At 49.4% G+C, this 461,373-nt stretch carries 390 protein-coding genes, 3 pseudogenes and 2 other annotated features (2 of these 395 only partly in view); of the genes and pseudogenes, 317 read left to right on the forward strand and 76 right to left on the reverse strand.

Going from position 1 to position 461,373, the window contains the following annotated elements:
• The 5 genes from MHH82_RS12565 to mobB all read left to right on the forward strand — a co-directional run.
• Positions 1-238 carry the 3' portion of a DUF350 domain-containing protein gene (locus tag MHH82_RS12565; RefSeq protein WP_009589371.1) on the forward strand. The gene continues 167 nt to the left of window position 1, outside the view, so 238 of the gene's 405 nt are visible here — the last part of the coding sequence; its start codon lies beyond the left edge, outside the window; its stop codon occupies positions 236-238.
• Between the two features lie 31 nt (positions 239-269).
• On the forward strand, positions 270-776 hold the full coding sequence (locus MHH82_RS12570; RefSeq protein WP_009589430.1) for a DUF4178 domain-containing protein: 507 nt from the start codon (positions 270-272) through the stop codon (positions 774-776).
• Positions 777-786: 10 nt separating this feature from the next.
• Complete coding sequence (locus MHH82_RS12575; RefSeq protein WP_340965906.1) at positions 787-1,518, forward strand: DUF4247 domain-containing protein; 732 nt, start codon at positions 787-789, stop codon at positions 1,516-1,518.
• 185 nt (positions 1,519-1,703) lie between these two features.
• Positions 1,704-2,993 carry a molybdopterin molybdotransferase MoeA gene (locus MHH82_RS12580; RefSeq protein ID WP_036665359.1) on the forward strand — a complete coding sequence of 430 codons (1,290 nt, stop codon included), beginning with the start codon at positions 1,704-1,706 and terminating at the stop codon, positions 2,991-2,993.
• Entirely contained in the window at positions 2,990-3,493 is a 504-nt protein-coding gene (gene mobB / locus MHH82_RS12585) for a molybdopterin-guanine dinucleotide biosynthesis protein B (RefSeq protein ID WP_036665358.1), read from the forward strand. The genes MHH82_RS12580 and mobB overlap by 4 nt, the downstream gene beginning before the upstream one ends.
• Positions 3,494-3,503: 10 nt before the next feature.
• On the opposite strand, the gene xerS is transcribed toward mobB, so the two are convergent.
• On the reverse strand, positions 3,504-4,586 hold the full coding sequence (gene xerS / locus MHH82_RS12590; RefSeq protein WP_015734723.1) for a tyrosine recombinase XerS: 1,083 nt from the start codon (positions 4,584-4,586) through the stop codon (positions 3,504-3,506).
• A 200-nt stretch (positions 4,587-4,786) separates the two neighbouring features.
• Between xerS and MHH82_RS12595 the strand changes: the two genes are divergently transcribed.
• From MHH82_RS12595 to MHH82_RS12655, 13 genes are all read left to right on the forward strand, one after another.
• Positions 4,787-5,290: a GNAT family N-acetyltransferase gene (locus MHH82_RS12595; protein ID WP_015734724.1), complete on the forward strand. Its 504-nt coding sequence runs from the start codon at positions 4,787-4,789 to the stop codon at positions 5,288-5,290.
• Between the two features lie 81 nt (positions 5,291-5,371).
• Positions 5,372-6,145 (forward strand): SDR family NAD(P)-dependent oxidoreductase, encoded by a 774-nt coding sequence (locus MHH82_RS12600; RefSeq protein ID WP_015734725.1) that lies wholly within the window; start codon positions 5,372-5,374, stop codon positions 6,143-6,145.
• 124 nt (positions 6,146-6,269) lie between these two features.
• Entirely contained in the window at positions 6,270-7,157 is an 888-nt protein-coding gene (locus tag MHH82_RS12605; RefSeq protein ID WP_340965911.1) for an aldo/keto reductase, read from the forward strand.
• 336 nt (positions 7,158-7,493) lie between these two features.
• Positions 7,494-10,019 carry a cellulase family glycosylhydrolase gene (locus MHH82_RS12610; protein ID WP_340965913.1) on the forward strand — a complete coding sequence of 842 codons (2,526 nt, stop codon included), beginning with the start codon at positions 7,494-7,496 and terminating at the stop codon, positions 10,017-10,019.
• 229 nt (positions 10,020-10,248) lie between these two features.
• Positions 10,249-11,601, forward strand: a complete 1,353-nt coding sequence (locus MHH82_RS12615; RefSeq protein ID WP_340965914.1) for an FAD-dependent oxidoreductase — start codon at positions 10,249-10,251, stop codon at positions 11,599-11,601.
• A gap of 58 nt (positions 11,602-11,659) precedes the next feature.
• Positions 11,660-12,628 carry an ABC transporter permease gene (locus tag MHH82_RS12620; protein ID WP_340965916.1) on the forward strand — a complete coding sequence of 323 codons (969 nt, stop codon included), beginning with the start codon at positions 11,660-11,662 and terminating at the stop codon, positions 12,626-12,628.
• Between the two features lie 2 nt (positions 12,629-12,630).
• Positions 12,631-13,500 (forward strand): carbohydrate ABC transporter permease, encoded by an 870-nt coding sequence (locus tag MHH82_RS12625; RefSeq protein WP_015734730.1) that lies wholly within the window; start codon positions 12,631-12,633, stop codon positions 13,498-13,500.
• A gap of 64 nt (positions 13,501-13,564) precedes the next feature.
• The gene (locus tag MHH82_RS12630) at positions 13,565-15,100 is read left to right on the forward strand and encodes an extracellular solute-binding protein (RefSeq protein ID WP_036665345.1); all 1,536 of its coding nucleotides are present in this window, start codon (positions 13,565-13,567) and stop codon (positions 15,098-15,100) included.
• A gap of 74 nt (positions 15,101-15,174) precedes the next feature.
• The gene (locus tag MHH82_RS12635; RefSeq protein WP_015734732.1) at positions 15,175-17,010 is read left to right on the forward strand and encodes a sensor histidine kinase; all 1,836 of its coding nucleotides are present in this window, start codon (positions 15,175-15,177) and stop codon (positions 17,008-17,010) included.
• On the forward strand, positions 17,007-18,608 hold the full coding sequence (locus MHH82_RS12640) for a response regulator (protein ID WP_015734733.1): 1,602 nt from the start codon (positions 17,007-17,009) through the stop codon (positions 18,606-18,608). Before MHH82_RS12635 ends, MHH82_RS12640 begins: the two co-directional genes overlap by 4 nt.
• A gap of 393 nt (positions 18,609-19,001) precedes the next feature.
• A complete protein-coding gene (locus tag MHH82_RS12645; RefSeq protein ID WP_340965924.1) occupies positions 19,002-20,348 on the forward strand; it encodes an ABC transporter substrate-binding protein in 1,347 nt (448 codons plus the stop codon).
• Positions 20,349-20,465: 117 nt separating this feature from the next.
• The gene (locus MHH82_RS12650; RefSeq protein WP_009589479.1) at positions 20,466-21,323 is read left to right on the forward strand and encodes a carbohydrate ABC transporter permease; all 858 of its coding nucleotides are present in this window, start codon (positions 20,466-20,468) and stop codon (positions 21,321-21,323) included.
• 21 nt (positions 21,324-21,344) lie between these two features.
• Positions 21,345-22,217, forward strand: coding sequence for a carbohydrate ABC transporter permease (locus MHH82_RS12655; protein WP_145035724.1), 873 nt, complete (start codon positions 21,345-21,347; stop codon positions 22,215-22,217).
• A gap of 120 nt (positions 22,218-22,337) precedes the next feature.
• Here the strand turns inward: MHH82_RS12655 and MHH82_RS12660 are convergent, their stop codons facing one another.
• Entirely contained in the window at positions 22,338-23,276 is a 939-nt protein-coding gene (locus tag MHH82_RS12660) for an NAD(P)-dependent oxidoreductase (RefSeq protein WP_340965927.1), read from the reverse strand.
• 285 nt (positions 23,277-23,561) lie between these two features.
• Between MHH82_RS12660 and MHH82_RS12665 the strand changes: the two genes are divergently transcribed.
• Positions 23,562-23,996: a MarR family winged helix-turn-helix transcriptional regulator gene (locus MHH82_RS12665; RefSeq protein WP_096773420.1), complete on the forward strand. Its 435-nt coding sequence runs from the start codon at positions 23,562-23,564 to the stop codon at positions 23,994-23,996.
• 55 nt (positions 23,997-24,051) lie between these two features.
• Complete coding sequence (locus MHH82_RS12670) at positions 24,052-24,687, forward strand: NAD(P)-dependent oxidoreductase (RefSeq protein WP_015734737.1); 636 nt, start codon at positions 24,052-24,054, stop codon at positions 24,685-24,687.
• Between the two features lie 343 nt (positions 24,688-25,030).
• Here MHH82_RS12670 and MHH82_RS12675 read toward each other — a convergent pair whose 3' ends face one another.
• Complete coding sequence (locus tag MHH82_RS12675) at positions 25,031-25,495, reverse strand: hypothetical protein (RefSeq protein WP_340965931.1); 465 nt, start codon at positions 25,493-25,495, stop codon at positions 25,031-25,033.
• A 120-nt stretch (positions 25,496-25,615) separates the two neighbouring features.
• Between MHH82_RS12675 and MHH82_RS12680 the strand changes: the two genes are divergently transcribed.
• From MHH82_RS12680 to MHH82_RS12700, 5 genes are read left to right on the forward strand one after another with little or no spacing between them, the layout of a single operon-like run.
• Positions 25,616-25,837, forward strand: a complete 222-nt coding sequence (locus tag MHH82_RS12680; RefSeq protein WP_009589476.1) for a spore germination protein — start codon at positions 25,616-25,618, stop codon at positions 25,835-25,837.
• 18 nt (positions 25,838-25,855) lie between these two features.
• On the forward strand, positions 25,856-26,083 hold the full coding sequence (locus MHH82_RS12685; protein ID WP_015734739.1) for a spore germination protein GerPB: 228 nt from the start codon (positions 25,856-25,858) through the stop codon (positions 26,081-26,083).
• A gap of 47 nt (positions 26,084-26,130) precedes the next feature.
• A complete protein-coding gene (locus MHH82_RS12690) occupies positions 26,131-26,748 on the forward strand; it encodes a spore germination protein GerPC (RefSeq protein WP_015734740.1) in 618 nt (205 codons plus the stop codon).
• Entirely contained in the window at positions 26,726-26,911 is a 186-nt protein-coding gene (locus tag MHH82_RS12695; protein ID WP_015734741.1) for a hypothetical protein, read from the forward strand. The genes MHH82_RS12690 and MHH82_RS12695 overlap by 23 nt, the downstream gene beginning before the upstream one ends.
• Positions 26,908-27,327 (forward strand): spore germination protein GerPE, encoded by a 420-nt coding sequence (locus MHH82_RS12700; protein ID WP_015734742.1) that lies wholly within the window; start codon positions 26,908-26,910, stop codon positions 27,325-27,327. Before MHH82_RS12695 ends, MHH82_RS12700 begins: the two co-directional genes overlap by 4 nt.
• 59 nt (positions 27,328-27,386) lie before the next feature.
• On the opposite strand, the gene tlp is transcribed toward MHH82_RS12700, so the two are convergent.
• Positions 27,387-27,614 carry a small acid-soluble spore protein Tlp gene (tlp, locus tag MHH82_RS12705; protein WP_009589405.1) on the reverse strand — a complete coding sequence of 76 codons (228 nt, stop codon included), beginning with the start codon at positions 27,612-27,614 and terminating at the stop codon, positions 27,387-27,389.
• A gap of 222 nt (positions 27,615-27,836) precedes the next feature.
• Between tlp and MHH82_RS12710 the strand changes: the two genes are divergently transcribed.
• The 4 genes from MHH82_RS12710 to MHH82_RS12725 all read left to right on the forward strand — a co-directional run bounded on the left by MHH82_RS12710 (position 27,837) and on the right by MHH82_RS12725 (position 30,973).
• Positions 27,837-29,135 carry a YCF48-related protein gene (locus MHH82_RS12710; protein WP_015734743.1) on the forward strand — a complete coding sequence of 433 codons (1,299 nt, stop codon included), beginning with the start codon at positions 27,837-27,839 and terminating at the stop codon, positions 29,133-29,135.
• Between the two features lie 207 nt (positions 29,136-29,342).
• A complete protein-coding gene (locus tag MHH82_RS12715; protein ID WP_036665338.1) occupies positions 29,343-29,525 on the forward strand; it encodes a hypothetical protein in 183 nt (60 codons plus the stop codon).
• 219 nt (positions 29,526-29,744) lie between these two features.
• Positions 29,745-30,161, forward strand: coding sequence for a DUF2500 domain-containing protein (locus MHH82_RS12720; RefSeq protein WP_015734745.1), 417 nt, complete (start codon positions 29,745-29,747; stop codon positions 30,159-30,161).
• Between the two features lie 65 nt (positions 30,162-30,226).
• The gene (locus MHH82_RS12725) at positions 30,227-30,973 is read left to right on the forward strand and encodes an SDR family NAD(P)-dependent oxidoreductase (protein ID WP_340965938.1); all 747 of its coding nucleotides are present in this window, start codon (positions 30,227-30,229) and stop codon (positions 30,971-30,973) included.
• A 109-nt stretch (positions 30,974-31,082) separates the two neighbouring features.
• On the opposite strand, the gene MHH82_RS12730 is transcribed toward MHH82_RS12725, so the two are convergent.
• Positions 31,083-35,486, reverse strand: a complete 4,404-nt coding sequence (locus MHH82_RS12730; RefSeq protein ID WP_340969929.1) for an Ig-like domain-containing protein — start codon at positions 35,484-35,486, stop codon at positions 31,083-31,085.
• Between the two features lie 215 nt (positions 35,487-35,701).
• On the opposite strand from MHH82_RS12730, the gene MHH82_RS12735 reads away from it, so the two are divergent.
• From MHH82_RS12735 to MHH82_RS12770, 8 genes are all read left to right on the forward strand, one after another.
• A complete protein-coding gene (locus MHH82_RS12735) occupies positions 35,702-38,035 on the forward strand; it encodes an AraC family transcriptional regulator (RefSeq protein WP_340965939.1) in 2,334 nt (777 codons plus the stop codon).
• Between the two features lie 137 nt (positions 38,036-38,172).
• On the forward strand, positions 38,173-39,804 hold the full coding sequence (locus tag MHH82_RS12740) for an extracellular solute-binding protein (protein WP_145035737.1): 1,632 nt from the start codon (positions 38,173-38,175) through the stop codon (positions 39,802-39,804).
• 83 nt (positions 39,805-39,887) lie between these two features.
• Positions 39,888-40,847, forward strand: a complete 960-nt coding sequence (locus MHH82_RS12745) for an ABC transporter permease (RefSeq protein ID WP_145035739.1) — start codon at positions 39,888-39,890, stop codon at positions 40,845-40,847.
• Positions 40,848-40,860: 13 nt separating this feature from the next.
• A complete protein-coding gene (locus MHH82_RS12750; protein ID WP_145035741.1) occupies positions 40,861-41,742 on the forward strand; it encodes a carbohydrate ABC transporter permease in 882 nt (293 codons plus the stop codon).
• 14 nt (positions 41,743-41,756) lie between these two features.
• The gene (locus MHH82_RS12755) at positions 41,757-42,884 is read left to right on the forward strand and encodes a glycoside hydrolase family 88 protein (RefSeq protein ID WP_277748640.1); all 1,128 of its coding nucleotides are present in this window, start codon (positions 41,757-41,759) and stop codon (positions 42,882-42,884) included.
• A gap of 173 nt (positions 42,885-43,057) precedes the next feature.
• On the forward strand, positions 43,058-43,693 hold the full coding sequence (locus MHH82_RS12760) for a copper resistance CopC family protein (protein ID WP_340965946.1): 636 nt from the start codon (positions 43,058-43,060) through the stop codon (positions 43,691-43,693).
• Positions 43,693-44,781, forward strand: coding sequence for a copper resistance D family protein (locus tag MHH82_RS12765; RefSeq protein ID WP_340965949.1), 1,089 nt, complete (start codon positions 43,693-43,695; stop codon positions 44,779-44,781). Before MHH82_RS12760 ends, MHH82_RS12765 begins: the two co-directional genes overlap by 1 nt.
• Positions 44,782-44,925: 144 nt before the next feature.
• Positions 44,926-45,360 (forward strand): GNAT family N-acetyltransferase, encoded by a 435-nt coding sequence (locus MHH82_RS12770; RefSeq protein WP_340965951.1) that lies wholly within the window; start codon positions 44,926-44,928, stop codon positions 45,358-45,360.
• 123 nt (positions 45,361-45,483) lie between these two features.
• Here the strand turns inward: MHH82_RS12770 and MHH82_RS12775 are convergent, their stop codons facing one another.
• Complete coding sequence (locus tag MHH82_RS12775; protein WP_340965953.1) at positions 45,484-46,356, reverse strand: AraC family transcriptional regulator; 873 nt, start codon at positions 46,354-46,356, stop codon at positions 45,484-45,486.
• Positions 46,357-46,556: 200 nt separating this feature from the next.
• On the opposite strand from MHH82_RS12775, the gene MHH82_RS12780 reads away from it, so the two are divergent.
• The 5 genes from MHH82_RS12780 to MHH82_RS12800 all read left to right on the forward strand — a co-directional run bounded on the left by MHH82_RS12780 (position 46,557) and on the right by MHH82_RS12800 (position 52,711).
• Positions 46,557-49,241 (forward strand): family 78 glycoside hydrolase catalytic domain, encoded by a 2,685-nt coding sequence (locus MHH82_RS12780; RefSeq protein ID WP_340965955.1) that lies wholly within the window; start codon positions 46,557-46,559, stop codon positions 49,239-49,241.
• 132 nt (positions 49,242-49,373) lie between these two features.
• Positions 49,374-49,796 (forward strand): cell wall hydrolase, encoded by a 423-nt coding sequence (locus MHH82_RS12785; RefSeq protein WP_009589484.1) that lies wholly within the window; start codon positions 49,374-49,376, stop codon positions 49,794-49,796.
• Between the two features lie 88 nt (positions 49,797-49,884).
• Positions 49,885-50,286: a spore coat protein GerQ gene (gene gerQ / locus MHH82_RS12790; protein WP_374705876.1), complete on the forward strand. Its 402-nt coding sequence runs from the start codon at positions 49,885-49,887 to the stop codon at positions 50,284-50,286.
• Between the two features lie 445 nt (positions 50,287-50,731).
• Complete coding sequence (locus MHH82_RS12795; protein WP_015734757.1) at positions 50,732-52,051, forward strand: hemolysin family protein; 1,320 nt, start codon at positions 50,732-50,734, stop codon at positions 52,049-52,051.
• A 162-nt stretch (positions 52,052-52,213) separates the two neighbouring features.
• Positions 52,214-52,711: a hypothetical protein gene (locus MHH82_RS12800; RefSeq protein ID WP_015734758.1), complete on the forward strand. Its 498-nt coding sequence runs from the start codon at positions 52,214-52,216 to the stop codon at positions 52,709-52,711.
• 68 nt (positions 52,712-52,779) lie between these two features.
• Here MHH82_RS12800 and MHH82_RS12805 read toward each other — a convergent pair whose 3' ends face one another.
• The 4 genes from MHH82_RS12805 to MHH82_RS12820 all read right to left on the reverse strand — a co-directional run bounded on the left by MHH82_RS12805 (position 52,780) and on the right by MHH82_RS12820 (position 57,169).
• Positions 52,780-53,598, reverse strand: coding sequence for a DUF4367 domain-containing protein (locus MHH82_RS12805; protein WP_251494677.1), 819 nt, complete (start codon positions 53,596-53,598; stop codon positions 52,780-52,782).
• Positions 53,576-54,166: an RNA polymerase sigma factor gene (locus MHH82_RS12810; RefSeq protein ID WP_036665307.1), complete on the reverse strand. Its 591-nt coding sequence runs from the start codon at positions 54,164-54,166 to the stop codon at positions 53,576-53,578. The genes MHH82_RS12805 and MHH82_RS12810 overlap by 23 nt, the downstream gene beginning before the upstream one ends.
• A gap of 371 nt (positions 54,167-54,537) precedes the next feature.
• Positions 54,538-55,767 carry an aminopeptidase gene (locus MHH82_RS12815; RefSeq protein ID WP_036665305.1) on the reverse strand — a complete coding sequence of 410 codons (1,230 nt, stop codon included), beginning with the start codon at positions 55,765-55,767 and terminating at the stop codon, positions 54,538-54,540.
• A gap of 169 nt (positions 55,768-55,936) precedes the next feature.
• On the reverse strand, positions 55,937-57,169 hold the full coding sequence (locus MHH82_RS12820) for an aminopeptidase (RefSeq protein ID WP_036665303.1): 1,233 nt from the start codon (positions 57,167-57,169) through the stop codon (positions 55,937-55,939).
• A 145-nt stretch (positions 57,170-57,314) separates the two neighbouring features.
• Here MHH82_RS12820 and MHH82_RS12825 point away from each other — a divergent pair, with 145 nt between their 5' ends.
• Positions 57,315-57,602, forward strand: a complete 288-nt coding sequence (locus tag MHH82_RS12825) for a hypothetical protein (protein ID WP_009589418.1) — start codon at positions 57,315-57,317, stop codon at positions 57,600-57,602.
• Positions 57,603-57,689: 87 nt separating this feature from the next.
• On the opposite strand, the gene MHH82_RS12830 is transcribed toward MHH82_RS12825, so the two are convergent.
• Positions 57,690-59,042: a TrkH family potassium uptake protein gene (locus MHH82_RS12830; RefSeq protein WP_036665301.1), complete on the reverse strand. Its 1,353-nt coding sequence runs from the start codon at positions 59,040-59,042 to the stop codon at positions 57,690-57,692.
• Between the two features lie 77 nt (positions 59,043-59,119).
• Between MHH82_RS12830 and MHH82_RS12835 the strand changes: the two genes are divergently transcribed.
• The 4 genes from MHH82_RS12835 to MHH82_RS12850 all read left to right on the forward strand — a co-directional run bounded on the left by MHH82_RS12835 (position 59,120) and on the right by MHH82_RS12850 (position 62,507).
• Positions 59,120-60,037 carry a DMT family transporter gene (locus MHH82_RS12835; protein ID WP_015734764.1) on the forward strand — a complete coding sequence of 306 codons (918 nt, stop codon included), beginning with the start codon at positions 59,120-59,122 and terminating at the stop codon, positions 60,035-60,037.
• 111 nt (positions 60,038-60,148) lie between these two features.
• Entirely contained in the window at positions 60,149-61,285 is a 1,137-nt protein-coding gene (locus MHH82_RS12840; RefSeq protein ID WP_036665299.1) for a zinc-dependent alcohol dehydrogenase, read from the forward strand.
• A gap of 170 nt (positions 61,286-61,455) precedes the next feature.
• Positions 61,456-62,190 (forward strand): AzlC family ABC transporter permease, encoded by a 735-nt coding sequence (locus tag MHH82_RS12845; protein WP_015734767.1) that lies wholly within the window; start codon positions 61,456-61,458, stop codon positions 62,188-62,190.
• A complete protein-coding gene (locus MHH82_RS12850) occupies positions 62,181-62,507 on the forward strand; it encodes an AzlD domain-containing protein (protein WP_009589408.1) in 327 nt (108 codons plus the stop codon). Before MHH82_RS12845 ends, MHH82_RS12850 begins: the two co-directional genes overlap by 10 nt.
• 135 nt (positions 62,508-62,642) lie before the next feature.
• Here the strand turns inward: MHH82_RS12850 and MHH82_RS12855 are convergent, their stop codons facing one another.
• On the reverse strand, positions 62,643-63,560 hold the full coding sequence (locus tag MHH82_RS12855; RefSeq protein WP_015734768.1) for an NAD-dependent epimerase/dehydratase family protein: 918 nt from the start codon (positions 63,558-63,560) through the stop codon (positions 62,643-62,645).
• A 173-nt stretch (positions 63,561-63,733) separates the two neighbouring features.
• Between MHH82_RS12855 and MHH82_RS12860 the strand changes: the two genes are divergently transcribed.
• The 6 genes from MHH82_RS12860 (at position 63,734) to MHH82_RS12885 (ending at position 70,529) form a co-directional block, all read left to right on the forward strand.
• Positions 63,734-65,659: an LTA synthase family protein gene (locus MHH82_RS12860; protein WP_340965969.1), complete on the forward strand. Its 1,926-nt coding sequence runs from the start codon at positions 63,734-63,736 to the stop codon at positions 65,657-65,659.
• A gap of 199 nt (positions 65,660-65,858) precedes the next feature.
• On the forward strand, positions 65,859-66,857 hold the full coding sequence (gene bioB / locus MHH82_RS12865; RefSeq protein ID WP_036665296.1) for a biotin synthase BioB: 999 nt from the start codon (positions 65,859-65,861) through the stop codon (positions 66,855-66,857).
• A gap of 127 nt (positions 66,858-66,984) precedes the next feature.
• The gene (locus MHH82_RS12870; protein WP_036665653.1) at positions 66,985-67,374 is read left to right on the forward strand and encodes a rhodanese-like domain-containing protein; all 390 of its coding nucleotides are present in this window, start codon (positions 66,985-66,987) and stop codon (positions 67,372-67,374) included.
• Positions 67,375-67,521: 147 nt separating this feature from the next.
• Entirely contained in the window at positions 67,522-67,860 is a 339-nt protein-coding gene (locus tag MHH82_RS12875; protein WP_036665294.1) for an antibiotic biosynthesis monooxygenase, read from the forward strand.
• Between the two features lie 172 nt (positions 67,861-68,032).
• On the forward strand, positions 68,033-69,286 hold the full coding sequence (locus tag MHH82_RS12880) for a DHH family phosphoesterase (RefSeq protein WP_036665293.1): 1,254 nt from the start codon (positions 68,033-68,035) through the stop codon (positions 69,284-69,286).
• A gap of 73 nt (positions 69,287-69,359) precedes the next feature.
• The gene (locus MHH82_RS12885) at positions 69,360-70,529 is read left to right on the forward strand and encodes a cell wall-binding repeat-containing protein (RefSeq protein WP_235201894.1); all 1,170 of its coding nucleotides are present in this window, start codon (positions 69,360-69,362) and stop codon (positions 70,527-70,529) included.
• A gap of 281 nt (positions 70,530-70,810) precedes the next feature.
• Here the strand turns inward: MHH82_RS12885 and qoxD are convergent, their stop codons facing one another.
• The 5 genes from qoxD to pdxR (MHH82_RS12910) all read right to left on the reverse strand — a co-directional run bounded on the left by qoxD (position 70,811) and on the right by pdxR (MHH82_RS12910) (position 77,156).
• Complete coding sequence (qoxD, locus tag MHH82_RS12890) at positions 70,811-71,098, reverse strand: cytochrome aa3 quinol oxidase subunit IV (protein WP_009589381.1); 288 nt, start codon at positions 71,096-71,098, stop codon at positions 70,811-70,813.
• A 1-nt stretch (position 71,099) separates the two neighbouring features.
• The gene (gene qoxC, locus MHH82_RS12895; protein ID WP_340965974.1) at positions 71,100-71,696 is read right to left on the reverse strand and encodes a cytochrome aa3 quinol oxidase subunit III; all 597 of its coding nucleotides are present in this window, start codon (positions 71,694-71,696) and stop codon (positions 71,100-71,102) included.
• Positions 71,693-73,636 carry a cytochrome aa3 quinol oxidase subunit I gene (gene qoxB, locus MHH82_RS12900; protein ID WP_009589459.1) on the reverse strand — a complete coding sequence of 648 codons (1,944 nt, stop codon included), beginning with the start codon at positions 73,634-73,636 and terminating at the stop codon, positions 71,693-71,695. The genes qoxC and qoxB overlap by 4 nt, the downstream gene beginning before the upstream one ends.
• A gap of 63 nt (positions 73,637-73,699) precedes the next feature.
• Complete coding sequence (gene qoxA, locus MHH82_RS12905; protein ID WP_251494689.1) at positions 73,700-74,704, reverse strand: cytochrome aa3 quinol oxidase subunit II; 1,005 nt, start codon at positions 74,702-74,704, stop codon at positions 73,700-73,702.
• Between the two features lie 1,003 nt (positions 74,705-75,707).
• Positions 75,708-77,156: a MocR-like pyridoxine biosynthesis transcription factor PdxR gene (gene pdxR, locus MHH82_RS12910; RefSeq protein ID WP_340965980.1), complete on the reverse strand. Its 1,449-nt coding sequence runs from the start codon at positions 77,154-77,156 to the stop codon at positions 75,708-75,710.
• Between the two features lie 145 nt (positions 77,157-77,301).
• Here pdxR (MHH82_RS12910) and MHH82_RS12915 point away from each other — a divergent pair, with 145 nt between their 5' ends.
• Together MHH82_RS12915 and MHH82_RS12920 are read left to right on the forward strand one after the other, a co-directional pair.
• The gene (locus MHH82_RS12915; protein WP_340965982.1) at positions 77,302-77,919 is read left to right on the forward strand and encodes a LysE/ArgO family amino acid transporter; all 618 of its coding nucleotides are present in this window, start codon (positions 77,302-77,304) and stop codon (positions 77,917-77,919) included.
• Between the two features lie 97 nt (positions 77,920-78,016).
• The gene (locus tag MHH82_RS12920; protein WP_340965985.1) at positions 78,017-78,829 is read left to right on the forward strand and encodes a sugar phosphate isomerase/epimerase family protein; all 813 of its coding nucleotides are present in this window, start codon (positions 78,017-78,019) and stop codon (positions 78,827-78,829) included.
• A gap of 98 nt (positions 78,830-78,927) precedes the next feature.
• On the opposite strand, the gene MHH82_RS12925 is transcribed toward MHH82_RS12920, so the two are convergent.
• Both MHH82_RS12925 and MHH82_RS12930 read right to left on the reverse strand, forming a co-directional pair.
• Positions 78,928-80,775 (reverse strand): ABC transporter ATP-binding protein, encoded by a 1,848-nt coding sequence (locus tag MHH82_RS12925; protein ID WP_340965987.1) that lies wholly within the window; start codon positions 80,773-80,775, stop codon positions 78,928-78,930.
• Complete coding sequence (locus tag MHH82_RS12930) at positions 80,768-82,504, reverse strand: ABC transporter ATP-binding protein (RefSeq protein WP_340965989.1); 1,737 nt, start codon at positions 82,502-82,504, stop codon at positions 80,768-80,770. The genes MHH82_RS12925 and MHH82_RS12930 overlap by 8 nt, the downstream gene beginning before the upstream one ends.
• A 193-nt stretch (positions 82,505-82,697) precedes the next feature.
• Here MHH82_RS12930 and MHH82_RS12935 point away from each other — a divergent pair, with 193 nt between their 5' ends.
• From MHH82_RS12935 to MHH82_RS12945, 3 genes are all read left to right on the forward strand, one after another.
• The gene (locus tag MHH82_RS12935) at positions 82,698-83,624 is read left to right on the forward strand and encodes a M15 family metallopeptidase (protein ID WP_340965990.1); all 927 of its coding nucleotides are present in this window, start codon (positions 82,698-82,700) and stop codon (positions 83,622-83,624) included.
• Complete coding sequence (locus MHH82_RS12940) at positions 83,621-84,163, forward strand: VanZ family protein (protein ID WP_340965992.1); 543 nt, start codon at positions 83,621-83,623, stop codon at positions 84,161-84,163. The genes MHH82_RS12935 and MHH82_RS12940 overlap by 4 nt, the downstream gene beginning before the upstream one ends.
• A gap of 80 nt (positions 84,164-84,243) precedes the next feature.
• The gene (locus MHH82_RS12945; RefSeq protein WP_036665269.1) at positions 84,244-84,627 is read left to right on the forward strand and encodes a hypothetical protein; all 384 of its coding nucleotides are present in this window, start codon (positions 84,244-84,246) and stop codon (positions 84,625-84,627) included.
• 132 nt (positions 84,628-84,759) lie between these two features.
• Here the strand turns inward: MHH82_RS12945 and MHH82_RS12950 are convergent, their stop codons facing one another.
• The gene (locus MHH82_RS12950; RefSeq protein ID WP_015734784.1) at positions 84,760-85,986 is read right to left on the reverse strand and encodes a nitrate/nitrite transporter; all 1,227 of its coding nucleotides are present in this window, start codon (positions 85,984-85,986) and stop codon (positions 84,760-84,762) included.
• A gap of 436 nt (positions 85,987-86,422) precedes the next feature.
• Here MHH82_RS12950 and nirB (MHH82_RS12955) point away from each other — a divergent pair, with 436 nt between their 5' ends.
• The 4 genes from nirB (MHH82_RS12955) to MHH82_RS12970 all read left to right on the forward strand — a co-directional run bounded on the left by nirB (MHH82_RS12955) (position 86,423) and on the right by MHH82_RS12970 (position 92,331).
• Entirely contained in the window at positions 86,423-88,576 is a 2,154-nt protein-coding gene (gene nirB, locus MHH82_RS12955; protein WP_251494774.1) for a nitrite reductase large subunit NirB, read from the forward strand.
• 30 nt (positions 88,577-88,606) lie between these two features.
• A complete protein-coding gene (nasC, locus tag MHH82_RS12960; RefSeq protein ID WP_251494777.1) occupies positions 88,607-90,727 on the forward strand; it encodes an assimilatory nitrate reductase catalytic subunit NasC in 2,121 nt (706 codons plus the stop codon).
• A gap of 76 nt (positions 90,728-90,803) precedes the next feature.
• Positions 90,804-91,026, forward strand: a binding site (T-box leader).
• A gap of 43 nt (positions 91,027-91,069) precedes the next feature.
• The gene (locus MHH82_RS12965) at positions 91,070-91,537 is read left to right on the forward strand and encodes an HIT family protein (RefSeq protein WP_340966001.1); all 468 of its coding nucleotides are present in this window, start codon (positions 91,070-91,072) and stop codon (positions 91,535-91,537) included.
• The gene (locus MHH82_RS12970; RefSeq protein WP_340966003.1) at positions 91,534-92,331 is read left to right on the forward strand and encodes a protein phosphatase 2C domain-containing protein; all 798 of its coding nucleotides are present in this window, start codon (positions 91,534-91,536) and stop codon (positions 92,329-92,331) included. Before MHH82_RS12965 ends, MHH82_RS12970 begins: the two co-directional genes overlap by 4 nt.
• Before the next feature lie 75 nt (positions 92,332-92,406).
• Here MHH82_RS12970 and MHH82_RS12975 read toward each other — a convergent pair whose 3' ends face one another.
• Positions 92,407-93,627, reverse strand: coding sequence for an RNA polymerase sigma factor (locus tag MHH82_RS12975; RefSeq protein WP_251494784.1), 1,221 nt, complete (start codon positions 93,625-93,627; stop codon positions 92,407-92,409).
• A 193-nt stretch (positions 93,628-93,820) separates the two neighbouring features.
• On the opposite strand from MHH82_RS12975, the gene MHH82_RS12980 reads away from it, so the two are divergent.
• Positions 93,821-94,222, forward strand: a complete 402-nt coding sequence (locus MHH82_RS12980) for a hypothetical protein (protein WP_036665256.1) — start codon at positions 93,821-93,823, stop codon at positions 94,220-94,222.
• A 93-nt stretch (positions 94,223-94,315) separates the two neighbouring features.
• Here MHH82_RS12980 and MHH82_RS12985 read toward each other — a convergent pair whose 3' ends face one another.
• Entirely contained in the window at positions 94,316-95,227 is a 912-nt protein-coding gene (locus tag MHH82_RS12985; protein WP_340966006.1) for an aminoglycoside phosphotransferase family protein, read from the reverse strand.
• Positions 95,228-95,466: 239 nt separating this feature from the next.
• Here MHH82_RS12985 and MHH82_RS12990 point away from each other — a divergent pair, with 239 nt between their 5' ends.
• A complete protein-coding gene (locus MHH82_RS12990) occupies positions 95,467-95,781 on the forward strand; it encodes a DUF1904 family protein (RefSeq protein WP_009589457.1) in 315 nt (104 codons plus the stop codon).
• Positions 95,782-95,932: 151 nt separating this feature from the next.
• Positions 95,933-96,877 carry an aminoglycoside phosphotransferase family protein gene (locus MHH82_RS12995; RefSeq protein ID WP_340966010.1) on the forward strand — a complete coding sequence of 315 codons (945 nt, stop codon included), beginning with the start codon at positions 95,933-95,935 and terminating at the stop codon, positions 96,875-96,877.
• 90 nt (positions 96,878-96,967) lie between these two features.
• Here MHH82_RS12995 and mraY read toward each other — a convergent pair whose 3' ends face one another.
• Entirely contained in the window at positions 96,968-97,918 is a 951-nt protein-coding gene (gene mraY / locus MHH82_RS13000; RefSeq protein WP_187293014.1) for a phospho-N-acetylmuramoyl-pentapeptide-transferase, read from the reverse strand.
• 831 nt (positions 97,919-98,749) lie between these two features.
• Here mraY and xerA point away from each other — a divergent pair.
• The 9 genes from xerA (at position 98,750) to MHH82_RS13045 (ending at position 105,917) form a co-directional block, all read left to right on the forward strand.
• The gene (gene xerA / locus MHH82_RS13005; protein ID WP_340966012.1) at positions 98,750-99,877 is read left to right on the forward strand and encodes a site-specific tyrosine recombinase/integron integrase; all 1,128 of its coding nucleotides are present in this window, start codon (positions 98,750-98,752) and stop codon (positions 99,875-99,877) included.
• A 112-nt stretch (positions 99,878-99,989) separates the two neighbouring features.
• A complete protein-coding gene (locus MHH82_RS13010; protein ID WP_340969933.1) occupies positions 99,990-100,511 on the forward strand; it encodes a GNAT family N-acetyltransferase in 522 nt (173 codons plus the stop codon).
• A gap of 239 nt (positions 100,512-100,750) precedes the next feature.
• Complete coding sequence (locus MHH82_RS13015) at positions 100,751-101,551, forward strand: hypothetical protein (RefSeq protein ID WP_340966014.1); 801 nt, start codon at positions 100,751-100,753, stop codon at positions 101,549-101,551.
• A gap of 281 nt (positions 101,552-101,832) precedes the next feature.
• Positions 101,833-102,273 (forward strand): pentapeptide repeat-containing protein, encoded by a 441-nt coding sequence (locus tag MHH82_RS13020; protein WP_340966016.1) that lies wholly within the window; start codon positions 101,833-101,835, stop codon positions 102,271-102,273.
• A 250-nt stretch (positions 102,274-102,523) separates the two neighbouring features.
• The gene (locus tag MHH82_RS13025) at positions 102,524-103,141 is read left to right on the forward strand and encodes a hypothetical protein (RefSeq protein WP_340966019.1); all 618 of its coding nucleotides are present in this window, start codon (positions 102,524-102,526) and stop codon (positions 103,139-103,141) included.
• Between the two features lie 232 nt (positions 103,142-103,373).
• Positions 103,374-104,042: a hypothetical protein gene (locus tag MHH82_RS13030; protein WP_340966021.1), complete on the forward strand. Its 669-nt coding sequence runs from the start codon at positions 103,374-103,376 to the stop codon at positions 104,040-104,042.
• Between the two features lie 204 nt (positions 104,043-104,246).
• Positions 104,247-104,657: an Imm41 family immunity protein gene (locus MHH82_RS13035; RefSeq protein WP_251494804.1), complete on the forward strand. Its 411-nt coding sequence runs from the start codon at positions 104,247-104,249 to the stop codon at positions 104,655-104,657.
• A 239-nt stretch (positions 104,658-104,896) separates the two neighbouring features.
• Positions 104,897-105,442 (forward strand): hypothetical protein, encoded by a 546-nt coding sequence (locus tag MHH82_RS13040; protein WP_340969936.1) that lies wholly within the window; start codon positions 104,897-104,899, stop codon positions 105,440-105,442.
• A gap of 187 nt (positions 105,443-105,629) precedes the next feature.
• Positions 105,630-105,917: a hypothetical protein gene (locus tag MHH82_RS13045; RefSeq protein WP_340966024.1), complete on the forward strand. Its 288-nt coding sequence runs from the start codon at positions 105,630-105,632 to the stop codon at positions 105,915-105,917.
• Between the two features lie 399 nt (positions 105,918-106,316).
• Here MHH82_RS13045 and MHH82_RS13050 read toward each other — a convergent pair whose 3' ends face one another.
• Entirely contained in the window at positions 106,317-106,400 is an 84-nt protein-coding gene (locus tag MHH82_RS13050; RefSeq protein ID WP_220687457.1) for a putative holin-like toxin, read from the reverse strand.
• A gap of 369 nt (positions 106,401-106,769) precedes the next feature.
• Between MHH82_RS13050 and MHH82_RS13055 the strand changes: the two genes are divergently transcribed.
• The 31 genes and pseudogenes from MHH82_RS13055 (at position 106,770) to MHH82_RS13205 (ending at position 131,259) form a co-directional block, all read left to right on the forward strand.
• Positions 106,770-107,024, forward strand: coding sequence for a hypothetical protein (locus tag MHH82_RS13055; protein WP_036660378.1), 255 nt, complete (start codon positions 106,770-106,772; stop codon positions 107,022-107,024).
• A gap of 387 nt (positions 107,025-107,411) precedes the next feature.
• Entirely contained in the window at positions 107,412-107,894 is a 483-nt protein-coding gene (locus tag MHH82_RS13060; protein ID WP_340966029.1) for a hypothetical protein, read from the forward strand.
• Between the two features lie 198 nt (positions 107,895-108,092).
• Entirely contained in the window at positions 108,093-108,587 is a 495-nt protein-coding gene (locus tag MHH82_RS13065) for a DUF6933 domain-containing protein (protein ID WP_145035819.1), read from the forward strand.
• A gap of 230 nt (positions 108,588-108,817) precedes the next feature.
• Positions 108,818-109,261 carry a hypothetical protein gene (locus MHH82_RS13070; protein ID WP_340966032.1) on the forward strand — a complete coding sequence of 148 codons (444 nt, stop codon included), beginning with the start codon at positions 108,818-108,820 and terminating at the stop codon, positions 109,259-109,261.
• A 192-nt stretch (positions 109,262-109,453) separates the two neighbouring features.
• Positions 109,454-110,323 carry a hypothetical protein gene (locus MHH82_RS13075; RefSeq protein ID WP_340966034.1) on the forward strand — a complete coding sequence of 290 codons (870 nt, stop codon included), beginning with the start codon at positions 109,454-109,456 and terminating at the stop codon, positions 110,321-110,323.
• Positions 110,324-110,536: 213 nt separating this feature from the next.
• On the forward strand, positions 110,537-111,004 hold the full coding sequence (locus MHH82_RS13080; protein ID WP_340966036.1) for a DUF6933 domain-containing protein: 468 nt from the start codon (positions 110,537-110,539) through the stop codon (positions 111,002-111,004).
• A gap of 259 nt (positions 111,005-111,263) precedes the next feature.
• A complete protein-coding gene (locus tag MHH82_RS13085) occupies positions 111,264-111,713 on the forward strand; it encodes a hypothetical protein (RefSeq protein WP_340966038.1) in 450 nt (149 codons plus the stop codon).
• 229 nt (positions 111,714-111,942) lie between these two features.
• Positions 111,943-112,464 (forward strand): GNAT family N-acetyltransferase, encoded by a 522-nt coding sequence (locus tag MHH82_RS13090; RefSeq protein WP_340966041.1) that lies wholly within the window; start codon positions 111,943-111,945, stop codon positions 112,462-112,464.
• A gap of 327 nt (positions 112,465-112,791) precedes the next feature.
• On the forward strand, positions 112,792-113,310 hold the full coding sequence (locus MHH82_RS13095) for a hypothetical protein (protein WP_340966043.1): 519 nt from the start codon (positions 112,792-112,794) through the stop codon (positions 113,308-113,310).
• 241 nt (positions 113,311-113,551) lie between these two features.
• Positions 113,552-114,103, forward strand: coding sequence for a DUF402 domain-containing protein (locus MHH82_RS13100; protein WP_340966045.1), 552 nt, complete (start codon positions 113,552-113,554; stop codon positions 114,101-114,103).
• A gap of 265 nt (positions 114,104-114,368) precedes the next feature.
• Positions 114,369-114,890, forward strand: coding sequence for an NUDIX hydrolase (locus MHH82_RS13105; RefSeq protein WP_036660377.1), 522 nt, complete (start codon positions 114,369-114,371; stop codon positions 114,888-114,890).
• A gap of 239 nt (positions 114,891-115,129) precedes the next feature.
• Positions 115,130-115,993 carry a hypothetical protein gene (locus MHH82_RS13110; RefSeq protein ID WP_340966048.1) on the forward strand — a complete coding sequence of 288 codons (864 nt, stop codon included), beginning with the start codon at positions 115,130-115,132 and terminating at the stop codon, positions 115,991-115,993.
• Positions 115,994-116,187: 194 nt separating this feature from the next.
• Positions 116,188-116,853: a hypothetical protein gene (locus MHH82_RS13115; protein WP_036663579.1), complete on the forward strand. Its 666-nt coding sequence runs from the start codon at positions 116,188-116,190 to the stop codon at positions 116,851-116,853.
• A 266-nt stretch (positions 116,854-117,119) separates the two neighbouring features.
• Positions 117,120-117,923, forward strand: coding sequence for a sugar phosphate isomerase/epimerase family protein (locus MHH82_RS13120; protein WP_340966051.1), 804 nt, complete (start codon positions 117,120-117,122; stop codon positions 117,921-117,923).
• 152 nt (positions 117,924-118,075) lie between these two features.
• Positions 118,076-118,531, forward strand: coding sequence for a hypothetical protein (locus MHH82_RS13125; protein WP_340966052.1), 456 nt, complete (start codon positions 118,076-118,078; stop codon positions 118,529-118,531).
• 83 nt (positions 118,532-118,614) lie between these two features.
• Positions 118,615-118,992, forward strand: coding sequence for a hypothetical protein (locus tag MHH82_RS13130; RefSeq protein ID WP_340966053.1), 378 nt, complete (start codon positions 118,615-118,617; stop codon positions 118,990-118,992).
• A gap of 173 nt (positions 118,993-119,165) precedes the next feature.
• Positions 119,166-119,702 (forward strand): hypothetical protein, encoded by a 537-nt coding sequence (locus MHH82_RS13135; protein WP_340966055.1) that lies wholly within the window; start codon positions 119,166-119,168, stop codon positions 119,700-119,702.
• Positions 119,703-119,914: 212 nt separating this feature from the next.
• A complete protein-coding gene (locus MHH82_RS13140; protein ID WP_340966057.1) occupies positions 119,915-120,682 on the forward strand; it encodes a nucleotidyltransferase domain-containing protein in 768 nt (255 codons plus the stop codon).
• Between the two features lie 231 nt (positions 120,683-120,913).
• Positions 120,914-121,144, forward strand: coding sequence for a hypothetical protein (locus tag MHH82_RS13145; RefSeq protein WP_015734815.1), 231 nt, complete (start codon positions 120,914-120,916; stop codon positions 121,142-121,144).
• A gap of 304 nt (positions 121,145-121,448) precedes the next feature.
• Positions 121,449-122,081 (forward strand): hypothetical protein, encoded by a 633-nt coding sequence (locus MHH82_RS13150; RefSeq protein ID WP_340966060.1) that lies wholly within the window; start codon positions 121,449-121,451, stop codon positions 122,079-122,081.
• Positions 122,082-122,252: 171 nt separating this feature from the next.
• On the forward strand, positions 122,253-122,849 hold the full coding sequence (locus MHH82_RS13155; protein ID WP_340966062.1) for a chloramphenicol phosphotransferase CPT family protein: 597 nt from the start codon (positions 122,253-122,255) through the stop codon (positions 122,847-122,849).
• Positions 122,850-123,052: 203 nt separating this feature from the next.
• Positions 123,053-123,706, forward strand: a complete 654-nt coding sequence (locus MHH82_RS13160; RefSeq protein ID WP_015734818.1) for a lysozyme inhibitor LprI family protein — start codon at positions 123,053-123,055, stop codon at positions 123,704-123,706.
• Between the two features lie 232 nt (positions 123,707-123,938).
• Entirely contained in the window at positions 123,939-124,370 is a 432-nt protein-coding gene (locus tag MHH82_RS13165; protein ID WP_145035839.1) for a GNAT family N-acetyltransferase, read from the forward strand.
• Between the two features lie 264 nt (positions 124,371-124,634).
• Positions 124,635-125,195: a histidine phosphatase family protein gene (locus MHH82_RS13170; protein WP_340966065.1), complete on the forward strand. Its 561-nt coding sequence runs from the start codon at positions 124,635-124,637 to the stop codon at positions 125,193-125,195.
• An 89-nt stretch (positions 125,196-125,284) separates the two neighbouring features.
• Positions 125,285-125,791 (forward strand): annotated as a pseudogene (locus MHH82_RS13175) (chloramphenicol phosphotransferase CPT family protein); the annotation flags it as partial.
• A gap of 325 nt (positions 125,792-126,116) precedes the next feature.
• On the forward strand, positions 126,117-126,581 hold the full coding sequence (locus MHH82_RS13180; RefSeq protein WP_145035842.1) for a DUF2691 family protein: 465 nt from the start codon (positions 126,117-126,119) through the stop codon (positions 126,579-126,581).
• Between the two features lie 231 nt (positions 126,582-126,812).
• Positions 126,813-127,415, forward strand: a complete 603-nt coding sequence (locus MHH82_RS13185; protein ID WP_015734822.1) for a hypothetical protein — start codon at positions 126,813-126,815, stop codon at positions 127,413-127,415.
• Positions 127,416-128,162: 747 nt separating this feature from the next.
• Entirely contained in the window at positions 128,163-128,615 is a 453-nt protein-coding gene (locus MHH82_RS13190; RefSeq protein WP_145035844.1) for a VOC family protein, read from the forward strand.
• A gap of 156 nt (positions 128,616-128,771) precedes the next feature.
• Positions 128,772-129,281, forward strand: a complete 510-nt coding sequence (locus tag MHH82_RS13195; RefSeq protein WP_340966066.1) for a DinB family protein — start codon at positions 128,772-128,774, stop codon at positions 129,279-129,281.
• Positions 129,282-129,507: 226 nt separating this feature from the next.
• Entirely contained in the window at positions 129,508-130,545 is a 1,038-nt protein-coding gene (locus MHH82_RS13200; protein ID WP_340969949.1) for a phosphotransferase, read from the forward strand.
• A 165-nt stretch (positions 130,546-130,710) separates the two neighbouring features.
• On the forward strand, positions 130,711-131,259 hold the full coding sequence (locus MHH82_RS13205) for a hypothetical protein (protein ID WP_340966068.1): 549 nt from the start codon (positions 130,711-130,713) through the stop codon (positions 131,257-131,259).
• Positions 131,260-131,439: 180 nt separating this feature from the next.
• On the opposite strand, the gene MHH82_RS13210 is transcribed toward MHH82_RS13205, so the two are convergent.
• The 3 genes from MHH82_RS13210 to MHH82_RS13220 form a co-directional block, all read right to left on the reverse strand.
• Positions 131,440-132,309 (reverse strand): cation diffusion facilitator family transporter, encoded by an 870-nt coding sequence (locus tag MHH82_RS13210; protein WP_015734826.1) that lies wholly within the window; start codon positions 132,307-132,309, stop codon positions 131,440-131,442.
• Positions 132,310-132,997: 688 nt separating this feature from the next.
• A complete protein-coding gene (locus MHH82_RS13215; RefSeq protein ID WP_340966070.1) occupies positions 132,998-134,485 on the reverse strand; it encodes a tetracycline resistance protein in 1,488 nt (495 codons plus the stop codon).
• A complete protein-coding gene (locus MHH82_RS13220; RefSeq protein WP_340966072.1) occupies positions 134,404-134,943 on the reverse strand; it encodes a GTP-binding protein in 540 nt (179 codons plus the stop codon). Before MHH82_RS13220 ends, MHH82_RS13215 begins: the two co-directional genes overlap by 82 nt.
• Before the next feature lie 280 nt (positions 134,944-135,223).
• On the opposite strand from MHH82_RS13220, the gene MHH82_RS13225 reads away from it, so the two are divergent.
• From MHH82_RS13225 to MHH82_RS13240, 4 genes are all read left to right on the forward strand, one after another.
• Positions 135,224-135,664, forward strand: a complete 441-nt coding sequence (locus tag MHH82_RS13225) for a GNAT family N-acetyltransferase (RefSeq protein ID WP_036663535.1) — start codon at positions 135,224-135,226, stop codon at positions 135,662-135,664.
• A 137-nt stretch (positions 135,665-135,801) separates the two neighbouring features.
• Complete coding sequence (locus MHH82_RS13230) at positions 135,802-136,404, forward strand: metallophosphoesterase (protein WP_340966077.1); 603 nt, start codon at positions 135,802-135,804, stop codon at positions 136,402-136,404.
• Between the two features lie 133 nt (positions 136,405-136,537).
• Positions 136,538-137,020 (forward strand): translation initiation factor IF-3, encoded by a 483-nt coding sequence (gene infC / locus MHH82_RS13235; protein WP_340966080.1) that lies wholly within the window; start codon positions 136,538-136,540, stop codon positions 137,018-137,020.
• A gap of 89 nt (positions 137,021-137,109) precedes the next feature.
• Positions 137,110-137,368, forward strand: a binding site (T-box leader).
• A 75-nt stretch (positions 137,369-137,443) separates the two neighbouring features.
• Positions 137,444-139,132 carry a glutamine--tRNA ligase/YqeY domain fusion protein gene (locus tag MHH82_RS13240; protein WP_340966083.1) on the forward strand — a complete coding sequence of 563 codons (1,689 nt, stop codon included), beginning with the start codon at positions 137,444-137,446 and terminating at the stop codon, positions 139,130-139,132.
• Positions 139,133-139,269: 137 nt separating this feature from the next.
• Here the strand turns inward: MHH82_RS13240 and MHH82_RS13245 are convergent, their stop codons facing one another.
• Positions 139,270-140,133 (reverse strand): pentapeptide repeat-containing protein, encoded by an 864-nt coding sequence (locus MHH82_RS13245; protein ID WP_251494878.1) that lies wholly within the window; start codon positions 140,131-140,133, stop codon positions 139,270-139,272.
• Positions 140,134-140,484: 351 nt separating this feature from the next.
• On the opposite strand from MHH82_RS13245, the gene MHH82_RS13250 reads away from it, so the two are divergent.
• From MHH82_RS13250 to MHH82_RS13330, 17 genes are all read left to right on the forward strand, one after another.
• Positions 140,485-140,910: a DMT family transporter gene (locus tag MHH82_RS13250; protein WP_251494881.1), complete on the forward strand. Its 426-nt coding sequence runs from the start codon at positions 140,485-140,487 to the stop codon at positions 140,908-140,910.
• A 50-nt stretch (positions 140,911-140,960) separates the two neighbouring features.
• Positions 140,961-141,662 carry a Crp/Fnr family transcriptional regulator gene (locus tag MHH82_RS13255; RefSeq protein ID WP_340966088.1) on the forward strand — a complete coding sequence of 234 codons (702 nt, stop codon included), beginning with the start codon at positions 140,961-140,963 and terminating at the stop codon, positions 141,660-141,662.
• Positions 141,663-141,695: 33 nt separating this feature from the next.
• The gene (locus MHH82_RS13260; RefSeq protein WP_015734835.1) at positions 141,696-142,154 is read left to right on the forward strand and encodes a DMT family transporter; all 459 of its coding nucleotides are present in this window, start codon (positions 141,696-141,698) and stop codon (positions 142,152-142,154) included.
• Positions 142,155-142,188: 34 nt separating this feature from the next.
• The gene (locus MHH82_RS13265) at positions 142,189-142,593 is read left to right on the forward strand and encodes an NUDIX hydrolase (protein WP_340966090.1); all 405 of its coding nucleotides are present in this window, start codon (positions 142,189-142,191) and stop codon (positions 142,591-142,593) included.
• 338 nt (positions 142,594-142,931) lie between these two features.
• Complete coding sequence (locus tag MHH82_RS13270; RefSeq protein ID WP_340966092.1) at positions 142,932-144,176, forward strand: MDR family MFS transporter; 1,245 nt, start codon at positions 142,932-142,934, stop codon at positions 144,174-144,176.
• 185 nt (positions 144,177-144,361) lie between these two features.
• The gene (locus tag MHH82_RS13275) at positions 144,362-144,814 is read left to right on the forward strand and encodes a DoxX family protein (protein ID WP_340966094.1); all 453 of its coding nucleotides are present in this window, start codon (positions 144,362-144,364) and stop codon (positions 144,812-144,814) included.
• A 26-nt stretch (positions 144,815-144,840) separates the two neighbouring features.
• Complete coding sequence (locus MHH82_RS13280) at positions 144,841-145,461, forward strand: TetR/AcrR family transcriptional regulator (RefSeq protein WP_340966096.1); 621 nt, start codon at positions 144,841-144,843, stop codon at positions 145,459-145,461.
• A complete protein-coding gene (locus MHH82_RS13285; protein ID WP_340966099.1) occupies positions 145,461-145,922 on the forward strand; it encodes a DUF2269 family protein in 462 nt (153 codons plus the stop codon). The genes MHH82_RS13280 and MHH82_RS13285 overlap by 1 nt, the downstream gene beginning before the upstream one ends.
• A 166-nt stretch (positions 145,923-146,088) precedes the next feature.
• The gene (locus MHH82_RS13290) at positions 146,089-148,596 is read left to right on the forward strand and encodes a WG repeat-containing protein (RefSeq protein ID WP_340966101.1); all 2,508 of its coding nucleotides are present in this window, start codon (positions 146,089-146,091) and stop codon (positions 148,594-148,596) included.
• 119 nt (positions 148,597-148,715) lie between these two features.
• Entirely contained in the window at positions 148,716-149,936 is a 1,221-nt protein-coding gene (locus MHH82_RS13295; RefSeq protein WP_145035874.1) for an MFS transporter, read from the forward strand.
• A 111-nt stretch (positions 149,937-150,047) separates the two neighbouring features.
• Positions 150,048-151,016, forward strand: a complete 969-nt coding sequence (locus MHH82_RS13300; RefSeq protein WP_145035875.1) for a LacI family DNA-binding transcriptional regulator — start codon at positions 150,048-150,050, stop codon at positions 151,014-151,016.
• A gap of 178 nt (positions 151,017-151,194) precedes the next feature.
• Positions 151,195-152,151, forward strand: coding sequence for an ABC transporter permease (locus MHH82_RS13305; protein ID WP_036663522.1), 957 nt, complete (start codon positions 151,195-151,197; stop codon positions 152,149-152,151).
• Between the two features lie 12 nt (positions 152,152-152,163).
• Positions 152,164-153,060 (forward strand): carbohydrate ABC transporter permease, encoded by an 897-nt coding sequence (locus MHH82_RS13310; RefSeq protein ID WP_036663520.1) that lies wholly within the window; start codon positions 152,164-152,166, stop codon positions 153,058-153,060.
• Between the two features lie 123 nt (positions 153,061-153,183).
• A complete protein-coding gene (locus tag MHH82_RS13315; protein WP_015734846.1) occupies positions 153,184-154,797 on the forward strand; it encodes an ABC transporter substrate-binding protein in 1,614 nt (537 codons plus the stop codon).
• 32 nt (positions 154,798-154,829) lie between these two features.
• Complete coding sequence (locus tag MHH82_RS13320) at positions 154,830-157,295, forward strand: PfkB family carbohydrate kinase (protein WP_340966106.1); 2,466 nt, start codon at positions 154,830-154,832, stop codon at positions 157,293-157,295.
• Positions 157,292-159,586 carry a GH32 C-terminal domain-containing protein gene (locus MHH82_RS13325; RefSeq protein ID WP_340966108.1) on the forward strand — a complete coding sequence of 765 codons (2,295 nt, stop codon included), beginning with the start codon at positions 157,292-157,294 and terminating at the stop codon, positions 159,584-159,586. The genes MHH82_RS13320 and MHH82_RS13325 overlap by 4 nt, the downstream gene beginning before the upstream one ends.
• Before the next feature lie 248 nt (positions 159,587-159,834).
• Positions 159,835-161,259, forward strand: a complete 1,425-nt coding sequence (locus MHH82_RS13330; protein WP_340966109.1) for a glycoside hydrolase family 32 protein — start codon at positions 159,835-159,837, stop codon at positions 161,257-161,259.
• A gap of 83 nt (positions 161,260-161,342) precedes the next feature.
• Here the strand turns inward: MHH82_RS13330 and MHH82_RS13335 are convergent, their stop codons facing one another.
• The 6 genes from MHH82_RS13335 to MHH82_RS13360 form a co-directional block, all read right to left on the reverse strand.
• Entirely contained in the window at positions 161,343-162,335 is a 993-nt protein-coding gene (locus MHH82_RS13335) for a LacI family DNA-binding transcriptional regulator (RefSeq protein WP_015734851.1), read from the reverse strand.
• Between the two features lie 40 nt (positions 162,336-162,375).
• Positions 162,376-163,464 (reverse strand): glycoside hydrolase family 172 protein, encoded by a 1,089-nt coding sequence (locus MHH82_RS13340; RefSeq protein WP_340966112.1) that lies wholly within the window; start codon positions 163,462-163,464, stop codon positions 162,376-162,378.
• 20 nt (positions 163,465-163,484) lie between these two features.
• Positions 163,485-164,318, reverse strand: coding sequence for a carbohydrate ABC transporter permease (locus MHH82_RS13345; RefSeq protein WP_340966114.1), 834 nt, complete (start codon positions 164,316-164,318; stop codon positions 163,485-163,487).
• Between the two features lies 1 nt (position 164,319).
• Positions 164,320-165,195, reverse strand: a complete 876-nt coding sequence (locus MHH82_RS13350; protein WP_015734854.1) for a carbohydrate ABC transporter permease — start codon at positions 165,193-165,195, stop codon at positions 164,320-164,322.
• An 84-nt stretch (positions 165,196-165,279) separates the two neighbouring features.
• The gene (locus MHH82_RS13355; RefSeq protein ID WP_340966116.1) at positions 165,280-166,599 is read right to left on the reverse strand and encodes an ABC transporter substrate-binding protein; all 1,320 of its coding nucleotides are present in this window, start codon (positions 166,597-166,599) and stop codon (positions 165,280-165,282) included.
• A gap of 76 nt (positions 166,600-166,675) precedes the next feature.
• Positions 166,676-168,139, reverse strand: a complete 1,464-nt coding sequence (locus tag MHH82_RS13360) for a glycoside hydrolase family 32 protein (protein WP_015734856.1) — start codon at positions 168,137-168,139, stop codon at positions 166,676-166,678.
• 191 nt (positions 168,140-168,330) lie between these two features.
• Here MHH82_RS13360 and MHH82_RS13365 point away from each other — a divergent pair, with 191 nt between their 5' ends.
• The 11 genes from MHH82_RS13365 (at position 168,331) to hisC (ending at position 180,915) form a co-directional block, all read left to right on the forward strand.
• Positions 168,331-169,245, forward strand: a complete 915-nt coding sequence (locus tag MHH82_RS13365) for an ROK family protein (RefSeq protein ID WP_340966122.1) — start codon at positions 168,331-168,333, stop codon at positions 169,243-169,245.
• Between the two features lie 121 nt (positions 169,246-169,366).
• Entirely contained in the window at positions 169,367-170,977 is a 1,611-nt protein-coding gene (locus MHH82_RS13370) for a response regulator (RefSeq protein WP_144374227.1), read from the forward strand.
• 8 nt (positions 170,978-170,985) lie between these two features.
• Positions 170,986-172,782 (forward strand): cache domain-containing sensor histidine kinase, encoded by a 1,797-nt coding sequence (locus MHH82_RS13375; protein ID WP_340966126.1) that lies wholly within the window; start codon positions 170,986-170,988, stop codon positions 172,780-172,782.
• Between the two features lie 114 nt (positions 172,783-172,896).
• Positions 172,897-174,303 (forward strand): ABC transporter substrate-binding protein, encoded by a 1,407-nt coding sequence (locus MHH82_RS13380; protein ID WP_340966128.1) that lies wholly within the window; start codon positions 172,897-172,899, stop codon positions 174,301-174,303.
• A gap of 84 nt (positions 174,304-174,387) precedes the next feature.
• Complete coding sequence (locus tag MHH82_RS13385) at positions 174,388-175,320, forward strand: carbohydrate ABC transporter permease (protein WP_340966130.1); 933 nt, start codon at positions 174,388-174,390, stop codon at positions 175,318-175,320.
• Entirely contained in the window at positions 175,317-176,150 is an 834-nt protein-coding gene (locus tag MHH82_RS13390; protein ID WP_145035896.1) for a carbohydrate ABC transporter permease, read from the forward strand. Before MHH82_RS13385 ends, MHH82_RS13390 begins: the two co-directional genes overlap by 4 nt.
• Before the next feature lie 30 nt (positions 176,151-176,180).
• Positions 176,181-177,338 carry a glycoside hydrolase family 172 protein gene (locus MHH82_RS13395; protein WP_145035899.1) on the forward strand — a complete coding sequence of 386 codons (1,158 nt, stop codon included), beginning with the start codon at positions 176,181-176,183 and terminating at the stop codon, positions 177,336-177,338.
• Positions 177,339-177,430: 92 nt separating this feature from the next.
• Positions 177,431-177,553, forward strand: coding sequence for a hypothetical protein (locus MHH82_RS13400; protein ID WP_397358761.1), 123 nt, complete (start codon positions 177,431-177,433; stop codon positions 177,551-177,553).
• A gap of 130 nt (positions 177,554-177,683) precedes the next feature.
• A complete protein-coding gene (locus tag MHH82_RS13405) occupies positions 177,684-179,288 on the forward strand; it encodes an alkaline phosphatase family protein (RefSeq protein WP_145035900.1) in 1,605 nt (534 codons plus the stop codon).
• A 143-nt stretch (positions 179,289-179,431) separates the two neighbouring features.
• On the forward strand, positions 179,432-179,737 hold the full coding sequence (locus MHH82_RS13410; RefSeq protein ID WP_340966136.1) for a Dabb family protein: 306 nt from the start codon (positions 179,432-179,434) through the stop codon (positions 179,735-179,737).
• 50 nt (positions 179,738-179,787) lie between these two features.
• Positions 179,788-180,915: a histidinol-phosphate transaminase gene (gene hisC, locus MHH82_RS13415; RefSeq protein WP_340966138.1), complete on the forward strand. Its 1,128-nt coding sequence runs from the start codon at positions 179,788-179,790 to the stop codon at positions 180,913-180,915.
• A 143-nt stretch (positions 180,916-181,058) separates the two neighbouring features.
• Here the strand turns inward: hisC and MHH82_RS13420 are convergent, their stop codons facing one another.
• From MHH82_RS13420 to MHH82_RS13430, 3 genes are read right to left on the reverse strand one after another with little or no spacing between them, the layout of a single operon-like run.
• Positions 181,059-182,141, reverse strand: coding sequence for a Ger(x)C family spore germination protein (locus tag MHH82_RS13420; protein ID WP_036663487.1), 1,083 nt, complete (start codon positions 182,139-182,141; stop codon positions 181,059-181,061).
• 1 nt (position 182,142) lies between these two features.
• Positions 182,143-183,237 carry a GerAB/ArcD/ProY family transporter gene (locus MHH82_RS13425; protein WP_145035904.1) on the reverse strand — a complete coding sequence of 365 codons (1,095 nt, stop codon included), beginning with the start codon at positions 183,235-183,237 and terminating at the stop codon, positions 182,143-182,145.
• Positions 183,230-184,606, reverse strand: coding sequence for a spore germination protein (locus MHH82_RS13430; protein ID WP_251494935.1), 1,377 nt, complete (start codon positions 184,604-184,606; stop codon positions 183,230-183,232). Before MHH82_RS13430 ends, MHH82_RS13425 begins: the two co-directional genes overlap by 8 nt.
• Before the next feature lie 109 nt (positions 184,607-184,715).
• Between MHH82_RS13430 and MHH82_RS13435 the strand changes: the two genes are divergently transcribed.
• The gene (locus tag MHH82_RS13435; protein ID WP_251494938.1) at positions 184,716-185,396 is read left to right on the forward strand and encodes an FMN-dependent NADH-azoreductase; all 681 of its coding nucleotides are present in this window, start codon (positions 184,716-184,718) and stop codon (positions 185,394-185,396) included.
• A gap of 39 nt (positions 185,397-185,435) precedes the next feature.
• On the opposite strand, the gene pdxR (MHH82_RS13440) is transcribed toward MHH82_RS13435, so the two are convergent.
• Complete coding sequence (gene pdxR / locus MHH82_RS13440; protein ID WP_145035908.1) at positions 185,436-186,830, reverse strand: MocR-like pyridoxine biosynthesis transcription factor PdxR; 1,395 nt, start codon at positions 186,828-186,830, stop codon at positions 185,436-185,438.
• 128 nt (positions 186,831-186,958) lie between these two features.
• Between pdxR (MHH82_RS13440) and MHH82_RS13445 the strand changes: the two genes are divergently transcribed.
• Positions 186,959-187,912: a DMT family transporter gene (locus MHH82_RS13445; protein WP_340966143.1), complete on the forward strand. Its 954-nt coding sequence runs from the start codon at positions 186,959-186,961 to the stop codon at positions 187,910-187,912.
• A 65-nt stretch (positions 187,913-187,977) separates the two neighbouring features.
• Positions 187,978-188,328 (forward strand): DUF2512 family protein, encoded by a 351-nt coding sequence (locus MHH82_RS13450; RefSeq protein ID WP_340966145.1) that lies wholly within the window; start codon positions 187,978-187,980, stop codon positions 188,326-188,328.
• Positions 188,329-188,412: 84 nt separating this feature from the next.
• Here the strand turns inward: MHH82_RS13450 and MHH82_RS13455 are convergent, their stop codons facing one another.
• Complete coding sequence (locus MHH82_RS13455) at positions 188,413-188,919, reverse strand: DUF3231 family protein (protein WP_015734872.1); 507 nt, start codon at positions 188,917-188,919, stop codon at positions 188,413-188,415.
• A gap of 196 nt (positions 188,920-189,115) precedes the next feature.
• Between MHH82_RS13455 and MHH82_RS13460 the strand changes: the two genes are divergently transcribed.
• The 7 genes from MHH82_RS13460 to MHH82_RS13490 all read left to right on the forward strand — a co-directional run bounded on the left by MHH82_RS13460 (position 189,116) and on the right by MHH82_RS13490 (position 194,538).
• Positions 189,116-189,970, forward strand: coding sequence for a manganese catalase family protein (locus tag MHH82_RS13460; protein ID WP_340966148.1), 855 nt, complete (start codon positions 189,116-189,118; stop codon positions 189,968-189,970).
• A gap of 218 nt (positions 189,971-190,188) precedes the next feature.
• Positions 190,189-191,172, forward strand: coding sequence for a phosphotransferase (locus tag MHH82_RS13465; RefSeq protein WP_340966150.1), 984 nt, complete (start codon positions 190,189-190,191; stop codon positions 191,170-191,172).
• 15 nt (positions 191,173-191,187) lie between these two features.
• A complete protein-coding gene (locus MHH82_RS13470; RefSeq protein ID WP_251494955.1) occupies positions 191,188-191,724 on the forward strand; it encodes a GNAT family N-acetyltransferase in 537 nt (178 codons plus the stop codon).
• Between the two features lie 171 nt (positions 191,725-191,895).
• Entirely contained in the window at positions 191,896-192,477 is a 582-nt protein-coding gene (locus MHH82_RS13475; RefSeq protein WP_036663473.1) for an RNA polymerase sigma factor, read from the forward strand.
• The gene (locus MHH82_RS13480; RefSeq protein ID WP_251494961.1) at positions 192,438-193,403 is read left to right on the forward strand and encodes a hypothetical protein; all 966 of its coding nucleotides are present in this window, start codon (positions 192,438-192,440) and stop codon (positions 193,401-193,403) included. Before MHH82_RS13475 ends, MHH82_RS13480 begins: the two co-directional genes overlap by 40 nt.
• 112 nt (positions 193,404-193,515) lie before the next feature.
• A complete protein-coding gene (locus MHH82_RS13485; RefSeq protein ID WP_340966154.1) occupies positions 193,516-194,298 on the forward strand; it encodes a hypothetical protein in 783 nt (260 codons plus the stop codon).
• Positions 194,299-194,421: 123 nt separating this feature from the next.
• Entirely contained in the window at positions 194,422-194,538 is a 117-nt protein-coding gene (locus tag MHH82_RS13490; protein WP_009593567.1) for a hypothetical protein, read from the forward strand.
• A 56-nt stretch (positions 194,539-194,594) separates the two neighbouring features.
• On the opposite strand, the gene MHH82_RS13495 is transcribed toward MHH82_RS13490, so the two are convergent.
• Positions 194,595-195,659 carry an anthranilate phosphoribosyltransferase gene (locus MHH82_RS13495; RefSeq protein WP_251494967.1) on the reverse strand — a complete coding sequence of 355 codons (1,065 nt, stop codon included), beginning with the start codon at positions 195,657-195,659 and terminating at the stop codon, positions 194,595-194,597.
• Positions 195,656-196,279 carry an ANTAR domain-containing response regulator gene (locus MHH82_RS13500; RefSeq protein WP_015734881.1) on the reverse strand — a complete coding sequence of 208 codons (624 nt, stop codon included), beginning with the start codon at positions 196,277-196,279 and terminating at the stop codon, positions 195,656-195,658. Before MHH82_RS13500 ends, MHH82_RS13495 begins: the two co-directional genes overlap by 4 nt.
• Before the next feature lie 351 nt (positions 196,280-196,630).
• Between MHH82_RS13500 and nirB (MHH82_RS13505) the strand changes: the two genes are divergently transcribed.
• The 5 genes from nirB (MHH82_RS13505) to MHH82_RS13525 all read left to right on the forward strand — a co-directional run bounded on the left by nirB (MHH82_RS13505) (position 196,631) and on the right by MHH82_RS13525 (position 202,672).
• Positions 196,631-199,063, forward strand: coding sequence for a nitrite reductase large subunit NirB (nirB, locus tag MHH82_RS13505; protein WP_145035917.1), 2,433 nt, complete (start codon positions 196,631-196,633; stop codon positions 199,061-199,063).
• Positions 199,064-199,076: 13 nt separating this feature from the next.
• Entirely contained in the window at positions 199,077-199,397 is a 321-nt protein-coding gene (nirD, locus tag MHH82_RS13510; protein WP_015734883.1) for a nitrite reductase small subunit NirD, read from the forward strand.
• An 83-nt stretch (positions 199,398-199,480) separates the two neighbouring features.
• Positions 199,481-199,948, forward strand: coding sequence for a formate/nitrite transporter family protein (locus MHH82_RS13515; RefSeq protein ID WP_145035919.1), 468 nt, complete (start codon positions 199,481-199,483; stop codon positions 199,946-199,948).
• A gap of 8 nt (positions 199,949-199,956) precedes the next feature.
• On the forward strand, positions 199,957-200,712 hold the full coding sequence (gene cobA, locus MHH82_RS13520) for a uroporphyrinogen-III C-methyltransferase (protein ID WP_015734885.1): 756 nt from the start codon (positions 199,957-199,959) through the stop codon (positions 200,710-200,712).
• A gap of 310 nt (positions 200,713-201,022) precedes the next feature.
• Positions 201,023-202,672: an FAD-binding dehydrogenase gene (locus MHH82_RS13525; RefSeq protein ID WP_145035923.1), complete on the forward strand. Its 1,650-nt coding sequence runs from the start codon at positions 201,023-201,025 to the stop codon at positions 202,670-202,672.
• Positions 202,673-202,799: 127 nt separating this feature from the next.
• Here MHH82_RS13525 and MHH82_RS13530 read toward each other — a convergent pair whose 3' ends face one another.
• Positions 202,800-203,717, reverse strand: a complete 918-nt coding sequence (locus MHH82_RS13530; protein WP_036663464.1) for an aldo/keto reductase — start codon at positions 203,715-203,717, stop codon at positions 202,800-202,802.
• A gap of 481 nt (positions 203,718-204,198) precedes the next feature.
• On the opposite strand from MHH82_RS13530, the gene MHH82_RS13535 reads away from it, so the two are divergent.
• Positions 204,199-204,705 (forward strand): AraC family transcriptional regulator, encoded by a 507-nt coding sequence (locus MHH82_RS13535; protein WP_340966162.1) that lies wholly within the window; start codon positions 204,199-204,201, stop codon positions 204,703-204,705.
• A 175-nt stretch (positions 204,706-204,880) separates the two neighbouring features.
• On the opposite strand, the gene MHH82_RS13540 is transcribed toward MHH82_RS13535, so the two are convergent.
• Positions 204,881-205,600, reverse strand: a complete 720-nt coding sequence (locus MHH82_RS13540; protein ID WP_340966163.1) for a glycosyltransferase family 2 protein — start codon at positions 205,598-205,600, stop codon at positions 204,881-204,883.
• Positions 205,597-206,337, reverse strand: coding sequence for a glycosyltransferase (locus MHH82_RS13545; protein ID WP_145035929.1), 741 nt, complete (start codon positions 206,335-206,337; stop codon positions 205,597-205,599). Before MHH82_RS13545 ends, MHH82_RS13540 begins: the two co-directional genes overlap by 4 nt.
• A 278-nt stretch (positions 206,338-206,615) precedes the next feature.
• Between MHH82_RS13545 and MHH82_RS13550 the strand changes: the two genes are divergently transcribed.
• Positions 206,616-207,527, forward strand: coding sequence for an NAD(P)/FAD-dependent oxidoreductase (locus tag MHH82_RS13550; protein ID WP_340966168.1), 912 nt, complete (start codon positions 206,616-206,618; stop codon positions 207,525-207,527).
• Positions 207,528-207,764: 237 nt separating this feature from the next.
• Positions 207,765-209,501, forward strand: a complete 1,737-nt coding sequence (locus MHH82_RS13555) for an ABC transporter ATP-binding protein (RefSeq protein WP_251494990.1) — start codon at positions 207,765-207,767, stop codon at positions 209,499-209,501.
• Positions 209,502-209,622: 121 nt separating this feature from the next.
• Here MHH82_RS13555 and MHH82_RS13560 read toward each other — a convergent pair whose 3' ends face one another.
• Positions 209,623-210,447, reverse strand: coding sequence for a TerC family protein (locus tag MHH82_RS13560; RefSeq protein ID WP_009593493.1), 825 nt, complete (start codon positions 210,445-210,447; stop codon positions 209,623-209,625).
• Between the two features lie 275 nt (positions 210,448-210,722).
• On the reverse strand, positions 210,723-211,637 hold the full coding sequence (locus tag MHH82_RS13565; RefSeq protein WP_036663454.1) for a DMT family transporter: 915 nt from the start codon (positions 211,635-211,637) through the stop codon (positions 210,723-210,725).
• Between the two features lie 128 nt (positions 211,638-211,765).
• Between MHH82_RS13565 and MHH82_RS13570 the strand changes: the two genes are divergently transcribed.
• The 3 genes from MHH82_RS13570 (at position 211,766) to MHH82_RS13580 (ending at position 214,546) form a co-directional block, all read left to right on the forward strand.
• A complete protein-coding gene (locus MHH82_RS13570; RefSeq protein WP_036663452.1) occupies positions 211,766-212,635 on the forward strand; it encodes a LysR family transcriptional regulator in 870 nt (289 codons plus the stop codon).
• Between the two features lie 158 nt (positions 212,636-212,793).
• Positions 212,794-213,387, forward strand: a complete 594-nt coding sequence (locus MHH82_RS13575; protein ID WP_015734896.1) for an RNA polymerase sigma factor — start codon at positions 212,794-212,796, stop codon at positions 213,385-213,387.
• On the forward strand, positions 213,353-214,546 hold the full coding sequence (locus MHH82_RS13580) for a DUF4179 domain-containing protein (protein ID WP_036663451.1): 1,194 nt from the start codon (positions 213,353-213,355) through the stop codon (positions 214,544-214,546). Before MHH82_RS13575 ends, MHH82_RS13580 begins: the two co-directional genes overlap by 35 nt.
• Positions 214,547-214,611: 65 nt before the next feature.
• Here MHH82_RS13580 and MHH82_RS13585 read toward each other — a convergent pair whose 3' ends face one another.
• Complete coding sequence (locus MHH82_RS13585) at positions 214,612-215,232, reverse strand: flavin reductase family protein (RefSeq protein ID WP_036663449.1); 621 nt, start codon at positions 215,230-215,232, stop codon at positions 214,612-214,614.
• A 96-nt stretch (positions 215,233-215,328) separates the two neighbouring features.
• Here MHH82_RS13585 and MHH82_RS13590 point away from each other — a divergent pair, with 96 nt between their 5' ends.
• Positions 215,329-216,018, forward strand: coding sequence for an ArsR/SmtB family transcription factor (locus MHH82_RS13590; protein WP_015734899.1), 690 nt, complete (start codon positions 215,329-215,331; stop codon positions 216,016-216,018).
• Between the two features lie 95 nt (positions 216,019-216,113).
• Here the strand turns inward: MHH82_RS13590 and MHH82_RS13595 are convergent, their stop codons facing one another.
• Positions 216,114-216,653: an NADPH-dependent FMN reductase gene (locus MHH82_RS13595; RefSeq protein ID WP_009593544.1), complete on the reverse strand. Its 540-nt coding sequence runs from the start codon at positions 216,651-216,653 to the stop codon at positions 216,114-216,116.
• A gap of 308 nt (positions 216,654-216,961) precedes the next feature.
• Between MHH82_RS13595 and MHH82_RS13600 the strand changes: the two genes are divergently transcribed.
• Positions 216,962-218,134 carry a GNAT family N-acetyltransferase gene (locus tag MHH82_RS13600; protein ID WP_340966175.1) on the forward strand — a complete coding sequence of 391 codons (1,173 nt, stop codon included), beginning with the start codon at positions 216,962-216,964 and terminating at the stop codon, positions 218,132-218,134.
• Positions 218,135-218,258: 124 nt separating this feature from the next.
• On the opposite strand, the gene MHH82_RS13605 is transcribed toward MHH82_RS13600, so the two are convergent.
• Complete coding sequence (locus tag MHH82_RS13605; RefSeq protein ID WP_340966177.1) at positions 218,259-218,951, reverse strand: DUF421 domain-containing protein; 693 nt, start codon at positions 218,949-218,951, stop codon at positions 218,259-218,261.
• Positions 218,952-219,260: 309 nt separating this feature from the next.
• Here MHH82_RS13605 and MHH82_RS13610 point away from each other — a divergent pair, with 309 nt between their 5' ends.
• The 30 genes from MHH82_RS13610 (at position 219,261) to MHH82_RS13755 (ending at position 260,292) form a co-directional block, all read left to right on the forward strand.
• Positions 219,261-219,407, forward strand: coding sequence for a hypothetical protein (locus tag MHH82_RS13610; RefSeq protein WP_036672871.1), 147 nt, complete (start codon positions 219,261-219,263; stop codon positions 219,405-219,407).
• Positions 219,408-219,857: 450 nt separating this feature from the next.
• The gene (thrS, locus tag MHH82_RS13615; protein WP_340966179.1) at positions 219,858-221,768 is read left to right on the forward strand and encodes a threonine--tRNA ligase; all 1,911 of its coding nucleotides are present in this window, start codon (positions 219,858-219,860) and stop codon (positions 221,766-221,768) included.
• A gap of 132 nt (positions 221,769-221,900) precedes the next feature.
• Positions 221,901-222,410: a ClbS/DfsB family four-helix bundle protein gene (locus MHH82_RS13620; RefSeq protein WP_036663443.1), complete on the forward strand. Its 510-nt coding sequence runs from the start codon at positions 221,901-221,903 to the stop codon at positions 222,408-222,410.
• 222 nt (positions 222,411-222,632) lie between these two features.
• Entirely contained in the window at positions 222,633-223,754 is a 1,122-nt protein-coding gene (locus tag MHH82_RS13625; protein WP_340966181.1) for a glycoside hydrolase family 88 protein, read from the forward strand.
• Positions 223,744-225,912 (forward strand): alginate lyase family protein, encoded by a 2,169-nt coding sequence (locus tag MHH82_RS13630; RefSeq protein WP_340966183.1) that lies wholly within the window; start codon positions 223,744-223,746, stop codon positions 225,910-225,912. Before MHH82_RS13625 ends, MHH82_RS13630 begins: the two co-directional genes overlap by 11 nt.
• A 68-nt stretch (positions 225,913-225,980) precedes the next feature.
• Entirely contained in the window at positions 225,981-227,705 is a 1,725-nt protein-coding gene (locus tag MHH82_RS13635) for a cache domain-containing sensor histidine kinase (RefSeq protein WP_340966185.1), read from the forward strand.
• Entirely contained in the window at positions 227,702-229,291 is a 1,590-nt protein-coding gene (locus MHH82_RS13640) for a response regulator transcription factor (protein ID WP_340966188.1), read from the forward strand. The genes MHH82_RS13635 and MHH82_RS13640 overlap by 4 nt, the downstream gene beginning before the upstream one ends.
• A 530-nt stretch (positions 229,292-229,821) precedes the next feature.
• The gene (locus MHH82_RS13645; RefSeq protein WP_036663439.1) at positions 229,822-230,742 is read left to right on the forward strand and encodes a carbohydrate ABC transporter permease; all 921 of its coding nucleotides are present in this window, start codon (positions 229,822-229,824) and stop codon (positions 230,740-230,742) included.
• Between the two features lie 18 nt (positions 230,743-230,760).
• Positions 230,761-231,597, forward strand: a complete 837-nt coding sequence (locus MHH82_RS13650; RefSeq protein ID WP_041622151.1) for a carbohydrate ABC transporter permease — start codon at positions 230,761-230,763, stop codon at positions 231,595-231,597.
• A 149-nt stretch (positions 231,598-231,746) separates the two neighbouring features.
• Positions 231,747-233,129 (forward strand): ABC transporter substrate-binding protein, encoded by a 1,383-nt coding sequence (locus MHH82_RS13655; protein ID WP_036663437.1) that lies wholly within the window; start codon positions 231,747-231,749, stop codon positions 233,127-233,129.
• A 122-nt stretch (positions 233,130-233,251) separates the two neighbouring features.
• The gene (locus tag MHH82_RS13660) at positions 233,252-235,603 is read left to right on the forward strand and encodes a glycoside hydrolase family 95 protein (protein ID WP_340966192.1); all 2,352 of its coding nucleotides are present in this window, start codon (positions 233,252-233,254) and stop codon (positions 235,601-235,603) included.
• Positions 235,604-235,675: 72 nt separating this feature from the next.
• A complete protein-coding gene (locus tag MHH82_RS13665; RefSeq protein ID WP_036663434.1) occupies positions 235,676-236,935 on the forward strand; it encodes an alpha-L-fucosidase in 1,260 nt (419 codons plus the stop codon).
• Positions 236,936-236,970: 35 nt separating this feature from the next.
• Positions 236,971-238,830 (forward strand): glycoside hydrolase family 35 protein, encoded by a 1,860-nt coding sequence (locus MHH82_RS13670; RefSeq protein WP_340966195.1) that lies wholly within the window; start codon positions 236,971-236,973, stop codon positions 238,828-238,830.
• A 251-nt stretch (positions 238,831-239,081) separates the two neighbouring features.
• The gene (locus tag MHH82_RS13675; RefSeq protein ID WP_340966197.1) at positions 239,082-240,557 is read left to right on the forward strand and encodes a spore germination protein; all 1,476 of its coding nucleotides are present in this window, start codon (positions 239,082-239,084) and stop codon (positions 240,555-240,557) included.
• Positions 240,558-240,619: 62 nt separating this feature from the next.
• Entirely contained in the window at positions 240,620-241,831 is a 1,212-nt protein-coding gene (locus MHH82_RS13680) for a Ger(x)C family spore germination protein (RefSeq protein WP_144374229.1), read from the forward strand.
• Positions 241,828-242,049, forward strand: a complete 222-nt coding sequence (locus tag MHH82_RS13685; protein WP_015734916.1) for a hypothetical protein — start codon at positions 241,828-241,830, stop codon at positions 242,047-242,049. The genes MHH82_RS13680 and MHH82_RS13685 overlap by 4 nt, the downstream gene beginning before the upstream one ends.
• A gap of 21 nt (positions 242,050-242,070) precedes the next feature.
• On the forward strand, positions 242,071-243,165 hold the full coding sequence (locus tag MHH82_RS13690; protein ID WP_015734917.1) for a GerAB/ArcD/ProY family transporter: 1,095 nt from the start codon (positions 242,071-242,073) through the stop codon (positions 243,163-243,165).
• Positions 243,166-243,311: 146 nt separating this feature from the next.
• Positions 243,312-244,091: a MerR family transcriptional regulator gene (locus tag MHH82_RS13695; protein WP_041621985.1), complete on the forward strand. Its 780-nt coding sequence runs from the start codon at positions 243,312-243,314 to the stop codon at positions 244,089-244,091.
• The gene (locus MHH82_RS13700) at positions 244,088-244,744 is read left to right on the forward strand and encodes a GAP family protein (protein ID WP_015734919.1); all 657 of its coding nucleotides are present in this window, start codon (positions 244,088-244,090) and stop codon (positions 244,742-244,744) included. The genes MHH82_RS13695 and MHH82_RS13700 overlap by 4 nt, the downstream gene beginning before the upstream one ends.
• Positions 244,745-244,928: 184 nt before the next feature.
• Positions 244,929-245,516: a biliverdin-producing heme oxygenase gene (locus tag MHH82_RS13705; protein WP_036663425.1), complete on the forward strand. Its 588-nt coding sequence runs from the start codon at positions 244,929-244,931 to the stop codon at positions 245,514-245,516.
• 269 nt (positions 245,517-245,785) lie between these two features.
• Entirely contained in the window at positions 245,786-248,074 is a 2,289-nt protein-coding gene (gene metE / locus MHH82_RS13710; protein WP_340966205.1) for a 5-methyltetrahydropteroyltriglutamate--homocysteine S-methyltransferase, read from the forward strand.
• 416 nt (positions 248,075-248,490) lie between these two features.
• Positions 248,491-248,943 (forward strand): hypothetical protein, encoded by a 453-nt coding sequence (locus MHH82_RS13715; RefSeq protein WP_015734922.1) that lies wholly within the window; start codon positions 248,491-248,493, stop codon positions 248,941-248,943.
• A gap of 73 nt (positions 248,944-249,016) precedes the next feature.
• Positions 249,017-249,904: a YwqG family protein gene (locus tag MHH82_RS13720; RefSeq protein ID WP_015734923.1), complete on the forward strand. Its 888-nt coding sequence runs from the start codon at positions 249,017-249,019 to the stop codon at positions 249,902-249,904.
• Positions 249,905-249,993: 89 nt separating this feature from the next.
• Complete coding sequence (locus tag MHH82_RS13725) at positions 249,994-250,725, forward strand: class I SAM-dependent methyltransferase (RefSeq protein ID WP_015734924.1); 732 nt, start codon at positions 249,994-249,996, stop codon at positions 250,723-250,725.
• Positions 250,726-250,960: 235 nt separating this feature from the next.
• Positions 250,961-252,580: a histidine kinase N-terminal 7TM domain-containing diguanylate cyclase gene (locus MHH82_RS13730; protein WP_251495058.1), complete on the forward strand. Its 1,620-nt coding sequence runs from the start codon at positions 250,961-250,963 to the stop codon at positions 252,578-252,580.
• A 126-nt stretch (positions 252,581-252,706) separates the two neighbouring features.
• On the forward strand, positions 252,707-253,045 hold the full coding sequence (ytxJ, locus tag MHH82_RS13735; RefSeq protein WP_036663418.1) for a bacillithiol system redox-active protein YtxJ: 339 nt from the start codon (positions 252,707-252,709) through the stop codon (positions 253,043-253,045).
• 39 nt (positions 253,046-253,084) lie between these two features.
• Positions 253,085-253,417 (forward strand): thioredoxin family protein, encoded by a 333-nt coding sequence (locus tag MHH82_RS13740; protein WP_036663416.1) that lies wholly within the window; start codon positions 253,085-253,087, stop codon positions 253,415-253,417.
• 491 nt (positions 253,418-253,908) lie between these two features.
• Entirely contained in the window at positions 253,909-255,681 is a 1,773-nt protein-coding gene (locus MHH82_RS13745; RefSeq protein ID WP_340966211.1) for a methyl-accepting chemotaxis protein, read from the forward strand.
• A gap of 46 nt (positions 255,682-255,727) precedes the next feature.
• Positions 255,728-259,456, forward strand: a complete 3,729-nt coding sequence (locus tag MHH82_RS13750) for a non-ribosomal peptide synthetase family protein (RefSeq protein WP_235201809.1) — start codon at positions 255,728-255,730, stop codon at positions 259,454-259,456.
• Between the two features lie 158 nt (positions 259,457-259,614).
• Positions 259,615-260,292, forward strand: coding sequence for a serine/threonine protein kinase (locus MHH82_RS13755; RefSeq protein WP_015734929.1), 678 nt, complete (start codon positions 259,615-259,617; stop codon positions 260,290-260,292).
• Positions 260,293-260,439: 147 nt separating this feature from the next.
• Here the strand turns inward: MHH82_RS13755 and glsA are convergent, their stop codons facing one another.
• On the reverse strand, positions 260,440-261,381 hold the full coding sequence (gene glsA / locus MHH82_RS13760; RefSeq protein WP_036663410.1) for a glutaminase A: 942 nt from the start codon (positions 261,379-261,381) through the stop codon (positions 260,440-260,442).
• 527 nt (positions 261,382-261,908) lie between these two features.
• Here glsA and MHH82_RS13765 point away from each other — a divergent pair.
• The gene (locus tag MHH82_RS13765; RefSeq protein ID WP_036663408.1) at positions 261,909-262,259 is read left to right on the forward strand and encodes a DUF2512 family protein; all 351 of its coding nucleotides are present in this window, start codon (positions 261,909-261,911) and stop codon (positions 262,257-262,259) included.
• 201 nt (positions 262,260-262,460) lie between these two features.
• Positions 262,461-262,919: a hypothetical protein gene (locus MHH82_RS13770; RefSeq protein WP_340966215.1), complete on the forward strand. Its 459-nt coding sequence runs from the start codon at positions 262,461-262,463 to the stop codon at positions 262,917-262,919.
• 86 nt (positions 262,920-263,005) lie between these two features.
• On the opposite strand, the gene MHH82_RS13775 is transcribed toward MHH82_RS13770, so the two are convergent.
• Positions 263,006-264,802 (reverse strand): hypothetical protein, encoded by a 1,797-nt coding sequence (locus MHH82_RS13775; protein WP_340966217.1) that lies wholly within the window; start codon positions 264,800-264,802, stop codon positions 263,006-263,008.
• Between the two features lie 485 nt (positions 264,803-265,287).
• Here MHH82_RS13775 and MHH82_RS13780 point away from each other — a divergent pair, with 485 nt between their 5' ends.
• The 12 genes from MHH82_RS13780 to aac(2')-IIb all read left to right on the forward strand — a co-directional run bounded on the left by MHH82_RS13780 (position 265,288) and on the right by aac(2')-IIb (position 283,513).
• Positions 265,288-265,701, forward strand: a complete 414-nt coding sequence (locus MHH82_RS13780) for a YugN-like family protein (protein WP_009592953.1) — start codon at positions 265,288-265,290, stop codon at positions 265,699-265,701.
• Positions 265,702-265,969: 268 nt separating this feature from the next.
• Entirely contained in the window at positions 265,970-269,434 is a 3,465-nt protein-coding gene (locus tag MHH82_RS13785; RefSeq protein WP_340966220.1) for a glycoside hydrolase family 2 TIM barrel-domain containing protein, read from the forward strand.
• A 153-nt stretch (positions 269,435-269,587) separates the two neighbouring features.
• Positions 269,588-270,364: an alpha/beta hydrolase gene (locus MHH82_RS13790; RefSeq protein WP_340966221.1), complete on the forward strand. Its 777-nt coding sequence runs from the start codon at positions 269,588-269,590 to the stop codon at positions 270,362-270,364.
• A 97-nt stretch (positions 270,365-270,461) separates the two neighbouring features.
• Positions 270,462-272,846, forward strand: a complete 2,385-nt coding sequence (locus MHH82_RS13795; protein WP_340966222.1) for a polyprenyl synthetase family protein — start codon at positions 270,462-270,464, stop codon at positions 272,844-272,846.
• 131 nt (positions 272,847-272,977) lie between these two features.
• Positions 272,978-273,772: a DUF2935 domain-containing protein gene (locus MHH82_RS13800; protein WP_015734937.1), complete on the forward strand. Its 795-nt coding sequence runs from the start codon at positions 272,978-272,980 to the stop codon at positions 273,770-273,772.
• A gap of 312 nt (positions 273,773-274,084) precedes the next feature.
• A complete protein-coding gene (locus MHH82_RS13805) occupies positions 274,085-275,428 on the forward strand; it encodes a helix-turn-helix domain-containing protein (RefSeq protein WP_340966223.1) in 1,344 nt (447 codons plus the stop codon).
• 15 nt (positions 275,429-275,443) lie between these two features.
• Positions 275,444-275,947 (forward strand): VOC family protein, encoded by a 504-nt coding sequence (locus tag MHH82_RS13810; RefSeq protein WP_340966225.1) that lies wholly within the window; start codon positions 275,444-275,446, stop codon positions 275,945-275,947.
• Positions 275,948-276,296: 349 nt separating this feature from the next.
• On the forward strand, positions 276,297-277,532 hold the full coding sequence (locus MHH82_RS13815; protein WP_445661963.1) for an RICIN domain-containing protein: 1,236 nt from the start codon (positions 276,297-276,299) through the stop codon (positions 277,530-277,532).
• Positions 277,533-277,661: 129 nt separating this feature from the next.
• Positions 277,662-279,260, forward strand: a complete 1,599-nt coding sequence (locus MHH82_RS13820; protein ID WP_340966226.1) for an amidohydrolase — start codon at positions 277,662-277,664, stop codon at positions 279,258-279,260.
• 654 nt (positions 279,261-279,914) lie between these two features.
• Entirely contained in the window at positions 279,915-281,000 is a 1,086-nt protein-coding gene (gene asd / locus MHH82_RS13825) for an aspartate-semialdehyde dehydrogenase (RefSeq protein WP_340966228.1), read from the forward strand.
• A 234-nt stretch (positions 281,001-281,234) separates the two neighbouring features.
• Positions 281,235-282,611 (forward strand): Na+/H+ antiporter NhaC, encoded by a 1,377-nt coding sequence (gene nhaC, locus MHH82_RS13830; RefSeq protein WP_340966229.1) that lies wholly within the window; start codon positions 281,235-281,237, stop codon positions 282,609-282,611.
• A 173-nt stretch (positions 282,612-282,784) separates the two neighbouring features.
• Positions 282,785-283,513 carry a kasugamycin N-acetyltransferase AAC(2')-IIb gene (gene aac(2')-IIb / locus MHH82_RS13835; RefSeq protein WP_340966232.1) on the forward strand — a complete coding sequence of 243 codons (729 nt, stop codon included), beginning with the start codon at positions 282,785-282,787 and terminating at the stop codon, positions 283,511-283,513.
• Positions 283,514-283,582: 69 nt separating this feature from the next.
• On the opposite strand, the gene MHH82_RS13840 is transcribed toward aac(2')-IIb, so the two are convergent.
• The 3 genes from MHH82_RS13840 to MHH82_RS13850 all read right to left on the reverse strand — a co-directional run bounded on the left by MHH82_RS13840 (position 283,583) and on the right by MHH82_RS13850 (position 285,741).
• A complete protein-coding gene (locus tag MHH82_RS13840) occupies positions 283,583-283,792 on the reverse strand; it encodes a hypothetical protein (protein WP_009592958.1) in 210 nt (69 codons plus the stop codon).
• A 100-nt stretch (positions 283,793-283,892) separates the two neighbouring features.
• On the reverse strand, positions 283,893-284,744 hold the full coding sequence (locus MHH82_RS13845; RefSeq protein WP_340966234.1) for a serine/threonine protein kinase: 852 nt from the start codon (positions 284,742-284,744) through the stop codon (positions 283,893-283,895).
• Positions 284,745-284,865: 121 nt separating this feature from the next.
• Positions 284,866-285,741 carry an AraC family transcriptional regulator gene (locus tag MHH82_RS13850; protein WP_340966236.1) on the reverse strand — a complete coding sequence of 292 codons (876 nt, stop codon included), beginning with the start codon at positions 285,739-285,741 and terminating at the stop codon, positions 284,866-284,868.
• A gap of 145 nt (positions 285,742-285,886) precedes the next feature.
• Between MHH82_RS13850 and MHH82_RS13855 the strand changes: the two genes are divergently transcribed.
• Both MHH82_RS13855 and MHH82_RS13860 read left to right on the forward strand, forming a co-directional pair.
• Positions 285,887-287,446 (forward strand): HEAT repeat domain-containing protein, encoded by a 1,560-nt coding sequence (locus MHH82_RS13855; RefSeq protein WP_340966238.1) that lies wholly within the window; start codon positions 285,887-285,889, stop codon positions 287,444-287,446.
• Positions 287,447-287,652: 206 nt separating this feature from the next.
• Positions 287,653-289,737 carry a DUF5054 domain-containing protein gene (locus MHH82_RS13860; protein ID WP_340966240.1) on the forward strand — a complete coding sequence of 695 codons (2,085 nt, stop codon included), beginning with the start codon at positions 287,653-287,655 and terminating at the stop codon, positions 289,735-289,737.
• Between the two features lie 84 nt (positions 289,738-289,821).
• Here the strand turns inward: MHH82_RS13860 and MHH82_RS13865 are convergent, their stop codons facing one another.
• Positions 289,822-291,285 carry a 4-hydroxyphenylacetate 3-hydroxylase family protein gene (locus MHH82_RS13865; RefSeq protein ID WP_340966243.1) on the reverse strand — a complete coding sequence of 488 codons (1,464 nt, stop codon included), beginning with the start codon at positions 291,283-291,285 and terminating at the stop codon, positions 289,822-289,824.
• Positions 291,286-291,482: 197 nt separating this feature from the next.
• Entirely contained in the window at positions 291,483-292,268 is a 786-nt protein-coding gene (locus MHH82_RS13870) for a M15 family metallopeptidase (RefSeq protein ID WP_340966245.1), read from the reverse strand.
• A 178-nt stretch (positions 292,269-292,446) separates the two neighbouring features.
• Between MHH82_RS13870 and MHH82_RS13875 the strand changes: the two genes are divergently transcribed.
• From MHH82_RS13875 to MHH82_RS13985, 23 genes are all read left to right on the forward strand, one after another.
• Positions 292,447-293,010, forward strand: a complete 564-nt coding sequence (locus MHH82_RS13875) for an SMI1/KNR4 family protein (RefSeq protein WP_036663379.1) — start codon at positions 292,447-292,449, stop codon at positions 293,008-293,010.
• A gap of 161 nt (positions 293,011-293,171) precedes the next feature.
• Positions 293,172-294,020, forward strand: a complete 849-nt coding sequence (locus MHH82_RS13880) for a phosphotransferase enzyme family protein (RefSeq protein ID WP_340966247.1) — start codon at positions 293,172-293,174, stop codon at positions 294,018-294,020.
• A 121-nt stretch (positions 294,021-294,141) separates the two neighbouring features.
• Entirely contained in the window at positions 294,142-294,738 is a 597-nt protein-coding gene (locus tag MHH82_RS13885) for a hypothetical protein (protein WP_340966248.1), read from the forward strand.
• Positions 294,739-294,770: 32 nt separating this feature from the next.
• Positions 294,771-295,532 (forward strand): class I SAM-dependent methyltransferase, encoded by a 762-nt coding sequence (locus tag MHH82_RS13890; RefSeq protein WP_015734957.1) that lies wholly within the window; start codon positions 294,771-294,773, stop codon positions 295,530-295,532.
• Positions 295,533-295,698: 166 nt separating this feature from the next.
• Positions 295,699-296,919, forward strand: coding sequence for an amidohydrolase (locus MHH82_RS13895; protein ID WP_340966249.1), 1,221 nt, complete (start codon positions 295,699-295,701; stop codon positions 296,917-296,919).
• A gap of 7 nt (positions 296,920-296,926) precedes the next feature.
• Positions 296,927-298,399: a sensor histidine kinase gene (locus MHH82_RS13900; RefSeq protein ID WP_340966250.1), complete on the forward strand. Its 1,473-nt coding sequence runs from the start codon at positions 296,927-296,929 to the stop codon at positions 298,397-298,399.
• Positions 298,400-298,402: 3 nt separating this feature from the next.
• Positions 298,403-299,098 (forward strand): response regulator transcription factor, encoded by a 696-nt coding sequence (locus MHH82_RS13905; protein WP_009592947.1) that lies wholly within the window; start codon positions 298,403-298,405, stop codon positions 299,096-299,098.
• Positions 299,099-299,231: 133 nt separating this feature from the next.
• Complete coding sequence (locus tag MHH82_RS13910; protein WP_340966251.1) at positions 299,232-300,713, forward strand: S-layer homology domain-containing protein; 1,482 nt, start codon at positions 299,232-299,234, stop codon at positions 300,711-300,713.
• A gap of 163 nt (positions 300,714-300,876) precedes the next feature.
• Positions 300,877-301,638, forward strand: a complete 762-nt coding sequence (locus MHH82_RS13915; RefSeq protein ID WP_340966252.1) for a DUF4253 domain-containing protein — start codon at positions 300,877-300,879, stop codon at positions 301,636-301,638.
• 186 nt (positions 301,639-301,824) lie between these two features.
• The gene (locus MHH82_RS13920) at positions 301,825-302,319 is read left to right on the forward strand and encodes a hypothetical protein (RefSeq protein ID WP_340966255.1); all 495 of its coding nucleotides are present in this window, start codon (positions 301,825-301,827) and stop codon (positions 302,317-302,319) included.
• 188 nt (positions 302,320-302,507) lie between these two features.
• Positions 302,508-304,220: a right-handed parallel beta-helix repeat-containing protein gene (locus MHH82_RS13925; protein ID WP_340966256.1), complete on the forward strand. Its 1,713-nt coding sequence runs from the start codon at positions 302,508-302,510 to the stop codon at positions 304,218-304,220.
• A gap of 26 nt (positions 304,221-304,246) precedes the next feature.
• Complete coding sequence (locus tag MHH82_RS13930) at positions 304,247-306,667, forward strand: glycoside hydrolase family 95 protein (RefSeq protein ID WP_340969956.1); 2,421 nt, start codon at positions 304,247-304,249, stop codon at positions 306,665-306,667.
• Between the two features lie 241 nt (positions 306,668-306,908).
• Positions 306,909-308,624: an alpha,alpha-phosphotrehalase gene (gene treC / locus MHH82_RS13935; protein WP_015734965.1), complete on the forward strand. Its 1,716-nt coding sequence runs from the start codon at positions 306,909-306,911 to the stop codon at positions 308,622-308,624.
• A 27-nt stretch (positions 308,625-308,651) separates the two neighbouring features.
• Positions 308,652-310,688 carry a PTS system trehalose-specific EIIBC component gene (treP, locus tag MHH82_RS13940; protein WP_015734966.1) on the forward strand — a complete coding sequence of 679 codons (2,037 nt, stop codon included), beginning with the start codon at positions 308,652-308,654 and terminating at the stop codon, positions 310,686-310,688.
• Between the two features lie 63 nt (positions 310,689-310,751).
• Positions 310,752-311,489 (forward strand): trehalose operon repressor, encoded by a 738-nt coding sequence (gene treR, locus MHH82_RS13945; protein ID WP_015734967.1) that lies wholly within the window; start codon positions 310,752-310,754, stop codon positions 311,487-311,489.
• Between the two features lie 181 nt (positions 311,490-311,670).
• Positions 311,671-312,453, forward strand: a complete 783-nt coding sequence (locus tag MHH82_RS13950; protein ID WP_015734968.1) for an SDR family NAD(P)-dependent oxidoreductase — start codon at positions 311,671-311,673, stop codon at positions 312,451-312,453.
• 536 nt (positions 312,454-312,989) lie between these two features.
• A complete protein-coding gene (locus tag MHH82_RS13955; protein ID WP_015734969.1) occupies positions 312,990-314,072 on the forward strand; it encodes a Gfo/Idh/MocA family protein in 1,083 nt (360 codons plus the stop codon).
• A gap of 159 nt (positions 314,073-314,231) precedes the next feature.
• Positions 314,232-314,747, forward strand: a complete 516-nt coding sequence (locus MHH82_RS13960) for a DUF3189 family protein (RefSeq protein WP_015734970.1) — start codon at positions 314,232-314,234, stop codon at positions 314,745-314,747.
• 204 nt (positions 314,748-314,951) lie between these two features.
• Positions 314,952-315,167: a hypothetical protein gene (locus MHH82_RS13965; protein WP_015734971.1), complete on the forward strand. Its 216-nt coding sequence runs from the start codon at positions 314,952-314,954 to the stop codon at positions 315,165-315,167.
• A 156-nt stretch (positions 315,168-315,323) separates the two neighbouring features.
• On the forward strand, positions 315,324-316,919 hold the full coding sequence (locus MHH82_RS13970) for a spore germination protein (RefSeq protein ID WP_340966264.1): 1,596 nt from the start codon (positions 315,324-315,326) through the stop codon (positions 316,917-316,919).
• A 36-nt stretch (positions 316,920-316,955) separates the two neighbouring features.
• The gene (locus MHH82_RS13975) at positions 316,956-318,161 is read left to right on the forward strand and encodes a Ger(x)C family spore germination protein (protein ID WP_015734973.1); all 1,206 of its coding nucleotides are present in this window, start codon (positions 316,956-316,958) and stop codon (positions 318,159-318,161) included.
• 9 nt (positions 318,162-318,170) lie between these two features.
• Entirely contained in the window at positions 318,171-318,410 is a 240-nt protein-coding gene (locus tag MHH82_RS13980) for a hypothetical protein (protein ID WP_015734974.1), read from the forward strand.
• A gap of 17 nt (positions 318,411-318,427) precedes the next feature.
• On the forward strand, positions 318,428-319,552 hold the full coding sequence (locus tag MHH82_RS13985; RefSeq protein WP_036663366.1) for a GerAB/ArcD/ProY family transporter: 1,125 nt from the start codon (positions 318,428-318,430) through the stop codon (positions 319,550-319,552).
• 200 nt (positions 319,553-319,752) lie between these two features.
• Here MHH82_RS13985 and MHH82_RS13990 read toward each other — a convergent pair whose 3' ends face one another.
• On the reverse strand, positions 319,753-320,148 hold the full coding sequence (locus tag MHH82_RS13990) for a CopG family transcriptional regulator (protein ID WP_015734976.1): 396 nt from the start codon (positions 320,146-320,148) through the stop codon (positions 319,753-319,755).
• A 329-nt stretch (positions 320,149-320,477) separates the two neighbouring features.
• Here MHH82_RS13990 and MHH82_RS13995 point away from each other — a divergent pair, with 329 nt between their 5' ends.
• On the forward strand, positions 320,478-321,041 hold the full coding sequence (locus MHH82_RS13995; RefSeq protein ID WP_145036043.1) for a dihydrofolate reductase family protein: 564 nt from the start codon (positions 320,478-320,480) through the stop codon (positions 321,039-321,041).
• A gap of 80 nt (positions 321,042-321,121) precedes the next feature.
• Here MHH82_RS13995 and MHH82_RS14000 read toward each other — a convergent pair whose 3' ends face one another.
• Complete coding sequence (locus tag MHH82_RS14000) at positions 321,122-321,928, reverse strand: phytanoyl-CoA dioxygenase family protein (RefSeq protein ID WP_036663364.1); 807 nt, start codon at positions 321,926-321,928, stop codon at positions 321,122-321,124.
• 133 nt (positions 321,929-322,061) lie between these two features.
• Here MHH82_RS14000 and MHH82_RS14005 point away from each other — a divergent pair, with 133 nt between their 5' ends.
• From MHH82_RS14005 to MHH82_RS14050, 10 genes are all read left to right on the forward strand, one after another.
• Entirely contained in the window at positions 322,062-322,868 is an 807-nt protein-coding gene (locus MHH82_RS14005) for a helix-turn-helix domain-containing protein (protein WP_036663363.1), read from the forward strand.
• A gap of 607 nt (positions 322,869-323,475) precedes the next feature.
• A complete protein-coding gene (locus MHH82_RS14010) occupies positions 323,476-326,715 on the forward strand; it encodes a hypothetical protein (protein WP_340966269.1) in 3,240 nt (1,079 codons plus the stop codon).
• Positions 326,716-327,143: 428 nt separating this feature from the next.
• Positions 327,144-328,103, forward strand: coding sequence for an ABC transporter permease (locus MHH82_RS14015; protein WP_015734981.1), 960 nt, complete (start codon positions 327,144-327,146; stop codon positions 328,101-328,103).
• A gap of 37 nt (positions 328,104-328,140) precedes the next feature.
• A complete protein-coding gene (locus tag MHH82_RS14020) occupies positions 328,141-329,037 on the forward strand; it encodes a carbohydrate ABC transporter permease (protein ID WP_096775595.1) in 897 nt (298 codons plus the stop codon).
• Between the two features lie 65 nt (positions 329,038-329,102).
• On the forward strand, positions 329,103-330,695 hold the full coding sequence (locus tag MHH82_RS14025; protein ID WP_340966273.1) for an ABC transporter substrate-binding protein: 1,593 nt from the start codon (positions 329,103-329,105) through the stop codon (positions 330,693-330,695).
• 119 nt (positions 330,696-330,814) lie between these two features.
• Complete coding sequence (locus MHH82_RS14030) at positions 330,815-331,942, forward strand: GntR family transcriptional regulator (protein WP_145036772.1); 1,128 nt, start codon at positions 330,815-330,817, stop codon at positions 331,940-331,942.
• Positions 331,943-332,203: 261 nt separating this feature from the next.
• Positions 332,204-333,169 (forward strand): AAA family ATPase, encoded by a 966-nt coding sequence (locus tag MHH82_RS14035; RefSeq protein ID WP_145036053.1) that lies wholly within the window; start codon positions 332,204-332,206, stop codon positions 333,167-333,169.
• Between the two features lie 15 nt (positions 333,170-333,184).
• Positions 333,185-333,835, forward strand: coding sequence for an RNA ligase family protein (locus MHH82_RS14040; RefSeq protein WP_340966279.1), 651 nt, complete (start codon positions 333,185-333,187; stop codon positions 333,833-333,835).
• A 734-nt stretch (positions 333,836-334,569) separates the two neighbouring features.
• Positions 334,570-334,920, forward strand: a complete 351-nt coding sequence (locus tag MHH82_RS14045) for a DUF4181 domain-containing protein (RefSeq protein WP_015734987.1) — start codon at positions 334,570-334,572, stop codon at positions 334,918-334,920.
• A gap of 96 nt (positions 334,921-335,016) precedes the next feature.
• Complete coding sequence (locus MHH82_RS14050; RefSeq protein ID WP_340966281.1) at positions 335,017-335,466, forward strand: DUF1569 domain-containing protein; 450 nt, start codon at positions 335,017-335,019, stop codon at positions 335,464-335,466.
• Between the two features lie 110 nt (positions 335,467-335,576).
• Here MHH82_RS14050 and MHH82_RS14055 read toward each other — a convergent pair whose 3' ends face one another.
• Positions 335,577-336,062, reverse strand: a complete 486-nt coding sequence (locus MHH82_RS14055; protein ID WP_340966283.1) for a hypothetical protein — start codon at positions 336,060-336,062, stop codon at positions 335,577-335,579.
• 265 nt (positions 336,063-336,327) lie between these two features.
• On the opposite strand from MHH82_RS14055, the gene MHH82_RS14060 reads away from it, so the two are divergent.
• From MHH82_RS14060 to MHH82_RS14100, 9 genes are all read left to right on the forward strand, one after another.
• Positions 336,328-338,136 (forward strand): sensor histidine kinase, encoded by a 1,809-nt coding sequence (locus tag MHH82_RS14060; protein ID WP_015734990.1) that lies wholly within the window; start codon positions 336,328-336,330, stop codon positions 338,134-338,136.
• The gene (locus MHH82_RS14065) at positions 338,133-339,779 is read left to right on the forward strand and encodes a response regulator (RefSeq protein ID WP_251495182.1); all 1,647 of its coding nucleotides are present in this window, start codon (positions 338,133-338,135) and stop codon (positions 339,777-339,779) included. The genes MHH82_RS14060 and MHH82_RS14065 overlap by 4 nt, the downstream gene beginning before the upstream one ends.
• 185 nt (positions 339,780-339,964) lie before the next feature.
• Positions 339,965-341,335: an ABC transporter substrate-binding protein gene (locus tag MHH82_RS14070; RefSeq protein ID WP_015734992.1), complete on the forward strand. Its 1,371-nt coding sequence runs from the start codon at positions 339,965-339,967 to the stop codon at positions 341,333-341,335.
• 73 nt (positions 341,336-341,408) lie between these two features.
• Positions 341,409-342,311 (forward strand): carbohydrate ABC transporter permease, encoded by a 903-nt coding sequence (locus MHH82_RS14075; RefSeq protein WP_015734993.1) that lies wholly within the window; start codon positions 341,409-341,411, stop codon positions 342,309-342,311.
• A 13-nt stretch (positions 342,312-342,324) separates the two neighbouring features.
• Positions 342,325-343,152, forward strand: coding sequence for a carbohydrate ABC transporter permease (locus MHH82_RS14080; protein WP_015734994.1), 828 nt, complete (start codon positions 342,325-342,327; stop codon positions 343,150-343,152).
• A 32-nt stretch (positions 343,153-343,184) separates the two neighbouring features.
• The gene (locus tag MHH82_RS14085) at positions 343,185-344,186 is read left to right on the forward strand and encodes a glycoside hydrolase family 130 protein (protein ID WP_015734995.1); all 1,002 of its coding nucleotides are present in this window, start codon (positions 343,185-343,187) and stop codon (positions 344,184-344,186) included.
• Between the two features lie 19 nt (positions 344,187-344,205).
• Complete coding sequence (locus MHH82_RS14090) at positions 344,206-347,280, forward strand: glycosyl hydrolase (protein WP_340966288.1); 3,075 nt, start codon at positions 344,206-344,208, stop codon at positions 347,278-347,280.
• 143 nt (positions 347,281-347,423) lie between these two features.
• Positions 347,424-348,779 carry a glycosyl hydrolase family 28 protein gene (locus MHH82_RS14095; RefSeq protein WP_340966290.1) on the forward strand — a complete coding sequence of 452 codons (1,356 nt, stop codon included), beginning with the start codon at positions 347,424-347,426 and terminating at the stop codon, positions 348,777-348,779.
• The gene (locus MHH82_RS14100) at positions 348,769-349,464 is read left to right on the forward strand and encodes a discoidin domain-containing protein (RefSeq protein WP_340966292.1); all 696 of its coding nucleotides are present in this window, start codon (positions 348,769-348,771) and stop codon (positions 349,462-349,464) included. Before MHH82_RS14095 ends, MHH82_RS14100 begins: the two co-directional genes overlap by 11 nt.
• A gap of 97 nt (positions 349,465-349,561) precedes the next feature.
• Here MHH82_RS14100 and MHH82_RS14105 read toward each other — a convergent pair whose 3' ends face one another.
• Entirely contained in the window at positions 349,562-350,212 is a 651-nt protein-coding gene (locus MHH82_RS14105; protein WP_015734998.1) for a hypothetical protein, read from the reverse strand.
• Between the two features lie 194 nt (positions 350,213-350,406).
• Between MHH82_RS14105 and MHH82_RS14110 the strand changes: the two genes are divergently transcribed.
• Positions 350,407-350,898, forward strand: coding sequence for a hypothetical protein (locus MHH82_RS14110; RefSeq protein ID WP_340966295.1), 492 nt, complete (start codon positions 350,407-350,409; stop codon positions 350,896-350,898).
• Between the two features lie 7 nt (positions 350,899-350,905).
• Positions 350,906-351,661, forward strand: a complete 756-nt coding sequence (locus tag MHH82_RS14115) for a siderophore biosynthesis protein (protein WP_340966297.1) — start codon at positions 350,906-350,908, stop codon at positions 351,659-351,661.
• Between the two features lie 14 nt (positions 351,662-351,675).
• On the opposite strand, the gene MHH82_RS14120 is transcribed toward MHH82_RS14115, so the two are convergent.
• The gene (locus MHH82_RS14120) at positions 351,676-352,557 is read right to left on the reverse strand and encodes an AraC family transcriptional regulator (RefSeq protein ID WP_340966299.1); all 882 of its coding nucleotides are present in this window, start codon (positions 352,555-352,557) and stop codon (positions 351,676-351,678) included.
• A gap of 125 nt (positions 352,558-352,682) precedes the next feature.
• Between MHH82_RS14120 and MHH82_RS14125 the strand changes: the two genes are divergently transcribed.
• From MHH82_RS14125 to MHH82_RS14185, 13 genes are all read left to right on the forward strand, one after another.
• Positions 352,683-353,465 carry a phytanoyl-CoA dioxygenase family protein gene (locus tag MHH82_RS14125; protein ID WP_015735002.1) on the forward strand — a complete coding sequence of 261 codons (783 nt, stop codon included), beginning with the start codon at positions 352,683-352,685 and terminating at the stop codon, positions 353,463-353,465.
• A gap of 192 nt (positions 353,466-353,657) precedes the next feature.
• Positions 353,658-355,406, forward strand: coding sequence for a histidine kinase (locus MHH82_RS14130; RefSeq protein WP_340966301.1), 1,749 nt, complete (start codon positions 353,658-353,660; stop codon positions 355,404-355,406).
• Entirely contained in the window at positions 355,406-356,749 is a 1,344-nt protein-coding gene (locus MHH82_RS14135) for a response regulator (protein WP_015735004.1), read from the forward strand. The genes MHH82_RS14130 and MHH82_RS14135 overlap by 1 nt, the downstream gene beginning before the upstream one ends.
• A gap of 457 nt (positions 356,750-357,206) precedes the next feature.
• The gene (locus MHH82_RS14140) at positions 357,207-358,928 is read left to right on the forward strand and encodes an extracellular solute-binding protein (RefSeq protein ID WP_340966303.1); all 1,722 of its coding nucleotides are present in this window, start codon (positions 357,207-357,209) and stop codon (positions 358,926-358,928) included.
• 84 nt (positions 358,929-359,012) lie between these two features.
• Positions 359,013-359,903 carry an ABC transporter permease gene (locus tag MHH82_RS14145; RefSeq protein WP_015735006.1) on the forward strand — a complete coding sequence of 297 codons (891 nt, stop codon included), beginning with the start codon at positions 359,013-359,015 and terminating at the stop codon, positions 359,901-359,903.
• Between the two features lie 20 nt (positions 359,904-359,923).
• Entirely contained in the window at positions 359,924-360,811 is an 888-nt protein-coding gene (locus MHH82_RS14150; RefSeq protein ID WP_015735007.1) for a carbohydrate ABC transporter permease, read from the forward strand.
• A gap of 24 nt (positions 360,812-360,835) precedes the next feature.
• The gene (locus tag MHH82_RS14155) at positions 360,836-362,122 is read left to right on the forward strand and encodes a Gfo/Idh/MocA family protein (protein WP_340966305.1); all 1,287 of its coding nucleotides are present in this window, start codon (positions 360,836-360,838) and stop codon (positions 362,120-362,122) included.
• A 402-nt stretch (positions 362,123-362,524) separates the two neighbouring features.
• Positions 362,525-363,058, forward strand: a complete 534-nt coding sequence (locus tag MHH82_RS14160) for a hypothetical protein (protein WP_015735009.1) — start codon at positions 362,525-362,527, stop codon at positions 363,056-363,058.
• Positions 363,059-363,320: 262 nt separating this feature from the next.
• Positions 363,321-364,478, forward strand: a complete 1,158-nt coding sequence (locus tag MHH82_RS14165; protein ID WP_251495209.1) for a type III polyketide synthase — start codon at positions 363,321-363,323, stop codon at positions 364,476-364,478.
• The gene (locus MHH82_RS14170; protein ID WP_251495211.1) at positions 364,465-365,178 is read left to right on the forward strand and encodes a methyltransferase domain-containing protein; all 714 of its coding nucleotides are present in this window, start codon (positions 364,465-364,467) and stop codon (positions 365,176-365,178) included. The genes MHH82_RS14165 and MHH82_RS14170 overlap by 14 nt, the downstream gene beginning before the upstream one ends.
• A gap of 68 nt (positions 365,179-365,246) precedes the next feature.
• Positions 365,247-366,398: an NAD(P)/FAD-dependent oxidoreductase gene (locus MHH82_RS14175; RefSeq protein WP_015735011.1), complete on the forward strand. Its 1,152-nt coding sequence runs from the start codon at positions 365,247-365,249 to the stop codon at positions 366,396-366,398.
• 145 nt (positions 366,399-366,543) lie between these two features.
• Positions 366,544-367,089 carry a DinB family protein gene (locus MHH82_RS14180; protein ID WP_015735013.1) on the forward strand — a complete coding sequence of 182 codons (546 nt, stop codon included), beginning with the start codon at positions 366,544-366,546 and terminating at the stop codon, positions 367,087-367,089.
• Between the two features lie 85 nt (positions 367,090-367,174).
• Entirely contained in the window at positions 367,175-367,972 is a 798-nt protein-coding gene (locus tag MHH82_RS14185; RefSeq protein ID WP_015735014.1) for a polysaccharide deacetylase family protein, read from the forward strand.
• A 105-nt stretch (positions 367,973-368,077) separates the two neighbouring features.
• Here MHH82_RS14185 and MHH82_RS14190 read toward each other — a convergent pair whose 3' ends face one another.
• A complete protein-coding gene (locus MHH82_RS14190) occupies positions 368,078-368,524 on the reverse strand; it encodes an OsmC family protein (RefSeq protein WP_015735015.1) in 447 nt (148 codons plus the stop codon).
• A gap of 213 nt (positions 368,525-368,737) precedes the next feature.
• Positions 368,738-369,136, reverse strand: a complete 399-nt coding sequence (mscL, locus tag MHH82_RS14195) for a large conductance mechanosensitive channel protein MscL (RefSeq protein ID WP_015735016.1) — start codon at positions 369,134-369,136, stop codon at positions 368,738-368,740.
• A gap of 491 nt (positions 369,137-369,627) precedes the next feature.
• Between mscL and MHH82_RS14200 the strand changes: the two genes are divergently transcribed.
• Positions 369,628-371,124: an Lsa family ABC-F type ribosomal protection protein gene (locus tag MHH82_RS14200; protein WP_145036083.1), complete on the forward strand. Its 1,497-nt coding sequence runs from the start codon at positions 369,628-369,630 to the stop codon at positions 371,122-371,124.
• A gap of 122 nt (positions 371,125-371,246) precedes the next feature.
• Here MHH82_RS14200 and MHH82_RS14205 read toward each other — a convergent pair whose 3' ends face one another.
• The 3 genes from MHH82_RS14205 to MHH82_RS14215 form a co-directional block, all read right to left on the reverse strand.
• Positions 371,247-372,134: a TetR/AcrR family transcriptional regulator gene (locus MHH82_RS14205; RefSeq protein WP_340966312.1), complete on the reverse strand. Its 888-nt coding sequence runs from the start codon at positions 372,132-372,134 to the stop codon at positions 371,247-371,249.
• A 92-nt stretch (positions 372,135-372,226) separates the two neighbouring features.
• Positions 372,227-373,678 (reverse strand): alpha/beta hydrolase family protein, encoded by a 1,452-nt coding sequence (locus MHH82_RS14210; RefSeq protein WP_340966313.1) that lies wholly within the window; start codon positions 373,676-373,678, stop codon positions 372,227-372,229.
• Between the two features lie 52 nt (positions 373,679-373,730).
• A complete protein-coding gene (locus MHH82_RS14215; protein ID WP_036663290.1) occupies positions 373,731-375,191 on the reverse strand; it encodes an MDR family MFS transporter in 1,461 nt (486 codons plus the stop codon).
• 275 nt (positions 375,192-375,466) lie between these two features.
• Here MHH82_RS14215 and MHH82_RS14220 point away from each other — a divergent pair, with 275 nt between their 5' ends.
• Positions 375,467-375,841: a VOC family protein gene (locus tag MHH82_RS14220; RefSeq protein WP_015735021.1), complete on the forward strand. Its 375-nt coding sequence runs from the start codon at positions 375,467-375,469 to the stop codon at positions 375,839-375,841.
• Between the two features lie 199 nt (positions 375,842-376,040).
• Positions 376,041-377,174, forward strand: a complete 1,134-nt coding sequence (locus MHH82_RS14225; protein WP_340966315.1) for an NAD(P)/FAD-dependent oxidoreductase — start codon at positions 376,041-376,043, stop codon at positions 377,172-377,174.
• Between the two features lie 127 nt (positions 377,175-377,301).
• On the opposite strand, the gene MHH82_RS14230 is transcribed toward MHH82_RS14225, so the two are convergent.
• Complete coding sequence (locus MHH82_RS14230) at positions 377,302-377,793, reverse strand: hypothetical protein (protein ID WP_015735023.1); 492 nt, start codon at positions 377,791-377,793, stop codon at positions 377,302-377,304.
• 286 nt (positions 377,794-378,079) lie between these two features.
• On the opposite strand from MHH82_RS14230, the gene MHH82_RS14235 reads away from it, so the two are divergent.
• The 4 genes from MHH82_RS14235 (at position 378,080) to MHH82_RS14250 (ending at position 383,334) form a co-directional block, all read left to right on the forward strand.
• Positions 378,080-378,688: a TetR/AcrR family transcriptional regulator gene (locus tag MHH82_RS14235; protein ID WP_340966322.1), complete on the forward strand. Its 609-nt coding sequence runs from the start codon at positions 378,080-378,082 to the stop codon at positions 378,686-378,688.
• A 2-nt stretch (positions 378,689-378,690) separates the two neighbouring features.
• Positions 378,691-379,284, forward strand: coding sequence for a GNAT family N-acetyltransferase (locus MHH82_RS14240; RefSeq protein ID WP_340966324.1), 594 nt, complete (start codon positions 378,691-378,693; stop codon positions 379,282-379,284).
• Positions 379,285-379,673: 389 nt separating this feature from the next.
• Positions 379,674-382,859 carry a bifunctional cytochrome P450/NADPH--P450 reductase gene (locus MHH82_RS14245; protein WP_340966325.1) on the forward strand — a complete coding sequence of 1,062 codons (3,186 nt, stop codon included), beginning with the start codon at positions 379,674-379,676 and terminating at the stop codon, positions 382,857-382,859.
• A 103-nt stretch (positions 382,860-382,962) separates the two neighbouring features.
• Positions 382,963-383,334: a winged helix-turn-helix transcriptional regulator gene (locus tag MHH82_RS14250; RefSeq protein ID WP_340966327.1), complete on the forward strand. Its 372-nt coding sequence runs from the start codon at positions 382,963-382,965 to the stop codon at positions 383,332-383,334.
• 75 nt (positions 383,335-383,409) lie between these two features.
• Here MHH82_RS14250 and MHH82_RS14255 read toward each other — a convergent pair whose 3' ends face one another.
• On the reverse strand, positions 383,410-383,973 hold the full coding sequence (locus tag MHH82_RS14255) for an NAD(P)H-dependent oxidoreductase (RefSeq protein ID WP_145036097.1): 564 nt from the start codon (positions 383,971-383,973) through the stop codon (positions 383,410-383,412).
• 328 nt (positions 383,974-384,301) lie between these two features.
• On the opposite strand from MHH82_RS14255, the gene MHH82_RS14260 reads away from it, so the two are divergent.
• The 4 genes from MHH82_RS14260 (at position 384,302) to MHH82_RS14275 (ending at position 387,092) form a co-directional block, all read left to right on the forward strand.
• A complete protein-coding gene (locus tag MHH82_RS14260; RefSeq protein ID WP_145036100.1) occupies positions 384,302-385,117 on the forward strand; it encodes a ZIP family metal transporter in 816 nt (271 codons plus the stop codon).
• Positions 385,118-385,421: 304 nt separating this feature from the next.
• Positions 385,422-386,387 carry a DUF4097 family beta strand repeat-containing protein gene (locus MHH82_RS14265; RefSeq protein ID WP_036663277.1) on the forward strand — a complete coding sequence of 322 codons (966 nt, stop codon included), beginning with the start codon at positions 385,422-385,424 and terminating at the stop codon, positions 386,385-386,387.
• A 170-nt stretch (positions 386,388-386,557) separates the two neighbouring features.
• The gene (locus MHH82_RS14270) at positions 386,558-386,872 is read left to right on the forward strand and encodes a hypothetical protein (RefSeq protein WP_340966330.1); all 315 of its coding nucleotides are present in this window, start codon (positions 386,558-386,560) and stop codon (positions 386,870-386,872) included.
• Positions 386,873-386,879: 7 nt separating this feature from the next.
• The gene (locus MHH82_RS14275; protein ID WP_340969961.1) at positions 386,880-387,092 is read left to right on the forward strand and encodes a hypothetical protein; all 213 of its coding nucleotides are present in this window, start codon (positions 386,880-386,882) and stop codon (positions 387,090-387,092) included.
• A gap of 134 nt (positions 387,093-387,226) precedes the next feature.
• Here MHH82_RS14275 and MHH82_RS14280 read toward each other — a convergent pair whose 3' ends face one another.
• Positions 387,227-389,272, reverse strand: coding sequence for a serine hydrolase (locus tag MHH82_RS14280; protein ID WP_340966332.1), 2,046 nt, complete (start codon positions 389,270-389,272; stop codon positions 387,227-387,229).
• Between the two features lie 278 nt (positions 389,273-389,550).
• Between MHH82_RS14280 and MHH82_RS14285 the strand changes: the two genes are divergently transcribed.
• The 5 genes from MHH82_RS14285 (at position 389,551) to MHH82_RS14305 (ending at position 393,622) form a co-directional block, all read left to right on the forward strand.
• Complete coding sequence (locus MHH82_RS14285; RefSeq protein WP_340966334.1) at positions 389,551-390,330, forward strand: alpha/beta fold hydrolase; 780 nt, start codon at positions 389,551-389,553, stop codon at positions 390,328-390,330.
• Between the two features lie 117 nt (positions 390,331-390,447).
• On the forward strand, positions 390,448-391,296 hold the full coding sequence (locus MHH82_RS14290) for a MerR family transcriptional regulator (RefSeq protein ID WP_340966337.1): 849 nt from the start codon (positions 390,448-390,450) through the stop codon (positions 391,294-391,296).
• A complete protein-coding gene (locus tag MHH82_RS14295; RefSeq protein ID WP_340966339.1) occupies positions 391,296-392,318 on the forward strand; it encodes a serine hydrolase domain-containing protein in 1,023 nt (340 codons plus the stop codon). Before MHH82_RS14290 ends, MHH82_RS14295 begins: the two co-directional genes overlap by 1 nt.
• A gap of 307 nt (positions 392,319-392,625) precedes the next feature.
• Positions 392,626-393,069 carry an SMI1/KNR4 family protein gene (locus MHH82_RS14300; RefSeq protein WP_251495245.1) on the forward strand — a complete coding sequence of 148 codons (444 nt, stop codon included), beginning with the start codon at positions 392,626-392,628 and terminating at the stop codon, positions 393,067-393,069.
• Between the two features lie 85 nt (positions 393,070-393,154).
• Positions 393,155-393,622: an SMI1/KNR4 family protein gene (locus MHH82_RS14305; RefSeq protein WP_015735037.1), complete on the forward strand. Its 468-nt coding sequence runs from the start codon at positions 393,155-393,157 to the stop codon at positions 393,620-393,622.
• Between the two features lie 121 nt (positions 393,623-393,743).
• Here the strand turns inward: MHH82_RS14305 and MHH82_RS14310 are convergent, their stop codons facing one another.
• On the reverse strand, positions 393,744-395,729 hold the full coding sequence (locus MHH82_RS14310) for an alpha-amylase family protein (protein ID WP_340966342.1): 1,986 nt from the start codon (positions 395,727-395,729) through the stop codon (positions 393,744-393,746).
• Between the two features lie 134 nt (positions 395,730-395,863).
• Here MHH82_RS14310 and MHH82_RS14315 point away from each other — a divergent pair, with 134 nt between their 5' ends.
• Positions 395,864-396,760 carry a helix-turn-helix transcriptional regulator gene (locus MHH82_RS14315; protein ID WP_251495251.1) on the forward strand — a complete coding sequence of 299 codons (897 nt, stop codon included), beginning with the start codon at positions 395,864-395,866 and terminating at the stop codon, positions 396,758-396,760.
• Positions 396,761-396,900: 140 nt separating this feature from the next.
• Positions 396,901-399,210, forward strand: a complete 2,310-nt coding sequence (locus tag MHH82_RS14320) for a helix-turn-helix domain-containing protein (RefSeq protein ID WP_340966344.1) — start codon at positions 396,901-396,903, stop codon at positions 399,208-399,210.
• A 15-nt stretch (positions 399,211-399,225) separates the two neighbouring features.
• Here MHH82_RS14320 and MHH82_RS14325 read toward each other — a convergent pair whose 3' ends face one another.
• Entirely contained in the window at positions 399,226-399,384 is a 159-nt protein-coding gene (locus MHH82_RS14325; protein WP_186326412.1) for a hypothetical protein, read from the reverse strand.
• 260 nt (positions 399,385-399,644) lie between these two features.
• Between MHH82_RS14325 and MHH82_RS14330 the strand changes: the two genes are divergently transcribed.
• The 7 genes from MHH82_RS14330 (at position 399,645) to MHH82_RS14360 (ending at position 413,262) form a co-directional block, all read left to right on the forward strand.
• Positions 399,645-400,670: an ABC transporter permease gene (locus MHH82_RS14330; protein ID WP_340966347.1), complete on the forward strand. Its 1,026-nt coding sequence runs from the start codon at positions 399,645-399,647 to the stop codon at positions 400,668-400,670.
• A gap of 15 nt (positions 400,671-400,685) precedes the next feature.
• Positions 400,686-401,570, forward strand: a complete 885-nt coding sequence (locus tag MHH82_RS14335; protein WP_036663260.1) for a carbohydrate ABC transporter permease — start codon at positions 400,686-400,688, stop codon at positions 401,568-401,570.
• 36 nt (positions 401,571-401,606) lie between these two features.
• Positions 401,607-403,133, forward strand: coding sequence for an ABC transporter substrate-binding protein (locus MHH82_RS14340; protein WP_036663258.1), 1,527 nt, complete (start codon positions 401,607-401,609; stop codon positions 403,131-403,133).
• A 130-nt stretch (positions 403,134-403,263) separates the two neighbouring features.
• Positions 403,264-407,037, forward strand: coding sequence for an Ig-like domain-containing protein (locus tag MHH82_RS14345; RefSeq protein WP_340966350.1), 3,774 nt, complete (start codon positions 403,264-403,266; stop codon positions 407,035-407,037).
• A gap of 121 nt (positions 407,038-407,158) precedes the next feature.
• The gene (locus MHH82_RS14350; protein WP_145036127.1) at positions 407,159-407,845 is read left to right on the forward strand and encodes a hypothetical protein; all 687 of its coding nucleotides are present in this window, start codon (positions 407,159-407,161) and stop codon (positions 407,843-407,845) included.
• On the forward strand, positions 407,838-412,055 hold the full coding sequence (locus MHH82_RS14355) for a glycoside hydrolase family 2 protein (RefSeq protein ID WP_340966354.1): 4,218 nt from the start codon (positions 407,838-407,840) through the stop codon (positions 412,053-412,055). The genes MHH82_RS14350 and MHH82_RS14355 overlap by 8 nt, the downstream gene beginning before the upstream one ends.
• Positions 412,056-412,101: 46 nt before the next feature.
• Positions 412,102-413,262 carry a glycoside hydrolase family 88 protein gene (locus MHH82_RS14360; RefSeq protein ID WP_445661964.1) on the forward strand — a complete coding sequence of 387 codons (1,161 nt, stop codon included), beginning with the start codon at positions 412,102-412,104 and terminating at the stop codon, positions 413,260-413,262.
• 134 nt (positions 413,263-413,396) lie between these two features.
• On the opposite strand, the gene MHH82_RS14365 is transcribed toward MHH82_RS14360, so the two are convergent.
• A complete protein-coding gene (locus MHH82_RS14365; RefSeq protein ID WP_015735048.1) occupies positions 413,397-414,626 on the reverse strand; it encodes a cytochrome P450 in 1,230 nt (409 codons plus the stop codon).
• Between the two features lie 201 nt (positions 414,627-414,827).
• Between MHH82_RS14365 and MHH82_RS14370 the strand changes: the two genes are divergently transcribed.
• Positions 414,828-415,337: a PadR family transcriptional regulator gene (locus MHH82_RS14370; RefSeq protein ID WP_015735049.1), complete on the forward strand. Its 510-nt coding sequence runs from the start codon at positions 414,828-414,830 to the stop codon at positions 415,335-415,337.
• Between the two features lie 156 nt (positions 415,338-415,493).
• Here the strand turns inward: MHH82_RS14370 and MHH82_RS14375 are convergent, their stop codons facing one another.
• Complete coding sequence (locus MHH82_RS14375; RefSeq protein WP_340966356.1) at positions 415,494-416,132, reverse strand: pentapeptide repeat-containing protein; 639 nt, start codon at positions 416,130-416,132, stop codon at positions 415,494-415,496.
• Positions 416,133-416,396: 264 nt separating this feature from the next.
• On the opposite strand from MHH82_RS14375, the gene MHH82_RS14380 reads away from it, so the two are divergent.
• The 5 genes from MHH82_RS14380 to MHH82_RS14400 all read left to right on the forward strand — a co-directional run bounded on the left by MHH82_RS14380 (position 416,397) and on the right by MHH82_RS14400 (position 425,358).
• The gene (locus MHH82_RS14380; protein WP_340966358.1) at positions 416,397-418,052 is read left to right on the forward strand and encodes a DUF6138 family protein; all 1,656 of its coding nucleotides are present in this window, start codon (positions 416,397-416,399) and stop codon (positions 418,050-418,052) included.
• Between the two features lie 259 nt (positions 418,053-418,311).
• Positions 418,312-419,826 (forward strand): response regulator, encoded by a 1,515-nt coding sequence (locus MHH82_RS14385; protein WP_251495269.1) that lies wholly within the window; start codon positions 418,312-418,314, stop codon positions 419,824-419,826.
• Positions 419,823-421,592: a sensor histidine kinase gene (locus MHH82_RS14390; RefSeq protein WP_251495272.1), complete on the forward strand. Its 1,770-nt coding sequence runs from the start codon at positions 419,823-419,825 to the stop codon at positions 421,590-421,592. The genes MHH82_RS14385 and MHH82_RS14390 overlap by 4 nt, the downstream gene beginning before the upstream one ends.
• A 776-nt stretch (positions 421,593-422,368) precedes the next feature.
• On the forward strand, positions 422,369-423,931 hold the full coding sequence (locus tag MHH82_RS14395; RefSeq protein WP_340966361.1) for an extracellular solute-binding protein: 1,563 nt from the start codon (positions 422,369-422,371) through the stop codon (positions 423,929-423,931).
• Positions 423,932-423,987: 56 nt separating this feature from the next.
• Complete coding sequence (locus MHH82_RS14400) at positions 423,988-425,358, forward strand: BNR repeat-containing protein (RefSeq protein WP_340966363.1); 1,371 nt, start codon at positions 423,988-423,990, stop codon at positions 425,356-425,358.
• Between the two features lie 195 nt (positions 425,359-425,553).
• Here the strand turns inward: MHH82_RS14400 and MHH82_RS14405 are convergent, their stop codons facing one another.
• Both MHH82_RS14405 and MHH82_RS14410 read right to left on the reverse strand, forming a co-directional pair.
• The gene (locus MHH82_RS14405; RefSeq protein WP_251495281.1) at positions 425,554-426,363 is read right to left on the reverse strand and encodes a response regulator transcription factor; all 810 of its coding nucleotides are present in this window, start codon (positions 426,361-426,363) and stop codon (positions 425,554-425,556) included.
• Positions 426,341-428,068 carry a sensor histidine kinase gene (locus MHH82_RS14410; protein WP_340966365.1) on the reverse strand — a complete coding sequence of 576 codons (1,728 nt, stop codon included), beginning with the start codon at positions 428,066-428,068 and terminating at the stop codon, positions 426,341-426,343. Before MHH82_RS14410 ends, MHH82_RS14405 begins: the two co-directional genes overlap by 23 nt.
• Before the next feature lie 254 nt (positions 428,069-428,322).
• Between MHH82_RS14410 and MHH82_RS14415 the strand changes: the two genes are divergently transcribed.
• The 14 genes and pseudogenes from MHH82_RS14415 to MHH82_RS14480 all read left to right on the forward strand — a co-directional run bounded on the left by MHH82_RS14415 (position 428,323) and on the right by MHH82_RS14480 (position 451,601).
• Complete coding sequence (locus tag MHH82_RS14415) at positions 428,323-429,252, forward strand: ABC transporter permease (protein ID WP_251495287.1); 930 nt, start codon at positions 428,323-428,325, stop codon at positions 429,250-429,252.
• 15 nt (positions 429,253-429,267) lie between these two features.
• On the forward strand, positions 429,268-430,137 hold the full coding sequence (locus MHH82_RS14420) for a carbohydrate ABC transporter permease (RefSeq protein ID WP_251495290.1): 870 nt from the start codon (positions 429,268-429,270) through the stop codon (positions 430,135-430,137).
• 27 nt (positions 430,138-430,164) lie between these two features.
• Positions 430,165-431,847 carry a hypothetical protein gene (locus tag MHH82_RS14425; RefSeq protein WP_340966370.1) on the forward strand — a complete coding sequence of 561 codons (1,683 nt, stop codon included), beginning with the start codon at positions 430,165-430,167 and terminating at the stop codon, positions 431,845-431,847.
• A 16-nt stretch (positions 431,848-431,863) separates the two neighbouring features.
• Positions 431,864-433,933 carry a beta-galactosidase gene (locus MHH82_RS14430; RefSeq protein ID WP_340966371.1) on the forward strand — a complete coding sequence of 690 codons (2,070 nt, stop codon included), beginning with the start codon at positions 431,864-431,866 and terminating at the stop codon, positions 433,931-433,933.
• Positions 433,934-434,502: 569 nt separating this feature from the next.
• Positions 434,503-436,188, forward strand: a complete 1,686-nt coding sequence (locus MHH82_RS14435; protein WP_340966373.1) for an RICIN domain-containing protein — start codon at positions 434,503-434,505, stop codon at positions 436,186-436,188.
• A 337-nt stretch (positions 436,189-436,525) separates the two neighbouring features.
• Positions 436,526-437,677, forward strand: coding sequence for a glycosyl hydrolase family 88 (locus tag MHH82_RS14440; RefSeq protein WP_340966375.1), 1,152 nt, complete (start codon positions 436,526-436,528; stop codon positions 437,675-437,677).
• An 80-nt stretch (positions 437,678-437,757) separates the two neighbouring features.
• Positions 437,758-438,657, forward strand: a complete 900-nt coding sequence (locus MHH82_RS14445; protein WP_251495321.1) for an AraC family transcriptional regulator — start codon at positions 437,758-437,760, stop codon at positions 438,655-438,657.
• Between the two features lie 208 nt (positions 438,658-438,865).
• Positions 438,866-439,849, forward strand: a complete 984-nt coding sequence (locus MHH82_RS14450) for an ABC transporter permease (protein WP_251495324.1) — start codon at positions 438,866-438,868, stop codon at positions 439,847-439,849.
• Between the two features lie 28 nt (positions 439,850-439,877).
• Positions 439,878-440,747 (forward strand): carbohydrate ABC transporter permease, encoded by an 870-nt coding sequence (locus MHH82_RS14455; RefSeq protein WP_251495327.1) that lies wholly within the window; start codon positions 439,878-439,880, stop codon positions 440,745-440,747.
• Positions 440,748-440,817: 70 nt separating this feature from the next.
• On the forward strand, positions 440,818-442,371 hold the full coding sequence (locus tag MHH82_RS14460; RefSeq protein ID WP_340966378.1) for an extracellular solute-binding protein: 1,554 nt from the start codon (positions 440,818-440,820) through the stop codon (positions 442,369-442,371).
• 145 nt (positions 442,372-442,516) lie between these two features.
• Positions 442,517-443,965: a glycosyl hydrolase family 28 protein gene (locus MHH82_RS14465; RefSeq protein ID WP_251495332.1), complete on the forward strand. Its 1,449-nt coding sequence runs from the start codon at positions 442,517-442,519 to the stop codon at positions 443,963-443,965.
• Positions 443,966-444,212: 247 nt separating this feature from the next.
• The gene (locus tag MHH82_RS14470) at positions 444,213-449,912 is read left to right on the forward strand and encodes a LamG-like jellyroll fold domain-containing protein (RefSeq protein WP_340966381.1); all 5,700 of its coding nucleotides are present in this window, start codon (positions 444,213-444,215) and stop codon (positions 449,910-449,912) included.
• Positions 449,913-450,034: 122 nt separating this feature from the next.
• Positions 450,035-450,367: pseudogene (locus MHH82_RS14475) on the forward strand (LysE family transporter); the annotation flags it as partial.
• A gap of 99 nt (positions 450,368-450,466) precedes the next feature.
• Positions 450,467-451,601: pseudogene (locus MHH82_RS14480) on the forward strand (IS3 family transposase).
• 39 nt (positions 451,602-451,640) lie between these two features.
• Here the strand turns inward: MHH82_RS14480 and MHH82_RS14485 are convergent.
• Positions 451,641-452,279 carry a hypothetical protein gene (locus tag MHH82_RS14485; RefSeq protein WP_340966382.1) on the reverse strand — a complete coding sequence of 213 codons (639 nt, stop codon included), beginning with the start codon at positions 452,277-452,279 and terminating at the stop codon, positions 451,641-451,643.
• Between the two features lie 6 nt (positions 452,280-452,285).
• Here MHH82_RS14485 and MHH82_RS14490 point away from each other — a divergent pair, with 6 nt between their 5' ends.
• From MHH82_RS14490 to MHH82_RS14525, 8 genes are all read left to right on the forward strand, one after another.
• Positions 452,286-452,660, forward strand: a complete 375-nt coding sequence (locus tag MHH82_RS14490; RefSeq protein WP_340966383.1) for a GerAB/ArcD/ProY family transporter — start codon at positions 452,286-452,288, stop codon at positions 452,658-452,660.
• Positions 452,661-452,778: 118 nt separating this feature from the next.
• Positions 452,779-453,417, forward strand: coding sequence for a spore coat protein (locus MHH82_RS14495; RefSeq protein WP_015735056.1), 639 nt, complete (start codon positions 452,779-452,781; stop codon positions 453,415-453,417).
• 166 nt (positions 453,418-453,583) lie between these two features.
• Entirely contained in the window at positions 453,584-455,206 is a 1,623-nt protein-coding gene (locus MHH82_RS14500) for a helix-turn-helix domain-containing protein (RefSeq protein ID WP_340966385.1), read from the forward strand.
• A 63-nt stretch (positions 455,207-455,269) separates the two neighbouring features.
• Positions 455,270-456,229 carry an ABC transporter substrate-binding protein gene (locus MHH82_RS14505; protein ID WP_340966386.1) on the forward strand — a complete coding sequence of 320 codons (960 nt, stop codon included), beginning with the start codon at positions 455,270-455,272 and terminating at the stop codon, positions 456,227-456,229.
• 312 nt (positions 456,230-456,541) lie between these two features.
• Positions 456,542-458,041 (forward strand): malate:quinone oxidoreductase, encoded by a 1,500-nt coding sequence (locus MHH82_RS14510; protein ID WP_340966387.1) that lies wholly within the window; start codon positions 456,542-456,544, stop codon positions 458,039-458,041.
• A 176-nt stretch (positions 458,042-458,217) separates the two neighbouring features.
• Positions 458,218-459,819 (forward strand): helix-turn-helix domain-containing protein, encoded by a 1,602-nt coding sequence (locus tag MHH82_RS14515; protein WP_340966388.1) that lies wholly within the window; start codon positions 458,218-458,220, stop codon positions 459,817-459,819.
• Positions 459,820-459,923: 104 nt separating this feature from the next.
• Positions 459,924-460,937 (forward strand): ABC transporter substrate-binding protein, encoded by a 1,014-nt coding sequence (locus tag MHH82_RS14520; RefSeq protein ID WP_340966389.1) that lies wholly within the window; start codon positions 459,924-459,926, stop codon positions 460,935-460,937.
• On the forward strand, positions 460,934-461,373 hold the start of the coding sequence (locus tag MHH82_RS14525) for a FecCD family ABC transporter permease (protein WP_015735062.1). Its footprint extends 556 nt past the window's final position; the window shows 440 of its 996 coding nt (coding positions 1-440); the start codon lies at positions 460,934-460,936; its stop codon lies beyond the right edge, outside the window. The genes MHH82_RS14520 and MHH82_RS14525 overlap by 4 nt, the downstream gene beginning before the upstream one ends.

Genomic DNA, 461,373 nt, shown 5'->3' on the forward strand with positions numbered 1-461,373 from the left:
CCAAGGGTATATTTTATCCGTGTCGATCGGAACGTCCTATCACCTGCTGGAGGCGATTGTGGTATCGGTCGTTTCGTTTATCATACTGTTTGTTCTCGAAGCGTTGACAGAGCTCATGCTGCGCAATTTTGGCAAGCTGAACCTGGATAAGGGAACCCGCGAAGGCAAAACCGGTTACGGTTTGTTTGCAGGATCGCTGCATGTGGTCGGAGCGTTAATTATTACCGCTTGCTTATAGAACGCATAATGGAGATAGGGGATTAGGAAAGATGAGTATGTGGAAAAGAATCAGCAATTTATTTAGCAAGCCCGAGCCGCCAAAGGTAGAGAAGAGCATGCTGCAGCTGGCTCCGGGCGATATTTGCGAAGTGTCTCTGGTTACTTACGAAGTCACGGGCCGCGTGCACAATCGAGGCCGCAACGCGGTCGTCCTGACGCTTCAGGATGGCAGCACCATTGCTTATCTTCACATCGAAGAACGCGAGACGGTTCAATATGCACTCTATGCGCCCATCGATGGACGCCTGGATTCGCCGGATGAGGTGCCGTCCATCATCGATCTGGACGATCATGTGTTTCATTTGGAAGAGGAATACGGTGGACATGTTTCGATATCCGGCCGTACCGCGTTTATGCAAAGCGGGGAGCAGCACGTATGGCAGTACCAATCGGATGATTACAAGCTGCTGCGAATCGAATGGCAGAATGGACGGTTTATGCTCTATGAAGGCGAGAAAGTGATACCGGGGGACGTAAGGGTTATCCGGGCGACTTAGGAGTGGTGGCATGAAGGAACGCTCTTTTTTATCTGTAAAAATCATACTGGTACTGAGTCTGTTCGTATCTTTATTAAGCGGATGCGGTGCGCCGAATATCAAGGACACGTATCCGCTGGAGTCCGTCAATCGGGACGGAAATGCAACATCCTACGTGTATCGGGCAGCTGATAAAAGCGTTCCCGAAGTGGCGAGCGAGCTCATGGCGGCGAATACGCCGGATCAATCTTCTCCTGAGGGTACGGAGCGGATGTTCTTGGTCTATGGCGATGAGTATTACCATTTGCAGCAGGATCCCCAGAAGCCGGCCGATACGCTGATCGAAATCGATTCCAAGGAATATGTTCAGCGCAATTACGATTCCAGTTTCCTGCAGGGATACTTGACCGCCGTCCTTATCGGGAATTTGTTTGATTCGATGGGCGGCGGGGGCTATCGCGGCTATACCAGCAAAGATGTGTATAAACCGGCTCAAGGGAACTATAAAAAGCCGACAAGCCAAGATAAGAAGATCGCTCCGCCGTTGACGGTTGACCGGAGCGGGAAAATTACACGGCGCGGTCAGGATACGGTCGGCACGGGCGGAAGCCTGTTCAGACGGAATCCGGATTCGAGCGGTGACCGCGGCTCGATCAAACGCGGCGAAAGCGGCGGAAGTTTGTTCGATTCGCCGAAGAAATCGTACAAGAAGCCCAAGACCCGGATCGGATCCGGTAAGATTTCCCGAAGGGGCCGAAGGTAAAACAATACGTTTCATGCGCATGGTCTAAGGCCATGCGTTTTTTAATGTTTCGAAACGAAAATATACAACCGTCAGATACGTACAAGCGATTTCTTGGAGATCAGCCGCTCGGTTTGAAGATTGCTCAGAATGTAGTACAGTAAGATTATCAGTCTGGGATATAGTCAGAAAGCGAGGAATGAGTTGTGAAAGATCATGAACCGATATCGCCCAAGAAACCAAACCATAAATTCGATCGGCGTGCACTACAGGTATCAGACGCGCAAGCGTTAGCTACTTCTTATGCGGATTGCGGCCAGGAGGAGCTCATTTCGCTGCAGGACAGCGATGGCCGGGTGCTTGCATCCGATGTCGTCGCTCCCCACCCGTTCCCGGCTTTTGCCCGTTCGGGCATGGACGGTTATGCGGTGTCGTCAGCGGATTTGGCGCCATGCGATCAGGGGGAAAAGGTTTGGCTTGAGGTCGTCGACCATATCCCGTGCGGATATGTCTCCTCCGTGCCGATCGTACAAGGCAAGACTTCCCGTATCATGACGGGCGCCCAGGTGCCCGAAGGCGCGGACGCTGTCGTGATGCTTGAAGCGACGGAGCTTCGCGTGGAGGATGGCGTAACCTATGTAGGCTTTAAGCGTTCCATCGAGAAGGGAAAGAATATTACCCCTCTCGGGTTCGAACTCCAGGAAGGCGATATGATTCTCCGCCGAGGGACTCGCATCGGGCCGGGAGAGATTTCGGTTCTGGCTACGTTTGGCATACATAAGGTTGGAGTGTATCGTCAACCGGTCGTGGGGATCTTCGCGACGGGCACCGAGCTGCTCGACATAACCGAGCCGCTTGAGCCCGGTAAAATCCGTAACAGCAACACCTATATGCTTGCATCGCAAATTCGGGAAGCGGGCGGCGTTCCGGTGATCATGGAGGCCATTCCCGATCATATCGAGCTTGCCCGTCAGAAGGTGGAGGAAGCGCTCCGGGATTATGACATCGTGGTTACGACAGGCGGCGTCTCCGTAGGCGATTACGATATTATGGGAGAGCTGGTGACATCCGGCGGATTGGACATGCTGTTTAATAAAGTCACGATGCGTCCGGGCAGCGTGACAACCGCGGCGGTGAAGGAGGGGAAGCTGCTATTCGCGCTCTCCGGTAATCCGGGGGCATGCTTTGTCGGATTTCTGTTGTTTGTCAGACCTTCGATTCGAAAAATGATGGGCATGGAGCAGCTTTATTTAACCGAATGGACAGCCGAGCTGGGTTCGGATTATGCAAAGGTGAATAATTTTACCCGTTTTGTCAGGGGCAGCCTCCAAGCGGTAAACGGCAAACTTGTAGCCACGCCCGCCACCCTGGATGAATCAAGTGTCATGATCACGATCAAGGACAGCGACTGTTTGATTGTTATACCGCCAGAGCTGAGAGGAGCGGTTAAAGGCCAAGCCGTGCAGGTGCTCGTTCTTCCAGGGGTTTGGTCATGAAGGTCTTCCAGTTCTGCGGGTATAAGAACAGCGGCAAAACCACGCTCATTGCGGCTCTGATTCCGCAATTGAAACGACAGGGCATGAGGATAGCCGTCATCAAGCATGATGGGCATGGCTTTGATATGGACCGGGAAGGGACGGATACGTACAAATTCCGCGAGGCCGGAGCCGAGGGGATTGCCATTGCCTCGCCGGGCCGGACGGCCATGCTGAGGGAAACGGAGCTGGACCTCGATACGTTGATACATATGTACACTGATTATGACATGGTGCTGGTCGAAGGGTATAAGATGATGCCTTACCCAAAACTGGTACTGCTGCGGGGAATGGAGGACAGGGGGCTGCTGGATCAGGTCGAGGAGATCCGGGGAATCGTCGTGAATCCCGACATGCTAAAGGAACCGCCCGGCCTGCAGGAGATTCAGCATCGGCTGGCGGTTCCCTTGTTTACTTGGAATGAGGCGGAGCGGATCGCGTCGCTTATACTATCACTGTAAAAAACCATAATTACTCGTCGGAACGCCGCTCAATCGCCTCGGACATCGTCTTGTCCGTCAAATGGGCATACACTTCGGTCGTTTCGGTGGAAGCGTGCCCCAATTGTTCTTTCGTTTTATATATGTCATTTTGAAGATAGTAATCCGTTGCAAACGAGTGCCGCAGCTTGTGCACGGTCAGGGACGGCTTGCCAAAACGCTTGGCGTATTTGATGATCATTGCCTGAATCGCCCGTTTCGTCATGCGCTGTCCTTCATTCTGGCCGTTTCGCAGCGCGACGAAGAGAGCTTTTTCTTTTTTCGGCACCTTGTAGCGGGTCTGCCGCAGCTGCAGATAATGCTCGAGATCGTCTTTGGCCTGCGCCCGGAAGTAGACCGGGGTTTTAAAGGTTTCATCGTTATTGCCCTTACGATACACATGCAGCATTTTATTGTTCAGGTCGATGTCTGCAAGATTCAAGTTGACCACTTCGGATACGCGTAGACCGGAGTTTAGAATAAGGCTGGCAATGCAGGCATCTCGGACTTTGTTCTGTTCATGCGCGTATAGAGCCTGTTTGTTATTCTCCACATCGTGCCCGTATCCTTCGTGAATGTAAGTGATGAAATCCTGAAGCTCTTCTTCTTCCAATATTTTTCCTTTCAACTTGGCAGCCGTATCTTTGGGCTTGTGAATTCGTTTGATCTCCACTTTGGCCATGATGTTGCGTTTAAGGAGCGGGTAAAAATCCTCATCCTCCGCAATCTGGCTTAAATAATGGAACAGAGAGCGAAGCGATGACAGCTTGCGGGAAACCGTAATTCGGGAGTTGGTGCCTTCCCGGCGCGTGGTCAAATATAATCGGTAACCTGTGATGCTATCCATGCGAAGGGTCTCCAGCTCAAGCAGCGTCACGTCTCGGTTAGAGGCGGCTTGTGACAGCCCTTCCGACCGGAGCCAATTAAAAAACGTTTCATAGTCCCTTACATATTCGAGCAGCGTGGAGGGGGAGAGATCCGGAAGTTTGTAGTCGATAAATTGCTGCACAAACCAAGGCATGGCCGGCGCTTTCTCATCGAGCCTTGCGCGGTCGATATCTTTTTGTATATTCATGTTCCACCTCGAATGATTGTCTTTATAGCGTTAATCGCTGTCATTATATACTAGTGTAACATATGGAAAGTCCGTCGTGCTTAATGCCTCACACGATCGTCTCCTCGATCCGATGGCGCTTGTGTTTCAACATAGACGGATACTATGATGAAGATGGGAAGCATTTAATATGATAGTGAAATGCCTAGGGAGGCGGCAGCATGATTTCAGAACGAGCGGAACGCATGGGAATTGAGCTGGTTCCCAAACGGAAGCAAGCCGTTATCGTAAACTTGATGCAACTGTACTTGTACGATTTTACTAAATATCTGGATATCTCGGTGAACGATCAAGGATTGTTTTTACCCTATCCCGATCTCGATGAGTTCTGGAAAAAGCGGGAACGGAAATATCCGTTTCTGATTACGTTTGATCAACGGCCGGCCGGTTTTGCCTTGATCGAGCGTATGGACAACGCTGCGGAAGCCGACTATTACATGACGGAATTTTTCGTTATGCAAAAATACAGACGTACGGGATTGGGGACTTGGGCGGCGACCTGGCTGTTCAATCAATTCCAGGGACGCTGGAAGGTGACGCAGGTCAGCAGCAATATACCGGCCCAGGCTTTCTGGCGAAAAGTCATCGAGTCCTATACGGGCGGGCGTTATGAGGAATACGTGGACCCGGTTCGTTTTAATCCTTCGCAATATTTCAATTCCTAGAATTGTTACAGGGATTTGAAGGAACGGTCCATTGTTTGATTACAAAATTTGGTTACAGAACGATGCTTAGGAGTGATTCGGATGTATTTACCGAGCTTTCAGCTGGAAGGAAAAAAAGCTTTTGTTACAGGGGCGGGACGCGGGATCGGACGCGCCATCGCCATAGGATTGGCAGAGGCAGGCTGCGATGTCGGCTTGATGTCCCGAACCCGAAGCGATCTGGAGGAGACCGCGGGTCTGATTGCCGGCTTGAAGAAAGGTCAAGCCTATGTGCTGCCGGGCGATCTGACGATTCGGGAAGAGATGGAGGCGGCGATCCGCGAATTTGTGGACCAGGCGGGGCAAATCGATATATTGGTGAACAATGCCGGCATGAACATTCGTACACCGGCGCTGGAAGTGACCGATGACGAATGGGACTTAATCGTGCAGACCAATTTGAAATCGGCGTTTGTCGCATCTCAAACCGCTGCCCGTTATATGAAGGAGCAGGGGAATGGAAGAATCATCAACATTTCTTCCGTAGGCGGCCATACCGCCCTACGCACGGGCGTTGTCTATGGATCGACCAAGGCTGCTCTAATCCATATGACCAAGGTGCTGGCGATGGAGTGGGCGCAGTATGGAATCCAGGTCAACGCCGTCGGGCCTTGGTATTTCCGGACGCCGCTGACCGAGAAGCTGCTGAATGACGACACTTACATGCAGGCTATCCTGGACCGGACGCCTCTAAAACGCGTAGGAAACCTGGAAGAAGTGGTGGGGCCCGTCGTTTTCCTGGCTTCCGAAGCCGCCAATTACATGACCGGGCAGACGCTGCTGGTTGACGGCGGGCTTAGCATTTATGGATTTTGATAGGGGATTCTTTTCATGGATGCAGGTGCTTGAATCCTTTGGCAATTGTATCGGAACAAAGCTTTCAAGATTATCCATAACGGGTAATGTAGAATGGTAATCATAGGGAGGAGAGTGAAGGACGATGGAACGTAGAGCATTTGGGCGGACGGATATGCAGGTCAGTGTATTGGGATTCGGCGGTGCCGAGATCGGAAAGTCGGATCAGAAGACGGTGGACCGGCTGCTGCACAGCGCGATTGACGCAGGCCTTAACATGATTGATACCGCGGAATGTTACGGCCATAGCGAGGAATTGATCGGCAAAGCGTTGTCGGGCCGCAGAGATGATTATTACCTGTTTACGAAATGCGGGCACGCCTCCGGACTGGACTACCCGGATTGGGATCCGGTGATGCTTGAGCAAAGCATTGACCGAAGCTTGAAACGGCTGCAGGTGGACCACGTTGATGTCATACACCTTCACAGCTGCTCTGAGGAAATTCTGCGGCAGGGCACCGTGATCGAGGTGCTGAAAAAAGCAAAAGAGCAGGGGAAAACGCGGTATATCGGCTACAGCGGCGATTCGACGGATGCACTGTACGCCCTTCAAACCGGCGCATTCGACAGCTTTGAAACTTCGCTGAACATTGCGGACCAGGAGGCAATCGACCTCACGATTCCGCTTGCCATGAAGCAGGGAATAGGGGTTATTGCCAAACGTCCCGTAGCCAACGTAGCCTGGAAGCATGAAACATTAAGCGAACGGGACTATGCCTATCCTTACTGGGTTCGGCTCGGCGAGCTGAATTACGATTTCCTCTCTGACGTTCAGCAAGGCGTTGAGATGGCATTACGGTTCACCCTGAGCACGCCGGGCGTAGCGACCGCCATCGTGGGTACGGCAAATCCCGACCGTTGGGGGCAAAATGCCGCACTGCTCGAGAAAGGGAAATTGCCGGAGGAGGTTTACGAATCCATCCGCGGCCGCTGGAGAGAGGTTGCCGGATCCGACTGGGTGGGTAAGGTGTAAGTGTTTTAATAAAGAGCCTGTCGAGTTCTCTCGACAGGCTCTTTTTTCTGCAGACAGGAGCGGGTGTCGATATGTATGGGACAGGTAAGATACAGCATAACGGAAGAACAGTTATTTGTATCTATTGATATGGACACGAACAACCAGTTAGTTTAAGGGGTTCCCCAATAGCTGCATTCCGAAAAAGTCATCAGCGGAACAGTACAAGTCATGAACGTAACCTAACAACTTTGCGCAAGTGTCCCTATAATTTAGATCAACAACAAAAATGATACCGCTTACATTGAGGGGCATTTTTTGTTCAAATCTAAGTAGGGGCAGGAGGAATGGAGAAGAATGCGAAGACATTGGATTTCTGTCATGCTTGTATGTTTGTTTATGTTGGGAGGAATGGATCGTGTAGGTATAACCGCCGCAGCGGATGGCGTACCGTCAAGAGAATGGAACTTTATCACGCGCAGCGGGGATCGATTGATGGATGGCGAGAAGGAGTTCCGATTCATATCCATGAACGGCTCAAATCTCACGTATATGCCAGCTCCCGTATGGCATCGCCCTGATCCATGGGAACAGGAGGATGTATTTAGATCCTTGCAGCAAATGGGTGGCACTGTAGTCAGGCTTTATACGTTCACGATCAAAGGGGGAACCGCCAATGGGGATCAGCCAAGTCATGTAACTGGCTTAAGGCAGTATAATGAGGATTATTTCCGGGACCTGGACCATGTGCTGAGACTGGCAAATGAGTATCATATCCGCGTCATTATTCCTTTTATCGATACATGGGAGCATGTCGGTGGGATTAAACAGTTTGCAGGTTTTCGAGGGAAGACCGCCGGGGAGTTCTACACCGATCCCGAATTGAAGGAAGATTATAAACACCTGGTTAGCTATGTGCTGAACAGGACGAATACTTATACCGGCATCAAATATAAAGACGACAAAGCCATCCTTGCTTGGGAAACCGGAAATGAGTTATACCCGACGGACGCTTGGACACAGGAGATGAGTGCTTATATAAAAAGCATGGACTCTAATCACATTGTAATGGATGGACGGTACGGTATCAGTCAGGCTTCCCTTGAGGATCCCAATGTGGATATCGTATCCAATCATTATTATGAGAGCGGAGGAGCGGATTATGCGCTGCGTGCTGCTGCGGACCGAAACTTGAGTTTGGGTAAAAAAGCGTTTGTTATCGGGGAGTTTGGACACTCGAACAGGACAAATCTCACCCGAACGGCTGATGAGGCGATCGCTAACGGTACATCCGGAGCCTTGTTATGGACGTTGAAGTCTCACAACAAGGACGGCGGCTTTTACAACAAAGAAGGAGATTTCCGTTGGCCGGGCTTTCCATCGGGTGAAACCTATGACGAAAAGGCGATTATGTCCATGATTCGCGAAAAAGCCCATGAAATCCGCGGACTGCCGGTCCCGCCGATGCCAGTACCTGACGCACCTCAGCTACTGCCGATCGAATCGGTGCTTGGCATCGCCTGGAGAGGATCTGCGGGAGCGGAATCCTATCAATTCGAAAGAGCAGAACACCTGGATGGGCCATGGACCATCATAGGCACTCAGGTACTGGATAGTGATATTCCGTTTCGTCCTTTCCAAGATACGACGGCTGCGGAAGGAATGAATTATTATTATCGGGTAAAAGGGATGAACGGAACCGGAATCTCGGAGCCTTCGAATGTCGTTGGTCCCATTACCGCCTCTTCCATTCCACCGGTACCGGATCAGCCGATGTGGATACCTTTTACTTCAGTTGCCTCCATGACCTGGAACCCGGTAAAGTGGGCTGAATCGTATGATATCGAACGGGCTGAAGCGCCAAACGGACCTTGGACGGTGGTTGGGGCGGATCTTGCGGAAGCGGATCAACCGTTTAAGGATGCGTCGGCAAGCAGCGGCATACCGTACTATTACCGAATTACGGCCAAAAACACCGGCGGTGCCTCGGAGCCGTCTGAAATATTCGGACCGATAACCGTGCGCAACATAGCCCAGCTCGCAGCTTTGACTGTAGATTCAACCAACGGGTCTAACGTTAAAGAATATGCCGTTGATGGAAATCTATCCACCCGCTGGTTGTCTCAAGGGCAGGAAGAGAGCCATTTTATTGAAATGGAATGGACGGTTCCGCAAAAACTCAACTACTTAAAAATTTGGAGTGGAGCCGCGAGCGGTGAACAATGGCATATCCGTGATTTTAGCGTAGATTACTGGGACGGAACCGTATGGGTGCCGGTGGCATCCGTTGTTGATAATGACAAGGACGGCTTTTATGGCGAGTATAATGATATGCACTTCGAAACAGTTCAAACGACAGCCTTGCGCTTAAATATTACGAAGCCTTCATGGCAAGGGATACCGGTGAATCCGAATGATAAAATCGCCAGGGTTATGGACATGGAGACAGGCTACAACGACGACACGGCACCGAAGGAAGTGAATGGCGCGGCGGTAGTGGAAGGGGACGGCCAGCTGACCTTATACTGGACGGATCCGGAGGATGACGATTTCGCCCAAGTCGTCGTTTTGGAAGAAGGTGCAGCCGAAGCTGAAGCGGTTCATGTAGGCAAAGGCGTACAAACCGTTACAATAAACGGGCTCGTGAATGGAACGGAATACGCGTATCGGATCCGAACGGTGGATGAGGCGGGGAATAAGTCTCCCGGCGTGACGGTGTTAGGTACGCCGGTAGCCGATCGTCCGGGTAACAGCTGCCCAGGCGGCGAGAAACCTGATAGAGGCAAGCCGAATTACGGTCAAACAAACCTCGGGAGCAAACCCAAGGACAAACCTGACAAGGATAAACCGTGTAAAGATAAACCCGGGCGCGTTCTCACATAAAAGGAAACTAAGTATCATCGAATTTGGATGAGAGTGTTCGTTAAAGAGCTGTTTTCGCAGGTTCCTGCCTGTGAATTAGCTCTTTTTTTATTTAAAGCCAATGAAAAGGTCATGATCCGAACAGTGAATGTCATCAGCGTGTGCTAATCATGACCGCCATTGGGATCTAAAATGTAGGTATACCCGAATGGATCGGGCCATTTCGAGTTTACCACTGGAGGATCTAAACATGACAACGAAAAGAACATGGACGCTGCCGCCGGAAGAACTGCCTATCATGAACCAGGTTGATGTCGTCGTCGTCGGAGGAGGGCCGACCGGCATTGCCGCTGCCATCGCTGCCGCCAATAATGGAGCAAATACTTTGCTGATTGAGCAAAGGGGATTTCTAGGAGGTATGGGCACGACGGCACTGGTACCTGCCTTTTGTCCTTTTACCGACCATGAGAAGCCTGTCATTCGCGGTATCGGGCTCGAGCTGATGGAGCGAATGAAAGCGAATTGCAAACCTTCTTATATCACGGAGTATAAAGAACAGCTGGATTGGGTTCCGATTGACGTTGAGGTATTGAAGCGGGTGTACGATGAAGCGCTGCTTGAGAGCGGAGCCAAGGTTCTGTTCCATACATTTGTTGGACAGCTGGTCATGAATCCGGGGGGGCATGGCGTGAACGGTCTGGTGCTTCTGAATAAGTCCGGAAGATCGATCGTCGAGGCCAAGTACGTCATTGATGCCACAGGTGACGCCGATATTGCGGCGCTGGCCGGCGCTCCGTTTCAGAAAGGCGGGGATGCCGGCGAGCTGCAGCCGGGGACGATGTGCTACCTGTTAACCAACGTGAACCGGGAGCGCTTCAGGCAATATATGAGGGATAGGGGTGACACCGGACAAATCCCGCAAGCGGTTCAGCTGGCGCAGAGCAACGGCGATCTTCCTCCCGGCCGGAAGGAAGTCTCCGGCTTTGCCTGGGTGTCGGATTACTTGGTTGGGGTCAACTTCGGGCATGTGTTCGGCGTAGACGGAACGAAGGCGGAAGATCTCACGAAGGCTGCGGTAGAAGGCAGAAAGCTGGTCAACATTCAGGTCGAATTTCTGCGGAAGTATGTACCCGGATTTGAAGACGCCCATTTGGTCAGCACAGGCGAGCAAATCGGCATACGTGAAACCCGCCGCATCGTCGGTGACTACATGCTGGTTCAGGATGACTTTATATCCATGCGAAGCTTTGAAGACGACATTGCAAGAAATGCTTATTTTATTGATATCCATATGGCAACCAGCAAAGAAAACATGGAAATTCGCCATCTTCCCCCCGGCCGGTCGCATGGGGTTCCATACCGCTCCCTTCTTCCGCAAGGTTTGGCAAATGTGTGGGTTGCGGGACGAGCCGCCTCTGCTGACCGAGTCGTACAGGGCTCGCTTCGGGTAATGCCCAACTGCTTTGCAATGGGGCAGGCAGCGGGAACAGCCGCGGCCATCTGTGCAAAGACGGGCAGTACATCCCGGGAGGTCGATATCAAACAATTGCAGCGTCTTCTCATCGAGCAAGGGGCCTGGCTGGGCGAGCTTGCTGAAGTTTAGGCGGAAGCGAGTCCATTTTTTATCATAGCGACAAGACAACAGAAGAGAGGTGAATGCCGTGGCACAACATAAGGCTGTCACCGTGCCCAGACCGTCCGGCACCAGCACCGATACGGTCTTAAACAAAAAACGTTTCGCAAACCTCAGGCAATATTGGGATTTGTACTTGATCATGGTTCCTGGTATCGTGTATTTTCTCGTTTTTAAGTACCTTCCGATGTGGGGGATTGTGATCGCCTTTAAGGATTACAGCATATTTGCAGGATTTAATGCCAGCGAATGGGTAGGACTCGACCACTTTGTACGGCTGTTTCATGATCCCCAATTCTATCAGGTGTTCTGGAACACGGTCATTATCAGTTTATATAAGCTGATCTGGGGTTTCCCGGGTCCCATCATCTTAGCACTTCTGCTCAATGAGATCCGTAGCATGTTTTATAAGCGGACGATCCAAACGCTTGCTTACTTGCCGCACTTTCTGTCTTGGATCATTTTAGGCGGTATATTGGTAAACGTCCTGTCTCCCGCCACGGGCGCAGTCAATGAAATCATGAAATGGCTTGGATTCGAACCCGTGTTTTTCTTAGCGGATCCGGCTTGGTTTCGATCGGTGCTGGTCATCAGCGATATTTGGAAGGAGGTCGGTTGGGGGGCCATCATCTATCTTGCGGCTCTCGCGGGCATTGACCAGCAGCAGTATGAGGCAGCCGTCATGGACGGTGCAGGGAAGTGGAAGCAGCTATGGCATGTAACCCTTCCATCCATTAAAGGGACGATCATCGTGCTGTTCCTGCTTAGGCTTGGCAGCATCCTTGATGTGGGGTTTGAACAAATATTCGTTCTGTATAACTCGCTCGTATATGATGTTGCCGACGTGATTGAGACCTATGTGTACCGGATTGGTATCGGTCAGTCCGAGTTCAGTTATTCGACTGCGGTTGGATTGCTTAAATCCGCCATCAGTCTGGTGCTGGTCGTTATCGTCAACAAAGCCGTTAAAAGAACGGGTCAAGAAGGGATCTACTGATTATGAAAATGTCAAAGGGAGAAAAATGGTTCAGCGGCATCAATCACTTTGCGCTTGCCTGTTTTGGGCTTTTGGCTTTGGCGCCCTTCATTCACATTCTGGCCCAGTCGTTCAGCAGCTACCGGGCGATTGTATCCGGCGAAGTCTCCTTCCTGCCGGTAGAATGGACGACGGAAGCTTACGTGAAGGTGTTCAATGATCCGGGGTTCGTTCAATCTTTTCTCGTCAGCGTGCAGCGGACGGTTGTGGGAACCCTCATCAGCGTAGTCATGACCATGCTGCTTGCGTACCCTCTATCAAGATATTACATTAAAGGCCGCGGTCCTATCATGTTCCTTATTGTCTTTACCATGCTGTTCAGCGGCGGGATGATCCCGACATACCTGGTAATCAAGGAGCTGCATCTGATGAACACCTTCTGGGCCTACGTCATTCCGGGTGCCGTTAACGCATTTCATGTGGTCATCATGAAAAACTTCTTTCAGTCCATCCCGAATGAACTGGAGGAATCCGCAAGAATCGACGGTTCGTCCAATCTCGGGATTTTATTTCGCATCGTAGTACCGCTGTCCATGCCGGTGATTGCCACGATCGCCTTGTTTAATGCGGTCGGACAATGGAATTCCTTCTTCGATGCGGTTATGTACGTTACCGATTCTTCCTTAAAGCCGCTGCAAATCTATTTGCGGGAGCTTGTGATGTCGGGGCAATCGAACATTAACACGACGGATAGCCTGGAACGGCAGCTCCTGGCGGTGGAGTCGCTGAAAGCCGCAGCATTGATAGCGAGCACATTGCCAATATTGCTCGTATATCCGTTCCTTCAGAAATATTTTGTGAAGGGAATTATGATCGGCTCGGTCAAGGGGTAATAGGACATATTGTTCTTGTATCCGTTTACATTTCGTAATATTTTTATATAAAGGGGCTGAAAGTATGAAATTGCGAAACATGTTGTCAGGATTGGTGATCTCCGCTATAGCGGCCGGTTTGCTCAGTGGATGCGGAGGCGGGAAGGAGGCTTCCGGCAGTCCCGATTCAGGAGAGGTCGGCAAAAGGCAGACCATCAATATTGTGCAGCCTAACTTTGGTCGAAAATTTTTGGACGGTATGAACGAGAACAACAACCCCTATCAAAAATACGTCAATGATAGCGTCAATATCGACGTGCATGTGGTATACCCGCCCTCCGACGGCTATCAGGACAAGCTGAATGTGATGATGTCATCCGGCGACGATATAGACATGGTATTTACGCAGGATGCTTCCTGGTTCATTAACATGGTAAACCAAAAGGCGCTGCAGCCGCTGAATGATGCTATCGAGGCATCAGGTCCCGATCTGAAGAAGTCGGTTCCACAGGAAGCATGGGACTCCGTTACGGTGGACGGTAATATCTACGCGGTGCCAGCGGTCAATTATATTCTCGGTAACGATTTGATGTATGTGCGTAAAGATTGGCTTGACAATCTGGGGCTGCAGCCGCCGAAGACGCTGGATGAATATGTGAATGTGATGCGTCAATTTGCTCAAAATGATCCCGACGGTAACGGCAAGGATGACACGGTCGGCTTGTTGATGGGGGAAAATCTCATCCGATCGGCGCCATTCTTCGGCTCATTCGGTGTACCGTTCAATGGTGCGTCTGCGGTCAATCAATGGGTGATGAGAGACGGCAAGCTGGTGAATGCCACCATTCTGCCAGAAACGAAGGAAGCTCTCCAGTTCCTGGCGGACCTCTATAAAGAACAGCTGATTGATCCGGAATGGGCGCTGAACAAGAACAACAACATCGAAGAGAAAGTAGCCAGCGGCAAAGCCGGCCTGTTCTCGGCAACCTGGTTTGATACGCGAGGGCCGATCCTGACAAATAAGACAAACGATCCGAAGGCGGAATGGATTCCTCTTGACTATCCGGTGGGCCAGGACGGGAAGTCCGGCGTCCTTGCCTCCAGTATGGTGATGGGCTACAGCATCGTGCCTGCAAAGAGCAAGAAGGCGAATGAAGTCATCAAAATGTTCAATTTTGCCAATGGTGAAGGCCATGAGCCGATCAAACTCGGCTTGCCTGAGCACAACATATCGAAGAGGGAAAACGGCAAGCTGGTCATGGACTTTGAGGAACACAACAAGCACGTTTACCGCAACAACATTTTGGACTATGCCGCCCCATGGGATCAGGAGCTTGACTATCAGCGGCTTGATGCGCTCGGTCCTGAATTCAAGCTTAAGGATAACGTGACGCGGATCAGCAGCAACCTGATCCAGAACGAATACAACGGACCCCCGACGCCAAGCATGGGCAAGAACGGGGTGCAATTGACCAAGCTGATGCAGGAGACGTTTACGAAGATCATCATGGGCACTGTGCCGGTCGAAGCATTCGATCAATACGTGCTGCAGTGGCAGAGCCAGGGTGGTGAATCCATCACCGCTGAGGTGAACGAGAATTATGCAAAGATGAACAAATAAGCTGAATAACAAAGTGAAGGGGCTTCCTCTAGAGGCGCCTTCACTTTGATTTATGTAGACAAGGATGATGCTGAATGATCAGAACATGGAAAAACCGTTTCAGACAATCGATTCAGCTACGGCTTACCGGTTATTTTATTCTGATCCTTATCCCCCTCGTTGTGATATCCACCTTTTCGAATCATCGCTCGCGCACGATTCTAAAAAATCAGATTGGCGTTCGTACGCAAAGCGCCATGCAATCCGTCGTCCATTATGTGGACCTTACGATGCAGGGGGTGTATGAGCTGACCACGGTCCTTGCGAACAATTATGATATTAACCGCAGATTCGAATACGCCGGTAAAGTGCTCACGCCGCAGTCGATTTTGGATTTCCAGTGGATTGATCAGCAAATCTCCGCTATCTCCTCTGTTAACCGGATGGCTCCGAAGGCGTCCCTATTTCATTATGATTCCGGCATATTATTGTCAACCACCGGATATCAAAAAGAACAGAATCCGGAGCAGCTGGAATGGGTCAAGCAGGCCATCGAAGCCGATGGGAAAATCACGTTATTCTTCCCGGAAGAGAACCGGTACAATGCGAACCATATGATAGACCCGATCTATAACGAGAACGTCATGGTGGTTATGAGGCGGATGAGTTTGCTCAATCCTGAGCGGAACAAAAACATCGTTATCCTGCCGCTAAGCAAGGATTATTTTGTGAGCCAATTGAGGCGTTTGCTTCCAAGCAGCCGGGCAGAGGCTTTTCTGTTTACCCAGGACGGGAAATTAATAGCTACGACGGCAAGCAGCACCGCGACTCCTCCCTCCTGGCCGGACGAAGGCAAGGATCTGATCGCAGGCCATCTCCCGGGCTACCCTGAGCGAATGCTTATGGTTCGGGTAACCTCACAGGACTCGGGCTGGAAACTCGTCATGGTACAGCCCGAGAAGGATATTTTGCAGGAATCGCATACGTTGCAAGGGTGGACGTACTTGATCATCGCCGTAAGCGTGTTGATATCGTTATGGATATCGTGGATCGTTTACAGCGGCATATCCAAACCGATGAAGAAGATGGTAGCCGCGATGAAGGAAATGAGGAGGGGGCAGCTCGATACCCAGATCATCCATCGAAGGGAGGATGAGTTCGGGTATGTCATGGATACGTTCAATCATCTGGCCAGTGCGCAGCGGCACCTGATCGAAGATGTGTATGAGAAGCAGATTTTACTGACGAAGACAGAGTTTAAATTGCTGCAGTCGCAGATCAATCCTCATTTTCTGTACAATACGCTGGATTCGATCTATTCGGCAGCGGTATTAAGCGACGCCGACGATGTGGGAGAGATGGTCATCAATTTGTCCAAGTTTTTGAGATACAGCCTGGGTAAGGGAAAGGAACACTACACGGTCTCGGAGACGTTTAACCATCTGACCTATTATATTAAAGTGCAGCAGAGACGATTTGATTTTGAAGTCACTTATCGGATGGGAGAAGGTACGGAAGATATCCTGCTGCTTAAATTGCTGCTGCAGCCGTTAGTGGAGAATGCGATTTTGCATGGGCTTGAGCGCAAACACGGCGGCCGGGCACTCGAAATTTCTGCAGTGAACGACGGGGAATGGTTCGTTGTGGAAGTAAAGGATAATGGTGTTGGAATGGCTCCGGATCGTCTGCAGTATATTCAACAGCAGCTGGATGGAATCTCCATGATGAATTTGGATCTCTCAGCGGGAAGGGACCGGATGGACGCGGAATTATACGGTTTGAGAAACGTGAAATCAAGGCTGAAACTGCACTACGGGGAGAAGGCAGATCTAGTGATTGATAGCGATGAACTGGAAGGAACGCGTATTCGATTGTATATACCACGGGTTGAATGCGGAAGTATCCGGTACATGGAGGGGGACGGGGCATGAATTTAATGATCGTGGAAGATGAGATCGGTATCCGGGCAAGAATGGCGGGAACCATCCCCTGGGAAGAGAACGGCATCGACGTGGTTGCTCTTGCGGAGAATGGGAGTGAAGCGCTTCAAATGATGGAACGTACCCGCCCGGATATCATTGTGCTGGACATTCGGATGCCGGAAATGGATGGACTCACATTGGCGAAGCGGATTCATGAGTCCAACGAAATGGTGAAAATGATCATCCTCAGCGGTTATGAACATTTTGAATATGCGCGTTCTGCCATGGAGTCCGGCGTACTCAAATATCTGATTAAGCCTGCAAGCAATGAGGAGATCCTGCAGGCCGTTCTGGAAGCGTCAGCTATCCTGAAAAGCGAGTTGGAGAAGCGGCATAACTATGAGATGTTGGTCTCGAAATGGAAGAATCATCTGCCGAGACTGCAGGAAACTTTTTATAATAATTGCATTTCCGGTGCCTTTGCCGATTGGGAATATGAAAGCCGAAGCAAGGAATTGTTGATTCCGTTTGAAGCGGAACGACGATTATCCGTTGTTGTCTTGGAGCCGGATCCATTGATTGACGGGGGGAGATTTCGGGCAGAGGACACGCCCTTGCTTCAATTTTCACTGCGAAGCATTGCGTTTGACGTGATATCAGGCATGGATTCCGAATTATTTCAGGATGCGAAGGGCTCTACGGTCATTATTTTTCATAGCAGGCCGGAGGAGGTCCCAGGTGAATTCCAGCTTCGTGTCAGCTTTACCACAACCAAAGTGTTGTCCATGTTAAAAGAGTGTCTGAAAGTGACAGCAAGTGCGGGAATCAGCAGTACCGCGACCGGACTGCGGCATCTTCCCATGTTATATGCTCAGGCTCAGCATGCACTTCGGAAAAGAGTCGTATATGGACATGACCTTGCAATACCTTATGCGGATGAACTGGGGGAAGATGATTCGGCGAATTTAACGATTGCTTCTGATGAAAGAGCACTTGAAACAGGAATCGAGCTTGGAGATATTCAAAAAGCGGAAGCGGCGCTTGATCGATTGTTGGAGAAGGTGTTCGGGCATGCTTCCGCGGTAGAGGAGGTACAGGAGAAGCTGCTTTATCTCATGCATGGTTTGCTTCGCGTCATTCGCGAACAACAGTGGAACCTGCGCCAGATGGTGGGGGAGGATGCCGTTTATTTTTACAGTGTGCTGAACCTTCATTCAAGGGAACAAATTCAGCAAACCCTGCACCGGATCGTACGTAAGATTACGACCCATTCGCAAAAGCGCCCTCAGCAAAGCGGACATAAATTGATTCAGCGTCTGCTCGTCCTTGTCGATGAGGAAATCGGTCAGGACTTAAGCCTGAATTTGTTCGCGGATCGGTTATATGTAAACAAGTCCTATTTAAGCCGACTATTCAAGCATGAAGTTGGTGAGTCGTTCTCCCAATATGTGCTTAAACGCAAGATGACGCTGGCCAAGCAATTCATCCAGGAGGGGGGACAGGTTGGACATGCTGCGAGACAAGTAGGGTACATCAATAGCGGTTTCTTTTCGAAGGTATTTCAGAAGTATTGGGGGGTTCTGCCGAGTGAGATTAAGCAGAGTTAGAGATCAGATTCACTCACCCAAGAATAGTTGAATGAGGGGATTCACGTGTAGGGCCAACCGTTAAGAAGGGGTTGGTCTTTTTTTGCTGTGCTATGAAAGAAGTCAATAAGGAAGTCATAAGTTCATAATATTTCATTACATGAAAAATTCATAATAGAAAAATTCATCACCCATCCTTACTTAACATCTCTTAGTTTTAGCATAACCTCTTCGTTACCTAGCACATTCCTACTCTAAAAAGGGAGGTATGAAGCGGAAAAAAGTCAATATGGAAATATTTCCCCCTGCTAAAGATGAATGTCCCCCTTTGAAAGCAATAGGGCTTGGAATAAAATTCTGGTAGACAGCAAGTGTTTGCATCAGGTTCTGAAAACATACTTAGGGGGATTAGAAATGAAAAGGACTTCCATGTTACTCATGAGTGTCATGCTGCTGCTCTCCATGTTCCTCGCAGCCTGCGGAAACAGCGGTGGCACCAACACTCCTGCCGCTGAAGGAGATGCGCCGAAGACGGAAACAACTCCGCCGGCGGAAGAGAAGAAGGATGAAGCCGCTCCGGTTTCGCTTCGCGTGTTCTCGACCTTTGGAGGAACTGACGCAGCTCGCGAAGCCTTCCAGGCCGCGTTGGATGAATTCACGAAAGAGCATCCAAACGTAAAGATTGATAACGACACCATGTCAGCAAATGATGACGGTTTCAGAACGAAAGTCAACACCGATATGAACAGCGGCAACGAGCCAGACCTGTTGTTCTACTTCATCGGGGCTGACGCAGAAGGGTTCGTCAATGCCGGCAAAGTCGTGCCGCTGAACGAAATTCTCGACGCTGACGCTGACTGGAAGAACGGATTCATTCCGGATGCGCTTGAGCTTGCGAAGCAGAAAGACGGCAACATTTACGCTGCACCATTGACCGGTTTCTACGAAGGCTTGTTCGTTAACAAAAAAATCTTCGAAGAAAACGGTCTGGAGCTCCCAACCGATTGGGCGAAGCTGACCACGGCCGTTAAGGCATTGTCCGAAAAAGGCATTATTCCTTTGTCCGTACCGTTTGACCAATCGCACTACCTGATCGAGCATACCATTTTGTCTGCGGCTGGTCCTGAAGGACAAAATAAAGGCCTGCTCGATGGCATCGATCCAAACTGGGAAAAAGCTTATGCCGCTATGAAAGAATTGTATGATCTTGGCGCATTCCCTAAAGATGCCGCAACGATCGACCTGAGTATGTCCGGCAACTATTACAGCGAAGGCCTGGCAGCCATGACCATCGAAGGATCCTGGGCCATCGGCGGCTGGAGCGACGATACTCGCGACAATTCCACGGTTGTGCCATTCCCGACGGTTCCTGGCGGCGTTGGCAGCGGCAATGATATCGTAGGCGGCTTCGGTTCCGGCTTCTACCTCTCTAAAGCCACTTATGACGATGCAGCCAAAAAAGAAGCAGCCATCGCATTGCTGAAACACCTGACTTCCCCGGCGTCCATTCAAAAAATAGCTTCGGCTAACGGCGGCACACCGGCTGCTGACGTTGAAGTGACCGGATTGCCGCAAGTAGCACTCGACGGTTTCGCTATGGCAGCAAAAGCAGCCTCCATCAGCGCACCGGTTGACAGTAAAGTTTCGCAAGAAACGTTCGGTAATCTTCGCGCCAGCGTTCAGTCTGTAGTGGAAGGCAAGAAAACTCCTACTCAAGCGATCGAAGAAGCGAAGAAAACCGAGGATGCCAACAAAAAATAGTTGTTATCAGAAACGGTAGAAATAAAAGTGACGTACGCCGCCCCTCTGCTTTCATTCGGGCGGCGTAGTCATTTCGGCATGGACGATGAAGAAAAATAAACATCAAGGGTGATTAATATGAAGGGTGATCGCAAGTACATTGTGCTGTTTTTATTACCCGCAGCAGCCATCATGACAATCTTTCTATATTATCCGTTCTTCAAGAGTTTGTATCTCAGCTTTTATCGCACAAGCGGCTTTTTCGACAAAAAGTTTGTGGGCTGGGCAAACTATGAGAGACTCGTTACGGATAAGCTGCTTGGCGCTGCAACGCTGCACACGCTGGAAATTATGCTCTATGTTATCGTGTTCCAGGTGGGAATTGCGCTAGTGCTGGCCGTCCTGGTAGATAACATATCCAAGCTGAAAGGGTTCTATCGAACCGTATTCTTCTTCCCGGTGGTTATATCCGGTACGGCTATTTCTTTGTTGTTTGTGCTCTTCTACAACTACAACTTCGGTTTGCTGAACAACTTGCTGGCGAATTTCAACATCGAGAAGGTATTGTGGCTGGATGCGAAAAATGCGCTTAAAGCGGTATCGATCCCAACGGTATGGCATTATGTGGGCTTTTATTTCGTTCTGTTCTTGACCGCCATGTCCAAAATACCTTCGGATTATTATGAAGCCGCAAAATTGGAAGGAATCACGGGCCTCAAAAAAACAACGATGCTTACAATTCCGCTTATCATGAGTGACATCAAGGTCGTCATTACCCTTGCCATAACGGGTACGTTGAAGGTGTTCGAGTTCATCTGGGTCATCACGAGCGGCCAGAACGGAACCGAGGTGCTGGGGACGTACATGTACAAAAAGGCCATGGTGGACCAGAACTTTGGTTACGGATCGGCGGTTGCGATATACATGGTGGTCTTTGGCGTGCTGCTTGCGTTGATAGCCAACCGTTTGTTGAAAAGAGACGAGATTACATACTAAGCATTATAGGGGTGTACTGTTATGGAGCCAACCATCGTCGTTGAACACAAAACTCAGCGCGTTAGGAAGCGTCGGTTTAGTCTAGGCACCACGTTGATGTACGTGATTTTGACAGCGTGGTCCTTAACAACCATTTATCCGTTATTCTGGATCGTGAACAACTCGTTCAAAATATCCCGCGATGTGATGAATAATTCCTTTGGCATCGCCTGGGAACCGGTATTTGTTAACTATCAGAACGCATTTGACCGCATTAATATCGGAAGAAGTTATATCAATAGTTTGGTGATGTCCTTCAGCACCGTATTCTTGGTATTATTGCTTGGAGGATTAGCTGCTTACGTATTGTCCAGGTTCAACTTTCGAGGAAAGCGAACCATTTATTCCATTTTGTATGCGACGCTGCTGATTCCTGCGTTTGCAACCGTGGTTCCGGTCTATGAGCTGCTTATCAAAACCAGTCTGGTCAATACATACTGGGGTTTGATTTTTCCGCAAACGGCAGGCAATCTGACGTTTGCGACCTTGGTTATTGCCGGTTACATGGCAACCATTCCGAAAGAGCTTGAAGAAGCGGCATTCATGGACGGCTGCAACCGATGGCAGATGTTTGTTAAGATCTTCGTTCCGATCTCTCAGCCCGTATTCGCGTCGGCAAGCATCTTCGTGTTTATGTGGTCGTATAACGATTTGTTCTCGGCATTGATCTTTGTGAACAAAGAGAATGTCCGTCCAATCGTTGCCTTGCTCAATGAGATCAGCTCGCAATACGGAACGGACTTTGGTCTGATGGCGACGGCCGTATCATTGACGGTTATTCCGGTTCTGATTGTATATCTGTTTATCTCGAAATATATCCAGAAAGGTCTGACCGAGGGAGCCGTCAAGGGTTAAGGAAACGGCGAACTCAACGAATAGGCAAGTCAAGAGGGGACATGAAGTCGCCTGTTTGACTTGCCTATTCGTTGTTAGGTTTCATACGAGTATTAAACTGCAGCGAGCGTGAACGGTCAATTATGGCGAGGTGAGATTATACTCGATCAAGCGGGAGAAGCCGTCTTCTCCATGGCCGGCATGGATTGCTTTTTGGGCAATTGCTTTTGCTGCGATTAAGACGCTGCTATCAATTCCATGATGTTCGGCAGCGTGGATGATATGCTCCATACTCGTTACATTCGAGATCAGGCTGGAACTGTCCCCAGGGTAAACGCCCCGATCCGCATCATGCGCCATATAGGTCATGATATCCGGCATAATGTGAATAATATTGTGCGCATAAGGGGCGATGTCTTCCGCAGCGATGTTCTCCGCCCGTGCAATGGCCAGCGCGTGCACATAACCGCTCATGGCTGTCCAGAACACATCTAGCAGCGCCACGTCATATGCCGCTGCACGACCCGGATCCTCGCCCAGGAACGAAGCGGTTCCGCCCAGGCTGGCGAGTATACGATGATGGCTGCGATAAACGTCTTCGGGCCCGCTGTACAAAATGACGGCCGAAGGCTCCCCAATCGTAGGTATCGGCGTCATTATGGCGCCATCGATGTAGTCAATTCCGTTGTGGTAAGCCCATTCCGCCATTTCCCGCGCACGTTCAGGTACGTCGGCTGTCAGGTTTATAAGCGTTTTTCCTTTCAATGCACTTGTCTCAGAAGACAGAACGGCGTTCACCGCATCATAGTTGAGTACGCAGATGATAATAAGCTGACTGGCAAGCACCGCATCCTTAACCGACGGAGCCAGCACGGCACCTTGCTTTACCAGCGAGTCAGCCTTTGCCGATGTCCGGTTCCACACCGTTGTGGAATGGCCTCTCCTTATCAATGCACCGGCCAGGGCTTGCCCCATAGGTCCGAGCCCCAGCACCGTTACGGCGGTTTGGCTGCCGTTTGCCGGCGTTTGCCGAGTTTCAGTTTCGAGCAATTGTTCTTGATGTTGTTTCGATGGTTTCATTGTATACCTCCTTAAGGATTAGCTTCGAATACAGTGTAGACCTTGACACTAATGACAAGGTCAACGATTTTTTACTACCCTTGAGGAGGGAATAATATTTCAACATATGAAAAATTCATAAAAGTACTAGTAACACGTTCTACCATCAGTGGAGCATGCTTACGGCTGAACCCGAACTTATTGACAAACGAAAGAGGAAAAAGCATTGAAACTAACTAAAATAAAGTTGTTGACAATAACATAGTTAAATGTTAATTTGTATATACAAATGAGAGGTGGCTGGATATGAACATCGATGATTCCATTTTAAGCTCGTGCCTGTTTTTTACGTCAAATCGGTTTGCACGTTCCATGACCAAGATGGCGGAGGATGCATTTGCAAAAGCCGGCTTATCCCCAACGTACTCCTATGTGCTGGTGGTGATCCATCAATATCCCGGAATTACGCAGAAAGAGCTTAGCGATAAATTGTCGATTGCTCCATCCACAAGCACCCGATTCATTGATAAGCTGGAGGAGAAACTTCTGGTAAAGCGCAAATCCGAATGGAAGGAAACGCATATTTTCTTGACGGACGAGGGGATGGCGTTATACCGGGAGCTGAACCAATATTTTGAAAAGTTATACGGAGAGTATGTCACCCTCTTGGGGAAGGAGCATAGCGAACAGTTAGCGAAACTTCTCCATGAATCCAGCGAATTGCTGAAAAGGGGAATGTAGCCTCTGTCTTTTTCACCACTCATTTGTACATACAATTGATAAGGAGAGATTCGAAATGCAGATTGGTATTATCGGTGCGACAGGGAAAGCGGGAAATCTGATTCTCAAGGAGGCACAAGCACGCGGTCATGAAGTAACGGCGATCGTGCGTAATGCATCCAAAATCTCCGATTCCAGCATAAACATTTTGGAGAAGAACGTGCTGGATCTGACCAGCGCCGATCTTCAGCGGTTCGACGTTGTCGTGAATGCATTTGGCGCGGCGCCTGGGCAGGAGACTCAATATGTGGAAGTAGGCCGGGTGCTGATACAAGCACTAAAAGGCACGGATACCAGACTGTTTGTTGTCGGAGGAGCCGGCAGCTTGTTTGTGGACGAAGCCAAAACGCTTCGACTTTTAGAAACGCCCGATTTTCCGAAGGAATATTATCCGACGGCATTCCATGCCGGCGAGAATTTGAAGGACCTGGAACAAACTTCGGATGTAAAATGGACGTATCTTAGTCCGGCAGCGTTCTTTAATCCGGAAGGTCGGCGAACAGGGAGTTATCAGGAGGGCAAAGATCAAGTCATTGGCAACGCCAGCGGTAAAAGCTACGTCAGCTATGCCGATTACGTCATCGCGGTGCTCGATGAGCTTGAGCAGCCCAAACATCTCAACGAGCGCTATACGGTCGTTTCCGAGGCTTAACAGGCCCGGACATGCGGCCTTCATATAGATCTTTGAATAAGCTGGTTTCTTAACTGAAATCAGCTTATTTCTTTTTGATTATGTTATTTCAATATATGAAAAATTCACAATAGAAAACACCTCATGCGATATCTAGCTACATCCTCTTAAATACAGCCCGACCACTTACAAAGCAGCCATGATAAAGGTTTAAACAAGGAAAAACTCCCATTACGATATCGCAATTCAGTCATCAATAAGTATTAGATAAGATGAGTCAAAACAACCTGCAAACAACGGATATTGCATGCAAGTTGTTTTGAACGGTGCTTCTGTTGGCTGTCCTTGTTGTTATCCGTCTGATTCACAAGAAACGAATATTGATATCGCGCAGGCGGCCGGGAGACATTTTCGGCATCTTAATTTGAAGCGTAGGCTGTCTAAAGGTCGCAACGGATTGCGCAGGCAGTATGGGGACGGGTAAAGATATGGTTTGGTGTTGTTCTTTTGGCAAGCCGTTGATTTTGATCTGCGTCCGGTTCAGCTGAATCCATAAATTTTCGGGATGGATGCGTTTAGGCACATAACATTTTTTCACGATCAGAAAGTTATGAGTATCTAACGTTTCATAGCGAAGCGAATGCGGGTCGGGAAGAATTTCATTTCCGGCAGTCGCTTTTCGTATCGTATCCTTTACATAATCCTCAATGATCGTCGGATCCAGCTGATAATCTTCATTGAGATGATTCAGATCCTTAAATGGAAAGGAATTGTTGTTAAAGAAAGAGTCCTGTGTCAACCAGTCCGGCTTTTTGGATCTTGAGCTCACGATAATCCCTCCTACGTTCTTTGTTCCAGTGTATGGGCGAAGGAATGTTATAGTGACATCTGGGCATCCGACCACATAGAATAAATCCAAGCGGACGATTTTGAACAAAGAGGTGGAATTGTGGTTTCAATTATCGGCAATATGAAAATCGTAAACGTGGGCCCCAGTTCTACGGTACTAGTTGGAAATACAGGAGTAATCGATTTAAACAGCACGACAAAAGCTTATTCCGGCGCCAACTCGTTCACCACCGGAGACAGTATTGGTACGAATATAACTAATAACCAAGCCAACAGCACGAATACATTCGATCCAGACCTTATTGATTCGCCTAATGCTTAATTAAGGTTGTGAGCCCCAGTGAATCTAACGATACATCAATGCATTAATATACAGCAGCTTCGGGTTGACGCGGTGACCAATTCCTCGGTGCTTCAGATTGGAACCGCAGGTGAGATCCGCGCATTATCCAATATATATAACACGGGCGGTTTTACGGGCCCTGCTCCGGAGTTCGAGCCTCCGAATAATATGGCCCCCCTGGTTCCGTTACCTGCGCCGATTGAAGATCTATATCGGCCAGAATGAGGCTCATATCATACGCATACAATCATTAGGGAGCGGGGGGAGATGCTATGTATCAATACCATATCCAGCAATTGTTCCATTGCCTTCAATCCCAGACGGAGCAGCTTAACAGAATGGAACAAATGCTAAAGGAAATACGTAATGAAATAAATCAATTACAGCAGGGCAATCAAAAGTCGACGGATCACGTCGAATATAATTTTGATTTATTGAAAATCGAAAAATTGGAAGGAACCTTAAACATTGGACTGACGCCCTCAGATGGGAAGTCTCTGGGGGATATCACCGTCAATGGCCAGCCGGCAGAACAATTACAGGCGGTAGCTGCCGGAAGGGATCTTTACTCAAACATACATCAGCAGGTATCAAGCCACTTGGAACATGCCGTGCCGGCGCGACTCGAGCAAATGAATCCCCAGTCCAATCACGAACTTGGAGATCAATATGCTGCGGTGATGATAGAAGATATCCGAAAACAACTCGGAGATCGTATCAACGTTTACTTACAGCAATACCACTCGAACAGTACCGAGATAAATCCAGGTGATGTTGAGCAAATGATCGCTAATCAAATGAAAAAAGAAATCGATACGGCAGTCGAGCATCATCTTCATAATTTGCAACATGGAAAGAGGAATACGAATGAAAATGACGGTCATCAATAAAGAGCTCCGGGTTGGTTCGATCCGTATTACGGCGATCTCCAGCTCATCCGTGCTGTTGATCGGAGATACCCGGGTCATTAATAGCAGTTCCATCTACGACACTCCTTCCGAATCCCTGCAGATCACCCCGCTCGTTCCGTTATCACCGGCTACCGCACCATGAAGCGCCATGTACTCGTTGATAACGTATATATCATCAATATCTCTAATAGTTCGGCATGCATCTGCGGCGAATCGGGACATATCGATGCCTATACCCGGGCATTGGCGATTCAACGTCAAGTTCCGGTTTTTTTTGAGGACGAAGGCAATTATGAGGACTATCCGATTTTTTCGAGATCCATACCTGCATGGCAGCTTCCGTCAGAAGTAGACTTAGACGTTATACATGACCATAAAACGATTCATGTGGGATGCCTGGACGTGATATCGACAGCGTCTGCATCGGTTGTGCAGGTAGGTTCGAACGATACGATGGAATTGGAATCAAGGGTGAAGGCGATCAGGCACTTTATTACGGATGCGTCCCAGGAATTAAAGGATTATAAAGGCGTCATTGTCAGAAAGAGCCCCCGCTAGTGCGGCAAAAAAACAGGAGGAGCTTCATAAGCTCCTCCTGTTTTTTTGCGGTCTGAAGATTATTCTCCTTGCTGGTGGGCAGCCTCGTCTTTAATCTCTTCCCGGAAGCCGGAAATACTCTTTTCGCGACGAGCATTGCGGTCTTGAATCTGTTCTTTCTCGCTTGCGGGGATCTCATCCCCGAACTCCTGAAGATAATCTTCTGCCTCGCGGAAGTTCTCGATCGTGTTTTGGACGGCCTGCTGCAGATGTTCGACATTGTCTTCGCGATTATCAGGTTTAGCCATGAAAGTTCACCTCCTTGTATGTAATGATCTTGCTCATTCGCACACCTCAAAAGTCTTCCATAATCGAAACATCCTTATGCATCTGAGAATGACGCTATCAAAAAAGCTACAGTATTGTAAATTTTGCAAGCCGGTTCTTTACATTTCCGTAGGATGTAATATGTTATAATGTCGAAAAAGCAGACTTGCCGGCATGACATCGAATAAGAGGAGGAAGAATTCTTGATATCTAGACGTTTTATATTCTGGCTCGGTATGCTGATGATGATTGTATTCATGTTAGCAGCCTGTACCTCAGAACCGATAAAACAACAACAGCAAACTTCTACTGTAGAAGACCCTCCTGAATCAATTGAAGATGAAGAAGAAGGTCAGACCATCACACTAGTAACGCCGGATACGGCCATGAAAGCACCTGAGGAAAAAAGCAAATATCAGATACATACACGGTTGACGGATTTCCATCTGCTCAATGAGTCAACGGGGATTGCTTGGGGGATCACGAACACAGAACTGCGTCTCTATCAGACCGAAGATTACGGTGAGACCTGGGTCGATATCTCTCCATCATCCAATGTCCAATTCGTTGATAAGCTGGAGTATGGGAAAGACATCGTGTTCACGGATAAAAATCATGGTTGGATTATACGAAACAAACAGAGATCGGCCGAAACGATCCTGCTCAATACGACCGACGGGGGCGGCAGCTGGAAGCTCTCTTCGCTTCCGGAGACGGGAGTCGTTACGGCAATGTCCTTCGTTTCATCCCAGCAGGGATGGATTATGGCAAAAGGCGATCTCTCCCGGGGATCGGAAGAGAAGTCGCTGTTTCACACTAGCAATAATGGCGGAGTATGGGATGAGATTATGCAGAATACGGAGTATCCGACATCCCGAATTCCGGGAAGCGTCATTCCGCGAACCGGATCCGTTATCGGATTAACGTTCACGGATTCGCTTGTCGGGTTTGCGACCATCCGTGAAATGCAATCTTCCAAGTTGTATATAACACGTGACGGAGGACAGAAGTGGAAGTCTTCCGGCCAAGTATTCAAAAGCAAGCTGCTGGATGCGTGCGGTTCCGTTTTTGCCGGGACTCCCAAGTATCTGGGCAAAGGTGGAAGCGGAAGCGAGATTTATATACCGGTTACCTGCGTAAAGGAAGATCAGGCGAACTATTTGGGTTACTTTACGGCCGATACGGGGAAGTCATGGAATTTGGTGTCGTTCCCCATGACGGGAAATAGCGGGAAGGGGACCATCCAGCCTGTCTTCCGTCGTCTGCATGACGGATGGAGAATGGTGAACGGCATCGTCTATCATACGAGCGATATGGGCAAGACCTGGACACCATTCCCTAGAAGCAAGCTGTTGTCCGATAATCTTGCAAAATATCCGAATGTGGTCAAATTGCAATTCACATCGTCGGATGTCGGCTGGATGCTGATTGAAACGACGGACAAAAACCGATCGCGCCTGATGAAAAGCAGTGACGGCGGCGTAACCTGGCAGGGGTTGTAATACCGACTAATAACCTACAAGCAGGATCTGATTCGCCAATCGAAAACTATCTCGATGACGAAGGCTTTATCGGCTAAAACCAACGGTTCCGATAAAGCCTTTATAAACATATTATATTGTGAAATTAATCACAAATAAAATTCAACCTGTATGCTACTATAAAGATGTAATCAGGTACGTCAAAATGTTTGGAAGGGGACGATCCTTATGCATACCGATCAAATGACGATAAATTTCCTTCGCTTGTGCTACCATTGCGATGATGCATGTTTATGTCAGACGGAGGAGCAATGTCTGGCTTGCTGGAACGAGCAGGACATGGCACCGCAGGACCATGAAATGACGGGACAAGAAGAAACGATGAAGTGGATGAGATTGGCTTACGATTAAGCGGGTATGAACAAGATGAAGACAATGAATGGATCAGGGCGTTATAAGGTTCCGTGAAGAAGCTGATGACTGGCAAAGTGCCGGCATCAGCTTTTTTTGATGCTCCCAGAAAGGGACAAGTTCTTTAAAATTTCAATCAAACTTTCCATGATGCATGAGTTAAATTGTCCGACATAAAGCATATACATATTTCAAGACAAGGTGGAGGGGGGGAGCCGTATGGGATCGGGGTCAGATTGGATGTTCGATTTTTTCGGCAGCGTTATGCCCGTGTTTTTCATCGTCGTCATCGGGATCATTTTGCTGTCGGCCGGTAAGGGAATCTTGCAATGGAGTCAGAATAACCGACAGCCTTTGCTATCGGTCGATTCCAAAATTGTGAGCAAGCGAACGGAAGTGAAACATACACAGCAGACGGATGATACGATGTCGAGCCGTACTCGTACCACCTATTATCTGACATTCGAAGTGGAGAGCGGAGATCGCATGGAATTTGCCGTAAACGGCGAGGAATTCGGCATGTGCGCGGAAGGGGACGAGGGACTGCTTCGTTTTCAGGGAACCCGGTACTACGGATTCGTCAGGCACCCCAGAGCGCATCTTCATGTGGTCCGGGGTTATGAACAACCTAAATAAGAGGCTGGTTCATTTTATGACGCCTTCTCCTGTGGTATATAATGTAGGAGAAGGAGGAGCTGCCTATGAAATTTCAGGATAAAACGGTGGTGATAACGGGCGCGAACGGGATAGGCCGCGGATTGGCTGAGGCTTATGCGGCTAGCGGAGCTCGAGTGATAGTAAGCGACGTTCATGAAGAGCAGGGCAATCTGGCGGCAAACACCTTGAAGGATCAAGGATTTCATGCCGTCTTCATCCCCTGCGATGTGAGGAAGGAAGAAGAGATTAAACGCCTGATGAACCAAGCGGCCCAATATGGGGGCACCATCGATATCTTAATAAACAACGCAGGGGTCTCCCGATGGAAATCACCATATGAGCTTACGGTGGGAGAATGGGACGACGTAATCAACACGAACGCCAGAAGCTGTTTTTTGGCTACCCGCGAGGCTGCCGCATATATGAAAAAGAGTGGGAATGGCGGGGCTGTCGTCAATATATCCTCCACGCGTTCCATCATGTCCGAGCCGAATTCGGAAGCTTATGCGGCTTCCAAGGGAGCCATCGTTGCGTTGAGTCATGCCATGGCCGTTAGTCTGGGGCCCGATGGAATTCGGGTGAATTGCATAAGTCCGGGCTGGATTGAAACCGGGGATTATGAAGAGCTTCGATCCGAGGACCATAAGCAGCACCCTGCGGGTCGGGTCGGAATTCCGGCCGATATCGCCAAAGCCTGCTTTTATTTTACCGATCCGGAGAATGACTTTGTAACAGGGTCCCATCTGGTGGTGGACGGCGGCATGACCCGCAAAATGATATATGAACCTTAACTTGTTGCGGATAAAATAAAAAAGGATCGTCTCCTCGGGGACGATCCTTTCCTGATTATAACCCGTATTCGCAAAACAGTGGCGAATATCCCAATATAGCCGCTTGGACTTAACGGACGGTTATAGCCATGGAATCCGTCTTGCCGCTCGTCCGGTCGGTTACGCTGACAACGGCAATTCCGCTTTGATTCGCGCGGGCAACTCCCTGTGCGTTAACGGAGATGATATGGGGGTTGCTGCTGCGATAGCTGAGTTTGTCGAGGGATTCCTTGCGGCCATCGGGGTGAAGAAGTTCAGCCCGAAACTGCTGCGTTGTCTTGGAAGTCATTAGATCCTTGCCCAGCAGCCGGAGAAAAGGCTGATTTCCATCGAATGCGGCCGTGGCATGGAGCGTTTCAACGAATCCGTAACGTTGGTCCTTAACCGAGATCGCAGCGCTTCCCGGAGATATCGCCTTCATCCGTCCGGTTGAACTCACTTGAATGATATCCGGAGCATCGGATGTGTACGTCAGCTCTTCCGCCTGTTCACGCATCCCGCCCGGAAAGCCGTACCAGGCTTCGATCTGTCCCGATTCGCCCAGTTTGAGCTCATCTGAAGCTTCCACGCGCATCACGATCGGGGCTAGCGGGTACACGCCGACTTCGGTGAAGCTATTCCAAAGGTTGGCATTATTTCCTTTGCCCAGTATCCGAATGTATCGGGCTGTCGTTTGCTCCACAAGAAAAGTTTCAGGCTGCACAGTCGTGCCGGAAGTCAGCCCATTCTCGTAGATGGTCGACCATTCTTCGCCATCGACGGAGGCAAGAACATCAAACCGGTTTTTACGGGTATCCCCTAAATATATGGCCAGCGAAACAGCGCCCACTGGCTTCGGCTCACCCAGGTCAAGCTGTACGTATTCCGTACCCGGCGCGGACCAGCGAGTGCTCAGGTTGCCGTCGACGGTATGTTCTGGAATGTTCGCCGATTCGGGAACGGCGCTCGCGGTAACATGCCGTACCTGGTATTTTAGATGGTTCGGCGGTTCGCCTATGGCCGGATTCCGGGTGAATTTGATGGTATATCTATTGCTCAGATTCGGTTGAGCGTCGTTCTGAATGACGATGGTTGCCGTACCCGGAATCGTATCTGCCTGATCAATGGCCACGGCATGCTCCGCTTCGGCCGTCATCACAGGCGGAGAGGGAGCATCAAACGGAAGTCCGACTTCATAATACGTGACTTCTGGACGAAACCCATGGAGCGGCATTCCGTCCATTAATAAACGGTTAGCCATAGGTCGGGCTGCCGGTTCGGGCAGATCGCCGTCAGGTATGGTCCATTCCAGCAGGGGAGTAACCCCCGTCTCCGCTGGAGGTATCGGATCGTTTGCGTATAAAGGAACCATGCGAACGGACAACCGGACATTCTGGACGTGCTCCAGGTGTATGGTCAGCTTGCGCATGCCTTCGTTGCTGGATTGGCCATCCGGATTCGGGGAGGTGGCCAGCGGCGCTGCATCCATGACGGAGAACCGGGCACCGGCCGGTCCTTCGACCAGCTCAACATACAGCCGCTTATCCTGTTGTGAAAGAATGGCGGCGCGTCCATTCGCAACAATCTCCACGTCCGCTCCGGTGTGCATGAACCAATACAGCTCTGAAGGAAGCTTCAGCTTCATCTCATCCTGGACGACCAGCTCGCGTCTATCGGCGGAGAGTTTCATTCCTCTTAACATCTCGCCTGCGTCTTTTCGGTACAGGTCGGTCATATCCAGAATCGTATAGGCTCCCCTTGGCTTCGATTCCTTTTTTATCGTAACGGCTGTGCCGTAAGGCTCTTGCTGAACAATCGGATTCTGGACGGGATTGATGACGATGGTATTATGTCCCTCGGTTTTTTTGCGGTAATACGTCCAGCGATTATAATTGTAATCCCAGAAGCCGGGCAAGCTGTAGGATTCGTTCCCCAGATCGGATGCCCACCTTACGCCCAGCGCGTCAAAAACGAAGGTACCGCCATCTAGATCGTTATGGCTTCGCATCGTTTCGTTAACGCCTTTCATGGAAGCAAACAAAGCATAGGGATCATCCCATGCGCTCCGCATGGAGGCCGATTCAATGCCGGTGAAGAAACGATCCAGCTCCGTCGGAACCGTTTCAAACATGCCAGGCTCGTAAAACACCAGATAGAGAGGGTGGAAGTAGCCCTTGCGCTCATACAGATCGCCAATAAACCAGGCGTATTCAGGTTTGTTGAAGAACGAGGCGAACCATAAGGATTCATACATGTTGTAGCTGACGCCGCCATCATAAAAATTGAACACGCCGCCTTCGCCGAGCAAATGATACGGATATGCACCCGATGCCTCGTATCCCGGCAGCAAGGAAAGCCCAAAATCGGTACCCAGGCTTTTATTCAAGCCTTGAATATACATGGCCAAGTATTGGCCTCCATAATGCCAATAAGCAGGACCCTCCGGCCAAGAGCCGTCCTCGGTATAGTGACGAAGCGCATATTGCAGCTTCTGAAACGTGCTCTGGATGACTTCCAGCGCCTGTTCCTCGGTCTCAGGCTCATCCGCAACGGTTAACGCAAGCAGGCCAAGGCCTCCGTTGTCGACCAGGTTAATGTTATTGTGCTCCCCGTTATGGCGGAATTCACCCCGGTACCAATCAAGCGCGACAGCTAGCGCGTGATCCCGAATCGCCGCATTCAACTGGGATCGCTGAGCTTCATTCAAATCGTCGTATATCCAATCGTAGGCCAGCGCAACGGCAAAAGACAATTCGGACAAGGCAAGGATATTGTTGGTTCTGCCGCCCCAATCGGGGTAGTGCGTCATCGCTTCCAGTTCCTGCCACGCACGTTCGGCATAACGGGATTCGCCGGTCAAGCGGTACATGAGCGCGGTCGGAATCAAGCGGTCGCGAAGCATGTAGGCATTGCCGCCATTAGGTTGGTAGGTTAGCGGCGAAGTTCCAAGGACGGGGTCCGCTTGATTTCTCAAGAGTTCCATCCACTCCGTCATATAACGATCTCCGCTTGCCAGCAATTGCTTGGAGCGGTTCAAATCGTCCGTGGATGCGAGAAGGCGCGGATGGGAACGGGCGGATGAGGCATGACCGTGTAGCGATTCCGAAATTCGATCTGCCGTCGGCCCGACAAAGACCAGCATATCGCTTTCCGTACGTCCGCCACGTCCATCTTCAGCCGATACGCGAAAACGGTCGTACCCCAGATAGTTTTCATTGGGAGCATATCGATAAGTACCCTCGGCATCCACTTGAACCGTGCCCTGTGCCGGCGGTGCTTCAAGTTTCCATGCGATCGGATCTCCATCCGGATCCTCCCCTTTCGTGAACTGGCCGGAAAGGGAAGTATTCATCGTCGTATAACCCCATTCCAAATCCAACAGGGGAGCAGCATTCACAGGAGTAACGTGGATCGTGCCCTGGCCGAATGTGGCGCCGCCCGTATCAGCCTGCAGGGCAGCAAACTGGAAGCGGTCCGTACCGCTAAAGCCGCGGTCGGGATAGTAGGTAAAGCTGCCGTTCTCCTTTACGGTAATCATGCCGTGCGCAGGCTGGGAGATGAGGAGATACGTAAGGTCGGCACCGCTGCTGTCGCGCGCGGACAATTGCCCGAGCAAAGCTTGGCCTTGAGCCGTTTCGCCTTCGTAATCGTCCACCAGCAAGGTGTCCGGCGCATTGACGCTGACCGCCATTGAGGCGGTATGAGCACCGTCATAAGTCGCTGCCGTTACGGTTGCAAGTCCTGTGGAAAGGCCGGTTATGTCACCTTGATCCGTCACTTCCACGACTTCCGGCTTGGACGCAGACCACTGCAGCTGAGGGGGAGGTGACGAACCTGGCTCATAACGGACGGAAGGTGTTATGGTCTCTCCCGTATTCAGATAGGCCACATCCGGTTCGATCGCGATGGATTGAAGCGGCTCCTCAACCAACACATCGTCGAACCAAGCTTTGCCCGTTCCGGTTTCCAGAAACAGCTCAACGGTCAATAGGGGCGGTGAGGCTGCATTATGCGGAACGGTGAACAGCTTCTCCATATACGTCCAGTCTTGGGTGCCCTTGAGCGTTCCGACATGAACCAGCACATTGCTGGTGCCGGTTCGCTTCATTTGATATCGGATGAGCGCGGCATTGCTGACGGATTCCGTTTTGACCCAGCCGCTGATCCGATACGTTTTCCCGACCTCTACCGGGATGGACTGGGTTATGGCTGCCCGGCTGGACGTTCCTGCGGGACCTTCGATGCTGACCGATTGTTTCCCGGATTTGAATATTCCCGAATCTACTCCCAATATGGGCGAGCCTGTTGGAAGCCACTGTCCCCAATTTGCCGGCTTGATTCCGCCTGACCAACTGGACCCCGCCTCCGTTGCCTCAAAACCGCTGTTCACAAGCAAACCCTCCTGTACCTGATCTCGTTCGCTCTCTGCCCATGCCAATGGGGGCGGCAAAAAGCCATGAAGCCCCGTAATCAGCATGAGTACAATCAGAGCCATTCGTTTCACATCCATTCCCTCCCGACTGTTATCGATTTCCGGCCATGAAACCGGAACACTTCCATCGTAGAGGAAGCCGCAGCGTTCGAGTATGATACAATTTCGTGATGCATTAACATTTTTGAAGAAAACCTGTTCATGTTAAATAAAAACAGTATGATGTAATTAATGTAAGTGCGGAAAGAACACATCTAAAGAATGGAAGGAATGAGGATATGGGGAAATTGACGACAACCACTGCAAGAAATGAGCGATCCAATCGCGTATCCGTGTTCGTTACGTTGCTCATGTCCTATCTTGTGGTACTGCTGATCCCGGTCATCGTGTTCTGGGGTCTGTATACCCAAATCGAGCGAATTATGATCGAGAATGCCAACAACTCCAACATGGCACTCATCGAACAGGCCAAGCAGGTCGTGGACAGCCGATTGGATGAAATGCATTTGATTTCCCGGAACATTACTTCACATCCGAGACTGGATGCGCTGTTAAAGGCAGGATCCCCTCAAACCGGAGCGGAGCATTACAATTACTACACCTTCATGCAGGAAATGCAGCGGTACCGAAACAGCAGCAGTTTTATCACCGATTTTTATGTGTATCTTGATGAGAGCGATACGGTTCTCAGCCCAACCTTAAAAACGACGTCCAGCGTCTTGTTCTCCGATATCTACGGATATGAAAGCTTAACCTTTCAACAATACCAAGCGGATATACTGCGCGGCGTTCATTTCAACCGGTATCTGCCCGTAACGGAGGTCGGCAAAGGCCTGAACCAGAAACGAATGCTCACATATATGCAAACGCTTCCATTTGGCGAGAAAAACAACCCCAAAGGCGCCCTTGTCATGCTGATCGACGAAAGGCAGATTACAGGCTTGCTCGAGGAGATCGTGAAAACCAACAACGGAACGATATCCATTAAGGATGCCAGCGGTCAAGTGATCCTTCGTGCCGGTGAAACCGGAGTATCCAATGTGGGTAAAGCTGAGGATAAGCAGGCCGTCATGACGGTATCGTCCAGATCCGCACGCAGCGGGTGGGAGTACGTGTCGGTCGTGCCGGAAAAAGTGTTTATGGAAAAGGTGAATATGGTCAAACGAATGGCCGCAGGCGTTCTCGGCATCTGCCTGGCCGCCGGCGTTGCGGCTTGCGCGTACATGACGTACCGGGCGTATTATCCCCTGCGCGACATTATCCGCTTTATCCGCCAATCCCATCCGGTCAAGGAGGGGAAGGTACGCAACGAATATGATTTCATCAAATCCACGATGGCCGATTCCTTTGGCAAGCAGACGGAGATGAAGGAGCAATTGTCGAGGCAAACGCCGGTGATCCGGTCCAACTTTTTGCAGCGTTTATTGAAGGGAAACGTGGATGCGGCCGATATGTCGGAGCATGCCCTGGAATTCATGGGGATATCGTTTCCGTTTCCCGGCTTTGCCGTTGCCCTGATCGAATTGAGGGATGCCAGCGGGTTCATTCATAACGAACGGGAAAGCGAATGGGCCCTGATCCGCTTTGTCACAGGGAAGGTGGCCGAAGAAATTCATCCCTTTACCGCGTATTCCGTGGATCTGGAGAAGAACCAGGTCGCCATGATTCTGAATATGCCGGAACCTCTGCAGGACAAGGCGGGCGAGCTGTACGATTGGGCGGAACAAGTGAAGCTGGTGATCGAACAGCGCTTCAAGTCCGAGATCACGATCGCGATCAGCGATATCCGTTCGGATCTTGGATGTTTGGCAAGCGGATATACCCAAAGCTTGAAGGCGCTGGAATATTCCATTTTTACGGCCTATAAACCGATTTTATTCTACGATGAAATGAAGCAGAAAACGGGGGTGTATTATGATTTTCCCATTGAGACGGAAATCCAGCTCATTAACGCCATGAAAAGCGGGGATACGGATAAGGCTCAGGATATCATTCAAAGTCTGTACCACAACAACTTCAGCGGTCAATCCATCTCGCCCGAGCTCGGCCGACTCATGTTCGCGAACCTGCTCAGCACGATGTTCAAGCTGCTCAATGCCTTAAATTTGAAATACGAGGACGTATTCGGTCAGGCAGGCAAATCGATCGAAGACATTACCGAGGGCAGCACGGTAGAGGAGCTGTACCGGGAAGTGAAATGGATGTTCGGCCAGGTCTGCCTGTACGTAAGAGACCAGAGAGGCGATTCCTCCTCGCAGCTCCTGGATAAGATAAAAAGCTACATCGCGGAGCATCACGACGATGCCATGATCAGCCTGGCTTCCATTGCCGAGCAATTCGATATCACGCCGCCCTATCTGTCGGCCTTCTTCAAGAAGAACAGCGGGACCAATCTGACCGATTACCTGGCCAAAATTCGGATCGAGCGCTCCAAGGAAATGATGCGGGATGCCAAAAATACGATTTCGCACATCGCCCGTTCCGTCGGTTATACCAGCGATGTCGGTTTTATCCGGGTATTCAAGAAATACGAAGGGATCACCCCGGGAAAATACAAGGAAACCCTGCATTCCCTATCATCAACCTTAAGAAATGATCATCTCAATTCTTAATCGCTGTATATGGATCCAGAAACTGTACGATATACGTCGAAAGCGCTTCAGCATTAATATTTGAGGCAGGGCCGGCATCAACTCGGCCTGAACATTTCGGATGATCATTCATTAGGAAAAAAGGGAGGCGTCGTGATTTGAAAACAAACCGGAAACGTATGACGAGACTGGCCATCTTCATGCTGATTGTGACTATGATTGCCGGGTGCAGCGGAAAAGGCTCGGGAGCCGAGGAGCCTGCCGGCGACAAAGGCAAGGAAGGAACGGGCGTTGCCTCAGGCGGAGAAACGGGGTATCCCGGCCAGCTGACCTATTGGGTATCGCTGAATGCCAACGCATCGGCAACGATGCAGGATATGAACGGCATTGCCGCCTATCAGGAAATGGAGAAATTGACAGGGACCAAGGTTAAGTTCCAGCATCCGCCGGCAGGGCAAGAGGCAGACGCCTTCAACATTATGGTCTCGTCGGGCAACTTGCCGGATGTCGTGGAGTATGGCTGGGCCAACGTATCCGGAGGGCCGGATAAAGCGATATCGGACGGTTCGATCATTCGCCTGAATGAGCTGATTGAAGAGCATGCTCCGAACCTATCGAAACTGCTGAACGAACACCCGGAATACAAAAAGCTGATAACGACGGATGGCGGAAACATTTACGTATTCCCGTTCATCCGCGGAGACGAGTATCTGCTGACCTTTAACGGCCTTATCATTCGCCAGGACTGGCTGGATCAGCTCAACCTGCAAGTGCCGGAAACGATTGACGAGTGGTATGAAGTATTAAAAGCGATCAAGACCCAGGATCCCAACGGGAACGGCCAGGCGGATGAAATCCCGCTCCTGCTTGATATGGATATGACGGGCATTAACCATGCATTTGTCGGCGCGTGGGGAATTACGACAGGATTTTATCAGGTGGACGGGAAGGTACAGTACGGCCCCATCCAACCGGAATTCAAATCTTATTTGGAGACGATGAGCAAATGGTATGCCGAAGGCCTGATCGATCAGGATTATGCGGCAACGGACGGGACGCTCAAAGATGCCAAAGTGACCAACAATCAAGTGGGTGCCTTCTCCGGATACATGGGCAGCAGCCTCGGCCGCTATTCCGAACTCATGTTAAAAAGCAATCCGGACGTCAGTCTGGTGGGCGCTCCCAACGTTGTGCTAAAGAAGGGGGACACGCCGCTTCTTGGACAGAAGGATTCGCCGTTCAACGGATTTGGGGCGGCTGTGACGAAAGCGAACAAATTCCCGGCGGAAACGGTGAAATGGCTCGATTACAAATATGGGGAAGAAGGGCACATGCTGTTTAATTTCGGGGTTGAGGGAGTCAGCTACGAGATGAAGGACGGGTACCCGACCTATACCGACGAAGTGATGAAGAATCCAGATGGGCTGTCGATCACCCAGGCGTTGTCGAAATACAACCTGGCCAGTTATTCGGGACCTTTCGTTCAGGATCGCCGTTACGTCGAGCAGTATTCCGCGCTTCCTCAGCAAAAAGCGGCCATTGAGACATGGATGAAGGCGGAGAACGACCGTTTAATGCCGATTATTTCGCCGACGGCAGAAGAGAGCACGCGTTATGCCTCGATCATGAACGATATTAATACGTATTACGAAGAGATGGTCAACAAATTCATTATGGGCGTGGAGCCGATCAGCGGCTTTGATCAATTTGTCCAAACGGTGCAGGGAATGGGCATTGAAGAAGCCCTTCAGATTCAGCAGTCTGCGCTGGACCGTTTTAACAGCCGGTAAGTGTAGAAGCGCATGAAGAGGGAGAAAACGGGCGAGCCGTCTCCTTCTTCATGCGGGTTATTTTTCACAGAGGAGGGCATAGGGTGCAGCTAAAGGAAGGAACAAAACGCATGACGATACAGAGCAAATCCGAGAGCTTCAGCGCAAGAGCAGCGAAGGACTTTCGCAGGAATTCCACGATCTACCTGATGCTGCTGCCGGTTGTGGCGTTTTATGCCGTGTTTCATTACGGACCGTTATACGGCCTGCAGATTGCGTTCAAGAACTTCTCCGCAGGGCTCGGCATCTGGAATAGCCCATGGGTCGGCTTTCAACATTTCAGCGATTTTTTTAACGGATTTTTCTTTGAGCGGGTCGTTTCCAATACCATTATCCTTGGCGCGTACGATCTTATCTTCGTATTTCCCGCTTCGATCGTGCTGGCCTTGATGCTGAACGAGGTGCGACATCGGATCTTTAAGCGGACCGTACAATCTATTACGTATATTCCCCATTTCATTTCCGTTGTCGTTGTGGTCGGGATGCTGGTGGATTTTTTGGCGGTGGACGGCCTGATCAACCATATCGTCACCTACTTCGGCGGCAAGCCGATTTCGTTCATGCGGCTGCCGGAATGGTTCCGTACCATCTATACCTCGTCCGCCATCTGGCAGGGGATTGGCTGGGGCTCCATCATTTATCTGGCGGCCATTTCCAATATCGATCCGTCCCTGTATGAGGCGGCGAAAGTGGACGGTGCCGGCCGCTGGAAGCAGATGCTTCAAATTACGCTCCCGGGGATCCTGCCGACCGTGATCATTCTGCTTATCTTGCGGATCGGTTCCTTTATGGCGCTGCAGGATGAGAAGATCCTGATCATGTACAACCCGGTCATCTACGAGACGGCAGACGTGATCGGGACTTATGTCTACCGCAAGGGGATACTGGAAGCAAGCTACAGCTTCAGCGCCGCTGTCGGCATGTTCAATTCCTTGATTAACTTTGCGCTGCTCATTGGAGCCAATTATCTCAGCAAGCGGTTTACCGACACGAAGCTGTGGTAGAGAGGGGGATCTCATGCGAACTACTAGATCGGTCAGTGAAGTCCTGTTTGATTATGCGAATGTCATTCTATTGTGTTTGTTATCGATCATAACGTTATACCCGTTTCTCTACGTATTGTTTGCTTCGATCAGCACGCCCGCCGAATTCGTTCAGCACCGGGGCATCCTGCTGTGGCCCAAGGGCTTCTCGCTGGACTCCTATCGAATGGTATTCGAGAACCCGAATATCATCCGAAGTTACCTGAACACGATATTTTACGTGGTCGTCGGCACGACGCTGAACATTCTGATGACGGCTCTCGGAGCCTATGGTTTATCCAGGAAAAACGTGATGTGGAAAGGCGCCATCATGATGCTGATCGTGATGACGATGTTTTTTGACGGCGGGCTCATCCCGAAATACCTGCTCGTGAAAAATATGGGTCTGCTTGATACGTACTGGGCATTGATTATTCCAAGCGCCATGACGACATGGAACTTGATTATTATGCGAACGGCATTTCAAGGGGTACCCGATGCGCTCGAGGAATCCGCGCGGATCGACGGAGCCACCGACTGGACCATTCTGTTCAGGATCATCATCCCGTTATCGCTGCCGGTCATTGCGGTTATGGTGCTCTTTTACGGGGTGTGGCATTGGAATAAATGGTTTGATGCCCTCATCTATTTAAGGGACCGGGACTTGTTTCCGCTGCAGTTGATCCTGCGCGAGATTCTGATCCAGAACGATACCAGCAGCATGATGACCTCGGTAGGAGGGGGAGATCGGATGCCGGTTGGCGAAACGATTAAGTATGCGACGATTATGGTGGCGACGCTGCCGATCTTGTTTCTGTATCCGTTCTTGCAGAAATATTTCGTGAAGGGCGTCATGATCGGCGCCATCAAAGAATAGGAGGTATGTGAACCATGTGGGAACAGGCCATCATGGATGCGGTTGAAAAGACCAAGAGGAACATCGGTTTATTTCCGATGAAATTCCCTCACATCACGGCGGAGAAGCGATACGAGTGGGGAGAAAGCAATGACTGGATTGAAGGATTCTACACCGGAATGATCTGGCTGTGTTATGAATATACGAAGGACCCGCTGTTTAAGGATACGGCAATCGCTCAATTGGAGGATTACAAGGCGCGGCTGGAGGAGAAGCGGCATCTGGATCATCATGATATCGGATTTCTATACCTGCCCTCCGCATTGGCCGCGTGGATCGTGGATGAACATGAAGAGGGCAAACAGCTGGCCCTAAAAGCAGCCGACCATCTGATGCTGCGCTGGCGGGAAGAAGGCCAGTATATTCAGGCCTGGGGCCGGAAGGGCGACGAGAAGAACGGCGGCCGCATTATCATCGACTGCATGATGAACATACCGCTGCTGTATTGGGCGTATGACCAAACAGGCGACGAACGCTACAAACGCGTGGCCGTCGCGCACGCGGAGAAGAGCCGCCGTTATTTAATGCGAGGGGATGATTCTTCGTACCATACCTTCTACTTCCAGCCGTCGGACGGGAAGCCCATCGGCGGTGGGACGCACCAAGGATATCACGACGGCTCCACCTGGACGCGCGGGCAAGCATGGGCCGTCTACGGATTTGCGCTTTCCTACCGTTATACCCGTGATCCGAAGTATTTGGATACCGCCGTGCGAGCTGCCCGCTATTTTATCGAGCATTTGCCGGAAGACCATGTCGCCTATTGGGATTTTGACGTTCCGATCGAAGCGGGTACGCCTCGCGACAGTTCCGCTTCCGCCATCGCCGCATGCGGGATGCTGGAGATCCTGGAGCACCTGGAAGAGGAAGATGGCAATAAAGGGCTATTGACAGACGCCGTCGAGAAGTCCATGATCTCCCTTGTAAACCGTTATTCCACTATCGGTGAAGCTGCCGAGGAAGGCTTGATCAAGCATGGTTCCTATTATGTCAGAGGCGGGATGGGACCGGACGATTACATGATCTGGGGGGATTATTATTATCTCGAGGCCTTGCTGCGACTGACCAAAGGGATACCTGGCTATTGGTACGAGAGAGGATAGTAGCACCGGATCCGTGAACGATAACGGGAACGCCGCAATCTGTGCGGCGTTCCCTTTTTTGTGTAAAATAGGATAGGATCATTGTTCACAATATACTCATTAGCATTGAGAGAACGTCTTTGTTATGATGGGGAAGATTCAAATGTAAGATAAATGGTTTGGAGGAGATAGGCATGTTGAAACATGTGAAAACTTCGGTTCTGCTGACCTTGGGTCTGCTGCTTGTACTGGTGTTCCCGACAGCAACATGGGCGCATTCCAAGCTGGAATCCAGTACGCCCGCCGCGGACGCCAAGATCACGGAAAGCGTGATGGAAGTCAATCTGTCATTCAATGAAAATATCGATGAAAATTTAAGCACCCTCAAGGTGAAGAATGCGCAAGGCGAAGCGGTTGAAGTATCGGAAGTCAAGGTTAACCAGAACACTATGGCTGGAACGCTGGCAGGACCGCTTCCATCCGGTTCTTACACGGTGGAATGGAAGATCGTTGGCGGAGATGGACATCCCGTTGACGGAACGTATGCTTTCGAAGTCGATGCACCGGAAGGGGAAGCTGCTCCGGAGACTTCTGCCGACACCGAAGAAACGCCTGCGGATACAGGAAGTACACCGGATGAAACAGCAACGGCGGATGATACAGCCGCAGACAACGCAGATCCGTCGACGGATACGAATCAGCAGGCGGAGAATACGCCGGCTAATGACACATCCGAAGGAAACGGGTCGACCGTGTGGATCGTGATTATCGTCATCGTGGCCGTTGTCGCAGGATACTTTGGAATTAAAGCATCCCGGAAGAGAAAGTAATGTCTTATTATTGGTTAAGCGAGCCGTTTTTATATTTAGCATACGCCATTCTGGCCGGGATCACGGTGTTGTCCCTGGTACCGAAGGCTTATAAGCCGGACATTTCGGTACCGGCCTGGCTCGGTCCAGCGGCGGGGGCAGCCATCATCCTATTCGGCTTTGTGCCGCTGCTGCAAATCATCATGTTCTTCAAGGATGATATCGGATTCTGGCAGTCCTTTAACAGCATCATGTTCAAATTCAGCGAGGGCGAGCGTTATGCCTGGATACTGGTTCTTTCGATCCTATTGGCGGTACTGACCCTGATCGTCCGCCGGAAGCCCGGCTCTCCCTTACGCTGGCTTATGCCCGCTGTTCTGTTGGGCATTGCCGTCGCCATGTCTTCGTTCAACCACGCTGCATCCCTGTTCGACGGCGTTGGACAGCTTGCTTTCTTCGGCCATTTCACGGCGATGGCCATATGGACGGGAACGCTGCTGCTTACAGGATGGTTCAGCACGGAACATGATCGCTGGAGTGCGTTTCTCCGATGGTTCCATCCATTAGCCATCGCCTGCGTCATCCTTGTCATCGGATCGGGTCTGTTCCTGATGACGGCCGTGACGCCGGAACCCGTAAACAGCTGGACGCTGTCCTACGGTCAGGCCCTGCTGGTCAAGCATATTCTCATTCTGCCGCTGCTGGTGTTCGCGTTCGTTAACGGTTATCTCGTCAAGCGCAAGCTGCGCAGGGATAGAAGCTATCGACCCGCGGCATGGGCACGAAGCGAGGGAATCCTGATCTGGCTGATTTATATCGTCACCGGCTACATGAACCAGCAGCCGGCGCCGCACGAGGTCGTGGATACATTGGCGTCATATGGCCCTGCAGCAACGTTTGTCTGGTTCCATCCCGGGTTTACGATCGGTGAATTGGCCTTTACGTGGAGCTGGATCGGGATACTCTGCCTGTGTCTTGGGCTTGGTCTCCTCTGGAATATCGTGAACGTATTTCGCAGGAACCGGGCAGCAGCCGTCGGGCTTTTAAGCGGGTTAGGCGCCGCCATGCTGATTTATTGCGGCTTGATGTTCTCGGTTACTGCCGTTTAATTTGTTTGAAGTGAAAGGTCCTTGCTGTTTAATCAGCAGGGCCTTTTTTTGGTATGGGAGCAATGATAGATGGCTGGATAAAGGTGGTATACTTGGGGTGAAGATCGAACATGGACCAAATCTAGAACTGGGGGGAAATATGATATGGAAAAAGTGAAATTTATTCGCTTAGCATCTCCTACGGATGCATCCGTAATGGACCGATTAAACGAGGAGTTTAATGGGGTTAGGATGCCGCTGGAGGAAATTAAATATAGTTTGGAACAAGCGGATGAGATCGTGGCCATCGCTTATTTAGGTGATGATCCTGTTGGATTTGCCTGCGCCCAATCAATTAAGTCCTTTTGTTACGGGGAGCTTGTCGGCGAGATAACGGAAATGTACATTCAGGAGCGGGCAAGAAGGCAGGGTCTGGCAGGAATGCTGCTCGTTTTTCTGGAGGAACAATTGTTCGCGCGCGGGGTGAGGACGGTTAAGGTGCTTACGGGTCATGATAATCACCAAGCCATCGGGGCATATGAGAAATCAGGTTATAAGCGGGAGGATGAAGTGCTTCTGGAGAAAGAGCTGGGGGAATAGGAACGTGATAGCATCCAGGATATCAGATAAGGGTCAGCGAATAATCGTACATGTACAAAAGCATGATATCCGAGTTATATAAGGATCATCATGCTTTTATTATTTGCTGGAGAATCCGGTCATTTATCCATGATGCTGCGTTTCGGAGCGATATTGACCCGGCGTGAGTCCCGTGCTTCGCTTGAATACCGAGTTGAAGGAATGCATGTCCTTGTAACCGACCTTTTCGGCGATCATACTGATTTTGTCTGTCGTGGTTCGCAGCAGCTCGCGGCTCATTCGAATGCGTACGGTCTGCAGATAATGATGCCAGCTCTGGCCGGTATATCTGCGGAACAATCGCTGAAGATGGCGTTCGCTGAAGCCGCTGATCTGCGCAAGACGCGTCAGCGTGAGCTCATGCATGTATTGTCCCTCCACGTATTGAAGGACATCATGAAAAGAGGGATGCGAAGGCTCCGAGGTGATAGGCTGCGAATGCTCGATGGCCCGGCTGAACTCAATGATCAGCTGTAGCAGCAGGGTATGCAAATAGACGGCAGAGCCGCTGATTTGCATGGCATATTGTTCATAGAGGGAGACGAACAGCTTCTCGAAACGGTCATGCCGATCCGTAATGGCGCGGTACCCAAGCGAGCCGTCTTCCATCTGTTTTAATAAGGAGGCTGTCCTCGAATCGGAAGCAAAGGCAATCAGTTTCGGAAGGAGTTTAACGGAGAATATGCAATTGTTCACGATGAGCGGCTTCCCATTCGATGAGGTAGGCCGAAATACGTGAGGCATTCCGAGCGGTATATAGAACATATGACCTTTGCGAACCCGCTGCACCGAGTTCTCCATGTGATGGAAGCCTTCTCCTTCAGCAATATACGCAATTTCCAGAAAATCATGGTTATGGTAAGACCCCGTAAAATTCTCCGCGTTACGATTTACATACATCAGGGTGTCATCCCGAAAAAAATAATCTCCGTAATAGGTTTCCATCGGTCGTTTCATCCTGTTTGCTCCTTTTCATTGATCGAGGATGGATGTCCGTTTTACCGCATTAAATTGTCCGTTATCCCCATCATCCTACTTGGAGGTTCACTTATAATAATAGTGGAAACAGGCACAGAAATGAAAGCGAATATCAAGCCAAGCGGCTAATTCAAACGGATTGTTGAAGCAGCCTAATTGAAGTGAACGGAGGAATAAGCATGTTCAGCGTAACGGATGTACGATGCGAATATCTTCATCATCCGATAGGTATCGGAGAGCGAAAGCCGCGCATCAGTTGGAGGTTGGCCTCGGACGAAAGAGCCGTCAGTCAAACCGCTTATGAGATAGAGGTTTCCATCGAGAATGAATTTGCCCAGCCCTGCTGGACATCAGGGAAAACAGCCTCGTCGCAGTCGGTTCATGTGGAATTAACGGGGCTGAGCGCAACATCATGTAAGCGCTATTTCTATCGCGTGCGTGCTTGGAACCAGGCCGGGGAAATGACGGAATGGTCAGAGACGGCCTACTGGGAGACAGGAAAGCTGGAAGGAGAGCCATGGGTAGGACAATGGATATCTGCACGACAATCCTTGCTGCCTGCTGACGCCGGTCACCTCCCGCTGCTCCGCAAGAGCTTCAGCTTAAAGTCGCCCATTACGAAAGCAAGAATATATGTTACGGCGCTGGGCCTTTATGAACTTGAGCTTAACGGACAGAGAGTGGGAGATAGTTATTTCACGCCAGGCTGGACGAGTTACGATCATACGATTCAGACGCAGACCTATGACGTAACCGAGATGTTGAAATCTGGCCAAAACGCGATCGGCGCTTGGCTCGGTAACGGTTGGTACAAGGGACAGCTGGGCTGGGAGGATCGGCACGCGATTTATGGAGATCGATTAGCGCTTCTGCTGGAGCTGCATATCACGTATGCTGACGGCAGCGAAGAAGTGATGGCAACCGATTCAAGCTGGCAGTCGGCCAAAGGCCCGATCACCATGTCGGAGCTATACCATGGCGAAACCTATGATGCGCGCCTCGAACTGGACGGCTTCAGTTCGGCAGGTTATAACTCCGTTGATTGGCATGGCGTGGAAACGATCGACCAAGGTTACGACAAGCTGAAGCCCCAGATCAACGAGCCCGTGAGAGCCGTTCAAACGGTGCGGCCCGTGGAATGTCTGACCACGCCCAAAGGTGAAACCGTCATCGACTTCGGGCAGAATTTGGTAGGCTGGGTCCGATTTAGCGTGTCCGGTGCGGAGGGCACAACGGTGACGCTGCAGCATGCGGAAATCCTGGATGCCGAAGGTAACTTTTATACGGAGAATCTCCGAACCGCTAAACAAACGATTCAATACACGTTAAAAGGCGGCGGAAACGAAATCCATGAACCTCATTTTACGTTCCAAGGCTTCCGATATGTGCGTTTAGACGGCTTCACTGAAGAGCAGCTGGACCTCCGGCATTTCGAAGCGGTCGTGCTCCATTCGGATTTCGAAGAAACCGGAACTTTTCAATGTTCGGATCCCATGGTGAATCAATTGCAGAGCAACATTCGATGGGGACTGAAGGGGAATTTCCTCGACGTGCCCACGGATTGCCCGCAGCGTGACGAGCGGCTTGGCTGGACCGGCGATGCGCAGATGTTCATCGGGACGGCGGCCTATCTTGCCAACGTGGCGCCTTTCTTCACGAAATGGCTGTCGGACCTGGCCGCGGAACAGCGCGATGACGGAGCAGTTCCGTTCGTTGTTCCGCATGTGCTCGGCGATGAAGCCTATGCTTCGGCCGCATGGGGAGATGCAGCGGTCATTTGCCCGTGGACGGTGTACGTCAATTTTGGCGATCAACGGATATTGGAGCGTCAATATGAGAGCATGAAGCGCTGGGTCTCCTACATTCAAGCTCAAGGGGAGCATGAATATCTGTGGAATACCGGCTTCCATTTCGGCGATTGGCTGGGACTGGATGCGAAATCCGGGGACTATGTGGGTGCTACGGAACGGGACTTTATCGCTTCGGCGTTTTATGGTTATTCGGTGGAACTGCTTAGGAAAACCGCGGTCGTATTGGGACGAGAACAAGATGCTGCCCTGTATGCCGAGCTTAAAGAAAAGGTTGTCGCTGCATTCCGTAACGAATTCGTGACCCCGTCCGGAAGGCTTGCGGCGTCGACGCAGACCGCGCACGTGCTTGCGCTTATGTTCGGGCTGCTGGATGAGGCGGCGGAAAAACGCGCGGCGGATCGTCTTTATGCATTGCTGGAGGAGAGCCGGTTTCATTTAACGACCGGTTTTGTGGGCACACCTTATATTAATCATGTGTTAAGCCGGCACGGCATGCACGATGCGGCGTATAAGCTGCTGCTGCAGCAGGACTATCCTTCATGGCTGTATCCGGTGACGAAAGGCGCCACGACGATTTGGGAGCATTGGGACGGCATCAAGGAAGACGGCAGCTTCTGGAGCCGTGACATGAATTCATTCAATCATTATGCATACGGAGCCATCGGCGAATGGCTGTATCGTTCGGTTGCCGGCATACAGACCGTGGAGGATGCGCCGGGTTATAAACATATCCGGTTTGCGCCTGTACCGGGCGAAGGCCTGATATGGGCGGAAGGCAAAATCGATACGATGTATGGAACCGTCCGGTCATGCTGGCGGATGGAGGATAATGGCGAGTTTCAGCTGGAAGTGTGCATTCCGCCTAATACGACTGCTGAAATTTGCCTGCCGGGTGTTTTTGACGTTTCAAACGTTAAGGAAGGCAGCACGATCCCTCTAAACGAAGCGAAGGGGATCCATTCGGCAGTTGATGGCGAAGCGGGTGTTGTGATTCAAGCGGGCTCGGGGGAGTATACGTTCCGTTATGTATACAACAATCCTAAAGCGAAGTAAGGCATGATAGCAGGAGACCAAAGTTCTTTACCGCGATGGACGCGGTAAGGAACTTTTTTTTCGTATCCAGGCACATTTCTGGGCGAATGCACATACGATACAAAGTGATCTTAAGGAAGCGAGGGGAACTCTGTGGCAGTCATCAAAGCGAATTCGAATGATGTGGATCTTCTGGCAAGATTGATCCGCGCAGAGGCAGAAGGCGAAGGTGAGCAGGGCATGCTCATGGTAGGGAATGTCGGGGTGAACCGGATACTGGGTAACTGCCTGGATTTTCGAAACATCCGCAACATGAACGATATGGTATTTCAGAGCCCGGGTGGTTTTGAAGCAACACAGAAAGGCTATTTTTATCAACGGGCCAGGGATCGGGATCGTCAGCTAGCCCAAAGGGTCATTAATGGGGAACGCATATGGCCGGCTAGCAACGCGCTATGGTTTTTCCGCCCGGCAGGGGACTGCCCGGCAACTTGGTACAATCAGCAGAACACAGGCCGATTCAAGGCACACTGCTTCTTCACCCCGACATATGCCGATTGCCCGTCCGTTTTTTGATTCATGTTATACAACCGCTTAGGCGGGAGTTATAAATTAAAGGAGGAAATTACTTATGTACAATCAAGGTGTGCCGCCTGTGAACTTCATGAATGGAGTCCGTTATCCGGGAGTGCCGAACCGCGGGACCGCTGGTTATACGGCAAACGTTCCACCGCAGGTGCCCAGCGGAAGCCCAATGACGCCGGGAGGCACCGTTGTTCCGGCACCGCCGCAATTCGAACAATCTTACGTGGAGAATATCCTTCGATTGAACCTTGGGAAGCAGGCAACGTTTTACATGACGTATGAAAACAATTCGCAATGGAATGCCAAGGTGTTCACGGGCATTATCGAAGCCGCCGGTCGGGATCATATCGTCATCAGCGAACGGACGACAGGGCGCCGGATCATCCTGCTGATGGTGAACCTGGACTATGTCGTGTTTGACGAGCCGCTCAATTACCAATATCCGGGCGTGATCGGCAATCCGCCACCAACGGCAAGATAAATCTATTTTTGCGAATGCCCCAATAACCTTCGTTTACACCGATGTGAAACGGAGGTTATTTCTTTTGGACTTTGGCAGCATATTCAACGGCATGCGTTTTTTTAACGCCACTGAGTACGGCCGCATCGTATTATTTTAACATTATGAATGTTTATTCATAGAATCGTTCAATTCATCGGAAAACGAGTGTTAACGGCTGAGAATCAAATTAAAGCTCATAACAACGATGATTAATGTCATAAGACAACGTTTGACTGTGTATCGTAGTACTATATAATTACTTATATAGCTTGAATAAGTCGGAATAAGACAAGGAGATGAGACCATTGGGAAGTTGATGCGTAGTCCGAACACGCTGTTATGCTTGATGGCACCACACATTTTTAATAACCGAAGGAGGTGTTCCTATTCGTCATAGCATGCTGTATGGCGGGTAGGAGATCGATTGAGTGACCCCTTACCGAGTTTGATAAGTTTAACCTTGGTATTGATTCTCGTCCTATTAAACGGGTTTTTTGTATCGGCTGAATTGGCTTTTGTTAAAGTGAAGAGGAGCCGTATTGACGCTTTGGTTGAAGAAGGACATAGACGTGCACAATTTGCGCAGAACATACTGAAGAACCTGGACGGATATATATCCGCTTGCCAGTTTGGCATTACCATCGTGTCCATCGGCCTTGGCTGGATCGGCGAGAGAACGATTTCCGCCATGATTACGCCTTGGTTCAACGGAATAGGATGGAGCAACACAGCCGTTCATGCGGTGTCCTTGGTATTAGCCTTCATCTTGATCGCACTCATGCATATCGTATTCGGTGCATTAGCGCCTAAGACGGTGGCCGTACGCAAGGCGGAACAAATCACGCTGCTGTCCGCAGGCCCGCTGCGGGTATTTTACACCATCATGTTCCCGTTTATCTGGTTTGCCAATGGGCTTTCCAATAACGTTCTTCGTATATTCCGGATGAAGCCGGTGGTTGAACGCAATGTTCATACCGAGGAAGAACTGCGGGATATGATGAAAGAGAGCAGCGAGAGCGGATTGATGGATAGCACGGAGATGACACTGGTAGACAACATTTTTGAATTTGCCGATACGACGGCAAGGGAGATCATGATCCCCCGTACAGAAATGATCTGCTTATACAACAATCTTTCATTGGAAGAAAATCTGAAGATTGCAAGCGAGGGCATGCGAACCCGTTATCCGATCTGCGACGAAGACAAGGATCATATCATTGGCTTTATTCACATTAAAGATCTGATGCGCGGCTTCGTTGGCGACCAGCTTTCCCTGATTCGCCCGATCATTGCTGTTCCTGAGTCAATCAAGATCAGCGAACTGCTGCGAAGAATGCAGCGGAGCAAGACGCAAATCGCCATTCTTATCGATGAATACGGCGGGACCTCGGGACTCGTGACCCTGGAGGATATTATGGAAGAAATCGTCGGTGAAATTCAAGACGAGTTTGACGAAGAGCGTCCAGGCATTGAAAAGGTGGGGGAGGATGAATACTCCATTGATGGATTGATGCTGATCGATGAAATCAATGACCAATTTGGTCTGAATGTGGATACAGAAGATTACGATACCATCGGTGGATGGCTGTCTGCGCGCCTTGAGGTGCTGCTTCCGCACAAAGGCCAGTCTGTTATATACGAAGACTGTCGCTTTGTGATCGAGGAGACCGAGAATAAACGCATCTCCCGGATACGCCTGATCAGGCAAGAGCAGCAGCTGATACAGGAAGAAGCGGGCGCGTAAACTGGATATTAGAAGAAGCGGCGACATTTTATGTCGCTGCTTCTTTTTATTTGCAGAAAAGTTTCAAAAATTATATCAAACCGTGAAAAATTAGAAACTTTTGCGCTTACACGACGTGTTAAAATATGGATGTTCCTATCATATTGAAAGAAAGGTGATATTATGTCGAAAGTACGCAGTCCAAAACGTATAGCTTCAGCACTTGCAGTCAGTGTTTTGTTAAGTTTATCCCTGGCAGGAGGGGCTTACGCGGACTCCGCTGCAGACATTGCACCCGGTGCTTTGACGACTCCGCCTCCGGTTGAAATGAATTTGAATTCTTCCATCAGCCTCTTAGCGAATAAATATTTGATCAATTACTATTCTACGATTAGCAAGGCAAGCGGTACCCAAGTGAGCATCAACGGATTTACCGGCGCTGGACAAGCCGTAGACAGCATCGGCATTAATTATGTTCTACAGCGCTGGACAGGGTCGGCTTGGGTGGATGCTGGCAGTGCATATGAAAACGGAGCCAACAAGCTTTCGCTTAGCGGCACCAAAAATTTCAACGTTCAGACAGGCTACTATTACCGTGGCAAAACCATTCATTGGATTAATGAGAACGGTACATATGAGGAAGGCACTTATTATACGAACTCGATATTAGTAGAACAGTAATTTCAATAGGTTATAACAAAGAAGGACACTTTATGCAAGTGTCCTTCTTTGTGTGTGCAGGCATGGTTTTAGTGTATGCTGTTGGCGATTTTAATGAATTCTTCTCGAGAAAACAATCCGCTAATATTCACCAATATTTTGTCATTGTCATGCAAAAAGCGGAGGTTGGTTTCAGTCAGGTAGGCTACGGCTCCGGATTTCAGCTTCAGCGTCTCGGTAACCTTTCCTCCAAGGCCGATGGACCGTTCTGCCGTCATGTCGATTAAATCGATGTAGAATACCTTTTCATCCGCATTCTTGTAGTGAAGATGAAGATCCAGGATCGGCGCGCTCTCGCTTTCCGCGATTCCCGTCGCCTCATAGAACTCAAAGCCAGGCGGAATATAGCCGATTTCAGGGATCTTGAATAATACGCGCTTTTGCGATTCGATTAAGGATTCGTTAGAATCCGTAAAGGGAACGTCTTCGGTTTCCACCAATTCAGCGGGCGGTACTTGATCGGCGTTATCTGGCGCAGGGCTTATATCCGGCGGAGGCGCAGTAAGGGCCTTGCTGGGATCGACGGGCTCTTTCTTGCCGAATATCTGGCCCGTAATGCCATTGCCCCAATCCACGATTTGCTGATAGATTGGCGATACGGCCTGCGTGACGGTAGGCTGGGAGAACACGAATGCCCCGAATGCCATGGAAGCTGCAATAATACCGGCCAACTGAAATCTGCGGCTTCGCTGTTTCCGATTGTTAAGTTTCTCGACCTGCAGCTTGACTTGCTGCCAGGATTGTCGCTTGGATTCGTTGTCCGTAGGGAGTGAGGAACGTGAAGCTGCACGATCAAAGGCTTCATCAAAGGCCTCGTCAAACCAATCATCGTATTTTTCGTTGCTCATCCAATTCACCCCACTCTCTATACAGCATTTTCTTAACGGATTCCCTGGCCCGGAACAAACGCTGCTTCACGATCTCTTCGCGAGTATTCAGCAGCTCCGCGATTTCCCTGTAGGTCAGGCTGTGCTTCCAACGATACTCAATCAATAGCTTGTATTCAGGCTTCAATTGGTCGAGGTACTGCCCGATCGATTCCTCCAGCAAATTCGATTCCACCTGGTGTTCGACGTTCGTGGAAGAAACTACCACGTCCTCTTCATTAATAAAAACACTATCGACATCCACTTGGTTACGGTATTTTTTATTTTTTCTTAAATAATTCATGGTTGAGTTTTTGGCGACGACACGGAGCCAGCCCCGCATCTTGCTTTCCGTTTCGAACTTCGGCTTGCTTGTGATCACTTTGATAAAGGACTCCTGAATGATATCCTCAACAGCAGCATGATCCCGTACGACATACAGTATTTGCCCATAAACGAGGTCATAAAATTCATAATAGATTTCTTCCTGAATAGGTTCGCTCAGATCAGCGAAATCTGCTGCAAGGAGGAGCTGTAATCGGTTGGACACGCGATAATCCCCTCTCTGGTGTAACCATCCTATTTCTCTCATCATTTTACAACATATCGGGTAAAAAAGCCCTACAAATTCTAGTAACAGCCGACTCTGGAGACCGTAGGCATCCCGGCTTATCCTATGGAATTCATGGTATGGGGCCCGCTTTTTCGCCTCTATTATCGGCAAGTCAATGAGCTGCGCCCATCTCTTCATCATATGCTCGGCCATCAATGGGTATTAATCGAATCTGGGATTGACCCGGCAAGAGAAAGGGCGGGGATGGACCAGATAAAAACAGGACAGCCTCTGAGAATCAGGCTGCCCTGTCGATCGTTCTTAATCGAATGTTGGGTTGCTAGTCAAGGTAACGGGAAAAACGGCGATTATGCCCAGTTACCATCGATGAAGACTGGCTCTTCCTTGCCATCATGCGTGATTCCCGTAATCTGAAGGTCCTTGGAGCCCATCATGAAGTCGACGTGGGTAATGCTGGTGTTCAGGCCGCTTGCCTGGAGCTGTTCGGACGTCATGGTCTTGCCGCCTTCAAGGTTGAAGGCATATGCGCTCCCGATGGCCAGGTGACAGGAGGCATTTTCATCAAACAGCGTGTTGTAATACAGGATGCCGCTTTCCGAGATCGGGGAGCGGTGGGGGACAAGAGCCACCTCGCCCAGATAATGCGACCCTTCGTCCATGGAGATCAGTCGGGTTAAAGTGTCCTGGCCTTGTTCGGCGGAAAATTCGACGATACGCCCGTTCTCGAACGCAATCGAGAAATTGTCGATGATGTTGCCGCCGTAACTCAAAGGCTTCGTGCTGCGTACGGTGCCGTTGACGCCGGTTTTGAGAGGAGCGGTGAATACTTCCTCCGTCGGGATGTTGGCAACGAAGCGCTCGCCTTTTTCGTTGTGGCTGCCCGCCTGGGCCCATATATGACCCTCCGGCAGCTCGATTGTCAGATCCGTTCCAGGTGAAGTGAACCGGAGCTTGTGATATTTCTTGGCATTGAGTTCATCCGATTTGCGTTGAAGGGTATGGATATGCTCTTCCCACGCCCCAATAGGATCTTCCAGGTCCGCGCGAACCGCGTGGAAAATCGCGTCCCACATTTTGTCCACCTGCTGGCCTGCAGGAACGTCAGGAAACACCTTGGCGGCCCAATCGGGGGAAGCGTACGCTATGCCGGTCCAGCTCATTTTGTCGGCCTGCTGGTATTGCCGGTATTTCGACATGGCTGCGCCATATGTACGTTGATAATTGGATATACGCTCGGGATCGACTCCTTTTAACAGGTCGGGGTTCGAGGAGAGGATCGTCAAGAAAGCGGCTCCTTGTTCGGCAAGTTCGGTTACTTCCTCTGCGTAATAAGTCGGCGGTTCCAAAAAAACTTCGTCGGGCGCCAGATCGTACCGAATCCGATTCACGATCTCGTCACTGTAATTCACTTTCACTTGCTTGGCACCCGTTTCGTAGGCTTTCTTCACGATCAGACGCACCAGCGGCGCCGCATCAATCATGGCGTTAACCACCAGCGTTTGTCCCGGCTGCACGTTGGCGCCGACCTTAACTGCTAGCTCCGCATAGCGTTCCAATTTTTGTTCAAAGCTGGACATGACAGACCCTCCATTTCTTATATGCTGCCTCATAGCAACTTCAAGCGTTGTTTAGATTATCGCACAATTTTTAAGTTTGTAAATCAACCTCGGGTCAATTAAAGTCCGAAAAAGTTAAAAGAAAGCAGCTACTTCGCGAGAAATAGCTGCTTTATGCTGCATCTTATTCTTAAAATGCCCAGTTTCCTTTCAGGAATACGGGTTCTTCCTTGCCATCTGCCGTAACGCCGTAAATATCCATGTCGCCGGAGCCGATCATGAAGTCGACATGGGTTACGCTCGTATTGAGGCCGCTCTGAATCAGCTGCTCCTGATTCATGTCCTTGCCGCCCTCGAGACAGAAAGCATAAGCGCTGCCGAGCGCCAGGTGGTTGGAGGCATTCTCGTCAAACAACGTGTTGTAATACAGGATGTTCGACTCCGAGATCGGGGATTGATGCGGCACAAGCGCCACTTCACCAAGGTAACGTGCACCTTCATCCATGTTCAGGAGACGCTCCAAAGTCTCATACCCTTGCTCCGCCGTGAAGCTGACCACCTTGCCTTCTGCAAAAGTAAGGGAGAAGTTGTTTATGATGTTACCGGCATAACTTAATGGCTTCGTACTATGTACGGTGCCATTGACGCCTGTTTTGAGAGGAGCGGTAAAGACTTCCTCAGTCGGCATGTTAGCCACGAAGGAGTGTCCTCGTTCGTTGATGCTGTCGCCTTGTGCCCAAATGTGCCCTTCCGGCAGTTCGATGGTAAGATCGGTTCCCGGCGCAACATAGTGGAGCTTCTTATATTTCTTGGCGTTCAGCACGGAGGATTTGGCTTCAAGCACTTCGAGATGTTGGTTCCAGGCCTCTACCGGGTTCTCCTGGTCCACACGTACGGTGTGGAAAATCGCATCCCACAATTTGCCGACCTGCTCGGATTCCGGAACATCCGGGAATACCTTCGCGGCCCACGCAGCCGAAGGAACTGCGACCAGGCACCAGCTAAACTTATCGGACTGCTGATAGGCACGGTATTGCTTCAATGCTTCGCCGCGCGCCTTGTAGAAGTTTCCGATGCGCTCGGAATCGATGCCGCTGAGCAGATCGGGGTTCTCGGCCAGCACGTGCAGAACGGCTGCCCCGTTCTCGACCAGCTCCGTCATTTCTCCGGCATACCATTTTGGCGCTTCGGTAAACACGTCATCCGCTGCTTTTTCGAATTGAAGCCTTGTTATCGTTTCGTCGGTCCACAGGATCTTAACGAGGCGGGCCCCCGCTTCGTATGCCTTCTTAGCGATCAAGCGGGTAAACTCGGCGGAATCGACAGGAGCATGGACCACCAGCGTTTGCCCTTCCTGTATGTTGACTCCAACCTTTACGGCCAACTCGGCATATTTGTCCAGGTATGTATTGAAATCGGACATTTGGAACCCTCCAATGCAATTAATAATGTAACACCCCATATTATACTAGATCGAGCTGTATAAGAAAAACCATAATCAGCGATCAAGAAAAGTGATATACTGAGTCTTGTGAGTGCTTTACAACGTAACGAAGGAGCGTGAAAACGTGTCACAAGTCCGAATCGAGCGTGCGGATATGAAGCGGGATGATGCCGATCAATTCGTGGGATATACCGTATTTTCTATAGATGGACATGCCTCATCCTACGAGATCACCTTCCTGAGCAAGAACGGCCGGGATTGGGATTACAGTCTGAACTTTGCCGGCGAGCCGGGAATCGAGGAGCAGTTTCTCCAGATAGACGAACGGATCGAAAACGATGACGAGCTGTTTGACGATTTGCTGGATGCAGCCATTGATGCCAGCGAATTCGGGGAATCAGAGGCGGACTAAAGAACGTATTTAAGAAACAAACCGTACACCTCTCTTAGATCGAGGCGTACGGTTTGTTTACATGCGGCAATGAGCGGGCCGGATAGCTTATCCTATTGTGATTCGTCCCTCGGGATGCCGGTACAGCTCCTTGTTATTCTTGCGGCTAAGCGCGTACGCAAGCGTTAGCGGTCCCAGCCGTCCGAGGAACATGAGCATGGCAATGGTAATCTTGCCAACCCCGGAGAGCTCGGTGGTAAGACCCATGGATAACCCGGCCGTGCCGAAGGCGGATACGGCTTCGAACAAAATCCTTAAGAATTCGCCTGATTCCGTAACGGACAGGAACATCGAGGCGCCTACCAATAGCAGCAGCGATAGAATCGTCAGCGTGATGGAGCGGTAAACCAGGGATTGGGAGATGCGGTTGCGATAGAGCACCACATCGCGTTTTCCCTGAATCATCGTGACGACGGCACCGATCAGCACGGCAAAGGTAGTCACCTTGATGCCGCCTCCGGTCGATCCGGGGGCTGCCCCGATGAACATCAGGAGAATCATGAAGAACTGGGACGATTGCTCCAGACTCGCAATGTCCAGGGTGCTGACGCCTCCTGAACGGGGAGTGATCGATTGGAATATGGAAGCCATGATCTTTACCGGATACGAAAGAGGCCCCAAGGTTTTGGGATTGCTGTGCTCCAGGATAAAGATCATGACGGCCCCGATCACGATTAACAGGGACGTCACCGTCAAGACAACCTTGGAATGAAGCGAAAGCTTTTTGCATTTCGGATACTCGATGAGATCAAAGATAACGATGAAGCCGATGCCTCCAAGGAAAATCAGGAACATCACAATGATATTGACAAAAGGATCCGCTACATAGGTGGCAAACCCTGAGAAGGGGCCGTGAATTTGGCCAAAGAGATCAAAGCCTGCATTGTTGAAGATGGAGATGCTCTGGAATATGCCGAAGTATGCCGCATCGGAAAGAGGCATGATGGCAGAGAACCTGAGCGTCAGCAGCAAGGCGCCCGCGCCTTCTATGATCAGCGTGTAGACCAGCACTCTTCGGATGAGATCCACGATGCCTTGTATTTGGTATTGTCCCATCGCTTCCTGAAGGATCATGCGCTCCCGGAGCGAGATTCTGCGGTTGAACATCAATGCAATCCAGGTAGCCGAGGTCATAAACCCCAAGCCGCCAAGCTGAACCAGCATAAGCATGACAATTTGTCCAAACATCGACCAGTGGGTGCCCGTATCCACGACGGTTAATCCCGTCACGCTAATGGCAGACACGGCCGTAAAGAGAGCATCTACCAGCGGAGTCGAAGTCCCGTCGGCGGTAGCGATAGGGAGCTTAAGCAGAAAAGTTCCGATCAGTGTGATCGATGCGAAACCGATCGCCAGAAATTTAGGAGGCGTCATTTGATTGCGTAGGTCTTTCTTTTTCATGCCGATTATCCTTTACCGAAAGTTTAATTTTGAAATCAATCTCTAATATAACACGAAAGGTGAATCATTTAACCATCATGAATTCGAACCGAGCACCGATTCCCGTTTTTATCCCGTTATTTATAGGGATTATAGCCATATCCTTTTCATCGATTTTCGTAAAATGGTCCGGCAGTCCCGTTTCCATTCAGGCCATGTACCGATTGGTGATCACGTTTCTGATCATGCTGCCGTTCGCGGGAAAGTACATGCCCGTTATCCGATCGCTGAAGCGCTCCGAAGTGCTTCTGCTGATTCTGTCCGGTGCGATGCTGGCCCTGCACTTTTTGTTATGGATGGGCTCCCTGAAGTGGACGAGCGTAGCCAGTTCTACGATCATCCTGGCCCTGCAGCCGGTATTCGTCATGATCGGCGCCTACATCTGGTTTAAGGAGAAAACGTCGCTGGCGGCCATAGGAGGTATGGCCATCGCCTTTCTCGGCGTGTTCCTACTCATTGGCAGCAGCGGTTTCAGCGGTAGCAAGGGACATCTGACCGGCGATATCATGTCTTTGCTGGGGACGGCCGCGGTGGCCGTCCATATGCTGCTCGGACAACTGCTGCTCAGAAGGCTGCCGTCATTCCTGTACAGCTGGCTGGTTTTTGCGGTAGCTGCTGCCGTATTGGCGGTATATAACGTGGGCATGCAGATTCCGCTGACCGGGTATTCCGCTCGCGAGTGGGGGATATTCGCCTTGTTGGCCGTCGTGCCCACGGTATTCGGTCATCTGTTATTCAATTGGCTGATGAAGTATGCGACTGCCTCCACCGTGTCGATGAGCGTTCTCGGAGAGCCGGTTGGAGCGAGTCTGCTGGCTTTTCTCCTGCTGAATGAGTCGATGAATTCGCTGCAAGCCGCAGGCGGAGCGCTGGTGCTGTTAGGGCTGGTATTGTTCTTGAAGGTCGGCAGAACCAAAAAGCAGCAGGTGGACGTCCAGCCTGAAGCGCTGGGCTGATCCCGCATTATTTTGCCTGGATAGACTAGTTCCCGCAAAATTAGCGCACACTGAACATTAAAAAGCCAAAATATTACAATTATGGAATAAAGGCTTAGAACGGGGGCGCGCGTGAAAGCAGTCACTTATCAAGGCAGACATCGGATCAAAGTGAAGGAAATGAAAGACGCCGTTCTTCGGCACAGCGACGATATCTTGATTCGAGTCACCACCACGGCCATCTGCGGATCTGACTTGCATTTATATAACGGCGAGCTGAAGCATCTTAACGATGATTACATTATCGGCCATGAGCCGATGGGGGTCGTCGTGGATGCAGGGCCGGAAGTAAGCAAGGTCAAAGTGGGGGATCGGGTGATCATTCCTTTTATCGTGTCTTGCGGCAAATGCATCTTCTGCCAGAATCAAATGGAAAGCCAATGCGATTATGCGAACGAAGCAAAGAATACCGGCGGTTTTTTTGGATACAGCGACGCGTACGGCGGCTTTCAAGGCGCGCAGGCGGAACTGCTGCGGGTACCTTACGGTAATTTCATGCCCTTTGTCATCCCGGAGGATGCCGAAATGGAGGATGAGAAGCTGCTCATGCTGTCCGATGCGCTGCCAACCGCCATGTGGAGCGTGGAGAACGGAGGAGTTAAGCCCGGCGATGTCGTCATTGTCCTCGGATGCGGCCCGATAGGATTGTTAACGCAGAAGTTTGCATGGCTGAAAGGAGCGAAGCGGGTCATCGCCATCGACCATGTGGACTACAGGCTGGCGCATGCCAGCCGCACCAATCATGTGGAAACCTACAACTTCGAGAAGATACCCGAGATCGAGAACTATATCCATGAGATAACCAAGGGCGGCGCCGACGTGGTCATCGATTGCGTGGGCCTGGATGCCAAACGGACCGGCATCGAGATGCTGGGCAGCATGTTGAAGCTTCAGGGGGGTTCCTTGGGAGCTTTTCGCATGGCTGTGAGAATGGTGCGCAAATACGGGACCATCCAGCTCACGGGCGTATATGGGCTTATCTACAATGCATTTCCGCTAGGAGAGCTGTTTGAACGCAATATTACGTTAAAAATGGGTCTTGCCCCGGTCATTCATTACATGCCCAGCCTGTATCAAATGTTGAAAGAGGGGACGGTGGATCCTTCGGATATCATTACCCACCGGTTTCCGATGGAGAAGGCTGCCCTTGGCTATGATATTTTCAATGAGAGGAAGGATGGCTGTATCAAAGTCATCCTGAAGCCTTAGGTCACGGCGATCCAACTAAAACGAGGAGCGTTTCGGTAGATGAGCAGCACGACCGGAACGCTTTTTTATTTGTATGGAAAAAAACGATCCCTGGCGTTGACAAGCCAGCAAGAAGTATTCATAGTAATGAAAAATAGAATTGTAGAGGGAGAGAGAGGAATCGAACACAGATGAGCACCAAGTCAGAACGGCTTCCCGCCGATATCGAGGGAAACCAGGCCAATTCCTATCTTCAAGGATTTAAGGATTGCATTCCAACTCTGTTGGGCTACCTGAGCATCGGTTTTGCGGCAGGCGTCGTCGAGCGTACCGCAGGTTTCAGCCTGCTCGAGATCGCGCTCCTTTCGCTGCTGCTCTATGCGGGCTCCGGACAATTCATAGCCGCGGGGATGGTAGCCGCCGCAAGCCCGGTCTTATCCATTATTGTCACGATATTTTTCGTAAATGCCAGGCATCTGCTGTTAAGCGCAGCGATTGCACCGTATTTTAAAGGGCTGTCCTCGGGAAAAAGCTTCTTCATCGGTTCCCTGCTAACCGACGAAACGTTTGGTGTGGCTGCAGCCAAGGCGGCCGAGCAGAAGAGGCTGGGTTATCGGTGGATGGTCGGACTGAATATCACAGCGTATCTGTTCTGGTGTGCAGCGAACGTTGCGGGAGGTCTTGTCGGAGCATGGATACCGGAGCCGGAGAAGTTTGGCCTTGATTTTGCATTGCCTGGCATGTTTATTGGATTGCTGGCCCTGCAATGGATCAGCCGAAAGAAGTATAAACTGGACTTCATGGTGATTATGGTTGCCGCCGTTTCGGTGATCGCGGTCAGTACGATCATGCCGGGAAGCGCAGCGGTCATCGTTGCGATTATGGTCGCGGCTACGGCAGGGATGGTGATCGAACGATGGAAATAAGATGGCATATCGCCATACTGATTATCGGATGTGCTGTCGTCACCCTGATTCCAAGGGTTCTGCCGCTCATGATTCTGAGCAAGCTCCGCATTCCGGAATTGATGATCCGTTGGCTGGATCATGTACCGATCGCGGTCATGGCGGCGCTATTAGCGCAGGAGCTGCTCGTCAGTGACGGACGCGTGGATCCGGGGGGCCATACACTGGAACTGATAGCGGCTGTCCCTGCTTTTCTGACCGCATTTCTTACGAAAAGCCTGTTTGCCACCGTCATTGTGGGGATCCTGACGTTGGTGGGGCTCCGCTTGCTGATCTGACCAAACGAAGCGTTATGCATGAGATGTTGTTCATAGCCTAACCGGAACGCTTAAAAAACGGCCGTATTCCTTGGAATGACGAGGAGTACGGCCGTTTTATGTTCATTTGCTACTGGTCCCTATGGGAAAGGGAAACTAGGATGTGCCAAGCCAGTGACGGTAGGTTTCTTCCATGCCTTCTTCCAGGCTGAACAACGGACTCCACCGCAGCCGCTCCCGGGTCCTTTCATTATTCAGGCAGCTGTGCCGAATATCGCCGATCTTCGCAGGTAGATAATCGACATCGATGCGGTCTGGGTGCAGCCGGCTGATGAGATCGACGATCGTATTGACGGAATGGTCGGTGCCGGTGCTAACATGAAGCACACTCTGATCACCATGAAGGATGGAGGCAAGGTTGGCGTCAACCACATCTTTGACATAAATGAAATCCCGGGTTTGCAGACCATCGCCGTATATTGGGAGCGGCGCGCCTTGATACAGGCGTTCGCCGAAGACCGCCACGACGCCGCCTTCTCCCTTTGCGGTCTGACCCGGCCCGTAGACGTTTCCATAACGAAGAATGGTGTATTGCAGGCCGAAGAAGCGATGATAAAGACGGATATATTGTTCGCCTGCTACTTTCGATAGCGCATAGAAGGAGACCGGGTTAACCGGATCGTCTTCCGTTAGCTGAGATCTCTCGAGGTCTCCATACACACCGGCTGTCGAAGCAAACACGATCTTACGAACGCCAGCCTTACGGCAAGCGTCCAGTATGTTTAGGGTACCCATGACATTGGCATCCGCATCAAGCCGAGGTTCCTGGATCGATCGCTGCACATCGGCCTGTGCTGCTAAATGAAATACGACATCTGGCTTCAGCACCGAGATGTATGCCGTTGTCTGCTGACTGTTTACGTCAGCTACATGTAAAATCGCCTCACTGTGAAGGCGACCTGGTTCTCCGGTTGTCAGGTTATCAATTACATGGACTTCATAGCCTTGATTAACGAGTCCGTTCACCAGGTGGGAGCCGATGAAGCCCGCTCCGCCGGTTACAACCATCTTCATGCATAAACCCTCCAGCCTTTGATTGGGATGCATTATCCTACGTGGTACGGATGGATCATGCATTGGACACTTGACGGGGGAGCGAAGGAATGGGCGGATTAGATCGGTGTTTACATTCCTGTTATAATGGAAGCTGCAAATTAACATTACTTTTACAAAAGAGGGAATGGGAAATGGAACGCTACCTTGAACAAAGGTTGAAATTATGTGTACTCGTTTTTTTGACGCTCTTAGTCAAGCTGATCCTTCTAAGAGTGTTTCTGTTTAATGGGATTGCATGGGGGAAGGTGCTTACCGATGCACTGTCGCTCCTCGCCCTGATTAGCTTTTTGGAACTGCTGCTGCCGGTCAGAGGGAAAAAGACGGTCTATGTGATCCTAAATGTCGTCTTATCTTTCATCATGTTTGCATCGGCTGTTTATAACGTTCATTTTGGGTCCATACCGACGTATACCGCGCTTGCGGGTATCAGTCAAGTAAATCAGGTACGGGCCAGCATTACGGCTTTGCTAGAGCCGGAGCATTTTCTATTCTTCCTGGACCTGATGCTCCTGCTGGTCATATGGGCGGTCCGGAAAATACGTTCACGCTCACAAAGGGGCTTGCATTTCGGTGGAGCTCGTTCCGGATATTCCGTAACCTACTCACGCAGGCCTGGTCTGATGTGGCGTACTTCCATGACCGTTGTTCTTATCGTAGCGGTTGTTCTGTCCGGACTGATCATTCGCAAAGAATGGGGAATCGAGAATGAAATCGTGCGGGCGGAGCAAATGGGGTTCATGAACTACCAGGTGTCTGCTGTCGTACGTAACTCGCAGGAGAAACGTGCGCTGGCCGAGGGAAGTCTGCAGGACACCATCCTGCGGTCCCAGCAGCTGCTGGCGACGTATCCTTACGTCAAGGAAGCAAAGGATAAGCCGGACTATTTCGGCGCTGCCAAAGGCAAAAATCTGATCATCGTCCAGATGGAGTCCTTGCAGAACTTTCCGGTGGGTCAATCCCTGAACGGCCAGGAACTGACACCGGTGATGAACGAGCTTGCGGATGGCGGCCTGTATTTCCCCCGCGTCTTCCAACAGATCGGCCAAGGCAATACATCGGATGCCGAATTTGCGGTGAATACCTCGATCTATCCGACAGGAACGGTTGCCATGTCCACCGGTTTCGGAAATAAAGAGCTGCCGGGCCTTCCGCGTCTCTTGAACAAGCATGGCTATGCAACCGGCACATTCCACGTGAATGACGTGAAGTTCTGGGATCGCAGCAAGATGTACCCGGCGCTTGATTTTCAGCATTATTACGACAAGCCGTATTTTACGAATGATAACTTCAATGAATTCGGTCCTTCCGATGAAGAGCTGTTCCGAGTCGGCGTAGACAAGCTGCTGGAGAACCAACAGCAGAATAAACCTACCTATGCCCATTACATCACGGTCTCCAATCATTCTCCATACCATGTAAAGGATGAATTCGCGAAGATCACCTTGCCTGCCGAGCTGGAAGGGACCCATTTGGGAAACTATCTGAAGTCGGTGAACTATTCCGATTATGCGCTGGGCACGCTGGTAGACCGTCTGAAGGAGAACGGGCTGTGGGATGAAACCGTCCTGGTCGTATATGGAGATCACTTCGGCATCAATCCGGCAGAAGCGGACGCGGAGATGATCTCGTCAACGCTGGGCATTCCTTACCATGAGCGCGTCAGTCGATTTAACATTCCGCTCATCATTCATGTTCCCGGCATGAAGGAAGGGAAGGTCGTAGAGCAGGTAGGGGGACAGGTGGATATTCTGCCTACCGTCGCAAACCTTCTGGGCGTCTCGCTCGATGAGGAGGGGTTTAACGCGTTTGGGCATGACCTGCTGAACGTGGACCGCAACGTTATAGGAATGAGGTATTATTTGCCGACGGGATCATTCTTTAACAACGACATTCTGTTCGTGCCGGGAGACGGGTTTGAGGACGGTACCGCAGTATCCTTGAAGACGCTTGAGCCCGTAACGGATTTCGAAAAATACCGCAGCGATTACGACTATATATTGCAGCTGATGAAAATGTCCGATGAGTACGTGAAAATGCTGCCCAAGCGGGCACCGTAAAGCCAACAATTCGTTAAAATAGGAAAGGGATTGTTTCATTAAGCCGGAAACTGGCTTTGATGAAACAGTCCCTATTTTTTGCGGAGGCTTCAGTGGAGGATTGCCTCACTTTCGTGGCCTGTGCTATTATTATCCTTATTGTTAACCTATTTATTATTAAAAATGGTTTACAATCAGAATGGAGAGGGAGATTTTGAATATGACAACACAAACCCATTACGATTGGTTGACGCTGGCGGATCGGGTCGTGAAAGGACATGAAGTGACCCGGGCCGAAGCCTTGGCGGTTCTGAACAGCGAGGACGGGGAGCTTCTGAACATTATGCAGGCCGCCTATCACATCCGTCGCGAGTATTATGGAAACAAGGTCAAGCTGAACATGATCGTGAACGCGAAATCCGGCCTCTGTCCTGAGGATTGCGGATATTGCTCCCAGTCCATCGTGTCGGAAGCGCCCATCGAAAAATACGCATGGCTGACCAAGGACAAAATTCTGGAAGGCGCGCGCGAGTCGATTCGCCGTAAAGCGGGAACTTATTGCATCGTGGCATCCGGACGCCGACCTTCCAATCGGGAGATTGATCATGTAGCCGAAGCGGTGAAGGAGATTACCCGGACGACCGATCTGAAGGTGTGCTGTTGCCTGGGCTTCTTGAATGAGGAACATGCGCGCAAGCTCGCCGATGCCGGGGTCCATCGATACAACCATAATCTGAATACTTCCAAAGATAATTACGGGCATATTACGACTACGCATACATACGATGACCGGCTGGACACGGTGAAGCAGGCAAGCTCTTCCGGAATGTCCCCTTGCTCCGGAGCGATTTTCGGAATGGGGGAGAGTTTAGAAGAACGGGTGGAGATTGCGTTTGCTCTGAAATCGCTTGGAGCGGATTCGATTCCATGCAATTTTCTGAATGCGATCGAGGGAACCCCTCTGGAAGGACGCAGGGAATTGACACCGATGATGTGTTTGAAGATTCTTGCCATGATGCGGTTTGTTAACCCGACGAAGGAGATACGGATTGCAGGGGGACGGGAAGTGAACCTGCGATCCCTTCAACCCCTTGGCCTGTACGCGGCGAACTCCATATTCATCGGCGATTATTTAACGACAGAAGGCCAGGCTCATACGGCCGACTGGGGATTGGTTGAAGACCTTGGGTTTGAAATTGAAGAAAACGCGCTGTCATGATGTATTGACAATTAGGTGCGGAGCACATACTATATACCCGTAGGGGTAGGATTGGCGATTTGTTAAGCCCGTGATCTTACCGCCATGGATCATGCTGAAACACATGATATTGATGGGGGAATGCTTCGTGCTGATTGCATCTGCCGCACTGATAATCTTTATATCCGGTCTCTACTACCGGAGGTATGTACCTATAACAGGTTTGCGCTTCATGAAGTGCAGTGATCTTCGTCTGGCACAGAAGGAATGCCCGAATCTGAAAGTGCTTGATGTACGCGATGTGTCCGAATTTATGGAATGTCCGAGGAAAGAGACCATCAACATCTCGCTTGGAAGGTTGCCGTTTGTGTGGGAGAAGGAGCTCAAGCCCGATGATTCCGTAGTTATCGTAACGCCCAAGCGCTCGGATGGAATCCTGGCTGCGCGCAAGCTGAAGAAGGCCGGCTTTACTTCGCTTTTTTATTTGCAGGAAGATTGCACGGCGTGCAATTCCGTGCAGCGCGCATCGATGAATTGATCCCAATCTGATCAGCAGGTTCATGCTGGTCTTTTTTTTTGCAAAAGTTGAACGCCTTAACGGTTTGACAATGATAATCGTTATCATTTAGAATGGTATATAGTTCGTTTAATTAGGCAGATTTTCGCTAAGGGAGTGTTTATGGATATGTTGATCGAGACTAAAACGATTATTGTTAAAGCAGGCACTTCCAACCTGGTCGTGGAACGTTTCAGCAAGCCAGGACCCATTGAAGAAATTGAAGGTTTTATCGATCTGAACGTTCTTGTGAAGAATGCGAAACGTACCGACGAAACGGAAGAAGTTATCGTGATGATCCGCTGGGAGTCGAAAGAAGCGTGGAAACGCTGGGAAACCAGTCCCGCGCACATCCAAGGACACCGCGACAACCGCGGAAAGCCGCAGCCTGAGCATGTCATCAGCTCCAGCCACGGCATGTACGAGGTCATGGCATCCAAAGGGCCGAGACCGGTTCAACAGGCATAATCATTCTCTATATTCCAGAAGAAGCGGCTGCTGCAGCCGCTTCTTCTTTTTTAGTTACCTTGTCGATTCTAAGGGGCTGACAGGGGTTAAAACGACGGAATTTAGGGAACCGTAAAGGGATGAAAGGCAAGAACAACTAATCATTCCACCTTCTGCTGGGAGGAAGTCAACCATGTATCATCTGTACAGCCATAACGATTTGGATGGCGTCGGCTGCGGCATCATCGCCAAATGCGCCTTCGGTGAAGGAATCGATGTCCGTTACAACTCCATTCACGGATTGAATCAACAAGTCGAAAGGTATTTGAACCGGACCTCCGTACAGGAGAACCCATACGATATGCTGTTCATTACGGATTTGTCGGTATCTCCTGACATCGAGAAGGAATTGAACGTGTTTGTCGAAGAAGGGGGACAGGTGCAGCTTATCGATCACCATAAAACAGCCCTCCACCTCAATGAACACAGCTGGGGACAAGTGGATGTAACGCATCGGGACGGCCGCTTGGCATCGGCAACCTCGCTGTTCTATGAATATTTAATCGAGCATGGACATCTCGGCAGAACCGAAGCGCTGGACGAATTCGTTGAGCTGGTGCGTCTCTATGATACATGGGAATGGGAAGAGAGCGGCAAGATCGAGGCTAAGCGCTTGAATGACTTGTTCTACATGTTGTCCCTGGACGAATTCGAGAGCAAGATGTCTGAGCGCCTCCGGGAATCGCACGAGGGCTTCTTCTTTGATGAATTTGAACAGAAAATCCTGGACATGGAAGAGAATAAAATCGAGCGTTACATTCGCCGCAAGCAGCGGGAACTCATTCAAACCTTCGTCGAGGAGCATTGCGTCGGCATCGTTTACGCCGAATCCTATCATTCCGAGCTTGCCAGCGAGCTGGGAACGAGCTATCCCCATCTTGACTACATCGCGATACTGAATATGGGCGGAAGAAAAATGAGCCTTCGAACCATTCATGATCATGTGGACGTGTCCGAAGTGGCGATGCGGTATGGCGGTGGCGGCCATGCCAAGGCTGCGGGGTGCACCATTACAGAGGATGTGTATCAATTGTTTGCGGCGGACTCGTTTGAGCTGGAACCGATCCGGTTCGATGCTTCGCGCAATCATTTCAATATCAAAGGAAGCGAGTCCGGCGTGCTGTACGAAAGCTGGGGCGAGGATTTGCTGTTTGTTTACGCTTATGCCGGGGAATGGGTGATCGAGTGGAACGGAGAACCTCTCCCATTCCGGTTCAGGTCGTTCGAGGAAGCAGAGCGGCATATGAAGCGCCAGTACGGGGTCTGGTTGTCCCGGGATGACGTATTTGTGAAGATGCTGAAGGAACAATGGATCCGAAACCGTACCCAAGAGCGTCCAGGCTTGCCGCCGGATATGGATGAGGAGAAATTAATGGAAGATCTGTAGACGGATCAGCAGGAAGAATGATCTCGCACGATGCGCTGTATTGTGAAGACAGGAGGAATATTCGGTGAAAAAAATGATCGCCGGCTGGGCCCTAGCCCTGCTGACGGCAGGTATCCTCGCTTGGAGTCAAACGCAGAGCCATTCCGAGCCCTCCATTCCCTCGGCGGTTCACAGCAAAGAACTGCTGAAGGATGTTCCCGTACCATGGTCCGCCACAAAAAACACGATTCGGTTGAATACATCCGATCCAGTAAGTGCGGCCGTACTGACTTCCAAGACGCTGTGGCAGTCCACGAACGTGCACAGCCGCCCGCAGACCGTGATCCTCGTGGATTCCGCTCACTGGTCGATCGCGGCTGTCAGCGTCGATCTGACCCAGTTTAGCGAGGGGCCTTTACTCTTCGTTGAAGAAGGGGGGATCCCGAAGGAAACCTTGGAAGAGCTGAGACGGCTGAAGCCGAGGGGGGCGGAGCACAACAAGGGGATTGAGATCATTACCGTCGGTCCGATCTCGGATCAGGTGATGAAAGAGCTGAACGGACTTGAATACAAGGCCGATCACATTCCTGCCGGGGAAGCCGCGGAAGCGGCAGCAGCAATTGATGCCTATGCTTCCAGGGTAAACGGTTCAGTACCGACCTCGGTTATTGTCGGATCGATGGAACGGCCCGACTATACGCTGCCCGCGGTAAGCTGGATTGCCCATATGCCGGAAACGATGCTGTATGTCAGCGAGAAGGACGTGCCCGAAGAGACGGCGCAGGCCCTAAGGGAGCGTAACGGGAAGGCGAATATCTACGTCATCGGACCTGAAAAGGTGGTGTCCCAGGCCGTTGAAGACGAGCTGCGGCGATATGGGAAGGTAACGCGCATAGCCGGGGACGATCCGTATGAGAACGCCATTCATTTTGCCCAGTATCATGATCCCGAGACGGGTTTTGGCTGGGGAGTACAATCGCCGGGATACAGTTTCTCCTTCTCGAGGCCGGACTCGCCGGCATTATCCATTGCGGCCGCTCCATTGTCCCATATGGGTAAACACGCCCCTCTATTGTTTACGGAGCGCGACGGAGTGCCACGCTCGATTGCGAAGTATGTTGATTCGATCAGGCAACAGAGTGACGCCTCCAAAGTGGAAACTCCCTATAATCATGCCTGGATCATCGGAGATGAACAGACCCTGACCACCAAGCTCCAGAGTGAGATTGATGAAATTCTGGATGCGCCTGCAGGACATGATTAATGGAGCCGCAAATGGCATTGCCAGAAGAAGCTGCATATGGAATGCAAAAAGAAACCGTTCCTCGTAATTGGCGGGCCGCACATCCCTAGTTCCAAGAAACGGTTCTTTTGCATGTTTGAAGTACGATGGGGGAATGATCCGCATGCAGCACCTTCAATAGAAAAAAGAGGGCATCCCTCGAGATCCAGGATCTTTTGGGACGCCCTCTTTGATATTGGTGATATGTTCGTGATAGCGAACGATGATCGTCGGTACACGTTCACCCCAGATTTTCGCGAGGCTTAAGCGTACCAGCCCCATATGAAGATGAACAGCGTTCCGAAGATGGTAACCAGCCCTACGAACAGGGCGAACGCGATGTTGATATAGACGGACTTTTTGTCTTCGCTTTCCCCGACGTGCATGAACAGCATAAGCTGAACGGCTGCCTGCAGAATCGCGGTGACCAGCAGAACGGCCACTTTCGAAGCTGCCGGCATATCCAGCAGAACGACGAGCGCGACAGCTGAAAGGACGAGGGACGATATATAACCCGCTACATGCTTAATTGGAAACAGCTGTTTTAACATGTCACATCAGTCCTTTCAGATACACGAAGCTGAAAATGAAGATCCACACAACGTCCAGGAAGTGCCAGTAGAGCGAGAAGATAAAGGACTTGTTGGCTGTGGAATGATCCAGTCCATGCTTTTTAAGTTGAATCAGAATGGCGGTTCCCCACAGGAAACCGAAGGTTACGTGAGCTCCGTGCGTGCCAAGCAATGTGAACAAGCTGGAGGAGAAGGCGCTGGTTGAGAGCGTTACTCCTTCATGAACATAGGTGAAGAATTCAAAGATCTCGATCCCGAGGAATCCCGCACCCAGCAGCAGGGTGATGACCATGAAGATCATCATCTGCTTTTTCAGGCCCAGACGCATCGCATGAACAGCCAAACCGATGGTGAAGCTGCTCGTTAAGAGCAGGAACGTCTCGAGCAGGACCGGCGTAATTTCAAAGATTTCCGCTCCGCTCGGACCGCTGGCAAAGCGGTTCACGAGAACGAAGTAGACGGTAAACAAGGTAGCAAAGAGCGCAATTTCAGCTCCGAGGAACAGCCAGAAGCCGAATATACGATTGCGGTTTTCCTCTGTTCCATATTCCAGCGGCTGAGTGGCATCTATTTTCATACCGTATCACCCCGCAGTTTCTGTTCGGTTTGAACAATCTCTTCAACCGGAATGTAATACCCGTGATCACGGTCGAAGGACATGGTAGCCATAATAATCAATACCGCGATACCGGCAACGATGGATGGAATCCACCAGCTGAATACCAGGAAGAAGCCCAGGAAGAAGAAGGCGATGCCCAGTATAAACGGTTTTCCGGTGTTGCTTGGCATGTGAATCTTCGTGATTTTCTCGTCCGAAAGCGGCTCGTTGTTTTTCTTGGAGAACCAGAAGGCGTCACGGCCTTTGACTTTCGGCGTTACCGCAAAGTTGTAAACAGGAACCGGACTTGGCGTCGACCATTCCAGTGAGCGTGCATCCCATGGATCTCCCGTTTTGTCGCGCGGCTCGTAACGTGTACTCCAGTAAATGTTGTACACCAGAAGGATGAATCCGATCGCCAGGCCGACCGCGCCGACCATCGACAGCATATTCAGCGGACCAAAGCCGGTCTCGGCCGAATAGGTGTACGTACGACGGGTCATCCCCATCAGTCCCAGGAAGAACATCGGGAAGAACGTTACGTTAAATGAGATGGCAATGAACCAGAATGCGATTTTGCCAAGCTTTTCGTTCAGACGGAAGCCGAACACTTTAGGGAACCAGTAATGGAAACCGGCAATGACGGCGAATACGGCGCCTGGAATGAGCACATAGTGGAAGTGGGCAACCAGGAACATCGTATTGTGATACTGATAGTCGGCACTGGCCATCGCCAGCATGACGCCGGTTACGCCGCCGATCGTGAAGATCGGAATAAAGGCAAGCGAGTAGAGCATCGGCGTCGTAAAGCTGATTCGACCCTTGCGAAGCGTGAAGAGCCAGTTGAATATTTTGATCCCGGTCGGTACGGCAATCGCCATCGTCGTGATGGAGAAGAAACCGTTGACCATGGCCCCTTGACCCATCGTGTAGAAATGGTGGGCCCATACCAGGAAGGACAATCCGGAAATAATCGCCATACTCAATACCATGGAGCTGTAACCATACAGGTTCTTTTTGGAGAACGCTGAGATGATCTCGCTGAAAATACCGAATGCCGGCAGAATAACGATATATACCTCAGGGTGACCCCATACCCAGAACAGGTTGGCCCAGAGCATATCCATGCCCCCGTTGGCCATCGTGAAGAATTGCGAGCCGAAGATGCGGTCGAACATCATAAGCAGAAGCGCAATCGTAAGCACAGGGAAAGCAAAGATAATGATGACGCAAGTGATCAATACCGACCACGTAAACATTGGCATGCGCATCAGGGTCATACCCGGCGCGCGCATTTTCAGGATGGTTACGATAAAGTTAAGGCCTGTCAGCAAAGTACCAATCCCTGAAATCTGAAGCGACAGAGAGTAGTAGTTGTTGCCGACCGTCGGACTGAATTCGATACTGGCCAGCGGGAAGTAAGCGGACCAGCCGGCATCAGGCGATCCTCCGATAACGAAGGAAATGTTGAACAGCATCGCTCCGGCGAAGAACAGCCAGAAGCTGATTGCGTTCAGTTTAGGGAATGCAACGTCACGGGCACCGATCTGGAGCGGAACGATGACGTTCATCAGACCGAAAATAAACGGCATGGCCATAAAGAGGATCATGATGACCCCGTGAGTCGTGAATACTTCATTATAATGCTGACCGGTCAGAAACTTCATCTCGGGTGCGGCGGTCTGCGCACGCATCATGATCGCGTCGACGCCCCCGCGGAACAGCATGATCAATGCACAGATGATGTACATGACGCCAATTCTTTTGTGATCCACGGTCGTCAGCCATTCCCGCCACATATATCCCCACTTCTTGTAATAGGTCAAGCCGAAGAGGATTGCGAGCGAGACGAGCACGATACTCACCATGGCGCCGTAAATTAACGGATCACCGGTAACGAAAAATTCGTCCCATTTCATAAAGGCCTAGCTCCTTTCTGGATGTATGAAGTAGATCGGGTGAACAACGTTTCACTCACCGATTTAATGTCCATCATGTTGATGATTTGGGCTTTCTTCAGCCGGGAAGTTCGGCAGCGGTTCGTTTGGATCCACGTTCGTTTCGCTGTCAAATTCCGTTTCTTCCGTTGTTGCAGGATCCGGGTGGACGTCTTTATGGTCCTGATGCTCCTCATTGCCGTTGACGTCACCGCCATGGTGATGGTCTTCGGATGGCGGCGGGCTGAATTCCAGATGCGTATTGGAGAAAGTCATCCGACCGACATGCGCGGTATCCAGAAGCTTCTTGAACTCATCTTCCTTCAGTTCAGGCGCGGTGTCCTTTACATCCTTAACCCACTCATCGTACTCGGCAGAGGTCATGGCAAGAGCTTCGAACTCCATATGGGCAAAACCTTCGCCGTTGAAGTTCGCGTTACGGCCCATCATCGAACCCGGTACGTCGGCAACCATGTTCAGCTTGGTGATCATGTCGCTCATCGCATACTTCTGTCCGTGAAGCTGAGGAATCCAGAAGCTTGTGATCGGACCGAATGAATACAGTCTGAACTCGATCGGACGATTGGTCGGAATGTTCACGTAATTGACAGTCTCGATTCCTTCTTCCGGATAGCTGAAGTGCCATTTCCAGTTCGAGGAGGAAGCGTAAATGACCAGAGGCTCTTGGTTCTCGTAGCCTTCAGGCACGTTCTCGACGGCCACCGTCGTTTTGACGGTTACGACCGAGAGCACGGCAACGATCAGGATCGGAATGGCCGTCCACAGAATTTCCAGCCATTTGTTGCCCTCTTCATGAGGCGGCTCGTAACCTTCGTTGGATTTCTTGGCTCGATATTTCGTGAGCATGTAGATATAGAGCGCGTAAACTACCGCTAGGATTCCGACCATCATGAGAATGGAGAATATGATTGTATCGGATAGGGTTCTGGCAGCTGGTCCTTTCGGATCTAATACCGTGAGCGAGCTGCATCCCGATAAGAGCAAGGTAAAGCATAAAAACATTGCAAATAACGGCCCTCTTTTGTTCATGATGTACCCCTTTCCTTGAAACGTTCGTTCGATTCAATGTTACTGACACATCTATAGTAGAAAGTTCCGGTCGGCTTTGCAAAACACATAAACTTGTATAATTAACAAATAAAACCACATTCGTGTCAATGTATGTAATTTTATGTGTTCAATTTGTTACAAAAGGGGAGGGTTGTGAGCGAAATCATTGTAGTGGCGCGGTTTTGAGGCAGTTCATACTTTGTTCAAACATTCACGAGAGTTACCAGTTTCGTCACAATTCCGGGCCTGTTTTTCACCGCAATCGGCCCCTAAACCTACCGAATAAATCCCAGTAATGATAAGGGTTTAGACGTGCAAGTATAATTTTTCACAATGAAATCGAACCCGATTTTTATTTCCAGTTTACTTATTTAACCAAAAGGCTCGAAGAGGCTTGTAATATGATATAACTAAAAATTGGAACGAGATTTTTTGCTGGGAATTGTGAAACGCTTGACAGGAAAGAGATGGGAGCCGGTGCGGTCATTCTGGATATGGTTTTTATTTCTTGTTTTGAGCTGGCTTTGCGCCTTCGTCCCTGTGCTGCAGCATGTTGATCCGGATCCATTGCCTTGGCGATTGGGAAGCAGCGCCATTTTTTTCACGGGCTTCTTTTTGGCGCCGTTGTTCCGCGCCAGGCCTGCAATGCTATTTGTCACACTGCTCGCAACGTCGGTATTTTCGGTAATCTCCTTGTGGCCCGCGAGTACGGATGCAACGAACCCGTACGATATTTGCGATGAAAGCTGAGAGAACTCGATGAAAGTGAGTGTTCTTCAAAGTTTGCTCGACGGACTTCTCAGCATGGTTAATTGCTGCTCATCGGGGTATTGTGCATGGGTATTGGGATCAATCTGATGGAACGGCGTCATGTGTAGGCTGCAAGCAAGGATAAACGATAACATGATGGCGCGCTAAATAAAGAAAGGGCTAATCCAGAGAATGTACGGCATTCCTCGGAATAGCCCTTTGCTTTTGCTGTTTACAACACATGGAGGCGAATAAGCTCCGCAAGCCGAATAAGTCCCTTCTCCAGTTGATCGTAGGAGGCGTAGGCAAAAGATAACCGCAGATGCTGCTGGTCGTTACGGTCATAAATATTTCCGGGATTGAGCAGCAGGCCTTCCTTCAACGCCTGCTCGAATAACGTACGAATGGAGATCGGCTTTGCGATGCGGAGCCAAACATAAAATCCGCCTTGGGTTTTATTCCAGTGGGCAATATCTTGAAAATATCGTTCCAGCAACGACAGCGTAAAGTCTCTGCGCCTCATCAGCTCTGCCCGGATCTGAACGAGATGCTTCTCATAGGATCCGCTCGAGAGCCACTCCGCGACAGCATGCTGGGACAGCGAGCTGGACCCGTAATCGGTCTGCATTTTAATGTCGGACAGCCGATCGATGACAGGCTCCGGTCCGACGACCCATCCGATGCGCAGACCAGGCCCGAGGGTTTTGGACATGCTGCCCATATAGAGCACGATTCCTTGTTTGTCCGAAGCTTTCAAAGGGGGCGGAGAGGGAGTATCCAACCATAAATCGCCATACACATCATCCTCGATGACGGGCAATCTTTCTTGGGCACAGATTTGCAGCAGCTCCGTCCTTCTGTCGGAAGACATCATTGTGCCTGTAGGGTTATGAAAGGAAGGGATCGTGTAGAGCAGGGCGGCTCTGTGCTGACGCTTGAGCCTTCCGATAGATTCCGTTCTGATCCCTTTGGCATCCATCGGGATGCCGTGCAAATGCATGCCAGCCGACTGGAATACATGAATCGAGTTCAGGTAAGTGGGATTCTCCACCAGGATGGCGGAACCGTGATGAAGCAGCCCCAGGGAAATAAGCTGCAAGCCCTGCAGCCCGCCGGAGACGATAAGAATGGAAGAAGGAGAGGCGGATATCCCCTTCTTATTCAAATAATCGCTGATGATTTCCCTTAAGTATAGGCTGCCTTTCGGTTCCGAATATCCCAAAGTGAAACGGCTGGACATGCTGCCGTTAAACGTCTCCCGCATTTGGGCGGTCGGGAGGAGCTCAGGCGAAAGCTCGCCAGTACCGAGTCGGATCACTTCGGGATCGGTTTCCGCACGGTTGATCTGCTGGATCATATGGATGTTCGGCTGATAGGAGCCGGATTTCACGTATTGATTCCAATCAGGCGGGGGCGTGGCGGCCAATACGCTCCAAGTATTGTTAACAATAACCGTGCCTTGTCCCACCCGGGATTCTATGAAACCGTCAGCCGCAAGCTCACCCAAGGCATAAACGATGGTGCTGCGGTTGACTTGAAATTTGGCGGCAAGCTCCCTCTGCGGGAGAATTCGGGTTCCGACCGGCCATTCCCCGTTCATGATTCGGCTCTTCATGTGATCATAAATTTGCTGATGCAGGGGCACTTCGGAAGCTTTATTCAATTTCCATTCTTCTGTCATGGACAACCTGCTTTCTGACAACGTCTCTAAAGAATCATGCCCAGTATACATCATTGGTTGGGTCCAATGCCAACCAATTGGTTGGAGACGCAGCCAAGCTCCTCCATTACAATGGTGAAAATATTGACTGGAGGTTTGCTTTCTTATGATAGCCGTTATACTTCATGGGTTCATTCTGGCTCTCGGGCTTATTCTTCCCTTAGGCGTGCAAAATGTGTTCGTATTTAATCAAGGTGTCGTTCAACCCCGGTTTATTAGGGCGCTGCCTGTCATGATTACCGCATCGTTATGCGATACGCTGCTGATTTCATTGGCGGTATTGGGCGTATCCGTGATCGTTTTGGAATATGAATGGATCAAACTGACGTTATTTACATTGGGAATCTGCTTCCTGGTCTATATGGGAGCGGCGACGTGGAGGAGTAAGCCTTCAGGTCAGGACCCGGAAAGCGCTCGTTCGTTCTCTCCCAAGAAGCAAATCGTATTTGCCATGTCCGTGTCGCTGCTAAATCCGCATGCCGTTCTGGACACGATGGGCGTCATCGGCACGAGCTCGCTTCAATATGAAGGGGTGGACAAAATGATTTTTACCGTTGTATGCATCGCCGTCTCCTGGTTGTGGTTTCTGGGACTCGGAATTGCCGGCAGGGCCGCGGGAAGGATGGATCCGTCAGGCAGGCTGCTGTCCGCGCTGAACCGAATATCGGCGGTGATTATGTGGGGGACGGCCGCTTATCTCGTGCTTCGATTGGTTCAGACCTAGTGAGGAGAAATGTAGAAGGACTGAGAATTTATGCCAATTAATGGATGGAAAATGTGGTAAGTTTGTATGTAACCCGGGAATAGGAGGAGGCAATGCGATGAACATTTCGATTGGCGGCTATTCTTTTTATAACACGTTTCTCGACGGCAAAATGGATGTGTTCGGTTATTTGGAGACGGTGAAGTATCGCTACCGAATGGATGCGGTTGATTTGTGGAACGGTTTTTTCATCGATCGAAGCGGCCCCATATACAAGCTTGCCGACGAAAGCTACATACGTAAAATCAGGGAAGCGCTGGATGAGAAGGAGATGAGCGTGGTTAACTTTGCTGTTGATGGGGCTCACCTATGGGATCCCGACCCGGATATGAGGGCGAAGTTGTATGACAATGCGCTTGCCCATCTGGATGCCGCTGAAATTTTGGGGGCCAAAACGGTGCGGATCGACACCGGCGGCGGTTATAAAGAAGCTGAGCCGATGCCGGACGAACAATTCGAATATCTGGTTAAGCGCTATCGGGAATTGGCGGAGCGTGCAGGGGATAACGGTTATACGGTAGGCCCGGAAAACCATATGGGCGCCTCCCTCCTCCCGCGGGAAATGAAGCGGATTGCGGAGGAGGTCCGGCATCCGGCTTTTGGTTTCCTGCTTCACCTAGGGAGATGGAGGGCGGATGAGGCCGAAGGCGACGAGATGGTTGCCCCGTGGACGGTGCATACGCATTTCGATGCGAAGACCGCGGTTCATCCCGATGCGGAGGAGAAGGTGCGCAGCCTGCTTGCCGGGGGCTATCGGGGATATTGGGGCGTCGAATACAACGCGCCGGGCAACCAATACGTGGAGATGGAATGGATCATTGGGGCCGTGAAGCGAATTTTGAGTAATGCCAGTCGAGCCAAGCAGAAATGACATGATATTCTTATGGATAAAAAGACGAGGGCCGATTCTCTAGAATCGGCCCTCGTATGATTTTGCCGGTTGCAGCATAAGAAAACTTTCAATACACGTTAGCTGGTCAGCTTAAATTGGCTGTTGTATAACTCGTAATAGAAGCCGCGCTTGGCCAGCAGCTCTTCATGTGTGCCGCGCTCCGCGATTCCGCCATGATTCATGACAAGAATCTGGTCGGCCTCGCGGATCGTGCTTAGACGATGGGCGATGACAAAGCTGGTTCGGCCTTGCATCAGGGCGCGCATGGCGGTTTGAATATGCATCTCGGTTCGGGTATCGATGCTGCTGGTTGCCTCGTCGAGAATCAGAATAACGGGATCGGCAAGCACGGCGCGAGCGATCGTCAAGAGCTGCCGCTGGCCCTGGCTCAGGTTGCCGCCGCCCGACAGGAGCTGCGTATCATAGCCATCGGGCAGCTTCATGATGAAGTCATGCGCATTGGCAAGCTTGGCGGCGGTTTCGATCTCTTGGTCCGAGGCATCCAGCCTGCCATAACGAATGTTCTCCCGGATCGATGCCGAGAATACATAAGCATCCTGAAGCACGATCCCCAGCTGACTGCGCAGACTGTTCTTATCCAGTTGGCGGATATCGCTGCCATCTATGGTGATTACGCCATCATCAATCTCATAGAAGCGGGTGAGGAGATTGATAATGGTGGTTTTGCCGGCGCCTGTCGGGCCGACGAGCGCAACGGTCTCACCCGGCCGGGCGGTAAGCGAAACATCCCTCAGAATGGGGACGCCTTCCTTATAACTGAAGGACACATGGTCAAATCGTACCTCGCCATACATATCGTCCGCTTTTTCCATCTGTTCATTGCCGCGGTATTCGGACTCCGTATCGATAATCTCAAAGACCCGTTCTGCCCCGGCAACCGCGGATTGCACCAGGTTGAACTGGTTCGCCAGATCGTTCAAAGGCCGTTGAAACTGCTTCGAATAATTCAGAAACGCAACGACGACCCCGACGGTTGTGAAATCCTTGAAAGCCATGTAGCCGCCAACCGCTGCAATCAAGGCAAAACTGACGTTATTCAGTACGTTCATAACCGGCCCGACCGTGCCCGAATAGATCTGGGCATGAATGCTGGCTTCCGTCAGCTTTTTGTTCATGTCGTCAAACTGGGCAGCGGCATGCTGTTCGCGGCGATATACCTGCACGACCTTTTGGCCCGAAACGGTCTCATCAATGAATCCGTTAAGTTCACCCAGCAAGCTTTGCTGCTTGGAAAAATGCTTCCTTGTCCGGCTTGCCACCGTCTTCGTGAACAGCATGACGAGCGGAATGGTCACCATGCTGAGCAGCGTAAGCCATACGTTGAGGTACAGCATGATGGCAAGCGATCCGATCAGGGACAGAACGCTGGAGATGAGCTGGGTTACGCTTTGATTCAACGTACCGGAGACATTCTCGATATCATTGGTCGTGCGGCTCATCAATTCGCCGTGCGTTTTACTGTCGAAGAAGCGGAGCGGCAGGACTTGAAGCCTTGCAAAGATATCCCGCCGCATGGCCAAAATGGACAGCTGGGAGACTTTCACCATGACATGCTGCTGAAGCCATGCCGTGAGCGCGGTGCCTGCATATACGGCAAGAAGTATCGCACATAACCCCATGAGTCCTCTGATGTCTCCCGGGATGATGTAATGATCCACGGCATTCCCCAGCAGATAAGGGGCAATCAGTGAGAGCAGCGTCGTTACGAGCGTGAATACGAAAACAGCCATCATGCCGCCTTTGAACGGACGGATGTAGCCCCATATCCGGCGTATCGTATCCATCGTATGCTTCGGCTTGGCTTTGGCTATCGTCATTCCGCGGATGGCGTTGCCGCCTCGCATGCTAAGATCCGGACCGTCCGTATGATGGGCATGCTTGGAATCCTGATTTGGTTTAGCCATGAGAAGACACCTCCTTGCCGAATTGCGATCGATAAATGTCCTGATATACTTCACAGGAAGCAAGCAGCTCGATGTGCGTGCCTTTCGCGATCAATTCCCCGTCATCCAGCACCAATATCAGGTCGGCGTCGATCACGGATGAGATTCGCTGGGCTATCATAAGGCAGGTCCGGTCTTTCATCAGACGGGCCAGTTCTTTCCGAAGCCGTGACTCCGTTCCCGTATCGATGGCGCTGGTGCTGTCATCAAGAATCAGAATGGCGGGTCGAAGCAATAATGCCCGCGCAATGGATATACGCTGTTTCTGTCCGCCGGACAGGTTCACGCCGCGTTGTCCAAGCACGGTATCGTAGCCATCCGGCATGGAAGTAATGAAATCATGCGCTTGGGCAGCCTTAGCCGAGGCCATTACTTCTTCATCGGAAGCGTCCGGTTTCCCGTAGCGGATGTTGTCCCTTATAGTGCCTGTAAAAAGGATGGATTCTTGCAGGACGATGCCGATTCGTTCGCGCAAAGCGGACAGCTCCATTCTCCGTACATCGGTTCCGTCGATTCGGATCTGCCCGGAGGTCACATCGTACAGACGGGGGAGCAGGGATACCAGAGAGGTTTTACCCGAACCTGTTGCACCCATAATGGCTACATGCTGTCCTGGTCGGACCTTGAAACTGATGTCGCGCAGTACGGGCTTCTGCATCTCCGAGTTATAGGAAAAGGTAACGCGGTCAAACATGATCTCTCCTTGCTTGCACGCATCGGTTGCCGGATGAACCTCGTTCACAATTTCGGATTCTGTACGCATGACTTCCTGAATACGGTCAGCGGAGACCTTGGCCGTAGAAATCCGCACCAGCATCATGGCCACGGAAGAAACCGAGAACAATACCTGCGTGACATAGTTTATGAAGGCGACCAGGCTACCGACCTCAAAGGATCCGCCGATAGCATCCTTTCCGCCGAACCACAGGACGGCTACGATGCTGACATTCAGAATCATGGTCAGGATGGGCATGTTGAGCGCAACGATCCGCTGGGTTTTTACCGAAACTTGCGTGAAGTCCTGGTTCGCATCATGAAATCGGTCCTTCTCGTAACCGGCACGCACGAATGCCTTGGAGACCCGGATTCCGGCGAAATTTTCCTTCAGTACCGTATTCACCTTATCGAGTTTCTTCTGAACGGTGGCGAACAAGGGCAGGGTAGCCCGGATCAGGAAAAACATCACGACGAATAGCAACGGAACGGCAATAGCCAGAATGATGGCCAGCTTGGGGCTGATGATCACTGCCATAACCATGCTTCCTATGGCAAGAAACGGTGAGCGTACGAAGATGCGCAGCAGCATCTGTACCATCGTCTGAAGCTGAACGATATCGCTCGTAAGCCGGGTGATGAGCGATCCGGTCGAGATGTCGTCCAGATTGCGGAATGACAGGGTCTGTACCTTGCGGAACAAATCCCGGCGAAGGTCGGCACCAAAACGCTGTGAAGCAATGGAAGAATAAATCGTGCACCCGAGACCTCCAAGCAGCCCGATGGCTGCAGCTCCCAGCATGAGCAGCCCTGTACTGAGGATGTGTGCCGTATCGTTTTGCATGACGCCGCGGTCGATTATGCTGGCCATCAGCATGGGCTGGAGCAGATCCATGGCGACCTCCAGCAGCATCAACAGCGGTGCAAGCAGGGCCGCTGTCCAGTGAGGACGTAAATAACGAAATAGTTTAAGCAAGAATAATGGCACCTTCTTTATTCTTATTAGTCTAAATACCAAGGTAAGCCATGGGCTTCAGCCTTGTCAAAGGGTAAAGAGCGAAAGTCCGGGAGGGATTCGCATCTCTTAAGAAAAACTTTAACTTTTCTCTACTTTTCCTTAAACTATATTCTTTAAGATGGTGGGACAAAGATAGAGGGAGTTGTTGAAATTGAAGAAGGGTTTGATATTGCTCGTGATCTTCCTGTTGGTCGGATGCGAGCCCGCACTAACGGAGACGCCTAACGCGAATGATAACGAAGGAACACATAAGGAACAGGATATGAAAGCTGGCTCCGACGCGCAGGCGAATCCTCAATCAGAATATGATAACGATGGAAATAAAGCGGCTGAAACGGTATCAGTGACAGATGAACAAGTAACGCAGGGGAATCTGGTTTTGGTCAACAAGGATCACCCGCTGGATCCGGCAGCCGTACCGACGGATATCGTGAATTTGTTTCAGGAACAAGACTTAATGAACGGTTACGTGGTTCTTGACAACACGATCCGTTTATCGCGCAGTGTGGCGGAGCGTTTTGGCGATATGATCCAAGCTGCGGGAGAAGACGGGGTCAATCACTTCATGATCAGCAGCGGGTACCGGGATGAGAGCGAACAAGAGGCGTTATATCGCGAAAAAGGCGCCGATTATGCATTGCCTCCAGGCTACAGCGAACATAACCTCGGGTTATCCATGGATATCGGATCTACGCAGAAGGCGATCGATCAATCTCCGGAGGGCAAGTGGCTGAAGAAGCATGCTTGGGCGCATGGATTCATTTTGAGATACCCCCAGGACAAGACGGATATCACAGGGATCCAGTATGAGCCGTGGCATTTTCGTTTTGTTGGGCTTCCGCACAGCATGATCATGCATGAGCTGGATTTTACGCTCGAAGAGTATCTGGATTTTCTCAAGGAGAAAAAGACCTATAAAGCAACCGTAAACGGGAAGGCCTACGAAATCGAGTACGTACCCGTCCAGGCGAAAGAAACGGAAATTGAGGTTCCGGCCGGCAGCGAGTATGAGATATCCGGCAACAACATCGATGGCATGATTGTGACGGTGCAGCTCGGCAAGGATGAGAATGAATGAAACTAACGCCTAAATGGATGGTATTATTGCTGTATGCGTTGTATCTATATGTGCTGGTCAAAATCATTCTGTTCAAATTCGGCGACGTGAACATTTCGTTTCTGTGGCAGCAGCTGCAGCGTTCGATCGATCATCCCGAATATATGCAGAATCGATTGCAATTTGCCAATTTTACGCCGTTTAAGTCCATTCATCAAAATATGAAACGGCTCTCGAGCCCGCATGACGTGATCAATCTATTCGGAAATATCGCGATTTTCATACCCAATGGCATATTCGTCAGTGTATTGCTGAAAAACAAGTGGATGGGATGGCTTGGCGCTTTCGTGACTTCCTTCGGGCTAAGCCTTGGGCTGGAGTGCTCGCAGATTCTCTTTTCGATGGGAAGCTTTGATGTGGACGATTTAATCCTGAATACGGCTGGCGGGGTGATAGGCTGTTCCATGGTCCTCGTCTTAAAACTAACCTTATCGGAAAAACAATCCCATATTGATGAGGGTAGAGGCAAGAAGGGCAAGCCGTTATCCGGGGTGAAGTAGCAAGAGGCCTCACCTTGAATCTGAAGATGAGTACCGATTTGACGTTGAAGACATATCTATAAAGGCGGTGACCAATAATCGTGAATAAACGCTGGAAAAGGATCTTGTTCGGTTCCATCGGTATGGTCTTTGTCATGTTCGTCATAAATATCGCATTATATATCCATTCGATCGGTTGGAATCATATCAAACTGATGTATTCGCTTCATACCACCGACAAATCCGTCGTTAAGATCGATGATCCTTCGAACGGCCATGGACTGTATCTTACGAAGATGAGGCAACCCGCTGAAATGATTAAGGAGCGGATGCAGCGCGAGGATTGGCATTATGTTATGCAAGAGGGCTCCGGATATTTTTTTGAAAAGGATGACCAGGATGTCGTGGTGACAACCAAAATATGGCCGAATCGTTATTTTGTCAGAATTTCGGTTCAGCATGACGTCGTGAATTTAGCCGACTGATGGCGTGGCCGTTATCCCAAACAAAAAAAGCATCGATACGATGCTTTTTTTGCGTGGGTGCCCGCTAATCGACCGTTTCTTTGGCAATATGCCGTGAAACGGTCGCAGCGTTAACATGGATCTCGCTTTCTCTCACGCTTCGGCCGACCCGGTCTGCGCGCCGGATGGCACGCCGCGGAGCCAGCTGCGCCGCCATTTCAGCTGCATCACAATCGTAAGGGCCAGCGATGCGGCGGCAATGAAGCTCAGAATGATGAACCCGGCGGTGTATGAGCCTGTCGCTTGGTACAATCGACCCAATATCAGCGGCAACGCGTAGCCGCCCAAGCCTCCGGCGGCCCCGACAATCCCGGTAACCAGGCCGATCTCGCCGGCAAACCGTTGAGGGACAAGCTGAAATACGGAACCATTCCCCGCGCCCAGGCACATCATGCCGATAAACAGCAGCGTGACGACAAGCCATAGCGGCGGCAAGAAGGAGACACCGATCAGCATAATGGCAGCTCCGGCATAGAGAAACATCAGCATTCGAGAGCCGCCGATACGATCGGCCAGAAAGCCGCCTACAGGACGGAAGAAGCTCCCTGCAATGACGCAGATCGTTGTAATGTCCGCAGCCTGAACCGCGGAAAGGCCATACTGGGCGTTGAAAAAGATCGTTAAATAGTTGGCGAGCCCGACAAAGCCGCCAAACGTCACGCAGTACAGGGCACAGAATACCCAAGCATCGCGCTGTTTAAGCACATTGCCATATTCGGACAGCCGTTTGGGAGCAGGTCGATTCGGACTGTTGCGTGCAAACACCGAGAAGTAGATGAAGACCAACACAATGGGTATGATGGCGAGACCGAAGACAATCTCCCAGCTTCCGAAATGCTGCGCCAACCGGTTGGCGAACAGGGTCGCCAGGACGGTACCGCTGTTCCCGGCTCCGGCGATACCCATCGCCAGACCCTGATGTTCTTTGGGATACCACTGTCCCGCAAGAGGAAGTGCTGCGGCGAACGAAGCTCCCGCGACGCCGAGAAGAATCGCAACGACGTACAATTGATCAAGGGAATCTACCCATAACCAGCCAAGCAAAAGAGGGACCAGCGTGACGACCATCCCGATCTGAGCCGTTAGCTTCGGGCCGATGCGATCGGCAAGGAAACCTAATACGAGTCGAAGTATCGAGCCGCCCAGAACGGGAAGCGCCACCAGATTTGCCTTCTGCACCGGATCCATCGGATAATCTCCGGCAATGACTACCGCAAGCGGTCCGAGCATGCCCCATATCATGAAGCTGATATCGAAATACAAAAAAGCACCGAACAGGGAGGGCTTGTGCCCGCTTTGCCAAAATCCTTTCTTCTCCATGGTTATCGCTCCTTATCCAAATGTGTACGTTCTCTATTCCTGGTGCGGGTCTTCAGATGCAGGCATAAAAAGGCCGCAATTCGCCCATTGCAGAACGACTTGCGGCCTCGTTGCCAAGACGCAGACACGTCATTGTGTCTTCCGTCTGTGAAATATATGATTTTGCTGATTCACATTATAGATAATAGGTCAAATAAATGTCAATATACATTACACAAAAAATCGAATAATTATTAATCATTAAAATTTCGATGAATATATGTCACATATATTGACATATCGAATTTCGTCAACTAAGCTAGATGTATGTTACGAATACCAATATGGCACAAGGATGTGCCGGTTTTGAAGGCAATGACGCCCTTTCCTGTTCCCAGGGAAAGGGCGTTTCGTATTTTCTTACATGAAAGTGACAAGGGTGGAGTGGAGGTAATTCATGAAGAGAAAGAAGCTCATTGTTGTCGGAAATGGAATGGCAGGGATACGATGCGTAGAGGAAATACTCCAGCTTGGGCCGGAGCTTTTCGATATTACGATATTCGGCGCCGAACCTCGCCCCAACTATAATCGGATTCTGTTGTCCAAAGTCCTTCAAGGCGAACATTCCCTCCAGGATATTATCCTGAACGACTGGTCTTGGTATGAGCGGCATGGCATCCGGTTATTGACCGGTGAAGCCGTTCATCATATCGATGTCAAAGCCCGCTGCATCGAGACGGTCTCCGGTAAACGGGAAGGGTATGATGCATTAATTCTGGCAACAGGCTCATCCCCTTTCGTTCCACCTATCCCCGGGACGGATAAGGAAGGCGTCATTTCATTTCGGACGATGGACGATTGCATGAAAATGACCGAAATGTCCAAGGTCTACACAAAAGCGGCCGTCATTGGCGGGGGATTGCTGGGGTTGGAGGCTGCCCGGGGACTTCTCCATCTCGGCATGGAAACCCATGTGGTTCATAATGCTCCTTATATCATGAACCGGCAGCTGGACCGGACGGCAGCCCATATGCTGCAGCGAGAGCTCGAAAGCCAAGGGATGCGATTCCACTTGGCGATGGATACCACACGAATCGTTGGCCGAACAAGGGCGCAGGGTCTTCGGTTTATCGACGGAACTCGGCTTGATGCGGATGTAGTGGTGCTTGCCGTAGGGATCAGGCCTAACGTGGAGCTGGCCCAGAGAAGCGGTCTGCTGACGGGGCGGGCTATCCTGGTGGATGACTTCATGAGGACAAGTGAGCCGAATATTTATGCGGTGGGAGAATGCGCGGAGCACCGGGGGATTAGTTACGGTCTAATCGCTCCCCTGTATGAGCAAGGAAAGGTGCTTGCCCGGGTTATCTGCGGCCGGCAGGCCGAGCCTTATGGCGGTTCGATTCCATACTCCCAGCTTAAAGTCTCGGGTGTGGATGTATTTTCGGCCGGCGCGATATCGGGGATCGATGCGGAAACCGCCATTCAGCAATACGATGCCGTAAGCCGCACGTACAAAAAAGTGATCATGCACAAAGGCAGGGTTACGGGTGCAATTCTGTTCGGAGACACGACTGAGGGATCCACGCTGCTGTCCATGGTGAAGAAGGGCGCGGCTGTCTCAGAGCTTATCCCGCAAGAAGGCATGGTAAGCTCGGCGGAAGAAGCTGCACAGACGCTTCCGGATCATGAAACGGTGTGTGCTTGCAACGGCGTGAGCAAAGCGGAGATCATGCAGGCCGTTACCGATCGCAATCTCCAAAGCACGGATGAAGTTAAGCAGCTGACCAGGGCATCCGGTTCGTGCGGCGGCTGCCGGCCTATGGTGGATGCTCTTGTCAAACATGCGCGAAGCGGCAAAAAGAGGGGTTCACAGAGGGCGGCCATAGCGCCGGACGAGATTCCCGTATGTGAATGCACAAAGCTGGGGCACTCCTCATTGAAGCAAGCGATTGCCCATGCGGTGAGTCAAGGCTGTCATACGATATCGGATTTCATGCTCCATCAGGGCTGGAAGAAGCCGGGCGGATGCATGGCCTGCCGGCCAGCCGTACGTTATTACCTTGAAATGACGTGGATAGGAAACGGTGATGAACCGGTTCAGAAGACTTGGCATGATGTCTCCGATGCGGATCATGGACTCTACCAAGGCGTTCAGGTATGGATAGGAGACACGGAAGGCTCGAGGATGGAGGCGGCAGGCATTCGGCGCATTGGAGAGTGGCTTCGCCTTCGCTGGCAAGAGGTATCGCTGCCTTATCCTGTACATGCAGGGGTGTCCGATCGTTTAGCATCGTCCGTCAGCATACTGGTTCAGGGGATCGGGATTTCTGCTTCCCCCGCAGGCTGGGAGGTTTATCTCGGCGGTCATGCGGACCATCCCGTCCGTGAAGGCCAATTGATCGGCGTTGCTGAACGAGAGGAAGATGTAATGCAGCTCGTATCCGCTTGTTTGCAGTGGTATCGGCAGAACGGTTTGTATGAGGAACCGTTGTGGAGATGGGTGGAACGCACAGGCGTGACTTCGATCCGGGAGCATGTTCTGGACCATGATCTGCAAAGAGAGCTAGCAGAGAAGCTGTCTCGGCGGGAATGGAAGACACAAGCTGGTTAAACAAGCGAAATATAGGGAGAGGTGTCAGTTATGGTTTATTCGGAATCGCCCGCTGCGGGAGGAGCTGCGGCCGTGGTAGAGACGCAATGTCCTTTCTGCAGCGTACAGTGCAAGATGACGGTTGCTGTGGAAGAGAACGGCATCCCGGGACAACACAAGGCCAGGTATAAGGTGGAGGGGATACCGAACCTCGCTTCCGAAGGCAGGGTGTGCGTCAAAGGCATGAATGCGCATCAGCACGCTGCTCATTCGCAGCGGCTGCAATATCCGCTGATCCGTTCAAACGGCGAACTCATTCCTTGCTCTTGGGATGAGGCGATAGCCGTGATTAGCGATCGATTTCAGGCGATATCCGAGAGATATGGTCCCGATGCCCATGCCGTATACGGCGGCGGGTCGCTGACCAACGAAACGGCCTATTTGCTCGGGAAATTTGCCAGGGTGGCGCTCGGTACCCGGTACATCGATTATAACGGTCGTTTCTGCATGTCGGCCGCAGCTTCGGCCGGAAGCAAAACCTTCGGAATCGATAGGGGACTAACGTTCAGGCTGTCCGATATTCCGCTTGCCGACTGCATCGTGCTGGCTGGCACCAATATAGCGGAATGCCAGCCTACGCTGCTCCCTTACTTCAACCAGGCCAAGGAGAACGGGGCGAAAATCATCGTCATCGATCCGCGCAGAACGGCCACGGCCGCTATAGCCGATATGCATTTGGCGATCAGACCTGGGACGGATGCCATACTGGCGGATGCGATGCTGAAGATGATCGTGGATGAAGGTCTCTTAGACGAAGGCTTCATTCAAGCAAGAACTACGGGGTACGAGGAGCTGAAAACCTATTTGGACAGCTTCGATTTGTCACGGGCCGCCGATTTATGCGGATTAAATGTGGAGCTGATCCGGGAGGCGGCCTTTTCCTATGCTATGGCCGATACCGGGATGGTGCTGACGGCCCGAGGGGTGGAGCAGCAGACGGATGGCCATCTTGCGGTACGCCGCTATCTGAATCTGGTCTTGGCAACAGGAAAAATCGGGAGGGAGGGCTGCGGATACGGGGCGATCACCGGTCAGGGAAATGGTCAGGGAGGAAGAGAGCACGGGCAGAAGGCCGATCAGCTGCCAGGCTACCGATCGATAGAGAATGAGGAAGACCGGGCATATGTCGCCTCCGTGTGGGGCGTTAAGGCTTCCAGCCTGCCTGGAAAGGGCGTCTCTGCCTACGAGATGATGGAGCTGATTCATAGGGGTGAAATTAAGTCGCTCTTCGTGATGGGGTCCAACCCCGTCGTTTCGAATCCGAATGCGGGGCTTGTGGAGGAAGGCTTGAACCATCTCGATTTTCTGGTGGTTGCAGATATGTTTATGTCCGAAACGGCCCGATTCGCCGATCTTGTCCTGCCGGTAACCTCCTATATGGAAAATGAAGGTACGCTGACGAATTTGGAGGGGCGGGTTCTTCTCCGGAAGGCGGCGCGACAGGCGCCGGGGGAGGCGCGTCATGACTGGGTGATTCTGTGTGCAATCGCAGACAGATTGGGCAGGGGTGAATATTTTGACTTTCACGAGCCTGAAGAGATATTTAGTGAGCTGAGGCTTGCAAGCAAAGGCGGCATTGCTGACTACTTCGGCATCACCTATGATCGATTGCGCCGGGAAGAGGGAGTATACTGGCCGTGTCCCTCTGAAGAAGAATCGGGGACGGGGCTTCTGTTCCGACAATCGTTCGCCCATCCAGACGGAAAGGCCGTGTTTTCCGTGACGCCGGGGAATCCATGGGTGGGGGTATCCGAGGAGTACCCGCTCATTCTGACCAATGGCCGTGTTCTGTCACACTACTTGACGGGCGTGCAGACCCGGAGAAGTCCTTCCCTGCTTGCACGCGAGCTTGAAAATTTCGTGGAGATCCACCCGATTACCGCGCAGCGTTACCGAATCCGTGACGGGGAGTGGGTAGAAATCGTGTCGGAGCATGGACGTTTTTCCGTACGCAGCAGGATTAAAGAACATATAAGAGTAGACACGTTGTTCGTCCCGATGCATTGGGGCGGCGCGCAGAATGTCAATCATGCGACCCGGCCGGAGCTGGATCCGTTCTGCAAGATGCCCGGTTTTAAGACTGCCGCTGTCCGGATACGGTCTTTGAGGTAATGGTGACGCAAACAATGAAGTTCGTTCTCCATTGACAGGATGAATATGGAAAATTATAATAGGAACAATTTTATATACAAACACAATGATTGGGAGTAGTAGAAATCGTTCATGGTTCAGAGAGCTGCAGCAATGGTGAAATGCAGTCCATGAGGATTCCGAAGCTCGCCCATGAGTGGTGAGGCAGAAATGGAGTATGCCTTGACGTTTAGCCTTCGTAATCGGGCTTCAAGCGGATTTGATGAAGATCGGATCAAGTAGAGTGGTACCGCGCGGGTAGTTAGCCTGTCGTCTCTTAGGGGATGGCGGGCTTTTTATATTTTATCGAAGGGAAGGGTTCATATGGTTAACGCGAAAGAGCGCGATTGTTTTATCTGTCGAAAGCATCGGGGAGAGATCCAGCTTCCGGGGGGAGCGATTTATGAGGATGAGCTGCTCTACGTAGGCCATATTTCTTCCGATTCCAACGAAGCTTATCTGGGATATATTATGATCGATATCAAGCGGCATGTATCGGGATTAGCGGAGCTGCGGGATGATGAGTCGGCCGCCGTCGGACGGATGCTGACCCGGGTGAGTCGCGCCTTGAAAGCATGCATAGGCGCGGAACATATCTACTCCTTCGTGCTGGGAGATCACGTCCCTCATCTGCATATCCATCTGATTCCGCGTTATCCGAATACGCCCCCGTCTTATTGGGGGTTTGGAATCAGCGGCTGGCCGGAAGCTCCCCGAGGTGATGCCGCTCAGATCGAAGAAGTGTGTTCGCGAATCAGGCATTATATGGCGCAGGATGAGGTTTCTCCATGAGGCCCTATATCGTGAAGTGGCACGGCAGCTCCAGCATGTTCCTCGACGATCCGCAGACGATTGCGGTTTCCCATGGGGTACTGGGCCGGTATGGCGGCAGCTCGGCAGCCGGGGCGGATAAAAACGAGGATGGCGCTTATATCTGGATCGATGCGGAATCTGACTTGGAGTTCGTCCTGCTGCTGGATGCCCATGAAACCGATGAGAGCGCCCAGCTCGTCTTATCCTATATCGATGGGGCCGCATCCGAGATCGCCGACATCCTTCGCGAGCCAATCGAGCAGAGCTTTCAAGTCCTGCATGACTATTTGCTGGGCATGTTGACTTCCGAACGCTTTCGCGAGGATTGCAGGAGAATTGCCGGTGAAACTTCCTGTCTCATATGCTGCAGACGCGAAGAATACTTGTGGTGGTTTAACGTCGGGGATTGCCTGCTTTATCTTCTTCATCCCGAATTGACAGCGCTTGGGCAAACCTTGCTCAATCAACGGAATTTCTACGAATGGATAGGGAAGGTAAACACCTTCGATAAGCAGGTCCCTTGTTATTCCACGGGCGTAAGAGAGCTGCGCTCTGGGAAAAACGTGATTGTATTAAGCACCGATGGCGCGTTAGAATGGGGACCGTTATTTCTGGAACATATGAAACAGCTGCGTGGCGTTGATCTGGAAAAAGGCGTGAAGGATTTCATGCAAATGTCGCATGAACGCGGGATCAAGGACAGCGTCACCATGATTGCATGGCAAGTGGAGCTTGGGCATCATCCCAGCTATCCATCCGGTGATTCAAGATAGGAAATGCATGCAAGGCATGATGAATTCAATTGAAAAAGGCTAGGAAACCCGGTCAATGACCGGGTTTCCATTGATTTAATTAAGCTGGTGCTGGAGATGTTTCGCCCACTGTTCATGAAGATCTTCCTTGGAAAGATGGAAGATGCCGTAATAATCATCCGGATTGCGAATGAATTGGTTCAATGAATCTAACCCGTATTTTTCAATCATGAACGCAACGATCAAATATGAAAACTGAAATCCTGTTTTGCCGAAATCCCAGGAATCATCATTCAGATCCTCGAAGCTTGGAATTGCCCGATTACGAATAGCTTCGGTCGTCGTGCTTCGAATGAAGTCTTCCGACATCTGCTGAGCTTCGTACCCCCCGATGCCCTGACGGATCCATCTAGGTGCCAGTGGATTAATATCACTAATCAACCACATGGCATACAAGTGCAGGGTGGACCGGAGGATCGAGTGATAAGTATGCTCGGGTCCCGGGTTCAAGGGCGAGACGATTTTTAACGTGTTGTTATCGAACGTGCCCATGAACCAATTAGGTGCATCGCTTTCGCCTACGGCTTGATGGAATGTGGGCAGGTCGGGATAAATTTCAATAACGATTTTGCGGGAAGGCTGATGATTATATTTCGCTGCCATCTGTTCTACATTATTCTTGAGTTCTTGAAACAGGTCCTGATGTACCTTGTTCTGATGATGATTTGCCTCACTTTTACTTTCAATGGATATCAAGTCGAGTATCGACATAATCGTGATGTCACCCCATTCTCTTAATTCTTTCTTCAGCTTCGCTAAGGACCGATACAATCGGTTTTTCACCGCACTCTCGCGCATGCCGACAATCTGGGAAATTTCCTGCAGCGTACAATCCACAAAAAATCGTAAAGATATGATTTGCTGATCCCGTTCACTTAACTTCTTAAGCGCTGCTCCGATATCAATTCGAATATCAACATAACCTGCAAAATCAAGGGAGATGGACTGCGATTCAAAACGTGTAAAGTCATAAGGTTTTTCATTCTTTCGCGCTAAACTTCGATACTCGTTTTTGACTGTGTTTTGAGCAATTTTGAAGATCCAAGTGAACAGACTGGATGTTCCGTTAAACTTATCAAGGTTCTCCATTGCCTTTAAAAACACTTGCTGGGTTAAGTCATCTGCCGCCGTCGGATTCAATTTCAGTGCGAGATAATGCCGGATCCTCGGGCGATATTCGTCATACGTATCTTCAAATGTTCGCTTTGTTCCTTGATTATCCGGATAACCAGGGAGTTTGTCATGAGCTCTAGACATGGATAAGAACCTCCTCTTGACCTTACAGTTTATTAGACACCGGAGGTATGCAAAAAGCCACAGTGGAACGAAATATTCTCGCAATCTAGGTTTTTATGCATTTATATCATCATCCTATAAAGGCACAAGAAAGAAAGGCGTTTTGTGCATATGATGTCATCATCATGGATATGGGAAGCGAGGTGATCCTTATATGCCTTCGAAACGCGCAAGGAAGTCCAGATCCGCTTCCAAGCCGATGCCACCGCAGCATTGGGTAGGTCAGCCGGTCGTGGTCGTTCTGAAGGACGGCAGCTATTACGTCGGCGAACTGAATCAGATCCAAGGCGGGGAAGTAACGCTATCAGGGCTCCGAGCCAACAATAAGATGCCGGCTGCGATTGCCCGAAGCGGAGACAAAGCGCAAATATCCGGATTTTTAAGCGACCTCTTTGGCGGTCCTCCAAGCGCTCCGTCAGCCGAAGGAGCCGAGGAGGGAGTGGCGGCTGCGCCTGCAGGCCCTCTCGGCTTCCTGGGACAGATCGTGCCTCATATTAAACTGGGCATGAACGTGATAAAAGCCATCATGCCATTAATGGGAGTGTTGAAAATCTAACCAAGGGCAAAGGTCCAATTGAACAAAAAGAAGCTTGAACCCTCAAGCTTCTTTTTGTTATTGCCATTAGATACAAAATCTGCCATGGAAGCATCAAATCGAGATGGCACGCTTCATAATCGATTTGGCTTCCTGTGCAACGGCTTCATCCTTATCGGCGATAGCCTGCATGAAGATGAGCATGGGGATATAAACGGCGATTAAACGAGCAAGCACTTTCGTTTCTTCGTCCACGCTGCCATAGGCTTCAAAAAATCCCTCCCTTGAAGCCGGAGGCAAGAAACTGTAAGCAATGCTCAGGTCGCAGGCGGGATGCCCGATGCTGACGTCGCCCCAATCGATGATGCCGGAAAGCTTGCCTGTTTCGTCCACCAGCATGTTTTTGAAATGGAGATCTCCATGAATAAGAATATGTCGCTGCTTGACCCGATCTAAGGAAATGCCGTGCAAATAGTCGGCGATCTCCTTCATTTCTGCTTGAGTGAAATGGGGGGTAAGCTGGGATAGGAAGTCCAGCATTTTATCCCTGCGTCCGGCGAGATCGGTCAGATTACGATGGTCCACGGCGACACCTTCTTGCTGCGCCATTTCCACGGGAAAGGCATGCAGGTTCTTCAGAAAGCGTGCGAGCGCTGCCGCCGACTGCATCCGCGCTTCATCTGATAGACCCATTGGAAACGTTCCGGAAAGGTAGGTATACCCCAGAAAAGGCGCGGGATAGTCTACGTTCTCTTTTCCGAAGAAGAGGGGCTTCGCATAGGGTAACGTTATGTAATTCGCCAGCTTGGGCAGGATTTTGGCTTCGGTTTGAAGTAAAGGGATGGCAAATGCTCTTCTGGGAAAACGAAACACATACTCTTCGCCGATGCGATAGACGGTATTGTCCCAGCCGCTGCCGATCTCTTGGATGGGTAATGAGGACAGCTGGGGAAATTGACGGTTAAGCAGCAGCCGGACTAACGGCTCCGTCACTTCCCATTCGGCATCCCATGGATTTTGTCCCATATTCGTCTTCACCTCCATGAATGAATAATTTCCACAAAACGGAACACTTACTCAGTGTATCGGAAATCGCATCGTACGGGCAACGGAAAGGACAGCTGTAATTGAACTTTACCGGCCAATTTAGATATCTGCATCATAGTGATTCCTTTCACAATAACATTATTGTATAGTAGAAGAGAGATAAAAGTCACTTGCGGACATCCAGAAGACCAATAAATCGATGAAATGAAGGGATAAGTGTGCCATATTTACGTTTTAAAGGATTTTCAGAAGTTTTCCTCGAAGAAATAACGCCAACCGTGGTTGAAACATTCGCCGGTATTGTTCAAATTCCGAAAGAAATCGTGAAAATCGAACAGCTTCCATATCGGATCATTACAAATACGCCGTTATCCGTCGAAATCCTCATGTTCCAGCGGGCTCAGGAGACCCATGATGCGGTTGCAGCCAGCATTCACGAGATCCTGTCGGAGCACGGGTACCGGAACGTACATATATTCTTCGTGATTCTCAATCGGAATCTCTATTATAAAGAAGGCAGGCCATTAGAATAAAATAAGATATGATGAGTGCATACAAGGATGCTAGAAGAGCATCCTTGTTTTTTACTTAAAATGAATGATGGACTTTATGTCATATCTTCTTACCGTTATGATTAAATCATAGAGATCACCAAGCATGGTAAGTGCATAGATAGGAGGAAAGATGGACCGACTACAGGGCATTTTGAAGGAATATTACGGTTTGGCTCATCCCGTTATTGTACCCCAGCAGGGCGGTTGGGCCGCGATTGCTTACAAAGTGAGTAACGGCGCACAGAACTATTTCCTGAAAGTCTATGAGAAAAGCCGGGCCTCCACGCCCAAATGGACTGCGCTGATTGACGATTATGTTCCGATCCTGCTGTGGCTTGAGGAGCATAGTCGTTTAAAGGGCAGCATTCCGGTGCCGATGCTGACGACAGACCAACGTTATCGATGCGAGGATAACGAAGGCATTTATTTGTTGTATGAATATATCGACGGGGACACGATCGCAGACCGCAAACTGACAGTGAATCAAGTGGGACAACTGGCACAGATCATCGCTGAGCTCCATCGTTACGGGGAGGATTTTCCGCTGGTGACAAGTGCCATGACGGAAAGCTTTACGGTGCCTTTTCTTGGTCAGCTAAGGAAGGCGTTGGACGCGGGGAAGCCGGATGACATCGGGGAAGTCGTGAATCCCCATATCGACTGCTTGAAGGGTTTGATGCTTGAAGTGGAAGCGCTGTCCGAAGCGCTGAAGAAACGCGATCTTCGCCTGGCGCTGTGCCACACCGACGTGCATGCCTGGAATCTGATGTCGGATGGTCAGCAATTGATATTGATTGACTGGGAGGGGCTGAAGCTGGCGCCGGTCGAAGCGGATATGATGTTTTTTGTCGCTGAACCCTACTTCGAATCATTTATGAGGATTTATAAAGAAACGCATAGCGATTACGAGATGAACAGCGAGGCGCTGACGTCTTATCAAGGCAGACGTAGATTGGAGGATATCTGGGAGTTCATGGAGCAGCTGCTATATGATGTCCAGAATAACGAAGAACGCGCGTCCACGCTTAACAGCCTGAAGAAAGAGCTTGAAGAGATCACGATGTCTAAATCCTAATCAGCGTTGGGTTTCAAAATGTAAAAGCCTCCTGGCAGAGTTCGGGGCATCTACCAGGAGGCTCTTGCATGGCTTGTCCATTGGAATGGTTCACATGACGTATTTTGCCAGCACCCAACAGAGCAGAGCCATAAACCAGGAGACAAAACCGAAGATCATCACGATTTTATTCTCGCTCCAGCCGTACTTGAGACTGAAGTGGAAATGGATCGGGGCCATCCGGAACAGGCGCAGCTTGGTCCGTTTGTAATACCATACCTGCAGGATAACCGAAAGCTGCTCCGCCAAATAGATAAGGAACAGCAGGGGAATCAGAATTTCGACCTTCTCGATCACCGCAAGGAATGAAAGGGAACCGCCGATAGCGAGGGATCCCGTATCACCCATAAAAGCCCGGGCCGGATGAATGTTGTAGAGCAGCAAGCCCAGCAGACAGCCGATCATGACCAGCGAGAACATCTGAACCTCCGGTTTGTCGGAGATCAGGAAGAAGAAAAAGTAGGTCGGAATGGCCACATTGATCAACAGTCCGTCCAAACCATCGGTAAAGTTGATGGCATTCGCCGAGCCTACAATGAACAGCAGCATGATGACGATGTAGACGCTGATCGGCAGGTGAAGCTGGAACCCGTTGAAGAGCGCGATATCACTTGTCAGCGAGAAGGACTGGAACAGGACATACAATAATGCCCCGGTAAACAGGAATTGAAGCACAAGCTTCGTTCGGCCGGAAATTCCGGACGGGTCCTGCCACGCCGCTTTTTTGAAGTCGTCCATAAACCCGATCGAGCTGAACAGAAGAAAGGTGGAACATAAAAAAACGGTCAGCGGCGTAGGCTGAAACTGCAGCGACATCCCAATGCCAATCAACAAAATAAGGCCAGCCATTAACGGCGTCCCGCGTTTGGCCTGATGATCGGGAGGCAGCTCGGTCCGGATCGGCTGCGTAAGCTTTAAGGTGCGCAAACCCCAGATGAGCAGCGGCGTAAATAGCGTCACCAGCAAGAACGATAGTCCGGATACACCCAGAATTCCATTCATCTCATACACATCACTTTCTATCAATTTCCGTTAGTTCATTGTATTTCGATGGAATGGACAAATATTCCTTCTGATTTATATAATTGATAAGGGCCGTTAATGGACAAGCGTCATACCATGGCCGTCATGTCCCGTGGAGTGTAGGGATACCCCTCCAACATTCACCACAAGATGGTCTCGTGAAACGCACCCATGATAAAGTTGATCCCCACGTCGAACGGGACGCTGATCTCAGCGCCTGTCTCAATGGAAGCTTCGAGCCAACCTTAACGAAATGGTATAGCGTGGCTTTGAAATGACGCGTGAATGGCGTGTCCGGATGGATTAAAATGAAGGCTTCGTAGAACTGCCGATTCTCCAGCACACGGTTGAATAGCGCTACCATATTGGAGGGTAGTTCCACATAATCCACCTCTTGAAGGGAAATTTTTTTCTCGATCACGATGCAGCGTTCCAAATCTTCCATCCTCTCCTTGGACATGACCTCCATTAACTCGGCAACGCTACTAAAATGTTTGTAAAGGTAGGCCGTGTCACTTGTGCCTCGGCACGTAAATTCGTAATGGATATGGAATCGAGTCGGGAAGACATTTCTGTTGGATCTAATTCCGGTGAGAAATGAGGTAGCCATGACTACCTTGATTATGGTTTAATCAATTTAATCGCTATAAGAATTTTAAATCCCTAAACGATATTACTGATTTGGATGCGGTTAGATTATAAAGGATATAGCACCGAAAGTATCGGGAGCTTACAACGTCGATTACGGCGATTGTGAGCTCTTTTTGCTTTCCAATAATTAGGTTGCTGCTATAATGGGAGGGTGGGAATGTGAGTATATGGTTGTCTCGGAATGATGGAAATTCCTTGTATGTTCGTTTTAAGTATGATGAACAAATGGTGATGAAGATTCGAGAAATTCCAGGAAGGAAATGGGTCAGTGATAAAAAGGTCTGGATGATTCCATTTACACTCGAATCCATTCGACAGTTGTATACACTTTTTGAAGGAACGATGATTCATGTTGATAGCATGTTGATGAAAGAGTGCAGCTTGTTTAACAATGAAGTTTACATGCAGGAACGCATTCCAATCTATTTATGGGATGAGTCGATAAAAAGGTCTTTCGTTCATGCAATGCAGCTTCGAGGTTACAGTAAAAAAACGATAAAAGCTTATTGTAGTCAAGTCCATCGATTTCACACTTTTGTACAACAGCAAAATTATGGGTTGGGTCACGAGAACATGATTCAGAGTTATTCCTTGCACTTACTTCATAGGAAATGTTCTCATTCCTATGTTAATCAAGCGCTCAGCGCGATCAAATTCTATGCTCAAAAAGTACTATTGCATGAGGAAACAGTCTCTTATGTTCGCCCTAAGAAAGAAAAGAAGTTGCCGAATGTGTTATCGATGAAAGAAGTGATGTTGATCTTAAAAGCACTCCATAATTTAAAACATCGTGCGATCCTATACCTTACCTATTCCTCAGGATTACGGGTAGGCGAAGTGGTCCGGTTGAAAACTCAAGACATTGACTTCGAGCGAAAAACGCTTCGAGTTTCTCAAGGAAAAGGTCGAAAGGATCGTCTTACGCTATTATCCGATACAGCTATGGATATTGTTCAACCGTATTTACAACAAGAAAAGCCCGAGAAATGGATGTTCCCAGGTCAACACTCAGAGCGCCATATAACTGAACGAACGGTTCAAAAAGTGTTCGAACAAGCACGTACTGCCTCTGGAATCCAGAAAAAGGTTAGTATTCACGCCTTACGCCATTCATTCGCTACCCACTTGTTGGAAGGTGGAATTGACATTCGCTTCATTCAAGAGTTGCTCGGTCATCAAAGTGTACGCACCACCGAAAGGTACACCCATGTGAGTGTGAAGGACATAAGAAGGATCAAAAGTCCGTTAGATCAATTGGAAGAGGAGATTCCGGAAGAGAAATCGTAAACATGATTGGTGAAGGAGTGTTCACGAACTTCGTAAACACCTCCAGAGATGATATTTTTGCGAAGTTCGTGAAAAAGACGTTAGCTGAAATACGATGCTCTATTACTTTGGGGTGAAATCATTGAAGGAAGTTAATGAAAACATCAAAATTGATGTGCAACGGGCAATTGAAGCCGATAGTCAAATCATACTTGATCTTTGGAAAGACTCTGCAAGATGGATCCAATCTAAATGTATTAATCAATGGAATCCGGATCATTTCAATATTAATCAAGTTTGTGAATGCTTCAATAACGGGTTTGAATTATTTTTAGCACGATTTAACGGAGAAGTTGTAGGAACATTATATATCTGTTGGTCAGATCCAATTCTATGGGAAGAACTTGATGATAAAGATTCAAGATACATACATAGGTTTGCGGTAAGTAGAATTCATACCGGGAATAGAATAGGTAAACAATTAATAAATTGGGCTGAACAATATATTAGAGATAAAGGTAAAAACCAGATAAGACTTGATTGTATGGCCGAGAATGTTAGATTAAATCAGTATTATCTTGATATAGGGTATAAACATATTAGATTCTTAAATTGGAGAAATGGATGGAAGATAAATTTATATGAGAAGAACTAATGTGAGGGTATTCCAGGGATACTTCAGCTAACAATATATTCACGCTTCGGGCCTGACGGCCCTCGGTCCGCAAGATGCGATCGGCACTGAAGCAGATTCAGCGGACACATCTGCAACGACTAACCGCATCGCGGCCGGCTCCTGACGGAGCCTTAAGTCGGTGAGACATCGTGAATACGGGAACGTTATCAGAAATTGCATGAAAAATAAAAAGTAGAATAAAAAGTAGAGGGCAAATCATGAAAACACTAATAGACATAATTGATTCATTACCAGACGCATACAAGCCTGCTTTAATTACTTCGTCAACAGCTATTTTAGGGGCATTTATTGGAGCAATTGTAGCTCAGTACTTGTCTCATAAATTGACACTAAAGAGAGAACGAACAAAACAATTAAGCGAAATTTATTATAAGTTATACTCACCAATTATATTTGAAATTTATGCCTTTATTGATATATGTACACACTTTAGAAGAGGTCATGATATAAACTCAGATGTTGATGAGGCAGCAATATATGATAAGATTTTCAATCATGTTGAAGCAAATTTAATGTTTGCTTCTCCTAGAATAAAAAAAGCATTTTTTGATGTGAAGAAATCAAAATATTCATTTGATGGATCTGGATTTATGAGTAAAATCAGCGAATTGCTGTTTCTATTGAATCTGCTTGAAGATTTACATCATCTTGTAATAAAAACTAGTATATATGACAAGGAAAATCAAAACGACTTAATGGCTAATAAAATATATTTACTCACTTGGGCCTTGTTACTATATATTTGCGCAGATGAAGCGGAGGCACTTGAAACAATTAAGTACAAATGGTTATTTGATAAATCATTGCTAACAGAAAAGAATTACAAGCAGATGAAGCAAAAGTACGGATTTCAAATTATGACGGAAGATGGTTACATGAAGAAAAAGTTCTCATCAACTGGCTTCTTAAATTATCTGGTAGATAACCTGATCTTAAAACAAGAATATAAGGAAATGTTCAAAGAGATTAAAGAAAAGAATATTGAAATTTTTGAGTAATTCACTGGAGTATGCAACATCTGATAACACGATAATCACGCATCGGGCATTCGCCCTCGGTCCGGCAGAAGTTAGATGTGGTTCGAAGAGGCAATTCAGAAGCAGGGAAGTAGACTCAGCCGGACACATCCGCACCACCTAACCGCATCGCGGCCAGTCGCTTCGCTCCTTTAAGGTGCTGGGACGTCGTGAATACAATAACGTTATACGAAACCAGTGCAATTCTAATTTAAAACCAACATGAACTACATATAAACCTAACAAAGAAGAGGAGAATGTATATGCAATTAGAAACAAACAAGCTGGAACTCGAAATGAAAAATCTCTCTGGCTCCACTTTTAAAAAAGTAAACGCACAAGAATTAGATTTTGATAATGTCAATTTGACGAAATCCAGTGTAAATAATGCGAATATGAGTGAAATGACTCTAAATGATGTAAATGCATCTGAATGGAAAGTGACGAATATAAATTTGTCCAAGACCTCTATTCAAAACGCTAACATGAGTAATATGAATATTGACCATGTTCACTTGTTTGGAACAGAATTTACTAATATTGTATTGCCTTCAGAAGGAGACGGAAATTATCAACCGGACGGAGACTACAAACCGATTGTATTCAAACAATGTAATCTAACGAATATGGAAATTATAGATTGTGATATTAAAGGTCTAAAAATTAATGGCATATTGATTGAAGAATTATTAAAGAAGCAATAAGGAATTTGGGTGTAATTCGAAGATGACACTGGCATCGTATAACACCGTATTCACGCGGCGGGCTGACGCCCTTGGTCTGCAGAGGCATTTCGGGAAGCGGATTCAGCAGACAACTCCTGCGAGGCTAAGTCTGACGACCCGGCGTGGCGATCGCTTCGCTGGATCGCCGGGGCAGCTTAAGCCTCTCGGGTTCGTGAATACAAGAACGTTATCTGAAATACGGTTAAACCCTTAGATAAGGAGCATTAGAATGAATATTCAATTAGAGATTCTTGAAGAGGCAATATCAGATGTAGGCTATTGGTCTTGGTGGGCTGAGAAGTTGCCTGAAGCATTTCAAATCGAATTTGGAGGGACTCATGTTTGGTCACCCCCAAGCAGTTCGGATTCACCTCCTTCAGGACAGATTGCATTAAGATTTGGAAACCCTATCTCAGTCTGTTTTTTAAAGAGCGTTAATTCAAAGCTGCCAGATAATTGGGCTGAACTTTTTAGAGACGACCAATTAGAATCATTTTCAATTAATTATGGAGAATTCAAATTTAATGATTTAAATTTTATTAAGGAATTGCAGAACTCGAATTTTATTCTTGAGAAGAAGTATGGTCAGCAACCTTATCAATTGTTTGATGGAGGTGTGCCTAACTATAGTCTTGCTTTTATAGCTGGAGAAGTTGGTTTTATCATTCTTGCAGAAGAACTAAGGATTATTAATCGTACTGGAGATATAAATGTAGATGACATTGAAGAATTAGTTTCAAATTGGTGGGCATATTGGAAAGAATATTGGAGATTAAAGGGAACAGACAATGAACTTCCGAAAGATTATGCATGCGAAGTTACAATTCCCTTGAAAGCTGATCATTGAAGAACCGTACTTCAGATAACACAATATTCACGCATCGGGGCATTTGCCCCTCGGTCCGGCAGAAGGTAGAAGTGGATTCAGCGAGGCATTTCAGCAGCAATGAAGTAGATTCAGCCGGACACATCCGAACCGACTAACCGCATCGCGGCCGCCCCTGGCGGGGCTTAAGTCGGTGGGACGTCGTGAATACAAGAACGTTAGGTGAAATCTGTGTAGACCGGAGGGAACTGCATTGTCTCATAGTGAGTTTGATATATTCGATAAGAAGCTAAGAAATATCTTGGAATTACGAAGTCAATTCTATGATGAATCATGTATATTAATGTTTGTTTTTCTAGATTTTTTGAGTAAATATGTTGAATCGCCTTATTCAAAGGATGATGCTCGATATAATGGGTCAAATTTTAGACATTTCTTGAAACATCATTCTGGATGTGAAGAAACTCTAAGATGTATTCAAATTGATAAATTTGTAAGTGATTACAACACAGGGGAAATTGATAGACAAGAATATCAAAAATACTTTGAATCAATTGAATCAAAGTTACAAGAAGTAAAGGAAGAGAATATTGAATGCCCTGTTTCACAGTTAATCGATACAATTAATGTTGATCCTATGCACTTAAAATATTTCAGGGAAATTTCAATTTACAACAAAATATATGGACTTAGAAACCTTGCTGTACATGATTACAGGAATTATCTTCAATGGGGTATTGATTGTCGTGAACCAGTTCTTTCATATACACAAAACATTGATGCTGAAAGAGAAGGCTGGTATAACACGTATGTTCCATTTGAATTTATCTATAAGATCGTAGTGAATTGTTATACAAAAGTAAGAGCAGAATACAAGGGGTTTTTTGATAGCTATTTCAAAGAAGACACAGACATCACCTAACATCATATTCACGCTTCGGAGCCTGGCAGCTCCTTCGGTCCGCGGGAAGCAATCGCCAGGGAAGTATTTTCAGCGGACACATCTGCACCGACTAACCGCATTGCGGCCGGCTCCTGGCGGAGCCTTAAGTCGGTGAGACGTCGTGAATACAGTAACGTTATCGGAAATTCACTTAAGATATTAAAAATAAGAAATAGGTGAAAAATGACTAAAGTCTACCAAATACTTGAAGATAACTATGAATTAATAGAAGGGACTTTTATGTATTCCCTAATCGAAGAAGCGAGATTTCATGAAGATCATTTTTGGGATTATTACAACGATGCAATGGAACTCGTTAAAGATAGAATAAAGCAAGAATTAGACAAAGAACTTACAAAAAAATTGATTTGGACCTATAAGAGAATTATGGAATGTTTTTTGTGTCACCACGATGATAGGGATATTTATGAGATGACTAATTACCCAGGAGACAAAGATCTATATTACCTTGAAAGACTTTCGTTTATGATAGACGGTTATTTTAATGACTATGTAATGAGTGAAAAACAGTTTGGAAGTGAAATAAAGAACCCAAAATACAAAGAATTATATAAATATGAAAAAGAAATGTGATTGCTTATTCGGTGAAGTCATGAACATCCGATAACACCGTATTCACACTGCGGGCCTGAAGGCCCTTGGTCTGCTGAGGCATTTCGAGGAAGTTGATTCAGCAGACAACCCTGCACTGGCTAAGTCCGTCGGACCCGGGGCTGACGCCCCTTAAGCCAGTGAGGGTTCGTGAATACAACAACGTTAGACGAAACTCTTGAAGGCTAAAATATCTGTCATGCGGGGAGGATAACACAATGATTTATACAAAACCAAAAATAATTGCTATTGCAGCGGTCTCTGGTGGAGGAAAAACTACTATTACTTCGCGTTTAAATCAAGAGTTGAACAATTCAAGGGCTATTAATTTCGATGATTATGATGTTGAAGGACCAGAAGATATTATAGATTGGGTTGAGCGAGGAGCAGATTGTAACGAGTGGAGTCTCGAACCGATCATAACTGATGTAAACAATCTAATAAACTCCAGTGATGTGAGTTACATATTATTAGATTATCCTTTTTCAAGACTACACCATGATTTGAAGACCATCGATTTGACTGTCTTTATAGATACACCTTTAGATATAGCAATGGGAAGAAGGTTATTAAGAGATTTTAGAAACACGAATACAGAAGTAATAATGGATGAATTAAGTAATTATCTATCCCGAGGAAGGATCGGGTATGAAAGTATGTTAAAGACAACAAAACCTAATTCAGACGTAGTTATTGATGGGTCTTTACACATAGACGAGATTATTAAGATTATTATTGATGAAATAGATAACAGAATCGAAAGTTAAATCAAAGATGCCAAGAGCTTCGTCTAACATAATATTCCCGCTGCGGGGCTTACGCCCCTTGATCGTCAGATGTATAATCATGGGAGATAACTCAGACGACACACGAGCCGGCCTAAGATAGGAGCTATCTAAGGCCGGCTCGCGTCGTGAATACAAGAACGTTAGACGAAATTATTGTGGAGGAAAAATGAGTAACGAAAAAAAACATAAAAAGCTAGATAAACATTTTGATGTAACCATCAATTATAAAAAGACAAAGATACTTAATTACTTAATTGAACATAGAACTGATAATCATACAGGTGAAGAAGTTAAAGTTCTTACTATTATCACTAAGATCTACAATGAAGTATTTAAAGAGAATGAGATACTAATTCATATTTCAAAAGACGGAACTGACGTAGAGCTTAAAGGAAAATATAAAAGCGCATTGTTACAGCCAGGACTACGAAGATATATTTATATTATTGAATAGATTAAAACAATTGGTCTTAGTTTGTAACTCAAAGAGGACAATAACTTCGTCTAACACTACATTCACGCTGCGGGGCTACCGCCCCTTGGTTGTCAAGATGTAGAATCATGGGAGAAGCTCAGACAACAAACGACCCAGCCTAAGATAAGAGCTATCTAAGGCTGCGTCGTTTCGTGAATACAAAAACGTTAAGTGAAATTACTGCAGACAACTTTACAGACCTTATATAAATAAAAATAATCAACAAAACCTATAAAAGCGTTATAAAATGAGTTATACTGAGGTAAGAATAAGTAAGGAGCCGTGCGCTAACACGACTCCAAAGTACAATAACTGCATAAAGAGCAGTCGGCCACGTAAGATGGGTCGGAAATAGACCGTTATCCTAGCCAGGGCGGTCTATTTCTTTTTCATGTAGGTGAGCAATGCCAAAATGAACATGCCAAACATGAACATTAAGGAGAGTGCATCTTTGACCTCCATGGGCATCACCTCCCTTCTGGGAGATTAGCCGACCGCCCTTAAAGCCGTATATTGTACTAGAAAATTATAACATATAGAACATGATAAAATACCATTAGAATATTATAAATAACTAGAATACATAGAAAAACAATATTTAATCTAAATAGTTATGAGAATGTAAATACAGAGAAGGCAGTAACATCACTTAACAATGCATCTATGCTGCAGGGCATTCGCCCCTTGGTTGTCAGAAGCAAGCTCATAGGCGTATATTCAGACAACACACGGCCCGGCCTAAGATAAGAACTATCTCAGGCCGGGTCGCGTCACAGATGCGGGAACGTTATCCGAAATGGCCGAATACGTTAAAAAACCGAAGGTGATATCATGCGAAGAGTTAAAAGTGATATAGATTTTTCTCCAATGGTGGGACAGAAAGTTACTGAGATAAATCGAATGTACCCAATACTTATTTTTGATGAAGGACATTTAATGATTGAATGTCCATGGAGATTAAGGAAAGGGAATAGAATCATTGTAGGACAAGCTGAAACAGAAGTAGAGAACAAAAAGGATCAAGCGTTTTTAGAATTTGAAAAAAACCTAATTGGTAACACAATAAAAAGAGATAATACATTATGAAGAGATCTCAGATCTTACTGTAGTATTTGACACAGAAGTAATACTTGATTTATTTCATGACAGCTCTTGGTATGAAGGATGGCAGCTTCAAGGGCCTGGACCAATTTTTAGTAGTTTCCACTCCAGGAGGAGGCTACTCATATTGGAAAAACGAATAGAATCAAATTCTGTATGTATCTCAAAGATGTCGGCCACTTCATATAACACCGTATTCACGCTGCAGTCGCTTACGCTCCCTTGGTCCGCCCGAGGTTTTCGAGGGAGTTAAGTCAGGCGGACAACCCTGCGAGGCTAAGTCCGTCGGACCCGGCAGCAAGCTGCCTTAAGCCTCTCGGGTTCGTGAATACAAGAGACGTTAGGCGAAATTCTAGGAAATCGGAGAAAAACATGAGATCAATAAGAGATTTAGCTGGTTACTATTACTTGTGCTTAGCAATTGGATTATGCAATAAGGAGGCAATAATTGAATGGGCAGATTCAAATATAGCGGATGACACTTACCCTTATGAATTAATAGAAGTATCTCTTTCTAGGGAAAGAACATTAAATGAAGTTCTAAGTATTCTTAAAGAGATTTATGGGAAATACGACATAGACGCACCGTTATCTAAGTTACTTGGTTTATTAGTAATAAAACTTGAAACTGGAAAAATAAAAGAAGATAAATTTTTTGGTTATATTTCTAGTCTCCTTTTACAAGGAAGTGCTTTTACAATAAGCGAAGAAGTAGTACACATGCTAGATCGATTAGATGATGGTTATTATTTAGCAATTCAAGGGATATACGGAAGTGTTGAACAAATTATAAATGAAGCAATAAATGACCTAGGGAAATATAAAGATTGTGTGAGTTTATACGAAGAAGCCTAGAACTCCGCCTAACATCGTATTCACGCTGCGGGCCTAACGGCCCTTGGTCTGTCAGAGGGTTTTCGAGGAAGCGGAATCAGCAGACAACCCTGCACTGGCTAAGTCCGTCGGACCCGGCAGCTGACGCTGCCTTAAGCCAGTGAGGGTTCGTGAATACAACAACGTTATGCGAAACCAGTGCGAGAAAGGAACAACAGAATGCTTACTTTAAGACTTACTAAAGGCCTATTGAAAGACATGAAAACAACTCCAGTTGAAGACATCAATGTAGCTCCGTTTTTAAGTTGGCATGTAAATATATATATCTTGAACAAACGAAAACACATTGTCTTTGTGAATGATCTAACTAGATTAGCTATTATAATTGATGGAATAAGAACAGGGCAATTAGAGCGATTGAAAGATAAATTCATGTTAACTTTTCGGGAATACCTACTCCGAGAAGGAGTTAACGATACATTGATCAATAGATATTTAGAGTATTGCACAGAAGTAGTTATTTCGAAGACAAACAACAGAAGTGTCCTAGGAACAATGAAAGAAGTTACATGGTTTACTGAGGATGACTTTTACGATAATTTTGAACGCTTGAAATGGCTGAATAGAATGATTCATAAACCAATAGATTACATGGAACCGATCAATTACTTTAAAGAATCCTTATGGGATCATAAGAACTACAACATAGTTTGAAGATTATTCAGGGTGGCACTGGAATCGCATAACAACGTATTCACGCATCGGGCCATTCGGCCCTTGGTCCGCCCGAGGGATATCAGAGAAGATAACTCAGGCGGACAACCCTGCGAACCTAACCGCGCTGCGGCCGCCCCGTTGGGGCTTAAGGTTCTCGGGCTCGTGAATACGAGAGACGTTATCTGACATACCCAGATCAGATCTCTCAAAGAAGTGAGGTGAAAATCATGAACCAAGAATATAAAGATTATGATGATCTTCAATTATATGATTCTGTTATTGAAAGTCTAGAGATTAATCATAAAACTAGAACCTTGTCGTTTCGGCTGCTAAAAGTAGTTAGTACCTTAGATAGAAATGAAGGCAGGAACTTTACATATAAAGTGAAGCAAGGAAGCCTTATTTTTCACAGTGTATTATTTACCAATTTTTCATATGGACTTGAGTGGGGAGAGTGGAGTGAATTCTATAGATCAGCAATTCTGGATTCATCAGATCTATTGAATCGATTTCAAAATCGATCTAATAAGTCACTTAAACATGTCTATCTTGGAATTGATAATGGCAATGAATACAGAGAAATTGATGTAATTTGCTCAAAATATGAAATGCAATTAGAAGATCAAGAGTTTATATTACATGATGATTTTGATTGGCTCTATGAAGAATAGAAATTTAATGAAGGCATCTCAGGGAAGTGGGTACGTCACATAACACCGTTTTCACGCATCGGGCTTTCGCCCTTGGTCCGGCAGAAGATAATGAGAGGGAGCTGAGGCAGCCGGACACATCCGACATTCGTCGGACGTCGTGAATACAGGGAACGTTATCAGAAATCACTAAACTGTAAGGAGAGTATGCTTATGAAGTTTGTTAATATAGATCCATTTGAAAGAAAAAGTAATATTATTAAGGCTCATCCAGAATTTAATAATATAATAACGTTATTTGATTATTATATTAAACTTATAGATAGGATTACCGATCTTATCAATAATACTATAGTGATGTTTATACTTAAGGAAAAATCTTATCTCTATCAGCATGATCATTTAGAGTCAGCTATGTATACATTGAAAAGTATAAAAGAGTGTGTTAGCATAGGTAATTTTTCTGATGCTAATATATTGATTAGAAAACTAAATGATGATTTGTTTTTTTATTTATTTGTGTTAGAGCTAGATAATAATCACCAAATAATATTTAGTGATCAAGCAGACAAAAAAGAACTCGAATTATTCACGAAGAATCTTAACTTTTTAATCAAATGGAATAATAACAACTTAAAAGATTTTTATATTAGTAGACATGCATTATCATACATCAAGAAAAATAAGACAGTTAATGATTTAATCAACAAATATAAACTTGAAGAAGAATGGAGAATAATAAATAAAAAGCTTAATAATTTTGTGCATAATAATGGGAGAAATTATTGTAGGCAAAATTATAAAATTCTTAGTTCAAATGAAATAGATCAAGTATTTATAGAGTTACGAAACAAGGTTAGTTTCATATTAAATATAGTAGTTGTCTTACTTGTACTAATCAAACCGCATTACATTATGTCTATGGATCATATTATGTTTTTAGATTCAAATATGACACCACCCGAAGGTAGTCAGTATTGGATAGCTAGTTTTATTCAAGATTTTTTTGATGAACATCTAAACCAATATAACCCTGAATTAAAGATATTTTTGAAAGCAAATACATACATGGAGATATTATAGTATATCAAGTAGAATAGTGACTTCTGATAACAAAATATTCCTGCTTTGTCGCTATCGCTCCTCGGTTGCCAAGAGGGGTTTCGGAGAAGTGAAATCAGGCAACACATCCAACCGGCTAAGTCTAACGACCCGTTCCCTTTGGTCACTTAAGCCGCTTGAACGTCAGGAATACAGAAACGTTATGCGAAACCAGTGCGAGAAAGGAACAACAGAATGCTTACTTTAAGACTTACCAAAGGCCTATTGAAAGACATGAAAACAACTCCAGTTGAAGACATCAATGTAGCTCCGTTTTTAAGGTGGCATGTAAATATATATATCTTGAACAAACGAAAACACATTGTCTTTGTGAATGATCTAACTAGATTAGTTATTATAATTGATGGAATAAGAACAGGGCAATTAGAGCGATTGAAAGATAAATTCATGTTAACTTTTCGGGAATACCTACTCCGAGAAGGAGTTAACGATACATTGATCAATAGATATTTAGAGTATTGCACAGAAGTAGTTATTTCGAAGACAAACAACAGAAGTGTCCTAGGAACAATGAAAGAAGTTACATGGTTTACTGAGGATGACTTTTACGATAATTTTGAACGCTTGAAATGGCTGAATAGAATGATTCATAAACCAATAGATTACATGGAACCGATCAATTACTTTAAAGAATCCTTATGAGATCATAAGAACTACAACATAGTTTGAAGATTATTCAGGGTGGCACTGGAATCGCATAACAACGTATTCACGCATCGGGCCATTCGGCCCTTGGTCCGCCCGAGGGATATCAGAGAAGATAACTCAGGCGGACAACCCTGCGAACCTAACCGCGCTGCGGCCGCCCCGTTGGGGCTTAAGGTTCTCGGGCTTGTGAATACGAGAGACGTTATCTGAAACCGTGCAAGAGCGATATAGTTCAATAAAGGAAGTGACTCATTTGAAGTATTCTGACTTGTTGAATTTAAAGGATATATATCTCGAGCAGATATTTGAGCCTGAAGAGAACACACTTAGATTACTCTTTAGTCGAAGTAGAACTAGTGAAACTCCTGAAACGATAACAATTGGAGAAATAGAAATTGAAGATACCTATTCGATTGATGTAGATGAAACATTACCTTTTATACAAATGGATTTTGAATGGTATATTGGATATTCTGTTAGAAATGAAAGTTACACTTCATGGGATGATTACGAAGAGTTTGAAGGTGAAATCTTTAGAATTTATAGTAAATCCAGGTACCTAGACTTCATTAAAGTTGGAACATTTGCATCTGAAGATTACCCAGGCCCATTCAAGCATTATGGCATCTCATGTCTTAACCATGTCGTAGATGTTGCATCAGTTTCAGAACCAATTATAAAGGAAGTTCAAAGAACTAAATAAGATTATTGAATGTTTCTCAAGAAGGCACCGGCATCAGATAACAAAGTATTCACGCGGCGGGCCGGCTTTGGCCGTCCCTTGGTCCGCCCGAGGTATTTCGAGGAAGTGAATCAGGCGGACAACCCTGCGAACCTAACCACAGTCGCGGCCGGCAGCTAAAGCTGCCTTAAGGCTCTCGGGTTCGTGAATACGGGAACGTTAACTGAAATCGACAGAAAGAGGATTAAAAATGACCAACTCGATATCAATAACTCAACTCACTAATCATGAAGAAGCATTTTTATTGGATAATGAATTCTCAAAGAGATATCCGTGGTATACATCAAAGGACTATTTCTATAAGTGTCTGGAAGAAAATAAACAAGGCAATAGAGTTACTTTACTTGCTTACTATGAAGGAACATTGGCAGGATGCTGTCACTTATTGTTTATTTCAGGATATCCAAATTTCAAAAGAGATAATATACCAGAGATAAATGACTTAAATGTTTTTTCGGAGTTCAGGAGAAAGGGAATTGCAAGTAAAATGCTTGATGAGTTTGAAAGAATTGTTTCAAAGAGATCTAGATTTATTGGTTTAGCAGTAGGGCTTTATAAAGATTATGGAAATGCTCAAATAATGTATAACAAGCGTGGTTATAAAATGGATGGTAATGGAATTTTTTATAAGAACGTTGAAGTGGAGTCTGGTGAGCAAGTGACGGTAGATGATGATCTGTTGTTATATCTAATTAAAGAACTGGTTGAATGACAATTGAAAGTAATTCTAAGAAGTGTCGACTTCAGTTAACATAATATTCACGCTGCGGATCGGCTAGGGCCGATCCTTGGTCCGCCCGAGGCAATTCGGGAAGCAGCATCTGGTGGACAACCCTGCAAACCTAACCGCGTCGCGGCCGCCCCCGTTGGGGACTTAAGGTTTTCGGGTTCGTGAATACGGGAACGTTATCTGAAACCGACGAAATCATATATTGGGGGCACCATTATAAGGGAAGACTTAATCTATATTACAGAAGGAATTACGTTTAAAGATCTAAAAGAAGGAAAAGTTAAAAAAACGGAAATATACATAAAACAAATGAGAAATTGGTTTATTAAGCCTGCCAGATTATTACTTGAGAATAGTAGTAAGCCAGGAAACTACGATCAAGAACTCTCCATCTTGACAATACTGATAACTTTCTTTGAATCTCATGGACAATATTTGCTTGGAGCTAGTAGCCAAGGTGGATCAAGTAGAGTTTTTCAAAGTGGGTTTAATGCATTTATTGAATATTTAGTATCTGAGAAAAAACATGATAAAGAAAAATATATTAATCTAGATCGTAGAGTGTTTTATTCTTTAGTTAGATGTGGGCTACTGCATAATGGATATATTATGAATGATAGTGTTACTTTTTTTATAGATAGATATAAGCTGGATAAGGTTCATATTATTTATCCAAATCCAATCATAATTGATAGTTGGCTCATAAATACTAGTAATATGCTTGACTGTATTGAGAATTATTTAGATCATTATTATTACTTGATTGAAACAGATGACGAATATAAAGATAAATTTGAAATCATGTTTGAGACATTTTATAGCTTATAGCTAATTCGAGGAAGCGTCGGCATCTGATAACAACATATCCACGCTTCGGAGCCTGGCGGCTCCTCGGTCCGCTTGAGGCGATTGGCAGGGAAGTAAGTTCAGCGGACACATCCGCACCGACTAACCGCATCGCGGCCGGCTGCTGGCGCAACCTTAAGTCGGTGGGACGTCGTGGATACAGGAACGTTATCGGAAATTAATGCAAAGATATATGTTTTGGAAGTTATGTCGGGGGTGTGAAATGAAAAGAAAACATGCAGACCGATTAGACTGGCATCGAATATTAAATAAAGATTTTGTATGTAGGTTTTTCGATGAAGTCGAATTTAAAGGACATATTACCTTAATTACTATTCATCAAGTCAAAGAACCATTAAAAACAAGTATTGAAGATAAAGAAATCTGTATAGCCGATAATGGTTATTATTGGATGCAGCACTTCCCCTCGGAATCAAATTACTGTGTTACAACGATGCTAAATGAGAAGAAAGAAATAATTCAATGGTATTTCGATATGTCTAAGAATATTGGGATTAGTGATCAAGGAGTGCCTTTTTGGGATGATCTTTATTTAGATGTGATTGTTTTTCCTAATGGTAATTTATATATTAAGGATGAAGATGAACTTGAAGAGGCTTTAAATAGTAATGACATTGAGTTAGAGGACTATAACCTGGCAAAGAGTAATATGAATGACTTAATTAAAGAAATAGAATCTATGGAAAACAAAATTATTAAGAATGGTCTAGAACATTTTAAATTTATATTGGAGGCATCACAAGGAAGGCATTAACATCCGATAACATTATATTCACGCTTCGGAGCCTGGCGGCTCCTCGGTCCGCTTGAGGCGATTGGCAGGGAAGTAAGTTCAGCGGACACATCCGCACCGACTAACCGCATCGCGGCCGGCTGCTGGCGCAACCTTAAGTCGGTGGGACGTCGTGGATACAGGAACGTTATAGGAAATTCGGGCAAAACATATAAACAAACTGAGCTAGGCAACTGGTGATCTTTGTAATGCTCGAATAGAGACATCGAAAAAAAGGATTGATCTGATGAAATTAATTAGAAGAATTACTGATAGTGATATTTTCGGTGGAACTCCTGAATTGATTGAGTCGGTATCACGATATGCTTCAAGAGGTGTCCTAATTGATGAAGAGATGAATGCAGCTATGATGTATATGTCAGAAATTAATCTATACAAATTGCCAGGTGGAGGAATCGAAGAAAAAGAAACAAAAGATCAATCATTTTTAAGAGAGATTAGAGAAGAGACTGGATATGAAGCTGAAGTATTCCATGAACTGGGATATATTGAAGAACATAAGAAGAAAAATGATTTTATGCAATTATCCTATTGTTGGATAGCATATGCAAGGAGAAGAGTCAGCGCTGTAAACCTTAGCGAAAGCGAAAAACAACTTGGAATGATGGTTAAGTGGTTGACATTAGATAAGGCAATGGAATTGATGAATGAGTCATTGATAAACTGTAATGATTATTCAACAAAGTTCATGATTCTGCGTGATAAGACTATCCTAAATATTGCATATGAAATATTGGAACGAAAGTGAACGTTTTAAGTGACTCGAGGAAGGCCCGAACATACTTTAACATTATATCCACGCTTCGGAGCCTTACGGCTCCTTCGGTCCGCCCGACGGGAATTGGCAGGGGAGCAGAATCAGGCGGACACATCCGCACCGACTAACCGCATCGCGGTCGGCTCCTTGCGGAGCCTTAAGTCGGTGGGACGTCGTGGATACAAGAACGTTAGACGTAATACCCAAAATTTATAGAAAGAGTGAATAGAATGGATTTACTTACCCCTATTGTTTCAGAGGAAAGAATGCACCACAATTTTAAAGTTCTCTTGGGAGAACCTGATACACATAAAGTTTTGAATAGCTGGGCGTCAGGATTTATAGATCGAGATAACAAGTTTGTAGAACAATTTCAAACAACATTCAATTCAAGTTTTTGGGAAATATATCTATATGCTGTACTGGGCAATTTAGGGTTCAATATAGACTTTTCATATAATACTCCTGATTTCATTGCCACAAAAAGCAAACAAAACGTAATTATAGAAGCAGTAACAACAAACAATCCTAAACACGGAACACCAGAGCATGAAAGAATGAAGGCTCTAGAAAGGTACGAGATAGATTCATTAACTAAATCAGGTAGGGAAAAAATCTATGGAGAAGTCGTAGCACTAGCAACTGAGAGAATTTTAAATAGTGTCAAGAATAAGTCTGATCATTATTTGCGTAAGTACTCAAAGCTTGAACACGTAAAAGGCAAACCTTTCGTTTTAGCCATAGGAGCATTTGAGCAACCTTTGTTCTACTATCAAGGAATTGGAGCAATTCAAAAAGTCATATATGGTATAAGTAATGCAGAGTATAGAAATGGATCTCCTTTTTTTGAATATGAGGAGCAAATCAAGAAGCAGAATTCTGAAGCAATGATTCCTATAGGTCTATTTAAAGATAATAAATTTAGCCATATTAGTGCTATCATTTTTAGCCCTGTTGCAACTTTTGGAAAACTCAGAGCCCTTCAGTCGAAAAAATTAAAAGGAGTACTTTTTGAAACATATAATTATAACGATTATTCTACAAAAGGAACTATAGAATTGAAAAAGCATAAAGATTACCGAGAATTTCAATGACGGCAATTGAATCGCATAACATTATATTCACGCTGCGGGGCTTACGCCCCATGGTCGTCCGATGTATAATTATGGGGTATAATCAGACGACACACGAGCCGGCCTAAGATAAGAGCTATCTAAGGCCGGCTCGCGTCGTGAATACGAGAACGTTATGTGAAACCAGCGAAAACTCTGATAAAGGAGTCATTATAATGTTTGAATACAACCTTATTACAACAAAGAATAGTGTTAAGCCGAATTATGATATTAGCAATAAAGATTTTTGTTTTGAGATATATGTTAGCCCTGGTGAAGAAGTATGCCTATTGGGAAAAATAGATAATAACTATATTTGCTGGTGTTCGATAACCAAGGTCACACAATTAAATACTAATGAAGAAATAATCAATTACTTGCTATCACAATCCACTGAGCGACTGTATTCAAGCCACTTTCAAGTGTTAGGATCTCATTATGAAGAAATTCGAAAGTGGCACTCTTTTATTGTTACAAAGCATTGGCACAAAGATCATTACTGGTATAGGTCTCCTGTAAGTAATTGCTTTTTCGGTACTCCTCCCTATAATAATGGTTCGTTTTTGGCGAGAGAAATACAGAAATTCTTTCTGATGGAGCTCAGTAAGTGTCAATATCGACTTATTGATAATGTTTATGTAAAGGTACTTAGTAGATATAAAGATATCTTAATGAAGGAGAATAGCCCGGAATATTATCATGAGATGTTACCCATCAAAGAGATCATAAATTCAGAAAGTTATCTAAAGTTATGCTCTAATGATGAAATCAGAATTTTATATCTGGAATGTTTTGACCAATGTACTAATTTATATAATTTGTATATGACTGCTTCACGTTAAACCCATAAGTAATTCGAGGAAGTCGTTGGCATCACATAACACCATATTCACGCATCGGGCATTCGCCCTTGGTCCGGGATGAGATATTGGCAGGGAAGCATGAGTAGTCGGACACACTCGACTTCGTCTAGCGTCGTGAATTCTCAAGGAACGTTATACGTAATTACTCAAATCGAAATTAATCTTTTTTCTAAATCAGCACATCTGCTTTTTCAGGTGAACTTAAAGAACATGAATCATTCCTTAAGAGAAAAGGAGCGTTTAATATGATTAGTATCTATGATTGGTTCGGATATGAACTGCCTATTGAAGAACGATATCGCTTGATCAAGAAAGTAGGTTTTGATGGGGTAATGTTGTGGTGGAGTGAAGGCTTTGGTCGTGGAGAATACCGAAGCGGAGCACGACTTGCACGAGAAGCGGGGCTAACGATAGAGAATATTCATGCCCCCATCGAAAATCAAAATGATCTTTGGTTAGCTAATTTGGCGGGTGAAGATTTGGTCAATTGCTATCTGGAATGTATTGAAAACTGTTCGAATCTAGAAATACCAACAATGGTCATACATCTTCCGGATGAAGAACATATACATAACCCCATTGCTATGGATAGATTTAAACACATTGTGGACAGAGCGGAACAGCGAGGAGTTAACCTTGCTTTAGAGAACTTATGGAATTTAACAAATTTGACACACGTATTGAGCGAAGTGGATTCGCCGCAAGTCGGTTTTTGTTACGATGTAAGTCACCACTATCGATACTATCCGGAATACGATTTTTTGTCCGTATACGGTGAACGATTAAAAGCTATGCACCTGCATGATAATAACGGAAGCTACGCTCAACATGGATTGCCTTTTGATGGCACGCTTGACTGGGATGTAATTATGCGAAAAATAGTAGAGGCTAATTATACAGGACCCATCTCCATTGAAGCAATGAACTGGGATTATCTTAACCTGTCTGTTGAAGAATTTTTAGTAAGAGCATTTAAACAAGCAAAAAAGTTAGAACAAATAAAGTTGGAATACAGCAGCCTTTCAAAGCAGAGCAGTAACTACGTATAACATAATATTCAAGCTGCGGGCATTCGCCCTGGGTCCGGCAGTCGCCGGACACCCAGGATACGCTGGGTCGCGAATACAGGAACGTTATGTGAAATTGATCAGGTATATAAACATTTAAATAACTTTCCAAAACGACGAAAGTAGGAAATAGCATGGAAGTACATAAAAGTATATCTAATAACGAAATACTCAAAGAATTCAAAAATATTATGGGTGTTAGCTTGATGAATAATGCTGCCAATACCTGTAATATTGAACAACATATTTCAGTGGCAAGTGTTCTTTGGCCAGAAATAGTTGAGGTGAATGACTATATATTTATTTCTGAATTCTATAATAACAATATTGAAAATCTTGAAGTACAGTTTAATAAGAACAGGAAACAAATTGAGCAGTTCGTAAATAGTTGGTCTTTATATGACTTCTTCTTTTTATCTGTTAATGAATCAATAAATAACGAAAAGATACTAATGGAATTCGGAAATATATTGAAGTTCTTCTGGGAATTGAGATTAAAAGAATTATATAAGGAGAGGGAAGTCGTTGTGGAAATTGGCAATAACATAATGGGTGAAAACGGAATGACAATAACTATGTATCAAGCATAGTCGAAGAAGTGACCAACTTCACATAACACGTGAATACAACAACGTTAAATGAAAGGGCTGAAGGGCGGTGAAGTTCTAAATCAATGAAACCAGAAATGAAGTATAAACTAATGATATTTCTTTCAAGTATAAGTTCCCTCTCAACAATGCTTGGAATTCTTTTTTTGATCGGCGTGCCATTCTCAAAGCCAGCAGTTATTGGAGTCGTAATTGGTATAGTTTATGGATCATTCGCAAACTCAAATGATTATAAGAGCAGAGATAAATATATAGGAGTAATCGCTGTAATTGCATTAATAACTATGCTTCTTTTAATAAATAAAAATAATACTGAGTTGGTTTTGAAAATATTATTGATAGCTCCATTATTATTTTTGATTATTTTAGTAAGTGACTATTTTAATAAGCAATCGTATATTAGGTATTTAAAGAATATAGAGAATCAGAATATTGATATGTAATTTCAAGGAAGTCAGCCCCATCATCTAACACTATATCCACGCATCGGGTCGACTCCGTCGTCCCTCGGTCCGGCAGGAGCCAGATGTGGTTCGATGATGCATTTCATAATGCAGACGGACACATCCGCACCACCTAACCGCATCGCTGCCGGAACTGGCGGGTCCTTAAGTCGGTGGGACGTCGTAACGTTAGGCGAAATATCCGCAGTAATAAATCTTTAAGGACTGATTCAATGGAAATATCAAATAATAAAATCAATGAAATTCTTAAGAAAGAGTATACTCTCAAATATCATGATAAATCTGAATTAATTGATGTATTATGGCCAGACTTTGTGGAGGTAGAAGGTTGCATTGTAATAAAGAAAAACACTGAAAATAATGTAGGAATTAATATTGAACATATTATTCACCAGTTTGGGGATCGAACTGGATTTGAAGCAAGTGAAAGTCATGTTCATATGATAGATATTTCAACTACCTTTAAAAAACATCCTTTAGAAGGTTTAAAGTTTGCAAAGAAGCTATTAGAAATGTGGTCCACTAAACTAAAAATTGATTTTCCAGAGTATGAATTTATCCTTATCTTAACTTATCATGATGATGATACAATTTTACGTTTTCATAGATTAAGAGAATCAGAAGAGACTTGGATAAACATTAATAATATAGAAGAGTTTGAAGAAGGGATCATTATTAGGAAAGTGTAATAGAAGAAGGCAGATACCTCGCCTAACATAGTATCTACGCTGCGGGCTTTGCCCTTGGTTCGCAAGTGGTATTAAACAAAGGGGTGTACTCAGCTCACAACCCTGCGAGGCTAAGTCCGTCGGACCCGGTCGCGTGCGCTCCCTTAAGCCTCTCGGGTTCGTAGATATAACAACGTTAGCCGAAAGAAGTTCTTAGTTTAGGAGGAGTCTACATGATATTAGAAAAAGTTATAAATAGAATTGCAATACAAAGTGAATATAAGGATTTTGTTGATAAGTATATAAATCATATACTTACCGAATTTAAAGGAAAGATTCATAGCATTTATATGTGTGGCTCGATTCCAAAAGGAACTGCTAAACCTTTTAAGTCAGATGCAGACTTTACTATTGTATGTGTAAATCCCAAAGATATTGATTACGAAAGATTGTCAAATATTAAAGACAGGCTTTTGGAAGAATATCCAATAGTAACTAAGATTGATACGATAATTTGCTCAATTGACGATGTATTAAGTAAACCGAATGAGTGGGGTTTTTGGGTTAAGATAATTTGTGTTTGCATGTATGGTCATGACATTGGTGAAAAAGTACCACCGATCATTATTTCTCCAGTGTTCATTCTAGACTTAAATACAGAGACCAAGGAAGAAGTAGATCGTGTACGTCGTTCACTTTCTAATGCTAGTGATCACACGATGAAAACTAGATATATTAAAGGGTATTCGAAGAGATTAATTCGTGCATTATACTCTTTGGTTTTAGAAGATACAGGTGTATGGCAAGATGACATTATTAAGATGAAGAATGCCATATTAAACTATTGTGAGATTGACTCCGCTTTAGTTGATTATCTGTATGCTTGTTACTTGGATAGTGATGTACTTGTTGAAGAGTTTCTGGGAATTGCAGATGAAGTATATAGCTATTTTGAGAACGCTTTAAATACATTGGCTGCTTCCAGAACTTCCTTAGGCTAACACCACACTGACGCTCGGGGTCACTCTGAGAAGCGAGTGACCCCATCCAGCCCCCTAAGCCCGTCGGGACGTTACTGCATTAGGTGTTCGGCAAGCCTCACAACTATAAGCAGCGACCCTAAGGGGCCAGGACGTCGTGAATACAAGAACGTTAGGCGAAACTCTCAAAACATTAGCAACAATTATGATAATACCTCTAAATATTGAATAAAACATAAGGAATATCAAAACATGAAAAGGTTCTCTGTTCAGAAGTCAGAATGGTCTGATAAACGTGAAGAAGACTATAAAAAAGAATGTTTTAATATAGTGTATGAATTTGGTCATAAATTGAATGTTGAGGATGACCGAGTATTTTTAATGATGAGTGAAATGAATATTGAAATATTGAAACCATTAAAGTTCGGTTCATTTTGGTATGAAACATGGCTAGAGATCAGAAAAATTTATAAAATAGATTAGTATAATAATGAATGAACGAGAAGAAAATGAAACGATAATTTAAATAACGAAAAACTTTATAACGACCATGTATTAGGTAGTAATTCATAGAAGTGAGAGCATCACCAAACATAGTATCTACGCTTCGGGCCATCGGGCCCTCGGTTCGCAAGATGAGGGTAACATGAGGGTAACAGAGAGGTTTATTCAGCCCACAACCCTGTGAGGCTAAGTCCGACGGACCCGCGCTGACGCTCCTTTAAGCCTCTCGTGTTCGGGATACAATAACGTTAGGCGAAATCATTATAAAGAAGGAAACCATTATATGAACATTAGGGGAATTATCCTTGAAGGGTTTTCAAACGCGGGTAAAACATCGCTTCTTAAAGCGATAAAACAATATCAAGCAATTGACGAATCAGCCGAGTTGAGCATCGTTATACTTGGTGAACATTATTCTCAGATTCTGAATAATGTTCATGGGGAGTTTGTTCGATTATCAAGAGATCAACATCTTGAACTATTAAGAGATAGAGTTGATATGCTAAAGAATTTAAATGATTGGGCGATTAATTTAGGACCATGGAAAAGAAAATCTAGAGGACTCTTTTTTGTATTAGAGAGGTTCCATTTAAATCATCGAGTCGCATTCTCTGATTCAGAAGATACAGAAATAACTAGTATTGAGAACGATTTAAATAAAATAGGAGCTAAATGTATCTTGTTAACTATATCTAATGATATTGTTGAAGAAAGAATAATGAGCAGAAATCCAAATAACTGGATTAACAAATCAAGAGAAGATATTGATGCGGCGTGCAAAGAATTAATCGAAACCCAAAATAGACTCAGAATTCAATCGTCCAAATCAAAGGTACCAACAATTGAAATAAACACGGATAATAAAGAATGGGATAAGTATGCAAGATTAATCATGGAAGATAATGACTTCGCCTAACATAATATTCACGCTTCGGGGCATTCGCCCCTCGGTCCGGCCGGAGTAAGAAGAGGATTCGGTGAGGCAATTGACATTAGCAGGGAAACGATTTCAGCTGGACGCATACGACTAAGTCGTGAACACGAGAACGTTATCTGAAAGATACGCTTATAAGTGAGGGTGATTCGTTTGAAGCAAGGACAGATTGTGTTCTTGAACGGAACTTCAAGTTCAGGAAAGACTAGTATATCTATGGAACTGATCAATCAGAAAGAGATTCTTTTTCATCATTTATCCATAGATGATTTTTTTCATAATTTCAATGATCTTATTAATAACAAATTTCCAGATTTAAAACCAGTAAAAGAATTGGATGATGTAGTTATCGGGCAAATAATGTTTGATCCTATAATCTCCATGTACTACGCCACAATTAAACTGTTTTTAGAATATGGTCTGAATGTAATCGTCGATACCGTAATCGAAAATGACAAGTGGTTTAATGATTATCTTGATGTACTTTTTGATTATCCTACATTATTCGTAGGTGTAATATGCTCGAAAGAAGAACTTACAAGAAGAGAGCAAATCAGAGGAGATCGAATGATTGGACTAGCAAATTCCCAGTTCGACAAAGTATATTGCTTTAATGAATATGACCTTGAAGTAAATACTGAAGAGTTGAATCCAACAGAATGTGCCGAAAAGATATTAAATTTTATTAAGTCCGATCAGGATTACTCGGCATTTAAGAAATTAAGTAAAAGAAATGTTAGTAGTTCATAAAAGGCATACCCATCAGATAACACCATATTCACGCTGTGGGGCTATCGCCCCTGGGTTGTCAGATGAATAATCATGGAAGAAGCTCAGTCAACAAACGACCCAGCCTAAGATAAGAGCTATCTAAGGCGGGGGCGTTTCGTGAATACAGAAACGTTATGCGCAATTACCGTAAATATTAAAGATAATATTTAAGGAGATCATTTATGAAAGGTAAGATACTCTTATTATTTTTAATTACGATAGTGTTTTCATCTTGTCAAAATATTAGTCAATCGACTACCTTGAACAGCGAAACAACATCAATAGTGAATTCTGAACTGCCACCTGATGTAGCGAGTACAGGTAATGGAACAGAATCGAAAGAAATAACTGAAGGTCGGTCAGATCCTTCTAACAATGAAGTGTTAACCATGAGCATTGGGAACCTTGATTTGAAAGGAGAATTTTATGATGAAATGCTTCGAAATCCTATAGATCATGATTATGAGGTGGAATTTAATGAATTTCAAAATTCCAAAGAGATTATTACAACATTAGAATGGGGGGCGTTTGAAAGCAAATATACAGAGATTTGGGATGATGAGTTAGATCATATATATAAAAAGCTTCTTTCTAAGTTGGATAGAGAACCAAGAGAAGCACTAATTGAATCGCAGAAAGAATGGTTACAGTATCACTTAAGGGAAACAAAATTTGTAGAGAAGACATTTATTAATAATGGTTACCTTGGATCACAAGGGTCGGTAAGCCTAGGCAGGGTTATAAAGGAGAGGATTAGGGAAAGAACAATGCAATTATTTGAATATCGATATTTACGAGATGGTGAAGTTGAGTTTTTATACCAAAGCAAAAAATAGAGTTGGAATCTTGATCGAAGGTTTTTAGGTGATGCCTTCGAAGACAGTAATGGCGCATAACACTTTATTCACGCTGCGGGGCTATCACCCCTTGATTGTCAGATGTATAATCATGGAAGAACACTCAAACAACATACGACCCAGCCTAAGATAAGAGCTATCTAAGGGAGATGGGCGTCGTGAACACACAGAACGTTATGTAAAATCAGCCTAAATACAGAGGAGAATGTGAATGATAATTCGTGAAGCTGAAACAAATGACGCCGAAGCTATTGAACGATTATATAAAGAGTTGCTTCCAAACAACACAAAAATAAAAGTGTTGGAAGATAGAATAGAAGAAATTAAACAAGATCCTAATAGTTTCTTGTTCATCTGCGAAGTAGACCAAGAGATCGTTGCAACTGCACATCTGCATCTATGTTTAGATGCGTTGATAGAGTCACAACCTTTTGGGGTTGTAGAACGTGTAATTGTATCTGGAAACAGACAAGGTCAAGGTTATGGATCGCTCATTATGAAGCATATTGAAGAGCTGTGTATTTCAAGGGGGTGTGTTAAGGTCTTTTTAACCAGCGGAGCTTCGAGGAAGCAAGCACACGAGTTCTATACAAAGTTAGGTTATGACGGTGATTCGAGTAAAGCCTTTAAGAAGTACTTATAATTTTTGAAAATTTTTCGAAGATGAGGCAGACATCACATAACACCATATTCCCGCAGTGGGACGTTCGCCCCTTGGTCCGCCAAGAGCAAAGGGATTTCACTGCGGAGCGAATTCAGAGGCACAGGGAAGCGTTGGCGGACAACCCTGCGAACCTAACCGCGCCGCAGCCGGTCCTTCAGCCTTAAGGTTCTCGGGTTCGGGAATACATATACGTTATGTGAAATCACAGCAAACTATTTATCAGAGCGACTCAAGGAGGTCTCTATGGAAACCATTATCTATATGGTTAGGCATGCCGAATCACCATATGATGAAGGAGATGAAAGAACAAGAGGCCTTACCGCAAAGGGCAAGGTGGATGCTGAAAAAGTAACGAAGTTACTTGGTGGTGAAGGAATAGACATCATAATTTCAAGTCCATATTCTAGAGCAGTACTGAGTGTTGAGGGATTGGCTCAGCATTTAAACGTAGAGATCGAAACATTTGAAGATCTAAGGGAACGTCATTTTGCTTCGGATTATATTATTGATTTAATGTCTGAAATCAGAAATAATTTCCACAAACCTGAATATGCCTTACCAGGTGGCGAATCTAATTTAGATTGTCAGAAAAGGTCAATTGCAGTGCTCAAAACCATATTAAAAGAGCACAAAGGGAAGAAAATTGCTATTGGAACACACGGTCTTGTAATGACTTTGATGATGAATCATTTTGATTCAAATTATGGCTTAGATTTCTTAGATCAATTAAAGAAACCGGATATCTATAAAATGCAATTTGAAGACTTAGTATTAAAAGAAGTAAAAAGAATATGGTATGAATAGATTTATGTAAGTTTATCGAGGAGGAATGTGACATCACATAACAATATGTTCAGCATCGGGGCATACGCCCTCGGTCGCCAGAGATATTTCTTTTTCATCATTTATCAATAGATGATTTTTTTAATAATTTCAATGAATTTATTGATAAAAAATTCCCGGATTTTAAACCTACAAGAGAAGTAGATGATCACGTTGTCGCACAAATCATTTTTGATCCCATAATCTCAATGTACTATTCGACAATTAAATTGTTTTTAGAAATGGGTTTGAATGTAATCGCAGATACGGTAATCGATAATGATAAGAGGTTTAATGAGTGTCGTGATGTATTTTTTGATCAGCCTACATTATTTATAGGTGTTATGTGCTCAAAAGAAGAACTCATGAGAAGAGAGCAAATAAGAGGAGATCGACAGATTGGGCTTGCAAATTCCCAGTTTGACAAAGTATATTGCTTTAATGAATATGACCTTGAAGTAAACACTGAAGAGTTGAATCCAAGTGAATGCGCCGAAAAGATATTAAGTTTTATCAAGTCCGATAAGGAGTACTCGGTATTTAAGAAATTAAGTAAAAGAAATGTTAGCGTTTCATAGAAGACGTATCCATCAGATATCACGATATTCACTCATCGGGGCTACCCCATCGGTCCGCTCGAGGGATTTCGAGGAAGCGAAATCAGGCGGACACATCTGCGAGGCTTTTGTAACAATTGAGGATGATCTAATAAATGTAGATTTGGGTAACCTTAATTCTATGACTAAAAATCTTCTTGTTAAAGCTAACATAATATTTATGCTGCGGCTCGTTAAGAGCCTGGGTATGCAAGAAGGATTTCGGAGAGGTATTTCAGCAGACAACCTCTTTTGGAGTTCAACGTTATCCGAAATCTTTGCAGGTAAAGAATAAGGAGAAGAGTAGATGAAAAGAGGAATTAGTTTTGAAATTCCAAATGAATACGGAAGATTTCTCGAAGATATCTTAAAACCGTTTAAAGTAGAGGATTATGATTGGTGGATTGGTGGGGAAGAGTCATACATTATACTAGATGGCAAACTGGATGCACTTTTTTCAGGTTTAATTGAATGTATGGAAGGTGAAACACTAAGAAACGTTATAAAGAACAATGATTATTATTTAATATTTCAAGATCTTAAAGCTTTTCCTAAAGGCAGTAAACCAATTGAAATTAAAACTTACGACGAATTTCTCAGAAGCAACTGCGAATTGGCACTATTAGTTGTCGATAGTTCTTATACAACAATCTATTGCAAGAATGACGAGTTAGTAGAAGGGCTGTATACTAACGCAAGAAATCAGGACTTTACAAATATAGAATACATAACCGACGAGAATGATTTCAGAACAGGCCTTACTGTATGGTAAGGAATTATTAATGCAAGTAAATCAGGAGGCAGGGACATCGGATAACATTATTTTCCTACATCGTCGCTGACGCTACTTGGTCGCCAAGTGGGATATCGGAGAAGCTTAATCATGCGACACAATTAACCGGCTAAGTCTATCGACCCGGCAACTTAGTTGCCTTAAGCCGTTTGAACAATAGGAATACGCGAACGTTATTAGACATAATTTGCACGAATACGAGGTAATTAAATGAAAAAAAATATCGCAATCATACTGATGGTTGGATTGATAATAAGCATGTACTTCAACTATCAATTCAAAGAGTACAAAGACAATCAAAAAGTTGATTACACTATTAAACTAAATCATGGAATACAAATTGGTATAAAAGAATCAATTCAGAATTTAGATTATGTGATAAAAAGCTTAGAGGACAATTCTTCGAAGGAAACAGTCATTTACACATTAGGAAATTTGGCAGTATCTTTGAAAGTTGGTGAAGAATCATTCACTTTTCTTGATTCCGATTTCAAGGAAGATAAATTATCATCAACATATTTAATCTATAGTGTGTTTAGAGATATGTATTGGTATATAAGAGCAGATATCACAGACGACATTTTATCGAATAAGGTGTCGCTTGAAGAAGAATCGAGAAATCAACTTATTAAGGATATAAGAGTTCTTAAACATGATTTGGAGTATATTGATAGTCAATTTGACGAGGATATTCTGAAAGAACAAAGTCCTAAGTGGATTGAAAATAAATGGAAAGAATTAATTGGAGAGATTGTAAGTAGAAATACAGATTTTAAGTTATATGAAAGAATCAGAACGAAGTACAATTTATAAGTAGTACTACCTAACCGCATTGCGGCAAGTCGCTGCACTCCTTACCTATTTGGATCATTCATTCTTGTACTTTTAACTTACATTAATAATAACCACAAGAGAAAGTAAAAACCCACCCTAAGGTTGACCGCCAAAGGTGGGTTTCCGATCGTAAATGACTAAGAAGGGATTACCCATCCAAGCCAATTGGATGGACCGAGTGATAGCGCACTTGGTCTTTATTAAATATAAAATACCATAATTGAAAAGATGTATCAAAGAACTAATTGAGTTAGAGAACGATATATAGACTGAAATTGAAAGTTATTCGAAGATGGCATACGCATCAGATAACATCGTATCTACGATCCGGGTCGTTCGGACTTGATTCGCGAGAAGTTGTAGGCAGAGAAGACTGGTATAGGGATCATAAGGATTATTTAGATATCAAGGAACAGTATGAGACTCTTTTTTTGATTGGAAGTAAAGAGGTCTTTGTAAACATTTCTATTGATAGTAGAGAAGTAAGGGATGAAGGAAGAAACTTATATCTACGTTATCCAGGTTATCATGCTCATGAACATATAGATTATTATGAAAGAAGAAAACACACTAAAGACTATAAGCCGGTTGGATGGTCTCTATGCTTAGATTTTTATGATCGTGAGCTCTGGGAGAGATGAACATCGCCATAATATTCATGCGGCGGTGCTTTCACCCCTTGGTCGTCCCATGTAAATAAATTTGTACACTTAAGGAGATAAGGCAATGGCAAACAACAAATTACTAAGAATGGACAATGTGGGCATCGTCGTAGAATCCCTTGATGACGCAATCTCTTTTTTCGAGGAGATCGGCTTGAAGCTCGAAGGGCGAGCCACTGTCGAAGGTGAATGGGCAGGTCGCGTAACCGGACTGGGTTCTCAGTGCGTCGAAATTGCTATGATGGTTACCCCCGATGGTCACAGCCGAATTGAGCTTTCCCGATTTCTCACCCCACCTACTATATCAGATCACCGGGCTGCTCCTGTAAACGCCCTCGGTTATCTACGCGTCATGTTCACCGTGGAAGACATTGACGAAATGGTATCCAGACTCACTAAGCATGGTGCTCAACTCGTTGGCGAAATCGTTCAGTATGAGGACTCGTATCGGCTCTGCTACATTCGTGGAACCGAAGGACTTCTAGTCGGTTTGGCGGAACAACTCGGTAACAAATAAGTAACTGACGTTTTAATAAACGTCAGTTACGGAAATATACATTTCTAGAGTAAAAAATAAGTTCATCTAATGGATGCAACTCGAGTGTGAAATGGACGGAATTATCTTAAGAGGAGCACTATAATTTTCCATATATCCATAGAGAGGGGACCACGCATGAACCAAAGACCGTCAGAAGTAGAATACGCCGGGGACTTCGGCGAGTATATCCGGTTGGTGCCGGAAGGCAACATCATCGACATTCTGCTCGCCCAGGAAAAGCGAATGACCGAATTGCTGGCATCGTTGAGCGAAAGCCAGGGTGCATATCGGTATGCAGAAGGAAAATGGACGCTGAAAGAAGTCGTGGGGCACATCGCGGACGGGGAACGCGTCATGACCTACCGCCTGCTCCGGTTCGCAAGAGGGGACCAGACGCCTCTGCCCGGATTCGACCAGGAAGTGTTCATGCCTCCTTTCGGAAGCTGGCCAACCGCGCAATTGGCTGAAGACTACCGGGCGGTACGTCAATCGACGATCACACTCTTACGCGGGTTGCCGGCGGAGGCGTGGTCCCGCAAGGGCACAGCCAACAACGTAAGCATTACGGCGCGCGCCCTCGCGTACGTCATCGCGGGACACGAACTTCATCACATGGGGGTCATTCGAAATCGGTATTTGAGTTAGTCGTCCGGAAGATCGGGACGGAAGCTGTGTGAACAAAGCGGCTTCCGGCCTTTCTTAATGGTATGCCCTTCCCGCCCCGTTCATAGTTGATCGGAAGAGAGGACAAGACGGAAGGCTTTCGGGAGCCGTGAAACATGGTGGAGAAGCTTGCAGGTGGCATTTACGTTATCGGTATACTCTGACGAGACACGGGCTGGCCTAAACCACAATTCCTCATCATATGGTGGTGAGACTTTTGATAAGTAAGTTCAAAATCGAAGATGAACAGCTTATTTTATTCATACAAAAAAACTACGGAATTCTTATTAAGGATATTGAATTTATTCCGGTCGGGGATTCGGCGTATTCCTATAAAGTAAATTGTATTGACGAACAACAATATTACTTGAAGTTATTTGATCATCATAATGATAGACAAAGAGAGGGAATACGACGACTAAATTATTACCTACCTTTGACTTGGGACCTTTATCATCAAGGGTTGTTTATAAACATTACTCATCCAATAAAGAATTGCTTTGGGAGTTTATTTACTAAATTACAAGACATCACTATAGTTTTATTTAATTTTATAGTTGGAGAGACCTTGACCGAGGCATATCCTTTCTCAGATGAGATTCTTGTAGGAATTGCAAAGTCCGTGGCTACATTAGAACAGATTACTCCGCACGTGAATCAGAATTTATTACCAAAGGAATCATTTGATATCACTTTCGAATCCGATCTTTTGAGATGTATTTCGATCCTTGAGAAATCAAATCTAAACAATGACTTAAATCAATCACTACGAAAGCTTGTTTTATTAAAGAAAGAACAAATTCTCTTTTTCATGAACTTAGTTAGAGAAATTCGGAATTCAGTTCATATCAATGCAAGCCAACTTGTTTTGTGTCACGGTGATATGTGGGGTGGGAATATCATATATCACAATAATCAGTTGTTCTTTTTAGACTGGGAATCGGTGATCATAGCACCACCTGAGTATAATTTGTTTGGCTATATTGGTTCGAGTTTCGACATCTTTATATCTTCCTATATTAAACAGTTGGATCGAAAAATTCAGATTAATCTGGACTTGATTCGCTTTTACTCTTATCGTGCACATCTTCGTAATCTATCTAACTGGGTTATGAATATTCTATTTAGGAATAAAGATGAGTCTCAAAGTATTAATGACTTAGAAATGATTCGAAACCACTGTTTAAATCGATTTGATCAAATTGAACCCAATATAAGAAACATTAGAAGAGACATAGTAAGTTGAATACTTATTCGAAGAAGGCGCTGACATCTTAATAACAATGTGTTCACTCATCCGGGCATACGCCCCTCGGTCCAGGCGGGAAGTCGGAGAAGTAATTGCCTGCTAAATTCGCACCACCTAACCGCATCGCGGCGCGGCCTTTCGGGCCTTATGGTGGTGGAGTTCGTGAACACACCAACTTTATTAGCCATGGGGGAGAGTGCGATTATAACCAATCTAAAGAATAGAAGAACACTTATTGTCCTCATACTCGTTATAGGGGCTGTATATTTTGTTCTAGGTGATATGAATGGTTTCATGAGTAAGTCAAACTTAAATAAAGAAATTCAGGTAAAACAAATCTCCAGCACGGAGATGTCCAAAGCACGATACACCAGAAAAGGATCAGGTGCATATATCGATTGGATAGACGTTGAATTAAATCAGGATGAAATCAATAATATTGTAAATTGGATTAATTCTGTACCTGATTCAGATCGTATAGCGTTGAAACAAATACCATCAAACACCAGCATTAGTGCAGGGATTGTTTTTAGATTAAAGACCGGAAAAGAAGTAAGAATCCAATATGATCTTGAAAAGATTTATATTACAAGAACAGATATATGGACTGGGCAAATGATTTATACAATCGATCAAGAAAACTTAAGGGATTTCTTTGATCAACAACTTAAAGGGTTTTATTTTGGAGAAGACAAGGTAAATAAATCTTGAAGGTGATCCCAGAAGCCCGCCCCAAATCATAGGCATTAAGATGAACCGTTATGAAAGATAGAGGAATTGAAGCGCGGTCTAATAAAATCGATCGAAGACACAGCATAGACGATGAAAGGTCCGGCCAATGAGAATGCGGCCGGACCTTCGTCGTTGTTTTGACACTTTGGAATTGGAGGTTTAACTCGGTTCAATATGAACATGGACGTCATAAACGCCATGTGTTTCTTTTAATTCATGCTCCACCTGGTCCGAAATATCATGGGCAACCCGAATGTCCAGATTGGATTTGACCAGAATGACGATGTCGACCACCGTGTTGCTCCCGTAATTTCTTGCCCGAATGTCTTTGACCCCTTTGACGCCAACCACTTGTTTCACGGTTTCTTTGTAGCCTTTGATGATGTTCTCATCGAATCCGTCGGTTAAATGATGAGAGGCATCGCGGAATATATCCCAGGCGGTTTTGCATATCAGAAAACCTACCACTATGGCCGTCAGCGGGTCGAGCCAGGGAAGTTGAAACTGGGCGCCGATGATGCCGACAACCGTGCCGATGCTGACCCAAGCGTCCGAGAGGTTATCCTTCGCGGCCGCCATTACGGCTTGGCTGTTAATTTGGCTGGCAAGACGCTTGTTATAGCGGTAAACGCCGTACATGACAATTGCACAGCCGATCCCGGTCCAGGCGGATATGAGATCAGGCGATTCGTGGGGACCTTCAAACATGGAAGATGCGGCCCCGAACAATACCTGGATCCCGACGGCCATCATGATGAAAGAGGCGATCAAGGAGGCCACCGTCTCCGCTTTCCAGTGTCCGTAAGGATGATCCCGGTCCGCAGGTTTTTGCGATAATCGTAGTCCGATCAATACGGCAATGGATGCCACGATGTCGGTAGCATTATTTAAACCGTCGGCACGCAGAGCTTCGGAGTTCGCCGAGTACCCTATCAATAGCTTGATTGCAGATAGACAAATATAAGCAATGATGCTGATGATCGCACCTTTTTCACCCAATTTTAAATCCTTGTAACGTTGCTCTTCCACGTCTGGCCGACTCCTTCCGCACACCCCTAAAAATAGTACCTGACTATAATACCAATCCACGCACGGGTGGGTCTAGAGCAACGTTTTTTCCTGTCGCTTAATATGTGACAAGGGGCAAAAAATGTTGCGCCGGACTAAGAAAGATAGATTCCGGTAAAACGCAAAAAATGCCGGCGATGCGCCGGCCGTAATTTGTTGTATATATCAACCGTAGATAGGCAGCCACAATCGAATATCCGCCTTTCGTAAGCTATCGATTGTTTCTCCGAGATTTGCGGCGGAGGATGCTTATCGTGAGCATGATGGAAAGAATCCCGATTATGGCATGCATAGGCCTCTTGCCTCCTGAAGGTTCATGATGGAACATCGGTTATGCATCCATCTTATTCACGATGAAAGATTCGTGCTTGGGTTGTTATGCTCGACAGGCCGCAGAATCGAGAGAAAACGTTAAGCGTCCCCCTGGCGAACATAATCCTTATGCTAGGGCGTTCGGCTCGTTTCCCTGGCTTTTCATCGCTTTAGGGCATGCACAGGCTATTTTTGTGCGGGAAGAAGAAAAATAGCGGGCGAGATCCTATCTCGACACCGCTATCGTTTACATCCTGAATGCATGCCCCCGAACGTGAAACATGCAGAGCGACATTCCAACATGCAATTCCATGAAGGCGCATGTCCGCCAGTGTTCTTACATGATCTTGTTTAAGTGAAGCATATATTCGCCACGGTTCAGCGGGTTGACTTGCCGACGTGTATTCACTGGGAAGGGAGCTTGCACCTTCGTATAACCTCCTGGTTTAACGGTGAGCATGCCTTCGCCGCTCGTAAGGGAATGAACCTCGGCTTTCAGCAAGTCGGTAGTCCGCACCGGAATGGTGCCGTGAACGTGGACGGTACCGTTATGGAACGCGGGTTCCTGATAAGTGCCGTCCAGCGCGGCTAATTTGGATAGTACTTTGCTTAAGCTGTTTTCCGGCAGAATGAATTGGATCACGTTCATGGGCTCGTATACTTCCGTCCCTGCTTGGTCGAGCGCAGCCATGAGGACTAGAGGAGTCAAGCTTCGAAAGTCCTTTGCCGTCGAAACCGGGCTTGCGTAACCGGTATGCGTCAGCGTTACGATCGTATCGGTCACGGCCCATCCGTACAAACCTTCCTGAAGCACCTCGAATACCGTGTCTTTAATTGCTTTCTGAAAAGCTAAGGGAAGGGAGCCCAGCTCCACTTCCAGTCTGTACTGAATTCCGGTACCGAACTCGCCAGGTTCGACCCTGATGCCCACCGTTGCATAAAAAGGACACTCGCCGATATATTCAACAGCTTCTCCGGTGCCATAAGGCTTCTCGATGCAAATCACCCGCGGAGCGGAAAATACGGCTTCGATGCCGTACTGCTGCAGAATCGTTTCCAGCAGAATTTCTTGCTGGACTTTGCCGAATACATGGATGACATTCTCGCTAGTTTTCGTATCCTGGCTATATTGCAGAAACGGATCTTCTTCGGTGAGATCGCTTAAGGCGGCATGCAGCTGATGTTTCTCCGCGGAATGAACGGCCGAAACCTGGACTTGAATCGGCGGCTTTTGAAAATGAACCGTCTTCATCCTCCCGGAAACGCTGCCGATGACATCGCCCACCTTGAGTTCGCCGTCGATGAGAATGGCGATGTCGCCTGCGCCGATTCCATGGACCGGAATGGATTTGCCCTGGTGCAGGGCATGAAGCTGCTTCACCTTGAGCGTCGAGGTTTGTCCGTTCTGATGGATCACCGGAATTTCATCACGATACTGGATGCAGCCTGCGTACAGGCGGAGGTATACATTCCGCTCTCCATTCGGTCGTCGGATCACTTTGAATACCAAGCCGGATAACGGTTCATGCTGAAGCATCGACGATGGGTTAACCGGGAAAAAATCACCGAGCGCTTGAAGCAGCGGTTCAATGCCGAGGCCTTTGGCTGCTGAACCTGCAAATAGGGGATACACTTTGCCTTGGCGCGTTTGCCTCCGCAATTCCTCCTGCAGCCGCTCTTGTGATATCGGAATATCCAGGGCATAATCGTTCAGTAGATCGTCATTGGACAATGCCAGGGTTTCTACCCAGCCTGCGTGGTGGGGATCGGCCCGTCCGCCTGAACGGCTGCGCCGCCTTCCTTGATGACCGAGCTCATCTCGCAAATATGTTCGTCAAGCAGATGGCGTATCATCGCATAAACCTTCCGGTAGTCGGCGCCCATTCGATCGATTTTGTTCATGAACAATAGGGTGGGTATCTTTTGTTCCTTCAATGTTTGCATGAGCACCCGGGTTTGGGACTGTACGCCTTCAACGGCGGAAATGACCAGAATGACGCCATCCAGTACGCTAAGCGAATGTTCGACCTCCGAGATGAAGTCGGCATGGCCGGGCGTATCGATGAGATTGACTTTCAGATCGCCCAGCATGAACGATACCGCGGCGGATTTGATCGTAATGCCCCGTCTCCGCTCAATGTCCAATGAATCCGTGGTCGTATTGCCATGGTCCACCGAGCCTGCTTGTTCAATAATCCCGGCCTTAAATAGAATTTGCTCCGTCAGCGTAGTTTTACCGGCATCAACATGGGCCAAAACTCCAATGTTCAATATGTTCTTCATATATCGTAACCCTCATTCGTTTCATCATTTGTAGTCCTTTCGGTTGGATGTCGTTGTGACATTGCCGCATAGATATCGCCTCCATGTAGAATAAAGTTACTTCTAGTTTATCCATTGGGAAGTGAACGGAATATGGAATAAATGCTTATAATCATTCATTATCTTGCACGGTACCTGACAACGTGCTGCGTCCTGTTTGGATTTACATATTTATTACCGTGAAATATCGCCCGAGTTGAATTAGGATAGAGGCATAAACCATGTTGAAGGAGTCTTGCATTTGATATCACTTCATGTCATAGATAAAGATAATTGGGAGGATTGCATCCGCCTTAAACCCAAACCTGAACAGGAGAAATGGATTGCCCCTAATCTATATTCCATAGCGGAAGCTCAATTTATGGAGGGTTTCGAAACGAGAGCCATTTTCCATGATGATGAAATGATCGGATTTGTTATGTACGGACTGCACCCGCACGATGACAACTATTGGATATACCGATTTATGATCGACGGCAAATTTCAGGGAATGCATTATGCCAAGCCTGCGATTCGCCTGGTTCTTGATGAGATTCGCCATTCGCCGAATCGTACGGACGATGTTATGCTGTGTTACAAACCCGGGAACGAGCGTGCAAAAAGGCTCTATACCCAAATCGGGTTTACGGAAGCCGGTTATGCTCCCTGGGGAGATGTGATGGCTAAATATAGTTTTGTATAATATAGACGTTCATAATGTGAAACCGTGCGTTCTGCCATAACTTATGGTGGCACTATCAAAGAGGATGGGAGGGGACTGCGATTCGAACCTTAGCGATAAGCGACATTCATGGCTGCTATGATGAATTCAATCGGTTATTGTCCGAAGTGCGGTATCATCCCGCACAGGATAAGCTGGTCCTGCTTGGGGATTATGTGGATCGCGGATCAAAAAGCAAAGAAGTGATTGAGCAGGTGATGGAAATGCGGGATTCCGGCGTCATCACCCTTCGCGGGAATCATGATCAAATGATGCTGGATGCCATTCTGCTGGATACGGACGAAGCGAATTCACGCTGGATTCGCAATGGTGCGCGAAATACGATTGAAAGTTATTGCGGCGCCGATTTTTTTGATGGCGATCTGGATCGCTCCAGATACAATGAAGGCAAGGCCTACATAAAACGGCAATATGAGCATCATCTATCATTTCTCGATACACTGCCCCTGTATTATGAAACAGACACCCACATATTCGTGCATGCCGGAATCAATCCGGGCGTGGAAGACTGGAAGCAGCAGCCTCCACATGATTTCATCTGGATACGGGAACCATTCTTCAATTATCCCACCGGCATCGACAAAACCGTGGTATTCGGGCATACCCCTGCCGTCAACTTGCATGACTCGGAGCATATTTGGTTCTGTGGCGATGGGACAAAATCGGCATCGATGGAGCATGCGTATACGGTAAGCAGTTGAACTGCCTGGAAATCACGGAACAACTGGAATACCGAACGTATTTTGTCCGGTCCGTGCCTGCGGAGTGATAGGAAGAGTATGTTATTCTATCATTAAAGCCATGGTTTAACAGACATAATAGGAGGATCAGTCCATGTTGATGATGAACGAAAAGATAAAAGCGCGCGAAGTCGAGCTTACCGGCTTGAACGGCGAGGAGTTGGGCGTCGTCTCCAGGGAAGAGGCGCTTGCCCTGGCTAAGCGTCACAAAGCCGATTTGGTGTGCACCTCGTTGTTCAGCAGCCCGCCGCCATGCAAGCTCGTAAGCCGCGGCCAAGCGAAGCAGGAGGCGGTTAAAGCGAAGCAGCAGGTTTCGGGCGGTCCGATCAAAGTCAAGGAATTCCGCCTGTCCGTACATATCGAAGAGCATGATTACGACACCAAGCTCTCGCAGATGCATAAGCTGCTGGCAGCGGGCAAAGCCGTCCAGCCGGTCATACGCATCCAGGGCAAGGAAGGCGAAGCGGCCCGTAAGCTGCTTGAACGACTCGTTCAAGATCTGGCCGGGGTGGGTAAGAAGGAAACGGGCATTCAGGTTAGCGGCAAACAGGTCGCGGTGAAGCTGCTGCCGGTATAATCTTGCGGAACGTCTTTCAAGGGCGTTTCATTATTGGTGACGTACAACGGTTTACTTTTTGAGTTTCTGGTGATATTATGGATCAAATTATAAACGCCATGAAGAGAAGAGTAGATGAACAGGAATCCCTGCAGAGAGCTCCGGTATGCTGAAAAGGAGCGGGAAGCCCTTCATTGAACCAAGCCTCCGAGCGGCGCATCGGAACTTATGGATAAGGGATGGTGCGACAGGAGCTCCTGTTACAGAGCTAGGGTATAAGCGATCGCGTGATGGCCGTACCCGATAAGGCTGGTATCGAGAGATATCGGCAAACCGGGGTGGCACCGCGAAACGAATCTCGTCCCCAAGACTTATGTCTTGGAGACGGGATTTTTTGTTTTATACGGCATTGCGGCAGTAAAAAAACATAAGGAGGATTCGATTATGAGCAACGACAACAACAAGGAAGCGGAAAAGGCGGATTTTTTGACCAGGATGATCAAGGAGGATGTGGAGAACAACGTATATCACAGGCCGGTGGCTACGCGGTTCCCGCCAGAGCCCAACGGTTATCTGCACATCGGCAGCGCCTATGCAATCCACATTAACCATGCCATCGCCAGCCGGTTTAACGGGACATTCAATCTTCGGTTCGACGATACGAATCCGCTGAAGGAAGACATGAAATACGTGGATGCGATCCGGGAGGATATCGAGTGGCTCGGACTGAAGCCGGGCGTTTATTTCGGATCGGATTATGCGTTTCAAATCGCTGAGGCAGCCAGGAAACTCATCGTCAAAGGGAAGGCTTATGTCTGTGATCTCACGCCGGAACAAATGACGGAATACCGGGGGACGCTGACCGAAGCCGGCATGAACAGCCCGTTTCGAGAGCGCAGCATCGAGGAAAATGTATCGTTATTCGAACAAATGCTGGCAGGGGCATTCCCGACGTCTGCGAAAGTGCTCCGGGCCAAAATCGATATGTCTTCGCCCAACATGAATCTGAGAGATCCTGTCTTATACCGGATTATTCATGCCGAGCATTATCGTACGGGAACCACGTGGTGCGTGTACCCGATGTATGATTTTGCCCATCCGATCCAGGATTGGATTGAAGGAATCACTCATTCGCTGTGCTCTGCCGAATTTAAAGAGCATCGACCGCTGTACGAATGGGTGCTGGCCGAGCTGGAAGTGACGGAGCCCCCGAAGCAGCGGGAGTTTGGAAGATTGAACATCTCCGGATACGTAACAAGCAAGCGATACCTGAGGGAACTCGTTGAAGGAGGTTATGTGGACGGATGGGACGATCCCAGACTGCCTACGCTGAAGGGACTTCGGCGACGGGGGGTGACTCCCGAGGGAATTCGGCATTTCCTGGACGAACTCGGCGTGATTCGCGGCAATAGCATGGTGGACTCGGCGATGCTTGACCATTTCATCCGTCAGGACTTGAAGGATCGGTGCCGCAATGCGATGGCGGTCATGAACCCGCTGAAGGTGATCATTACGAATGTTCCGGAAGATCGCACCGAGATGCTGAGCATACCGAATCATGAACATGACGAAGCGTTAGGGATGCGGGAGGTTCCTTTTTCACGGGAGCTATACATCGAACGGGAGGACTTCATGGAGGAGCCGGATCCCGGATTTCATCGGTTATCGCCCGGCAAGGAAGTGCGCCTGAAAGGCGCCTACTTCATCAAATGCGAGCATGTCGTGAAAGACCCGGCAACGGGGAACATCATGGAAATTCACTGCACATATGACCCACTGACAAAGAGCGGCAGCGGATTCAAAGGGCGCAAGGTGAAATCCACGCTGCACTGGGTCTCAGCGAAGCATGGGATTCCGGCGGAGCTTCACTTGTACGATACATTATTGAAGGAATCGGCCGAGTTGTTGGAATCGGATAATATCTGGGCGGATCTCCTGAACCCCGATTCGTTGATTCGGATCAAAGACGCCATGCTGGAGCCCTCCATGAAGGATCCGGTCATGAACCAAACGTACCAATTTATCAGACACGGCTATTTCTGCTTGGATTCCAAGCATGCAACAGAGCATAGGCCGGTGTTTAACCGGGTCGTTTCGTTGAAGGATTCATGGAAGAAGACCGGCAAGAATTAATGGATACGATCAAGGGGCCGCGATCGTCGGGTACGGACATTCAGACAGCACAAAAAAGCCGGCAGCGAGTGGCTGCCGGAGATTCCTTTGCGAAGGTCTTGATCAATGATCCTGTGTATGCTGCTATTCATGGGACGTTAAGACATCCAATGTGCTGGCCGGGCTAAGGAAGAAGGTAGCCGGGTGCTTGCGTCTCCCTTCGCCGCGTTAACCTGGAATTGAGTCAGGAAGATGCTGTTCGTTAAATTAGCTCCCCTTAGGTCCGCATCCCGGAAATCGGCCCCGATCAAATCAGCGGCCCGCAGATCGGCTCCTCTGAGGTCCGCCGCAATGAGGTAAGCTCCTCTCAGATTGGCGTATCTCAGGTCAGCTCCTTTAAGCTTTGCTCCCATGAGATCGGCACCACGGCCCCCGATCTTCCGACGCACGGGCGGCCCTTTATGCTTCTGTCGCGCATCGTTCCGCACAAGCTCACTGGTTCGAAGAAGCAGCTGATTCACTTCGGCGCGATGAGCTGCCACATCCAGCCGTAACAGGGATGCGGCAGGAAGCTGGGTCAACTTCCTCGTCGCTTCCAGCGACGATCTAAGATCAGAATGTATGCCATGCGCCGGCTGCAAACTCAGCGCTTCGTTCAGATACCATAACAGCTCGTGAAGCTGTCGCATAATCGGAAATACTTCGAACATTTCTTTTGCCGTCTCCGGGGCCTGCCGCCAGTCGCGTCCGTTATAGGTAACCTGTGAAACCATTTGTCCCGCGCCGAAGCATTCATAAACGGTGCATCCCCGCATGCCGCGCTGCCGCAGGCTGTTATGCACGCCGCATCGGAAGTCGGATTGCAGATGGCGGCAAGGAGTCCCGCCGTCTTTGTCGATGGCAAAATCGGTGGAGGAAGCGAAAGGCAAAGCGACGCAGCATAATCCAAAGCAGCGTTCGCAATCCGATTGCAGTTGAATTCGGCCCTGTTCATCAGGGTTGTGTTCTTGTCTGTCTAGCATGTGTAGAGGAGCTCCTTCCGGTCATAGAAACGTCAATAAATGACTCATTATAGTTATATTTTAAATCAAAATAAGGATAGAGTCATAGATGCAATCTTGGTTTTAACTGTTTTATACCTTGAGAATTGCGCGACAACCCGATCTGCGCATCCATCGTTTAGGCTGCCAAGGAAATTTAGGCAGCTTTTTGTGCATGATCGATGAAAAGCCAACAGATAGTATATAATGAAATTCGTGTCTTCGGACAGGCTTGATGTGGAATCCCATTCATTTCAGGACATATGTCCTTTCCTGCGTCCGGTGAAATCACTTTTAATAGTATACAGATCTATAGATGAAGGAGTATGTATCGTGAGAGGAATTTTATTTGCATTCATTGGCGGTGCCTGCATTACGCTGCAAGGTGTAGCCAATGCCCGGATCAGCCAGGATATAGGCACCTGGCAAGCCGCCGCGATCACGCAGCTGACCGGGTTTTTGATGGCATTGGTCATTCTGCTGTTCGTCCGTGACGGCAGCAGGCAAGGCTTCGGGCAAGTGAAGCCGCTGTATCTGATCGGCGGAGCGTTGGGCGCGCCCATCATATTCAGCGAGGTGACGGCGATTCAGAACATCGGTGTGACATTAACGATATCCGCGTTATTAATCGCCCAGTTATTCTTGACGTTCCTGATTGACAGCAACGGATGGTTCGGCGTGGTGAAGAAGAGAATGAGTTTGCCTCAATTCATCGGGATCGGGATGATGATTGCCGGAGTTGTGATTATCAAATTATGATGCGGATAACAGGGGTCCTTTAGAAGGGTATGGGGAAAGGAGACAGGGATGTGAAGGAAATTCATGATGCCGAGCTCATGCAGGATTTTTTGTTAAGCAACCAAATCAATTCCGTATTTCCCGATGAGCTAAGGCCTTATTTGGTGTTATATCATTTTGAGCACGGCGACATCATCTGTACGCAAGGCGAGCCTGCCGAGATGCTGTATGTCCTGGTTGAAGGGAAAATTAAAATCTTCACGACATCCGCGGAAGGCAAGGCGCTGGTCCTTTCATTCAAAAACCCGCTCGAGGTGATCGGAGACATCGAATACGTTCAGGGAAATCCGATGATCAATACGGTGCAGGCCGTGTCGCCCGTCTACATGATCGGCGTGCATTATCGCTGGCTTCGCAAATACGGGCAGGAGCATCCGCCGCTGCTTCAATTTTTGCTGCGGATCATCACGCGGAAATTTTACATCAAATCCAATTTCTTGAGTTTTAATTTACTGCACCCGGTGGAGGTGCGACTGGCCAGTTATTTACTGTCCGTTTCGGAGGAAGCGTCGGGCACGTTTGTCATGAGCGACCCGGCCGCATACCATCTGACGGATGTCGCGAATCTGCTCGGAACCAGTTATCGGCATTTGAACCGGGTAATCCAGAAATTCAGCCATGAAGGGCTGATCGTGCGTCGTAAGGGTTCCATTCTGATCAAAGATCGGGAAGCGTTGATGAGTGTAGCCGGCGGCAATATCTACGAAGAATGACGTTGGTGAAAGAAATCGTAAGGGAGATAGAGCATGGTAGCAGGATTGGTATTAGCGCTGATCGCGGGTTCGTTGGTTAGCTTGCAGAACATTTTCAATAACAGGGTGAATGAAAAAACAGGCTCCTGGTCTACAACGACGTTGGTGCTAGGCATGGGCTTTGTGGCTTCGTTCGTCATGAGTCTTGCCGTAGAGGGAAAAGGGACATTCGACATTCAAAACATGGAGCCTTGGTACTGGATCAGCGGAATGATCGGAGTCGGGGTCGTGATCTGTTTGGTACAAGCGACAAGGCTGCTTGGTGCTACATTCGCGATTTCGATCGTTATGACCTCGCAGCTCGGCTTCGCGCTGCTGTGGGACTCTTTGGGCTGGTTGGGCCTGGAGAAGGTCCCGTTTACGAGCAATCAGCTGATCGGTGTTCTTGTGATTGTCGGGGGCATACTAGTATTTAAGTTAGGCGGTAAACAGGAGCAGCAAGAGACGGCATAGCCATCAGCAAACGAAGAATGAGGGAGGAATCCATATGATAACGGAAATTGATAAAATCGCTTGGATCCACATCGTGGATGGACGCATGCTGTGCGCACGTTCCAAAGGCAAGGACACGTATTACCTGCCTGGAGGAAAGCGGGAACCGAGAGAATCCGATATCGAAACCCTGGTTCGGGAAATTGAGGAGGAGCTGTCCGTTCGCATCAAACCGGAGTCCGCGGCGAATGCAGGGAGCTTCCGCGCTTCCGCCCACGGTAAATCGGAGGGCGTTCGAGTAACGATGTCCTGTTACACGGCTGAATATGAAGGGAAGATAAACCCGGCTTCGGAGATTGAAGAGCTGGCATGGCTCACGTATAAGGATCGGGCACGGGTCTCCGAGGTCAGCCAGATGATTTTTGATCATTTACATGAACTGAAAAAGCTGGCGGATTAGCCCTCAGGGAACATCATCTTGCATCCGGGCTGCCAATTTGACGGGCGCTTTCGATATTCATGCTCGCCCTGACAGCAGGCCCAAGTGATTACAGCCATGCAACAAAAAAAGACGCTCCGAGGGGAGCGTCTTTTGTATTTGGAACAAACGTTCGTTTTATGGGTCATCTAAATTGAAAATCACTATATTCGGCTTTGATATTATTAGTATAACTCAGCGTTAAATATAAGTCTATATTTTGACAGGAAAATGCCCTATAGTTTGTAATACCCGGCCGGGAGAGAACCTGCATCGCCAATGTTTAACTTGTGCTGTTGGGACTGAAGAGAGGGAGTTTTATGTCAATACGATTATGGAATACCAATTTAAAGGTTCGTTTATTCGGTGAAGCGCTGTTCAATATGCTGTTTTGGATGTATTTTCCTTTCATAACGGTTTATTTCGGCGCTGCTCTAGGCAATCATATCGCGGGAATCCTGATGACGGTTCCTCCGATATTCAGCATCGTCGGCAGTCTGCTCGGCGGCGCTTTAGCCGATCGGCTGGGACGGCGCCCCGTCATGCTGCTTGGCGCCTCGCTGCAAACGGTCATGTTTGCGCTGTTCGCGTTGTCGCCTTCGCACTGGACCGATTATGCCGCATTTATCGGCATCGGATTCGGGGGAGCCATCTACAGGCCGGCCAGTTCGGCGATGGTAGCAGATTTGGTTCCCGTTCAAGAACGACGGCAGGTATTCGCAACGTTTACGACGGCAAACAACTTAGGGGCCGTGCTTGGTCCGGCACTTGGAGCCATTTTCTTTTTTCAATATCGGCAAGAGCTCCTGTGGTCATGTTCAGTCGTATTGCTGGTCTATTTCATCGCGATTTACTTTATTGTTCGGGAAACCTTACCGGCTTCAGCGAACAGTCCGGAGCGATCTGATTCGATCCTTCAGGTATTCAAGGCGCAGTGGAAGGGATACGGCATCATTTTTCGGGATAAAGTGTTTCTGATATACATACTGGCAGGGATATTTGCCCTTGTGACCATCATGCAGCTGGACCTGTATTTGGCGGTATATGTCATCGATTATGTGCCATCCCAGACGCTGTTCTCCTGGAACGGTCATTCGCTAATATTATCGAGCACGGAGATTCTTGGGTGGGTACTGGGCCTTAACGGGCTCCTGTTCGTTCTATTTATTCTTCCGGTCACCAAGTGGTTTCGGAACTGGAAGGAGCGTGACGTATTCGTTCTTTCTTCCTTGCTATCCGGTGTAGGCACGTTTGCGCTCGGGCTGAACACCAACATCTGGTTTTTATTCTTCGTAACCATTATTTTTACTTTCGGGGAAATTGTCCGCTCGCCGGTAACGCAAAGTTTTATCAGCCATTATGCGCCGGAGCATGCAAGAGGACAGTATATGGGAGCTGACAGTTTGCAATTTACGGTAGGAAGATTGCTGGCGCCGGTGACGGTATTTCTGTCAGCTTGGGTACCGCCGATGGGCGTATTCGGCATCATACTGTTATCGGCCTTGATCAGCACGGTGTTGTATATTCTGCTATTTCGAATGTATGTTGAAAAAAGCCATAGCTAGCGGACGCTTGAATGGATCGTAAAAAGAAAGGGCCAAGCCGGGTTGGGACGCAACCGGCTTGGTTTTTTACTTTTTCATTCGAGGCTCGCCGTGGAGGTTTGGAAAAATGTTGTATTTTAATATTTACAAACCGCCGGTCGGTATATATAATGGAGTTACAAATTCACGGAAGGTTGGTGAAGGCCATGATACCGTTTATAGCCATGTTCGTGTCGCTTCTTTTGTTTCGGGTACTGGGCTTTGCAGGTTGGGAGTATACGAATGATTGGGTTATTTCGCTCAGGTTTGCGGTCGCGGTCATGTTCCTGATTACGGCTTCTGCCCACTGGGGAAAACGCCGAGCCGATCTGATCGCGATGGTCCCGCCGGGAATCCCTAATGCCGCGTTTGTCGTTAGCGTTACCGGGGTGCTGGAGATTGCGGGAGCTATTCTGATCCTTATTCCGGCCACGACCGCCTTCGCCTCTTCAGGCCTGGCTCTTATGCTGCTGGCCATGTTTCCGGCCAATGTGTACGCTGCAAAACACCGATTACCGCTCGACGGCAAGCCGGCCACTCCGATCGGACTGAGAACGCTGATGCAAATCGTGTTCCTGGCGGCGGTCATCATGGCGGGATGGCTTCCGCCTCAGGGGTAACCAACCATCATCAAGGAGGATAACTGATGAAGCAGGAAGAACGACGAGAGCAGACCAAGCGAATACTGCTTGAAGCCACGGAAGAACTGATACGTGAGCAGGGCGCAAGCCAAACCACGCTCAATGACATCATGAAGCGTTCCGGCTTGTCCAAGGGAGCTATTTTTCATTATGTTTCAAGCAAGGATGAGCTGTTTGTCCTCGTGTTAAGAGCAAAGCTTGCCGAACAGAACGAGCAGTTCATGAACGAGGTGAACAAGCAAGGGGACATGAAACAGTTTGACGGGCCGATGAATGCCATAACAAGCGGCATGTCGAGACTGGAAAGCAGGGACGATGTCAGCAACCTGATCTTGATGTACCTGATCGGCAAAAGCGATCAGCCGGAAATTGCCGACATTGTGGCTGGCTTCTACAGGGAAGCGACGGCCACTTCCAAGGAATGGATTGTTACGGGCCAGGAAGCCGGCGTCATAACGAAATCCATCGATGCGGAACGGACGGCGGAGCTGTTCGAGCTGTTGTCTTTCGGATTGCGGATGCGGGGGCTTATCGGCGTAACAAGCGATGTATTCAGCACGAAGGAATATTCGGATTTCATCATCGATATATTGCGGCCCGGACATCGGAAGGGGGGGGATGACTGATGACGTTATGGTTATTTCTTCACATTGCCGGATGCGTATTGTTTCTGGGCAATATCGTCACGGCGGCATTCTGGAAGGTACGGGCGGACCTGAAAGGGGATCCTGCAGAGATCCATCACACGGTAAAAAATGTCATGTTAGCCGATGCCGTGTTCACGCTTCCCAGCCTGCTGCTGATCATCGTTTCAGGCATGGTGATGGCCATGCAAGCCGGATATGGAATGAGCGGGATGAGCTGGCTTACGGCTTCCTTGGTTTTGTTCGGCATTACGGGAATTCTGTGGGCGGGCATATTGATTCCTCTGCAAAAAGGAATGATTCGGCATAGTTTGCAGTCCGTAGAGGATGGAGGAATTTCAGCAAGTTATAAGCGAGCTTCAACGTATTGGGCGGTAGGCGGGACGATAGCAACACTGCTGCCGTTCGTTATTTTATACCTCATGGTGAGTAAACCATTCTGAACGATAATGACGATCTGATCGCTAAACCGCGATCGGGTCGTTTTTAGTTAACGGTCCGTAACGAAAATGTCGCGTGAAGCGCCGTCTCCCTCTCGCGTTAGCGCATATTTGACAATCGTCTGCATACGATTAGGCGAGAAAGCTTGCGAATAGGGAGGAAAACTTCATGTCCGTTTATGATCCGCAGCTGGTTCAGATGGTTAAGGCTTATCTGCCAAACGGCGCGGAAATGGTACACATGGTTCACAACGCCCAACATGCCGCCGTCATCACTGCCGATGTTACGGGGGATCAGGTGCCTGAAATCGTTGGAGTCTATCGATTAAATGAAGCATTATATCTATTTGTGCTGCTTTATCGAAATGGTGGTTACGATGTCGTTGCCAATGTCATGGGACAGGGGTATGGGGTTACTTTACTGACGGCAGCTCCCGTGTTAAACCCTAGCCTGAACCATGTGATCGTAGGTTGGCAGCTCGGCTCTATCTGGTCCAAATTGTCGATTTACGCATGGACTCCAGAGGGATATAAGGATATCGCGCCTGCTGACGTGAATTTCAGTTATATCGATATCGTGGATCTGCCCGGTCCGGCGGGCTCGGATGGTCTTGCTGAAATCGCGTTATGGATCCACGATACGGGGGAAGCGTATCGAGTCGAAGTGGTCAGGTTGGACCGAGGAACGTTAGTGCCTGCAACGGATGCTTACCCTTATTATTTTCCTGCCGTCGTTCAGTATTACGAGAGATTGACGCACGAACATCCGGATTACGCTTATTATTGGTACTACTTGGCAGACGCCCAATACCGGGCAGGGATGCAGGAGGCCGCGCTTGTGTCGGTCCGTAAAGCACTTGAGTTCGCAGAGCCTTACCCTTCACGCGAGATTCTGCTTGAGCTTGAGAGCCGGATCAAGGAAATGCTGGCAAGCAGGGGGCAATCGCAGACCCTTGGCCGATTATTTCCGGCATCCGTGAAAACAACGAGCGGAACAAAGTGGGGATACATTGACCGTAGCGGCAGCATGGTCATTCAACCCAAGTATGAGGATGCTCAGGATTTCCAGGACAATGGCCTTGCAGTCGTTGGCGCAGACGGCCTTTATGGGCTTATCGACCGGTTCGCCCGTTTCGTCGTGAAGCCCAAGTATCAGTCCATCAGTCCATTCTTGGAACATCGGGCGACCGTGATCGATCGTCAAGGCTTTCAGATGATCAACGAACAAGGGGAAGTGCTGACAAGGCGGAGTTATCCGTATATCGCGGGGCTTAGCGAAGGAAGAGCCGTATACTCTGTTACCGATTCCGGCAGCGGTGATGGCGCAAACAGCCGATACGGCTACCTCGATGCCGAGGGTCTGGAGGCGATCCCTGCGCAGTATGAGGAAGCGAATGATTTTGCAGGCGGTAAAGCGGTAGTGAAAATTAAAGAAAATCTTAATGCCCTCATCGATCTTCAGGGACGCCAATTGGCCACCTATCCGTTCGCTTACGTTGGACCGCAAGGTGATGGCATGATGGCCTTCCAGAAGGAAAGCGCCGGGAAGTACGGATATATCGATGAACAGGGGAACGTTGTCATCCCGCCGGCTTACACTTCGGCATTTCCTTTCCATCGCGGCAGAGCTATCGTTAATACATCTGAAGATTACCGATCAAAGTATGGCGTCATTAATGTACGGGGGAAATGGGTCATACAGCCGGAGTATAACGACATCCGGGATTTGAAGGAAGACCGGTTTGCGCTCGGGCGCGCGATTGATCCGGAACAGCCGTATATTGGCTCCATCTATGCCATCGCAGATTGGGACGGAAGGAAGCTGTCCGATTATGTATATCGTGACGTTCTTGAATTCAAGCACGGTTTGGCCTCGGTATATGATGCAATGCAGACGTATTTCATCGATCGATCAGGCCAACCGGCGCCGGGATATCCCCGCGTGAACGGCAGCGGTTCATTTACGCTGGAACCAGGCGGCTTGATAAAGGCCATGGTCGATCAGAGGCTGTCGTATCTGGATCGGTCGGGCCGCGTCATATGGAAGCAGAATACCGTAATTCCGTTACACCCTCCTTATCAGGTCGTAGAGGAGAAGTATAAACCCAATCCGGATTACTTAGTTTATTATCCTCAGATCGAGGGAATGCGGGATCGGGCTGCCGAGCAAGCGGTTAATAACAAGCTTAAAGACATGTCTCAAGTAAAGTTTATTCCGGCGGACCAGCTGTTGGAATATGCTTATACAGGCGATTTTGACGTCATTTTCTACAAGGAGCAGCTGCTTGTACTCGAGCTGAACGGTTATCATTATCCCTTCGGTGCCGCGCATGGCATGCCGACCCGAACCTTTGCCTTGATTAACCTGGGGAACGGCAGCATGTATTCGCTGAAGGATTTGTTTAAGCCAGGCAGCGATTATGTGCAGGAGCTCAGCCGGATCGTCGGCAAGCAGATCAAGGAAGATCCTCAGTATTCGTACGTGTTCCCGGACAGTTATACGGGAATCGCTCCCGACCAGTCCTTCTATGTGACGGATAACGCGCTTCATCTGGTGTTTGCGCCTTATGAGATCGCTCCTTACGCGGCGGGTTTTCCGACATTCACCATTCCGTTCGCACAGATCCGGGATATCATCAATACCGAAGGTGAATTCTGGAAGGCGTTCCATTCCTGACATTTCATTCAGCGCGCCGCTTTCGAGGACAAAAGCCGTGCCTGGCCTTTTCATAAGACCGAACAAGGTTTAGAATAGATGAATATTGCCCGATTGATTACAACATAGAAAGGACCTTCATGGTGGTAACATTTTTTCTTCTTATTATTTATCTTGCCTTCATTAGTTTAGGGCTTCCGGATTCGCTGCTTGGTGTCGCCTGGCCGGCCATGCAGCCGGATATCGGAGCGGCCTTTGAATCCGCGGGTTTACTGTCGATGATGGTAACCGGAGGCACGATCGTGTCCAGCCTGGTCAGCGGAAGCGTGATCGAACGCTTCGGGACGGGGATTGTTACGCTTATCAGCTGTTTGCTGACGGCCAGCGCGCTGCTCGGGTTTTCGTTTGCTCCATCGCTGTTCTGGCTCATTCTGCTGGCGATTCCGCTTGGTTTAGGCGCAGGGGCAGTGGATGCAGGGTTGAACAATTACGTGGCAAACCACTATAAGGCCCATCATATGAGCTGGCTGCACTGCTTCTGGGGCGTCGGCGCAACGTTAGGACCGATCATCATGTCCTATTCGATGGGGACCGGTAATGCATGGAGAGACGGATATTATACCGTATCAATCCTGCAATTCGCGCTGGTCTTCATCCTGCTGCTTACGTTACCGCTATGGAAGATCGTGGCGAGCCGACATCAGCCTCAAGACATGCAGGACGTATACACGGGAACCGACTCCGCGAGCAGAGGGGAAGCCATGGTCCAGAAACGCGGGAATCCGCTGCAGATCAAAGGAGTAAAGGTTACCTTGCTGGCATTTTTGTTCTATTGCGGTGTGGAAGTGACCGTCGGTTTATGGGGAGCAAGCTTTCTGGTAGGGACCCGAGGTCTGCCTTTGGAAACAGCGGCAGTCTGGGTGTCCATGTATTACGGGGGCATTACGGTCGGCCGCTTCATAACCGGATTCGTCACGCTGAAGATGAACAATCTCACCCTCATACGAGCCGGGCAGGTGACGGCTATTGCCGGGGCCGTCCTGTTATTGCTGCCGCTGCATCCCTATCTGTCCCTCATCGGATTGATTGTCATCGGACTCGGCCTTGCGCCGATATTTCCTTGCATGCTGCATGAAACGCCGGCGCGCTTCGGCAGAGCTCAATCGTCCAGAATCATGGGGTATCAAATGGCTGTTGCCTATACAGGCACAACGATACTGCCCCCGCTCTTTGGGATCGTTGCAGCCCAGATATCCATCGGTTTGTTTCCCGTCGTCATCCTATTGTTTGCCTTGATCATGATGCTGAGCTCCGAAAAGGTCAACCGGATCCTCTATAAAAGCGGGAAGAGTACGGTTTGATTCGAACCGGGCTCTTCTTTTGTAAAAAAAGCGTTTCCAAAAAAGTTATTGAAACGTTTCCAATTTGGTGTTATGATGATTTCCATAAAAGAGATTTAAGTGGGGGGTTAAATGTCAAGTATCAAAGATGTAGCCAACTTAGCTGGTGTGGCTGTGGGCACCGTGTCCCGTGTCATTAACAATTCGGGTGCCGTTAAGCCCGCTACACGCAGAAAAGTGGAGATGGCCATACAAGAGTTAAATTATATCCCTAATGAGATTGCCCGAAATTTCAAAATGCGAAAGTCCAAGATGGTAGCCCTGCTGCTACCCAGTATCTGGCATCCTTTTTTCTCGGAATTAGCTTATTACATAGAAGATGAGTTGGATCAAGAAGGTTTTAAGCTCATGCTGTGTAATAGCGGCGGCAAACCTGAGAAGGAATTGTATTATCTTGATATGCTTCAACAAAACAAAGTGGCAGGTATTGTCGGCATTACGTACAACGATATCGAAAATGACGTAAGCAATGACATCCCGATTGTCAGTATAGACAGGCACTTCAACAAGAAAATCACATGCGTAACTTCGGATAATTATGAAGGAGGGCGTCTGGCGTTAAGGGAGCTTGTCAAAGCGGGTGCCCGAAAGCCGGCTTTTATGGGAAGCGTCACATCCGTTTTCAGTGAAACTATGAATCGGAGAGAAGGCTTTATTCATGAAGCCAAAGCAATGGGAGTCGACTATGTTATTTACGAAAAGCCAGACCCCGTTGTAGACGATGAAGCCTTTTTTTGCGAGTTTCTAGATAAGTATCGGGATGTGGACGGCATTTTTGCTATTACGGATATGTTCGCTGCCAAGTATATCGAAAGAGCAGGCAGACTGGGCATTCGCGTTCCGGAGGATGTAAAGGTCATCGGATATGACGGGATTCAGGATCATCCGTATTTCCATCCGATATTGTCAACGATCAGACAACCTGTAGAGGAGATGGCGCGTACGACGATCAGGCTGCTCTTCAAAAAGATCGATGGCGAAACATTGGACCGGGAAGTTTATCGTCTTCCGGTCATATTTAGACAAGGTGAAACGACTTGATTGTTACATGGAAGCAAATGCTTTACCCTAGGTTATTCATTAGAAAAACATCAACTGCTACGGAAGAAGCTTTACTGGTATAATTACTGGTTGACGTTTTTCTTATACTAAATTGGAAACGTTTCAAATAAATTGGAAACGTTTCAAATACAAATTACATGCTGTGAAGAAAGGGAGTATGACGGTGATTTCACGAGATTCCGGGGGACAACAACCCCTCATTAAAGAAAATCGTAAAACTTGGAGTCGAGTCAAACGCAACTATGAGCTGTATCTGTTCCTGCTGCCGATCATTCTGGTTTACCTGCTGTTCAAGTACTATCCGATGTACGGAGTACAAATTGCATTTAAGGATTTTTCACCGAGCCAGGGCATTTGGGGCAGCGAATGGGTGGGTTTCCAGCATTTTATTGATTTTTTTAATTCTTATAATTTCTGGACCATCATGAAAAATACGCTAACACTCAGTTTCCTATCGCTTGTGTTCAGCTTCCCGGCTCCGATTATTATTGCGATCATGCTGAATCAGATGCTGGGCAAGCGTTACAAGAAATTTATTCAGACCGTCATTTATGCACCGCACTTTATATCTACCGTTGTGCTAGTCGGTATGCTGCATGTTTTTTTATCTCCAAACAGTGGTCTCGTGAACCTCATCATTACCTGGTTCGGCGGGGAACCCATTCTATTCATGGCTGACGAAGGATGGTTCCGTCCATTGTACATTTTGTCAGGCATATGGCAAGAGACCGGTTTCGCTACGATTATTTACCTGGCTGCGCTTGCCGGGGTCAATCCGGAACTGCATGAAGCCGCGATTATGGATGGAGCAAGTAAATGGAAGCGAGTATGGTACGTGGACATTCCCTCGATCTTGCCGACCATTGTCATTCTTCTGATTCTCGCACTCGGGAACGTCATGAGCATCGGTTTCGAGAAAGCATTTCTAATGCAAAGCGATCTGAACTATGCGACTTCGAATATTATACCGACCTATGTATATGAATTGGGGATTCAGAAGGCGCAGTACAGCTTTTCTACGGCAGTCGGACTGTTTAACTCCGTCATCAATATCATCCTGATTGTCACCGTCAACCGGGTCGCCAAAAAATTAACGGAAACCAGTCTTTGGTAGGGGGGATTCACTTTGAACCAGTTATTGAAGAGAAAAAGCAGAGGAGACGCATGGTTTGACGCCATCAACTATTTCTTCTTGACCGTAGTCATGCTGATCGTATTATTTCCGCTGTATTTTGTGCTGATTGCTTCATTCAGTGATCCCAATCTCATCTATTCGGGGGAAGTCTGGTTATTTCCGAAGGGCTTTACGCTCGATGGCTATGAACGAATATTCAATGACTCCTCCATTTGGATCGGGTATGCCAACTCACTGTTATACGCAGGCATTGGAACCTTGATCGGAGTAGCGGTTACCGTGTTTGCTGCGTATCCGTTAGCCCGTAAGGATCTGGTTGGAAGACCTGTTATCATGTGGTTTTTATTGATCACCATGTTTTTTAGCGGCGGGTTGATTCCTACGTATTTATTAATCAAGGATCTTCACATGCTGAACACGATCTGGGCACTAGTGATCCCCGGTGCTGGCGGTATCATGAATGTCATTATCGTTAGGACCTTCTTCCAGTCCTCCATTCCGGATGAAATGTGGGAAGCTGCTTCGATCGACGGTTGTTCCAACACCCGATTTTTCTGGAGCATTGTATTGCCTTTATCCAAGTCCATAATAGCCGTCATGGTGCTGTATCATGTCGTCGGTTTCTGGAACGGTTTCTTTGATGCTCTGATCTATTTGAACGACGAAAGTAAATATCCACTGCAACTGGTGCTTCGCAACATTCTTGTCCAGAATCAGGTGAACTCCGGCATGATGGTGGACGTGGAATCCTACGCGGCGAAGATGCGCGTAACGGAGCTGATCAAATACGGCGTCATCATTGTATCCAGTCTGCCGCTGCTGATTCTCTATCCTTTCCTGCAGAAGTACTTTGTCAAAGGCGTTATGATCGGATCGATCAAAGGATGATGAAGACAGATACTTGAAAGGGGGGATGCGCAGCAGAATCGATATATCAGCATCCAGACCACTATAGATAAAGACAAAGTAATGTATCAATCTTGCGTAATGATCTAAGGGAGGTTATGTACGATGAAATCTGTATTCAAAAGAGCGGGGATTCTTATGTTAGCCGGAGCTTTTGCGCTGAGTGGATGTTCAGGAGACGCCAAGAATCAGTCGGATAATCCTGATCAGGCTGCGAATTTTAACAAAACGGGTCTTCCGATTGTGAATGAACCGGTATCGTTAAAGATGGTATCCCCGAAAGCAGCATTGGCGCCAGAGTATTCGCAAATGGAAATTTTCAAACGATTGGAAGCGGAAACCAACGTTAAGATTGAGTGGGAGAACATTCCGGATACCGACTTTACAGAGAAGAAAAATTTGCTGCTGGCCAGCGGCAACTTACCGGATGCTTTTTACGGAGCCGGATTCTCCGATTACGAGCTGGTTACTTACGGAGAGGATGGTACCATCCTCCCGCTGGAAGATTTAATTGATCAATATGCGCCTAATCTGAAAGCGCTCTTAGATCGCCGTCCTGACATTAAGTCCTCGATCACGGCACCGGATGGGCATATATACGGGCTGCCTTCGTGGGAAGAGAACAATCTTGGAACAAACCCCTTCTTTCACGTCATCAATAAAAATTGGCTCGACAAACTAGGCCTGAAAATGCCGCAAACATTGGATGAATATACAGAAGCATTAGTTGCCTTTAAAACGCAGGATCCAAACGGCAACGGCAAGGCCGACGAAATTCCGTTAAGCTTTATGCACATGCAGTGGTGTATGGATATTGCTGGCATATTCGGAGCTTTTGGACTTCCGGATAACATGGAACATCGGATCGTCCGCGACGGAAAAGTGATCTTTACTGCTACGCAGCCTGAATATAAGGAAGCATTGAAATATTTCCATGAAAAATGGTATAAGCAGGGCTTGATTGATCCTGAATCGTTCACCCAGGACGCCGCTCAGTATCTGGCCAAAGGGAAAACATCAACCGAAACACTCGGTTCCTATATCTGGTGGGAAGTCGATGAGGTGGTTGGACCGGAGCGAAGCGAGGATTATGCGTTGCTGTCTCCGCTCAAAGGACCGAACGGGGATCAATTGATCGGTCGCGGCAACGGTGGCGGTCCAGGACGCGGCGCTTTCGTGATTACAAAAGAGAACAAGAATCCGGAAATTACGATGCGTTGGATCGATCAGCAGTATGAGCCCTACATGGCTGCTCAAATCCACTGGGGTCCACTGGATATCGTATTCGAGAAGGACGAGAATGGGAAATTGGTAAACCTGCCGCTTCCCGAAGGGACTTCTGCAGGCGAATTCCGTCAAAAAGTCGCTCCAGGCGCTGGAGGACCAGGTGTTATTACCATCGAAGATTTGGGAAAAGTCGTTGATTTGGAGCCTAGAGCCCAGCAGCGCGTTAAAGACTTGGAGAAATATTACGATCCCTATATGGAAAAGGAAAACTATCCGAGTATCTTCTTTGAGCCGGAGGAACTGGACAAAATCAATCGAATTGAGCCCGAATTGATTAAATATGTCAATACCCAACGAGGAAAATTCATTGTTGATGGCGGCGTCGATGAGCAGTGGGACAGCTATGTGAAGACTCTGGAGAAAATGGGCTTGAACGAATTGATGGAGATTTATCAAAATGGGCTAGATCGTTATAACGCAAATCTAAAATAGATAGATAATCAAACGATAGGTGGGGAGAAACTGTGCTTGATGTAATAGCCATTGGGGAATTATTGATAGACTTTACTCCGGTAGGCCGTTCAGTTGGGGGCAACGAGCAATTAGAATGCAACCCCGGAGGGGCTCCGGCTAACGTAGCAGCTGCGCTGTCCCGTTTAGGTGCCAAAGCTGCATTAATAAGCAAGGTTGGTAAGGATCACTTCGGTTCGTTTCTGCACAATACGTTGCTTAGCTGCGAGGTCGACGTGAGTGCGCTTTCGTTTACGGATGAAGCCAAAACAACGCTGGCATTTGTCCATTTGGATGACAGCGGAGACCGATCGTTCAGTTTCTACCGGGAACCGGGAGCGGATACCTTGTTGCGCTCGGAGGATGTCCCGCTCGACAGGATTGGGAACTGCCAGGTGCTCCACTTTGGTTCATTGTCAATGACCCACGAGCCGGCACGTTCAGCAACAAGAGCGGCAGTCGTTAAGGCCCAGGAGGCCGGAGTTTTGCTTTCATTCGATCCGAACATCCGATTTTCGTTATGGGGGAGCAAGGAGGAAGCGAAGCAAAATATCCTGTGGGGCATGAAGCATGCAGATATCTTGAAAATATCAGAAGAAGAGCTTTGCTTTATCACGGGTATAACCGAAGTTGAGAAAGGCTCACTCATGTTACAGCAACAATTCGGCATCGCCTTTATTGTCGTTACGATAGGTGAACAAGGCTGCTATTACCGGGTGGCTGCCCATGAAGGTTATGTCCCAGGTTTCAAAGTGATTACCATCGATACGACCGGGGCCGGCGACGCTTTTCTAGGATGCTTATTATATCAAATACTGGAATGCAACATTTCTTTAAATAAATTAGAAAAACAGCAAATCATTAGCATGCTGACTTTTGCCAATGCTGGCGGTGCATTAGTGACAACACGGAAAGGGGCTCTTCAGTCAATGCCGACGATAGATGAAATCAATAAGATCATGGAGTCACATAAACAGATGGGCGAGAAATTTAGACCGGGAATTCATTTTTCGCCTCCATCCCATTGGATGAACGATCCGAACGGATTAGTCTATTACGAGGGAGAATATCATCTGTTTTATCAACACCATCCATTTAGCAATAAATGGGGGCCGATGCACTGGGGTCATGCCGTAAGTCATGATCTGATTCACTGGCAGCATGAGCCTATCGCTTTGTTCCCGGACGAGCATGGAGCCATTTTTTCCGGCTGCTGTGTAGTTGACTTTAATAACAGCAGCGGATTTTTTGCGGGCGCCCATGGATTGGTTGCGATTTTTACCCATGCGGACACAAGTCCAGAGACCGGGCAGCCGCGCCAGCGGCAAAGCTTAGCTTACAGCAGCGATAAAGGCAGAACCTGGCACAAATATGAGGGGAACCCGGTTCTAACCGAGCCTGATCTGGTAGACTTCCGGGACCCGAAAGTGTTTTGGCATGCACAAAGTGAGCGGTGGATAATGACGATCGTCGCGGGAGACCATGTTCGGTTTTATGGATCAGAAAACTTGCGCGATTGGTCGTTTACCGGGGAATTCGGCCGTGAGGAAGGCTCGCATGACGGGGTTTGGGAATGCCCGGATCTCTTTGAATTGCCGATCGATGACAGCGGGCGTTCTAAATGGGTGCTTGTCATCAGCATTGGGGATAACCCTTCCAGTCCGGAAGGATCACGCACGCAATATTTTATCGGAGAGTTTGACGGAAATACCTTCATCAACGACAATTCGCCTGATCATATCATGTGGCTGGATCATGGTCGGGACAACTATGCAGGTGTTACCTGGTCGGATCTACCTGAGCAAGACGGACGGCGCGTGATCATCGGATGGATGAGCAATTGGAAATATGCCAACGAGACGCCTACCGGCGCCTGGAGAGGCGCAATGACGCTGCCACGCGTTTTGTCATTGACCCATCGGGATGAGGGCATCGTACTAACCCAAATGCCTGTCGGGGAAATCGAGCAGCTTCGAAAAGAATCGTGGGACTGGAATATGCTCACGGTAGCCCCTGAGTTCCCGTATGTGCTGAAGATGAAGGATGACTTGCTGGAGATTGAAGCGGACATCGATATTCGATCAGCCGGCGAGGTTTATATCAAAATGCAATCGTCCGGGCAAAGTGAGACTTCAATCGGATATGATCCTGTACGCCAATGGCTATTCATCGACCGTTCCAAATCAGGCATGACGGATTTTCACGCGTCGTTTGCGTGTAAGCATGGAGCCAGATTGGTTCGGGATAACGGGAAAATCAGGCTGCGTATCTGGCTGGATCGCAATGCGGTTGAAGTGTATGCGAATGAAGGGCTGGTTGCTCTCACGGATCAAATTTTCCCGGATGCCCCGATTAATGAGCTTTCCATAAGTACGGAATCAGGGCAGGTTGTGCTGAACTCGCTCCATGTCCATGCACTTCAGTCTATTCATGCTTCCAATAACAACATCGAACAGACATCAGGGAGGGATGAAGCGTGAGCCAAACATCCGACAATCAGGGGCTGATGATGTATTGGCCATTCGATGAAGGAACCGGAGCCAATGCTGTGGAGAGCATATCTCAAGTACGGGATGATATTCAGTACGTATTTAATCAAGCCGAGTTTACGCAATCCTGCGATCCGCAGTGGAAACCGGGAGTCATGGGAAACGGGCTGCTGTTCGACGGCTACTCGACATACATTTCCCATCGGTTTAAAGAGGGAAATGTGAACCGAAAGACAGAATATCGATCAGCACTGAGTATCGGAGTATGGGTGGCTCCCCGTTCCTATGAATGGGGATTTGAAGGTAAGCTGTCAGCCATCGTGAACCGCTACAACATGGATCGCCAGCAGGGTTATCTACTGGGCATGTTTCGTCATGGCTCCTGGTCCTTCCAAGTCGGGCTGGAAGGAGGAGACTGGAAGGAACTTTGGTCGCCGGACGGTCTTGAACTGCCAAAAAACAATTGGTCTTATATCAATGCTGTGTTCGATGGGCATCAAGGGGAAATGAAATTGTACTTAAACGGCAGCGAAATCGCTTCGGCTGAGCTGCCTAGAAATTCCCGTTTGGCCGAAGCGGTCGACACGGAACTACTCATTGGCAAAAATAATCACAGCAGCCAATGGGCGGGCGAATTTAGCCTTCACATGTTTAGCGGTATCATGGATGAACTCAAAATTTATAATCGCGCTTTGAGCGCGGAGGAGATTGCCTCATCTTATCGGCAAGTGTTGAATGATGCCTGCGGAGGAGTCCATCCGCAATTAGCGTATGATGAGATCAAATTGGATCGGACACCTTTGCTTTTGGATCGACACAGACCGCAGTATCATGCTAGCCCGCCGGCGCATTGGATGAACGAGCCCCACGCTCCGATCTATTTTGATGGTCAATACCACCTATTCTATCAACATAACCCTCTTGGGCCATTTTTTTATCACATTCATTGGGGACATTGGGTAAGCGAGGACCTGGTGCATTGGCGTGATCTTCCTGTGGCATTAGCCCCTGAAAAGGATTCGCTCGCACCGGATGGGATCTGGTCGGGAAGCGCGACCTACGATGCAGACGGCCTGCCTGTCTTGTTCTTTACAGCGGGCAATGACGGTGCTTCGCCTAATCAGAGCGTGGCGCTTGCACGAAGTACCTATACCCGGGATGGAGACCCGGATCTGGTTCATTGGGTCAAGCATCCGGTACCGTTGATTGTACAGAAGAAGGGCATGGGAGTATTCGGGGATTTCCGGGATCCGTTCGTGTGGAGGGACGATGACGGATGGTTTGCATTGGTCGGGTCCGGGATCGAAGGCGAAGGTGGAGCAGCGCTGGCTTTTGCGTCTCAGGATATGCTGAACTGGACATACAAAGGGCCGTTGTTTAAAGCGGATATTCAGAGGTTTCCTTATCTGGGCCCCATCTGGGAGCTTCCCGTGCTTCTTCCCCTTGGCAGTGATAAGCAGGGCGTGAACAAGCATCTTTTACTGGTCAGCCCTGTGGGACAGGGAGCGGATGTCGAGGTATTCTATTGGATCGGGCAGCTTGACAAGCAAAATCTATCATTTATTCCGGATCAAGAGGAACCGCAATTAATTGACGTTGGTGATTTTCATTTTACTGGCCCGAGCGGAATGGTCGATCCGAAGACCGGCAGAAAAATCATATTTACGATTGCCCAAGGCGACCGAACTCTCGAACTGGAATATCAATCGGGTTGGGCTCATAACGCCGGTTTGCCGCTAAGCGTGTATTTGAGGGAGGACGGACGGTTAGGTATTGAGCCGATTCAGGAGCTTCAATCGCTGCGTGGCGCCAAACGGATATCGCTCCAGGACAAATCATTGACTGAGTCGAATGAACTGCTTCAGGATGTTCGAGGCGATATGCTTGAAATCCAGTTGGAAATCGATTCGGGCAGCGCCAAACGATTCGGGATCAAGATCCGCCGTACATCGGATGGAGAAGAAGAGACACTTCTGTTTTATGATATGAACCAATCCATGTTCTCTGTCGACCGAACCAAAACCACACTTGACCCGCGAGAAAAGTGCGGAGGAATCCAGGGCGGCAATGTGGAGCTCTTAGGGGAGAATCTAAAGCTTCACATTTATTTGGACCGCTCCATGGTTGAAGCCTATGCCAACGGATTGAAAAGCCTTACGACCCGGGTGTATCCGAGCCGTACGGATGCTTTGGGGCTTGAAATTTGGGGAGACGGCAGTCTGACAGTCAAATCGATGGAAGTATGGGATATGAAGCCCATCTGGGAAGAGAGGAGAATTTGATATGAATTCAACGGAACAGCAATTTTATTCCTGTCAAGACCTCGTGAAGCGATTATATGATCTTGAATCGCTTGCTGCTCTTTTGAGGGGGTTATTGAGAAATACAAAGGGGATTATTGGGGGCTAAATAACCAATGTTTGAATGCCGCCACCGTTTACTGGTATCAGGAGCAGGGCACAAGCGATGCGTACATGCCCGTTTCCTTGGATGAACGATTAAGCCACTTAAACCATCAGGAGGGATGAAGATGAAGGAATTTTTCTATCGACCGGAGAACGCCTGGGTAGGGGACGTTATTCCCTATTATGAAGACGGGGAGTTTAAGCTGTTCTATCTGCACGGCTGGCGGGATAACTACCGGGAGGGCCTTGATCACGGCTGGTATCTTGTCGGAACGAAGGACTTCGTCAATTATCGGGAAGAAGGACCCTGTAAGATTGAAGGCGGCACCGGTCATATTCTGAAAGTGGACGGCATCTACCATATGTTCTATTGCATATTCCCACCGGGCAAGCAGCTGGTATGTCATGCGATCAGCAGAGACTTGAAGACCTGGGAGCCCATTCCCGAGGATACCTTTGCAGCTGACGACCGCATCTATGAGCTTTCCGATTGGCGCGATCCCTTCGTGTTCTGGAATGAAGAGGAAGGCCAATATTGGATGCTGCTTTCGGCGATGGCGAAAGGGACGACCAATCGAAAAGGGTGCACCGCGCTGCTGTCATCCAAGGATCTGAAAGCCTGGGAGTACCGTGAACCTTTGTACGCGCCGAATCTGCACGTGGGGGCTCACGAATGCCCCGATTTGTTCCGAATCGGGGATTGGTGGTATTTGATTTATTCCTCTTATACGGGAAGATTTGCGACATTTTACCGGATGAGCCGCAGCCTGAATGGCCCTTGGATTACCCCAAAGGAGGATACTTTTGACGGGAGGGCCTTCTATGCGGCCAAATCCGTGGCTGACGGACAGAAACGTTACCTGTTCGGGTGGAATCCAACGAAGAATGACGATTTATTCGGCTGGAATCCTCCGAAGTCCCAGGGCAAGGATTACGACACTTGGGACTGGGGCGGGAATCTGATCGTGCATGAAATCGTGCAGCGTCCGGATGGCACCCTCGGCGTCAAAGTGCCAGATACGGTCGATGCTGCATTTAAAGAACTGATGCCCGTGCGCTTTAACCGTGTTGAGGGAGCGTGGCTCGATTCGGATTGCTCGCTCTCCTGCGAGTCGCCGTATGGGTTTGCTGGCTGCACGACCCGGGAGGATCTCCCAGATCAGTGCAAAATATCCGCGAGTGTTTCATTCTCCGGACAAACACAAGGACTTGGGTTCATGCTCCGAACAGAAGACACCCTGGATGCGGCCTATTATATTACATTTGAACCGCAACGAAACCGCCTTACTTTCCGGGGATATATTATGCAGTCGGAAGAGGGCGGAAAGACATTCCCTTATGAGGTAGAGCTGGAGCGTCCGATTGAGCTTATTCCCGAACGTCCTTACGAAATCAAAGTGTTTATAGACGGCTCGATTTGTGAGATTTACGTGGATGAGAACATAGCGATGAGTGCCAGAATGTACGATATCCAGCATGGGAAGCTCGGTTTGTTTGTCAGTCAGGGCAGTGCTCAATTCAGCGATGTGCGAATCGAGGGTAGAGGATAATATAGAAAAAGTCGAGCAGGTGACCTTATCGTTCCCTGCTCGACTTTTTGAATTAAATTGTCGGATTGCATTCCTAAAACAACCTAGCTGGTTCGCCGAACCATCAGTTCTGTCGGAAATACTTCTTCGACAGGTTCGATGCGCTGACCGTCAGACTCGATCGATTTGATCATCAGTTTGGCAGCGGTCTCGGCTAAATCGTTGATGGGATGCCGTATGGTCGATAAGCTAAGCAGTTCGGAGACGGTTGGCATGTCGTCGACGCCCAACACGGCGAGTTTATCCGGAATGGAAATGTTCAAATCTTTGCACGCTTTTAAGGCTCCGATGGCGGATATGTCATTTAAGCAAAACAACGCTTGCGGCAACTGGTTGTTTTGGACCAAGTTAACTACGGTATCGTATCCGAAAGTTTCCGTCATATCCCCTGTAATAACCGTCGTTAGTTTGCCGTTCTGCCGCAAAGCCTCGCTGGCTCCGTTCAGCCGATCATCGAATCCGGGAACGTGACCGTGCGGATAAGTCAATATGACCAAATTCTGATAGCCTCGGGATAATAAGTGATTCACGCCGGTCTGACCGCTTAGGTAGTCGTCGACGCGGAGCATGTGCGCACCGTAAGATAAATTGTGGCGTCCTATTGTAATGACCGGTACGTTAAGGTTCATTAACCGGGGCATGAATTTTTCCGTATCCATGGTCGCTTTGACGATGATTCCATCGACCATCTGGATATTCATGAAGATTTCTTCAAAGTCCAGCAAGATAATCTTATATCCCAACGCTTTTAATTGATGTTTGATGACTTGGGCAAAATGCAGGAAATATAAGTCTTCAAAATAACCGTCGTCCGTACTGTCTGATAAAACGAGTCCAATTGTGTGCATTCTGCCAGTGATGAGACTTTTGGCAACAGGGTTCACTTGGTAACCTAGCTTGGTTATCGAGAGACTGATTTTTTCTTTCGTCTCCGAGCCCATTTTCTGAAAGTTTCCGTTCAGGAAATGGGAAACCGTTGCGGGAGAAACACCTGCATCTTTTGCGACTTGAACTAATGTAACCCTTTTATTAGCCATTTCTATACCTCTACTTATATGATTGCGATTTTATCGTCGGTTAGCGCGGACGTCTTTCCAGAACACCTGGTAGTGTAGGAAACGCTTGATGCGGTTCGGTCTGATACCAATAGCAAACGGAGCTCACGTCGTCACTTCTTTCAAATAAGGCCTTCCCGTCATGTCCGATCTGTTGGACGGTGACACGTAAATCCTCTTCAAACAAAATGGGGTCAAGAATATGCCAACGATAGAAGCCGCGCATCGGGCAAGCAGCTCCATCGTAAATATGCGATCTCGTATTGTCTGTTACTTGGAAGTGCGGGAAACCCATAAAGGGAGTGGAGTAGGTTTGTTCATGCACCGGATTACCGTTATCGTATTTCACGAAGCCCCATGCACCACCGAAGTAATCCTCCGCACCCGTCCCGCAGATGGTAGGCCATTCTTGGTCGCCGTCGAGATAAAATTTCACTTCCCCTTCACCATACCAGTAACGCGATAAGGAAGTCCAGGCCATGTAAGTGCCGATATACTTCCCTCTTCCTTTAATTCCATCAATAATTGTATAATCCTGCCCGAGCTGGGTTGGATTTTCTCTGCGAAATTGGGCATGGAAATATTCCGTATCCTCCGGGAGTTCGTCGACAAGCACATAATCAAACTGGTAGAAAAACGCCTCGATCTCTTGGGGATGTTCATTCGTTATAGTTACTCTGGCAGCTTTTTTGAAAGGCATCGCGAAGTAACTGTTCATGCCACCAACCGGATTCACGACAATCGGCAAAGAATTGACGACTGCTCTGGCGCCGAAGCCGTTGCAAAAGAAATCGCCCAGCGGAACTTCCACAGAGGGGGTTTCTTCATTGTCCCAATACATCCGCAATACCAAGTCACGCAATACAAACCAACCGGTCTCGGTTTGGTCCGTCACGGTCATCCAGATGTGTTGGATGATGCCGGTGCCCTCAATGTCGACGAGTGTGGCGGTTTCGCCTTGGGCTAACGAGATAAAAGCCTTACCTTTGCGAGCAACGCCAAGCGGGCCGGCTGCTTTTCCTCCTTGGCCTTTTAAGCCATGCGGATTTTCCGCTGTAATCGCTCTGCTTTTTCCTTTCATTCTACCAAAAAGTTGATTCATCGATTGCATGGTTAATCTCTCCTTATTCTTTATCCTTTAACAGCACCGTCGGAAACGCCAGCCATTACATATCTATTCAGTAACAAGTAGGTGGCGATGATCGGGATGATACTGATGCAGATGGCCGCAAACGTCTGTCCCCAATCCGTTGCTCCGAAAGCACCGATGAACTCTTGAAGGCCGACGGCAATGGTTTTATATTGTTTGTCGTTCGTAAACGTGTTAGAAAAAATAAAATCGTTCCAAATGAAAATAAAATTGATGGAAGCAACCGTGATTGTGGTGTTGATCGTCAGTGGAGAAATGACTTTCAAGAAGACCTGATAAATGTTACATCCGTCGATGACGGCAGCTTCAATCAATTCATTGGGTACATATCGGTAAAAGCTGGTGAAGATCAAAATCGATAGAGGCAGGGCAAATCCGACCTGGGGAAGGATCAGTGCCAAATATGAGTTCAGCAGCCCAGATTCTTTGTACATAATAAAAAGCGGGATTAAGGTAACCTGAATCGGAATCATGATTCCAATCGTAAAGAAGAGGAGCAGCTTTGAATTCAGCCTTGACTGCATTTTGACGAGAGCAAAGCCAGCCGTTGCACTTAAGAAGACGATGAGCAGCAGGCAACTGAACGTAACGATGGCCGTGTTTTTGATATAGAGCAGCAGGCTGCTATCTCGAAATACAGCGGCATAGTTGTCGAATGACCATAACGTCGGAAGCGAAAACGGTTTTGTCGTTAATTCGATGCTCGATTTGAAGCTGGACAACATCAGCCAGACCACCGGGTAGATTTGGACGATTAGGATTGCGATAACGATAAAGTACAATAGGAAGGATAAAGCTTTTTTTCTGGATAGCATGTTATGCTTCTCCTTTCCTGGAATTGAATATAGCTCGGATAATGAGTACAGCCAGTAGGCTTTCGATGACGATAAATACGGCTATCGCACTTCCGTAGCCATATTGAATACTAGTGAACGCTTTTTTGTACATATAAGTCGTAACCAATTCAGTTGTTGACCCTTGTACACCGATGATATAAGGGATATCGAATCCTCTTAGTGCCCCGGTGGTGCACATGATGAGTGCCAAACTGAGCACATGTTTGATGCTCGGTAATTTGATATGGCGGATCAACTGCCATCCGTTTACGCCGTCGATCGTTGCGGCTTCTTCTATTTCTTTCGGGATCGCGATGAGAGCCGCGTAAAAAATGACCATGTACATCCCGGTAAAACGCCATCCTTCGGGAATGGAGACAGCGATCAATGCGGTGTGCGGATCCGATAACCACGCGCTTTGCAAATGACCTAATCCGATCCATTCTAGAAACATGTTGAGAAGGCCTAGTGGCTGCAGTGAATAAAAGTTACGAAACATCTGAGCGATGGCAACCGTGACCACAACTGCCGGCAAGTAATACAAGGTTCTAAATAGGCTGGCTCCTTTTTTGACGTATGAGAGTAATAGAGCAAAAAACAGCCCGATAAACACCTGCATGAGTACGACGATCACAACGTACACCAAGTTATTTTTAACGGCATTCCAGAAATAGGGGTCTTGGAACATTTTAATATAGTTGCCTAGTCCGATATAACTGGCGTCCTTGATTCCGTTCCAATCCTGAAATCCGTAATTCAGTGATTGAATGATCGGAACAAATACAGTTACTAAATAAAACAGCAAAGCAGGCGCGATGAAAATTAACCATGCCTTCTTATCCTTGAGCACATTCATGTGAATCTCCCCATTTGTTTTTATTGAGAGGTATCCACCCGAGCCAATGATGCCCGGGTGGATGACATACATTTAGAGCAACCATTAGTTGCTGGCGTTTTGGGCAATGGCGTCGTCAATCTGTTTGGCAAAGTCCTCCGGCGTCATTGTTCCCATTGCCAGCTTGATGATCAAATCACTCATGACAGAGTTGGTATCGGCGTCCAGCAAGGTATCCCATGGTTTGGCAAACTCCGAACCGTAATGATCCATATCCTTTTTGATTCGAAGGAATAGTTCGGAGTACTTGGACTCATCTTCAATCGTGAATTTAAGCGGTGACATCTGCTGTTTAGCGACGTAGACATCGCTATAGTTTTTTAATACGTAACTTAGGAAGTCCTTAGTTGTTTCGTCGAAATTGTTGGTTGTTGCGGCCAGTCCGATCCCGCTGTTTCCGAAAAATTCGTTATCCGGTGTTTTGGCATCGTTGATGGTCGGTAGATAGAAATAATCCACTTGGCCCTTGAGTTGTTCCGGCAGATTTTCGTCTACGAAGGATGGGATTTCCCAAGTACCCATACGATACATGGCCGCTTCGCCGTTAAGGAACATATTCTTGGCCGTCGTATAATCTGTCGATGCAAATCCTTTCTGGAAATACTGCCCGATCTCGGATACAAAATTTGCCGCTTGAATGCCGACGTCGTCGGCCATTTTAGCTTTACCTTGGCTCAGATTCCGTGCAAATTCATTTCCTGTGGTACGGAAAGGGATCATAGCTGCATAACGCAGTACAGGCCAGACGTCAACACCATCCACCGCAATCGGAGTAATGCCCTTGTCCTTTAGCGCCTTGCTGATGGTAAGCATGTCATCGATCGTTTTCGGAACCGTGAGATTATTTTCCTCAAATATCTTCTTATTGTACCAGGTCATTTCCAGATGATACTCCAGAGGGAGAAGGTACAGGCTGCCATCGGGCAGCTCCTGATATTTCAGCGCAGGTTCGTAGAACTGATCATACAAACCTTGCTCTTCCAGGAATTGCTTCATGTCAACGAGCATTCCGGCATCCGCCAGTTCCTTGGCGTACGGATCGGCGTCCGTATCGATAAAATCAGGCAGTTCACCAGAAGCAACTAGCGTTCTTAATTTGGTTAGGTAGGAAGGTCTATCAGCGGTCACTTGAATATCCAGTTTGAATTCGGGATGATCCTCCGAATAGCGGTCCGCCAGTTCTCGAACCGTTTGTATGATTGCTCCGTTTTCCGGCCGGGCTGTTAACCACGTAATCGTATTATCTCCCTTAGTTCCAGCACTACTGTTTTCCGAGCCGCCGCAACCTGCGAGAGCGGTTGCAACTAATGAAAAGATTGCGATAAGCGAGAGAACCTTAGACATTTTTCTCTTTTTTGTCGTCATGTGAATACCCCTTCATTTTTTATTTTTCCAATCAAAGTCTCCTTTAAGGAGACTTTAATTGTTTTGAAACAGGTTATTATAGTGATCCTGTCTTGAGCTTGACCTTATTGACTTTAACGGAGCCCTCGTTAGCAAAAAAACCGAGGTGGCCAGTTTTGAAGTTATAGACACGCGTGGTCATCGCGATCTTGTCGTTGACATACAGACATAAGATATCATCTTCCAAAATCACTTTAACCGTGATCTTGTTATGTTCAGAGAACGAAAACGGCCTTTCCAGCTCGATCATCTGAGGTTTGTCGCCGGCAATTTGCCATTGAAAGAATCCAGGTTCGGTTCTAGGCCACATATCGAAAGCGATGCGGTTGTGAAACGGATCGAATTTAATGAAATATCCGGAATCGAGAACTTTGTCGGTTCGCAGCGCGATCCCAAAGTCCTTTGTATCTTTCCAATCCGTAAATGCTGCTTCGACTAGAACCTGGGAAGGCACTTCATTAAATACACGGTAAGCCAATCCATCGGGAGACTCCAGTTCGAATCCGCTTTCATCGTTGTGGCGGCAATGTTTCTCTGATTCTGGAATGACGTCTGCTTCCGTATTAAAATGCTCATAAACCGATTGAGGCATCCGAACAAGTAGATCGCCGTCATTATTTTGATAAATCTCATGCACGACAAGTGTTCCAGCCCATTCCCAATCCCCAAAATCACTTGCTCCCTGCTTGGAAGGAACCCAGCCGAAAGCATATCTTTGCTGGCCATCCGAGGCCGTCTTCGCCGCGTAAAAGCCTCTGCCGTCAAAGGTGTCAAGAATCGGTGAAGAGTATACGCCTTCGATACTTTTGCTTTTTTTGTAATGTGTCACGAACTTTTCGCTAAACGTCGAGTAGACCAGGTAGTGCCAGTCTCCCATTTTGAAATAATCCGGGCATTCCATGGTGATGTATTTGTCCGGACTGTAAAACGGTTCCCGATAACGCCAGCTCTTAAGATCATCGGAAGTAAGAAGGGCAACGCACCCACCTCTTCTTTCGGAGGAATTCATTTGCCTTGAGGTGACGAGCATCCAGTACTCTTGCCGTTCTTCGTTGAAAAACACAAATGGATCGCGCCAATCGAATTGCTCATAAATGACTCCATCTCCATAAAGCTTAAAATCTTCATCTTTCGTCCAATGGATTCCATCGGTACCGGTAGCCTTCAACACGACCTGTAAGGGCTTTCCGTCAACGCAAAATTCAGGGTTGGGATTATGACCGGTGTAGAAAAGGTGATAGTTACCGTTTCGATCCTTAATCACTGAACCGGTATATGCGTTACGGTCCGGCTCGGTTTCGCTACCGTTTGGCAAAGCTACGCCATAATCTTCAAAATCCAAGCCGTTTTTGGTGGTGATCAGGTTCCATGTCGTATGATTCCCATAATCTCCACCAACTCTTTGATCATGGAGATAGTAGAGCTTGTACTCTCCATGGTCATAGAACGGGATCACATCTCCGACCCATCCGTCTTTCGGTTTGTAAAATACTTTTTTCATCTCGTCATCTCCATTTAGTAAAACGTTTTACAAAAAAATATTAACACAATTATTATAGTTGTCAACGGTTACAATAGCTTTGTGATATAGGGTTATAAAAAATATTACCAGATATTGAAAACTGAATAGTAAAACGTTTGCCAAACGTGTAGAATAATATCGAAACCATTTACAATTCAGGAGGAACAAACATGAGGATTGGTGCAATTGAAGCGGGAGGAACGAAATTCATTTGCGGGATTGGCAATGAGGAAGGAGAAATTTTGGACCGGATCAGTTTTCCAACGGATATACCCGAACCGACACTTGAGCAAGTAGTAGCGTACTTTAGAGACAAAGACATTGAGGCAATTGGAGTGGGTTCCTTCGGACCGATTGACCTGGATCGTTCCAGTCTCACTTATGGGCAAGTTACCACGACCCCAAAGCCGGGATGGAGCGGGTTTGACTTCGTGGGGTTTATGAAACGAAATTTCCCTGTTCCGATCGGTTTCGATACCGACGTGAATGCTGCGGTGTTCGGTGAGGCAATGTGGGGAGCCGCCAAGGGATTGGATAGCTGTGTATACTATACGATTGGGACGGGTGTTGGTGTAGGTGTGTTTGCGGAAGGCAATCTGATTCATGGTCTTGTCCATCCGGAGGGTGGACATGTATTGACCCGTCGGCATCCAGAGGATCCATTCGAAGGCTTCTGTCCTTATCATGGCGATTGTCTGGAAGGCATGGCCAGCGGACCTGCGATTGAGAAACGCTGGGGATTGAAGGGAAGCGAGCTGCCTGAAGACCATCTGGCTTGGGAGATGGAAGGATTTTATTTGGCTCAGGCCATTTCGGGGGTAATTCTGTTGCTGTCGCCTAAAAAAGTGATTCTCGGCGGGGGGGTTATGCATCAGAAACAGCTTTATCCGCTCATACGTAAGAAAGTGGCTAAATTTTTAAACGGATATGTTGCATCCCCAGCTATTCTTGACGATCTGGAGAATTATATCGTTTCACCAGGCTTGGGTGATAATGCCGGATTGTGCGGTGCTCTTGCACTAGGTATTGAAGCTAGTAGCAGGAAAGCAGGAATTCATTATGGCGGGTTAAAGTTTGACGACTGACATTGCATCAATAATATGTACAGGGGCTTTCAATAATAGAATTTTTGGAGACCCCTATTTTATTCACAATGAGATAAAGCTGGTGGTTCTTTAATGGACTCTGGCCATGGAAGGGGGAATAATGATGTATCACGTGCTTATAGTAGACGATGAGCCGCGTCATCGCCGTGGTATTGCTGAAATGATCAAAACGCTCCGACCGGACTATCGTTTATTTATGGCCAAGGATGGGGCAGAAGCTCTGCGTATTGCTATAGCCAATCGGATTGATATAACATTTACGGATATTCGTATGCCAAATATGGACGGTTTTGCGTTGATCGAGCAATTAGTGGAACGTAGCGAATCGATGAAAATCGTAATTCTGAGCGTGTATGGGCATTTTGATTATGCCAGGAAGGCGCTCAAGTTTGGCGCGTTCGATTATTTACTTAAACCATTAGAATCGAGAGATATGTCGGATATGCTGAACAAACTAGACACCGCGATTGAAAAGGAGCGGATGCGCCTTCAAGACGGAGCGAATCTTCAGGAAAAACTGAATTCAACTATCCCCGTCTACGAGCAGCACTTGCTCAGTCGCTGGGTACGGTCGGTGGCGAATGAAGACGAGCTTCGGGAAATCGAAGGGTTGGTCCCGCAGGGCCAGGTCGGTTTTGTCATCGTCGCCAAGCTTTCCAAGTCCGAGATCGATGAGAAATATCATGGCGAGGAATTCACGGAAGTCAAAGCAAGCCTCAAGGACTGGATGGGTCAGGTCGCCGAATCGATCGGTCCGACCCTATCCTTTTACCTGGACGGAGACGAGCCTATGCTTATCTCCGTCATTACGCCTGCACATTCCTTGGAGTGGCTGATGAAGAGGGAGGCTGAGCGGTTAACCGAATTTATCGACCGGGTTCGCCTGGAATTCGGACTTACCTTGTCGATAGGCGTAGGCGACGGCGTAGTCGATCTCTACCGGGAAGCGCCGCGCTCCTTCAAGCAAGCCTTGCATGCGCTGGACTATACCTTTTATTGCGGCAGCGGGAAAGTTGTCGTTAATTATGGAATCGCTTACAACCCGTACAAGCCGTCATTGGAATTAGTTCCCGCCGAAACCGGAATCGCAGCCGCCGTGGCGAACAGGGAACGGGAGAAGGCGATAGAGTCTTTGAGCTTGTTGATCCGGCAGCTGTTGGATGGCGACTATCCTTCTCCTTCCCACTTGAAGCACAGCATTTTGTATGTGCTGGTGAACCTGGTCAAAGCAAGCGAAGCGTCTATACGGAGCGAGGAAGCCAACAATTTCGTTTCCGAGATGGAATTTCAGATTCCCGCTTGCGCGACGCTTGATGAAGTCGAGGAGAAAGCAGGCTATTATTTGAACCGGATCATCGACAGCATCGAGAACCGGAGAAACAACAAAAACGAGCGGATCATTGCGATGTGCAAAGCGTATCTCGCGGAGCATTACATGGAGGATCTTTCGCTGGAGCTTGTCGCGAAACGGTTCTTTTTCAGCCCTGCCTACTTCAGCAGTTTTTTCAGGTCGCATACTTCGATGACGTTTACCGAATATTTACTGAAGCTCAGGATGGATAAAGCCATGCAAATGCTGGAGGGCGGGAACCGGAAAATTTCGGAGATTGCCTTAAGCGTGGGATTCAGGGATGCGGGTTATTTTACCCGGATTTTCAAGCGGGAGACCGGCCTTTCGCCGGAGGAATTTCGCAAGAAAGACCTGCTGTAGGTGACGCCATGAGACTGAAAAACAAGCTGATTTTATCTTATATCATCTTGATCACGCTGCCCCTTGTCACCTTAGGGACGGGATCCTTCTATGCCAGCAAAAATATGATGCTTAAGCTGGCACGGGATAACGTGACGGAAATCGTGCAAAAAAACAACCAAATCATCGACGAACGGTTGAAAATCATTCAGGACAACAGTCTTTCCCTGATGGTTGAATGCGACCTATTTCAAATTTTCGACGGTGCCGCCCCTGCTCAAAGCAAACTGTTGGCGACAAATAAACAGGTTACGGAAATTTTAAACCGTTACTTCTCGCAATCCCGGGATCTGTATTCGGTGGAGCTCGTGACCCGGGCATTCGTTTACGGAAGCAAAGCGCGCAATACGTATCCGCCGGATCATTTTTACGACTCCGAACTGTACCGTCAGGCCTCCGAACAGAAGGGGCGTTTGGCTTGGGTGCCGACTTATGATTATAGCCTGATGCATCAATTGCCGGATTTGGCCGGTGCCGATATCGAATACCGTTATTTATTTTCCGCCGTTCGGCAAATGAATCCTTCCTGCGTCCGCAATGACGCGATCGTGCGGGCTAGAGCAGGTTCGGAAAAACCCGTTCTTGTCATGAACTTCCGGGACGGCCTCTATGCCGATCTTTTCCGGAACAGCATCCCGATCGAAGGTTCGGTATTTTTGGTGGCCGGCGCAGACGGCACGATCATTTCCCATGCGAATGCGGAATTCGTCGGCCGGAAACCGTCTTTCCCCTGGCTGGCCGAAGTGCAAAACCTCGGTAGCGGAGCATCCTTCGTTATGGTGGACGGAAAACGGACGATCGCCTGTTACACGACATCCGCGATCACGGGCTGGACGTCGGTCGTGTTGATTCCCCCTGGCGCGTTGACCAAAGATATCGGACAAACGATCACCTTTTTTATCCTTACCCTGGGCGCTTCGCTGCTGCTGCTTTCGCTATTTTTCGCCTACCTGATTTCCATGCGGATTACCTCGCCGGTCAGAAAACTGCTGCTTGCTATCAAACGTGTCGGAGGCGGCGACTTCAACGCCAAAATCAAGGTGGAAGGGAAGGACGAGCTGGGGCATGTGCTGATGAAGTTCAACAGCATGAACGAGAAGGTGAGGCAGCTGATCGAAGAAAATTATGTGGCCAAACTCAGGGAACGCGAAACGGAAATTCTGGCGCTGGGCATCCAGCTCAATCCCCATTTTCTTTACAATACGCTGAATATCATCAACTGGATGGCTGTTTACGGCGAGAAGGAGCAGGTCAGCCGAATGTTGGTCAGCTTGTCTCGCATGCTGCATTATACGACGGACAACCGCAAGGATTCGATGCCGCTCTCCGAGGACATCGGTTGGCTGCAGGATTACATCGTCATCATGTCCAACCGGTTTGAGCATCGTTTCCGGGTTGATTTTGACATCGAGCCGGAACTGATGAAAGCCCGCGTACCTAAGCTTTTTCTTCAACCCCTGGTGGAGAATGCGATCATCCACGGCTTCAGGGATATGGAAAGCGGCGGACTGATTACGATCTACGGGCGCAGTTTGGGGGACGATATCGAGTTCTGTGTGGAAGACAACGGTTGTGGGTTCGAGCCGGAACGCCTAAAGGAGGCGCTGGCGGAAAACGCCTCCCACATCGGTATCCATAACGTCGACAAGCGGATCAAGCTGCTTTACGGCGACCGTTACGGTATCGGTATTGAATCTGTTCCGGAGCTCGGTACGCGAGTCAAACTGGTGATCCCCCACCATAAAGCCGTAAGGAAAGCGGATTGAGCGAAAAATCGTACAGGAAACGAAAAATCGTCCCATAGGCTTTCACGCGCGGCGATTTTACAATGAAAACAAGCGGCTGCAGCGCATACATTTAAAATCGGGGGGGAGCATTACATGACAAAAAGAACGGGGAAATGGAAGGTTGCATTTATTTTCCTAACGATCATGGCGCTATTTGTAACCGCTTGCGGAACGGGGGGCGGGGGCTCGGAAACGAACGCGGGTCAAAACGGCGGCGAAAACGCTGGAACCGACAATGGAGAAAAAGTAACGCTGAAATTCACGTTCTGGGGCAGCCCGGAGGAAAAGAAAGCGGTGGAATCGGCGATTAAAGCTTTCGAGGAGAAGAATCCGAACATCACCATAGACCCGGTGCACATTCCGGGCACGGATTTTCTGCAGAAGCTGAATGCCATGATCGCTGGCAACGAAGCGCCGGACATCAGTTATTCGGCCGCCTGGAAATTAAAAATGGGCGAAGAAGGACTGATCTATAACTTCTTCGATTTGATGAAAGACGATCCAAGCATCAAGAAAGAGGATTATCTGGAGTATGCCTGGTGGAACTGGGAGCAGGACAAAAGCGCGGGTCCGTATCAGGCTTCCGTTGTCCCCTCCTTAATGTACAATGCGGACATGTTCCAAGAAGCGGGAGTGGCGCTGCCGCCTACGAAGGCGGAGGAAGCGTGGACCTGGGAGCAATTCGTGGACGCGGCCAAGAAGCTGACGCTGGACCGTAACGGCAAGCATCCGGACGATCCGGGATTCGATCCGAAGAACATCAAGCAATACGGCGTTAAACTCAACCTCGGCTGGTCGTCCTATATGCCGATGGTCCTCTCAAACGGCGGGGATTATTTGTCGGCCGACGGCAAGGAATTCGGGCTGTCCAAACCGGAAGCGACCGAAGCACTGCAAAGAATAGCCGATCTGATTAATGTGCACCATGTCTCGCCGTCGCCGGTCCAGGCTAGCAGCATTCCCGCTCCGGCTACCGCCTTGCAGTCCAAAAAAGTGGCGATGATCATCGACGGCAGCTGGAATCACCTCGATTTGAGCAAAACCAACATCAACTGGGGCGTCGGCGTACTTCCGGTCATCAAGGATTACAAAACGTTTTTCCTCGGCGGGTCATTGATTATTTTCAAAAGTTCGAAGCACCCGAAGGAAACATGGGAGTTCTCCAAATTCCTCACCGATCCGCAGAACGTGCTCGATTTGCACCAAGGTTTGTGGATGCCGCAGCTCAATAAATGGTACGAGGATCCGGAATTGATCGATGAGTGGGCTAATGAGGAGTTGCCCGGAAGACCGGCCGGCTTCCAGGATGCCGTGATGCGCTCAACCTATGAACATGCAGAGCCGTCACCGGAAAACAACGTCAAAAACTTTGTTGAAATCGACGCTGCGGTAGCCGCGGCTTTGGACCAGGTGTGGCTCGGCGAGAAAACGGCCGAACAGGCTATGAAAGAAGTAGAAACGAAAGTGAAGCCGCTAATACAGGGTACCTATTTGAAATAACGAGCGTTTGTCCAAAGGCGGCGCCGCGACACCGCTTGAAGCGGAACCGTCTTCGGCAGCGTTTCGACGAAGGGAAACTTGCTTATGGAGGCCATCTCTTCCCATACCGGGAACCGTATGCGAAAAAAACGCCGCACACTAAGAGAGCTTTACGGTTGGCTGTTTGCTTTGCCGGCTATTCTGGGCTTGCTGATCTTTACGCTCGGCCCGATGATGTACAGCCTGTACATGAGCTTCACCAATTACACCGGGTCGAATACGCCGAGCTTTATCGGGCTCGATAACTATAAGCGAATATTCGGCGGCGAAGACCAATATTTTTACAAGTCGCTGTCCGTTACTTTTTATTTCGTCATCCTTAGCGTACCGACCGGCATCGTCTATTCCTTTTTGCTGGCGATTCTCCTGAATCAGAATGTCAAAGGGAAGTCGATCTTCCGAACGGTTTTTTATCTGCCATCGATCGTGCCGATCATCGCCATTTCATTTATTTGGCTGTGGCTGCTCAATCCCGATCTCGGCCTTGCCAACGAGCTGCTCCGCTCCCTGGGCCTTCCTGGAAGCCAGTGGATTTTCGGAGAGAAATCGGTCGTTCCTTCCCTGGCTTTAATGAATCTGTGGACGACGGGCGGAACGATGATTATTTTTCTGGCGGGCTTGCAGGATATTCCCCGTTCGCTGTACGAAGCGATTGAGATGGACGGCGGATCGCGGCTCAATAAACTGCGGCATATTACGATTCCGATGATGACACCGACGATCTTCTTCAACCTGATCATGGGCATCATCAACGGTTTTCAGGTGTTCTCGCAGGCTTATGTCATGACGAACGGCGGCCCTAATAACGCCAGCTTGTTCTATGTATTTTATTTGTACAGGGAAGCCTTTCAGTTCTCGCGAATGGGGAGCGCCAGCGCGATTGCCTGGGTGCTGCTCGCGATCATTATGGTGTTGACGTACGTGGTGTTCAGAACATCGAATAAATGGGTTTACTATGAGGGGGATGGCGCGCGATGAAAGCCAAGGCTTGGTTTGAAAAAGGACTGATTTACCTGGTGCTTGCGGCCGGGGGAATCTTTAGCCTGCTGCCGCTGGTTTGGCTCATCCGCAGTTCCTTGATGAATATGGGGCAAATTTTCGAGCTGCCGCCCGTGTGGATTCCACGGCCCGTCCAATTATCCAATTACAGTGAAGCGCTGACCATTCTCCCTTTCGGCCAATATTTCATGAATACTGCGATCATCGTTGTCTTTTCGGTGCTGGGCGTCATCGTGACCAGTTCGATCAGTGCCTACAGCTTCGCCCGAATGAAATGGAGAGGCAGGAACATGGTGTTCGGCTTGCTGCTGTCCAGCATGATGCTGCCGTACGCGGTTACGCTGATCCCGACGTTTATCGGCTGGAGCAAAGTGGGCTTAACCAATTCCTTTATCCCGCTCATTGCGCCGGCCTGGTTTGGGGGAGGCGCGTTCAACATCTTCCTGCTGCGGCAGTTTTATCTCAGCATCCCCCGGGATCTGGATGAGGCGGCTTACGTGGACGGCGCCGGACACTTAAGAATCTTCCGGTCGATCATCCTGCCGCTGACCAAACCCGCGCTGATCGTTGTCGGTTTGTTTTCCTTTTTGGCCGCGTGGAACGATTTTCTCGGACCGCTCGTTTATTTGAACGACGAAACCAAATATACGCTTGCCCTTGGTTTGCAGCAGTTCAAAGGCATGTATTCGGCCGAATGGCATTTGATGATGGCAGCGGCCACCGTGGTGCTGCTTCCGGCCATTATCGTATTTTTCATCGGGCAGCGTTATTTTATCGAAGGCATTACATTAACGGGCATTAAAGCTTGATTTCGAATGCGAGGGAGGAGCTGAGTTAGCATGAACCAGTTATATTTGCGTAAAGAAGGAACGTCCCGTCGGCAATCCAGCTGGGATCAAACCGGAGGCAACCGTGACTTTATCGCGATCGAAGCGGGCCAAACCGCGGATATTGCGAAAATTGCCGGGTCGGGCGTGATCCAGCATATCTGGATGACCATCGCGGCCAGGAACAAATACGCGTTCCGCAAAGTGTTGATCCGCATGTTTTGGGATGACGAACGGGAACCCAGCGTGGACTCACCGGTCGGCGACTTTTTCGGCGTCGGGCATGGCGTTGCCAGCCATTATGTCTCCATGCCGCTTAACATGATTACGACCCAGGGCTTGATCGAAGACAAGGCCGCCATGAACTGTTTTTTCGAAATGCCGTTCCGCCAAGGGGCCCGCATCGAAATCGTCAATGAGTGTGAAGACGAAATCGTTTTGTACTATTACGTGGACTATGTGGAAAAAGCGGTGCCGGACGACAGCTTTTACTTCCACGCTTCCTGGCGCAGGGAGAATCCGACCAAGGGGCTTGTGGACCTCTCTTTGCTGAAAGTGGAGCAGGACAAGCAGGATAAGGCCAATTATGCCGACCAGAAGGTGTATGAGCTAAAAAATCTGACCGGCGACGATAATTACGTCCTGCTCGATGCAGTGGGCGAAGGCCATTATGTGGGCTGCAACCTGAGCATTGACCACTTGAATCCGATGCCGGGTTTTAGTTGGCCGGGCGAGGGGGACGACATGTTCTTCATCGATGGCGAACCATGGCCACCCCGCCTGCACGGGACGGGGACGGAAGATTATTTCTGCGCCGCCTGGGGATATCCGGCTGGGAAATATGATGCGCCCTACCACGGCTTGTCACTGTACGCCCCGATCCGGGAAAACGGCGATGCGTGGAAAGAGAGCCATACCATCTCGTTTAACGATTATTCCGGGAAAATGACACAATACCGGTTTCATATCGTCGATCCCATCATCTTTAGAAAGTCGATCCGCTTCAGCATCGAGCACGGGCACGGAAATAGCCAATCGAACGACTACTCGTCGGTCGCATACTGGTATCAGCGCGAGCCGCATAAGGCTTTTCCGCAGATGCTGCCCGTCTCGCAGCGCTTGCCGATTCCGGAGAAGGAAAGTGCAAGGATGTTCTACCGGACGTTCTAAAATAAATGCAGCGGCAAGCCGGGAGATTCCGGACTTGCCGCTGTTTTTTGCTAGGGTCAAATCGCTTTCCTTCATTATTCGGAGTGTCACCGATGGTCGGGATTAACGAATCCACCGCCGTGCCGATGGGTGCCATCCTGTTCGCCACCTCCGTGCTGGGTGCGGGTTCGTTCTTCAAACTGACGAAAACGCAGGGGACGGCAGCGGATGATTGATACAGACCATGGGAGAGAGGGCGATAAGCGACCTCTCTTTTTTAAGTTTGAACATGCTGCGAATATGCAAAATATTCCTTGCATGACATTCCCATCTCTGTGACAAAATGTACGAAGGTGGTGAATGGAAATGCGGATACAAAAAATCTTATTCGGCATGCTGTCTCTTGTATTGATCACGGTAATGGGATGCCAGCACCGACAACCTGCCGAGCAGGATTTGCTGCGGGTAAAATCCGAACAAGGAGCGACGCATAAGAAAGTCATATTCTTGATGATCGACTCCCTAATGGCTCAGGCCATCGATAAGGGCATATCCCAAAAGCAGCTGCCCACCTTTCAAACCTTGATTGAACATGGGCAATACTACAAGGATCTGGTCAGCTCTTTTCCTACGATGTCCGTTACGATCGACAGCACGATGTTAACGGGAGCCTATCCGAACGTACATGGCGTTCCGGGTCTGTTATGGTATTCGACCGACGATAAAAAATTGATCAATTACGGCACCGGACCGATGGAAATCATAAGGCAGGGGATCAATCCGGTCCTGACCGATGCGTTAATCCATCTGAACGGGAAGCATTTACATGCGGATTCGCGTACGATCCACGAAGATTTAGCCCGCAGGGGCTTGAAATCGGGGTCGATCAACGGCTTGGTATATCGCGGAACGACCGAGCATACGCTGACGATCCCGGATTGGATACAGGGGCCGACGTCGCTGCAGAAAAAAATAAAAGTTAAAGGCCCGGATTTTTTAACCTTGGGAGCTCTGTCCAATCCCTTCGACGGTAACGAGAAATTGCCTGACGATCTCACCGAACGGATGGGGATGAACAATAAGTTCGCGATAGGGGCCGTAAACCATCTGATCCAAGCTGATAAGCTGCCGGATTTTTTGTATGTATATTTGCCTGACTTGGACCAGAAGCTTCATAAAAAGGGGCCGTCGGAGCTCGAAGGCGTCAAAAAGGTGGATCAGCAGCTTCAATCCTTACTGCAGTCGTTCGGATCGCCGGAAAAAGCGTTCGAAGAGGCTATATTCGTCATCGCCGGGGATAGCGGCATGACGCAGCTTCTTCCACGTGAGCAGCGTTCGGAGATTGATTTGCCTGCTATGCTGAAAGGCATCCGCATATTAAAGCCGGGTGAGGATCTCAAGGATGAAACCGAGATTGCGCTGGCGGTGAATGAAACGATGGCTTACGTATATAAGTTCAAGCCGGATCGTACGTTGCGAAGCTTGGCCGAAATCATAAGCAAGGATGACCGCATTGATTTTGTTGCATGGAAAGAAGACGAATGGATTCACGCCATGCAGGGATCCACGTATAAGGAGCTCCAATATAAAGAGAAAGGCAGCCTGATCGACCGTTATAAACAAGCTTGGACCGTGAAGTTGGATGCCGAAGTGCTGGACCTTCAATTGAACGCCAAGACTCGCACTTTGGACTACGGGCAATATCCGGATGTGCTGGCGAGATTGTCAGGGGCGCTGAACTCCCATAAAGGGCAATTCTTGGTGGTCACGGCTAAACCGGGATACGAATTGGCGGACCGAAGCTCTCCGACCCATGAAGGGGGCGGGGGCCACGGATCGATTCGCCACATGGAATCGCTTGTTCCGCTGATCATTGTCGGAACAAACGAGAAGCCTCCGCATTTACGTATGGTTGACTTGAAAGCCTATTTGCTTGATTTGCTGGCGAATCACAATCAAAAGGCAAAATAGTGATGCCGATGAATCTGCCTGTGCTAGGCACCCTGTTCCAATTTTTTTGGAAAAGGGTGCCTTTTTAGTAGCGATTTTTTTGGCCTTTGCCGTTATAATATGATGTAATTCTTGCCTAGAAAAAGAGAAGGAGTTGGACTAATATGTCATCAAACCGCTTGATTCATTCCGTTATTTTTTCGCTTAAGCACGAGAAAGGCTCGGTGGAGGAGCATCGTTTCCTGGAGGACGGACGAGCTGCCCTCAGCACGATTCCAACGGTCCAGGAGTTTAGGGTATTCAAGCAAATCAGTCCCAAAAATACATACGATTTCGGCTTCTCCATGAAGTTTGCGAGCGAAGCCGATTATGAAGCCTACAATGTGCATCCTCAGCATGTTGATTTTGTCGAGAATCGCTGGGAGAAGGAAGTCGAGCAGTTTCTGGAGATCGATTACAGCGAGATATAGAAGAGGCCCATAAATAATGGCGCCATAAATCATGTTAGGGGGAGAAAACATTGACTAGAGCAGGGGAAGGGTCGGAGCCTCAAATAACGCCGCGGCCGGCGCTAGGACGTCTGAAGCCTTACACGGCGGGTAAACCCATCTGGGAAGTGCAGCAAGAATACGGACTGGATCGCGTCATTAAGCTGGCTTCCAATGAAAATTCGCTCGGTCCTTCGCCAAAAGCATTGCAAGCCATTCAGAATCAGCTGCCTGACCTGCACCGTTATCCCGATGAACGCTCGGCCGTTCTTGCGCAAGCGCTTGGCCGACACCTGGGATTGGCAGCGAATCAATTCATCGTGACGAACGGCGGAGATGAGCTGATCATGCTGATTTCACGGGCGTATCTGGAGCCTGGCGACGAGATTGTGGTGCCCGATCCGACATTTAGCGAATACGAATTTGGCGCATTTCTCATGTCGGGCACGGTCATTAAGGTGCCGCTGCGCGAGCCATATGCTTTCTCTGCTGAAGATATGCTGGCCGTCATTACGGAACGTACCAAAATCGTTTATCTGTGCACGCCGAATAATCCTACAGGCACCTACATGCCAGAGACCGAAATGAGAAAGCTGCTCGACAGCCTTCCGGATCGTGTGCTGGTTGTCATTGATACCGCATACCGCCATTATGCCACGGCCTCCGATTATTCGGACGGCATCGACTTCATCAAGTCGGGATATCCGGTCATCACCCTCAACACCTTCTCTAAAATTTACGGGCTTGCGGGCATTCGGGTCGGGTACGGCGCTGCTTCCGAAGGGATCATCCGCACGCTGCTGCAGGTAAAGGAGCCCTTTAACGTGAATGCATTGGCACAGGCAGCGGCAGCGGCTGCGCTCGGGGATGAAGAGCATGTTGATGCATCCCGCCGGATGAATGAACAAGGGAGGCACCAAATCTATGAGGGACTGAGCCGATTATCGATTCCTTATGTCGAGAGCATGAGCAATTTCATTCTGGCAGAGCTTGGCGAACATGCAGACAACATATACCATCAGCTGCTGGAACGGGGGATCATCGTACGGTCAGCCAAAGGGTGGGGGCTTCCGCGTCATATTCGGATTTCGGTAGGAACCGCGGAAGAAAATCAAGGTTTGCTGGACGCTTTACGCGAGATCCTGGTCCATTCAACATAAACCGATGAAGAAGGATACATGTATCATAACCGTGGAGGCAAGGATCACATCAAAAATCTTACAGCAACCAGCTCATCCAAAACAAAAAAAGGGCCGCAGGCGCGGCTCTTTTTGTTTTGATTTTTGATCCATTTTTCTGGGACCTACAGGTTTTTAAGATTGCCGCGATTCTCAATGACGGTCGTAACGCTCAGCTTGAAATCCAGATCGGGATAATACGTCGTTCTCCAATCCTGCAGTTGTTCGCGGGTCAGGTGGTTTCTGAAATGTTGTCCCAGGGCCAGTATATCCGCTTGTTCTTTTTGCGTTTGCTTAAACATCTGATTCAGCCTGGTGGTGAGCAGTTCTTCCAGCTTCCCGTTGATCTGCTCTTCCGTCGGGTGTCCCCTGGAATCCAGGATGGTGACTTTCAGCCTGAGATGGCTTCGAAGGTAAGGTCTTCCATCCTTCATCCAGCTGCGATGAGTCAGCCTGTTGCTAATGATTTGAACGGTGGCGCTATTCATAACCTCGACCTTCCCGAATGCGCTTTTTCCGTAAAAGGCATTGGCAACAAGGGTTTCGTCAGGCCCGATTCGACCTGTCATCCTGCCATTCTTGATGATGGCTGAGCCTACGCATTCGATACTGGTGGATCTGCCTGAACGGATGATCGGGACGATCACGTCGTGCGTATAGGAATGAATGCTTCGAAACATTTGCCATATGCGCGTGTCTGCCAACTGGGGGTTCCATCCGGCGTTTTTTTCAAAAAAATCATATACGATGCTGCCGCTGTGCTCCGATTTCTCCTGCATCTTTGAAAAGAATTGATCCAGCTCTTCATCGCAAATTGCTAGAAGCGTTTTGGATGAAATGTCCCTGGACCGATTAAACGCGGAAATAATATCTTCCATGCCCTTGCTTGCAAAGTTCTTATCCACGATGACGATTTTCAAATGAAGCAGATCCACTTGAGTCTCCATGTTCATGCTCATATGATCGATGATTTCATTGATGGTGTTGCCCGTATCCGAAACGATATTGACGGTACTGGTTTCATTTGTGACCGGAATGTCCAGAAACACCTTGTATTGATTCTCCTCGGTTAACGAAATGCCCATGATCACCGGAAGCGAGCGATGGTTAATGTCTTTGTTATCCCAGCAGCCTGCAAGCAAGGGGACCAGGGCAGCCAGCATGAGAAAGCACTTCAAAGGATGGCCGATGTTGACCGGGTTGTCCATTTCAGGTTACCTCCGTTGCACGGTTTGCTTTGTGCTTGTGCCGCCATCCGATAAGGAACGTGATCAGCGGAAGCACCAGGAAAATATACATTCGCAAAGGAATAATCCACACCTGTAGATTCTTGAGGGAATTCCAGTTGGGGATGGCCAAGGATATGGCAAACAGACCAGCGGTCAAAGCAATCAACAGATAGACGCTGGGGACGTTCGGGACGGCCTTCTGGGCTAGCGTCGCAAGAACCCATAAGGTAACTCCCAAGTACAGCAGCGCAAATGCCATCAGACTTAACAAGAAGAAAATCGTGATCCGATCAAACAAAAGCCAGGTGATATTCACGGTGTCTATGGTCATCAGCATAGGAAATTGGTATAACTCGGCGGTGGATTGACCAAAGGTCAGAAGCGGCAAATAGACCGATAAGAAGAACATGGGCAGCAGCAGAAGGCAGCCCAGCATCATTTTCTTGAGACTGATATGTATGGAAGGCGGCAGCAATCCCAGGAAAAAGGAGCCGCCTGCGTAAACGAATAAACTGACCAGAAAATCGGGCTTGGCGATGAAATGCAAGGATTGCTCGCGGTCAATGAGCGGCAGCAAGTAGTACCAATCCACATTTTGAAAGCCTAGGCAGAGAACAAACAAAATGGGGAACATGAACAAAACAACCAACAGGACGCTGGTTCGCGCCATGCTGGGCATTCCTTGCCACGCCATGAGTAAACCAATGGCAATCAATAGCAGCTGGACCGCCCACAGCGGCGTGCTCGATAAAAAGACCAAGGTTAACATCTCTGAATAGGCCCTTAGTGTTACGATGATAGCGATACCGAAATAAAAGAAAGCAGGAAGCAATAAAATCCACGCGAGATATTTGCCGGTGCTGCGGAACATATCCACGACGTTCCTCTGTGCGGCCCATTTCAGACCTTTAATGTACATATAAAGGGCAGCCGCATGCAGTGCATAGCTGATCGAGATTCCGATCCAGTGCCCCATGTCCATGCCGGAGAACATATCGGAGGGATAGAGAAAAAAAATAAGCCCCATATGACAAACCACGTACAGGATGGTTGCTTGATAACCGTTCTTATCCATTTCGCTCATCCTTCTGATTCAATGTAGGTAAAGACAGGTAGGGAATCCCCATACTTTTCTGATGACCCATATACGCACAGATGACAACGATTCCAGCAAGCAATCCCAGCATGCCGTAGATGGCGGACAGTATGATCAGCATATACTTGAACACTCGCACGGATACGGAGTTTTGGAATCCCACCACCGTAGAAGAAGCAATGGTTGTACCCGCCAGCACAATAATCAACAGGTTGCTGACGAGTTTGGCGGATACGGCAGCTTGGCCAAGTATGATACCGCCTACCATCGTAATGGTAGGACCCACGCTTTTAGGCAGACGGACGCTAGCTTCCAGGATAAGCTCCAGAACGATAAGGAGCAGCAGCGTCTCGACAAAGGCGGGATAAGGGACTTCTTGCCGGCTATTAGCTATCGAGAGGGCCAGTTGAAGCCGAAGAACCTCGGGATTGACGGATACCAGAGCAACATAGAGTCCGGGAATAATCGTCGCGATCAAGACGCCGACGACTCTCAAGATTCGGATCAGGTACATGAAGGGGAGGGGGGAATTATGATCGTCCTTCATGCAGAACATATCCATGACAAGGCTGGGGATAATGATTGCGAACGGATAACGGTCAAGCATTAACACGGCCTTGCCCTGCTGAAGGGAGTGGGCTGCGTTCTGCGGAAGTTCCGTCATGTTGAAGTTGGTTACGAGCGACCACGTGTTTACGCCCAGCATCTTTTCGAGCTGCTGGATATGATGAACATCCTGATCCATTTCCGCTTTTATTTTTGCTTGAATGGATTGTAATAAACGTGGTTTGATCTTGTCTTTCTGATAAATTAACAATAAGGATTTGGGATGACTCTTCCCGACGGTGTACGTTTCCACCTGCAAGGAGGATCCGGTGCAATGTTTTCGAAGAATGCCGATGTTCGTATTGATATCTTCCAGAAAGGCGCTGCTGGAGCCGTAAAGTGTATTCTCGGTTTCGGGAGATGTGACGGATCGGGTGACAGTTTTCGATATCGGAAGAACGGCGCTGCAGGCTCCGGACGCGGGTTCCAGAATGATCAGGTGGCCCTTCATGATGTCGGGTACAACCACTTCCAATTTCGGTTCAACAAGCTCGCCCACGATTTTAAGCAGATCAGCGGGCGCCAGGGCAATTTCGGTTAGATTCGAGGTTTGGGTTTGAAGCGATGCGATGCTCTGGGGAATATCCACTAATGAATCCAACCCGATCACCTGGACACGATATTGCAGCAATCGAATTTCAACATTGAAATAATCGGCATTCGCTTTGAAATATTCAGCCAGGCTTTCATTGAGGTTCATATCTGCATCCGCTCCCCCGCCATACTTAATGTTAGATATCATTTCCATTGCAGCCCCTGCTTTATGCATGAAAAGTACGGCCGGCTGATGTCACAATCGCATTGCCTTATTTGTCTATATGTTGGAATAGACGAAAAAGGAGAGAAATTGAATGGAAAAAATGCTCATTATTAATGCTCATCCGAAGGTGGAAGCAGCCGCCTCTGTCAGTTTACAGGTGCTTCAGCATTTTGTAGGGGCGTACACGAAATGGAATCCAGCAGGGATAATCGAACAGGTGGATTTATACCGCGATCCTATACCTGCGATTGACTACAGGGTTCTTGAGGCATGGAGCAAACAGGGAAGAGAGGAGCCGCTTAACGAAGAGGAGCAGCAGATCACGGATCGGATGTCCGTCATCCTGAAGCAGTTTAAGGATGCAAAAAAGTATGTCATAGCCATGCCATTGCACAATTTCAACGTTCCGTCCAAGCTTAAGGATTATATCGACAACATCCTCATCGCGCGGGAGACATTTCGGTACACGGAGAACGGTTCGGAAGGCTTGCTAACCGATGGCCGCCGTTTGCTGGTCATTCAGGCAAGTGACGCCATCTACACGAATAATGACTGGTATGCCGAGGTGGAATATTCACATAAGTACCTTAAATCCATGTTTAATTTCATGGGGATCATGGATTATCAGATCATCCGGGCACAAGGGAATGCCATTCTGGATCGAAGTCAAATTCTGGAGAAGGCTTTTCAGGAAGCCGAAACAGCTGCGAAGGCCTTGGCTATGGCGGAGACTTCGAATAAAGAGCCTATGCGAAGTGGATTAGCGGAATAGGAATGTATCATGAACAAGGCTGCCTGATGGCAGCCTTTTTTATAAGTATCCGTGATCCTCTAAATAAGCATGCAGGAGCATAATTCCTTCACGGATCTCGCCAGGCTCAAGATGGCCGTAGCCAAACAGCAGCTTGTTGGTGTGGAGACCTTTTTGAATGCTGTGATAATCCAGCGGCGTGATGCGTATTCGATCTTGCCTGATCCTCTGCCTGAAAGCCTCGTCAAAGACAGCCCCGGGAAACTCTACAGCAAGATGCAAACCGGCTGCATCTCCCCAAGAACGCCACTCATCTCCAAAGTGTTCATGTAATGAAGACAAGAGGACCTGCCTGCGTTCGCCGTAAATCTTACGCATTTTCCCGATATGCCTGTCAAATTTCCGGGTATGTAAAAATTCGGCCAAAGCAGCCTGTTCAAAAGGGGGATTCTGCACATCGGTATGGGTACGTAACCGGCCCCAGCTTTGTTGAAGCTGACGGGGAACCACCGCGTAACCGATGCGAAGCGCAGGGAATAGAACCTTGCTGAATGTGCCGACATAGACCACCCTATCGGGATCCATGGCATATAAAGGCGAGACGGAATCCCCGTAATATCTGAACTCGCTGTCATAATCGTCCTCAATGATATAGCTGTCGTTCTTTCTGGCGTAACGAATAAGGGCAGCGCGCCGATCGGCCGGCAGGATACCGCCAAGCGGAAATTGGTGGGAGGGGGTGACATACACGGGACCACTTGATTTGCCGCCCAGCAGATCTGTTTGCATGCCGCATTCGTCCACGGGAACTGGATGTATGCGATACCCTTTATTGATAAACGTCTGCAGCATCTCGATATTGCAAGGATCTTCAAACCATATCTCCTGACGGTCCCGAAAGAGCAAATCGGCAAGGATGCTGAGCGCATGCGTCGCGCCTGCCGTTATGTATATATCCTGGGCATCCAGGCTGAGTCCTTTGCTGCGATATAGCCATAAAGCGATTTCATTGCGCAGCGCCGGCAGGCCCTGGGGACCCGTATAACCCAGCAGGGCGGAGCTCATGCCGCCAAGGGTTTTCGATGAAATCTGCTGCCATGCGTACCGCGGGAATAACCTCAGTTCAGGTTGGCCCGTGCGAAAATCCGCTGCAAAGTCAGGAGGACCTTTTTTCTGCGACCGTGGTGCGGCGTCAGTCGGAGGATCCAGCACGATGCCTTGGGCGACGCGCGTCGGCGCTCCTTGCCTGCTGACCACATAGCCCTCGACGTTCAGCATGTCCAGAGCTTCGTTGACCGTGGCACGAGATACGTTCAGATCCCTGGCCAATTGACGGGAAGAGGGGACGGCTTCTCCTGACGGCAGGTTTCCTTGAACGATCTTATCCCTTATGGCCAAATAAATTTGGCGTTTGAGCGAAACTTCGCTATTCCGATCTACTTTGATTCCCCACATGTTGGCTCGACCTCCAACTGGTATGCTTATATTTGTGTTCAACTGGCTATTTCATCATACCAGTTAATTTCCTATGATTATAGCATAGATTAGCGGCCATCGATTGGAGATTTCAAGGGGATGTGATCATGTTGGAACGATGGAAAGGGATGCTTTATTTAATGGGGGCTTTCACGCTGGCAGGAACCTCTGTCATCACGGCGTGGCTGTTGAACGGAAAGTTAGGAACTTTTACCATAACGGCGGCCAGCTTATTGCTGGCTCTGTTATGCATGCTTCCTCTTTGCATGATGGATTTGAGGAGAACGGTTGGCAGGCTTTCATGGGGTGAATGGGGGTATCTGTTTTTTCAGGCGCTCTTGGGTATGTTTCTGTTCCGGATGCTTCTACTGCATGGCCTTCTTCATACTAGCACGGCAGAAGCCGGAATACTCACGGGGACTACGCCCGCTTTTACCGTGATGTTGGCATTCATGCTCCTGAAGGAATCGGTTAGCGGCAGCAAGCTGGCAGGCATTCTCAGCACGGTAGGAGGCATCCTCGTATTACAAGGAATGCTCACGCCCGGCCTTTCTTTCAAGGTGCAGCACATATACGGGAACTTGCTGGTGCTCTGCGCGGCTCTAAGCGAATCCGGCTTTAACCTGCTCTCACGTATCGGTTCGGTGAAGCAAACGGCTTCCCCAAACCATGCCATGCATCCTGTTGTCCAAACGACGCTCGTCTCGGCGATCGCCTTCCTATTATGCTTGATTCCCGCAGGTTTCGAGGATCCTGTCAATTCTTTGGCCGCCATCGGGTTACGAGAATGGCTGGCACTGATATGGTATGGTCCGATCGTGACGGCCGTGGCGTTCATCATGTGGTATGCCGGCATCAAGCGCTGCCATGTTTCAACAGCTGCCGCTTTTTCCGGCTTGATGCCTTTCACGGCTCTATTGTTATCTGTCATCATACTAAAAGAACCCGCAGGATGGGAGCAATGGGGAGGAGGGATCCTGGTCGTTCTCGGTATGTTCCTTATTGGCAGGCAGCAGGCCAAAAGCCCTTCTTCGGCCAAACCGCTTCAAGGAAAAGTTTGAAAGGATAAAATTGGGTTATAGATTATACAAGCGGATATCATATAGCAATGATAGGAGTGATCAGGATGGAGAAGTTATTGGTTAAGTTATTAGTCCATGGTGCGATGATCACGGCCATCATCGTCGGGCTATCAAATGCCACGTTTGCATCAGCCGTGATTGCTGCGCTGGGAATAGGCGTTGCATCTTATCTGGTTGGTGACCTATTGATTCTTCCAAGGACCAATAATATGGTAGCAACCTTCGCGGACGCGGGGCTGGTGCTTGTCATGCTCTGGCTTATTGGCGAATTGGCGAACTGGACACTTGAATTCCCGGTGATTCTACTCATCGTGGCGTTAGCGGGAATCTTTGAATATTTCTTCCACATCTGGCTCCTGCGTGATCATCAGCCCGTCAAGAAGCAGCAGGCTTAGCAATGATCCAATAGTTTGCAAAAAAACAGTGAAAGCACTCTGAGCTTTATCAGCTTAGAGTGCTTTTGTGTTTAAACGCTATTTTTACTCGGGTCTCTTGATTTGAAGTGGTGGCGGAATAAGCCAGCCTTTTTCCTTATTCATCTGAAGGATTCGCACACCCTGCGCCGTCTTGGCGAGATGATATTTAGCGAATAATGCACCGATATCCTCCCGGATCGATTGTCCCATGATTTGGCTGCATGATACCAGTCCGAGTGAGGTATCCGCTGCGATTTTGGCCGCGATTTCCGGATCCGTGAATCTTGCGCCAGCCGGAATATCCTCAAGTTTGACAGAGGGTCTTTCGGGAAGCCCCGGTGCAGGCGGGATTCCGTTGTCGGTAAGCAGCTCATCGCATTCTTTAATCTCGAGTTTCGCCTGATCCAGCAGATCATGAAGAATTTTTTTAAGGTCTTTATCTCCCGCGTGATTCAAATAAGCCTCGTAGCAGGATACCATGCCTTTTGCCAGCATCGAAGCTGACCATACGCTAAATATTTCCCCATAATGCATGGGCTCATTTTTAGGATTACCGCTTAAAATTCCCAATCTTATTCGCTCCTTTAATATTTATCCAAACAGAGTCATTATGTACAGGAGATTATTTTTTCATTCTTTTCTAAAAAACAAAACGGGAGTCTCGGGCGTTTGCAGGAAATCATTGTATCGGGTGCAGGCGCATGGAACAAGAGAGGCCAACGCAAACTGGATGCGTGACAATATAGAAGAAGCGGAGGATATCCACATGTATTTTTACAAAGAGGATCTGATTAACCTTATCGTTCCGGATAAACCAGATCCCGCAGCTGCCAAAGTCCTGCAAGAAACGTTAGGCGGCCGGTTCGGCGAAATGCGGACGATGATGCAGTTTTTCTTTCAGAGCAGCAATTTTCGAGGAAAGGCAACGCAGTACCGAGACTTGATCCGCGGCGTTTTTTTGGAAGAAATCAGCCATGTCGAATTGGTTCAACATACAATCAACCAGCTGCTTACCGGTGCTGGAGCAGAAGGAGCGGGTAATTCCGGCACGGATGCGGCCCCGCTGAATGAAGCGATCCAATATGCCAATCCGCATCATTTTATTATGGGAGCCCAAAGTTCTTTGCCTGTGGACGCCGCCGGAAATCCGTGGACGGGAAACTACGTGTACGATCACGGCAATCTGGTAGGTAATTTGCTCGATAATGTCGTACTCGAATCTACGGGAGTGCTTCAAAAAACACGGATTTATGAGATGAGCACGAACAAGGCCTTCCGCGAAACGTTGGCTTTCCTCATCGTGCGGGATAATGCACATCAAAATGCTTTTGCGAAAGCTTTGGAGACGCTTGGCGTGGAATGGGGTAAAATATTTCCTGTACCGAATTATGACATCCATAAATACCCGGAATGTCAGAAATACGTTGATATGGGCTTCCATAATGCTCAGTTCAATTTCAGGCTGGATGACACACGCATCGGCGAAATATTTAGCGGTCAAACACCTAGCAGAAACGGCGGGGAATTACAAGTGGTTCAACCGCCGGAGGGTTTTCCGTTACCTGAGATGCCGGAGCTGGCCAACGAGCATGCACCCGGTTTATACGATTTGAAGCAGTAAGTCTGCATCCGTTCGGATATGCAGGTTATTGAACAAAAAGAGGCAGTCATCGGGCTGCTTCTTTTTTGCGTAGTTCTGATGCGTCTGAAGTCATGAGAGTTATTGTCTTTTTGTGATTATGACCTACCTAGGTTTATATAAAAAATAATTATAATCATACGGTTTATATATAAGAGTTTGTCGAGGATGATACCCTTGAGTACAAGGAGGGATTTGGATTGAGTTTATTTCCTGTCACTTACTCGCTTCTGTCTAAACAAGCGGTAGGGTTACATATCCAACACCATTATGAGATCGGTTCCGTTGTGAAAATTCAGTATTTCTTGCGGGGGATGAACGATACGTACGCAGTAGAAACAGATGTTGATAAGTATATCTTCCGTATCTATAGGGCTGATCGAAGAAGACGGCCTGACATCGAGTTTGAATTGGATTTGCTGCGGTTTCTCCGTGCGAACGGGATCAGCGTGTCAGAGCCCATTCCGGGAAAAGACGGCGCGTACCTTAGCGGGTTTAACGTCATGGAGGGAACCCGGTACGGGGTTCTATTTCAATATGCGGAAGGGCAAGAGATGCCGATTCACGCCGCAGCGGACAGTTACCGGTTCGGTGAATCCATCGGCTATATGCATAAGGCGGCGGATCAATTTGAAAGTCGGTTTGCAAGGGAACGGCTGGATATGGAGTTTCTTATAGATCAGCCTTTATCCATCATCAGATCCTATATGGAGCATCGGTTAACCGATTGTAACTACCTTAGTGACATGGCAACGGAACTTAAGAAACGAATCTCGGAACTCGAAGTTCAAGGTTTAGATTGGGGCGTTTGCCATGGAGATTTGCACGGCAATACGAATGCTGCATGGACACAGGACGGAAAGCTGACCCATTATGATTTTGATTTATGCGGTTACGGCTGGAGAGCTTACGATATTGCGGAGTTTAGGCTGGCCAGAGAAATACATAGCAGACATGACCCGGAGGAAGTGGAAAGATTATGGGACGCTTTTCTGAGAGGGTATTGTAGCGTCAGATCTCTCAGCGAAAATGATCTTGCTGCTGTCCCAGTATTTGTTGCCATTCGGCAGCTTTGGCTCTTTGGTCTATGTTTTCGTGATTCGGAATTTGAGGGCATTGCCGACTTTGATGAAGGTTTTATAAATAGCAAAATGCAGTATTTCAAGAGTTTGGAATATGTCTAGGATGGAGGAAACTATATGAAAGTTACCGTGGAGTTAACCGATGCTTCCACCAAATTTATGATTAACAATCTATATCCGCTATATTTGCACGATCTATCGGAGATATGGGGCTGGAAGCCGAATCGATACGGCGTCTTTGAGGATAACGATACTAGAACCTTATATGATCAGAATCAAGTGTTTGATATATGGTGGGAGAAGCCCTCGGTTTTGTTTCCCTATCTGATTCGAGTGGAAGGTATCCCGGCAGGGTTCGCCCTCGTAGCAACCCCGCCATACACTTTTGGCAGTGAATTTTACATGAATGAGTTTTTTGTTATGAAACCCTTCCGGGGCAAACATGTTGCTGAGAATGCTGCATCGCAAGTGTTCGGTAAGCATGCCGGCAGCTGGGAGGTCCAGACGAATGCCACCGATCGCAATAAGCGGGCGCAGGCATTCTGGAGAAAGACGATGCACAACTATGTTTCGCCCTCTTGCGTGCAGGAATTTGTTGCAACGAGGGACGACAATGAGATGCTAATCTTTCAGTTTGTATCATTGCGGGTGTAAAGTCTGACACACATATATGTTTTCTAAACAAAAGAATGATCGACATGGCGGAAAAACAATTCATACTAGAGGTATGAGTTGTTTTTTATTTATGTTTCGGGTGTCCCTTTTTTGGAAGAAGAGGGGTTATATAAACGTAAAATAAGATTTTCACGGAGGTGCGTCTACGAATTGGATTCGATCGAGGAGTACGTGAGACGCGTTAAGGCTGGTGAGGTGGATTGTTTCGAGCCTATCGTCGAAGCGTACAAAAAACAGATTTACATATACTGCTGCCGCATGCTCGGCTGCAAGCAGGATGCGCAGGATGCCGTCCAGGATATCTTCATCAAAGCGTTTACCAAGCTTAATACCTATGAAGCCAAGGTTTCATTCTCATCATGGTTATACAAGATTGCATACCATCATTGTCTCAATATTCTTCGTAAGCGACGGGTTCGCATGCGAGTAAGCCGGCTGGTCAAACCGGCAGGTTATGCCGATAGCGTGGAAGAGACGCTGGAGCGCAAATGGTTTAGCGAACCGCTGGAATATGCCATGACCAAGCTCTCGGTAGAGGAGCGTAATCTGCTCGTGTTGAGGGTTTTTGAAGATAAACCATTTACGGAGATTGCGCAGATTCTGGATAAGAATCTAAGCGCGGTTAAGAAAAAATATGCTCGGATGAAACTTAAAGTCATCCAACTGATCCAGGAGAAGGAGGGGACGGGGTTATGCGAGATTCGGGACAGCCGGAGCAAGATCGAATTCTGAGAAGCATGGAATTGCACACTGTGGATGAAGAAGTAGACGTGACCCCCGCCATCATGCAAAAGGTGCGTCTAATTCACCGGAAGAAACACGGAAGAAATGACGGCAATCGGAAGAAAACCTTAATGATTGCAATGCTTACTGCGATTTTGATTCTTTCGTCGCTTAGTGTTTACGCAAGTCATTACTTGATACAGATCAAGAACAAGGAAGGTGAAGTCATTCTGTCGACCATCAAGCCATGGAAATATTCCGAATCGGAATATAACGCCGAACGTGTAAAAGAGACGGAAGAAGAGCTGAGAAAGAGGTTAAAGCCGGGAGAACAGGCGGTATTTTATATCAAGGACCTGCATATGACTCCACTCATCAAAGAACAACCACTGAAATATTTTTATATGTTGACTAAGCATTCGAATTATCAGGAACTCGCAAAAGAAATCGAGGAAAAAAACGCTCCAGTGCTTCTAGAGCCAGATTATGTACCGGAAGGGTATCGATTTGATTATGGACAGATTCAAATTAGGAACGAGCCCGTATGGGGTACACCGGAGTATGAAACTCTTCTGAATGAACTCAAAGAGCAGGCGGAGCAGTCGGATGAAGAACAGGGACTGTTCTATAAGATTGTTCCTTGGTTCCAGATTGCATCTACAGGAATGGAATATCGTAAAGGCGAAAACCGGATCAAGATGGTAGCTTTTGCCCGAGAGAAGGGCTCCAAGGCCGGGGTGCCCACAAACCAAGCCGTAAAAATAAAGGTGAAAGGGAAAGAAATGATTTTGTCAGCCAGTCCATCCAGCCCTTCACGCAGTTTGACTTGGTTAAGCGACAGCGAAGAGGTACTGTATATAATTACGGATGACCCAAAGGATCCATTGTCCAAGGATGAGTTTGCGAAGATTGCAGCCGGTCTTGTTTCGGAATAAACGGATATCCAATATTTTTTACAAAATGTCCCTTTTGATGACGGCAAGGTGTTATATGAGATGTTAATAAAACTCAAAAGGCTTTGCCGCCGAAAGGAGCACGAATGGTAACATGATAAAAAACAAGATGAAAGTCGCATTATTTCTCGCAGCCACGATGATGGTCGGATCCGTCAACGCATACGCAGCCAGTACCGAAAGCGTATCGATATCGAAGACGATGTCTGCCAAACCGGAGAAGGGAATCGTTTCATATGACGATCAAATCAAGGACTTGATCAACAGACTTAAGCCAGGTCAGATGATTGCCTACTATACTGCCGCCCAGGAATATAACCGGGCAGATCAAATCTACTTCACATCCAAAGGTTTTGCTTTCACCAAGTATACGGACTATCTGGCCAAATCGAAGGCAATGAAAGCACCGGCCCTGACCAAGCCTGCAGCCTTGCCGAAAGGGTACACTTTCAAGAACGCGGTTGTATACTTAAAGAGTCCTGAAAGAACGTCGAGCCTGTACAAGAAGCTGGACCAGGAATTGAAGGGGAAGGCCGCGAAAGGCGAGAAGTTCGTGTATTCCGACATCATAAAAGCGAATGAAGCGTCCGCTGCGATTCTAAACTATGAGAAAGGCAAAGTAAAGCTTCAAGTCGTAGCGAGTGATATCGTTCCCGAACAGCCAATAGGCGGAACGCCCGTACCGCAGGACAAACCCAACGAATCCAAGGAGACCATTGTCATTAACGGTGTCGAATGTGTCTACACCGCCGACTTGAAGGGAAGGGATCACCTGGATTGGGTGGATGAGGAGCAACAGATTCGTTACAGCATTTGGGCCGAAGACGTCAAGTCTGATATTCTTCGCTTTGCTAAGAATATGCTTGCTCAAACATAGAGGCTTTGCCATAAAATCCAGGTCGATGCAAAAACCCATGTTTTTATTTTTGCTCTAACGTCTAAGCTCTTTCATATAACGAGCATAGGATATTGTGTTCCGAAAATAAAGGAGGTTAGAACCATGGGTGAAGTTGCCGGTTACAATGGCGGAGGATACGGATCGGTTGGAGCGGTGCTGGTTCTCTTTATTCTCTTGGTCATCATCTTGTCTGCTTTCGGATTTGGATTTGGAGTTTAATAGGGTATGAAAAAAACCCGCACCGTTTGCCCGGTGCGGGTTACTTCCGTTCATTGCTATGCATGCCTCCCCATAGGCGAGACCGTATCGCCTTTCGGGGTGGATTCTATAAGCAGGGACAACCATTTGCTATATAACTCCCACGGTTTCCCTGAGTCCAGCAATGCTTTGCAAGTATAAATCCCTTCCTCGACCGACCTGACTTTGTCCGCCAATTGTAGACGTACCGCACCATTCAGCAGCACCTGGTAGATAAATGCGAGGTCCCCTTTGCCTAGCAGAACCTCCGCCGTAGCGTCAGCTTGTTCGGAAGGAGTCCAGCTGATCTCTGGAACCGGCACATCTAGCCCGTACGCTTCGGGATCGATGATCTGGAGACTGGCTTTACCGTTCTCGATCCGGTATGTCCGCGTGGGCCGGTGAATGAATAGTTCATCCGAGCCTTCACTGCCTTGAATAATGATCGCTTTGCGGTAATCGAGTTTCATGATCAGTCGGCTTAACCGGTCAAAGACCGTATTATGGTAAACACCAAAGGTTAAATATGGGGAATGAGAATAATCGACAAACTTTTCCGCCGTGTTGAGCACGGTCCGCATCCCCAGTTCCTCGCGAATCGGGCGAAGTTGCTTAAGCGGAGGGCACCATTCTTCCGCATCTACATATAATACGCCCGTCCGTTTGGCCGCCCGGATGCATGAGTCTTTGGCCAATGCCGGTCCGGTTATTCCTTTCGCCGCGAGTATATCCGACAAGGTAATCCCCCACTTTGGCGGGAGGGATGCAGTCCCGTGCAGTGTAACAGGGAGATCGGCAGCCGCGAGGACAAAAGCAGTGGCTAGCGTCGAGAAAAAAGATGACTTTCTGCCGTCATAAGGACCTGCGCAGTCGATACCCGCATGTAAAAACGAACGGTCCGCATATTCACGACTGACCTTCACGAATGCTTCCAATTCTTCCACGCTTTCCATCTTGATGCGTTCAGCGATGAAAAAGGCGCCGATCTGCGCAGGAGTAGCCTGTGCACCTAGAATCGATGCTGCAGCCTGAAGGGCTTCCTCGTAAGTCAGGTCCCGAGCGCCGCGTTTGCCGCGGCCGACTTCTTTCAATAAGTGGATCATGATTTTTTGGCACCTCCTGAACCGGTCTCTTGCAGCAATTGATACAGCTTAACGATCGAGGTGGCGACGTCCACCATTCTTTTTCTTTCATTCATCGCCTGTTTGCGCAGGACATCGTAAGCTTCGGATTCCGAAATTTGTTTCATTTCGCATAAAATGCCTTTGGCCATATCAATCCATTTTCGTTCTTCAATGCGGGCTAGGAGCTGCGTTTTTTCGTCATGCCACTGTTGACGTTCGTAAAAATGCTTTGAACTAAAATGAAGCGTCCAATGCAGCTCGTGCTCCTTCATGGAGGGGAATAAAAGTCCATCAATTGTAACATCATCTTCACATGCTTCGAGAGATTGCGAAGCGGCATGATCGCTGCACCACCACAGAACCGGCACGCGCTTTTGTTGTTCAAGGGTGCTGCACCATGGCTTGATCGAGGAAACCGGAAGATGGAGAACCGTTCCGTCAGCCTCCATGATTCCGGCCAACGCTTGCTTCTCATTGCGAGCAAGGTGGATCTTATAGCCGTATGAACGAAGGATAAATTCCGGAAGAAGCGCCTTGGCAGCTGTGTCACTTCGCTCTGAAGCAGGGACCGGATGGTGGATAACCAGCAATGAACGCATGGATTGACGCTCCCTTCATAAATGAAATCCTGTCAGAGGTTAAGCTTTAGCACAAAACAGAAACTATGTTAATTTATATAACATAAATCACAAGTAGATGTCGATAATTAATTAATTTTCTTAATTTCGTGTCAAATATATTGACAGAACTCAAATGCGTAGTGTATATTTCCCTCAAGAACTTTATACTTCCCGGATACAACGTTGTATCCCATTAGCGGCAAAGAAGCCTGTTTTCGTTCCCGGTAAGAGTGTGCCAACTCTACTGGATCGAATGCAGGCTATTTTGGTTTTTTAAGATTTGTTGATGGATGAGTATATCGAAGGTGTTAGACGGAGGGAGAGCGAACCATGACAAAAAAGAAGTTAGTGATGATCGGGAATGGCATGGCAGGAGTACGTGCTATCGAGCATTTAATCAAGCTTGCGCCCGAAGCGTATGAGATTACGATATTCGGGGCGGAGCCTCATCCGAACTACAATCGGATCATGCTGTCATCCGTCCTCGCAGGCGGAACCGATCTGAAGGAAATCATTATTAATGACTGGGATTGGTACAAGGAGAACCGGATCCAATTGCATGCAGGACATACGGTGAACCGGATCGACACGCTGCATCGCAAAGTATTCTCCGAGCAAGGAGCTGTCGCTCCATATGATGCTTTGATTATTGCGACCGGCTCCAATCCGTTTATGCTGCCTTTGCCGGGTGCCGACAAGGAAGGCGTGATCGCCTTTAGGGACATCCAGGATTGCGAAACGATGGTGAAGACGTCGCAGCAATATAAGAAAGCGGTGGTCATCGGGGGAGGCCTCTTGGGCCTGGAGGCCGCTCGAGGTCTTCTGCATCTGGGCATGGATGTATCCGTGGTTCACCTGAATCCCTATTTAATGGAACGGCAATTGGACGAGACGGCAGCCAAAATGCTGCAGCGTGAACTCGAAACACAAGGAATGACCTTTTTGCTGAATAAAAATTCGGAATCGATCTCGGGTCGGAAGCGGGTGAGGGCGCTCCATTTTACGGACGGGAGCAGCGTCGAGACCGATCTGATCGTGATGGCCGTCGGGATCAAGCCAAACGTCTCTTTGGCACAGTCCTCCGGGATCGAGGTTAATCGCGGGATCGTCGTTAACGACTATATGGCGACGAACGTCCCCGGCGTCTATGCGGTGGGCGAATGCGCCGAGCATCGGGGCATTGCTTATGGTCTTGTAGCCCCGCTGTACGAACAAGGAGCGGTACTCGCCAAGCATCTGGCAGGTGTGGAGACGAGTGGATATGCCGGTTCCGTCACGTCAACGAAATTAAAGGTATCCGGCGTGGATGTATTCTCCGCAGGTCATTTTGCAGACCCGGAAGGAACCAGATCCATGCGATATCAAGATGAGGTCGAAGGGGTATACAAAAAAATCGTCGTCCGCGAAGACCGGCTCATCGGGGCTGTTATGTTCGGCGATACGGGGGATGGACCGAAGCTGTTTTCGCTCATGAAGAGCGGGGAATCCATCAAGGGCAGAGAGAAAGAGCTTCTGTTAGGCTTCGCGCCTAATGCAGGCGTTGTATCACCGGAGCAGCGGCTGGCTCAGCTGGCGGATGATGAGATCATTTGCGGCTGTAACGGCGTATCGAAAGATGCGATCAAAGATGCCATTCTTACGAAGAACTGCAATACCGTCGCATCCGTTAAAGCTTGTACTAAAGCTTCGGGATCCTGCGGCGGCTGCAAACCTCTTGTCGAGGGACTCGTTCAATTATACGCCGGGGATGCTGCCGGGGAGCCGGTAAAAGAAGGGATATGCGGATGTACTTCGCTGGGGAGAGATGAAATTATCACCGAGATCACCCGTCTTGGACTGGGTACCGTGAAAGAAGTGATGAATGTGCTGGGATGGGACAATCCGGAGGGGTGCTCCAAGTGCCGTCCATCGCTGAACTACTATCTCGGCATGCTGTTTCCGGAATCCTACGTGGACGAGAAGGAATCCCGTTTCACGAACGAGCGGTACCATGCCAACATTCAGAAGGATGGCACGTATTCCGTGGTGCCTCGGATATACGGTGGGGTGACGTCGCCTTCGGAGCTAAAGAAAATCGCCGAGATTGCAGAAAAATTCGATGTGCCGATGGTCAAGATTACGGGCGGACAGCGGATCGATCTACTCGGCGTCAAGAAGGAGGATCTGCCGAGGATGTGGGAGGAGCTGGATATGCCTTCCGGTTATGCTTACGGTAAAGCCCTCCGTACGGTTAAAACTTGCGTAGGGTCCACGTTTTGCAGATTCGGCACGCAGGACTCCATAGGTATGGGCGTGCGTTTGGAGAAAGAATTTGAGCGGCTGAGCACCCCGGCCAAAGTGAAACTGGCGGTTTCCGGATGTCCTCGGAACTGCGCGGAAGCCACCATTAAGGATTTTGGCGTTGTGGCAATTGATGGCGGCTGGGAATTGCACGTCGGCGGCAATGGAGGCGTTCATGTCCGGGCCACGGAATTGTTATGCGTCGTAAAGACCGAAGACGAGGTGGTCGAATGGGCCGGAGCCTTTATCCAATATTACCGCGAAAACGCACAATGGAATGAACGGACGTCGGTTTGGATCGAGCGAGTGGGCCTGGACCATGTGAAAAAAGCATTGGAGAAGAAAGAGGACCGCGCCGCTCTTGTTTCCAGAATAAAGCTGGCTTTAAGCAAGCAAAAGGATCCGTGGAAGGAGATTACGTCAGACAGCGGGCTTCGTAAAAATTTCGTGCCTTTGCCTGACGCCGAAGCTGTGACGAAATAGGGGGAGAACCAATATGGCGAAACTGCATGTAGGATATGTGAACGAAATCGATCCTAAGGGATCAAGAACCATTGAAATCGGGGGAACGGAAATTGCGCTGTTCCGCTTGTCGGACGGGAATATTCTGGCCGTCGAAAACAAGTGCCCGCATAAAGGAGGCAAGCTTTCGGAAGGTATGGTGTGCGGGAAGCAAGTGCACTGTCCACTGCATGATTGGAAAATCGATCTGTGCAGCGGACAGGTTCAAGAGCCGGACACGGGTCATGTAAACACTTATCAGATTGAAGTGGATCCGGCAAGCGGCGCGATTTACTTGCTGGATCGTACAGCTTAAGGCATTGTCAGTCATATTCCGCTGTCATGTTTGAGGCTGTCTTAAATGTTAAGGATTGATTTCATTAGAAGGAGTAGACCGACATGGATTATGTGAAACCGGATCAGGAGATGCATGACATGATCGAGGCTGAGGCCGCGAAGGCGCGGCTGAAGACTTCGCAGATGCTTATTCGCGGCATACTGTCCGGCGCTATCCTGGCATGCGCCACCACGCTAGCATTTACAGCTTCGACTCAAACGAATATCCCGATGGCGGGCGCGCTCCTATTTCCGGTTGGCTTTGTCATCATTGTAGTGCTGGGCTTAGAGTTGGTCACCGGAAGCTTTGCACTCTTACCGTTAGCCGTCCTGCAGAAGAAGGCGTGGCTCTGGAATCAAATCCCCGTGCTTATAGGTAACTTTATCGGCGGATCGGTATTTACCGGGGAGATGCTGTACTTTGCCCGATATGGATTCGGCAAGAGACGCGGGGTTGCGCGGATGGCGACCGGCTATTCAGGCCGCAGAATAATGGAGGCGACGGCAGTTTCCGTCGAGAACAGACGATGAGGCCGGGCATGGTGTATATCGTCGGCGCAGGTCCGGGAGACCCGGAGCTGATCACACTGAAAGCCCTCCGGCGTATCCAGGAAGCGGACGTCATCATGTACGATCGGCTGGTGAACGATGAGCTGTTGAGTTACGCGAAGAAGGATGCTTTGCTTGTATACTGCGGCAAGGCACCCGGACGCCATTCTCTTCCGCAGGAAAGGATCAACGAGAACATGGTGGCCTTTGCCCTTGATGGTCATCATGTCGTCAGACTCAAGGGAGGCGACCCGCTGATTTTCGGTCGAGGGGGAGAGGAAGCATGCGAATTGGCTGCACGCGGCATTCCCTTCGAATTCGTACCAGGCGTTACCTCGGCGGTGGGCGCTTCCTCGTCCGCAGGAATTCCACTGACTCACCGCGGAGCCAGTACCTCGGTTGCTTTTGTCAGCGGAACGAGCTGCCATGGTAATGAGCAGAGCGTGAGGTGGGACTTGCTGGCGCACAGCGTGGATACGCTTGTGGTGTACATGGGTGTCAGCAGAATGGACGGCATCTGTAAAGAGATGATCGCTCATGGCAAGCAGCCGTGGACTCCCGCTGCCATCGTCGAGCAGGGAACCAGGGCGGAAGAGAGAATCTTCACGGGTACGCTCGGAACCATCTACAGGATTTCTCATCGGATGAACGTGAAAAATCCGGCCCTGCTGATCATTGGAGAAGTGGTGCGGGTCAGAGAGCAGCTCCTGAAACTGGCGGCGGAGGCGCAGGAGAAGACCGGTTAACCCTTGTGCAGATATGAGGAAATGTATGCACAGCCTACAATTACGCTAGTGCGATACGAAGATACTTTTAACCATGGAGTGAACCCTTCTTGATTTGGGGTTCACTTTATTTTGCTGTGGAACATGTTAGCGGGGATGGGAAGGCATACAATAATACGGACCTGGCATTCGAGAATAGCCGATTCTATGCCGTCGTGAGAGGAAAACGCTTACACAGCAAAGAATATCATGTTAACGCCATCTGTAACGATCAAGCTGGAGTGAAGTTGAAATTACTTGTTTTAGAAAAGGGAAAGAACGGGGGAGACGCATGAAATATGACGTCATCGTGGTAGGAGCCGGCTTATCGGGTCTCGTAGCTACCGCCGAAATGGCCGAGGCCGGCAAGCGGGTGCTGCTGCTTGACCAGGAACCGGAAAGCTCTATTGGCGGGCAGGCATGGTGGTCTTTTGGCGGTTTATTCCTTGTCGATTCGCCTGAGCAGAGAAGACTGGGGATCCGGGACTCCCGTGAACTGGCATGGCAGGATTGGCTGGGAGCCGCTGGTTTCGATCGGGAGGAGGACGAGGATCTGTGGGGGCGAAAATGGGCCGAGGCCTATGTCGACTTTGCCGCCGGCGAGAAGCGGGCATGGCTGCATTCGTTAGGAATTCGGTTCTTCCCAGTCGTTGGCTGGGCGGAACGCGGCGGATATCTCGCCGAGGGCCACGGCAATTCCGTGCCGCGTTTTCACATTGTGTGGGGAACAGGGCCAGGTGTCGTACAACCATTTGAGTCCAGGGTCAGAGACGCCATCCGTTCCGGCGTAGTTGATTATCGTCCGCGTCACCAAGTCGATGAGCTGATTACGCGCGAGAATGCCGTCACTGGAGTAAGGGGTTCGGTACTTGCACCGAGTTCGGCCCGCCGGGGCGAAGAAAGCTCCCGCGAGGTCGTTGGCGACTATGAATATTATGCGGAGGCTGTGGTTGTCTCCAGCGGAGGCATCGGCGCCAACCACGAGCTGATCAGGCAGCATTGGCCGTCCCGGTTAGGCGAGCCTCCACGAGCGATGCTCTCCGGCGTTCCCGCGCATGTGGACGGACGGATGCTGGGAATAACGGAGCAAGCCGGCGGGCGGGTCGTCAATCGAGACCGGATGTGGCACTACACGGAAGGGATTAAGAACTGGGACCCGGTATGGTCCAAGCACGGCATCCGGATACTGCCGGGTCCATCGTCAGTATGGCTTGATGCCAAAGGGCAACGGCTTCCTGCTCCGAATTTCCCGGGTTTCGATACGCTGGGAACCCTGAAAGCCATTCAGGATACGGGCTTTGACTATTCCTGGTTTCTTCTGACCAGAAAGGTCATTGAGAAGGAATTTGCCCTGTCCGGCTCGGAACAAAACCCGGATTTGACCGGCAAGAGCATCCGTAAAGTGCTGGGAAGAGCAGGCTCGGGCATTCCTGGCCCTGTGCAGGCATTTCTGGATCACGGCGAGGATTTTGTTGTCGCCGATTCACTGCCCGAGCTTGTGGACGGCATGAATAAGCTTGCAGGCAGCGACCTGGTCAAGCTGGACGATTTGAAGCGTCAGCTTGCCGCCAGAGACCGCGAGATGGACCAGGCTTTTACCAAGGATCTGCAGATTACGGCGCTCCGGGGAGCAAGGAATTATATAGGCGATCGCTTGGTGCGCGTAGCCAAGCCGCATAAATTTCTTGATCCGGCCCATGGTCCATTGATTGCGGTGCGCCTGCATATTCTTAGCCGGAAAACACTGGGCGGGCTTCAAACGGATCTATCGGGGAGGGTGCTGAGTGGATCCGGCGAACCGGTTCCCGGGCTCTACGCGGTTGGGGAAGCGGCCGGCTTTGGTGGTGGGGGCGTTCATGGTTACCGTGCATTGGAGGGAACGTTTTTGGGTGGCTGCCTGTTTACGGGAAGGCAGGCGGGGCGGTGCATTGCACAACTGTAAAGTTCAGGAGGTCGTCCATCCTTGGAAAATTGTGCAAGAGGCCCCTTATCGTTGTCATCCTCTTCCCAGCCATAATAATGAAACAGCCTCCCATCGAAGTCGAAAGGAGGCCGTTTTCAGTTATGGCTTAAGGAAGGATGTTGCCGGCCGCGCGGTAAATGGCGTACCATTCCTCGCGAGTCAGCGTGACCTCGCCTGCTTTGATGCAGTCTTTCAAACGGTTGATATTCATCGTTCCGATGATGGGCTGCATATGTGCAGGATGGCGAAGAAGCCAAGCAATGGCAATCGTCGTATTGGTGACGTTATATTTCTCAGCGATTTCATCGATCTTCTGGTTAAGCTCAGGGAACTTGTCGCTTCCAAGGAATACGCCTTCGAAGAACCCGTATTGGAAAGGCGACCAAGGCTGAATCGTAATGTCGTGCAGTCTGCAGAAATCCAGAACGCTGCCATCGCGGTTAACCGCGGCGTCGTTCTCCATATTCACGTTGATTCCGCTTTGAATCATGGTGGTATTCGTGATGCTAAGCTGCAGCTGGTTGGCTACGAGCGGCTGCTTCACTGCTTTTTTCAAGAGCTGGATCTGCATCGGATTCTGGTTGGATACGCCGAAATGACGCACTTTCCCGGAGCTTTCGAGCTGATCGAATGCTTCAGCCACCTCTTCAGGCTCAACCAAAGCATCCGGACGGTGGAGCAGGAGAACGTCGAGATATTCGGTACGAAGTCTTTTGAGGATGCCGTCGACGGAATTCAAGATATGCTCTTTGGAGAAATCGAACATGCCCTGACGGATACCGCATTTGGATTGAAGAATGATTTTCTCCCGGACTTCCGCATTCATATGTATCGCATCTGCAAAAATCTCCTCGCAAGCTCCGCCGCCATAGATGTCGGCATGGTCGAAGAAGTTGGCTCCTTCCTCCAGTGCGGATTGCACGAAACGTTCGGCTTCGGCTTTTTCCAGCGAATTTATGCGCATGCAACCAACGGCTACAACAGGTACTTCCAGTGAACTGCTTCCTAGTTTCATCGTTTTCATGATTGCGGTCCTCCCATTCAAAATAGGTTAATTGTACGGCCGCCGCGCTATAATGCAGGGGCAGCCGAGAACGTGTAAGCGAACGACTAGATGAATAGGTTCATGCTGACAGTCTCTAATGTATTGTGACATGCAGACGGCGCAATGTACAAGCTTTAATTTTCTCTCCCATGCAGCAATGTGGGTTCTGGATCCCACATGCGATTTCGGAAGCGTCCTTGGATTCACCGCATCCTAATGTAAGGCCTTTACTTTTCGAAGCGATCCGGCTTGAACAGCTCCGGCTGATCCCATAGGCCGGGATGATGGTTCGTTCCGTATAAATGGTCTCTTCCGATTTGAACAATTTCACACCGCTGTTCTCAACTATCATAATCCAAGCCAAAAGTTGAAACCGGGCTGCTCCCTTGCAGGATTCCCTTGCGTTGACGAGAATTCATTAGGTAATAATTCAAAAAGATGAACCCAGGAGGTTAAGAAAATGGCTGCAGAAGTAACCAGGGTGTACAAAGAACAGATCCCGTCAGCGCGCTTGATCGGCAAATGGTATACGGACGAGCATCGAAATGCGGCAGGAAGCTTCGCGGACCAGTGGGAAGAATGGTTCGCCAATGGCTGGTTCGAAAAGATCGGGCAGCTTGGTTGTTTGCCGGAATCGGAGGGTGCTACTTATGGTCTTATGCGAATGAACGGGATTCAGTTTGAATATTGGATCGGTATGCTTTTTCCGAAGCATATCGAAGTGCCGGAAGGATTTGACCATGCGGATCTGGAAGAAGGCGCTGCGGGGATATGTTGGTTATATGGCAAGGATAACGGGGAGCTATTCGGTATGGAGCCTCATAAACGATGCATGGCGAAAATCGCCGAACAAGGCTGGAGCTTGGACGAGAACCCGTGGTTCTTTGAACGTTATCATCCAGTCCGTTTCATGACGCCGGATGAGCAGGGGAATGTCATCTTGGATTATGGCGTTTATTTGAAATGAGACGTTCGATTCGCTAGGGATGAATGAGAGCCGCTCCAATGGAGTGGCTCTTAACCGTTCTTCTGATTCAGTTAAACAAACTACACGCCATACTCGAGCTCGCTGTTTCTGTGGAAATGCTCGAGTCGCCGGTGCATTCACTGCGATATACGGAACATTTAGATTCATGCAGGGCTTAGCCTCTACTCACGAATTTCTTTGCATTGTCTACGTTCAGCTTTTTAACATGTTGAGTTAATAGATTCTTGTCACTGACGATCCAGGTGTGATTGGTGGAGTTGCGTCTTCGATTCGCTAAGAAATGATACGGACTTCCCGAGTATATTCTATAGTTACGAGCTATACAATCAGCACAAAGTTTGACGCACTCGCTGCGATTTTGATTCGGGAACGCTACTTGATCAAATACATGCCGTTTAACCAGCAAGGTCGCCCCTTGAACAAGGGGAACCCATTGATTGGCCATGTTAGGGTAACGGTGCAGAAGAGCTTTTTGCCCGGCAAGCTGCATGAAGTGCGCTCTCTTTCCTACAATATCAGCCCGAGTCTTGATCATGAGACGGACGCTTTCGTTCAAATAATCAGGTGCGTAATAGTCATCATCGTCAAATTTAGCAATGAGGCCGTGTTGGGAGACCTTTACTCCATAATTAAGGCAGCTGCCCAGTGATAATCGTTCCGGTTTGCTATATATTCTGACGTTGTGATATGACTTGGCTGCCATTTGATATTCCGATAGCTTGAGACTGCTATGATTTAAGATGACGATTAACTCTTTGTTCCTGTAATTCTGTCTGGCGTAATTCTCCAACAGATTGTGCAGGCATTCCGGTCTTTTGGTACAGGTGATGATCGATACGGCAGGCTGTGATGGGGATGATGACCGGTGCGTCATGCTCGACTGCCTCCGGTCGTCCGCTGTACGAATTTTTTGAAATCTCGCACATTCGGAACTTTAGGGTGCTTGGCCATGAGTTCCTGATCGCTAATGATCCATGTATGACCGGATGAATTTTTCCGCCGCACTGCCGTAAAATGATACTTGTTGCCGGAATAGACTTTGAAGCCCTTGCTTTTACTTCTTGTGCAAAAAAGATCGTCTTCACCGACGTTTTGATTCGGAAAGCGTACTTTGTTAAAGACGTTCTTCTTAAATATGAGCGTAGCCCCCGGCAGCATGGTTACGGTTCGATTTTCATCGTTAGGAAACCGTAGAATTAGAGTTTTGGAGCCTTGTAAATACATATAATGTGCACGTTTCCCTATAATATCAGCGTTCGATCTTCTTAACGACTTCAGGCTGTCCGACAAATAGTGGGGGGCGTAATAGTCGTCATCATCGAATTTGGCAACGATGCCGTATTTCGTTTTGCTTACGGCGTAATTTAGGCACGCACCCAAAGTGACATGCTCCGGCATGCGGTAGATTTGTATGTTTCGATGCTTGTTGGCGATTTGCTGGTAAGGAGAGAGGGCGATTGTACTATCGTTGACGACGATAATGAGCTCTTTCTTGGCATGGGATTGTCTAGCGAAATTATGGAACAAGTTTTTAATATAATTAGGGCGATTCGTACAGGTAATAATGGATACGCCTTGCGTTTTGGATGAATTGTTGAAGCTTGCTGCCATTCCATCACTCTCCTTATCTATGAGGATAATTTCTATATCACAATAGAGTATGTAAAGTATAAATAGAGGTAACGGCATTACGACTCGACCAACTTTTAAAATTTTTATAGCAGGAGGGCATTGCATTACAGATCTTGTTTGTCTATAATGGATGTCATAAGTCCATAATATGATTTGTCCTTGGCATTCTTCCTTGGGCAAAGAGGAAATAAACAAGAAGTCATGTCTTCTTCCGTTTATATTATGGACATTAAAGATCCAGAAGGGTGATGGTGTGCATGACGGAGCAATTGCATGATGTCGTTATTATCGGCGGAGGTCCGGCAGGATTGAATGCTGCGCTGGTATTGGGAAGAGCGAGGAAAGACGTGGTGTTGATTGACGAAGGAAAGCCGCGAAACAGGGTTACGCGGGAAACCCACGGTTTTCTTACGAGAGACGGCACAAGCCCATCGGAGTTTCGCCGCATAGCAAGAGAACAGATTACCGCCTATCCCTCCGTCCGCTTCGTAGAGAATACAGCTGCCGCCGCAGAGGGAGTCGACGGTGATTTCCGGATTACCACGGGAGAGGGAACGATATACCGGAGTAAAAAGCTGCTGTTCGCCGTTGGGAAGAAGGACAGCCCGCTGGATATTAACGGATTAGCTGATGTATACGGAAAGAGTGCCTTCGTCTGCCCATACTGCGATGGATGGGAATTGCGGGATCAACCGCTCGTCGTCATTGCCAAGGGGGCGGGGGCGCTGCATTTTGCCAAAGTGATCGCAGGGTGGAGCGACCGGTATACCATCTGTACGAACGGACCGGATGAACTGACGGATGAACAACGGCAGGAATTAAAGGATCATGACGTCTCTCTATTCAACTCCCCGATTCATCGCATTGAATCGAACGAGGGGATGGTGCGGCAAGTCGTATTGGAGGATGGAGCGGTCATTCCGTGCACGGGCATCTTTTTCGCGCCGAAGCTGGTCCCTGGTTCTGAATTGCCTGCGGCTGTAGGCTGCGATATCAATGAAGGTGGAAGTGTGGTCATTGATGCCTTCGGTAAAACGAGCGTGCCTGGCATCTACAGCGCCGGTGATGCAGCCACCGAGATGTATCAGGCCATTGCGGCCGCTTCGATGGGAGCCATGGCAGCGGCCTCCATCAACGGCGAGCTGCTTAACGAACGATGGAATCGTTAATCCGTGAGTATACGAGAGGCAGGCTTTGGTTAGCATCCAAGCCTGTTTTTTCGTTCCTAGGGGATTTTTTAATTCTAAATCATTCTTACACTCCGGATTGGGGTCATTTATCGGCTATGATGAAATTATCAAGTACAAGGAAGGGTGTTTACGATGAGAACAACAATGGAGTTTATCATGAATCAAGTTTGGAGGGATATGAATAATTAACCCTCCGGCATATTGGAGGAGAGCGAATTGAATTCTCGGACCAAGAAATTTTTATCCTATTATAAACCGTACCTGGGGTTATTATTTGCAGATTTGGCATGTGCTTTTGTTGTCTCGGCCATTACGCTGACGCTTCCGCTCTGTATACGATACATCACCATCAACGTGCTGGAAGGGAATTCTCAAAGCCCGCTGATTCAAATCTATGCGGTGGGTGCCGTCATGCTGGCCATGGTCATTATCCATACTCTGTGCGATATGTTCATTTCATACAAAGGACATATGATGGGGGCTTATATGGAAAGTGACATGAGACGGGAGCTGTTTGACCATTTTCAGAAGCTGTCCTTTGGATTCTACGATGAGCACAAAACCGGGCAGCTAATGACACGGACCACCAATGACATTCTGTCGCTGACCGAATTGTATCACCATGGTCCCGAAGATATCGTCATTTCCGTTCTGAAGTTCCTGGGTGCATTCATCATCTTAATGTATATCGACGTGAAGCTTACCCTGATCGTTTTTCTCTTTCTCCCGATTATGGCCGCGTTTGCTTTTTACTATAATAAGAAGATGAACGCGGCGTTGCGGGTAAGCAAGGACCGGATCGAGGATATCAACGCACAGGTAGAGGATTCTCTTTCGGGTATCCGCGTGGTGAAGTCTTTTACGAACGAGCATATAGAGAAGGGGAAATTCGCCTATGCCAACAAGCGGTTCATTGACAGCAGAAGGGAAGGGTATAAGAGCGAAACGTACTTTCACGAAGGGCTGGTCGGTTTTACCCAACTTATTACGATTACCGTTATTGTGTTCGGCGGAGCCGCAATCGTGGATACCTCGCTGGAACTGGCGGATTTGCTGACCTTTTTCTTATGCATCGGCATTCTGATCGAACCGATCCAGCGCATGGTTAACTTCGCCAGACTGTACCAGGAAGGCATTACGGGATTTGACAGGTTCATGGAGATCCTGGAGGTAGAACCCGATATCGAGGATGCCGATCGTGCCGAGACGATCACGCAGGTTCAGGGGAACATCGAGTTTCAGAATGTCAGCTTCAGATACAAGGACCGCTATGGATTCGTGCTGAACCAGGTATCGCTGAACATCAAGCCTGGCGAGTATGTTGCTCTGGTTGGTCCCTCAGGCGTAGGCAAGACCACGTTGTGTTCGCTGATTCCGCGTTTTTATGAAGTAAGTGAAGGACGCATACTGCTGGATGGGCGCGATATCCGGGAGATTACGCAGCACTCTTTAAGAAAAAATATCGGGATCGTGCAGCAGGATGTATATTTGTTTGCAGGCTCCGTCTTCGATAACATCCGGTATGGCAACATGGAGGCCAGCGAGGATGAGATCATCGCAGCAGCCAAAAGAGCGAATGCCCATGATTTCATCATGGCACTGCCGGACGGTTATGAAACGGATATCGGCCAGCGCGGCGTCAAGCTCTCCGGAGGACAGAAGCAGCGGCTCAGCATTGCGCGTGTGTTCCTGAAGAACCCGCCGATTCTCATATTTGACGAAGCGACCAGCTCCCTGGACAATGAAAGCGAGAGAGCGGTCCAAGATTCGCTGGAACGGTTAAGCGATAATCGAACAACGCTTGTCATCGCTCATCGGTTGACAACGGTACGGAATGCGCAGCGAATCGTCGTATTGTCCGAAGACGGGATCCAAGAACAGGGCACGCATGAAGAATTGCTTGCCCGTCAAGGCGCTTACGCGAATTTATATCGTATGCAATTGACAATATAAGCATGAAGAAAGGCGATTTGTGAACGGTTGAAGCACCGTCAGCAAATCGCCTTGTCTTGTTTGATGAATCATGTTATGAAGTTGCCTCATGCGTTGGTATACATTGCACGCGGGAGGGGATTTAGCCTTGCAGCGTTTTGCCCGGCTGTTGTTCTTCCACTTCCTTGATGGCATTGTCTTCATCCTGCACTTTCTCTTTCGAAGAGCTAAACCATCCGATCACGGCAATCAGCACGAGAACGATGTAGAAGGAAGCCTTCCAGATCGAGCTCTCAGGGAAGTGATGGTCGATCAGGGCTACATCAGGGTGTGCAAGGGTAATCACTGCAAGCTTGACGCCTACCCAACCAACAATCAGAAATGCCGCCACTTCCAGTCCGGGACGCTGCTGCAGCAATTTTACGAAGTAGGATGCCGCGAAGCGCATGATGATCAAACCAATGAATCCGCCCAGGAAGATGACGATGAATTGACCTCCATCCAGGCCGCCGATGTTCGCCAATCCGCTTGGCGGCAATGCGACAGCCAACGCTACGGCTGCAAGTATCGAGTCTACGGCAAAGGCGATGTCCGCCACTTCGACTTTGAAGACGGTCATCCAGAAGCCGGATTGCTTCTTGGGCTTGTCCGGTTTCGGTTTTGCGTCTTCCGTCGGTTTCTTGCCTTTAATAAAGTGTTTCAACGTGTGATTGATCGAAATGTAAAGAAGATAGAGTGCGCCGATGGCTTGTACCTGCCATACATCCACCAGGAACGAGATTAAGAACAGCGATCCGATCCGGAACACAAAGGCTCCGAGCAGCCCGTAGAATAACGCCTTTTTGCGCTGGTTCTCCGGTAAATGTTTGACCATGATGGCAAGGACCAGCGCATTATCCGCCGCCAGCAATCCTTCCAGTGCGATGAGCACTAACAACACCCATCCATACTCCAATAAAAGCTCCATGCCATTTCCTCCTTGTAGTATTATTGAAGGCACAAAAAAGACCTCCACCGGCAGGTGAAGGCCTTTTGAAATCAAAAAGAGACCTTCACCACAGAGTGTGTGGTAAAGGTCTCGCAAACAACGTATCGTTGCCAACAAAGCCGGGGACATTTCCCGTAATGACGACTTTGCTGTGACAGCTACTCCCCTTTAATCACGTTCCTGCATAACTGATATCGCCCTCAGTTAAGCCGTGATATAAAGATATAAATTTTTTGGAGATAAGTCAAGCTTTTTTACTTGAATTCAGCAGAATAGGACTCCAACGCAACGGGTCTGTTTTTCATGGCCGACCGTTTCCTGAAGTTCACATCAACGCTGGATAGAACAACGCTAAGAAGGACAAGCGCAGCTCCTGCATACTGGTTGGAATCCATGACCTCGTTGGCAAACCAGTATCCGAACAGCGCAGCGAATACAGGTTCCAGCGAAAATACGAGACCCGTTCGGGTGGCGGTTGTATGCTTCTGGGCGATCGTCTGGAAGATGAACCCCAATCCGCTGCATACGACACTGAGGACCAGGACAGCCGTCCATGAGTCGGTGGAGCTTGGCCATGCCGGTGTTTCCAAGAGAAGTGACGAGAGGAACGCATACAATCCGGTAAATCCCAGCTGCAGGATGCCGAGGCTTAACGCGTCGACCTTCTGCGCAGCCGTGCTGACAATATTGATATGAAGCGCATAACATAATGCCGCCGCTATGCAGAACAGGTCCCCGATCTTAAATGCAAAGGGGAGCTGGATAGTCAGCAGCGCGATGCCCGTTAAGGCCAGCAAAATACTGACGATCCGTTTCTTCTCTATTTTTTTCTTAAAGAGGAACGTATGTATTAATGGGACAAACACCACCGTTAAGCTGATCAGAAACCCGGCATTGGATGCTGTCGTTGTTTTCAAGCCAAAGGTCAAGGCCGTGAACATGATAAACAAAATAAAGCCCAGGAGCATGGCGTAACGGATCGTCTTCAGGTTAGCCCGGCGCAAGCGCGGGAAAAAAATCGCTCCTGCAAGCATAAAGGCCAATCCAAATCGTAGGGCTATCAAATTGAACGCTCCCAGCGAATCCAGTCCCATTTTCATAAAAAGATAGGACGAGCCCCAGCACATGGTGATAAACAAAATCATAAGATCGGCCTTCAGCGGTTTCAAGTTCTTCTTCCTCCTTCAAGTGATTGAACAGAATCAGTATACTCACGTACAATAGACAAGTAAAACGAATGTTCTTAATAATAAACATGAGTAAAATTCATGTATAAAATAATGCCGGAGGATTCCCCATGAGTATGAATAAATTCAAAGTTCTATTAAAGGTCGTCGAGCTCGGAAGCTTGACCAAAGCCGCCGAAGTGATGGGATTTACGCAGTCCGGCGTCAGCCATATGATCAACAGCCTGGAAGATGAGTTCGGCTTCTCGCTGCTGATTCGAAACCGTTCAGGCGCGAAGCTGACGACCAATGGCGAGGAGATCGTGAAGACGATGCGGGAGATATTGAAATGGAACGAGCATTTGGAGCAGCAGGTGGCTTCCATTCATGGAATCGAGCTGGGAACCATTCACATCGGTACCTTCACCAGCGTCGGCGTTCACTGGCTGCCTGGGATTATCCAGGATTTCCAGCGGGATTATCCCCATATCGAGATTCGTTTGGTCGAAGGAGATTATCGGGAAATTGAGGATTGGATCGCGGAGGGCAAGATTGATTGCGGCTTTCTGTCACTTCCGACGTGGGATATTTTCGATGCGATTCCTCTGCATCAAGATCCGATGCTCGTACTGCTGCCAGTGGAACATCCGCTTAGCTCCGAGGACTCCATTGCCTTAGCCCAAATTGAGAATGAACCTTTTATTATGCCCAGCAAAGGCTCCGATTACGATGTGAACCGGGTGCTGGAGAAAGCCCTGACCAAGCCGGATATCAAATATACGCTTGGAGACGATTATGCCATTATGGCCATGGTGGAGAAGGGCCTGGGCATCAGCATTCTTCCCGAACTTGTGCTGCGGGGGCAGCGGCGGAATATACGGCAAATCGAATTGAAGGAGAAGAGCTTCAGATCGCTCGGCATTGCGGTAAGCTCCTTGCGGGAAGTATCTCCGGCAACGAAACGATTCTTGGATTACGTTAAAAGTTACCCGAAGCTGTAGCCGCCCGTAACGACACAGAATTATGCCCTTTTCAGAGCATCCGGACTCTATTAGCGGCAGGGTCTAATTCATGCGCATTCTCCACATCAAATAAATCGTGTCACAAAATCCCTTGTTCGGATTGTTATATAGGTAAACAAAGAAGGAGGTGAGCTCGCTTGCAGCCAACCATCCCCGGGGAAGCGGAAGGAAAAAGAAAGGCCATTGAAGAGGTTATCGAACAAGTCAAAGCAGGAGACAAACATGCATATCAAGCGATCATCGTCCAGTTTGAACGGCAGATGTACACCTACTGCTACTATATTCTGAAGAACCATGCGGAGACAGAAGATGCCGTGCAAGAGATCTTTATCCGTGCTTATGAGCATCTTCATCTGTATAAGAGACAAGTATCCTTCTCTGCCTGGTTGTATAAAATGGCCTATCATCATCTGATCAATATTAAGAGAAAGCAGAATCGTTTTCTTAACCTGATCGAGCATTGCAAGGAACAGCAGCCGGTTATGCAAATATCTCAACATGAGCCGGTTGTGTACGAGCTGTTAACCTACCTTACAGCAGAAGAACGCCATATATTGCTGCTCAAGGCCGTAGAACAGTATACCTTCGAGGAAATCAGCGGCATCATGGGACTCAAATCGGCGACGATCAGGAAAAAGTATGAACGCTTGCGTCATAAGTTAATGGACCGAATAAGCCAAAAAGGAGAGGTGGCACGTGGGACAATTGCCGGAACAAACGGAATACGCTGAGATGAATGCACTCGAACAAAGGATTCGCGAATCGTCTTTACCGATGAGAAGTATGAGTGATCAAATCATGAACCGAATTGGAGAGCGTGAAATGACAAGATTATCAACCAAACCTAAACCGAATGTTATTAAAAGAGCGATACTCGTTGCGTCCGCAGCAGCTGTGCTGGGAGGAACCGTGATCGGTTCGGGGTTTGTATCGCCGGTAATGGCAGCAACCCTGAAGCAAATTCCAGTGCTCGGTGTGCTATACGAAGGAACCAGCGAAGATGCAGTGAAAGCCGCCATAGAGCAAGGAATCCTATCCGAACCTAACTTGAGCTTAACTCACGATGGCGTGACGTTGAAGGTAGCTGACCTCCTATATGATGGAACCCGGTTGTCCTTTATCCTGGAGCGCGAGGGAGTGGATTTACCGGGTACAGCTTCTCCGTATATTAGCGAAGATGCTACGTTAATCGGTAATCAGGATAGTGAGTATGTTAAGTCGAGGAAAGTAGCTAAGGAAGATCAGGAAAAAGGCTATATCGAAATGCCGCGAATTCTGGTAGACGGACAAGAAGTGGCGATGGGCGAGGGGACCTTTGGAGATTATCCGCAACAGGACAATGCCTATATCGTTGAGCTTGCCAAGGGTCTGAAATTACCCGATCAATTCGAGCTGACCATTCAGGCCAACGTAACTCAAGTGAACGAAACCTTCGAATTCAAGATCCCTGTAAATGTCGCTAATCCATCGATTGTCGTGAAGCCGGACCAGGCCACGAAATCGGATGGGCCATTCAGTTATACCGTCAAGCAATTGGATATTTCACCGGTATCGACCCGCCTGGTTCTGGACAGTAAAGGCGAGGTGCCGGCTTCTGTAGAGCAAACAGGCGATTACAGCGCCAGCATGGTATATTACGAGCTAGTGGATGATCAAGGAAATGTCCTGAGTCCAAGAAAATTCGAATATTTCCATAGCGAACCCCAAACCGAATATCATATCGACCAATTGTACAGTCCTCTGAACGGAACGCCGAAATCCATTACGATAAAGCCGTTTACGCTGACCGTCAATCCAAAGGATTGGAGTGTTATAGGACAAGATCAGGATAGCGTAGGAGATAAAACCTATCTGAAGGATCTGGAAATGACCATTCCGGTCAAGCCGTAAACCACAAGCACGAACAGGATTGGCCCGCCATACATGGCGGGCCTCTTCCTTATGCTCCTCGAATATTAGGTTTCGGCTCGAAAGCTTTTGCCTACTGACGGGCCGAGCCCATAATAGTGCCGGAAATTGTAGATGAGCGGACTCCATTTGCCGGGGTCAATGTGTTGTTCATTCATAATGATGCTGCGATGGGCATGCACCTGAACAGCCTGTGTTTCGACAATGGCAAAAAAGGGCGAGTCGTCAGGCAGCCGAATGTGGTTCACCTTGGCTTCAATCTGGATCGGGCATTCCATTATACGAGACGGCCTGACGGTGACGGAATCCGCAGGCGTTAATCCGCTATGCGCATATTTATCTTTTTCATATGTGAATCCGCTCTTCAGCTTATAGTCCGGAACGGGGTGTTTCCCTGTCAACGGGGCTAATCGTTCGACATTCTCCCACAAGGAAGGGTCCGGAATATTGATGACGCATTCAGGATGCCGTTCCAGGTTCTCAATCGCCTTGCCCCCGAGCCCGATGCCAAGAATAATATGTTCTCCCAGCGCCCATGATGAGGAGATGGGGCTGATATTGACGGTGCCATCTTCATTCAGGGTGTTGAGCAAAATAACCGGGGTTCCATAGTATAGGATTTTTGGTTGAATTAGTTCGGTGTCAATCATTTGAGCAGTTTTTTTCATAAAACGTTCCTCCTATTAACTTTCTATCCTAAATCATTGTAAAATAGAAAATGTTCGATGCTCATCGAAATATGGATTACATCAGGAGGGATGGAGATGAATGCGAGTCCGAACATAGCACAGGTAGCCTCACTCGTAAGCGATGCATCGAGAGCGGCCATCATGACCGTCTTATTGGATGGGCGTTACCACCCGGCAGGAGAGCTGGCGTACATGGCAAATATCAAACCGCAAACGGCCAGCTTTCATTTATCCAAAATGGTTGCGGCGAATCTGGTGGCCGTCGAAAAACAGGGAAGGCACCGTTATTATGGAATCGAGAACCAGGAGGTTGCCCGGATCATGGAGACCCTTCTATCGATTACGCCTCCCGTTGAAATCAGATCATTCAACCAAGCTTTGGAGCACAAAGCCATACGCCATGCAAGGACTTGCTACGATCATCTTGCGGGGAGTTTGGGAATACAATTGACGGATTCGCTTCTAAATGCAGGGATTTTATCCGAAGTGGATCATCAATTTACGGTTACCGAAAAAGGAGAAGGCTTCTTCAGGGCGTTTCAAATCGATCTGGAACGCGTGAAGAGAAAACGCCGCTCCTTCACGCACCGATGCTTGGACTGGAGTGAAAGACGTCATCACCTTGCCGGGGCGCTGGGCCATGCGCTGTTGGAAAGACTATTGGAATTAGGATGGGTACAAAGGATGCCAAAAACCAGGGCCATTAAAATCACGCCCGAGGGCAAGAAAGGACTAAACGAAACGTTTCTTATTGATATCGAATAGGCGCAGGTTTTCGGTATGAAGCGTGGATGCCAGAAAAAAAGGACTGCCGCAGCCTCATCGGAAGATGAAGCGGCGGCAGTCCTATTTATTAGAGATTAGCGCAGCGTCTTCAAAGCACCGCTCCAAGCAAGCACTTGGTCAAGCATGCCATTCAGGTTGACAAGATGGAGATCAGCCGGTTTGAACACAGAGCCGTTCTCAAAATCAGTGAATAACGAGAGGGCAGGATGTACGCGAACGTCCGCTACGGACAGCTCGCCCAGGATTCCGCGCAGATGCTCGGCAGCGCGTGCGCCGCCAACAGAACCGTAACTCACGATGCCTGCAGCTTTATTGTTCCATGCCTCGCGGGCATAATCGAGTGCGTTCTTCAATGAGCCGGAAATACTGTGGTTGTACTCCTGAACGATGAATACAAAGCCGTCCAAACTTGCAAGTTTGGTATTCCAAGCCGTTGCTTGTTCAGTCGCGTCGGCTTCACCCAAAAGCGGAAGCTTGTAATCCGCGATATCTACGATTTCGTAGTTTGCATCTCCGCGCTCGTCAGCGATACGTTTAACCCATTCACCTACTTGCGGACTTAAACGACCTTGACGGGTACTGCCTAAAATAATACCGATATTCAATTTGGACACTGTTCTTACCTCCCGATTATTCTGAATATATTGTGATCATGGTGTGCTTGTTATTTTGCATGAGCTAATCATAATCTTAGTGGGTTATCTTTGTCAAGTAGCTTACTAAAAGTTTGTGTAAAATATTCTAAGTTTTTTGTATTCATGCACGGATGGATATTCACCTGAAATCGGACGGTGTTTTGTACCGCATAGGCAGCTGTGATGTTATACTGGTCATGTGCCTTGGAACCAACTTTTTCGTGCCGGGATAACACGCGTCATTCAGCAATTAACGTACATATGAAGATTGGAGAGGTGAAGCAAGAATGGAACTTAGACAATTAAGAACGGATGAATTTGACATCAGCACGAAATTATCCGAATATGCCTTTCAATATACGCTGACGCCGGAGCAGCGAGAGTCCAATCAGAAGCATTTTAAACCTGAGCGATTCTGGGGGATTTTTGACGGGGAAGAGCTGCAGGCGAAACTGACCATCATTCCGCTGCAGGTTTATTTGCAGGGGAACACTTTCGCGATGGGCGGCATTGCGGGCGTGGCAACATGGCCGGAGAACCGCAGACAGGGACATGTCTCGACGCTGCTTAAGCATGCATTGCAAGAGATGAAGGGCAAGGGACAGACCCTTTCCTTCCTGCATCCGTTCTCGATCCCGTTTTATCGCAAGTTTGGCTGGGAATTGTTCGCGGAATATCATAAGTACGTCATTCCGGTGTACAAATTTCCGCGTAAAGTGGAGGTGCCGGGCCGCGTTGTAAGAGATGTAAACGACATTGCTGTACTGGATGGCATGTATCAGGCCTATGTCAGCCGGTATAACGGTACCCTTGTGCGCGAAGAGGCATGGTGGACAAGATTCGTCCTGCAGGGAGACAATCACAGCGTTGTTTATTATTCTGCCGAGGGCAAACCGACGGGTTATGCGTTATATGAGCTAAAAGACAAAGAACTGGTGTGCGACGAATTTGTTTTCCTGAATGAAGAAGCCCGAAGCGGACTCTGGACTTTTTTTGCAAACCATGATTCCAGGATCGAGCAGGTGACCATGACGATGGTGCCAACGGATGACCAGCTGCCCTATATGCTGCCGGATCCCCGCGTTACCCGGGAAACGGTTCCTTACTTCATGGCCCGTATCGTGGATTTACAATCCTTCGTGGAGCAGTATGCTTTTGTAGCAACGCAGGAAGCTGTCCTGACCATCGAGGTGGAGGATTCCGCAGCGCCTTGGAATGCAGGCCTGTGGAGGCTATCGGTGAATGGAGAGGGGAAAGCGGAGCTGTCGGAGCTCCCATCCGATCGAGGGGAGCAGGCGGATCTGTCTACCGACATTCAGACACTGTCGGCCTTGTTTACCGGATATAAAAGACCGCAGGCACTGTATTCCATCCACCGCCTGACCGGAGATGCTAAGGCTGCAGCACTGCTGGAAACGATGATTCCTGCAGGCCAAACCTACCTCATGGATTTCTTTTGAGAAAGGGATACGCTTGGTGCTCCGGAAGAATATCGTCGAATTCGCTTTGTCGTTAGAATATACGAAACACAAAAAAGCCTGGGAATCAGGCTTTTTTGCGTTGCGATCATCTAAGGGTATAAATTCAATCCTGAACCTCTTTTTTGGAGAAAACATAGAGCTTTCCGTCATCCCCATACTCCGCGTATGCGATATCTTCCAAGGATTCAAAACCTTGTTCCCGCGCTTTCGATTGAATCTCATTGTGTTCGATGTGTTTGCCCAGCATGGATTCCTCGAGCAACCTTCCCTTGTCGACAACCGTTACCGTAAAGGGATCAGGCTTGGCTTCGATGCCAAGATCCTGGGCCGTCGGCGGCTCGTATTCGGGTTTGCGCATGACGGATAGCGAGCCGTCCGTTTCCAGAATGGCGTATTTGACTTCGGTTAATGAGAAAATATTTTGCCGTCTGAGCATGGACAGCAGCTGTTTATATTCCATGTCGTATTTATCGAGCAGCTTCTGGTTGAGCTTTCCGTTATCGATCAGAAGAACCGCCCGCCCTTCCGTTAAATAGCCGAACTTGACAAAGTAGGTGGTTGCCTTCTCGAAGAGGAAAGACATGGTTGTCCATAACGCTAGAGCGAATAACAAATGGGACAATTTTACTTTATCATCATAGAGGCTTGCCCCAACGATTTCACTCAGGATTAAGGAGGATAGGAAGTCAAGCGGTGTAAGCTGACTGATGGTTTTGCGCCCAGTAACAAAAGTGATGATCCATAGCCCGAAAAAGCTGATGATCAGTTTGACTCCTAAATCGATAAACATATCCATGGACAACCCTCCTTCGGAAGCAGTGTAATTATGGTAAGTTATTAAACGTTTTCGTTTCACGCAGAAACAAGGGAGATTTATCCGGTTAGGGTATTCATTGACGCAATGAACAATATTCAATAATCGATTTTTATGAATGAGAGCTGCTGGTTAACAAGCGGCTTTTTTGTTTTCAGTTATGGATTCATTCGTGAATTTGACAATTTCTCAATAGACGCTTGAAAGTGACGCGGCGTCATCTTGTAAGATATAATTTGTCAACGAAATTCACGGAGAATGTCATACATTTCGACAAGGGAGTTGAGAGAATTGAAAAAGGGAGATATCATTATTTACGCTTGCGTCATCATCGGGGCCGGGATCGGTTTAACGCTAGACCATGCTTTTCCGGGTGTTCTGGTCGGTTTGGGTATTGGATATTTGATCAAAATGACCCTGAAGGACGAGGAATCGTAAACATGGGAAAGATACTGACATAGGATACATGAGGGAAGGATTTGTTATCCAAATTAACATCGAACTATCTTTGAAATTAGGTTTGACAATTAGAAAAAACTGACTTATAGTACTTTACTATCAGCAACGATCAAAGACATGATTCGTGAAACGACCTGTCCAGAGAGAGAAGCGATTGGTGAAAGCTTCTTCCGCGCTTGTTTCTTGAATTACCCCTTTGTAGCTGTGTTTTTGAACCCAGATCGGTCGTTCGACAATCGAAATGGAACTAGAAAACACCGAATCATCCCCGTTACCGGATGTCTGAATGAGGATCCGACAAAGCGCGCGGCAGTACGAGCGTTTGACATTATCGGATCAAATTAGGGTGGAACCACGAGCTGAACGCACTCGTCCCTTAGGGATCGAGTGCTTTTTTGCGTTCAATCTAAATTTGATGGAGGGATCACCATGTCAATTGTAGTAACGCTGCAGGACGGAAGCAAGAAGGAGTATCCCGCACAAACGACGATGATCCAAATCGCGGAATCCATCCATTCAGGACTGAAGAAAAATGCGGTTGCAGCCAAAGTGGATGGCAAACTTGTGGATTTGAATCATGAGCTTCGTGAAGATGCGGAAGTAAGCATCATTACACTGGATTCCTTGGACGGATTGTACGTATATCGGCACAGTACGGCCCATCTGATGGCTCAGGCCGTGAAACGGCTATATGGCAGTGAATCTGTTCATCTTGGGGTGGGACCGGTCATTGAGGATGGTTTTTATTACGATATGGATCTGGGGCATTCCATTACGGCCGATGACTTGATTACCATCGAACGAGAAATGCAGAAGATCGTTCAGGAAGACCTGCCGATCCTTCGCAAGGAAGTGGGGCGTAAGGAGGCTGAACGTATATTCCAAGATGATCCGTATAAAATGGAGCTTATTCGTGAACTACCGGAGGACGAGGTTATTTCGGTATACGAGCAGGGCGAGTTCGTTGACTTATGCAGAGGGCCGCATCTTCCATCCACGGGCAGAATCAAAGCGTTCAAATTAATGAGTGTGGCGGGTGCTTATTGGCGGGGGGACTCCGACAATAAAATGCTGCAGCGAATCTACGGAACGGCGTTTCCCAAGAAGTCGCAGCTGGATGAACATTTATTGCTGCTAGAAGAAGCCAAGAAACGGGATCACCGGAAGCTGGGAAAAGAGCTTGGCCTCTTTATGTTCACGGAAGAAGCGCCCGGCATGCCCTTCTTTTTACCGAACGGTATGATCATTCGCAATGAGCTGGAGCAATTCGCAAGAGGGCTTCAATTCCATCGCGATTACGATGAAGTGCGGACTCCGCTGATGATGAACAAACGTCTGTGGGAAATGTCCGGTCACTGGGATCACTACAAAGACAATATGTATTTTACGCAAGTAGACGAGACGGAGTATGCGCTGAAGCCAATGAACTGTCCAGGGCATATGTTGGTCTACAAAAACTCGCTGCACTCCTACAGAGAGCTGCCCATTCGCATATCCGAATTCGGTCAGGTTCACCGCCATGAGTTCTCAGGCGCTCTTAACGGCATGATGCGGGTGCGCACGTTCTGTCAAGATGATGCGCATATTTTTGTAAGGCCCGATCAGATCCAGGAAGAAATCAAACAGGTTATCGATTTTATCAGCCGAGTGTATCAAGTCTTTGGCTTTGAATATACAATCGAGTTATCGACAAGACCGGAGGATTCCATGGGCTCCGAGGAACTATGGGAGCAAGCGGAGTCTTCGCTGCAGCAGGTACTGGATCAATTGGGACTGCCGTACCGGATTAATGAAGGGGATGGAGCGTTTTACGGACCCAAAATCGACTTTCATATCCTCGATTCCTTAAAGCGAAGCTGGCAGTGCGGCACAATCCAACTGGATTTCCAGTTCCCTGAAAAGTTCGATCTGTCCTATATTGGGGAAGATAATCAGAAGCATCGGCCGGTTGTCATTCACCGGGCGGTGTTTGGATCCATCGAACGTTTTATCGGGATCCTTACGGAGCATTACGGCGGGGCTTTTCCGATGTGGCTTGCTCCCGTACAAGTGATGATCATTCCGGTGTCAGATCACTATATCGATTATTCCTTGAAGGTGAAGAAACGTCTGGAGAATGCCGGCATCCGGGTGAATGTCGATGTCCGAAATGAAAAGCTGGGTTATAAAATCCGTGAAGCGGGACTGTTGAAAACGCCTTACACGCTTGTCCTTGGCGAGAAGGAAATGAACTCCGATCACGTATCGGTTCGTAAACGGGGCGAGGGCGAGCTTGGCGAGATCGCGATAGATCAAGTCATTGAACGGCTTCGGAACGAGATAGAGGCAAAAGAATATTAATTCTTCGTTATGGCTGCGGCTTTCCGCATAGGGAGCGGGATGATCTTCGTCACCGTGTGCGACCCCAAATCATGGTATGATTTGGATGTGCCTGTTAAGCGGTACATGTTAATGATGAAGGAGAGAGTACCGTTGCAAACGTACCCGAGCAAAGAGGCTTTCATCGCTGAAATTCAACGAACGTATAAGCTGTTTGACCAAGAATTTGATGATGTCCCGGAGGATAAAAAGAATCATCGCATTGGCGAAGTCGACAGAACGCCGCAAGAAATGATCGCCTATCAGCTTGGTTGGCTGTCTCTCGTCATGAGCTGGGAGCGGGATGAACGAGCCGGCATCGAAGTTACGACGCCGGACCCTGACTATAAATGGAATCAATTGGGGGCGCTGTATCAGCGTTTCTACCAAGCGTATGACGGCTATTCTTTGGAAGAATTGCGTTTTATGCTGAAGCAGAGGACGGATGAATGGTGCGAATGGATCAACCGGTTGACCGAGGAAGAGTTGTTTCGTCCGGGCGTTCGAAAATGGACGATAACCAGCGCCAACTGGCCGATGTGGAAATGGCTGCACATCAATTCCGTCGCCCCTTTCAAAAGCTTCAGAACCAAGATCAGAAAGTGGAAAAAGTTCGTCGCGTAACGCTATACCGCTTCAAGGGCAAAACGGACGATCCGAGGTAAACCTCGGATCGTTTTTTTGGTTGGATTCGAGCTGAATGGGAAGGCTTGTTCCTTTTTTACCGACTAAAGGCTGCATAAGTCAAAATAATGCACATCAAGGCAAAAATCGGCTCTACTAGAACCGGGCGACTCTCCTTATCATGAATCGTAATCAGGATCGATTTGAAGGGAGCAAGGTGTTATGTGGAGCAATGCGATTCAAGATGCCGTAGAGAAAATCCGGAAGAACATGGATGCCTTCGGGGCAAGATTTCCCCACGTCAGCAGGGACGGAGCTTATTTGCTGAATGACAATGACGACTGGACGAACGGCTTCTGGAGCGGCCTGCTCTGGCTGTGTTATGAATACACAGGCGACGATGCCTTTAGATTGGGAGCAAAACGAACAGTGGAAGATTTTCGCCGCCGCTTTGCAGAAAAGAAGGTGCTTGATCATCACGATATCGGGTTCCTGTATTCCTTGTCCTCCAAAGCGGAATGGATCGTCGAGAAGGACGAGACTGCCCGCCAGTTGACGCTTCAGGCTGCGGATCTGCTGCTGAAACGCTGGCGTCCAAGCGGAGGATATATTCAAGCCTGGGGTCCGGAAGGAGACGAACAGGAAGGCGGCCGCATCATTATCGATTGCTTGATGAATCTGCCGCTGCTGTTCTGGGCGGGACAGCAAACCGGAAAGTCCCAATATCGGGAAATTGCAATCATGCAGGCGGAGAAGACAAGGCGCTATCTCGTACGGGGAGACGACAGCTCATACCATACCTTTTTCTTCGATCCCCATACGGGGGAGCCGATCGGCGGTGCCACGCATCAAGGCTATACGAACGGTTCGACCTGGACGCGGGGACAAGCATGGGGGGTATATGGCTTCGCGCTGGCTTATCGATACACCGGAAATCATGCATACCTGGATACTTCCAAACGAATGGCCAGATATTTCCTAGAGCATTTACCGGAGGATCATGTCGCCCTTTGGGACTTTAACGTTCCCGTAACCGCAGAGACTTACCGCGACAGCTCGGCTTCCGCCATCGTGGCAGCGGGCTTGCTGGAACTGATTGGACATTTGGAGGAGGGGGATCCCGAAAGAGTCGGATTTGAACAAGGATTGAAGGATTCCATGACCTCGCTGGTCCGCCACTATTCCACGATCGGCCAAGAAGCGGAGGGTCTGCTGCAGCATGGCTCTTATCATGTGCGCGGCGGCTTGTCCCCGGATGATTTCATGATCTGGGGAGATTATTTTTACCTGGAAGCGTTAATTCGGCTGGAGACCGGCAGCAAGGGGTACTGGTATGAACGCTGATGCCATGGAAGCTTCGGCGAATGCTGTATTGGAGATTTTGAACCTGAAGGATCCCGCTATGGGTTCGATGCTGGATGCAGACGATCAAGGTCATCGGCACGATGTACTGTGTAAACTGCATCAATACTTCACCTGCCGGAGGACACCCGGATGGTGGATGAGCGGCGAGGATAAGCAGTATATCACCGATTACGTGAAGCAATATTGCGCAGATGAACTGGAAACCGTGATGAAGACGGCGGAAGAAGTGGTACAGCAGACGTTCCTGTTCCGTTTTCCGTGGGATATGGAACGGAGCCAAATTCCCGTTACATTTGAGGGAGGCGTGAATTGGTCCCATATTCCCGATCAAGACGCGGAGTGGGCTTACATGCTGAATCGCCACCGCTATTGGGTGGCGTTGGGACAAGCGTATGCAATGACAGGCGACGAGAAGTATGCGGAAGCGTTTTGCCGCCAGCTCGAAGACTGGATCGATCGGAATCCTGTCCCCGAAGAGCCGACGACGGATACGCTGACATGGCGACCAATCGAAGCTGGTCTGCGCAGCGCGAACTGGATCAAGGCACTTCGATACATGATCGGCAGTCCATCCCTGACTCCGCTGCTGCTCGGTAAAGCCCTGATTTCGCTTCACGAGCACGGGGAGTATCTGGCTGCTTCCTTCACCAGCTGGAAGCATATCAGCAACTGGGGTGTTCTGGAAACGTGCGGTTTATACCATATCGCACTGTACTTCCCCGAGTTTAAGAGCTCGGCACGATGGCGGGAACTAGGGGAAGAGAGACTGAAGGAGACGGCCCGGCTTCAGATCATGGTAGACGGCATTCACTGGGAGCAGTCGCCAACGTACCATCATGAGGTGCTGGCTTGTTATCTGGACTGCGTTCACCTCGCCAATCTCAACGTGTTGGAGCTTGACGGCCTATTCCGGCATAAGGTACGCGAGATGGCCGAAGCCTCCCTGTACTGGGCAAAGCCGAACCACAGGCAGCCGATGCTGGGAGACAGCGACGACAGCGATATCCGTTCCATTCTGACCTACGCCGCGTGGTTATTTGAGGATCCCGTTTTGCGCTTTGGCGGATATGCTCTGCCGGATTACGACCATGCCTGGCAGTTCGGCATGTCGGGCATCCGGGATTATGAAGCGATGGTGCCCGCGGAGCCGCCATCCCTAAGCCGAGCTTTTCCCCATTCCGGCCATTATACGATGCGAACGGGCTGGGGCGAAGATGCGCTGTACCTTTATTTTCACTGCGGTCCGCTCGGGGGTGGCCATGGTCACGCCGATATGCTGCACATGGATCTCCATGCGTACGGCCGGGATCTGCTCACCGATCTCGGAAGGTATAACTATAGCGACCATACACCGCTGAGAAAAGCTTTAAAGGAGAGTTCAGCCCATAATACTACGGTCGTCGACGGGATCGGGTTTACCGGGGTCAAGGATACCTGGTCTTTCGACCGGATTGCCGGGCCACTGGGCTGCAGATGGATCAGCAAGCCGGAGTTCGATTATGTCGAGGGGGCGCATGACGGCTATCTCTATGGGAGTGATCCGTTGTATCCGCGCAGAAGGATCATACTTATCAAGCCTTATTTTTGGCTGCTGATCGACAGCGTGGCTTGCCTTGAGCAGCATACCTTTACTCAGAATTTTCATTTTCAGCACCCGTCAGGAGAAGTCCGGATGGAAGGGGAGTCTTTGATTTGCCGCACAACCACCCTTGGGGAGGCGAATCTGTCCATTATCCCCGTAACTGCAGACGGCCTGCGTGGGGAAGTCGGCGAAGGCATGATTTCCCGCGAATATAACCTGCTGGAACCGAATGCAAATGCGGCTTACTCCCGAACCGGGAAAGGATGCATCAGCATCATGCAGGTGCTGTATCCTCATCGTCCAGGCGATACGGCCTTGCCGCGAGTCCGTAAAGTGCCTGTATATCGCCATACGGGCGAACGGGTTCATGACGGGCAAGCGGAAGCATGCGGGATTCAGCTGCCGGGTATGGAAGAAGAGTTTATTCTCGTTGTTAGTCACCGTGCGCCGTCCGGTCATTATGACTCTTATGTGGTGGAGGGCATGCAGATCTTCGGAGAGGTTGTGCTGATGACCCTTCAAGGCAGAAATAAGCAAGCAACTGTCATCATTTAATGAATGCCGCCAGCACAAAGGACTGATAGAATAAAGAGGACTAGAGCATAAGAAAGGCGCAGAGAAAAATGTTCAAATTCACCTTCTACAAACGCATTCAGCTGTCTTTCCTTTTGCTGATCTTTATTCCGCTGATCGCGGTTTCTATCATTTCGTTTGTGCTGATCCGAAATACGATGGAAGAGAAGCTGCAGCTCAGCAACGAGAATGTCCTGAACGTCATGACCGATGAGCTGAGCAAGACGATTGACGATGTCACGTTTGCCTCCCATTTTATCGTGAACGATACGAATGTTCGCAATATCCTGAAGTCATTTGCAGACACCAAACGGCTGGCTACTTATCAGGATTATGTGCATTTCAGACAAATACAGGACGTGTTCTCCCTGATCAATTCGAAGCCGCTGAATAATAACGTTCGCATGTATCTGGTCAACCGTCAGCACTTCGTCATCTCTTCCGGCACGGAGGATTTGACCGCAATCAACGGAAGCCTCGACAAGCTGATGGAGCGCGTCGATCTCAGTAAACCTGAAACCCTGCAATGGCTTGGGATGGCCGGCGGCGACTCGGCAGGAAACGGAAAAAGCTATTATATAGCCAGGGTCATCTATGACAGCCGCGAGAAGAGGCAAGTGTCCGTATTGCTCAGCGGCATTTCCGATACGTACTTCAACAAGCTGCTGGGTACGATCGACTTTGGCAAGGTGGCGCTCTTTGACGCTAACGGGGAATACATCGCAGGCCATACCGGGCTGATTCCGCATCATACGGAAACCAAGGGCAGCGTCCGAACGGATAGAACCATATTGAAATCGAACTGGAAGCTGGCTTACGAGGCCTCGGAGAAGGAGTGGTCGGGGCAGATCTCCAGGACTTTTTATACCGGTCTTGCCGGTGTTCTTCTGCTGTTTCTGGTGTTCTCCGGGATGTCCATCCTAATGGCCAAGAGGCTCCACAGTCCGATTCACAAGCTGCAGCGGGTGGTACGCCAGTTCGGGATGGGAAACCTGGATGTCAGACTGGAGGTCAAGGGCAAAGATGATATCGCCGAATTGGGGCAGACCCTGAATACGATGCTCGATCAATTGCAGCGGCTGATTCACGATATCGAACAGGAGCAGGAACAGAAACGGGTGATGGAGCTCGAAGCCTTGTTTATGCAAATCCGCCCCCATTTTTTGATCAACACGCTGAATTCGATCAAATGCAGCCTGATCTTGACGAAGGATACGCTTCACAGCGGCATTATCGATTCCCTGATGAGTTTGCTCCGAGCTTATCTCAAGGTTAATGAGCCGGCCACTTTACGCGAGGAATGCAAGCTGCTGGGCCATTATGTCGACATTATGAAAATCCGCAACGAAATCCCGCTTCGTTTAGAGGTCGACCTGGAACCGGAAACCGAGGGGCTTATTTTGCCCAAACTCATTTTGCAGCCTATCGTTGAGAATGCCATCGTCCACGGGCTTGTCGACCATCAGACTCCACGCATTGAGATCCGTTCCCGAAGCAGCCTGGACGGCATAAGGATTGAGATTACAAACAACGGTACAGGGGCCGATGAAGAACAGCTCCAATGCCTTAACCGCAGGCTGGGTAAACCAAGCGAAGAGCAGGACGGAGCCTATGAGAGAGTTGGTCTGATGAACGTGGTCCAAAGACTCCGATTGACCTTCGGACCGGAAGCGAGTTTGACGCTCGCCAACCTTCCGGATGGCGGAATGTCTGTTACGCTGTACTTGCCCTTAAGTCATCATCATGGGTTTTTGCCGGAGGGAGAGGAAGAATGATGTATAGAGTAATGCTTATCGACGATGACGTTCCCATGCTCAAGGTATTGCAGCAGATGATTGACTGGGAGGCAAACAATCTGCAGATTGCCGGCAGTACGTATTCCAGCGCCAAAGCGCTGCATATGTTTGAGGAAGTGAGGCCGGACATTGTCATTACGGATATCGGGCTGCCGCAAAAAAACGGCATGGAGCTGGCAGAACATTTTATTCGCATGAAGCCGGAGGTTCGGATTATCTTCCTGACCTGCCATGAAGATTTTCATTATGCCCAGCAAGCCGTAAAACTGCAAGCAGACGACTATTTGATCAAAGATCAGCTGACGGCCGAGCAGCTGGAACAGAGCCTTGGCAAATCCATGCATTTATTAAAGACGCGGACCGGTCTGATTCATCGCGAGGCGGCGAGTTACAACAGCCAGCTCTTTCGGCAGGATTTGCTGCAAAGGGTAATCAATGGCTCGCCTTCCGAGTCCACTTTGGCATATGCGGGGCAGATCGGCATTTCCTGGACGTATCCGTGGTTTATGCTGGGACTGGTCACCATTCGGCTCTCCAGCTTTGATCAGCGTTTCAGAAAAACGGAGCTGCCGCTGATTTTATACGCAGTCTATAATATCGCGATGGAATTGTCGGAATCGTTTGAAGGCATTACGCCGTTCATGGAACAGGGGAACATAGTGATTCTGCATAACTTCAGGGTGAATCTCGCACGGAATGCCAGTTTGCATCTGCACAATTATTTGCAGCAGCTGCGATATCAATGCGTCCACTTTCTCAAAATTCAACCGAACGTGATCGCGGTTTCAGATAAAATGGAACTAAGCTCGATCGGCTCCATCTATCAGGAAATTCTGCACGGCAGGTGCGAATTTTACGAAAATACCGATTATACGATAACCGAGGTTTCTCAAATCCGATCAAGGTGGTTCCAATCCGCGCCTCAAGGGTTTCTTGACGGCTACGTATCCGAGCTGGAACGGAAACTCATCAAGCAGGACCTAGAAGGTATACGTTGCACGCTTCAGAAGATCGCCGGTACAGCAAAAGAACTGTCTATTGATCCAGGAGACTTTGCCAGGGATTTGTCTTCCATGCTTCGCGGCATCGAATTGATGATGTCCAGTCTCAAATTCGATGAGGATCTATTCGCCTATCTTGCTTTAGCCCGCACCTTGGATGATATGATGGAACTGGTGGAGAGAAAGCTGACCCAAATGACGGGAACCCGGCAAGCGGGGGCGGGAAACCACGCTCATGAGCCGAAGCTGCAGGTGATCCAGCAGTATATCGATCAGCATCTTGACGATAACATCACGTCGATCGACATGGCACGCTATCTGTTTTTGAATCCGAGCTATTTTTCGCGATATTTCAAACGGATGACGGGACTGACCTTCACGGATTACGTGCATCAGTACAAAATGAAGATGGCCACCAAAATGCTCAGAATGTCCGGACAAAATCTGGAGTCGTTGGCCATGGGTTTAGGTTATTCGGACCGGACGTATTTTTCAAAAGTGTTTAAAAAATACGTGGGAACCACGCCGAGCGAATACAAAGCGAAGTACACCGCGCGTAAATAAGAGGACCGTTGCGATTCAATTCACAGCTGCAGCAGCAAGCCGCCCGAACAAGGCGGCTTTTTTGATTATGGCTTTAGCCAGTTGAGTGCGTGAAACGCGCGAAACAAAAAACCACCCGCTATGCGGGTGGAGGGATTTTAGAATGTAGGAGTTTTCAGCAAAGCGCAAGGCATAAATGTATCTGGAATAAGCATCGAAGCATAGGCTCCACTTTGTGGGGCATTTTGTTTTGGGGTCCCCGCAAAGTATTTGGAATAACCATCTAAGCATAGGCTCCACTTTGTGGGGCATTATGTTTTGGGGTCCCCGCAAAGTATTTGGAATAAGCCTCGAAGCATAAGCTCCACTTTGTGGGGCTTTGTTCTGGGGTCCCCGCAAAGTATTTGGAATAACCATCTAAGCATAGGCTCCACTTTGTGGGGCTATTTATAGGTCAAAATCTTGCACATGGCTGGTCATAATCCCTCCTTCTTGCCGATGGCGGATGTATTACTATAATGACAACTTACAAATTGTCGAGGTGATGCTGCATGGAGGCTGTACAACAACCAGTGCCCAAGAGCCGGCGGAAGTTTTGGACTCCCAAGCGGAAAGAGGCTTTGATCGGGTGGCTGTTTTTGGCCCCGGAAATCGTCGGGATGCTGCTATTAAACGTATTTGCCCTTGGGTTTTCTTTGTATTTGAGTTTATCCGATTGGGATATGCTGTCGGGAGTCCAGGGCATCGAATTTACCGGACTGGATAACTACATCAAGATGTTTAATGATCCGACCATCATTCAAGCGATCAAGAACAATTTGATCTATATGGTGCTTACGGTGCCGATCCCGATTGCGATCGCGCTGGTGCTTTCGGTCTTGATCCACAACAGCGTGTTTTTCAAGAGTTATTTTAAAGTCGCGTTCTTTATTCCTTACATCTCTTCAATCATTGCGGTTGCTGCCGTGTGGAGCGCATTATTCCACCCCTCGCTGGGACCGATCAACCAGTTTCTGATGGAGATCGGGATCAGCAGTCCGCCGAAATGGCTGGTCGATCCGAAAACGTCGCTCTTGGCGATTTCGATTATCAGTTCCTGGGCGGGGTTGGGCTACACGATCATTATCTATATGGCCGGGCTCACGAACATTTCGAATGAAATTTACGAAGCCGCGGATATCGACGGCGCCGGTGCGATGAAAAAGTTTTTTGCGATCACGGTTCCGATGCTTCGTCCAACGACCTTCTTCCTGTTGATCACGATGTTGATCGGCTCGTTTAAAGTGTTCGACATCATTGCCTTTCTAACGGAAGGCGGCCCGAACAATTCTTCTACCGTGCTTGTATTCCGCATCTATGAGGAAGGCTTTAAATACTACAACATGGGATACGCTTCGGCCATTTCCTGGCTGCTGTTCGCGATTATCGGCCTGATTACCGCGCTCACCTGGAAAATGAGAAATGAAGAATAAGGAGGGAGAGGAATGTATATGCAGCTGCTTCGAAAAAACATGTCCAAAGTGGTAACCACCGTTATCATGGGGGCTTTGTCCATCGTGTTTCTCGTTCCGCTCATCTGGATGATTTCCGCGGCTTTCAAATATGAGAAGGATGTTATGCGTTTTCCAATTCAGTGGATACCCGAGAAGGTGAATTTGGCCTATAATTTCAAGATGGTCTGGATGGGAAGAGTCCCCTTCTATGATTTCTATTTCAATTCTTTTAAAATAGCGATTATTACGACCTTAATCACGCTGATCATCTCATCCATGGCAGCCTATGCGCTGACGAAGATCCGATTCAAAGGACGGAATCTCGTCTTTATGGCCTTGCTCTCGTTCATGATCATTCCGGATCAGGCAACGCTGATTCCGCGATTTCTGCTGATTCGCTGGTTTGGTCTTTACAATACGCATGCGGCCATCATCTTCATGAGCATGTTCTCGATCTACTTCACGTTCCTGCTGCGCCAATTTATGATCGGGATCAGCGATGAATATTTGGAAGCGGCCAGAATTGACGGAGCGGGCCATCTGCGGACATTTGCTTCCATTATGGTGCCGCTGTGCAAGCCTGTGCTGGCGACGGTTGCGATCATTAAATTCATTTGGACCTGGAACGATTACCAGAATCCATTGATCTTCTTGCTGGACAAGGACTTATACACCATTCCGCTGGGGATGACGCTGTTCCGCGATGACTATACCAACAACTATGCCATTATGATGATGGCGGCGGTATCGGCGATCATTCCGCTGGTCATTGTGTTCATCGCTTTGCAGAAGCAGGTCATAAACGGCATTGCTTTAGGCGGGGTTAAAGGCTGATACGAAGTATAACGTCAACAATCAGAAGTTACCGGAAAGTCAAAAATGTAATCCTAGAACCTCAAAATTGTGCACTTGGTCGGCCAAGCCACTGCCTATAATGAACATGAAAGCGCATCAACTAATTTATCTGTGCAGGGGGAAGTAAGATGAAGAAAAAAAGCAAACACAGATTATCCGTCATTCTTAGCACGATTCTGGCGAGCACCCTGGTATTAAGCGGCTGCGGGAATTCCGGGTCGGAAACGGGCGCCGGCAGCAACGGTGGAAGCGGTCAGACGGACAAGCAGGTTACCGTCAAGTATTACAACTGGGATAACGAAGCACAACAGGCAGGTACGGACGCCATGCTCCAGGAATTTATGGATCAGAATCCGAATATCAAGGTTGAACACGTGGTTCTGGTTCCGGGGGATTCCGTGGAGATGCTGAAAAAACTTGATTTCCTGATCTCTTCCGGCGAAGCGATCGACGTAATACAATTCCCGAGCTTGGGCGGAGTTCTCGAACGGGCGACGCGCGGAGCCCTTGCTCCCCTGAACGAGTTCTATGAGCAGGAAAGCCTGGTTCCGGAAGACGAGTATTTTGTAAATGCCAAGGTAGACGACAAGTATTATGGCATGCAGTACACCAAGAGCATGAACTATGTGATGCTCAACAAGGATGCTCTGGATGAAGCGGGACTTGAGGTTCCGAAATTCGGCTGGACGTGGGATGATTACCGGGAATATTCCAAGAAGCTGACCAAGGGCGAAGGCGTTGACAAGCGTTACGGGTCTTACTTCCATACTTGGGAGCTTTATATGAACGCTCCGGCGCAAACCATGATGAAAGATCCGTTCGTATATGAGGACGGAACGACCATTCTATCCGACCCGACTTACAAATACTTCTTCCAGCTTCGCAAAGATATGGAGGAGACGGATAAGTCGGCCAAGCCTTACAGTGACGTGCTTGCCGCGAAGCTGAACTACCGTACTGAATTTTTTAATGAAGAAGCCGCTATGATTCTTACAGGCAACTTCACGATCGCGGACCCGGGCAATACCGAGCAATATCCGCATGATTTCAAAACAGCCTTCGCTCCGGTGCCTGTGCCGCCTGCTGGCTGGGAGCCTAAAGAGTATGAAGGTAAATATTTCACCAGCGGCAGTATGCTGGCGATGGGCGCCAATTCCGCCAACAAGGAAGCTTCCTTTAAGCTTATGAGATTCATGACCACAGCCGATTCGGACAACAGACTTGAGTTTTCTGGCTACAAGAAGGCGAATAATGAAGAATTGCTGACGAAGCTGGTTGCAGGTAAAGAGGATAAGTACGATATGGACTCCTTGAAATATACGCTGTTCAGCGATGAGATCCAGTATCTGGATGCAGCCAAAGTCATGATGACGGCTACCTCGGAATTGACCAAGATCATTGATGACGGATTTGCGAAATTCATGCTCAGCAACGAGCCGATTGATGAGGTTCAACAATGGATGGTTGATGAGGCTACAAAAATTATTAACGAAAAAGGCGTTGTTAAATAATCGGTCCGGATGGAATCCAAAAAGGTTGATGCTTAGCTATTGATTGGAAGGGCTGTCTTCAGTAATCATTCATCTGAGGCAGCCCTTATTCTGTTGAGATACTCAAAAATAGGAGCAGAGCGATGATCAACGAAACGAGAAAGCTTGTGGAACGACGGCCTGCGCAGGCCTGGACGGAGGCTTTTCCCGTCGGCAACGGGAGACTCGGAGCGATGGTATTTGGCGGTGTGTCCACCGAGCGGATCGGTTTGAATGAAGATTCGGTATGGTACGGCGGACCGAAGCAGCATGACAATCCAGAAGCGATAGAAAAGCTGGATGATATCCGATCACTTCTTCGCTGTGGGGAACTGAGAGAGGCGGAACAGCTGGCGCTTACCCATTTTACGAATGCTCCGCCATACTTTGGACCTTACCAGCCGCTCGGAGATCTGCTGCTTCAGTTCAAGTCCGGCACGTCCGAAGTGAATCATTACAGGCGGGAGCTGAATCTGAGGACGGGCGTTGCTTCCGTAAGCTGGGAAGAGAACGGCATTCTCTATGAACGGGAAGTCTTTGCTAGTGCTGTTCATCAAGTGCTTGTCGTTCGTATTTCCGCATCGGAACCTGCAGCGATTCATTTATCAGCCCGGTTAAGCAGGCGGCCCTTCGATGGAAACATTAATCGGGAAAATGAACGTACATTGGCGATGGAGGGCATATGTGGGCCGGATGGTGTTACATACGCGACAGTGCTTCAAGCCCATACGATCGGCGGCAAGTGTCACACGGTTGGCAATTACCTCGATATCCAGTCTGCCGATGCCGTTACCTTGCTGCTCGCCGCTCAGACATCGTTTCGCTGTGACGATCCGTACCGGGAGGCGCTGCGACAAGCGGAATCCGCTGTTTTGCTTCCATATGCCTCTTTGCTGGAAGAGCATATAACTGATCATTGCGCTTTATTGGAGCGAGTAAGTCTGGAAATCGAAGCGGCCGATACATGGAAAGCTCCGGTATCGGAGGAGAGTGCTTCCGAGGCAGAAGCTGCAGCTGTGGATAGACCTACTTCGGAGAGATTACAGCTTTATCGGCAAGGGGGGAATGATCCTGGGCTTGAGGCATTGTTCTATCAATATGGACGTTACTTGATGATGGCAAGCTCGAGACCGGGAAGTTTACCTGCCAATTTGCAGGGAATCTGGAATGAAAGCTTCACGCCCCCTTGGGAGAGTGATTATCATCTGAACATTAATTTGCAGATGAACTATTGGATTGCCGAGACAGGCAATTTGCCGGAATGCCACGAGCCATTGTTCGATTTTATCGATCGTTTGGTCATCAACGGGCGGAAGACCGCGGCATCTCTGTACGGGGCGAAGGGCTTTACCGCGCACGCTTCATCGAATCTGTGGGCAGAAAGCGGCTTGTTTGGAGCATGGACACCCGCTATTTTCTGGCCGATGGGCGGGGCTTGGCTGGCCCTGCATTTATGGGAGCATTACCGCTATAATCTGTCAGAGTCTTTCCTGAGTGAACGGGCTTATCCAGTACTGAAGGAGGCCTCCTTGTTCTTTCTTGATTTTCTTGTTTTTGATGAGAACGGCAGTCTGGTGACTTCGCCTTCGCTCTCACCGGAGAACAGTTATATTAACGAGAAAGGACAGATCGGTTCCTTATCCTCCGGTCCTTCGATGGACTCGCAAATGATATATGCATTATTAACCGCTTGTATTGAAGCAGCGGAGATTCTGGGGCTGGATGAGGAATGGAGCAGACAATGGATGGATACGCGGGCGAAGCTTCCTCAGCCCCAAATCGGCCGATACGGACAGGTCATGGAATGGGCTGTTGATTATGAAGAGTTTGAGCCGGGCCATCGTCATATCTCACATTTATTCGCTCTGCATCCCGGAGAACAGATTATTCCTCATCGAATGCCCGAGCTGGGAGAGGCTGCCAGGGTAACGTTGGAACGGCGCCTGAAGTATGGGGGAGGACATACCGGCTGGAGCCAAGCGTGGATCGCGAATTTTTGGACTCGACTTGGCGAGGGAGAGAAAGCGCATGACAGTCTTCGCGAACTGCTGGCCAAGGCCGTACATCCGAATTTGTTCGGTGACCACCCCCCTTTTCAAATCGATGCCAATTTCGGCGGAGCAGCCGCGATCCAGGAGATGCTGCTGCAATCCCATGGCGGCGAAATTCGTTTGCTTCCCGCTCTGCCGTCCTCATGGGCAAGTGGTTCGGTGAAGGGACTTCGTGCTAGAGGCGGTTATACAGTGAATATCTGGTGGAAGGAAGGCAAGCTTGAAGCGGCTGAGATATATTCTGGGCATTTTCGGGATTGTGTTTTATTTAGCGGGTACCCGCTTGTAATTCTTGATTCCACTAATGTTCCTGTACCAATAACATGCTTAAGATCCGCCTCGGGTTATCAATATACGTTTGCGGCAGAGAAGGAAGAGACCTATCAGATTGTATTAAGAAGATAATGAACCGTGTCATTGCTGTGTTGAAACCAAGTTTCATATTGCAGCATAACTCACGTGAGGGAGTGAAAAGAGATGAATCATGATTTGAAGCAACATGCGGATAATCTTGTTGCTTTGCCGACTCCAGAGCAGCTAGCCTGGCAGGACCTGGAGCTCGGGATGTTCTGTCATTTCGGTATCAATACGTTCTGCAACCAGGAATGGGGGGAAGGCAAGGATGCTCCGTCTTTGTTTAATCCGGACCGACTGGATGCCAAACAGTGGGTCCGATCCGCGAAGGAAGCCGGATTCCGTTATTTCATATTGACGGCCAAGCACCATGACGGCTTTTGCCTGTGGCCGACAGCGACGACGGACTACTCCGTAGCCTCGAGTCCGTGGAGGGAAGGTCGGGGCGATGTCGTTAAAGAATGCGCGGATACATGCCGGGAAGAGGGCATCGGCTTCGGTATTTATGTATCCCCTTGGGACAGGCACGAGCCGAGTTATGGCGACCCGCAACAGTATGATGACTTTTACTGCAGGCAATTGGAGGAACTCTTATCGGGCTATGGCCCGTTAGTGGAAATTTGGTTTGATGGCGCGGGGTCGGAAGGCCGCGAATATGACTGGCCTCGAATCATGGAACTGGTCAAACGATATCAGCCCCGTGCCATGATCTTTAACATGGGGGCTCCTACGATTCGTTGGGTCGGCAATGAGGACGGCGTGGCGCCGTATCCTTGCTGGAACACTGCCGATTCTTCGCGGGGCAGCATGTTCAGTGAGGAATCGCTGAAATGGCTGCCGGAGACGCCGGGCTGGGTGCCCGCGGAATGCGATGTTCCGATTCGAAAAGACCGCTGGTTCTGGCATCCGGACGAAGAACACTTGCTGTTGTCCGTAGATCAGTTAATGGACATCTACTATCGATCGGTCGGACATGGGGCGACCTTGCTGCTCAACGTCGCGCCTGACCATCATGGCCTGCTTCCGGAAGCCGATGTACGACGTCTTCTGGAATTCGGCAGAGAGATCAAGTCTCGATTTAGTCATGCCCTGGCTGAAAGCTCGGGATCGGGCGAGGTCGTTGAATTGTCTCTTCCTAGCGCATGCGTGATCGATCATGTTGTTGTTATGGAGGACATTGCTTACGGGGAACGGGTAAGTCAATATGTGCTGGACGCCTTCGTCGATGGAGAGTGGCTTGAGCTTACACGCGGCAGCGCGATCGGACACAAGAAAATCGATGCCTTCGCTCCGGTATCTGCCGTGAAGGTGCGTTTACGGGTCCTGAAATCGGCGGCAAGCCCGAGAATCAAAAACATGGCGGTTTATCATTGCGGGCAATAAGCCTTGGATTTTTACATGAGGTGGAGGGAAGCTGAATGGGAATGCTGACATGGGAGAACGGACAATACTTGTTGGACGGACAGCCGTACCGGATCATATCGGGAGCGATTCACTATTTTCGTGTCGTCCCTGAATATTGGGAGGACAGGCTATTAAAATTAAAGGCCTGCGGCTTTAATACCGTTGAAACTTATATCGCATGGAATGTGCACGAACCCCAGGAGGGGGAATTTAACTTTAGCGGTATGGCAGACGTCGCATCGTTTATCGAATTGGCCGGGAAACTGGGCCTGCACGTCATCGTCAGACCCAGCCCGTTCATCTGTGCGGAATGGGAATTTGGTGGGTTGCCGGGCTGGCTGCTTGGTTATGGAGAAATACGGCTTCGCTGCAGCGACCCGCTCTATTTGAGCAAAGTGGATCATTATTACGATGAGCTGATCCCCCAATTGGTTCCGCTGCTATCCACGCACGGGGGGCCGATTCTGGCTGTTCAGGTTGAAAATGAATACGGCAGTTACGGCAACGATCACGCTTATCTGGAGTATTTACGCGAAGGACTGGTGCGGCGCGGCGTCGACGTGCTTCTCTTTACTTCCGACGGGCCAACCGACGAAATGCTGCTCGGTGGGACGCTTAGCGATGTGCACGCAACTGTGAATTTTGGTTCCCGGGTTGAAGAATCCTTCCGCAAATACCGGGAATATCGTGCGGAAGAGCCGCTGATGGTGATGGAGTTTTGGAACGGCTGGTTTGATCACTGGATGGAGGACCATCACGTGCGGGATGCCGCGGATGTCGCCGGCGTACTGGATGAAATGCTGGAGATGGGCTCCTCGATGAATATGTACATGTTCCACGGGGGAACCAATTTCGGCTTTTACAGTGGAGCGAATCACATCCAGGCCTATGAGCCTACGACGACAAGCTACGACTATGATGCCCCTTTGACGGAATGGGGGGATAAAACGGAGAAATACGAGGCGGTCCGGAGGGTGCTCAGCAAGCATGGGTTTGCGCCGGGGTGTGCCTTCCCTGAGCCCGTTCCAAAAGCAGCCTACGGAAAGGTTGCCATGTCTGAAATGGCCGGCCTGTTTACGGAAACCAATCTCCAGCAATTGTCAGAGCCGATAAAAAGCGTGTGCATTCAGCCGATGGAAAAATGCGGACAGTCCTATGGTTTTATAATGTACAGCACATTTATCCAGGGACCGCGGCACGGTCAGCAGCTGCATATTCAGGAGGTTCGTGATCGCGCCCAGGTATTCCTGGACGGTCGCCCGCTTGGGGTCGTCGAACGCTGGAATTCAAAACCGCTGGATATTACCGTACCCGCAGACGGAGCGAGGCTGGATATTCTCGTCGAGAATATGGGCCGGATCAATTATGGGCCGCTGATTCGCGATCCCAAGGGAATCACGGAAGGCGTGAGAATCGATAACCAGTTCCTGTACGACTGGACGATCCGGACCCTGCCGCTCGAGCCGGAGAAAATGTCATCGCTCACGTATACGCCGGTTACGCAGGAAGGGCAGGCGCGGCAAGAAGAACCGTCCATGCCGGAGAGGGGCGACGCGGGTCTGCCAGGGTTTTACCGTGGATGCTTCGAGGTGGAGGAGATCGGAGATACGTTTCTTCGCTTTGATGGTTGGACGAAGGGCGTCGCCTGGATCAATGGCTTTAATCTCGGCCGGTACTGGAAGGCGGGACCGCAGAAGGCACTATATATTCCCGGACCTTTACTGCGCAAAGGGGAAAACGAGTTGGTTCTTTTTGAACTGCACGGCCGTCCCGAATGCTGCGAAGCAGAACTGTCAGATCAACCGGACCTTGGACAGACCGCGGCAGTGGACGAAGCTGTGCTTAATTTCGTTCAAGAGGGAGAAGACAAGTAGCTCATAGCGACAGGATAATTTCAGTTCATCGTGTTAAAAAAGCCGGCCAGAGAGAATCTCTGGCCGGCTTTTTTTGTTAGATGTGCCCTGGAAGAGGAGGCCAATGTCAGAAATGTATACCGCTTTTATGTCAAAATGCTTAAAAAGCATAATATATCCAACTCCGGGAACAGTAGAGGAAAAGATAACTGAAGGTGACTTGAATTCCTTGTAGGGCAAAGCTGGCCGTGTAGGCACGAGGAGTCGTTTCCATGATGATGAAGAACTTAACGCCGGGCGAAGCCCCGCAAGAAAATTTGCCGGCATCCCTGACGCTATTTATTGACGATATGAAGAGTCGCTTCGGTCAAAGCGGAGATATTATTTACCGCGAGCTTCAACTAGGCGCCATACCCTCGGTCATGGTCTATATTGAGGGGATGGGAGATCCCCGTTATCTAATCGAAGCGATTCATGCCGATATGCCGCTGTTCATGAATCTCCCCGACCAGCGTCCGGAAGAACGCATGAAAATGCTGCAGGAACTGACGATCACGATGGGAAAAGTGGGAGAAGCCCGGACCTTTCAAGAGGTTGAAAAGAAATTGCTCTCCGGCAATACGATCATCTTCATGGATGGAACCGCCACCTCCCTGTATGTGGGAACGGAAACGCTGAAACAGCGGGGAGTGGAGGAAGCCAGCTCGCAATCCGTGGTAAGAGGTCCGAGGGAAGGCTTTACCGAGTCGCTTCGAGAGAATACGGCTTTGGTCCGGCGGAGAATTCAAAGCCCTAAACTGCGCTTGGAAGAGAGAACGGTCGGCGAGCACACAAATACGCAGCTGGCCGTGATGTACATGGAAGGATTATGCGATGTCGATGTACTGAACGAGCTGCGCAGAAGACTGGATGGAATCAAGCTGGACAGCGTCCTGGAGAGCAATTACATCGAGGAGATGATTCAGGATCATCGCTACAGTCCTTTTCCTACGGTATATAATTCAGAACGGCCCGACGTCATTGCATCTGCTGTATTGGAAGGGCGCATTGCTGTTTTCTTAGAAGGAACGCCCTTTGTTCTGGTGGTTCCCGCCCTGTTCGTCCAGCTGTTTCAATCAAGCGAGGATTATTACCAGCGGTGGGATTTTGCCAGCTTGGTTCGACTGCTTCGATACTTGTGCTTCGGAATAGCGCTCCTTACTCCCTCCCTGTATATTGCGATTACCACGTTCCATCAGGAAATGCTGCCGACCAACCTGTTGACCAGCTTAATCGGACAGCGGGAAGGGGTTCCCTTCCCTGCATTCATCGAAGCCCTGATCATGGAGATTACGTTCGAGATTCTGCGCGAGGCGGGCATTCGGCTGCCTAAATCGATCGGCCAATCCGTCTCCATCGTAGGCACGCTGGTCATCGGGCAAGCCGCCGTGGAAGCGGGTCTCGTATCGGCCGCGATGGTGATCGTTGTGTCCATGACGGCGATTGCGAATTTTGCCCTGCCGGCTTTCAATATCGGAATCTCGGTTCGGATCTTGCGATTCGGGCTCATGGGAATCGCTGCGTCATTCGGATTGTACGGGATGATTATCGGCATGATCATCATAGGTCTTCACCTATGCAGCCTTCAGTCCATGGGGGTTCCGTATATGACCTCTTTCGCCCCCATAAGATGGCGGAGCCAGAAAGATGCCTTGTTGCGATTATCCCGTCACAGCATGAAAAAATACTTGACCAAATCCAAGACATAAGCCTTCAAATAACGAGGACTTGCATTCGAAGTCTCTATTTCATGCAGAGGGGACTGGTTATCGTGTTGGAAAGAAAAATACTACTTTCAGTCCTGCTCGTATTATGCTTGACCTTCACCCCTGGATGCTGGAGCAGAAAAGAACTGAATGAGCTGGCCGTCGTCATGGCGCTTGGCATCGACACCCATGAGAATGGGTATGCCATTACTGCTCAGGTGCTTAATTCGGCCGAGGCCGGCTCCAAAAAAGGCGGATCGATGGGCAGTCTTCCTGCCGTGACCTATAAGTCCGTCGGCAAAACCATACCCGACGCCCTGCAGCGCATGTTGAGCATGGCCCCCCGGATGCCGTATCTGTCCCACGTTCGCGTGTTGGTATTCGGTGAGGATCTGGCCAGGTCAGGGCTCAGCGATGTCCTCGATTATATCTCCCGGAATCATCAGCTTCGAACGGATTTCTTTATGCTCGTCGCCAAGAATGGAAAAGCTGCGGAGATTCTGGAGGTCGTTACGCCATTCGAATATGTTCCGGCGAATTCGCTCTATACCTCCATTCTTATCTCGGAAAAAAAATGGGCGGCGACGGGGAAAGTCACTTTGCAGCAGTTCGTGACGGAGCTAAAGCGCAGCGGGTCAGACCCGGTATTATCCGGAGTCCAATTAAGCGGCAGTTTAGCTGAAGGCCAGTCCATGGAGAACGTGAAGCAAATCAATCCTTCCACGCTTCTACAGCATACGGGGCTAGGCGTATTCAAGGGGGATCGGTTGGTCGGATGGCTGGGGGAACCTCCCAGCAAGGCCGTCAATTATGTCCTGAATAGAGTCGACACCACGACGGGATTCATTGCATGTCCGGACGATGGTATTGTCGGATTCGCCGTGAACCGGGCGGACACAACGCTGGACGTTAAGCTCAATGCGGATGGAACCCCCGCTTTTTCCGCCGAATTGGAGATCGAGGCCGACGTGAATGCCGTTCAATGCGCGATTGATATCAGTCAACCTGCCGTCATCGACGAATTGGAGAAGGACATCGAGGATAAATATAATGCTAATATTCGGAAGCACATCGGGCTGGTCCAGCAGCGTTATGGAGCCGACGTTTTTGGATTCGGCGAGGTTCTGCACCGAAAATATCCGGACGTTTGGAAAAAATACCGGGATCATTGGGGCGAAAGCTTTAAAACGATGAGTATCCGGGTGGACACCGATGTAGCGATCCGCCGGGTCGGATCCATCATACAACCCTTAAACCAAAAGGTGGATGAGCCGTGAATTGGCATTGGTTATTCATATTCTTTCTAGCCGTCGTTCTCGTTACGGAAACCCGTCATCTTCTGAAGCTGCGCTCCATCCGGGACATCATCGTATTCTATGCGGTATGGGGAGTAACCTTGCTGGCTTTGATCGGAGATATGATGGAGGTGCCTTATTTAAGGCCGCTGGACTGGATCGGCGCCTTGGTGCAGCCCCTGAGCGGATTGATCTCATAATGAGGAAGGGTTTGGTAATACGTGATCAAATACAAGGATATCGCACCGCGGCAATTTTATATACTGGCATTCGGTTTGACCATCGGTACCTCGATCCTGGTTACGCCTTCCGGATTAGCGCATACCGCCCGGGAAGATGCGTGGATGGCCTCTCTCTTCAGTTTGCTCATTAATCTCCTCATGGTCGTGCTGTATATAGCCATTGCGCGTCTCTATCCCGGCCAATCGATCTTCGAGATCCACGAAAAGGTGCTAGGGAAGCTGCTGGGCAAACTCTTCTCGCTGATCTATTTGTTTTATTTTTTGATTCTTACAGGTACTTTGCTTGGCAACCTGGGCTTTTTTCTGAGCAGTGAAATGATGCCGGAGACCCCGATCGAGGCTATTCAAATCTTGTTCTTAATAGCGGCCGTCATGTGCGCCAGAATGGGCATCATTCTGTTGGCCCGCGTCGGTGAATTGATGTTTCCGTGGATCGTATTTCTGTTTATGGTCCTTGTCCTCTCGCTTATGCCCCAAATCGATTGGAACCATATCAAGCCGATGCTGGAGGAAGGCTGGATGCCCGTGGCTAAGGCCGGATTCCATTCTTCCATGTTCCAGGAGCTGATTGTGTTAATGGTATTCCTACCCTTGGTCAAAGGAGAGAAGGAAGGGGAGAGGGCATTGATGCGGGGAGCCGCTTCAGGCGGGCTCGTCCTTAGCATTACCGTCCTGCTCAGCGTGCTAATTTTGGGGATTGAACAGACGGAGAACAGCACGTTTCCGGCATATGCACTTGCGAAGACGATTAACTTAGGAAACTTCTTTCAACGTGTCGAAGGCATATTGATTACGCTGTGGATCCTGACTTTTTTTATCAAGATTTCTCTCCTGTATCTTTCGATTCTTCAAGGCATGAAAACCGTGTTCGGTCTGAAGGACCAGAATTCGTTAATCTATCCGTTGTCCGTGCTGTTTGTCATCGTGGCCTGGAATACATACATCAACACCGTTTATGTTGCCGATATCATTCAGAACGTGTGGTCAAGCTATGCCCTCCTCCACTTGATCGTGATTCCCATCGTCCTCTATCTGGTCGGGATAACGCGAACGAAAATCCTCAGCTTGAAATGAAACCAGCATGGTATGGAAAAAGCCCGAAAGCCGGGGCTTTTTTTGTTTTTTATCTGCATGGACATGATTTTTTTTGAAAACGACTTGAAAGTGACGTTGCGTCATCTTGTATAGTGGAGTTACCGGAGAACTTAAGAAAGCAGGTGATGAAATCGATTCCCATTCAAGAATTGTCCAAACAGACGGGCATTACGGTAAGAACGCTTCGCTATTATGATCAGATCGGCCTGCTGATTCCGGCAGCCAAGACTCCGGGTCAACACCGGATATACAGCGAGGAGGAGCTAAAGAAGCTGCAGCAAATTCAGTTTCTGAAAAAGCTGGGCTTCAGCTTGCAGGAAATTTCGGATATGATTTCGAACCCGGAATGGAACTGGTCATCCAGTTTGATGAATCAGTTGGACTTCGTGAAGAATGAACAAAACAAGCTGAACCAAATGGAATCCGCGCTCCGCGCCGTCCTGCATAGCATCGCCGTGGAAGGGGAGACAAGCTGGGATGTGATTCAGAAGCTGATCCATCTCTCAGGAAGAGACCCCTCATTAAAGCATGCGTTCCGACAACAAATGTTTGAGAGGCGCGAAGAAGAGCTGCTGGACCTCCTCCCGAATATGAACAGCACAGATCCGGATTCGCTTGAATGGATCGCTCTGCTGGGACAGCTTAAAAAGCGCATGGAGAACGGACCCGGTTCTCCTGAAGTACAGAGGATCATCAGACGCATGGACGAAAAACGCCGGGAGCATTTTGAAGGCGAAGACCCCTTCGTGGATAAATTGTGGGAGATCCGCAAATCTCCTGCGCAGTCCGAGCAGATGGGCTTGTATCCCATTGAGGAAGAGCTTCTTCAGTTTATGGAGCTGGCATTTAACATCTATGCTACAGGACTGGAAGAAAAACTAGACGAAGAGGGGGAGACATCATGACAACGGAACTGCTGCTCTCCGTAGGTGCGTTGTCGCTCTTGGATACCTTGAGCCCCGCCACGCTCGGCGTAACGGTCTATTTGCTGTTGACGGAGCGAGATCGGTTGATCACCCGATTATGGGTCTATTTGTTCACGGTGGCAGGCTTTTATTTCTTGGTTGGTGCCGCACTGATGCTCGGTTTGGATGCTGTTCTTCAGAGCGTAACAGGCATTTTTCAGAATCGAACGGTAAGCTGGGTTATGGCTGTTACCGGCGGCGTTTTGTTTGCAGCCAGTTTTTTTGTTCCGACGAAAAAGACGACGGAACCGCGACGTCCAAGATCCAAAAGCCTCGGGGCGATGATAGGGCTGGGCTTCACCACGTCCCTGCTGGAGGTGGCAACGGCATTACCCTATTTTGCGGCGATCGGTCTCATGACATCGGCCCAACTAACACCGGTTGAATGGGTACCCGTCCTGGCTGCATATAATGTGATCATGGTGCTTCCTCCTCTCCTATTACTCGGTGCACACCTTGCATTTGGCCGCATGATGCAGCGTCCGCTGGAGAAGCTGCGGCTGAAAATCGCCCAGAGCTCCGGATCGGTGCTTTCGTGGGTTTTGTGCATTGCGGGACTGATTTTGGTGCTGAACAGCATAGACAACCTATAATGATCGCCTCTCGTTCTTATCGTTCCCGGCTACTGAAACCGAGGAGCCTGCTATGTATTCATATGAATCTCGTTATGATATATTTATCGCAGGGTTCATCGACCGTCAGACACCTCGGTTAATGGTTTGCTGAAGATGTGCTTTGATCAGCAACACAGCTCGAAACATGATAGGGGGTTATCCATTGAGCACACGGATTTTAGAACGGTTAAGAGAAGAGACGGCACCGCAGCATGAACAAATCGAACAGAATCCTTACGCGAAAGCTGCATTCGACCAGACCCTGACGATTGATCAATATCGATCGTATTTAGCGAAGTTTTACGGATTCATTAAACCGGCCGAAACGAAGGTTATGGCAGAGGATGCCGTGAACGATATGGGATTAGATATGTCGATTCGGATGAAGTCGAAACATTTGGAAGAAGATCTGATGCATCTGGGTATGACTCAGGATGAAATAAATGAGCTTCCGCTGTGCAGCCGGCTGCCCGAGCTGGGCACGCCTGCGCAAATATGGGGGTATCTCTATGTGATGGAGGGGTCCACGCTCGGTGGCCAAGTCATCACGAAACAACTGATGAAGTTCTTGCCCGTGAGTCCCGAGTCGGGCATTCGCTATTTCCACGCATACGGTCAAGAGACCAAGCCAAGATGGACCGAATTCCGGGAAGCGCTGCTGTCGAGCGGCTTGAAGGATTCCGATGAAATCATCGATTCGGCGAAGGAAACGTTCCGTTTGCTGGATGCTTGGATCCGAGATTCGGCATAGACATCACAGTCATCTTATTTCAAATAATAGAATCGCATGGAAGACCGTCATGAGAAACCGCGTAATAACGCGGTTTTTTGTGTTGGTTCTTTCAGATCATTCATATGACAAGCGCTTGATCGGCAAGAAGGAAGGAGAGTCTTCATTCATCATCTCAGCTGCCTCGCTATAGCCGCAGGCTATAACTAGATATAGCTTATTTGAGTTACACTATACCGGGCGATACGTGATATCTTTCTTGTAACAATTTGTATAGGAGTGTTACATAGATGGCAAAAAGCAGTGTACTGGGATATCCGCGTATTGGCGCTGATCGGGAATGGAAGAAAGCTTTAGAAGCGTTCTGGGCGGGCAAGCTCGAAGAATCGGAGTTTCACAAGCAGCTGCGGGAGATTCGGTTGAATCATTTGCGCAAGCAGCAGGAGAGCGGAATCGATCTGATCGCCGTCAATGATTTTAGTTATTACGATCATATCCTGGACACGGCCACCATGTTCGGCATCGTACCCAAGCGGTTCCCATATGAGGGCGGCATTGTTCCATTGTCTGTATACTATGGGATTGCACGCGGCACGAAGGATGCTACAGCAAGTGAAATGACCAAGTGGTTTAACACCAATTATCACTACATCGTGCCGGAATTGGACGGAGCTGTTCCGGTTCTTACCGAGAATAGGCCGCTTGCAGCCTATCGGGAGGCCAAAGAAAAGCTCGGCATTGAAGGCAAGCCGGTCATTGTCGGTCCGCTCACCTTCCTGAAGCTGTCCAAAGGCTACCAAGCCTCGGAAACGGATGCCTGGCTTGATAAATTGCTGCCGCTGTACGTTCAGATCCTTCAGGAGCTTGCACACGAAGGCGTTCAATGGGTACAGATCGACGAGCCGATCCTGGTTGCGAAATTAAGCGAAGCCGATCTGAAGCGATTAGCCACCATCTATGAAACGTTTGCGGCTTCGGCACCCGGCCTCAACATCATGCTGCAAACCTACTTCGAATCGGTGGAAAACTACCAGGACATCATCCAGCTGCCGGTTAGCGGCATCGGTCTTGACCTGGTGCACGGATACAAAGGCAATCTGCAAGCCATCCAACAATCCGGATTTCCGGTGAACAAAGTTTTGGGGGCTGGAATCATCGACGGACGCGGAATCTGGAAGGCGTCGCTTCGCGAAAAGCTGTCGCAATTGGAGGAGCTGACGAAATACGTGGCCGCCGAGCGCTTGATCGTGCAGTCTTCGTGCAGTTTGCTACATGTACCGGTGACGGTAAGCAAGGAAACGAAATTGCAGCCTGATCTAAAGGGTGCTCTAGCTTTTGCAGACGAGAAGCTGATTGAATTGGATCTGCTGACAAAAGCCATCTCCACGGGAGCTGCCCGGATCGCGAAGGAACTGAAACATAACGATCTTGCGATTCAGGCGCTTAGCCAGTCGGAAGAGCGTAATCGGCTCGACGTTCAGCGAGCTGTAGCCGAGGTTAGCGCTCAGAATCCGGCTCGCAGTCTTCCATTCGCGGAACGTCATGACGCCCAACAGAACAAGTGGCAGCTGCCCATATTCCCGACGACGACCATCGGCAGCTTCCCGCAGTCAGCCGAGGTGCGCAAGGCTCGCCAGGCTTGGCGCAAGGGGGAGTGGAATAACGAGCAGTACGAGCAATTCATTCAGGAGCAGATCGATATTTGGATCAAGCTTCAGGAAGAGATCGGTCTGGATGTGCTTGTGCACGGCGAGTTTGAAAGAACGGATATGGTGGAGTTTTTCGGAGAGAAGCTTGGAGGATTTGCTTTTACCCAGTTTGGATGGGTGCAGTCTTACGGCTCCCGATGCGTGAAGCCTCCTGTTATTTTCGGCGATGTGGCATTCGAGCAGCCGATGACGGTAGAAGAAACGAAATATGCACAGTCGAAGACCAGCCGTCCCGTGAAAGGCATGCTGACCGGGCCGATCACGATCATGAACTGGTCGTTCGTACGCGAGGACATCTCGAGGGAACAGATTGCGTACCAATTGGCTTATGCCCTCAGACAGGAAGTCGAAGCGCTCGAGCAAGCCGGAATCGGGATGATTCAGGTTGACGAGCCCGCAGTTCGCGAAGGGCTGCCGCTGAAGGAAGAAGACCAAGCGGAGTATCTTGCATGGGCTGTCAAAGCCTTCCGCATGACGACCTGCACGGTCCAGCCGACCACGCAAATTCACACGCATATGTGTTATTGCGAGTTCCATGACATGATCGATTCGATCGAGGCGATGGATGCCGACGTCATCTCGATCGAAACCTCCCGCAGCCATGGCGAGCTGATCCATAGCTTCGAGGTGAATACGTATAAGCTTGGGATTGGGCTCGGGGTTTACGATATCCACAGTCCACGGGTGCCTCGCGTGGAAGAGATGACCAGCATGATCGAACGGGCACTGCGCGTATTGGATCCGAAGCTGTTCTGGATCAATCCGGACTGCGGCCTCAAGACGCGCGGGATGGAAGAAACGGTTGCCTCCCTGCGTAACATGGTTCAAGCCACGGAGATTGCCCGTTCCTCCTATTCGCTGAACGTGTAGCAGCCGCAGATTCAAACCTTCGGCGGTTCGATTGAGTACGATAAGACTTTGGACGTTTCGTGTGATTACTCGTCGCACTGGCTTAATGGTTTTAACAGGATATGAATTTCGGGAAAGCCGCACCTTGTGCGGCTTTTTTGTGCTGTAGTCGCGGCAGATTGAACGATAGTTGTTCGGTCCGCCGCTTTTTTCATGGATTCCGGAGGACATTCATGTCCATTTAGAGATTCGGCATTCTTTTGTAGAGAGGATTGACAGATCAAACCAAAAGATGTTAAATTATCCGGCAACTAAACCTAGGCTGATGGGGTTTATATTATGAGAGTGCCGTGCCATTAACGTGCATAAGTGGAGGGGGATATGAAAAAAGTGAATGAGATCGCCCGTAACCTAAAGGGAATCAAGGCGGTATCGCAATGAGTGACAGGTCATGGCGTATTTTTTTTGCAATCGTGGCGTTGATCATATTGTCGGGAGCGGTCTTTTCATTAGTTCAATCCAGAACGACCTACAAGGAGTTGATGGGCGATCAGATCCATGACATACAGAAGATAGATCATATAACCATTGAGAAAAGGGGCAGTTCGTACGGGGAGAATCGAATAAAAATTACCGATCCGGCAACCATCGAGCGCATCATGAATAGCTTCTCCGACGCGAAGTTATGGAGGACCGACAATTACCCAAGGGGGACGGAGTACTGGATCTGGATTAATGTCGAATACAAGCCCTTTCAAATACATTATACGGAACCGGATATCATCCGAATCTCTCCGAATAGAGGCATACATAAGAAATATACTTGGAGTTACAGGATCACCAATGGCTATGACAAGTCGATCATTGAAGATCTCTTTAAGGAAGAATAACAGGGGACTTCAGACTAGGGCAATTTTGTAATCATGGCAGAATAAAATTCATGAAAAGATGAGGAACCGGACGATGAAGCTAACCGAACAAAATTTGAGCAAAATGCAGGATATCATCAAGGAGCATCAATTCGAACATGCCGAAGAGTATTTAATCGAGCATACGCGGCAAGGCGTACGATTATCCAAAAAGAAGCTGGAGGACTATGCCGAGTCAAACAACTCGCGCTTTGGCGGTGACCCGGATCTTCCCGAAGAGGTGGAGTGGCCCCTCAATTCGGAGGGAACACCGATGACGTTTCTGGCACAGCTGCAGTTGAAGGATGTGGCAGTCCAGGACGCCACTAGCTCGCTGCCGACAAGCGGAATGCTGTATTTCTTCGTTGGCGTGGATGAACCCGCCTATAACATTGAGCACCGAGTGCTCTATCTTCCCGAGGGTCAGAGTTCGGGAGCGGTTCGACGACGCGCTCCCGAGGAAACCGCGTTAGATGAGGTGTTCACCGGCTACCGTGTGGAGGCCCGAGCCACGTTGGAGCCGCCTAATTACGGTTATGTGGATGATGAGCTCATCGAAGATGACGAGCATGATTATGAATCATATGAGGAGCTGTGCTTTCAATTGACGGGCCTGGATTCCGGCGACATCGGGACCATCTTTGGCTACCCTTCTACCCAGCACGGCGACTGCGAGTTTGAGGCTGCGCTCATGCTGTTAACCGGCTCGGAGTACAATTACTCTATGGATGCGGCCATGCAACAGATCACCAAGTATTGCGGCGGCAGCGCGGAACGCGCGCAGCAGGAAATTCAGGATACGGTGCTGCTGCTGGCTGTCGATTCGGACGACGATGTCGGTTTTTGCTGGTGGGATGCGGGGGAACTGCAATTTTTCATTCGAAAGGAAGATCTGCTGGCCAACCATTTCGAGCGTACGTATTGTTCCCTGTACTCAAGCTGATCGTCAATCAAACGTGTTAGTGCGATTATAAGGCGCAGCAATGGTAGAGGACCAGGAATTCAGCAGGTACATATGGAGGTTATGGAACCATGAAGGAGAAGGTTTTGAAGGCATACGGCAAGCTGGCTGGGGACTACGAACGGCATGTGGATTCGCAGAGCGGGCACAATGCCTTTTACGAGAGGCCGGCCATGCTCGGGATGCTGCCGAAGAACATGGAGCGGATGACCGTATTGGATGCCGGATGTGCCGCCGGGTGGTATACGGAGCAGTTGATTCAACGGGGGGCTAGGGTAACGGCGATCGATCTGAGCCCGTCGATGATTGAAGCCTGCAAAAGGCGAGTGGGCAGTGAAGCGACCATCGCTGCATGCGATCTGACTGAGGCCCTGCCATTTGCAGATGAAGCTTTTGATTACATCGTAAGTTCATTGACGCTTCATTACATTGAGGAGTGGCTGCCAACCTTTCGCGAATTTCAGCGGGTGCTGAAACCCGGAGGCAGCTTGATTTTCTCCGTGCATCATCCCTTTATGGATTTTAAGCATTTTGACCGGCAAGACTACTTTGCACGAGAGTTATTGACGGAGATTTGGAACAAACCGGAGTCCGGTCCCGTCGAGGTCGCTTTCTATCGAAGACCGATGCAAGAAATCATCAACGTGACTTCCTCCTGTTTCAGCATCGAAGAGATTGTCGAGCCGCAGCCGAGCTTAGAGCATAAAGACAAGCCGGAGGCGGAGGCCTGGATGGCAAAATGGTATGATCGATTAATGACGAATCCTCATTTCTTGATCGTGAAAGCCCGAAAATCAAAATAGCAAAAGGAACCGCGAACCTGCGGTTCCTTTTTGCTATTCATCCCGCATGGAGGAGCGTCGGGCAAGAGGACCGAAGTCAGCGGTACCTTTCACGAGAGCGCATCGTTTGCAACAGCGGGTATCAAGCTTCCAACAGATGGAACATTGTTCCGATAGGTGTACTATGGTACGATCGGAATAAGATTCGATCGGTGATCATGGCCGACTCATCACACGCAGATTTGGAGCCTACATAATGGGAACACCCTACTCCGCTCTTATTACGCTGATCGTCACGGCAGGCGTATTGAACATTATCATGGGTCTTTACGTGCTGTCAGGACGCTCGAAGCTTGCAACGGTAAAAACCTTCTTCATCTTCAGCATGCTGGCCGCGATTTATACATTCGGTGCTGCACTCGAATTGTCCAGCCGTTCGCTTCAAGAGATTCAGTTCTGGATCAAGTTTGAATATCTAGGGATGCCGTTCTTGCCGCCCCTTAATTTATTGATCATTCTGACTTATTTGGGCATGGAACGATATTTGAGACCCGGCCTGCTGATTTCAATGTTTGTCATACCGGTCGTAACCCTGCTGCTTGTTATGACCAACGAACTACATCATCTATATTATCGGGATATTCTATTACGGCCGGACGTTTCTGCTTTGAAGGTGGATATCGTAGCCGGACCCTGGTATATCATTCAGGGCGCCTACACTTTCGCCTGCTTGATAGGCGGGGTCGTACTGCTGCTTCGCAGCTGGCGCAAGATGCCATCCTACCGCTTTCAGCTGGGCACGATGCTGGTTGGTCTTGTCCTGCCCCTTATCGGCGATTTTCTCTATCTTGGCGGACTCACGCCCGATGGTATGGACCCGATCCCCGTCATCATGACGTTGACCTCGGCCCTTTATCTCTGGGCATTGACATCCAAGGGTTTGTTTCATGTGGCGCCGATAGCGAGGGATAATCTCTTTTCGAGCATGCGGGAGGGCGTCCTCGTATTGGATCTGGACAACCGTTTGGTTGACTTCAATCCGGCTGCGGCAACCATGATGCCGGAGCTGAGCCCTTCGGCCATTGGAGAACCGTTACATGAGATGTGGCAGCTTCACACCGCAGAGCCCATTTTCGGTATGGGGGAACGGGAAGGTCCGGATAAGGGAGAAGCCGACATTGAAGAGATTCGCTGGCAATTAGGTAACCATTCGCTTCATTATCAGATCAGGTCTTCTACCGTTCGCAACCAGAGAGGGCGAGAGGCCGGACGATTAATCGTCCTGATCGACGTAACTGATAAGGCGCGTCTTCAGGAAGAGCTGCGGCAGATGGCCTACTACGATGGTTTGACTCGAATCTATAACCGCTCGCACTTTATGAAACTCAGTTACGCCCTTCTGAATCAGGCGGTTCGGAATCGTGAGCCGCTCGCTTTCCTGCTGTTCGATATCGACCATTTCAAACGGATCAACGATGTTTACGGCCACGATATTGGCGACCAAGCCCTGCAGCACATCGTCGAATTAACGCGGAAGACACTGCGGGCCGAGGACCTGTTCGCCCGTTATGGCGGCGAAGAGTTCGCCGTTGCCATGCCCGGTCACTCGACTTCGGAGGCAACAGCAGCTGCGGAGCGGATCCGTGCCAAGCTTCTCGCGCAGCCGATGACTACGCCGCAAGGACCGCTGATGATTACAGCCAGCTTCGGCGTTGCCGCGGTGAAGACAAGCTCACATAACGGCACAGTCGATGCGGAAGCAGAAGAAGCTTGGTGGGATACTGAATTGAAGAAGGTATTGAAGCAGGCGGATCGCTCGCTATACGAAGCCAAACGCTCCGGTCGTAACACGATTCGGGTGTCGGATGAGGAGTAGTAATACCAGCATAGACTCAGGCTAAATGGAACCTTCATATGAAAAACAGCGGAATCTATGTGTATAATAGCTATTGGTTGTATAATGAATGCAATGCGATATATCACATCTAAGGGAGAGAATCATATGTTATGGAATGAAATCACGACACTGGAAGAATGGGACCACATTCTGAGAAAATCCTCCGAACGCGGTCAAGTCATTTTGAAGCACAGCACGACATGCCCGGTTAGCGCCAACGCTTTGGCAGAGTTTGAATCTTATTTGAAAAAGACGCCAAACGGCGATGTGGATTACACCTTGGTCAAAGTCATCGAATCCCGTCCGGTTTCCAATAAAATCGCCGAGGATTTGAACGTGAAGCATGAATCGCCGCAAATCATCTACGTCAAGGACCAAGCGAAGTACTGGACGGCTTCCCATTGGGCGGTAACAACCGAGCACATCACAGCCGTTCTGGACTGAACAACAGCTTGCATGTCGACGGAAAGCAAGGTGTTCATCATGAAAGATCTGGAAGAACTGACATCGATCGAGGCGATCGAACGATTTATTGAAGATCACACCTTCAGTTTTGTATATGTATCCCGGGAAGATTGCAGCGTATGCCATGCGATATTACCCAAACTTAGAGAACTGTTAACGCAGTTCCCGCGTATCTCGCTGGGCCGTATTCAGGCCGAAGCGGTAGGGGAAATCGCTTCGAGATTTTTGATATTCACCGCACCAGCGCTCCTCCTATTCGTAGAGGGCAAAGAGCTTGTGAGGGAAGATCGATTCGTACAGTTCGGGGAGTTAGAGCGAAAATTAAATCAAATCATGAATTTCGTTAACTAGGCCTCTTTTTCATGCAATGAATGCATTAGGCGATATTCCAAAGTCTTTTGACTTACCGGAATGTCGCTTTTTTTTGCGTTTGTTTTGTGATGCTTCTCCACGCGATCCCTTCGGATGAAAGTTCGAATAATTGTCGAAAACCGGGGCTTATTTGCACTCGGATATTACTAAAGTATTAAATATCGACATGGAATAGCCGATCTATTAATAGTACAAAAGATGTAAGGTTATGGAACCATGTAGAGCAAATGCATCGTTGTTCCCCCGTTTCGCATAACAAGACGGTTTCGAGAAACACCCCTTTACCAGAATCATAACGGAGGAAGAAATGCGCTTCTTTACATCTGAACAATTTTGAAAACGGTCATGTATTACGAAAAATCCCTGAAATTTTCATTGTATCCAGGAAAGTAGGTGATGCGAAAAGTGAGTTAAAAGGGATCCCTGTTATATATGAAAATACATATGAGTTATCAAAGGAGAGACACCGAGTGAGTAAGACAAAAACGTTCTCTAAAGGTATGCGTTTCAAAAATCTTAGCATTGTTACAAGAAACATGATATGGACAAGTCTCTATATCATGATCACGGGCGCCATCGTCATTGGTGCAAGCTTTTATATCCAGGACAACGTGCTGACCAAGCAGCTGCAATCCGATTCGGGGAAAATCATGGATACTTTGATCAAGTCCGTATCCGTTCAAGATGCTGAAGCGGTTAAAGGTTCCACCGACCGGAATTCGGACATCCAGAAGAAGCTAACCGGCACGTTTGATGAGCTGTCCGTTACGTATCCTAACATCGCGCAAGGATATATTTTTGGACCTGAGCTGGAGGACGGCAACAAGACCTCGATTATCGCTATGCCTACGGCGGTGCTCGACATGTTTGCCGAAGAGAATTTGAATCTGGGCGACCTATATGAACAGCCGAAAATTCATGCCGACGCGGTCCGTGAAATGATGAAAACGAAAAAAATCGTTTATACCAAAGCGTATACAGACAATTACGGGACGTGGATCACCGTGCTGCATCCCTTCCAGAATTCGAACGGAGAAATTTTCGCTTACATGGGCATCGACGTGGATGCCAGTTTGATCGCCTCCGGGAAGCAGGAACTGCTTACCAACACGCTTTTTGCGCTGTTGATCACCCTGCTGATCGTATTGGCCCTGCAGTACTTCACGATTAGACGCACATTCGCCCCGATTCAGGCTTTAATGGGAGCGCTGGACAAACTGAGCAAAGGCGATTTCACGGTTCAGTTAAAAGCAGGCGATGATGAACTCGGGCAGGTCAATGCCAAGTTCAATACGACGGTGAATCATATCAATGAGCTTGTTACCACGATCAAATCGGTGTCGGAGCAATCCGCTGAGCAGTCCAAGTTCCTCTTCTCGGCCGTGGAAATCAACAATAACAATTCTTCGGCGATTACCAAGAACATGGAGGAAATGTCCGATCGGGTCGCTGTCCAGAGCACTTCCATTACGGAAAGCGTGGTGTCGCTTGAGGAGATCTCATCCGGCGTATCGACGATTGCCGGCAATACATCGGATTTATCCGAAATATCCATCCAGATGAAGGCGCAGTCGGAACGAGGGAACCACAATGTGGAGCAGGTGATCGAGCAGATGAATTCGATTGATCATTCGGTCAAAAATTCGGTGCATATCATCGAAAAGCTGCAGAACCGCTCCCATGAGATCGGACAGATCGTACAGGTTATCACCGAGATCGCTTCTCAGACGAATTTGTTATCGCTCAATGCAGGAATCGAGGCGGCCAGAGCGGGCGAAGAGGGCCGAGGTTTTGCCGTCGTTGCCAGCGAAGTGAAGAAGCTCTCGGAGGAATCGAGAAAATCGGCAGACCAAATCATTGAATTGGTTCGTTACATCCAGGATGAGACGGCATCCGCGGTAGAAGCCATCAGCGAAGGCGAACACAACGTCACCAAGGGGATGGAAGTTGTCAAAGAAACCGGTGAGCTGTTCAAAGGCATGCTGGTGGCCACGGATACGGTTACCAGCCAAATTCAAGAGGTGTCTGCAGCAACCCAGCAGATGGTGGCCGAGACCGAACAGATCACCGCTGCGATTAAACAACTGGCTGAGCTCGCAGAGAAGAACTCGACCGTGTCGGGAGAGATCCGGATCAGTGCCCAGGAGCAGCAGGCTTCCTTCGCCAAAATCTTCGAATCTGCCGAGCAGATCAATCAGGTGTCCGCCGAACTGGAGGCTCTCGTAAACAGACTGCGAGTGTAATGACGCCGGAATAGAAAAAGCATAGAAAAAGATGGAGCTGAAACCTTTGAATACTACGTTGATGATCGAACAAGGCAAAGAATATTGGTTGAATGAACTGCAGCTACCTTTACCGGGATTCTATCTGTACACCGACGGTCCAGCGCATCTTCAGCATCAAGATTTCGATCGCATGGCGATTCCCCTTCGTATCGAAACCGGTAAAATCCAGCGGTTCCGCGAAGCGTATAACATCAAGTCATGGATGCTGACAAGCTATGCGGTGTTTCTGTACCGCATGACGCACGATTCGGATTTGCTGATCGGCGTGAACAATGAGAAGGGCAATTTGCTTCCGCTAAGAGTGAGCATAAGCGAAAATGATTCATTTGCTCGTTTGTATGAGCAAATTTCGGCCAAGATGGAGCAGATTGAAGCAAGCATCCTTTCCCTTTCTGACATCGAAGGTTTTATCGGTCAGCCGCTCCATCTGCGGACGATTTACGGCCGGAACGGCAACGGCTATGCCTACGGTGAAAGCGGGCTGAACTGGGTGGTTCAGGAGGAGGAAAGGGATCAATGGACACTTTATGTTTCCTATGCCCAGCCATTGTTCAAAGAAGAAACGATTGAAAAATTCAGCAGGCACTTCGAGCTGCTTGCGGCAGCCGCTCTTGAGCATCAGGAGATGCCGGTTAGCCGTCTGCCTATGCTGACGGAAGAGGACCGGAATGCCTATGCAACCCTTAACGACACGAAGATGGAGCTTCCGGAAGATCCGACGCTTGTGGCGATGTTCGCTGCGGTTGTGGAGAAATATCCGAAGCGAATTGCATTATCTTCCGGCCAGGAGCAGATCACGTACGAACAGCTTGACAGGCAGTCGAACCAAATTTCCCATATGCTCATAGCCAAGGGGCTGCGCAAAGGCCAGTTCGTCTCGATATTTATGAAGAGGGGCCTCGATACGATTATCAGCATGCTCGGCGTCCTCAAAGCCGGGGGAGCCTATATCCCGCTGGATCCTTCCCATCCGGATGAACGAAATGCCTATATTATCGAGGATACGGCATCAAACATCATTCTGACGCATCCGGATTTCACGGCGAAACTGAATGGACTATTGGCCCAAGTCCAAACCAAACCGGAATATTTTTGTCTCGATGACCATGTCGATTCCTATCCGGCAGAAGCTTGCGGCGTGGGCGTGACGGGCGATGATCTGGCTTACATCATTTATACGTCCGGTTCTACAGGCAAACCGAAGGGCGCATTGATCGCCCATCAAGGCGTCGTGAATCTGGCACTCGCCAATCGGGAGAATTTGCAGATGAGCGAACAGGATATTATTCTTCAATATTCCACATTCAGCTTTGATGCTTCCGTTTACGATATATTCGGCTCACTGGCTTGCGGCTCGCGTCTGCATCTCCTATCGGATGAGCAGCGCTTCTCCATAGACGCCTTTACGGAAGCGGTGGCAGACACCAACGCAACGCGCGTCGCGATATTGCCTACGGTATTCTTCAATCAATTGGCAGCGTATTTGCCAATGGAGGACACACACAAATACCGTAACATCAAAACGATCGTGGTCGGCGGGGAAGCTTTGGCGGGAGAAACCGTTCGCATGTTCCGGAAGAAGCTTCCGATTCCAATCGTGAACCTTTACGGCCCTACCGAAACGACCGTCGTAGCAACAGGGCATGTCGTGGATTATCCGATTTCGGAGGATCTGGCCACCGTGTATATCGGCACGCCTTTTGCCAACTATGAATTGTATATCGTAAACGAACATGATGAATTATGTCCGACTTGCGTAACGGGGGAATTGCTCATCTGCTCGGTAGGCGTAGCCAAGGGATATTTGAATCAGCCCGAGAAGACCAGGGAAGCCTTCATTCCGGATCCGATAATGCCCGAATCAGGCAAACAGTACTACCGTTCGGGCGACTTGGTGCGGCTGCTGCCGAACGGGCAGGTGGAATACCGGGGAAGAAAAGATTCACAGGTGAAAATCAGAGGCTTCCGGATTGAGATCGGGGAGATCGAGGACAATCTGGCAAAGCATGATTGCGTGAAGGATATCGCGGTCATTCCGAGAACGGATGAGGACGGAAGCAAAATGCTGGCGGCATTCTACACGTCCCATGATGGACAGGCCGTCCCCGCCAAGGAATTGGTACAATTCTTAAGCCGGAAAGTGCCGAGTTACATGGTTCCTAAATACATCTGTTTCGTGGAAGAAATGCCGTTGTCCCCGACGGGTAAAATAGACCGCAAGAAGCTGGCTATATACGACCTGTCGATGGAGGCGGAAGAGGATAACTCCCGATACGAAGCCCCGGTTAACGATACCCAACGGGATATCGGCGCAGCCTGGGAAAAAGCGCTGGGACAAACCAAAATCGGTATCCACGACGATTTCTTCGATATTGGCGGCTATTCGCTGAAAATCCTGGAGATTCTGGTCCTCCTTAAGCCTCGATATCCGCAGTTGAAGATCAATGATTTCTTTGTATTTCCAACCATAGCGAAACTAGCGGAGAGAGTTGCGGAATTAAGCAGCCAGGATTTCCTGGTCGATCCATTGGAGGAACGGGATCTGCCGATTCAGGATTTGGCGGAGTATCCGATTTCTTTTCCTATCAATCATGCTTCGGAACAAGCGGTGTATACCCAGCAGCATATTTTGCTAACCGGCGCAACGGGGTATTTGGGATCTCATTTGCTGCACGAACTGCTGTATCAATCCACCGCAACCGTATATTGCCTGGTTCGGCCGTCAAAGCTGATGGAGCCGTATATCCGCCTGGAGCAGGTCATGACCGGATATTTCGGCGAAGACATAAAGTCTCGAATGGACAAGCGGGTGATCGCGATTCAGGGCGACTTGGAGCAGGAGTCTCTGGGGCTTGGGGCAGAAGACCTCGCCCTGATTGAAGCGCGCATCGATTCCATCATCCATTGCGGAGCTGAGGTGAAGCATTTCGGGGATGCCGACTATTTTGCCCGAGTTAATGTTGAGAGCACGGACAGACTACTAGCTTTGGCCCAAAAGAAACCTAATACCCGTTTCCATTTTATATCTACGCTTGGCATTCCGGAGGACCTGGCGCTGGGCGGCCAATGGAAGGCGATCGTTGCCGGAGCGGGCTACGAGGAGTCTTCCATTGAGAATGTCTATACGAACAGCAAGCTGGAAGCCGAGAAGCTGGTCATCAAAGCCGGTAAGGAACGAGGCATTCCGGCAGCGGTATACCGGGTCGGCAATTTGTCCTGTCACTCCGAGAACGGAATATTTCAGAAGAACATAGACAACAACGCGTTTTATCGCATGCTGAAAGCGATGGTGCTGTTGAAGAAAGCGCCTAACGTGAAGTGGCAAGTGGATATTACGCCGATTAACTATGCGGGGGAAGCGATTACTGCGCTGCTGCTTCAGCAAGAGACCGTCGGTCGAGTATTCCATATTTGCAATCCGGTTGCCATTCCTTACGAGGACATGGTGGAGCATTTTAAAGATTATGGATATGACATTGCCTTGATGGACTGGAAGGAATACGAGGCATGGTTATTGGATCCGCAGCAGCCGAAGAACAAGGAAGGCCTGGAGCTGGCCATGGCACAGTTTGAAGGCGACGGGGCGAAGAATTCCGTTTACCGGTATACTTGTCCTCAAACTTCGGAGTTCCTCCGCAACACGGGCGTGAAATGCGCTTTGCCGGACAAGCCGTTTTTTGAAAAGATGATGGATTATGCCGCTGGCATCGGATATTTCGTGAAGCCTGAGTAATGATATTCAGGTTAGCAAGCAAGAAACCGCGAATGCTTTCGCGGTTTTTTTGTAATTTTTTGTGCGTATGGTACGGCAAGTCGGCAAAGATGTTTTTAGGGCTCGATTATGGTACGATCATACTGAATTAAGTCCATAATCACCAAATGAGGTGGCCCATGAATAACGAACAATGGAAGCAGGCAGAAACCGCGCTGGCTTGCATGGAAGTGATCAAGAACGGCACCAACGACCCGGTAACGATTGAAGGCGAATCGGATGACCTGCGCTGTGTCGGAATCGGCACGGATGCTGCGGTATTCGTCTATGAACCTATGCCGGCATATGCTTATAAATTGTATGCTGTGGAGGCGCTGCCCAAGAAGGAAGCGGAGATCAAGGTTTATCAAGAGCTGATGGGCAGTCCTTATTTTCCTGTATTTTATGGAACAGGCGAGCGTTATGTGGCGATCAGCCATGAATCCGGATTAACCTTGTACGATTGCTTGCTCTATGGTGTGCCCGTTCCTAGGCAGGTCATAGAGGATGTCGAAGCAGCACGCTCCTTTGTGCGTAGCAAGGGCTTGAACCCGCGGGACATTCATTTGAAGAATGTACTGCTGCAGGACGGCAGAGGGAAAGTGCTCGATGTATCCGAGTATGTTCAGGATGGCAACGACAAACGATGGGAGCATCTCGTGTGGGCTTACGACAATGTATATCCGCTGCTTGAGGGTAAGAAGCTGCCGCTCTGGGTATTGGAAGCCGTGAAGAACGGATATTACCGTCTTGATCCATCCAGCGTGAACATGCAGGAGTTCGCGGATCGGATCGGCAGATTGTTTTTCAGAAAATAGCAGTTGGATTCATACGAAGATGGCAGGAGGGTTTGACCGAAGAGAGGCGGACACTTCCTTATGTTATGTTGTCGTTATTATATTTGAGAAAAATGCTGCGAATCAATCCCCCTTAAGCATATGCTCTTGCTTCAGGGGGATTTTTACTTAGAACATACTCCAATCCATCTCCCGGGACAAGGTTTGCAGGAGATGCACGCCGGCATAACTGTTCCCTTTATCATTCAGTGCCGGGCCTACCACGCCGATGCCGTAACGTCCCGGTACTAATGTTAATATGCCTCCTGAAACGCCGCTTTTGGCCGGCAATCCTACCTGAATGGCAAATTCGCCCGACGCGTTGTACATCCCGCATGTCGTCATGAACGTCTTGGCGATTTGAACATACCTGCGAGGAATGAGCGTTTTGCCGGTTAGCGGATCCAAACCGCTGCAGGCCAGGACCAAGCCCATCCGGGCTAAATCGGCACAATCCACAACAATGGAGCAGTGCCTGAAGTATACCTCCAACACCTCTTCAACATCTCCGCTGAGAACCCCGTTTTCTTTCAAAAAGAACGCTATGGAACGATTTAAATTTCCGGTATCCGATTCCGAGCGGTAAACTCCCATATCATAATCCAAGTCGACGTTCCCGGATAGCTCTTTAAGAAACTGAAGAATTCTACTTGACTTCTCGTAGGGGCTGCTTCCGTTAATCAAGGAAGAAACGGTAATCGCGCCTGCATTAATCATCGGATTGAAGGGAATGCCGGGCCGAACCAGCTCCAGCTTCAGCATGGAATTGAAGTTGTCTCCGGTCGGCTCCATGCCAACCTTGCCAAAAACGGTTTCCTCTCCATTGTCCATCAGTGCCAGGATCAGCGTGAATACCTTGGAGATGCTTTGCATCGTAAAACGAAGCCCGCAGTCCCCGGCTGTGACGGATTCTCCCTGAGCGCTTAGAAGGGTAATGCCCAAGGCATCATGTGGAGCTTTGGACAGTTCGGGAATGTAAGAGGCGACTTTACCTCTGTCTGAGCATGGCGAGCTTGCTTTCAGCCAATCCGGCAGCCGCTGCCGGATGGCTTCAAGGTCGGGAGATGTCATCGTTTATACCCCTCCATGGATACATATTGATGAGTCCGAGTCGTTACTGCTGTTTTGTTAAGCTTTATGTAAGGTTCGTATAATAATCGTGTAAGGTTCGGCTAGAAATCCATCTTGAGTTTCGCATCCGCAAAAATTCACAAATTACTTTTTATATTTCGCCTCGATGATTAGTAGTATCGTCAATTACTTCACATTTGTTTCAGTGAAATACGATAGGCGATACAGTCCGCCGCGGAGGGATCAACAAAAAACAGTTCGGACACAAATCAGACTGATGTTATTATATGAAAACTTTCTGATGGGCATGCTTGTTTCACTGCTGGCCGGTATTGCGACGTTGGCCAAGGTATGATAGCTGAGAGCATAGAGACAGAGGCTATCCTTTTCAGATAGGGATCGAGTTGGTCGTTATGCGGACGATGGCCAAAGTTTCCCACGGCTCGTCAAATCCCTCACGGCCGGGAATAACCCGGAGTAATCATAGCGCAAGCTGGATACACTACCGTAAAAAGGAGTGTATCATTATGAAACTGCTTGTTAAGTTATTGGTGCATGGGGTTATGATTACGGCACTGTTGGTTTCCCTAACCGATGCTTCTTTCATCGGGGCTGTATCAACATCAGTGGGGATCGCCATCATTGCTTACTTGGTAGGGGATTTATATATTCTGCCTCGCACCAGCAATATGATCGCCACGATAGCGGATGCCGGCTTGGTATTTGTCATGCTGTGGATCATCGGCGCCGTTGCGAACTGGACCATTGATTTCTCGGAGATTCTGCTGCTAGCAGTACTTGCGGGGGCATTTGAGTATTTCTTTCATAGCTGGATCAGGGGCGAGCATCTTCTTAACAAAAAACAGCGAGCCTCGTAACTGCGCATTGCGTAATGAATCACGGACTTGCGCTTCTATAAGCAATATCACTTTAGCCTGAGTAATCAGGCTTTTTTTATTCTCTGAGTCTGGACCAGCTGCCGTGGCATTGTGACAAATATTATTTCTTAATCAGAGAAGAGGGAATAGATTCGATGTAGGCGACCTTCGAATCTTAAAGAGAATTGAGGCTGTTAGGAGATGGTCAATATCAAAGGGAAGCGATCCCATGCCTTGATTGGCCTTCAAGCATTCTTGGCGATCGGCGCGTTGGCAGGGGGAACGATGCTTATAACGGATCCTAGTGGTGAACTCATTGGGATGCCCAGCTCATTATTGCAGGACTCTTTCTTTCCTGATTATTTAATTCCAGGCATTCTTTTATTCTGCGTGTTTGGCATCCTGCCTCTGATCACGGCTTCCGGACTGATTCTAAAGTGGGAGTGGGACGCAGCTCAAAGATTCAATATTTTCAAAGAAAAGCATTGGTCCTGGACCTTTTCTTTATATTCGGGTTTTGAGTTAATCATCTGGATTATGGTTCAGGTGTATATCCTGGATTCCGTTTCCTTCATACATCTGGTATATGCCATGCTTGGTTTGATGATCCAGATGGCCACGATACTACCATCCATACAAGCAAAATATACGATGCAATGAAGAGAGTAAGTCACACCGGCTGAAACGTCAATGAAATAACCCCATCGCTCCTCTATGAGCAATGGGGTTATGTTCTTTCTTACATTTTACGGCTTCGCGCTTTTCCAATACGCATAAGCATGCACGACGCTGCCGGTAAAGGAAGGCGAATCCTTTAATAAAGCAGGCAGCTTGGCAAGCTCTTCCTCCATATAGGCGGCACCTTCTTCGTGGAAGGTGATATGATCGCCTTCATGACTGGCTTTGATCTCTACCGATATCTTGATCGGCTTGCCCAGCTCATCGGCAAATGCAATCTCTTCCTTGGAAACCCCGATGATGCCGTTGGATCCCTCCGCTACATCCCGGAAGGCCATGAGGGAAACATGGTCCATACGATTGATCATCCACTTGCTGAGCGACATGTCCTCGCCGGTGACTTTATATTTATCCAGCCACACGGCCATATCCATGCTGGCTTCCAATGAAGAATCCTTTTTCAATTCCGTAACGAATGCATCCAGATTCGCGGTCCATTCTGAAATAACCTGCTGCGAATCCTCTTTCCATGCCGGCAGCACGTAAGGCTCAATGTCCAGGTGAATGCCGTGGAAACGCTCATCGCCTTCAACGGCGCGATTGTAGCTCTTCACATAATTGACGAGCCGCATCATTCTCGGCCGGTTCTCCTCTAGGGCCCATATCGGATGTCCGCCCATGGCATGAACCTCGATTCCTGCCGCAGCCGCTTGTTTAACAAACGACGAGTACGAGCTGTACGGCTGTTCCAGATCAAGGCGTACATACAGCCAGTTCAATTTCTTCTCTTTGGCAAAATCAAGAATTTCCTGACTGTTTTGAACGACTTCATGGGCTTCCCATATATAAGTGCCTCTTACCATAGGATCCCTCGTCACCGGATCCGCATCCGGCACGCGATCGCCTTCACCGGGTTCTGGATCTGGATTTGGCTCCGGGGCCGGTGTCGGGGAAACGGGATCCGTGCTTCCAGGGGGGACGATCTCATCAGCAGACATGCTTTGCCAGTTGCGAATATCGTGGATTGCGACACCGGCAAAGGATGGATAAGAACCGAGCGCACTGGAGAGATGATCCAATTTTTGATTCAACTTGTCCTTCCCGTGTCCATAAAAGGTGGTATAAGACTCGCCTGGCATCTCCTTGGTATTAACTCCGATCAGAATCTGTTTCCCAAGCCTGTCGGCAAGCTCAAGCTCAGCCCGCGTCAAGTCCAGGATCCCATGCTCGGATTCCACTTCATTCCGGTAAGCCATGACGGTAACATGGTCAAACGCACCGATCAGCCATTCATTAAGTCCGGTTCCATCCGCCAAGGCGTATTGGTCAAACCAGAAAGGAATATCGATCCCGAGCTTGAGTCCCTTTCCGGAAGCTAGGCTCAGGAACGCCTTAAGATTTTGTTCCCAGGTGGTGATGATTTGGTCCTGTTCAGTTTGCCACTTGGCAAGCACATACGGTTCTACATCCAGATGAATCCCGTCGAATCGAGCACCTGCCGGAACTTTGCCGTTATAGTCAATTACCCAATCAGCGAGACCAAGCATGTCATCGAGATGTTCGGTGAGCGCCCATCTAGGGTCTCCGCCCAAGGCATGGACCGCGATTTGGTCCTCATGCGCACGCTCTATAAACGCCTCGTATATCTCCGACGACAGCTGACGATCGATCTGCAAGTAGATCAGATTAATGCCTTCTTCGCGGGAAAAATCAAGCAGCTCTTCGCCGCCATCCCGTATCAGATCCGTCTGCCATATCCAAGTCGCTTTTTTTGAATTATTTTCGCCGTAAGCCGGGGTATGCAGCCCCACCAGAAGCATAACAACCAAGAGACCAGCAAGCTTCTGGTAACCTTTCACTTTCATGTTTTCCCTCCGTTTCTCTGCGAGAACTCCACGTATTCTCTGTTTAGTAAACGGGGTTATTATAGCATTGATAGTTCAAAAAAAGATGAGCCCAAGTTCTTACGGGACATTATAGACACCAATCAATCGAACGGGTGATCGGTATAAAAGGAACTAGATATAAAATGGAATAATATAACTAAATGACATAAATTATATGAATATGAACAAGAATAAGGCTAACAGCTCAGGAAGAAAGTTGCGTTTTTGGCGCTTGGTTGGTCCAGTGTCACTGTTTATAGGAAAGGTCAGCATTATATTTAATAGCTGCGATCCAGAATGGGAGAGCTATGTCATCATGACTAGTAATTTAAGACAGTGGGCAAGCATAAGCGATTTCAGCACCCGAAACAATCGGTCATCAGGATACCGCAAGCAGCAGCGAACCGTATAAAGGCGGGAGTTCACGTCCATCCTAGAACTAAAATGTGAAGGTGGGCGTTAACATGATTAATTTGGAATCGCGACTGGAGAATATGGAGGATCGTTTCGTAAACATCGATACTTATCTATGCAAACACGATTTTACGTTAGCCAGCAATTGGGATTACAAGCATGGCTATTTGGATAGGAGATTGGATCAGGAGCGGATGGTGTGGCTTCGCATTCCCTTTCACGTAACCAAGGGCAGCTTGGATGGCGAATGCGGCGGATGCCATGCAACGATCAAGCTTGGCCGACCATTTGTCTTCAGGCATATATATAATAAGGGGACCGATAAGCATGCGAGACCACGTTTATTGGGAGCTCTCTTCGATCAATTCCAGTCGCCGATCGACCCTGACGCCTCGGTGGACGATATGTGGGTTGAACAAGCGAGAAAAGTCTTGGACGAGGTGGAGACGGGGTATTTGCATTAACATTAAGATATCCTAAGAGATTCGGGACGCTTGGTCTCTTTTGGCACATCTGCAATATAATGAAGCAAGGGCTCTGATGCGTGCTGCATGCGAAGGGCTCTTTTTTTTTGTCCAGTGCAAGAATATACATAAATTAAAGATCATCCTTTGAAAACCTTAGAACTTTTTTGAAGAAGGCTCAAATGATAAAGCATCCTGATATAGTAAGATTGACTGAATTTGCGGTCCCGCATTGATTAATAAATAAACGAAGAAGGTGATATCATCCATGAATAAAAGAGCTTTGTTTAATGATGGATGGACGTTTGCAAAAAGCGGTTTGGACGTTGAAGATTCGGAGAATCTACAATTTCAGCCTGTTGATCTTCCTCATGATTGGCTCATACATAACACGGAGGATTTATACGAGAACAGCATTGGCTGGTACCGGAAGGAATGGTTGCGGAATAATGACGGCGGTCAGGTCTTCCTCTGTTTTGACGGTGTGTACATGGATTCTTCCGTCTATGTCAATGGTCGTCCTATGGGCGAATGGAAGTATGGCTATTCTTCATTTGAACACGAGATAACGGAGGCGCTCCAGGACGGTGAGAATGTCATCGTCGTAAAGGTTGTGCATCAAAGCCCGAACAGCCGATGGTACTCCGGGGCAGGCATTTATCGGAATGTATGGTTAAAGACAAGGGAATCCAACCACATCGTCACGGACGGCGTTTATATAGCGACTAAGCATCAGGAAGATGGATGGCTGGTTGAAGTCGAGACGGAAATGAAGGTCGTGGATGATGTGCTGATCAAGCATGTGATTTTGAAGGATGGACAGATCATCGCCGAGACTTCTGACCGGGTCGACGCCAATCACACGTGCAGCAGTGCAGGCAGCATCCTGAATACGCAAACATTAGCTGTCAAGGATCCGCTGCTCTGGAGTCCGGAAGAACCTAATTTGTATCAATTGGTGACCGAAATGAAGCTGAGCGGAACCAAGCGTTCCGCAGTTTCGCAGTATGCAATCTTGGAAGCAGTCACTCATAACGTGGGATTCCGACACATTCGGCTGGATCCTCATCAAGGGTTCCTGCTGAACGGCAGCAATTTCAAATTGAACGGCGTATGCGAGCATCATGATCTTGGCGCTTTGGGAGCAGCCTTTAACAAAACCGCATTGGCGAGAAGGTTTAAAATTCTGAAAGAAATGGGGGTTAACGCGATTCGCACCGCCCATAATATGCCGGCTAAGGAGCTGATGGAGCTTGCGGATGAAATGGGGCTGCTGATTGTATCGGAAGCCTTCGATATGTGGGAGCGGCTGAAAACGCCTTATGATTATGCCAGGTTCTTTCGGGAATGGGTTCAGCGTGACGTGAAGAGCTGGGTCAAACGGGACCGCAACCATCCGAGCCTTATCATGTGGAGCATCGGGAATGAGATATATGATACTCATGCGGACGAGAGGGGCCAGGACATCACAAGAATGCTGATGGATGAGGTTTATACATACGATCCTAAGCAAAATGCAAAGGTTACCATTGGATCGAATTATATGCCTTGGGAGAACGCGCAGCAATGTGCCGATATCGTGAAGGTAGCAGGATATAACTATGCCGAGAAATATTACGAGAACCATCACCGGGAACATCCGGATTGGATCATATATGGCAGTGAGACCGCGTCCGTCGTACAAAGCAGAGGCATCTACCATTTCCCGTTCGAAAAATCCATCCTGGCCGATGATGACGAGCAGTGCTCCTCCCTCGGCAACAGCTCGACTAGCTGGGGAGCGAAATCGGCGGAGGCATGCATCCTGGCTGAACGGGATACGCCCTTCTCGCTCGGTCAATTCATATGGACAGGGTTCGATTATATTGGTGAGCCTACGCCGTACCATACTAAAAACTCCTATTTCGGACAGATTGATACGGCAACCTTTAAAAAGGACTCCTATTATATCTATCAAGCCGCTTGGACGGATTACAAAACGAAGCCCATGGTGCATCTGCTGCCCTATTGGGATTTCAATGACGGTCAGATGATAGATGTTCGCATCTGCTCCAATGCGCCAAAAGTAGAATTACGACTCAATGGGGAAACCGTGGGTACGCATGACATTGACCATGCACGAGGAAGAGAGCTGGTTGGGTGGTGGAAGATTCCTTACGTCAAAGGCGAATTAATAGCGATCGCTTATGACGAAACAGGCCGTATCGTAGCCACGGATGCAAAACGATCGTTTGGCGATGCCAAGCGGATCGTTTTGCGTCCGGATAAAGAAGAGCTGAGGGCCGATGGAACAGATCTCATCTTCGTTGAGATCACCATGGAAGATGAGGATGGGTACTCCGTCGAGAATGCCAATAACCGGGTGGAGGTCCATGTCACGGGGGCGGGACGGCTGCTGGGTCTCGATAATGGGGACAGCACGGATTACGATCCGTACAAAGGCCTAAGCAGAAGACTGTTCAGCGGCAAGCTGATGGCGATCATCGGTGCGACATTGGAGCCCGGCGGAATCGGGATCGAGGTGTCCTCCACAGGCATGGAGCGTCAATCCCTTCATTTGACTTCCATACCCGTACAGGATGATGTGACGCAAGGAGTATCCGCAAGCATGAGGAATGAGGAGGGACCATGCCTGACAGGAAACAGGGACGAGATTCCGCTTCGCAAGATTGAGCTGATCAGCGAAAAGGGTCAGGTCTTTGATCCGGCGAATCGACAAATGACAGTGCGGGCCATATTGCATCCACTGGCAGCTTCTTATCAGGAAGTCGAATGGGCCGTCGTAAACGATGCCGGCATCGAATCCAATATTGCGAGCGTCGAGGCCAATGGCCATGCTGCCATCGTAACAGCCCTTGGCGACGGGGAATTTCGATTAAGATGTACGAGCCGGAACGGGACAGGTAAAACCCGGCTCATCTCCCAGCTTGAATTTAAGGTCGACGGTTTGGGTGCAGCATACAAGGATCCATACTCTTTCATATCTGCTGGATTATATGATTACAGTCAAGGTGAAGTCGGGAACGGAAACGAAAGAGGCGTAGCCACGAGCAGAGACGGCGAGACGCAGGTCGGGTTCCGGGACATCGATTTTGGCCCCCATGGCTCCGATACGATTACGATTCCGATATTTGCTCTTTCAAGCGAAGCGTACGCTTTGCAAATCTGGGAGGGCATGCCTGGCGAAGAGGGCAGCTCCCTGCTGGCCGATTGCATTTATCAGAAGGAGTCCAAATGGAACGTGTATCAGGAAGAAACCTACCGATTGTCCAAGAAGCTGCGCGGCATTACGTCGATTTGCTTTGTCCTTCGCCAGAAGGTGCACATCAAAGGGTTTTATTTTCAACCGGGGAATCGAGCCTTTGAGCCCAACTTTGCCGCCGATTGCGACCGGATTTACGGGGATACCTTTACGGTGTTGGACAACAGGTTTGTTCAAGGGATAGGAAATAACGTCTCCCTCGAGTTTGACGAGATGGATTTTTTAGCCGACGGTGCATCGAAACTGGTGGTGTACGGCAGATCCGCCTTAGATAAAAATACGATTCATATTCGGTTTGCGCATTCGGATGGCGAAAGCAACCGGCTGGTCGAATTTAGGCAAGCCTACGAATATGAAGAGCAGGTATTCGATCTGGAGCCCGTGGCCGGCAAACAGAAGGTGACGTTCATCTTCCTGCCGGGAAGCCAATTTGATTTTGGCTGGTTCCGATTTGTGCGAACAGATTCATAATTTGCGAGATAAACCAAGCTGCCGACCGACTCGGCAGCTTGGTTTCGTTATGAAGGATGTAATGGATTTCCGAACAGGCGCGTAGGAATTTAATTAACCCTGCGGTATAATTTGAAATGACATCATATTTGGATTGAAGGGACCGTGATAGACATGAAGCAAACCCATAAACCGAGGAGCAAAAGATGGATCAGGCCATTCGTTTGGATATTGTCCATCTTAGCCATCATTATCATCGTGGGTCTTGCCATACTGGATTCACTTACTTACGAGCCGCTGGATGAAGCGAAAGCGGCATTTCAAAGCGACGCGAGGGTAGCGGTTGAACGCATCCAAGACGGCTATCGCTTCGAGCCCGTAAACGGGCAGATGATTCAGCCCGACATTATTTTTTATCCGGGCGGATTGGTGGAGCCCGAAAGTTACGCGCCTTTTGCCAAGAGAATGGCAGAGAAAGGGCATCGCGTGTATGTTGCCTCCATGCCGCTGAATCTCGCCATATTCGGACAGAACAAGGCGGATTCCTTCATAGCGGAGCATCCAGACAACCGATATGTTATCGGCGGACATTCCTTAGGCGGCGTTTTTGCCGCGAGATATGCCAAGGAACATGCGGATGTCATTGAAGGGGTCTATTTCATGGCCTCATACGCTGACGATGGGGGCAATCTGAACGGATTAAACCTGTCCGCGCTTCAGATCACCGGTACGCAGGACGGCGTTCTTGATCGAACGAAATGGGAGGCTGCCCAAAAGAATCTACCGGACGCTACCACCTATGTAGAGATTGAGGGCGGAAATCACGGGCAATTCGGAGCTTACGGTATGCAAAAAGGAGACCATGAACCCGCCATCACCGAGGCCGAGCAGCTGGACGAAGTGTCGGAGGCCATGGGGCGTTGGCTTCAGTCTATGGATGATTCCCTGTAACTGTAACTGAAATGTAACCCGATTGAAACTTCTGCGTATAAAGGTTATAAACATGGATGCATGTTTAACATTTAAAGAAGTTGAGGGATTCCATCATATGAATGTGGCATATACAGATTACGCCGATACGGGATATCGGCAGGCTGAGCAGAAGGCTGCTCAGTATTTTGCATCGCTCCATGTACAGGTAAAGGATAAGAGTTATGTGCCTATCCTGACAGAAGACATTCTAATATGGAAAAGAAAGCATGTTCAACGTCAATCATGGCTGTCCTCTATATTGCCGGCGAAGAAAAAGCCGGATAACCGGAATTATCATAGATACATCGGATGGCTCAATTATACAGGCGAATTGGATGATTATTTGGATCGAAGCATTTCCTATATTTATATGAGGGATCTGGGCATGGCGCTGGATTCCCCTGATACGAAAGAGAGAATACGACGAGTTGTTGCGAATACCCGAAAACTTCTGGTTCGCTCAAACGGAGCAAAAGAGGGAGACACGCCGGATTTTATGAGTCTGGCGGGATTGTACCGTTGGGCGCAAAAGGAAGGCATTGAAACAGCCGTGATTTGGGTCATCAACAAACTGAAGCATGTAGCCTCCCATATCCCGGACAAGATGGATGCAGAGCAAGCCCAGCGCAAATTAATCAAAATTATCGTCGGGGTTGTCATGCATGTTATGGAAGATTTGAATGGCGAAACATCGCCAGCTGAACGCTCAGCGCGTCTTGACGATGCGATCCGGCTGGGTTATTCCTACGGATTAACCTATCCTTTCATAGACGATCTGCTCGATTCAGGGGTCTTGAACGCCCAGGAGAAGGAACAGTACTCCCACATGATACGGCAGGCCCTGCTTACCGGGAAAGTACCGGAACTTGGCCAGTGGAGCGGTAAAAACATGGAGCTCGTTCATTTCGTGCATCAGGAGCTCCGGGATGCATTCGAGTATATTCAAGGGCGGCAGCGCCCGGAAACGCAGCAAACTTTTTTCGAGCAGTCCAACGTGTTTTTTCATTCGCAGCATATTGACCGTATCAAGGACCTTGCGAATCCCGATTACACCAATGAAGAATTATATCTGCCGATCATCCTGAAATCCTCTTCCTCGCGATTGATTGTCCGTTCTGTTATAAGCGCAGCGGCGGATGAAGGCTTCGAGGACCGAACGTTCTATTATGGGATCTACAACCAGTTGGCCGATGATTTTGCCGATATGTTTCAAGACCTGAATGACGGGGCGGTAACACCTTACACTTACTATCTAAAATATCGCGGCCAACGCCAGGACCTCATCAATCCTTTTGAATTATACTGGGCGGTGATTTCCCACCTGATTCATAACGTGTACCATTCGGACGCCAAGACGCGAGAGGTGATGCTCGACCGGGCCATCAATGGACTGAAGCGCTGCAAAGAACGCGTCGGCACCGAGAAATACAATGAAATTATGGATATTTTCGCTTCCGGGAACCCGGAATTCAATCGTCTTATCCAGCACATGGTTTCCAAAGCCGATCAGGTGGATTTCCTTGATAAATTGCTGCGTGATCAGATGGTAACCGTACTTAGAAACGAGCGGAAAGAGAAGGATTATTTTATCGATACGTTTAAATCCGTTCGAGATGAGATTAACCAACATTTGCAAATCGACAAGACTCCCGGCATACCGCCGATGAAAGAGTCGCTGATCGATGCGGCCAATTATTCGCTCGAAGGGGATGGCAAGCGCCTGAGACCCATACTGACTTGGGTAATGGCCGTGAAGGAATATGGACTGCAGGCATCAGCCATCGTGCCGCTGCTGAGATCGCTTGAATACATGCACACCGCTTCCTTGATATTCGATGATTTGCCTTCCCAGGATAACGCCTCTACTCGTAGAGGGCGGCCGACCTTGCATCAGGTTCACGATAGCGCCACGGCGGAAATTACCGGGTTGTTCCTGATACAGAAGGCGATCGAAGAGCAGTCCTCCCTGGAAGGGTTTGACCCGAAAACGGTGTTGAAGCTGATACGCTATTCGTCCCAGCGAGCGGGAGATATGTGTTCCGGCCAGGCGATGGATTTGAATTCAAAAGGGAAGGCCTTGTCGTTGGAGCAGTTGAATACGGTTTGTTACTACAAGACGGGGATCGCGTTCGAGGCATCGCTGGTTATGCCCGCCATTCTGGCTCAGGTGAAGGAGACGGAAATCGCAATCCTGAAGAAATTTGCTTACCACGCAGGCATTGCTTTTCAGATTCAGGATGATTTGCTGGATGTGCAGGGAAACGTGGAACAGCTTGGCAAACCCGGGGGACAGGATGCGGAGAACAACACCTCGACCTTCGTGAGCATTCTGGGGCAGGAAGGGGCCAGCCGGGAAATGTGGGATCATTATTGCCAGGCGATGGAGGCGCTGCAGGAAATGCCGCGCAATACGGCGTTTCTCAAGCATCTATTGAACTATATGGTTAATCGTGAACGTTAAGATGATCCCGTAAATTGTCGGTATTCTAATCGAAGGCAAGCGATTGCTCCGGCTGGAGTCGTCAATCGTTCTACTCCCACGGCAGCTGCATATATTTTCTGAGAATAAAGCTGCCGGAGGAGGCAAGGCCAATGAGTGATCCATTGTATGAGCACCGGTTTTGGCTGCAGATTCTTGGGGACCACTGCCGGTTTATTTTTACTGCGCTGTCGCCTAAGGAAAAAGCGGACATCGCTACCGCAGAATCCTTAATGACCAGATTTGATAGGCTCCTCAGTGAATCTCGCCGACCGGATGCATCCGCATTCATCGCTAAACTGAACGAAGAAGCCCTTCATGCTTCGCAAGAATTGCGCGAATTCAAGCTGAATTTATTAGAACGGCAGCTTGCAGGCACCATAGATTTTCTCCTGACCCCGTCCTTCGTCAACCACATGGTAAATGAATTGGAGGAATACCTGCGAATTTTGCAGGCCTTGCAAGAGGGGAAGGGAGTGCCGCTGTTCCATCCTTTGCATTATGATATGGTCTGGCTGCAGGATGCCTTTGGTCATGCGGCAAGTCTGGCCGCTGATCTGGATTTTGCCGAAAAGCCGTTGATTGCCAAAAGCATGGCGTTCCAGAAAGATTTTGAAGGGTTTTATCTGAAAGCTGTTGAAATGACAGGGTACCTGCGGACCCGCCTGAAGGATTTTCCCGCCCTGCGCAAATTTCATGCCGATGTAAACCTGGAAATGAGAGTGTTCATGCACTTTCTGTCGGAACTCGAGGAGCTTGAGCTGCGCGGGGAAGTGCTGGACCGGATCAATCCGCTGATGCCGGATCATATGTATCGGGAAGAATGCTATTATCTGTCCAAGCTGGCTGCTCTGGGCGAAGTACAGAGCCCGAACTGCGATCCGACGAAGCCGAGAGTCACAGGTTGATGGATGAAGGATGGGCTCTATCTCGAGTTAAAAAAGGCAATCTTCACTTTCTTCTCATGGGGCTGAACATTCACTGGAAGAAGGGCCGCGTCGCACTTATGGCGATCTACGGGAGCAGTATCTCCAAGCAAGCCGACCAAGTTAACAATTTGAATGGAAAGCAGTTCTCTTGCTGTCAATGAAGAGACTGCTTTTTTGATTTTGCCATGACGAGATCGAATTTTTGATAAAAAAGTACAGTTCGCCTTCGCTGAAATTTGGTATGATGTCTTCATAGGAAGCTACAATCATAAGTGAGAGAAAGGACAAGAAATGCAGACCGGTGAAATCGTTCAACGCGCCATTGATTTTGTCGAAGATCATCTCACGGAACCGCTGGCACTCGAGGAAATTGCCGGCGTGGCAGCCATGTCATTGCCGAATCTCTATCGATTGTTTCACAGTATAACGGGACACCCCGTCAAGGAGTACATACGAAGACGCAGGATCAGCGAAGCCGCCAGCTGTTTGCGCAATACCGACCTGCCGACCATCGATATCGGGTACCGCTGTGGATTTGAGTCCTACCCGGCATTCATGAAAACTTTCAAAAGGTGCACAGGTCTAACTCCAGGAGCATACCGGAAAGCTCGGCTGGTCTACAGTTTTGAACGGATGAACCTGAATGAACGGATAACATTCATGGGAGAGCGGGATGCCTCTGAACGCTTTCCTGAAGTAAGGATTACCCGTTTGCTTCCCCGGAAAGGGATCGGTTGTCTGTTTGCTGCAGAGCATGAGAAAGGGATAGAAACCGCGGCGATCGATCATTTCCGGACGCTTATGTCTTCTCACCATATCGATATCCATGAGCTGAGGCTCTTCGGTTGGAACGTGGACCTGGAGGATGAAAGCAAGCCGTTCGGATATCAATTGCTCGCTGTTGACGTGAAGGAGCGGGCCCGGATGATGAATCATCCGGAACTGCAAGCCATCGTTCTTGATGGCGGGCTGTATGCAGTGGTCCGAACGCCATCGGTGGCGGAAGACTGCATTCAGAACACATGGAACCGTTTGTTCTCCGAATGGCTGCCCCGCAGTGTGTTTGAGCAAGGAAAGCATCATTTCATGGAAGAATATGTACTGAACAAGAATCAAATCGTTCGCATGAAGCTTTACCTTCCCGTGGAACGAAGCAAGTTGATGGGAAGGATCGAAATTGTGGAGTTGTCTACGCTTAAGGCGATAGCCTTTCGCAGAAAGGGGCCGGACTGCGTGGAACGAGCGGATGAAGCTTCGATTGCCTGGTTATCGTGTAACGGGTTTAGGGGTGACTCGCGTATTCGCGTATTCATGCGCTGTGACGACCGTCTGCTGGAGGAAAGCTCCGCCTACGAGGTTTATATAGTTCCTCCGGAGGAGTTCCTTCCATCCCTTGAAGATAAGGACGTGCAGGTTGAGTTGGAAGGCGGTACCTATGCCTGCCTGGAATCAGGTGCTTATGGCACGATGACAGGCGTACTTCATCGAATTTATCGATGGCTCGATGCTTCAAGCGAGTTTACGCCGGATCCAGAACGCCGGTGGTATGCCAGTTACGACCTGGAGGGAGCGTCAGATGATGGAATGATCCAAGCGAAGTGTTATGTTCCGGTTAAAATCAAGCAGCAGATATAAGAATGGAGGGAGCTCATGAGCAGATGGCCTGTCGGAAAAGAGCTGCCGGAAGGGTATCGACCGTTTAAGGCACCACGCGTGCTAAAGATGATCCAGGGAGGAAAAACCATGAACGAATCCATGCAGAATACGGACAACCATACACAGGCAAGCCCCATTAAGAACAAGGTGGGCAGCATCTTCATTCCGGTACGGAATATCGAAGCGTCGCGCAGCTGGTACTGCCGCGTGCTGGGCATACCAGAGGCTGATTGCCAGATTATGAACGGACATTTATGTCCTTTGCCCATGGTAGGTACGGGCGTGATTCTGGATACGATGCCGAAGTGGGGAGGAGATCAGCCCGAGGGAGCACCGTCAATCGATACTCCCGCCTTCATGCTGATGACAGAGGACCTGGAAGGTTCTTTGGAATATATGAAGAAGCTCGGCGTGGAACTCGTGACGGAAATCGAACACAACCATTGGTTCGTCGTGAAGGATCCCGATGGGAATAAACTCATGATTTGTCGTGAATAAGTTAGAATTTGTACGAGGAAATAGGGAAGTGACAGAAGCCGGCTCTAGCAGCCGGCTTTTTGATATGGAGAGAAGCGTAAGGAATTTAATGAAAGAAATAAAAAGACGAATGTAAAATAATATAAATTTAGGTTGATAGTGGCATATAACAGGAATATAATGGAAATATAAGCGCATTATTTACGGTGTTTTATAGGAGAACAACAAGTGAATCTTCCATCATAGATTGGTTTAAGGCAAGACAAGAGAACGAGAAAGAGAGGTGATACGAAGCTTCAGTAGACGGTCCGCACGATGCTGGCACACGAGGTATCCATGAAACCTGAATCCGATGAAAATAGGAGGGAACATGATGCTAAGAAAAGGAATATGTGTAGTTCTGCTGTTTAGTCTTCTGGTCGTTCTATTGCCTGTGAACAAAACCAATGCGGCGCCGAACTGGAATTTGGTATGGAGTGACGAGTTTAACGGGACCTCGCTCAACAGATCCAATTGGACGCCGGAAATCGGTACCGGCAGCGGGGGATGGGGAAACAATGAGCTGCAGTATTATACCGATCGCGCGCAGAACGTGCAGGTCACCGGCGGTAATCTTGTCATTACGGCGCAGAAGGAATCCTATGGCGGGATGAATTACACCTCTGCCCGGATCAAAACCCAGGATTTGAAGAGCTTTACTTACGGAAAAGTGGAGGCTCGAATCAAGCTGCCGTCTGGCCAAGGCTTGTGGCCGGCGTTTTGGATGCTCGGAAGCAACATCAGCACGGTCGGCTGGCCGAAGAGCGGAGAGATCGACATTATGGAACGGGTAAATCTGAATCCATACGTGAACGGTACCGTTCACTGGGATGCTGGAGGTCACGCCGAATTCGGTCGGGTATCCGGCAATCTGGATTTTTCGCAGTTCCATGTTTACAGTATTGAGTGGGATTCTAAATACATCCGCTGGTTTGTGGACGGTCAGCAGTTCAATGAATTTTATATTGAGAACGGAACGGGCAATACCGAGGAATTCCAGCGTCCGTTCTTCTTATTGCTGAATTTGGCGGTTGGCGGAAATTGGCCGGGTAGTCCGAACAATTCCACGCCGTTCCCATCGCAGATGCTGGTGGATTACGTACGCGTGTACCAAGACACGGGTGCATCGAATGTCATCAGCGACGGGATTTATACGATCGCTTCCAAGGCGAGCGGCAAAGTGATGGATGTCGTGGATGTGTCCACGGCCAGCGGCGCCAAAATCCAGCAGTGGACCAACTACGTCGCCAATAACCAAAGGTTCCGGGTGGAAAGCACGGGAGACGGATACTACAAACTCACGGCCGTGCATAGCGGCAAAGTTCTCGACGTGCCGAATTCGTCCACTTCCACCGGCGTTCAGCTGCAGCAATGGAATGATAATGGTACGGATGCACAGCGATGGAGGATCATTGATGTTGGAGGCGGTTATTATAAACTTGTGTCCAAAGCGAGCGGGCTTGCAGTCGATGTAGCCAGTGCCTCCACCGCGGACGGGGCTGCCGTTCAGCAATGGACGGACAATGGCACGGATGCGCAGAAGTGGGCTTTCACCAAAATCAATTAAGCTTGGACAGGCAGTCCCGTTTGGGACCGCCTGTTTCATTTTGGGGAGGGTTGCCTTGGGGCGGCGCCGGCTGACGAGCTGAAGGCATGTCTGGTATAATGATGGGAAAAATCCGGAGGAATCAGACACATGGAACCTGTCCTTTTTACAAACGGTCTTCTTTATTCACCGCACGCTGCAACGACTGCGGACTCGATATATGTAGAAGACGGCATCATTCGTGCCATGGGAAGTGCGGCCGAGCTGCGCCTGCAGATATCGGGACGGGATTATCGAACGGTGGATTGGGAAGGGGCTTTCGTGCTGCCAGGCCTGGTGGATGCCCATATGCATCTCGGCATGCACGGACTCAAGCTGGGCATGCTGGACTTCACCGAGGCGGCTTCGAAAGACGAGATGCTGGCTATGCTGCGAGCTCGGGCTGCGGTAACGCCGCCTGGGGAGTGGATCATGGGGCTGAACTGGAACGAGAACCATTTTCCGGACCCGGTAATCCCGAATATGATGGAGCTTGACGACATCACTACGGAGCATCCTGTATATCTGACGAGAACCTGTTTTCATGCTTTCCTCGGTAATTCGGAAGCGTTTCGAAGAGCAGGGATCACTGCAGACACGCCCGATCCGGAGTCCGGCGCTTTCGGCCGGGATGCCGATGGCCGGTTGAACGGCTGCATTTACGAGAATGCTTCGGTGCCTTTTACCATGGTCCAGCCGGAGCCTGACCCGTCCAAGCTGAAAGCTGCGATGCTTCAGGCATGCCGTGATGCCCTTCGGCTCGGCCTGACGGCAGCGCATACGGAAGACCTCCGCCTGCTGGGCAGCGTGGAAGCGATGCAGCGGATCCATCGTGAACTGCGCGAGGAGGGACTGCGCTTCCGTACCCATCAGCTGATGTTCCATGGCTTTCTTGATGAAATGGAGGAGCTCGGCGTCAAGGCAGGCAGCGGGAACGAATGGAATCGCATCGGAGCGGTTAAATTGTTCGCGGACGGGGCGGTTGGAGGAAGAACGGCGCTGCTCAAGGAGCCTTACCATGATGCGCCGCATACCCGCGGGCTGGCCATGCATACGCCAGAGGAGCTAAGGGAGATTGTTGGCAAGGCGCGCAGGCTGGGTTATCCCGTTGCTTTTCATGCGATCGGTGACGGCGCGGCAGAGATGATGACGGATGTGCTTGAAATCCTTCCGCTGAGCAGAGCTGCGAAGCTTCCCGACCGCTTCATTCATGCCCAAATTGTACACCCCGATACAGTTAAGCGAATGAGCAAGCTGAAGCTGGCCGTGGACCTGCAGCCTCGGTTTGTGCCCAGCGATTTTCCATGGGTGCTGGAGCGCGTAGGTCCTGATCGGACAAGCTGTTTGTATGCATGGAAGAAGTGGCTGCGTTCGGGGCTGCCTTGTTCCGGCGGCAGCGACGCTCCCATAGAGCCGCTGAATCCGCTGCTCGGGATTCATGCTGCCATTACCAGACGCAAGCCGGAGGAGAATCACGCAGGCTATTTGCCGGAGGAGAAGCTCAGCCTGACGGAAGCGCTCGGGCTGTTTACGCTCGGCAGCGCGGGGGCAGCGGGAGAAGCGGATCAACGAGGAACACTGGAATTGGGCAAATATGCAGATTTCACGGTAGTGGATCGCTGCTTGCATGATGGGATGGAGCCGGACGAGCTGCTGGAGGCGAAGGTCAGAATGACGGTGATTAACGGGGAAATCGGTTATGCCGAGTAGGTGTCACGACAGGAACGGTCTTAACCATCTTGATCATTCTCGTGAAAATTTTATAAATATGGTTTACCGACGAAATGGTTTTATATATAATAATCATAACAAATGCGATGACGAGACGAGTAAATAAACGAATTCTTGTACAGAGAGCTCCGGCAGCTGAAAAGGGGCAAAGCGTTCTTTATTGAAAAAAGACTCTGAGCAGCACAAGGAACTCTCAACGGAGGGGGATGGTGTGCCAGGAGCTCCTGTTACAGAGCTAGAGTATCTGCATTCCCGTGTAATGCCGTACTCGATGAGGCGAATATGGTGACATATTGGCAAATTTGGGGTGGTACCGCGAGTATAACAATCTCGTCCCTGAGACTTACGGTCTTGGGGGTGGGATTTTTTTGTTAAGTGATCCAAAAGGTTAGACATCAGTGGCTTGCCGTTCGTATATCGTAAGTAACGGTCTGATATAAGCAGTCCGTCTTCTGAGAAAGCAAACTTTTTCTTATATCTAAAGAAATACGAAGGTTAAGGCGGGAAACCTACACGGATCTTGCCGGTTTGAATAATTATCTAGTAGAAGTTTATTTATTGCATGCTTTTGTCCGTACGGTACATCGATGTATGGGGAACATGACGACATTATTGAAAGGATATGAGTAGCGAATGTCACAAAAACTTAGAGTGGGAATTGTCGGTGGAACAGGAATGGTGGGTCAACGTTTTATGCAATTGCTGGATGGGCATCCATGGTTCGAAGTGACCACCATTGCAGCCAGCCGCAATTCGGCCGGGAAAACGTATGAAGAATCGGTACAGGGCCGCTGGAAGCTGGCTACACCGATCCCCGAGCAGGTGAAAGGCATTGTCGTTCAGGATGCATCGCAGGTGGAACAGGTTGCCGCAGAGGTTGACTTCGTATTCTGCGCGGTCGACATGAAGAAGAACGAGATTCAGGCATTGGAAGAGGCCTATGCCAAAACGGGCACACCCGTCATCTCCAACAACTCCGCCCATCGCTGGACGCCTGACGTTCCGATGGTCATTCCGGAAATCAATCCGGGTCATATCGACGTGATTGCCGCACAGCGCAAACGTCTGGGAACAACAACCGGGTTCATTGCGGTGAAGCCGAATTGTTCCATTCAAAGTTATGTGCCGGCGCTGCACGCTTTGCTTGATTTCAAACCTACGAATGTCGTTGCTTCCACTTACCAGGCAATATCCGGGGCCGGCAAGAACTTCACCGATTGGCCGGATATGCTGGACAACGTGATTCCGTATATCGGCGGCGAGGAAGAGAAGAGCGAGCAGGAGCCGCTTCGCATCTGGGGCAGCGTTGTGAACGGGGAGATCGTGAAAGCTGAATCCCCATTGATTACGACGCAATGCATACGCGTTCCCGTAACCGATGGCCATTTAGCTACCGTATTTGCGTCGTTCGAGAACAAGCCGTCGAAGGAGGAAATCCTGGATCGCTGGCAGCAGTTTAAAGGCAGACCGCAAGAGCTGGAACTCCCTAGTGCGCCTAAGCAATTCATTACGTATTTTGAAGAAGAGAACCGGCCTCAGACGAAGCTGGATCGCGACATTGAGCGCGGAATGGGCGTTTCGGTTGGCAGATTGCGCGAGGATTCCCTGTACGATTATAAATTCGTGGGCCTCTCGCATAATACGCTGCGCGGTGCAGCCGGCGGAGCCGTTCTGATTGCGGAACTGTTGAAAGCGGAAGGTTACATTCAAGCGAAATAACGATACATCCTATATATGATAAAAGACGACTGCAGCAAGCAGTCGTCTTTTTTTGGTGATTGTTCATGATTCCTACATTGACGGCATCCGTCCTTATCGTTTATAGTGTTACTCTGTGCTTCAATGCAAAGAAGCCAAAAAGCCGAAAAGCATAAAAGCGAAAAAGTCAAACATTCATCATCAATGGACGGGAGGTAACTCCCGCCACGACAATGGATAAGGAGTCTTAGCATCATGGAACGACATCTCAGTTTCTCAAAAAGCATCATTCTTATCGCGTTTATTCTGGCGCTGCTGTTTGTCTCCATCTTTTTGCTGAAAGCAGAGCCGCATCTTCCGCTCTTGGCAACCACCGTCGGTACGGCGGCCTTGCTGCGTTTGTTCGGGTTTTCCTGGAAGCGGCTCGAATCCGCCATCATTCAAGGAATTCAAACGGCGATTATGCCGATTCTCATTCTTTCGCTCATCGGCATTCTGATTGCGGTATGGATGATGAGCGGCACGGTACCGACCATTTTATACTATGGCATGGATTATATTGAACCGCATTATTTTGCCGTGAGCGCATTATATGTGACCATCGTGGTCTCGATGTTCACCGGAAGCTCCTTCACGACAGTCAGTACGGTTGGCGTTGCCTTTATGGGAATCGCGGTAACGACAGGAATTTCTCCGACGCTGGCAGCCGGAGCGGTGATCTGCGGCGCTTGCTTCGGTGATAAAATGTCGCCGCTCTCCGACACCACGAACTTTGCTCCCGCGGTCGCCGGCATATCCTTATTCACCCATATCGGCAATATGATCTACACGACAGTGCCGGCCCTTGTGGTGACAACGGTCTTTTTCCTGCTTGCGCCCACAAGTAACGCGCTGGATTTGTCCTCGATAAATCTAATCAAGGCGGCGCTTCATGACGGATTCCATATTCATTGGCTGACGTTGATGTCGCCGCTTGCCGTTATCGCCTGTTCCGTCAAGCGCATGCCGATCCTGCCGACACTCATCGCAGGCATTGTAACCGGACTGATCGTGACGGCCTTTGTTCAGCAGCAGGCAGCCGTCGATGTCTGGTTCAGCGTGATGCAGAGCGGCTACAAGAGCACGGTTGCCAACGAAACCGTTGCTTCCATTGTCAACCGCGGCGGATTGCAATCCATGATGTGGTCCGTATCGCTAATCTTGATTGCATTATCCTTGGGAGGGCTGCTTCAGCATTGCGGCGTCATCGAAGCCTTCTTCCGTCAAGTCATGCAGCCGCTGAAGCGCAGCAGCAGCGTGGTCGTGATGACGGGTGCATCTTCCATCGCGGTTAACGGCATGACGGGCGAGCAGTATTTATCGATCCTTTTGCCCGGTCAAATGTTCAAGGAGGAATATACTCGCCGAAACATACCGGCCAAGACGCTGTCACGCACATTGGAGGATTGTGGAACGCTGGTTAACCCTTTAATTCCATGGGGCGTCAGCGGTGCTTTTTTTGCCACGACCCTTGGAGTACCGGTCATCGAGTACGCACCTTATGCAACTTTCCTGTGGCTGAGCCCGCTCTTCACGTTTGCGTACGCTTTGATACCGCGATTGCAGCGGAACTCGCTTGGCAGGAAGATATGACCCTAGATAGGCACGATCCCATGTTGGCCTTGTTTCCCTGTTTCAAAGGGAGACAGGGTCTTTTTATTTATTGTTTATATTCATTTATGCCCAACCTGTGGTTCGAAAAATCTGCTACGATGGAGATATGTGATGCGAAACTATGGTTGAAATATTCTTATGGGGGTGAAAGCATGAACCAGCGGATTGGAAATGAGCCAACCGCTAAGGATTTGATGGAGATGCACGCACGGGTTATGTTTACGCATGACCTGGATAGTCGGATACGAACCATTAACGAGCCTTGGCCGGGAGAGGAGCCGGCTCCCCGATTTTTCTTGGGTCGAACGATCGACGGTTCAGCCGTTTGCAGGCTTCGTTATGATATTCAGGACAAACTTGCCAAGCAACTGACGGCGCTGGTTGAAAATGAACCGTCTCTTAACGAAGATTTTCAAACGAGACCCAAGCACTTCGATGACTACATGAATCTGCTGGCTGCTGATCAATATACGAGCGGACCTTGTTATCGGATTCTTGACATCACAATGTCATCGCCGAACATGCAGGCGGTATCGATCACCGGAGACAATATAACCGAGTATTCGCTCGCCGGTTTGGAATGGCTGAACGCGGAAATCGACTACGCCCAGCCTTGTGTCGCGATCATTCAAGATCAGAGGGTGGTGTCGGTCTGCCGGAGTGTTCGCGTTTCTACGGAAGCGCACGAAGCCGGACTGGAGACGTTAGCCGAATTTCGAGGGAGAGGTTATGCGGCCGCCGTTACTGCCGGTTGGGCAATCGAGGTGCGGAAAATGGGAGCATTGCCCCTGTACAGTACCTCATGGGATAATGCTTCTTCCCAGAGAGTGGCCGGTAAATTGGCATTGTCCTATTACGGCGTCAACTTCACGATTCGGTGAAAGGATAAAAAAAATCCCTCAACAGGCAACCACGTTGAAGGAGGTAGTGTGCTATATGATGTTGAATGATTAGCTTGAGCTGCCTCTTCTGTTTTTATAATAGCCATGACCTTGGTTGCCGTGCCTGCGTTTGTAATCGGATGACGATCCTTTGCGGCGAGAATACCCGTGACTGCTGCTGTATTTTCTTCCGTAATTCTTCGCGGAACTGCTGTACCGCTTGCGGCCATGACTGTGGGACGTCGAGTGGAGAAATTTGTTCATGATTTTTCGTAACATGTGGAATTTCCTCCTTTCTTGTTCGGAATCATTCCATATCATTTAATCGGATCGTAACATAAATGAAACCCCGGAATCAAATAAAACGCTGCCCATCTTATCAGAGGGGCGGTTTTTTTGCATTCGCGAGCGTCTGGAGCTCGTTCATGAACTGCAAGGAACCGGAGTAAGGACTGCTCAGTTGCAGCAAGCGTTTGATCATCTCCCGCAATTCTTCCGAAAGCTGCAGTTCTTCCTGCCAGCTTCGTTCTCCGATTGCGCTCGGATCGTCGTCCGGATCATAGACAGAATAGAGCATGAACAACATAAAGTGACCGATGTCGCGGAGATCCTCGATTTCTTTCGACTCTTTATATTGAACAGAGGAGCTCGTGCCGCCGCGCCGGAACTTCTTTCGGGCAGGCTGCCGGAGAGGAGGGGGTTCACCGATCCTTCGTGCCAGCCCAAAATCGATGAGATGGATACGGCCATCCTTAAACAGCACATTGGGAATCCGCAGGTCGAGATGAACATAGCCTTGTTCGTGCAGGTAACGGACCAGCTCCAGAAGCTGCAGCGCGATATGGAGACATTCGGCTTCCCCGTATTTCATGCCATGTTCGAATATTAAATCCTCCAGCGTATCCCCGTCCATATAAGACATGACCAGATACGAATGGCGGCTGTCCGTGAAAAAATCCTGATATGCCGGAATTTGCGGATGCTGAAGGGTGCTTAATATAGCGGCTTCCCGATTCAGCAATTCTTTGGCGTAATCGCCTTTGCTTGGCCGTGACTGTTTGACGGCGACTATATGACCGCTCTGTTGATCCCGACATTGATAGATGATACCGTAACTTCCTTCGCCAATCATTTCTTGGACGGTGTAGCGACTCCCCAGCACCGTATTCTCTTCAGCCGGGTAATCCCGCCATGCGTTGATAAAGGAGCCAAGGTTCGATAAAAAGCGCATTATATTCCAACCTCTCCTTTTTGGGTCCTTCGCCTAATTCTGAGCGTGTGCCATTTCTGATTATCGTACATTATAAGCGATGTTACGCATCGAGGTATACATCGGATTGGGGCGAAGTTCGTTAGTCGTCGGCTTCCATCTGATGTTTCCGATACTCCAGGGGCGACAGTCCGTTAAGTTGACGGAACAGCTTCGAAAAATAATGGATGGATGAGAAGCCGAACTTCTCGGCGATCTCGGTAATGCTGATGTCCGTATTGCGCAGATCCTCCTTGGCCCGATGGATGCGAAACTGGTTAATATACTGTGTCGGCGGCAGCCCCGTCGAACGCTTGAACAATTCGAAGAAATAACCTCTGCTGATCCGGAGCTCCTCATAATATGCTTTCAATGGCCGCAGCTTGCCGTGAAGGATATCCTGATCCAATCGCTGCAGCAGCTTGTTCATTCTGTGATCGGGTATCGCCTCGTCCTGCAAGGCGAAGGCGAGGAAGTATTCGATGAATTGCAGGAATTGGCTCTGCGTCTTTACGCTGCGCATATAGGTATGCTCATTCTCATACTGGTTCCCGGTGTAGAATTTTTCAAACCAATCGCTCCATAGGCTGACTTTCTCTACTCTCATGAACTCGGGTATGGCGTAAGGAAAAGCAGGGCCTACATAGGAAGGATTCAGTTGGGTCATGTCATAACAGATAACGCTGGGGTGATCGGCCAAATGCCTGCGGTCCACATGGGCCCAGTCGAAATAACAGCACACATGGACCATGGGATCCCGGTTGTCCGCTATCCAATCATGCGGCTGACCTGCCGGTATGTACACAAGGGAACCTGGGTCGGTGATGTGCCTTCGCCCACAGGTGCGAACGATGCCCCGTCCCTCGGTAATGAGATAAAGGGATGACGAATAACAGTGGCGATTGTTATTGCTTTGACCTTTGGAAAAGGGGTATCTGGTGGCATACAGCACATAGGGATGGAAGACGGCAAAATCCACGTATTCATTTCCACATCCTTCAAGAAAAGATTCTATTCATATTCGCATGACGATTGTACAAAAGCCTGACGTTTATGTAAATACAAGGATCGCGGCCATTGCTATACTAACACTAATTCATTTCATGCTTGAGGAGGGAATTGAGATGTTGGACAGTCAATGGCTGTTGACGGATGAACAAATCTGTCAGTTTATCATGAAGGGGTATGTGGTGCTTCATAACGAATTGCCGGATCAGCTGCATGCTGAAGTCAGGGACAAAATCAACGCCGTACTGCACGAGGAAGGAAATCCCGGCAATAACATCCTGCCCCGTGTACCCGAGATTCAGCAGTTCTTCGAAACACCGGTCGTTCAAGGGGCTTTGACGAGCGTGCTCGGACCGGACTACTACATGCATCCGCATCGGCATTGCCATTACAATCAGCCGGGCGATCCGCTGCCGGGGGGCGGGCAGTGGCATAAAGACGGTTACTGGTCCAGCATGCGCAGCCACCGACCTTGGTGGGCGATGATATTTTATTACATGCAGGATATCACCGAGGAAATGGGACCTACCGCCATCATGCCCGGTACCGCATACTACGATAAGTTCGTAGGCGATCAAGGTGAGACGATACTCCCGACCGGCAAAGCGGGGACGATGGTTTTGGTGCATTTTGATTTGTGGCACAAAGCTTCGCTTAATGTGTCTGGCATGGATCGATACATGCTAAAGTTTCAATTCGTTCGATTGCGTGCGCCGGAATCGCCGAGCTGGAATCATCTAGGGACCGAAATGAACCTAACGGGGGGAACCCCTTACGCGCACTTGAATCTTTGGAGGGATGTATGGAACTGGATGCGCGGCGAACCGGGTCAGGAGAACCTCTCGGCAACGGAAGACGAAGTCCCGATCGAGCCATTGGCCGAAGAATTAAAATCCGAGGACGAGGTCATTCGCGCCAGGGCGGCGGATCAAGTTGGAATGTTAGGAGAGAAGGCCGCTTCCTTAACTCCAGAACTGGGCCGAATGTTGAATGACAAGGAGCCGGTGGCTTTGAATGCCGGTTATGCGCTTGGCCGGCTGGGATCCGCAGGAACCGATGAATTGCTGCGCCTTATGTCCGAAGGTACAAGGCAAATCGCGGAAAGAGCGGCTTACGGACTGCAGAGTGCCGGCGCTGGAGCCGTTCCAGGACTGCTGACACTGCTCGAACATACGGACGAGAAGCGCAGAGCGCTTGCTGCTTTCGCGTTAGGGGCGATTGTGCCTTCGACGCGTGAGGTTTCGTCTGCATTGATTGCATGCCTACAGGACCCGAGCGATTGGGTTCGTCGAAACGCAATCGAAGCGCTGGGCATGATGGGGAGTGAGGCAGGCGAAGTGTGCCAGGCCTTGGCCAACATATTGGAAGAGTCGATACTGCAAGAGGGGGACGGAACAGCGGAAACCCGGGATAACGACAACACGCAGCAAAGTTATATCCTGAACAAGCTCGGATATACGGCAGCCTTGTCATTGCTGCGAACGGCCTCGCCACAGGATGTTCCCATCGTCATCCATTCGCTTGAGCAAGCGCTTCTCAGCAAGGATCGTTACGTCAGGGCGTATGCCTTCGAAACGCTTACCCATCTGCGGACACCCGAAGCGATGGAGGTCCTGATCCGATATTACCGACCGGCCAGATGGTGTCCGGACACAACGAAGGCGAGCACGTTCTGATATCCGTATTTTCCTTTCAAGCCCTTCTCATTCCAAGCCGAAATGAGAGGGCTTTTCGGCATGCCCGTGCTCTGGCTCTATTCACGCTAGGTGTCCTTATTTTGCAAAAGCATGACCCTATCATGCAAAGACTTGCTCGATGCGCTCTAGTAAAATGGGCTCAAAGTTCGGCATTAGCCGATCATTGTTGAAGGAGGCGGTCATGCATGGCAGCATCAATCAAAAGAGTTCATGTCGTATTCAAGACCCATCTGGACGTCGGGTTTACCGATTTGGGAAAGAACGTAATCGACCGATATATGGAACATTTCATACCCCAGGCCTTGGAGCTGTCCGAACAGCTGGCGAATGAAGAGGGGGATGTAAAATTCGTATGGACCACCGGCTCATGGCTAATCCATGAATTTCTGCAAACGGCTTCTCCCGACATGCGGGCGCGCATGGAAAAAGCCATTGGGGATGGACGCATGGTCTGGCACGGGCTGCCGTTTACAACGCATACCGAGATCATGGATGCCAGTTTATTCGAATTCGGGCTGTCCATTTCGGGCGATTTGGACCGAAAGTACGGAAAAACCACGATTGCCGCAAAAATGACGGACGTTCCGGGCCATACCCTAGCCATGGTGCCTCTGCTGGCAAAACACGGCATACAATATTTACATTTAGGCGTTAACATGGTCTCCAAAAATCCCAAGGTGCCGGAGATGTTTGTATGGCGTGCTTCCGACGGCTCGGAGATTATCGTACATTATGCGGATAGTTATGGTAAGCCCTATCGGATGGAAGGGCTGGAGGATGCCTTGTATTTTGCCCATACCCACGATAATCATGGTCCATCCACGATGGAGGAGATCCGGGCATTATTCGAACAGCTGCGACGGGAATATCCAGGGGCGGACATCATGGCCTCGACATTGGATGCTTTTGCCGCGCGGCTTCAAGCGGTGAAAGACCGATTGCCTGTCGTCAGCGAAGAGATCGGGGACTCGTGGATACACGGGATTGCCTCGGATCCTTGGAAAATCGCCCGCTACCGCGAATTGTTAAGGCTTCGGGATCGCTGGATCGAGGATGGTCGATTGGATAGGGACAGTGAGGCGTACGCTCGATTTTGCAACCGTCTGATGTTGATTCCCGAGCATACTTGGGGGCTGAACAATTCCGTGTATCTCGTCGATTTCGTGAATTATTCCTCGGCTGACCTAGCCGCAGCAAGAGCACGGGATATTGTTGAAGACAATACACGGAAGAAATTCGATTACCTATGCCAGCAGGCAAACGGCACCAGATCGTACAGCCATTACGAGAGTTCCTGGCAGGAGCAGCGGGATTATCTTGAAGAAGCCCTTCAATCGCTGCCTACGACGCTAGCGGCTGAAGCGAGAACCGAGCTGGATCGGATGAGTCCGCAGCATACCGTCCTTAACTCGGAGCCGGTGCAGCATAAACAGCCGATCGAAACGAACGAGCTTTACGAATTAGGCCAGTTTCAGGTGAGCTTCGCTGCCGACGGTTCGATTAACCGATTGATGGATCGATCCGGAAAGGCATGGGCGGGAGAGCATCAGAGACTTGGCACTTATATGTATGAAACCTTCGGCCAAGAAAACTACAACCGTTTCTTCAAAGAATACATGACAAATCTGGATATACATCATGGCTGGGCAGATAACGATTTCGGCAAGCCGGGAATCGAGTATGTCAAACCGAGGCCGGAGCATCAGCGGTACACCGCGTCCTTGCGAACACTGCACCTGGAGAGGCATGCCGATTATGATATCGTGACCGCAGAAATGAAGCTGCCGGAGGTTCTCAGCAATCAATACGGGGCTCCACGCCAAATTAACGTATTCTATTCGTTCCATGCGAATGAGCCCGTCATTGAGGTATGCCTAAGCTGGATGGGCAAACCGGCATGCCGTCTTCCGGAAGCAAGCTGGTTATCATTTGTGCCGCTTGTGGATAATCCTAACGCATGGTCGATGGATAAGCTGGGAATGCGGATATCTCCGTTATCCGTCGTCAAGGACGGCAACCGGAACATGCATGGCATCAATTCGGGCTTATATTATGAGGGGGCGGACGGAACAGCGGTCATTGAATCCTTGGACGCGCCGCTTGTGTGCCCGGGGGAACCGAGGCTGCTGCAATTCGACAACTCCTATGCTCCGTTGACCGGCGGATTTCATTTCAATCTGCACAATAACGTATGGGGGACAAACTTTATGATGTGGTTCGAAGACGACATGAGGTATCGGTTCCGCTTAAGCCTGTATTCCCATTCGTAAGCTCATTGTGTTTGTAATGAAACGGAAAGATGTGAGTTATGGGCTCGCATCTTTTTTTCATGCCTAATCATCCAAACCGTCAAATTATGATGAAGTATCGTTCTTGGCGATAAAATCCTGAATCCTGTTCCGCAGCTGATCATGCTGTTCAAACTGGTTATACATGCGATAGGCTACCGTCTGCGCATTTCCGAAGAAGAAGCGTTCAAACTGGGTTTGACGGCCCCCGAAAGAGCCTGCGCCAAGCTCCCAGGCAAGGCGGAACAAGGCGATTCGATCACGCGCCTCCGTGGTCGAGCCTCTTAAATATTGGTTCAGGTAAGGACCTGAATCCGAATGGAAGTCCATTTCGGAAGGGATCATAATCAGGCCGCTGGAACCCAGCAGCTGTATCATCTCCACCATCTCGGGATAAAAATGGGGGAATAACATGCTGGATGCGGTAAGCGGGCCCGCCGATGGAACGAAATAACCGAATTTATCCCGGCTGGCGCCCAGTTCGGAAGCCAATCTTAGGGCTTTGAAGGTCTCCAGATATGCAATGATTTTTGAAACGTTCGCGATCATTTGGGGTTCGAGCCCAACGTTCTGCTCGTCTGCCAAGCTCTCCAGCAAACCTAGCATAAATTCGGTTTTGGCGATATAACGGGTGGCCATTTGATGGGCAATATGGGTGTGAAAGCGACTCTCGCCGAATAAACGTCCGGCATAGGCCTCGTCCCCATAGTAAAAGATCCGGTCATGCGGGACCAATACGTGGTCAAAGATGACGAGAACGTCCATCTCTTCGTATCTTGCGCTCAAGGGATAATCATAGGAAGAAGCGGCACCATAACTCTCACGGCATATAAACGTCATTCCGGGCAAATCGTTCGGTACCGCAAAGGCGAATGCGGTTGGATTGACATCATGGAACAACGTGGGCGAAGGCGACGGGAATACAAGCATTTCCTCGCACGTGGCTCCCTGCGTTGCCATCATGAAAGCTCCGGTTATGATCATGCCTTGATCGTTGATCTCAACCACCTTGGCGGCAATCGTGTCCTCTGCAGCATCTTGCTGTCCGGACATTTTACAAGCATAGGGCTGAATGAAGGCATGGGATAACGTAATATCATGATCTCGACAGTACCGGTAATAGGCCCTGAGGTTGTCCGCATACTTCGGATTGTGTTCCTCCAGTATATCGGCAGCCGTGTACAGCGACATGATCGCCGTGTTCATATAATCGGGAGAGCGGCCTAAAAAGCCGTTGTGCCTCTTGGCCCAAAGTTCCATCATCAATCTGCGTTTCTGCAAATCCTCGGCATTCCTCGGCGGGAGAAAAGACAGGCCCACCCGTTCTCCGGTATCGGGCGAGGGGTACGTCATCTGCTCGATATAACACGCTTCGCCTTGCATATCGTAAAGCTCCGCTTGGGTCTGAATGATACCCTGGAATGCAGGGTGCTTGGATAAAGGTCCCTGGATAAGCTCCCCTTTATACCAAAGGTTGATGTTTTGCCGATCGATCCGTTCGATGTACTGCTTCCCTGATTTGATAGGCACATTGTTCACCCCGTTTGCGAAAATCGTAAGCTCTAACTAACCTGTCTACTGCTGTTAATGTACGTGCTTCGTCCAAGCGGAGTACATTGTCCTCAGGAAACGCTGCAAAATATGCGGATGTACCTCAGAAGGCGCGACCGGAAGGCTTCATACGAAAAAAACGGACCCGTTTGGGCCCGCTTTTATAAGATTTGCGATTACCGGGCTTGACCCAGATACTGCTCCAGCGTCAGTTGTTGTCTCGTAATTTCTCCGGCAATATAGACGCCCACATAGCGTACATGCCAAGGCTCGTAAGCGTATCCGGTTAATTTCTCCTGACCTTTTCCATAACGAATGATAAATCCGTACTTCGGTGCATTGGCCTTCAGCCATTTGCCTTCCTTCGTATTTCCGAAGCTCTGCTCCAGGGCATAGCCTACGGAAGCACTGGAAATATCCATGCTAAGTCCGGTCTGATGCTCGCTTTGCCCCGGGCGTGCGCTTGTTTTGTTAGCGACAGCCTCGCCCTTGATACTGGCGTTACGCGCGAATATGGCTTTTTGGGTTGCATAGGAACGATAACCCGATACGGCTTTGAGGTCGATCCCGTCCCGTTTGGCAGCAGCGAACAGCTTTTCGAGCGCAGACGCCGCTATTTTTTTCATCTGCTTTTTGGGGCTTGGTCCCGAGAAGCTGAACGGAATTTGGGGTACGACCAAATCTTGCGGTACATAATTCGATGGTAGATTTCTTTGTTTGTTGACGAGCACAACCGTGCTGGACAGATTGGTGACCGTATTTATCCCGTTAACCGACCTCAGCGTCCGTATAGGGGCGTTGTTATCCAAAAACTTCGAAAATGATAGGCTGGCAGAAGATGCTGCGGCCGCTTCCGCCTTATCCAAGCCGGAACCGTTCGGGAACCCGGATAAAGCCAAACTTGTTACGACTGAACCGATGATGACGGATGGCAGGATTGTTTTGATAAAAGTATTGCGCATGTGTATTCCCTCCTCGTTAGTTGTCTATTGAGTATATAAGAGAGTTATATCGATAGAATCTCCGGATTGTTTCTGAATTGTAAACAAAATAGAATAGATTGAATCTAATCATAACCCGAAAATAGATTATAGTAATATATGAAAAAGGGACGATTTTCTACATAAGGAGACTTTATACATGGAGATACGCGATTATATCAAACAAGGGTTTGAGGCCTATTACGCTAAATACAGCGAAATTTCGGAGGATGGGTTCTGCAGGTGGATGCGGCCGGACGTTCCCGCGGAGATGAAGACCGTTGATACCGATGAGGAATGGTCCATATGGAAATTGCTCCCTTCCATTGTGAGCGAAGAGCAGATTGGGGCGATGGAAGCAGAGTATGGATTGAATTTTCCCGAGTGGTATAAAGCATTCATCTCCACGTACCATCATTACTTTGACGTCATACCTGAACAGGCGGTAGACGAGCCGCTGGAGAACGTCAGGAATATGTACAATCCCTTGTTGTGCCGGCTGGGATATCTCCCTTTCACTTGGGATTCCGAATACGGCAAGATCTGGTGTATCGATGTATGTGGAGACGCCGGTGAGGGGATCGAAGCCATCTATGAGATCGAACATGAAATATTGTTTGATCTGGATGAAGAACACACGGATCGGACCGAACTTAAAGAGTCGCTAGTATTTTTGTACCCGGATTTTAAGGCGTATTTTGACGATACGTTCGTGGAGGGCTGACGGGTTCCATTTCAGAAGTATAAGGAGAAGTTTCAAATGCGAAATGAACAGCTGCAGGAAATTTTGAATGAATACGATATCCGGGAACCGGAAATGCCTTTATTCGGCATAATGAAAATCGAACGTATAAGGTAATAGGCCATGACGGAAGTACATATCTGATGCGCATTCATCAACCGCTAAAAGAAGGCATGGCTGGTCAGCAGCATACCTACGACGGTCTGCTGGGCGAACTGCAAATGCTGGAGCACTTGTCAGGCTGGGATCATCTGCTTGTCCAGAGGCCTATGCGTAATCGGAAAGGTGAATTGATCACGATTTTCGAACACGAGGGGAAGCGTTGGAACAGCTCCGTGCTTACCTGGCTGGAAGGAAGAGACTTGCAGAAGGATGACGTAAGCGACCCGGTACTGGTCGAGAAGCTGGGGACTCGCATTGCAGAGTTACACAAATTTTATGGCTCATACGAGCAGGAGGGCTTGGACAAGCGTCCGAGTCAGGGGATAGCTTACAATCTATATATGATTGAAGTTATAAAGCAAGGATTGGCGAAAGATTTGTTTACTACCTCCGATGTTTCCATTATTGAAGAAACGATATCGTTGGTTAACGCGCGCCTTGTGGACAGTGGTAACGTTGAGGCCTGGGGGCTTATCCACGGTGATTTAAGCTTGGGGAATATCATCATGACCTCAGATGGAGAACTGAGTTTTATCGATTTTGGTTTTTTTGGACCAGGGTACCATTACACGGATGTTGCCATGGGTGCCATGATGGTTCCTTCAGCCCTTCGGGATATATTCCTGAAAGGATATTATGGCAATGATCATACGGGACAAGAGAAGCTTGTTTTGTTAGAAGGTTTCATGCTGCTGGCCATTATCGGCTACTATGTCTTTCAGATGGAGAATGAATCCGTGCATGCATGGATGCGTGAACGAATGCCGAAGCTGTGCGCCGATTTCTGCACGCCTTATTTGTCGGGTGCACGCATATTTTATTCCGTATAGTTCGATGTCGAATCACACGGTATCCGTGAAAGATAATTATAAGCATTCAATCCCTTGGAAAGCACGCTGATCGGGTGATACCATATGAGATATCAACGATATGATTAGAGGTGAACACCGTATGGCGGAAAGCGAACTTCAACTACAACAAGAGGCTCTCCAGGAGGAAGCTTCTGAGGTAGCAGATGAACTTCGACTTTACGAGTTGTTAAGTCAAGCAGGCGAACCGGTGCGTGTCGGCAGCTCAGCCCTCGGATTGATGGTATGGAGAGACCTGGACATGACGGTAAAATGTTCTCGGCTGAATCAACCATTAACTGCACACATCGCATCGGAGCTCATGCTGCAAGCCGGTGTACGGGAGCTGAAGTTCATCAACGATACCGGTGATTATAATACGGATCCCGCATATCCCGATGGATTGTACATCGGACTAAAATATAAATCACAGCGCGGTAACGAATGGGCCTTGGACATTTGGTTCGTGGATGAACCGGAGAGACAACCTGACTTGAAACATATCATAACGATGCCTGGACGGCTGACTCAGGAACGCCGGGAGACTATTTTGAGAATCAAAAATCGTTGGGCAAGCCTTGCTGAATATGGAAAAAGTGTACGAAGCTTCGATATTTATACAGCGGTTCTCGAAGACAACGTAAGCACGCCGGAACAGTTTGAAGCCTGGTTGGATCAAAGGTCCGTGAATAAAAGCTGAAAGCCCATGATTCAATAATAGGAGATCTGCATATGGAGATTATCAAGCATAACCAAGACCAATGGGAGCTTAAAGTCAAACAGAAAAATCAGTGGACTGTTCCTGTAAGCAGCGAAGAAATCCAGAAAGCCAGAATGGGCGATTGGTCTATTATCGTCACTTCAACCAAGCCTGTGCCCAAAGAATGGTTTCCGGAACTAAACGGAAAGAATGTGCTCTGCCTAGCTTCTGGAGGAGGGCAGCAGGGACCCGTATTGGCAGCTGCGGGAGCAAATGTAACCGTGTTGGATTTCTCCGAATCTCAACTGGAGCAGGATCGCTTTGTTGCTGAACGGGACGGATTGTCCATTCGGACGGTTCTCGGTTCGATGACGGATTTAAGCATGTTTGAATCGGAGAGCTTTGATTTGTTGGTTCATCCGGTATCTAACCTTTACGTGCCTGATATCCAGCCGGTCTGGCAGGAGGCATATCGCGTGTTGAAGCCTGGCGGCATAATGATTAGCGGCTTTATGAACCCGGTCTTTTATTTATTCGACTGGGAACTGGAAGAACAGGGCACGCTTCGGGTGAAGCACACCCTTCCCTATTCTGAACTGGATTATGCGACGGAAGAAGAAATCGTGAGAAGCGGGGTAGCATTGGAATTCGGACATACGCTGGAACAGCAAATGGGAGGTCAGATTCAATCCGGATTTATGATTGCCGGGTTATACGAGGATTCCTTCGGAGGCGAGAAATTGTTGGACCGATATGCAAACAGTTTTATTGCGACAAGAGCCATAAAGCTTTAACCTCATGCCTACTTCCATGTCTTCACCAGAAGAGTCATCCTAACGGGTGGCTTTTCTTTTTAATGTATATGTAAAACTTAAGTGAATCCTATATTTTTAATATTATCCATATAGATGTTCCTATGATAGCATAATCGTATATCTGGCAAGGGAAGGAACGATGGATATGAGTACCGCATTTTGGTTAACGAATGCTCGTTTAGAGAGCGGCTATGAAGTTTCAGAAGGCGTTATTACGGGAACAAAAACGGAGATTTGCCACGTATTCATAGAGGACGGGAACATCGCGAAGATCGTGTCATCCGACAAGACCATCACGGATTCATGGCCGCGACACGACGTGAAGGGATTGCTGCTTTTGCCGTCCTTTACCGAAAAGCACTGCCATCTGGATAAAACGCTGCTTGGTGACCGGTGGCGATCCGTAACGCCGGTCTCCAGCATTTTCGAGCGTTTGGATATCGAGAAAGCAACGCTTCCGGCCCTGGATACCCGGACGCAGGACCGTGCGGAACGCCTGCTTCAGATGTACCTGAAGTCCGGGGTGACGCATGTACGAACGCATGTCGATATTTATCCGGAAGTGGGTTTGGCTAACTTCGAAGCGGTTCAACAAGCATTGCACGCATTTGAAGGAAAGTTATCCTACGAGATCGTAGCTTTTCCTCAGCATGGTTTGCTGCGCTCGAAGTCAAAGGAATGGGTGAGACAAGCACTTCGCGGCGGAGCAGGCTTGGTAGGCGGGGTGGACCCGGCGACGGTGGATGGTAATATCGAAGCCTCCCTGCAGGAAATGGTGGAGCTTGCCGTGGAGGCGAATGCGGGAATTGACCTGCATTTGCACGATGCCCATCATCTGGGAACCTTCACCATGAAGCGGTTGGCACAGCTGACCATCGAGGCGGGCCTGCAGGGCAAGGTGGCGATCAGCCATGCATTCGGACTCGGCGATATCCCGACGTCGCAAGCCATCGAAATGGGGGAAATGCTGGCTGATGCAGGGGTTGCCATTATTTCGAGCGTGCCGATCGGTCGCAACATGCCGCCGGTCGGTTTGCTGCACGAGTGCGGCGTAGAGGTAGCCGTCGGTTGCGATAACATTTTTGACGTGTGGTCGCCTTTCGGAAACGGGGACGTGCTGGAACGCGCGGGCCGGCTGGCTGAGGTGTCCCGATGGGTGGATGAACGCTCTTTGGCAAGGACGCTTCAATATATCACCGGCGGCATGACGCCGCTTGGTCCGGATGGCGAGCAGATATGGCCGCAGGTCGGGGACGCCGCCAGCATCGTGTTTGTCGAAGCTTCTTGTTCCGCCGAAGCCATTGCCAGAAGATCGAAGCGCGTGGCGACGATGTTTAAGGGTAGCATCGTTTCCGGTTCGCTTTAGGCGACGCATGTCGATCAGGATCAAGCTGCTGCTGTCCTTTACCGGCATGCTGGTCATCAGCTTGTTGGTTTTCGTCCTGACTGCCAGTTTGTTTACCGTCGCGGCTACCGGCGACATTCGCGGGGTTCGGGATTTTTATAAAGTTCACTACCAGGTTAACCCGCTGACCGAGCAAGAGGAGTCTATATTCCTTGAATTAAAATATCTTGCCAAGAACGAACCGGACGGTCTGCTGGATCAAGAGCTGCTGAAGGAATATGATTTTAAGCTGAGAACCGTGCGGGCAGGCCTGTACGTCCGTAAGGAAAGCCTTCAGGTTTACGAGTCCAATACGTTAAACCAGCCTGAGCTGGAAGCGAATCTCCCTCCATTCGACCTGAACAACAATCAAATCCGCAATACGCTGAGCATCGGGGAACGCTTTTATGCTTATGCCAAATTCGACTTCCGGTTCTCGGACGAGACGAAGGGAAGCGTATACGTGATCCGAGAGCGAAGTCCTTTCGGCGAGGTAACGCGCAAGCTGTTGCCCATCCTTGTATTGAGTCTCGTTGGCATCATTGTGGTTGCGAACGTGATGTTATATCGCTGGATTACGCGCAGCGTGGTCAAACCGCTTGACTTGCTCCGAAATTCGGCCGAACACATCAAGGAGGGGAATCTTCAGTTTTCCCTGGATATGCATTCGAAGGACGAAATCGGCCAGCTAAACGAAACGTTTGAGAATATGCGAAAGCGGCTGCACGAATCGATTCAGCTCCGGCTCCGGGACGAAGAGAACCGAAAAGAGCTGATCTCCAATATCTCACACGATCTGCGCACACCCATAACGAATATTAAGGGTTATGTCGAGGGCATTCGAGACGGCGTCGCGGATACGCCCGAGAAGATGGATAAATACGTGAATATCATCTACACCAAAACCATCGATCTGGATAAACTCGTGGATGAGCTGTTTCTGTATTCCAAGCTGGATTTGAAGCAGGTGCCGTTTATGTTCGAGCATGTCGATATCATCGGTTTCATTGACGACTGCATCGAGGAGCAGCGCTATGTTCTGGAGGAGAAGGACATTCGGCTGGAGTGGAAGGAACACCCCGGTGATCCTGTCGAGGTCATTGCCGACCTTGAGAAATTAAAGCGAACCGTGCTCAACATCATTGGAAATGCCCAGAATTTCATGGACAAGGGGCAAAAAAACATCGGCATCTCGATCCGGCTGTCTCCGGAATGGGTAACGGTTGAAATCCGGGATAACGGCACAGGCATCGCACCGGAAGCGATCCCTTATATATTCGAAAGGTTTTATCGGGCCGAGTCATCCCGCAACTCTTCAACAGGCGGCAGTGGTCTGGGTCTTGCGATTGCGAGCCAGATCATTGAAGGACACGGGGGCCAAATCTGGGCTGAAAGCGAGCTTGGCGTCGGAACAAGCCTGTATTTTACCCTGAAACGAGCGAACAGGAAGGAGGCGCGGTAACCCATGGCCACACGCATTCTCATCATTGAAGACGAAACGACCATCGCCCAGTTGGAGCGGGATTATTTTGAGCTGAACGGTTTTGCCGTCGATTTATGCCATACGGGTGACGAGGGCTTGAAGCTTGCACTTAACGAGGACTACAGCCTCATCATTGTGGACCTTCAGCTTCCCGGCATGAATGGCTACGAGTTGTGCAGCCATATCAGGAAGAACAAGGAGGTCCCGATTCTGATCGTATCCGCCAAGAATGAGGAGATCGATAAAATCCGTGCATTTAATCTCGGTGCCGACGATTACATTACCAAGCCTTTTAGCCCGAGCGAATTAGTCGCAAGAGCCAAAGCCCATTTGATGAGATATGTCAGGCTTCTGGGCAAGCAAAGTCCGAGTCCAAGCTCGGAAATTCACATCCGAGGCCTGGTCATCGACAAAACGGCGCGAAGGGTGTTCGTACGCAATCAGGAAGTCGCGTTTACGACACGGGAATTTAATTTGCTTGAATTTCTGGCAAGCCATCCGAACCGGGTGTTCAACAAACATGAATTGTTTGAACGGATTTGGGGCATGGATTCCAGCGGGGATATCGCTACCGTCACCGTTCACGTCCGAAAGCTGCGCGAAAAGATGGAGCTGGATCCATCCAATCCGCAGTACATTGAAACGGTATGGGGAGCGGGCTATCGTTTTTCGGTCTGAATGAGTTTAGAAATTGTTAATAAATATTTTCGAAACGTTTAATCCCGGATTTCTTGGGAGTTTAGGACTCTCATCTATCATGGAGATATGACGATTATCGTTCATATTCATCGAAGATAGGGAGGACTTACTTATGAAGAAGTATTCGAATAAACTGGCGGCCATGATGCTGGCCGCCGCACTGGGAACGGCGACGCTTCCGTTTCATGTTCTGCAGGCCGATGCTGCACAAGCGCCGCTCGCTGCCCAAGATATAGAGCAAGCCGTTCAAGGGCTGTCCCAGCTGCGCGTGATGCAGGGTTACCAAGACGGCACGATGGGGATAACAAGTCCGATCACACGGGCGGAGCTGGCGAAAATGCTGGTGCTTGCGTTTGGACTTGAAGGCAAAGCGGAGACAGAGCCAAGCTTCACGGATGTGAAATCAAACGCGTGGTATGAGCGGTACGCAACTGAGCTGGTAGCACTAGATATGATGCAGGCACCGGACGGACGTTTTGATCCAAGGGGAAGCGTTACCCACGCCGAACTGGTACAGATGGTGTCTAAGGCTCTGAAACGAGATGCGAAGTCCGTGGATTACTGGGCGCAACGTTTTTATTCCGAGGAGGGTCATGCCACTCGAGGTCAAGCAGCCTATTTGATAAGCATTGCACATGACGCAATACCGTCGGAAAAAGCAAAAATCACGAGCGTCCGCGCACTGAATGCCATCACCTTGATTGTCACCTTTGATGCTCCATTGACATCGGACGATGAGTCGTTTGCCAAAGCCAAAGAAGATTTTAAATTTAACGACGGTCTTGCCCTAACGAATATGCCGCGTCTGAAGACGGGTTCTATTTCCACCTATATCGTTCCAACTTCCGTTCAAAAACCGGGGACATCGTATACGCTGACCTATAAAGGGAAAACAGCAGGTACATTTACAGGAAACAGCACGAAGCTGGACATGACCGAGGCTAGACAGGTCACCCAGGATACATTTGAATTGGAGGCGCTCAAGGAGAATGGCGTCGTCGACTACGGTTATGTTATTTCCGCTTATAGCGGAGGCCGCGGAGCCAATGCCTTCGTATTGGATGAGAACAACAGCGCCGATGGCAAGGTCTATCAGATCATATCTTCTGGTCAAGCCAGGGAAGTTACGATTACGCCTGCAGGCGGACAACCTATCGTGGCCAAATACGTACCCTTCACCCAATCCACCGACGGCAAGCAAGAGCCGAAATTCCGATTGCCGGAAGGCCAGACGTTGACGCAGGGCGTCACTTACACCGTTTCTTCGGACTGGGCACAGATCGCCAATCCGTCATTCGTTGCAGGATCGTTTGCTCCGCTGGACATCATCGGAGCCGAGGCAGTCAGCGACAGTTCCATTGCCATCACGTTGTCCGAGGATCCGGGGGATGAGCTGTTCTCCGGCCGGAGCGTGGAATTGACCGACGCTGACGGCAATCAACACATTGCGACCTATAAATATTCAAGCCGAAAAGGAGCCGTAGGCATATTCGATCTGACGCAGGAAAGTAAATTGAAGCCGGGATCGACGTATACCATCAAACCGGTAGGCGAGTGGGCAGGAGAAACCGATGCGTCCCTGACCGTCAATTAATGCATTACAGCATGGACATGGCTGTCCATATACAAGAGGACGAGCGTAAAGCTCGTCCTCTTGAACTTGTTTATAAGTGACTATGTAAGTGGTTCTATCATTTGTAAAATTAAGGGTAAGAACTTATACTGGTTTCAAAATCTGCTATATTCGAGGTGTACATATGGTCGAAGAGCTTGCAAATTATTTAAGCGAACGTGATATTGAAGTTTTGGATTTGGATGGCTTAACGCTCCCTGTCCCAAAGGAAGGGGAGCACAAGATTCTCATTGCTCCCGGCTACAATCTGGTGGAAATGATGGAGGAAATCTGCGAAGAAGAAACCCTTTCTGAATATGTGAACAAGGAGCTGGAGCAGGTTCAGCGGTTAAGCATGAAAGATGTGTTGGGAAAAATCGTGGCTTCGCGATTATCCTATACGGATATTGCGCTGGAACCGGAAGAAATAGAAGGCAAGAGCTTTGAGGAATTATATCGTTCTTATTCATTATTATGGGAAGGCAGCGAAATGCTCAACGAAGAGTTTGGCGAATCGGATACCGAGCCCTTTGACTGGAATACGTCATGGGTACAGGGAAAGGTGGAAGAGGACGAGCAGGTGATCCTGCTGACGCTGCCGGCCGAAGCCGGATATGAAGCACCGCTGTGGGTTCCGATGGGAGGTTATAACGAATGTCCGCTGCCCGAGCATCAGTCGGTGATTTTTAAGCATTTTCAGCAGAGGTATCAGATTAACATCGTGGCCGTTTCGGAAGATACTTGGATTCTTCAGGCCGGAAAACGACCCCAAACGTTTGAAGAAGCATTACGGCTCGCCAAGGAGCATTTTATTTACTGCCAATATGTCATGGACGGGTTTCCGACGCTTGGACATTATGCGGACTATTTAATGAAGCGCGATATCTGGTATTTTTGGTGGGATTAAACGTCAGCTGCCGCGTGAAAACGCGGCTTTTTTTTATGTGGACAATGGTCAAAATATCCAAAGGCATGGTTATTTTCCGTTATTGTCATAAAGCATCATGAACCTTAACAATCGGATATTTACCAAGCTTGCCGATTCCCCTAATATGGAGTTACTTTCCGTCATTTAGCCGCGGGCATTTATGGCATGCTGCAAAACGGTGAGGTTGCGTGGTCATCGCTTGCACCTGATGGATACCATCCGAATGATGAGGGGCATGAGATATACGCCGGTTATTTGCAAGGATATTTGAAGGAGCTGCTGTCGACAAAGGCTGACTCATTGATGCTCGATCACTGCGGACATTTGCCCGCAGAACCGCTGACGGCGGGGAACTACGAATATGCCGTAATGCTCCCATATGAGCTAGCCGATTATACCGGGGATTTTCATATCCGGGAACTGCCGTCAGGTTCAAAGCTCATGAATTGGTGTTACGCAACAGATCACAGGTACTCTGATCATCCGAACGCTTCGTTTACGTTCACCGTGGAAGGACAAGGCGGCGGACTGCTGCTGTTATGCGGACCCGACACCGGAATCTTTGAATACTCGATCAACGGCGGGTCCATCGTACGGGTCAATCCCTTCGACGAGTGGTGCTTGAACGCTTATCGGCCAGTCAGCGCTACACTTTCCTAGACTTCATGTGCGCGGGCCGATCTCGATCATGGTTCGCAATACAGGACTCAAGGATAAGCGAAGCCTGGGTTCGGGCATGCGAGTGTTGAAGCTGCTAGCGAATTAGGCGGAATCGAAGGAATTCCGCGATGGGTTACACCAAGCTTGCAAAGGGCTGTTACTAGTAATGGGAGGTGTTGTCACTGCATATGCCTGGAAATCAAAACACTACAACTCCGATCGTCCTTTCGCTCAGGGATTACGAGGACCCGAATAACCCGGATGCGCAACCTGCCATGAAACGCGCGATTGAAGCCGCCAGGGCAATGGAAGGCTCGGTCATTCTGGACATACCGCCGGGGTGCTATCATTTTTATACTCAATCGGCCGATCGGGAAGCGTATTATATCTCGAATACAACCAGCGAGGAAGAGAATCCGGATGTGACCAAAACGATCGGGATTTGGCTTAAGGATCTGCACCATGTGACGCTCGAGGGGAACGGCGCTTTGTTTGTTTTCCACGGAAAGCAGACGATGCTTGTGCTCGATGGCTGCACGGATATTGAAATTCGCAATCTGCACTGGGATTACGCCGCACCGACCGTAACCGAAATGACGGTGGATAGGTGCGGTGATGCTTACCTTGACGTAACCGTTCACCCGGATTCACGCTATGATTGCGCAGGCGGCAAATTCGTATGGGTTGGCGAAGGCTGGCGTTTTAGTGATGGTCCGATGCAGTTATGCAGTGCGGATTTGGGTGCTGCCTGGCGCGTGAATAATTGGCTGGAGCGGGTGGTGTTTACCGAGGAGCTGTCGCCGCGTCGGCTTCGGTTTCATTTTGGAAATCAGGCCCCTCCGCACATGGCTCCCGGTACTATCGTGCAAATGCGCGACGGCATTCGGGACCAGGTTGGCATGTTGATCACCGGAAGCTCCGGGGTGACGCTAAGCGACATAGGCCTGCATTTCATGCATGGACTGGGTGTGGTTGGACAGTTCAGCAACAATCTGACCTTTGAGCGCTTGGATCTGACGCCGCGTCCGGAGACCGGCCGCACGGTGGCGGGATTTGCGGATTTCATCCACTTGTCGGGCTGCAGGGGGAAGGTCTCGATTCGGAATAGTCGGTTTGCAGGGGCGCATGATGATGGGATCAATGTCCACGGCACCTATCTTCGGATCGTTGGTAGACCAGCCTCCAATCAATTGCTTGTCAGGTTTATGCATCCGCAGACTTACGGATTTTCTGCTTTTCTGCCGGAAGATGAGGTTGCGTTCGTAAACGCGGATACGCTGAACCCCTACGCTTTCGGACGAGTCGCCGCTGTCGCCATGAAGTCGCCGCGCGAATGGCTGCTCACGTTGGAAAACGCAGTACCCGCTGACATCGGAGAACGGGACGTCCTTGAAAATATGACTTGGACGCCAGAAGTCGAAATTATCGGCAATACATTCGCCCGGATTCCCACGCGCGGAATTCTGGCGACGACGCCGCGGCCGATCGTGATTCGGGATAACACCTTCTTGAACATGCAGATGAGCGCGATACTGGTCGCAGCGGATGCATCTTCCTGGTACGAATCGGGCGCCGTAACGGATATGAGCATCGTGGATAACCGGTTTGTGAATTGCGGCGGTCCCGGACATGCCGTCATACGGATTGCGCCGGAGAATAAACATTATCATGCAGCCGTTCACCGAAACATTCGGATCACGTGCAACCGCTTTGAAACGACCGGGGAAGCTTGGTTAATGGCTAGAAGCACGGAGGGACTGATATTCCAAAATAACGTGATTCGGATGCAGGAAAAACACGGCCTTGCAGGGAATACCCGTACGGACGAACGCGTCCTTTTGGAAGCCTGCACGGGAACGGATATTTCCTGTAATGACTTGGAGCATGACGAATTGAAATAAAGGAGGCAAGGCGAGTGGGAGCAAACATGAAATTACAGTATGTGAAACCGGCGACGGTCTGGACCGAGGCGCTGCCGATCGGCAACGGACGTCTTGGAGGCATGGTCTACGGCGGCGTGGAGCGTGAAACGATCAGCTTGAACGAGGACACGCTCTGGTCCGGTTATCCCAGGGATTGGAACAACCCGTCTGCCTTGGAAGCGCTGCCAGAGATCCGGGAGCTGGCAAGCCAGGGACGTTATATGGAGGCTGATCAGCTAGGGCGCAAGATGATGGGGCCCTATACGGAATCTTACCTGCCGTTAGGAGACTTATGCCTCAGGTTTGATCATGGAGGCGTGTTTCATTCTTACCGTAGAACGCTGGATATCGCCAATGCCGTTCAACGAACGGAATACCGCATCGGCGAGGTGACCTACACAAGGGAATGCTTCGCGTCCAGCCCGGACCAGATGATTGCCTTGCGGTTAACCTCGAGCGCTGCTTGCGCCCTGAACTTTCATGCCTATCTGGAAAGCCCGCTGCGTTATACCGTAAAGACCGAAGAAGATATGTACGCCATGTCGGGATTTGCGCCGGAACGCGTCGAGCCCAGCTACGTTTCTTCTGATCGTCCAATCCGTTACGGCGATCCTGAACATACCTCTGCCATGGCCTTCAACGGTCGGCTGGCGGTGGCCGAAACGGATGGCCGCGTTACCGTGGATTCAGCTGGCATTCATGTACTGGATGCGAGCGAAGCGGTCATTTACTTCACCGCGGCCACCAGCTTCAACGGATTTGACCAAATTCCCGGTCACCGCGATGGCGGAGATCATCCGGCGGCTGCCGCCGCGGCTATAGCTGCGGGGACCATGAAAGCCGCATGCAGCCAGTCTTGGACAGAGCTGCGCGATCGGCACATCAACGATTATCGCAGCCTGTTTGACCGCGTCAGCCTTCGATTAGGCGAGACGCTGGCAGCCGGAGATATGGACACGGAGGAGAGAATCGAGCGATTCGGTGCCCGGGATCCAGGCATGGTCGAGCTGCTGTTCCACTATGGCCGCTATCTCCTGATTTCAAGCTCCAGGCCCGGAACGCAAGCCGCCAATCTTCAGGGGATATGGAATGCCTCAACCCGGCCGCCGTGGAGCAGCAATTGGACCTTAAACATCAATGCGCAAATGAACTATTGGCCCGCGGAGGTATGCAATTTGGCGGAATGCCATCAGCCTCTGCTGGAGCTGATCAGAAGCCTGTCGGTAAACGGTGCGGAAACCGCCGCCGTCCATTATGGCACCCGGGGCTGGACCGTTCATCACAATACGGATATCTGGGCCCATACCGCACCGGTCGGCAATTACGGGGACGGCGATCCTTCCTGGGCGCTTTGGCAAATGGGAGGAATCTGGTTAACCCAGCACTTATGGGAGCATTACGCATACAGCGGCGATGAAGCTTATTTACGATCGTTCGCTTATCCCCTGATGAAGGAAGCTTCTTTATTTGCTTTGGACTGGCTTATAGAAAACGACGCAGGCCATCTCGTGACCTCGCCGTCGACCTCGCCTGAGCATAAATTCCGCACGTCTGAAGGGATGGCGGCCATCAGCGAAGGGGCGACCATGGATATTTCCCTCATATGGGAGTTGTTCACCAATTGCATGGAAGCCGCCGGCATTCTCGGCGTGGATGAGGAATTCCGGGAGGAATGGAGCAGCAAACGCGAACGTTTGCTGCCTCTGAAGGTCGGCCGATACGGCCAGCTGCAGGAATGGTCCCATGACTCCGAGGATGAGGACGTATTTCATCGGCACACGTCCCACCTGGTCGGGGTTTATCCTGGACGGCAGCTATCTGCGGAAGAAAGCCCGGATCTGTTTGCAGCTGCCCAAACCTCTTTGGAGCGTCGCGGGGAGGAAAGCACGGGCTGGAGCCTGGGCTGGCGGGTGGCGCTATGGAGCCGTTTCGGTGACGGCAACCGTGCGCTCCGGCTGTTAACCAATATGCTGAGATTGGTGCGGGACGGGGACTCGGAGCGTTACGACCACGGAGGTGTGTATGCGAGTTTATTAGGAGCGCATCCTCCTTTTCAGATCGACGGCAACTTCGCAGCTACAGCGGGAATTGCGGAAATGCTGCTGCAGTCGCATCGCTCCTTACTCATGCTGCTGCCGGCTCTGCCGGATGCATGGCAGGAAGGCGAGGTACGTGGATTGCGGGCACGAGGCGGCTTTGAAGTCGGTATTCGCTGGAAGAATGGAAGACTGACGGAGGCAGAGATCATGTCACGTTTAGGGAATGTATGCAGCGTAAGCATAGGCAATGGAAATGGGATTGCGGTTTACCAAGGCGATACCAGCATTCCCGTACCGGTCTCCGCCAAAGGCGTAGTTTCATTTGAAACAGAACAGGGCTTAACCTATCGACTGGTCACGGATCACGCAGGGGAGCCCGGAGCTTGATCGGCATAATGGAGACCTTTTCGATGGTATCCATACATTATACTATGTTAAAAAAAGACTCCTTCAAGGAGTCTTTTTTAAGTTAACTCAGAAGAAAATTCCAATTAAATTATTATTTTTGTAGTCGAAACGTCCGGGAAGTGGGTATTAATTGTTAAACGGTTGACAACCTGTATATACATGTATATGATTTTCCTATATGCAACCTGTATATACAAGATGACGAGGAGGACCCAGTTACATGCAGAACCCAGGAACCCAATCTCAAGATTGGTGGAGAACTTCGACGGTTTATCAGGTATACCCGAAGAGCTTCAACGATACAACCGGCCGGGGTACCGGCGATATACGCGGGCTCATGGAAAAGCTTGATTATATAAAGGGACTTGGCATCGACATTGTGTGGCTCCAGCCGGTGTATGTTTCTCCGCAAAATGATAACGGTTACGACGTCGCGGATTATTGCAGCATCGATCCTGCATACGGGACGATGGACGATTTCGATGAACTTGTTGCCGAATTAAAAAAGAGAGACATGCATTTGATGATCGACATCGTCGTGAATCATTCTTCAACCGAGCATCGATGGTTTAAAGAAGCCATTTCCTCACGCGATAACCCGTATCGCGACTATTACATCTGGCGGGATCCCGCGGAAGACGGCGGCCCGCCGAATAACTGGCAATCCAAGTTTGGAGGCCCGGCGTGGCAGTATGACGAGGGGACAGGGCAATATTACTTGACATTGTTTGACAAAACGCAGGCCGATCTGAATTGGGAGAACGAGAAGGTCCGGGCGGAGGTTGTGGACATTCTCACGTTCTGGGCGGACAAGGGCGTCAGCGGATTCCGGATGGATGTCATCAATCTTATTTCGAAGGATCCCGCTTATCCCGATGATGACGGTTCCGTGGCGCCTGGCGACGGGCGCAGGTTTTATACGGATGGCCCCCGCGTGCATGAATACATTAAGGAATTGAACGAAAAAGTGTTCAAGCCTTACAATCTCGTCACGGTAGGAGAAATGTCCTCCACAACCTTGGAGCATTGCATTCGTTACTCGAACCCGAAGGAGAACGAATTCTCCATGACGTTCAACTTCCACCACTTGAAGGTGGACTACCCCAACGGGCAAAAGTGGGAGCTCAAGCCTTACGATTTCGAAGAATTGAAGCGGGTGCTTTCCGATTGGCAGATCGGCATGCAGAAGGGCGGAGGCTGGAATGCCCTCTTCTGGAATAACCATGATCAGCCGCGGGCGCTGACCCGGTTCACCAATGATGGCGAATACCGCTCGGAAAGCGCAAAAATGCTGGCTACGACGCTTCACGGATTGCAGGGCACGCCATATGTGTATCAGGGCGAAGAGATCGGCATGCCCGATCCGAAGTGGAATGACATATCCGAGTTCAGGGATGTTGAATCTCTAAACATGTATACCATCCTCCAAGAGCAAGGAAGAACGCCGGAGGAGGCTGCCCATATCGTCAGGGTGCGCTCGCGCGACAACTCCAGATTACCCATGCCTTGGCATGACGGCGATCAAGCGGGATTTACGACGGGGACGCCTTGGATCAAGCTCGATGAGCGGTATCCGCTGATCAATGCGCAATCCGAAGTGGATAATCCGCAATCGATCTATCATCATTACCGGAAACTGATTGAAATGCGTAAGAACCTTCCGGTAATGACGGACGGTGAATATGTTCGTCTGGATGAAGGCCATCCCGAAATATATGCGTATGCCAGAACGAACAAGGAGCAGACGCTTGTTGTCATTTCCAATTTCAGCGACCGCGACGTATCGTTCGAGCTGCCCGAGAAAATGAAAGACAATCTGACCGAAAGTCGATCAGTTCAGCTGTTAATTGGCAACACAACGGAAGAACCCAAGCTCATGCCAACAGTTGCACTTCGACCGTATGCTTCCTATATGTGGCTTATTCACAATAACTAAATTCATAAATGTCAGGAGCGTAGAGCTATGGCCATTGATCGCAAAAACGTGGAGCGCATTGTCGAGGCAGTCGGCGGAAAAGACAATATCGAAGCCGCTACGCATTGCGTAACCCGATTAAGATTTGCCCTGGTGGACGACAGCAAGGTGGATTCCCGGGCACTTGATGAGAACGACCTGGTGAAAGGGCAGTTCTCTTCCCAGGGTCAATTTCAGGTCGTAATCGGACCGGGTCTTGTAGACCAGGTTTACAACGAAATGATGGATATCACCGGCGGTGCGAGAGTATCGAAGGATGAAGTGAAGAACATTGCGAGCAAGAAGCAAAATCCGCTTCAGCGTGCCATTAAAACGCTTGCGGATATTTTCATCCCGATTCTGCCGGCGATCGTCATGGCAGGTTTATTGTTAGGGATTAACAATCTGCTTACGGGGCCGGGCATATTCTATGAAGGACAATCGTTGATTCAGGTCCATCCCGAGTGGGCGGACGTAGCCTCGATCATCAATCTGATTGCAAGCACCGCCTTTACTTTCCTGCCTGTCCTGATCGGCTGGTCGGCGGTACGTCAGTTCGGTGGCAATCCGCTCCTTGGAATCGTGCTGGGCCTGATCCTGGTAAACCCGGATCTGCTTAGCGCCTACCAGTATGCGGATGCCAAACTTGAAGGCACGGTTCCGGTTTGGAACCTGTTCGGCTTTGAAGTGGAGAAAATCGGTTATCAAGGCCAGGTGCTGCCGGTTCTTGTCTCGGCTTATATTTTGGCCAAAATCGAGAAGTTTCTGAACAAACGCGTCCACGATTCCATCAAGCTGCTTGTCGTGGCACCCGTTGCCCTGTTGGTGACCGGGTTCCTCGCGTTTGTTCTGGTGGGGCCGATCACATTTGCCATCGGCAACGTTCTTACTTCAGGCCTCGTCAGCATTTTTGATTCCTTTGCCGCTCTGGGCGGTCTGATCTATGGCGGACTGTATGCACTCCTTGTTATTACGGGGATGCATCATACCTTCCTTGCGGTGGACATTCAGCTCATCGGCAGCGAAGGCGGAACGTTCCTGTGGCCGATGCTGGCGCTGTCTAATATTGCTCAAGGTGCCGCAGCGCTGGCCATGATGTTTATCATGAAGGAGCAGAAGGCGAAAGGACTTGCCGTTACATCTTCCATCTCGGCCTTCTTGGGGGTTACGGAGCCCGCCATCTTCGGGGTCAACGTTCGCCATAAATATCCTTTTATTTTCGGTATGATCGGATCCGGGATTGCCGGCGTGCTGCTGGCCGTGAACAACGTTCTGGCTTCATCGATCGGCGTGGGCGGAATTCCGGGATTCCTGTCCATCTTCCCTAACCAGTGGGGTGTCTTCTTCATTGGTATGGCGATTGTACTGGTCGTTCCGTTCGCGGGGACATTGCTGTTCGGGCGCTACCAGTTGTCCAAGCAGTCTAGACATGCAACTGCAGCGGATGGGAATGCTGCCGGCATAGATGGAAGAGCGCAAGCTGTGAATACGGAATCGAACGGCAGTCTTCAATCCGGGTCGTTCGCGTCGACGGAAACGGCAAACCCTTCAACCGTGGAAGCGGAGCAACAAGGCGCTGTAGAGGTCAAGGCACCGATCAAAGGGAAAGTGGTTCCCCTGTCAGAGGTACCGGATCCTGCCTTCGCCGATAAACAAATGGGCCAGGGGATTGCCATCATCCCGTCCGAAGGCAAAGTGTATGCTCCATTTGACGGCCAAGTCGCCCATCTCATCAAGAAGAGCAAACATGCGATTATTTTGACGGATGCGAACGGAATCCAGATCCTGATTCACGTCGGAATCAACACCGTTTCGTTAAAAGGCGAAGGATTCACGGCACATGTCGAAACGGGTGCGGAGATAAGGAAAGGGCAGCTGCTGCTTGAATTCGATATCGATCGCATTCAGCAAGCCGGATTGCCGGTCATTACGCCGGTCATTATTCCGGATGGGCAAGACCACATTCAGAACGTGACGGAGTTTGAAGGCGAGGCGCTTCCTGGCGAAACGCGAGTGCTTCAGGTGACACTCGGTAATGGAAGCTGATAGGTTCCTATTTAACATGTGTTGGCTGCTGGAAAATGGTACAATAGCTGATGGTGATAAAGGATGACGAACAACATTTATTGGACGCTGTATAAAGACTATGCCGACCAAATCGAAACCGGCGCTTTGCAGCCCGGCAGCAAGCTGCCCTCGGAGAACGAGCTTGCGGCAACCTATCAAATTACAAGGGAAACGGTCCGCAAGGGATTGAATTTACTCGCCCAAAACGGCTATATTCATAAGGTGAAAGGCAAAGGTTCGTTTGTGCTGGATACAGGAAGAATGAATTTCCCGGTTACGGGGCTTGTCAGTTATAAGGAAATGGCGGAGCGGATTGGCCGGAAAAGCCGTACGATTGTGCATGAAACGGAGTGCGTTCCGGCCGGGGAAGCCATCGCCAAGGAGCTGCACACCCGCCCGGACCGGCTCGTGTGGAAGGTGATCCGATCCAGGGAAATTGAAGGGGAGCGCATCATCCTCGATGTGGATTATTTGCTTGCCGACATCGTGACGGGTTTAACGAGAGAAATTACGGGCGATTCCATCTATCAATACTTGGAGCAGGAGCTCCATCTAAAGATCAGTTACTCGAAAAAAATCATCTCCGTGGAACGAGCTACGACGATGGACCAGTCCTATATGGATCTTGGAAGCGATACCCATGTCGTCGTCGTCCGAGGTTACGTCCACTTGGAAGATACCACGCTTTTCCAGTACACGGAATCCAGACATCGATTGGATAAATTTCAGTTTGTGGATTTTGCAAGAAGGGAATCCAATCATGATTTTGGAGACAAATAGAAGTGAAGTTAGCCGCGAGTTTATCGCGGCTTTTTTTATTGGCTTCCCATGTCGCTCATTCGTAAAGGCCATGCAGATCAGCAGCGTAATAGATGAAATAAAGAGGAAAACTCCTGGTTGATGTTGAAGCTGTACTTAGAGGCAAAGATTCAAGCAATCCAGTTAAAGGAGCTGATGGATCATGGATTTGGGACTCCATGGAAAGGTTGCGTTGATTACCGGGGGGAGCAGGGGGATTGGCCTTGAAACCGCCGTTACGTTTGCGTTGGAAGGGGCTAAAGTTGCCATATGTGCACGAGATGAGGAGCAGTTAAGGGCTGCCGCGGATCATATCAGGCATCTATCGAAATCCGAAGCGTTAACCATCGCAGCGGATGTTACGAAACCTGAGGATTGTATGCGAGCCGTAACCGAAACGCTCAGAAGCTACGGACGGCTCGATATCCTGGTGAACAATGCCGGAACCGCCGCAGCGAAGCCGTTTGAGCAGATCGACGACGAATCATGGGCATCCGATCTGGATCTCAAGCTGTTCGGCGCGATTCGTTTTTCGCGTGCGGCCGTCCCTCATCTGCGGAATTCCGGCGGCGGCGCGATTATTAATGTGACGACATCCTGGGCCAAAACGCCGCCGGCTTCATCCATGCCAAGCAGCGTCAGCCGCGCAGCGGGACAAGCCATGACCAAAGCGATGAGTCACGATTTGGCGAAAGACCATATCCGGGTAAACACCGTATGTATCGGAACGATACGGAGTGCACAGCTTGAGGCGCGTTGGAAACGTGAATCACCTGAACTCACCTGGGACCAGTACGCCCGGGATCCGCGCCATAACATCCCGCTCGGGCGTATCGGCGATACGGAGGAAGCGGCAAAAGTCATCGTATTTTTGGCTTCCGATGCTGCTTCCTATGTTACAGGAACTTCCATCAATATTGACGGGGGTTCAGCTCCGGCTTTGTAAGGGGTCAGCATTTAAATGATGGGGATATGATTTGGAGCATGGAGGTTCATGCATGCTGGTAAAATTTATAATATTTTCATAACGAATATTATGTAAACCATGGTGCTTCGGAACGGGCAGCCCTTGTTTGAAGACATGGCGATGATGTCGTAATTTTATATATGATTTGTCGCATAGTTGGACTAAAAAAATGTGCAAGATGTGATACCTTATATGTGGATGTTCGGAAAACAAATGACGGGCTGCCGGAAGGAGTGATTTCCCTCATTGTTACTTTTTTTCTAAGACGCCATAGGGATAGAGCAGTCATAGGACCACTTCCCTAAACGTGGTGCGTACACCAACCCTTCGGATGGATGAAGGTTATCCACATGCCGACTGGAGGCCGCTCTTTGTTGAGGGTGATGTGCCTTTCAGAGATTCGTAGAGGTGTTGTGACAGAATTACATACAACGATCTGCTTGTTTTATAAGGCGTTTCGAATAAGCAGAAATTATGAATTTTAAAAAAACAATGAAAAGTGATGGTGATGATCCATGTCTAAAGTGTATCGTATTGGAATTATCGGCTGCGGCGGAATCGCAAACGGGAAGCATCTTCCGAGCTTAAGCAGATTAAACAACGTGGAGCTCGTGGCATTCTGCGATATCGTAATTGATCGGGCAGAAGCAGCGGCTAGCAAGTACGGTATTGAGGAAGCAAAAGTGTATGGCGATTATAAAGAGCTGCTGCAGGATCAAAGCATCGATATTATCCATGTCTTGACCCCTAATGATTCTCATGCCGAGATTTCCATTGCTTCGCTAGAAGCGGGAAAACATGTGATGTGCGAGAAGCCGATGGCCAAAACGGCCGCCGATGCCAAGCTTATGATGGAAACCGCGAAGCGCACAGGCAAGAAATTGACGATCGGATACAATAACCGATTCCGTGAAGACAGTCTTTACCTGAAACAGGTATGCGAAGCCGGCGAACTCGGAAATATTTATTTTGCCAAAGCGCATGCCGTACGGAGAAGAGCCGTGCCGACTTGGGGCGTATTTTTGGATGAGGAAAAACAAGGCGGCGGGCCGCTTATCGACATCGGCACGCACGCGCTCGATCTGACGCTCTGGATGATGGATAATTACAAGCCGAAGATTGTACTCGGCACCACATACCATGAACTGTCCCGCAAGGAGAATGCGGCCAATGCTTGGGGACCTTGGGATCCCGAAAAATTCACGGTGGAAGATTCCGCCTTCGGCATGATTGTGATGGAGAACGGCGCAACCATTATGCTGGAATCCAGCTGGGCGCTCAATACGCTTGAAGTCGATGAAGCCAAATGCTCGCTGAGCGGTTCGGAAGGCGGAGCCGATATGAAGAACGGTCTTCGCATCAACGGCGAGAAATTCAGCCGCCTGTATACAAACGAAATCGAATTGAACTCCGGCGGGGTTGCGTTCTACGACGGCAAGAAGGAGCAAGCTCCGGATGTTGAGATGAGAAGATGGATCGAGGCTATCGACCAGGATAAGGATCCTGTCGTAACCCCAGAACAAGCTTATGTTGTATCTCGAATCTTGGAAGCTCTATACGAATCCGCAAAAATCGGCAAGGCCGTTTATCTGGACTAAGTCCATCTTAAATCGGGTTCATCCCGAAGAAGCCCTGATCAACAGGGCTTCTTTTAGTTGCGAAAGTATCAAGTCTAGCAATCCATGAATCGCGGGCGAATGAGATTTACATAATGGGTAATAATAAGCTCATTAAATCGGAAGGATGGGGTCATGGACATGATATTTATTTATAATGATTATGGCGGAACCCATACAACATCTCTGGCTGCAGCTTATCATTTGAATAAATTGCCGACCAATCGCCAGCTTACGAAAGAGGAGATTCTGGCGGTAGACTATTTCGATAAACTGAATACGTCCGATATGGGTAAACTTATCTTTCACGGTCTGGACGAGAACGGGAACCCCGTGTACACCATTGGACGGGGTTCATCCAAAGTCGTAGTTCCCGCGTTGGAAAATGTGTGCTTGATTCTTCAAGACAAATACCAGAATGACGAGCCGATCGTATTCTCCAACACATCGCCTACCGTGCCCATCATCATGTCGATCGGGGGATTTTTGTCCAAGAGGCTAAAACTGAGTTTCGTCGGCAGTCCGTTATTGGTGGCAGGGGCCAAGCAGTGCTGCAGCACGATCCGCGAGCTGGTCTTATATACTAAACAAACGGCGGCATCGAGGTCCGGCTCGGAGTCCGTTATCGTGATGGAGAACAAGAATTTCTCACCTTAACCATAGCAAGGCATCATGAAGCTGAGAGGATAATCCTGAATTTGCAGGGTTATCTTCTTTTTTTATCATTCGCCGAGCATCTTATGAGCTGCTTGATCTGGTATAATTTAGGGACGCTTGATCGGATCGGGGAACCGTCTCGCATTTATAACTCAGTCCCATCGTCCCGCGGTCCATACGGCAACATGAAGGGGAGTGATGGTAATGAAACGTTTATTCACAATCAGCACTTGGGTTGTCATTGTGACGTATCTCTTACTCCTGATGATGGGATGGTTCAGAGGAACGTTATCCATTCGTGCCGTTATTTTCATGACCGTCATTACCATCTTGATTATCGCCATTGTGTATGGGCTGACTAAACTGATTCGATACTTAAACCGTAAGCTGTATAAAGAGCTGAAGCGCATGATGAAATAATCGTTCGGCTGGTGAAGCAAAGGGTGACGCCGGGGGTCAATCGACTCCGTGGATGTCATCCTTTTGTTTGTTCGGACAACATTTTCGCAAAAGTTTACAGCCTGTTTTCTTCGGCAATAATGGGGGAATAGCATCTGTGAGAGGAAGAATGTTCTTATGCGGTATCGAAGAAGAACCGGCCGTTCCAACAAAAACAACACCAAAGATACCCCATCGGCTGCTGCAACGAAGAAAGATTCTAATGCTTTAAGCCCGGAACTCGATAGCAACCTGAACCATATCCGAAGGACTCTCGGTAACAGCACCGATATCGTCATCAGGGAAATCCCGCTTGACGAAGGCGAAAAACACTATATGGCTGTTGTATACACGGACGGCCTGGCCGATCAAAAGATCATTTCGGAATCCATCATGTCCGCTGTAGCCGACATTGCGAAATCCAGGGCTAGAGAAAATACGGAGTATGGGAAACCATTGGAAGCTCAAAAGGTACTAGAAGAAATCTCTTTCATAAGCAAAGAGATACAGTCCATATCTGACTATAAAACGCTGTTCCATTCTTTATTGTCGGGAGACGCGATCGTGCTGGTTGATGGCTTGGATCGAGGCATCGCGGCCGGCGCCCGGGGATGGAAGGACCGCGGAGTCATGGAAACATCGGCTGAAAATGTCGTGCGCGGCCCGCGCGAATCCTTTACGGAGGCAGTTCGAACGAATACGGCTTTGATTCGCCGAAAGATCAAGGATCCTCATCTATGGATGGAAACGAAGCAGATCGGACGCATTACGCAAACGGATGTCGTTATGATGTACATCGATGGCATCGCCAACGAGAAAATTGTCGGCGAAGTGCGCACTCGGTTGGAACGAATCGATGTTGACAGCATCTTGGAGAGCGGTTATATCGAGGAGCTTGTGCAGGATAAGACCCTGACTCCTTTTCCCACGATTTATAATACCGAGCGACCCGACGTGGTCGCAGCCGAGCTGCTGGAAGGCAAAATCGCGATTATCGTGGACGGCACTCCATTCGTTCTGATCGTTCCTGCCTTATTTGTTTCGTTCTTGCATGCTGCAGAGGATTACTACCAGCGCGCGGATATCAGCTCGTTTCTGCGGATACTGCGCTATCTGAGCATATTCATTTCGTTGCTTGGGCCATCACTTTATGTGGCGATAACCACCTTTCACCACGAAATGCTGCCGACACGGCTCCTATTCGGGCTAGCTGGACAGCGCGAGCAAATCCCATTTCCCGCCTTCGTTGAGGCGGTCCTCATGGAGGTAACCTTCGAAATTCTGAGGGAGGCAGGCGTTCGGCTGCCTAAAAACATCGGATCCGCTATTTCCATCGTAGGAACGCTGGTCATTGGACAAGCCGCCGTTGAAGCAGGGATCATCTCTCCAGCCATGGTTATTGTGGTGGCTATTACCGCTATATCCAGCTTTGTTGTTCCATCTTTTAACATGTCTATTGCTTTTCGGATGCTCCGGTTTCCGTTAATGGCGCTTGCCGGGTCCTTCGGACTGTTCGGCATTTTAGTTGGGGTCATCGCGATCATACTCCATTTGTGCAGCCTTCGTTCGTTCGGAATTCCGTATATGTCGCCTTTTGCCCCATTAATTCCGGAGGGGCAAAAAGATTCCATTTTGCGGCTGCCACACTGGATGCTGATAAACCGCCCCCGACTGATCAATCAGGACAACGAGAAGCGCAGGAAAGACAAACCTCCCCAGAAGTCGCGGGAATAGTTGAATGCAGATCAGTGGGAAAGCGAGTGAAATGGAATGAAACGGATATTGGCGCTGCTGCTCCTGCATATCGTAATCATGCTTCTTCTTAGCGGATGCTGGAATCGCAGGGAGTTAAACGAGCTGGCCATAGCGGTGGCCGCAGGGGTAGATTGGGTGGACGGCCGCTACCGACTGTCGATCCAGGTCGCTATCCCTGGGCAGGTTACCGCCAAACGAAGCGGCGGTCCCCAAGCGCCAGCTACGCTGTATACAGCCGAAGGCGACACCATATTTGAAGCGGCGCGGAGAATGACCCAGATTAGCCCGCGAAAAATATATTTTTCTCATTTGCGGATGTTTCTGATGGATGAGGCGATGGCAAGGGAAGGGATAGCCAAAGTTCTGGATCTGTTATCCAGGGATCACGAATTCAGACCTGATTTCTACCTGGCAATTACCAAAGGGGCAACGGTCGAGGAAACCTTGAAAATCATGACCCCCATGGAAACGATTCCTGCAAATAAACTATACGATTCCCTGCAAATCTCCGAGAAGGTATGGTCACCGAGCATGGCCGTAACGCTGGATGAATTGATCAACGACATTACCAGCATTGGAAAACATCCCGTGCTAACCGGACTTGTGATTACAGGGAACCGGGAAATTGGAAAAACAAAGAAAAACGTAGAAAATATCCAAACGCCAAGCCAATTGAAATATTCGGGGTTTGCTGTTTTTAAAAATGACAAGCTGATTGGCTGGTTAAATGAGAAAGATAGCAGAGGATATCGATTTATAATGGGGGACGTTAAAAGCTCTGTAGGTTTCATACCCTGCCATAACGACGGCAAGGTCGTAGTGGAGACGCTTAGGACCGATGCGAAGCTTAAGGGAAGAATCGTGCAATCCCGTCCCGAGATGAGCATCAAGTTAAATATCGAAGGAAATATCGGCTCCGTGGAGTGCAGCGGGTTGGATTTATCGCAGCCTGAAACGGTGAGGGAACTTGAAGAGGAAATGGAGGAAAGGTTAACTCGATTTTTGGAGTCGGTGATCGATAAAGTACAAACGGAGCTTAAAGTGGACATATTCGGTTTCGGAGAAACGTTTCACCGTTCTCATCCTAAACAATGGAAAGAGATGCAGGATGCGTGGAATGACCGATATTTCCCGAACCTAAAGACCCATGTCAACGTGGATTACAAAATCCGGCGAACCGGCACAACCAATAATTCATTTCTAAATGATATTAAGGAATGAGGCAAATTCATGCTGAATATCGCATTAATTGCAGTTTCAGCCGCAATTATAACCTGGCTTGAGCTGCCTAGGATGCTGCGGGAAAAAGAATACAGGGAAGTCTGGGGATTCGCGGCATTCATGATCATTGCCATAGGAATCAGTGTGGCTCAAACGATCTTGAGAGATATACCAACTCCCTTGGTCATGATTACGATTGCCTTCAAGCCGCTCAGTGATTGGCTTACAGCCATCGGTTTGATCCAATGAGAAAGGGAGCGGGGAAGATGCCTGTAGTAAAAATTTCATTGCGCCAAGTTAGCATTTTAACCGCCATGTATACAATCGGAAGCGCAATTCTTATCGTTCCTTCGGGTACGGCTAACATTGCCAGGCAAGACGCCTGGATTGCCGCCTTGGTTGGGATCGGGCTGGGCTTCATCTTCTTAGCGGTGCAGCTGCAATTGTCCCAAAAATACCCGGAATCGAATTTAATGCAATTGACTGAGAAACTATTGGGAAAATGGATCGGCAAAACGGTAAACTTTCTGTTATTACTAACATTATTTCTAAGTGGTCCAGCATCAGTGTTGCACGAAATTAGTGACTTCATGACCATCCAAATGCTGCCCGAAACCCCGGTTCAGGCGATTATTTTCCTCTACGGAGCACTTGTTGTCTTGGGGGTACGTTTAGGGCTCGAAGTGCTGGCCAGATCAGCGGAGATGCTATTTCCATGGTTTCTTTTTCTGTTTCTGTCCATGAGCATTTTATTGTTGTCAGAAATTAAATGGGAGAATGCACTTCCCATTTTCGAATCGGGAGCCAACCCTATTTTCCCGGCTGCGATCTCTTTCGCTAGTACTGCGTTTCTGCCAAACATCGTGTTGATGATCATCTACCCGGGAGCCGTCAACCGCCCGGCGGAGACAAGCAAGGCCGTTTATATTGGAAGCCTATTGGGAGCGGGGGTGCTTTTTACGATTATTGGATTAGCAATTTTGGTCTTGGGTCCGGACATTGCGGCACGAAATATGTATCCAAGTTATATGCTGGCCAAGAAAATCAATATCGGTAATTTTCTTCAGCGCATTGAAGCGGTCATGGCGGTGATGTGGTTTATCACTTTGTTTTTCCGAATCTCCTTGTACTTTTACGCCATTGCAATCGGCATCAGCCAGATATTTAATATCAAAAATTATCAGCCGCTGGTCGTGCCGCTAGGCTGGATACTTGCCGCGGTTTCCGTCTTTATATATCCCAATGTTCCTTACAAGTTGGAATGGGACGCAAAGACTTGGATTCCGTATACGATCACCGTCGGATTTATATTTCCATTGGTGTTGTTCGGGATGCACGGACTCCGTAAATTGCGGTCCAAAAAAACAAAAAAGTCCTCGAAATCCGCCTGAACGATTGGAGGACAAAGTGGGTTGTTCGATAATCCACTGTAATCGTGATTGGAATGGAAATAGCTTGGCTGTGCGATCCGTCTACTTGTAGACGGTTTTTTATGTTGAACCGGCAGGAAAGGGTAGATTTTCTCTTGCGCACTAATATATGAAGCCACTCAGACTTCATAAAAGAACGGCAATTGTGCTTTATGCAAATCCTAAGGCTTATCACCGATTAAGCCCAACAAAAACATTTGAGAATAAGCGTAACCTTTATAAGTCTTGGATAAACACGAAGGAATCGTAAGATCCAGATCCATGTAGGTAGTCAAGATCAATTGAGTGAACTCCTTCTGGTTCGTCAAGGAATGCTCCTGCAATTGTTTGGCGAATTCCTTGCTGACATGTTCTCTTCCTCCAAGTGCTTGCTGTAATAGGTAACCTGCCAAGTATAACTCGGCAGCTGTATCTTCATCTGTCCCTCGATGCTCAGCTACATAATTGCTGATCCAGTCGCGAACAAGAGTTGAAGGGTCTGTGTTATTCTCCTTCGCAATCTCTTGAAAGCTCTCCTTGAGGTCTTTGGATAGACGGATGTGCAGATTGGTATCCATGGGCAAAGCCTCCTTAACGTAGTGAATCTATTGTACGCATAATGTAAACACGTTGTCAACACAAAATAAAGACTCGCGAAAACACCGGAAAAGCTCCGGTGATAACCGATAGAGGGAGCAACTCCCATCCAGTGCTTGAAATGACGGTTGAAGCAGATACCGTGATAGCCAGAGACAAGAACATATACACGCTAGAAACCGGGACTATCGCGATTTTTTGTTTTATTTGTTTTAAATGATGTGGAAATCAGCAATTAAGAAGAAATCATTGATAGTCGAGTACGATAAAATCAGTGAGTATGCTCAATATGTGAATCGAGGAGGACTTAATGATGGGTAGAATCATTCTGACTATGCAGACTACGATGGACGGCATTGTATCAAATGAAGATCAATGGATGACATTAAATGAGGAAATCTTTGAAGATTATTTAGAGTACTATAATACTATAGACACGATTATTATAGGCAGCAATTCGTATTCATCATTAGCACAGCATTGGCAAAATGCAGAGAATTCATCTAACGACGACCTTGAACGAGCTATAGCCAAGCGCATAAATGCCATCCCCAAATTTGTGATTTCCAGCACGAAAATGGATCTAACTTGGATAAACTCTCAGCAAATTCTAGTAAATGGTGAAAATTCCATGGCTCATGAAATCGAGATCCTCAAAAATAGAGAAGGGAATATCTCGGTAGAGAGTGGAGTAAGAACGTGGCAATTATTTATCCAACATGATTTATTTGATGATCTGTGGTTATTTATACATCCGGTAATCGTTTCACAGGGAGAACGGTTGTTTGCGCTTGCAAATAAACGATTCACTATGAACCTTAACAGCAGTAAAACCTATGGCAACGGTGTACTTGGACTGTACTACAGTAAATAGGGCACTGCTATGAGAAGAGGTCCTATTCGAGGAAACCAGTGCGGCCAGCGTCTCTAAGATGTACGCTGGCCGCCTTTATTTCAATGGGGATAAGCCGTATCGAATTCGATGCCGCACGGACCGCCATTCGGATTGACGTCAAGGTTGATCTCCGTGCCGTCTTCCCGGAACAAAGGCCGATAAAATGCACCGATTTTGGTAGCCGACGCGTTGGCGTAATGGCAGATGAAAGCGCGGCGGAACCGGTTGGATTTGTTGCGGTAAGAGCCGTGGATCAGGTTGCCGTTAAAGAACAGGACGTCCCCTTTGTCCATGATCGCGGGGAGGACCTTTCGATCCTTGGGCGGCTTCACGAAATGAGTGGTAAACGACTCGTTCGAATCGGCTTCTTCCGGGCATACCAGGTCATAATCACTTGTTTTCGGAACGACGAGCAAACCGCCGTTCTCTTCATTAGCCGCGTCGATTGCGGTCCATGCCGCGATGCAGTTGCCCGGTTCCACCTGCAGGTAGAAGTTGTCTTGATGCAGCGCTTGGCCGCGGGAGCCTGGAGGCTTGTAATAGAACATGCTTTGGGCGGCGAGCGCCGGTTCCCCGTACAAATCGGCCAATACCTGCATGACCGGTTTATGCAGCATGTATTTCTTCGCGGTTGCATGAAAGCGGTGCGGATGCATAACGCGGGGATAACGTTTGAGCGGTTCAACGGTTTCATCGTCCAGCACAGGCTCAAAGTGGCCGGGCACGGTCGTGTGGCTGATCTCCTCAAACGTTGCTTCGATCTCCGACAGCTCCTCCTCGCGGAAGAGGCCTTTTACAATCAAATATCCCTCCGTTTCGAATTTGTGCAGCTGTTCTTCCGTCAATACGTGTAACTTCTCTCTCATAGCAATTCCTCCCGCAAATTAATGGTTTTCCTGTTGACAATAGAATAAGGTCTGCTTAACTTGAGAGGAAGTATGATTTCTGCTTAATATTACCGGAATTCTGCTATTCGGGGTACAGAGGAGGAGAGACCGCTTGAGAACGCCGGCTGATAGGCATGCCATATCCTTAGAAAGCACCGGAACCATATTCGGCGATCATTTCGAGCAAGACGATTCTTATCGCCTGCGTCGTCCTAACGGAATGCAGGACTGGCTGCTTGTTTACACGCTGCAAGGTGAGGGCTATTTCCGCACGCCTGCCGGGGAGAAACGCTGCGGATCCGGGCAGCTCGGCCTGCTGCGCGCCAACATCGCCCATGAATACGGGACCGTGCAGGGGACGCATTGGAACTTTCTTTGGATCCATTATCCCGGGCTCCCGGAAAACGGGATGCTGCCGAACGAGGAGTTTCTGGTCGAAACCTTGCCTGATGAACGTGTCCGAGGCCGTGTCGAGCTGGCCTTTCGTAATGTGCTGCAAGATTCGCTGGACCGGTTAGAACTGTGGGAAGCTCTGTGCGAGAACGCCCTGCGTGAGATTTTGCTTCTGCTTGCACAGCGGACAAACAAGAGGCTAGATCCCAGAGTCGAGCAAACGCTTGGGTTGTTATCCCGTTCGTTAAAAGAAGACGTCAAAATTGATGCCTTATCCCGAGAGATCGGAATTTCGGGATCCAGGCTGGCGCACTTGTTCAAACAGCAAACGGGATCCACCATTTTGGAGCATCTGAACCGGATGAGGGTTCGCCATGCCGCTTTATTGATGAGCCATTCGGGCCGTACGGCGAATGAAGCTGCCCACGACGTAGGGTTTAACAGTTACAATCATTTTGCCGATCAGTTTCGCAAGCAGTTCGGGGTTTCGCCGAGGCAGTACCGCCAGTCATGCAGGCATCCATGAATGTGCCGGGTTTACATTTGATGCCTGAATGAAGACGGTGCAGATATATCAGACTAACATACGAAAAGACAGGAAGGACTGCTGAAGGGCAGTCTTTTATTTTTCTATTCCCGGATTTGAGATATCATCGGTTTCTCAGCCATTTCGCTATGATCCCAATTGTAGAATTTCATAAAGAGCTTGATAAAATTGAGAAAGATACCATCCGTATGACGGTCCCTTGCTGTTTATGCGGGGCCGCTTATGATGCGGCTTTTTTGTCGTTTGGCCTTAACTTTGTGACAGAATCGAGCTTGGTTAACCGCTAGAAATAACAACTTTTCTGCTGTGATGCTTCTGCTTCTTTTGAAATATCCACATTGTCGAATAAAGGGACAAGAGGAATATGGCATGATCGTTATGGATTGACACCATCCCGGTATTTGCCTAATATACGGCCAGACGGTTCCGCTAGTCTTCCATATTCCACCAGAGCGGGTTGCGTCTAATCATGACCAAAGGAGGTTCAGTTTACTAAAAAACAGAGGCTGAATGCCTGCCGGATTCGTTCATAGCTATTAGAGCGGTCTTACGGGATAGTCAACACCGAAATCTAAGGAGGTCATTTATGAGATTTGCAAAAAGCGGCAAGTACCAGGTATTTATGCTGGCATTGTGTCTGTTATTGGTTTGTTCGGGCGGCGGTCTCGCCGCTGCTTCCGGGGAGAGCAGGCTTGCTCAAAAAACATACGGAACACCGGAGGAAATTCTCGTTCCTAACAACTATACGGTTGCCGTGTTCAACGGTACGGCAGGGAAGGAAGAAGGCCGCAACGTTCTTTATGCGACCAGTAAAGGAAAGCCGGGGCATCTTAACGTGATCGATCTGGAGGATTATAAACTGCTTCGCAGCATTCCGATCGGCCCCTCCGAAAGCTCCTGGGCACATACCACGGCACCGGACGGTACCTTGTTCCTTGCGGCCGACGGCGGCGGAGCGAGGCTGTGGAGTTACTCACCGGTTACTCATGTCCCTGTGCAAGTTGCACAGTTCGATGGCCAGTCGGTTCCGAACAGCATCACCACGGATGAACAGGGCCGCGTGTATGTCGGAACCTATCCCGGCGGCAAAGTGTACCAGTACGATCCGGCTACGAAGCAAACCAAAGATTATGGCCGAGTCATCGGGTCGCTTGACCAGGAGTATGTGCGCTCCATCGCTTACCAGGGCGGCAATATATATGCCGGTACCGCGCATAAGCAGATCGTACGCGTGAATTTAGCGACCGGTGAGAAAACAAATATCGCGGCTTCCCTGCCGGTTAAAGAAGACACCGTGTATGACCTGAGCACGATTGATAACCGTTATTTGTTTGCCCGATATACGGACGGAAGCGGCATTCCTGGAGAGGCGTTTATCTACGATACACAGACGGAAAGCTGGCTGGATGTTGTGCTGGAGAACGTAACGGGGCTTCACGCAACGGACTCGCTTGACGGAAAACTGTATTACATGTCCGACAAGAAGTTGAAAACGTTTAATCTTGCCACGCATGAGGTCGAGTTGACCGGCATGGAGTACAACAGCGGATTTCGGGGAGTAGATTGGGTGGAATTTCCCAATAATCCGGAATACCCGGGCAAAAATCTGGTGACCGTCCGTTATGACGGCGGTGTTACGATCATGAACATCGAAACCAAGCAGGTGCACCTGATGCCGCCGGTCATCCCGGGTCTGCCCGGCGTTGTCAACCGGTTGAAAAGCGTATCGGACACTCAATTGATCACCACCGGCTCGCAGGCCCGTTCCTCGCTCGTCGATCTGACCAATAACACCGCAACGCCGTTCAGCATCGGCCAAGCGGATAGCGTTCATGCCGTAGGCAATAAAGTCTATATGGGCGTGTACCCGGAAGGCGGACTGTACGAGTTCGATTTATCGACAGAGCCTGGAATGAACAATCCGAAGAGACTGGCCGTTCTGGGCAACGATCAGGAGAGGCTGGTTGATATCTCCAGTTCCAAAGGCAAGCTCTACATTTCGACGATTTCCGGTTACGGCACTTTGGGCGGCTCGTTGACCGTTTATGATACCGCCACCGGAGAAATCAACGTTCATCGCAACGTCGTCCAGAATCAGAGCGTGCTCAGTACGACGGTTCATGACGGCAAGGTGTTCGGTTCCACCACGATTCGGGGCGGACTGGGCTCCGAGCCGACGGAAGCGGAAGCGAAGATTTTTGTTTGGGATGAAGAGACGCAACAAAAAATCACCGAGTTTCCGCTCCGGGTTCCGGGACTGGATAAACCGATATTCATCGGAGATCTTTCGGCCGGTCCGGACGGTTTGATCTGGGGAGCATCCTATGAGTATATTTTTGCGATCGACCCCGATACGTATGAAGTCGTGAAGAGCAAAAAAGTGTATCCAAGCTTGAATTTCAGCCAATGGGCGCATCACCCGCTCCGCTGGTCGGAGGATGGTCTGCTTTACGTGCTGTTCAACAACAAATTGACGGTCATCGACCCTGAAACGCTGGAGCATCGGACATTGGCCGACACCTCCAGATTCGATTTACATGCCGACGGGAATCTCTATTTCACGGACATGCAGACCAATACGATTCTGTATCGGATGGAAGTTGACGGAGAAGTCGTGGAAGAACCGCCGCATACGGCTGTTCCCGTCACCAATCCTGGTTTCGAAGAGGAAATGAAGGGATGGAGTCAATTATTCGCTCCAGGCAACGGTTATCGCTATGATCTCAGCACGGAACGCAGTTTCACGGGAACGCACAGCCTGAAGATTACGGACACGCTGAGAACGGCATCCGTTGCCGTCCAAAGTGATGCGATTCCCGTCATCCCGGGAGAGGAATATACGGCAGGCATGAATCTCTATATTGAATCGGGCCAGCCGGGCTTTATGTTCCGATTCTTTGACAGCAATAACGCCACGATTTCCACACTGGAAACCCATTTGGATGAATCGCGATTGGCCCAGTGGCAGAAAGTGACGCTCAGAGGGAAGGCTCCGGCTAATGCAGCTTATGCGAAACTGATTGCGGTAACTTCCAGATACAATGTGGCAACAGCCTATTATGACGATTTCTTTGTAACCGTAAAAGACAGCGTTCCTCCCGTCACGACGGTTAGCCTATCGCCTTCTCCCAACGAGAACGGCTGGGTGAATACCGATGTGTCCTTGTCCATCTCTTCCGACCGCGCGTACTCTATTGCATATGCTGCGGAAGGCGCGCAGCCGATAGAGAAGACCACGGTAAAAGGGAGTACGGCTCAGCTTCAAATCACTGAGGAAGGCGTCACGACGGTTACCTATTCCGCCACCAACTTCTCAGGCGTATCTGAGGCACCTGGAACGCTGAACGTGCAAATCGACAAGACGGCTCCAGTCGTTGAATTCACCGGTGAGCGAACGTACACGGTAACCGACTCCGTATACGTTTCGTGCAGTGCCGTCGACAGTCTGTCAGGGTTAGCTGACAATCCTTGTTCTCTTCCGCTGCTCGAACGTCCTGCCTATTCCTTTGAACCGGGCTCCCATGAAATATCCGTAACGGCAGTCGATCTGGCCGGAAATAAAACGGAATCCGTCTTTCGTTTTGAGGTAGCCGTGACCTATGACAGCTTGATCGGGCTGGTAGAGCGTTTCGCAGGAAGCGATCAGGGAATCGCACAATCGCTGTCTACGAAGCTGCAAGGCGCCAAAGAGGCGGAGGATCGGGGCAACGACTCCGCTAAGCAAGGCAAGCTGAACGCTTTTACCAATCAGGTCAGGGCACAATCCGGCAATAAATTGACGGATGAACATGCGGATGTGCTTGCAAAGCTGGCAGCATATCTATAAGCGGACTTAAGGCAAGGTAATGAATATCGACCATGCGTTTCTAAACGCTCGTTTATTTAATAGAAACAGCCGCGTAAACCACGCGGCTGTTTCTTTTTTTCGGAATGATACCGGCCCTCCCTTGTGGGATTGTTCGACAACCTACGGCACGCAGGACGATGTTAATAAGGCTGCAACCGTCGAAATTTGTCATAACAATTCCGCGTTTATACAACTAAAGTAGCAATTATTCGATGTCATATTGACTGGAAATTAAAACCTCACTAAAATGTGTTATAACAAATTATGAATTACATAACAAATGTTAGTACAAGTGAATAGAAGGGAGGTGTCATATTACTGTACCAAGCAGATATTGCTGATGATCTCGCACAGCTCAGACTTCTGCTACACGCCATTCGATTAGATAAAGGAGGTCATGATTAAGCATGGACGCCCGATTAAACTCGGCATCCCCACAGCCCGCTCCCAAACCCACCCGGTGGACGCATGTTAAGAGGCAGCTAAAGCGAAATATCGGGCTGTATATCATCATTTCCCCGGCAGTGCTTTACTTTTTGATCTGGCATTATTGGCCGATGTACGGCGTACAAATCGCTTTCAAGGATTTTATGCCCGGGCTTGGCATCTGGAACAGCCCATGGGTCGGGTTCGAACATTTCGAGCGGCTGTTTGACGCCTATTATTTTTGGACGATTCTGAAAAATACGATCGGGATCAGTTTATACGGACTGCTGGTCGGCATTCCCGCACCGATCCTGCTGGCGCTATTGTTCAACGAGATTCGGAATCGCAAATTCCGCTCATTCGCTCAAAGCATTTCTTATGCTCCTCACTTTATTTCGGTCGTCGTTGCAGTCGGTATCCTGTTTTTTTTCATCTCGCCTACGAATGGCGTCTTTAACTCCATCCTAGTCTCCTTGGGGAAGGAACCGGTCGATTATTTGGCAGAGCCGTCTAAATTCTGGCATCTCTATGTCTGGTCGGGCGTATGGCAGGGAGTTGGCTGGTCTTCACTCATCTACAGCGCAGCCATCTCGGGCATCTCGCCGGACCTGTACGAGGCGGCATATATGGATGGCGCCAGCAAATTTCGCCGAATTTGGCATATTACGATTCCCGGCATCGTCCCGACGATCGTCATCCTGTCTATCTTGAGTGCAGGCGGCATCATGAGTGTCGGCTTCGAGAAAATCCTGTTGATGCAAAATGCGATGAACCTGGAAACCTCCGAGGTAATCTCCACTTACATGTACAAGAGCGGACTGCTTAACACTCAGTACAGCTTTTCGGCGGCAGTCGGCCTGTTCAACAATGTGATCAATTTTATCATCCTGATCATCGTTAATGCGGTTGCACGCAAGGCGGGGGAGACCAGCTTGTGGTAAAGGCCGTCGATGCAGGAATAGGGAGGGAACCTAAGAAGTGCTGCTGAACATTAAACGAACGCCAGGAGAAAAACTGGCCGATATCATAATATTAGTGCTGGCGATTCTCGTGACCATCGTCATTTTGTACCCGCTCATTTTTGTTTTGTTTGCGTCATTCTCCGATCCGCGCCAAATATGGGACAAGCCGCTGCTGCTCTTTCCGGCAGGCTTCAACCTGGACAGCTATGCCAAAGTATTCGAGAACAGCGAAATATGGAGCGGGTATGCCAATACGCTGCTTTACGCTCTCGTGGGTACCGCGATCAATATCATGATGACGGTATTCGGTGCGTACCCGTTATCCAGAAAGCGCTTTTATGGCAAGGGACTATTCACGCTGCTTTTTGCTTTTACGATGTTTTTCAGCGGCGGATTGATCCCGCTGTACTTGGTGAACAAGGAGCTTGGATTACTGAATACGATGTGGGCATTGGTGCTGCCCGGAGCGATCAGCGCCTACAACATGATTATTATGAGAACCTATTTTCAGACTCGGATTCCGGTGGAACTGGAAGAGAGCGCCTACGTCGACGGCTGCAACGATTACCATATGCTGTTCCGAATCGTGCTGCCTTTGTCCATGCCGATCATTGCTGTGATGATTCTGTTCTATGGAGTGGGCCACTGGAACTCGTATTTTGACGCTATGATTTATTTGACAGACCGGGAGAAATTCCCGCTGCAGCTGATTTTAAGAGAAATCCTGGTGCAGAACGACTTCAAGGAAATGGCCGGAATTTCGGTCGGCGCCGAATACGCGGATCAGATGATGGTTAAGGAAGGGCTGAAATATGCGATCGTCGTATTATCCGCCCTGCCGCTCTTGCTATTGTATCCGCTGCTGTCGCGATTCTTTGAGAAAGGCATCATGGTGGGAGCTATCAAAGGGTAAGCCGATATAGGAGCGGTCAATTACCGCTTGGAACTCATAATCATGAAAAGAGGGGATATGGATTTATGAGAAAAGGAATGAATCTTCTGCTTGCTTTCATGTTGACATGCTCGTTGACGCTTTCCGCCTGCGGCGGATCAGGGGGAAAGGCGGAGCCGGAACCAGTCGGAACGGACGGAGACACCGGGAACATCAAGCTAAGGATCGTCAAACGCGGATATACCGATGTGCATCCACCAGCTGATCAATTATGGATGTGGCAAAAATACGAGGAGATGTCCGGAATCGAGGTTGAGTTTGAGGAGCTGGCCGGTTCCGCCGTAACCGAGAGGAAAAATGTCATGCTCGGCTCCAACGACCTGCCCGATGCGTTCTACCGTATTGCCTTCGGCACCGACGAGCTGATGAAATATGGCAAGCAGGGCTTGTTTGTTCCGCTCGAGGACTTGATTGAACAGCATGCGCCGAATTTAAATAAGCTGCTCAAGGACAACCCGGATATCAGAGGAGCGATTACGATGTCGGACGGACATATATACGCTCTTCCATACGTTGATTTTTCGAAAGCGTTCAATTCCGTTCGCCTGTATATTAATCAGGATTGGCTGGATGAAGCGGGGCTTGAAGTGCCCAAGACGACCGAGGAGTTCCGCCAAGCGCTCATGAAGGTTCGGGAGAAGGACAGTTCCCGCCTCGGCTGGGTGCTTGAATCGCAGTACTGGACCTTCCTGGAGAGCTTTCTGGCCGGCAGCTTCGGCATGGGCGAAGGCGGCGCCAAGGCTTTCGGACAATATCTCTATAAGGACGCTGACGGACAAGTCAAGACGACGTTCAACGATCCGAAATACAGGGAGCTCTTGCGTTATATGAGCGATCTGTACAAGGACGGCTCGTTGGCTCAGCAGAATTTCACGACCGGCTACGATTATGCCAAATGGTCTACGGACGGCTCCAACAATTTGATCGGCTCGTTTGTATGGGAAGGGCCGGGATATATCGGAAAGGAAGCGGCCGAAAATTATGTGGGCATCCATGCCCTGGAAGGTCCGAACGGCGATAGAGTCGCGGGGGTGCTGGGACCGCCGGCCAAAGGGATCTTCGGTTTCGTGATTACCAACAAAAACAAGTATCCGGTCGAAACCATCAAGTGGATCGATTATTTCTACGGTGAAGAAGGGATTAACTTCGCTACCTTTGGATTGGAAGGAGAAACTTACGAACTGGTGGACGGCAAACCGAAATACAAGGACGAAATATTGAACTACAAGGGTGGCGTGCAGCTGGGTGCCTTCCAATATGTTGATAATGTGTATGGCGCTTATTATCCTTATGTTGAGCCTGACGACGATTTGCGGATGGCGGCTCGCGGGACGACGGTCGCTGACGAGATCAAAGCGGATCCTGCCGAGCTGGATGAGCTGGCGCCCAAAGAGCTTTGGCCGGATTTTGTTCCCACGGATGACGAAGCCAACCAAACCAGCGCGATTCTGACCGACATCAATAAATACATGGAGGAGATGCGGGTCAAATTTGTTACGGGTAAAGCGAGTCTGGACACGGGTTGGGATAACTACGTTAAGACCTTGGACAAAATGGGGGCCCAGCGTTACCTGGAAATCAAAAGAGCGCAGTATGAACGCTATACGAACGTGAAGTAACCATGACGGGACGCAGGCATGATCGATCGGGGCGGTTTACATGCCAATGATGCAAACGCTATAATTTTAGTTGGACTAGATCAAACCGGAAAATAGATAAAGATGGGATGAGAACCAAGTTGACCAAAGACAATAAACCGCTGTACCGCGTGATGATGGACGAGCTAAAATCGAAAATTTCATCCGGCCTGTACCCTTCCGAGGCCCAGCTTCCTACCGAGGCCGAGCTGAGTACGGCCTTCGGCGTGAGCCGCATTACAACAAGAAGAGCGCTCGAGGAGCTGGAGCGGGACGGGTTCATCTACCGCGTCAAAGGAAGCGGCAGCTTTGTCAAACCCCGGCAGCGGGGGCAGGAGCAGCGATCGGTTGGAACGGAAAAAATGATATCGCTGATCCTGCCTTCCGAAGACGACCGCGGCACGATGGGGTATATTCGCGGCGCTTCGGACTGGCTGAACGCGAACGGCTACTATTTAAGCATTCATCAGAGCGATTATGACTCCCAGAAGGAGCGCGATCTCCTGGAGATGCTGACCCGAAAGGGCATTGCAGCCATTATATTGTACCCGCGGAACGATCATACGAACTACGATATCCTGCATCGGCTGTGCCTTGAAGATTATCCGATCGTGACCATCGATAAATATTTTGACAGCCTCCCGCTCGGGGCGGTCGTTTCGGATAATTGGAGCGGCTCTTATCAAGCCGTATCCCGATTGATAGAGCTTGGACACCGAAAGATTGCGTTTCTGACCGCGGTCAGCATTGAATCCACTTCGTCGGTGCGCGACCGGTATTTCGGATACTGCCAAGCGCTAAAGGACCATGGGCTTCCCCTTGACAGTCGTTATATCAGGCTGAACATGAAGGGTTACCGGGAGAAGGTCGGCGTGGAGCAATTTTATAACGAGCTGCTGGACTCGTACAAGACGGAGGGGGTGACGGCCGTTCAGACGGAAAATGATCTGATCGCCGCCAACCTGCTAAACCTCTGTTTGGAGAGGGGGATCCGCATTCCGGACGATATCTCGATCATTGGCTTTGATAATAATCCGGTCACGGAGCATGTGATGATCCCTCTCACTACCGTCGAGCAGAACTTTTACGAGATCGGCCGCCAAGCGGCCGAGCATGTCGTAAACTGGCTGGAGAGAGGGAAACCGACACCGGGCAGGGCGCTGATCCCTGTTAAGCTGGTGGAGCGGGATACGACCGCTCCTGCTCCGAAAGAGAGATCGGGCAAGTAGATACGACATAAAGGCCGATTGTCTGCGGATGCATTTTCTGCGGGCAATCGGCTTTTTGTTCGGTATGTAAAAGTTGAATATACATATTCTTTGCTTACTCGTACAAGGCGCAAGCGTGGTACATTATTTGGAGGGATGAAATTCGATTGGCGATGTCCATCAAAGAGAATGATTCGAAAGAATATAACGCTCAGCCCCTCCGAACAGGTAAACCATGACACTGACACCATGCTAAGCTAGTCGCGAAAGGAGGTGAATTTCATGAGTACGATTCATATGCTGGTCGGGATACCCGGCAGCGGAAAAAGCTATTATGCCAAACAATTGTGCAAAAGCGAGCGGGCCGTGCTGGTTGCGACGGACGCGATACGCGAAAGATTGTTTGGCAGCGAATCCAAACAGAAAAATACGTATATGGTATTTGACGAGGCTTTCGCCGAAATCGAAGATGCGCTGAAGTCGGATCGAAACGTCGTATTCGACGCAACGAATGTCAGCCGGGAACGAAGACTGAAATTTCTGAAACGGTATGGCGATCGACGGGTGGAGTGCCATATCTGCACGACTCCTTATGAAGTGGCCCTGGATAGAGTTAAGAGACGAAAACGCCGGCTTGATGAGAAGATCATGACCAAGTATGCCAAGAATCTTGAATTTCCGGTCATGGGGGAAGGGTTTGTCGATCTGCATCTCGTTCATGAGGCTGGTGAAACTCAGCTGGCAAGAGAGGATTTGGAACAGCTGCTAACGCGCAGGCCGGATCACGATGAGTTGTTCGGTTACTTATCGCAATCCCCCTATTTTCAAACGATGCTGGGATTTGATCAAGAGAATCCGTTCCATTCGAGAACGTTGTCGGAGCATACGTTTGCCGTGCTGGAATACATCCAAAATTGCTATGAAGGTGAAGGCGATCATCTGCTGGCTATGCAATTAGCGGCTCTGTTCCATGACGCGGGCAAGCCGTTTTGCAAAGTATGGAAGCAGGCTCGAAGATACTATTCCTATTATGGACATGAGCATGTATCGGCCATCATGGCATGTCATGCCTTAAAAGACCTTGGGTATGAGGATGAATTTGTGCTTCATGTCGTCCAACTTGTCAGCTTCCATATGGAAATATTGCATGGAGGCGATGCCGGCGCATCCAAGATTTATCATTTGTTAGGCGAGGATTTGCTGGCTCAGCTGTATTTCTTCGCAGAGGCCGATACGTTCGGCAAGTAAGAGAGGTGAACAACGATGAAAATGAAATACCCCAGAACGATGCATCTGCCCTGGTCCAGAGGTTATACCGACGACGATAAGATTTTGCGGAATACCGACCATTTTAAGGGGCAGGAGGTCGTCATTACCGAGAAAATGGATGGGGAGAACACCACCATGTACCCCGATTTCATTCACGCCAGATCCCTGGACAGCAAGGATCATCCTTCCCGTCATTATGTCAAGACGCTGCATGGGGGCATCAAGTATTTGATTCCGGAGGGATATCGTCTCTGCGGGGAAAACGTCTATGCCAAACATTCGCTTTCGTATTCGGCGCTGCCGTCCTACTTCATGCTGTTCTCCCTGTGGAATGAGTTGAATGAGTGCCTGTCATGGGATGAGACGGAGGAATGGGCGGAACGTCTGGGGCTGGTTACGGTTCCTGTGTTGTACCGGGGAATCTGGGACGAGGAGGCTGCCAAGGCTTGTTATACGAAGCGATCTTGCTGCGGCGGTGAACAGGAAGGTTATGTGGTTAGGCTTGCTTCCGCATTTGCATATGACGATTTTAAGCATAGCGCTGCCAAGTATGTCCGCAAGAATCATGTTCAAACCGACGAGCATTGGCTGAGCAAACCGGTGGAAGCGAATCATTTGGCTGCAGGAGATTTGAACGGTAAGTAAGTATTTTATTGTTTTTAGAATATGAGGTGTTGATCATGTAATTTCTAAATGCTTTTTAATAAAATGATGTGGATACATAGCACTGATATGAGCTGCCGCTAAAATGGGGGCTTTTTTTATTGGAATTATTGCAATATTGCAAATCAGGTTACCATATTTTGTGAGTGCAGGTATAATGAGCATATACTTTAAGTGAATACAGAATCAACCTTATTCGATGATAGGAGATTATATGAACAATAACAGGATGTTTAGCGTTTCGGCACCGTCTGGCATTAGATTAATGGTTTCCATGCTGCTCTTAATCGTTATTCTTCTTGGAAATATCATGTTGGAACAGGGAGAAAGGGATTTCTTTTATTATGCCTGTATAGTGTGGTTAGTTTTTTGTTCCACCGTATTCATCATCTCCTTCTACAGAACCTGCCTGATGAAACCAGGCGTGATGAAAATGCATCAAGACGGGATCATAATAAACGGAAAAGAAATGAACGCAGATTCCGTGGCATGTTTACTGATCAACCAGGACAGGAAACCGGTGATCGGAATCAAGCCGAAAGGGCGTGCAATCGTACCTCTAAAGTTATGTTTTACGTTCACGGAGGATCAGGTGGAGGGAATCAGGCAGCTGGAGATTTGGGCCAGCGAAAGACATGTGAAGGTTTCTAAAGGTTTTTTTATGAGATGGTTGTAGAAAGCACTTGCATTTTATTCCACCTAAAGGAGGATGGTAAATGGAGGGATTATACTCATTTATAGTCCTTGTTATTATAGTTGGACAATGGGTCCTAAGGAAGATCATTGATGTAGGCGAAGAAGAGATGCGTGACACACCGGTGTATAAATGGTATCTTCTGGGCTCATGGGCTTTATTAATTCCGATACTCATTCTTGTATGGACGATGGATAGAAGCAGACCTTATCCCATATGGCCATTCTTATTATCCCTAATCTTCTGCTTTCGCGGATATATGGAGTGGAAATACATACGCGAAACCAGGCGCCATCAAGTTTCAATCCTATTGGCTGCAGTTTCACTTTTCTTCACAGGTTGGATGATATTCATTCTCTTATTGAAATATTAAAACAAAAAAGCAATCCAAAAGAAATGTCCCGTAGATGGGTCAGCTATCATATAATCAGGTGTTTAGACATGGATTTCATTATAGGGAGAGGCAATCATGAATAATATGTTCAATCATTTCGATATGACCCAAATATTAAACCGAATCGACGCATTAAGCCCTCAATCACAACCGTTATGGGGAAAAATGGATGCTGCCCAAATGCTGTCTCACTGCTCCGCGTTCCAAGACATCGCCATCGGCATCACAAACCCGCCAAGAGGCTGGCTAGGTAGGTTGGTAGGGAATTTCGCGAAGCCCGTGTTTTATAATGAAAAACCGTTACCTCGAAATATGTCGACTATTCCGGATATTTTGATTGCGGATCCAAGAGAATTTGAAACGGAAAGAGAACAATTGAAAGAAAAATTGATAGCATTCCAAAAGAACGGACCTGAGAAATGTACCACGCATCCTCATCCATTCTTCGGTAAACTGACCTCGGAGCAATGGGGAAGGGGATTATACAAGCATCTGGACCATCACTTGAAACAGTTTGGCGTTTAAGGCTTAAGAAACCTATGCAATGTGGATACGGATGTAACTCCGTAGAGCCATGACTACGATGGTTGGCTCTACGAGGTTGAAGGGTCTTGCTGCAGATTATGTATTCTTCTTTATAACCATTCCACGTATTTCTCCATCGTAAACTCGCCTTCCAATTCCAGTCGGGTATCCGGCTTACTGCCATCATAATAATTGACGTCCAACGTCGTTCCAGTCCAGTATACGTTAAATACGCCATGTCCCCTATACTCAATGCGTCCCCGGTTATCATTTACCTCCTGGTGCTCAAAATAATAGAGTCTTGCATCCAGGCTTCTGGAGTTCTCGTTGTAGCCCCGGGCAAGCGCAAATTCCAGTGGTGCAAACTCATTCAGTTTTAGCGTATCCAGGTAAATCGTAAGTTCCGCGTCCGGATTGCTTAGTAGCTCATCCGAATCCGGGAAATCCTGAAGCGGTTCGGTCTCGGTTTCCGTTTCAAACCACAGCATGATTTGCGGCTTTCCGTTGACTTGGCTGCGGGTTGCATAGGCTTTGGATTCGGCCAAAGCGTGTTTTTCGGTTCCGTTATAACGGATTAATGTGATCGTTCCCGGCATGTGATTCTCCTTGTCTATTGTATTCGATTATTATAGAATGTCAGATTTGCCTTACTAAATGGTAGCATAAACCAATCATCGCACCAATAAGTTAGCATAACTTTCCCTTACCTTATCTGGCGAATGGAACGATAAAAGTAGAATGTGCAGGGGCGGGATATGGAATCTCCTATTGCGAAAATGATATTTTATTGTAAAATGACCGCAACAGATTAGTTACGACATGGCAGGACTTCTTGTCATTTCAGGAGAGGTTGATCGAGTATTGATTAAACGACAAAGACACGAGCATTTTACCGGAAAGTTCAGCAAGTGGGTTTACGGGATCACGTTTAAACAAAGAGTTCGCTTATCCTTCATCATTATGATAACGCTTGCAATTGGAGCGGTAGGCATGACAACCTATTGGATCGCCTCCAAAGAGCTTCAGAAGAACGCTTTCGAATCCAGACAAGAGACCGTGAACAAAACGACTCAGATTCTGGACGACAAATTGGCCGGGATCTCCAATTCGGTTCGTTCCCTAATGTTCAGCTACGCCTTTAAGGAAATGATGCTGGATGTGCAGAGCAACGACATCTCGAATTATTACGTGCATTTGTCCGAGCTTCAGTATGTGTTTTCACAGGTTACCTTTAACGAGCCACTGATCGAAAGCATACTCATTGCTACCCCGATCGGGGATTTTTATCCAGTATCGCAGCGTCGTTCCCAGACCCAGTCCTTTTATGAATCCAGCATGTATTACGACGTGAAGGAGAATTATGGGGGGATCTGGGTTAAGGGGCACACCGACAAATTTTTTACCGGGAACAGCCGAACGCTTTCCTTTGTTACCAAGGGAACGCAGGAGAACGTTTCCAACACCAACGTATTCATCGTGGTGAACGTGAACGAGAGCGGGTTGATCGGCATGGTCAACCAGCATTCTTCGAATGATGACAGCGATTATTTTGTCATTGATTCGAAAGGCGAGGAAGTCATTCGGACCGCCTGGTCGTCCAGCCATAATCTCATGAAAGATAAACCATTCTTGTACAAAGTATCGGAAGGTAACCAAGGTTCTTTTTTTCATCATTTTGACGAAACCGATTACCTGGTGAACTACACCCGATCCGCCGTGGTCAAAGACTGGAGTCTGTTCGGCATTCAGCAGAAGGATAAGCTGCTGGAGCAAATGAACGGAGTCAAGCGAACCACCTTTTATATCATGCTGTTCTTTCTGGTCCTTACCTGGTTGCTGTCCACCAAATTAACGGCAATCCTGCTTAACCCGTTATATAAACTGCAGCGGCTCATGCGGGAGGTTGAGGACAACCGATTGAACGTCCGTTTTGCCAGCCGGTCTACCGACGAAGTTGCGCAGGTGGGTTATCAATTTAACCGCATGCTGGACGAAATCAATCGGCTCATCGATGATGTAAGGCTGAGTGAATCCGGGAAACGTAAGGCGGAGATGCGGGCTTTAACCGCGCAGATGGAGCCGCATTTTTTATACAACACCCTGAATACGATCTACTGCAAATCGGTGCTTGGCGAGAACGATGAGGTCAATGAGATGATTTTGTCCTTGTCCCAGATGTTCCAGTTAGGGCTGAGCGGAGGCAAGGACTGGAACACGCTGGAGGATGAGCTTCTGCATGTGGAGCAGTATTGTCTCCTGCAGCAAAAATGTTATGAGGGGCTGTTTGAGTTTGAAGTTACCGTGACCGACGATTCGTTGTTAACTTGCCTGATGCCCAAAATTCTATTGCAGCCGATCGTGGAAAACAGTATTCAGCACGGGTTTAGGGACATCGGCTCAGGAGGTCAAATCCACTTGCACGTTTGCAGGCAGGGCCAGCTGTTATATCTGATCATTGAGGATAACGGAATCGGCATGGATGCGGATAACGTCATGAAGGGGATGCTGGAGCCGCCGGTCTCCAAGAAGGGTTATGCCTTGAATAATATCGTGAACCGGCTTAGTCTCTTTTATGGTGAAGATGCCGGAATCAAGCTGACCAGTCTTCCCGGCAAAGGATCAAGAACGGAAATATGGATGCCGATTAGAGAAGGGGACGTTGAATCATGACGAATGGATTACCCGTGATTAAGTTATGCATCATTGATGATATTCGAAGCGTGGTCGACATGATCGCACGGAAGCCGCCTTGGAAGGATCATCATATCGAAGTCGTTGGCACGGCACTGGATGGCGAGGAAGGCATCCGCCTTGTGAAAGAGACGAAACCCGATATTGTCCTAACGGACATCCGGATGCCGAAGAAGGATGGGTTGGCCATGACGCAGGAAATTCTCGAAAGTTCTCCTTACACGAAGATTGTCATTCTCAGCGCATACACCGATTTCTCGTTCACGAGACAGGCCATCCGCTTGGGAGCCTTTGATTTTGTGAAGAAACCGTTCTCGATTGACGAAATCATCCAGGTCGTTTTGAAGGCAAAGGCTGCGTACCTGGAAGTATTGCAGGAGCAAAGCAAGGTCTTGGAACTCAAGCAGAACATGATCAAAAGCTTGCCGGTCCTGCAGCAGGAATACTTGTCATTGCTGATCCATCACCGTACGAATCCGGAAGCGGCATATCAGCAATGGCAAGCACTTGGCATCAAGCTTGAGCCACGGCGATTCAATCTCTTTATCGTGGAAGTGGACCGTTTCATGGACAAATATAAGGAGCAGCCAGCACGTGAAGTGGAGCTAATCAGGTTCAGTTTGCGCAATATTTTGGAGGAAACAATTGGAGGGGTTACCCATGGCGTCGTCTTCAGCGAGGCATTGAACCGCTTGATCTGCCTGATCAATTGCGAGGATATGGGGATGGCGGAGCAAATATCGGAGGCTTGCCGGCAAAACATTTTTCAATTTACGCATTCGACTATTTCCATCGGGATCGGCATGTGCGTTCATTCAATCGATGAGCTGCCCGATTCCTATCAGCAGGCTTTGAATGCGCTGGATTATCATTTTTATACAGACGGCAATGGTGTAAGCAGTTATTCCGGAACTTCTGCCGAAGAAAAGACCCTCTTGAATTATACGGCTTCGACGGAACAAGAATTTCTGTTTGCCTTACGATCCGGGCACAGGGAAAAATGCCGGCTGATTCTGGAGCAGATATTTAATGACTTGCTGCAGCGTGACCCGCTGCCCAAGCCGCAGCATGTTGAAAACTTATGTTATGAGCTGTCATCCAAGATCTGCAGAGTCATGTCGGAGCTGTTCCCTCACGAGCGGGTGAAGAGGCTTGAAGGACAATGGAACACGGTGAAGAGTTCCGGCCATGGTTCATTCCAGATCATGCGGGATACGGTAAAAGGGATATGCCTTGAAGCTTGCTCTTGGGTCGAGCAGGAGCGCTCGGACGAATCAACCAAATTAATCTATCAGGCAAAGGATTATATATGTGCGCATCTACATACGAACTTATCGTTGGATACATGTGCGAAGCAGTTTAATATCAGTCCAGGGTATTTCTCGAATCTGTTCAAAAAAGTGCTGAATATCTCCTTCCAACAATTCGTGATCCATCAGCGAATGGAAAAAGCCAAAGAAATGCTGATCGATGATTATCAGGTACAGGAGATCGCACAGAAGCTTGGATACGAGCATCGCCGTTATTTTAGCGAAATCTTCAAGAAGCATACTAACATGACCCCGTCCGAGTTCAAGCTGTATAGTACGGGGAAGCTCAGCACTCCTATGGATTTGGATTGAGGATCATCCTATAGAATACAGCCTTGTTTCCCGTAATTCTGGATGCAAGGCTTGTTTTGTGAAGAACGGATTCATGGGGAAACCTGCCCTCGATGTGTGGTTACCCGCATTATGCGAGTGAGAGGGGCCCTTTATAATGAGAGAGAAAGAAAGAGGTTCCGTAGATAAAAAGGGAGGTAACACGGATGAAAATAAGCAAGAGATTCTTCATGTCCGCGATATGCCTGATGCTTTCTGGAAGTCTGGCAGCTTGCGGCAGCTCGACGTCCACAGATCAAGGGGCGGAAGCCGGATCCAATGACAAGACAAAAATCACCTATTGGACCGGAGATCGCCATGATTCCGAGTTTGTCAAAGAGACCATCGATACATTCAACAAGACGAACAAGGATAACATCGAGGTGGAACTGGTCATCAAAGGTGACGATTTCGATCAAGCACTGGATATGTCCTTCCAGACTTCAGAGCCACCGGATATCATCCGCGTGAAAGAGAACACCATCCAGACCTTCTATAAAAAAGGGTTTCTTGCACCGATCGACGAGTTTCTGACGGATGAAATGAAGGAAAAGTTTCCATTGATGGAGGATCTGAACAGCTTTGAGGGAAAACGCTACAGTCTGCCGAACTACGGCACGACCATGCGACTGATTTACAATAAAGAGCTTTTTGCCAAAGCTGGCATTGAGCAGCCGCCAACCACTTTGGATGAGCTGGTCGAAACCGCCAAGAAAATAACGGAGGCAGGAAAGGCAAGCGGAGCCTATGGATTCGCCCAGAATTTCAAAAATCCTTCCAGTGCGTTAGGGCGTTCTGCGCGCGTCATCGCAGAGGTAAGCGGTTTCGGAGGCTTTGGCTATGATTTTAAGACGGCCCGATATGACTTTAGCGGCTTTAAGCCGATCATGGAGGCGTTCAAGCAAATCAAGGACGACGGAAGCATGCTGCCGGGTGTCGAATCGCTTGATATCGATCCATTGCGTGCTCAATTCGCTGAGGGAAAAATCGGCATGTACTTATCTTTTTCTGCTGAGGCGGGAGTCTACCAATCCCAATTCCCGGCCAAAATCGAATGGGCTGCGGCACCCGTTCCTTCCATAGACGGTCAATTCAATGGCGCTTCCGGTTTCCTTGGCGGTCAGTGGCTGGCCATTAGCTCGGAGTCGGAGCACAAGGAAGCCGCATGGAAGTTCCTAACGTACATGTACGATGAGTCGATCCTCCAACAGTACCAAGAGAAGGGATTCGGCATATCGATGGTTCCTTCGGTTAGCGCTGTTGCCGCGAAGCCTGAAGTGAAAGGGATCGACGGGTTCCTGCCTAATCAATACGACGGTGTTTGGCCGGTCTATCCGACCGTGCCGGTACAAGGAATGAAGTCGGACGACGCCTTCTTCAAATACATCCTCAGCGGAGGCGATCTGGATTCCATCATCGACGATTTGAATACCCGCTATAATGCCGCCTTGGATGCTGCCATTGCGAGCGGGGAAGTGAAGGCGGAGCCGATGGCAGATTTTAATCCGCTGGATCTTGCCGGACAATACGCTAAATAGAAAGTGTCACAGGGGATGGGGCATGCCCCATCCTTTCTTAAATTCTAAAGAGACCGCAAGGAGTTGAGAGGATATGAATAAAGCGAAGAGTGTTGCTTTTTCATACAGCTTTCTGTTGCCGAGCTTTATTCTGACCATGGTTCTTGGCATTTACCCGATCATGTGGGCGATGAGGTATATGTTTTACGATTATAAAGGATTTGGCGCCGAACGATTCGTAGGATTGGCCAATTTCGAACGTGTCGTGAAGGATCATCAGTTCTGGGAATCCGTAGCCAACACGTTCATATACGCCGGAGGCAAACTCCTGCTCTCGATACCGCTTGCCCTGATCTTGGCCGTTATTCTGAACTGGAGGATCAAAGGCAGAAATTTGCTCAGAGCGATTTTCTTTATGCCGACGATCATAAGCACCGCCGTAATGGCGGTCGTATTTTTTACGATCTTTAACTCCTATAATGGCATTCTCAATCAGTTTCTGCTGAAATATCAAATCATCGGAAATGCCATCGATTGGCTGGGCGTGGATTATGCCATGCTGACCGTCATTCTCGTGGCCGTATGGGGGGCGATTGGCAATTACATGCTACTCTTTCTGGCGGGGCTCCAAAACATTCCCGAGGATGTTTATGAGAGCTCTGCATTGGACGGGGCAAGCAAATTTCAGCAATTCCGATACATTACCATCCCTATGCTTGGACCCGTGATGCAAATGATCATCATGTTGGCCATTATCAATGCCCTAAAAGGTTATGAGAGCATCATGGTCATGACCGATGGCGGTCCGATCGGAAAAACCAATGTCATGTTCCTATACGTATATAAATTGTTCTTCCCTCCGGCAGGCTCCACGGCATCCACGCAAATCCAGGAGTTCGGCTATGGCAGCGCGGTAGCTTTTGTTACGGCCGTGATTGTCGGCGTCATTACGATACTGTACTTCTATGGCTCGAAACGCATGAGTCATAACGAATAAGGGGGAAACGTTCATGAGAATCGCATGGAATACTATACTGTGGGCGTTTCTGATCGTCGTCGCATTTTTAACGCTGTTTCCCGTCGTGATTACCTTGCTCGGTTCCTTCAAAACCAATGCCGAACTTACGGCGGGAGCCACATTTCTGCCGGCTGATTGGCAGTTCTCCAACTATATCGAAGCTTGGGAGCAAGCGAATTTCTCAACGTACACGCTGAACAGCCTGTTCGTTGCCGGAGCCGCGACCATCGGAACGTTATTGGTGGCTTCCATGGCGGCTTACGTCGTGAATCGGATGGACTTTATCGGTAAAAAGCTATACGTCGGTCTCCAGGCATTTACGATGTTTGTCGCCATCGGCGCCGTGGTGCTGCGTCCTCAATTCGACCTCATGATTCGCCTTCATCTTCATAACTCGCTGTGGGGCGTAATCCTGATATTAATCAGCGCCCATGCTTCAGCATTCTTCATCCTGCTCAGCTTTATGAACGGGATCCCCAGAGAGTTGGATGAAGCCGCGCGCATCGACGGTTGCTCGCCGGGCAGAACGTTCTGGCGAATCATCATTCCCTTGCTGACGCCCGGGCTTGGCGTGTGTGCTCTGTTTGCTTTTCGCGGGGCATGGAATGAGTATCTGCTCCCGTTTGTGTTTACGCTCAGCAAACCGGAGCTGCAGACGTTGACCGTGGGCCTTGCCAATCTGAAGTACGGTGTTGCTGCCGCTTCCCAGACTCACTTCATGATGGCCGGAGCTTGCCTTTCCATACTCCCGATTCTTATCGCTTATATTTTTGCCAACAAATCTTTTATGCAAATGACCGCCGGCTCTTTAAAGGGTTAGCGGCAACTTACCATAACAGGAGGCTTTTTGCCATGAACTCACTTCATATCGGAAATCTCATCTCAAGTTCCGTGATTCGGCGTCATCCGGATAACCCGATTCTGGATGCGTCCCGCGTTCCATATCCGACAGCGCTTGTATTTAATGCCGGTGTGACCAAATTCAACGGGAAATACGTGATGGTGTTTCGTAACGACTACGGAAGTGTAGAACGCCGGACGCTCGAGCCCCATCATACCACCGACCTTGGCGTCGCCTTTAGCGATGACGGAGTTCATTGGGAGGTGCAGCCAAAGCCGTGCTTTAAGCTGCATGACCAAGAGATCATTCGGGCGTATGACCCTCGGCTCACCGTTATCGATGGTCGATGTTACATGTGTTTTGCTGTGGACACGCAGCATGGCATTCGCGGAGGCGTAGCGGTTACTGACGATTTTGTGAGCTTTGAAATATTGAGTCTATCAACGCCGGATTTGCGCAACATGGTGCTGTTTCCCGAGAAGATTGGCGGCAACTATGTACGGCTGGAGCGGCCATTCACGGTGTACAGCCGAGGGGGAGTCGATCGGTTTGATATGTGGATATCGGAATCGCCGGACCTGAAGTACTGGGGAAATTCCGGTTTGCTGCTCGCTGTCGAAGACGTCGCGTTTGCCAATGACAAGATTGGTCCCGCGGCTCCTCCAATAAAGACGAAGTTTGGCTGGCTTACGTCTTTTCATGCGGTGGATCTTGATCCTGCAAGAGGCAAGAACGGGTGGGAACCCTCCTGGAAAAAACGTTATACCGCCGGTTTGATGATGCTGGATTTGGATAACCCCAAAAAAATCATCGGTATGTATAAGGAGCCCTTGCTGACGCCAGAGGTTAGTTACGAGACCGAAGGAGGCTTTCGGAACAACGTGATCTTCCCTGGCGGCATGATACTTGAAGAGGATGGCGAGGTTAAAATTTATTACGGTGCAGCGGACGCGGTGGAATGTTTGGCTACGGCACATATTGATGAATTGATCCAATTATGTCTCAACGATTAGAGCGAGGTGGGATAAGAAAATGACGGTATGGAACCTTCTGCAGCATCCTCCAACCCGTTATCGAACGGTGCCGTTTTGGTCCTGGAACGACGATCTGAATAAGAACGAACTCTTACGGCAGATCGAAGAAATGCACGGGGCTGGCATCGGCGGTTTTTTCATACATGCCCGCGGGGGACTTACGGTACCGTACATGGGTGAGGAATGGATGGAGGCCATCCAGGCCTGCATCGAAAAAAGCCAGGAGCTCGGGCTTGAGGTATGGCTGTATGACGAAAACGGCTGGCCCAGCGGTTTCGCCGACGGTAAGGTGCCTGCGCTTGGCCCTGCTTATCAGCAGAAGCGGCTGGCTTATGAATGGGCTCCGTTTACGGACGGAGAAAACGTGACGTTAGCCTATTATGTTCAGAGCGGTGAAGAGCTGCTGTTACTCACTCCGGATGATCCTTGCAGTCCTGACTTTCGTGTATATTACGAGGTCAATCCGTACTATATCGACACGCTAAGCAAACAGGCCGTGAAGGCGTTCATTACGACCATCTATGAAGCTTACTGGGCACATTTCGGCAATGAATACGGCACTGTGCTCAAAGGAATATTCACGGATGAACCGCAGTTTGGACGGGGGGATTTTCCGTGGTCGCTGGAGCTGGAAGAAGCCTTTGAAACCCGGTTTGGGTATTGCTTGTTGGAAGCACTTCCGTCACTGTTTCTGGAGACGAAGAATTGTCGCAGGACAAGATACGATTATTGGGCGTGTGTTACCACGATGTTCACGGAAGCCTACGCCAAGCAGATCGGAGCGTGGTGCGGGGAGCGGGGGTGGTCTTCCGCCGGACATGTCGTGGACGAGCAGACGCTTATGAGCCAAGCGACTTCAGTAGGCGATCCGTTGCTCTTCTATGAGTACCTTCAAATTCCCGGTTGCGACTGGCTCGGCCGATCCGTTAGCGAAGAGCCGCTTGTTCCCAAACAAGTCAGCTCCGTTGTGCGTCAACTCGGTAAAAAACAAGCCATCACCGAGAGCTATGGCTGCACCGGATGGAATATCAGCTTTCAGGATCTAAAGCGGATTGGGGAGTGGCAATTCGTTCACGGCATGAATCTCATGTGTCAGCACTTGCAGGCCTATTCCTTAAGAGGGCTGCGCAAAAGGGACTATCCGCCATCCTTGTTCTATCAGCAGCCTTGGTGGGAGCACTATCACCGGTTTAACGATTATTTTGCCCGTTTGTCCATGCTGCTTATGGAGGGAGAGCGACAGGCCGAGGTACTCCTGATGCATCCTATTCGGACTGCTTGGGTGGAGCAAGCGGGCTCGGACTCATGCAGGATAGAGCCTTACCATCAAGCGTTTGCCCAGTTGTCCCGTTGGATGTGTCAATCGTTCATCGAGCATGATTACGGCAGCGAGGGAATCATGGAACGTCATGGTAAGGTAGCAGGCGGACGATTCATTGTAGGAGAGGTCGGTTATCGGGTCGTTGTCATCCCTCCTTGTGTTACCTTAAATAAGGTAACCGTGAAATTGCTGCATCAGTTTATCCTTCAAGGAGGAACATTGATCGCTTTCGAACCTTACCCTTACTTGATCAATGGGGAACGTTGCGAAGACATCATGCGTGTCGTAGACGCTGCAATGAAACCTGATATGAGTCGATTATCTTTGGTGAAGATGCTTACGGATACGGTTTCACCTCCCATTTCTGTAACTGACGGAATCGGGAATCCCATTATCTCGGACATGGTTAACGTTCAGACACTTGAGCTGGACGGCTCTTATCTTTATTACCTGGTGAATTCCGGAGAAGAGCGCTATCCGGATACGGTGGTGACTATTCATCGAAAGGGTTCGCCTTTTCTTATTCATTTGGAGAGCGGCGCGATCGAGCCGCTGAACCATAAAGCAATGCCCGACGGCATTCGGTTGAACTTGACGCTGCATCCAGCTCAATCCTATATGATTCGGGTTGTCCCGGATCATGAGGAGCTAAACGATTCTGTTACGGTAACAGAACAGCATGCCGAAGGGCAGATTCTACCATTGGGTGAGCGGTGGAGAATCGATTATATCGATAAGAACAGTTTAACGCTGGATACGTGCAGGTATCGGGTGGAACAAGGCGAGTGGTCAAAACCACGGCCCCTTATTTTTATCCAGGAAGAGCTGCTGAAGATCGGAGCACCGGTGCAAATCGAATTGGAATTCGAGGTTGCCGTTGCATTTGATCCCTTGATGAAACGGGAATTGTATCTTGTCTTAGAGAATCCGGAGAAAACGAAAATCCAGGTGAACGGAAACGAAGTAGCATCCCATAGTTGTGGCTGGTGGAGAGACGTTGCTTTCAAAAAATTAGATATTACAGGCTGCCTTCAGCACGGGCGAAATACCATCAGGCTTGCGCTCAATTTTTGGAACTCGCCCGAAACGTATGCGGCTATAAAGCGTGCCAATCAATTTGAATCTGAGGCGAATAAGCTTACGTTTGATTCGGAGCTCGAGAGCGTGTATATCATAGGAGATTTTGCGGTAACCTCGGAATCGCCGTTTGTTGATGGAGGGGATGGTGTCCTTTTTTCGGACGGCCCGTTCATTCTTTCCGAACGTCCGCACGAATGTTCGCTGGCAGAAGATTTGGTCAGTCAGGGCTTGCCGTTCTTCGCAGGAAGCCTCCGCCTGGCGCAGACGGTTTCCATCTGTCTGGATAACCGTGCTAAATGGCTGTGGCGGTTTGACGCTAGGCCGAATGCAATTGTCACGCGATTAACCATAAACGGACAAGAAATCCACACTTTCTTATGGGAGCCGTACGAAGTTGATATCTCTGAATATCTCATTTCAGGAGAGAACCTGATTGAACTAGAGTTAATCGGAAGCTGCAGAAACTTGCTAGGTCCGCACCATCATGTGAAAGGGGAACCCCTTAAGGTCGGCCCGGACAGCTTTAAGAATAAACCCGGATGGACGGATAAGGACCTTGATCAGGACAGCCCGATCTATCAAAACCGCTATGCTTTCGTTCGTTACGGTTTGTCACATGTTCCAAGCTTGGTTCCCCAGAATATGAAACCGGAGAGGGTACGTCCCGAATGAATTAGCATATAGGATCTGCCCTTTTTGTGGAATTACCCTCATTAATCGTCCTATCCATGAAGTCTATAATGAAGAGGCGCCATATGGAAGCAGACAGGTATGAAAGGGTTTTTGAAAAACGAACGAAAAGGAGGAATTATGTAATGTCATTCGTCAAAACATGGTTTCGTGCGGCACTTGGATTTACGCTTGCTGCTGCCTTGCTGGCACCATCCGTGAATCTACAAGCGGAAGCATCGGAGGGAGGGGCTGCATTTACTCCAGCTACAATCGTAGCCTACGAGCCATCGGAAAGGTATGAAAGCTCCGTCAATTATACGCTCAAAGCGAACGGAGTACCCGTCCCGGTGGTGAAGGGGTTCAGCGATTATGACTATGCGCATTTTTCCATGTCCGACGGTCCTGTCACTTACGAGTTAACGATCCTGAATACGGACAAGGTACACGAATACTCCATAAGTCCCAAGAAGCTGGGCATCCAAGCCGATAAGATTGAAGGACGAACCATCACTTTCACGACCCAATCGGACGAGTATTTGATTGTGATGATGAATAACCGCAAGACGCGTATGGTCATCGCGGCGGATCCGCTCGAAACGGATGCAACCGCCTCAACCGGCGAGGGCATTTTCAATATTACATCCGCTCCTTATCATGTTGTATCCTCAGGTTCTTCAGCGGCCGAAGTTTCGGTAAGAACCGGGGCCATTCAGCAGGCGATTGACGATGCCAGTCATTACGGTACCGCTCGAGGAGACGGTGCGCAGGGTATTGTCTACATTCCGGCGGGAACCTATGAAATCGGCAATTTGGTATTAAAAAGTAATACGGCCCTCTACATGGAGCCGGGAGCCACCTTGGTCGGTACAGGACGAACCAGCGATTACACCGAGCACTGGTTTAAGGATTCCATGGGACGACCGGCTACCTGGTGGATCTCAACCGCATTTCAATCCGAGAATATCCGGATCTATGGACGGGGCACGATCGATGGCAACGGGCAAGCGCTGCACGACGACAAAGGAACCAATGGCAAGGGAATGATCAATAATCTCGTTGTTCCGATAGCTACCTCCCATTTTGTAATGGAAGGGATCGTGATTAGAGAATCATCGGGCTGGGCGGTGGTCACGGTACGTTCTAACGGTCTTGCCTTCAGAAATCTGAAGCTGTTCAACAGTTTGGGGATGGGGGAAAATGACGGGATCGATATTTGCGAATCCCAAGACGTCGTCGTACAAAATGCGATCGGCATTTCGCTGGATGACCCGTTCTCCACGAAAGCCTGGAAAGAGGATACCGATATCGCCTCGGGCAAAGTGCCATGGCCGGGCAATCCGGAGCCCGTTCGCAATGTGTTATTCGAGGATACGATCGCTTGGACCTTATGCTACGGTTATAAGATCGGTCAAGGCGTCATGCAGGATCAATCCAATATCGTATTCCGAAACGGAGTCGTTTATAAAGCGGCTGTGGGATTCGCCATTCATGGACAATAGCGCATGGATGACCATGTTCACGGTAAATGGAAGCAATAACGGCGTGGGACCCGTCAGAGACGTTAAAGTGAAGGATATTACGGTGCGCGACGCAGGTGAAAGTTTTGCCAAGATCAAGGGTATGGAAGGTGCCGAGATTACGGATCTGATGTTCGAGAATGTTTATATGCCAGGATCAAGCTTGCCGGCAACTACACTGCACGAGATGAACTTCTTGAGCAAAGAGCATTACGGCGATGTCACGATCAGACCCGCTCAGAATGAGGAACCTCTGCCAAAAACCAATTTGGCGCTGTACCGTCCAGCCATGGCTTCGTCCAATGACGGATTGGAGGATACCGCGCCGTACGTTAACGACGGAAGTTTAACTACGCGCTTCGGTTCGAAGCGGGGCGTGGACCCCGGCTGGATCTATGTGGATCTCGGAGAGACGCGAACGATAAACGAAGTCAGGCTCTATTGGGAGGCCGCTTATGGGAAGAGCTATCGGATACAGGTAGCCGACGATCCAAGCGATGAGGCGAATTGGAGAGATGTATACAGCACCACGACAGGCAAGGGCGGTCTTGAGACGATAACTTTTGACGAAGCGGACGCGCGGTATGTACGGATGTACGGAACAGTCCGGGCTACAATATACGGATACTCCATTTGGGAATTTGAGGTATATGGGCCTGAAGAGTGAAGACTAGGGGGACGGTGGGCAGTTGATTAATAAGCAAAGGACACATTCTCTTAATGAGGTGTGTCCTTTGCTTATGTTGGCGGGCAGCCCTCTTCGTTTATCGAAGCGATAAATATTCCAGCAGGGCATCCATTTGCTCGCTTCCCAAAAGATCCGACAGTGGCGGCATCACATGGGCGAGAAAATCAGGCTTCGTCTCATAAGTTTCTTCGTCGCTGGTTTCACCTTGAAAAAGCAGAGCGCCTTCAATGAGGATGGACAGCGCGTGAAAGCAATCCGCAAGCGAATTCGCGATCAGTTTAGGCTCGCCACCTTCGAAAGCGGCATATACGGGTGAACCACTGGCTTGGACATCTACAATCAGCGGATCATCGTTCACATTGGCAATGACAACGTGATGAGCTGGCCAATTGCTCGATTCTATGGTTTCCCCCCTATCGCTAATCCAGCGATAGCCCATTTGCTGCCGGACCAGATGCTCGGGAGAAACAAAGTAAATGACCGCCGATTCGCCGATCTCAACCGCCGCGTTTTTCATTTTATGGGTTCCTTCGGCCATAGCGTCAATCATCTCATAATGGCTATATAGATAGGTCAGCTCAGGGGACAGCGTGATACGGTCATCCACGGGCGGCAGCCGGACCTCGGACCGCTGCCGTATTTCATGATCGGTGAAGAGCCCGAAACCCCGATTATACAAGTCCTGTTGTTCTATGAATCTAGTTAAAGCCGCTTCCAGTTTCAGCATTCATTTCATCCCTTCCAGCATGTTAACCGAATTATAACACGCCGAGTCATCGCGGTTAAGCGCGAGAAATTCTATCTCTGATTTGATATATGGTAGAATATCCCGTATGTAGAGAATCTATTAAACGAACGGAAGATGGTATCACGAATACGAATAGGACGTTGATTCTGCAGCAAGCAAGGAGGCGGCAAGGGATGAAATATGAATTCAATATAACGGCTTCGATCTCCGAGCTTGTATGGTATCGGGATGAGCTGTCTGACGAGTATAGGGTACACCCTAACTTTAAAGCCGTGATGGATCGGCTTGGCATAGCGGTTCCCGTAAAGGAGATCTATGAGCGGTATTTCGATAGTCCGGTGAACACCGGTCATGTTCTGGTATTCCAGGAGACGGAGGGCCCGGCTTCCTGCATCGTGCTGGACACGTATCGCGACCCGTTCGATCAGCTGGATATGATCCAGATGGGTTGGCGAAGCCAAGGCGAAGATCACGAGCTTCGCCGGCTTTCCCGCAAATTCTATGATGAATGTGAATTTGCGGTCCGTTATCAGGAAGGTCAATCGGTATTGTCCGAGAAGCTTCGCGAAGATCGATATCCACGGACCTTCCGGTATCATGCGGTATTCGAACAGAGAATGAAGCGATACGTCAATTACGCGGATTCCCCTAATTTGAAGGAGTGAGCAAGCTATGAATATATCGGAATCTCATATTCGTCCTTTTCCGGCTTACGAGGATGTATTCGAAGGCGACGTGGAGCGGTACAGGAAGCATTTTCTTCCGATTCTTTCCCTGAATCTGAAGTGCCTGTTTCCGGGCGAGGATCAGTGGCTGCACTTTGTGTCCGTCAAAGAAATATACGACGGCAGCGTTGGCGAAGAAACCGCGTCCGAACACCGGCCGTATACCAAGGAGGATATGCTTGGTTTTGATGTAGTGAACGGAAAATACCGCTTTGAAGCGGATTGGAACTACTTTTTGCTCGAGCAGGAACCGGAGCATGAGACGCTGGCAGAAGCGTACGCCGACAATGAGCGGGACTTTATGGCCCGCAAGCGGTTCTATGAAGAGAAGGGGCATATTTTCCCTTACTCGTCTTTTGGTCGTGCTGCGGAATCTGCGGACGCGCTGATTCAAGAATTCAAGGAAAAGCAGGAGAAGGGCTGGGGATTAAGCTTCCCGGAGATCCATGGTCTGCTGGATGACATTGGCTTTATGTCAGAAGAGGTACAGCGGGATCTGCAGGAAGAGGGGGAATCTCTTGAGGACTGGCTGCGCTTCGAGCAGACCAATCTGTCGCATGTGCCGCGTACGCCGGAAGGAGAGACTTTTACCTATGTCGGCCGGTTGACGGGATATTATTTTCAGGCGTACGGAGCAGACGCGCTGTATTTGTTCTATTCGAAGAAGCTGGGCAAGGCCGTCGTTTGTTTGGAATATACTTGAGCTGCGGCTCTCGCTCAATGATCTGTCCCTAAGAACCATTTGGCACGATAAGCCGCAGGAGAGATGCCTTTGAATTGGGTGAACAGCCTTGTGAAGTAATGAACGGAAGAGAATCCGGTTCGTTCCGCAATCAGCTTGATGGGATCATGGGTTTGCTGCAGCAGAAGCTCGGCTGCCCGGATCCGTTCGGTGCGAACCATGGACGAAAAGGATTCATGGATGCTGCCCGCAAGCAAGCGGGACAACTGCCGCTCCGACACGTTGAGGTATGTCGCCACTTCCGGCAAGGATAACGGTCCGCTCAGATTATCTCGAATGTACAGTTTTGCCCTTTGGACAAGCTGCACCGTGGTTGAGTAGCTCGGAGCCGCATCGAGGTTGCGGGCAGCCCCGAACAGGGCAGGGAAGGATTCGAGCAGCGCATGCGCAAGTTTGGGCAGAAGCGAAGCAGGCAGCGAGTCTTCGGCTTCCGAACGAACCAGCATGGATTTCCATAATTGGATGGCCGGCGATTCGCTGGCAAACTCGGTCCAAACGGTACATCGACGAAGCGCTTCCAAATATGCCGCCGTAACATCAGTGGCTGATGGTTTCTCCATTGCGTCATATGCCACGAACAACAGATTCAGATCGTGAACGTCCTTGATCTGATGGAGCTGACCTGGACGTGTACAGAAAGCGACCCCAGGATATAAGGGGTAAGTCCTGTCGCCTTCGAGATACACGCCGGTTCCGCCGTTTACATAACAAATTTCAACGAAAGAATGCCGATGCAAGGAATTGGCCGTCAAATGACGAACGGTTCCCCAGTAATGGACAAGGAACGAGAGGCTCTCGCCTTCTAACCGGCCTGCAAAACGATTAAGCCGTTCCTCGCTTTTGCTCCAATGGTACAAGGCAATAACAGCTCCCTTCTGGCGTAATTTTGCAAAACGTCGTCTTTCCCGTGCAAATACGATCCCGCTTGCCCTCACTATAATTAAACTAGATATTCCATAAAATATCGAGAGGGTGCATGGCGATGATTGACGAGAAGGATGTGCAATTTTACAAAGAGAATGGGTATTTGCTGGTCCGAGGCGTCTATAATCAACAGGAAGTCGAAGATATGCGAACGGCCGTTGAAGGGATTATCCAAAGGGCGGCACGCGCCAAATCGGATCAAAACCATGCATGGCAGGGCGATTTCCTGCCGCCTGAACAGCTTAAGAAGCTGGTTCTGAAAGGATTTCACGACGTGCAATATCATGATGCCGCTTTCATGCGTGCCGCGATCCATCCTCGAATGACCGAAGTGCTGAACGGGATCATCGGACCGAACGTGCAGCTGCATCACTCCAAAATGCTGGTTAAGCCGCCTTCTAACGGGGCCGCATTCCCCATGCATCAGGATTATCCGTATTTCCCTCATCGGGATCACACGATGCTTGCTGCCAGCGTTCATCTCGACGACGCCGATATGGAGAACGGCTGCCTCTGCGTTGTTCCCGGCTCTCATAAGCAGGGCGTATTGCCGCATGTCGGCGCTTACTATTTGAACCATAAAGAGCATCCTTTATCTTCGGGGACTCCATGTCCGGCCAAGGCAGGCGATGTATTGTTCTTCAATTACTTGACCATCCATGGGTCGGACGTGAACCGGAGCGAGCGTACGCGCCGAAACATCCTGTTCCAATATCGCGATGCTTCGGATGTGCCGACCGCGGATGTTCACTTCGATTGGGGCATGGGCTTAATGGTCAGCGGAACCAACCCGGATTTTAACAATGTGAAGCCGAAGTATGAAATCATCAGTGCGAAATGACCACATAACAGCACCGATCCCTGTGCTGAATGATAAACCAGCTTAAAAGCCCCTTACGGGGCTTTTTTTTATGCCTGGAACTCATGACTGTCATGTTTGCACCTAATATGTAAAAATAATTCGTTGTAATGTCAGCCGGCCCCCCTATACTAGATGATAATGGATGGAGTGATAACGAATTGGGGGAAAAGCATGAAACTTCAGGCTGCGGGCAAAGCATCGAAATGGTTTGTTTATCAAAAAATCGTCATCGTATTTATCGTATTGTTACTTCCTCTCATCTCGATGAATATTTGGTTGAATTATAAGGGAATGTCCGTCACCAAGGAGTCTATCTTGAACTCCGCGGCCGCGGGTGCGTCCTTCTATTCCACGCAGCTCGATAAAGAAATGTATTTTATCCGGAATTTGCAGCTGCAGCTGTTAAATGACAAGGATCTGCAGAAGCTTAGTTTCCGAGGCAGCATGCTGGAGGATTACGAAGAGGTGGAGCTCATCGACCAGGTCAGGGATCGGCTGGCAACCTTGATGGTTTCCAGCGAATATGTCGTGAGTGCCGGCGTGTACGTGAAGGATGTCGGGAAAACGATCTCGACCACGACGGGGGTGACCAATACCCCGAACAAGGAAATGGAACGGATATCGTCCATGATGGCGGTGATGCCCAAGCCTTCATTCTATAGGAGCGGTGACCGGATCTTTCTGATCGAAACCGAAAACAACGGGGCTGTCTGGTCATACATCGAGATTTCCCGGCCCAAGCTGCTCGGGGCTTTAAGCGAAATCGCCAAGCTGTATCCGGAATCCGAAGTCCTTCTGGGGAGCAGGGAAGGCAGCACCATCTTGACGACGGCGCCTGCGGCCGATGAGTCAACAGAGATCTTGAATCATGTCCTGGACAAGCCGGATACGGATCGAAATGCGCCGGAGACGGGGGAATTGGGAGGCGTAGACTATTTTATCATTCAGAATGAAGTCGGCTCGCTGGATCTGTCCTTGGTCATGTATGTGAATCAGAATGAAATCACCCGCCCCATAAGCCAATTCATTACCTGGTTCTATACGCTGTTTATCCTTGCCGTGATTGTGATGGTGCTCTATTCGTTCTCGGTCAATCTGATGATCCACAGGCCTTTGTCCAAGCTCGTTAAAGCCTTTCATATGATCGAAACCGATAATTTGAATATCCTGATCGAGTCCAGAACCAAGGATGAGTTTCATTACGTGTTTAACGGTTTCAACAGGATGGCCTTGAAGCTTAAACAGTCGATCGAAGAAAACTATGAGCAAAAAATAGCACTGCAGCACTCGCAGCTGAAGCAGCTGCAATCCCAGATTAACCCGCATTTTTTATATAACAGCTTTTTTAATGTATATATGATGTGCAAGGTCGGAGATTCGGATAGTGCGGCGGAGCTCTCGCAAAAGCTCGGCAGCTATTATCAGTACATCACGAGAAGCGGCTCCGACGAAGTGCCTTTTTATACGGAATACAGGCATGCTCTGGATTACTGCGACATACAGGGCATTCGCTTCTCGAACCGGATTTCATATGAGCATAGGGAATTTGCGGACATTCCCCAAGGTATCACCGTACCGAGACTTATTGTTCAGCCTATCGTGGAGAATGCGTTTGAGCATGCATTCGAGGATGGCATGGAGGAAGGCATGCTGTACATCAGCGCTGATTATCGGGAGGGCAGACTGCGTATCACGGTGGAGGACAACGGGAATTTGCTTACGAATGAGATGCTGCAGCGTCTGCGCGGCAAGCTTGCCATGGATTCGAAGCATGTGGAGCAGACCGGATTGGTCAACGTGAACAACCGGCTTCAGCTCAAGTATGGGCCCGGCAGCGGATTATCCGTCTCGCGCAGCGTCCATGGCGGTTTAAAGGTGGATTTGATCATTATGATTCATGAATCAGAGGAGGCATCGTGATGTACAGACTGTTGATCGTGGACGACGAGCCCGTCATCGTGAACGGCTTGGTTCAGCTTTTTCAGGAGCAAACGCAATTCGACCTGGATGTATGGAAAGCCTATTCCGCCAAGGAAGCGGTGGAGATCGCCATGAGAGTGAAGCTGGACATCCTGGTCAGCGATATACGAATGCCCCATAAGAACGGGCTTCAGCTGATTGACGAAATTACGTATTATTGGCCGCACTGCCGAATCATTTTTCTGACCGGTTACAGCGAGTTTGAATATGTGCACGAAGCCCTGCGCAAGAACGTGGATAACTACATCCTGAAAACCGAAGGAATCGATCCGATCTTTCAAGCCGTCCAAGAGGCTTCCTCCAGGCTGGATGAAGAGAACCGACGCAGAATCCAGGCAGAAAAGGCTAAGATGCATTTTCAAATGGCCGAGCCTCTGCTCAAGCGCGAACTCATACAAAAGGCATTGAAGGGGGAAGACCTGGGTTCCCTGTTGTCGCAGCCCCGTTATGAAGAGGTGGGGTTCGGTATCGACGCAGATCGGCCGGCATTCCTTCTCGTTGGAAGGGTCGGAATGGCCCCGGAGGCCAAGACGAAGAATGCGGTGCAAGCCGTTCAGATGATGTTCATCAACGACCTGCCCAGCTCGTTTGCCTGCGAGCATGCCGTACTGGATGAAGACTTGCTGGTATGGCTGCTGCAGCCGGGCGAGGAGCTTCTGGACCGTTATCGGAGGTTTGAGCCGGAGGACTTGCTTCATTGGCAGGGCATGATGTCGTATATGAGGGGCATCCTGGAGCAGGTGCAAAATGAGTGCGAAGAGCTGCTTGGCGTTCAGGTTTCTTTCGGGATATCGGGCAATCTTCTGCATCAATGGAACACGGCGGGAGAGCAGCTTCATGCTTTGCGGACCATGCTGCACAGCAGGGCGGCGCTGGGACAAGAGATGGTCGTTGCCGATATCGAAAAGGCCAAGGAACACGAAGCGATGATACATGGAAACAGCCAGTTGAGGCAGGATGACATGAAATTCGATGTGATCGACCGGATTCACAGATACATACTGGAGCATATATCCGGGGACGTTTCGTTGACCGCCATAGCGGAGGAAGTGCATTTTAACCCATCCTATCTTTCGCGCTACTACAAGCAGCTGACAGGTCAAAATCTGCTGGAGTATATTCAGGCGAAAAAGATGGAAGGGGCGCTTCATCTGATGCAGCATACGAACATGAAATTACAAGAGATTGCCGTGCGGCTCGGGTTTGAATCCCCGTCGTATTTTACGACGTTTTTCAAGAAAAAGATGGGCGTAACCCCACAGGAATACCGAAATACCCAATAATAGGTAGTTCAAAAAGTCCGCTTTTGATAAGAAAACCTCTATCGAGGCCACTTCAAGGATGAGCGACCGCGATGCGTAGGTAGGTTTTCTTGCGATATAGAATTTTATCAGTTCCACTGATAACTCATAAATTCTATATCTAACACGAAGTAACACTGAAAGCATATTCGGCATCGAATCTTGAATTCAGCCGGGATTTCCGGTGCTCACGTACCCAAAACGTACGCTCCGCTCCTCACTCCCTAGCTTCATCCAACTGAAGCGTTTTGAAAAAACGCACATCGGAAGCATAAGCTTCGGTGCTGAAAATCGATCTTTTTGAACACGCACAATAAGTAAAAAAAGTGAAAGGGATGTAAAAAACTTAAAATTGATAGCGCTTTCGTGCGGAATCTATAATGATATCTAAGCAGCACGGATATCAAGAATACGCCAGATCAAGGGGGATATAGCCATCATGAAATGGACCAAACTAGCGAAAATGATGTTGATTAGCACGATGACGCTTTCGGTAATGGCGGCATGCTCGAATCAGGGGAACGAATCGGAGGGGACACCGAACAAAACCTCTGCCGAGGAGACGAACTCCAATACGCCGCCGGATCCTCTTGGCAAATATCCTGAAACGGTAACGGTCACGCAAGTGCTTGGCTACAATCCGCCCGAGGACCCGCGGACGCCGCAAGGGATTACGCCCGAACAGAATGCTTACTTCAAAGATCTCAAAGACATGCTGAACATTGAAGTCCAGTACAAATGGACGGTGCCTTCCAGCCAGTTCGAGCAAAAGTTTTCATTAGCCATGGCTTCGGCGGATCTGCCGGACATTATGGAGCTGGACCAGAAGAACTTCGAGAAGCTGAAGAAGCAGGACATGCTTGCCGATCTCACCCAAGCTTATAACGACTTCGCTTCGCCGGCATTGAAAAAATACATGGAATCCGACGGCGGTTTTGCGATGAAGACGTTTACCTCAGACGGAAAGCTGCTCGCGATTCCCGGTTTCGAGGATCCGTTCCTGTCCACCCAGCTGCTCTGGATCCGGAAGGACTGGCTCGATAACCTGAATCTGCAGGCGCCGAAAACGATGGATGAGCTGGAGCAGGTTGCTAAAGCCTTTGTGCAGCAGGATCCCGATCAAAACGGCAAAAACGACACCTACGGTATCGCCATGCAAAAGAATCTGTTCTTTTGGGGCTTTGACCTGAGGGGCTTCTTCAATGGATTTGGCGCTTACCCTTCCATCGGGGACAATCAATCGGCCTGGATCAAGGACGACAGCGGCAAGCTGATCCCCGGGCTCATACAACCGGAAGTCAAGACCGCGCTGGGCAAGCTGCAGTCCTGGTACAAGGAGGGAATTTTGGACAAAGAATTCGCCTTGAAGGACGAGAACAAGTCCGTTGAAGATATTACGGCAGGCAAGGTGGGCATTTCTTACGGGGAATGGTGGTATCCGAACTGGCCGTTGAATCTGAATGTTGACAAGGATCCCAAGGCAGCCTGGATTGCCCTTCAGATTCCCGGACTCGACGGGCCGGGCAAGTCCATGGTTCCCAAAATCCGCAGCAACAAACTCGTGGTCGTGAACAAAAAAATGAAGAATCCGGAAGCCGCCATCAAAATGATCAACTTCTACATCGAGATGGGCAACAAGAAATACATGGACCAGAACAAAGCGGAAAAAGGATACGTCTATAATTGGTTCAACCCACGGATCTATAATCCGGCACAAATCGAAACGATCTATACGGAAGTAAACAAGGCTCTCGATGCAAACCAAACGGAAATCACGCTGGATGACGAGAACTACAAAAATGTGGCGGACGTCTTCAAGGCGGCAAAGGATTATCTTGCAGGCAATACCGCGAATGCCTCGAAAGGCGTAAACTGGGGCCAATATTTCAGCCGGGCGGCGAAAGACGGCGGCTGGGGCATGACGCGGCAAATCAAAGAGAATCATGCTTACGTAAATAACGAGTTCTACGGACTGCCAACGGCAACTCAAGTCGAGAAGGGCTCCCAGCTTGATAAGCTGATGCAGGAAACCTTCACCAAGATCGTCATGGGGGCTTCGCTGGACGAATTCGATAAATTCGTTCAGAGCTGGAAATCGCTGGGCGGGGATCAGATCACCCAGGAAGTCAATGATTGGTACGGCCAGCAGGGCGCCAAATAATCTTGGATTGATAAAGCGGGAGGAGAAGCCCTTGAGGAAGCCGGCAGACTCCTCCCGTTTGAAATGGACGGGGAGGTTTCATCTGTGAGAACGCTGAAAAAAGAATATTTGCTGCATTTGATGCTGGTGCCGGGAGTCATTGTCACGTTGATTTATGCATACGGGCCCATGGCCGGCCTTGTGATGGCCTTTCAGCAATTCGAGCCGCTGGCTGGGTTCTTCCGCTCGGATTACGTCGGATTCGATAATTTCCGCTATGTCTTCGAACTGCCCGATTTCAAGCAGGTTCTGTGGAATACCATCGTGATTTCCGTATTTAAAATGGTTTTGTTTTTACTGGTGCCCCTGATATTGGCACTGCTCCTCAACGAAGTCACGCGAAGATGGTTTTCGCGCTTTATCCAATCCGCCATCTTCCTGCCGTTCTTTCTGTCCTGGACCGTGCTCGGCGGCGTCATCATCGAATTGTTCTCCTTGAATGGTCCGGTGAACGGCCTTCTGGGCGCGCTCCATATGGAACCGATCATGTTCATGCTGGATAATAACTGGTTCCGCGGGATCGTCATCGGATCGGATGTATGGAAAGGGATGGGTTACAACATGATCGTCATGCTTGCAGCCATCACCGGAATCCATGCGACGCTGTATGAGGCAGCAGAAGTAGACGGAGCCGGAAGATGGAAGCAGATGATTCACATCACGCTGCCGGGCATGGCGCCGATTCTCATTTTGCTTGGCGTGTTGAGCCTTGGCGGCATTCTTAACGCAGGTTTCGAGCAGATCTTGATCATGTACAACCCGACGGTTTATGAAGGGGCGGATATCATTGATACCTTCGTTTATCGACTGGGCATGTTCAGCCAGCAGTTCGGTCCTGCCGCCGCCGTCGGTTTCTTTAAATCCGTCATCTCTCTGGCGCTCGTGGCCGTGACGTACTATGCGGCTTACAAATATAACAATTATCGGATCTTTTAGGCCGGAGTGGAGGTAGGAAGATGCATAAACCAACGATCAGCAGAAGACTGTTTGTAATCACGAATACGCTGGTGCTGTCCCTCATCACCTTGCTCGGTATCATTCCGTTCGTTCATTTGCTCTCGATTTCGCTAAGCTCGAATACGGCCGCAATGGCGGGAGAGGTGAGACTCTGGCCCGTGGGCTTTAACCTGGACGCTTACCGGTACTTGGGCGAAAAGGTAGAGTTTTTCCGTTCGTTCCGCGTCTCGCTTACCCGGGTCGTGTTGGGGACGGCGGTGAATATGCTTCTTGTATTCATAACGGCGTATCCATTATCGAAATCGAATCATCAATTTAAGTTCCGTACGCCGTATGTGTGGTTTTTTGCCATAACGATGTTTTTCGGCGGGGGATTGATTCCCACGTACATGGTCGTGAAGAATACCGGACTCATCGACTCCGTGTGGGCTTTGATTCTGCCCGGAGCGCTTAACGTATGGAACATGGTTCTGATGCTGAACTTCTTCAGGACAATCCCGAAGGAGCTGGAAGAAGCGGCAACGATTGACGGTGCGGGACACTGGAGAATACTATGGCGAATTTACCTGCCGGTTTCGCTGCCGTCCATTGCGACGATCGGTCTGTTCACCATCGTGGGGCACTGGAATGCTTGGTTTGACGGTATCCTGTACTTGAATTCGCCGGAAAAATACCCGCTGCAAACCTATTTGTCCACCCTCATTATGTCGATCAATTCCCAAATGACCTCGATTTCGATCGAACAGATCAAGGCGATGGAGAATTTGAGCGAAAAAACGCTTCGAACGGCCCAAATCTTCATGGGCGCACTGCCGATCATGGTCGTGTATCCGTTCCTGCAGAAGTATTTTGTCAAAGGGATGACGGTCGGAAGCGTGAAAGAATAAGACCTACGGAGGGAGAGGAAACGGATGAATAAAGTGAAGGTCGCCCTGATCGGAGCCGGACTGCGGGGGATCAATTATATGGACTATGCCCTGCAGCATCCCCATGAGATGGAGGTGGTCGCCGTCGCAGAACCGAATCGGCAGCGGAGGGAACAGTTTCAAGTAAGGCATGGGCTTAAAGACGCGGCATGCTTCGAGAACTGGAATGATTTTTTTACAGCACCCAAGGTCGCGGACGCCGTGTTCATATGTACCCAGGATAAGCAGCATTTCGAGCCGACAATGCGGGCGCTTGCGGCCGGCTACCATGTGCTTTTGGAAAAACCGATGTCTCCGGATCCCGAAGAATGCATCCGGATGGGTGAGATGGCTTCGCAGGCCGGTTTGGTATTTTCGATCTGTCATGTGCTTCGGTACGCGCCGTTTTTTTCCACCATCAAGGAGCTGCTGGAGCGAGAGGCTATCGGCCGATTGATGTCGATTCAGCATAACGAGAACGTGGGTTATTGGCATCAGGCGCACAGCTTTGTGCGGGGGAATTGGCGGCGGACGGAAGATTCCAGCCCAATGATACTGGCCAAGTCCTGCCATGATCTGGATATGCTGCTCTGGCTTGCCGATTCGGATTGCGTCCGGGTGTCCTCCTTCGGCTCCTTGAGCCATTTTACGGCTGCACAGGCACCGGCAGGCGCACCCAAGCGCTGCTTGGACGGATGTCCGGTCTCGGATGAGTGCCTCTATTATGCACCTGATCATTATTTGACCGAGGACACGAATTGGCCGACCTCGGCGATCAGCGACGATATGAGTTATGATGCCCGATATCAAGCGCTGCTGGAGGGGCCGTACGGCAGATGCGTATACCATTGCGACAATGACGTGGTGGATCATCAGGTCGTCAATATGGAGTTTGCCAACAGCGTGACGGTCGCCTTCACGATGAGCGCGTTTACGCGAGATGTCAGCCGCACGATCAAGCTGATGGGAACCCGCGGGGAGATCCGCGGAGCCATGGAGAAGAACGAAATAGAGATCATTCACTTTGGCAGCGGGAAGGTCGAGCGAATTTCTTTTGCGGACCGGGGCGGCCATGTCGGCCACGGCGGCGGAGATATGGGTCTGATCAAGGATTTTCTGAGATTGGTGCAAACGGGAGGAAACAATCAAGGACTTACATCGGCAAGCCGTTCCGTTCAAAGCCACCTTATGGCATTCGCGGCTGAGCAGTCGAGAGTGGATGGAAGGATCATCTATCTAAATGAGTTTGCGCAGCAGTTCAGTACGCCTATCAGAACGATGTCGGGGAAATAATGTTTAAATCTTGAAGCCTGATTGCAGTCGCAATCAGGCTTGTTTGATATAGTAAAGAAAAGAGCCGCGCCCAAGCACCTGGATATGGTAAAATAAACCGGGTGCCATATATAAAACACTCATACGGTTCGTAAATCTGAATCTGGAATGGAAGAGGCACTACGCTTATGAAGCGAATAGGGAAAATTGGGAAGATTCAGCACCTGAAACCATTCCTACGGGCCGACTCTCTTTTCTGGCTTGTGCAAGCATATAGGATATCGCATATTTGGTTTGGCCCGAATCGGACGACGCCATAGAGCCGGAGCCCGAGGTGTGGGTTTATTTAAGTCATAGCGAGAGCCGCCACCGGAACTTGGCCGAATTTCTTGAACGGTTGCTCAGCTGATAGGAGGACGATTTTTGAAATATCTGAAAGATGTTCAGGAACCGGGAATGGGGACCTGGTATTTTGAAGTGGATCACGACGGAACGGCTTACAGGCAGATGGTTCATGATGAGGACGGCAGCTGGATCACGTCGAACCGAAAGCATGACTCCCGTCATTTCTTGCTGGCGGAGCATCCACTTGATCCGAAAGAACCCTATTATGAAGAAATCAGTCAAGCTGCATTCGAAGAGCTCTGGCAGAAGCAGCTTTTGGTCTGGATGGAGGACTGGCAGCGGATCCAGCGCATGTTTCCTATAGGCGCACGAGTAGAAGGCTGGATCGAGGCCTTTTTTCCGCAAGGCACTTTGATTCATTTGCTAGAGCCGCATGCGGTCGGTTTGACGGACACCTCCGCTCTGGAAGCCGGTACCCCTCCCGAATGGATGTACCCTCGATATCGTGTGGTTGCCGAGGTATCCGGTTACGACCAATCCAACCAATGGGTTCTTCTTGCCCATGCGGAAGTTCTGGGAAGTCAGGATGACGAAGCTGAATCCGGCAAGTAATATAACCGAAGATCCGTTGCGTTCATCCGTTCAGGATCAACAGCCATTGCTTTTCCTTTGATGACAAGGATCGTCGAGTCTGAAAAACCACGTGAATCGTGGTTTTTTTTGTTTGCGGATGCGATTTTACAAGTGATTTGGTTTGAATTGGATATGATTTGCTATGTTCGGGTTATCCTAACCTCAAATAGAAGTTAAACGAATTCAAAAAGCCCCGGGGTGGGTAATCATGTATAATTCCAAGACTGCAGGAGGTTTGACCATGAAGCAAACAAACGGTAGATCCGATGTCGCGATTCTCGGGATGGGCACGGCATTGCCGGTGCATTCCGTAGCTCAGTCGGATATCGCAGAATTAATCGCATCCACGCTGCAGGACAGACCTGATCTGGCCCGCTTTGCCCGAAGAGTATTTCGATCCTGCGGTGTCGAAACTCGTTATACTTGCGAATCCAACTATTTGGATCCCTTGGAGAAGTGCCGATATTTGCATTCCCATGAAGCGTCCGTCATTCCGACAACCGAAGAGCGTATGGATACATATAAGAGAGAGGCCCTCCCGCTTGGCGTAGAGGCTGCCGAGAAGGCATTGAAAGATGCCGGCATGTCTCCGGATCGAATTACGCATCTCATTACGGTTAGCTGCACGGGTCAATACCAGCCGGGGATGGATGTTCTGTTGATCCGGAAGCTGGGGCTTTCTCCGCGGGTCAATCGTTTGCCGTTAATCTTCCAAGGCTGTGCCGCTGGTCTTAAAGCAATCCAAATGGCGCGGGATGTTGTGAGTGGGGCGCCGGGTTCGCAGGTGCTGGTTGTGTGCGTGGAGCTTTGCACGCTTCACTTCCAGCCGGTTCGGGAGAGGGAAGCATTGTTTGCGGCCTCATTCTTCGGCGATGGTGCCTCGTCCTGTGTCATCGGTCAGCCGGAAGCAGAGCATCGGCATTATGTGGAGCTCGGCACGGGATATTCCGTCCTGCTCCCGGATTCAACGGAGGATATGACGTGGGAGGTAGGCAATACGGGCTTTGATCTTTTCTTGTCGCCGCGCATTCCCAAACTGCTCGGTGCTCATCTGGAGGATGAGCTTCGTGTTCTGCTGGGAGGCGACAAGCTTCCGGAATTATGGGCGATCCATCCGGGCGGCCGGGGCATCGTAGATTCGGTGCAGGAAGTCATGCGCTTGACCGACGAGCAAACCCACTACAGCCGGGAGATTCTAAGAACGGCAGGCAACCTCTCCTCCGTGACGATTATGTTCGTGCTGAACGCGATGCGCCAGAAGATGAAAGAACGGAATGAAGCTTCGACGGAAGGAGTAGCCATGGCTTTCGGACCTGGCTTGACGGCGGAGCTTATGCGTTTTACCTATGTGAAGGCTTATGCGCCATCGGTTAAGGAGCAGGACCATGTCCTTCTTTAGAACGCTGTCCAACCGGGCACAAGAAGATGAGCTCATGGATGACTTCTCCATGGGTGGAGAAGAGCTGAGCGAAGCGCTCCGGCATTTAAGGCGGTTGAATCGCATATTCGCGGCACCGGGCCCGACCTTGGACGGCGTGGTGAAGCTCTGGAAATCGGTCGGCTGTCCGAACACCCTTAGCATCATGGATGTTGGCGCGGGTTCCGGCGATGTGAACCAGAAGCTGCTGCAATGGTCGGATCAAATGGGCGTGGAGCTGAGCATTACCTTAGTCGATGTGACGGAAGAAGCCTGCGAAGAGGCGAGACGGCTGTTTCGTCATGAACCGAGGGTTCAAGTACGCCGCGCGGACGTTAAGGAACTGCCCGATGCGTCGGCTGATATCGTGACCGGATCCCAGTTCATCCACCATTTTCAGGGACAGCAGCTCATGGAGATCGTGTCGCATATGCTGCGAACCTCCGTTCATGGCGTCGTCATTAACGATATCCATCGGCATCCTGTGCCTTACGCGGCCGTCTGGATCACAACGCGTCTCATCTCCCGCAATCGTTATATTCGTCACGATGGGCCGTTATCGGTTGCCAAGGGGTTTAAGGGGAGAGATTGGAGAGAGCTGAAAAAGCAGCTTAATCACGCCACCTTAACCTATCGATGGAAGCCATTGTTCCGCTATTCCGTTGTTATCCCAAAACGATAGGAAGCCATAATCGGTTGCCAAAACCGATGATTAATTCTTCATGCAAGCTAAAAGGCGGGTGTTCACATATGTCAAAGCAAGCCGATGTAATGGTCATCGGAGCGGGAGTTGCCGGAACGAGCTGTGCCCTGCAGCTTGCCAAGCAGGGGCATCGTACGATCCTGCTGGATCGCCAATCCTTTCCGCGCCACAAAACCTGCGGCGAATTCATGTCCCCAGAGACCCGAGAGATGCTGGAATATCTGGGTGTCCATCTTCAAGTCCAGGAGGTGAACCCCGCTGCGATGGATCATGCCTCTATCGTGATGCCTCATGGCGGCGTCATCACCGCTCCGTTACCGGGTAAGGCTACCGGCATCAGCCGTTACGAGCTGGATCGCCTATTGCATGAGAGTGCCGTAAGCGCGGGTGCGGAAATCGTAACGGGGTCTGCCGTGACCGAGATCCGGAAGCGAGGCGATCATCGATATGAAATCGAAACGAGGCAAGGGAACGAGCAGATTCGGTATGAGGCAAGAGCCGTCATTGGAGCCTACGGTACTAAGAAGCCGCGCGGTGTTGCTTCAGCCGAAACATATCGCGATGATACCGTATATGTCGGCGTAAAATCGCACTTTGCCGGCATCACTGTGCCTTCCAGGGTGGAGTTGTATTTTTGCGAGGGCGGTTATGTCGGGATATCGCCTGTCGAGAATGGGAAGGTCAACGTGGCTGCATTGCTGACCTTGAAATCGGTACAAGGAAGCGGCAAATCGGTACCCGAAATTCTCAAAGCCGCATCGCGCTCGAACAACAGGTTAACTGAACGGTTGGCTGAAGGAGAGCCGGTAGAAGGCACCCAGGTATCGATTGCCCCGCTTCGTTTATCCGTCAGACCGGAACCGTGGTCGCAATATCCGCACATCGGCGATGCCATGTTAATGCTTCCGCCGCTTTGCGGAGACGGAATGTCGGTTGCCCTGCGTTCATCTCTGCTGTGCTCCGGCTGGACCGACAAATATTTAAACGGAGAAATCAACTTCGCTCAATGGCAAAATCATTACACGTACGAAGCCAATCGCACCTTTGCGCAGCTGCTTCGAAGGGCGAGAAGAATTCAGAATCTGGCTTTTGCCAAAAGCAATCGCTTCTATCCCGGCATCGTCCGGATGATCCCCGGACTGGCTTCCTATATCGTCAAAGCCACCCGTTTATCCGAATCGGGCATGGGCACCAGATAAGCCGCATCCTTGCGGCTTTTTTGTTTGCTTATGTTCAGATCCATGGATTGACTGGTGATAAACAACATCTTATTATATCCTTATATTAATAGACGAATGTGTATAACGTCTATATTATAGTTAATCGATGACGGAGGGATGTACTATGCAGGACGAAAATACGGCTAACCCGCCTTGTATCCTTCGAAACACCCTTGATTTCCAGTTCCAAATCGCTTGGCAGTTGCTTGATCTGCATCTCACGGGCCTTCAAGACGAGGAGTTTTTTTGGCGGCCTGCCTCGAAGGGGCTTCATGTTTATCGCGAATCCGGAATCTGGCGTGCGGAATGGCCGGAATCCGAGGAGTACGACATCGGCCCGCCCAGCATATCCTGGCTGACATGGCATATCACCTATTGGTGGACGATGGTGCTGAACCATTCGTTCGGAAACTGGGCGATGACCCGCAACGATATCCATTCTGCTGGAAGCGTTCAAGAGGCCAGAGAGCGGATTAACGATTTGAGACTGCGATGGGAACGTGAAGCGGCGGCTTTGACGGACGATGCTTTTCTTTCGACGGAACGAACCAAGTGGCCTTTCACGGATCAACCCTTTCATAAGCTGGCGGCCTGGCTTAATGTCGAGCTGATGAAAAATGCGGCTGAGATCGGCTATGGTCGCTTCCTATATGCCGTAAACAGGAAATAATAGATGTATCCCCGGTTTCAAACATCGTATAATGAAACTTAATAGGATATGATGCGAGTCAATATCTTAAATGGGAGGAACTTGAATGCGCATACAATATGACCGTTTTCCCAATGGCGCCAAGAAGGCATTGACGCTTAGCTTTGATGATGGCCGCGAATATGATCGGAAATTGGTCAAGAAGCTGAATGAGTACGGAATACGGGGCACGTTTCATTTGAACAGCGGAACGCTTGGCAAAGGCGGATACATCGCCCCTTCGGAAGTCGCATCCTTGTACCGGGGGCATGAGGTATCCGCGCATACCGTGGATCATCCCTTCCTGGAGCAAATACCTACCGAACAAGTGGTGGAGCAGGTTGTAGAGGACCGGAAAGCGTTAGAAGCTTTGGTTCATTACCCCATTAAGGGAATGAGTTATCCGTTCGGCACTTACAGTGAACAAGTGATCGGCCTTTTAAGATATGTCGGCATGGAATACGCTCGCACGGTAAATAGCCATGGCTCGTTTCATAAGCCCGATGATTGGCTTCGTTGGCATCCGACTTGTCATCATAAAGAAATGGTGGAATACGCGGAGAAGTTCGTGGATATGCAGCAGATTTTCTCCAGGATGGCCATCCTGTACGTGTGGGGCCACAGTTATGAGTTCGAGAACGACCGCAACTGGGATCTCGTGGATCGGTTCGGGGACATGATCGGCGGCCGGAATGATATCTGGTATGCCACGAATGCCGAGATCTATGCATACTGCAGTGCCTTGGACCAACTTCGTTTCTCGGCAGATAGCCGGATGATCCATAACCCCAGTGCCTTAAACGTATGGATTAGCGTAGATGGCGAGCCTTTAGAGATCAAAGGTGGTCAGATGGCGCGTTTGTAGATTTGGAAGGTAGAGCCCAGCGTGGACTCAAGTTCTTAAGCATAAGATAAAAGAGGGATGCAGGACTGCTGTGTGCAAGTCTTGCATCCCTCTATGTACATGAGTTCAGTTTTCGATGACGATGCGATTTAGCTTAAGATTCACCGGCGCAGCAATCGTATCGCCCACAGGGCATTTACTCTCCAGGAATGCCACGAACGACTCCACCTTATCGGCGGGCGATGGTGTCTTGATGTAAAACGTATATCGAATGTCGGAGTATCCGGGGCGTACCTCGGAGCGGTTAAAAAATCCGTCCAGATCCAAGTCGCCTTCGACGTCTACCCTGAAATCCTCGAGCACCACATCGAATTTCGGCGCATAAACACGGGCCACGATCGATTGGCATGCACCCAAGGAAGCAAGCAAGGCTTCGACGGGATTCATTCCGGTATCCGTACCGCCGAGACTTTGAGGCTCATCGATGACCAGCTCGAATTGTCTTGCTTTCGTTATAACTTTTACTCCTTCTTGCAATTGGGCGGTAGCTTTAAACGTTTGAACATTTGGCATGTGGATCTCTCCTTTTCCGGGCAGCCCAAGGTTGGACGGTTATTTGTCGTTCTATAAAATATACTATTTGTGTAGGATTAGTATGAATTATAATTCTAGTGATTCGGATCTGTCAATATAATATAAGGTCGGCAGGGATCGCCATGTGATCCGTAGTGGATCAAAAAAAGAACGTGTTTTCAGATTGAAAACACGTTCTAATGGAATCCTGTTTTATTTTTCGGAGGCCTGGTTTTGCTGTTTCAGCAAATCGCGAATCTCAGCTAACAAAACTTCTTCCTTCGACGGAGCCGGCGGTTCTTCGGCTTTGGTCTCTTCTTTGCGTTTGAAGCGGTTGAGCGTGCGGATGAACATGAATATCGAGAAGGATACGATCAGGAAGTCCACGACGGTTTGAAGGAAGACTCCGTATGTCAGCGTTGCGTCCCCGATGGTAGCCTTCAGCCCTGATAAATCCACACCGCCAAGAAGCAAGCCAATCACCGGCATAATGATATCGCTCACGAGCGAAGATACGATCTTGCCGAAGGCTGCCCCTATGATCACCCCGATGGCCAAATCCAGCACATTTCCCTTGAGTGCGAAGGTTTTAAATTCTTTTAACAAATTCATAATCGGTCACCTGCTTTTCGATCCATATGATTAGGCAGCTAGCTGCCACTCGAATTATCCTAACAGCAACCCGCTATTTGCGCAAGATCGGAAAGTCGGATATGATCCATGGTCTTCGTTCAGAATATTAAAACGGTGAGGCTCCCGAGCAGGTTGACCAAAGGGAGGTTTTCATGTTAAGTTTTTTTATATTCGGACTATAATGAGTGATCATACAGAGGAGGGATAAAGCGATGACTGAATTAGAGGTTGTAGATGTTTATGTGAACCTGTCGAAACGGGGAACACTAGACAAGGTTCACATCATAACCAATCAGATACCGGAACTTTATCCTTCTATATTCATATACAGGCATGCTTAGCGATGACTTGATCCATCGCTTGGTTTCTTTATGGTATAGTTAGGTTAACGTTAGCGTGGAAAGCACCGGGGATCTGGTGTTATCTGCGCTTTTTTCGTTCTGAAATTTCGCCATAGAGGAATGAGTAAAATGTCATTAATTAATGTAACGAACCTAACCTTTGCTTATGAAAGCAGTTATGATCCTATATTCGAGAATGTGAGCTTTCAAATCGATACCGATTGGAAATTAGGATTTACCGGAAGAAACGGCAGAGGGAAAACCACGTTCTTGAACCTGCTGCAAGGCAAGTATGAATACAGCGGGAATATTTCGTCCGCCGTGAGCTTTGACTATTTTCCTTACCATGTCGAGCACAAGGAGTATCTTACCCTGGATGTAATCGAAGAGATTTATCCGGAGTATGTTCATTGGCAAATCCTGCGCGAGCTTAACTTGCTGAAGGTATCGGAAGATGTTCTATACCGGCCTTATGCATCATTGTCGAACGGAGAACAAACCAAAGTGATGTTGGCGGCGCTCTTTACCAAAGAGAACCGCTTCCTGTTGATTGACGAGCCGACCAATCATCTTGACATGCATGCGAGAAAATCGGTCAGCGACTATCTGAGCAAAAAAAGCGGGTACATTCTGGTATCTCACGATCGAGCATTCCTGGATGACTGTGTCGACCACATCCTGTCCATCAATAAAACCAATATCGAGATCCAAAAGGGCAATTTCTCCGCATGGTGGGAAAATAAAAAGCGACAGGATCAATTTGAGCTTGCCAGTGACGAGAAACTCAGGAAAGACATTAAACGGTTAACCGATTCTGCCAAAAGAACGGGAAATTGGTCGCATGAAGTAGAAAAAACGAAAAACGGCACCAGAAATTCCGGCTCCAAAGTCGATAAAGGCTATATTGGCCACAAGGCAGCCAAAATGATGAAACGCTCCAAAAACCTGGAGCAGCGGCAACAATCCGCTATTGAAGAAAAATCGAAGCTCCTTAAAAATATCGAGAGCTCCGAGAGTCTTGCGATTTCCCAGCTCGAGTATCACAAAAAGCAGCTGGCCGAGCTAGAGAATGTATCCATCTCATATGGCTCCAAGACGGTGTGTGAGAACGTAAGTTTCACGATCGAACAAGGGGAGCGAATTGCCCTTTCGGGTAAAAACGGATCAGGAAAATCCAGCATCCTGAAATTAATATGCGGAGAAGATCTGCAGTACACGGGACATCTCAGCAGGGATCGTCAGCTGAAAATATCCTACGTATCCCAGGACACGTCCCATCTTCGGGGCAGTTTGTCGGATTATGCCACCAGCAGCGGAATTGACGAGAGCCTGTTTAAATCGATATTGCGGAAGCTCGATTTCTCGAGGCTTCAGTTCGAAAAGGATATTTCGACTTATAGCGGGGGACAGAAGAAGAAGGTCCTGATCGCCAAAAGTCTTAGTGAGCAGGCTCATTTGCATATTTGGGATGAACCTCTTAATTTTATTGACGTGATTTCCCGTATGCAAATTGAAGAGCTATTGCTGGAGTATGCACCGACCATTCTGTTTGTGGAGCATGATCGTGCATTTTGCGAAAATGTTGCAACGAAAATCGTTGAGCTTGAAGGCAATCAAGAAGCATAGAAAAATTTCGAATAAAAAAGCTGTCCGCTCATTAGCGGCAGCTTTTTTTAACATTATATTGTTATATCATCTAGGTAATCTTACAGAAACCCAGCCTCGCTTGATTTCAATTGCACTCTACCTTAATTGCCTTCTCGAATCAACTGGAGCAGCTGATTCGTGTAAAAAGTCAGCTCGTTCTCCGAAGACAGATCCTTTAGCAGCGCTTGGATCAAAAAGGGTCGAGGACGTTCTGCGGAGAACTCTTCCCGCAGCATTACCGTTACCTCAGACAAGTCATTTTTTCTAGAATTCGTAGTGGACATATCGGGGATAATCGACTCGATCGTATCCATCAACGCCGTTCTTCGAATTTCTTGCGTATGGGTAAGTGCTTCTAGATCAATCATCGAATATTCCTTCATGAGTTCGTCGGTGAGCAGGGGACGGGGATCACGTTTTTCCAATCCCAGTACGAGATCATCCATTCGCTCCGCAATGAAAACAGCCAATTCCTTTTGAATGAGCGGCTTGAATCCAAACAAGACATGAAAGGTATACTCTCGGATCAATCCGTTAAAGATCGCGGTAGCATCCCATTTCCATTCCGCTATCGAATTCCCGTAATGACGGAGCAAAATATCCTGGTAATAACGAAACATATTCAATTGGAGCTGATGAATGACGGAGCCGATCTTGTCACTGTTCGCCGGTGGGAGCTCGTTATGATCACGCGAAATATAATATCCATGCTCGATGAAAAAATCGAATTGGTAAGCGATCTCCTCAATAAATGTTTCCCTGCGGGATAAGCTTTTATTGCGGATCTTCTCTACGGCATCAATCATATCTTGCTGTCGTTTCTCCAGAATACGGATGTACAGCTCTTCTTTGGAACCATAGTATTTATAGATTGAGCCTTTAGCGATGCTGCAATCATCCGCGATATCTTGAATCGAAGTGGCTTGATATCCTTTTTCGGCAAAGGAACGAATAGCCGATTGCATTATTTTTTCTTTTAGCAAGCTCATAGCGTGACCCCCTAACGATGTTCAAATAAACCGGATTCGATCATTATCATATCGTTTTTTGCAGAGCTAATCCACAGGCACAAGAAGGCTCCTCAATCTTGTACGAGATCGATATCCGGATATTTTTTCGACAGTTCATCCATGGCGTTATTCCGTGTTCCTTTGAGATACTGGCCAAAGAAAGCAACGCTTACCTCATTTATGATGCGATGAACCGATCTGGGATTCTCTCCCGGGTTAGGCAGCAGCGGAGAGAATAGATGAAAATCCGTATAACTCATATGGGAAGTATGGGGAATCGTCATCGTGTATCCCCCTCCTTGCAGAGCATTCATGCGACGCCGTACCGTTTCTTCCCAAAATTCTTGGTAATACTCCCGTGTATGGCCGCTTTGGGCCATGGCTTGATCGAGTGAGTTATCGAATATCGATTTATCGATACTCTTCTCGCCATTCATCTGTAAATATGGCTTATTCGGTCCCGTACTCGGCATGGGGTCCCCATATAAGGTTCCATCCATATTGAGCGCAGCTTTGATACGAGAATCCTTCAGCAGCATTTGGGCAGCGGTGGCTCCGCCGTAAGAATGCCCGAACATGCCGATTCGCTCCAAATCAAGACGGCCGGTAAAACGGTCTTGTTCATCCTGTCCATTCAATTGTTCCAGCCGATCCAAAATAAAGGATACATCCTGAGTCCATAATGTCATGTGCTCGTCAAGTGCCTCAAAACCAGAAAGCTGCTGCTTGTTGATCAAAATCTCTCGGCCGTCCGGGAATACCGTTGCAGCCGCATCATAGGCATGGTCGATTCCAACCACGACATATCCATGGCTGGCCAGCTCTTCGATCTGGAAGGTATTCTGATTGCGAAATCCCGTCATGCCGTGTGAAAAGATTAAGATGGGATATTCCTCTTCAGTGGAGGACAGCGGGGGATTGCTGTAGGCATGAGTTCCCACGAGCCCCAGATGGCTTAACGTCCAAGCAGGGAAAGACAAAGCCTGTTCGAGACCTTTAGTAATGGCTCCTACATTACGCATGTAGGGTGCGGCTTCTTCCCCCGTTTCGGGCTCGGAAGGATACCATAATTGTACCATCAGCTCGCGGTGATCCGTCGGATCGGCAGAGTACTCATCGGGCCGGTCATTGTCGATAAAATGGTATACCGCAGTTCCCACACTATAGGGTCCCTGAGGTTGATTAAATGCGAATACAGGGAGCAGGAGAGGCAGCGCGACCATGACCGATGCGTAAAAGAATAATACCGTTGTCCACAACCAGGCTGTCCATCTTCTCATGCTCTTACTGCGCGGTTTCTTTTCGTTTTTTCTAAAAATGATGCAAATCGTCAGGATAACGGACGCCGCATAACAAGGAATCATTTGCCACCGGCAGTCCTCCACGATGATCTGTACAACCGTAACGATATATAGAACGATTAACGAGTAAATCAGCTGGCTTTTCTTCGATTTTGGTCCCCAAATCGTAGCTATAGCCAGAGCGATAATGAATAGTATGATAACCATTTCCCCGAATCTCAAGTAAGCTCCTCCTATGTGTAACGGTTATTGTGGTTTATTAGATGTCTGCTGTTCAATGAAACGAAGAATCATCGGTTATTTGTTTTGGTTTTCTAAGAAATAAGCTGAGAACCAGTCCCATACATGCAATGCAGGCAGCCAGGAAAAAGGTGTCCGCAAAGGATGCGGTATGGGATTCCAGAGGGTTGGTTCCAACAGGCTTACCCGGCAGGTCTGATGTCATCCGGGAAGATAAATATCCCGTGAAGCCTGCTACGGCAAATGAAGCGATCACCTGCTGCGACGCGCTTGTGAGCGGAGTAACCCGGCTTACAAGGTGCTTAGGGGTTGCATTTAATACATGCGTATTCAGGGACATCATCGATAACCCCATGCCGGAGCCCATGAAGAACAATACGATCATGATGAGAAATAAAGGGGTATCGATTCGAACAAAGGACATCGTTAACAAGGCTACAGTCATCAGCGCCATTCCGGCCACGAGCGGGGGGCGTGCTCCCACTTTATCAAACAGCTTGCCTGCCATCGGCATAAAGATCATGGAACCGACTGCCTGCGGCAGCAGGATTAATCCGGTCGTCAGCGGAGTGAAACCTTTAATCTGCTGTAGAAGGAGCGGGAACAGAAGCACGGAGCCGAACATGGCAGCCTGCATGATCCAGGAGATGATGATACCGCGTGTGAAATCAACCGATTTAAACGCACGCAGTTCAAGCAACGGTTGTTTTTGCCGCAAGCAGGATCCAATGAAGAGGAGGAGCGCGATCCCACCGATGGTGATTCCGAATAACGTTCTGGGGGAAGTCCAGCTTACCCCTCCCTCACTGACCCCATAAGTAATCATGGCAAAAGCCATGGGCGCAAGAATCATGCCGGCAATGTCCAGAGTAGGTGCCTCCTTTCCTGGAAAGGAAGGAAGATGTTTGATACCCACAAATAATCCGATCATGCCGATGGGGAGGTTGATCCAAAATATCCATTGCCAGCTGACAAACTCAATCAACCAACCGGATAATACGGGACCGAGCGCTGGGGCAAGCAGTAATGGTATTCCAAACATGCCTATAACAGATCCTCTTTTATCGGGAGGTGCCAAACGGTACACCATGGCCATCCCGATCGGCGATACCATGCCGCCGCCCATTCCCTGAAGAACCCGGAAGGCGATAAGCTGCTCGGCTGTCTGGGCAAAAGCACATAGCACGGATCCTATCGTAAACAATCCGATCGATATGAGAAACACTCGTTTAGGCTTAAATTTATCAGACAGCCATCCCGCGAGAGGGATAACTGCTGACAATGCAAGCGTGTATGCGGCTATCGACCATTGCATGGTATGCAGGGGGCTATCAAAATATTGAACTAACGTTGGTACGGCGACATTGACGACCGTGCTGTCCAACAGGACCATAAAGGTGCCGATGATGACTGCAAGTAATGGCGCAATAATGTCTTTGATTGTAAAAGCTTTTTCTACTGGGGTGTTACGGACGATTGCTGATGGATCTGACATGATGGTGAACCTACTTTCTGTAAAAAATATAGAATATGAACTTAATAGTTTTTTGAAAAACTATAAAGTCACATATAATAGTAACGATGAACGTATCTTGTGTCAAACGGGTATCCGTCAAGTTTTTTGAAGAAGTTAGACAGAAATTAAACCTAAATTCGCAATTGAAAAGAAATATGTATACATTTGGCATGTTAGGATATGAAGAGAAAAGGAAGTCATGGAAGCAGGCTGGATTGACATTTCATTTACTTATACGAGGGAGTGTAGAATCGATGATTAGCAAAGTTGGTCAAATTATGGTGTATGTATACAATCAGGATCAAGCCGTGAAGTTTTGGACTGAGATGCTAGGATTTGAAGTTATCGCTGAAGAGAACAACGGTGAAATGAGATGGATTGAAATTGCTCCAACGAAGGAAGCTGAAACAAGCATCATTCTGCATGATAAGGAATTCGTAGCCAAAATGTCGCCAGGATTACATTTGGGCACACCGTCTTTAATGTTGTTCACGGAAAATTTCGATGCGCTGCATCGTCATTTAACCAGCCACAATATCACGGTCGGCGAAGTGGTACATTTGCCTTCCGGCAGAGTTTTCAATTTTGCGGATGAGGAAGATAACTATTTTGCAGTCATGGAAAAATAAGATGAACCGTACCATCAGATCAACCATAGATCATATGGATGTAAAGTCGCCTATTTGGCGGCTTTTTTGTATGAAAGAAATATCCCTGCTGAAAAAAATGCATTAGCCGCCTGATCTAAACGGCTAGATGGCCGGCGTTATACTTTCTCCCTGTATTCGCTATAATGGATACAGTGCTTTGAGGAAGGGAATGTCATACATGAAGAAAGTTATCGTCATAGGGTCTGGTATACTGGGGGCATCGACCGCTTACCAGTTAGCCAAAATGGGAGCGGAAGTCCTCGTTATAGACCGTAAAGATCTAGGGCAGGCTACCGATGCCGCGGCAGGAATTATATGTCCCTGGTTGTCGCAAAGGCGGAATCAGGCATGGTACCGATTGGCCAAAGCAGGCGCACGCTTTTATCCTGAATTAATAAACGAGCTTATCAGCGAGGGCGAAACGGACACGGGCTACGCCCAAGTCGGCGCCCTTAGCATTCATGAAGATGTGAACAAAATCAGTAAGATGGAGGAGCGGGCTTATGCGAGAAAAGCGGATGCTCCGGAAATCGGCGAGATCACACGGCTGAATGAGGAAGAAACCCGTGAACGGTTTCCTTTGCTCCAGGAAGGCTATCATTCCGTTCATATCAGCGGTGCAGCCCGTGTCGATGGTCGGGCGCTGCGAGATGCGTTGATCCGATCAGCGCAAAGACACGGAGCCGAGCTAATAACCGGGAATGCCGAGCTGCAGTATCAGGCGAGCCGCGTAACTGGAACCGTAGTCGGATCCAAGCGCTACTCGGCTGATGAAGTCATCGTCTGTGCCGGCGCCTGGGCAAACCAACTGCTGCAGCCTTTAGGCATTCATTTTGGGGTTCACTATCAGAAAGCGCAAATCATGCATGTAGAGGTGTCCGACTATCCGGATACAGGAGACTGGCCGGTGATCATGCCGCCTTCGGATCAATATTTGCTCGCTTTCGATAACCGAAGGATCGTAATCGGGGCGACTCACGAAAATGATATCAAGGACTACGATACGAGGGTGACTCCTGGCGGCATGCAGGAAATCCTGAATAAAGGATTGGCATTGGCGCCTGATTTAGCAGACAGCAAGTTTCAGGAAGTGCGAGTTGGTTTTCGTCCGTTTACGCCCGGTTTTCTTCCCGTCATCGGCCCAGTTCCCGAGTGGGAAGGGCTGATTACGGCAAACGGGCTGGGAGCGTCCGGACTAACGACGGGCCCATTTCTAGGGTATCAGCTGGCAAAGCTGGCGCTCCGCATGCCGCTGGATATCGACATCCGCGATTATGATGTTCGTAAAGCCATGGAAGAAGCTCAAGTTTGAACCTTTGGCTGATCTGAGCCAGGAATGGATCACAGATATATACTCCATGCAGAAGAATATTGGATATCAAAAGAGCCGCGATCATATCGCGGCTTTTATTGATGAGTATGGCGAAGACTCCGACATTCTAAACGGTCGTGAGGGATTCGTTCATGCGGTTGGCTTTCAGCTTGCCAAACAGGAACCGCACGATCGGGCCTATAATGAGAAGTTGAAGCGGCAGCGCAAACACAAAATTTTTAATGAAGATGGAGAAGTAGCTTCCAAGCAGCGATTCGCCAGGCAGGCCGTCGGCAAAGTAAGAGGACGCCAGACCGTACATGGACATAAAAGTCACCATCCCAATCACCATAAAAAAGGCCATTGCCACGATCATGATAATTTTGCTGGATTTGTTGCGCGTTATGGAAAATACGATTTTTTTGGCTGCAGGGCCGACAACAAACAGCTCCAGAAGGAAGGCAATCATAAAGCCCAGAACAAACTGCGTGAGTACGGCTGCAAGCGATATGTTTCCGATCAATCCGTTCGTGATCAGATTGTAGGTTGTCATCATGATGACCATCCCTACACACATCATCATACCGAAATAGAAATTTTCTTTCTTTGTAGTTGGCACTTTCATCATCCTTTCTAGTTACCTTTGTAATTATAGGGATGGGGAAAAGCTCCTCGTAAGTGAAAATTCTGTGAACATTTACAGAAAAGTTTCTAATGCAACAAAAAACTGTGACTTATTATATTGCGAAACTGCAACCGCTTGTTACGATTATCATCTTGAAATCATGCGGTTTGATTTACTGCTCTTGGGGGCCAATTTGCTAATTCCATCGTTTATGGATTGATTGTCCAAGACCAGCATTTTATAATGAGTAAAAACTCACTCAATAAAAAGGAGGGGCAAATTGCCACGTACAAAGGAACAATACGAAGAAATGCGTAACGCAACCAGACAAAAAATACAATCCGCCGGAATGCGGCTTTTTGTTCAAAAAGGGTTCGGCTCCACGAATGTGCAGGACATAGCGGATGCAGCCGGTATCAGCATCGGGCTTTTATACCGGCATTACAAAACAAAAGACAGCTTGTTTAATGAACTTGTTGAATTTGCGCTTGACAGCTTGACCCAAATCATCCAAACCTTCGAAGACGCTGATTCGCCGAAAAAACTCATGACGCAGTTTGTTGACGAAATTTATCACGATATGCAAGAAGGGGAAGAGCTTGCCAATTTGCTGATTCTCATGAATCAGTTGTTTTTCTCCGGTGATGGAGCCAATCGGAAACAAGCTGAGGTTTTAGAGGTAAATGGTCGGCTGTTGCGTTCTACCGCCGCACTTATTAAGAAGGGACAGGAGTCAGGCGATTTCCGTTCCGGAGATCCCCATGAAATGGCCGTGTTGTTTTATTCGGCATTGCAGGGCCTGGCTGATATGAAAGTGATATTGAAAAACAACTTCGTTATGCCATCACCGAGCGTACTCACATTATTCCTGTTCAAGGAGGGAGAGTGACTATGTTTACAGTTAGGAAAGCCGATCAATTACAAATGGATGCAAGAGTTCAAATGTCCCGTATTTTTGCAGATGGGTTCTCGCAATGGCTTGGATATTTCTCGAAAGATAAGGAGCAAATCGCCAGAGCCTTTGCGCACATGTTTAACCTGGACCAATTTTATGTTGCCGTTGCCGGCGACAAAGTGGCTGGAATGGCTGCATGTTCGGACGGCACCTCTTTATCCGTGAAACTCAACAAAAAAGAGCTGCGGAAGCATTTGGGATTATATAAGGGCAGCCTTGCGCACATGTTTTTGAAAAAGGAATTTGAAACGCCACTTGCGAATCCGTCTCCGATGAAGTGTTCGATTGAGTTTGTGGGGACGGCCGCGGAATATCGAGGACAAGGGGTAGGCTCGCTGATCATAGGCCATATTCTTGAAGCTGCTCCATACCGTGAGTTTTTAATAGAAGAGGTAGCCGATACGAATATACCAGCGATGAGACTCTACGAAAAGATGGGTTTTAAGGAATACAAACGGACCACGATTCCCCCAAAGAGAGCAGGGAAAATAGGCATTAATCATATCGTATCTCTAAAGCAAGTAAAGTGAGGATCACGGCTGGATCCATTAGCATAGATCCGTGAATGTCAGCTAGCATGCAGGGTTATGGCCATATCGGTTCAAACGATATTCTGGATTCATAGTCCAAAAGTTGTAATAACGGGTCACTTCCTGGTTGAAAAGTAATAAACGAATAACAGCGGACCTATACGATATTACGGACCTCCGGCAGATGTGCGGATATCCATATCATGATAGGGTAAAGGCAGGATCAGGCAGCCATTGTAAGTGAAAACAAACGATGCCGCGTCGAATCCTCCTTTTTTACATGAAAATGACCATATTACGAAATTGGTCAATTGGTTCTGTAACAAGAATTATTCTGCCCGAATATGGGCAAATACAAAGAGATGACAGGGATGATGGAGGGAGATCGCATGACACAAACCAAGGAAGTGCCTCAGCCTAAAACCTACGGTCCGCTCGGCAATCTGCCGCTGCTGGATTCCGCCGCACCGGTCCAATCGCTTGTGAAAGTTGCCTCCGAGCTCGGACCGATTTTTCAATTTCAATATCCAGGCGGACGCAAGGAACTGTACGTTTCGGGACATGAATATGTCAAGGATGCTTGTGACGAGAAGCGGTTTGATAAACGAATCTGGGCACCGCTGCAGAATGTCCGCCCATTCGCGGGGGATGGATTGTTTACGAGCGCCACGCAGGAGCCAAACTGGAAAAAAGCCCATAACATTTTGCTCTCCAGCTTCAGCCAGCGCGCGATGCAAGGCTACCACACCAAAATGGTCGATATCGCCATGCAGCTGATCCAGAAATGGGCTCGGCTCAATCCGGACGAAACCGTGGATGTTCCTGCCGACATGACGCGCTTGACGCTGGATACGATCGGCCTTTGCGGATTTAATTACCGGTTTAACAGCTTCTACCGCGAAGACAACCATCCATTTATCGATAGTATGGTGCGGGCGCTGGATGAGGGCATGAACCAGCTTCATCGTCTGGGCATTCAGGACATGTTTATGATTAAAAAGAAACGGCAGTTTCAGGATGATATCCAGTTCATGTTCTCCCTTGTGGATGAGCTCATCCAAGATCGCAGAAAGCACGGCGGTGAAGAAGGGGATTTGCTCGCGCATATGCTGGAAGGCGTCGATCCCGATACAGGCGAGTCTCTCGATCATGAGAACATCCGTTACCAGATCATCACCTTTCTGATCGCCGGACATGAGACGACAAGCGGCTTGTTGTCCTTTGCCATTTATTATTTGATGAAAAATCCGGAAGCCTTGTTTAAGGCAGTCAGCGAAGTGGACCGCGTACTGAAAGATCCCGTTCCGACCTATAACCAGGTGAGGGAACTCAAATACGTCCGCATGGTACTCAACGAGTCGCTGCGCTTATGGCCAACGGCGCCTGCTTTCTCCTTGTATGCGAAGGAAGATACGGCGATCGGGGGAACCTATCCCATGAAGAAAGGGGACAGCGTGACCGTCCTGATCCCAGCGCTCCATCGGGACTCGCGGGTGTGGGGGGACGACGCGGAAACGTTCAGACCTGAACGCTTCGAGGATCCGAGCCGGGTGCCGCATGACGCTTACAAACCGTTTGGTAACGGCCAACGCGCCTGCATCGGGCAGCAGTTTGCGCTGCAGGAAGCAACCCTGGTGCTTGGTTTGGTTCTCAAATATTTCGAACTGATCGATAACCAGCCTTATGAGCTGCAAGTGAAGGAAACACTCACTCTGAAGCCGGAAGGGTTCCGTATTCAGGTTCGAAGCCGTCAAGGCGGGACGGCTCTCCTGGTACCGGGTGGCGGTCAAGTTGCTTCGCTCGAATCGAAGAAGCGGGATGATGCCAAGTCCGATCCTTCGGCGGCATTTGCCCATCATACGCCGCTGCTCGCATTGTACGGTTCCAATCTGGGCACGGCTGAGGGAATTGCCAGAGAGGTAGCGGATGCTGCGAAGCACCAAGGGTTCGACAGCCAGGTGGGCACACTGGACGAATATGCAGGAAAACTTCCGAAGGAAGGCGTTGTAGTCATCGTTACTGCATCGTACAACGGACAACCGCCTTCCAATGCCAAGGCTTTCATGGAATGGCTTGAGAACGCGAACGAATCCGAAATTGAGGGCGTTCGTTACGCGGTATTCGGGTGCGGAGACCATAACTGGGCAAGCACGTATCAGCGCATTCCCCGCCTCATCGACGAGCAGCTTTCACTCAAAGGGGGGCAGCGTTTGATCCAGCGCGGCGAAAGTGATGCAAGCGGCGATTTTGAGCGGGAAGTCGATGAGTGGACGGAGCATTTATGGCCGGATTTGATGCAATCGCTCGGATTGCCGGTTACGGCGGTCCATGGACAGAAACGCAGCGCCTTGTCCGTTCAGTTCGTCCAGGGTGCGGCAGCCGTTCCGTTGACGGAAACCTATCGCGCCGTGACGGGGCATATCGTATTTAACCGCAATCTGCAGCATGAGGGCAGCGGAAGGATCACGCAGCATATCGAAATCTCGCTCCCGCGGGGAACGGAATACCGCGAAGGCGATCATCTGGGGGTGCTTCCGGTCAATCCAAAGACACTGGTTCAGCGAGTACTTCGAAGATTCAAACTGAACGCGGGCGCCCATCTTATTTTGTCTGCAGAAGGAAGAAGCGGTGCGCATTTGCCGACCGGCATACCTGTCCGCCTCGACGATCTGTTGTCCCGCAGCGTGGAACTGCAGGAACCGGCTACAAGGGCGCAGTTACGGGAAATGGCCGCTTGCACGGTATGTCCGCCGCATGCCAAAGAGCTCCAAGAACTGATAGAGGAAGCGAGCTATCAGGCCGAAGTTCGGACCAAACGGATCACCATGCTCGACCTGCTGGAGCGGTATGAAGCCTGCGAACTGCCGTTTGAACGGTTTCTTGAGCTTCTGCCGCCATTGAAGCCGAGATATTATTCGATTTCCAGCTCACCGAAAGTTAGCCGGAATACGGCAAGCATCACGGTTAGCGTCGTTCGGGACCGGGCATGGAGCGGCAAGGGAGAATATCGGGGCATTGCTTCGAACTATTTGGCCGAATTGGAAACGGGCGCGGAGGTCTTGATGTTTATACGCTCTCCCGAGTCGGGTTTTGCGCTGCCGGAGGATCCAGCGACGCCTATGATCATGATCGGACCAGGCACGGGCGTTGCACCGTTCAGGGGATTTATCCAAGCGAGACAAGCGCTTCGGGAGGCAGGTCAAGAGCTGGGCGCCGCGCATCTGTACTTCGGCTGCCGGAATCCGGAGCAGGACTTCCTGTATCGCGAGGAGCTTGAGCGGGCAGAGCAGGAAGGACTGGTCACGTTGCATACGGCTTTCTCGAGGGTAAGCGGAGCGGAGAAATGCTATGTTCAGCATTTGATGAAACAAGACGGAATGTTATTGCTGTCGCTGCTTGATGGCGGAGCGCAAATGTACATTTGCGGCGACGGCTCCCGGATGGCTCCGGAGGTGGAACAAACGCTGATTCAATCCTATCAGGAGCGTCATGGCGTGAAAGCTGAAGATGCTGCTGCCTGGCTGTCGGGTTTGGAATCGACAGGACAATATGTAAAAGACGTCTGGGCTGGTTGAATCTCATGCCGGAAGGGAATCTCCGGAGTTTCCAGGATCGTATTTGTGATAAAATGATCCTGATATCGAGCCTTGGAAACAGATCGGAAGGAGAGTGTGGCTTGTGCAGGAAAGCGAAACCTGTGTACCGACCGGCGTGAAACCCCAAGACACCGGCTTTGGATATACATTGTCCTTAATCGGCGGCAAGTATAAAATGATCATCCTGTACTGGCTGTCAGAAAAAAAGATCATGCGGCATAACGAGCTGAAACGAAGCATCGGCTCCATATCCTTTAAAACGCTTAGCATCATGTTAAAGGAGCTGGAAACGGATGATCTTATCGTTCGGACGGAATATCCCCAGGTTCCCCCGAAAGTGGAATACACTTTATCCGAACGCGGACTTTCTCTCATACCTGTATTACACATGATGTGCGAATGGGGAGAGAAGAACAGTTTGCTTGCTTCGGAAGGCGTACAGCGTGAAGCGTGACGAAAGCCGATGTAACTAAAGAAGTATTTCCTACAGCAGGAAATACTTCTTTTTTTACTTTGTTGCAGCAACTCATCATAGGTTGTCTAAGAACTTCAAATACTGCCGGGCGCTTATATCCAATGTGCTTTGGGGCGGCCACGGCTCCATGTCGGGCGCGTTTCCGCCAGGTTCCTTCTCCTGCCCGTAGAAAGCATAGAACGAACGATAATCGGCATCGCAGTATAAGAACGTTGTCTCCAATGGAGCCAGCAGCTGCCCCAAGGTGTGGCGATACCTTCCGTCTTCCCGATAATCTTCCTCTTTAATGCCGGCGGATACGGCTAATGCGACCTTGCGTTTCTTTAGTTTATCGCCTCCATTCGAACCATAAGCCCAACCATAAGTCATAACATCATCCAGCCATTTTTTCAGGAGCGGCGGGCAGCTAAACCAATAAACGGGGAATTGCAAAACTAAATTTTGATGCGATTCTATGAGCTGCTGCTCTTTTTTCACGTCTATGATTCCGTTCGGATACGCTTTGTGCAATTCGTGAACGGTATACTTATCCGGGTATTGCCGGAGTTCTTCTACCCAGCGCTTATTGATGATCGATGTTTCTATGTTCGGATGCGTTACGATAACGAGAGTTTTCAAAAGATGATTCCTCCTTGGATATGATGTATGTTCTAGAGTATAAAGGGCTTGCCGGATTGATGTAAGTATGCACTTTTTTTACAGGTACTTACCTAAAGGTGAGCGTTCAGGGGAAACGGCAGGTCCGATCCGGTGCCACGGAAAAACAATCTATCAACTTTATGAAATTTATGATATATAATTATTTGCATTGAAATGCATCGGAATGGACGCGTGCGGGTACATATTCTCTAGATCGATTTCATTATCACCGACAAATGCATGTAAGGCTCGCATTAGGAAATAGTATCAGTATCATATTAATTTCATCGAAGGGGTTCTTTGTTGCATGGTAGACTTTTTTATGAATTTCAATCCCATTATCCAAGCATTGCTGGCCACCTTGTTTACCTGGGGGATGACGGCGTTAGGTGCGGCTCTTGTTTTTGTTACGAAAACATTGAACCAGCGCTTGCTGGATAGTATGTTGGGGTTTGCCGGTGGCGTCATGATTGCGGCCAGCTACTGGTCATTATTGGCACCGGCCATCGAACTGTCGGAAGGCAATCCGATCGGGAACTGGTTTCCGGCTGCGTTCGGATTTTTATTAGGCGGAGTATTCATATGGGGAATCGATAAGATTCTACCCCATCTTCACCCCAATTCTCCGATGGGAGGAGCGGAGGGATATAATCCGAGAGTGAGGAAAAGAAGCACCTTGCTGGTTCTGGCCATCACGCTGCACAACATTCCGGAAGGATTAGCGGTGGGGATCGCATTTGGGGCTCTTGCGAACGGGGGAACGGAGGCATCTCTGGTGGGAGCTTTGACGCTGGCCCTGGGCATCGGCATTCAGAACTTCCCGGAGGGCGTAGCGGTCTCGATGCCGCTCCGCGGTGACGGAATGTCGCGGAGAAGAAGCTTTTTTTATGGACAGTTTTCAGGAATGGTCGAACCTATCGCCGCGGTGATAGGCGCGGTCGCCGTAGCCTTCATTGAACCCATGCTGCCTTATGCCTTGAGCTTTGCGGCCGGAGCGATGATCTTTGTCGTAGCCGAAGAGGTGATTCCAAGCTCGCAGGAAAAAGGCAACAAGGATTTGGCTTCGATGAGTTTGATGTTCGGTTTCGTACTGATGATGATTCTTGATGTGGCATTGGGATAGGTAAGGATGGATTTTTATTAAAGAAAAGTCGCGGAATTGGCGGCTTTTTTTGTTTTCAAGCATAGTCTGAGGTTTATTCCCGGCGAGCTGGCTTCCCTTGCCAGGATTGAAGTTGTAACGATTTGTTCTCCCATAGGTTGTGAGGTATCTCAGCATTACTAGACTTAAGTCGGGGTTCCAATCTCATTCGCGGGGCCAATGCTCATTTCCCGAAGGGATGGTATACTGAACAGGACTTCAGATATTGGAAAAACAAACCAGAGAACTCATAAAGGGATGATACGGAAGGAATGAGGAACACGTTATGAAGAAGAGAACAGGATATTTGATCGTGGCAGTCGGTGTGCTGCTGTTGATCTTTACGATGAACCCAAGGAACATTTTTTCTGATATTCAATTCGGCTTTTCCTTTGACACCAAGAAGATAAATGAAGAGCAAACGCTTGATGCGGATATCTACCGGGATTTGACGGTGAAGACCGGAAGCATCGACATACATGTCGTCCCAGGAGCAACGGATCAGATCAAGGTGCGGCTGAGTGGAAAGGCAAGTTCGAAATATGCGGACCAAGTAAAATTGAAGGTTGAGCCGAACGGCGATTCGATGACGGTTGGCGTCGAAGAAGATCATGGCATTAATCTGGGTATAAGCATTATGGATCTACAGTTAACGGTGGAGTTACCGGAAAAGAACTGGGAAACGGCCAAGATCGAAAGCGGGAGCGGTAATATCGAAATAGAGAGCATACTGGGAGACGAGGTTACCGTCAAGGCAGGCAGCGGCAATGTCAATGTCCAGCAGGTGAATGCCGGGGAGCTGGCTATGCATACCGGCAGCGGCAATATCGAAGTTGAGGAGATTGAAGCCGAATCGGTGGCGCTGCAATCGGGGTCCGGTGAAATCTCGGCAGACGGCTATCGTGCCGAACAGCTGAGTTTTCAAAACGGCAGCGGCAACGTTGAGCTGAGTGATGGAGAAGCGGCTTTGCAAGGCAAGACGGGATCCGGCAATATCCGCGTGGATGCGGAACGATTGGTTCATGATGCCGATCTGCGAACCGGCAGCGGCAACGTGAGCATTGATCTGGCTCAGGAACCTACTTCGTTGGAAGTCGATTACCAGGGAAGTTCCGGTGAGGGAAATATTCGGTTGGATGGAATGCGATACGAGGTGAAGGACGAAGACAAAGGAAGACTGAAGGGAACGCTTGGCAGCGGCGACGTGCTGTTGAAGGTTCGCACGGGCTCCGGAAACTTCAAGCTGGAATAATTCTGTGAATAAAAGAGACGAGAAGACATCCTAACGGGGATGTCTTTTTTGTTGTGCATGAAGTCAACAAGGTGCAAAAGCCAAGGTGAAAATTTATCGATTGAAGGCGAATGCAGTGTGTATAATGAGGAAGAATATTTGCTTCCAATTTGTAGGTGAGGTGACATGATATGCTTCCGATTCAATTGCATGAAATACCCGAGACGATTATAGATGAAGTAGGTACGGTATCCAAGCTGGAATTTCCAAGACAGGGTCATACATCGGATGTAGGAATACTGGAAAACGAGCAGGAGCGATTTATTCTAAAGCGAACGAAGGGAGAGCAGTACAGCTCGTGGCTGGCACAAGAAATCCGCGTTCTGCATTCTCTGCAAAAGACATCGTTGCTTGTCCCTTCGGTTTACAGGTTCGTGGAAGATAAAGAAAACAATCAATCGTGGGCGCTTAACAAACACCTTGATCCATGGCGATTTCACGATTGATAATGTTTTGATTCGCGACGGAAACATTACGGGCATCATAGATTGGAGCGGCGGAGCGCTTGGTGATCCAAGGTATGATGTATCTTTGGCGATACGCCCAAAACCGAACGCGATTGAAACCGAATCGGAAATCGACGTTTTCTTTGAAGGATATGGAAGAGGAAGGATTAGCGAGTCGGAGTACAAGTACTTTGAAGAAGGATTATATGCATTTTTCTAGATAGGATCGGGGGGCTAATCACCATCACCTGATAATGATTCGTACTAGAACAGCTGACGATTCGAAACCGTCAGCTGTTCTTATTCATATTAAGCTATAAGTGCCGAGCTTCCACTAGTAAGCAGCGGACCAAATTAAAAACCAAAAGCTTGCTGAATCAGTTTCGCGTAGATGGCCGCCGCTTCCTTCCGCAGAAGATTGTCCGTTGGCCGGTAATCGGCCGCACCGTTTGCATCCTTGGTCACTTCGGGACCATGCATGCCGGTTCCGACCATAAACTGCACCGCTTCATCCGCCCACGCAGCCGGTTTCGTACGGAGTTTGGCCGGGACGGCCTTCGCGCCAAGCGCATGATGTGCAGTCCGCCATATGATAGCTGCAGCCTCTTGGCGCGTGATCGGCTGATCGGGTTCGAAATTCTGGTTCGTCTTGCCGTTCACGGCGCCCATATCCGCAGCATTCTGCACATAACCAGCGAGCGGGTGCCCTTGCATATCTTTGAATATGCTTACGCTTTCGCTAGGCTTCACGCCGGCCAGCCTGCTGATGACGCTGACAAACTCGGCCCGGGTAATCGGTTCATCCGGCCGGAAGCTGGATTGTCCTTTATCCCCGAAAGCCTGGAGAGACTGAGCGAAGTATATGTCCTTGGCATAAGGATTTTCTTCAGGGACGTCGTTGTAAGGAGCAGGATTCGGGAGCTTCTCGGACATACTGTCGATGGCCGTGTAATACATGTACGCAACATCACCGTTATCATCTTCCTTAAACGCGGCGTGTACACCGTTCTCATCCACAAACCGCAGCGGTCCGACCGGTTTGAGTTTATGCTCGCCCATGGCATCTTTAACCAGCAGCTCGCCTTGTCCGGCAGTCACCTGGGTGGCGATAATCGGAGTCCTCAGGCTTCTGTATAGGCCCTCGAATTTCTGCAGCTGCTCCTGATGGAGTGGGAATGAATTCTCTGAGCCCTGCTTTTTCGGATAGAAATGATCCATGAACGCGACGAAAAATTCGCTGCGGATCGAAGCGCTCTTGTCGCTGTTAACAACGATCAGACCACCGACATTCTGGTCGGGAAGCAGCCAAAGCCAGGAATGGTAGCCCTCCAAATCGCCGCCTTTGCCAATCACCGTTTGGCCGTTATGGCTGTTGTGCATGAACGACTCGAAGCCGTAAGACGTCAACGGAATGCCAGCGGCATCATAATGCGTCTTGTGCATCAATCGCGTCGTTTCCTCCTTCAGGATGCGGGCAGATCCGAATCGGCCCTCGTTCAGATGGGCAGTAATGAAATTGGCCATATCGGTACCGCTGGCGAACATGCCGCCTTCAGGTGCGATGGTAGGCACATTCTCGTAAGGCTTTATCGGTTGTTGATCGACATTGTACCCCGTGGCAAGATTCGCGATGATATCGTCGTTCATTCGAAATGCGGCATGCTTCATGTTCAGCGGGTCGAATATTTGCTTTTTGATATAATTCTCAAACGGCTCTCCGGATACGCTCTGGACAATATATCCCTGCATGGAGGATGCCAGATTGTCATACCGGTAAACTTCACCAGGCGTACGAACCACAGCCGGAGCATTCACCCGGATAAAATCGGCGAGCGGAATCTCGCCCTTCTGAATGATATGAGGCGGAACCGAGTAGCTGTCCGTAAAGTCGAAGCCTGTCGTATGCGTCAGCAAATGCTCAACGGTGACGGGGGCGCCGGTATGGTTAGGGATCTTCACATCCGGCATGTATTCGGTTATGTTTTGCTTCAGGTCGATTTTTCCGTTCTCGACCAGCTGCATGACCGCCGTTGCGGTAACCGATTTCGATATCGATGCCATGCGGAACAATGTACGATCCGGATCAATCTTCTTCTTGGATTCAAGATTGGCGTAACCGTAGCCCGTATTCAACAGCACCTTGTCGTCTTGTACGACCACTACTAGTGCGCCTGCCAGCATGTCCGAAACCTGGGGATCGACAAAATAAGCGTCAGCGAATGCCTTGACTTCGTTGGAGCTTAGTACCGGTGCCCCCGCATGCCGGGATTCGACTGCGACTTCTGCGGATTTGGCCGCTGCCGCATGAATATCGACGGGGAAAGCCAGCAGACTGGCGGACAGCACGGAGGCTGCCAATACACGAATGGTTCTTGACTTGCTTTGTTTCTTCGGCTTCATGGGTTCCTCTCCTTATCTCATATGCATTGGATTTCCACTTAATGGTAGACCATGCAGGGAGCAGGAAGAACAGTCCCAAGAAGGAGTTTGAACTGGATCCGCGGCAGGAAACCAGACTCGACTTTGGTCCAGGGAATTGTATTGGCAAACCATGCAACGCATAATTTATACTATAAATCTTCTAAAAGTATAATGAAATTCTAAAAAACCCGTTAAATCACCGGATTAATATACTATAATTGTATTAATAGTAAATGTTATATATTGGGGATGATACAATGAACTTATTCATGAAGGAGAGCGGAAACATTCATGCGTCAAGGATGATCGTATTTTTGCATGGGGGCGGGGTAAGCGGCTGGATGTGGAACAAGCAGCTTCCCTTTTTTAAAGACGATTACTGCCTGGTTCCCGATTTACCCGGACACGGCGGCAGCTCCGTCAACGGGCCCTTTTCTATAAAACGCACTGCAGCGCAGATCAATGAGGTCATCTCGAATAAGGCCGACGGAAGGGAAATTATTGTATTCGGTTTTTCCTTGGGGGCGCAGATTCTCGTGGAAATGATGTGCCAACGACCTCAACTCATCGATTACGCAATCGTAAACAGCGCTTTGCTTAGGCCGATGCCGGCTGCGCTGAAGCTGATCGAACCTTCTGTACGAATGACCTTTCCGCTGACCAAATACCGATGGTTCTCCAGATGGCAGGCAAGCACGCTGTACGTGAATCGGGATGATTTTGAACAGTATTATTCGGAATCTCTGCATATGCCTTCGGAGCTGCTGGTTTCGGTGCTCAAGGAAAACATGTCCTATGCAATCTCTCCAAGCATCAAAGAATCTTCGACGAAGGTATTGGTCACGGTCGGGGAGAAGGAAAGAGCCAGCGTTAAAAAATCAGCCAGGGACCTCGTGCAGCTATCCAACCGTGCGGAGGGGATCGTGTTTCCCGGTATCGGGCACGGCATACCGCTTGCCGATCCGGCATTATTCAACCGCGTAGCGGGGAAGTGGCTGAACACCGGGGAACTGCCGGAAGATCTTCCTCAGTTGTAGTACGGAGGCGAGGAAGATCAGGGGTTCCATTTTACAAATTAGCAGTGGACCTTGCCCTAAGGGCAAGGTGTAAAGTGATCTTGAATCAAGAGTCTATATACGGAAAGAGGTGGATCCTTGCTGCCGATCGGGGAATTCTCCAAACTATGTGAAGTATCGACGAAGACGCTTCGGTATTACGATGAAATCGGATTAATTCATCCGGATCAGATCAATCCGGAAAACGGGTATAGGTATTATTCCATCGGTCAGCTAAAGAGAATGCTCTATATTAACCGGTTGAAGTCTTACCATTTTTCACTGGACGAAATCAAAGAAATCTTAGCGGGGGAACCGGGTCACTCGGATGAGAAGCTTTACACGGCCCTTCACCGCAAGCGTCGGGAAGTCCAGCACAAATTAGATATGTATCATCATGCCCTGAACCAAATGGACCAGGATATCCTGAGCCTGGAAAAGGGCATCGACGTGATGTCGTACCTGAATCGAATTGAAGTGCAGCTTGTGGATCGGGCGCCAATGCATCTTCTTTTCATGCGCCGGATGATGAGCAGGGATGATTATGCTCTGGGTTATGGCAGGTATTTTAGCGGATTATATGAACAGATAGCCAAGGAGAAGCTTACATTGATTGGTACGCCCATGACGATTTATCACAGCTCGGAATACAATCCAGCAGGCAATGACACCGAGTTTGCCCTCCCGGTTAAGGAAAGGGTTATTGGAACGAGGGACCTGGAGGGAGGACAATGTGCCAAGTCTGTTTGGAAGGGTTCCTATTCGGATTTGACATCGGTATATGCCAGGCTCAGGGAATGGATAGAAGAAGAGGGATACGCATTGCGCCAATCCCCGTATGAAATCTATGTAACCGATCCGAATCAAGCCACGGCTGCCGAGCACTTGGTTACTGAGGTCTATTTTCCCGTGTCGAAAAAACAAATAAAAAATGCGAGGTATCTCTAATGAAGAGAGAGTATTGGCCAACGAAGGCATGGCAAGCCGCTGCCCCTGAAGCCTTGAGTTTGGATGCCGGCAAGCTTTCGGCCCTGGATGGTTTGATCCCATCCGAATACGGCAACATCAACGGTATGGTCGTGGTGAGAAACGGATATATCGCATATGAAAAATACGATCATGGTTACGCCCCGGAGGATACCCACCACGTGGCATCCGTCACCAAGAGCGTTTTATCCGCCCTCATAGGCATTGCCATCGGTGCTGGCTATATTGACAATGCGGATCAAAAGGTGCTGGATTTCTTCCCCGAATATGATCATAGGTCCGCTGGTCGGCAAATCCAACAAATTACGCTTCGCCATCTTCTTACGATGACGGCTCCTTATCCCTTTGAGGACTGGCGCGAGCCATTGGACAAAATGTGCATGCAGCCTGATTGGGTAGCATATACGCTTGATATGCTGGGGGAAGGAGGAACCTTGGGAGCGTTCAAATATTCCACCGCAGGAGTGCACCTGCTGTCAGCCATTATCACCCGCACCACCGGAAAAAGCGCACGCGCCTTTGCGAACGAACACTTGTTTAAACCGATTGGCATGACCGAAATCCCAGATCATGACATGGGATCATTCGGATTTGATCATTTATTCGGTAAAGACGTCAGGGGATGGGTCAAAGACCCCGGCGGCAACACCACGGGTGGATGGGGCCTTACGTTAAGCCCGCGTGATATGGCGCGTTTCGGTTTTCTGTACCTGAACCGCGGCCTATGGGACGGACAACCGATTATACCGGGAGATTGGATAGACCAATCAACGGCGATGAACGCTAACCAATACGGTTATTTGTGGTGGCTGAGGGATGAGGACGGAATTTATACATATTCGGCCGTAGGCGATGGAGGCAATATCATCTGCTGCATTCCGGAAAAAGATATGGTTGTAGCGATTGCATCGTCCTTTACCGTCAATCCGCGGGATCGATGGACCTTGATAAAGGAAGGCGTGCTTTCCGCTGTCATAGAATAAATCGAGGAACGTAAACGCCATTCGCGCTATCTTCTTTCCTTGTTTCGTACCTGGTTCTCATCGCAATTCCGTTCTGCTAGAATATGTATAATCCGATTACTAAGCAAATGCACCGAGCTCCAGAACGGCTGAGCAGCTGACATTCGTTCGCCATATGACGAAAGAAAGGGCGAACGGAACGTATGATGTCTCATATGGGAACACAACGGATGTGGTATGGAGCTTACATCATGGAATATAACATTCAATTGTCGGTATGATCTTCAACGTTAGAGGATTTAGATTCATGCTAGAAGGGAAGGATCCCATGAATGAAGCATTAATGGAAAGATTACAGAATTTCCTCTTCCGGGAGGATCGAGCCTCACTTGTAGGAAGTCCGGCAACCCAAGAGGAAATCGCACATGCGGAGCAGCAGTTGAATGTAAGGTTTCATGAGGACTATGTACATTTTATAAGAAAGTTCGGAGGAGCCTATGCGGGCCTTGCGGTACATGCATTCTCTAATGGCTCCAGCATTGGAAATGAAACCGTCGCAGATTTGACGCTGGATTTCCGCGAGCAGTATAAGGAGCTTCCTATTGGAGATGCATTACAAACTGGTTATGTCATCTCGATCGACGGATCCGGCGACCCGATAATCATCAACCAATCAGGAAAGGTGTTCATCTGCCATCACGATACGGGAGAGGTCAAACTCTTGGCAGATTCCTTTGAGGCGCTGATCGAGGAAAATTTCTATGAATGGTAGGTAGTTCTTAACCGATCTATCAAGTGGAGATGAAATCAGTCACTGAACTCGATTGAGCAAAATGAGATGGGAAGGAGTTTTCGAAATGTATGAACGATTGGCTGAGAAACTGGAAAGCACGACAGCCGTGAAATGGTTTCCCGGACGCGGCGCGAAAGAGGAATGGATCGCCGAGGCAGAAGCGGAGCTGGGATTCAGCCTGCCGCCTTCCTATCGCTGGTGGCTCAAGAATTACGGCAGTGCCACGTTGAGCGGGACGGGCATTCTCATGTTAGCTCCTCCGGACGTGAGGGAATATACCGATACGGATATTCTATACATACATCGCCTGAATCAGGATGATGAGGAGTGGCGTGAGCAATATCCGCACAGACTGGATCTGTTCGTGCCGGACGAGGACGAGCTGTATTTTTTCGATACGTCCGCCAAGGATGAGCAGGGGGAGTTCCCTGTCATGCGTTATGATCTCATGAACGATTTGATCGAGGAGTATGCTCCGACATTTGCAGGATTTTTGGAACAATTGATTGACAAACGCAGTTCAGTATATTGAACACATAACATGAAAACCTGCAAAATGAACCGATATGATGTGAACAGCCGCAGTCTCCAGACTGCGGCTGCTTGTATCATATGGAAGAGTTGTTCCCTCATCATGAAGGCAAGCATGTTGTTTACGCCAGTTCCAGCACAACCATTTGATGATTATCCAGATTGGGAACCGTGTAGTTGATCTCCCCCTCACTCCCAATGGTGTATGGAAGCTCATCCATCGAGGGGGCCAGATAGACCCGCCGGATCGAAGGCACCGCAGGGAGGCGCAAGCGGACGGAAACGTCCCGCAGCGGCACGATGTCCTCGATGACTTCAACGCGCCCCTTCAGGACAGGTGAAGCATAGAGTAGGTGATTAATATAGCGGTTTTCTTCCTGCTGATACTGCAGCGTCGCGATGCCTCGTGCCGGCAAATCGCAGCGCAGAGTAGGCTGCGGCAGGAGCCGGTCGATCGCATGCAATACCATCTCCTTCAGAATGAGATGGCCGTTGTCCGCATAGTCGCCGAACACATTCCAAGCGATGTAGATGCCGTTTGTGCTCTCGATCATGCCCGGGCCGCCGTCTTCTCCGGCGCTTGGCGTGTGCTGATGCGAGCAGAACGTGAACACATCGCGGTTGAAGTACGGATTCTCCCGGCTGCCCAGCGTTCGGCCGCCATTCAATTCAACCAGCTGTCCTTCACCGTACATTACGAATGATGCAGGCATGAGAGGACCGGGAACAAAGTCCGGGCGGAAATAAGACGGACGGTATGGGCTCTGGCCTTTCCAGTTCAATCCGAGATCCAGCGTAAACGCGTCGCCTGCCGCATTCAAACCCGAACGACCCGAGGCAAGAACTTTTCCTCCACCCGCGGTGAATGCACGGATATCCTCTTCCAATTCGGGCCATATTGGCACCTCGTCCGGCAGTATCAGCACGTTGTAGAGGCTAAAATCAGCAGTTGCATCCACGATGTCGTAAAGGTAGTGCCCTTCGGTCAGGATGCGTACCGCACCGGCATCCGCCAGGTTGTTCCGGTCATCCGACTTCCGTGCTTCCGGACAAGCCTCCCAAGCAGCCTCCAGCGACAGGACGGCGATGTCCGCCACGGAAGAGGTTGCGCTGCACCAAGGCTCCTTCGCTTCCACCTCAGCATAGGCTGTGCCGATCAAGGCGTAGGTTGCTTCATCCATGAGACCCGAAGGATGAAGCTGGTCGCCGATCGAGCACTTGGCGCCGTGGGCGAGACTGAGCGCCGTTTCGAATCGCAGCGCGTTCGGATGCTTGTAACCGCCGAATTCGCCCCAGGAGGTATGGAATTTGCCCGTCATGCCGAGATAGTCCATGCCTAGCGTCTGGGCATAGCGTGCGGACAGCGGAAAGTGATCGTAACCCCAGCCACCGGTTGGAAGCGATTCGAGTTCCAAATGGCTGTTGACTTGAGCAAGGTCGCGGCGGCCGCGACGCTGATGGCCGCTGTTATGGAAGACCGGCAGACCGGGTTTGATCTCATCGATCGTTTCTCTTACGCGGCGGGCATAGTTCAGGTAGGTGGATTCGCCTAACGCGGCAACGGCAGCTTCATCGCGAGGGTCATGACCGGCTGATCGCAGCGCGGCCACGCAATGCTGGCACCGGCATTGACGGATTCCGACGATGTCAAGGAAAATGCCGTCCGCATCATACCTGGAAACTACCTCGCGGATCTGCGCCAGCAAGATGTCCAGGTAAGGCGTGTTGAAGCAAAATTCATGGTAACCGGGCGTCATGAAATCTTTTGCCCAGCGCGTACGGTCTTCCGCGTCGCGGATCAGCCATTCGGGATGGCGCCGCGCCAGCTTTTCGTCCAGCCCCGCGGATAAGTACACCGGCGTCTTGACGCCGATTTCATGGGCAGCCGAGATCATTTCGCCCAGCAGATCGAATGTGAGATGCGGATGTATTTCATTAGCTTCGCTCGGGTGATATGCCCAGCCGTGATGGCATTTTGAAAACACCGTGATGGAATCGACATGCCCGGCACGCAGCATGTTCTGAAACTGGGGTTTTGAAAAACGGCTTCCGATGCCGGCAATGGCCTCGGATGTATGGAAGTCGAGATGGACCTGACGAAAACGCATGCGTAAACAGCCTCCTTAGTCGCTTTATGGAGCGGTTTCTCGTGATCAAATGTACCTCTTTTTCATGCGGGCAACCAGTGATAATATAGACTTTGATTAGCACAAAATGAACTTGCGAAAAGGAGGGGGTGGCTGTGCTGTGCTTAGAATTCGCCATACCGCCGCTGCCGCAATTCGTTACGGCCGGACATGCCGTATGGAAGCCGGGAGACAGGCATTTCGCCCGCACCTTCGACGTTTATGACCTGCTTCTGGTCACGAAAGGAACGCTCTATATGACGGAAGAACAGACGGAGTATGAGGTCGGCGCGGGAAAGCTGCTGGTGCTGGAAGCAGGACTGGCGCATGTCGGGCACCGAGCCTGCTCTGAGCACACGGAGATTTATTGGGTGCATTTCATTCATGGTCATCCGGCTGCGCACATCCGTCGGGAAGAGATTCCCTGGTCGAACCTGCTGTCCAAAGGCACGGTCGAAGACGTTGAGCCTTCTACGCAGCAGCGCATGTACTTGCCGAAGTTTGCGCCCTTCGAGGTGCAAAACGTGGAGCCGATGCTGCGCGGATTGAACGATATCCACAACAGACTGAACGGGGAAAATGCGCTCCAGCTACACCTTTTGCTGACCGAGCTGTTTGCCGCGCTGCAGGCAGGCTGCGCCCGGACGTCCGAGCCGGAGCCTTCCGTCCGGCTGGCCCAGGCCGCCGCAGCCTATTTGAACGAACATTGGAAGGAGCCGTTTGAACGGGCCGCGCTGGAGGAAAAGCTCCACTTCCAAGCGAGTTATATCGCAAGATGCATGAAGAGGCATATCGGCAAAACGCCACTGCAGTACGTGCTGCACCTGCGCCTGGAGGAGGCCAAGAAACTGCTTGGCGGCACGGTGCTTGGCATTTCCGAGATCGCGGAACGCGTGGGAATCCGCGATTCGAACTACATGACGCGCCTGTTTACCGCCAAGGTTGGCATGACGCCAGGTGCTTATCGGCAGATGCTTCGGCAGAAGAGGGATGGCGATGGGCGGGTCACCTGAGCAGCCCTGATCATACGACGATACCCAGAGATACGGTCAGTGCGTATCCAGTACAGGGTAATATTTCGAAAATGCAGATTGACAATGAAAATCCCGGCGGCTTATAGTAAAGCCACCTAAACTTGCAGGAGAGTGGTCCCATGAACTTGCTGCAAACCCTCCGCTCTCGCAAATATTTGCAGCGGATTATCCTGAGCTTTATGCTCGTCGTTGCCATGCTCGCCATAGCCTCCCTCTTTCTGAACGCCGCCGCCCGTGACAAAGTGTTGAGCCTCCAGCATGAGGCCGACGTCAAGCTGCTCACCCAAATCAACTACAACATCGAGAACATGAACGGGATCGTGAAGGATTTGGCGGTATCGCTGTATAACGACGAAGAGCTCATCGCACTGAAATCCGGGGCGGATTATAAGCAGAGCATTCTGAAGATTGAGCGTTTGAACCGCACGGTTGCTGCTTCCCCGTACTTGCACGCCGCCGTTTTTTATAACGGCAAACAGGGCCGTTTTTTCTCGTCGCTGAGCCATGATATGGATACGCGCGTCCTTTACGGCGCACTGGAAGATTACATGGACGCTCGTGCGGACCTGCCGAAGCTGCAGCTCATTCCGCTCGACCTCGACGGGGAGAACGAAGGCATCGACGTGTTCGCATTTTTCATATATGATGGGCCGAGCCTCGGTTCCGTCAATCGGAACGTGCTGATCTTGACCGTGAAGCCGGGGTGGATGCTGGATAATGTGAAAGCGCTTAATCGGGTTGCCGAACGGGAAAACGACGTCCTGTTCGTTACGGACGGCAATGGTCAAGTGCTGATGGCGGGCGACCGCAAGCTACCGCCCGGGCTGGACATCAAGAGAGATTTACTCGGACGGATGGGCTCGGCAAACCATGCACCGGACTCCTTCATCCATCAACAAGGCGATAAGAAATATAAGGTCACCTATTTAAGCAAAGGCTTAAACGACTGGCAGATCATCAGCCTTCAAGACTATGACGACGTGCTGGGCAGCGTCCGCCAGATGCGGTGGACGGAAATGGCCGTGACATTGTCCGTGGCCATGCTGGCTTTGCTGCTGTCCGTACTGATTTCGCTCCGGCTATACAAACCGGTAGGACGCCTGCTTACGCTGGTGCCCTACGATGGACGTGGGGACGCCAAAGCCAAGGATGAGCTGTCCCTGATCACGGAGAACGTAACGGAAATGATCGGCAAGCTCAGAGGATTGGAACAGGAGCGGGCCACGCAATGGAATATCGCCAAGTTATATCATCTGCGGAGCCTGATCGGCACAAGCGACAGCATGGACGAAGAAGCGTTTATGCGGATGAAGGAGCAGTACGGGATCGATATCGCGCATCCGTCGCCGCTTCTGCTTGCGCTTGTGCAGCTCGACGACCTGCAAAGCCAGGTCCTGCAGCCGGTCCCCCGGGCGGAAGAGCTCTATTCCTTCGCCATCGCGAATATCGGCCAGGAGCTGCTGCGCCATGGCGGCTCCTGCGAAGCGGCGGATATGAAGAGCGGCCATCTCGTTTTTGTTGTCGGGGGCGATTCCGGTCACCTCGAGTCCTTGCACGAACGCTTCCGTGAACTTCAGCAAACCATTCTCCGCTTCTATCGGATTACGTTCACCGTAACGCTAAGCGATACCTTCGAGGATTATCGCGAGCTTACGAAACATTACAATCTGGCGCTGCGGCATTCCAACTATCGCATGATATTCGGTAAGGGCGCCGTGATGCGGCCGGAGATGATCCGCAGGAACGAGCGGAACGAATCGCTTACCATTCCGAAGGAACTGGAACGCCGGCTGACGGAGGGCTTAAAGGGCGGTAATCCGGAAGAGACGGAGCAAGCCATTCGGAGCTGGAGGGAGCATCTTGCCGAGTTTAGCTTTGACGGCATGTTTTCGGCGCTGCTGCATTTGACCATGACGCTGAGCCATACGCTCGGTGAAATGAATAATAACAACTTGAACCCGGTGTCGGTCAATCTGCAGGCGATCAACCGCCGCATTCTCGAAAAAGAGACGCTGGACGAGATCGAGTGCGTGCTCCTGGACGTCGTGCGGGAGGTGTTCGAACAGCGCAGGAGCGGACGCGAGGATAAAAACCGGCTGCTTGCGGATACCGTCAAGGAAATGATCGATAAGCATTATGCCGATCCGGACCTCAACGTACAGAAGATCGCCGATATGCTGAAGATGAGTTCCGTCTATTTGGGGCAAGTGTTCAAGGCTCAGGAAGGTGCGACGGTAGTCGACCAGATCAACGCGACTCGGCTTGCCCGTGCCCAGCAGTATCTGGAGCAGCAGCAATTGACCGTGGCCGAAATCATGGAGAAGGTAGGCTTTGGCAATGAAAGCTATTTCTATCGGCTGTTCAAGCGCCGGTATGGAACGACCCCGAAAGAGTACCGCCTGAAGTGCGCCATCGAGCGCAGTACTTAAATCGCACAGGTTCCATCAGACCCGCAGGCGAGTGTTGCCGTTTGCGGGTTTTTGCCATGCCGTGCTCCGACAATGATATCCATTCGAATGCGGGCGAACCGGCAGATTCGATACAAGCTGCGAGCCCCCATCGACCAGTTGGATCAACGCGTAACTGAAAAGTACTGTCTCCACTGCCTCCTGCACCTTGGGCATCGTATCGATGATGGGAGAACGGTGTTCCCTTAACGCAGGCAAAGCCCTAAAATTCTTCAAGTGCAGCAATCTTGGATCTATACAGCCGGCTGTACAGCATTCCGAAATCCCTACAGTCCGCCTGTACAGCAATCCTGAAATTGTACAGTAACGGAAAGTACCGCTTTTGAGCTATCGTTAAACGTGCAAAGCCTGGAACGCAGGCAAGAAGTGCACAAGGAAAGGAAGGGGCTTTCGCTATGTTGAAGAAGTTACCACTATCGGGCTCAATGGGCGCGGAACCGGCGAACCGACCGGGAACCGGTACCGACCCGGATTCAGAACCAGTCGGCACTCGCCCAAAAAAAACGGCGCTTCGCAGGGAGCTTCGCCATTTTCGAAACAACCGCGAGCTGTTTCTTTTATCCCTGCCGGGGATTCTGTACAAGCTGATCTTTGCCTATATTCCTTTGGTGGGATTGATCATCGCCTTCAAGCATTACCGCTACGATCTCGGCATATTCGGCAGCGAATGGGTAGGTCTGGAAAACTTCCGTTATTTGTTCTCGACCGATACGGCTTGGCGGATCACACGCAATACCGTGCTGTACAATGCCGCATACATTGCAGCTACCACCGCCGCTGCGCTGCTGTTGGCCGTTCTGATGAACGAGCTCAGGGCGAAATGGAGCAAATTTTATCAGACCGCGCTGTTCCTGCCCCACTTTCTATCCTGGGTGCTGGTCGGATACGTGGCCTATGCCTTCCTGAACCATTCCGACGGTTTCATAAACCGCACCTTGCAGATGTTTGGCATGGATCCGATCAGTTGGTACCAGACGGCCGAGGCATGGCCGGCCATTCTCATTCTTGTTCATTTATGGAAGGCAGTCGGCTTCAACACGCTGATTTATTTTGCGGGCATCATCGGCATTAACAGCGAGTATTACGAGGCAGCCCGGATCGACGGTGCGACGAAATGGCAGATGGCCATGAAAATTAGCATCCCGCTGTTGGCCCCGCTGGTCATCATTCTGCTGATTTTGTCCATCGGCAACATGTTCCGCGGCGACTTCGGACTGCATTATTTCATTCCGAACAACTCCGGCTTCCTGTACGGATCCACGGATATTATCGATACGTACGTGTACCGTGCGCTTCGCGAGATCGGTAATGTCAGCATGTCGGCCGCCACAGGCTTCTATCAGTCGGTTGTCGGTTTCGTGCTCGTGCTGGCGGCGAACGGAATCGTGCGCAAAATCAACCCTGAGCATTCCCTGTGGTAAGAAGGAGGATACCCGATGCCGAAGAAGTTCGAACTATCCAAAATGTTAATCCATCTGCTGTTCATCCTGCTATCGCTGGCCATCGTCCTGCCGTTTCTGCTCGTTGTCGCGGTCTCGCTGACGGACGAAGCGTCGCTTACCGACAAAGGCTATCAGTTTTTTCCAGAAACGTTCAGCCTGGAGGCTTATCGCTATCTTCTCGACGCACCCGACATTTTGCTGCGGGCATACGGGGTCACGATCACGGTGACCGTCATTGGAGCGCTGGCAGGCCTTCTGCTCACCGCGATGACCGCATACGTCATCTCGAGACCGGATTACCGCTACAAGAGGGTAACGACGTTTTACGTGTTTTTCACGATGCTGTTCAGCGGCGGGCTCGTCCCTTCCTATATTCTCATCACCCAATACCTGCATTTAAAGGACAGCTTGCTTGCACTAATCCTGCCGGTTCTGCTCTCTCCCTTCAACATCATGGTCATGAAGGGATTCATGTCCAAAATTCCGCTTGAAATCGTGGAATCCGCCAAAATCGACGGGGCAAGGGAGCTGCGCATCTTTTTCCGGATCATATTGCCGCTATCCACGCCGGCCTTGGCCACGCTGGGTTTGCTTATCTCGTTCACGTACTGGAACGAATGGTTCAACGCCATGCTGTATATCGACGATCCCGACAAGGTGCCGCTGCAGCTGCTGCTTGTGCGAACGCTGGGCAGCATCGAGTTCATAACCTCCAATTCGGAATTTTCGCAGCAGCTGGGCATCGATTTATCCAGCTTCCCGAACAACTCGGCAAGAATGGCGATCGCCGTGCTGGCCGGCGGGCCGATGCTGATCATCTTCCCGTTCTTCCAGCGGTTTTTCGTGAAAGGGCTTACGGTTGGCTCCCTTAAGGGTTAACATATATCAACCAATAAACGTTCAGGAGGTCATGTCATGAAAAAAAGATTATTCGGATTGCTCGCGGTCATCATGATCGCCATGTCCGCGCTTGCCGGCTGCGGAGGCAGCGGCGGGAAGAGCGATTCGGGCAGCGGAACGACCGGCACGCAAGGATCGACACCGGAGGCGAGCGGCGCTAGCGGGCTTGAGCCCGCAGAGCTGACTTGGTATTATCCGCTGCTGCAGCTGCAGCCGGACCAGAAGAAGGTCGAAGAGGAGATCAACAAAATCGTGAAGGAGAAGTTGAACGCCACCGTCAAGCTGATGCCGGTCGCAATCGGGGATTACGTGCAGAAGATGAACACCGTACTGGCGGCGGGCGAGAAATTCGATATTCTGTGGACCGGTTACATGCTGAAACCGGAAGAGCTTGTACGGAAAGGGGCCATACAACCGCTGAACGGGCTCTTGGATGAGTACGCGCCGCAGCTGAAGACGGATGTCCCTCAGGTGATGTGGGATGGCCTCTCGGTAGACGGGGAAATTTACGGCATCCCGAATCAGCAAATCAACGGGTCAAGATACGGCTTTATCGTGCAGAAGCGGTTTGCCGACAAATACGGCTTGGATCCTTCCACAATCAAAACGATAGCGGATATCGAACCGTTCCTTGAGCAGATCAAGCAGAACGAGCCGGGCATTATCCCGATCGGCCTGTTCGGCGGCTCGTTTGTCAACCCGCAGGCGCATGACGATCAATATTGGGTCGTTCCGGGGCTTGACGATCATTTCTACATCAAGACCGATGACCCTTCCTACACGTTGCATCGCTATCCGGAGGAGGAGCTGGACAATTTCCGCCTGGCCAGCAAATGGTATAAAGCCGGGTACATCCACAAGGACGCGGCCACGGAAAAAATGACCGACTACCAATCCAAGGGCCAGATCGCGGTCGAGTTTGACGTCACATTGAAGCCTGGGGTCGAGGCAGAGGTCAAGCCGAAGAACGGCGGCAACGATGTCATCATCATCCCGCTCAGCGATTGGTTCTCCAACGGTTATTCGGCAACGACCAACCAGTCGATCAGCCGCACTTCGCCGAATCCGGAACGGGCCATGATGCTGCTCAATCTGATCAACACCGATAAGGAGCTCTACAACCTGATGATCAACGGCTTAGAGGGCGTGCATTACGAGAAGCTGAGCGGGGAGTATATCAAAGCGATGCCGGATTCCAGGTATCGTCCGAACATGGATTGGGTCTTCGGCAGCGTCTTCAATTCCTACCTGAAGGAAGGCCAACCGGAGAACATATGGGAGGAAACGAAAAAAATCAACGAAAGCTCTGAAATCAATCCGGTCGGCGCCTTCAAGTTCAATTCCGAGCCGGTCAGCACGGAAATCGCGAACCTGAATGCCGTATGGGGCGAGTACAAACGGGGACTCGTGACCGGCACGCTCGATTTCGAGGAGACCTGGCCCGTTCTTTACGGCAAGCTGAAGGAGGCGGGCGAAGATAAATACGTGGAGGAGGTGACGCGTCAGTTCGAGCAATTCCTGAAAGATAAGGGCTTGAAATAATCGGTCAGTAAGCTTATAGACGGATGGAGACGAAACGGGAGAAACCTGCTGCCCGGGTGGGCTTTGACGACACTGCGCACGGCGCAGACAGAGCTGGCCGGATTCCACGATGGAGGAAGGGGAGCGATTTATGAAGAAGCTTGTGCTTGCGGCACTGGCGGCAAGCCTGTTATTTGCGCTGTATCCATTTCTGCCCGCCGCCGAGACGGCGTCGGCTTATGGAAATCCGCACGGGACGGCTTTTTACGTAGCCTTGGACGGAAATGACTCGAACAAAGGGACGATCAACAAACCGTTTCGAACGTTGGAAAAAGCGCGTGACGCCATTCGGGCGTTGAAAGCGAAGAAAGGGCTGCCTCGGGGCGGCGTCACGGTCTATCTTCGGGAAGGCCGGTACGAGCGCGCAGCCAGCTTTGAGCTGGGTTTGCAGGATTCGGGGGAAGCGGGCAAGCCGGTAACCTATACGGCTTATCCGGGCGAAACGGTCATCTTGTCCGGTTCTAATCAGCTGGAGAAATCCGCATTCGTTCCGGTAGCCGATCCTGCCGTACTGAACCGGATTATTAGCGAAGAAGCAAGAAACGAAGTGCTGGTCGCCGATCTGGCCGCCCTCGGCATTAACGATTACGGCGAGATGAGCCGGCACGGTTATTACTTGGCCAACGATTTGAGCAAGGTGCCGCCGATGGAGTTGTACGTGGGCGGGCAAGGGATGACGCTGGCACGCTGGCCGAACGAGGGAACCGTCCAAATGGACGAAATCCTCGATCCCGGACCGACGCGGAAAGATCCGAACGGGGAGGTCCATACAAGAGGCGGGACCTTTACGTATACGTATGACAGACCGCAATACTGGACACAGGCGGACGACATTTGGCTGGATGGCATTTTCGGCTACAGCTGGGAATGGTCCTACAACAAAATCGCTTCCATCGACACCGAGGCCAAGAGCATCACGCTCCGGTACGGGGAAATGAGCGGCATTTTCAAAAATTGGTACCCGGATTTCCATTTCGCGCAAAACCTGCTGGAGGAGATCGACATGCCCGGCGAGTATTACATCGACCGCCAGGCCGGAAAGCTCTATTTTCTGCCGAACGCCGAATTCATGACCGCGAATCCTTCCATTGAAGTGACGATGCTGAAGACGCCGATGATCAATGCATTGGATGCATCCCATATCGATTTCTCGGAGCTGATCCTGGAGAACGGGCGCGATTCGGCGGTCGTCTTCATGGGCGGAAGCCATATGCGCGTCCTCCATAGCGAAATTCGCAACTTCACCAACAGCGGCGTGCTGGTCAACACCCAGAGCCGGTTTCATTATAACGACTTTACGGGGGTTCCCGGAACAGACCACACGATCGAGTTTACCCACATCCACCATATCGGGGGAACCGCCGTCACGCTCACCGGAGGCGACAAGACAACGCTCGCGCCGGGCAACAACGCCGTGGAGAACTCGCACATTCATGATTTTGCCTATTATCATAAGGCTTACAATCCGGGCGTCCTCTTGTCCGGAGTGGGCAACCGCATGTCGCACAACGAGCTGCATGATGCTCCTCATCCCGGTGTGCTGATCTTCGGCAATGATCATCTTGTAGAGTACAACGACATTTATGACGTTTGCAAAACCTTCTCGGATCTCGGCGCCATTTACATGAACGCGGGCGAAACGCCGCAGCAGCGGGGCACCGTCATCCGCCGCAATTACTTCCATAACATCGGCGAAGCCAAGCCCGGCGTGGAAGGGGTATATCCCGATAACTTCACGATGGGATTGAAGATCGACGAGAACATCTTTTATAAAATGGGCAACTCGGCGATCAAAAACAACGGCGGCGCGCATATTTTGACCCGCAACAATATATTCGTGGACAGCAAGATTCCGTACGACTACGCGGATTTGTTTCTCGGCGACGAGCCGGACGATCAGGTTCCGCTGAATTACATGCCGAAGTGGGAGGCGCTGTTCGAGGCCAACAACGACTTCATCGGGACGCCATATCTGTCCAAATATCCGGAGCTGGCAAACTTTTTCACGGAAAACCGCTTTTATCCGGACACGAACACGTTCCACGGCAACGTCGTATACAATCCGACAGTTCCGCGAAGCTCGACAACCAACGCGGAAGGTGCGTACGACAAATTCAATCTGGTCCAATATGCGGATAACTGGGTTACTAACGAGGATCCTGGTTTCGTCGATCTGGCAGGAGGCGATCTGTCGCTGCGTCCGGATGCGCAAGTATTCCAGGCCATCCCCGGCTTCCCGGATATTCCGTTTCACGAGATCGGCATTAACGGGAAAGCAGGTACCACGAGCAGTCCGGACAGCTATCCGGTGCAAAACGTGGTGGTCTATGACAACCAAATCACGGTAGATCGTTGGAAAACGGTGAAGCTGCGCACGGCGGTCCTCCCATGGAACGCGGATAATCCGAAGCTGGTCTTCACGTCGGCCGATCCCGGTGTCGCCACGGTCGATACTAACGGCATCGTCACGGGCCAGGCGGTGGGCCAAACGGTCGTCACCGTGGCGTCGGCGGAGAATCCGCAGCTCACGGCGGCGGTGGACGTCATAGTCGAAGCCGGAGACGGCGTCATGGATTTCACCAATTTCGAGTCGGGGGCGAACGGCTGGCCGCAGGATGCGAACCGCAGCATCGTCAAAGAAGGCGACAACCGCTGGTATAAGATACTGAACGGCGCTACCGCACTCAGCCAGAAAACCTTCACCGAATATGAGCTGAGCTTCAAGCTGAAGACGCCCGAGTCGATCAGTGAAAACGCAACGCTGTACGTGTTCGATCGCCAGGCGGGCAGCGGCTCGACCCGCGTCGGTTACAAAACGCGTCCGGACGGATCCTCCTCCTGGCTGCTGTATAATGCAGCCTGGACCGTGCTGCGCGAAGAGAAGCTCCCCGGCCACGACCTGCAGCCAAACACGGAATACGAGATCAAGGTGCTGGTCAGAGGCGGCGATATCAGCGTATACGTGGACGGCCAATTCCGTCTTAAGGCAGCCGATCCGGGCCATAACGCGGCAGGCAAGGTCGGATTCTATGTCAACAACGTCAGCCACATGCTGTTTGACGACATCCGGTTCAAGGCGCTGAGCACGGAGCTGGCCGGTATCATACCGTCCGAGCGCGATATACGGCTTGCCGCCGGCGAGCAGCATCAGATGCAGGTAACGTTCGATCCCGTGGATACCCCGGATACCGGCATTGCTTGGCAATCCGCCGATCCATCCGTGGCGGAGGTAAGCGATACGGGCGTCGTCCATGCCGTATATGAAGGACAGACCATCATTACCGCAGTGTCCGTCGTCAATCCGCTTATCAAGGCGGATATCGCGGTGACCGTTTCGGGCATCATGCACGAAACCGACTTCGAATCGGGCGGCAACGGCTGGCCGGTAGACCCGAACCGCAGCATCGCGGCGGATCCGGACGGCAATCGCCGATACAAAATTTTGAACGGTGCCACGGGTCTGCTGGACCGCGTCTTTGAATCTTATGTACTCGAATTCAAGCTAAAGACCCCGTCGTCGATGCCGGAGGACGGAACCTTTTATATTTTCGACCGTCAGGCGGGCAGCGGTTCGACCCGAATCGGCTATCGATCACGGGCGGACGGAACCTCGTCATGGATCCTCTACGATTCGGCATGGCAGAAGATCGCCGAGACCCCTTTGCCGACTCGCGACTTATTGCCGGACACGGAATATGCGGTCAAGGTCGTCGTGAAGAATGGGGACGTCGCGGTTTACGTGAACAACGAGCCAAGACTTGCCGCTACGGACCCGAATCATCAGCCTTCAGGCAAAGTGGGCTTCTATGTCAGCGGATTCGATTATATGCTGTTTGACGATATCCGCTTCTCGGTGGTGCCATAAGATATGCGGCGTGTCCTCCCGGTATCAGGGGGGGCCGCCTTTTACTATCGCAAAAGAAAGCTTCAGCTTCTTGAAATTGAGACATCCTGTAACATCAAAAATTGACAACAGGAGGTGCTGCATGCCATTCATGCAACGATGTTTATATAGGGCCGAGGAAATCGGGGGAAATATCCGTTCCCGGTTTCGCGGGGAACGGTATATTCAAGCGGTCGAAGATGCGATGAAGCGGGAGGGCGTATCCCGATTAAGTTTGTTTGCGGATGGAAGCCGGTTGTTTCTTTATTATGAATGCCGTGGTGAGCAGGTCCTACCGGAAATTCTGCTGCCGGAAGCCAATTCGTGGCTGGCCGTTTGGCCGGGAGGTGGATTAGAACGACGATGGGCGGCCATGACCGATATTTTTCATTACCAAGCCCCCGCTTCGGAGCAGCATTGGGAACGCAGGAATAAAGACAGCGTGCCGTATGGAAGGATCGCCCGGCTGAAGCCCGAGGAGACGGCCAGCTACGTGTACTGTCATTATCAGTACCAGGAAGAACGGCCAGGCGATGGAGACAAGTACGGGATCATCGGCCTGCATGAGAATATGCTCTTCTTCTACTCCGAGCTTCCCGCTACGCTTGAGCCAGCGCCCTACAAGGGAAAGCTGAATACTTCGCTCCGGCCGGATGATTGGGCGGCGGCGATGGATCCGCATTTTATCAAGTGGGAGGAGGCGTCGAGCGGACAGGAGATCTGGCGGGAGCTGGAGCTTGTACGGGAAGTGCGCATCTCCGACGAAAGGCAGGGTACAAAGCATGCGTAACCGATGGTGCCTGAACGGAGAGTGGGACTTCATGCCGCTGTACGATCAGCCGCAGCGCCGGCAGCTTCCGGATGAGATCGTCTACGAGCCGGAGCCCGTCCGAGTTCCTTCCAGCTGGAGACGGTCGTACGAGCAGCCAAACGGCAGAACGTTCGGCGAAATTCACGAGCACGGATATGCTCCGATGGATCTCTACAGCTATCCCAAGGCGTGGGACGCCGCGGAAGCGGGCGTTCTGCACCGTTGCTTCCGGATTCCCGAACACATGGCCGGTCAGCGGATCGTCCTGCGGCTGGACGGCATTATGCAAAAAGCCGTCCTATTTCTCGACGGGGCGGAAGTCGCGGTTTGGGAGGACGGCTACCTGCCGCTGCGGCTCGATATCACGTCGAGCGTAGCGCCGGGCCGTGAGCATCATCTCCATGTCCTATGCGGGAGCTTCGACAGAGTGAAGCTGCCGTCCGGCATGGAGAAAGTGACGGGATTGACAGGTTCATGGTTTGGCAATGTCGCCAGAGGGATATGGCAGGATGTCTATCTGGAAAGCTACCCGGTTCTTTCACTGGAGGATGTAACCATTTGCACGTCTGTGCGGAAGAAGCGCTTGGAGCTTGCGGTCATCGCCGGGACGACAGAAACGGCTGCGGCTCTTGGGCCGATCCATGTGAGGCTGAGCGTGCGGGAACTTGGCGTATTGCGACAGGATGGAGAACTTTCGGAGGCAAGGGATGCCGATTCGTCAGGCAGCGGCATCCATCGATATGGGGCTCAAGATGCGAAGCCGCAGCAAGCTCAGGGGCGTGGAATTGAAACGGAGAGGCACCTCGTGGAGAGAAGGACAGGAGGCAGATCGGAAGCCGAAGACAAGCTGGCCGTTCTGGTCCTCCTGGCGGAGCAGCTCGCTGAACAGGTCGATCCCTCGGCTGTTGGGATGCTTCGGTTGTGCGAGAACGAACGCGTCGGAGCGGTTTATCGCGCCTCCTTCACCCTGGATTGGCAGGACGCCAAGCTGTGGAATCCTGACACGCCATTCCTTTATGTCGCGGTGCTTGAACTTGTAGCAGGTGAGCAGGTTCTCGACCGGCGCGAAGAGGTATTCGGTTTCCGCGAATTTTGGTGCGAAGGTCCTCAATTTATGCTGAACGGGATCCCGATCCATCTTCGCGGCGATTCGTGGCATTTTCAAGGCGGACTCCAGCAGATGGAGACGTATATCCGTAATTGGTACCGGATGTGCCGGTCTGTCGGAATCAACAGTATCCGTCTGCATGCCGAACCCTATCCGGAAGATTATGTGCGGATTGCCGACGAGGAGGGCATGCTGATTATCGACGAAACGGCCATATACGGATCGGGCAAATCCATGCTCGCCGACCATCCCGAATACTTGGCCCATTGTCGGTTGCATGTTCAGCGGCTCGTTCGGCGCGACAAGAATCATCCTTCGGTCATCATGTGGAGCTTGCAGAACGAAATGCGCTGGGTAGACGGCCGGGACGGCTACAGGTCGCAGATTCCCGGCTTCATGGAGGCAATGCGCGAACTGGATCCAACGCGGCCGATCATCGCAGAAGGGGACAATCGGCTGCTGTCCAAAGCGCATACGGAAGTGGAGAGCCGTCATTACAACATCGACGGCACCATTGCTCAATGGGACCGTTCCATCCCTTTGACATTCGGCGAACACGGCGGATGGTGGTACATATGCCCGCAGAACGCCAGCATGTACGCAGGGCTGCAGGCCTATCGCGGTACGGACGAAAGCACGGCCGGGCTGGCGCACAAGGAACGCCTATTCGTGGAGTATGCGCGGCGGCAAGGCGTCTCGGGCATAGCCACGTTTAATTTCGCCCATTATTTCATGCGGTCGATGCCGGAGAACGACGTCGCAGCTCCGCCGTTGGAACCGGGCTTGCCCGGCGTAAGCCCCAAGAAGATCCCGGCCTATTCGCTGACGATCAACAACGGTATGCTCCCGGATCATCCGATGTATCTTCCTAATCCGGCTTTCGCCATCATGGCGGAGGCGTTGAAGCCGGTTACGATGTTCGCGGCCGAATACAACGGCTGCTTCTTCGACGACGCGCCCATCTCGCGCAGCTTTGACGTCTTCAACGACACGCTGTCCGCACAAGACGTGCGGATTGAATGCGAGGTCATGCAAGGGGAGACGATCGTGCTGGATCGTATCTTCACGTTCCGTCAAGAGCCGGCCGAGTCCAAGGCCTTTGAAATCACGTGGATTCCCATCCCCGTGGATACGGAAGGGACGGCGCTGCTGAAGGCCTCGCTGTTTCATGGCGAGCGTCTGATGTTTGAGCTGCGCAAGGAATACCGGCTTGTGCCGGGAAGCTTGCTCCATGATCCTGTCGAAGTCGGCCGCCCGGCGGCTTACTGGGGTTCTGAGGAGGATTATATCCGGATCCGCCGGCTTGTACCCGGCTGCGAACGGGCGAACCGCGACGCGATCGCCTTGCTGTCGTCCGATGATTTGCTGATTATTGGCAGCAATGCGGAGGATCCGGACGGCAGGCTGGAAGCGGAGCTTAAAGCCTTCGTTGCAAGGGGCGGACGCCTGCTTCTGCTGGAGCAGACCGGCCTGTCGCTCGGTCGGATTACGCTGTCGCGCAGGCCTTTTCTGCGCGCCCATGCCGGGGATTACCGTCATCCGGTGCTGAAGGGCTTGAGCGACAAGGATCTGATGTTCTGGCACGAGGAGCTGCGTGAAGAAGGGCCGTTGCCGATCATACGCGCCGCGTTCGAAAAGCCGGTCCATGGCGATTTCACCCTGCTGCTGGAGTGCAGCGCCGGCGATTTCGGCGACGGGGGGGATCTTTGGTCGCCGCTGCTGGAATATCGGAGCGGAAGCGGCATGTTTCTGGCCAATCAGCTGGAGATCATGGCCAATCTAGACCGAGTACCGCAAGCCTGTCTGCTGCTGCGCAACCTGCTGGCTTATGCAGGGCGGGCCGAGGAAGCTGCCGTCCCGGCCATGCGGACGGCAGGAGCGCTGGTAAGCCCTGGCGGGACAGCGGCAGCGTTCCTCGACCGACTTCGGCTGCGTTATAAGGTGCTGGATGCCGCAGCGGTGATAGGTGAAGCTGCGGAGCGCGAATCCTCCGAGCCATCATTTGGCCTGCTCGTGGCCGAAGCCTGCCTGCTTGGGTCGCCTGGCGCTGCTGAAGCCGTCAAGCGCTATGCTGAAACCGGCGGGCATGTGCTTGTCCTGCCGGCGGACAGCAGTCAGCAGGACACGCTTGCCCGCTTGTTGGGCCGGCCGGTACGCGTGGAGCCGCACGAGGCCTACCATCTAGCGGCAGATTACTCCCACGACGCCGTGCGCGGCTTTAGCCCGGTTGATTTGTTCGGCTTCGATAAAGTGTTCCTTTCGCCGCGTGATGTCGTGAACCGGCCGCTGGCCAGCGATCGGCTGGAAGTGCCGGGCACGGCGGATGTGTGCGTAAGCATCGAGGGAACTGCCTGGAAGGATTATTTCGTGAATGGTTACACATCCGAATACAGCCGTCTTGCGCTGGTTGAAATCAACTGCAGGAACGCTCGCCGACCCGGTGCTTTTCTCGTTGGAAAGAGGATAGGGGCAGGTTCCATTCTCTGTTCGCAGCTTCTGACTGATCTTGACAGTGACAAAGCGCTGCGATTGTACACTCGTCTGCTCGCCAATCTGGGCGCTGCCTTCGATGACCGCTTACTGGTGAGCGAGAAGGCTGACGGCGCATGGGCCGTGGAAGCGGTAATGGCGCTGTCTTGCCCGCCTTACGTCGATTTCGAAGCCATGAAGACGTATTATACCGATCCCGAATATTCGCTGAATAATTTGGGAGAAAGCCTGTACGGCTGGATGCAGAAAAAAGAGCGGAGGTCCGAGGACGGGAAGATGCGGATCTCCCATGTCGCGAATGAGCCATGGTTCTTGAGCTGTTTCGTACAGGTGCCTGATGGAACCGAGCCGTACCGCAAGGGATACATGAGAATCCAATCGGATGTACCGTACGCCATTTTTTTGAACGGCGAGTTTATACCTGAGCCAGAGCTTGAGCTTGCCCTGAAGAGCGGCCTTAACCGGCTGGTCGCGATCGTCCATGGAAACGGCGGGAATATGGACTTCGGTATGGTCATTCTGCACGCGGATGGATCGTACATGAAAGATCTGGAATACCGAATGACCCTGGACGAAGTCGAGCCGAAATAGCGGTGAGAATGGAAGAGCGGGCTCTGTTTGGATGGAGCCGCACCAAATGAATAAGTTATGGGAGGGCAAGATGGACTGGAACGCTGTCATAGAACAAACCTTGCATACAACCAAAGCGAATATCGCCCGGTTTGAAGATCGGTTTCCGCATTTCGGAAACGGAAACGGCAAATACCAACTGGTGGATCATACGGATTGGACGGAAGGATTTTGGCCGGGAATCCTGTGGCTGAGCTGCGAGTACGGTCAGGATTCCTATATCCGTGAAGCTGCAGTCCGATGCACGCATTCATTTCAAGCAAGATTAGCGGAGCATAAAAATCTGGATCATCACGATATCGGTTTCTTGTATTCTTTATCTGCACTGGCGCAATGGATGGTTGAACGGGACGAAGCGGCCAAGATCACGGCTCTTCAGGCGGCTGATGCGCTCATGAGACGATGGAGGCCCACGCTTCAGCTTATCCAGGCGTGGGGCCCTGAACATGACCCCCAAAACTGCGGCCGGATCATCATCGACTGCTTGATGAATTTGCCTTTGTTGTGCTGGGCAACCGAACAGACCGGGAGATCGGCATATGCCGAAGCCGCCCGCATTCATGCTGACAAAAGCCTGAAGTTCCTGGTTCGCGGCGATGCCTCATCCTATCATACCTTTTATTTTGATCCCGAATCGGGGGATGCCGTGCGCGGAGGTACCCATCAAGGATTTCAGGATGGTTCGACGTGGTCGCGGGGGCAGGCATGGGGCATATATGGATTCGCGCTGGCCTACCGTTATTTCGAAGAACCGCAATATTTGGACACGGCGATTCGAATGGCGCGTTATTTCATCGACCGCCTTCCAGATGATCATGTCGCCTACTGGGATTTCGACGTTCCTCCAACGGCACTTACGCCTAAAGACAGCTCTGCTTCTGCGATTGCCGCTTGCGGGATGCTGGAAATCGCCGACCAGCTGTCAAGCGATGATCCCCGCAGGGAATTTCTCCTTGATGCCGTTCGGCGTTCCATGGATTCCATGGTACAGGGATATTTTACGAAGGGTAATCCGGACGAAGAAGGCTTTTTGCGGCATGGTTCGTATTTTGTCAGAGGGGGAATTGCGCCGGACGATTTTGTCATCTGGGGCGATTATTTCTTCCTGGAAGCGCTCATGCGTTTAAACAACGGGCGGCCCGGTTACTGGTATGAACCCAAGAGGTAAAAAAGCAATAGAATGATTTGCTAATAAAGTGAGAGACCCTGTCATTTCAGAAACAAGCAGGGTCTCCCGATATTATAAGCCCTTGCTGTGCAGGGCTTTTTTTGATGTACCAAATAAAATGAGACAGGTCAGCCTTATCGATGAACACGGATAGGAAGCTGAGTCAACATTTGTCCTGCCGCAGAAGGACTCAGGTTATCTTCCAGTTTAAATTCAGGAACGGGTTCAATGCGCGGGAAGAAATCCATGAACCTGCTTATCGCAATATTTGCTTCCAGCCGTGCCAGCGGAGCACCCAGGCAGAAGTGAGCGCCATTCCCAAAGGTTAAATGTTTTTTGTTATTGGTACGGTGGATGTTCAAGGTGAAGGGATCCTCAAATACCTCTTCATCCATATTGGCAGCACTCATCCAAGCGACGACGAGATCCCCTCGTTTCATATCTACGCCGAGTACATGATTGTCCTGTTTGACGGTTCGATCCATTTTTGCAATGTTAAACCGATAACGCAGCATTTCCTCGATGGCATTGGGAAGGAGCTCGCGGTTAGCCTGGATTTCCCCGTAAATTTGGTTGTTGTCATATAAGAAGGAATAAAACGTATTAGCTAGCAGATGAGTCGTCGTTTCAATGCCTGCACCCAGGATAAACATCGTCGTTCGGACGATCTCATCGTCCGATAACCGATCCCCGTCCACCTCGGCTTGAATGAGGTCGGAGATGATATCGTCCGCGAGATTGGCTCTTTTTTGGACGATATGAGGATAGAGATAGTTGTAATATTCCTTGGCAGCATGACGTTTCAGTTCTTGTACATCTTCCGAATGGTTTTTGGGCAGGGGAAGGAACAGATGGTTTACCCACTCCTTGAATAATAACCGGTCTTCGGAAGGGACTCCGAGCAGATCCGCTATGACGATGGTTGGCAGCGCACTGGCATAATGTTGGACGATATCGATGACATGGGCGTCTCCCATTTCCTGCAGAAGCTGGTCTGCAATCTCTTGAATGCGCGGCTCCCAGAGCTTCAAGCTGCGAGGGGTGAAAGCGGCGGATATCAAGGCACGGCTTTTTTGGTGTTCCGGGGGGTCTGATTGCAGGTTGATTTTGCTCATTTTCTGGCCTTCGTCATTATCGGCTCCAACGCTGATCATCGTCCGCGTTCTTACACTAGAGAAATATTCATGATCCTTGAGAACCCTCTTGACGTCATCGTACCGGAAGACGTTCCAGGTTTGGGTCGCCTGATTATAAACGATGGGCTCATGCTGCAATTTGTGTTTGTACCATTCATAAGGATTGAATTCTTCGATCGGTGAACGGAATTGCGTGATTTCCTCTAAGGAGATGATCTCATGATTCATTACATTCCCTCCAATGCTAGTGTAATATAACATATGTTAATTTAACATATAGTTATAATTGGTCATAGTTTCCAATGACCCATGTCCAAAGTTCTGTTTATATTCTTCCTTGTCGGATTTTGGTTGAACATATACGCTAGAGATGTGCTGTTAAATATGCAGCGGTATTGTCAAATCCGTCGACGAAAGGCCTGAACGATCATGTATCTTGAACTTCTCATTCTGATCCAAATCGATAAATCCCCGAAACACGGGTATGAAATAAAAAAAGAAATACAGAAAGATCTCGGTTATTTGATGGACGTGAATCACAACATGTTATACCCGACATTGCGAAAATTTACGGATGAGGGATTTGTTCGTAAACATCGAAATGAGCAGGTAGGCAGACCGAATCAGTATGTATATGAAATTACAGAAGCAGGGAGGGAACAAATCGCAAACCTCATTAACGAATTCACCGAAAAAGATGCAAAACATCAAATCGAATTCATGGTTAGAGTGTCCCTGTTCGATCGTATTTCGAAGGAGGACCGGAATCGGATTTTACATAGGAGAAAGAAGGATTTGGAAGAGCTGCTGTCAGATATCGAGAGAAGACTGGATGAAGGCGGGGACGAGTTGTTCCGGGACGAGGTTCTGCGGTATTCGGTATCCCAGGTTCAAGGCGAATTGGCGTGGATCGATAGGCTGGTCAGCCGCTTAACCTGATGGGTAAATACGGCTTCGACCAGATCTTTAATCATCGCAGCATTCAGCGCGACGATGTTTTAGCGCGAGGAAAGGAGCCGAGAAATCGCGGCTTTTTACCAGTAGATCTTGAGGGCTTTGGTAGTGGATGGGGTGTTGGGCTCGCAGGGTCGAAAATTAAGCCAAGGGTTTTCCGTTGATCTTGACATGCTCCATAATTGTATTATCCCAAACCGGTAGAGCTTCCGCTTCACTTACGAACCGGCTTCCGGATAAGGAGCCGTTATGAAAGATTGCTTCATTGAAGCTGCATTCTTCAAAGAGGCAGTACATCAGATGTGCGCCGCGAAAATTAACATTGGAGAAGTTACATCGAACGAAGGCCGCGTCGCGTGCGATGGCGTGACTTAAATTGGCTCCGGTAAAATCGCAATCCTCAAACCTTTCTCCAATCCGGGCTTTTTTTAAATTTGTTTTTCGAAACGAACAATGATTGAAATGACGAGTCACAAACGAACCGCCAAGTTTCATTCCATCAAAGCGGCAATGCGTAAACCTGGATGAGTTCAGACCCGTTCCGTCCATAAACTTGGCAAAAGATAAATCAACATGCTGAACATCCAGGAACTGGATAATCTCACTCAAGGTGACACCTCGGAAATCCTCTTGCCCTGCATCTGTCAATCCAAAGGGAGAGGAAGGGAATCTCCGTTCTTTTTTATGCATATTATGTTTGCCTGTAACGGAAGCCAATGCCTGATTCACTTCAGTGGATTGCTCCGTATCCCATCTTGCGATCCATTGTTTTGCGCTCAATGAACAACCTCCTTATTCCAGAAACGAATGTATTCTCTTAGAAATGATCTTTAAATGAGTCGGTTTTATAGTATCATAGATGAAGCAGCATATTCCAAGATTTGGTTGGAATCAAATCGATGAGGGAGTGGCGAATGGAGGCTTAAGTCATGATCAAGGAGAGTGAAAGGGTATGAAGGAGAAAGAGAGACAGCCGCATTTGGCCAAAGCTGTTAGCGCAGATGAGGAACAATACGAAATGATATAAAGGAGTATTAGTGGAACATGGATCAGACACTGGAAACACTTTTGAATGAAATGAAACAGGAGATCGACAAATGGATGGCTTATATCAGCGATAAAAACGCGGACAAAATCGTAAAGCGTACTACGCTGCAGATCGGGATTCACGACTATGCGCTGCTCGAATATAACAAGGGCAGAGTGAGCATGACGGACGACGAGCTGGACTTATCGATGCCTGGAGACAGGGGCACACCTGGGGAGCCGTTGACCGAAGAACTTGTGCGAGAGCACATCGTTCCTAAATTATCCTCTTACATGCAGCGTAAATTGGACGAGATGCCAAGCTCATTAATCGATTATCAGTTTACGTTTAACGGCAAGTTTCGAGTGCGGGAAGGCGATCTTAACCTTTGTATTCTTACATACGCAGATGAGACAAAGAAGAAGCAATTACAGGAACGAATCTCAATCTATATTGCCAATAAGCTAGAAGCGGGAACCTATCCGACGAAACCGTTGGAGACGTTTTTCCTGTCCAGGCACATCCTGGACGAGGGACTGTTTCCAGACGCGGATCCCGCCTGGATCATTGCCGTTTTTGAGCGGATTCAGCAATTGAACAAAGGGAACCAACATCTCGCAGAGCATCGTTCTAATCTAATTACGGCTTTGCGGAATTGGGCGGAGCAGCGTTGGCTTCCTCGTTATTTTGATAATATCGGGACGCAATGGCAGCGAGAATACAAGAAAAAAATCGACATTCATTTGGAAAATACCGAGCAGGGTCCAATCGAACTGCTGATCTATGCCGCCATCCTGATTCTGAAATACGAGCCCTCTTATAGCAGAAGCACAGGATTGACTATGTTGAATTGCGCCAAGGATCTTGGAAGCGAACGGGCCCAACGATTGAGTAAAGAAGGAAGCGGGACCTTCGCCAAGGAAGACGTCTGTTTACGTGACGAAATGGTGGAATGTACGGCCAACGATGTGTTTGCCGAGGTCTCCATAGCCATTAAGGAGGAAACGGGGGAGAGTTACGCTCGCGCGCTCCGGTTTCTGACACGCCTCTTCAGCTTGGGATTCCCGAAAAGCTACCAAATCAAACTGAAATCCCCGGTCAAGCAGTGGCTGCCGATCAAAGGATTGGCTAAGTCGGGAACGCATCGGTTCTTCGCCAACGCCTTGGAATACCCGGAATTGTATCCCTTCATGGAGGAGTATGCCAAAGCAGCGATGGAGCCGTTTGAATGGTATGCGGATACGGAAGGGGAAAAAAACTGCATGCCGGGAAGCTACGCCGTCTTTGGCCTCGGATTGAAGGATACAACGTTTTTCCCATTGGTGGAGGAATACATGGGCAAAGTTGATGACGAACACCAATCCGTTCAAAACCATTTCACGATAGCTTTTACTGAGCGGCATGGTGTTAATACGGAAACCATTCCAACCTTGGTAAAGTGCATGCTGCACTGCAACGATTCAATGAAAATGAAGATCCAATCGGACATGGAACACGGGCTAAACGTCAGACTGCTGCTCGATCAAGTTCGCGGCCTCCCGTATTACCAGGTGGAGCGTATCGTATATTTGATCTGGGGCGGTACGGACAAGCTGAAGAAGATAGCCGCCAAAGCCGAGGGGGAGAGGGCGCAGTGGCTCACCGATTTGGCGGAGGCCGCCTGTCGGAAGTAATCGTGTTCACTTAGGCCATCCTTAAATGAGTCTAAAATCAGCTGCTGAAAGGCAGCTTTTTTTATCCTTATCTAACTGTTCCAGGCAAAATGATGCGAAAATGATGGAACCGAAAGCCGTTTATATAGTAGCTAAATGGAGACGCATTGATATAAAATACGGACAAGAAGACAGGAAAAGTTTGGAGCCATTCGAAAAATTGAAAGCGTTATCTTTAAGAATCTGCGGAACTTATGAATGTAGGGGAGGGGGCCATTCGATGAAAGTGCTGATTGCCGACGACGACGTTTACACAAGGGAAGGCCTCGTTGAGGCGATCGAATGGGAACGGCTGGGCATACAAGAAATTCTTCAGGCAGAAGACGGTTCGCAAGCACTTCAGCTGGCAGCGGCCCATCGACCCGATATTGTCATTACCGATGTTCGGATGCCCAAGCTGAACGGGATTGAATTTGCGGAGCGATTGTCGGCCGTCTGTCCTGACAGCAAGCTGCTCTTCATTAGCGGATATATGGAGGTGGCTTACATGAAAAGCGCGATTCGCCTCGCGGCCGTGGACTATGTGGAGAAACCGATTAAGCTTCAGGAATTGGAGAAGGCCATCGGGAGGACGATCGGGTACGTTCGCGAACGAAGGGAACGGGAGATTCTGTTGGCTCAGAAGGTCGATATCGATCGAAGGAAGCTGGCAATCGCCCTGCGAACCGGAGGGCATAATCAGGAGACAATAAGAGAACTGTGCAAAGATGCCGGATTTCCGACAGATACGTGTTATATATCCATCATCATTTCATACGGGGAAGAGAACATAGTGGAGCCTTCGACTGCATTGCAAAACGAATGGGAAGTGTACAGGGATGCGGCGTTAACCGAACAACTCGATCAGCAAAAACAGTTCCTGTTAATTGCACTGGGCAATCGAAATGAGCGCGGGAGGGTGCTTCATTTGGCAGAGCAGTTAAGCAGGCGTAGGTTAGACGTTCGAATCGGGGTGGGCAGCGTCGTGTCGAACTTGCTGGAGGTGCCCCGAAGCTTTCAAGAATCGGTGCTTGCCCTGGAGGCAGGGTTTTACCGCCCGGAGTCCATTATCGTAACGTTCGATCCGAACTTGTTCGGACAACATGCCGTCACGGGGGAGGCCTATCTGGAATTCCATCACTGTCTGAAGCATAAACCTCAAGAATTGTTAGTCTGGATGGAATCGTATTGCGACCGGCTGTTGGCCGGGCCATACATGCTTAAAGAGGGGGTTGTATCCCTATTTGCCTCCTTTGCGCAAGCGATGTTAAACGATAAGAACGGAATGCTGCTGCGTTCCGGCGGCAGAGTCTATCAGATCCGCGAGACTGAGCGGCATTTGAATCAATGCCGAACGATGCAGGAGGTTAAGGAATACATCCTGGGGATGTGCCTGGCATATCAAGAGGAAGTGAAAGAGACCTCCATCTACTCCAGCGTGATACGAGCCGTGATGACGTATATATCCGCTCATTGCAATCATCCGGACCTGGATGTCAGGGAGATCGCCGACCATGTGCATCTGTCCACCGCCCATCTTGGAGTTTTATTTAAACAGGAGACGGGGACCACGATTAAGCAGTACGTAAACGATTACCGGCTGGAACTGGCGAAGCGCTTGGTAGCGGGAGAGTACTTCAAAATGGCCGATATCTCCAAAATGTGCGGTTACGCAAGTCCAGGTTATTTCGCCAAAGTATTTAAGTCATCCACCGGACTGACGCCGATTGAATATCGAAAGCAGCGTTCCGGATGAAATTCAAGGTTTGGCTCGGGAATATGTCGTTAAGGAAGAAGCTGATGGTCCTGTTTGCGATGGTTGGCATCATTCCGCTCGTGGTGACCTTTGCCGCCATTTACGGCGAGCTTCGGGATTCCATCATCAGCAAACAGCATGATGCCGCCAATCAAAATTTCGAACAAGCCTTGTCCTTGCTGTCGGCCAAGTTCACCCATCTTGAAGATATCTCGTCGATGATCATGATCGACGAGCAGATCAACGAGGTATTCTCTAAAGACCCGAAGCGCATGCAGGTATGGGAACAGCTATCGTCATTTGAGCGAATTACCGATTATACCCGAATATTGCAGACCAATTCGGAGATGAGCAGCATTATTTACTATATCCATGACGACTTTGTTGTTGCCGGGGAAGGAGCAAGCATGTACCGGCCGATCGGGAACGTGGCAGGCCTTCCATGGGTGAAGAAGATCATGGCTGCCGAAGGGGATGCCGTATGGGTCTTGGCTAAGGATGAGGCTGATCCGTCAACGAGGTATCTCATGCTCGGGAGGGTCTTATGGAATGTCCATGATTTATCTAAACCGGTGGGCGTCGTCACGGTACGGATAGAGCTGGGGCGGCTTGAATCCTACGTCATGAATACGTCCGCCGGGCAGATAATTTACCTGGAGACCGATGACGGAGAAGTCGTCATCAGCAGCGGACAAGACGGAATGGAGTTTCGGGTCCAGCCGTTGGTCAGCTCCATCAGCCGCGATCGGCTCGAACCGATGACTGCGGAAGATAGCGAATATTTGGTTAGGGATTCCCACGTAGGATCGAGTAACTTGTTACTTCGTTCCGTCCTATCGGCTGATGCGGCTGCACAAGCTGTCAATCAGGCACGCAATCAAGTTTTGGTGGTATACGGTGCCGTTTGCTTGGCATTATTGATATGTATTATACCGGTAACCAAGTCCGTTACACGGCGTATTTTCTTGTTGATGAACAAGATGAGCCAGGTCCGGCAAGGCCGGTTAAATACCCTGGATATCGCAACTCAAGAGGATGAAGTAGGGCATTTGGTTTCGAGTTACAATTATATGATCAATAGCGTGAAGGAGCTGATGGACAACCAATATCGCCTGGGCCAGGAGAAAAAAGGAGCCGAGCTCAAGGCGCTGCAGTCTCAGATCAATCCGCATTTCCTGTATAACACGCTCGATATGATCCTGTGGATGGCCCAGAAGGACGAGAAAGAGAATATACAGCAAGTCGTTTATGCTCTGTCCGACTATTACAAGCTGATCCTGAATAAAGGAGAGGATTTTGTACCCTTGATGGACGAGCTCCGACTGTGTGAAATGTATGCAGCCATACAGCAGAAGAGGTTCAAAGGGAAAATCCGTTTTGAAATCGAGGTTGAGGCGGAAGCAGAGGCATGCTTGCTTCCGAAAATTACCCTTCAGCCGATCGTCGAAAACGCCATTATTCACGGTGTATTGGAAAAAAAAGAAGCGGAAGGGCTGATTCTCATAAAAGGCAGCGTCCGCAGCGGGCGATTGCAGCTGTCCGTAAGCGACGACGGTCCGGGAATGAGGGAGGAAGCTTCCCGTTCTGAGCCGTATCGGGGGAGCGGCTACGGGCTGCACAATATCAGGAAGCGGTTGGAGTACTATTTCAACGAAGCAGACGGGTTCCGCTTGCATTCGGTACAAGGGACGGGTACAACCGTCAGCATCGATGTCCCGGCCATCACGGAGGACTTGCGTTCCTCTCATCTTCTCGAATCGGGTTGAAACTGGCTGGAATCGGCACGCTTTTGGGGTGCATGCCTATAGAAGAGGCTCCACTTCGTGCTGGAATTTGCCTCATATTGAGATGACGAGGACAGAGGAATCACTTCGTGCTGGAATTGTCTCATATTGAGATGATGAGGACTGAGGCTCCGCTTCGTGCTGGGAATTGCCTCGTATTGAGATCACGAGGACAGAGGCTACGTTTCGTGTTGGAATTGTCTCGTATTGAGATCACGAGGACAGAGGCTACGTTTCGTGCTGGAATTGCCTCGTATTGAGATCATGAAGATAGAGGCTCCGCTTTGTGCTGGAATATCCTCATATTGAGAAGGTGAGGACAGAGGCTACGCTATTTCGCAGAAATGGGCTCATTATGGTGATCTTGCGGACACAGGATCCGTTATTGCACCATAATCTCGAATGATTCCACGCTAAATCCTGCAATAGCGGATCTCTTGTCCGCATATTGCTGTGAAATAGGTAAAACAAAGAAATAGCGGAACCAGGGTCCTTTAATACCAAAGATCCATGGAAAGTTTAATTTCACTGGCAGCCACGCTCGGCTACTACTGGGCATCCGGCATTGCCTTTCTGCTTAAACCTAGCTAGATCGACGGGGGTGATCCTAATGAGGGGAATGGTAATACTAGGCGTTTTCCCGGTGTTCTTTTGGTGAAATCAGCCGATTATCGAGATGATGAGGACAGAGGATACGCTATTTGCTGCAAATGGTCATCCACTGCAACAACCATCAACACATAAAAAGGGGGATATCATTGAGGAAACCGATACGAACCATAAGAGCGCTGCTGACCTGTTTCTTCTTCTCGGTCATCATCTTGTCCGCATGCCGGCACGGCCCATCGCCGGGTCTCGGGGAGGAAGGGACTCCGGGCATCATTCGCGGACCGGACGGACAGCCCGTCGTACAATTGAAGGGCATCACGATGGGCCGCGAGCCAGCGAGCGGAATGGATCGTTTCTATCAACAGCTTGATGCGCTTACTATCAGGGATCTGGGAGCGACCATTCGATTCGATTTCATTCCATGGGGAGATGAGAAGAATCAGATCAGCCGAGCGATTGCGTCCAAAGAATACGACCTCTATGTCGGAGGTGCATGGTCTGATTTCACATCATTTGCGGCGAGGAATGCATTCGCGAACCTGACGCCTTTGCTGGATCAGGTCCCGGATCTCGTATCGCACTATGGCGGGAAGCTGAACAACGTCATGATCCATGGCAGGCTCTTCGGCATCCCGCAATACAATTTGCCAGGCGGGGGAGGCGAAGGCATGCTCTTCCGGGAGGACCTGCGCAAAGCATGGGGTTTGCCGGAAATCAAGGACCTCGAATCGGCTGAAAAATATCTTTACAAAGCCAAGGAGGCATATCCGGACACACCGATGATCAATGACAAACGATTCGCGGACAATTTGTGGACGCTGATGGCCGGCTCCAAGTATCTTGATGTGGTTAAGGGATATGCGGTTGTCTCCGTCGACGAACCATACAAAGCCATCAGCATGTATGATACCCCGGAGTATAAGCAGGTGCTGCTTCGAGCCAAGCAGTGGCATGAGGACGGAATCGTAAGCCGCGAGATTTTGGCCGCCCAGGGAAACGCTACCGGCGAGACGCTGGAATGGATGAAAACGGATAAGAAGCCGCTGGAATTCAACAACCATTTCGGCGCAGTCAGCAGCAGCTACATCGGAGTGCTCAAGGAGTTGTTTCCCGAGTTCGAGTACGGATGGTTTGATTATTATCTCGACCACGTGCCGAACTACATGCCTTTTATGACGACGGACAACATCACGATGATCTCCGTCGGCGCCCACTCCAAGCATAAGGAAATTGCGCTTAAGCTGATCGAGAAGGCGCACACGGATCGTACATACTACAATCTCCTACTATATGGCGTGGAAGGGGAGAACTACAACCTGGAGGGGGATTACATCAGCTACACTGGCATCAAGTCGGAGAACAAAAAGCCGGGCTGGACGGGATTGTATGACGGCAGCATGAGCCTGATGGAAAAATACCCGGGAGAATGGCAGGCCATCGTAGAGCATTTGCATTCGGAAGGCGCGAAACGGGCCGTAGAAAACGGTGAGAGCCCGCTGGCGGGATTCCGCTTCGATACGGGGCCGACAACGACGGAGCTCGCTGCCATGGATGCAGTCAGATCGCATCACATCGTACCGCTGTCCGTCGGCATGTCCGAAGGCATCGATGCTGATCTTGCGCTTGCTAGGCAGCGGATGGACGAAGCTGGATTCCCGAGCTTCATGGAGGAGCTGCAGAATCAGCTGGATGCATTCGCTGCTAAGAAATGATAGGGGATAATCATGAAGCAATCTAGTGATCCGACAAGGAAGCGAGGAGGTCTCCAATGACGAATTCCAATAGAAACCTTAATGTTGAACCTGAACGCATCGAACGCATCCCTACAACCCTTACCGGTGACGGTGCCTGGTGCTGGTTTGCCGATCCGAGGGCGCTGCGACATGTCAATGCCGTGACGGGCAGCGACAAGACATACATCGGGTACATCGATGTTGCGGGCAGTATTCAGGCGGTTCAATATGATCACGTGACCCAAGAACGCAAGCAAGTGCGGGTGCGAGCGGGTTTTCAGCAGGATGACCATAACAATCCGACGTTTTTGGCACTGCCCGACGGCCGGGTGATGATTTTTTATTCCGAGCACTCGACAACCCCATCAATTTATTATCGCGTAACATCCCGTCCTGACGATCTAGAAACCTTTGGGCCTGAAAAAATCATCGATACCACGGGATATGGGAACGCCACCTATCCTTCTCCCTTCGTGATGACGGATCAGCCCGGTTATTTCTATCTGCTGTGGCGGGGCGTGAATTGGCATCCTACCGTCGCAAGGTTCACGCTGCCGGATCCAGATGGCGACGTCTCTTGCGATATAGAGCCAAAGCAGATCGTGGATTCCAGGTGCCATGAACAAGAAACCGGAAAAAGGCCGTATGCCAAGTACGAAACGAATGGCAAGAATCAAATTATGATGACGTATACCTATACGCATCCGGACAATATGATTCCGAATTCATTGTACTATTCGTATTTGGACGTGAACACCCTGACGCTGCATGGCGCTGATGGACATCAGCTCGCAGATCTGAACCGCGGGCCGCTGAAGCTGGATAACAATGAAACCGATCCGGCCCATTTGGTGGATCGCCAGCCGGGCATACGCAGCTGGAACTGGGATATTGCCGCGGATAAAGAGGGATACCCGGTGATCTTGTTTATTAGGATCAATGAGGATAAGGATCGCCACCATTATTGTTACGCTAAGTGGTCCGGCTCCGATTGGCGGATTACACCGTTGGCGGATGGCGGACGATGGTTCCACCAAAATGATCAAAGAGAATTTTGCTATTCCGGGGGGATGACACTGGATCATAACGACCCTTCCAACGTGTACATGTCAATCCCTGTACAGGGTAAATACGGTGAGGTCTTCGAAATTCATCAATGCGTCATCCCGCATGACGGGGCGATCGCGGAAATACATCAAGTCACCGAAAACTCGACTCAAAACAACGTTCGACCTTTCGTTGTCCGCCATGCAGTACTGGGCGAAGCGTATGATTTGATATGGATGCACGGGGATTACTACTATTGGGATCATTCGCAAGGGCGATTAGGTTATACGACGGGGCTGCGAACCTTGTGTGAAAACGTAGCGATTGAAGACGGAGGGAGGACCGATCCTTCTGCATAAGTCATCTATCGGCAACGCCGAAGAGCATCTTGGGAGTCGACCGTTTCCCGTTAGGGAGAAACGGTCGACTTTTTATTTTGAGGCAAGAAATTTTTGTTTAAGAAGCTGCTACCCGAGGAACGTTGTATGGATAATGACTAAATAAGACAAGCACCTAAGGATCGAGGATCGAATCATGTATATGCAATTGGAGCCCTAACCGTCCGTCCTGAAGGATTGCTCAATTCGTTGCCTGCGGTATTGGTACGGTGTGATGCCGTAGAGCTCCTTAAACAGCTTGATAAAATATTGCGGTTTCCGGTAACCGACCATGCGCGCGATGTCCATGACGTGAAGATGGGAAACCTCCAGCAGGTGGGCCGATTTCTCCAAGCGGGCGCGCAGAATGTAACTCGACAGGTTTTCACCCGTTTCCTGCTTATACAATTTGGACAGGTAGACGGGATGGAGATGCACGATACCGCCCAATTCATCCAGGCTAAGGCCGTCGCCCAGATGCCCGAGGATGTAGTCCCTTACCGCACGCACGATATCCGTGCCGGAGCAGTGCCGGTCCGACCGATCGGGAGTGCTCGTCAGAATGTTAGATGCATGACCGGCGGAATCCTCCCGGTCCTGGGGTTCCGCCCGCTTCTCGCCGATACTCTTGACGGCCTGGCACATCGCTTGATCCATATCCTCTTTATCCACAGGCTTCAGAAGATAATCCAGCGCGCCGAAGCGAATCGCCTTTTGAGCATAATCAAATTGGGAATAGCCGGACAAAAAGATGACTTTTGTTTTTAATCCCCGCTTATGGATATGCTCCAGCAAGTCGATGCCCGAAATTTCAGGCATGCGAATATCCGTAATCATGATGTCGAATCGGTCGCTGTCTAGCAGCATCCGGGCCTCCGTCGGGTTGGTTGTCGTTTCGATACGATTGACGCCGAATTTGGCCCAGTTAAGCAAATGTTTGAGGTATTCCACGACATACTGTCCGTCATCCACGATCAATAAATGCATAGGCTCCTCCTTCTTCAAACGAGAAATCCACCAATACCGTAACCGACAAACCGCCCCAGTCATTCAAGGCGAACCGTAAGCCGCAAGAATCTCCGTAAGCGTTTTTCAGACGCTGGTTGATATTCCATAGCCCGATGCCATCCGTTCCGGGAGGAGGAAGGGGCGCTTCAACGCTAGCTTGCAGTGCCCGCAGTTCCTCCGGCGAAAGCGGCTTCCCGTCATTGGCAACCGTAATTCGGGCTCCCGAACGGAACGTCTCCACGGATATGGCGACCCGATGCGCACCTTGGCGCTCTTCGATCCCGTGCAGGATGGCGTTTTCCACGATCGGCTGAATAATCAGCGGCATGATGGGCTGCTCCTTCAATTCATCCGGCAGCTTGATGTCATAGTCCATGGTTTTGCAGAGGGCCATGATGCCCAGGTAATGGGCAGCCAGCTCCAATTCCGTCGCAAGCGTGACGCTGCTCGAGTCTAACCGGGTCAGATAGCGGTAGTATTCGGCCAAATGCTTGCTCATGCGGATGACGGCTTCCGGCGAAGACTTGGCCATCGACATGATGAAGAACAGGCTGTTATAGAGAAAGTGCGGGTTGATCTGCGCCTGAAGCTGCTTCATTTCGGCGTTGCGGCGCAGGTCGGTCTCCGTTTTCAGCGACGTGAACAGCATCTGGATCTGGGCGACCATATGATTGAAGCTGCCAAACAGGCTGCCGAATTCATTGTTGGGGCGGTTAAGGATCCGGATGGCGTAATCTCCCTGTTCAACCTGATGGAACTTTTTGTTGAGCAGGTAGACATTCCTGTAGAAATTACGGTAAAACGTGCTGATCACGACCAATCCGATGATCAGGATGATTACGATGCTAACGAAAAAAACCTGCCGATTCCGGTTCAGAGGCTCCAGAAAATCGCTCATTCGCGTATATGTAACGAGGTAGGCATCAATCGGTTCAATATATTTGGACAGGACAAAGTAGTCACCACCCTGAGAGCTGTAATCGAACCTGAGAATATGCTTCGGATCCGGCGACACCGTCTCCCGGGCTTTATTCGCGATGCCGTCGACAAGCGTGCCGTCGCTGATCGTCAAATCGTCTCCCACGAGGAAGAAAGCGTCGGAGCTGCCTCCGTTGAATGATTTTTGCAGCAGGTTTCTCAGGTAGTCCGTTTTCAGCTTGACGCCAACCATGTATTCGATGTCTTCGGGCGTTCGGGGCTCCCGAACGTATGGATACAGGGAAAAATAATACAGGCTGCCGTTCACATACTTCCATCCGCGTTTGTCCACGGACCCGTATATGTCATCGGCAAGCGTTTCTCCGCGGGTGGCGATAAACGTGCCTTCCTCTCTCCAGTAGATGCCCAGCGATTCGACCGACTGGCTGGACAACAGCGTATTTTTCATCCGTTCTTCGATATCGTTCTTCTTCATCTGCGCGTCGTAGCTGCCCAGTTCCAGGATCTGCCGCTGGTAGAATCGGACCGAACTGTCCGCGGTATACTGGATGGCGTACATGCCGGCTTCGTACAGCATGTCGTTCACGACGCTTTCCGCATAGCTTACCTGATTTTTAGCCGTATTCACTAGGCTGTTCTGAATGGTTCGGGAATCCAGAGCATTCATGACGGAAAACAAAGAAAGCGTAAGGAGGAGGAAAAACACAAAGAAGTAGATGAAGCGCTTCATATTCACTTTTTTCATCAGGCTCACTTCCCATTCATTTACAAAGATAGCTGTTAATCTCTATCATAATCGGCGGAAGGCAAAATAAAAAGGATGAATGTAAGCGCTTCGAAAATGGTTGAGATCGGGTACATCATCTTGAAATTCGGACATTTTTTAATGCAATCGATATTGCTAACATAGAACGTGCAAGCACCCAAGTGAATAGAAATCGCGAAAAGGGGGGGAGGAAAATCGCTAGGATTGCGGGAATAAAGACGGATCAAACGAACATGCGTAAGAACAAGAGGGTCCGCAGGAATCCCTGGAAACAGGAAATTCGGAAAAACTGGCCGCTGTATCTGCTGTGCTTGCCCGCAATGGGCTTCGTCCTTATCTTTTCATACGGGCCGATGGCGGGACTGGTCATGGCATTCCAGGACTACAAACCATGGCTCGGCATCTCAGGCTCCGCGTGGATCGGCCTCGATCATTTCGACCGAATATTCCAATACGAAGAATCGAAACAAGCGATCGTCAATACGCTGATCATTTCGGTCATCAAGATCATCGTCGGCATCATCGTGCCGATCGTCATGGCGATTCTGCTGAATGAAATTCGCCATATGGGGCTCAAAAAAAGCATTCAGACGCTCGTGTACCTGCCGCATTTTCTGTCATGGGTGACCATCGCCGGCATCATGATTGATATTTTGGGCCTGGACGGCGGCGTCAACCGGATGATCACGGGGGTGTTCGGTACGAAGCCGATCTATTTCCTTGGCGATCCGGATCTGTTCAGGCCAACGGTCATTATCAGCGACTTGTGGAAAAACTTCGGCTTCGGCATGATCGTGTACTTGGCGACCATCGCCGGTATCGATCCTTCGTATTATGAAGCCTCGGAGATCGACGGTGCAAACCGCTGGCAGCAAACGCGCCATGTTACGCTGCCGTGCATGATGCCGATGATTATCGTCATCGCCACGCTCAGTTTGGGCAGTATCCTGGATGCCGGCTTCGATCAGATATTCAACCTGTACAACCCGCTCGTTTACAGTACGGGAGATATCATCGATACGTATGTATACCGTTCATCCCTGTTAAACGGACAATACGGATTCGGGACGGCGGTCGGATTGTTCAAATCGGGCATCAGCCTGATCCTGATCGTGGTTGCTTACCGTATCGCATACAAGGTTGCCAATTATAAAATCTTTTAAGCAGGAGGTAGCCGGATGTATCATAAAACGAAGGGGTACAAAGCGTTCTCCGTCTTCAACCATATCCTGCTGATCGTGGTCGCTCTATCGTGCTTCCTGCCGCTGCTTCACTTATTGGCGCAGTCGTTCAGCAGCAAATCGGCCGTCAACGGCGGCCTGGTATCGTTTTGGCCTGTCGAATTCAACACGGATGCTTATGCCAAGACGTTTCGCAACGCGAACTTTACGGGCTCGATGTGGATTTCGGTCGTACGGACGGTATTGGGCACGCTGATCAGCATGGTGGTGATCACGACCGCCGGCTATGCCTTATCGAAAGAGTTTCGCGGCCGCAACGGACTGATGTGGATTTTCGTATTTACCATGCTGTTCTCTGGAGGACTCATTCCTTCTTATATCCTGGTGTCGGAGCTTGGGCTGAAGGATACCATCCTGGCGTTGATCCTGCCTGGCGCGTTCGGTGCGTACAACCTGATCCTTATCATGAATTTCTTCAAAACGATACCGAAAGCGCTGGAGGAGGCGGCTTTTATTGACGGCGCTTCGTTCTTCGTCATCTTCAGCAAAATTTATTTGCCTCTGTCTCTCCCTGGACTCGCCACGATCGGCTTGTTCATTATGGTAGGACATTGGAATTCTTGGTTCGACGGCCTACTGTACATGTCCACCACCGACAAATACCCTCTGGCTTCTTTCCTGCAGACGGTCGTGGTTCAGAATACGGCACAGAATGTAGCGCTCAGCGCGTCGGAAGCTGCGGCGTTGTCGGAACAGAGCATTAAAGCCGCACAGATCTTTATCAGCACGGTGCCGATTATCGCGGTATATCCGTTCCTGCAAAAGTACTTTGTCAAGGGAATCGTGCTCGGGGCGGTTAAAGAATAAAAAATATGGGGTAAAGGAGTAGATTCCATGTACATAAAAAAGACGGGGGTTATCTTATCGGCAGCGGTGCTGGCGATTAGTATGCTTGCGGGGTGCGGATCTGGCGATTCGGGGACCGAGCCAGCCGCTCCGGCGGTGCTCAAAGACGGGAAATACGAACCGCCCATCACGATAGCCATCGGAAAGCAGCTGGACGAGAACGCGGGAAAATACAAGACCGGGGAGAGTGTGGACGACAACGTGTTGACGCGGTGGGCGCTGGAGAACCTGGGCATCAAGACGCAAACGACTCTGCTCGGCGGGGATGCGGGTAATTATAATACCAAGCTGCGCTTGGCCCTTACGGGTTCAGAGAAGCTGCCGGATCTGTTTCCGGTCTACGATACGACTCTGGCCAACGATTTGATCGAATCGGGGCGGGTCAAGGAGGTTACGGAGGATATCGCGAAATATATGCCGGCGCGGCTGAAAGAGATCTATAAACAGTATCCAACGACGTTTAATCCGGTTGTTCGCGACGGCAAAGTATACGGCATGGCGATATCGCCGAACTTGACGGAAGGGCAGGTCATGCTAATTCGTCAGGATTGGCTGGACAGCTTAAAGTTGGAGGCGCCTACTACGATCGACGAATTCGAAAGCGTCATCGCCGCATTCACGAACGAAGATCCGGACGGTAATGGCAAGAATGATACTTACGGATTCACGTTCTCCGGAAAGGACGGCTACAATACCGGCTGGGTCAGCGATCCCGTCATGATCTTCAGCGCTTACACGGGCAAGAAGCTGCCGATGCAGTGGAGCGAGGAGAACGGCAAGCTGTCGTACGGATCGGTCGCGGACGGCAACAAGGAAGCGCTGGCTAAGCTGCGTGACTGGTATTCGAAGGGCTACCTGAACAAAGAGCTGGCTACGCAGGGAGCTTGGGATGCCATTGCCGACTTTACGGAAGGCCAAGCAGGCATTATCGTCGGTCGTCCATGGCTCTACGACAGCGTCAAGGACGTCGAGAAGAACGTCAAGGGCGCCAAGGTCAAAGCGTACGCGACGATTCAAGGCGTGGACGGAGACCGGACGTACCAGAACGGACAGCTGAACGACGGGTACTTTATGTTCAATAAAGATTTTAGCAACATGGAAGCTTTTTTCCTGTATTACGACAAGCTGTATGACGCAGCATTCGGAACGGGGGATTTCCAGTACGGTTATGCCCAAGGATACGACTACGATATCGTGGACGGGGAGGTCGTGTTTGATCCGACGAAATTCAACGAACCGATGGATGCCATTCAAGGCGTAGGCAAAATGGCATTCACCAAAAATACGCCGGCCGTTTACCCCGCAGGCAAGAACTTCTACGATCTGGCCAACGGGGCCAAACCGGACAACGGGCCTTTGATGGCCGCAGATTCGGCCCAACAGACCACGAAGGACGGATTCGTCATCTCGTACGAGAACCGTGACTCGCTGCTCCCAAGCGCATTTAACGGGCCGCCGACCTCGACGATGCAGACGTCCTGGGAGCAGCTGACTACCATGGAGAAGGAAACGTTCACCAAGATCATCTACGGCAATGAGCCGCTTGAAGCTTACGATGCGTTCGTACAGAACTGGTACGCCAAGGGAGGCACGCAAATTACCGAGGAAGTCAATGAATGGTATGCCGGTACGAACACCAAGGATGCGATGACCAGAATGGGGCTGGAATAATAGAAGGGAGTACGGTATGGATAACTCCGTGTTATTGTCTTGCCAAGCGTTTGAGACTGAGGACCGGATCCGCGTCGCAGCCGCTTCGGCATCTGAGTTTCGGCTAATTGTGCCGCCGGAAGGCGGCGGCATTCGGCTGCGTGCGGGAACGGTCAGCAGCAGCGTTTGGACCGCAAGCGAATTCGTTGTTGCCGACGTCTATCATGAGTGCCACGATGTACTGGTGCTTCTGTTCGGCTTCGGGGATCAAGAAGGGCGGTCCATCACGTATCATGTCGGCATACTGCCGAAGCTACCGACAACGGTATGCTTGCCGCTAAAACATCTGGACGGAGAGAAGCTGTTTCTCTCCCGTTATCCGGGTACGCTGCAAACGGTGCTTCGCGGTGACGCACGTGTTGATCGCCATTCGATCAACACTTTCTCCATTGCCACGATTCCCTCGACAACGGATCGGAGCGTCAAGATCTCCAATCTGCGTCTAAACGTCAACGAACCGGAGTTCAAACGGGAGCGTCAGGTATACATCGATCGGATGGGACAGATGGTCGGCCGCGAATGGTCATGGAAAACCGCTGACGAGCAGGAACTGGCGAGCCGGCTTCAAGCCGAACGCGCGGAAGCGGCGGCAGCCTTAGAAGGTGCGGCCGAAGGGAAGGCGGCACTGCTTGGAATAAAGGCAGGAACTCAAGCTCTAGAATCGTCCCGTAACTTGGAAGACTTCGGTTTTGGCAAGTATGGAGGCTGGAGGGGAAAGGCGTTCAAGCCGACAGGCTATTTCCGCACGGCCCATGACGGCTCAAACTGGTGGTTCGTCGACCCGGACGGCTTCGCATTGTTCAGCGCCGGCATGGACTGCATCGGACCGGCTTCGCCAATGCGAATAACGGGGATGGAACATTTGCTGCCCGAATTGCCAAAGCCGGAGGAAGGCTTCGGAGATGCATGGATGCGAGGGGGAGCGGAGTTCAGCTTCGAGGTTGCCAATCTGATTCGTGCATTCGGTGCAGACTGGCGACGGGATTGGACGTCGCTGACCGAGTTTCGGCTGCGGCACTTTGGCTTCAACACGATCGGCAATTGGTCCGATGCGGGCTTTATCCGGGACTCGACGCTGCCTTACGTATATCCGCTGACCGATTTTCCGTCGACGGAGAGAACCATTTTCCGGGATTTTCCGGACGTGTTCAGTCCGGAATACGAACGCGGCTCGAAGGACTTCGCGCAGCAGCTTGTGCCGCTCCGGGAGGATCGCCGGATGATCGGGTATTTCATGCGTAACGAGCCGCACTGGGCTTTCGTGGAAGGTCTGGATCTGACCCGGCTCATGCTGGAGTCCTCTGTCCGTTTCGATAGCAAGGAACGGTTCGTGGAATGGTTAGGCGTCAAATACGAAACGATGGAACGCCTGAACGCGGCATGGGGGAGCGATTATGAAAGCTTCCATCAGCTGTACGAGCCGGTGCAAGCAATGGCATCCTTCCGTGAGGCCTATAGGGAGGATTGCTCGGCGTTCAACCGGATTCTGATTCGGCGATACGTGGAGCTCCCTGCCCGCCTATGCAAAGAGGCGGACCCGAACCATCTGAACTTGGGCATGCGGTATGCCTGGGTGAGCAGCGATGAAGTGCTTGATGGCTGCGAATGGTTTGACGTGTTTTCGCTTAACTGTTACCAGTTCGCGCCTGATCGCGAGCAGATCGCGGAGATTGCAGTGAAGCTGAACCGGCCCGTCATGATCGGCGAGTACCATTTCGGGTCAGCCGAAGGGGGCTTGCCGGCTTACGGCATCCGGGCCATAGCCACCCAGCGGGAGAGAGGCGACGCCTATCGCTATTACGTGGAACAAGCCGCGTCCATTCCGGAATTGATCGGCGTCCATTATTTTCAATGGAACGACCAGCCTGCCCTCGGCCGTTTCGACGGCGAGAATTACCAGATCGGCATGGTCGATGTTTGCAATCAACCGTATGCCGACTTCGCCGTGGCGGCGAGAACGGCGCACGAACGAATGTATGCGGTCCGTATCGGTGCGGTGCCGACTTTCGACTGCCAGCCGAGAGAAATTCCGAAGACGGGATTTTAATATGCCGTTTTTAGGAGATGTAGTCAGGCCAAGCTGACATGAAAGGTCCGATCCCAACGATTTAAACGTGATGAAAAAAACATAAGCTCCATAAATATTGGCAACGCCTTCGATAAGCAATGGAGCAGAACATGTGAGCCTCGGGGAATCCCCGGGGCTTTAGGTATGCCGGCAGGAGACGTGCGGTTCATTCAACGTTCGGAAGCCGCATGTTCGGATAGAAAGGCCTCACACGGCCAGCCATCTTCATCTTCATGTCGAGCAGCGGACCATTCGCTTAAGCGAAAGCAAGAGGAAGCACCCTTAATAAGTGTAGAGAGCAATCAAAACAGCAAAAAATTTACATTTATACACAGGAATTCAAAATTTACTCGTCCTTTCAAAGCGTAGAATTGAAATTGTAACTACCCATATTCATGAAGCAAGGAGGGAGGCGGGCTCAGATAATTGAAAGCGCATCCATAAAGTAGGGGGGTAAAAAAGGAGGCTGCTTTGCATGCAGCGAGAAAGACTGATTTAGGGATGATGCAACAAAGTCAAAATGTTAAAGAGAAGGAGTGAAATTGTGAATGAAGATGAAGAGAGGTGTCGTGTTGTCCTTGATCTTAGGTCTAATGCTAAGCATGACCGGATATGTCCATGGAGAAGGAGCCGAACCGGCAACGGCCGGCCCGTTTCTCCATCCAGGCCTGCTCCACACCCAGACGGATTTGGCCCGGATCAAGCAAAAGGTGGAGGAGGGCGCCCAGCCGTATCTGGACGGATGGAACCAGCTCGTTAACAGCCCGTATTCGCAGGCAGGCTGGACACCGCGCGCAACGGCAACGATCGTTCGGGGCGGCGCGGGCGACAACGTAGCCTTGCTCTATAACGATGTCGCTCGAGCTTACCAGAATGCATTAAGGTGGAAGATTACCGGCAGTACGGCGCATGGCGATACGGCGCGGGACATACTCAACGCCTGGTCTGCCACGTTGACGACGGTCACCGGCAATGCAGACCGCTATTTGGCCGCAGGTCTTAACGGCTACCAGCTTGCCAACGCGGCCGAGCTCATGCGGGACTATCCCGGGTTCGACGTATCCCGGATGCAGAACATGCTGCTGAACGTATTCTACAAGCCCCTCAACGAACGCTTCTTGATCGGTAACGAATATGGCAGGGACCACAACGATGCGTTCATTCAAAATTATTGGGCCAATTGGGATTTGAGCAATATGGCGGCAACGGTGGCGATCGGCATTTTTTGCGACAGACGGGACATCTACGACATCGGCATCGAGTATTTCAAGCATGGAGCAGGAAACGGCTCGATTTATAACGCGATACCATTCCTGCATCCGGACGGCCTCGCCCAATGGCAGGAATCTGGACGCGATCAGGCACACACCCTACTGGGAATCGGACTGATGGCCGTCACGAGCGAGATGGCGTGGAATCAAGGCGACGATTTGTATGGCTGGGCAAACAACCGCTTTATGCGCGCCGCCGAATATGTTGCCAAATACAACAACGGAAGCGATGATGTACCGTTCGCTGCCTACGAATGGGGATCCGGAACGAACGGAGCCGTACAGAGGCAGACGGTCATTTCCGCTGCCGGCCGCAATGAACCGCGACCCGTATGGGAAATGATTTATAACCATTACGCCAACCGGAAAGGGCTTTCGGTGCCTAACGTCGCTGCCCGCGCACAGCTCTTGAGGCCTGAAGGCGGCCCGAATGCCTCCCATGCCTCGACGTTCGACCAGCTCGGATTCGGAACGCTGCTGTATACAAGGCCGCCAGGCACGGGCAACTCGGCCGTGCTGCCGGACGGAAACATTCCGGATGGTACGTATCGTTTCATGGTGCGCCATGTCGGGAAAGCGATGACCGCATCCGGAACGGCAAGCGGCTCGAATATCGAGCAGCGAACCTTGGACGGGGATCCGAGCCAGCAATGGAACGTGGCGCATCTCGGGGGCGGGCAGTATTCGATACGGAACGAGAAAAGCGGATTGTATCTGCAAATATCGAATGCTTCGTTGGAGCATGGAGCCTCGTTTCAACTGGCGAACCGCAATGATGGTGACCATCAACGATTCGCGTTCATTCCCGTCGGTGACGGGCATTATCGAATCACGCCCGTCATAAGCAACAAACCGGCGGACGTTAAAGACATCTCTACGGCGGACGGTGCTCTTATCCATCAATGGCGGTATATCTTAGGACACCATCAACAATGGAAACTCGAGCCCGTATCCGAGTCATGAGGATAGCGTTTTGCCGGCGTACGGATAGAAGGAAAAGTCTTAATGATAGGATGTTTGCCCGGCCACACGGCCGGGCTTTTTATGCGTTCACGAAAATCACCTTGCCCGCGTCGGCGAGCGAAACGGATTTTCCTGATTTTCCATCGAAAATTGCAAGATATCCAGCAAAAGTGCAATAGGACGAACAGCCTCGCCGAATTACACTGGATTCAAGAGAGACATACAACAAGATTTCAACATTTCTTGTCTTGTTTTGCAAACTTCTCGATACGGTCAGAAATTACACTGATCATAAAGATCCATCATCCGTTTTCGTACAGAAAGAAGGTTATGATCCGTGTTAAGTAACGACGAGCAGCAGTGGCTGAACGGCCTGATCGCGAAGATCACCGCGAAGATGGCTTGGGTCAGCGAAAAATCAAGACACAAAATCCCATATACCACGATCGACGGGACACATGACGACCGTTCCGCATCGAATCCCTCCGGCACAGTGACGGACGGAATCAATTGGTGGACGAACGGGTTCTGGGGGGGCATGATGTGGCTCATGTACCACGAAACGGGCAACGAAAAATATAAGGATGTTGCTGTGATTTCGGAAGCCAAGCTGGATCGGTGCTTTGAAGAGTTTTACGGACTGCATCACGATGTCGGCTTCATGTGGCTGCTCACGAGCGTGGCTAATTTCAAATTGACGTCAAACCCGGTTTCCCGCAAAAGAGCCCTGCATGCGGCTACGCTGCTGGCAGGAAGATTCAACCCGGCCGGCGGCTTCATTCGCGCCTGGAACGATCTGGATGACGGCGATACGCGGGGCTGGGCGATCATCGACTGCATGTTCAACATCCCGCTCCTATACTGGGCAACGGAAGAGACGGGGGATCCGAGATTCAGGCAGATTGCGTTAAGGCACGCGGATACGGCCATGACAGCATTCGTACGCAGGGATGGCTCCGTGAATCATATCGTGGAATTTGATCCGTACGAAGGTGGCGTTGTCCGAACCTATGGCGGGCAAGGATACGAGGACGGTTCCTCCTGGACAAGAGGACAGACTTGGGCGATGTACGGCTTCCTGATGAGTTACAAGCACACCGGCAAGGCTGAATATCTGGATACCGCCAAACGGATCGCTCATTATTTCATGGCGAATATGCCCAAGAACGGGGTCATCCCGATTGATTTCCGTCAGCCTCCGGAGCCGAAGCTCGAAGACGATACGGCGGCGGCCATCGCCGCTTGCGGATTAATCGAGCTTTCCAGGTCCGTCGAAACGTACGACAAGCACATCTATTTGAAGACAGCGCTGAAATTGCTGAGTTCCCTGGAGGCGCGTAGCGATTGGACCGAACAATCGGACGCGATCATCCAGCGCGGCTCGGCAGCGTACCGCGGCACCACGCATCACCAGCCGATTATTTACGGGGATTACTTCTTCATGGAAGCCGCGTTCAAGCTGAAGGGCAATGATCTTTATCTATGGTAAAGATGTGATCCGGATTGCAGAGAAGCAGGTGGGATGCTCGTTTAGTCGTACGTTCACGATTCCAGTATGGAGGAATGGATATGAAACGTATGTTTGAAGCGGTTGTTTTCGGAGGCGCGAAGCTATTCTGGGATTATCGTCACCGCAACACTGGTCATTACAAAGGCTACTATCATTGGCATCAGTGCTGCGAGATGCTATTCGTCCACGAAGGGGCCGGACATGTCGTCGTAGGCGGCGAGACGTTCCCCATTCGCAGGGGGATGCTGTTCTTCTTCCGGCCCTATCAGCTGCACCACGTGTATGCGAACGTAAGCCAGGAGCAGCCGTATACGCGGACAATATTCCACTTTGATCCCCAGCTGGCCGATGAACTGCTGCATCCGTTCGCAAGGCGTCACGGCATGTTTGCCGCCTTATGGCAGGGCAGACATCCGGTCCAGGCGTTTGATTTGCAGGCTGCCGAAGAAGCGGTCGAACGTAATTTTGACGATTATGATCGTACCAGGCAAGAAGGGAAAGGCGAAGATGCGGAAGAGATCGGCATGCTTATCCTGCGGCTGCTCGATACGGTCATTCGTTATGATCATTCCGGACTTAGCCGAGCGCCGGGAGCGTTGGATCGAAAGTCGGCTAGTTATGTGCAGCAGGCGATGCGCTGGATCGACGAGCACTATCAAGAAACGTTCTATCTGGATGATCTTGCCGATGCCATGCATTTATCGAAGTTTTATTTATCGAAGCTGTTTCATGAGGAAACGGGCAGCACGCTGAAGGAATATGTGACGGCGAAGCGCATGAGGCAAGCATGCAGGCTGCTCGAAACGACAACGAAGTCGGTGGAGTGGATCGGATCCGAAGTAGGAATATCGAACACGTCCTACTTCGTTCAGGTGTTCAAGCACGAAGTCGGGACGACCCCGCTTAAATACCGAACAGGGTTCAATCATTCGGTGCAGGGCAAAGGCAAGGCGCGCTAAACCGATCCGTCCCGGACAGAAGAACAACCAATGAACATTTTCGCGCATCGTTTTGCCATTATGACGTTCCGATTGCAGATACAATGAGTGCAAGAGTTAGCTATAGATGAAGAGAAGTTACTCTTTGTCTAGGCAGATGGCTTCGTTTTACGGGGGATGAACATGATCATTCAATCCTCCTTAGATATCTGGAAGGAAGTGCAGGCCATTGAATAAGTTGAATGTCGCTCATGTCCCGAATCATGAAAACGGTAACAGTGCAGCCGTGAACAGGGGCGGAGCTTGGAAAGAGACCTGGAAAAATTATAAAAAAAGCAAATATTTATTTTTTATGCTCATCCCCACGTTGATCTGGTTCGGCATTTTCCATTATGGGCCGTTATACGGCATCCAACTGGCCTTTAAGGATTTTAGCCCGATCAAAGGGATATGGGGGAGCGAGTGGGTCGGACTCGAACATTTTGAATTTTTGTTCTTCCAGTCGCCCGACTTTGCCCGAATTTTTCAAAATACGCTGCTGATCAGCCTGTACAATATTATATTCGGCTTTCCGGCGCCGATCATTCTCGCGCTTCTGTTGAATGAGCTGCGTTCCCACAGGTTCAAGCGTGTCGCGCAGTCCATCTCGTACATTCCTCACTTTTTTTCCTGGGTCATTCTGTCGGGCATCATCATCGTCATGCTGTCGCCCTCGGAAGGACCCGTGAACTACATTTTGCAGCTGTTCGGCATGGAGCCGGTGTACTTCTTGGCCGATCCCGATTATTTCCGTCCGACGCTGGTCGCTACGAATATCTGGAAGGAGATCGGGTGGGGAACGATCATTTATTTGGCGGCGCTCGCAGGCATCGATCCTACGTTATATGAGGCGTCCGTTATCGACGGAGCAGGCAGATGGAAAAAAATGTGGCATATTACGCTGCCTTCGATCCTGCCCGTCGTTTCGATCATGTTCATCCTGTCGCTCGGCGGCATTCTGAATGCAGGATTCGACCAGATCTTCAACCTGTACAGTCCAGCCGTATATGAGGTCGCCGACGTAATCGATACCTATGTGTACCGGGCAGGCATCCAGCAGGCTCAGTTCGGGTTAACGACGGCCGTCGGATTATTCAAGAACGTTATCGGCATCATGCTGGTGCTGGGCACCAATTACGTCATGAAGAAAATGGGACAGGAAGGCGTCCTCTAACAAGGACCGGAAGGAGATGGGCAGTCTTATGAAAATGAGTTCGGGAGAGCGTATATTTCAATGCTTCCTCATTTTATTCGTTACCCTATTATGTGTTGTAACCGTTTACCCTTTCTTGCATATAGCATCCGTTTCGCTTAGCAGCCCAAGCGAAGCGAGTCGTTTCGGTTTTCATTTATATCCGCGGGAGTTGGACTGGTTCGCCTGGAACCAGGTATTAAGCCAGACGAAAATCTGGATCGGCTTCGGCAATTCGGTGTTTCGGACGATTCTAGGCACGGCGTTGTCGCTGATCGCCATGTCCCTGTGCGCCTACCCGTTGTCGCGCAAATATTTGCCCCACCGCAGCTTTTATACCATGGTCATTCTGTTCACCATGTTCTTCGGGGGCGGCATCATTCCGACCTATCTGTTGATGAAGTCGCTGCATTTGATGGATTCCCGCTGGATCTACATTTTGCCGGGACTGATTCCAGTGTTCTCGATGCTGGTGCTGCGCAATTTCTTCATGGCCATCCCGACGGAGCTCGAGGAATCCGCCAAGATCGACGGGGCCAACGATGTCGGCATATTGTTCCGCATCATTCTGCCGCTGTCCAAACCGGTGCTCGCCACATTGGCGCTTTGGTCTGCGGTTGGACATTGGAACGCATGGTTCGACGCCGTCCTCTACGTAACGGATCAGAACAAGCAAGTCCTGCAGTTTTTCCTTCGGGAAATCGTCATCACCAATACGGATGCGGAGACGTTCGGCCGAACCGTCGTGGGCAATTTCGAGTATACGTCGTCCATCAAAGCAGCAACCATCATGTTCGCGGCTTTGCCGATCCTGATCGTGTACCCGTTCCTTCAGAAGTATTTCGTGAAAGGGACGATGATCGGCTCGCTTAAGGGCTGACCGATATAACCGGGCAGTGGAATCACTCTCGATTATATAAAGTTACAGGTAAAAAAAGGGAGGATCTAACATGAAACATTGGAAAAGGCTTGGCTTGTCTGCGGCCCTGTCCATCTCGCTGGTGGCTGCAGGCTGCAGCGGTGGCTCGAGCGGCAATGAGACCGCCGAAACCGATAAGCAAGGCGAAGACAAACCGATCGTCATCATGACCAACGCATCGACCTGGGACATTCCGACAGAGGACGGCAATCCGACCCAGAAGTATTTGGAAGAACGCTATAACGTGAAGTTCGTCAACATGAGAGGGAATGACGAGAATTTCAAAGTGATGGTCGCTTCCGGCGAGATTCCAGATATTTTGCCTCATAACATCAGCGAAGCGGATATGACCAACTGGGCTAGGCAGGGGGTGATCGCCAGCATTTCCGTCGACGAAATCAAGAAATACATGCCGACCTACGTGAAGGAAGTGGAGGAAATCGACCCCAATGCTTGGGACGTCGGAATGATCGACGGGAAAAACTATGGTGTTCCCCGCATCTGGCTTAACGGGGCTTACGGCTTTATACCGACCTATAACGGGGAGTGGCTGAAAGCGATCGAGTACGACGAGCCGCCGACAACGCTGGAGCAGCTGGAGGACGTATTGACCAAGTTCCGCAACAACGATCCGGACGGTAATGGCAAGAAAGACACCTATGGCATGAGCGGACGAGGTAAAGACGTAAGGGCCCAAATGTTCAATTCCATCTATGCCGCTTACGGCGTCAATCCCTACCACTTCCGATTAACCGACGAGGGAAAAGTGACTTGGGGCGGCATAACGGACGAGGCCAAGGAAGCGACGAAGCTGCTTCGAACCTGGTACCAAGACGGGTTGATCGATCCGGAATTCATGACCGATGACGGCGCGTTGATCGGACAGAAGTGGAGCAGCCACAAAATCGGATATGTCGATAACAACATGTACCACCATTTATTCGCCGGACAGGAAGCCGATAAGACGAATGGTACCAACCCCGTATACGGCAAAGGCGTTATCGGGCCGGCAGGCGAATCGATCGTGATGTCCAACGGGGCGCTCCAGGTGCCGCTTCTGTTCGGCAAGCAGGTCGAGGAGGACGAAGCCAAACGAATTAAAATATTGCAGATGCTGGAGGATCTGACCACCAGCGACGAAGCCTACCTGCGCAGCGTTTTCGGTGAAGAAGGCTTGTCCTACGACCTGGTGGACGGGGCCGTCGTCATGAAAGAGCCTTACGCCAGCACCGTTGAAGAGGCGCGTGCCATGGGGTATGGCGGATACTATAACCCGCTGGTAGAACGGGATTCAAGCATGTGGAAATACCACTTCTCGAAAGAGAAGCTGGAATTCAGGGAAACGTTGAACGAGGGAATGAAGCCGATTTCGGATATTCTTGGCCCGACGGCGCTGGAAAGCAAGGGCAAATATTGGGCAACACTCGTGACGCTGCAGGATGAATTCTATACCAAGGCCATCATCGGGAAAGACGATCTGGACGCTTCTTTCGAGGCTTTCAAGACGCAATGGCTCAAAACCGGCGGCCAGGAAGTGCTGGACGAAGCGACTGCTGTTTACCAAGCACGCCAAGCGGCGAAATAAACCCAGTTTACCGTACTTTTGAACCGGGCTGCCATGAAGAGACTTCTTCGCTGGGACGGAGATTCAAACTCGGCAGCCCTTTACTCCTTATTTCCACTCGGAAGGGGATCACCTTAGGATTATTTTGTTTTATGGAGGAATGATCATGAACGAAACGTTACCAGCGCTCGTTACTTATCCCGCGCCTGAAGGTGCGGCCTTAAACGATGATTTCACGGTCCGTGTCAGATCGGGGGAGGGAGAATATCAAGACCTGTGCACCTATCTGGTCCGGGTCGACATGCACGACGTGCGCGAAGCGTCGATGGCGACATTCGATTTTGCCGGCGAAGTCGAGGTCGAGATCACATATAGGAGAGAGGCGCTTCATCAAGTGGATATCAGGCCTTTGGCCAGTCACATCGAATTCAATTACGATTCCGATAAGATCCGGCTCCGACTTGATCGGCCATGCCATTTAAGCATTGAGGCGAACGGGGATCGGTTTCACAATCTCCATCTGTTTGCGAATGCGCCCGAAGAAGATGCGCCGGACCCGGAATCCTCCGAAGTAGCCCTTATTGAGCCCGGGGAATATAGGATCCAGGACAAAATCGATCTTCTTCTTTCTGCAAGCGAAGCGGGGGGGCAAGCCATTCGCGTCGTTTATTTCGGACCCGGAGTGCACCGATTCCAGGACGGGTTGTTTCATGTGCCGTCGAACACCACGGTGTATCTTGCGGGCGGATCCGTCATCATCGGATCGCTCGTATGCGATCGTGTCGAGAACGTCCATATTCGGGGTAGAGGGATTGTATACTTGCGGGAAATCGAGAAGACCACCTATTGGCGGTCCGTGCAGATCAATTATTCCCGCCATATCACGGTCGAGGATATCATCTCCATCGATCCTCCCCACTACAGCATTCATCTTGGCCAATCGGAGAACGTTCGCATTCGCGGCTTTAAATCGTTCAGCACGCGCGGGTGGTGCGACGGCATTGATATGATGTCCTGTCGTAACGTCCTTATTGAGGACGTGTTTCTTCGCACCTCCGACGATTGCATCGCCATTTATGCCAGCCGAGGTGCATTTAAGGGCGATACGTCGAACGTGCGGGTGAATCGCGCGGTTCTGTGGGCAGACGTTGCCCATCCCGTCATGATTGGCGTTCACGGCGATCACGAGGGGGAAGGGGATACCATCGAAAACATCTCTTTCCACCATATCGATATCTTGGAGCATCATGAGCCTCAAGACGGTTATTGGGGCTGTCTGGCGATCAATGCCGGAGATCAAAATACGGTTCGGAACGTATCCTTCAATGATGTGCGAATTGAGCCGTTTAAGCTGGGGAGGCTTTTCGATATACGGGTCTTTCATAACCCGAAGTATAATCCACTACCTGGCAACCGCGTGGAGAACGTTTATTTCAACGATATTTCCTATCAAGGAAGGTGCGATAATCCTTCGGTGGTTGCCGGTTACGACGCGAAGCGAGTGGTGACAGGCGTCCATTTCCGTAATTTGCGTATCAATGGTGAGCTTATCATGAACGCCGAAGCGGGCCATTTTCAATGCAACGAGTTTCAAAGCAACGTGACGTTTGAATAAGCAGCGCCAAACTTAATCACAGGGCGAGGAATAGCGGTGTAAACCTACAAAAAGGAGGTGGTGAAATCACTAGTCCGTGCGAATATCGATGCCAGACCACACAGCATCGTTTAAAGGAGAGATGATTGATAATCGTTCATGAGAGCCATCTGTATTCCACCAAGACAAAGAATGGCCGACGAAGCCAGAACGCGTAAACGCTTACCCAGTAAATGAAGATATTAATCAATGGGAGGGCAACAATCGAATGCATAGCTTCATGATTTCTGTATTTCGACGTGCGAAGGAACCTGAAAGATGGGGCAGGAAGCTTTTTGTCCTGTGCTTGGCTGCATCATTGATATTACAGTCGATTGGAACGGAATCCACATCCGCCGCTCAAGCTATGGCTGGCGCATCCGGAGAAACACCTCAAGCGGCTGGTTACTTGGATCAGATCGAATTCGGCGACACGGCATCGGAAGCCGCTCATCTTTTCCAGGGAGAGTTTACAAAAGCGATCATCGGACTCTTCGATGAGACTGCCAGAGTTTCGAAGCCGCGCGAACCGGCGGAAGGGCAAGGCGGGGATTTAACGTTCACGATGAGGATCGACCCCGTTTTACGCAATTATGTCACCGTGAAATTTTCTGGCAACGAGACCTCCTCCGTCAGCATGATCCATATTAACGGAGAGCAGATCGGTTATATCAGCAACGGGGATTATGAAGCCATCAACAAGGGCTGGATGCTGCCGAACCGGTTCTTTTACAATACGATATTGCTTCCACTGGAATCGACGGTCGGGAAAGATACGGTCGAGATCACGATTAAATCGTTCAACCCTTGGGGGATGATGACCTCCGATTCGAGAGGCTATTACAGTGCCTACACTCATACGCAAGCCTATATTCCAGTCGATGGGGAACAGCAGGGGCATAAATTTCAGCCGGGCCAGAACCCCGATACGATGCTGACGCCCGATCTGACGGTTACCGAGAAGCAGACGCTGATTGATAACTATAGGCAGGAACATCTCAATCTGTTCAACACGCTATCGGCGAAAGTCGATGGAAGCTCGAGCAGCAAATTGTCGATTATCCGTTACCAGGACGAACTGATGTTTTATGCGAATGTTTTGAACTATGAATGGTCGCCGGCAAAAACGCCTGAAGCGAAAAGAGCTGCGCTGGAGCGAATCTTCAAAACGGTCGATAATCATGTCAAAGATTATTACGGCAATACAAGGCTGGTTTTGCGCGGGGGACACCAGGGCGATTGGGGCGGTTATTACGGTGCGCTTGGCGAAGCGCTGTATATCGCGGAGAATTTGATCAAAGACGATGCGATCTATGGGGAAGATGCATTCCATGCGTTTCTGGATGAGCCGTTCGTTACAGGAACCGTGGCCGGCGAGTACTCTTTGGCGGGTGTGGATTGGGATGGCGGCGAATTAACGCGCCGAGAGGCCTGGGAACGGGCGCTGAAGGCGAATTTTGATTTCGCCAGGACTCGGCTGTCTTATATTTATAACCAGGTTTACTATACGTATGTTGGCGCATGGGAGGCACACGAAGGATTGCGCATCATCGGCTCAGACTATTACGAGGGCAGAGAACGCAGTCAACGCATCCTGCTTGAATCACTGGGAATACGGCCGTTTCTGGGCGAAGAAGTGCTGGTAGGCCCGAATGGCGAAGAATTGGATCTATACCATTCGCTGTTCTATCACGATGGAAGCGCGGTCTTCACCGATGACTTCACCCATATTGTCGGCAAGGGGCTTGCCAAGAGCAAGCTGGACGCCGATGGCAACGTGGTCAGACGACTGCCCTACGGCAAGCATTATACCGGTTTGACCGAGGCAGGGCTCACGAGGGAGAACGGCTATGTCGCGAACTATGGTGAGTCTGCCAACTATCTTGTGACTTATTTCTATAAGACGTTCAACCGCGCAGGCGACGAGAGCATGAATGACGAAATTCTGAAAGCGGCGTTGAAATCGGTTTACGCCCGCGGCTTTGTCCGCTATTCGTCTCTGGATGACAACGGACAAAGAATCATGCGAGCGGAACAAGTCACGGATGAGCGAAACCAGGGATTAACCGGCATGCCTGCTTATAGCGCCAGAATTGGGCTCGGCATGGGGATGCAATTCGCTTCGCTGGAAATGACGATGGCCGAGCACGAGACCCGGTACAGCGGACCGGAGTGGGAGGAGTATTGGCAGCATGCCAGAGAAGCGGTCGGTTTCGTGCAGCAGCAGATGGCCGATCACCAACTGCTCCACACCAAAGATTTCGGTCACCGGGGAACGATGAGCGGCCCCGATTTCCGCTTGGCGGATACTTATAAATACGTCACGTCCGGCAGGGCCGATTACGATCGGTTCGGAGGCGATATCCAGGCACGGATCGTCCTGCCGCAGACGGATTTCGATTACTATAATCCGGAAGAAATCGCTGCGCTGGGCGTCGATCCGGACGACTATGAGCAATGGGCTTGGGCGGATGTCGACAATATGTACGTTTCAGTCAGAGACGGCGATTTCAGAATGCTGGGTTCCTTGTTTTATCGCAATCGAGGGATGGCAAGCAACGGGCGGCTTCATATTATGAAGGATCAGTATGACCATATCGTTCAGATCGCAACAAATAACCTTTTCCGATATGAAGATTATTACTTGCGTGCAGGCAACATCGATTGGGATTTCCAGTCCGATCGAGCGAACAATTGGAGTGGAGCGCCGCAGGCGCTGGCCGGGGAACCTACGCCGATTTCTTATCAGCCCGGTATAGGCACCGTCAATCGCGATAATTTCGAAGCGGACACCCCTTATTCCGGATATCCCGAGCTGCAGACGTCGAGATACGGCAAATATTTCATGATCATTAATACAACACGAGACGAATACGGGAACAAACAAACTTTCGACGTTGAGCTGCCGTCCGACTTCTCGGGAGCCGAAGTGATCGATCTCATAACGGGAACGAACGTGCCGGTGGTGGACGGCAAGGTAACGGCAGCGCCAAAATCCGCCATGGTGCTGAAATTAACCTCTGACATTGAACCCGCCCCTAAGCCGTTCCACGTCGATTTCGTGCATGCTCTTGCGGGGAACGGTTACGTGGGCGTTACTTGGAAGACGACGTCCGGCGGGGAGTCTTATACCGTGAAACGATCGGAGTCGGAACAAGGGCCTTATTCAGCTATTGCAACAGGTGTCCGGGGCAATTATTACAAGGATACGACAGTGATAAACGGTAAGGTTTACTACTACAAAGTGTCTGCCGTGAACGAGAACGGCGAGGGTTGGGATTCCTGGCGCGCGAAAGCGGATTTGACCGTTCCGGTATCCGCCAAAGCAGACGATGTTTGGCGCGACGACCGGATTGACGATACATCAGGCACCGCCAAGATCAACGGTTCTTCTATAGCGATTGAAGGAGCGGAAGGAACGGGGCTTGGACAAGGGAACGATTACAACATATATGAACGGGATATCCGCGATTCGCTGCATTATGTAAATCGGGTGACCGCCGGGAACAGTTCCATCAGCGCCAGAATCGACGGCGCATCGGGAGAGGCGAGCGGCATCATGATGCGGGACCGGAACACCGCAGATAAGGCGCGTTACATCTTTTTCGGAGCCGATGAGAATGGGAAGCTGGTTTTGCGTAACCGGACGAGGAACTCTTTCCATCATTGGTGGAATGAACCTGCTAGCCCATACGATGCAAAGCTCAAGGGTTACACGGTCGCCGAGTATCCGTATGTTAAATTGATGCGCGATCATGATTCGCAGACGGTAGTCGCGTTCGTTTCAAAGGATGGCGCCAATTGGACCTATGTTTCGACAATGTCCTCGCTGTTGACTTACGCGTATTTAACCGGCGTTGTTGCATCCGATTCGGCCCAGTTTACCGATGTGACGGTAACGGAAACGCCGCAAGGCCACCTCTCGCCATTCGTTGAAAAAGACCAGGATCAGGTTGTGCTTCATTGGAATAAGCCGAAGCAGGCTTCTTGGTTTCATGTGTACCGAACGGCAGATGAGGCGGCCGGCCAGGCCGATCCGGAATTGAAGCCGGGCACCGCGGAGCCGGTTGACGGGTCGCCGTGGACACTTGTCCTTTCAGGGACTAGAGGTACTTCTTACGAGGAATCCAACGTTCGGTACGGCAAGGTGTTTTACAAGATCCTGCCGATTCACGCCGATGGAGCTCCGCAGTCCTTCTATGGCGTCATGGTATCTGCGGACTCCATCGAAGACGTGATTAGGCACGCCGAGGGCTTGCCGGCATCGGATTATACGAAGGCAAGTTACTACTTGTACCTCCAAGAACTGGAACGGATTAAGACGGAGATGAACAAGCCGGAAGCTGATGAGGTAACATTGATCCATGATGTCTATTCGGCCCGAAATTCGCTGGATCCTTATAAGGCATCCCTCTATCCGTTCGACGGAAACGCCGACAATGTCTTGGGTTCGTCCAGCGCTGCCGTATCCGGAACAACCGGGTACACGGCCGGAAAGGTCGGTCAAGCGATTGAGCTGAACGGTACGGACAGCTATGTCACGCTTCCAGCGACGGATAAAAAAGGGGCAGCCGACAACATCACGATCGCGGCCTGGGTGTACTGGAACGGAGGTAGTCAGTGGCAGCGGATATTCGATTTTGGCAATAATACCAACCAATATCTGTTCCTGTCGCCGCGATCGGGCAGCAATACGCTTCGCTTTGCCATCAAGAACGGAGGCGGCGAGCAGTTCGTGGAGTCGGGGCAGCTTGCGGCGAATCAATGGGTGCATGTAGCGGTTACGTTGGGAGACGGCACGGGCAAATTGTACGTCAACGGCGAACTGAAGTCGGAGAAGAACAACATGTCCATCAAGCCTAGCGACTTTAAGCCAAGCAACCGTTACATCGGCAAGAGCCAATTTGCGGATCCGTTGTTTGCCGGCAGGATCGATGATTTTCGCGTGTACGATTATGCATTGAGCGCGGATGATATTGGGGCGATTTATCGTAAAACGTCCGCATGGTTCGACGATTCCCTACTAGCCTTGCTGCTGGATAAGGCTGCCGGGGTGGATGCCGAATGCTGTACGCCTGACAGTTATGAAACGCTGCAAGAAGCCGTGGCTCTCGGTAGCGCGGTTTCGTCGGCGGAGCATGCCACACAGGAGGACGTGGATGCCGCTTCGGCTGATCTGCTCGCCGCACTCGAGGGTCTTGAGCTTAAGGGCGTCGATGTTATGGCGGATCCAGCCGAGCCGAACGGCAGCAACGCCTGGTACACGAAACCGGTAACCGTAACATTATCGAGGGCTTCGGGCGCGGAGTACAGCTTGGATGCCGGAAGCACATGGATCCCCTACAGAGAGCCGGTTATGCTAAACGAAGAAGGGGTCCATCGGTTCCTGTATCGTCTAGCCGGGGATACGGACCCAGCCGGATCTCTGGAGATTAAACTGGATCTGACAGAACCTGAACTGCTTATACTGGGCGATTCTTCCTACGCTATCGATCAGACGGTGAGCATTACATGCAGCGCGACGGATGTAATCTCCAGCGTGTACGGCAGGCCGTGCGATGAGCCGCTTCTACAGAGGCCGGCATTTCTTCTCGAACCGGGAGAGAACCGGGTGACGGTGACGGCGGAGGATCTTGCGGGCCATCAGGCGACCGCTGACCATGCGTTCACGGTGACGGCTACATTTGACGGCTTAAAAAGCGTGACGAGCGCATTCCTCCAGGATACGGGAAGCAAAGCTTGGGAAGCGGTGGCAAAATCCTATAACAAGAAGCTGGAACAGGCAAAAGAAAAAGCTGACAGCGGTCACATCGAAGCCGCAAGAGATATCATGAACGGGTATATCGGTCAGGTTCGAGGCCATACCGGGAAGTTCTTGACGCACGAACAAGCGTCGATTCTGGTCCGTTGGGCTGAAACGGTCATCTGACCTGCTTTTCTAGAAAAACCGCCTTAAGATAGGCGGTTTTTTCATGTTTTTGAGATTTAAAGTCATAACCGGCCGCTTTTTTCACATAAAATGTACAGGCTCTTATTCGTATGCGGGAGTGAATGCGATTGAATGTGAATTTATTGATAAGCTACATCATTCTAGGATTAACGTTGGCCGCTCCCATCGGGCCCGTCAATTCGGCCAGGCTTGATAAAGGCATCCGCAATGGCTTTTGGCATGCCTGGGTAGTCGGAGCAGGATCCATGTTGGCAGACGCAGCCTTTATGCTGGTCATTTATTTAGGACTTGTTCAATTTCTCAATATTCCGATCGTTCAGATTTTTTTATGGCTTTTTGGCGGATTCGTTTTAATTTATAGCGGTGTTGAGAGTATTATGAAAGTGAATAAATTGAAAATCAGCTCTGCAGCAAGAAAAAAGGATTCCATGTTCAGCGGGACTGACCCCATAACGTGAGACAAATTAAAAACACCTTCAAGAGAATGCAACCATGTCGTAAGATATGGGGACAACTTTGGAGGTGTTTTTGCGTTGGCAACAAGAGTCAGCTATCCAGTAGAAGTGAAAAAGAAAGCTATTGAAATGAGGTTGGATGGCATTCCAGTGAAAGAAGTCATGGACCAACTGAACATACGAAATAAGACACAAGTGGAGACCTGGATGAGATGGTATCGCAGCGGCCAATGGAACCAATTGGAGCAGCCTGTCGGTAAACAATACAGCTACGGTAAAGGCCCAGAATATAAATCAGAACTCGAGAAGGTACAGGCGGAAAATCGGTTTCTGAAGCAACAATTAGATCTGCTAAAAAAGTTCGTGGAAATGCAAAGGAGGTGTCGCCAAAGGCTGTAGTGGAGTCTGTTCGAGGAGAAATCAGTGTAACTCAAGCGTGTGCATGGATCGGGCTTTCTCGCTCCACCTACTATCGCTGGAAGAACGCCTCAAGAACCCATGTAAAGATCACATGGTAGAGACGATTCGAGAACTCTGTAGTCAGCATAAATTTCGTTATGGATACCGGAAGATCACGGCTCTGCTTCGAATGGAGCGTAAGATAAACCATAAACGCGTGCAGCAGATTATGCAGCGCGAGGGGCTCCAATGTCGTGTCAAAGTGAAGAAACGCAAACCTACTGGGCAGCCAGCTTATATCGCAGAGCACTTGTTAAAGCGCCAGTTTGCAGCCGATGCCCCCATGCAAAAACTCGTTACAGATATTACGTATTTGCCGTTTGGCGGAAAAACGTTATACCTGTCGAGTATCTTGGACTTGTTTAACGGAGAGATTGTGGCGTACAGTATTTCTGACAAGCAAGACACCGGGTTTGTCCTGGACACGCTGGGTCAGCTGCCCACTCTGCCGGGCACCATGCTCCATAGCGATCAGGGCAGCGTCTACACATCTCAAGCCTATCAAGAAGCTGTAAAGGGAAAAGGCATTACCATGAGCATGTCCCGCAAGGGTACGCCCGCTGATAATGCCCCCATTGAATCGTTTCATTCCACGCTAAAGTCTGAAACGTTCTATCTCGAAGGTTTAACATGTACGACGACGGCAATCGTCGAGCAGACCGTTCGAGACTACATTACTTACTATAACTCAATTCGCATTCAAACAAAACTAAACAACCAGTCGCCGCTTCATTTCCGGCAACTGGCTGCTTAAACTTGCAAGGTGTTTTGATCCACGTCTCGCAAACGGGGGTCAGTCCCAAGATGCCCTTTCTTTTTTTAATTGTTGATGGTGTTTGTCTGCATCCTGTTCCATACCTTTACCATGATCAGCGTCACGACAGCCACTAGCGCAGCCAAAATCAAACTGACGAAAAAACCGGGCCGGATGCTTTTTTTCCATGATCGTACCGGTTACGGCGCCCAACAGAAGAACGATGCCGATACCCCCCAAAACCAGGTCCTGGATCTTTACTTTCAAAATTTTATAGGCCGAGATGATAATGAACGACCAATTATACATCTGCAGTATGCCGGCTGCGGTTGTGATATATTCGTATATTTTTCCTGGCAATAGAAGCGCGGTGACGATCGAAGCGCTCAAACCGACCGCTGCAAGCACCAAGGAGGGGAGGGGCAGCTTTCGGAACTTTTCCATTTTCTTGGTAAAGATACTCGGAGCATCGCCATCCTTGGCCATCGTTACAAGCAAATTCACCACGGCAAACAAGGAGACGCTCATCGTCGAGAATCCGGCCATGATGATCGCACCATTGAATACATGGGGAAAGAAGGTTAACGGATAACTGGACAGGGCCGTAACGAAGGGGCTTTCTTTCTCTCTCAGAAGCTTGTAGGAAACCATGAAGACAGCAAGCCCGATGGATATCATGTAGTTTTGGGACCGACGCTGGCGGCCAATAGTACGCTTCCGCTGCTGCAAGTCGTGCAGCTCATTGAAATTGCCGAAGTGTTTGAGCGCATAGACGTTTTATTCGTTCTCGTCCTATTTCTCGGGTTGGGAGCGAAAATGACGGCTTTTTATGTGGGGGCTGTGATCGGACTTACTAAAATTACGGGAGTGCCTTATAAAATAGTTACCGTTCTGTTAGGGGTATGCTTGTATATGCTTGCCTTCCTGTCACCTAATTACCCGCATCATTTATGGCTAGGCGTGAAGATTGTCCTGACTTATGTAACCCCGGTTTTCCAGGTTGCCCTGCCGTTCATGCTGCTCTTGACGATATGGATCAGAAATAAGTCGTCTGCCTGAATACTTTTGATTCATGTAATGAACAATAAACCTGGACTGCAAATGCAATCCGTTCGCAGCGCCACCATCGTGGATTTATAGCTGCATAAAAATCGAAAAACCCATAGGAGGTACATGAATGCAATTCGAACAACAGCAAAATCATCAGAACATGGAAACCGGCATGATTCCACCGCAATTGAACCATGGCGGTCATGAAATGTTCGATGTACACGAGGTACTGGCAGGAGCCATCAATACGATGAACACGTATACCATGCTGAGCGGACATGTGCAGGATCCGGAGCTTCGGGATATCTTGCAGCGCCAAAAGCAATTTATGGCGGATGAATATAATATCACCTTAGAATGCTTCAAAACAGGACAAGATCCATCCAAGTCGACGCAAAGCTATAAAATGAAGCAGGGGAACGACTTTATCTACGGCATGAAACCGGGTCAACCGAAAAAACCGATGCAGTCCACTGCCGAGATCAATGATGAAACCATCGCGCTCAGCATGCTGAACGCCGTGAAATCCGGCGCTACCATGAAAACGAATGCAGCGATGGAATCCACGAATCCGGTTGTGCGCCGCGTCCTAGCGGATTCCCTTCCCAACTGCATCGAAATGGCGTATGAAATTTCGCTGTATCAAAACAAGCACGGCTACTATCAAGTGCCGCAGCTGCCTCAGCAAGATATGCAGTATATGCAGAACAGCTACGCCACGGCTCCGATCCAGTCGCAAATGCCCGGCAAAATGGCCCCTCACTAAATCCATAAAAGCGCCAAGTCCACAAGGAAATGGCGCTTTTATTTTTTCTGATTTCATCAGTTATAAGAGAGAATTCAGCTAGAGCTAAACACACTATTTTATTGAGAATGATTATCAATGAGATTATAATAGGTTAAAACAGGAGTTCGTCAGAAGGAGCGCCAGCATGGAAGAAACGCAATATTCGCTGTTGGGAGTACGGTACATAAAGCAAGGTCACGCCGAAGAGCCAGTCGGGGGTTTCATGGAGACGCATACCCTATACCTGATCCATAAAGGCTCCGGCGACTTATATTTGAACGGAGGAAAGCACCGACTGAAGGCGAAGGCTGTCTGTTATTGTCCGCCGGGTTCGATCGTCGACATTCAACGGACGCCGTCTTCCCCGGTGCCGCTGGAGGTTTACGAATTGCGTTATGAAGTATGGGATCTCAAGGAGAGCACCACGTGCAACAGGGTATACATCAAGAATTTGTCTGCACTGATGGACACCGGCAAGCTTCCCTTCGCCGCAACGCACGAAGCTCTTGTCCTGATTCAAGAACTAAGCCAACGAATGCAAGATCAAGCAGGAGGCGGAGGACTTGCAGCTCGTCTTTGCATCGACGCAGTATTCAAACAGTTGTTGAGTGCGCTGCTGCGATCAACGAACGATAAGAATCGGGAAGAGGATTGGCTTGAGCGTATGAGACTTGCAGTTGAATATATGGAGAAGCATTATCACATAGCCTTAACGCGCAACGACATGGCAAAGAGGGCTGGATTTACGCCGGAGCACTTTTCCGTATCGTTCAAAAAAGCAACGGGCTCCGGTTTCACGGAGTATTTAACCCGGCTGCGACTCGAGAAAGCCAGAGAGGCATTGCTTGATGGCGACGATCGCAATCTCGACCGCATTGCACGGGAGGTCGGATACCAAGACGGCATGTATTTAAGCCGGAAATTCAAGCAGCATTTCGGCCACTCTCCACGCGATTATATGCAGCGGCCAAAGCGTATTGTGGCGCTTCAATACCTGGGCCACCTGCTGGCTCTCGGACTTACGCCCGTGGGAACGTCATCGAATCTGCTGCGCGCCCGCCCCTTCAGGGGAATGCTTAAGCATGTAGCGGATATCGGAGATGCCAAATCGCACCGTGCGATTGCCTCCGTGCAGCCTGATCTGATCGTTACGTCCGGACCCAACAGCCAGCCTTTGTCCCGGCTCGCAACAACGATCTCGATTCCATGGGGGCAGGAAGACTCCTTAGACGAGCTGCTCCGGTTGGGCAGAGCGCTGAATCGCGAGCGGGAGGCGGAGAAGTGGATTACTGCGTTTCGGGCGAAAGAGGAAGCTGCAGCCTCTATGGTCGCCAACAGAATCAGTACTCATAACGCGACGGCAGTTGTACTGGAGTTTTGGCAGGACCGGTTATGGGCGGTCAATATCGCCTATGGCAGAGGCCTTCGCAATTTATACCGGACCTTTTCCTTTCGGCCGCCGGAGCCGCTGACTGATTACGTCCTGGGAGAAGGAATCGGCTTGGAATTAACGCCGGATATGCTTGCCGCGCATGCGGCGGATTATATATTCGTAACCGTGTGGGAAGCGGGTGGAGGTGCAGCATATGCAAAACGGGTTATGAACAGCAAGGAATGGAGGAGCCTGCCCGCCGTTCGCAACGGCAAAGTGTTCTTACTCGATCTGGAGCTGTTTAAGCATAATGATCCGATAGCGTTAGAGCAGCAATTAAGCATCCAAACCGAACTTCTTACAAATGTCCATAGAACCGCAAACGGAGCGCAATAGACGAGCCTTCTCCCTATTAATATAATAATGATAATCATTATCAATAGGTGGAGGGTTTAATGGATGCAGTGGCTTAAAGGTTGGAAACTGGCTCTGATCGGAAGTTTGGTCATCGTATTGGGAGCATGCGGGGATTCTGGACAGCAAAGCGAGAAGGTGGTGAACCAAGCGGGTCAACAAACAGAAGCAACACGCAAATTCGATACGGTTATGGGAGAGATCGAGATTCCTAAGGAACCGAAGCGAATCGTTGCGACGCAATACCTGGCCCATTTGTTGACCTTGGGCGTTAAGCCGGTCGGGGCAGGTACGGCCAGCTTGAATCAATATTTTTTGCAGGACCTGACGGACGGAATCGAGGATATCGGCGATGATCAAGCGGCGCTTGAGAAAATCGTGTCCCTTGATCCCGACCTTATTATTCGGCCTTCGGACAAGAATTATGAACAATTCGCCAAAATCGCACCGACGATTGTCATTCCATGGGGAGCTAAGGATTTGTATGCAGAGCTGCGGGAATTCGGCGATTTTCTCGGGAAATCGGAGGAAGCCGAGGAGGCAATCCGGCATTACGAGGAGAAGCTGGCGGAGGCCAAAACCAAGCTGAACGGCGTGGTCAAGGAAGGAGAAACCGTTGGCGTTTACGAGATTTGGGCGAAAAACTTCTGGGTTGTGGGAGAAAGCTTTGGCCGCGGAACCCGTAATCTCTATTCCGGTCTCGGCTATCAGCCGCCTGAAGCCGTGAAAGGGCAGGTCGTAAACGGAGGCGCCGGTTTGGACATTTCGCTGGAATCGCTGCCGGACATGGCCGCGGATTACATGTTCGTGACCGTCTACGATGCGGACGGGGGCGGGGAACGAGCCAACGAGATATTGGAGAGCGCGCTGTGGAAATCCCTTCCGGCTTACAAAAACAACCGCATCTTCACGCTGGATATCAACCAGTTCTCCGCAGGCGACCTGATCTCGCTTGAAAAGCAATTGGAGATACAGACGAATCTGCTGCTCGGCAACGTGAAATAGCCGCAACACGGGAAAACCATGTCGAAACCGGCTTAAAGTCGCGATCCTCGCGGCTTTTTTTGTTATGACGTTAGCCGGATTATCAGTTGTCGGATATTGTGGAGGATCTTCTCACTTTGTTAACTACTTGAAATCGTTTATAATGATTAGATAATAATAGATATTTTAATCTATCAATATTTATAATAGACTATAATATGGTGATTATTGACACAGAAAAGGTGTGTTTTCAGAAGACGCCTTGCTTTTTATCGACATTTTTAGCAGGGACGCCTACTCTTTTTTCAAATATATGGGATAAGGAAGGGTATAATGAGCAACATGGACAAAAAAACAGAAGTAATCTTGATTGGTGCCGGCGTCATGAGCGCGACATTGGGAGCCTTACTGAAGGAGCTAGTGCCCGAATGGGAGATCAAAGTGTTCGAGAAACTCGCAAGCGCGGGGGAAGAAAGCTCCAATGAATGGAATAATGCGGGGACCGGCCATTCCGCACTGTGCGAGCTTAACTATACGTCCGAAAAACCTGACGGATCTATAGACATCAGCAAAGCGATCAACATCAACGAGCAGTTCCAGGTCTCAAGGCAGTTCTGGTCTTATCTGGTAAGTAGCAATCTGATTCGCAATCCGCAGGATTTTATCATGCCTATACCTCATATGAGCTTGGTTCAGGGCGAAAAAGACGTGGCCTTTTTGAAAAAACGTTTTGAAGCGCTGTCAAATCATCCTCTCTTTCAAGGAATGGAATATTCCGAGGATCCCGAGCAGCTGAAGGAATGGATTCCGCTTATTATGGAAGGGCGCACATCAAACGAACCGTTAGCGGCAACCAAAATCGATTCCGGGACGGACATTAACTTTGGCGCTTTAACGCGCATGCTGTTTGAGCATCTGAAGAACAAAGACGTGGAGGTCAACTACAAGCACAGCGTGAAGGATATCAAGCGTACTCCCGATGGCTCGTGGAAAGTAAAAGTGTTGGATATCGATAACGGCAGAACCGAGTTCCATACGGCCAAGTTCGTCTTTATCGGCGGCGGAGGCGGCAGCCTGCATTTATTGCAAAAAACCGGCATTCCCGAATCAAAGCATATCGGAGGGTTCCCGGTAAGCGGACTGTTCATGGTCTGCAAGAATCAAGAAGTCGTTGCGCAGCATCATGCCAAGGTATACGGAAAAGCCAAGGTCGGCGCACCTCCGATGTCGGTGCCCCATCTGGACACAAGATACATCGATAACCAAAAAGCACTGCTCTTCGGTCCGTTTGCCGGCTTCTCGCCGAAGTTCCTAAAAACGGGTTCGAATTTCGATTTGATCGGTTCCGTCAAACCGAATAACGTATTCACGATGCTGGCGGCGGGGGTTAAAGAAATGGCGTTGACCCGATACCTGATCCAGCAGGTGGTGCTATCGAATGAGAAGCGCATGGAAGAGCTGCGCGAGTTCATCCCGAACGCGAAGAGCGAGGATTGGGAAATCGTCGTGGCGGGCCAACGCGTACAAGTCATTAAGGATACGGCTAACGGAAAGGGCACGCTGCAGTTCGGGACCGAAGTGGTTAGTGCCGCGGATGGTTCGGTCGCAGCCCTGCTCGGTGCTTCGCCCGGGGCTTCGACGGCCGTTCACGTGATGCTTGAGGTATTGCAGAAATGCTTCCCGCAGCAGATGAAGGAATGGGAACCGAAAATCAAGGAAATGATTCCTTCTTACGGGATGTCGCTTTCGAAGAATCCGGCCCTCTTCGAAGAAATTCAAGATACAACTTCAGAAACGCTAGGTTTAAGCTTAAAAGCACTGGTGCATAGTTAATCTCTTTTATGATGGAAAACCAACCCGGTATAGCGGTTGGTTTTTTTTCGTACCGTGGGTTTGCAGTGAATTCAGCGATGCTTCACTTCAAGGATAAAAACTTGGCATTGATAAGTCATACCTTCACCCATAAAATATAATGAGAATGTTTCTCAATAACAAAGGGGGAAGTTGATATGTTCGAGGAGTTAACGGAAATGCATGGCTATCTGTACAAGCTTGTCCATGCACGGTCTCCGGAAGATACGCCCGGTATGAAAGTTGATAACAACAATCACCTTATGCTTCTTGTGTTCTCTGATAAGCAGAAGATAACAATTGAGCGGAAGCCTTATCATGTCGGCCCTCATAAGGTCATCTTGCTGCCGGCAGGTCTTTGGATTGAGGATAAGTCCGAATCGATGGGCAGTTTGGCATTGGAGTTTGTCATGCTGGAAGAAACGCAAGCTTATCGTTATGCGCCTGTAAGCTTAAGCCGAGTTATCGAGGTTGAGGTGGGTCCTTTCCCGTCGTTGTACCAATCCGTGCTGGATATCAGAACCAAGTGGAGTGGGGAACGTGTGGATCAGCTGAAGGCCCAGCATATGTTTCTAGAGCTGCTAATAATGATCATGGAGAATGCAGCCGAAAAACCTCATACCGAACATGAACGAGTGGTCAAGCAAACCGTTGAATACATTCATCGTCACTATCATCGCAATATCAGCCGAGAGCATTTGGCAGAGCGTGCAGGTCTTAGCAGCGATTATTTCACGAGAATTTTCAAGCGGCAGCTTGGAAAATCGCCGATGTCTTACTTATCGGCGGTCAGGCTGAACCACGCAAAGCAAGAGCTATTATTAACGAAGGACTCGTTTCGGACGATCGCCCAGCGCATCGGTTATGCGGACGAATTTTATTTTAGCCGCAAATTCCGAATGATGACGGGCATGTCGCCGTCCATGTATGTGAAGCAAATGAAAAAGGCGGATAAAATCGTATCCCTTCACCACCATCTGACCGGCCATTTGCTTGCGCTTGGAATTGAGCCTTACGCTGCCATCGTCAATTCCTATTATCCGATCGCGTTACATAATACGATTGAAATTGGTCATTTCCGACCTGATCTGGACAAGCTGGCCTCGACGAACCCCGATGTCATTTTCACATGCGATATCTATGACGAGGAAACCTCTGCCAAGGCAAAAATGTTTGAGCATATCACGCAAACGATAAGCATTCCTTTCTATGACGATTGGCGTACCCAGTTTTGTAAAATAGCCACGGCAACCGGGAAGGACAAGGAGGCGGGGCTATGGCTTGAAAAGTATCAGGCAAAATCCCTGAGTGTTCGCGCAAGCATCAAGCCGTATGTCGATGGAAAAACAGCCCTGATCATCGGTCTCGGCAACGGTATACTCTGTCTGTTTGGTCAGCGCAACGTAGGTGCGGTGGTTTATGACGATTTGGGGCTTAAGCCGCCCTCGGGCTTGGGCTCCATTCCTCTGTACCGCGAGATAGCTTATGAGGACATTTTCGATTACGATCCAGATATCATTTTTTTGACCAGCTTTCGAAATGACGGCTCGCAGCAAACCAAAGCGGCCATTCGGCAGACCTTGAATCAATGGTATCGGGACCCGAGATGGAAGTCGAAAAGGGCGGTGCGGAATCAGGAGGTATACTCACTGTTGGAGAGCCAGCATTTATATACAATGTATACTGCCTATTCGCATGATCTGCTGCTGGACCGTCTGCATGACTTGCTTGTGTCGGATTTGTCCAAAGAGTGGACGTAATTACCTATGTTCATGCCCTAGGCTTTTTTTATAATTAATAATGAGAATCAATATCAATGGTATTGACTTATTAATTCATAGAGATGACGGGGGAGAAGAAACAGATGCAAGTTTGGAAAAAACCGTGGCTGTTTGCCATGTTGCTGGTGATTGTACTCGTAGTATCGGGGTGTGGACAAAATCAGGGAAGTGTATCGAAGGAACCTGCTTCGCAACAAAGCGGATCGCCAACAATAGGCAGCCAGAGCGAAGCGATAACTCCGGCCAACGAATCGGAAGTTCGTACCATAAAACATGAGATGGGCGAGACCAAAATTCAAGGTAACCCGACTCGCATCATCACCTTATATCAAGGAGCGAACGATGCAGCGGTCGCATATGGGGTTAAGCCTGTCGGCATTGTCGAATCCTGGCTACAAAAACCGGTGTATGAATATTTGCGAGATGAGTTAGACGACGTTCCCCAGCTCGGCACGGAGGTTCAGCCAAATCTTGAAGAAATCTACAAGTTGAAGCCAGACGTTATCTTCGCAACGAAAACGAGACATGAAGGCATCTATGATCAGCTCAGCCAGATTGCACCCACGGTCATGATCGGTGAAGTATACGACTGGAAAGCCTCGGTCAATTTGATGGGTGAGGTTCTGAATCGGGAAGATAAGTCCAAAGAACTTATGGCAGAATGGGACTCCAGAGTTGACGACTTTAAACAGAAAATGGGGGATCGCCTCCCCATCGAAGCGACCATCACTAATTTCAGGACGGATCATGCGAGAATCTTCTACATGGGTTATGCCGGAGGCATTCTGAAAGAACTCGGATTCGCTCGTCCTGAGGGACACGATGCGGAGGTATGGGGCGTTCAGTTGACTTCCAAGGAGAGCATACCCGATATGAATGCTGACGTTATTTTCAATTTCAACTCGGGTGACGATATGACAGCGGTAGAGAAGTATTACAAAGATTGGACAAGCCATCCCCTCTGGGCAAACCTGGATGCCGTCAAGAACAACCAAGTCTATATGGTTGATGAAGTCTCCTGGAATATGGCCGGAGGCATTCTGTCGGCGCACCTAATGCTCGATAGTCTGTACGATTTGTTTGAGTTGGACAAATGAACAAGCGCAATGCCCTGTTATTGCTCAGCGCATTCATTCTGATGGCCGGCGCGTTCATTGCGAGCCTGCTGCTGGGGCGGACGAATTATTCTTGGGTTACACTCGTATCTTCGTTTACCCAGTATAATCCGGAACAGGTCGACCATCTCATTATTCGGACTGAGCGTCTGTCCCGGGCAGTCATTGCTTTGTCGGTAGGGGCTGCGGTCTCCTTGGCAGGGGCCATGATGCAAGCATTAACCCGGAATCCGCTTGCCTCCCCGGACGTTTTCGGCATTAACTCAGGCGCGATCCTGCTGGTCGTGCTGGCAACGCTCCTCAATCCAAGCAGCCCGATGCTGCATTTGGCCTTATACGCGGTAGGAGGTGCGACGGTGTCCGCATTCATCGTCTACGGGCTGGGCTCGTTGGGACGCGACGGGCTCACTCCTATTAA

This window comes from Bacillus sp. FSL K6-6540 (assembly GCF_038007545.1).

Excerpts from the sequence above, each read along its gene's own strand:
- MHH82_RS12570 (WP_009589430.1), top strand. The coding sequence starts at position 270 with ATGAGTATGTGGAAAAGAATCAGCAATTTATTTAGCAAGCCCGAGCCG.
- MHH82_RS12575 (WP_340965906.1), top strand. The coding sequence starts at position 787 with ATGAAGGAACGCTCTTTTTTATCTGTAAAAATCATACTGGTACTGAGT.
- mobB (WP_036665358.1), top strand. The coding sequence starts at position 2,990 with ATGAAGGTCTTCCAGTTCTGCGGGTATAAGAACAGCGGCAAAACCACG.
- xerS (WP_015734723.1), bottom strand. The coding sequence starts at position 4,586 with ATGAATATACAAAAAGATATCGACCGCGCAAGGCTCGATGAGAAAGCG.
- MHH82_RS12595 (WP_015734724.1), top strand. The coding sequence starts at position 4,787 with ATGATTTCAGAACGAGCGGAACGCATGGGAATTGAGCTGGTTCCCAAA.
- MHH82_RS12600 (WP_015734725.1), top strand. The coding sequence starts at position 5,372 with ATGTATTTACCGAGCTTTCAGCTGGAAGGAAAAAAAGCTTTTGTTACA.
- MHH82_RS12605 (WP_340965911.1), top strand. The coding sequence starts at position 6,270 with ATGGAACGTAGAGCATTTGGGCGGACGGATATGCAGGTCAGTGTATTG.
- MHH82_RS12610 (WP_340965913.1), top strand. The coding sequence starts at position 7,494 with ATGCGAAGACATTGGATTTCTGTCATGCTTGTATGTTTGTTTATGTTG.
- MHH82_RS12615 (WP_340965914.1), top strand. The coding sequence starts at position 10,249 with ATGACAACGAAAAGAACATGGACGCTGCCGCCGGAAGAACTGCCTATC.
- MHH82_RS12625 (WP_015734730.1), top strand. The coding sequence starts at position 12,631 with ATGAAAATGTCAAAGGGAGAAAAATGGTTCAGCGGCATCAATCACTTT.
- MHH82_RS12630 (WP_036665345.1), top strand. The coding sequence starts at position 13,565 with ATGAAATTGCGAAACATGTTGTCAGGATTGGTGATCTCCGCTATAGCG.
- MHH82_RS12635 (WP_015734732.1), top strand. The coding sequence starts at position 15,175 with ATGATCAGAACATGGAAAAACCGTTTCAGACAATCGATTCAGCTACGG.
- MHH82_RS12640 (WP_015734733.1), top strand. The coding sequence starts at position 17,007 with ATGAATTTAATGATCGTGGAAGATGAGATCGGTATCCGGGCAAGAATG.
- MHH82_RS12645 (WP_340965924.1), top strand. The coding sequence starts at position 19,002 with ATGAAAAGGACTTCCATGTTACTCATGAGTGTCATGCTGCTGCTCTCC.
- MHH82_RS12650 (WP_009589479.1), top strand. The coding sequence starts at position 20,466 with ATGAAGGGTGATCGCAAGTACATTGTGCTGTTTTTATTACCCGCAGCA.
- MHH82_RS12655 (WP_145035724.1), top strand. The coding sequence starts at position 21,345 with ATGGAGCCAACCATCGTCGTTGAACACAAAACTCAGCGCGTTAGGAAG.
- MHH82_RS12660 (WP_340965927.1), bottom strand. The coding sequence starts at position 23,276 with ATGAAACCATCGAAACAACATCAAGAACAATTGCTCGAAACTGAAACT.
- MHH82_RS12665 (WP_096773420.1), top strand. The coding sequence starts at position 23,562 with ATGAACATCGATGATTCCATTTTAAGCTCGTGCCTGTTTTTTACGTCA.
- MHH82_RS12670 (WP_015734737.1), top strand. The coding sequence starts at position 24,052 with ATGCAGATTGGTATTATCGGTGCGACAGGGAAAGCGGGAAATCTGATT.
- MHH82_RS12690 (WP_015734740.1), top strand. The coding sequence starts at position 26,131 with ATGTATCAATACCATATCCAGCAATTGTTCCATTGCCTTCAATCCCAG.
- MHH82_RS12695 (WP_015734741.1), top strand. The coding sequence starts at position 26,726 with ATGAAAATGACGGTCATCAATAAAGAGCTCCGGGTTGGTTCGATCCGT.
- MHH82_RS12700 (WP_015734742.1), top strand. The coding sequence starts at position 26,908 with ATGAAGCGCCATGTACTCGTTGATAACGTATATATCATCAATATCTCT.
- tlp (WP_009589405.1), bottom strand. The coding sequence starts at position 27,614 with ATGGCTAAACCTGATAATCGCGAAGACAATGTCGAACATCTGCAGCAG.
- MHH82_RS12715 (WP_036665338.1), top strand. The coding sequence starts at position 29,343 with ATGCATACCGATCAAATGACGATAAATTTCCTTCGCTTGTGCTACCAT.
- MHH82_RS12720 (WP_015734745.1), top strand. The coding sequence starts at position 29,745 with ATGGGATCGGGGTCAGATTGGATGTTCGATTTTTTCGGCAGCGTTATG.
- MHH82_RS12725 (WP_340965938.1), top strand. The coding sequence starts at position 30,227 with ATGAAATTTCAGGATAAAACGGTGGTGATAACGGGCGCGAACGGGATA.
- MHH82_RS12730 (WP_340969929.1), bottom strand. The coding sequence starts at position 35,486 with ATGGCTCTGATTGTACTCATGCTGATTACGGGGCTTCATGGCTTTTTG.
- MHH82_RS12735 (WP_340965939.1), top strand. The coding sequence starts at position 35,702 with ATGGGGAAATTGACGACAACCACTGCAAGAAATGAGCGATCCAATCGC.
- MHH82_RS12750 (WP_145035741.1), top strand. The coding sequence starts at position 40,861 with ATGCGAACTACTAGATCGGTCAGTGAAGTCCTGTTTGATTATGCGAAT.
- MHH82_RS12755 (WP_277748640.1), top strand. The coding sequence starts at position 41,757 with ATGTGGGAACAGGCCATCATGGATGCGGTTGAAAAGACCAAGAGGAAC.
- MHH82_RS12760 (WP_340965946.1), top strand. The coding sequence starts at position 43,058 with ATGTTGAAACATGTGAAAACTTCGGTTCTGCTGACCTTGGGTCTGCTG.
- MHH82_RS12765 (WP_340965949.1), top strand. The coding sequence starts at position 43,693 with ATGTCTTATTATTGGTTAAGCGAGCCGTTTTTATATTTAGCATACGCC.
- MHH82_RS12770 (WP_340965951.1), top strand. The coding sequence starts at position 44,926 with ATGGAAAAAGTGAAATTTATTCGCTTAGCATCTCCTACGGATGCATCC.
- MHH82_RS12775 (WP_340965953.1), bottom strand. The coding sequence starts at position 46,356 with ATGAAACGACCGATGGAAACCTATTACGGAGATTATTTTTTTCGGGAT.
- MHH82_RS12780 (WP_340965955.1), top strand. The coding sequence starts at position 46,557 with ATGTTCAGCGTAACGGATGTACGATGCGAATATCTTCATCATCCGATA.
- gerQ (WP_374705876.1), top strand. The coding sequence starts at position 49,885 with ATGAATGGAGTCCGTTATCCGGGAGTGCCGAACCGCGGGACCGCTGGT.
- MHH82_RS12800 (WP_015734758.1), top strand. The coding sequence starts at position 52,214 with ATGTCGAAAGTACGCAGTCCAAAACGTATAGCTTCAGCACTTGCAGTC.
- MHH82_RS12805 (WP_251494677.1), bottom strand. The coding sequence starts at position 53,598 with ATGAGCAACGAAAAATACGATGATTGGTTTGACGAGGCCTTTGATGAA.
- MHH82_RS12815 (WP_036665305.1), bottom strand. The coding sequence starts at position 55,767 with ATGTCCAGCTTTGAACAAAAATTGGAACGCTATGCGGAGCTAGCAGTT.
- MHH82_RS12820 (WP_036665303.1), bottom strand. The coding sequence starts at position 57,169 with ATGTCCGATTTCAATACATACCTGGACAAATATGCCGAGTTGGCCGTA.
- MHH82_RS12830 (WP_036665301.1), bottom strand. The coding sequence starts at position 59,042 with ATGAAAAAGAAAGACCTACGCAATCAAATGACGCCTCCTAAATTTCTG.
- MHH82_RS12835 (WP_015734764.1), top strand. The coding sequence starts at position 59,120 with ATGAATTCGAACCGAGCACCGATTCCCGTTTTTATCCCGTTATTTATA.
- MHH82_RS12845 (WP_015734767.1), top strand. The coding sequence starts at position 61,456 with ATGAGCACCAAGTCAGAACGGCTTCCCGCCGATATCGAGGGAAACCAG.
- MHH82_RS12850 (WP_009589408.1), top strand. The coding sequence starts at position 62,181 with ATGGAAATAAGATGGCATATCGCCATACTGATTATCGGATGTGCTGTC.
- MHH82_RS12855 (WP_015734768.1), bottom strand. The coding sequence starts at position 63,560 with ATGAAGATGGTTGTAACCGGCGGAGCGGGCTTCATCGGCTCCCACCTG.
- MHH82_RS12860 (WP_340965969.1), top strand. The coding sequence starts at position 63,734 with ATGGAACGCTACCTTGAACAAAGGTTGAAATTATGTGTACTCGTTTTT.
- bioB (WP_036665296.1), top strand. The coding sequence starts at position 65,859 with ATGACAACACAAACCCATTACGATTGGTTGACGCTGGCGGATCGGGTC.
- MHH82_RS12875 (WP_036665294.1), top strand. The coding sequence starts at position 67,522 with ATGTTGATCGAGACTAAAACGATTATTGTTAAAGCAGGCACTTCCAAC.
- MHH82_RS12880 (WP_036665293.1), top strand. The coding sequence starts at position 68,033 with ATGTATCATCTGTACAGCCATAACGATTTGGATGGCGTCGGCTGCGGC.
- MHH82_RS12885 (WP_235201894.1), top strand. The coding sequence starts at position 69,360 with ATGATCGCCGGCTGGGCCCTAGCCCTGCTGACGGCAGGTATCCTCGCT.
- qoxD (WP_009589381.1), bottom strand. The coding sequence starts at position 71,098 with ATGTTAAAACAGCTGTTTCCAATTAAGCATGTAGCGGGTTATATATCG.
- qoxC (WP_340965974.1), bottom strand. The coding sequence starts at position 71,696 with ATGAAAATAGATGCCACTCAGCCGCTGGAATATGGAACAGAGGAAAAC.
- qoxB (WP_009589459.1), bottom strand. The coding sequence starts at position 73,636 with ATGAAATGGGACGAATTTTTCGTTACCGGTGATCCGTTAATTTACGGC.
- qoxA (WP_251494689.1), bottom strand. The coding sequence starts at position 74,704 with ATGAACAAAAGAGGGCCGTTATTTGCAATGTTTTTATGCTTTACCTTG.
- pdxR (WP_340965980.1), bottom strand. The coding sequence starts at position 77,156 with ATGACAGAAGAATGGAAATTGAATAAAGCTTCCGAAGTGCCCCTGCAT.
- MHH82_RS12915 (WP_340965982.1), top strand. The coding sequence starts at position 77,302 with ATGATAGCCGTTATACTTCATGGGTTCATTCTGGCTCTCGGGCTTATT.
- MHH82_RS12920 (WP_340965985.1), top strand. The coding sequence starts at position 78,017 with ATGAACATTTCGATTGGCGGCTATTCTTTTTATAACACGTTTCTCGAC.
- MHH82_RS12925 (WP_340965987.1), bottom strand. The coding sequence starts at position 80,775 with ATGGCTAAACCAAATCAGGATTCCAAGCATGCCCATCATACGGACGGT.
- MHH82_RS12940 (WP_340965992.1), top strand. The coding sequence starts at position 83,621 with ATGAAACTAACGCCTAAATGGATGGTATTATTGCTGTATGCGTTGTAT.
- MHH82_RS12950 (WP_015734784.1), bottom strand. The coding sequence starts at position 85,986 with ATGGAGAAGAAAGGATTTTGGCAAAGCGGGCACAAGCCCTCCCTGTTC.
- nirB (WP_251494774.1), top strand. The coding sequence starts at position 86,423 with ATGAAGAGAAAGAAGCTCATTGTTGTCGGAAATGGAATGGCAGGGATA.
- nasC (WP_251494777.1), top strand. The coding sequence starts at position 88,607 with ATGGTTTATTCGGAATCGCCCGCTGCGGGAGGAGCTGCGGCCGTGGTA.
- MHH82_RS12965 (WP_340966001.1), top strand. The coding sequence starts at position 91,070 with ATGGTTAACGCGAAAGAGCGCGATTGTTTTATCTGTCGAAAGCATCGG.
- MHH82_RS12970 (WP_340966003.1), top strand. The coding sequence starts at position 91,534 with ATGAGGCCCTATATCGTGAAGTGGCACGGCAGCTCCAGCATGTTCCTC.
- MHH82_RS12975 (WP_251494784.1), bottom strand. The coding sequence starts at position 93,627 with ATGTCTAGAGCTCATGACAAACTCCCTGGTTATCCGGATAATCAAGGA.
- MHH82_RS12980 (WP_036665256.1), top strand. The coding sequence starts at position 93,821 with ATGCCTTCGAAACGCGCAAGGAAGTCCAGATCCGCTTCCAAGCCGATG.
- MHH82_RS12985 (WP_340966006.1), bottom strand. The coding sequence starts at position 95,227 with ATGGGACAAAATCCATGGGATGCCGAATGGGAAGTGACGGAGCCGTTA.
- MHH82_RS12995 (WP_340966010.1), top strand. The coding sequence starts at position 95,933 with ATGGACCGACTACAGGGCATTTTGAAGGAATATTACGGTTTGGCTCAT.
- mraY (WP_187293014.1), bottom strand. The coding sequence starts at position 97,918 with ATGAATGGAATTCTGGGTGTATCCGGACTATCGTTCTTGCTGGTGACG.
- MHH82_RS13015 (WP_340966014.1), top strand. The coding sequence starts at position 100,751 with ATGAAAACACTAATAGACATAATTGATTCATTACCAGACGCATACAAG.
- MHH82_RS13020 (WP_340966016.1), top strand. The coding sequence starts at position 101,833 with ATGCAATTAGAAACAAACAAGCTGGAACTCGAAATGAAAAATCTCTCT.
- MHH82_RS13025 (WP_340966019.1), top strand. The coding sequence starts at position 102,524 with ATGAATATTCAATTAGAGATTCTTGAAGAGGCAATATCAGATGTAGGC.
- MHH82_RS13035 (WP_251494804.1), top strand. The coding sequence starts at position 104,247 with ATGACTAAAGTCTACCAAATACTTGAAGATAACTATGAATTAATAGAA.
- MHH82_RS13045 (WP_340966024.1), top strand. The coding sequence starts at position 105,630 with ATGAGTAACGAAAAAAAACATAAAAAGCTAGATAAACATTTTGATGTA.
- MHH82_RS13050 (WP_220687457.1), bottom strand. The coding sequence starts at position 106,400 with ATGGAGGTCAAAGATGCACTCTCCTTAATGTTCATGTTTGGCATGTTC.
- MHH82_RS13055 (WP_036660378.1), top strand. The coding sequence starts at position 106,770 with ATGCGAAGAGTTAAAAGTGATATAGATTTTTCTCCAATGGTGGGACAG.
- MHH82_RS13060 (WP_340966029.1), top strand. The coding sequence starts at position 107,412 with ATGAGATCAATAAGAGATTTAGCTGGTTACTATTACTTGTGCTTAGCA.
- MHH82_RS13065 (WP_145035819.1), top strand. The coding sequence starts at position 108,093 with ATGCTTACTTTAAGACTTACTAAAGGCCTATTGAAAGACATGAAAACA.
- MHH82_RS13070 (WP_340966032.1), top strand. The coding sequence starts at position 108,818 with ATGAACCAAGAATATAAAGATTATGATGATCTTCAATTATATGATTCT.
- MHH82_RS13075 (WP_340966034.1), top strand. The coding sequence starts at position 109,454 with ATGAAGTTTGTTAATATAGATCCATTTGAAAGAAAAAGTAATATTATT.
- MHH82_RS13080 (WP_340966036.1), top strand. The coding sequence starts at position 110,537 with ATGCTTACTTTAAGACTTACCAAAGGCCTATTGAAAGACATGAAAACA.
- MHH82_RS13090 (WP_340966041.1), top strand. The coding sequence starts at position 111,943 with ATGACCAACTCGATATCAATAACTCAACTCACTAATCATGAAGAAGCA.
- MHH82_RS13095 (WP_340966043.1), top strand. The coding sequence starts at position 112,792 with ATGAGAAATTGGTTTATTAAGCCTGCCAGATTATTACTTGAGAATAGT.
- MHH82_RS13100 (WP_340966045.1), top strand. The coding sequence starts at position 113,552 with ATGAAAAGAAAACATGCAGACCGATTAGACTGGCATCGAATATTAAAT.
- MHH82_RS13105 (WP_036660377.1), top strand. The coding sequence starts at position 114,369 with ATGAAATTAATTAGAAGAATTACTGATAGTGATATTTTCGGTGGAACT.
- MHH82_RS13110 (WP_340966048.1), top strand. The coding sequence starts at position 115,130 with ATGGATTTACTTACCCCTATTGTTTCAGAGGAAAGAATGCACCACAAT.
- MHH82_RS13115 (WP_036663579.1), top strand. The coding sequence starts at position 116,188 with ATGTTTGAATACAACCTTATTACAACAAAGAATAGTGTTAAGCCGAAT.
- MHH82_RS13120 (WP_340966051.1), top strand. The coding sequence starts at position 117,120 with ATGATTAGTATCTATGATTGGTTCGGATATGAACTGCCTATTGAAGAA.
- MHH82_RS13125 (WP_340966052.1), top strand. The coding sequence starts at position 118,076 with ATGGAAGTACATAAAAGTATATCTAATAACGAAATACTCAAAGAATTC.
- MHH82_RS13130 (WP_340966053.1), top strand. The coding sequence starts at position 118,615 with ATGAAACCAGAAATGAAGTATAAACTAATGATATTTCTTTCAAGTATA.
- MHH82_RS13140 (WP_340966057.1), top strand. The coding sequence starts at position 119,915 with ATGATATTAGAAAAAGTTATAAATAGAATTGCAATACAAAGTGAATAT.
- MHH82_RS13145 (WP_015734815.1), top strand. The coding sequence starts at position 120,914 with ATGAAAAGGTTCTCTGTTCAGAAGTCAGAATGGTCTGATAAACGTGAA.
- MHH82_RS13150 (WP_340966060.1), top strand. The coding sequence starts at position 121,449 with ATGAACATTAGGGGAATTATCCTTGAAGGGTTTTCAAACGCGGGTAAA.
- MHH82_RS13160 (WP_015734818.1), top strand. The coding sequence starts at position 123,053 with ATGAAAGGTAAGATACTCTTATTATTTTTAATTACGATAGTGTTTTCA.
- MHH82_RS13165 (WP_145035839.1), top strand. The coding sequence starts at position 123,939 with ATGATAATTCGTGAAGCTGAAACAAATGACGCCGAAGCTATTGAACGA.
- MHH82_RS13170 (WP_340966065.1), top strand. The coding sequence starts at position 124,635 with ATGGAAACCATTATCTATATGGTTAGGCATGCCGAATCACCATATGAT.
- MHH82_RS13180 (WP_145035842.1), top strand. The coding sequence starts at position 126,117 with ATGAAAAGAGGAATTAGTTTTGAAATTCCAAATGAATACGGAAGATTT.
- MHH82_RS13185 (WP_015734822.1), top strand. The coding sequence starts at position 126,813 with ATGAAAAAAAATATCGCAATCATACTGATGGTTGGATTGATAATAAGC.
- MHH82_RS13190 (WP_145035844.1), top strand. The coding sequence starts at position 128,163 with ATGGCAAACAACAAATTACTAAGAATGGACAATGTGGGCATCGTCGTA.
- MHH82_RS13195 (WP_340966066.1), top strand. The coding sequence starts at position 128,772 with ATGAACCAAAGACCGTCAGAAGTAGAATACGCCGGGGACTTCGGCGAG.
- MHH82_RS13220 (WP_340966072.1), bottom strand. The coding sequence starts at position 134,943 with ATGAAGAACATATTGAACATTGGAGTTTTGGCCCATGTTGATGCCGGT.
- infC (WP_340966080.1), top strand. The coding sequence starts at position 136,538 with ATGTTGATGATGAACGAAAAGATAAAAGCGCGCGAAGTCGAGCTTACC.
- MHH82_RS13240 (WP_340966083.1), top strand. The coding sequence starts at position 137,444 with ATGAGCAACGACAACAACAAGGAAGCGGAAAAGGCGGATTTTTTGACC.
- MHH82_RS13245 (WP_251494878.1), bottom strand. The coding sequence starts at position 140,133 with ATGCTAGACAGACAAGAACACAACCCTGATGAACAGGGCCGAATTCAA.
- MHH82_RS13260 (WP_015734835.1), top strand. The coding sequence starts at position 141,696 with ATGGTAGCAGGATTGGTATTAGCGCTGATCGCGGGTTCGTTGGTTAGC.
- MHH82_RS13265 (WP_340966090.1), top strand. The coding sequence starts at position 142,189 with ATGATAACGGAAATTGATAAAATCGCTTGGATCCACATCGTGGATGGA.
- MHH82_RS13270 (WP_340966092.1), top strand. The coding sequence starts at position 142,932 with ATGTCAATACGATTATGGAATACCAATTTAAAGGTTCGTTTATTCGGT.
- MHH82_RS13275 (WP_340966094.1), top strand. The coding sequence starts at position 144,362 with ATGATACCGTTTATAGCCATGTTCGTGTCGCTTCTTTTGTTTCGGGTA.
- MHH82_RS13280 (WP_340966096.1), top strand. The coding sequence starts at position 144,841 with ATGAAGCAGGAAGAACGACGAGAGCAGACCAAGCGAATACTGCTTGAA.
- MHH82_RS13285 (WP_340966099.1), top strand. The coding sequence starts at position 145,461 with ATGACGTTATGGTTATTTCTTCACATTGCCGGATGCGTATTGTTTCTG.
- MHH82_RS13290 (WP_340966101.1), top strand. The coding sequence starts at position 146,089 with ATGTCCGTTTATGATCCGCAGCTGGTTCAGATGGTTAAGGCTTATCTG.
- MHH82_RS13295 (WP_145035874.1), top strand. The coding sequence starts at position 148,716 with ATGGTGGTAACATTTTTTCTTCTTATTATTTATCTTGCCTTCATTAGT.
- MHH82_RS13300 (WP_145035875.1), top strand. The coding sequence starts at position 150,048 with ATGTCAAGTATCAAAGATGTAGCCAACTTAGCTGGTGTGGCTGTGGGC.
- MHH82_RS13305 (WP_036663522.1), top strand. The coding sequence starts at position 151,195 with ATGACGGTGATTTCACGAGATTCCGGGGGACAACAACCCCTCATTAAA.
- MHH82_RS13315 (WP_015734846.1), top strand. The coding sequence starts at position 153,184 with ATGAAATCTGTATTCAAAAGAGCGGGGATTCTTATGTTAGCCGGAGCT.
- MHH82_RS13330 (WP_340966109.1), top strand. The coding sequence starts at position 159,835 with ATGAAGGAATTTTTCTATCGACCGGAGAACGCCTGGGTAGGGGACGTT.
- MHH82_RS13335 (WP_015734851.1), bottom strand. The coding sequence starts at position 162,335 with ATGGCTAATAAAAGGGTTACATTAGTTCAAGTCGCAAAAGATGCAGGT.
- MHH82_RS13340 (WP_340966112.1), bottom strand. The coding sequence starts at position 163,464 with ATGCAATCGATGAATCAACTTTTTGGTAGAATGAAAGGAAAAAGCAGA.
- MHH82_RS13345 (WP_340966114.1), bottom strand. The coding sequence starts at position 164,318 with ATGCTATCCAGAAAAAAAGCTTTATCCTTCCTATTGTACTTTATCGTT.
- MHH82_RS13350 (WP_015734854.1), bottom strand. The coding sequence starts at position 165,195 with ATGAATGTGCTCAAGGATAAGAAGGCATGGTTAATTTTCATCGCGCCT.
- MHH82_RS13355 (WP_340966116.1), bottom strand. The coding sequence starts at position 166,599 with ATGACGACAAAAAAGAGAAAAATGTCTAAGGTTCTCTCGCTTATCGCA.
- MHH82_RS13360 (WP_015734856.1), bottom strand. The coding sequence starts at position 168,139 with ATGAAAAAAGTATTTTACAAACCGAAAGACGGATGGGTCGGAGATGTG.
- MHH82_RS13365 (WP_340966122.1), top strand. The coding sequence starts at position 168,331 with ATGAGGATTGGTGCAATTGAAGCGGGAGGAACGAAATTCATTTGCGGG.
- MHH82_RS13370 (WP_144374227.1), top strand. The coding sequence starts at position 169,367 with ATGATGTATCACGTGCTTATAGTAGACGATGAGCCGCGTCATCGCCGT.
- MHH82_RS13375 (WP_340966126.1), top strand. The coding sequence starts at position 170,986 with ATGAGACTGAAAAACAAGCTGATTTTATCTTATATCATCTTGATCACG.
- MHH82_RS13380 (WP_340966128.1), top strand. The coding sequence starts at position 172,897 with ATGACAAAAAGAACGGGGAAATGGAAGGTTGCATTTATTTTCCTAACG.
- MHH82_RS13385 (WP_340966130.1), top strand. The coding sequence starts at position 174,388 with ATGGAGGCCATCTCTTCCCATACCGGGAACCGTATGCGAAAAAAACGC.
- MHH82_RS13390 (WP_145035896.1), top strand. The coding sequence starts at position 175,317 with ATGAAAGCCAAGGCTTGGTTTGAAAAAGGACTGATTTACCTGGTGCTT.
- MHH82_RS13395 (WP_145035899.1), top strand. The coding sequence starts at position 176,181 with ATGAACCAGTTATATTTGCGTAAAGAAGGAACGTCCCGTCGGCAATCC.
- MHH82_RS13400 (WP_397358761.1), top strand. The coding sequence starts at position 177,431 with ATGGTCGGGATTAACGAATCCACCGCCGTGCCGATGGGTGCCATCCTG.
- MHH82_RS13405 (WP_145035900.1), top strand. The coding sequence starts at position 177,684 with ATGCGGATACAAAAAATCTTATTCGGCATGCTGTCTCTTGTATTGATC.
- MHH82_RS13410 (WP_340966136.1), top strand. The coding sequence starts at position 179,432 with ATGTCATCAAACCGCTTGATTCATTCCGTTATTTTTTCGCTTAAGCAC.
- MHH82_RS13420 (WP_036663487.1), bottom strand. The coding sequence starts at position 182,141 with ATGGACAACCCGGTCAACATCGGCCATCCTTTGAAGTGCTTTCTCATG.
- MHH82_RS13425 (WP_145035904.1), bottom strand. The coding sequence starts at position 183,237 with ATGGATAAGAACGGTTATCAAGCAACCATCCTGTACGTGGTTTGTCAT.
- MHH82_RS13430 (WP_251494935.1), bottom strand. The coding sequence starts at position 184,606 with ATGATATCTAACATTAAGTATGGCGGGGGAGCGGATGCAGATATGAAC.
- MHH82_RS13435 (WP_251494938.1), top strand. The coding sequence starts at position 184,716 with ATGGAAAAAATGCTCATTATTAATGCTCATCCGAAGGTGGAAGCAGCC.
- pdxR (WP_145035908.1), bottom strand. The coding sequence starts at position 186,830 with ATGTGGGGAATCAAAGTAGATCGGAATAGCGAAGTTTCGCTCAAACGC.
- MHH82_RS13445 (WP_340966143.1), top strand. The coding sequence starts at position 186,959 with ATGTTGGAACGATGGAAAGGGATGCTTTATTTAATGGGGGCTTTCACG.
- MHH82_RS13450 (WP_340966145.1), top strand. The coding sequence starts at position 187,978 with ATGGAGAAGTTATTGGTTAAGTTATTAGTCCATGGTGCGATGATCACG.
- MHH82_RS13460 (WP_340966148.1), top strand. The coding sequence starts at position 189,116 with ATGTATTTTTACAAAGAGGATCTGATTAACCTTATCGTTCCGGATAAA.
- MHH82_RS13470 (WP_251494955.1), top strand. The coding sequence starts at position 191,188 with ATGAAAGTTACCGTGGAGTTAACCGATGCTTCCACCAAATTTATGATT.
- MHH82_RS13480 (WP_251494961.1), top strand. The coding sequence starts at position 192,438 with ATGCGAGATTCGGGACAGCCGGAGCAAGATCGAATTCTGAGAAGCATG.
- MHH82_RS13485 (WP_340966154.1), top strand. The coding sequence starts at position 193,516 with ATGATAAAAAACAAGATGAAAGTCGCATTATTTCTCGCAGCCACGATG.
- MHH82_RS13490 (WP_009593567.1), top strand. The coding sequence starts at position 194,422 with ATGGGTGAAGTTGCCGGTTACAATGGCGGAGGATACGGATCGGTTGGA.
- MHH82_RS13495 (WP_251494967.1), bottom strand. The coding sequence starts at position 195,659 with ATGATCCACTTATTGAAAGAAGTCGGCCGCGGCAAACGCGGCGCTCGG.
- MHH82_RS13500 (WP_015734881.1), bottom strand. The coding sequence starts at position 196,279 with ATGCGTTCATTGCTGGTTATCCACCATCCGGTCCCTGCTTCAGAGCGA.
- nirB (WP_145035917.1), top strand. The coding sequence starts at position 196,631 with ATGACAAAAAAGAAGTTAGTGATGATCGGGAATGGCATGGCAGGAGTA.
- nirD (WP_015734883.1), top strand. The coding sequence starts at position 199,077 with ATGGCGAAACTGCATGTAGGATATGTGAACGAAATCGATCCTAAGGGA.
- MHH82_RS13515 (WP_145035919.1), top strand. The coding sequence starts at position 199,481 with ATGGATTATGTGAAACCGGATCAGGAGATGCATGACATGATCGAGGCT.
- cobA (WP_015734885.1), top strand. The coding sequence starts at position 199,957 with ATGGTGTATATCGTCGGCGCAGGTCCGGGAGACCCGGAGCTGATCACA.
- MHH82_RS13525 (WP_145035923.1), top strand. The coding sequence starts at position 201,023 with ATGAAATATGACGTCATCGTGGTAGGAGCCGGCTTATCGGGTCTCGTA.
- MHH82_RS13530 (WP_036663464.1), bottom strand. The coding sequence starts at position 203,717 with ATGAAAACGATGAAACTAGGAAGCAGTTCACTGGAAGTACCTGTTGTA.
- MHH82_RS13535 (WP_340966162.1), top strand. The coding sequence starts at position 204,199 with ATGGCTGCAGAAGTAACCAGGGTGTACAAAGAACAGATCCCGTCAGCG.
- MHH82_RS13540 (WP_340966163.1), bottom strand. The coding sequence starts at position 205,600 with ATGACGCACCGGTCATCATCCCCATCACAGCCTGCCGTATCGATCATC.
- MHH82_RS13545 (WP_145035929.1), bottom strand. The coding sequence starts at position 206,337 with ATGGCAGCAAGCTTCAACAATTCATCCAAAACGCAAGGCGTATCCATT.
- MHH82_RS13550 (WP_340966168.1), top strand. The coding sequence starts at position 206,616 with ATGACGGAGCAATTGCATGATGTCGTTATTATCGGCGGAGGTCCGGCA.
- MHH82_RS13560 (WP_009593493.1), bottom strand. The coding sequence starts at position 210,447 with ATGGAGCTTTTATTGGAGTATGGATGGGTGTTGTTAGTGCTCATCGCA.
- MHH82_RS13570 (WP_036663452.1), top strand. The coding sequence starts at position 211,766 with ATGAGTATGAATAAATTCAAAGTTCTATTAAAGGTCGTCGAGCTCGGA.
- MHH82_RS13585 (WP_036663449.1), bottom strand. The coding sequence starts at position 215,232 with ATGAAAAAAACTGCTCAAATGATTGACACCGAACTAATTCAACCAAAA.
- MHH82_RS13590 (WP_015734899.1), top strand. The coding sequence starts at position 215,329 with ATGAATGCGAGTCCGAACATAGCACAGGTAGCCTCACTCGTAAGCGAT.
- MHH82_RS13600 (WP_340966175.1), top strand. The coding sequence starts at position 216,962 with ATGGAACTTAGACAATTAAGAACGGATGAATTTGACATCAGCACGAAA.
- MHH82_RS13605 (WP_340966177.1), bottom strand. The coding sequence starts at position 218,951 with ATGGATATGTTTATCGATTTAGGAGTCAAACTGATCATCAGCTTTTTC.
- thrS (WP_340966179.1), top strand. The coding sequence starts at position 219,858 with ATGTCAATTGTAGTAACGCTGCAGGACGGAAGCAAGAAGGAGTATCCC.
- MHH82_RS13625 (WP_340966181.1), top strand. The coding sequence starts at position 222,633 with ATGTGGAGCAATGCGATTCAAGATGCCGTAGAGAAAATCCGGAAGAAC.
- MHH82_RS13630 (WP_340966183.1), top strand. The coding sequence starts at position 223,744 with ATGAACGCTGATGCCATGGAAGCTTCGGCGAATGCTGTATTGGAGATT.
- MHH82_RS13635 (WP_340966185.1), top strand. The coding sequence starts at position 225,981 with ATGTTCAAATTCACCTTCTACAAACGCATTCAGCTGTCTTTCCTTTTG.
- MHH82_RS13640 (WP_340966188.1), top strand. The coding sequence starts at position 227,702 with ATGATGTATAGAGTAATGCTTATCGACGATGACGTTCCCATGCTCAAG.
- MHH82_RS13645 (WP_036663439.1), top strand. The coding sequence starts at position 229,822 with ATGGAGGCTGTACAACAACCAGTGCCCAAGAGCCGGCGGAAGTTTTGG.
- MHH82_RS13650 (WP_041622151.1), top strand. The coding sequence starts at position 230,761 with ATGCAGCTGCTTCGAAAAAACATGTCCAAAGTGGTAACCACCGTTATC.
- MHH82_RS13655 (WP_036663437.1), top strand. The coding sequence starts at position 231,747 with ATGAAGAAAAAAAGCAAACACAGATTATCCGTCATTCTTAGCACGATT.
- MHH82_RS13660 (WP_340966192.1), top strand. The coding sequence starts at position 233,252 with ATGATCAACGAAACGAGAAAGCTTGTGGAACGACGGCCTGCGCAGGCC.
- MHH82_RS13665 (WP_036663434.1), top strand. The coding sequence starts at position 235,676 with ATGAATCATGATTTGAAGCAACATGCGGATAATCTTGTTGCTTTGCCG.
- MHH82_RS13670 (WP_340966195.1), top strand. The coding sequence starts at position 236,971 with ATGGGAATGCTGACATGGGAGAACGGACAATACTTGTTGGACGGACAG.
- MHH82_RS13675 (WP_340966197.1), top strand. The coding sequence starts at position 239,082 with ATGATGATGAAGAACTTAACGCCGGGCGAAGCCCCGCAAGAAAATTTG.
- MHH82_RS13695 (WP_041621985.1), top strand. The coding sequence starts at position 243,312 with ATGAAATCGATTCCCATTCAAGAATTGTCCAAACAGACGGGCATTACG.
- MHH82_RS13700 (WP_015734919.1), top strand. The coding sequence starts at position 244,088 with ATGACAACGGAACTGCTGCTCTCCGTAGGTGCGTTGTCGCTCTTGGAT.
- metE (WP_340966205.1), top strand. The coding sequence starts at position 245,786 with ATGGCAAAAAGCAGTGTACTGGGATATCCGCGTATTGGCGCTGATCGG.
- MHH82_RS13715 (WP_015734922.1), top strand. The coding sequence starts at position 248,491 with ATGAGTGACAGGTCATGGCGTATTTTTTTTGCAATCGTGGCGTTGATC.
- MHH82_RS13720 (WP_015734923.1), top strand. The coding sequence starts at position 249,017 with ATGAAGCTAACCGAACAAAATTTGAGCAAAATGCAGGATATCATCAAG.
- MHH82_RS13725 (WP_015734924.1), top strand. The coding sequence starts at position 249,994 with ATGAAGGAGAAGGTTTTGAAGGCATACGGCAAGCTGGCTGGGGACTAC.
- MHH82_RS13730 (WP_251495058.1), top strand. The coding sequence starts at position 250,961 with ATGGGAACACCCTACTCCGCTCTTATTACGCTGATCGTCACGGCAGGC.
- ytxJ (WP_036663418.1), top strand. The coding sequence starts at position 252,707 with ATGTTATGGAATGAAATCACGACACTGGAAGAATGGGACCACATTCTG.
- MHH82_RS13740 (WP_036663416.1), top strand. The coding sequence starts at position 253,085 with ATGAAAGATCTGGAAGAACTGACATCGATCGAGGCGATCGAACGATTT.
- MHH82_RS13755 (WP_015734929.1), top strand. The coding sequence starts at position 259,615 with ATGAATAACGAACAATGGAAGCAGGCAGAAACCGCGCTGGCTTGCATG.
- glsA (WP_036663410.1), bottom strand. The coding sequence starts at position 261,381 with ATGACATCTCCCGACCTTGAAGCCATCCGGCAGCGGCTGCCGGATTGG.
- MHH82_RS13765 (WP_036663408.1), top strand. The coding sequence starts at position 261,909 with ATGAAACTGCTTGTTAAGTTATTGGTGCATGGGGTTATGATTACGGCA.
- MHH82_RS13770 (WP_340966215.1), top strand. The coding sequence starts at position 262,461 with ATGGTCAATATCAAAGGGAAGCGATCCCATGCCTTGATTGGCCTTCAA.
- MHH82_RS13775 (WP_340966217.1), bottom strand. The coding sequence starts at position 264,802 with ATGAAAGTGAAAGGTTACCAGAAGCTTGCTGGTCTCTTGGTTGTTATG.
- MHH82_RS13780 (WP_009592953.1), top strand. The coding sequence starts at position 265,288 with ATGATTAATTTGGAATCGCGACTGGAGAATATGGAGGATCGTTTCGTA.
- MHH82_RS13785 (WP_340966220.1), top strand. The coding sequence starts at position 265,970 with ATGAATAAAAGAGCTTTGTTTAATGATGGATGGACGTTTGCAAAAAGC.
- MHH82_RS13790 (WP_340966221.1), top strand. The coding sequence starts at position 269,588 with ATGAAGCAAACCCATAAACCGAGGAGCAAAAGATGGATCAGGCCATTC.
- MHH82_RS13795 (WP_340966222.1), top strand. The coding sequence starts at position 270,462 with ATGAATGTGGCATATACAGATTACGCCGATACGGGATATCGGCAGGCT.
- MHH82_RS13800 (WP_015734937.1), top strand. The coding sequence starts at position 272,978 with ATGAGTGATCCATTGTATGAGCACCGGTTTTGGCTGCAGATTCTTGGG.
- MHH82_RS13805 (WP_340966223.1), top strand. The coding sequence starts at position 274,085 with ATGCAGACCGGTGAAATCGTTCAACGCGCCATTGATTTTGTCGAAGAT.
- MHH82_RS13810 (WP_340966225.1), top strand. The coding sequence starts at position 275,444 with ATGAGCAGATGGCCTGTCGGAAAAGAGCTGCCGGAAGGGTATCGACCG.
- MHH82_RS13815 (WP_445661963.1), top strand. The coding sequence starts at position 276,297 with ATGATGCTAAGAAAAGGAATATGTGTAGTTCTGCTGTTTAGTCTTCTG.
- MHH82_RS13820 (WP_340966226.1), top strand. The coding sequence starts at position 277,662 with ATGGAACCTGTCCTTTTTACAAACGGTCTTCTTTATTCACCGCACGCT.
- asd (WP_340966228.1), top strand. The coding sequence starts at position 279,915 with ATGTCACAAAAACTTAGAGTGGGAATTGTCGGTGGAACAGGAATGGTG.
- nhaC (WP_340966229.1), top strand. The coding sequence starts at position 281,235 with ATGGAACGACATCTCAGTTTCTCAAAAAGCATCATTCTTATCGCGTTT.
- MHH82_RS13840 (WP_009592958.1), bottom strand. The coding sequence starts at position 283,792 with ATGTTACGAAAAATCATGAACAAATTTCTCCACTCGACGTCCCACAGT.
- MHH82_RS13845 (WP_340966234.1), bottom strand. The coding sequence starts at position 284,744 with ATGCGCTTTTTATCGAACCTTGGCTCCTTTATCAACGCATGGCGGGAT.
- MHH82_RS13855 (WP_340966238.1), top strand. The coding sequence starts at position 285,887 with ATGTTGGACAGTCAATGGCTGTTGACGGATGAACAAATCTGTCAGTTT.
- MHH82_RS13860 (WP_340966240.1), top strand. The coding sequence starts at position 287,653 with ATGGCAGCATCAATCAAAAGAGTTCATGTCGTATTCAAGACCCATCTG.
- MHH82_RS13870 (WP_340966245.1), bottom strand. The coding sequence starts at position 292,268 with ATGCGCAATACTTTTATCAAAACAATCCTGCCATCCGTCATCATCGGT.
- MHH82_RS13875 (WP_036663379.1), top strand. The coding sequence starts at position 292,447 with ATGGAGATACGCGATTATATCAAACAAGGGTTTGAGGCCTATTACGCT.
- MHH82_RS13880 (WP_340966247.1), top strand. The coding sequence starts at position 293,172 with ATGCGCATTCATCAACCGCTAAAAGAAGGCATGGCTGGTCAGCAGCAT.
- MHH82_RS13885 (WP_340966248.1), top strand. The coding sequence starts at position 294,142 with ATGGCGGAAAGCGAACTTCAACTACAACAAGAGGCTCTCCAGGAGGAA.
- MHH82_RS13890 (WP_015734957.1), top strand. The coding sequence starts at position 294,771 with ATGGAGATTATCAAGCATAACCAAGACCAATGGGAGCTTAAAGTCAAA.
- MHH82_RS13895 (WP_340966249.1), top strand. The coding sequence starts at position 295,699 with ATGAGTACCGCATTTTGGTTAACGAATGCTCGTTTAGAGAGCGGCTAT.
- MHH82_RS13900 (WP_340966250.1), top strand. The coding sequence starts at position 296,927 with ATGTCGATCAGGATCAAGCTGCTGCTGTCCTTTACCGGCATGCTGGTC.
- MHH82_RS13905 (WP_009592947.1), top strand. The coding sequence starts at position 298,403 with ATGGCCACACGCATTCTCATCATTGAAGACGAAACGACCATCGCCCAG.
- MHH82_RS13910 (WP_340966251.1), top strand. The coding sequence starts at position 299,232 with ATGAAGAAGTATTCGAATAAACTGGCGGCCATGATGCTGGCCGCCGCA.
- MHH82_RS13915 (WP_340966252.1), top strand. The coding sequence starts at position 300,877 with ATGGTCGAAGAGCTTGCAAATTATTTAAGCGAACGTGATATTGAAGTT.
- MHH82_RS13920 (WP_340966255.1), top strand. The coding sequence starts at position 301,825 with ATGCTGCAAAACGGTGAGGTTGCGTGGTCATCGCTTGCACCTGATGGA.
- MHH82_RS13925 (WP_340966256.1), top strand. The coding sequence starts at position 302,508 with ATGCCTGGAAATCAAAACACTACAACTCCGATCGTCCTTTCGCTCAGG.
- MHH82_RS13930 (WP_340969956.1), top strand. The coding sequence starts at position 304,247 with ATGAAATTACAGTATGTGAAACCGGCGACGGTCTGGACCGAGGCGCTG.
- treC (WP_015734965.1), top strand. The coding sequence starts at position 306,909 with ATGCAGAACCCAGGAACCCAATCTCAAGATTGGTGGAGAACTTCGACG.
- treP (WP_015734966.1), top strand. The coding sequence starts at position 308,652 with ATGGCCATTGATCGCAAAAACGTGGAGCGCATTGTCGAGGCAGTCGGC.
- treR (WP_015734967.1), top strand. The coding sequence starts at position 310,752 with ATGACGAACAACATTTATTGGACGCTGTATAAAGACTATGCCGACCAA.
- MHH82_RS13950 (WP_015734968.1), top strand. The coding sequence starts at position 311,671 with ATGGATTTGGGACTCCATGGAAAGGTTGCGTTGATTACCGGGGGGAGC.
- MHH82_RS13955 (WP_015734969.1), top strand. The coding sequence starts at position 312,990 with ATGTCTAAAGTGTATCGTATTGGAATTATCGGCTGCGGCGGAATCGCA.
- MHH82_RS13960 (WP_015734970.1), top strand. The coding sequence starts at position 314,232 with ATGATATTTATTTATAATGATTATGGCGGAACCCATACAACATCTCTG.
- MHH82_RS13965 (WP_015734971.1), top strand. The coding sequence starts at position 314,952 with ATGAAACGTTTATTCACAATCAGCACTTGGGTTGTCATTGTGACGTAT.
- MHH82_RS13970 (WP_340966264.1), top strand. The coding sequence starts at position 315,324 with ATGCGGTATCGAAGAAGAACCGGCCGTTCCAACAAAAACAACACCAAA.
- MHH82_RS13975 (WP_015734973.1), top strand. The coding sequence starts at position 316,956 with ATGAAACGGATATTGGCGCTGCTGCTCCTGCATATCGTAATCATGCTT.
- MHH82_RS13980 (WP_015734974.1), top strand. The coding sequence starts at position 318,171 with ATGCTGAATATCGCATTAATTGCAGTTTCAGCCGCAATTATAACCTGG.
- MHH82_RS13985 (WP_036663366.1), top strand. The coding sequence starts at position 318,428 with ATGCCTGTAGTAAAAATTTCATTGCGCCAAGTTAGCATTTTAACCGCC.
- MHH82_RS13990 (WP_015734976.1), bottom strand. The coding sequence starts at position 320,148 with ATGGATACCAATCTGCACATCCGTCTATCCAAAGACCTCAAGGAGAGC.
- MHH82_RS13995 (WP_145036043.1), top strand. The coding sequence starts at position 320,478 with ATGATGGGTAGAATCATTCTGACTATGCAGACTACGATGGACGGCATT.
- MHH82_RS14000 (WP_036663364.1), bottom strand. The coding sequence starts at position 321,928 with ATGAGAGAGAAGTTACACGTATTGACGGAAGAACAGCTGCACAAATTC.
- MHH82_RS14010 (WP_340966269.1), top strand. The coding sequence starts at position 323,476 with ATGAGATTTGCAAAAAGCGGCAAGTACCAGGTATTTATGCTGGCATTG.
- MHH82_RS14015 (WP_015734981.1), top strand. The coding sequence starts at position 327,144 with ATGGACGCCCGATTAAACTCGGCATCCCCACAGCCCGCTCCCAAACCC.
- MHH82_RS14025 (WP_340966273.1), top strand. The coding sequence starts at position 329,103 with ATGAGAAAAGGAATGAATCTTCTGCTTGCTTTCATGTTGACATGCTCG.
- MHH82_RS14035 (WP_145036053.1), top strand. The coding sequence starts at position 332,204 with ATGAGTACGATTCATATGCTGGTCGGGATACCCGGCAGCGGAAAAAGC.
- MHH82_RS14040 (WP_340966279.1), top strand. The coding sequence starts at position 333,185 with ATGAAAATGAAATACCCCAGAACGATGCATCTGCCCTGGTCCAGAGGT.
- MHH82_RS14045 (WP_015734987.1), top strand. The coding sequence starts at position 334,570 with ATGGAGGGATTATACTCATTTATAGTCCTTGTTATTATAGTTGGACAA.
- MHH82_RS14050 (WP_340966281.1), top strand. The coding sequence starts at position 335,017 with ATGAATAATATGTTCAATCATTTCGATATGACCCAAATATTAAACCGA.
- MHH82_RS14055 (WP_340966283.1), bottom strand. The coding sequence starts at position 336,062 with ATGCCGGGAACGATCACATTAATCCGTTATAACGGAACCGAAAAACAC.
- MHH82_RS14065 (WP_251495182.1), top strand. The coding sequence starts at position 338,133 with ATGACGAATGGATTACCCGTGATTAAGTTATGCATCATTGATGATATT.
- MHH82_RS14070 (WP_015734992.1), top strand. The coding sequence starts at position 339,965 with ATGAAAATAAGCAAGAGATTCTTCATGTCCGCGATATGCCTGATGCTT.
- MHH82_RS14075 (WP_015734993.1), top strand. The coding sequence starts at position 341,409 with ATGAATAAAGCGAAGAGTGTTGCTTTTTCATACAGCTTTCTGTTGCCG.
- MHH82_RS14080 (WP_015734994.1), top strand. The coding sequence starts at position 342,325 with ATGAGAATCGCATGGAATACTATACTGTGGGCGTTTCTGATCGTCGTC.
- MHH82_RS14085 (WP_015734995.1), top strand. The coding sequence starts at position 343,185 with ATGAACTCACTTCATATCGGAAATCTCATCTCAAGTTCCGTGATTCGG.
- MHH82_RS14090 (WP_340966288.1), top strand. The coding sequence starts at position 344,206 with ATGACGGTATGGAACCTTCTGCAGCATCCTCCAACCCGTTATCGAACG.
- MHH82_RS14095 (WP_340966290.1), top strand. The coding sequence starts at position 347,424 with ATGTCATTCGTCAAAACATGGTTTCGTGCGGCACTTGGATTTACGCTT.
- MHH82_RS14100 (WP_340966292.1), top strand. The coding sequence starts at position 348,769 with ATGGACAATAGCGCATGGATGACCATGTTCACGGTAAATGGAAGCAAT.
- MHH82_RS14105 (WP_015734998.1), bottom strand. The coding sequence starts at position 350,212 with ATGCTGAAACTGGAAGCGGCTTTAACTAGATTCATAGAACAACAGGAC.
- MHH82_RS14110 (WP_340966295.1), top strand. The coding sequence starts at position 350,407 with ATGAAATATGAATTCAATATAACGGCTTCGATCTCCGAGCTTGTATGG.
- MHH82_RS14115 (WP_340966297.1), top strand. The coding sequence starts at position 350,906 with ATGAATATATCGGAATCTCATATTCGTCCTTTTCCGGCTTACGAGGAT.
- MHH82_RS14125 (WP_015735002.1), top strand. The coding sequence starts at position 352,683 with ATGATTGACGAGAAGGATGTGCAATTTTACAAAGAGAATGGGTATTTG.
- MHH82_RS14130 (WP_340966301.1), top strand. The coding sequence starts at position 353,658 with ATGAAACTTCAGGCTGCGGGCAAAGCATCGAAATGGTTTGTTTATCAA.
- MHH82_RS14135 (WP_015735004.1), top strand. The coding sequence starts at position 355,406 with ATGTACAGACTGTTGATCGTGGACGACGAGCCCGTCATCGTGAACGGC.
- MHH82_RS14140 (WP_340966303.1), top strand. The coding sequence starts at position 357,207 with ATGAAATGGACCAAACTAGCGAAAATGATGTTGATTAGCACGATGACG.
- MHH82_RS14150 (WP_015735007.1), top strand. The coding sequence starts at position 359,924 with ATGCATAAACCAACGATCAGCAGAAGACTGTTTGTAATCACGAATACG.
- MHH82_RS14155 (WP_340966305.1), top strand. The coding sequence starts at position 360,836 with ATGAATAAAGTGAAGGTCGCCCTGATCGGAGCCGGACTGCGGGGGATC.
- MHH82_RS14165 (WP_251495209.1), top strand. The coding sequence starts at position 363,321 with ATGAAGCAAACAAACGGTAGATCCGATGTCGCGATTCTCGGGATGGGC.
- MHH82_RS14170 (WP_251495211.1), top strand. The coding sequence starts at position 364,465 with ATGTCCTTCTTTAGAACGCTGTCCAACCGGGCACAAGAAGATGAGCTC.
- MHH82_RS14175 (WP_015735011.1), top strand. The coding sequence starts at position 365,247 with ATGTCAAAGCAAGCCGATGTAATGGTCATCGGAGCGGGAGTTGCCGGA.
- MHH82_RS14180 (WP_015735013.1), top strand. The coding sequence starts at position 366,544 with ATGCAGGACGAAAATACGGCTAACCCGCCTTGTATCCTTCGAAACACC.
- MHH82_RS14185 (WP_015735014.1), top strand. The coding sequence starts at position 367,175 with ATGCGCATACAATATGACCGTTTTCCCAATGGCGCCAAGAAGGCATTG.
- MHH82_RS14190 (WP_015735015.1), bottom strand. The coding sequence starts at position 368,524 with ATGCCAAATGTTCAAACGTTTAAAGCTACCGCCCAATTGCAAGAAGGA.
- mscL (WP_015735016.1), bottom strand. The coding sequence starts at position 369,136 with ATGAATTTGTTAAAAGAATTTAAAACCTTCGCACTCAAGGGAAATGTG.
- MHH82_RS14200 (WP_145036083.1), top strand. The coding sequence starts at position 369,628 with ATGTCATTAATTAATGTAACGAACCTAACCTTTGCTTATGAAAGCAGT.
- MHH82_RS14205 (WP_340966312.1), bottom strand. The coding sequence starts at position 372,134 with ATGAGCTTGCTAAAAGAAAAAATAATGCAATCGGCTATTCGTTCCTTT.
- MHH82_RS14215 (WP_036663290.1), bottom strand. The coding sequence starts at position 375,191 with ATGTCAGATCCATCAGCAATCGTCCGTAACACCCCAGTAGAAAAAGCT.
- MHH82_RS14220 (WP_015735021.1), top strand. The coding sequence starts at position 375,467 with ATGATTAGCAAAGTTGGTCAAATTATGGTGTATGTATACAATCAGGAT.
- MHH82_RS14225 (WP_340966315.1), top strand. The coding sequence starts at position 376,041 with ATGAAGAAAGTTATCGTCATAGGGTCTGGTATACTGGGGGCATCGACC.
- MHH82_RS14240 (WP_340966324.1), top strand. The coding sequence starts at position 378,691 with ATGTTTACAGTTAGGAAAGCCGATCAATTACAAATGGATGCAAGAGTT.
- MHH82_RS14245 (WP_340966325.1), top strand. The coding sequence starts at position 379,674 with ATGACACAAACCAAGGAAGTGCCTCAGCCTAAAACCTACGGTCCGCTC.
- MHH82_RS14260 (WP_145036100.1), top strand. The coding sequence starts at position 384,302 with ATGGTAGACTTTTTTATGAATTTCAATCCCATTATCCAAGCATTGCTG.
- MHH82_RS14265 (WP_036663277.1), top strand. The coding sequence starts at position 385,422 with ATGAAGAAGAGAACAGGATATTTGATCGTGGCAGTCGGTGTGCTGCTG.
- MHH82_RS14270 (WP_340966330.1), top strand. The coding sequence starts at position 386,558 with ATGCTTCCGATTCAATTGCATGAAATACCCGAGACGATTATAGATGAA.
- MHH82_RS14280 (WP_340966332.1), bottom strand. The coding sequence starts at position 389,272 with ATGAAGCCGAAGAAACAAAGCAAGTCAAGAACCATTCGTGTATTGGCA.
- MHH82_RS14285 (WP_340966334.1), top strand. The coding sequence starts at position 389,551 with ATGAACTTATTCATGAAGGAGAGCGGAAACATTCATGCGTCAAGGATG.
- MHH82_RS14295 (WP_340966339.1), top strand. The coding sequence starts at position 391,296 with ATGAAGAGAGAGTATTGGCCAACGAAGGCATGGCAAGCCGCTGCCCCT.
- MHH82_RS14300 (WP_251495245.1), top strand. The coding sequence starts at position 392,626 with ATGAATGAAGCATTAATGGAAAGATTACAGAATTTCCTCTTCCGGGAG.
- MHH82_RS14305 (WP_015735037.1), top strand. The coding sequence starts at position 393,155 with ATGTATGAACGATTGGCTGAGAAACTGGAAAGCACGACAGCCGTGAAA.
- MHH82_RS14310 (WP_340966342.1), bottom strand. The coding sequence starts at position 395,729 with ATGCGTTTTCGTCAGGTCCATCTCGACTTCCATACATCCGAGGCCATT.
- MHH82_RS14320 (WP_340966344.1), top strand. The coding sequence starts at position 396,901 with ATGAACTTGCTGCAAACCCTCCGCTCTCGCAAATATTTGCAGCGGATT.
- MHH82_RS14330 (WP_340966347.1), top strand. The coding sequence starts at position 399,645 with ATGTTGAAGAAGTTACCACTATCGGGCTCAATGGGCGCGGAACCGGCG.
- MHH82_RS14335 (WP_036663260.1), top strand. The coding sequence starts at position 400,686 with ATGCCGAAGAAGTTCGAACTATCCAAAATGTTAATCCATCTGCTGTTC.
- MHH82_RS14340 (WP_036663258.1), top strand. The coding sequence starts at position 401,607 with ATGAAAAAAAGATTATTCGGATTGCTCGCGGTCATCATGATCGCCATG.
- MHH82_RS14345 (WP_340966350.1), top strand. The coding sequence starts at position 403,264 with ATGAAGAAGCTTGTGCTTGCGGCACTGGCGGCAAGCCTGTTATTTGCG.
- MHH82_RS14350 (WP_145036127.1), top strand. The coding sequence starts at position 407,159 with ATGCCATTCATGCAACGATGTTTATATAGGGCCGAGGAAATCGGGGGA.
- MHH82_RS14355 (WP_340966354.1), top strand. The coding sequence starts at position 407,838 with ATGCGTAACCGATGGTGCCTGAACGGAGAGTGGGACTTCATGCCGCTG.
- MHH82_RS14360 (WP_445661964.1), top strand. The coding sequence starts at position 412,102 with ATGAATAAGTTATGGGAGGGCAAGATGGACTGGAACGCTGTCATAGAA.
- MHH82_RS14365 (WP_015735048.1), bottom strand. The coding sequence starts at position 414,626 with ATGAATCATGAGATCATCTCCTTAGAGGAAATCACGCAATTCCGTTCA.
- MHH82_RS14370 (WP_015735049.1), top strand. The coding sequence starts at position 414,828 with ATGTATCTTGAACTTCTCATTCTGATCCAAATCGATAAATCCCCGAAA.
- MHH82_RS14380 (WP_340966358.1), top strand. The coding sequence starts at position 416,397 with ATGGATCAGACACTGGAAACACTTTTGAATGAAATGAAACAGGAGATC.
- MHH82_RS14385 (WP_251495269.1), top strand. The coding sequence starts at position 418,312 with ATGAAAGTGCTGATTGCCGACGACGACGTTTACACAAGGGAAGGCCTC.
- MHH82_RS14390 (WP_251495272.1), top strand. The coding sequence starts at position 419,823 with ATGAAATTCAAGGTTTGGCTCGGGAATATGTCGTTAAGGAAGAAGCTG.
- MHH82_RS14400 (WP_340966363.1), top strand. The coding sequence starts at position 423,988 with ATGACGAATTCCAATAGAAACCTTAATGTTGAACCTGAACGCATCGAA.
- MHH82_RS14405 (WP_251495281.1), bottom strand. The coding sequence starts at position 426,363 with ATGCATTTATTGATCGTGGATGACGGACAGTATGTCGTGGAATACCTC.
- MHH82_RS14410 (WP_340966365.1), bottom strand. The coding sequence starts at position 428,068 with ATGAAAAAAGTGAATATGAAGCGCTTCATCTACTTCTTTGTGTTTTTC.
- MHH82_RS14415 (WP_251495287.1), top strand. The coding sequence starts at position 428,323 with ATGCGTAAGAACAAGAGGGTCCGCAGGAATCCCTGGAAACAGGAAATT.
- MHH82_RS14420 (WP_251495290.1), top strand. The coding sequence starts at position 429,268 with ATGTATCATAAAACGAAGGGGTACAAAGCGTTCTCCGTCTTCAACCAT.
- MHH82_RS14425 (WP_340966370.1), top strand. The coding sequence starts at position 430,165 with ATGTACATAAAAAAGACGGGGGTTATCTTATCGGCAGCGGTGCTGGCG.
- MHH82_RS14430 (WP_340966371.1), top strand. The coding sequence starts at position 431,864 with ATGGATAACTCCGTGTTATTGTCTTGCCAAGCGTTTGAGACTGAGGAC.
- MHH82_RS14435 (WP_340966373.1), top strand. The coding sequence starts at position 434,503 with ATGAAGATGAAGAGAGGTGTCGTGTTGTCCTTGATCTTAGGTCTAATG.
- MHH82_RS14445 (WP_251495321.1), top strand. The coding sequence starts at position 437,758 with ATGAAACGTATGTTTGAAGCGGTTGTTTTCGGAGGCGCGAAGCTATTC.
- MHH82_RS14455 (WP_251495327.1), top strand. The coding sequence starts at position 439,878 with ATGAAAATGAGTTCGGGAGAGCGTATATTTCAATGCTTCCTCATTTTA.
- MHH82_RS14460 (WP_340966378.1), top strand. The coding sequence starts at position 440,818 with ATGAAACATTGGAAAAGGCTTGGCTTGTCTGCGGCCCTGTCCATCTCG.
- MHH82_RS14465 (WP_251495332.1), top strand. The coding sequence starts at position 442,517 with ATGAACGAAACGTTACCAGCGCTCGTTACTTATCCCGCGCCTGAAGGT.
- MHH82_RS14470 (WP_340966381.1), top strand. The coding sequence starts at position 444,213 with ATGCATAGCTTCATGATTTCTGTATTTCGACGTGCGAAGGAACCTGAA.
- MHH82_RS14485 (WP_340966382.1), bottom strand. The coding sequence starts at position 452,279 with ATGATATCCATCGGGCTTGCTGTCTTCATGGTTTCCTACAAGCTTCTG.
- MHH82_RS14495 (WP_015735056.1), top strand. The coding sequence starts at position 452,779 with ATGCAATTCGAACAACAGCAAAATCATCAGAACATGGAAACCGGCATG.
- MHH82_RS14500 (WP_340966385.1), top strand. The coding sequence starts at position 453,584 with ATGGAAGAAACGCAATATTCGCTGTTGGGAGTACGGTACATAAAGCAA.
- MHH82_RS14505 (WP_340966386.1), top strand. The coding sequence starts at position 455,270 with ATGCAGTGGCTTAAAGGTTGGAAACTGGCTCTGATCGGAAGTTTGGTC.
- MHH82_RS14510 (WP_340966387.1), top strand. The coding sequence starts at position 456,542 with ATGAGCAACATGGACAAAAAAACAGAAGTAATCTTGATTGGTGCCGGC.
- MHH82_RS14515 (WP_340966388.1), top strand. The coding sequence starts at position 458,218 with ATGTTCGAGGAGTTAACGGAAATGCATGGCTATCTGTACAAGCTTGTC.
- MHH82_RS14520 (WP_340966389.1), top strand. The coding sequence starts at position 459,924 with ATGCAAGTTTGGAAAAAACCGTGGCTGTTTGCCATGTTGCTGGTGATT.